Genomic DNA, 461,373 nt, shown 5'->3' with positions numbered 1-461,373 from the left:
CTGATCTGGATCTGGGTGTGGCAGTGCGGCAACCACCTTCGCGGCCCCGGCCGGGGCACTGTCGAGCAGCTCCGTCCAGGTGGTCATCCGCTCGTCGGTGCCGCGCTCGCCACGGTCGCCGAGGATGACGACCTTCTTCAGGTGCGGCAAGTCGTCGAGCAGCTGGTCATACATCGCGGCGTAGTCGAATCCTCGGTAGGTCGCGGGAATGAAGACGGCCGACGCCCGCGCCTGCCCGAGGATGAACCGCAGCTCGCGCCCTCGGTAGATCGGGACTATGGGGTTGGCGACGGCGCCGAGCTTCATGATCGCCTGGTAGACGATGACCGCTTCGGCCCGGTTGGGGAGCTGGAACGAGACCACGTCGTCGGCGCCGATCCCGGCCGAATGCAGCGCCGCAGCGAGCATGGTCGCGTCGCGGTCGACGTCGGCGAAGGTCAACCGTGTGTCGCCGTCGATCACGGCCACTGCGTCCGGGAACAGCGAGGCGGCGCGTGTCAAGTAGTGCCCTATCGGCTGATCACGCCAGTGCCCTGACTCGCGGTGGGAATGGGCAAGGTCGGGCGTCGGTGGGCGCGTCGGCCACATCTGTACCTCCGGGAGAGCATCACGTTCGGATGTTGACTGGTGCCACGTGTTGACTGGAGCCCACGCTAGCCACTTTCCCTAAATATGTACAGAGTTTAGCGATACCGTCTCGGAGCTGGGTAGGGTTTGTACGCATGGCGGCTACACATCGAACTGTCGACGAGCGCACCGGGAACGCACTGACGCCGGACGACGCCCATCGCGCACCGGGCAGGGCCCCGAAAATGTCCGAACGCATCGCGAATCAGATAGCGGACGAGATCCTCGGAGGCGGCATCGAGGCCGGTGACCGGTTGCCGACCGAGAAGGAGATGGTCGCCGAGTACGGCGTTGCGCGCACGACTGTGCGCGAAGCCCTCCGACTGCTCGAGAGCCGGGGCCTGGTCACCATTCGGGCCGGCGTCGGCGGCGGCCCCGTCGCGTGCCGACCGCAATTCGAATCACTGGGCAACACCATGAAACTGTTCCTGCAGCTCGAGGGCGCAAATCTCAGCGACGTCATCGACACTCGGCTGACCCTGGAACCGGTGGTCGCGCAACAGGCCACACCCCGAATTACGGACGGTCAGCTGGACGAATTGCAGGCAGCGCTCGACAGCATGCGGACACAGCCCGACGACTACGACAACTTCATCGAGAAGAACGCGCTGTTCCACACCACCATCTACACCGCATCCGGAAACCCGGTGCTGCGCATCCTCATGGAAACGCTGCTGCTGCTGGTGCGGGACGCGGAACCCTCACGGCATCCTGAGATCACCCGCACCGCCGCCGTCGAAGCGCAGCAACTGGTACTCAATGCCATGCGCTCCCGAAATGCGTCCGCCGCGGGAGAGGCGATGGAGGCCTTCGTCCACGACACCGCGAAGTACTACCGCAAGCGCCTTGCACACATCATCTCCGAGCCCGTGCACTGGCAGCTCTAGCGGTCTGCTTCCGTTCATTTTCGTAAACATGTACAGATTTAGCGGATGCGCGGTTATGGTGTGGAAGCGCTCGCATGAGGTGACCCACTCCCACCTGCGGTAAGCGCACCTTCGGTCAACGCATTCCGCACAGAAATGAGACGTTCGTGGCGACCCACACGAATTCCACATCGCGCACCCTCGAGCAAACCAGACGCCGCGGCGTCCTCGCCGCAGCGGTCGGCACCATCGTCGAGTACTACGACCTCACCGTCTACGCCTACCTCGCCGTGGTCGTCAGCCCACTGTTCTTCCCCGGCAACGACCCCACCGCAGCACTGCTCGCCAGCCTCGCCGTCTTCGCCTCGGCCTACCTCATGCGCCCCATCGGCGGCATCTTCTTCGGCCGCCTCGGGGACCGGCACGGACGCAAGCGCGCTCTGCTGGTGTCCGTGCTGCTGATGGGAGTCGGCAGCCTCCTCATGGCATGCCTGCCGACGTACGCGTCAGCAGGCATCGCCGCGCCGATCCTGCTCGTCCTCGCACGTCTGGTGCAGGGATTCTCCGCCGGCGGAGAACTCGGCGGAGCACTGACCTACGTCTACGAGACCGTCGGAGAAAAACGCAAGGGCCTCGGCGCCTCGTTCGTCGCACTCGGCAGCAACGGTGGTTTCGCGCTCGCCGCAATCGCGGTCGGGACCGTCTCAGCGCTCACCACCGAACCGCAGATGACCAGCTGGGGCTGGCGAATCCCGTTCCTGCTCGGCGTCCCACTCCTGCTGTTCTGCCTGTGGACCCGGACCCGCATCGAGGACACTGCACAGTTCGAGAACGCCGCGGCCACGGACGACCTGGCGAAGTCACCGTTCACCGAACTCATCCGCACACACCCCAAGCAGGTTCTGCAGGTATTCGGACTCGGCGTGGCACAGAACGCCACCGGCTACATGGTGCTCACCTACATCGGCATCCACCTGGTCCGCCAAGGCGGATTCGATCGGACCGCGGTCACCTGGACGACCGCGCTCATCATCGTGCTCATCGCGCTGCTGATGCCGGTCGCCGGTCTACTCGTCGACAGATTCGGCAGCGTCCCGGTCGCGGCAGCCGGACTGATCGGATCCGGCATCCTTGCCTACCCAGCCATGTCCCTGATGGGCGGCCACGGGCTGGTCGTCGCGGGCGTGGCATTCTTCGTCTTCGCGCTCGGCACCCCGCTCATCCAGGTCGCCACGGCACCACTGTTCCCGTCGCTGTTCAACTCCCGCGTCAGGCTCAGCGGCGTCGCCCTCGGCTTCAACCTGGCGACGATCGCGACCGGTGGAACTGCCGCCTATATCGCCACCTGGCTGATCGACCGGACCGGCAGCTCATTGTCACCGGCATACTTTCTCGCAGGCTCGTGCCTCATCGGGTTGCTCACCTTGTTCAGCATCCGAACTGCAACCTACGGCGGCGTTCGCCGCGAGTCCGCCTCCCACACGGAAACCGCTGCGCCGCAGACCGTCCGATAGTAGGGGGCAGAGGCCCCGACGGGTTCACAGGAACACCACATGCACTCCCCACCCGGCGATCGTCAGTCTCCTGGGTTCAGCCGGGCATCCGGCCTCCAGCGGGCCCTGGCTCGGCTCGCGGGGGCTGGTGGTGGGGTCATCGGTGTCGGCGAACAACGGGTGTTGCGCGCCGGTGCTGGCACCCGATGAGGGCATGCCCTCAGCCAGCGGTCGTCAGCAATCCGACTATCGCAATCGCAATTGCCGAGGCGGCACCACAGATTGTCCAGGCCTGCACAGCGGTCCGGCGCCAGCGGGGATTGCGGATCTGGGTGGGAGGCGCGGGGGCAGTGCCTGGTCCACCGGCACTTGACGATTCGAGTTCATGTTCGTGACGATCCGACATCGCATCCGCGGCGAGCGCTGCGCCGAGAGAGGCGACCACCACGATCAACGTGACGGCGATGACCACAACAGTCCAGGGCATATTTGTACCGAGCCTTTACGATTCCTGGGATGCCGACTGGGTGCGGTCGACGTTGGCTGTTGTCGGTCGCCGTCAGCCGTTGAGATGGAACGGCACGCCGCGCGGGCGGCGTCTCTTGCCTGGTCGGTTCAGTGCCGTCTGTCCGGCGACGACGCTACCCAGGACGAGGGAGACGGTGACGAGTAGGGCGGCGTTGGTTTTCATCGAATCTCCTGTGTTCGCTGGGTGGTTACTTGGTGTGGTCGGCGATAGTAGGGCTGGCGAGCATGGCCGCGATGCGGGTGCTGTGGAGCGGGTCGGCGGTCGGGTGGTCGTCGAGGTCGTTCGCTGATCGGATCGTGTGCTCAGCGTGTACTCGGTGTTGGCGCGCGTCTACGGAGAAGGTCGGAGCATCACGGCTGCCGCGATGAGGCCGGCGAATGTCGCGGCGACGATCGCGGCGGTGGCGGTCAGTGAGTTGGTGACAGTCCAGGCGGGCATGGCTACGGATAGTGAGGCACCGGCACCGATGATTGGCTGGGTGAAGCGTTCTGTACCGCCCGGTATCCGCTGCTTCATGGGTAGCGAGGGATGCATTCCACGCTCCTTTCGCAAGGTAGATGCAGGCGGTGGCGATATCGGGTCCGATTGACGGAGACCGCCTGTGAGGTTTGTCTGTCTCCTCCGGTAACGATTAAGAGTGATTTGGGTCACAATCTAGTTGCAGGGTTTTGTTCTTACCGCATTCCAGTCGAGAGCGCCACTGGGCAACTGTCCATGTTCGGATAATCCCGAAAGGTCCGGTGTGACTCGCGGTGACCGACATCGACGCGAACGTAGAATCGACTCACTGCGGCATGTGCCGAGAGGTAGGCAGTCTCAGGATCGTGACGATGACCCACTCGGCATGAGCGCTCGGTGGAAGGCACGGCTATCAACAACGGGACTTAAGACTCTATTCGCGAGTGCTTCCGCCGGGCTTACGATTCCGCGCGTGACACTTGGCTCCCTGTCCTTGGCCCTTCTACGCGCGAACTATCGACTGGTGCGGCTTCCGCTGCAACTGTTCGAAGACGTGGCGGTGTCTCGGCTCGACGAACAGGAGCCGGTACGGCTTGCCTACGAGCAGATCTTGATCGACTGCGACCGCGCCGCGGCGTTCTTGCTCAACGATGAGGACGCGGCCAGGCGCGCAGCCGACCTGAAGCGGCGGACCGCGTCGGTGCGACTGCTGATTGCCTGTGAACATCACCGCGTCCAGAGGCAGGGTGTGATCTTGCTCGATGAGCAGCGCGAGCGGTTTCATCAACGCCGTCAGCAGGACGCAGGTCCGCCGACATGACGAGTGCGTCCGAGATGCCAGGAACGCGTTGACGATCAGAGACAAGGCGAGCACACCGATGAGCTTGTTCGGGACGCTGTCGACGATCAGGCTGAGGTTATGCCTGGTTTGCGATGCGAGCGTTATGCGGAAATCCGACTTTCGTCCGCAGATCCGGCGCGTCGAGTTCAGACAGCGGGACCCCTTCATTCATGAGTTCGCTCTTACCCGAGGAAGATTCCGTTGCTGCCCATCGTGCTCTTCCCTTGCCGGCCCGGGTGGCCAGATCCAGGCACTTGAGTGCTGCCTGGTCGTTGGGGAAGTGTCCTCGCGCTCGCACAGCCCGGCGGTAGCGGGCCTCGAGGATCGGTTGATTGGGAGCTTGGACGTTCCGCTCAACCTGGACGGCAACTCGCGTAACTCCTTCTATCTTCAGTTGAAGGCTGCGCGTGCCGCTGCGAAGCGCCGGGCTGAAGATCTGCCAGTTTTTCCGAACCCCGGCGTGGGTGGGCGGTAGATCGAGGTTCTCTCGGGTTTCATCCAAATGCTTTGCGACCCAAAGGTCTCGTCAAAGGTTTTGGCAGATCATTGATATGGACAGTGTGGCGGCGATTCGTGGCGCGAGCGGTTTGCGAGGTCACGGACGACGTCTTCTGGGATGCGTGCCGAGCGGCGGGGGCGAATGAGACTAAGCGTCGCAATGAAGGCATGGAGGAATTGGGTTGGCATCTTGCAATTCCTGCGGGGTGGGTCGTGGCGCGGACGTTTCGTGAGATGTCTCGGATGTCGCGGAAACGACCAGCAGTCGTTGGTGAGACCCTCGTCGTCGGAACCGGCGCGACGAACAGAATGTGAGGATCAGGTCCTTTACTTCCGGGGGATACCTGCGAATTCGATTGCTGCAGGCGAGGTCGTAGAGGCGATCTTCGTACTCATGTTTGGAGATTCCGAAGTTGACCATGATGTCTTCCGCAGGTCCTCCGCCGAACGCGGACCAACGTCGGAAAAATTGCACCATGAAGTCATCTTCACGAGTGCTCGCTTGATGCTCCTCTGGCCTGTTCTTCATTTCCACTCCTCTTACCCCGCCGCCCCAGCGTCAATGTCCTGAGCTGTGTGCGTGCCTAGGTCTCCACCGGCGTACCCGCTGGGACAGACGTTAGGACTGCGGGCTATCTGACCGCATTACGTTGGGAGATAGCCCGAATGCGTCTTTTCCTCTGCTGAGGATGAGGACTGCGCCACATGTGGAATTACTGTTTGTGCGCGACCACCCACGCTGCGATCTGGGCACGTGAGGTGAAGCCCAGTTTCGTGAGGATGTGCTCGACGTGCCCCTGGGCTGTTCGGTTGGCGATGACCAGCCTGGCCGCGATTGCTCTGTTGGTCAGGCCTTCTGCTACAAGCCCTGCGACTTGGTGCTCGCGTTTGGTCAGGTGACAGTTGTCCGAATCGACGTGCGCCGGAGGTGGCGGCGCATCTTCGTCAAGGGCGAAGGCCACCGCCTCCTCGAGCGTCATCTGCCGTCCGGCTTGATAGGTGTCGTCGAAGCACCTGCTGCTCAGAGCGTTACGCGCCTGGTTGGCACATTCTTCGTGGTACACATGTAAGCCCGGTATGTGAACTGGTGCGCTGCCGACGCTCTCCCAGAGTCCTTCGGCGGCGCCCATCAACTGCGTGGCGTGCTCCGCTTGATCGTTCTTGGCAGCGATCCATGCCAGTGCCTCCAGGCACCAGGCTGTACTGAGCGGATCGTCGACGGTCCGTGCCATCCGGAGTCCCTGACCGAGGAGCCCCGTCGCTCGGTCACGGTTGCCGAGTTGCCAGACCTGCAGACCCAGAACCCAGAAGGATCGGGCGCGGTAGACCGATTCTCCCAGGTCGGCGCTGAGAGTGAGGGCTTCCTCGTTGCGGGCGATCGCTTGTTCGGTGTCGCCGAGGAGTCCGCTGGCGAGTCCGAGTCCTTGGAGTGTGGAGATCCGCAGGAAGGGCATGGGGTGGGTATCGAGGACGGCGAGAGCCGCGGTAAAAGACGTTGCAGCTATCTGTAGGTTGCCGGAGTACAGCGAGTGCATGCCTTCGGCGTGGTGCAGATGCGCCTGTGCCACTACGTCGTCGACTTGGACAGTCGCAGTGCCGGCTACGGAAAGTAGTTGCTCTCCAGCGGAGAGGTCGCCTTGGCGACCGGCGAGCACGCTCTGAGCGCACAGTGCCCTCACAGTGTCCACCGGATGTGTGCCGTCATCTGTAGGCAATGCGCTGTCGAGCCATCGTCGCCCTTCGGTGAGAAGACCGCGAGAGAACCAGAAGGGATACAAGGCGGCGGCGAAGTCAATCGAATCCGGTTCCCGGTGTGCGATGCGGAACTGTAGTGCGTCCCGAAGGTTCGGTTGCTCGCGATCCAATCGAAGGATCCACGTCAGCTGGTGCGTACTCACCCATTCGGCTTCTGCCTCACGTGCCATTTGCCGGTACCAATCGCTGTGGCGGCGCCTCTGCGTCATGATGTCTTCAGAGCCGTGCAGTTTCTCGCGGCCGTACTCGCGCAAAGTTTCGAGCATGCGGTAGCGGACCGTGAGTCCCTCCTCCTCTCGAACCAAAATCGACTTGTCGACCAACGACGCGATGATGTCCAGGACGTTGTGGGTGGCCAGGCCATCGGCGCAGATAGCTTCGGCTGCATCCAATTCAAAGCTGCCTGCGAAAACCGATAGTCGTGACCACAGCGTGCGCTCCTGGGGTGTGCAGAGGTCGTGACTCCAGTCGATGCACAGCCGCAGGGACTGCTGGCGGGTCGGTGCGCCCCGCCGACCTCGTGAGAGCAGTTTGTAGCGGTCGGTGAGTTTGTCACAGATCTGGTCTATTGAGATCGCGCGTAGGCGGACCGCGGCCAGCTCGATCGCGAGTGGTAGTCCGTCGAGCTGTGTGCAGATGCGAGCGACCCGCTTCCAGTTATCCTCTGTGAGTCCGAATTCGGGGAGTGCGGTGGTGGCGCGGGCGAGGAACAATGTGACGGCGTCGTATTGGCTCATCGCCTGCATCGATCGTATTCTTCGCGTGTCCGGGGTGGCCAACGGTTGTACCCGATGCAGTGTTTCACCGCCGAGGCCCAGTGGTTCGCGGCTGGTAGCAAGGATTCGTAGCTCGGGGCAGGACTTGAGGAGGGTCTCGGTGAAGGCGGCGGTGGCTTCGATGAGGTGCTCACAGTTGTCGAGGACAAGCATGCATTGGCGTGATCGGAGGTGCTCGATGAGCCCGTGAAGGCGGTGTTTGTCGGGTTGTTCTTGGATTCCGAGCGTGAAGGCAACAGTGTCGACGAGGAAGTCGCTGTCGGTCAGCTCGCTGAGTTCGATCAGCCACACACCGTCTCCGAATGCGCGATGCGATTCGGCGGCCACCTTTGTCGCGAGCCGGGTCTTTCCGACTCCTCCGATCCCGATCAGTGTCACGAGGCGCGACTCGGCCAGTAGGCTTTTGGTGGTTGCAACTTCGTGGCGGCGTCCGACGAAGGTGGTCAGGTCTGCGGGCAGATTGCCTCGGACCCTGGGGGAGGGGCTCAAGCCTTGGCCCGTAGCAGTGGACACGACGGTGAGAGCCGGTTCCGTGTGGGAGTGGATGGCTTCGCCCGCGGTGTCCGGCAGGGGTGGGCGTGCCGACTCGGTGGTTGGGTGAGGTTCGCGATGAGTGATCAGGGCCATCTCGTCCACCGGGCAACCGTTAAGGCGTTGCATTCGCCGAAGACGGGTTCCGAACTCTGCGGCTGTGGAGGGACGGTCCTCGGGTTTTGCTGACATGGCTCGTTCAATCTCGGCGCAGACATTGTCGGGAACTCCGAGGTGTCGGAGGTCGGGAATCGGTTGGGTAGTCACTCGGAGGTATTGGGCGACAATTGGTTCGTTGGCTTGTCGCTCGTATGCGGCGTGGCCGGTCATGGCGCAGAACATTGTCGATGCGAGCGCGTAGACGTCCGCGGCAGCAGTCGGGCAAGCCCCTTGCAGTATCTCCGGGGCGGTGTAGGCGAGCGTGCCGGTGACGGCGTGTTGGGCGGTCTCGAAACCACCAGCGATGTGGGCGATACCGAAGTCCGCGAGCTGCGGTTCGCCGTAGTCGGTGAGCAGTATGTTCGCGGGCTTGACGTCGCGATGAAGGATGCCGGCGCTGTGGGCGGCGGACAGGGCGCCGGAGATGCGCACCCCGAGGCGTAGCGCGTCGTTCCAGGTAAGCGGGCCCTGTTGACGAGTCCGATTCTCGAGAGACCCGCGGCGATGGAATTGCATCGCAATGTAGGGCAAGTCGGATGCCGTGCTCCCGCACTGGAAGACGCTGACGATGTTCGGGTGGCCGGATAGTCGGCCCATCGCGCGCTGTTCGCGAAGGAATCGTCCGAGATTCGACGGATCGAGATCTGAGGTCATGACTTTGACGGCGACGGTCCGCTCCAGGGCTGCCTGGGCGCAGCGGTAAACGGCTCCGAAACCACCTCGTCCGATCTCTTCGGCGTCGTCGAACCCGGCCATCGCCAGTTCGTCGAGAAGGGATAGTGGTGCGATTTGCCATGCCGCGGTCGCCGCGGTCGAGTGCCGCGGCGTTGCTCGCGGGCGGTGGTCGTCCGTGCGGTGGGGATGGGTGTCGGCGGACAGCTCATCCGGTGTGACTCGAATGCAGGTTTTCATGCGCTTGACCAGCTTCTGGATCGTCGAAGACTCGAGCGATTTACCAGTCACAATGCTCCGGTTCCCGGCGAGCGGCTATTCCCTCAGGGATAGAAGGCTGCCCCGGTTTGCTCTCTAAAGGATGACGCCCCCATCACGCTCGGACAGTAGAACTTGTAGTCGCCACCGCACCTCGCTGTCGAAGATACAAAACCCTCGTTTCGCTCGAGGCCAGGACGGGACGTATGTGCCCGCTCGGGCGGCACCTCGTCGATGCAGTCTCACCCTCGGTGGAGCTGCGCACCTGAAGGAGATGAATGTTGTCTACCGAAGCACCTTCCCTCGTCCTCCCTGCAGAGTTCCCGATGACGATCGGTGGGCGGACTGTGACCGCACAGGCCACGGCGCCGGTGTACAACCCGGCGACCACAGAGATGATCGCCGAAGTTCCTGTTGCGACCTCTGATCAACTAGACGAGGCCGTCGCGGCCGCTCAGAGCGCGTTTACCGGCTGGTCGGCGACACCGCTCGCCGAACGCCAGGCCATCGTCGCGGCGATCGGCGATCGGCTCGAAGCCCACGCCGAAGAGTTCCTGGCATTGCTGACCGCCGAGCAGGGCAAGCCGCGTGCGATGGCCGAATGGGAGATCTATGGGTCGGTCGCGTGGTTCCGGGAGATCGCCAAGCAGTCCCTGCCCGACGAGGTTCTCGAGGACACTGCCGAGCGCAGGGTGATCAGCCGGCACACGCCGCTCGGGGTCGTCGGCGCCATCGTGCCGTGGAACTTCCCGATCCTGCTGGCGGTCTGGAAGATCGCGCCGGCCCTGGTGGCCGGCAACACCATCATCGTCAAGCCGTCCCCTTTCACCCCGCTGTGCGACCTCAAGCTTGTCGAGCTGGTGCAGGATCTGCTTCCCGCAGGCGTATTGAGCGCGGTCAGCGGTGACGACGAACTCGGCAAGTGGATGACGGCGCACCCGGGCATCGCGAAGATTGCGTTCACCGGCAGTACCGAAACGGGCAAGCATGTGATGCGGTCCGCTGCCGGCACACTCAAGCGGGTCACCCTCGAACTCGGCGGAAACGATCCGGCGATCATCCTCCCGGACGTCGATCCGGCGAAGGTCGCACCGCAGATCTTCTGGGCGGCGTTCCAGAACAACGCCCAGTTCTGCAACGCCGCCAAGCGCATCTACATCCACGACGACGTCTACGAGGCCGTACGGGATGAGTTGGTCGCGTACGCGCGGACCGTGGTCGTGGGCGACGGCGCTGCCGCCAATACCCAATTGGGCCCGATTCAGAACCTGCCCCAGCTGCAGAAGGTGCAGGAGTACTTCGACGACTGCACGGCCAACGGTTACACCTTCGCCCTCGGTGGACGGATCGACCCGAACGCCGGAGGCTGGTTCGTCCCCGTCACCCTCGTCGACAATCCGCCGGAGAACTCACGCCTGGTCGCCGAGGAACCGTTCGGCCCCATCCTTCCGCTGCTGCGCTGGACGGAGGAAAGCGATGTGATCGCCCGGGCCAACAACACTGTCTGGGGCCTGGGCGCCACCGTCTGGGGTGAGGACCTCGAGGCGATCGAGCGGATCGGTCGTCAGCTCGAAGCCGGAACGGTATGGCTCAACGAAGTCCACCAGTACTCCCCGCTATCAGGTCTTCGGCGGACACAAGCAGTCCGGCATCGGTGCCGAGAACTCCTTGCACGGGCTCGCCGAATACACCAACCACCAGACCATCACGCTGAACAAGGTCCCCGATTCGGTCTCGTGAGACCACCCGGGCCCGAAAATCTTTCGAATAGGAAAGTGCAACTATGAAGTCCACAGCAGCCGTCCTGCGTGCGGCGCAGGAGCCGTTGTCGCTCGAGGAACTCGACATCGACGAGTTGCGCCCCCGTGAGGTCTTGGTGCGCATCGTCGGTTCCGGAATCTGCCACACCGACCTCGGGATGATCGCGACCGCTGAGACCGACGCGGCCCCGATCGTGCTCGGTCACGAGGGATCTGGAATTGTCACCGCGATCGGACAGGATGTCGACAGCATCGAGCCCGGCGATCATGTGGTGCTCTCGTACAACTTCTGCGCCGAATGCGACAACTGTGCACGCTCACTTCCGATGCACTGCCGGGACTTCGTCCCGCTCAATTTGGTCGGTACACGCCTGGACGGCTCAAGCGTCCTTCGCTCCGGGGGCGAGCATGTACGCGGACACTTCTTCGGGCAATCCTCGTGGGCGACCTACGCGGTGGCGAACGAGCAGAACTGTGTCCGTGTCGCCCGCAATCTGCCGCTCGAGCTGCTCGCCCCCCTCGGTTGCGGTATCCAAACCGGTGCCGGTGCGGTGCTGAACACCCTCAACCCGGAGGAGGGGTCGTCGATCGCGATCTTCGGGACCGGCTCGGTCGGGCTCGCCGCGCTGTTGGGTGCGGTGGTCGCGGGCTGCGGCACCATCATCGCCGTCGACATCCAGCCCGCACGCCTGGCGAAGGCCGCCGACCTCGGCGCGACCCACACCATCAACTCCGCCGAGGCGAACGTGGTCGAGAGGATCCGCGAGATCACCGGCGGAGTGGGAGCGCAGTATTCGGTCGACTGCATCGGGCTGGCGGGCGTCGTCCGCAGCGCGCTCGAATGTCTGCAGTCGCCGGGGGTGTGTGCCACCGTCGGATTCCAGGGCATCCCGAACGAGATCTCCTTCGACCAGGGTCACCTGTTGTTCGGCCGCAGTCTGATCGGCGTCATCGAGGGCGATGCCATCCCGCAGGAATTCGTCACCCGCATGATCGACCTCTATCAGGCCGGCAGATTCCCCTTCACCGAGCTGATCGACACCTTCGAGTTCGGCGAGATCAACGAGGCGATCGAGGCTGTTCACCAGGGGAAGGTCACCAAGGCGGTTCTGACATTCGACGAGCCCACCCCTGTGAACGGGGTGACGGGTGAATAGCGGTGCCGGTGGCGTCCTGCCGTCGGTGGGACCGGGAGAGATTCTCCCCTTCTCTGCGGCCCGCCACCCGGACAAGATCGCCCTCGTCGTCGGCGATACGTGCTTGACATACCAGGAACTCGACCGCATGTCGGACGCGGTCGCGGCCTCACTTCGCTCGCGCGGGATCGGCGCCAGAGATGTGTGCTCGCTCTACGCGCAGAACTGCTGGGAATGGATCGTCGCGTATCACGGCATCCTCAAAGCGGGTGCGATCGTCAATCCGGTCAATGTCATGCTCACTGGCCCGGAGCTGGCGTTCGTCCTCTCCGACTGCGAGGCCGAAGCTCTCTTCTTCGGGGCCTCCCAAGCCGCTACCGTCGCGAACGTGCTCGGGGAGATGTCCGCGCTCGAGCTCGTGTGCCAGCTCGCCGGCGATGTCGGCGAGGGAATCGGTGCGGTGACCTTCACCGAGCTGCTCACCGCGCCGATCGATGCTGCTCCGGCCGGAAACCCGGCGCCCGGGCCCGCCGACCTGTGCAGCATCGGTTACACCTCCGGGACGACCGGTCACCCGAAGGGTGCGATGCAGTCGCAGCGATCGGTGCTGCTCAATTGTGCTCTGACGGCCACGATGCACGGACGCAACTCCGACGACGTCGTCGTCACCGCGTTGCCCTCGGCGCACGTGTACGGCAACGTCGCTGTCAACAGCACCTTCCTGGCAGGCGGCACGGTACTGCTGATGGAGCGGTTCGACGCCGGGGAAGCCCTGGCGTTGCTCGAAGGAGACCGCGCCACCCTGTTCGAGGGCGTGCCGGCGATGTATTCGATGATGCTGGCACACCCGACGTTCGAGACGACGGATCTGTCCAGCCTGCGCGCAAGCACCATCGGTGGTCAGACGTTCTCCCCAGAACTGCTCGATCGCTGGCAGACCAGGGCACCGGGGCCGGTGCTGGAGCTGTGGGGGATGACCGAGCTGTCCGGGCTGGGAACAACCCATGCAGTCCACGCCCCACCGGTAGCCGGTTCGATCGGAGTGGCCCTACCCGGCCTCGAAGTCAAGATCGGCGCGATCGACGGCACGGAAGGTGGCGTCCCGACGGGTGAGCATGGTGAGCTGCTCGTTCGTGGCCCGCTGGTGATGCTCGGCTACTACGGCCGCCCTGACGCCACCGCGGAGGCGCTCACCGCCGACGGGTGGCTGCGTACCGGAGATGTCGCGTACGTCGACGAGACCGGTCACTTTTTCATCGTGGACCGGCTCAAGGACATGATCGTCACCGCCGGATACAACGTGTACCCCGCCGAAATCGAACGCGTCATCGGCGCGCATCCCGACGTCGCGCTGGTCGCCGTCGGGGGCCGACCGGATCCTGTCAAAGGGGAGATCGCCGTCGCATACGTGGTTCCGGCCCCGGCCGCGCAGCTCCTCCCGCAGGACATCATCGAGCACTGCCGCGCGCATCTGGCCGCCTACAAACGGCCGCGTGAGGTGGTGTTTGTCGACGCTCTACCGACCACCTCGTCGGGCAAACTCATGCGCCGCAAATTGGCAGATCTTGACGTCGCCGACAGTGATCAAGGCGTTGTCCACGCGAGATAATGGTCACACGGAACGCTATCCGCAGAGCCCATGCGGCGGTCACATATCAAAGGGCATTGTGACAAACGCAACAGAGCAAGACGGATGTGGTCGAGGCCACCTTCCTCGATTCGATCAAAGGAGTACCAATGCAGGTTGTAGCCGAAGGGTTCAACGCCTTCGAGACGCAGAAGAGCCCGAAGGGTGAGGTCAAGTTCCTGGGCTCGCCCAAGGACGTGATCGAGGTCGTGCGGTCCGGGAAGTTGCAGGACTACATCCTGCTCGTTCGCGGCGGCACCACGACCTTCCTCACCCCGGCATTGAGCATGGGTGCTCTCGGCGTCATCACGATGTCGGGCGCTCCCGAGTCGCACCTCGGCATCCTCTCTCGTGAGTTCCAGATTCCCTGTGTGATGACCGCGTACCTGACCTCCAGCGATTCGCGCTACGTCGTCGGCGACACCGACGATGCGCACTTCGAGGAGATCGCCGAAAGCCTGATCGGGAAGACCGTCCAGTTGCACTGCGACGACGCGGAGGTCGGGCGCATCAGCATCGTCAGCTGACCGCCTTCCGACCACACACCATGGGCAGAGAGGAACAACCCCCAATGAGCATCGAAATGACACCCGGTCTCCGCTCCACGTACAAGCAGCGCTATGAACCGAACGATGACGGTCTGCGATTCCAGGATCTGGTCTTCGAGGGCAACTTCGTCGGCCAGGAGCCACTGCGCGACGGCATCCTCGGCGACAAGGTTCAGAAACAGCGCGCCAAGAGCAAGGTCCTCGAGAAGGTCAGCACAGAGGACGTCCTGGTCGACCAGTTCACCCTGGACGAGCTCAACGACCTCAACAACTACCTGGCCTGGAACATCTGGGACGTGCTGGTCATGCGTGCCACCGAAGGTGTCTCAGGCATGATCCCCCGCCAGGAATACGAGATCCTCGCGTTCATGCACCAGTTCTACCGGTGGCCGGAGATCCTGCGCATGACCACCGACGAGGTCGGAGCCCAGGGCATCTTGGACATCGGTGCCTCGGCGCGGCGGGAAATCGGCACCAAGGTCAACGCGGTGCACGACTGGTCGATCGGAGCTGTCGGCTTCGGTATGGGCCGCTGCGGTCTGCTTGCACTGGAAGCAATCGGGCCCGACGACTACATCGAGGAGAGCAACGAACTCCTCAAGTTCATGCAGCGGATCGAGTTCGGCAAGCGCCAGGACGGGTACATCCTCAACTCGCAGGACCGCTACCGCTGCCAGATCCACGAGCCGGACTTCCTCGAAGGCATTATCAACCAGCTCGAAACGCTCGAGCCGGGAAGCCCGAAGCACGAATCCTTCACCCGCTTCAACGCGGCCGCAGAACTGCTGTCGTTCCTCGACCACATGGACTGCCGGCTCGGTCTCGGCGACACCGGACCGTACGAGTTGCCCAACGGCAACATCCTCATTCTCCGGGACCTGTTCGTCAACGAGCCGATCTTCCACTGGAGTGATGTGTGCGACGACGCGCAGCTCCCACACGCCTACACTGTCGCGCTCGAAATCGACCCGGAGATACTGGGCCTGCAGGAGATTCGCGTCAACGACATTTCCACCACCTTCACCCGGCCGAAGAACTACATCCCCGCCATCGTCGGCGGCGCAGTCTTCGCCCGCGAGCAGTGGGACACCCCGATGTCGGATGTGCGCACCGTCGCAATCGCCGACCTTGGCGGCGAGCTGCCCAAGATCCAGGACGCCACGCTCAAGATGTACGGAAAGATCTCTCGGATGTGCCGCCGGGACCTGATCTGGGCCGGCCAATACGTCTACTACGTAGACATGATCCTGCCGTACCTGCGTAAGGCCGGAACGTACGAGAAGGCATGCGACGAATATCAGCTCTGGGAAATTGATCAGCGCGTCTCGAACTACTACTACGACATCGGCAAGCGTGGATTCGCGCAGGAAGTCGTTCCGCAGAAGATCTTCTCCGGCCAGGGTTATCTGCCCTTCGGCGAGGGTGCGGATCTGCGTCGGTCGAAGTACCGCTGGCTGTAAGACACCCGTTCACAGATTCGGGGGCGACGGAGTGATATGGCCGTCGCGTGGGCATCTGCGCACCGTCGCCCCCGTTCGATCGTTGGGAATGACCAAATGACACAAACACTGCTCGACAAACGTCTCTACGACGTCCTCAATGCCGTGGCACTCAAGAAGATGGCGACCGCGGCAGCCGTTTCCGAGATCGTCAACTTGGACACCGATCAGGTGCGCGACATCTTCGCCGAACTCGCCGACAGTGATTACCTCGCACTGATGGGCGAGACCGCACTACCCACCGACGCCTCGGGACCTGTGTTGGTCGATTCCGCCGCGGCGCTCTACGGCCAGATCCGCACCGATCCGTCCGTGCTGCAGGTCGCCGACAAATTCGAGGACGTCAACTCCCGCTTTCTGCGCACCATGTCGTCATGGCAGCAGATCGAGGTCGCGGGCCGCAAGCTTGCAAACGACCACAGCGATTCTGCATACGACGCGAAAGTGATCTCCACCATCGAGCGTCTGGTGTCCCGACTGGAGGGACTGCTGGAAGCACTCAGCGAGAAGGACGCACGGTTCCGCACCTACATCGGCCGATTCGAACGTTCCCTGGAAAAGGTCGATGCGGGCGATATCGCTTTCGTCTCCGATCCGACCAAGGACTCGGTGCACAACGTCTGGTTCGAATTCCACGAAGACTTGCTGCGCACGCTCGGTCGCGCACGTAAGGAGTGACAAGGTGAGCTCTGTGACTGTTACGACCGAAATGACACGCGCGTTCAGTGAGCCGGGCGCAATCGACCGGAATGTCCTGGGTGGCAAGGGCTACGGCCTCGTCGAAATGACCCAGGAAGGCCTGAACGTGCCGGGTGGGTACGTCATCTCCACGTCGGCCTGTCACGAATATCTCGAACACGGCTCGATGACGGCGGAACTGATCGACGAAATCCACGCCCGGTTGAGCGAACTCGAAGACAAGACGGGCAAGACCTTCGGCGGTGGACCCTTCCCGTTGCTGCTGTCGGTTCGCTCGGGCGCGCCGGTATCCATGCCAGGGATGATGGACACCGTCCTCAACCTCGGCCTCGGCCGCGACGCGGCGATCGCGCTGGCCGACGTCACCGGCGATACCCGCTTCATGGCCGACGTGCTGTTCCGCTTCCATGGCATGTATGCCGAAACCGTCCTCGGTGCGCTCGAAACACCGGACCGAGAGGACCTCAACTCCCTGATCGACGGTGTCACCGCCACATCGCAGCCGGGACCGGTGTACGACACAGTGTGGCAGCACTGCCAGGCACTGCTGCGCGACGAGCTCGACGAAGAAGTCCCCGACGATCCGCGCGCTCAACTCATCGGTGCGGTCGAGGCGGTCTTCCGATCCTGGAACACCCGGCGCGCAGTGAAATACCGCGAAGTTCACAAGATCCCGAACGATCTCGGGACCGCAGTGGTCGTGCAGTCGATGGTGTTCGGCAACCTCGATCAGGACTCGGGATCGGGCGTGGTCTTCACCCGCAACCCGGTCACCGGCGAACCCGGACTGTTCGGCGAGTTCCTCTCCGCCAGCCAGGGCGAGGACGTCGTCGCCGGCATCCGTACCCCGGACCCCGTCACCGCACTCCGCGATCGGCTGCCGCACGTCTACACCGAGCTCGAGAACACCTGCGCCGAACTCGAACGCCGTCGCGGTGACGTCCTCGACATAGAGTTCACCGTCGAACGCGGCATCTTGTACATGCTGCAGGTCCGTAGCGCCAAGCGCACGGCACAGGCCGCGATCCGCATCGCGGCGGATCTGCTCGCCGAGCAGGTCGTCACCACCGCGGGAGCACTGTCGACGGTGTCGCTGGAACAGATCCGGCAGGTGCAGCGTCCCGGATTCGACCCGGACGCTTATGCACGGGCCCGCGACGACGGGCGAGTGCTAGCCACCGGTGTGGGCGCCGCGCCGGGGCATGTGGTCGGTGCGTTGTACTTCGACTCCGATGCTGCGCAGCAGGCGGTGAAGGAGGGCGTGACGGTCATCCTTGCTCGGCCGGTCACCAGCCCGACGGATCTGCACGGGATGATCGCGGCGGACGGCATCCTTACCGCCACCGGTGGCTCGACCAGTCACGCCGCGGTGGTCGCTCGTGCGCTTGGGACGACCTGCGTGGTCGGCTGCGGTGCCTTGGACATCGACCCGGCGGCCGGGACGATGCAAGTGGGCGGACAGACACTGGTCACCGGTGACGTCGTTTCCCTCGACGGAACCACTGGCGAGGTGATTCTCGGTGAGATCGAACTGAGCGAACCCGCCGCCGAGGACGATCGGTTGACCGCCCTGCTCGAACTGGCTCGCGAGCGATCCGGTGCGCAGATCTTCGCCCGATCGACGACCCCTGATCAGGCGCGTCAGGCACACGGCCGCGGGGCCACCGGGCTGGTTGCCGGCATCGACGACGTTCTCGCTACCACCGGCCACCTCGACGGCATCATCACGACTCTGCGCGAGGGGGAAATCAGCGACGCCAGCGCCGCCCTCGAACGTGCGGTCGCAACCGAGTTCGGGAGGCTGTTCGCCGAGGCGACCGTCACCGAGTTCGGTGTCCGAGCGATCGACTTCCATGCCGACGAATCAAGTGAACTGCTCCGTACCGCCGAACTGTTCATCGCACATCCGGAACTGGCATTGCCGCTGGGCTCGGAGGAGATCCTCGCCGCCCAGCTGCGCGGAATCGCCGCGGCCCTGCAGGAGGTGACGACCGACTTGACGGTGCACTTCACGGTCCGCAAGATCGCCGACAGCAGGGAGATCGCCGCGTTGGTCAAGCTGCGCGACACCCTCCCTGGTGCCGCACGGGTCGAGATCGGGGCTTACTTGACCAGCCCCCGGGGCATCGCCTCCATCGACGGCATCACCACTCACAGCGACGTCGTGTGGATTGAACTGCGGGTTCTGCAGGCCGCGGTCGCCGGTATTTCGGCGCGGCACCTGCTGACAAGCGAACCACTCGATTCGTATCTGCGTCGGGGGCTTATTACCGTCGACCCGCGCGTGGAGATCGACGACCAGGTCGGTGGCCTGGTCGACAGCGTCGCCGACGTCGTCGCCCGGGAACCCGGCCGGAGGATCGGGATCCGGCTCACGGGCCCCGTTTCAGTGGAACTGCTCAGCTCACTGCAGCAGCGAGGGTTCGCCCGGTTCGCCGTTGACGGCGACGAAGTGAGGCCTTCGATCTTGGCGCTGGGGCAGCGCGAGCGCTAACCCTAGCGCGCACGCACACGTATGGGTGGTGTGCGGTGGAACCCAGTCGGGGACCACCGCACACCACCCATACTTCTACTTCGTTGCTGCCGGTTTCACGGTGAGGGCGTGCACCGGGCTTCTAGCCGAGGGAAGGCGGGGACTCGCCGTCGAGGTCGCTGACCGCCTGAGTGACCTGCAGCAACCGCAATGCCAAATCCGCACGCATTCGGTCGGCATGCCGGGACAGGTCCAGGTTGGTGAGTTTGCGGATCAGCTCGAGCCGATACGCGAGCGTCTTCGGGTGCACGAACAACCGTTCTGCCGCGTCCTTCTGTGAGCAGTTGGCGTCGAAGAAGGTGCGCAACGTTTTCAGCAGCGACCCATCGGATTGCTGGTCGTAGTCGAGCAGGGGTTCGGTCACTTCCTTGATGAAGCCCTGCAGGTCGGGGTTGTCACTGCTACCGAGAAGTAGGCGGACGATGCCGAGTTCGTCGTACAACGACACCGTGCCCAGCCGGCGGGAGGCGGCGTGCGCGGTCTTCGCCTCGCCGAATGCTTGCGGATAGTCCACGGGATCACTGCGCGCCGAGCTCACCCCCCAGGAGATCCGCAGATCGGGGTGTGCCTGTGTGGTGATTTTGTGCAGCTCGTCGAGCAGGTCGCGGGAGCGTTCGCGATCCTTGATCGGGGCCAGGGCAACGATCCAATTGCCCCGCACGCTGGTCAACGTCAGCGGTGTCGGCTGGGTGCAGCTGCGGATTCCGTTGAGCATGGTGCGGCGCAACGCGTCCGAGGAGGAAGTGTTCCAGCCCTCCTGGGCGGCGAGGGCGTCCATGTTCTCGAGGACACCGTAGAAGATGCGGTGGTAGCCGCGTAGCCGGATGCCCATCTGGTGGGTGCGGCTGCGGGCGGCCGACCGCTGCTCCGCAGTGCCTTCCATCAGATCCCACAGGATCTGGTCGAGAGCTTCGGCACGGGCGGCGCTGGCGGCGCGTTGCTGCAGTTGTGCCAGCGAACACACCATCGCCGCTTGGCCACAGGCCACTTCCATGATGTCGGCGTCCTCGGTTCCGCCCACCAGGCACACGGCCCCGTACTGGTTCTCGGCGGCGATGACCGGGTGTGCCCAAATCGTCTTGCCGTCGGCGGCGGTCAGCCGGGTGGCCCGGTGGGGGAGGGTGCCGTTGCGTCCTAAGACTTCCCGAAGCAGGGTCGTGGTGTCGAGGGTTCGCGGGTAGGTGGCCTCGACTTCTCCGGTGGCCGACAGGATGGCGACACCACACCCGAGGTCGGTGCCGACCGTGCGGGCCACCGAGCTGGTGACCGCGGTGTTCGCGAGCACGATTTCGATCAAGGAGTGCTGCAAGGTGGAGGAGCGGTTGAGCAGGCTCAGCTGCCTCTCGAGAGATATGCGGGTGGATTCGAGTTCGTCGACGGTGGCTCGCTGGGCGTCGTAGAGTCGGCCGTTCTCGATCGCGATGGTGGCCAGGTCAGCCAACGCCACCAGGCGGCGGACGTCCCGGTCGGTGAACGAGGAATACCGCCGCCGCCACACCTCCAGGACACCGATCAGGTCGCCGTGCACGACGAGCGGAACGGCCAGCGCCGACCGGGTGGCTTCCTGCTCGGCGAGTGACATGAAATCCGAGCTGATCGTCGAATCGTGCAAGTAGCTATCGATTTTGGCTACTTTCCCGGTTTCGAAGACCAGGCCCGCAACGCCCTGTCCGCGCTTCATCACCAGCCGCGCGGTGTCGACGACGCGGTGACCGGCGCAGCTGCGCATCCGCAATTCGTCGCCTTCTCGCAGGAATACCCCGCAGATGTCCGATTCGGACATGCGCAGGGTGTGGTTCGTGATCGACAGCAACACCTGGTCGAGGTCGCGGGCGCTGAGGATCTGGTGTGTGACCCCGCGCATGACCTCGGCTTCGTCGTCGAGTGCGGCCAGTTCGTCCGTCAAGGATGTCGCCCGGGCGGTCAATTCGATCCAGACGCATACCTGTCGGAGAAGATTTTGATCGAGTGCGGGCCTCGTGTGCTCGTTGAAGGGCTCTGCCAGAACGACGGCGAATGTGCCGATGGTGGCGGCGCGATCACGCAGCACACCCGCTCCGCACTCGAGAGCGGCTAGCTGGGCCTGGTCTGCGCAGTCTTCGGCACCGGCAAGGACAACCCAGTCCAAATCCTGGCGTTGCAGGACACTGGCTCGGGTGTCGCCGCATGCCGCAACTACTGCCTCGGCCGCGGCGACCGGGTTTTCCGGCAGAAGACTGGCCAGTAGTGACCGCAGCCGGTTGGCAGACCCCATTGGTCCGTCGTCGGTGGTGTCTGCCACGTCCATACCCGCCTCGCCACTCCGCCTCTAGGGCACTTCGATGACTGCCTTCAGCGTACGGCGCTGGGTCATCGCGTCGTATGCTGCGGGCGCGTCGTCGAGGCTGACCCGTCTGTCGATGATGATCGTCGGGTCGATGGCCCCCGCGGCCACCAATCCGGACAGTCGATCCCGGTCGCGAATCGCGTTGCCGATCGCAAATCGTAGGGTCAGCTCGTCGGCGAACGACTTGGCTACCGGCAGCGGCCAGGTCGGCTGCTGGTGGACGCCGACCGAGACGACGGTGCCGCGGCGGCGGACGAGCCCGAAGGCGGTGTCGAGTCCGCGTGGTCCGCCGACCGCCTCAATGACGGCATCGGCGCCGCGGCCGTCGGTGACCGCATCTATCAGTCTCCGGGCGTCGTCCGGAGCGGCGACGAGGGCGCCGTGCTCATGAGCGATGGCGCGGCGGTCCTCGACCGGCTCGACGAGGACCACCGGGCCGGCCGAGCACGCCTGCGCGGCGAGGCTGGCCATCTGGCCGACCGGACCACCACCCACGACGGCGACGGTGTCGCCCGGAGAAACGTCGCAGCGCTGCACGGCCGCGTACCCGGTGGCCAGGATGTCCCCGAAGAACAGTGCGCTCTCGTAGGGGATGTCATCTGCGATGGAGTGTAGGACGACATCGGCGTGGGGAACGCGGACGATCTCGGCTTGAGCGCCGTCGAGAGCAGGACCGAAGGCAGCGCCTGTACCGAAGAACTGACGCTCTGCGCACTCCCAGTGGTTTCCGCTCCGGCACCACCAGCAATGTCCGCAGGCGGTGAAGTCGGCGCCGCTGACCCGGTCGCCGGGGCTGAAGGTGCGCACGGCGGTGCCGATCTCGAGGATCGTCCCGGCGAACTCGTGGCCGAGGACCGCACCGCTGCTCATCCCATTGGGGTGGGTGATGGTGTGCAGGTCCGTTCCGCAGATCGCGGCCCGGTGCACCCTGACCAACGCGTCGGTGGGAGCGATGAGGGAAGGGTCGGGCACCTGGATGACCTCGACGCGCCCGGTATCGGCGAACACTACGGCCTTCATGAGGCGACCGTCGCTTTCTCGAGAACCGAGACTCGCTCGGATATCCGCGCGGCAGCAGTCCGTACCGCGGCGAGCTCGTCCTCGGCGAGTGGAAGCTCGACGATCTCCTTTAGTCCGCCGCGCCCCAACTTGGTAGGCAATCCGACGTAGCCGTCGCTGATGCCGTACTGGCCGCGAGCGCGGACCGTCGCCGCGATGACCTCGTCGGAATCGGTGGCCATGGCCAGGACCATCCGGGCGGCCGAGGCGCCGGGGGCGAAGAACGCGCTTCCGGACTTGAGCAAACCTACGACCTCGGCACCGGAATTGCGTGCGCGGTCGACGAGTGCGGTGACTGCGCCCTGCGGAAGAGTCTGAGTGATCGAGGTGCCGGCGACTCTGGCTTGGGACAGGGGGATGACCATCTCGTCACCATGACTGCCCAGCGCCAGTGCGGTGATGTCGGAGGGTGCGGATTGGGTGGCCAAGCCAGTGAGGGCCTGGAAACGGGAGCTGTCGAGTACGCCAGCCATGCCGATCACGCGTTCGGCTGGGAGCCCGGCGGCCTGCCACGCGTGGTGCGTCATCTCGTCCAATGGATTCGTCACGATCAGCAACACGGTGTTGGGGGAGACTGCGGCGGCGTCGCGGGCGAGCCCACCGACGATCCCGGCGTTCACCTCCACGAGGTCGGTGCGACTCATTCCGGGTTGGCGGGCCCTTCCTGCGGTGATGACGACGTAGTCGGCGACACCGGCGTCGGCCAGGCGCGTGACCCCGCGAACCTTGGTGTCGAACCCCAGCAACGCCGTCGAGTGTGTCAGATCCAATGCGATGCCCGCGGCGAGCCCGTCAGCGATATCGACGAGTACGACTTCCTCGATGATGTTCGCCTCGGCGAGCTTCATGGCGGTGATCATGCCGACGTGTCCGGCGCCGACAACCACGACTCTGTGAACGGATTTGCTGCTCGCCGGCTGTGACGGTGGGGTGGAGCGGGGGCGGTGCAGGACCGCCGGTGCGACAGCTGGGTCCAGCGGTGCGCCTCGCCGATACAGCGCGGGGGCGGGCGGCCGTAGCGGCCGGGGCGGCGCCTGAAATCCGTTCGACCGCGGCCGGCGGAAGGCCGGCGCCTCCGGTGGCACCGGTGTTGGTGCCGATCCGTTTCGGACCGTCGGAGGTGTCGGGGTTCCGCCGCCGGAACGGGGGCTTCCGACGATGATCGTGATTCCTCGTTCCCGGGCACGCTCCCGCGCCAGCGGGGTCACGATGTCCTTCGGGCCCACAACGAGTTCCGCCACTGTCGACTCGGTGGCCGCCTCGACCGCATCGACCCCGAAGACGGTCATCGCCGCGTCTCCTCGGTCCCTTCGAGGGATTCGAGTGCGGCGACCGCGGCGTCGCGGGCTGTGGCTACTTCACTTTCACTGCCGGCCAGGAACAGTCGTCCGAACCGCCCGACGGCGCGGATTTCGATCACATCGATATCGGCCGCCTTTTCTGCTTCGTTCGCCGCCAATGACACATAGGCTGCCGGCGCGACTTCCATGACGAACAGGCTCGAACCGGGCATCAGCAGGGTGCCTTTACGCCACTTGTTGAGCAGCTGCGCCTGGTAGCCGTGCACGTTGGTGATGAACTGAGTCGAGGCCACCACCGGCTTGATGCGGTCGGTTTCCTTCATACCCAGCGCGTCGAGCAGCGCCTCGCCGGCGGCGAGGACCTCGGCCTGGTGTTCGGAGTGAATCTCCAGCAGGCCGAATTCGCGTTCGATGATCTGCAAGGCGGGCCGGACACCGGAGGACTTCAAAGCGATGTCGGCCGCTCGGAACACCTCGTTGCCCGGTGCCATCTCGACAAACAGCTCGGCCATACCGGCCAGGGGCGGATCGCCGGGGCTGGTCGCGGCGATGTGGGCCGCGCACTGCGGCTGCATCCGATCGATGAATGCGTATGTCCGTAGAGTTGCCTTGCCTGTCATGACGCGTACCTCGCGATTCCCAATGGTGTGATGAGCAGCGCGTGCGGGTAAGCCCGCACGCTGCGACCCAGATATTTGCTGATGGTGGTGTCGGCGCCCGGAAGCATCAGAGCGCCGCCGGCGAGATGAAGTTCGAGGTGCTCGGCGCCTCGGGTCAGATCCCGAATCGACGAACCGATCCGTTCGATTCCCGGTCGCAAGATTGCAAGGTGGTCGTCGGTGCCAGCGCGTTTTAGTTCTTCTGCCTCCGCGACCGTCAGACCTCGGGAGCCGGCCAGGATCAGGTCCAGGTGATGACCGCCGCCGGGACGGTCATCGAGTGCGGTGAGCTCTCCGGACTGGAAAACTCCGACCCCGGTCGAGCCACCACCGACATCGATGACCACGCCGTCGGTGACCTCGAGTGTCTTGTTCGCGGCGCTGACCTCGTCGATCAGCGTGACCTCGTCGAAACCGGCCCCTTCGAGCACGAATCGGCAGGCGCGGCTGTCAGCTTCGCCGATGCATGGGGGGAAGGCGGTCGCGGCATTGTGTAGCTCGACACCCAGTTCTGCTTCGGCGGTTGCTTTCAACTTCCTCACGGCCGCCGCGGCGGCGGCGAAGTCCACTACCACCCCGTCGCGGACCGCGGCGGTCCGGTCGAAGTCGATCCATACCGGCATGCCTTCGGCATCGACCACGGTGATGACGCAGGTCGCAGTCCCGAGGTCGATGCCGGTGCGCAGGTCGCCGTCGTAATCCGTTCGGGCCGAACGGATGCGCTGATGTGCTTCCTCGAGTGTCCGCGCGACCTCTTGTGGAGACATCAGTCGAACACTCCACGCCAGGGCCGGGCTTCGTGGGCGATCCGTTTGATGTTCACCAGGTGTAACGGTGTGACGTTGTCCGAGCAGATCGAGCCACTCCAGGTACCGGTACCGATCTGGAAGGACGGGTCGACGTTCGTCGAGTAGCCCATTCCGCCGAACAGGGCGGGAGTGTTGACGACGATCCGGCCGGCGGGCAGTTCACCGAACTTGGCCACGACCTCGGGGTCGGAGGTGTGGACAGCGACGGTATGGCCTTCCCCGCCCAGGGCCAGGATTTCCCGGCAGCGCCGCCACCCAGCCTGGTAGTCCGGCTCCCGATACACCGTCAGGACCGGGCCGAGGATCTCCCGTGACAACAGGACGTGATCGCCGACCTCGTCGAGTTCCGCGGCGAGAACCTTCGTCGACGCGGGGACTGTGAAGCCCGACATCTCGGCCAGCCGAACCGCGGATTGGCCCACGGCGTTCGCGCGTAGCCCACCGCGCTCGTCGAAGAGCGTCCTGGTCAGGGCCGCCTGCTGATCCTTGGTCATCCAGGTTGCCCCGGCGCGCCCAAGTTCCTGGACCAGCTGGTCGGCGACGGGCGCCGCGATTACCACCGATTGTTCTGCCACACAAGCCGTTCCGTTGTCGAACGACTTCGAGGTCACGATCATTGTCGCGGTTTCGGCAAGATCCTTGACCGTCGAGTCGACATAGGCGGGTACGTTGCCGGCGCCGACCGCGATGGTGGGCTTACCGCTCGAGTATGCGGCGGCCACCATTGCTGGCCCGCCGGTCGCAAGGACCAATCGTATGTCGCCGTGCCTCATCAGTTCCCGGGTTGCATCGAGGGTCGGCTGTCGCAGGCAGGAGACGAGATTCTCCGGGGCACCGGCGTGTACTGCAGCTTCCGCCATGATCTCCGCGGCTCGGGCCGAGCAGCGTGCTGCACGGGGATGAGGGGCGTGGACCACTGCGTTTCCGGCTTTGACCGAAGCCAAGCTCTTGAACAGTACGGTTGCCGTCGGATTGGTAACCGGGATAATCGCCGCAATCACACCCATCGGTGATCCGACCGCGGTGACCTTGTTCTCCTCGTCGGCCCACAACACTCCGACCGCCCGGCGTTCGAGCATCCAGTCCGCGACGAATCCGGTGTTGAAACGGTTCTTGATGATCTTGTTCTCATACACGCCGTAGCCGGTTTCGTCGACGGCCATCCGGGCGAGCTCTTCGGAGGCGTCGTAGCCGGCCTTCGCCATTGCTCGCACGATCTCGTCGAGCCACTGCTGGTCGGCGCCTTCGATAGCGTCGAAAGCCTTCTTCGTTGCGGAGACTTGCGCGCGAACATCCGCCAGCGCCGCCAGGTCCGCGTCAAGCGTTGCTGTCACGGTCATTTACCTTCCATGGCTTGGTGTCTGGGCGTAGCCGTCGGCTACGCCCAGAGCTGTGATGGATTGCGTCTCACGCGCCCTTGGGTCGAGCCAGGTTCGACAGCACGCCTTCGGTCTCATCGTGGGGGCGGGGAATGACGTGCACGGAGACGACCTCACCGGCCTTACCGGCGGCGACCGCGCCGGCATCGGTGGCAGCCTTGACCGCACCGACGTCGCCACGCACCATCACGGTGACCAAGCCGCCGCCGATTTCGCGGTGTCCTAGAAGCTGCACGTTCGCCGCCTTGACCATGGCGTCGGCCGCCTCGATAGCACCGACGAGTCCCTTGGTCTCGATGAGGCCGAGCGCTCCGGCGCCTCGTGCGGGAAGGGTGTTCTGAGTGGTAGCCATGGTGTTTCCTCCATTTACATTGGGGCTGGGTGGATCAAGTGGTGTTCTGTGCGGTGCGCGAGTCTGTGTCGTCATTTCGAATACGTCACCTCGCCGTGCGTGATGACCGTGTCGGCGATCGCGACGATCGCTTGGTCGACCGGGACACCTGCGGTGGCCGCGTCGACCCGGGCTGCGCTCCCTGAGACGACGAGGACAACTTCTTCCTGTCCCGCACCGACGAGGTCCACGGCAGCGTACGACTGGCGTGGCACAGCACCCGGTGCGGAATCGATATCCTCGACCACCAGAATCGTTGTTCCCCCGAGTTCGGGGACTTTGGCGGTGGCCACGACCTGGCCGACAACACGTGCGAGTCTCACCGGGGACCGCCTCTTCTTCGGGTGTCGAATGAACGGGATCGATGCACTCCCGCTCACCCCAAGTGACCCGGGAGTGCATCGAGGAGGACGCTACGACGATGCCCACCCAAGTCTGTTATCTCTGACAGATAGCCTCAGCCCGGGTAGTTGTCCCGCAAGTATGTGGCGGGGGCATCTGGAGTTCGGCAAGGTGTGCAATTGATGAACGGCCGCTCGACGTAGTGACCGTGCGGCCACAGCGAGAGAAAAGGAGACCCAGATGATCGAAGACATCGACGCCGATTTCCACACTCCGACCAGCGACGATCCGACCTGGACCGAGACAAATTTCTTCGGGTTCTACATCCCGGAAGCCACGCTGAACGTCGGCGTCTACGCCCTGTTCCGGCCGAACGTGGGCGTCGCGATCTCTACGATCGCCATGAACTCGAAGTTCGTGCAGGCGCCATGGCAGGCTGAGTACTGGGATGCCCAGCATCACCTCCCCATTCCGGAGCCGCGCAACCTGCGCGACTACCGGCTCGCGAACGGCCTGCACGTCGTGTGCAAGGAGCCGAACCGGGTGTGGGACGTCGAGTTCGACAACGGTGACGGTGTGTCGCTTGCCTTCCGGTACACCGCGCTGGCTGATGCGTTCGATATTCACGATCCGAAGCAGGACCCGATCGTCGCCAAGCAGGCCGAAGACGGTGTGTTCGCCTGGGGCGAGGCGTACGCCGGCCACTTCGATCAGACTGGACACTTCGAAGGCGAAGTGAACCTGCGCGGCAAGAACTACGCCGTCGACTGTGTCTCGACGATGGACCATAGTTGGGGACTGCGGTCCGAGCACCAGGGCCACACGATGAGCTGGCTACACGCGCACTTCTCCAAGGACTTCGCCGTGCACGGCATCTTCGACTTCGATCCCAACGGAGGGCCGGACGCCCCCACTGAACTGTCGCTCCAGCACGGCTATGTCGTAGACAAGGGCGAACTCTACGGACTGGCCGCCGGACGGGGACGCACCATCCGAGAGGGGTTCTTCGCCAAGTCGGTCGAGCTCGACCTCACCGACAGCGAAGGACGCGAATACGAACTCCAGGGATTCGCACGGACCAGCTTCCCGTGGCAGGCGGGCCCCGGAACCGTCGGGTACAACGTGCTCGCCGAATGGCGTTCGGGTTCGCAACGCGGCTGGGGAGAGATCCAGGACTTCATTGGCCCCCAGCAACTCTGCAAGATTTACAGCGCGACACCGTCCGCCGGCCGCTGACCATGTGCCGACCGGAACCGCCTCGAGCGGTGATCTTCGATCTCGACGGCACTCTGGTGCAGACACGAGAAGCATCCTGGCGAGTATTCGAGAAGATCAGCGCTGCGCACCATCTCGGAATCGTCGACCCCGAGCAGTTCTACGAGATGTTCGCGAACAACTTCTTCGTCTCCCTGCGCAACCTCTGCCGCGACGCCGAGCACGCGCACGCCGTCGAAGCGGACTTCATGCGCAGTCTCGGCGCCGACTACGCCCCCCTGCTGATTCCGGGGATGGTTGACATCGTGAAGGCACTGGTCCCGCACGCGACTCTGGCCGTCCTGTCCTCGAACTCCACCGAGGTGATCCGCAGAATCCTGCGCAAAAACTCACTGGCGTACTGCTTTTCGCACGTCTTTGGCGGTGACGTGGAACCGGACAAGACAAAAGGGATCCAGCGCTTTCTCGACGATGCAGCTCAAGGGTCCGGGCGGCGGTGCCAGGCTTTCTACGATGAGTCGGCGATCGGGAGTCCCGTGCCGGCCCAGTCGACGGCCATCATCACCGACACGGTCGGCGACGTCGAGGCGGCCGTGAAGTCGGGGATCCGCGCCATCGGCGTCGCCTGGGGGATGCACACCGAGGAACAACTGCTCACTGCAGGAGCGGAATTCGTCGCCATCTGGCCCCAGGAGATCTTGGCGCACCTGTTCGGCAGTTCAACCGCGACGCCGGCATGCGTGTGCCCGGCCCAACCCGCCATAGGGCTGCAGATGTCCGAAGCGGTTTCGGCCGCTCCGGCGGCCCGGATGCAACGTAGAGCGGCCGGAGCGAAGGCAATGCAAAGACGGATGACCTCGCACGGGGTCCTGCCGCACGAACATCAGCAAGTGCAGTCCATGCCGGGTCCAGCGCCAGCGCCGTCCTCGCACGAACCTGGGGGAGAGAACGAGTTGCTGCTCGCTGTCCGATTGGCGATGCCATGACGCATCGCCCGCACGTGCTGGTCACCAATGACGACGGGATCGACGCGCCGGGACTTCTCGCCCTCGCGCACACGGCGTGTGAACAGGGCTACGACGTCACGGTCGCGGCGCCTCATCAGCAAGCGAGTGGGAGCGCGGGCGGGTTGACGATGTTCTTGGTCGACGAACGCATCGAAGTGAGCCATCGTCGGCTTCCCGGCCTGCCGGGAGTCGAGGCGTACTCGGTCGCCGCGCATCCCGGCATGATCGCGCTGGCCGCGGTGCTCGGCCGCTTCGGCCCAGTGCCCGACCTCGTGCTCTGCGGCATCAACGAGGGCTCCAACCTCGGTGCCGCGGTGTTGCACTCCGGTACTGCCGGCGCGGCGATGGTGGCGGGGGCGCACGGTGTGACTGCGCTGGCGGCATCACTGCACCTCGATTTTGAACTCGAGGAACCCCCCGCCGACGGCTCTGCGCGTTACTGGGGCACGGCAGCGGATGTTGTCGGCGCGATCTTGCCGAAGATTTTGTCCGCCGATGCGGGATCGGTGTTCAACCTCAACGTGCCCAACCTGCCCACCGAGGAGACACGGCCCCTGGTCGGAGCGGCGTGGACCCTGGCGGGCACGGCGCCGACCTTGCTTCCATTCATCGCCGACTTCGACCGGCGTGCCTCTGCACTTCCTGTCGGGAATCTGTCGGCACCCGGCATCAAAATTATCGACGGGTCCGACATCGCGGAAGTGCGGAACGGACATCCCACGCTGTCACTGCTCCAATGGTGCGGAGACACCGCGATCGACTGGATCGAATAGGTCCACGAGGCGAGCGAGCGCAGCCGGAAAGTGGCAGTCGCTGCAGTGTCGGCCTCGCCTGGTGCCGATATCGGCAATGTCTTGATCAATAACGCTACTCACGAAGTGGGAGGTAGGACAATGAGTTCTGGTGCTGTTGGATTGATTGAAACGGTGGGCTTGATCGGTGCCATCGAAGCCGCTGACGCCATGGTCAAGGCTGCCAACGTCGACCTCGTCGGATACCGGACACTGCGCAACGGGCTGGTCACGGTGATGGTCCGCGGCGACGTCGGAGCGGTCCAGGCTGCGGTCGACGCAGGGGTATCGGCAGCGCGGAGCACGGGCGAGTTGGCGACCTCGCATGTTATCGCGCGTCCGCACGGTGATACCGAGGACGTACTGGCCGCAGCGATACCCGCGGTCTGATCCATTCCCATTCGTTAGCGGGACTGAGATCAAGTTCTCACGCCGCAGTTGTTGACCTCCTCGCCGAGGGCGCTCACCTCGTTGGAATCTCCATGGGAGGTGTCGTAGCGATGTGAGCGACGGGTCTGGCCCCCCCGAGATAGTCCGATCACTGACCGTGATCGAGCCCCCCGCACTGCCGAGTGGTGCCGGCCGCCTTGCGGCCCATAAACTTGCAACAGCAATACGCGAGCATTTTGAAGCAGCCGATCCCACTGACTTGGAAACATTCGCCGGCGGATTTCTCGCCGTAGGGCAACGAAGGCCGGAAACCAATCCGATCCACCGTCGCCGAAACGCGTCACGCAACCACGAAGGCCCCGCACCGACGACTTGGTGCGGGGCCTTCGTGCCGACAGAAACTAGCGGTGTGTGAACTGCGGCGTGCGCTTCTCCACGAACGCGGCCATGCCTTCCTTCTGGTCCTCGGTGGCGAAGGTGGAGTGGAAGACTCGCCGTTCGAAGCGGATCCCTTCGGTGAGGGTGGTCTCGAATGCCCGGTTGACGGCTTCCTTTGCCATCATCGCGATGGGCAGTGACATCTCGGCGACGGTGGTGGCGGTCTGGAGTGCTTCGTCGAACAGGTCGGCGGCAGGGACGATGCGGGACAGGAGGCCGGCGCGTTCGGCCTCCTCGGCGTCCATGGTGCGGCCGGTCAGGCACAGTTCCATGGCCTTCGCCTTGCCCACGGCGCGGGTCAGTCGTTGCGATCCGCCGATGCCGGGGATGACGCCGAGTTTGATCTCGGGCTGACCGAACTTGGCGGTGTCGGCGGCGAGGAGGATGTCGCACATCATTGCCAGCTCGCAGCCGCCGCCGAGGGCGTATCCGGCGACTGCGGCGATGATGGGTGTGCGTGCGGCGGCGATGCGGTCGCCGATGGAGAAGAAGTCGTCGAGGTAGACGTCCATGTACGACTTGGTGTGCATTTCTTTGATGTCGGCGCCGGCGGCGAAGGCGCGGTCGGAGCCGGTGATGAGGATGGCGCCGATGTTGCTGTCGGTGTCGAGTTCTTCGACGGCGGTGACGATTTCGCGTAGAAGCTGGGTGTTCAACGCGTTGAGTGCTTTCGGGCGGTTGAGGGTGATGATTCCGACTCGGCCTTTGCGGTCGACGAGGATGGTGTCGTAGTCGGTCACAGGTTGTCTCCGGTTGTGGTGGGTGGGGTGAGGCCGAGTTCGAGGTCTCCGAGTGGTGCGAAGAATGCGTCGACCTGCGCGTCGTCGACCTCCTCGATCGTGGCGGGCGACCACTGCGGGTTGCGGTCCTTGTCGACGACCTGCGCCCGAATGCCCTCGACGAGGTCGGGCGAGCTCAGGCAGGCGACGGACACCCGGAACTCGTCGCCCAGGACTTCTTCGAGGCTGCCGGCGTGCCGGGCGCGGCGCAGCGATTTCAGGGTGACCGCGCACGCGGTCGGCGACTTCGAGCGCACCTGCTCGGCCGCCTTCTCCGCCTCGGGGATCCCGCTGCCGCGCAGGTGGGCGACGATGTCGGTGACACGGTCGGCCGAGTACGCGGCGTCGATCCACCCCTGCTGCGCCAGCAACTCCGATGCCGGTGCCGGTTCGGTGAACTGTGCGAGCGCATCCTGAACGGTCGTGGTCGACAGCGTCTCGAGGAACTGCCCGATCCTCTCCGACGGGATGAAGTGGTCGGCGAACCCGCAGGCGATCGCGTCGCCGGCGCTCAGCCGTGCCGTCGTCAGGGCGATGTGGGTGCCCAGCTCGCCCGGGGTGCGGGCGAGCAGGTAGGTGCCCCCGACGTCGGGGACGAACCCGATCCCGGTCTCGGGCATCCCGATCATCGACCGTTCGGTGACGATCCGCACGCTGCCGTGCGCCGACACCCCGACCCCGCCGCCCATCACGATGCCGTCCATGATCGCCACGTACGGCTTGCCGTAGTTCGCGATGGCCGCGTTGAGGATGTACTCCTCGCGCCAGAACTCCCGCGACCCGGTGCCGCCGTCCTTGGCGTCGTGGTAGATCGACACGATGTCGCCGCCGGCGCACAGGCCCCGCTCCCCGGCCCCGGTGATCACCACCGCCCGGACCTCGTCGTCGCCGGACCACACCGCCAGGGCCGCCGCGATCTGCCGGACCATCGCATGGTTGAGGGCGTTGATCGCCTTGGGCCGATTGAGCACGATGCGGCCCAGACCGCCGCTCTTGTCGATCAGAACTTCCGGTTCGGTGGATACCGCGTCAGTCATGCCGCTCCTTGCTTTCCCTGCCGGGCTCCCCCGACGACGCTGCGGGCGATGACCAGGCGCATGATCTCGTTGCTTCCTTCGAGGATCTGGTGCACCCGCAGGTCCCGGACGATCTTCTCTATTCCGTACTCGGCAAGATAGCCGTAACCCCCGTGCAGTTGCAGCGCCCGGTTGGCAACCTCGAAACCGGTGTCGGTGGCGAACCGCTTCGCCATCGCACACAGCTCGACGACGTCGGGGGCGCCCTCCTCCAGCGCGGCCGCCGCCCGCCACAGCAACGTGCGTGCCGCTTCCAGTTCGGTGCGCATGTCGGCGAGCTGGAACTGCAGCGCCTGCGATTCGATCAGCGGCGACCCGAACGCCGTGCGGTCGGCCAGGTACGCGACGGCCTTGTCCAGCGCGGTCTGCGCGCCGCCCACCGAGCACGCCGCGATGTTGAGCCGGCCACCGTTCAGCCCGGCCATCGCGATCCGGAAGCCACCACCCTCGGAGCCGAGCAGGTTCGCCGCCGGCACCCGCACGTCCTCGAAGATCACCTGACGGGTGGGCTGGGCGTTCCACCCCATCTTCACCTCGTTCGGCCCGAACGACAGACCCGGCGAACCCTTCGGGACGATGAACGCCGAGATCCCCCGCGGACCGCTCTCCCCGGTGCGGGCCATCACCACATACACATCGGACGTGCCGGCACCGGAGATGAACTGCTTGACCCCGCTCAGGACGTAGTCGTCGCCGTCGCGGACCGCCCTGGTGCTCAGCGCCGCCGCATCCGAACCGGCGCCCGGCTCGGTGAGGCAGTAGCTGCCGAGCTGATCCATCGAGCACAGCCCCGGCACCCACGCGTGACGCTGCTCGTCGTCGCCGAACCGGTCGATCATCCACGTGACCATGTTGTGGATGGAGATGTAGGCGGCGATCGACGGGCAGCCCTTGGCGAGCTGCTCGAAGATGCGGGCGGCGTCGACGCGAGTCAGCTCGGATCCACCCACGTCCTCGCGGATGTAGATCCCGCCCATCCCCAGCGACGCCGCCTTGCGGAGGACGTCCACGGGGAAATGCTTGGTCTGATCCCATTCCACGGCGTGCGGTGCGAGATGCTCGGCCGCGAAGTCGCGGGCAGTGTCGCTGATCGCCCGCTCGTCATCGGTCAAGGTGAACATATGAATCGACCCTTTCAGATCGGGGAAGTTGGAAGTACTATAGTTGGACATCCAGGTAAATCGCCAGTGGGTGTGACCCAATCCAAACCAATCGGGCCGGGACGCGCCCTCAACAGGGGCGAAGATCTCGGCCATCAACGGCGACGATCCGAAACGCGCACGCAAGTGCCGATTTCGATTCCCGATAGCAAGGAGGCTTCCGGTGGCCATTGCCCAACCACCCATCTCGGCGCCGGTCGCCGACTCTGTGGCGGCGCCCTATGCGCCGCTGCTCGCCGCAGTACTGCAGACGCAGAAGCTGATCACCCATCACCTCAACGCAACGCTTCGTCCACTCGGACTGTCCTTCGCCCGGTATGAAGTCTTGGCCATGATCGTCGCCGCGAATGGCCCACTGCCCATGGTGCAGATCGTCCGCGCTCTCGATCGTCATCCCACCACCATCGGAACGTTGATCGACGGACTCGAAGGTTCCGGGTTGGCCGTACGGGCGACTAATCGCTCCGATCGCCGCTCGACCCTTGTCTCGGTCACCGACAGGGGCCGCGAGGTGGCTGTCTCGGCGACCCGCGCCCTCGATGCCCTCGCCCTCGTGGACCCGAATATCATGAGTCGTCTTCACGACGATCTGCACCATCTCCTCTCCGCAACCCGACGTGCATTGACCGCCGCACCGGGCGGACAGCGCATCGCGGCGGCGGACTTGCCGGGAGGCCGGCCGTGACCGACGCACGCAACATCCGCTCGGATGACCTGCGGTATCTGCTCGCCGTGGCGCGAACCGGTCGCCGCAGATCCGCGGCCCTGGACCTGGGCGTCGACCACACCACCGTCTCACGGCGAATACGCGCCCTCGAGAAGGCCCTGGGTGTCCGTCTGCTACAGCGCAGCGCCGACAGCTGGGAGCTGACCGACGTCGGCCGATCGATCGCCGAAAAGGCGCGACTGATCGAGGAAGCGGTTCAGGAAGCCGCCGACGTGGTCCTCGGCATCGGTGAGAGTTCACTGCGGGGAACCATCCGGATCACCGCTCCGGACGGATTCGGGTCGTTGTTCGTCGCGCCCGCTCTGGCCAAGCTGCGGATGAGTCACCCGCACCTTGTCGTCGAGTTGATCACGGATACAAGGCAACTCAATCTCTATCAATCAGGGTTCGACCTCGCCGTTGCGGTGGGCACACCGATCACCAGTCGACTGGTCTCCGAACGCGTGTGCCAGTACTCGCTGGGGCTGTACGGCAGCGAACAGTACTTCGGCGACCACGGTGAACCCGGCAACCTGGACGAGCTGACAGCGCACCCGCTGGTTTTCTTCGTCGATTCTCTGCTGCAGGTCGGGGATCTCGACCTGAGCCGTCATCTCCCCGGTGTTGCGGCAAAGTTCATGTCCACCAACATCTTCGCCCACGTTGCTGCCACACGGTCCGGCGGCGGCATCGGACTGTTACCGGCGTTCATGGCGGACCAACACGCCGATCTGCGCAGGATCTTGCCCGATGCCGTCGACGTCCGGCTCGCCTTCTCTCTGGCCGCGCGCCGCGAAAGCCTCACCAATCCGGCGGTCCAGGCCGTCCGGCAGGCGATTCAGGAAGAGGCGCGCAGTCGGCGAGCCGAACTGGTCCCCACCGTGTAATTGCCGACGGCACTGGGGGCGGCGTCGCAGGACGCAGACTCCTGCAACGCCGCGGACCGTTGTGCCAGTCGGACTCTCACCGCACTCACACCTGCGCGGGCACCATGGTGTCGAGCGGATCGGTGGTGTCGACCGTGTCGAGCCAGTCGAGGATCTGTTCGGTGTGTTGTCCGAGCACCGGCGGCGCAGCATGCGCGGACCGCACCAGTGACTCACCGCCGGCCGTTTCCATCCGCAGCGAGGGACCCGGCAACTGCACCGGCCCCACCACGGGGTGGTCGACCTCGAGCAGTAGTCCCTGGCTGCGGGTCTGCTCCCACTCGTAGACCTCGTCGATCGTGCGGATCGACCCCGCGGGAACACCCGCGGCCTCGAGCTCGGCGAGGATATCGACCCGTGTGCGGCCTGCGAAGTCGGCCTCGATCGCGGCGATCAACGCATCCCGGGCCGCGACCCGGTCCCGGTTGACGGCGAACCGCGGATCCTGTGCCGACAGACCTGCCACCGGCGCGAACTTTGCCCAGATCGCCTCGCTGCCCACCGCGATCTGGACGAATCCGTCCCCGCAGCGGAAGCTTCCGTACGGTGCGATCTGTGGGTGGTGATTGCCGGACCTCTGCGCGACCTGGTCGCCGACCGTCCACTTGGTGCCCTGGAAGGTGTGGGCGCTGATCGCGGCGGCCAACAGGGACGTCCGCACAACCATGCCCTTGCCGGTCTTCTCCCGCGACGCCAGCGCCGCCGACACCCCGGCGGTGCCATGCACGCCGGCGAGGACGTCGGCGATCGGGACTCCGATCCGCGTCGGCTCCCCGGCGGGGTCACCGGTGACCGACATCAGCCCGGCTTCGCCCTGGGCGATCTGGTCGTAGCCGGCGCGGGACCCCTCCGGGCCGTCATGCCCGAAGCCGGTGATCGACAACGTGATCAGACGCGGGTTGAGCTCCTCGAGCACGTCGGCGGGAAAGCCCAACCGGTCGAACGCGCCCGGCCGCAGGTTCTCGATCAGCACGTCGGCCCGCCGGATCAGCCGACGCAGCGCATCCTTGCCGTGCTCGGATTTGAGGTCGAGCACGATCGATTCCTTGTTCCGGTTCGCCGACATGAAGTACGACGACTGCGGGTCATCTTGCGGCCCGACGAACGGCGGCCCCCACGTGCGGGAGTCGTCGCCGGTGCCCGGGGCTTCGACCTTGATCACGCGGGCTCCGAGGTCGCCGAGCATCATCGCGGCGATGGGTCCAGCCAAAGCCCGCGAGAGGTCGAGCACGAGGATGTCGTTCAGTGGTCCGACAGTCATGGTGCGCTCCCTTCTCAGAGTGTGCGCAGGCGCACGTTGACCTGCTTGGTCTGGGTGAAGCCGGCGATCATGCCCTCGAGTGACACTTCGCGGCCGAGGCCACTCTGCTTGTATCCGCCGTAGGACTGGCCGACCATCTGGCCTCCGCCCTGGTTGACCTGCACCCACCCGGTTTCGAGGGCGTGGGCGGTGGACAGAGCCAGATCGAGGTTGTGTGTCCACACGTAGGCGGCCAGACCGTAGTGCGAGTCGTTGGCCATCTCGATGACGTCGGAGTGGTCGTTCCACGGGATCGCGACGAGCGCGGGTCCGAAGATTTCCTCCCGGGACAGGCGCCAGGAGTTGTCGGCGCCGGAGAACACGGTCGGTCCCATGTAGTAGCCGTCGGAGTTCGGGATCGTGGCGGGGGATCCGTCGAGGACCGTCGACACCTTGGACGAGCTCAGGCCGTCGTCGAGGAACCCGCAGACGGAGGCGAACTGCGTCTCGTTGATGATGGCGCCCATGTCCGTGGATTCGGCGAGCGGGTTCCCGACCTCGAGTCCGGCCAGGGTGGTGACGAGCCGGTCGAGGACCTCGTCGTAGATGTCCTGGTGCAGGAACAATCGGGAACCGGCCGTGCAGCTCTGGCCCTGCCGGTGCACCCGGGTCGACAGCAGCAGTTGATTGACGAAGTCGTCGTCGATGTTCACGTCGGGGAACACGATCGAGGGGTTCTTGCCGCCGAGTTCGAGGGAGACGTGTGCGAGACGGCCACCGGCCTCGCGGGCAACATGCCGGCCCACCTCGGTGGAGCCGGTGAAGGAGATCTTGTCGACGTCGGGGTGCTGGACGAGGGCTTCGCCGGCGACCCTGCCGGATCCGGTGAGGACGTTGAGCACACCGGCCGGCAGGTGTTCGGCGCAGATCTCGGCGAGCAGCAACACACTCAGCGGGGCCGCCTCGGCAGCCTTGACCACGACGGTGTTGCCCGCGACGAGGGCGGCGGGGATCTTGAATCCGGCGATCATCAGCGGGGAGTTCCAGGGCAGGATGCAGCCGATGACGCCGAGCGGCTCCTGGCGGGAGTACTGGAGCTGATCGTCGCCGGCGGGCAGGACCGTGCCCTTGATCTCGCCGGCGACACCGGCGAAGTACCGGAACAGGTTCGCCAGTGTGGCGACCTCGGGGCGCGCTTGGGTGCGCAGCGCGTTTCCGGTGTCGAGGGCGGTGAGGCGGGCCAGTTCCTCGGCTCGCGCGTCGATGGCGTCGGCGATCTGGCTCAGGATCCGGCCTCGTGCCGTGAAGTGCTGAGAGCGCCACCGGGGGAAGGCCTTCTGCGCGGCACGCACCGCGCGATCGACGTCCTCGGTGCCCGAGGCGGGGACACGGCCGATCACATGCTCACGCAGGATCGGGGTGGTCACATCACTCCACTGACCGGACAGGGCTTCCACCCAGGCCCCGTCGACGAACATGGGGTAATCGCGGGCGTCGGGAATGTGGAGCTCAGCGAGTGAGGTTTGCGTGGAGGTCATATCGGAATCTCCTTGATGTACGGATGGCTCTGCTGGGGTGCAGGGAACAGTGCTAGGTGGACGGAGCGACGCTTCCGCGTTCGGACAGCGCGCCGATCGCGTGGGCGTAGACGTCGTCGACCTCACCTTCTGCATCGACCGACAGAAGCAGTGGCGAGTAGTAGTCGAGCAGCGGTCGGGTTTCTTCGTGATAGACCCGCAGACGTCGACGAATGACGTCCTCGGTGTCGTCGGCGCGGCCGCGGGCCAGCATCCGTTCGACGACCGCATCGTCCGCGATCGAAAAGTCGAGGACGGCGTCGATCTGGCTCAGCTGCCCGCCGAGGAGCTCATCGAGGGCGATTGCCTGAGTCACGGTGCGGGGGAAGCCGTCCAGAATGAATCCTGTGGCCGTGTCGTCGGCTGCGAGACGCTCCGCGACCATACCGATGGTGACCTCGTCCGGGACCAGTTCGCCGGCGTCGAGGAACGATTTCGCCGTCCGTCCCAGTTCCGTGCCCTGTGTGATGTGGCTACGGAACAGATCGCCGGTCGAGATGTGGGGGAGCTGGAGCGCCGTCGAAAGCGACTGCGCCTGTGTGCCTTTACCCGCCCCCGGCGGCCCTGTCAGAATGATGCGCACAACGAATTCCTTTCACATCGAGCAGCGTCTCACGCCCGGCGCCGCAGCATCACGGGGTGAGGTCTACGTGGGAGGGGCTACGACTGTTGTGCCTGCGCGTCGAATGCGCCGGCACGGATCGCCGTTACGATCGCCGAGAAGTCGCGGCCCGGGCCGTCCTGGGCGACGAACTGTTCGTAGAGTTCGGTGGCGCGTCGTCCGAGCACTGTGTCGACATCGTTGTCCGCCGCGGCGGCCTGCGCGAGTCGAAGGTCCTTGAGCATCAACGCGCTCGCGAATCCGCCGGCGTAGTCGCGGTTGGCGGGGCTGGTCGGAACCGGTCCGGGAACCGGGCAGTTCGTGGTCAACGCCCAGCACTGACCGGACGCGGTCGACGAGACGTCGAACAGGGCCTGGTCGGTCAGACCCAGCTGCGCGCCCAGCGCGAAGGCTTCGCTGACGGCGATCATGGAGATCCCCAGGATCATGTTGTTGCAGATTTTCGCAGCCTGACCTGCTCCGGAGTCGCCGCATCGGACGATGCGGGCTCCCATGGCGTCGAGAAGTGAGCTGGCCTGGTCCACCGCGTCGGCCGGGCCGCCGACCATGAACGTGAGGGTCCCGCCGTCCGCGGCGACCGTGCCTCCGGACACCGGGGCGTCCACCGCCCGATGCCCGGCGCCGACAGCCAGTTCAGCGGCTGCCCGCGCATCGGCGACATCGATTGTCGAGCAGTCGAGGAAGAGGGTTCCGCGCTGGGCGGCCGGAACCAGGTCGGCATAGACGTCGAGCACGTGCTTACCGCTGGGCAGCATCGTGATGATCACCTCGGCACCTTCTGCTGCCTCGACAGCAGATGCAGCAGAGCCGATTCCGCGTGATGTTGCCATCTCCGCTGCCGCAGGGGAGGGATCGAATCCGATGACCGTGTGGCCGTTGGACACCAGATTCGTGGCCATACCCAGGCCCATGTTCCCGAGCCCGAGGAAAGCGATCTTGCTCATCTGTACTCCTAGCGGTGTGATAGCCGAGTGTCACGCGGAGACCGAGGGTGTGCCCAGCAGGTGACATCAACTCGTACGAGCTCATGGATGACCCCGAAAACTGTTCGTTGGCTTTCTGGCGGGGCCGAACACAAGTGTGCCGGGGGAGGGAAGGCGGGGGAATCACCGAACCTGCAACCGGGATGTGCAAACTTGCATCGCCGCAGGTAACACGGTGTGAACTGTTCCCGATATACCGCCGGAGAAATGCCCACCTGGGAGCTGGCTGGTCCAGGCATCATTCCTACTCGAACATGCTTTCGGGAAGCCAGTCTGCGTCGAACAGTCGCGCGAGCTTCCCGAACGCCCCGAGATCACCATCGACACTGGCTGATGTCACCATGAGCCGATTGATCATGATCCGAGCCGCCTGCTCTTCCACCGTTCCGGCGGCGAACAGGAGTGACCATGAGCAAACCTGCCCGTCGCGATGCGCACGACCCATCGTTTGGTGTGCGGCAATTCCGGAGTAGCGAGGCTGGTGGAAGAACCCGATGCGACGTGCCGATGAGGCGCGGGAACCGTCGACCATCAACTCGGACGCCTGCAGATTGATCGCAGATGCGGTGTTGAACACCACGACCGGGTTGTGGCCGCGCTGAAATCTCATGCGCTCCGTCTCGAGATCGCCCCCGCCGAAGATGCGCGAGACGCCAATGCCGTGCTCCTCCAAGAGGCTGGCTACCGGGTCGGCGGCCGTGGTGACCAATTCGACGGCGACGAGTACCTGGTAGCCGCGTTCGACGTGTGCGGCTACCAACTCGGCGGTCTGCGGGGCTCGCAGCATGCCGGCCTTCTGCCGAAACCGCATCAGAGCGGCACGGCCGCGGGCGGTGTCGTTCCCTTGGCGGGCGATCCTCATCGCGCTCCGGAACTCACTCCAGTCCTGGTGGTACGCAGCCCATTGTGTGGCGGTGAAGTCGAGTGGCAGGCCGTCGACAGGTGGCGGCCCCCAGGGCGCGTCGCGATGCACCATGACGGGCGGGTCGCAGTCGGTCATCCACTTCCGGACGCGGGTGACGGCCTGATGCTGCAGCCGCTGAGAACCTTTTGCTTGGTCGTTCCAGTCCCATTTCCCCTTGTCCCACCCGGGAGCCAGGGGAAGTCCATGCTCGACCAGCTTCTGACCAAGATCGGCCCACTCGCCCGGCGGGTCATCGTGCAGCTGCGCGAAAAGCGAAGACAAGTAGGTGTATTCGCCTGGGTGATGCCCCGGCGTCGCCGTCACGGTTATCACGAACGGCGCCTTCTCTGGCGGCGCGGAGAGGCGGTTAATGCGCCGCTGGTACTGGGTGCGCTGGGCCGTGAGGTGCCTGAATTGCTGTGCCTCGTCATTGATGATGAGGGAAAAGGAGTACTTCGGTTGGCCGTTGCGTCCGAGCAACTTCTTCAGCTGGTCCGGAGAGATGATCAGCCACCGATACCCACCGTCGCCGAACGCAGCGAGGGCGTCGCGCCACGCGGCGATGGTGATCTGGGCTGGCCGGTCCACGGTGATGAGTACGGTGTCGCCGCCCCCCCAATTTCAGCGCAGCTTTCGCGCCGATGATTGCGCTGCCGGTCTTGCCTACACCGGGCTCGTCGGCCAACAGAAATCCGCGCTTGCCGTGGTGAAAGGCCATTGCGATCGCCTCCGCGGCGTCCACCTGTTCTGGCCGCGGTATCTTGTGGAAACCAGTAGCGCCCGGTTGCCGCACGCCGTTGAAGTCCTCTTCGACCCAGCGAGCGTATGAGTACGGCTTCGACGCGTAGACGGCGAGTTCGTCAGGCAATCGAGCGCCGATGTAGGCATACGCTTTGAGTGCCTTGTAGTACTTGGCACCGGGCGCGGATGCCCGATAAGGGACATCGAGGATCCAGATCTGCTCCCCGTGCCCCGGGGTGGGTATCAGCGGCGCGGCGCTGGCGCGTCTGGGACTGGAGCGTCGCCGGGTGGTCTTCCGTGCGGCCATGATCGTCGGCTAATCCCGGGGCGAATCGCCGGGATCGACGATGTCGACTGCGGTCGGTGTGGCGGCGACCGTCGCGGCGGCTTGCGTCGAGGAAACGCGGGCTGTCGCAGCGGGCGCGGGGGCCGACGCAACGGCAGGTCGAGTATCTACGTCGATAGTTTCCACAACCTCAGGTTCGGCCAACGGTTCCAGTGCTGTCGACTCTATATTGGTTTGCGGCATTGGATTGCGCCGCAGCCACGAAGTCTGGCGGATTTCATGACGTGGGGTTGTCGAAGGCATCGAGGCGTTGGAAGCTGAGTTGACTCGGAGGCCTTAGGGTCCATCGCGACTCCTGTGAGGCGAATGACCGGGGGAGCGGCACAGCGGGGTTATCTGGACTGCGTCATGCGTGAGTGATCTGTTTCGACGACTTCATCCGTCTGCCTCATCGAGGCAGGGGTGACACCGTCTGGGCGGGAGGGACCCGTGGCCAGGGCGGTCCAATAAGAATGTAGGAACTCGCTATGGGGCCGGGCGTAGCGCCACGCTCATGGCAGCTCCTCCGTTGCGACAGTATTGACGGTCCACGCTGTCGTCTTTCTGTCGCACGACGAGTCGGTGGCGCCCGCATCAGCGTGGCCACCGACGGCGCTGTCACATACCTCAGCCGACCACGACCGAGTCACCCTGAACGGAGACGCTTCGTGGGACGAGCGGAGCGAACGCCGGACCGGTGTGCACAGACCCGTCGAGATTGAACTTGCTGCCATGGCACGGGCAATTGATGGTGCCGCCGGAGACGTCGGAGACGGTGCATCCCGCGTGCGTGCATGTCGACGAGAACCCGCGGAAGTCACCACCGGTGGGCTGTGTGACGACAACATCGCCGAGCACCGTGCCGCCACCGACGGGAACGTCGCCGGTCGGCACGGTTGCACTCGCGGGCTTCGCGGCTGGCCTGGCGCTGGCGCCGGGCGCAGCCGAGGCGTGGGTTCTACGGAACAGCGCGCTGCCGGCGGCCAAGGCGGCTGCCGCAGCGCCGATACCGACGAGAACTGTTCGGCGGGGAAGCGCTAGTTGATCGCTCCGCAGGCTCTGCTGCTGGTTATGGTCGTCGGACGGCATGTCAGGTCGCTCCCTTATCTGGGGCTGATGTCGATGGACTCTCATTAGTTATAACGAGAGACGGGGACGACTGGTTCACACGCGCCACACCGGGCAGGCTGTGCCCGACTCGGCGGATGGTTGAGAACCGTTCACCCTGCGCCCGCAGTGAGGGTGATGTTGTCCTTGACTCCGGTGGTTGCGGCCGACAGGTCGACCTGCCGCAACGGCAGGGTGACCGGGGTTGCGGCGGCCGGGCTCATATCGGTGGTCAGGGTTGTGGTGCGGCCGTTGATCTGTGCGGCGACCGGGTGCGCGAAGCCGTCGACGGCGATCGCCGGTGGAACCGACTCCACTGCTGCACCTGAAGCGTCGCGAACGATCAGGTGGTTGTTCTCGTTACTCAGGCGCTCGGGCTCGATCGAGCGCGGGGGAGTGGGCGGGCTCGCCTACGCGGGCTCGAGGTCGCGCTCGAACTCTAACTCGAACTCGATTTCATCCCGAATCGGGACCTTGTAGTAGCCCCCATCGGGGATGTCCGGCTTCAGGGTCCGTCTCGTCTCGTCCACTGCGCCGCATCGAACAGTCGACAGGCGGAAGCCGCGCCGCTGGTAGAACTGCATCGAGTCGAGGTTGTCGATCGGCGTGACCAGCCGCAGTCGCGAACAGCCTTGTGCACGGGCGATCGAACGCGGTGTCGTGTTGTCCTACGGGACGATCCGGCGCTGGTGCGCGAAGTTCGGGCAGGACCGAGCGAGCCGGCTGCGGCCACACCGGGGACGACCGGGCGATAAGTGGCACCTCGACGAGGTCTTTATGAGTAGCGCGACCACCACGAGTCGCGCCACATCCGCGCTCTCACCCAACCGTTCCCAGTCAAATCGGCGACGTTGAGCGCAGGGGAGGGAGGAGCACCCGGATCTCGGTCGCGTCCAGAGCCCCTCGGGCTCGCGAAACCGCTACTCGCGGGTCGTCTGCATATGCACGAGCATGTCCGAACCGTGAATCAGAAGTGCGCAGTGGCTCCAACCTGGCACCAGCAGCGCGGTACAGCTCCACTTCGCGCACACCCTCGCCGAGTCGAGCCGACTCGAGGCCGCTTATCGACTCGAGCGTGCAGTCCATCTCGCTTGACGCGAACCAGATTGCCTCGTACATGGGTGGTCGCGTCGCCGCGTGGGCGAGCTCGGCGCGGAGCCCGTTGAGGAGGTTCCGTTCGCCGAGGGCCTGGCGGACGGTGTACTCGGTCAGGTTCACCGCAAGAGCGTCCTGGACCAGCTGGGGGATGCAATCGCCGGCGAGCCGGGTGTGTGTCTCGATGATCCGAGGCCCGCCCTCGGTCAGCACCAACTCGGTGTGGGTCGGGCCGAAGCCGATCTCCAAAGCCGACAGCACCGAGCGGACGTAGGCGCCGATCGCTGCCAGTTGGTCGGCGCTCACCTGGGCTGGCAGCACGTGGCCTACCTCGACGTGGGCAAACGGGTCGGAGTACTTCTGGGTGACGCAGACGATTTCGTGAACGCCTCCCTCGGAAAATGCCTCCACGCTGACTTGCGACCCGATGTGTAGCCGTTCGACCAGCACACCTCCGCTGGTCCACTCGCCGGTGACGCCGGCTGCATCGAAGGCGGTCGCCAGATCGGCCTCGGTTTCGATCCGGCGGATTCCTATGCTCCCTGCGCCGACGGCGGGCTTGGCGATGCAAGGGAATCCGTGGATCCGTGTAAACTCGCGCAGCTCGGTGACGGACCGGACGATGGCGTGGGGTGTGTCGTCTATGCCGAGCGCGGACAGCCGCTCCCGCATGCTTGGCTTGTGGTGCACCCAGTGAATGGTTTGCCTGGTGTGCATAGGAAGGCCGAGTTCCTCTGCGATCACGGCTGCCCGATCCTGATCCCGTTCGGCGAACGACGCGATCTTGGTGAAGGGGTCGAGGCGATGGACCGCTGACGCAATCGCCAGCCACTCCTGGTCGCTAGTCTCCGCCCGCAGACCCAATATGCGCTGATGCAAATGTTGCTCACGCAGTTTCGGCACGATGGCGAGCTGGCAGACGACCGACGTCCGCACATCGGTGCCCAAGGACCGCAACAACCCCGGCATGGTCATGCCTCCACCGACGACAAGCACGTGATCGGACATCGTTCGCCTCATTTCGAAGCCGTTAGGTGAATGTCATTGCCCCGAGAGGCAGTTGATATCGTCGTGAAGCCAACGGTGGCCGCGGCAAAGACGATGGCGAGAACAAGCCAACCGGTTGTGGGCAGCGCGAGTACCACACCGGTCATGAGCACCGGCCCGACGATCCGCTGGAGGCCGGATCCGCTGTTGAATGCGCTGAGGTACTCGCTACGGCGGCCATCCGGAGCCAATTCGAAAGATACCTGCCACGCCGCGATGCTATGGAGGTTCTCACCCAGAGTGAGTAACGCAACTGCCCCCGCGCAGAGGGCAATTGCCGTTGATCCGGTGATTCGTTCGGCGGTGAGACAGCAGAGACAGGCGGCGACGAGGGCACCGGCGGCGACGAACAATGTCGAGTTCGTCGCGGTCGTCAACCGCCGAATACGGCCGAACCCCAGTTGCATCACCACCGTGAGCCCGGTGTTCAACGCGAGCATCAGTGAGACCCACAGTGGCGAGGCCCCCAGCCGCAACACCATCCACAGTGGCAGCAGGACAAACAAGACGGAGTCGTGTAGAAGCAACAGACCGTTGAGCCCGGCCAGGCTGAGAAACGCCGGGTTGCGCAATGCCGGTCTCGAGGTTCCGCAATTCTTCTCCTCCTGTTGGGCCGGTGGTGTTGCACTGCGGCGAAGCGAGTACACGACCCACGCAAGTATGAGAAACGAGGTCCCGTTTATCGCGAGGAGGCCCGCCACCAGTGGCTGCGAGTGCGTCGTCAATGCGGCGCCCGCGACGAGAGTTCCGGCGCCGAGTGCGACGTTGCGCGCGGCCCTGATCGAGGACATCACCCGGATTCGGGCATCACCGGCGAACAACTGCGCTACCAGCGACTGTTGGAGGGGCGGCGTCGCCGCCTCCAATGCCATCAACGGAAGCGTCAACAACAGGAAGGTGACGTACTGGGTGGCCAGGGCATAGGCGACGAATCCGACTCCGCGCAACGCGAGGGCAGTGCAGTAAATCCTGATCAGCCCGAATCGGTCCGCCAGTCGTCCCACGAGGATGGGACTGAGGACACCGAAGACCGCGCCGGCCGACATTGCGGCGACGACCGAGTTGGCGGTGAAACCGACGATCGTGACGAAGTAGAGGATCGTGGCAGCCGCGCTGATTCCGGTGCCGAATGAGTCCACGGCAGCGCCTCCGACCAGGCGCTGCATGCTTCTCGGCTGCGAACGTGCCGGCGTTGTCGGCTCACTTGCGACGTCGGGAACGCTCATGAGTTTCCCGTTGTGCCGTTGCGAAGTGCCGCACGATCGACCTTGGCCCGCCTGTCCAACGGGAGTCGCGTGACTAGGAGGATCTTGTCCGGCAACTGGGCTGGGGCGAGCGTGTCGAGCAGCGCCATCCGAATAGCGCGAAGTGACAGCGCGTCCGCACCTGCGGATACACCGCAGTACAACACGATCCGACCGCCCTGCTGCACCACCGCGGCTGCGGCGTCGACGGCCGGGACTGCGACCGCCGCTGCCTCGATGGCCGGCAACGAGACCTTGACGCCGCGGCGCTTGACGACGTGGTCCAGTCGGCCTTCCACAACGACGCTGCCGTCGGGCGCGAGCGAGGCGAGATCTCCGGTGCGCAGTCGACGCCGGCCCGCCGCATCACGCTCGAATCGGGTCGACCCCGTGACGGGTGTGAGGTAACCCAGCGCGAGGTCCTCACTGACTATACAAAGCTCCTGGGCATCGTCGAGGTCATCGACCGGCACGAGTTCGACCGCGGTACCAGGTATCGGTGTGCCGACGGGCACGATTGCAGTGTGCACCTCGGCGCCCGCCGGCAGCACGTGGCGAAGTTTGATCACGGTGGACTCGGTGGGTCCATACAGGTTGATGACGACCGGGTAAGGGGCGTGTGTTCGCCAACGCCTCAGCAGTGGCTGCGGAAAAGGTTCGCCGGACACCAGGAGTCGCCGTAGGCGCTCGGTCGCCGAGCGGACCGTTGTCGGGTCGGCTCGGTCCATCGCCGTAACCAACCGGGCAAGCATCGATGGAAGGAGGCACACCATTGTGGGCTGATGCTCGGCGAGCCACGTCAGCAACGTCGTCCCGCCGGTGAGCGCGGCAGCTGGTGTCACTGCGATCGTCGCGCCGGCGACCAGAGCGCCAAGTGTCTCCTTGAACGAGAAGTCGAACCACGGATCCGCAGTGTTGGATACCACATCGCTCGGGGCGAGGGCCAGTTCTGCCTGCTGCCATTGTAGGTAGCGAGCCAGCCCACTACGCGAGCCGACGACGACTTTCGGTTCACCCGACGTGCCCGAGGTGGTCAGCAGGTATCCGCAGCCTTCCGGCGTGTCGGGGAGGGTGGCCGGATCGCTCATGGAATCTGGAGGAACTGGTAGGAACGGGCGTTCGGCCAGAATGCATCCCACCATCTCGGTGAGAGACTCCACGCCCCGTGGTTTTCTGATCAGAACTGGGCCCGTGCCAGAGGTGAGTTTCGCGGCGAGTTCCCGCGATTTCGTGAGCAACTCACCATAGGTCAGGACGGCATCGCCTTGCACGACTGCACGGTGCATCGGGTCGGTCCCGCACAATCCGGACTCGATCAGCCGACGCAGTGGGACGTCGATCGAGCCGGCGGCGTAAGTGGCTGGTGAGCGCATCGCTCTACCCGGTGGGATGGTCGGTGACGAGGATCCGCACACCGGCAGTATCAGAGTCGCAATCAAACCGCAGCACCGTCCCTCCCCGTCGTATCAGCACGTCGCCGCCCTGCATAGGAAGGCGTGTGCAGGCGCCGTTTCCGCGGGCCTGACGCAACAGCGCAACCCGGGATCCGTCGCCATCGCCGTAAGCGAGCGTCACCTCGGCGGGCAGCAGGGCGTCCGCCGCCGAGGCACCGAGTTCAGCCAAGGCGTCTGCGACGACGCCGAGGTCGAAGGCAGCGGCCAAAGTTGTGCGGTATTCGCCGAGACGTCGATTCAGATGGTCGAGATAGCTGGCGAACTCACGCGGAGTTGGGGCCAGATAAAGATCTCTGAGTTCGACCGGTAATCCCGTGGACACCGAAAGTTCCGAAACGATCGAGGCGGCGAGCAACGAGTTCCCGTCGAGGTCGAAGAAGAAGTCGTCATCGGGCCGGACAGAAGCCCCGTCGAGTAGCCGACTCCACAAAGCTGCGATTGAAACGGCATCCATAAGTAAATCCCTTCCAGCGGAACGCCCAGGACGAATTGCTCAATGAGACAATCATTTAGGAGAGATCACCCCCAAATGGACAGACACATCATGGGCGCCGGACACGCTTGGAGTAAATCCACCCTTGGTGTGGAGTATCGGACCCCTTGCCCGGCAGATGTGGCTTGGCGTCGCGCACCTTGCACGTCAGTCGCGTTCGGGAATTGCGCTCGGTACCCCGGTGACGCATCTATCGGCCGTAGTTGGGCGAGTAGGTTCCGCGCCGATCGGACGGCCCGTGGATGGGTCACTTTGCACCCAAGGGTGTCTATCGGTGGCGTGGAGAGCCACCCATGATTTTTCCCAGGCCGCCGAGGAGTCGGTCTCGAGATGAGGACGAACGACCTGACCACCATCGAACTCGCGGAGTGTGTCTCTGCCGAAACTGGGTTCGAGCTCAGTCGGGCGATCTTTGTCGGTGGTGTTTCCAGCGGGCGCGACGATTGGATCGGGGCAAGCTACATGAAGAACCCAATGCGAACCTTCCGCGGCGTGCAGCTTGCCGACCTTCCGCAGCTTGAAAAGTTCACGGAGCAGGACCGGCACGAAATGCGGGTCGTCGCAAACCTATTGCCTTTCAAAGTCAACAACTATGTTCTCGATGAGTTGATCGATTGGTCGTCAGCTCCCGACGACCCTATCTTTCGGATGACCTTTCCGGTCCGAGAGATGGTGCCTGCGCGTATATACGATTTGGTGTCGGACGCGCTCTTGAACGGCGTTGATCGAAAGCAGCTGGAAGCAATCGCGCGGAAAGGCCGCCAAGACCTCAACCCACATCCGTCCGGCCAGCGTGAGTACAACGTGCCGCTGCTCGACGACGAGCCGGTTCCTGGGCTCCAGCACAAATACCGACAAACGCTTCTGGTATTTCCATCCCAGGGTCAGACGTGTCACTCGTACTGCGCGTACTGCTTTCGTTGGGCGCAATTCGTCGGTGATGCGGACCTGAAGTTCGCAGCACCGGGTCCCGGTCAGATGACCGATTACCTCCGTGGCCACCGGGAGGTCACCGACGTGCTGCTCACCGGCGGCGATCCGCTGATCATGTCGACTCCGGTGCTGGCCCGGTGGGTCACGCCGTTGTTAGCGCCTGATCTGGAGCATGTGACGAACATCCGCCTCGGCACCAAGGCTTTGGTGCAGTGGCCGTACCGCGTCACGTCCGGACCTGATGCCGACGAGCTGCTGCGGCTGATCGAGGCGTGCGCTACCGCGGGAAAGAGCGTCGCGATCATGCTGCACGTCTCGCACCCACGCGAGCTCGAAAGCGAGGCGGCAGCGGCCGCCGTAGCAAGGCTGCGTTCAGCGGGGGCCATAGTCCGAGCGCAGGCGCCGATTATTCGCCACGTGAACGACTCACCGCACGCGTGGGCAACGATGTGGCGGCACATGGTGCGGCTCGGCATCCAGCCCTACTACACCTTCGTCGAGCGCGACACCGGCGCGAGCGCGTTCTTCGAGGTTCCGCTAGCCCATGCGCTGACCATTTTCCAGCAGGCGCAGCGTGCTGTTTCCGGTCTGGCTCGCACTGCACGTGGCCCGGTCATGTCAGCGACCCCCGGCAAGATCGCCATAGATGGCGAGACGGTCGTGAACGGCGAGCGGTTGTTCGTACTGCGTCTGTTGCAGGCACGTGATGAAGCGCTGGCCGGCACGCTGTTCTTCGCCGGACACAGCGAGAGCGCCGTCTGGATCGACCAATTGACCCCTGCTCTGTCCCCGTCATGGCCGTGGGAATCATCTCGCGATCGCACCCGACCCGAACCCATTGAAGGAGTTAGTCGATGACCACAGACTCGGTCACCCAGGGCATCGTCCACAGTGTCAACGGAAGACTGCCGGAGCTGGCATTCGAGAACAGGCCTTCGGGCGCGAAACTCGGAATCTTCGATCTGCCGAAGATCGAGGCCTCCGTGGCGCCATTCACGCTGGCACACATTCGTGTGCCCGCGGGCGTCACCACCGTCGAGGATCACCATGAGGTGCGGGAGATCTGGCTTGTGCAGTCCGGGTCGGGGATTCTGACCCTGGACGGCGTCCGGTCGAGGGTGCGGGCCGGCGACACGTTGTACTACGAGAGCTATCGACGCCACCAACTGCACAACGACGGCGACATTCCGGTCGAGATCGTGTCGATCTGGTGGCGTCCGTGAACGCCAGGCCAAGCTTGAGCGTGATGTTCTTCGCCGGTTCGGTGCCGGCGGACCGCACCGACCGCTACCGCTTGGTTCACGACGCCGCTGCGGCCGCCGACCGTCTCGGCTACGAGGCGATCTGGTTGCCCGAACGTCATTTCGACGTCTTCGGCGGGCTGTTCCCGAACCCGTCCGTTCTGGCCGCCGCACTTGCGGGCACAACGACGCGGTGTCACCTGCGCGCCGGGAGTGTCGTTGCGCCGTTGCATGATCCGATAAGGATCGCCGAGGAATGGTCGGTGGTGGACAATCTGTCCGGTGGTGGCCGCGTCGGGCTGTCGATCGGTTCCGGATGGAATACGAACGACTTCGTGTTGGCGCCCGACCGGTACGAGACCAGGGTGGCCGATTCACGGGCCTCCATAGCAGAGCTTCGCGCGCTGTGGGCCGGACGGCGGGTCGCCCGGCGTAACGGCTCGGGCCGGACGGTCGAGGTGGCTATCCAGCCGCCACCACTTTCCAGTGAGCTGCCACTGTGGTTGACCGCCTCGGGAAATCCCGACACGTTCATTGCGGCAGGACGATTGGGAACCAATCTGCTGACGCACCTGCTGGGCCAGGACCTGGGCGAGCTGGCCGGCAAGATCAAACTTTACCGTGACGCGCGAGCGACGGCCGGTCACGACCCCGGCTCCGGCCGGGTCACCCTGATGCTGCATACGCTGGCAACGGCCGACGACGCGCAGGCGTGGACGGCAGCTCGCGCACCGTTGCGGTCGTACCTGCGATCGGCGCTGGAGCTGGAGCTGCGTGCGTCGGCTGGTGGTGGCCGGGTGAGCGGCGGCAGACGACTTGCGTTGCCCGCGTTGTCCGAGGCGGTTGTGGAGGAATTGCTCGACGAACGCACGCGCCGCTTCTTCGACGACGCCAGCTTGCTCGGCGCCGTGCCCAAGTGCCTGGCAATGCTCGAGGCGGTCGCCGCCGCCGGAGTGGACGAGGTCGCCTGCCTGATCGACTTCGGTCCTTCGAGGCAGTTCGTACTGGACAGCCTGAATCGTCTCGCACCGCTTGCCCGTCCCGAAGTCGAGGGAGCAGTCAATGTTGGAACACCTTGATCTGGTTGGTATCGGTGCAGGTCCGTCCAATCTGAGCGTCGCAGCGCTTTCCGCGCCGATCGGTCGGCTGCGGTGCAAGTTCTTGGACCGGCAACCGACACAACGTTGGTACCCCGGTCTGATGCTGTCCGCCGCGGTGCTGCAGGTTTCGCACCTGAAGGACCTCGTAACCTTGGTCGATCCGACGAGTCGCTACACCTTCCTGAACTTCCTCGCGCGCACGGGTCGGCTCCACCGCTTCGCCAGTTTGCATACCCCGCTGATCGCTCGCCGAGAATACGAGAGCTATCTGCGCTGGGTCAGCGACCAGTTGGATGAGGTGCAGTTCGGGTGTGCGGTCGAGGAAGTAACATTCGACGGGCAGGCGTTCAGGGTGGAATCCACCCGAGGTGCGTATGCGGCACAACACCTGTCGATCGGGGTCGGCCCGCGGCCGTACGTGCCGGAGGTCGCCACAGGCAAGCTCGGTGAGGATGTGTTCCACTCATCTGACTTCGGCTACCACACCGATTCGCTCGCTGGCCGCGACGTCGTGGTAGTCGGTGGTGGGCAGAGCGGCGCCGAGGTGGTGGAACACCTTCTGCAGCTCTCTGGCCGGGATGCCGTCGGCTCGCTCACCTGGGCGAGCAGGCGGATCGGGTTCCAGCCGCTCGACGAGTCGCCGTTCACCAACGAGTGGTTCCACCCGGACTATGTTCGGTATTTCCACGGCCTATCGCAGAGCCGTCGTAGCCAGTTGCTCGATGCCCAGCAGCTCGCCAGCGACGGCATTTCGAAGGGGCTGCTGGAATCGATCTACCGCAGGCTGTATCACAACGATTTCGTCGATTCGGATCGCATTCGGACCACCCTGCTGCCTGGCCGTGAAGTGACCGGACTCTGCCGTGGGCCGGGTGGCAGGGGCTGGCGGATGAGCCTGACGCACATCGATACCGGCGAAATCGATTCGGTCGGTGCCGATATCGTGGTCCTCGCCACCGGGTACCATTTCCCCCTTCCCGAGTTCCTCCACCCCCTCGGGGGTCGTATCGCGCGTACCAATTGCGGCCTGCCACAGCTTGCAGCGGACTACTCGGTTTCATGGGCGGGCCCAGCCGGAAACAAGATGTTCTTCCTCAACGCCGGAAAGCTCAGTCACGGCATCGCGGATCCCAATCTCAGCCTCGCCTCGTGGCGTGCGGCCACTGTATTGAACACGATCACCGAGACCCCGTTGTATCCCGACCTGCGTAGCTCGACGTGTTCGTGGGACGTCGCGGATCGTGCTGCCACCCACCCGCCGGTGGATTCCGGCGTCGACCTGCTGACGGAAAGTAGCCGACCATGACCCAGCACCTCATCGTGCCGAGCAATCCCACGCCGAACGGGGACCTGCACATCGGGCACATCGCTGGACCGTACATCGGTGCGGACGCACTACGGCGTGCTGCCATCGCCCGGGGTGAAGACGCCGCTGTCCTGCTCGGCACCGCCTGGCAGCAAACGCATGTGCTGTTGGCCGCCCGCCGGCAGGGTCGCGATGTCCTTGCTGTCGCGAGCGAGTTCGCCGCCCAGATCGAGGAGTCCTTCGCCGCAGCCGATATCGGGTACGACGTGATGCTTCGACACGAGGACATGCCGTCGATCGAGCAGATGACCCGGCGCGCATGGTCGACGCTGCGCGAGCTCGGCATGATCGTGGTGCGGGATTCCGTCGCACACTACTGCTCGCCATGCCGAGCGTGGCGCTTCCAGGGACTCGTTGCCGGTCGGTGCCCGCGTTGCCGGTCGTCTGACGCGTACGGCATCGACTGTGAACAGTGCGGTCTGTACCACGACGACGCCGAACTGCTCGACGCCGTGTGCACCGTGTGCCACGAGCCGACAGAACTTCGGCCCCTGCGCCGTGCGTTCCTCGAGCTGGAACCACAGCGTGCCTGGTTCGAGCAATACCTGGGCAGCATCACACTCGGCGACCCGGTCCGCGAATACGCGGAGTCCGTGCTGTCGGAGGCGCTGCCGTCCGTTGCCGTCACGGTACTCGGCGGACCGGGCATCCCGGCCTTGGACGAGGAGTTGCCAGGTCAGACCATCTATCCGGCATTCGAGTTGGCACCCCGCTATGTCGTCATGACTGCGCGACACCGCGCTGGTAGTGCTTACGAACCCGCACGCACCAGGACCACCATGGTGTTCGGTGTCGACAACGCGTTCGAGCGAGTATTCCTTTTCCCCGCAGTGCTGCGCGGGCTGACCGAAACGCACGCTCCCTTTCCGGACGTCATGCACTTGACCTACTTCTACATGCTCGACGGGGCCAAATTCTCCACGTCCCGCCGCCACATCGTCGGCGTCGCAGAACTTGTCGGAGTGGCGGGAGCCGATGCGGCCCGCCTGTACCTCGCTGCGAACCGGCCCGAGCGTTCGCCGACCAACTTCACCCGATCGGCATTCGAGGAGTCGGCAGAGGTCTCCGCGGTACGTCGGCTGCGAGCGTGGGCGGATACCGGCGAGGTTCCACCCGGTGATGAGGACTCTTCCAGAGATCCCTGCATCGAGCTCGCGCACGCGGCCTCCGAACTTGCCGATGCGCTGCGGCCCGAGAGCCTGTCCTGCCAGAACGCGGCTCGGGCGGTGCTCACCCTGACCGGGTTGGCCGGGGCATCCCACGGTGACAGGTTTCGGGACGCGGTCCTGAAGGTCCTGGTCAATGGGGCAGTGCTTGTCCCGGACACCGCGGCCCGGTTGGCCAGCGCCTTCGCGGTGCCGCGAACGCGCTTCGATGGTGCCGCACAGCGCACGAGTGGAGGACGAGGATGAGCGATCCCGTCAGGTGCGCGCTGATCGGCTGTGGTCCGATGGGCGCCGCCGCTGCCCGCGAGCTGGTGCTTTCCTGGCCCCGCCAGGGGGAGCCGTTGCAGCTGACTCTGGTCGACCGCGACGCGAGACGGCTGCGTGCGCTCGCAGCGGCCCTACCGGCATCGGCCGGCGTTGCGGTCGAAGCGCACCACGGCGACGCGGCACACCATCCCACCCAGCAACTACTCGCGGAGCAAACGGTGTTGGCCACCGCCCTGTCGTGGGTCGATGCCGCACCGGCGCTCGATCTCACGCTGGAGCACGGACTTCGGCTGGTGGGTATCGGTCGCCCACCAGCAGATCCCCGAACAGAACTGTCTGGTCGCGCATCGGTATCCGGTGCTTCCATCGTTGTCGGCGCCGGTCTCGAGCCCGGTTTGACCGAAATCCTCGCGCGGCGATTGGCACGTGACCTCGATGTGGGCGGAACCGTGCACTCATACTGTGGCGGGGTCCCACGGGCACCGCGACCGCCGATGCATCACGTGTCCTGGTACGGCACGCGCATGACGATCGACGCGCGACCGACCTACCAGTTTCGCGGCGGCGTGCTCCGTCAGGTCGAACGATTCAGTGGGGTCGAAATGGTCGACGTCCCCGGCCTCGGCTCGCTGGAAGCGTTCCACGACGGTCTGTCGCCCTACGTCGGCGCCGATGCCGTGCTCGGCTCGCTGGCCGATTACACGGCCAAAACGCTGCGGTGGCGGGGCTATGCCGATCGTGTCCGGCTACTCGCCGAGATTGGCCTGCTAGGGGAGCTGCCGGTCCAGACCATCGACGGCCCGGTCCGTCCCCGCGCGCTGCTCGACGCCATACTCGCTCCGCACATTTCCCCTCAGCTCGGGGACACCGACGTCACCGTGCTGGCCGTCCAGTCGAGCGGAACTTCGGGCGGAACGCCCTCGAACAGGTCGACCGTGACTATCGCCGAGACCGACGCCGTCACCGGCGTCACCGGTATGGGACGACTGACCGGGGCGGTGCACGCCGCTGCGATTCGGGCAGTATGCGGCCTGGGAGCAGGTGTTCACTACGCCCACGAAGTTCTGGTCGACGGGAAGGCGGATGCACTTCTCGAGCGATTCCTAGCGACGGGGATATCGGTGACAGAACACTCAGACGCGTGGCTGACCCGATCGCAGCCGGGACACGGCGGCACGGAGGACCGCGATGAGTGAATCCGTCGGATCGCTTGCCGCGAAGTGGCCGCCCGGCAGCGTGAGGTGGGTATGAGAGGCCGAGGTGGCCGCCGACCACTGTCGGACTGCGGCGGCGTCGACCACCACATCGTCGATGTAGCTCAGCGCTGTCACCGGCGCGGACACCCGGACACCATCCCACGAGTAGCTTGCGCTCAGCTCGAAATCGGCGCGCAGCAACGGAATCAGCATGTCCTGAACGGACTGGTCGAGTGCGTGCGCGCCCCACGACTGTACCGTGGCCAGCAATTCGGCATCGGTCTGGTGGGTGAGTTCTCCTGCAATTCCAGCGCACTGCGGACCCTGCCGCGCGGACACCACCAGCTCGACGTCCACCGCGTCATCGGCGAGCAGACGGGCGGCCTCGAACGCCACCGTAGCCCCGATGCTGTGACCGAAAAGGACAACCTGGGGTTGCTCGAGGGCGAGAACCCTGCCTGCCACGTCCGCCGCGGCCGCGGTGAGCGACGTCGCAAGCGGTTCGTTCATGCGCTCCTCATGACCCGGCCGCGACAACGGCACCACGCGCGCCCCGTCCACAGCGCGGGGCCACCGGCGAAAGAACGACCGGCCGGCACCGGACGGCGGCACGCACACCACCACTGCCATGCACACTCCGAACAACGACAAGGGGACTAGCAATATGGTACGTCGAACGATCGTCTTCATGGGCACTCGGCGTGTCCCTCTGGAAGTGCAGGCAGCACTGCTCTCCGCACACGCTGCCGGGTATCGAGTTGCCCTGGTCACCGGGTCGGTTCCGCCGATGTGCAAGAACCTGGTCGACGATGTCGAAATCGTCGACATCTTCGACCGCCCAGCAACCCTGCAGGCAGCCATGGCGCTCGCGGCCCGCAGCGGGGCAGAGGGCGTCGTGTCCTGGACGGACATCGGTGTCGAGCTGGCCGCCGCGTTGGCAGAGCGATGCGGATGGCCGGGTCCTGGCACCGAGGCGGCGCACCGGGCTCGCAACAAACACTCGATGAGGTCCGCGATGGCCGATCAGGCGCAGTTCATTCCACGGTTTCGGCATGTCCGTTCCCTGTCGGACTTGCAGTCGGCATACGAGGAGATCGGCACACCTGCGGTGCTCAAGCCGGCGGGTGGCAGTGGCAGCAGGTCCATACTTCACGTCGAGGAGGGGGCCGACCTCGCCGCGTTGTACGCGCACGCGTCCCGGCTGACCACAACGGACATTTCTCGGTTGTTTGCCGACTACGAAGGCGAATTCGTCTACGAGGAGCGTTTGGGCGGCACCGAGCACAGTGTCGAGGGTTTGGTCAGTGACGGGAAAGTGCATATCGCGGGGATCACGGACAAATGGGTGACCGAGCCGTACTACGTCGAGTACGAGCAGGTGCACCCCACCGCTCTGCCGGCAGCCGCGCAGCGCAGCGTGCACGACCTCACTGAAGCCGTGGTCAAGGCGATCGGCCTGAACTGGTGTGCGTTCCATCTCGAATGTCGCGTCCTTCCCGACGGGAGTGCCAAGCTGCTCGAGATCGCCGCCCGGCCGGCCGGTGGTTACATCACATCCCACCTGATTCCGTTCGCCACCGGAATTCCCTTCCACGAAAACCTGGTTCGAGTGGCAACCGGACAACAGCCAGACATGATTCCGACTCGGAATCGGTACGCGGGCAGCCGCGGCGTACTCAGCCCGGCGCGGGGCCGCTTCGGCGGCTTCGACGGTCTGGCCGAGGTTCTCAACATCTTTGGAATCGAGCACTTCGTCTTCGAGCGTGAAATTGGTGGGAACATCGTGCTCCCGCCCGGTGACGCACTGAGCGCCGTGCTCGGTTACGCGATCGCCCGATCGGTCAGCTACGACGATGTCCGAGACGTTCTGCGGCGCGCGGTGGCGCTGTCCCGGCCGCGAGTGGAGACCTAGATGCGCGCCAACGGATTACCACCGGTCGAGCGGATCGAGCTCGGTGCCGGGTTGACCGGGCGGGTAGTCGCCACGGTCGACCTACTCGTGCAGGAGGGTTTGGCAGCGTCGAACGGGGAGGCGGCGTGGACCTCGCCTGAATGGTGGCGCTTTGTGGAGGCCGATCCCGACCACGAATCGCTGTATCTGGTCATCGACGGCGCGGACAGCCGACCGGTCGCCGCAGCACCGGCGTTGATCGTTCGGGACACCCGAGGCCTGCTGTTCTACAACGGTCCGCGGATCATTGGTGATCTGTCCGCGATCGGCTCGGTCTCCCATCTCGCGCCGGACGAGCAGGCAGCGCTGCCCTGGTTGACCGCTGGGGTCGAGGCGGCGCGGCCGGCACTTTACCCGTCGCTGACGGTCGGCACATTCGGATCGAACCTCGGACTGCGGCCCTTTGCACCCGGTCGCATGACGCTCCCCGTTTCAACTGTCGTCCCGGCGCTGGCCAGACTGGCAGAGGTGGTCGCCGAACTCGTCGGCTGCCGAAGCCATGCACTGCTGTACCTCGATCCGGAGGAGGACGCCGCGTTGGCGTCGGACGCCGTCGTCGCCGGACTCTGTCGTTCGGTGTTCGGCGGTGAAGGCGTCCTCGACGTGCCAGACGGCGACTTCGACGACTACCTCTCGATGCTGCCCAGTTCGCGGCGGAGGACCATCCGTCGCGAAATCCGGGCATACGCCGAGTTCGGTGCTCGAACCGAAGTCGATTATGGCCCAGGGGCGCTCACCGACGACCATGTCCGATTGCGGTCGGCATTGCGGGAAAAATACGGTCACACGGCGGGACAAACATGGGCGCGTAAGGAGTTCGACACCCTCCGCGAAACTGTGGGCGAGCGGCTCGTCGTGTTCAGCGCACGCGGGACCGAACAGATCCTCGGATACTTGATGGCGTTCCGGTTCGGCGATGTGCTGTATACGCGTGCTGCCGGCTTCGACTACGAGGCATCTTCAGGTGCATACTGCTACTTCAACGTCGTCTACTACGACGTCATCAAATGGGCCCAGCGCAATGGCGTGCGTCGAATCCACTACGGACTCGGAACCACGGCTGCGAAGGTCTGGCGAGGATGTACGCTGCGGCCGCGCTGGGCCTACTTCGGCCTCGGGCCCGGCGCTACGCCAGACACGAGCGAAATGATCGCAATCCAGAACGCAACAGCATCACGGTTGCTTGCCAGTCTCGGGGCCGAGTTGGAGTACGGGAGCATGGCAGGGGCGGAGGCGGGATGAGACCCTCCCCGCCGATGCCGCAAGTTCCGCGACGATGTCGTCCGCGTGGCCCACAACCGTGAACTGGTGGAGCATCTGAAGCAGATCGCGGCCGATTTCGGGATCAGCGAGTCCTGCCTGCCCATCTGGTTGTAGGTGCCGTCCTCAGGCGTTACCTGCCATCGCGATGAGTCCACTGTCGACCCGAACACCGAGGTACCTGCCCGTCTCGGGACTCCGCGGTAGATAGGGCCGGGTCAGGTACGAGTGATCAGGTCTAGAATGTAAGGCTGCCTCAAAAGGGAGATCTCGAAACAAGTTTGGCGCACCACACGGAGAAGCGATGTTGACCGCCACTTGGTGGTGGGGCGGAGGCATTCCGTGCATGCCGTATTCCCGCCAACATGCCAAAATTGTCGAGTGCACCCTCCCACTGCCCGTGGGCCGCAGCCGCGAAGGGCGAACGCCCTTAATCTAATTCAGTTATGACCAGTAATTCATCGTATCTCCGGTGGCCACTTCCAGCCGCGGAGAGCGTAGTACTTCTCGCGGGGCTCGCCGGTCCAACCGTTGATGCCTTTCCGCGGAAGCCACCAGGCGTGGATCAGCAGCACGATCGCGACCAGCACTCCGAGCAGCACGAAGAACCAGAATCGCCCGGCCGTGGCGGAAAGGAGGACCGACAGCCCGCAAAACACGGCGATCTTCCCGATCCGCCGCCACTTCGGGGTGTGTTCCTCCCAGTGTCCCCACACGATGGTGCCCACGGCCGTGATCCCGCAGATCACGGCGATCTCAAACCAGTAGGGCCAGCTGCTCATCGTCCACCTTCAAAGCGTGTGTGGCACCGCGGCAGCCGTTGCCGCCTGCAGGAAGGCCGCCGGTACCGCCGCCCATTCCGGCCGCCAGTGCCCCTCGCGCTGATCGGCGTGTAACGCCGCCAGCAGCGCGGCGAGGCGCGGACCTCCGTCTGGCAGGAAACGCGCGAGTCGCAGCGCGGCGCAGCGCGCGGCGATCTCGGCGAGCAGCGCCTTCGCCTCGTCGACGCGGTCCGCCGCGGCCAGACACCCCACCGACAACCGCTGGGCCAGCAGCAGTGAATACCTGCGTTCGGTGCCATCGTGGTGATCCACCCATTCTTGGGCCCAGAGGCAGGCGAGCTCGGGATCGTGCCCGTGCAGCAGTCGGATCCCGGTGTCCTCCTCGATCTGCGCGATGATCGCATCGATGCCGGCGACCGGCCGTCGGCGCTGCGCATACTGCACCGGCGGCGGCCCCGTCAGATCGGCCCCGAGATCGAGCCCCAACCGAATTCGCTCGTTTTCGACCGTAGCCCGCAGCCGTGACAGCGACATGGCCTCGGCAACCCGCATGCCCTCGTTGAGCCGGATGGACGCCTCGGCCGGGTCGCCTCGCAGCACCTTGATGCGGGCGCCGAGCGCATAGCGCGCGAGCTTGAAATCGACCGGCCCTGGCTCGCCACCGAGGGTGTAGCCCTCGTCGAGCAGCCGCTCGGCCTCGTCGAGTTCGCCTCGGTGGTAGGATAATTCGCCGAGTACTGACCCTGTCAGCCGGGCCGCGAGCGAGTGCCGACCGGCGGTTCGGCGGGCCGTACGGACCGCCTTGCGCACCCGATTCTCGGCGGCGTCGAGTTCGAGCTGTTCCATCTCGGCGAGACCCAACCAGCACTGCCCGTGCACGAGGAGGTAGGGGCCGGTGTTGCGCTCGTAATACGGCAGCGCCCACTCCTGCAGGCGGTGGGCCTCAGCGAAGTCGCTGCGGGTGCTCGCGGTGAACGTCGCGAGGTTCGCGGCGGTCGAAACAACCCACGGCGGCAATGCATCCGGTTGTGCCAGGGCGGCCGCGACAAGCTTGTCAACCGGGTCGGTGTGATCCGCGCGCGACTCGACCACCGCCTCCACCACGGCGGCATCGACCCGAAGTTCGGCGACTTCCGATTCTTCCAGCTCGCTGTGTTCGAGCGCTGCGTCCACCATAGCGAGCGCCTGCCGCGCGGCGTCGGTGCGGTGCATCAGAATGTCTGCCCAGGCGAGGAGCAGCTGCAACCGTGGTCGCCCCACAACCAATCTCGGCGGGAGTTTCCCCACTAGCCCGAGCAGTGTGGTCACCTGTGAGTGGTCGATCAGGTAGACGCCGCCGTCCTCGACCAGTTCGACGGCGTGCCGTTGATCGTCGGCGGCCAGTGCGTGATCGACCGCGTCGCTGAGCATTCGATGCGTGGCGAACCATTCGCATGCGGTGCGGTGTAGCTCCTGAATCTTCTCCGGTCGATCTCGCTGCAGTCGTTGCCGAAGGAAGTCTGCGAACAGTGGTTGGTAGGCGAACCATTGGCCCTCGTCGTCGACGCGGCGTAGAAATAGATCGCGCTCCTCGACCTCGGCCAGCATTTCCTGACCGCGCGATACGCCGGAAAGTGCGGAGGCCAGTTCGCCGCAGATCCGCTCGGTGACCGACGTCGCCAGCAGGAAGTCGAGCATTGCGGGATCGAGGGAGGCGAGCACATTCTCGGTCAGGAATTCACCGATGGCATGGTGTCGGCCGGACAGATGCGCGATCAGCAGGGTGGGATCGTCGCAGTCACGCAGCGACACCGACGCCAGCTGAAGTGCCGCCGCCCACCCGCCGGTCGATTCGGTCAGATCCTCCACGTCGCCGCGATCAAGGTCCAGTCCCGCCAGGTCGACGAGGAAGCGTCTCGACTCGCCTTGGTCGAATCGCAATGCAGTGGAGTCGATCTCGACCAGCTCGTCGTGCACCCGCATGCGGCTCAGAGGAAGACCGGACTGGGTTCGGCTGGCGACAACGATTTGCGCATGGTGGCAGCCGTTTTCGAGCAGGAACGCCAACGCCGATCGGGTGTCGGCGCTGCTGACCTTGTTCCAATCGTCGATGACCACGGCGACCTGCTCGCCTCGCTTGTGGATCTCGTTGATCAGCGACGTGAGCACGTAGCGTTCCGCATCGTCGCCGTGCTCCTCCAGTGCCGCCCCGAGCTCGCGGGCCAACCCGGGACGCACCACCCGGATCGCCTCGATCAGGTGCGCGAGGAACCAGACGACGGTGTTGTCGTCGTGATCGACGGTGAGCCACGCGACCGCAACGCCCTCGGCGGCGAGGGCGTCCGCCCACTGGGCGGCCAGCGCACTCTTGCCGAATCCGGTCGGCGCGTGGATCACGACGAGCCGCCGCCGCTGCCCGGCCCGCAACTGGTCCAGCAGGCGTAGGCGCGGTACCAGCTGCCCAGCCCGCTCCGGTGGGCTGAATCTGGTCGCTGCGGCGGGCGGAGTGATCGCCGCCGTGGACGACCGCCACGCGGCGGTCCGTACATAGGTTGGGGTGAGGCGAGGCCGCGGCACACCCTGCTGCGGGCCGCTGTGCTGTCCGGTTCCCCGCACCGACGGTCCGGGCCCCGCCGAGATCGGGACCGGCATCTCGTCGACCGCCAACCCGTGGTGGCCCTGCAGGTCGCGGAGCAGTTCGCCCAGGTCGGCCGCGGTCGGCGGCCGGGTGGCAACATCCCGAGACATTGCGTGCTCGAGCACCTCGCACACATCCGCCGGGATGCCCTCGGCACGAAGATCGGGGACGGGGTGCCGCGCGATTCGCAGGAACTGCGCAACCACCTCCTCCCCGCTGCGACGCTCGAAGACTGCGTGACCGGTGATGGCACAGAACAGGGTGGCGCCGAGGCCGTAGACGTCCGCGGCGGGGTTCGGCGCGTCACCCTGCAGCACCTCCGGCGCGGTGAAAGCCGGCGAGCCGGTCACCGCGCCGGTGGTCGTTTCGAATCCGCCGGCGATGCGTGCAATGCCGAAGTCGGTCAGCTGCGGCTCGCCGTAGTCGGTGAGCAGAATGTTTCCTGGCTTCACGTCGCGGTGCAGCATTCCGGAACGGTGCGCGGTCTCGAGCGCGCCGGCGACCTTGACGCCGATGTGCGTTGCGGACTCCCAGTCGACAGGGCCGGACTGGTGAATGTGCGCGTCGAGCGATCCACGGGGGTGGTATTGCATCACCAGGTACGGTCGGCCGGAGTCGGTGGCGCCGACGCCGAAGATGCTGACGATGTGCGGGTGTCCGGACAGCTTGCCCATCGCACGTTGCTCGCGCAGAAACCGTTCGAGGTTGTCCGTCTCCAGGTCGGCGGTGAGCACCTTGACCGCGACCATCCGATCGAGGAAAGGCTGTCGGCAGCGGTAGACGACGCCGAAGCCGCCATGACCGATTTCGTGCATTGCTTCGAATCCGGCGTCGGCGAGCTCCGCTGCTATCCGCGTTGTCAGGTCACGTTTCGTGGCCAGTGGATCAACGGCCATGGTTGGCCCCTGCATCGCCCCTCGGTGCCCGTCATCGGGCGGTCGTGGGTGTTCCCGAACAACCTCGAGCATAGCCCGATCGGCAGTCCTCGTTCGCTGGGCGCGCGAAGCTCGGTGTCCTTGCCCGCCGGTGCAGGTTCGACATGGAGAAGAGTCCACGAGATCATCGAACAGCGCGGTAGTGAAACGAACTGGTTCGGCGACATCGTCCGGTCCAAGACCGGGGCTTTCCGGTCGGGATCTGACGACGGCCCCGAGGCGGGAAACCCGGCAACATCCGCCGCGTCGAGTCGGCGAATGAGTGTTCGGCGCCGAACCGGACCGCACTGAGTGCATCATCAATGACTCGACGGGAAGCATCGGCCCGGACCTGGCTTGGGCACGACGGTGGTCGGTGGCTACTGCGCAGGTGCCTCGACGGCGCCACGTGCTTGCGCGTGGCGATACTGTTCTCATCATGGTTGCGCGCGTCGACGTTTCGCTGTTGCTCGCGTCCGCCCGGATCGGCGTCGGGGTGTTGCTCATCGCGGCGCCGACCGTCGTGTTGCCTCGCGAGGACGCCGGCAACGGTACGAACGCCGTGCTGATGCGGACGGTCGGGGTTCGCGACCTCGTCCTCGGTGGGGGTGCGGTTCTGGCCTGGACTCGGGGCAGGCCCGACGAGTTCCGCCGCTGGGCGTCGGCCGGGCTCGCCAGTGACACCGGTGACCTCCTGGTGGGGATCTGCGGCGCCCGCCTGGTCGGACGGTCCGGTGCGATCAAGGCCGTCGCGGTAGTGGCTCCGTGGGTGGCTGCCGGCGCTGTCGGCCATGTCAGAGAATCGCACCGACAGGATCGGGCCCCGCGGTCTCGATAGACACTCCGCACATTCGTGGGCTGCGGGCCTTCTGTCCCTGGGAGACCGCGAACTCCACCCGCACATCGGATGGCTGGCGTATCGAGAGTTTGACCCAGCACGTCAGCTGGTCCGACGGCGAATAGACGCCGTCATGGAAGCCACGGGGCCGCTTCCAGACGCAGATGAGAACGATGACCTCGACCGCGGCAAGCATGGGCAACCGAAAGGGTGTGCGTGCCCGACCTCGTTCCCGCGGTTGTCTTCGGACTCGACAGCGACTGGCGTGTCGGGATCAATCCCGGTAGCACGAGTGTGATCGACGAATCGATGCGGCTGGCCGAAGGCCAGACCCTGAACGCCGTCGAGCACCGTGGTTGCGGTGGAGCAGGTCGATGTGGTGCTCGGGTGGACCGAGTCGGAGGTCGAGGTCGATGCGTCGGCTTTGCTGCTGGACTCCGGCGGCAAGGTTCGCTCGGATGAGGATCTCGTGTTCTACAACCAGCCCGAGTCGACGGACGGGTCGATCCGGTTCCTGGGTACGAGCGGCACCGAGGAAGGTGGGCATGCACCAGATGGGCGGGAGCGAGCCTCAGATCGGCGGATTGACATTGCGTGTTCGTTTTTTTCGTTTTATGGTGGGGTATGGGTGCTCTGATGAACCACACGGTGTTGCCGCCGGGCGCCGACGATCGGGATCTTCTCGCCGCGCTGAAGGCTGTTCTCGCTGTTCATGAGGATGTGTCGATCTCGACCCCGGACGGTTCGGTGCCGTTGCCGGACAGTGTTCGGGGGTTGCTCGTCGACGCGGTCACAGCCTTGGATCGGGGGCAGGCGGTGACGGTGGAGCCGCATCGCACCGTGCTGACGACGCAGGAGGCCGCGGAACTGCTGGGCATAACGCGGCCGACCCTCGTGCGATTGCTGGAGGCGGGGAAGATCCCGTACACCTCACCGGGCCGGCATCGGCGGGTGGAGTTGGCGGACGTGCTCGAATTCCAGCAACGTGAACGCGGGCGCCGCGGCCAGGTGTTCGAGGAGATGGCGCACGAAGAAATCCCGGACCCCGCCGCCGCGGACAGCTTCGTGTCGACCCGCTGATCCGAACATGGCTGCCTTTCGGGTGGTTCTCGATGCGTGCGTCCTGCTTCCCCGGACCCTGACCAATCTGCTGCTCACCCTCGCCGATGCCGAGGTGTTCCGGCCGGTGTGGACGCCGGATCTGCTCGAGGAGGTCGAGCGCAACCTGTCCGGCGAGCGGTTCGGTAAGTCGCCGGAACATGCAGCGCGGCGAGTGCAGCAGATGCGCAGGGTATTTCCCCTCGCGGAGGAGGAGTCACGCGGATACCGGGAACTGATCCCCGCGATGGCCAACGATCCGAAGGACCGGCACGTCCTGGCTGCGGCCGTACGGTCAGGTGCAGCACAGATCGTGACCGCCAACCTGAAAGACTTCCCTCCAGCGGCCCTCGACCCGTTCGACATCGAGGCAATCGACCCCGACGAATTCCTCTGCGATCAACTCGATCTGGACCCGGAAGCGGTGTTCGAGTGCATACACGTACTGGTCGCCCGCAATACACTCCCGCCGCGCACGGTGGGGGAGATGCTCGAGTCACTCGAGCCGCTGACCCCGCGGTTCGTCGACGCCCTCCGGGCAGAGCTTGACGCACCGGACGAAGATCCCGCCGCCGGTGCGGCACCGGCGGCGTCGTCCCTTCCGGAGCTGACCGACGAGCAGATCGACTCCTTGCCGCCCGAGGTGCGGCAGACGTACCGGCAGCTTCGTGCGATGGATCCGGTCGAACGGGTGCGGTTCCTCGGGCATGCGGAGTTGGTGAGTGCGGTGTGGGCGTTCCTGACACCGGTGTGCGTGGACGGGGACCTGTGGTCGGTATGGCCGAATGTGGATCCCGAGTTCCGGGTGGTGCTCGCGCAGAAGTGGGTGCAGGACAACCACTATCAGATGACCGTTGACGGGTGGGATGGTCACGCGGTCGCGGCGGCCCTCGCGGGACCGACGCCGGATCATCCGCTGTGGGTGCACTTCGAGCGCGTGCATGTGCGGTCATTCCGCACGATGCTTCCTGATCCGGCGACGTGGGGAATCAGTTCAGCCACAAGGATGGTCGCCCCAGGAGTCGAGGCGCTGTACGTGCTCGACGCCTCGACGCTCGAGGGCGGCCTGTGGCAGCCGAACGATCCCCGGTACGTGTGCCCGGTCCTCATGCGCTTCGTCGACGGGCGATGGCTGGTGCGAAACCTGGGATCGGAGGAGAACCCTGCCATTCCGAACTGAAATCGGAACACGAAGCGTAAGTTCGGCACCGCACCGCCAGGCTCACCCTCCTACGATGAGGGTAACCGGCCTCCGCGCGCCTACGACCGGTCCGGTATCAAGGGTAGCTGCTGTCCGAAGGTGTCAGCGGCATCGGCGCGGTACCGACGAGGACGCGATCCTGGTCTGGCTCCGGAGAGTCGGGCACAATGTGACGGTCACAGCGAACCGAAACACCGGGAGGGAACAATGTGGGAATTGCCAATTGAAGGCGGCATACCGTGGCTGGTCTGGCTCGCCGACCTTGTGATCAACGGCTCCTGACGCCGCTGCAGGTCGACAACACGGGGGTTTGTCGACCTGCAGCGATGACATTCGTCGGGCTGTCTCCGTTCCTGGTGTTGTTGCACGCCGCGTTCACGTCACCGTGAGATGGGCTTTGGTGTTGGTGCTCTCCGCCCGCAGAGCGGTACTGGCGCAAGGGTGCGCACTGCCTCTCGGGTCGGTGCGATCGCAGCCACCGTCGCCGGTGTGGGCAGCGGGGCAGCGTTCGGGTACTCCACCGACTCCTGCAACGTTGGGACTGCCCCGGCTCTGGTTGACACCTGACCTGTGAGGGATCTGCCCTCACAGTGGAAGGATGATCGACATGCCGAAGCCGTATCCCGAGGAGTTCCGCCGCGACGTCGTCGCCGTGGCCCGCAAACGCGAAGCCCCGCTGGAACAGATCGCGAAGGACTTCGGGATCTCCGAGACTTGCCTGAAGAACTGGCTGCGCAAGGCCGACATCGAGGACGGCACCCGACCCGGCCCCACACGGGACGAATCCGACGAGCTCCGCGAGGCCCGCAAACGTATCCGGCTGCTCGAACAGGAAGCGGAGGTGATGCGCCGGGCGGTGGCCTACCTATCGCGCGATGTCAACCCAAAATGATGTTCCCGCTGGTCCGTGAACTTGCCGCCGACGGTATCGCCGTCGCGGTGACCTGCCGGGTGCTGGGATTCTCCCGGCAAGCGTTCTACAAGTGGAACACCGATCCCGTCTCACAGCGGGATTGGGACGATGCCCATCTGATCAACGCCGCACTCGATATCCACGCCGGCGACCCGGAGTTCGGATACCGGTTCATCGCCGACGAACTACCCACCCACGGCATCGTCGCCGGCGAGAACCGCGTCCACCGGCTGTGTTCGCAGCAGCGGATCTTCTCGGTGTTCGCCAAGAAGCGAGGACTTCATCGTCGATCCGGGCCCCCGGTCCATGACGACCTCGTCAGGCGGAAGTTCACCGCCCAGCAGCCCGACCGGTTGTGGTTGACCGACATTCCCCCAAGCACTCCGTGCAGGGAGGTGCCCCCACCGAGCACTGGACCGACGAGGGCAAGCTCTACCTCTGCGCGATCAAGGACTGCTTCTCCACCCGGATCGTCGGCTATTCGATCGCCGACCGGATGACCGCGGACCTGGCATGTTCGGCGCTGCGAAATGCCATTGCGCTCCGCCACCCGGACGGCACCGTCGTACATTCCGATCGCGGCAGCCAGTTCCGTTCCGGAATCTTCGTAGAATTGCTGACCTGCAATGGTTTACAAGGATCAATGGGGAAGGTTGGGGCATGTGGTGACAATGCCGCGATGGAATCGTTCTTCGCGTTGCTGCAACGCAACGTCCTCGACCGGCGCCACTGGAGCAGCCGTGCGGAACTACGGTTGGCGATCGTCGAGTGGATTGAGAAGACCTACCACCGGCGTCGCCGGCAGCGCGGTCTCGGTCGACTGACACCCGTCGAATATGAGACGCTCCATCAGACCGCACACGCGGCCTGAAACTGCACACCCCGTGTGTCAACCAGGGTGGGGGCAGTCCCGTTCGTGTGCGTCATCGTGGTGGTGGCCACCGTGATGACGGTAGCTACTGCCCTCGCACGCGTGCTGAGCCTGGTCCCGGGTGTGCACCGCCGGCACCCGCTGATCGCACCCCTACCACCACGCCGTCCTGGCCGCGGGAACATGTCAGCTCGGATTCTCAGCGACAGTTATCCCGTTTGCAACATCGGATGTCTCAGCGGCACCGACTTACTCTGCCCCGTCCTGCAGGTGACCACCGCTGACCGGCCCGGTGAAAATTCCGGTGGCCGGGAGTTGGTGGAGCAACATCAGTGGTGTGCCACACAGTGAGCAGGAACGGGTATTCTGGGAGCTCGGCAGGTCGGGGCCAAATCCCAGGCGGGAGTGTCAACGATCCGCTGTACGAGAACTCGCCGATTGTGTGTGGCATGGACTATTGCATTTGTGGCCGGTTGTTCGCTCCCGTTCGGATCGGCTGCTGTTGCGGGGGCGGAACCGCCGCCGTCAGCGGTGACTACGGCGTTTGCGGTGCCTGCGACGTTTGTCTCGGGATGCTTCAGTCTGCTCGTGTGCGCTGTGCCGCCGGTAGTGTCGGTGACACCGTCGGCATCGATACAGGCGCTTGGCGTAGTGACGTTCACGGCTGAACAGTCGCCCGTGATGACCACGCTGGACTGTATTGACCTGGCGGTGAACTGGCGAAATCTGTCCACTGGCGCTGCCGGTACCACTGTGCTTCGTGGCGTGACGCCAATGGGTTTCAGCCGACCGATCGCTGCGGTGGATTGGTGCCGGTATACCCCGGTCCGGGTGGTTACCGGTAGCGGTACGGTCGCCGCGTTTGCGGATGTTGTTGCGTCCGTCGATCCCAATCGGTTCCAACTGTCCGTCGCTCCGGGATTCGGAAGCTTCGGGGTTCCCTAGCGGTAACCGGGTGCCGGCCGGTCAAATCCCGTGAGGTGCATGACGTCGTCGCGTGATTCCTCGCTTGGTTGTTATGCGGTCAGAGCCGCCCGTATCACCGGCCTCATTGTCGACGGGCTGCGCTCGACTGCTTCTTCAGGCTGACTCGTCGAGTGGTCGAGTCGCGCCGCGGTGCTCGCCGTCCAGTGTGGATGGCGCACCGGCCGAGACGTGGAATGTGGCGGTTCGGCCCCCAGTTGCGGGTACCATCCTTGGCTGGGCGCGGGATGCAGAGGTGGTCCGCCCATCCGTTGATCCTGTGGCCGGCATCTTCGGCGTGCCGGGTGTTGTCCGGGCCGATTGCGATGCTGCGCTGCTGCCTCGCGGCGGGGGCTCTTCAGGGACGGTCGCGGTGGCGGGATGCACCGTGCGCGGGGAACGTCGTCCCCCGCGGGGGTGAGGTGCCGGGCACCTGGGGGATCGGTTGGTAATCCAATGTCGTCTGGTTGTGGGATGTGGATGTGTCGAGGATTGCGGTATCCACAACGTTCCCGGCAGCGAGGTAGGGCGAATGTACGACAACGGCGATGAGTACGAACCCGATTCTGGCGCAGAGGAACGCGAGCCTGCTTCTGGCGGAGAGGAACGCACCGAGGCTCACGATCGCGCGGTGGGTGCGTCGAGAATGCGTGCTGGTGTTGCCGTCGTTGTCGGTGGCGTGGCAGTTGTAGGACTGCTGTGGCCGTTGGTGTGGGGGCCGGCATCAACTGTGCGTGGGCCTGCTGCTGTCGTCGGCGACTCGTGGGTGCTCGCCGCGGTCGCCGCGGGGCTTTCGGTCGTGGGGTGGGGCGCGGGTATTGTGTGGTCGCGAAGTGCCCGTGAGGAACTCGGCGAGGTGCCGGTGCGGTATGGACCCTTTCCTGGTCTGGGGCCTGCACAGACCGAGTATGTGGTGAGGAAGTGGATCGGTGACAGCGCGCCGACGGCGACACTGCTCCATCTGGCCGAGCGGTCCGTGGTCCGGCTGGTATTCGTCGAGGACGAGCGCTGGCGGATCGAGGGGATCGGTACACCGGATCGATGGGCGCGGATCGACCCGGTCTCGCGGGCGTTGGCCGATGTCCTCGGAATCCATACGCCGGGGGCGGTTTTCGTTGCCGACGGCTCGGTGAAGTCGGGATATGCGGTGAAGGAGGGCATGCGCGTGATGTCCGATGCGTGCCGGGCGTGGGCGGCGCAGGACGGTCTGCTCGCGATCTCGGTCAGGACGTGGATCGGACGGACGATGGCATCCCTGTGCATGGTACTGGCCGTGTTCGGGTTCCTCGGTGTGGTCGGTCCGACGATCGTCGGTGTTCCATTCGCTGCGTTCGTCATCGGCTCTGTGGGGGTGTTCGCGCCCGGTACGGGTCTTCGGCACACACGGGAGGGGCTGCAGGTCTGGGCCCGAACAGCCGGTTTCGAGCGGGTGCTGTCGGGTCGATCGAGCACGATCGGGTCCGCCGCGATCGGTGAATGCTTCCTCGCCGCGGTTCCCTACGCGTTCGTCTTCGGTGACGCCAACCGCTGGGCGGTGCGGTATCGCCGCGCGACGGGACGGGTTGCCCCTCACCCCGGCTGGTACCCGTCGACCTCGTTGAACGACGACGCCGTGGGTTTGTACGCACAGGTCGGTTTCAACAGCCTCGACGCCACGTTGTGTATGGCCCGGTATCGGCTCGAGGCGGCCGGGAGCCGACCGGATACCGGTGGAGACCATCACGTCGGAACGATGGGCGGTTACTGAGTGCGAACGCCCGGCGCCCCCGACTCGTCGCCCGCGATGGAGATCATCGAGACCGCGAACCGCATGTAGGTGGCCAGTGAGGCGGAGCCCTCGGCAGCGGAGATCATCGCGCCGGCACTGAGCGTGAGCCAGACCGTCGCCGCGATAATCAGGGTGATGGTGCGTGTTCGGGCGAGGGTGGTGCGTTTGTCGGCCAGCACAGGTCCCCCCCCCCCCACGTGCGGGAGCGCCCCTTGGGGCAACTCCCCGTTCTTCACGCCGAGTCGACGGTCATGCACGGCGTCTTCGCGAACCGATTCCGCGTCCGGGCGCTGTGTCCGGGCTTGGTCGCCGACTACATCTGCGTGCTTATGTCGGATTACACACCTGGTGATGCGTTCGCGGGCCCGCGGTGGTGATTCACGTGCGAATGCGAAACGAATCAGCAGGATCCCACCGACAATTGGTGAGCGATCAGCTGCTCGGCATGCCGCAGACTGCATCCTGCCACACGTGTCACCGCGCGGAGACGTCGATCAGGCTCATGGCACGGTTCCCGACCCGCGGGGAGTCCGGTGCGAGCCCGTCGGGGCGCTCAGCAGGGACCTTTCATGTCGCAAAAGCCGACAGAAATCAGTAATTGACGAGTGAAAAATCAATGCCTACGGTAATTCCGGATGTGAGCGGTATCACGCGGCAAATGTAGTGGCGTGCCGTGCGCCAAATGCCGACGCTGTCTCCAATCCAGTGAAATATGCATCTGCACAGTCTATTTGAGACACATAACTGAACGGGAGTCGAACCGATGAGCGACAAGCTGAAGTTTTTCTCGCAGGAATGGTGTGAACGGGCGCTCGAAGCCGTCAACGCGAACACGGAGGTGTACAAGGGTTTCAAGGACCCCGATTCGTTCACCAACCGCATGGAATTCGGCACCATCGGTAAGGACGATGTGGCCTGCCATATCGAATGGGAGAAGGCCAAGATCGTCTCCTGGACCATCCGTAAGTTCGACGAGAGCGACCTGTGGTTGAAGATCAACGGGACACTCGAAACGTGGCAGCGCGCGGCCGTGGGCGACGCCGAGGGCGGAAAACTGCTGCTGGCCGGAAAGGTCAAGTTCGCCAAGGGCCCGATGTCGGCGGCCATCGAGAACGCCGGAGCTTTCAACAACTTCCTGTTGTCGTGGGGACAGGTGCCCACGGACTGGGACGTGTAACCAAAGAACCAACGGCCCGTGTGGGACTTGCGTGCTCGCCAGGCAAGTCCCGCGCAGGGCCGATATGACACATCGCCGACCCCTGCTGTGAAAGGCCATGATCGATGACCATCGTTGAATCCAGCACATACCCGGTCACCCTGTACGACGGAGAGGACGCGAACGGCGTCGCGAGTATCGTCGGGATGCTGCTCGGGCAGAACGTCGAGAACTATCCCTCCCGAGTCAAGTTCGCGCGAAAGATACCTCGGCCGGTGTCGATCTACAGTACCGACACCGACAGCGCCTGCACGATCGTGTTCGGCACCGACGAGGCAATTGTCTACAACGACATCGTGGGTCGGCCGAGCGTCACCATCAAGGCCAGTGTGGATCAGATTCTCGATGTTTCGCAGTTGTCGATGAAGGCGGGCGGGCTGATCCCGGTGGGCTTCTTCACCACCCGCGGAATGACGGTGCTGGGTGGAATTCTCACCCACAAGCTCGTCGTGAAGGGTCTTCTCACGCACACACTGACGGCATTGCGCACCATTGCACTGGTTTCGGTCGTCGAGTCATGACGGCCATTTCGGGGCGGAGCCGGCACACCCTCGTTACGGAGGCCACCACGCCGATCGGTTTCGGTCAGATCCCACCGGACGGGTTCGCCGATCCACCGCAACGAGCCTCGACCGGAACGAATGTGGCGCGAGTGCTACTCGTGCTCGCGCTGATTCCGATAGGTGCGTTGTACCTGTACCCCCGGATCTACGACCTGACGGCTACGCCATACCGTCTCGACCAAGCGGTGGTGTCCGCCGACAACTACAACCCGGCCCTGGATCAGATTGTCGAGCACGAGAAGGTCACGCTGGCCGCGTTCGACGCGCTCGACAAGATGAAGGCATCGCTGGCGAGTGTCCTGAGCTCCGATGCGGCAGTGACCGCCGAACTCAACACCCTCACCGGGCAGATCACCGGCGACGTGCAGAAGACCCTCGACCTCGCCGGCGCGAACGTGACCGATCTCGTTGCCTCACTCGACACGTTGACGACGCACATCAGCTCACTCCAAGCGCCCGTCGACGGCGCCACCGCGGCCGTCGCCGCCGACCGTGCCACCTTGGACGCCATTCTCACCGACGCGCGATCGACGGCAGAGAAGGTCCACCGCACCCGCCTGTCGGCGGAAGAATCCGCCAACGACCTGTCTGGAAAGTAGGGAAAGTACCTTGATTTTCTTCGGACGCCGTGGCGGGCCTTCGCGGATGGTTCTGTCGATCGTCGCGGTGGGTGTTCTCGGCCTGCTTGCCTTCGTGGTGTTCAACCTGAACACCCGACTCGACAACCAGCAGCGCGCCAACGAAACGAGCATCACAGCCTCCCAGGGCATCGTCGACGTCAATGACCGACTGACAGGTCAGCTCCAGCAGCTCACCGAGCTCACTCACACCGCGCAGACCGCTCTCGATGCCACGATCGCGCTCGGACCGTTGCTGACCGCACTGGATGAAGCGATCACCCCGGCAGCGCAGATGCTTGCCAGCAGCACCGACGGGGCGCAGCTGACCAACGAGCGCCTGACCAACATCCAGGGCATTCTCGGCGAGGTCCAGAACACCGTGCTCCCACTGGTGGCATCGGCGGAAGCGTTCGGCGACCAGGGACGCCAATTGCTGGCCATCGTCGAGGGCCTCGTCAGCGACCTGCACGGTTCGGTCGCGGCCGCGCAGACCATCAACCAGATGCTTCCGCTCTCGGGCTGAACCCACCTTCTCTGCTCCAACTGATTTGTACCTACTCTCGACTGGACGTGACATGCAACAGGGCACCGACCTACCGCTAGAGGCATACCCCCGCCGAGACCTGGCCGGACTTCAGCGATTCGATGTTCCGGCATCGGCGCTGCCCTACCGAAGGGGTGTAGTGCCCCGCCGCCTGGACATACCGAATGCTGGGACACCCAGTTCCACTGGATTCGCCGTAGTAACCGAATGGATGGGCCGCCTCGCCGCGGTCCTGGCCGTCGTTCTGTTCGGGCTGGTGTTCGCGGCCATCCACAAGGGTCAGCTCGTGCAGGGCAGCGCGCGCACGATTGTGGACAACTTCCGGCTGACCAACGAATACTTCGCCCAACGGGCAGATCTCACCGCCCCGGCGACGGCACACAAACAACTCGATGAGCTGGCGGGAGTGTTGGCCCAGCTCGACACCGCAACCGCCGCCGACGTCGATCACTTGGCTGCGCTGCTACCGGACGCACGTGCGTTGCTCGCCGCCGGCCGAGGTGACACACAGATCGCCGGCCAGCTCGAGACCGTCGCCACCACGCTGCAGGGTTCGGCGGCTTCGCTGCATCAGATTTCGGCGGACGCGAACACCACCGTGAGCGAGGTGAACGACGAGCTCACGACCGCGATCGATCTCGTGAACGCACTCAATGCGGAGCTGACGCGGACGACGAACAAACTCACGCTGGTTCCCGAACAGGGAGCCTTCATTCCTGCACCCGGAGGGAACTGATGATCACCAAAAGGGCATGGCTGGGGGTAGTGCTCGGTCTGGGGCTGGCGCCGGCAGTGCTGCTCTGCGCCGCCAACGGGTTCCTTCCCGGACTTGAGGATGTGGTCGACCCACTGGGACGACCGTCGCAGCTGAGCCTCGAGGTCATCGATTCCGCCGGCCAGTTCGACACACTGACCTCGATACTCGTCCCGAAACATGCCCGGCTGGCCGCCGACATCCAGGCGTTGGGCCCGCTGGCACATGACCTGGAAGGCCTGACCGACAAGGCAGGAGAGCTGACGGGTCAGGCCAAGACACTCAATGCCTCCACTGGCACAGTCAGCACGATCGCCACACCGTTGCCCGACCTCGTCGCGAACGTGACCGACCGCGCCAATCAAGCGAGCCCAACGGTGGCGCGACTATCGACGGCCGTCGGCTCGGTCACCGCGCAACTGGAGGCCATCAATCAGGGACTGACCACGATCGAAGGCACCTTGGGTGCGCTCGGGCCCAAGGCCACCGCCATCGCCGCGACCCTGGCGAACGTCGAGGAGGAAGCCCGGCACATTCAGGAACTCGGACCGCTGCTCGCGGTAGTCGGGCCCCCGGTCAATTCCCTGAACCTCCCCCCTCTCGGCGTCGCGACCACGCCCACCCCATAACGCTCGGGACGGGTCAGGCAGTGACCAGGAAACGAGTGAAAGGCAGAAAATACACCATGTTTCGGCTCTCCTGGGCGATTGCCCTGGCATTCACCATCGCGCTCTTGTGCGGCATTCTGATCGTCACACGAGACTTGAGCATCACCAACGACACCTTCAAAGATGGTGTCGCGCAGGCAAAAATCGTTGACAGCACCACCAATGACGCGCTCGCCGGGGCGAAAGAATTGCCTCCAGCCAACGAGTCAATCAACCAGGGGCTGCCCGAGGTCGTCGGGGTGCTCGACTCCCTCACCCGAGCAGACCACACCCTCGGGGAACTCGGCACACAACTGCAGGCTCTTGGTGACGCTCTGCAGTCCGCGGACGCCCCCCTCGGCGGCATCATCGACGCGGGCGCGTCTGCAACCGATCAAGCCAACGCCGCCGCCGTCCCCGCCGAACAGATCGCGCACACCCTCGCCGACGCGGATGCGAAAGTTCGAGCACTGGCTCCCTTGCTGGACCAATCACTCGCCCTCGGGCAGGCGATCGACCAGAAATTGCGGATCGCACTGATCCTGCCGGTCATCGGCAACTGACACGACACCAGTACGGGCGAGCCGACGGGGGGTCGCCGCAGGCGGGTGTCGGTGTTTTTCGGGGAACGGCCGATGGTGCCGGCGTCGTCTCCTCAGTTGTGAACAGGGGATTCGTGCCACACCACGGGGAAAATGTCGCCGCCGATCGGGGTGCCGGGGGTCATCGGCGGGACGGAGAACCCGCCGATACCGGGAATGTGGTCGAAGCTGGTACCCGGTCTCGGATCCCAGACGACCTGGTCGCCGGCGAAGATCGTGGTGACGGCACGGCGAGGTCGACTGGAATGGTTGGCGCGCGATCCGTGGACGGTCTTCGGGTGGTGCAGTAACGCATCGCCCGGCTCGGCCTCGCCGATGAACCAGTGGTACCGGTCGTAGTCGGCGTCGAAATCGGGTAGTTCGGGGAAAGGGGAACGTCGATAGACCGCAGCGACGTCAGGATTGCCGCTGAAACTGCGGGGCCGGAACACCGGACCAAGGTGTGAACCCTTCAGATAGTGGATCGCCCCGCTATCGATGGTGACGGTGTCGAGCGGCACCCAGATACGGAAGTACTGATCGCCATCGATAGGGAGGTAGGCATAGTCCTGGTGGAAGGGCGCACCCTGGCCCGATCCCGGTTCCTGAGCGAACACCTGGTCGTAGAAGAACCGTAACGACTGTGCCGAAGGATGCATCTGGCGGGCGATGTGCTTGGTCGGCCCTCGCCGTGCCCAGTTGTCGAACGCGGAGTCGATGAAACGCGGAAACGCTTGGGAGAAGAAGCGGGGTTGCCCTGCGGAGGTGTAGTTCTGGGACGTACTGTGCACGTCCGTCATCATCCGATCCACGGCGTTCCGGAGGTAGTCGATCCACGCGGGAGGGATCACGGCTTCGAGGCGGATGACTCCGTTGGCAGCGAACTCCGCCCGTTCCTCGTCGGTGATCTCGCGGGTCAGCTGCTCTGTGGGGTGCTCGAAGTGGTGGTCGGTGGTCATCGGATTTCCTTTGCAAGGTGGCTGCGAGGCAGTGAGCTGGGTCATCGTGGAATCTGCCGGCCTTCGGCTGGGCCGACGGTGTCGCCGAGCCGTGACAACCGTGTTCCGGAACTACCGCAGGATCCAGAACTTGCTGCGGCGCTGGCCGGTGCGACTCGGTCATCGGCTGGTGAGCATCGCTGCAACTCCTACCGCTATTGCGATCACGATCACCGAATAGAGGATGAGATCCCATAGTCGGCATGATCGTGGCTCGTCACGGCCGATGCCTGTCGCAACCAGATCTGATTCTCGTTTCATCTGTACGCACCTCATGACTGTCGACTGAGCGGGCCCGGATCCCTGGCGGCGCCGGCCGTCCGGGTGGGGTAACCTCCTCGAGAAAACCTTTCACGACTAAGAAAGAGTATCCGGTGAATAATTGACTAGCCATCTTTTCACCCCTATGATTATGTGATCCACAACACAAGTTGGGATCGGGTGCAACCCCGACGAGGCGATCGGACGTACAGAAGAGGCGCGACCAATGGACGCGACGGGCGAATTTTTCAGCTGGACCTCACGGCGAACCGTCATCGGTTCGTGTTCTCGAGCGTCGTCGGCGACGGGACTGCCGCGGGCGCAAAGTGATATGGCCGACGATCTACCGCAACGCGGCCTCGACGTCAGGCTCGTGGTGTCCGGTCGCCACTGCCGATTGATCACCTTCACTCAGGGTGGGATCGACTACGTCGTAGTGGCCATTGGCTCGGTACGAGGACGACGCGACGTGCCCATCCGGGCAGTCGACGAGGAGTCCTTGCTGATAGACGCGAGCCGCAGCGCGACGTCCGCGGAAATACTGATCGGGATTCCGATCGATCCGAGGATGGCCGATCCTGTGCGGTGCCGCGAACGTGTGCTGTCCTCCCAGCTCTGCCAGGGCGGCCCGATCCGGCAGATGCTCGGTGTCACGGGTGTTCACTCGGTTCTCGTGCCGGTCCTGGCGCCCGCGAACCATGCGGCGTAGCCGTATGTCCGCAACCGTAGGGACCCACGGGAATCCCCGCGGTACGCGTGCAGTGGCGATCGTGCCAAGAGGCACACAGATGGTCTCAATCGAGACAGAAAGCAGACTTCCTTGTTCTTCTTGGAGAAGTTCTTCACCGCGATTCTCACTCTGAGCGGCGCCTCATTCGGTGGCTGGCCGCTGTGCGAAGACGACGATCCAGACGACTCGTGCTGGGACCAGGAGCGATCGAGTTGACGTTGCGGTGCAACGGGCTCCGGCGTGCGCACAGTGGCCGCCGCCGAGCAATCGGTAGTTGATCACGATCCTGCCGCATGCGCCCCGAAGGGGAGACGTCCAGGGTGTCGGCAGAGTCGGGGACAACCGCCTCCGGCCTCGGCAGGATTTCATGCGAAGGCCCCCACGGTCGCAGGTGACGGAGGACGACGACGGACGTTCAGCTCGACCGAACCACCGGAGGCTCTGGTAGATAGATCGTGCAGCGAGCGTGTGCAGCTCCGCAGCAACCCGTTCCGTTCGGAAGACTGCCGGGATTCAGTGCCGCACAGTGTGCGTCGTCTGAGATGAGTAGCGGTGTGACATCGACGGTCCGATGTCACACCGGGCCTTCGCGTATCACTTGCCTGCAGGGGAGTGCACCACTTCTGGCGTTCGCGCGTGGGTGGGGTCGTGACGGTCGACGGCCTCCAGCGCAGCGCCGAAACACTTCCCGTTCGCATATTCCCGGGGTGTGACCGCGTACCGTCGCTTGAACTCGGTAATGAAGTGGGAGGCGCTCGAATAGCCGACGGCGCGTGCAACTTCGCTGACACTGATGCCGGATTCGGTGATGAGCATGCGTCGAGCAGCGGCCAGCCGTTCAGATTTGAGGAACTGGTAGGGGCTCACGCCGATCGTGGCACGGAAGGTGTGCGCAAACGCCGACTCGCTCATCTGGACCTCCCGCGCGATGTCACTCACACTCATCGATTCAGCGAGGTGAGACCTGATGTATTCGATCGCCGCCCGCGTAGGATCGATGTCGGACTCGCGTGAGGCAACTTCGAGCGGATCCTGGCAGCTGACGATCTGCAGAAGGCGATACACGATCTCCTGCAAACAGATCGGTGCGAGCACTCGCTCGTCCAACTCGCCATCGAGGGCGCGCAGGAACCGGAGAACCGTGTGGAGTAGTCGTGCATCGACACGGAAGGTGCCGCTGCACTGGTTGCGACCCGCACGACCGCGCCGGGTGATCGGCACGGCCGCGGCATCGCTGACCAGGACATCCGTCGAGATGCGGCGAATGATCGCCGCGTCGATATGAAGAAACATCGCAAGGAAAGGATGGTCGGCGGAGGCTGCGTCTACTTCGATCGCGGGACACGAGCGGTCCGTGAAGACGATTCCCTCGAGTGGGCCGCAATCGTGAGTAATGCGATCGATGTCCACGGACAGTCGCCCCTGGGCGACGAGACCGAAGGTGACGCCTTGGGCCGGCTCCCACGAATACGGACCCGGCTCGTCGAACCGGTCGACGGTCACGCCTGACCGCGCCTGCCGAGCCCCGATCCCACCCGTCCAACAGTTCAGTTCGGCGACGAGGTCCTCCGTTGGCGTCGGCTCGGTCACACTGTCCGCAACTGCGCCTTCCGTCCCGAAGCGGTGCTGGTTCGGCGCGGTCACATCCGATCCGACAATCGGCGGGCGGCGAGCTGAATCGCCTCCCACACCGTGGCGAATGGTGGGGCATACGAGAGATCCATCGCGGCAAGATCGTCGACGCTCATCTCGCCCCACAGCACTGCGGCGGCAGTGTCGATCCTCTTGGCTGACTGCGCCCCGCCCACGATCTGCACACCGAGCAACCGGCGCGTACGACGGTCGGCGATGATCTTGGTGGCGATCGGTGATCGCTCAGGCATATACCCACTCGCCGTGCCGCCGAGGGTGACCAGAGACTCCACGTCGTACCCAGCCTCGGCCGCCTCCCGAGTGCCGAGGCCTGTACGAGCAACCTCCACATGCGTGCCGGCGGAGACGAACCGGGTGATGGCGGTGCCCAGGACACCTGGAAACTCGTGCGATCCGCCAACCGTGTTGTACCCACAGATACGACCCTGCTTGTTCGCGTGGGTGCCCAGGGGTGCAAGGACGTACTTCCTCCGGATTCGATCGATGACCTCGCAGCAATCCCCGGCCGCCCATACGCCCTCGGCGACCTCTTGCCGTTCGTTGGGTAAGTAGCCGCCGCGTTCACCGATAGGCAACCCGGCGGCCACGCCGAGTTCGGTGGACGGGCGCACACCGAGTCCGAGGACTACGACGTCGGTGGGGTAGACCTGCCCGTTGCTGCCGGTGAGCGACCGAACGTGGCCGTCGACGCTGTCGATGTCGATATCGGCGACCGTGGTGTTCGTGACGACGTCGACTCCGCCGGCTCGGACGGTCTCGCACACCCTTTCACTCATATCGCTGTCGAGGTTGCTCATCACAGCACTGCGCGTCAGGAGTGTGGTGCTGAACCCGCGTTGCACCATCGCTTCCGCCATTTCGACGCCGATGTACCCGCCGCCGACCACCACCGCGCGGCGGCGGACGGCTAATTCACCGCGTGACCGGCGAGAGACGAGATCGAGCCAGTGCCGGGCATGATCGAGATCCTTGACCGGGTGGACGCCTCCCACCAGTTCACCCCCGTCGGTCACCGCCCACTCCGGGATGATCGGATGGGCACCGGTGGCGAGGACGAGCTTGTCGAATCGGACGAACTCCTCACCCCCGGCGTTGTGGGCGTAGGCGACCGTGCGAGTGTTCAGGTCGATCTTCGTTGCGGTGACGTTCATCCGGAGGTCCACTCCCGTCGCCCGATGCTTCTCGGGCGTGCGAGCGCTCAATTCGTCGGTCGTGCCGACCGTCCCGGACACCAGGTACGGGATGCCGCAGGCAGAATACGAGGTGTCGGACGTTTTCTCGAGTGCAATCACGTCGATGTCGCGTCCCGCAGATTTCGCGCTGCGCAGCGCCTGATGGGCCGCGCTCATACCCGCGGCGTCGGCGCCGATGACGACGATCTGCTCGCGCTGTTTCGGTGGGACCGCCGTGCTCATCGCATCTCCGTCATGTTCGTGCACCGGGCAACCGCCCATTCGATCGTGTCGGCTGCCAGGCGCGTACCGCTGAGCGCATCGATCTCGCGGATTCCTGTCGGGCTGGTTACGTTCACTTCGGTGAGCCTGTCTCCGATGATGTCGATTCCGACGAACACGAGTCCGCGCCTGACGAGCTCGGGTCCGAGGGTGGTGCAGATTTGACGGTCATGGGCGGTCACGGTGTCGCGCACGACGCGCGCACCGGTGGCCATGTTGCACCGGAATTCATCGCCGGCGCCGCCGGTGTCGACGATGCGGCGGACGGACCCGATCGGCTTTCCGTCGAGAACGATCACGCGACGGTCGCCCGCCGTCGCAGCCTCCGGTATGAACTGTTGGACGACCACGTGCTGGTCACCACGGATGGTGGCGGTGTCGAGAATGGAGTGCAGGTTCGGGTCGTGCGGTCGCAGGAGCATGATGCCCCGACCGGCCATGCCGTCGGTGGGTTTGAGAACTGCTGTGCCCCAAGAACGTACAGCTGCGATGATCTCATCTCTGTCTGCGGAGACGAGGGTGGGGGGACCCAGCTCGGGCATCCGCAGGGCGAATAACTTCTCGTTCGCGTCGCGGAGCCCGGCAGGGGAATTGATCAGCAGCGTCTTGGTGGGATCGACCAGGTCGAGGATGAAGGTGGCGCGCAGATAGTTGCCGTCGACCGGAGGGTCGGTCCGCATGAAGATCGCCGCTGCCTCGTCGAGCGGGAGTCGGCGGGGTGCGCCGCTGGTGTACCAATCGGTGTCGGCGATCCACTTGTTCTCGCTCAAGACCGCTGGGCGTAGCGACACCTCCCGGCAACGGGCGAATGCGCGCCCTCGGTCGATGCCGAGGTCACCGACGGTCGTGGTCAGCACGCGATGGCCGGCCAACTGCGCTTCCTCCATCAACGCGATGGTGGTGTCGTGCGCGGGTGCCAGTCCGGCGAGGGGATCGGTGACGAACACGAAGTCCAGCCGAAGCCCGGACCGGGCCTGCGGATCGCTGAGCACCGGCGGCCCGCTCATGACGCCATCTCGCCGGTTGTGCGATGGGCCGACTCCCCTGTCCACGCGGCCGGTACCAGGCCGCTGTACATGGCGCTCTGCGGTCCCTGTTCGCGGGCGGCGACCCCGAACCGGGTGCGCTCGTCGGATGAGTCGTCCCCCCAGATCGATGCGTAGCCGTCGCAATGGCGTCGAGCGTCGAATACCCTGTCGAGGTCGGTGAGGGTGTTCCACTGGACGACGGTGAGCACGGGTCCCAGTGGTTCACGTGAGTGAGCCAGTGCCTTTGCCGCGGCCTTCGACGTCGCGTCGCCGAGGTCGACGACCGTGGTGGGCAACCGCCACCCCATTCGATGCCTGATGTCATCAGGAATCGTTCCCCCCAGCAGTACCCGTCCGCCGTCGGCGTCCAACTGGTCGATCCGGTCGAAGGCCCGCCGCCGGATGGGCTCGGTGGGGAGGGGAGCGGCACGATTCTTGAAGAGGGTCAGCTGGCCGAGAATCGCGGCGATGGCCTTCTTGGCGACGTCGCGGTGCACGGCGACTGTGTGCAGACCCAATGGTCCGCCGGCGTTGTGGACCCGAACGCCGTCGGCAATCTCGGAGGCCATCGGTGCGAACTTGTCTTCCCCGAGTCCGGGGTAGATGATCGCGGCGTTGCCGCCGCCGGTCAGGGTTCGCAGGGGCACCTGTGTCCGACGTCCCGCCCGGCTTGCGCGGCTCACGGTGGACTCGTTCGCCCGCACGTGCAGTGCCTGGAGCGCGGTGCTACTGATGAGTGCGGCGCCCACATCCACTCCGGTGCCCTGCACGATATTGAGAACGCCGGCGGGAAATCCCAGCTGATCTGCGATGAACGCGACCGCCACCGGTGACAAGGGACCGCGCAGCGACGGCTTGACCACCACGGTGTTTCCGGCTGCCAGTGCCGGGAAGACATTCAGCAGCATCTCCGAGAACGGTGCCCCCCAGGACAATACGTGCCCGGAGACTCCTGCGGGTGTGGGCCGTGGGTGCAGGACCTCCCGGGTGAGGACCGCGCGCGCGATCCTCAATGTCGATTCGATACCGGCGAGGGAATCGTCGTATCCGAGACCTGTCTCGCCCGACTGCAGGCGTGCCAGTTCAGGTGCCGCCTCCGCGAGCCGGTGCAGCAACAGCGCCAACAGCTGGTCGCGGGTGTGTAGCTCGGACCAGGGCCCCGACAGTGCGTCACCGGCGGCTGAGATGGCCCGATCGACGTCGAATCGAGACGAGAGGGGAACAACCGCGGTGACCGTGCTGTCGGAGGGGTTCCGGATCTCGTACTCGTAAGGCGCGGCCGGAAACACCCACCTTCCGTCGATGAGGTTACGTGCATAGTGCTCATCGGTCGGTAGTTCGATGGTTTCCAGCAACATGATGGATCCTTCCGAGTTCGAGAGGGGTGCTGCGTTCAGGCGATGAAACGGTCGAAGAACAGTCGGTCCGCGGAGGCCCCGCGCTCGCGCACCAGCGCTCGCAATGCCGCGTCGACCATTCCGGCAGGGCCGGCGAGATAGATATCGTGATCACTGAGATCGGTCCAGTCGTCGGCAACGTGGTCGATCACCCGGCCCACCCGGGAATCGTCGAACACGGCCCATCCCGCGGGCTCGGTGCCGGCGAAGTCGGGATCCTCGACCGAGACGGCCACACGGGCACCCAATTCGTTCAAGCGGGCGAGCCGATCGAGGAGAACGATGTCCCCGGCCATACGTGCACCGATGTACAGATCCACCCGCCGTCCCCGGTTCTCGACGAGAAGTTCCTCGGTGATCGCGAGGATCGGTGCCAGCCCGGTGCCGCCCGCGATACACACCGCCGGACGCTCGGACCCCGGTTGTGCGTATGCACGCCCATAGGGTCCTTCGACCAGGATTTCATCGCCCACCTGGACTTTGTCGAAGAGCCAACTCGATGCGGCGCCGCCGGGCTTGGCGCGGATGATGAATTCCACGGTGGTGGAGCCGGCACCGTCGGCCGGGTGCGCCATCGAGTAGGCCCGCCGAACCCCGTCCGGTGATTCCAGGAGCATGAACTGCCCTGGCAGGAAGTCGATGGGTGACCTGAAGTCGAGGGTGAAGAGAGCGGTGTCGGGGGTCAGCTCTACCCGGCCCAGGAGTCGAGATGTCACACGCTCGGGCACTGCCTCTCGGCTCACCGTCGGTCCGTCGAGTATCGGTGCCTTGACTGTGCAGTCGGCAGTGGGAACAGATTGGCACATCAGGATCCGATTGCCGCGGCGGCGATCACGTTCGGAGAGCCCGGCGGCGTCGGGCCAGAGGGTCTTCACCTCCCCGTCCACGAGTTGTGCGCGGCAACTGCCGCATCCACCGCTGGCGCATTCGTAGGGCAGGGCCAGTCCGGCCCGGAGGCCGGCCCGAAGAAGTGTCTCTTCGGGCCCGCACGTCACCGGTCCCTCGTACCCACTGAAGTTCACTGTGACAGTCATGGTCTCAGATCTCAATCGGTTCCGGCCCGCAGACCGACGGAGTCGAGGAACGAGTGCCAGTCCTGGCGGACAGCGGCGGCAATCTCGTCCGCGGACGCTCCACTCGGTGACGCGACGATCCGGGCGCCGGCCTCGATCATCTCGTTCCCGCGTGCGGACCATTCGCTCACATGACCTTGAAGCACATCCAGATTGCCGGGGTCAGCCGCGACGAGGAATTCGACCAGCGCTACCGACCAACGCTGACTACGCAGGCTGTCACGCCAGAGATTCTCCAGAATCAGCGAGTCCAATCGCACTCCCACACGAGCGGTTTGGCGCCGGAGCTGGACGAGGAAGAGCTGATCGGCAATCGCCTTGGTCACCAGATTTGTGGCGACGAATGCTCGGTCCCAATCGAATTCCACCAGGGCCCATTCGAATGCGGCCCGAATGGGCTGCCAATCGGGGCGCTCGGTCCAGAATTCCTTCTCCGCGGTACCGAATCCGCGTTCGGGATGCGTCAACTGCAGCTGGGTCGTGCGGTACGCGGTGAGCTGCACCCGGCGGAGCTGGTCCGCGGTCTGGAAAGCGGCACAGTTGGCGACATAGCTGCTGATTGCGAGCTGCTGAACGTAGGCGGACAGCATCTGCTGGCTGTGCGCGACGTACCGCGTCGGGGTCAGGGCCCGCACGAGCAGGGTCAGTGCCTCATCCGAGAGCGTCTCGTCGGAGCCGTCGCCGTCGAACTGGGCGATCAATCCCTCGACGTACGTCTCCTGATCGTCCTGGTCGGCAACATAACTGCCGTAGGTGACGGTATCGGGATCTCTGAAGCTGTCCCAGTCGGCGACTGTCAACTTCATCGAGTCGCGGTGCTCGCGCAGCCACACGTTTCCGTGAACGTCGGGTCCCATTTCGAGTGGCACGGGTCCGGTGGTGTGGTTCATGTTGTGCGTGAGCACTTCGTACTCGGTGGGCCGTCGCCCGAGGTTGCCGAACGCACTCCACGTCTTGAGCCCGCGCGAACGGGACCGCGGTGTCTTGCTGGTCATGACTTCTCCTGTCCCGAGTTCTCGAAGAACCAGACGTATTCATCGGTGCGAGTCTTGAGGCGCCCCTTGAACGAGGGCATGTCGATCTCGAGCGCGGCCAACTGATAACTCTGGCCGAAGTGCTTTTCCAAGCTCGACTGCGTCAGGCGGCACGCTCCGCGTGTGTGGATGCGGACGTAGTCCTCGCGGTCGAGTACCAGCACATCCTGCCCTGGGTTGTCCTCTTCGATCGCATCGATCACCGCCTCCGCAAGGTTGCCGGCCCGGATGACCGGACCCACAAGGTCGGGGGACGACTCGTCTGAGGCATCCATGTCGACAATGGTCATGAGTGTGAACTCCTACGGTCAGTGATTCGCCTGGACCGGCGACTTGAGGCGAACTTGAATGACACCGTCCACGATTCGGACGTCGTGCTTGTGCAGACAGGTGTCCCGGGGATTGACCCCGGCACCGGTCAGCGCGTCGAACTGCCACTCGTGTGCGCGGCAGGTGACGACGCCGTTCTCGAATTCCCCCTCGACCAGGGAGATGCTCTGGTGCGGGCAGATTCCGTCGTACGCGCGGACCTCACCGTTCACCTTCACCAAGAGCACTTCGTCGTCTCCGACGTCGAACGATTCCATCTCGTCGTCCCACAGTTCGTCCTCGGCGAGCAGGTCGACGAAGTCGTTGCCGGTCTCGTCAACCATTGGAACCCACCTGCTCTCGGAAGCGAACGTCGACCCATTGCAGCGGTGGGACCGTGCGGGTGCCGAGCAGTTCGCCGAGGGTGGCGTCGGAAGTCATCACGGTGCCGTCCACCAGCACGTCGTATCCGGGGCTCACCTCGGGTTTCGGGACCCGCCGGCCCACCGAGTGCACCGCGACCTTGCGGGCGATCTGATCCCAGGTGTCGTCGGTGTCCACGGCCACGAGGTGTGGGACGAAATCGCCGACGAAACGGCCGGTGATGGGGAAGGGTGCCATATCAGTTCTCCTTGCCGATCGAGTGAAGTCCGAGATCAGATCGAGATCGGTTCGCGTTCAACGGATTCCTCCACCGGTGTGGCCTGTGACGGGAGATAGTCCTTCGCCCAGGCGTAGTCGTACACGTCGTCTCCCATCACGTCCGGGGTCAGGCCCATGTAGAGCAGCCCACCGGCGAGGTCGGCCGGGAGAATCTGGCCGTCGATGAATCGATCGATGAAGTTCTGGTGGCCGGCGTAGCGCTCGGGGTCCTGCTCGAAGCACCACTTGGAAATCTCCGAATCGAAGTGGTAGAGCCGACCCTTGTAGGTCAGGCTGTGGTCGGCGAGATCGTGCCGGGAGAACGCCGATCCCAACGGGAGCTGGGTGAGGTTGCACAGCGCCGGCAATGTGTCCGGCAGGGTGTCCTCGATCCGATCATCGTTGACGTTCTTGATGATCTCGTCCCACATCACACCCCAGTTCTCCTCCCAGGTGGGGTACTTCTCGCGCAGCCATTCCCGTTCGTCCTTCGAGACGCCGGCATTCGGCTTCCAGAACAGTGTCGGGCGCCAGAACCAGGTTCCCAGGTGCATGGCGTGATGGCCGTTCTCGAGCGAGTACAGGAACTGGTCCCAGTACCAGGGCTTCTTCAGTCCGTAGTCCTCGAGGATCCGTTCGTGGTGGTTGACGATCCACTCGAGCATGAACTCCTTGAAGCTCATCTTGCGCTGATCGAGGGGCGTGTAGTAATCCATCGCCGGTCCGGTCAACGTCTGGAACAGGCGGGTGGACCGCCAGAAGGCGACATCGAGTGCCTTCTGTGCGCGGGCGGGGTCGTGCTCCATCATGATGGACAGGGTGGGGAAGCCCTGCTGGGCGTGTCGTGCCTCGTCGGTTTGGATGGAGGACAACAGGTTCGACCAGTTGATGTCGCCGGCAGCCATGGCGTCGGCGGCCAATGCGACGAACTGGACGTTGGTGAATCCGTGTTCGACGGTCAGGCTCGTCGCCAGCGCGGCTTCGACGCAGTCGGCGTTGAGCATCGCATCGTCGAAGAAGTTTTTCACCGCCAGGACACCCCACTCCTTGGTGTGGAACGCCTTCTGCGACCAATCGAAACGCGGATCCTGCTTGAGCAGATCGTGGGAGAAGCGCAGATCGAGCTGGGCGTGGCGGGTCTCGTCGAGCATCCCGAAGACCCCGAGATTGCGCCAGCGCGGGGTCGGCGCGAACCGGCAGAATCGGCTCTGCATGGTCACTGCCATGTGCTCGACCATGCAGGTGGTGCCCATGTGCAGATGCGACGCGGCGACGTGCGCGGGATCGAGCTTCTCGTAGGTGCCGGAACGCACCAGGGCGCTGCTGACAGCCTTGACGCCTGACTCCTTCTCACGCTGGATTCGGACATAGTCGCGGTACGAGACCCGGAACGGTTCGTCCCACTTGTCCCAGGCCTCCTTCGGTACGTCCCCCGCGCCGCTCCAACTCGTCGGGAACGCCACCGCCGGATCGACATAGCTCAGTTCCCAGTCGAGGTCTCGCGAGATGTCGTACCAATCGTCCCGGTTCAGTAACATATTGTGCGCCTTCCATTGTGGCGGTATGGGCGGTGGTCTTCTGGATTGTTCGGTGCCGCGGTCATCGCTTGACCCGCAGCACTCGGTAGTTGGTGTATTCGAGGACGCCGTGGATGGACTGCTCGACTCCCAGGCCGGACTGCTTGACGCCGCCGAAGGGCACATCGGAGGAGAGCATCGGGTGCTGGTTCACCCAGACCGTGCCCGCTTCGACTCGTTCGGCGACCTCGATTGCTCGCCGTTCGTCGGAGGACCACACCGAGGCGCCGAGTGCGAGTTCGGAGTCGTTGGCGCGCGCGATGACATCGTCGAGGTCGGTGTAGGTCAGGATCGGCAGGACCGGGCCGAACTGTTCCTCGCGAACCAGGGGCACGGAGTCGTCGACCCCGCGCACCAAGGTGACCGGGTGGAAGTAGCCGGGGCCCTCGGGCACCTCGCCGCGGAAATAGACGTCGGCGCCGCGGTTGGCCGCATCATCGACATACCCGCGCACCTTGGCGAACTGGGCGGCATTCTGGACCGGGCCCATGTCGACCCCGTCGTCGAGCCCGTTGCCCACCTTCACCCCGTTGGCAACCTCGGCCAGAGCTTCTTCGATCACGGGGGCGAGGTGCTGGGGCACGTAGAGGCGCTTGAGGCCCGCGCAGACCTGTCCACAGTTCGACAGGGCGCCCCAGTACAGATCCGCCGCGATCGACGCCACGTCGACGTCGTCGAGGACTATGCCGGGATCGTTGCCACCGAGTTCGAGGGTCAGCCGCTTGAGGGTTGCGCCGGCGCCCGCCATGATCGACTTCCCGGCGCGTTCGGACCCGGTGAAGGTGATCTTGTCGATCCCGGGGTGAGCAGTCATCGCCCGGCCGAGATCGTCGCCGCCACTGAGCACCTGCAGCACACCCGGGGGGAGGATCTGTTGCGCGAGCTCACCCAGGCGCAAGGTGGCCACCGGGGTCAGGGGAGAGGGTTTGACGATGATCGGGTTGCCGGTGATCAGGGCGGGACCGATCTTCCACAACGCCAGCAGGAGAGGATAGTTCCAGGCGGTGATGCCCCCGACGACCCCGACCGGTGCGCGGTGCACCTCGATCAGCTCGTCGTCGTTGTTGCGGATGACCTCGACGGGAATGGCCCAGCTGGCATACCGCTCGAGACCGCGCAGACCCGATTCGATCTCGCCGGCGGCCTTCGCCAACGGTTTCCCCTGTTCGAGGGTCACCAGACGAGCCAGTTCGTCGATGTTGGCGCGCACGTGGTCGACCAGGCGAAGGACGATGCCTTGCCTGAAGGGGAGGTCGTGCGTAGCCCAGTGCTTGGCGGCTCTCCGAGCTGCAGCGACCGCGGCGTCGAGGTGCTCGACTCCGGCGTCCGGAACCTCGATGAAGACCGACTCGGTGGCGGGGTTGATCACGGGGATCACGGCTGTGGTGGTCGTGATCTGTCCGTCGATGGTCAGCCCAGGTGGGGTGATGTTGGACAGGGAATCTGCGGTGATACTCATGATTGACTTCCTTCCGGGCGGAAGAGGGTCCTGAACTGTTCCGGGGTGTAGACGTGGTGTCGGGCCTTCTCCTCGCGCGGGTCGGAGATCCGGGCCTTGGCGGCAGGTCGGGCAGAAATGCGGTCGGCCCACGCTTTGACGTTGGGGTAGTCGGCGACATCGACCCCGTGTCCAGCGGCCACCCGAGTCCACGGGAAGGTCGCAATATCCGCGATGGAGTACTCGCCGGCGAGGTACTCGCGGTCACGAAGCCGGTCATCCATGACGCGGTAGAGGCGGGCCACCTCGCCCGCATACCGGTTTCGGGCGTACGGGTTGTCGATGCCCTGCTTCGGGGCATGCGAGACGAAGTGGGCGGCCTGCCCTGCCATCGGCCCCTGGTTGGCCACTTGCCAGAACAGCCAGCACAGCACTTCTTGGCGGGCGATCGGATCCCCGGGGAGGAGGCGACCGGTCTTCTCCGCCAGATAGAGCAGGATGGCACCGGATTCGAATATCGCCAAGCGTCGGCCACCGGGGCCATCGTGGTCCACGATGGCCGGCACTTTGCTGTTCGGATTGATCTCGACGTACTCCGATTCGAACTGGTCGCCCTCACTGATGTCGGTCCAGACGATCTGGTAATCCAGTCCCAACTCCTCCAGCGCGATGAGCACTTTCCGCACGTTGGGGCTTGTGTAGTAGTAGAGATCAATCATCGAACGATGCTCCAACGGAATCGATTACGGAGGGTCAGATGTCATACTGCTTGCGGATGCGGTCCATGTAGTCCACGAGGTTCTGCTTGGACTGGACGTAACCGGATCCGAGCCACTGCTGCGGCTGGTCGGCGATGTGCCGCAGCGTCGAGTACACCGAAGCGTCGATCGAATGCAGCTTGTCGCCGAGGAAGAAGGCCTTGTCGCCGAGAAAGTCGGACAGGGCATCGACGTCTGCCCGGAAGAACTCGACGACGACCTCCGCACTCCGCCGGCCCATGCCCTGTCCGTTGAACTCTTCGAGGATCCGGCCCCGGAACGCGTCCAGGCCTTCGCGCATCTCCGGCGTCACCTCGGCGCCTTGAACGATGTACGGGATGTAGGTTTCCCAACCGGTGTCCTCACGCCAGCGCGGCTGAATGATGCCGCTCCAGTACAGGTGCTCCTCGATCAACCGGTTGAAGGCGAGAGCCAAGGCAAGCTCTTGCTTGCTCAGGTCCGCGTCGAGTTTGTCGCCGTACTTGTCCTTCAGGTAGGCGATGATCGTGTTCGAGTCGCCGACCTTGGTTCCATCGCTGTCGACGATGTACGGAAGCTTGCCGTGGGGCGAGTCCTGGTCGAGGGTCGCCAGGTCCTGCGTCTTGTGCTCGAATTCGACACCCGCGAACTGCAGGTAGTTCACTACCTTCGTGACGTACGGGCTGATGTCCGGGATCCCCCAGGCGGGAACATATCCGTAGACGGTGATCATCGTGTGTGTCGTCCTTCTGTTCGATGGGATGGAGATTCAGTGGCATACAGGGTTCGATCGGTTGCTCACCACTGGAGGAATGTTCCGTCCGAGTGCTGGAACCGGCCCGAGTTCTCGGGTGTGAGGTTGTCGATGTTCTTGATCAGCCCGGCGGCGGCCTGCTCCGGGGTGATGTAGGTGTGCTCGCCGGGGAAGTCTTTGGTCAGGTCGGTGGCGACCATGCCCGGATGGAGCATCAGCACGCTGATCCCGCTCTCGGCCAGGTCGTGGTGCAGGTTCAGTCCGGCCATGTTGGCGGCGGCCTTGGAGATCCGGTAGCTGTACATGCCACCGGAGGTGTTGTCGCCGAGCGATCCGACCCGGCTGGTGACGATGCCGACCTTCGCGCCGGGCTGCAGGAGTGAGCGCAGTGCCTCCACGGTGCGCAGCGGTCCGAGGGTGTTGATCTCGATCTGTTTGCGGACCAGGTCGTAGTCGATCGACCCCAGCTCGTCGAGCCACATGACGCCGGCGACATGGATCAGGGCGTCCAGTTCGGTACCCGTTGTGGCGAGCCGGGTGGCGAGCGCCTCGACCGATTCCTGCGATGTGACATCGACGTTCGGCTCGACGGTGATGCCGTCGGCGGTGAGATCGGCGCCGTCGAACAGGCAGGCTGCGATGACGTTGTCGCCGCGCTCGTGTAACTGGCGGACGATCGAGTGCGCGATGCCCTTGTCGGCGCCGACGACCAATACTGTGGACACTGTCCAGCACTTCCTTTCAGGCTAGGACGCCGGCAGTGGCGTCCTGCTCGGTTCCGATGATGTTCTGTGCAGCGAGCGAGGCGATGTCGTCGGTGCTGTAGCCGATTTCTGCGAGGATTTCGGTGTTGTGCTGGCCGAGTAGCGGGGCGCCCTTGGGGGCGTCCGGAACGGTGCCGAGGAACCGGGCCGCCACCCGCGCCTGCCGCACGCGCCCGGCAGCGGGGTGCTCTGATTCGACGATGATCTCGGCGGCCTTAACCTGCGGGTGTTCGATAACCTCGGCCCGCGTGAGGATGGGCGCGGCCGGTACGTCGAACTCGTCGAGCAGCGCCAACCACTCGGCAGAGTTCTTGTCGAGCAGCGCAGATTGGATGAGTTCCAGACGCTCGTTGATGTGCTTCGACCGACCCACCGGGGTGGAGAAGCGCTCGTCCTCGATCCACTCCGGGTGCCCGAGTGCCTTGCACATGCTCTGCCACTCACCGTTGCTGTTGGTGGCGACGGTGATGTACCCGTCCGCGGTCTGGTAGATCAAGTCGATGAAGCTGCCACCCTTCTCCAGCGGGACGGGCTGATCCGGGAAGGTGTAGGCGCCCATGTCCGATGCCCACAGGAACGAGAGCACCGCCTCGAGCATCGACAACCGGATGTGCTGGCCCTCCCCGGTGCGCTCGCGGGCGAACAACGCAGCCGAAAGTGCCTGCGCGGCAACGACTGCGGTCAACTTGTCGGGGAGGATCGTGCGGATCAGGCGGGGCCGTTCCTCGTCGGATCCGGCCTGGACGGTGGTCAGGCCGGTCAGAGCCTGGATCAGCGAATCGTAGACCCGCTGCCCGGAGGCCGGCCCGCGCTCGCCGAATCCGCTCATGGAGAGGTAGATCAGTTTCGAGTTGAGCGGGGCGAGATCGTCGTATCCGATGCCGAGTCGCTCGACGACACCCGGCCGGAAATTCTGCACGACGACGTCAGCGGTGGAGACCAGCTTCTTCAGTACCGCAACGCCTTCCGGCGTCTTCAGGTCGAGAGTCAGGGACCGCTTCGACCTGTTGACGTTGACGAACATCGCCGACATGTCGCCGGAGCGATTGGGCAGGGAACGAACGTGATCGCCCTTGCCGGGTACCTCCACTTTGATGACGTCGGCGCCCTGGTCGCCGAGGATGTCCGTGGCCCAGGGGCCCGACATCATCGAGCACAGGTCGACGATCTTGATTCCGGTCATGGGGCCGCTCATGAAGCGCACCTTTCGCCTGGTTGAAGAGTGCTTCGCAGAGTGTCACGAGACACGATCGAGGCTTGTTGTGACTTGCTTCACTCCATAGTATTGAGATATCTCTTGCTCGTCAATTGTTCCGACGTGAAATGTTTTCCGGCTATAGTATCGACGACGAAAGGACCAGGTGGCATGACTAGTTCTCGCCCTACGCTGACGATCCAGAGGGCATACGCCGTCGCCCGCGAAGCATTCGAACCCGGTGGGGCCGACCTCGTCGGCGTCGAGATCGAATGGCCAGTGCACAAGCGAGGCAGTCTCTTACGCCCGGAACCCGCCGACTTCCTGCCAATCATGAACCGCCCACTGCCGAACAGCAGTCGGATCACGATCGAGCCGGGCGGGCAGGTCGAACTGTCGGGTCCGCCGCTCGAATCGGGGCCGGCCACGCTACACGCCATCAACGAAGACGCCGTGATTCTCCACCATCGGCTACGAGCACATGGGCTGATTCCGACCGACCTCGCCGTGGACGACCGCCGTCCCCCGCACCGGATCCTCGACCTCCCGAGGTATCGGGCAATGGAGAGTTTCTATGCGCACCGCGGCCGGGAAGGGACCTGGATGATGACGAACACTGCATCGGTCCAGATCAACATCAGCCACCATCCCGACGGCCGAAACCTGCGCTGGGCACTGGCGAACAAGATGGGCCCGATCCTGGTCGCGGCCTTCGCGAATTCTCCCGGGATCGGCCCCGACGGGCAGCGCTGGCAATCGGTACGGCAAGCGATCTGGAATGGGATCGACCCCGGGCGAACGGCACCGGTCCCCGTGAGTGATCAACCCGGAACAGATTGGGCGCACTACGCTCTCGCGGCAGACGTGTTCTTCATTCGCGGCGGCGATCTGGGCACGAGCGTTTCGCCGGGGTTGACCTTCGCCGATTGGATGACAACAGGGCACCCGGCAGGCTGGCCGACCGAGGATGATCTGCGCTACCACCTGACGACACTATTTCCGCCGATCCGGCCTCGCGGCTGGCTCGAGTTCCGAATGATCGATGCCTTGGAGCCGGATTGCCGCTCCGCCGCGGTCCTCGTCGCCTCGACCGCAATGGAAGACCGAATTGCCGCGGAACTGGTCGACCTGCTCCCGGATACGCAGGACCTCTGGGTGACGGCCGCACGTGACGGACTCAACGACCCGGTACTCCGGGACGCCGCACAGCTCCTGCTCGGCGTGGTCGAGCTGCACCTACGCCGGCACCCGACCCACTCGTCCGCCGCGGGAACCGTTTCGACCTACATCGATCGATACACCAAGCACGGACTGGCCCCCGCACACGTGCACGGGGACATCGAAACGGACGCGTTCCCACGGCTCGACGATGTGGTCGTGGCGGCACCGTGACCGATGCCTGCTGACTTACCGGCGAGTGCAGCTCGGGCACCATGGAGACCCGGCAGGGGTCCACCCCGTCCGGACTCCCGCACTCGACGACCGAATCGCCGAGAACTACCTGCTCGCGGCCAGGTGACCGACTATGCCCGCTTGGCGCCCGCCGCATTCGACGGCCTGATCCACAGGGGGCCGGACCGCGATTCACCCCTTGGGCGCGACCTCGTTCAACGCCGCCCGCGCGGCATCTCGGTCCCATCTCGCACTCGCGGAGGTCCAGCATCGATCTGGAAGGGGTACGAGTGGGGGAGTGCGACCCTGGCGTCCACTTTCACGCCTGGGCCCTGGCAGCCGGCAGCGTCGGGTGGACGTGCTGCGCCGAACCGCGCTCGGTTCAGGCCCTGAGGATTCGCTCAGTCGGTTTCCAGCCCCACTGCAGGATCCTCGAACTGAGCCAAGAGGATCTTGAGGAGCCGCCGAAGCTCCGCTTGGTCGTCGCCGGCCAAGATGTCCAGGAGCCGCGACTCGTGATCCATGATGTCGGAGACGACCTCGTCGACGAGCTTGACACCCTTCCTTGTCAATTGCACATCCACCCGACGACGGTCCTTCGGGTGGAAGCTCCGCTTGACCAGTCCGCTGCGCTCGAGCTTGTCCAGCCGGTTCGAGATCCCGCCGGGAGTAATCAGCGCCGCCTCGGAAAGGCGCCCGGCCGTCATCCGATACGGCTTTCCGGCACGCCGTAGCATCGCGAGCACATCGAGCGTGACCCGGTCGGTGCCGAGTTCGGCCAGGCGTTCGACGCGTTCGCGCTCCAAATGCCGTGCAATGCGCCAGATCCTGGTCACGATTCCCACGGAACTGACGTCAATGTCCGGGCGTTCACGCGCCCATGCCTGCTCAACCCGATCGACACCGTCGTCGCCGATCGCGTCCGAACCCGTCGTCGTAACCTCAGCAGTCATGTGATCCTCGAAGCCGCATGGATGCAGTCTACGACGAGAAAGAAGTTCACGGCTAAAAAATACACCAGAACAAGATTTGCGTGCTCGAAGCTACCCCTGATCGCCCACGCCCACGCCTTCGCCGGTCGGCTCGCCGGTCGTGGCGCGGGCGAACCACCTCCCAGAGAAGCGCGGTGCGACGGGTTCGGCACGTCGATCGTCGAACGGCGCCCAGGTCCTCCCCGTACCAGTCCGTCCTCGCCTCAGGCCCCGACGGAAGTGGGCGCGACAGCGGCGATGGCCGTGGGGACGGTACTCCAGGTGCCCTGCGCGGGGCACCGTCCATACGAATGGTCTCACCGTTGAGGTAGTCGTGTTCGACGATCGTCTGGGCGGGTTGGGCGGGTTGGGCGTATTCGGCGGGCTGACCGAGGCGTGAGGGGGAGGGGACGCCCGCTTCGAGGCGCTTGCTCGCCGACGGTGTCGGTCTTGGCGATGGCGTAGGCGGCGAGGCGCATGACGTTGAACGTGCCGAGGAGGGTCACGCCGTCGGGGACGTTGTCGCCGGCGCGCTCGATGGACTGCTGCAGGTCGAGTCCGAACACGGTGGTTCCGGCGTCGGCGAGACGCTTGGCGGTGGCGGCGCCGAGCCCGGAGGCTGCTCCGGTGACCTGTGCGGTGGTCTCTTGAATATTCAAGTTCGAACCTTTCGCTGGGAGGTAAGTCTCCACTTCGTCGGGACCCGGATAATCAGGGCGTCGCCCTGCCCGCCTCCACCACACAGTGCAGCAGCTCCGTCACCACCGCCGCGGCGCTGCAACTCCAGAGCCAGATGCAGGGTGATCCGCGCCCCGGACATTCCGACGTGCTCACCGCGGACCTCCTCAGGATGCCGGCGAACGCTGGAGGGAAGGCAGTCGTGTGTCGCGAGAGCGCACCTCAACAGACGGCGCAACGATGGGTAGATCGTGAACGAGACACGCCACGGAAGCAAGTCCTGCACACGAATAAGCCGAAGTTCCTTCCTGTGCCACTCCCACGTAAAGCGCAGTTCCGCAGAGTATTCGGTCATGATATCCGGAATGGACGGGACGACGTCGACCCGTGGAGTGTAGAGGGCGTCGACGCTGAGAAACGCCGCAACGACGGCAATAGTCACCGAGAACCGACCATGCAACAGTCGGCCCGGCGAATGCGGAATGCGCAATTCCGTGGCAGGATCCCGGCATTCGATCACTCGCGGTGGCATTGGCGAGCGGGCCAAATTGAGGGAACGTGCACCATGTGGCGCGGTAATTCGATACCGACGCCGTATGCCTGCCTGCATTGATCTACGCCCCAATGCTGCCGAAATGTGTTGACATCTGGTTGGACCGCGACTGTGCTGTTGGCAGTCTCGGGCGTACACGTTAAACTTTCGGACGAAACTACTTAGCAGTGAATAGTCCCGAGCTGATCAATTCAAGTGACAATGGGGTATGGGATGGGCGTCGAAGCACCATCGATTCGGGACGTGGCCGGAGACGATGGCGTCGATCGCATCGAGCAGGCGTGGGTACGTGAACGGCCGGATATCAACGTCAGTTCGGTGGGTATCGTGTCGAGGATTTGGCGCATTGCGCGATACCTGGAGCGTGAACGCAGTCAACGCCTGGTAGAGCTGGGAACCGATCCTGCGACGCTCGACCTCTTGGCAATGCTGCGGCGGTCCGGCAAGCCGTATCGGATGACGGCAGGGCAACTCACCGAGGCTGCGCTGATAACCCCGGCTGGTATCTCGAACCGCCTGGACAAACTCGAACGCAGTGGTCTGCTCAAGCGGAGCTTTCACGCACAAGACCGTCGTCGAGTCGACGTTCAATTGACCAAAAAGGGAGTCCAACTCATCGACGAGGTCGCCTCCGACATCCTGGGTCGCGAGTCGCAACTCCTCGCGTTTGTGAGCAAAGACGATGACGCCGAACTTCGCAGGCTTCTCAAACTCCTCCTCGCCCACTTCGAGGACCCGGGTCCCGGTTAGCTGAGACCGAAGAGCTCGACGCCGGCCGTGCACCAGTTGGTGTAGGCCGATGAATCCGGGTAACGCTCTCGAGCATGTGTGGGACTCGAGCTGTCGAAGTTGATGGTGCGCATCGAGTGGCGCTGCGCGGTAGCAGTGTTCGTGACTGGTGGACGAGTCGCGCCCCCGACATCTCGAAGTTCGCGGACTTGGGCGTTGAACGTCCTGGTGGCATTGCCCCGGGGCCCCGAGTGTGATGGCGATGCGACCTGCTGATCGGAATTCGGCCTGACTACCACCTCGGGTGGATGACCCCCGGCGCCTCTGAGCACGGGATTCGCTAGAAACAGGGCGCATAGATGCACATGCATCTATTCACTACTGAAAAAACATCTATGCAAACAATTGACTCATGAAAGAAAGCTCAATACTATTCGGTGAGGCAGGCCACACTGAGCAACGAGTTCTGGCTGTTGGCCTCGCGAACCCCCGGATCACTTCTCCCTACTGAAAGGTGCGCTTCATGAGCGGCCCCATGACCGGAATCAAGATCGTCGACCTGTGCTCGATGATGTCGGGCCCCTGGGCCACGGACATCCTCGGCGACCAGGGCGCCGACGTCATCAAAGTGGAGGTACCCGGCAAGGGCGATCACGTTCGTTCCCTGCCCAATCGCTCCGGCGACATGTCGGCGATGTTCGTCAACGTCAACAGGTCGAAGCGGTCCCTGACTCTCGACCTGAAGACGCCGGAAGGCGTTGCGGTACTGAAGAAGCTGGTCTCCACCGCTGACGTCGTCGTGCAGAATTTCCGGCCGGGTGTCGTCGAGCGACTCGGCATCGGATACGACGATCTCGCCCCGCTCAACTCGAAACTGATCTACCTCTCCATGAGCGGATTCGGCGAGCGCGGGCCGGCCTCCGGGCAGCGGGTCTACGATTCGCTGATCCAGGCTCTGACCGGCCTGACCACCGTCCAGGCCGGATCCGACGAGGAACGGCCCCGCCTGATCCGCACGATCCTCCCCGATAAGCTCAGTGCCATTGTCGCCTCACAGGCACTTTCGGCTGCGTTGTTCGCCCGCGAACGCACCGGGGAGGGCCAGCACATCCGGTTGTCGATGCTCGAGGCGGTGCTCTCGTTCCTGTGGGCATCGGACATGGGCGCCTACACCTTCCCCGATCAGCCCGTCCCGCTGTCGCAGGGCGGGAGCTTCATCGACTTGATCTACCAGACCGCGGACGGGTACATCACCGTCGCCACCAACAGCAACGGTGAGTGGCAGAGCATGTGCAAGGCACTCGGGCACCCGGAGTGGATCGAGGACGAGCGCTTCTCCACCCCGGTGGGTCGGTCGAAGCACATCAACGAGCGACTCGAGATGATCCAGGAAGTGCTCCTGACCAGGTCTTCAGCTGAATGGCTGAGTGTGCTCGACTCCTTCGATGTGCCGGCCGCGCCCATCCTCACGCGGGCCGAGGTCATCGAACACCCGCAGGTCAAGGCCGCCGAGATCATCGTCGAATCAGAGCACCCCGTGGCCGGACGTGTGCGGCAGGCCCGCGTTCCCGCGCGGTTCCTCGGCACCGTTCCGGAAGCGCCACGCGGAGCGCCGCTTCTCGGCCAGCACAACACGGAAATTCTTACCGAATCGGGTTTCACCGCTGAACAAATCGCCGAACTTGCTGCCGCCAGCATTATCGGATCCGAGCAGGGCGCCGTTGTCGGCGTCACCGCGTGAAAGGAATGGACACTATGTCAACAGTATTGGTCGTCGGTGCCGACAAGGGCATCGCGCACTCGATCGTCCGCCAGTTACACGAGCGCGGCGACAACGTCATCGCAGCCTGCCTGTTCGACGGCGCCGATCTCACCGCCGACGGCATCACCGTCGAGCCGAACGTCGATGTCACATCGCAGGAATCGGTCGAGGCGCTCGCCACCCGGCTCGCCACAACGGGTACCGAACTGGACGCCCTGATCCATGTCGCCGGCGTCATGTGGCTCGACGAGCTGGGGTCGATCGACTACGACCTGGTCCGCAAACAGATCGAGATCAACACCCTCGGACCGCTGCGCACCGTGGAGGCACTGCGCTCACTCCTGCAGCCCGGCGCGAAGGTCGGCATCGTCACCAGCCGGGTCGGATCACTCGGCGACAACACCTCCGGTGGCATGTACAGCTACCGGATCTCCAAGGCCGCCGCCAACATGGCCGGACTGAACCTGCACCACGACCTGGCCGAGAACGGGATCAGCGTGCTGATGCTCCATCCGGGCATGGTCGCCACCGACCTGACCAAAGACTTCCCCGGCGAGCACACCTACATCACCCCGGAGCAGGCCGCCGCCGGGCTGATCAAGAACATCGACAACCTCACACCCGAGAACTCGGGCCGGTTCCAGCACTCGGACGGAACATTCCTCCAGTGGTAGGGCGTCCTTCCAGACTGTACTGCACGTAATTTCATAGACAGAAATGCCGAGACACATGATCACCATTTACGGATACACGCCGGCCTTCGGAGTTCCGGACATCAGTCCCTACGTCACCAAGATCATCAACTATATGACGTTCACGGGGATCGAGTTCGAGCACAAGACGCAGGACCTGGCGACCCTGGACCAGGACTCGCCCCACGGCAAACTGCCGTACATCGTCGACAGCGATGGAACCAAGGTCGGCGACTCGAACACGATCATCGCCTACCTGAAGGACACGTACGGCGACAAACTCGACGCGGGTCTGTGTACCAAAGACCGGGCGTTGTCCCTGTCGTTCAGCCGATTGGTCGAAGAGCACCTCTACTGGAGCGGCATCATCCAGCCGCGCTATCGCGAAGATTCGGGGTGGGAGACGTACATCCCCTGCATCGTTGGCGGCGCTGAAGTGACCCCGGAGCTGCGGGGATTCCTTGACGCATTCCGTGCCCGGGTCGTCGAGGGCTTCGATGGCCAGGGGATGGGACGACGGAGTGCCGAAGTAGTCGTCGACTTCTTCCGAGCAGATGTCGATGCTCTCTCGGACTACCTCGGAGACAGCGACTACTTCCTTGGAAGCGAACTGCATTCCATTGACGCGACTGTGTACTCGATCATCCGGCACATCGCCGACCAACCACAGGACTGGCTGGGCGCCGGGTACGTGCAGACCAAACCGAACCTGATGTCGTACTTGGACCGCATCCGCAAGCAGTACGACATTTGACATCCGTAATCAACTCTGTTGGAGACTCGTTCGATGATTGATCTCTACTACTACACAAGCCCCAACGTGCGAAAAGTGCTCATCGCGCTCGAAGAGCTTTCGCTCGAATACCGGATCGTCTGGACCGACATCAAGGAAGGGGATCAGTTCGCCCCCGAGTATCTCGAGATCAACCCGAACGGCAAGGTCCCTGCGGTTGTAGATCACGATGGTCCCGGTGGTGAGCCCATCGCGATCTTCGAGACAGGGTCGATTCTGCAGTATCTTGCCGAAAAGACCGGAAGGCTGCTGCCTGCAGATCCCCGCGGCCGCCAGGAGGCGCTCTGCTGGCTGTTCTGGCAGGTGGCGAACCACGGTCCGATGGCCGGGCAGGCCGCCCACTTCGTCTCCCACGCACCCAAGCACGGGATCGACAATCCGTACGCGCGCAGTCGATATGTCGGTGAGGTCACCCGCCTGTACAAAGTTCTCGACAACCGGCTCCGTGATCGGGACTATCTTGCCGGCGAGTATTCGATAGCCGACATTTCAACGTACACCTGGACCAGAGTCGCCGGTGGGCACGGTATTACGGTCTCGGACTATCCGAATCTGAAGACGTGGTCGGATCGGATCGCGGCGCGTCCGGCCGCGAAGGTCAAGATTTCCGACTCACGTGAAGAAGCGGCGCGAAAGAACATCTACAACGCAGAGCAGTTCCAACGTCTGTTCCGACCCGAAGGATCCCCGGCATGAGCAACTCCCCAGCCCCGGTGGCCGACAAGGCGCCCGGTCTCACCATCGATGGACAGATCGTGACAACCTCGGTCGTCAACAGGGTGATCAACCCCGCGACCGGTGAAGTCTTCGCAGAAGTCCCTGACGCTGGTGTCGAGCATCTTGAAGCTGCTGTGGATGCCGCTCGGCGTGCGGCTCCCAGCTGGCGTGGTCTGGGCATCGCGGCGCGACAGGACATCGTTCGGAACGTTGTCGAGCTGGTTCGCACGAACATCGACGAACTCGCCATGCTGGTGACGCTGGAACAGGGAAAGCCCTTGGCCAAAGCTGCCGGCGAGATTGATTCCGGCCTTCGAGGCCTCGGTCGGTACGCGAGTACCGACATCCCGGTCGAGATCTTTCGGGACAACGATGACGAGTACATCGAGATTCACCGCGAGCCAGTCGGTGTGGTCGGTGCGATCACCGCATGGAATTACCCCTTGCTATTGGCGTTGTGGAAGATCGGGCCGGCACTTGTCACCGGAAACACCATAATCCTCAAGCCTTCCCCACTGACCCCTGTAGCGACCCTTCGGCTCGGTGAACTACTCCAACAGGCGCTTCCCGCAGGCGTTCTCCAGATTCTGAGTGGTGGAGACGACCTGGGGCGCGCAATGACAGCTCATCCGGGGATCAACAAGATCACCTTCACCGGCTCGGAGCGGGCCGGCAAATCGATCATGTCCGGCGCAGGTCCGACGTTGAAGAGGCTGACGCTCGAACTCGGCGGCAACGACGCGGGTATCGTCCTCGACGACGTGGATGTCGCGGCCATGGCAGACGACCTTTATTGGGCGGCACTGTCCAACTGTGGTGCCGTATGCGCCGGTCTCAAACGTCTCTACGTCCCTGCCCACCTCGCGTCCGCGATCGAGGAGGCACTCGCCGAAGTGGCCAAGACGATCGTCGTCGGCAACGGACTCGACGAGGGCGTCGACATGGGACCGATCCAGAACCGCACGCAGCTGGAAAAAGTCCGAGGCTATGTCGACGATGCGGTGCACCGCGGCGCCGATGTCTACTTCCGTGGCGAAGTCCCGGACGGTCCAGGGTACTTTCACCCTGTCACCCTTGTCCGCGGTGTCGACGACACGATTCCGCTCGTCAGGGAGGAACAGTTCGGACCTGTTCTGCCGATCCTGACCTACACCGACATCGACGACGCCGTCGAGCGCGCCAACAACTCGGATCTCGGTCTCGGCGCATCGGTGTGGTCTGCGGACGAACAACGTGCAGTGCAGGTAGCAAATCGCCTGGAAGCCGGTACTGCATGGGTCAATCAGCATCCAGTGCTGACATCGGATGTCCCATTCGGCGGAGTCAAGCAGTCCGGATTGGGTGTCGAACAGTCCATCCACGGGATCCTGGAATACACCAACTTCAGGGTGCTCCGGGTCAAGCGCTGACATAAACGTACAGAGCTGTCGGCTCGCCGCAACGATGAACCACCCAGCGTGACCCACGAAGCGGAGGGGCCGACAGCTCCCTACACCCGTGCATCGACCGATCGTCCCCACGGTCGCCGACGCGCCCAGAAACAGGACGGATCCATGAGGCAACAATTCATCCAACCAGGAGCGGATACAGTCGGTTCACGGTTGACGTTCGTATTCATCACCGATCCGGTCAGTGAGCTGGCACCCGCCCACGACACCACGGTGGCGTTGATGGAAGCAGCTCAGGCTCTCGGGCATCGTGTTCTGGTGACCACCATCGCCGAACTAGGTGTGACTGCAGGGCGGGCAACGGCGCAGACCCGCGGCGTCACGCTGCAGCCTGCAGTGCTTGTCGGCGGCAACTGGGTGATCGGAAAGAACTGGTTCGTCGCGAGCGAACCCGAGCAGATCTATCTCGACACCGTGGCAGCCGTATTCATGAGGACAGATCCTCCCGTGAATGCCGACTACCTTCGGGCGACATACATTCTCGACCTGGTCGATCCTGCGCAAACGCTCGTGCTGAACTCACCCAGCGGTCTGCGGGACGCAAACGAGAAGCTTTTCGCTCTTCGCTTTCCCGAGCTCGGCCCCCCGACGCTCATCTCTGCAGATCGCACCGAGATCATCGACTCGGTCCAGTCGTGGGGTAGGGCCGTTCTCAAACCAACGGACGGGATGGCCGGACGCGGGATCATGTTGCTCACTCCTGGCGACCCCAATCTGCACTCGATCCTCGACACCGCGACCGAACGTGGAACCCAACACGTCGTTGTCCAGCAGTTCATCCCCGCGGTCACGGCGGGGGACCGACGTGTCATCGTTCTCGGAGGAACCCCAGTCGGAGCTGTCCGGCGGATTGCACAGGGAGACGAATTCCGCTGCAATATGGCAGCGGGTGCGAGCGTGGAAATCGACACAGTCACTGAGAACGATCGAAGAATCTGCAGAACCATCGGTCCCGAGCTCGTCAGGCGTGGACTCCATTTCGTCGGAATCGACATCATCGGAGAGTGGCTCACCGAAGTGAATGTAACCAGCCCCACCGGAATTCGCGAGATCGACGCACTCAGCGGGACGCACCTCGCAACGACCACCATATCGTCGGTCACGGCACTGTGCGCGAACGTGGAGGTCCGATGATGATCACCCCAAATCGTACCGAACGCGTGGTCGTCGTCGGCGCGGACGCCGCTGGTATGAGCGCGGCACACCAAGCGCTCCGTTCGGCACGCGCCGACGGTCGGACGATCGAGGTAGTCGTGTTGGAACGAACCAGTGATACCTCCTACTCTGCATGCGGAATGCCCTATCTGATCTCGGGAACGGTAGCCAGCGAAGACGAACTGATCGCACGCACGCCAGAACGCCACCGAGAACTGGGTGTAGATCTTCGTCTCGATGCGCTGGTGACCGAGATCAACACGGAAAAGCGCACCGTCACATACGCAAATAGCGCAGGCGTATCCGAGGCGGTAGACTTCGACAAACTCGTGCTCGCAACCGGAGCGCACCCCGTCATTCCGCCATGGGCGGTTGACGGCAACGGCGATCTGACCCCGGGCATTCTCCCCGTGAAGAACCTCGAGGATGCGCGTCAATGGCTCGGTCTTGTGGTGCCAGAGGAATCGTCGGACTCCGAATCGACCAGGACCACACGGCATGCGGTGGTCGTGGGTGCCGGCTACATCGGCGTCGAGATGGCGGAGGCTATGGTCGATCGAGGGTATGAGACTACGCTGATCACCCGCAGTTCGGTGATGAGTAACCTCGACGAGGATATGAGCGCACGCGTCCACAGCGCCCTCGTCGAAGGTGGCGTTCGCGTTGTCCCGGAGTGCACAGTCGTGAGCATCGGCAACGTTGACAGAAGAGTCCACTCCCTGACGGGGAGTAATGGGGAAACGTACCTCGCAGACGTCGTTGTCCTCGGGCTCGGTGTTCGGCCCGCCACTGAGCTGGGAGCCGCCGCAGGCATCTCGGTCGGAGACTTTGGTGGATACCTTCCGGATGAGAACCAATCGGTGGCTGAAAATGTCTGGGCCGCTGGCGATTGCTGTGAGGTCATCGATAGGATCACGGGAACCCGTACGTTCGCTCCTCTAGGCACGCATGCGAACAAACAGGGCAGAATCTGTGGATACAACGTCGTCGGCGGCAAGCAACAGTTTGCTGGCGTATTGTCGACAGCCATAACCAGATTCACCAATCCAAGTGTGCACGTGGAAGTGGGACGGGCCGGGCTCTCCTCCGACGCGGCGATTGCTGCCGGATTCTCCCCTGAATCGCTTGTCACAGTGGGGGGAACTGCCAGCGGATACATGCCGGAGCGGTCACCAATCGCCACCAAGATCATTGCAGACCGGAGGAGTCGGCGACTTCTCGGTGTGCAGATCGTCGGAGGCCGGAATTCTGCCAAGCGTATCGACACTGCGGCTGCAGCGCTGTGGGGACAGATGACTGTCGACGACCTTGCCTCCATGGATCTGTCCTACGCGCCCCCATTTGCAACCGTGTGGGAAGCCGTTCAGCTCGCCGCAAGAAGGTTGGCCGACAGACTCTGAAACACCCGATGTCTTCAGCGACTACTCATTCGGTCGCTGATCGGGGCGCCGCGGGCCGCCTCAGTCGAGTCGGGACACCTGGTAGTGGATGATCCGATCCCCGTCGAGCGATTGCCTGACCAGCACGCTCAGGTACACGGTCAGCGTCGGCCGGTCCGTGAAGGAGAAATCGACGTTCAGGTAGCCGAGCACGACATCGTCGGCGAGTCGACGGGTTTCGAGGATCCGGTACGCGGCGGTCATGCCCAGTGGTTGGGAGGCGTAGTAGTCGGCGACACCCTGGCGTCCGACGGTGTAGGGATGCAGGCCCTGGAAGATCGCGTCGGCGGTGAACTCGGCGGCGACGAGGTCGGGCTCGTGTGCGTCGACCGCGGCTTTCCATCGGTCGAGGACGCCGCGCAGGATCTCGTCGTGTGAAGCCGTGCTGTTCATGAGTGCCCGCCGCGTGCTCTCAGTGCCCGGCGCTCTGGCCGCCGTCGACGTGCAGGATCTCGCCGGTGACGAACCCGGCGTGCTCGAGGTAGAGGATCGCGTCGACGACCTCGTCGATCTCGCCCAGCCGGCCGACCGGGTGCAGGGCAGCGAGGGCCTCGTGCGTGTCGACCGGGTGCATCGGGGTGCGAATGATACCGAGGGCGACGGTGTTGACCCGGATTCCGCGGGTCGCGTACTCGATCGCCAGCGACTTGGTGACCGCGTTCAGACCACCTTTGGTCAGCGATGCGAGGGCCGAGGGCACCTGCGAGTTCGCGTGGTCCACCAGGGTGGTGGAGACGTTCACCAGATGGCCGCCGCTGCCCTGAGCGAGCATCGCGGCGACCGCGCTGCGGGAGATGTCGAAGAAACCTCGCAGGTTCACCCCGGTCACCGCGTCGTAGTCCTCGTCGGTGTAGTCGGTGAACGGCTTGGCCACGAAGATTCCCGCATTGTTGACCAAGGTGTCGATCCGGCCGAACCGCGCCAGCGCCTGCTCCACGATGTGGGCGCCGGTTCCCGGCTGGGACAGGTCGCCGGGCACGGTCAGCACCTCGGGATCATCGGATGCGCCGATGGAGCGGGAGGTCGCGACGACGGCGTAGCCGAGCTTGCGGTAGCCGGTGACCACGGCCGCGCCGATGCCCTGGGACGCGCCGGTGACGATGACGACTTTCTGCGTGGTGTTCATATGCCGAAGTACTCGCTTCCGAAATGAGGGTTTTTCACGAAGGCTCGATGACCGAATCCCGGGTATCCGACTCGGGCCACGGGTGTTTCGCTCACGAATCGATGATCCGCGCGCGGCGAGTGCTGCGCCACGACCTGTTTACTCCCTCGTGGGAGGCGCAGCCTCCCACGACACCCCTGTTACCGGTGGGGGTCGTCCGCGGGCAGCCAGATTCCGCTGTCGTGGATGCCGAGATCGCCGACGTCCCGGGTGAGGGCGTCGGTGGCGGCGAGCACGACGGGGCGGATTTCGTTCCGGCGCCAGACGAGCGACCACGTCCAGATCACCGCCGGGTTGATCACCGGTCGTGCGGCGAGGTCGGGCGGCAGCGTCGTGGTCTGGCCCTTGGGAGAGTTGAGCACGGGGCGGCCCGCGGCGCGGACGTGGTCGAAGAATGCGGGACCGGTGATGCCGCCGTCGTCGATCCGCAAGATTCGCGCCCCGGTGTCGCGGGCCAGTTGTTCGGCGAAGAGGTTCCACGACGACCAGGACGTCGCGTCGTCATCGACGAGCAGCAGGACGTCTCGCGCCCGCACCGGTGCGGTGTCCGCACCGGCGGACACCGCGTAGAGCCGGTCCGCGCCGAGCAGCCGGGCCTGCAGGCCGTGGTGGGCGAGATCCGACTTCCGCACCCAGCACACGGCCAGGTCGAGACTGCCGTCGGCGACCCGCGCGGCCTGGGCGTGCGAAGGCACAACCCACGGGTCCACGTGCAACTGCGCCACACCCGAGGTGCGCGCGGTCAGGTCCGCGGGAAGCCAGTTGACGTAGCCGATCCGGACCGGCTCCGCCCCGGACAGGCGCTCGGCGCGGGCGCGCAGGTCGTCGGCGCGCTCGAGCAGTGCGCGGACGTGCGGAAGCAGTGCCGCACCGGCCGGGGTGAGGGCGACGGAACGGCGGTCGCGGGCGAACAGCTGCACGCCGAGGTCTCGTTCGAGCGCGATGATCTGCTGGGACAGGGAGGGCCCGGCGATCATCAGCCGCGTCGCCGCCCGGCCGAAATGCAGTTCCTCGGCGACGACGAGGAAGTATCTCAGCTGACGCAGTTCCACGCTTGCTCATGCTACGTGCGGTAAGAGGCTGCGCCTATCAGGCAGAAGTAAGGCGGTCGTGGCGGGCCGGCCGGATCAGGGCACACGATGAATCATGACCTCAACCCCCGAACCGAGAACGAGCATGCAGGAGTTTCTCGTCGAGATCACCACGACGATCCCCGACGGCACCGAGTCATCCGAAGTGGACGCGCGCCGCGCCGCGGAAGCGATACGCGCCAGGGAACTTTCGTCCGCAGGGCATCTGGCCCGGTTGTGGCGCCCGGTCGGTGAGCTGCGCAGTATCGGGGTGTGGCGCGCCGACGACGAAGCGGACCTCCACACGAACGTGCTCGACACGCTGCCTCTGCGGCCGTGGATGAGTATCACCGTCACCGCGCTGCGGCCACACCCGAACGATCCGGGCCAGTGGTGAGAGCGTTTTCTCCGCGGGCGCACGTCGGCCGGGCGGCTGCGGCGTTGGCGGCGAGCATGGGCGTCGGGCGATTCGTCTACACCCCGATCCTGCCGCTGATGCACTCCCAGGCGGGTCTGTCCTCCTCGCACGGGGCCGCGCTGGCCACGGCGAACTACATCGGATACCTGGTGGGGGCACTGGTCGGCATCCTCATTCCTGCGGCGGTGCGCTCGGCAACGGTCATGCGTACCTCCCTGGTGGTTCTCGTCGCGACCTTGGCGCTCATGCCCGCCACACACGATGGGTCGGCCTGGTTCGTCCTCAGACTCGTCGCCGGCATCGCGAGCGCACTCATCTTCATGATCGCCGTCAGCGCCATGCTCTCCCACCTGCGGTCGCACGCCCAGCACCTGGCCGGCTGGGCGTTCGGCGGAGTCGGAGCGGGCATCGCCCTGTCCGGCGTCCTCGTGTTCATTCTGGGTTCGATCGGCACCTGGCGCTCAGCCTGGTGGGCGGCTGCCGCTCTGGCGCTGGTCTGTGCCGCCGCAGCATGGGCACTGACGCCGGAGCCGTCGCCGACCGCCACTGCCGCCGGACCGGGAGCGCCCGGCCGCCCACGGACCGACCGCTGGTTCACGGCCGTGTTCGTCAGCTACTTCCTGGAAGGCACCGGCTACATCATCGCGGGCACGTTCCTCGTCGCCGCGATCGATCACACCGCGGGCGGGCGGGTCGGCAGCGGTGCCTGGATTGTCGTGGGGCTGGCAGCGTTGCCGAGTTGTGCAGTGTGGGCGTGGCTGAGCCGTCGGTGGTCGCGGCCGATCCTCCTGCTGGTTGCCCTGCTCATCCAGGCCGTCGGCATCGCGCTGCCCGCCGTCGTCGCCGGTGTCGGCCCCGCCCTGATCTCCGCCTTCCTGTTCGGTGCCACCTTCCTCGGCGTCGGGTCGTTGGCACTGGGTATCGGAGCGCATCTGCAATTCCCGCGTGCAGTGGCGCTGCTGACCACCGGATACAGTGTCGGTCAGATTCTCGGCCCCCTCGCCGTCACTCCGTTGCTGCACGACGGCTACCACCAGGCCCTGCTGGCCGGTGCCGCTGTGGTCCTCGCCGCGGCCCTCTCCGCGGCAGCGCTGCGCTTTCGGTTCCCCGATCATGTCGGTGTGGTGCACGAACCATCGCACTCGAACAACCAACACGCGGAGACCCCGCAGGGTGCCCGCAGCGTTCCTTCCGCAATAGCGGAGACGATCGCATGAGAACGCCCGCAAAAGATCTCGATCGTGGTCGACGACACGACGACTCGCATCAGGGTGCGTGACCCGGAAACTGTTGCTGCAATGAAGTTTCTGCCCGATCACGGCTTGTCCGGGCTACCGTCGAGCAGGATGCGGGGTGAGCTGGTCGAGACCGATTCCGGTCAGTGTCGAGGTTTCCCCGTGGCTCGCGCGTCAGGAGGTCGATGACGAGATCAGTCGTACGCCTCAGTCCCCAAGCAGCTTTGAAAGAGCTTCTCACCGATGTGCCTCCTCGCACCCGGGCGGGCTGACGTGTACGCGGCACCACCCTAGAAAAGACCTCGCGATCTTCCGCAACTCGGGGAGAGTGGAAGCGGTGACGTGCAGCATCGGATCGGATGCACGCCTCCGATCCATTGCCATTCGAAGGCCGGCCAGCGCTTCCCGGAGCCGCTCATCAGCTGAACAGACTTGCTCCCGTGGAACAGCGGAACCATGCGCCGCGACCGATTACCCGCGGATCCCGACCGAGTAAGCTGTGGGGCAACGAACGTATGCAGCCGCCTGCCGACGGGCACTCGTCCGGTAGACGTCTGGGAAATCGGTGATGCAGGATGGACCAAGGGCGCGGCCTCCGCCTCCCAGGCCCAGGGCTGAGCGATCGATGATGGACCCGGATGGTTCCGCTCCCATCCGCGGTGCGTACCCCACGCTCAAGGCTGAACTCGAAGCCGAGGGCTTCGGGGAAGTGGAGGTGGTCGGCCGCGGCGGGTTCGGGGTGGTATTCCGGTGCCAAGAGCCATCGCTCGACCGGGTCGTCGCCGTCAAGGTGCTGGGTTCGGGGCTCGACGAGGAGAATCGAGCGCGGTTTCTGCGTGAGCAGCGCGCGATGGGGCAGCTCTCGGGGCACCCGAACATCGTCAATGTGCTGCGGATAGGGGAGACTCGAAGTGGCCTTCCCTTCATCGTCATGCAGTACCACCAGTGTGACTCACTGGAGGCTGCCATCCGGGGCCACGGACCGACGGGGTGGGAGTCTGCGATCCGAATCGCAGTGAAGCTTGCAGGAGCGCTCGAGACCGTACATCGCGCGGGGATCCTCCATCGCGATGTCAAGCCGGGCAACATCTTGCTGACCGATTACGGGGAGCCGCAGCTCTCCGACTTTGGTATTGCCCGTATCGAAGGCGGCTTCGAGACGGACTCCGGCGCGCTTACCGGTTCACCGGCATACACGGCCCCGGAAGTGCTTTCCGGCGAGTCTCCCAGCGTCGCATCCGATATCTATGGGCTCGGCGCAACCCTGTTCTCTCTCATCACCGGGCATGCGGCCTTCGAGCGCCGGTCCGGTGAACAGATCGTCGCCCAATTCCTGCGAATTACCGCCGAACAAGCACCGCGTTTGCCGTCCGCCGGCATCCCAGCCGACGTTCGCGCGGCGATCGAGACCGCGATGGCTCGGGATCCAGGCGCTCGTCCATGCACCGCAGCGGAGTTCGGAAATCTATTCCGCGAGGTCGAACGCAGGCACGATCTGGTTGTCGACGAGATGGCGATATCAACTCGAGCAGAGCGGCCACCTGTTCGTTCGGTTCAAGAACGTGCCACCGGCACAGTCAGCTATGTGCCAACCGAGACACACGTCGCTTCGCTGCCTGAGGCCGTCGGGTCGTCGTTGCAACCGCCGAGCGCGTCGACGAAGTATCGGCCGCCGACACCGACGCGGGCACTTGTACCACGCAGTAGACTCGCCGGACAGTTACGCGACGCCAGTCGCCGGCGATTGATCTTGATCCACGCCCCTGCAGGGTTCGGAAAGAGCACACTGGCCGCGCAGTGGCGCGACACCCTGATCAGTTCCGGTGTTGCGGTCGCGTGGCTGAGCATCGACTCGGACGACAACAACGTCGTCTGGTTTCTCTCACACCTGACGGAGTCGATCCGCACCGTCCGACCGGATCTTGCCGCGGAGCTCGGCCAGATTCTCGAAGAACGCGGCAACCAGGCCGACCGGTACGTGCTCACGACCCTCATCAACGAGATCCACGAACGCGGCGAGCTGCTGACCGTCGTCATCGACGACTGGCACCGAGCGACCGATGCCGCGACCATCGCCGCGATGGGATTCCTTCTCGATCATGGGTGCCACCATTTGCAGGTGCTGGTCACCAGCCGCAGTCAGTCGGGATTGCCACTCAGCCGAATGCGGGTCCGTGACGAACTGGTCGAGCTCGACGCCGCTGCCCTCCGGTTCGACCTGGACGAATCCCGGGAGTTCCTCGTCGATATGTGTGGACTGACCCTTGAACAGGGCGAGATCTCCGACCTGAGGGACTCCACCGAGGGGTGGGTCGCGGCCTTGCAGTTGGCGTCGCTGTCTTTGCGCGGGCGTGACGATCCAGCTGAATTCATCAGCCACCTGTCGGGCCGACACCGAGGCATCGGTGAGTACCTCGCCGAGAACGTTCTCAGCGCCCTCGAGCCCGACCTCCTCGAATTCATGCTGGCGACGTCGGTCACCGAACGGCTCTGCGGTGATCTCGCGGCCGTGCTCGCGCGCGTCGACGACGGCCAAGCGCTACTCGAACACATCGAGGAACGCGATCTGTTCCTCCGTGCACTCGACGACGAACGAGAGTGGTTTCGGTATCACCACTTGTTCGCCGATTTCTTGCGTCGTCGTATGCAGCGCGATCATCCCGCGCGCATCGCCGAACTGCATCGCACGGCGTCGCAGTGGTTCGCCGCGCACGATCTGCTGAGCGAGGCTGTCGGTCAGGCACTGGCCGCCGGGGACCGGGAACTCGCGGCGGACCTCGTCGACGCACGAGGGCTGGCGCTGATCGAGCACTCGCAGCTCGCGTCGGTGCTGGGTCTGATCGACAAGGTTCCCCGGGCACTGGCGGCGGATCGCCCCCACCTGCAGCTCGCCCTCGCCTGGGCGCACGTACTGCTCCACCATGACCACACCATCGTGGAGGAATCACTTCGTTCTCTCGATGCCTGTATCGCCGACCTACCCGCCGCCGACACCACTACGGCCGACCTGCGTGTCGACGCCGCGCTGGTGAGGGGAGTCGCGGACCTCTTCGGGGACCGCATCGACGGGCTGACCGAGTTGGTGTCGGACTGCCTGGACCGGCAGAAGACCCTGCGCCCGTTCGTCCTCGCCGCTGCATCCAACGTCGCGTCCTACGAGGCGATTCACCGCTTCGACTTCGACGCCGCACAGCGGTGGCAGGAATGGGGGGCGCCCTTCCACGCGCGCACGACGGGGCCGTTCACTGGGGTATACGGGCACTGCTTTTCCGGGATCGCGGCAAACGAGATGCTGCGCGTGGAGGAGGCCGAGCGGTATTTTCGGTTGGCCTATGGTCTCGCGCGTGAGGCGGGAGGTCTCCACTCGTATTCCACGAGGCTCGCAAGCGCAATGCTGGGGGATCTGCTGTACGAGCGTGGCGAGTTGGACGAGGCCGAACGGCTGCTGGACGAGAGCTATCAACTCGGCTCGGAGGGCGGTGTCGTCGATTTCATGCTCGTCACGTTCGGCACCGGATCCCGGATCAAGGCCATCCGGGGAGATATCACAGCGGCTGCCCAGCGGCTGGACGACGGTGCACAGATCGCCGCCGAGTTGGTGCTGCCGAGGCTGGCCGCCCGTATCGGCAACGAGCGGACGAGGTTGGGGCTGTCGGCAGCCGATCCTGCGCAGCACCTGACCGAGGGCGACCCGGACACTCCCGCACCTGTGCCGGATCTGGTGGACGGGATCGTCGAGGTGACAGCAGAACTCGAGGAGGATTCGGCGATCCGGCGGCTGATGGCAGAGAAGTCGCTGCCGAGCGCGCTCGATGCCCGTGAGAGGGCAGCTGCCCTGGTAGAGCGTATAGCGACCCAGGCACGTCCCCGTGCGCTGCTGCGAGCGCGACTGTTGCACGTCGTGTCGGTTCTCGTCGCCGGTGATGAGCAGGAGGCCCTGGATGCTCTGATCCCGCTTGCCGCACAGTGCGCGCGTCTGGGCGTGATCAGGCTTCTGTGTGACGAGGGGCCGCCCATGATGCACCTTGTTGCGCGGTTGCGGGCCATTCAGACGCAACGGCCCCGGCCGTCACGTGGGCCGGCGATCTCGGAGGAGTTCTTGTCGTCGGTATTGGCCGCGGAGGTGTCGGCGGGCGGGTAGTGCCTGGACCAATGGCCGGTCGAACCAGGTGGCGGCCTGTCGCATGTCTTCGAACGGGTATTCGGCGGAGAACAGCAGGTGGTCGGCTCCGACTTCCTGAATGGTGTCGAGCAGGGCGCTGCGTCGTTTGACGAGTAGGCCGGACTTCTGGAGGACGGCGACGTGCTTCTGTACCGCAGCGAAACTCAGGTCGTACTTCGCTGCCAGTGCCGAGACGGAATGCTCGCCGGCCAGCACGCGACGCATGATGTCGCGCCTCGTTCGGTCGGACAGTGCGTGGAACAGGGCATCGGCCCGGTCCTCATGGACCCTTCCCCCTTCCACGTTATACACGGTTGTCCGCCCTCATGAGATTCGGTTCTGTGGTCCATACTCGCCCGTAGAAATTCGTATCGACAGGTGGGGAAGCGGAATGAGTTATGTGCTGGACTTCCAGGAGACCGACCGGTCGCAGGGTGCCGTCATCGGTGGCAAAGGTGCGAACCTCGCAGAACTGTCGCGCCTCGACGGCATAGATGTGCCGGACGGCGTCTGCGTGACGACGGATGCCTTCCGGAGGGTCATGGCCGATATACCGGAAATCGACGATCTGCTCGAACAGTTGTCGCACGTCGGGCCGGATGATCGAGACGTGATCCGGGTGCTGAGCGTGCAGATCCGCCGTGTGATCGAAGAGAGCGACATCCCGGACGATCTGGCGACGGAGATCGTCCGCTCGGTCACCCGGCTCGGCGAACACGCCGCCTTCGCGGTCCGGTCCAGCGCGACGGCCGAGGATCTGCCGACGGCGTCCTTCGCCGGCCAGCAGGACACGTACCTGAACATTGTGGGCGCCGTGGCGATTCTCCGGCACGTGAGCCGGTGCTGGGGTTCGCTGTTCACCGAGCGGGCGATCGCCTACCGTCTGAAGAACGGCTTCGACCACCGGAAGGTCCACATGGCCGTGGTCGTGCAGCGGATGGTGTTCCCGCAGGCGTCCGGAATCCTGTTCACCGCCGACCCCGTCACCTCCGACCGGACGGTCGCCACCGTGGACGCGGGGTTCGGGCTCGGCGAGGCACTGGTTTCCGGCCTGGTGAACGCGGACGTGTACAGGGTGCGCGACGGCGCGGTCGTCGACAAGACGGTCGCCGGCAAACAGCGCGCCGTCCGGGCGGCACCGAAAGGGGGGACGTACATACAGGAGATCGAACCGGAGTGGCAGTACCGGCCGGTGCTGACCGACGCACAGATCGTGCGCCTTGCGCAGGTGGGGCGTGACATCGAAGCGCACTTCGGCTGCCCCCAGGACATCGAATGGTGTTTGGTCGACGATGGCTTTCTGATCGTCCAGAGCAGACCGATCACCACGCTGTTCCCGATCCCTGTGGTCGACGATGGAGAAAACCACGTGTACGTCTCCGTCGGCCACCAGCAGATGATGACCGATCCGATGAAGCCTCTCGGGATCTCGGTGTGGCAACTGACAAGTCCGGCGCCGATGCGTGAAGCCGGTGGCCGGCTTTTCGTCGACGTCACCCAGCGTCTGGCTTCGCCCGCGAGTAGCGCAGCCCTGGTGGAGACGCTCGGCAAGTCCGATCCGCTCATCGGGGACGCGCTGCAGACCGTCCTCGACCGCGGCGACTTCATCCGGTCGTCTGCGGACGAGGTGCCCGTCGGCGCACCGGCCGGTGGTGCACCCGCCCTGATCGACCCCGATCCGGCTATCGTCGCCGAACTGATCGCAGGCAGCGAGGTTTCGCTTGCGGCCATGAAGCGCGACATCGTGACCAAGTCCGGATCGGAACTGCTCGACTTCATCGAGGCCGATATCCAGGAGCTGAGGCGAATCCTGTTCGATCCGCGCAGCGGGCAGGTGATCACGACGGCAATGGAGGCCACCGGATGGCTCAACGACCGCTTGCGGGAGTGGCTGGGCGAGAAGAACGCTGCCGACACGCTCACGCAGTCGGTTCCCCACAACGTCACTTCGGAGATGGGCCTCGCGCTTCTGGACGTCGCCGACGCGCTCCGGCCCCACCCGGACGTGGTGGCCTTTCTTCGGCACGTCGAGCACGCGGGTATCGAGGACGAGAGGTTCCTGGGCGCACTGGAGAAGCTCACGGGCGGCCCGGAGGCACGAGCGACCATCGAGGGGTACCTCGACAAGTACGGCATGCGCTGCGTCGGCGAGATCGACATCACGAGGCCGCGCTGGAGTGATCGCCCCACCACGCTCGTGCCGACGATCATGAGCAACATCGAAAACTTCGGACCGGGCGCAGGCAAGCAGCGCTTCGAGCGCGGTCTCCGCGAGGCCGAGCAGAAAGAGAAAGAGCTGCTGGATCGCCTACGCGCCTTGCCTGACGGGGAACGCAAGGCCGACGAGACCAAGCCCATGATCGACCGCGTCCGCACCTTTGCGGGATACCGGGAATATCCCAAGTACGCCATGGTCGGCCGCTACTTCGCCTACAAACAGGCCCTGTTGCGCGAGGCCGGCCGTCTCGTGGAGGCACACGGGATTCGCGAGCAGGAGGACGTCTTCTACCTGACGTTCGACGAACTCCGCAAGGTCGTGGCCACACACCGACCGTGCGACCGCCTCGTGCGTGAGAGAAAGGAAGCGTTCCGCTCGTATGGGATGCTCACGCCTCCCCGGGTGCTCACATCGAATGGGGAAGCTGTCTCCGGGGAGTATCGCCGCGAAGACGTACCGGCGGAAGCGCTGGCCGGTCTACCGGTGTCCGCCGGGATCGTGGAAGGGCGGGCACGGGTTATTTCGGACATGTCGCAGGCCGACCTGGTGGCGGGTGACATCCTGGTCACTGCCTACACCGATCCGAGCTGGACTCCCTTGTTCGTCGCCACCGACGGATTGGTCACGGAGGTAGGCGGATTGATGACCCACGGTGCGGTCATCGCGCGGGAGTACGGCGTGCCGGCGGTCGTGGGCGTGGAGAACGCCACCCGGCTGATCCGCGACGGGCAGCGAATCCGCGTGAACGGAACGGACGGGTACGTCGAGATTCTGCCCGACTAGTTAGGAAGCCGAGCCGCTACCGGACACCGGGTTCCGGCACGGGATGGTGCATGGATGGATGCAGGCAGGACGGCTCCTCTTCGGATTCCGACAGGTCAAGGGACCGATACGTATTGGCCCCGAGAACCATTCGCTGCTCGGTGCTGTACACGGCAGGGCGGTGGTCGAGCAACTCGAGTGCGGTTTTGATCGGTGTGGTGCGGGGGGAGGGTCCGGCTCAGCGTGTGCGCGTTGGTGAGTATTTCGTAGCGAAAGATTCTGTAAAGGAACGTAAGTACGGGGGGACAGGGTCACCTCCCTGATCCCTGCGGTGCGCTGACTGTGTGGTGACGAACCGGGGAGCGGATTGACACCGCCCCTCGGTGACTCGACCAGGTTGGGGCGTCGATCCGCTATCGTCTACGGATGAGCGATGACGCGACTCCGTCCGGTCCAACCCGCGCTCCGACGAGCACCCGGCGGGCGGTGCTCAACACGATGAAGGGCTCGGCAGGAAACCTCGTCGAGTGGTACGACGTGTACATCTACACGGTCTTCGCCACGTACTTCGAGGCGCAATTCTTCGACGAGAACGACGCCAACTCCACGCTGTACATCTATGCGATCTTCGCGGTCACCTTCGTCATGCGACCGGTGGGGTCCTGGTTCTTCGGCCGGTTCGCCGACCGCCGTGGCCGCAAGGCGGCCCTGATGCTCAGCATCACCATCATGTCGTCGTGCTCCTTCTTGGTGGCGGTCATGCCGACACGTGAAGTCATCGGGTATTGGGCGGCAGTGATTTTGGTCGTCGCTCGCCTGGTACAGGGATTTGCCACGGGTGGGGAGTACGGCACCTCGGCGACGTACATGTCCGAAGCGGCGACCGCGAATCGGCGCGGCTTCCTGTCGTCTTTCCAGTACGTGACCCTCGTGGGAGGTCACGTGCTCGCGCAGTTCACGCTCCTGATCGCGCTCAGCGTTCTCGATGTCGAGACGTTGAACGATTGGGGATGGCGGATCGGCTTCTTCATCGGCGGGATCGCTGCCCTGGTCGTGCTGTGGATTCGGCGCTCGATGGACGAGTCGCTCAGCGAGTCGCATCTGAAGGCCATCCGTGCGGGGGAGGACCGGACGGCGGGGTCCTTGACGGAGTTGTTCACCAAGCACTGGCGTCCGCTGCTGCTGGTGTTCCTCATTACCGCGGGTGGAACGGTCGCGTTCTACACCTACAGTGTCAACGCGCCGGCGATTGTGAAGTCCACCTTCGGGGCCGACCGGGCGCTGACGGCAACCTGGATCAACCTGCTGGGGCTGATCTTGCTGTTGCTGCTGCAGCCGATCGGCGGCATCATCAGCGACCGGGTCGGGCGCAAGCCGCTCCTGATCTTCTTCGGTGTGGGTGGAGTCCTCTACACCTACGTCCTGCTCACCTATCTTCCGCGGACCACCTCGCCGCTATCGGCGTTCGTGCTGGTCGCGGTCGGCTACGTCATCCTCACCGGTTACACCTCGATCAACGCGATCGTGAAGGCGGAGCTGTTCCCCGCCGACATCCGTGCCTTGGGGGTCGGACTGGGTTATGCGCTCGCGAATTCCATCTTCGGCGGTACGGCGCCGGTACTTTTCCAGGCGTCCAAATCGGCCGGTCACGTGGGCTGGTTCATCTCCTACGTGACGGTTGTGATCGGGGTCAGCTTGCTGGTCTACATCTTCGGGCTGAAGAACAAGTCGGTCACGGTGCTCGATCGCGAGCAGGGGAGCGCCTGGGGCGTGCCCGTGTCTTCGCGTCCAAGCTGATCCCCGGTCAGGTTCCAGGGGAATCGGTGCCGGCACCAGTGTGAACAGGTCAGTTTCTGGCGGGTTATGACTTCGCCGTCGGAGGTGACCGGCTCCGGTCTGGCGGGCGACCGGCATGCCGGTCGTATAGTCGCGACGACCTGGCCACCCTGGTGATCGACGAGGGGGACGGCGCGGTCGACGACCTCGACCGCTACTCTGCTGCCGCATAGGGCGACACGGTCGTCAACTACCTGAGAGTCATTGTCCGGGATCGGGTCGTGCCTGCAGCGCCGGCGCGGCGGCGGCAAGCAGCGCGTCGCGGTCTCGGTTCAACGGGGGATAGATGCGTCGGGTGTTGATCGTGACCTTGGTGGCTTTGGCTTGCGCACCGCGCGACACCACCTGGCGATCCCACCCCTCGGTGTACACCGCCCCCGCCGGTCCCAGGTCGAGAATCGTAGCGTACCAAGGGATCCGGAGCGGGAGCATCGGCTCCCCGAGAAGATCGCCGATGACGTTGTAGCCCGCGTAGCGGCCCATCGGGCGCCCATGCTGGCACGACATCACCGACAGGTGGCCATCGTCCACCCGTGCCGCGGCGACGTCACCGGCGGCGAATACTCCGGGCCAGCCGACCACCCGCAGATAGTCGTCGACCGGCAAGCGACCGAGCCGGTCGCGGTCGGGACCGAGCTGCGCGGTCAGCGGATTCGCCCGCATGCCCGCACACCAGACGACGGTGCCCGCGGCCAGCACCTCACCGGAGGAGAGCGTCACTCCGTGCTCGTCGACAGCTGCGACGCCGACACCGGTCATCGTCTCGACGCCGTTGTCGGACAGAGCCGCTTCGATTACCGGTCGCGCCGATGCTCCCATGTCGGAACCGACGTAGGGGTTGTGGTCGATCAGCACCACCCGCGGTTCGACGTTGCGTCCCGCGCACACCTTTGCCAGCATTCCGGGCAACTCGGACGCCGTCTCGATACCCGTAAGTCCGGCGCCGACCACCACCACGGTCGCCGCACCCACGTCCGCTCGGCCGTCGGACAGCGCGGCCAGGTGGCGCTGTAGCTTCGTAGCGCCGTCGTAGGTGTCCACGTCGAAACCGAATTCCCGCAAACCGGGGATGTCGGGTTTCGCTACCCGACTGCCCAGTGCCAGGACCAAGCGGTCGTACCGCTGTGTGTGCTGTGCCCCGTGACCCGAGAGGGTGACGCTGCGCGCGGCGGTGTCGATCGCCGTCACCTCGGCGGCGACGTGCCCGACGTCGACCGGGTCGAGCACGTCGCTCAGTGGGATGCGGCACGCACTCAGGTCTGCCTCGTAATTGCGGACCCGGATGTCGTGGAACGGCTGCTTACTGATCACCGTGACATCGACGGTGTCTGCTGCGTCGAGTTCGTCGAGCCGCCGGGCCGCTCCCAGCGCGGCCCATAGGCCGGCGAATCCCGAGCCGAGGACGAGGACCCGCTTGGAATCAGTCACCCCGATATCGTGCCAGGTCCACGCCGGGGCGACCGCTGGATCACGCGGGATCGTTCATCCAGCCGAACTGGTTCCCTGCGTGAGCCGGGCTACCAGGTCGACGTAGCCCTGCTTGGCGTCGGCGCTGCTCGTACCTGTCAACTTGGCCCAGGCGTCGTACTTGGCGCGGTTGACCATGTCGAGCCGACCGGGCCGCTTGCCCTCGACGTCACCCTTCGACCCCTGCTTGTACAGCGCGTACAGCCGCAGCAGTTCATCGTTGGCCGGCCTCGAGGTGAGCTTCTTGATGTTCTCCTGTGCGTCGGCAAACGCCTGATCCAGATCCGACATGGGTACCCCTGGCTCTCGGACGGACTCTTCGACGCAATCGTAACGCCGGAGCCGATGGCGCCTGATCCGTTCGCTCGGAGTCGGCGGCGCGATCGTGTTCGGGCAGAGCGAGCAGCTGCACGGGGATACTGTGGGCGCGAGCACCTCGTCACCCGACAGAGGAGAACGCCCATGCGCACCTTCGTGCATCTGGTCCTGTTCGCGTGCGCCATCGCGGTCGCGGTCGGCGCCTTCTTTCCGATCGTCGGCGAAATACAGCCGAGCGATGTCGCGCTGATCGATCTGCGCGACGGTTTCCCCACCGGGTTCACCTTCGAGCAGGTCGAGTATCAGTCCGTGGTGTTCTACAAGTCGGCGACGGCGCTGCTGCTGCTGGCTGCGATTCTGCTGCTGGTCGCCGCCCTGGTGGGTTCACGCGCGGCCGGGTGGCTGGGCGTGATCGTGGGGGTCGGTACCACTGCGGTGTTCCTGTGGCGGCTCCATGACCGCGTCGGTGACTTCGTCCGCGACAACTACGACAACGTGCTCAGCGGCCGTTGGGGGCTGTACCTCGTCGGCGGCGGCCTGGCAATCGCGCTGCTTGCCCTGCTGGTGCCGAAGGAACGACAAACGGCGTGAGTCGAGCCCATTCGACGACGGCGAGTCGGCGTCGAGAAGCAGGGGTGACGCCGAGCGGGAATTGGTGTGATGGTGTGCGGCGATGGGGGTTCCGTCGATATGGTCGACGAGGTTGGTTTGCAGGACGTCTGGTGCGGGTTGACAGGCCTGTGGGTCACGACGAGCGCGGTGAACTGAACAGCCGCGGTGGTGCGGACCCACACTCTGATGGAGGTGTGTATGACGGTCTCTGACACGGTGGCGCCGCTGGTTCGTGCCGTGCTGGGTGCGCAGGTCCCGGTAGGGATCAGGTGTTGGGACGGTAGTCGCAGTGGGCCTTCGGATGCGCCGTGGCAGGTGCACATCGTCAATCGGCGTGGTCTTCGGCGGTTACTGTGGGCGCCCAACGACCTCGGTTTCGCTCGGGCCTACGTCTCCGGCGATATCGACATCGAGGGCGACCTGCTTGCTGGACTGGATGTGTTGGAGCAGATGTCGGACCCGAGTAGGGGTCCCGGTGTACGGATAGACAGACAAACGAAGAAGGCGCTGGTGACAGCGGCGCTGCGTCTGGGGATCATCGGTCTGCCACCGAAGCCGCCGGCGGAGGAGATGAAACTCGCGCGCGGGCACCGGCATGACAAGGGTCGTGACGCCGCCGCGATCAGTCACCACTACGACGTCGGCAACGACTTCTACCGGCTCGTGCTCGGTGAGTCGATGACCTACTCATGCGCGTACTGGGTGCAGCAGAGCGAGGATCTGGATGCGGCCCAGTACGCCAAATGCGATCTGGTTGCGCGCAAGCTCGGCCTGACCGCGGGGATGCGGGTACTCGACGTCGGCTGCGGGTGGGGGACCTTCGCGTTGCATGCGGCCCGGGAGTACGGCGTGCACGTCGTCGGTGTCACCCTGTCCCACGAGCAGGCGAAGTACGCCGGCAAACGGATGGTCGACGCGGGCGTGGGGGACTTGGTGCAGATCCGGGTTCAGGACTACCGCGACGTCGCCGACGGTCCCTACGATGCGATTTCGAGCATCGGCATGGCCGAGCACGTCGGTGCCGCGATGCTGTCGACCTATGCCGCGGACCTGTTCGCGTTGCTACGCCCGCGGGGGCGGTTGCTCAACCACGCGATCTCGCGGCGACCAGGCAAATCCGATGCCACGTTCTCCAAGACGTCCTTCATAGATCGCTATGTTTTCCCCGACGGAGAAATCGAACCGATCGCGCCGATGATCGAGGCGCTCGAAGGGGCCGGTTTCGAGGTGCGCGACGTCGAGTCGCTGCGCGAGCACTACGCGTTGACTCTGCGGGCCTGGGTGGGGAACCTCGAGGCGAACTGGGACGAGGCGGTGGCGTACAGCAGCGCCGGTCGGGCACGGGTATGGCGGCTGTACATGGCCGGCGCGGCGTTGGCTTTTGCGGGTAATCGACTCGGGATCAACCAGGTTCTGGCAGTCAAATCCTCCGAACGGGGTCACAGCGGCATGCCCGGTACCCGTGACGAACTCTTGCAGCCATCCGCACAGATACCATCTCGACAGGATCGCGAACAGGGAAAACCGTTGGGAAGTGGTTAATGTGACCGGCGACAGCTCTGCTGCTGAGCGGTTGTCCGGTGTAACGCCATAGCGCCGTTCTGCGCGTGCCGAGGGACCGCGCAAAACCCAGGCGGGTTGAACGGTGCCGAGCGCGACGCGGCAATAGGGTCGTGATGAGATCCCCGAGTGTGAGGAGGGCGCGTGCGGTTCGCGCTGGACGATTTATTGGCTGACGTGCCTGCGGACCAGGTCGATGAAGCTCGGAGTTTCTACAACTCGCGGGCAGCCGGCCGTGGCCCCAGCTCTCCCGAGGAGTTGAGGGAAACGCGGGCGAGGCGGTCCGCTACTTCTCCCGCCGATCCACCGGCGATTGAAAAGATGGTCGAAGCCGCGGGAGTGCGTGTCCCGGTGAGGATTTTCACTCCCACAGAGGGCCGAGCGCGGGGCGTCTACCTGGACATACACGGGGGCGGCTTCTACATGGACTCCGCAGCGCGAGACGACGGGCGTAACCGCAGGCTCGCAGACACTCTCCATATCGCCGTCGTCAGCGTCGACTACCGGCTGGCGCCCGAGCACCCGTGGCCGGCCGCACCCGACGACTGCGAGGCGGCGGCGCTCTGGCTCGTTGAACACGCTGATGACCACTTCGGATCCTCCCGACTGGCGATCGGGGGGCGATCGGCGGGAGCGACACTCGCTCTGGCAACCCTGCTCCGACTGAGGGACAGCGGCGACGTCGAGGGGTTCACCGGCGCCGCACTCCAATTCGGCACCTATGACTTGAGCGCGCAGACTCCGGCCGGACGTCGGATCGCAGACGAATATTTTCTCCAGGCCTACGTGGGCCACGTGGAAGATCGCACCGCTCCCGACATTTCTCCCATCTACGGTGACCTCCACGGCCTTCCCCCGGCGCTGCTGGTCGTCGGGAGCACAGACGTGCTGTTGGAAGACAACCTCGCGATGGCAGGTCGGCTCTCCGCCGTCGGCAATGACGGCGAACTCCGGATCTATCCCGAGTCGCCCCACGGGTTCACGGGCCACCCCACGGCAATGGCCAGGACGGCGCTCAGCGGCATCGATTCATGGCTGCTCGAGCGGTTCGCCCAACCGTAGGATCACTCGATGGCGATCAAGGTTGGGGCGCTGTCCTCCACGCCGGAAACCGGCGTGCATTTTCTCGCTCTCCGCGTCGGGGCCGACCGGCAGATGCCTAGCCGTCGGGAGTCCGAGCCCGAGACGTCGCTGTGGCAAACTCGGCCAGGTGGTGCAGCGAGTTGGTGAGATGCTCAGGACCGAACGGCGGGAACTGGAGGTATTCCCGGATGAACTGCGGCACCGCCGACCAGTCGTAGGTGAGCGTGACCTCGGTCTCGGACGGACCAAGCGGCACCAGGTCGTAACGCCAGATCCAGCCGCCGAACTCCAGGTGACCGTCGTCATTCTCCTGCCCGGTCAGCCAGCCGATGGCGCGAGGTGGGTCGAGCACCTGGACCTGGTTGGCCACCTGATATTCGCCGTGTGGATGGTTTGGGTGATACATGTCCATCCGGAAGATCTGCCCAACCTCGGTCAGCGGCGACCGGTCGGCGGCTTGCTGCACCCAGCCGGTGCCGTCGATCACAGAATGGGTTGTCGGGTCGGCCAGCACGGCGAACACCCTGGTAGCGGGCACGGCGACAGTCAGGGTGGCGCTCACGTTCTCCCGGTCCATGATGTGCACGCTCCTTCACCGAATCTTCGTGCCTCCCGCAGGAGCGGAAGGGGCATTCATTACATACAGACTGCGCGGCGACGCGGAATTCATCGGTCGTGTGGGCAGCAGTCGGTGGCCCGTCCCGAAGGCCGATCGGCTAGCGGTCTAGTTTGCCGGCGTGCGGTGATTGCGCCGTGAGGCCTGTGGCCGATCCCCGTTCGCGTATGCGTCTCGATCACCTCGAAGCCGGCCGTGACCAATTTCTGGCTGAGTTCGGCAACAGGCCATCGATAGGCAGTGGTTACGGCATGGTCGAATGTCCCTACGGTTGCTGCTTCGAAGAAGCCCACCAATAACCCTCCACCCGGCCGAATCACGCGCGCGAACTCGGCGAGCGGAGTCTGGATGTCCTGCGGACTGTGGTGAATGAGCGAGTACCAGGAAAGCACACCACCCAGTGATTCTGTCGTGGTGTCCAATGCCTCGAAGCCGCCGACTTCGAAGGAAAGGCCTGGATACTCCATTCGAGCTCGTTCAACGAACTCAGGCACCAGATCGATCCCGCTCACGGCTGGTCCGCACTCGGCCAAGAAGTCTGTCCACTGCCCCGGGCCGCACCCAGCGTCGAGCACGGGACCTGTCAGGGTGGCGGCCCAGCTGCTCACCAGGGCCCGATCGGTTGGGTGTGTCGACGTCATGGAGCCAAAGAGATTCGCGTACTCCTGGGATCTGGCCGAGTATGACTCTCGGACGGTGTCGCCTGGTTGGGTGCTCGTATTCGCCATGCCGTCCATGATTGTTCATGGGGTGCCCCGTTGCCGAACCAACGGTGGGATGAATTCTGCCGCCGCGCGTGGATCCTTGAATACTTCTGTGGGACGTATTGTTTCTCCGGTGAGTAGAGATAGTTGGGCAGATCATTACTGCGGCCCATCAATGCAGGGGGAGACTCGAGGTCTCTGTGCAGCCGAGTTCTGAAAGAGCGTTCTCCCGTTGTGTCGGTGCAGCGAAGGCCGAAACGGACGTGGGTGACGCCCGGACCGCGCTCAGGCCTGCGACCGTCAGCTACGGCTCACTCTCGAAATGGTTACGCGTAGGCATAGTCGAAGACGGAACGAGCGCGACGCATGTCGGCGAAGTAGCGGATCATCGAGCTCGGTGCGGAATGTGCTTTCGCTCCGCGTGATTCGTGGCCGCTGCCCGGAAGGAAGGTCCTCAGTTGGCCAGCCGCTGAAGGATCGCATCCAATGCCGCGTCAGCGTTCTCACCGGCGAAGATGTTCTGTCCGTGGGCGGAACCAGGCAGAAGGATCACCACATTGTCATCGCCCGGTGAGCTGTCGGCGAGTTGCTGCGACACGTTGGCGACGGGCTCGTCCTCGCTCGCGATGAACAGCTTGGGCTCCCCGCCGAGGCCGTCGACAACCCGGTTGGGGGAGAGCAGAACCAGCTGGTCGGAAAGGTCGGGCTGCTGCGAGGCCAGTTGCAAGATCGCATCGGCGCCCGCACTTCCGCCCACCAGCGCGACGTCGGCGTGCCCGTCGTTCTGGAGCTTCGCTACGGCGGCGGCGATCGACTCCGGCGCGATGTCCTCGACTGCGATCACAGTGGCACCCTGGTCGGCGATCGCCGCGGCCTGCCTCTCCCAGCTGGCAGCGTCGAAGACGGCACCGTGGGCCAGAACGACTCCGTACCCGCCATCGCCCCACTGCAGTGCGTCGCCGCCGCCGACCTCGATCTCGGTGCCGTTGGTGTTACCGTCCGTCGATGGTGTGTTGTCCTCGTCGGAGCAGCCCGTGACGACGAGTGCGAGGAGCAGCAAAGGAAGGGCGAGTAAGGCCTTCATGTCTCAAACATACTGCCGAGGAGTCCACCGTTGGCGCGATTGCGGGACGCACACCGGCATACCGGTATACCGGATGAGGGTCGGTGACCGGTCCCTGATTCGGCTACTGGTCGGACGCCGTTGATCACAAATTTCTCGCCCTCCGCGCTTGACCTTCGAGTCGACTCGAAGGCTTACCGTCGTTGCATGAGTACTCAGTGAACTCGTGCTCGGTTGCCGCGACCCTGAGGTGCTGGCGCGGTTCTGGTGCGAGGTCCTCGACTTCGTAGTGCTCGACTGCGAGGAGGACTGTATCGTCGCGATCGTCACAGCAGCTCGTACTTCCGACGGATATGCCTACGGGTGGGCACGCCCGTCGTCCGGTCAGCGGGCGTAGCGCGGGTCGATCGGAGGCAGGGTGGTGGGGCCGAAGTTGTTCGCGATCGGCATCATCGCCGTGAACCAGGTGCGGGCCGGCTCGGTGCCGCCGAACAGGTTGCCGTCCCCACACGAGCGCAGCGGGCTGGTGCAGATCTGGCCGGGGGTCGGCGAGTCCCCGAATACGTAGACGCTGCCGGCCAGGTTGTTGGTGTACCCGATGAATGCCGACGACATGTGCGATTCGGTGGTCCCGGTCTTGCCGGACATCGGCAGCTTCCACCCGGCGGCCGCGGCCGCGGCCGACGCCGTGCCACCGGGCAGGTCGTCCTTGCTGAGCCCGTTGGACAGGGTGTCGGCCAGGCCGGGATCGACGACCTGCTCGCAGGCTTGCTGGGTGAGAGGGACCGGCCGGCCCTCGCGGTCGACGATCGAGTCGATCGGGGTCGGTGGGCACCACTTGCCGTGTGAGGCCAGGGTCGCGGCGACATTCGACAGTTCGAGCGGGTTGATCCACACCGGGCCGAGGGTGAACGACCCCAGATTCTGGTCCTTCTGCATGTCGGCCAGGCTCTGGTCTCCGAACCCGGAGGTGCCCGGTTCGCTGTACGACCGCATGCCGAGACGCACTGCCATGTCCACCGTCGCATCCACCCCGGTGGTCTGGAGAAGTTTCACGAACGCGGTATTCGGTGACTGGGCGAGGGCGTCGGTGACCGACAGTGCTCGCGGATACGGGGCGGCGTTCTGAACGCAGTAGGTCGCCGCCGGGCAACCGGGGGCGCCGCCGTCACCCATCCCGCGGGCGTCGAACCGGCCGGGCACGTCGAGGATCGTATTGAGTCGCAGACCCTTCTCCATGGCCGCTGCGGTGGTGAAGACCTTGAATACCGATCCGGCGCCGTGCCCGGACAGTGAATAGGGCAACTCCTGAACCGTCTCGGCGGCGGCCGCGTCCAGGCCGTAGTTGCGGCTGCCCGCCATGGCCAGGACCCGATGTTGGTCCTGCCCGGGCTGGACGACGTTCATCACACTCGCGATGTCAGGGAGTTTCGGGTCGGCGTGGGTGGACACCGCCGACTTCACCGATCCCTGCACGGCCGGATCGAGGGTGGTGCGGATCAGGTAGCCGCCCTTTTCGATCTGCTCCCGAGACAATCCGACGGTCTGGAGGTACTGCAACGCGTAGTCGCAGAAGAACCCGCGGTCGCCGGCGGCGATGCATCCGCGGGGCAGGTTGTTCGGTTTCGGAAGCACTCCGAGCGGCGATTCCTTCAGGGCGCGGATCTCGGCGGCCCGGTCCGGAACATTGACGATCAGGGTGTCCAGGACGACATTGCGGCGCTCGAACACCCCCTCTGGGTTGGTGTACGGGTTGAGTGCGGAGCTGGACTGCACCATGCCCGCGAGCATCGCCGACTGCGCGAGGTTCAGGTCCTTGGCGTCGATGCCGAAGTACGTGCGGGCGGCGTCCTGCACCCCGAAGGAACCGTTGCCGAACGGCACCAGGTTCAGATACCGGGTGAGAATTTCCTCTTTGGAGAGTTCCTGATCGAGGGTCATTGCCATCCGGATCTCCCGGATCTTGCGGACGGGCGTGGTCTCGATCGCGGCACGGCGTTCGGCGTCGGTCTTGGCGACCACGTGCAGCAGGTAGTTCTTCACATACTGCTGATTGATGGTCGAGGCACCCTGTTCGATCTGACCCCTGGTGGTGTTGGTGAAGAACGCCCGCATCGTGCCCTGCCAGTCCACCCCCTGATGTTCGCCGAACCGCCTGTCCTCGATGGAGAGAATCGCCAGTTTCATGTCGTTGGAGATCTGGTCGCTGGGCACCTCGAAACGGCGCTGGTCGTACAGCCAGGCGATCGGGTTCCCGGTGACGTCGGTCATGGTCGTCACCGCCGGCACCACCCCGTCGGCCAATTCGGCCGAGGAATTACCGACGCTGTCGGCGGCGCGGTTGGATGCGTACCCGAGTCCGGCGGCGATCGGGAACATCACCCCGGCCAGCATTACCCCCGCGGCCAGGGTGGCGCCGGTGAGTTTGAGAACAGTCTTGGATTGCATTACGGCACCTCATTCGACGGTCCACCGGCAATGAATCAACCGGTGCTGGAACGATTATCGGGCCACGCGGCACGGCCGGGGCGGGAATGACACGCGTGCGGCGCACATTCCGGTGGCGGTCACGAGAGGGTGGGAGAGGTGATGGATCTGACGGTACGGCGGCGGCCGAGGCCTGGCCTGTCACACCCGCAGCACACAGGAGCTTCGTCGCACGGGCATCGGGGACACCGCCGAAGTCGAGGACGGTGCCCGGGCGCGGACCGGCCAGGACGGCAGCCCGCAGTCGGCGCCGCGCACCGGGGTGCGGCGCCGTGCGAGCGCGCTCACCAGCACCGCCAACGCTCCGGCGAACGCGGTCAAGGTCAGCTGCAGATGCACCGGCGGGTCCGTTCCCCGGTAGACCGTGTCGGCGGTGGCGGACGTGGAAGTGTTCGGATGCGCTTCGGCACCGAAGAGAGCCGGGAGCGCCTCGTGTACCGCGCCCGCCGCGTTGGTGTGGCTGGCCTGCAGGGCCGTCAGCACCGCACCGATCGTCGCGAGCACGGTGACGAGAAGCAGCGCCGAGCGCCGCCGCGAAGATTGCCGACCGCCACACACAAGGGTCAAGGTAACACCGATAGCGTGTTCCCTGACCGGTTCCGGGGATAGGGGATCAAGGCGGTGAACCGGTGGGCGATCGGCCACCCGTAGAGGGGACCGATCAGCGACCACGCGAACGGAACTTACTCGACCGGAACATAGGGTCAGACCAGTTGGTCCGCGTCGGGATCGTCTGCGATCTCGGTGCGGCGGACCTGTTGGGCGTGTCCAGTCGACGTGGGTGAGCGTTGGGCGGTGGGTGAGACAGGCGATGATCGACGGCAACCCGTCGGATGGCCCGGTGGCCGCGACCGGGGTGTGCTTCGTTATGGTGGAGTGCGCTCGCTCGGTCCTCACTTCCGTTGCAGGGGTGGTGAAATCGACACCAAACAGCCCCCAAGCCACAGAAGGGTTTTGGTGACCCGCGGACCTGCGAGATCAGTGACCACCTGCCGGAGTGGATGTCGGCGCCCCCTGGCGGGAGGGGATCATCGCCCAGGGCCATGAACCGGGAGAACGTCGAGGAAGCCGATCGCGCGTTCACCGAAGAGGACGTGTGCCGAGCCGATCAATTGGCCGACTGTGACGAAAAGTCACGTGTCTCGGGCTATCCTGCGTCGGCGCGGTGCGCAGTGCCGAAGCGGCGTTGGTAGACCGTAGGCGACATCGACAGCTCCCGCACGAAGACTCTTCGTAGGCTCTCGTAGCTGGGGAATCCGGCGAGTGATGCTGCCTGCGTCGCGTTGTGTCCCTGGTCGAGGAGGGCCTTTGCCAGGTCGAATCGGACCAGCTCGACGTACCGGGCCGGTGTGGTGGACAGCTCGGTTCGGAAGAGTCGCGTGAGGTGTCGAGGGCTCACATTGAGATGTCGGGCGAGTTCGGCGAGCGAGTGGTTCCCGGCGGGGTCCGCCGTCACAAGATCCACTATTCGGCGGAGGGCTGGAGTGCGCGGCGGTGGGCCCTGGAGTGGGGCCGAGAACTGCGATTGTCCGCCCGCACGCTGCAGGTAGACCACCAGGCGGCGGGCGACGTCGCGGGTCAGGTCGGGGCCGTGGTCGTCCTCGACCAGCGCCAGCGCCAGGTCGATGCCGGCGCTCACGCCCGCGGATGTGTACGTGGTGCCGTCGCGAACATAGATCGAGTCGGGTGAGACGAGGGTCGTGGGGTGCCGGGCGACGAGTTCGTGTGCGACTTTCCAGTGCGTAGTCGCGCGTTTGCCCTCCAGGAGGCCGGCCGCGCCGAGGATGAACGCTCCGGTGCAGATGGAGCCGATCCGGGCGGCTCGCATCGCGAGGGTGGCGGTGGCCTCGACGAGGTCACCGGCGATGGCGGTGCGCGGGTAGATGTCGCCGCCTGCGACGAGGAAGGTGTCGGGGGCGGGCTCCGATCCCGCGTTGCCGTCGACGGAGATCGTGATGCCGATCGAGGACGCGACGTCGGCACCGGTCGGTGACAACAACACGATCTGGTAGTCGGCGCCGCATCGATTGGCCTCCGCGAACACCTCGGCGGGGCCGGCGACGTCGAGAAGCTTCACCCCGTCGTAGACGAGGATCGCGACCCGATGCGGGTGGGGGCTCGTGTGCACGCTCACCGCCTGTCCGGATTCGGGTGCTTTGTGGCCGGACGGAGGCGGCGCCGGAGGGCCGAGGGAGGGCACCGTGGAGGGACGGACACACCGTCCGTTCTACAACATCGACACCGGAAAGTGCAGGACCATGACCGAGATCATCGCAGGAGTAGAGATTCCCGAGACGCGGGCGGCAGCCGAGGCCACTCGTTTCATCAGGGAGACGACGAACCCGCTGATCTTTCACCACTCGCGGCGGGTGTTCCTCTTCGGCACGCTCGAGGCCCGCGAGCGCGGCCTGCAGCCGGACCCTGAGCTGCTCTACATCTCTGCCCTTTTCCACGACACGGGCCTGCTCACACCCTTCTCGGACGTCGAGCAGCGGTTCGAGCTCGACGGGGCCGATCACGCCCGCAAGTTCCTGCTCGATCGCGGTTTCTCCGACGCCGCCGCGGAGGTGGTCTGGACGGCGATCGCGCTGCACACCACGCCTGGGATTCCCGGCCGGATGGGCGACGAGGTCGCTTCCACGAATTTCGGTGTCCTCACCGATGTGGTCGGGCTGGGTCTGGACGGGCTGGCCCCGGACCAGGTGGAGGAGATCGCCGCCGCCCATCCGCGGGGTGACTTCAAGAACGAGTTTCTGCGTGCCTTCGTCGACGGGCTCGGCCATCGCCCGGACACCACCTACGGGACGGTCAACGCCGATGTGCTGGAGCACTTCGTTCCCGGCTTCCGCAGCATCAGCATGGTGGAGCGCATCATGGGGTCGGCGTGGTCTGCGTGACTGGCAGGCACCGTGCGATCTTCAGGCAATTCTCGTTTCAGCACTATCGGCGTGGGCGCCCTGATCCCACGACCATTCGGCAACCTACACAGAAGGACCATTATGACCAGCGTGAATATCGGCAAGCAGCACCCGTCCGTATACCAGAGCCTGATGAAGATGGATGCCGAAGTGAAAGCTGCCCTGGAAGCGGCGGGGGTGGGCCCGCTCCTGGTGGAGTTGGTGAAGATCCGCGTCTCCCAGCTCAACGGCTGCGCCTTCTGCCTTCGCCTGCACACCCGTGACGCCCTGGCGAAGGGGGAGACGACGGATCGACTCGCGGTCGTCGCGGCGTGGTGGGAGGCGCAGTACTTCAGCGACCAGGAGCGGGCGGCGCTCGCCCTCGCCGAGCAGGTCACCGCGCTCGCTGTTCCGGAACGGCGGACCTGGGATGACGGCTCCCTCACCGACGCGCAGGTGTCCGCGATCAGCTGGCTCGCGACGGTGATGAACGCCTGGAACCGGGTTGCCGTCACCAGCCACTACCCGGTTGCGCCGTAGAGTTCTCGGCCCTCGGCGCTTTCTCCGAGGGCCGATTTACGGATCGTGTCGGGGCACCCGCGCTCGGCGCCGCGGTGACAGGGGATCGCGATGCCGAGGGAGAAGAGGTCCGTCAGTGAAACGTAGGCACTCACGCCCAGGTCGCGATCCGGGTGGACCCCTTCGGCCGTTCCGCCTGCAGACGCAGCAGTTCACCGCGGACCTCGGCGTCCAGCGCGATGTCGAGGACCCTCCACGCCAGGGCCGTCGCACCGTCCAGGACCGCGGCGTCGGCGGCGGGACTTGCTGCGGCGTCGGCGAAGTCGGAGTTGTGTGGAATGGCGGTGCTTCCGAGCACGGCGACCGTGGGATGGATCGACGGCACGACCTGGGACACGTTCCCCATGTCGCTGGACCCTCCGCCCAGTGAGGCGGACGTCAGTTCGCGACCGGTGGCCTGCAGGTTCCGGTCCCAGATGTTCGCGAGCAGCGGGTTCTGGATCATCGGTGCGTACGGCGGTTCCGTCGTCGTGTAGGTCCACTCGCATCCCGTGGCGAGGGCTCCCGCTTCGAAGCAGGCGAGCACACGGGTCTTCACTTCGCGCCACTCCTCGATTTCCGGCGCCCGCACCTCGAGCTGTACGACGGTCCTGGCCGGGATGATGTTGGTGACCTCACCGCCGTGCGAGACGAACGCGTTGACGCGTGTTTTCGCCCGGAACTGCTGGCGGACCAGCCCGATGGCGTTCAGCGCGATCGTCGCGGCGGCACCGGCGTTGATTCCGTGCTCGGGTGCGCCGGCGGCGTGCGCGGCGCGACCGGTGAACGTGACCTCGAACCGGTCGACCGCCTGCATCCACAGTGAGGCACAAGGCATGTCCGTTCCCGACGCGCCATGCACCATCAGGGACAACGCCGCGTCGTCCCACGCCCCTGCCTCGAGCATGGGAATCTTGCCGCCGCCGTGCTCCTCGGCGGGGGTGCCCAGCAGTTTGACCCGGAGACCGGCCTCGTCGGCGACCGCCGCGAGAGCGAGGGCGGCGCCGACCCCGGCGGCCGCGATCATGTTGTGCCCGCACGCGTGCCCGACCTCGGGCAGCGCGTCGTACTCGGCGCAGATCGCGACGGTGAGGTCGCCGCTCCCGTAGATCGCCTCGACGGCCGTGTCGAGTCCGTAGACGCCGACGGTCGTGTCGAAGCCTGCTCTTCGGAGGGCGTCCCCGACGAGCGCGGCGGCCTGATGCTCCTCGAACGCGATCTCGGGTGTGCCGTGAATGCGATGGCTCAGTCCGAGCAGTTCGTCCTCGTGGTTCCGGAGCACTTGTGCCGCCGTGTCCTTCAGCGCTCCCGTGCGCGAGTCGGTGGTGTCGCCTGCGGAGGTGGCGAGAGTCATGTGCGGGTTCCTTCCTCGGGGTGGGTGACAGAAGATCACTGCGCGGCGACGGCGTCGCGAAGAGGCGGGGCGACGACCCCGTCGGGAAGTGGTGAATCGTAAGGGGTCTCGGAGGTGCGCGCCGTGAACTCCTTGCGCGCCGAGGCCAGCAACTCGGTGTCCGTGAGGAGGTCCGCGGCGGTCGTGGCCATGATCTTGGCGGCATGGATCATTCCCTTGTGCGCGGCGGGAAGCTTGCCCTGGGCGACCATCTGCCACGAGTGGGCGGCCGTGCCGGCGCTGACGCACGCCGTGGCACACTGCACGAGCGGTGTCACCCAGCTGACGTCGCCGAGGTCGCTGGATCCGGTCATCGTCGGCCGCGGAGTGCGTGCGTCGAACGTGACGATCCCCGTGTGCAGCGCGCTTCCGTCGCCCTCGAATTCACCGCCGAGAGTGCTCGCCGTGCGTCCCGTTACGGCCCCGGTGACGAACGCTGCCGCGGACTCGAGGTCGGTGTCGTCGAAAGGGACCGGTCCGAGGGTGCGGAGCCGCTCCTGCATCGAATCCTCGAGGACCGTGTTGGGCAGGATGTCCGAGCATCCGCCGTCGATCTCGATCTCGACCGCGGTCTCGGTCATCAGGGCGGCGCCCTCGGCGATCTTCGTCACGCGGGCGAACAGCTCGCGCATGCCGGCCACGTCGGGCGACCGCACCAGGTAGTAGGCCTCGGCGGTGGCCTGGACGACATTGGGTGAGCGACCGCCGGTGTCGAGGATCGCGTAGTGAATCCGGCAATCCGACGGCATGTGCTCACGCAGGAAATTCGTGCCCACGTTCATGAGCTCGAGTGCGTCGAGCGCGCTGCGACCGCGCTCGGGGGAGACACCTGCATGCGAGGCGATGCCGGTGAAGCGGACGTAGGCCTGGAGGTAGGCGAGTGTCCGGATACGTTGCACGGTGGTGGTGTCGCCTGGATGCCACGAGACGGCGGCGTCGACGTCCGCGAACGCACCCTCCTTGACCATGAACGTCTTTCCGGCGGCGGCCTCCTCCGCGGGGGCGCCGTAATAGCGGACGGTTCCGGGGAGCCCGTTCGCCTCGAGGTACCGCTTGACCGCGGTCGCGGCCAGGAGGGAGCCGCCGCCGAGCAGGTGGTGTCCGCAGCCCTGCCCGTTCCCGGTCTCGTTGCCGGGTTCCGGTTCGGGGGTGGCACTTCCCGATTTCTGACTCAGTCCGGCGAGGGCGTCGTATTCGCCGATGATCGCGATCACCGGGCTGCCGCTTCCGGCTTCGGCGCTGAACGCGGTCGGGATACCGGCCACCGCCCGGGTGACCGTGAATCCCTCGGCCTCCGCGACGGCGATCTGTGCGTCGACGGAAGCGTGTTCTTCCCATCGTAATTCGGGGTTGTCCCAGATCGCATCGCTCAATGCGGTGTATTGCGGGCCGAGTTCGTCGATGGTGCCGAGGAGTTGTGGATCGACAGACACTTCGATGTCCTTTCGTTCGGGTTCTCGGGGGGAGGGGGATGTCAGGCGTGCACTTGCTCGTTGTCGGCACGTGAGGTCTTGTCGTTTTCGGTGATGGTCGCCGGCGGGCGGAGTTTCAGGGCCAGGAGAGCTGTGAGCACGCACAGTGCCGCGCAGAGTGCCCACACCACGTGATAGGCGCCCACGGAGGGGATCTGCTTGCCACCGGCAAGCGCCGGGGTGACCATCGACGACATCACGAGGGCGAACACGGCCCCGGCCACGGCTCCCGCAGCGGTTCGGGACGTGTTGTAGAGGCCGGACGCGATGCCGACCGAATCCGGCGGCGCCTGCTGCACGATGACGGTGGGCAGCACCCCGACCACCACTCCGCCGCCCAATCCCGCGACGACGAGCCACAGGGCGAACAGTACGACGCTTCCCGGCACGGCGATCATCAGCACGTAAGAGACGGCAGCGAGGATTGCACCCAGTGCGAGCGATCCGGGAACGGCGAGAGGGGATCGGGCGAGCCGGTCGCTCACGGATGCCCCGACGAACATCGCGAACGCGAACAGCGCCAGGATCAGACCTGTCACCGAGGCGGTGACGCCCAGCCCGTAGCCGTTGGTCTCCGGCGTGGCGCGCAGGAAGAGTGCGCTGGGGGTCTGGACACCGAACAACTGGGCGCCGAAGAGCAACGCCATCAGCATTGGCACCCGCATTCCTCGTCCGACGACGTCGAGATCCACGAGGGGGTGCTGGACTCGTCGTTCCACGAGCACCCATACGACGAGGACTGCGGCCCCGACCCCGATAGCGGTCCACGTCAGGGCGCTCGTCCAACCCCAGGTGCTCGCGTTGGAGACACCGCCGAGCACCCCGAGTAGACCGACCGTCAGCAGAACGGCGCCGGTCCAGTCGACGGTCCCAGTCTTGCGTACCGTCGTCTCCGGAACGAGGAAGTAGACCACGGGCAGGCAGATCGTCATGAAGACGGCGGGGACCAGCAGCACGAGGCCGACACTGTCGATTATCGAGTCGAGGAGGAAACCTGAAAGCAGGCCGCCGACGGCGGCGCCCAGTGTCAGTGACCCCACGAGTCGGCCGATGCTCCGGCCCGCCGTGGCCGGATTGCGGTCCCGTACGATCGCGAATTCGAGCGGGAGGAATGCCGCGAGCGGTGCCTGCAACGCCCGGCCGACGAGCAGTAATTCGAACGACCGCGCGAACGCGACGAGGAAAGAACCGAGCGCAACGGAAGCGGTCGCGACGACGAGAAGCCGTTTGTGCCCGAAGAGGTCACCGAGTTTGGCGATCAGGGGGACGCAGGCAGCCGTTCCCAGCAGATACATTGCGCTCACCCAGTTCAAGGCGGCGGACGATGCGTCGAAACGTTCGCCGATGGCGGGCAGCAGCGGAGAGAACCACCCCTGCAACAGGCCGCTGGCGAACTCCATGACCACGAGGAATCCGACCGCTGCCGTGGCAGCGTCGTTTCCCCGGAGGCAGCGCGAAGAACTCATGTGAACTCCAAGAGGATCAGCGGAAGGTGACTGGTGGAAGAGTGGCCCGACGTGAATTCCGTCGTGTAAATTTGCAGCCTTATCGGCACAAGAGGACAAATCATGCAGGATTACGAGCCAGATGATGTCGATTTTGGACTCATGCATGCTCTTCAGATCGAACCGAGAGCATCGTGGAAGGCACTCGCGCCGATCCTGGCCGTCGACCCCGTGACGTTGTCGCGGCGGTTCCAGCGGCTCCGCGATACCGGCCTGATCTGGATCACCGGCTACGACGCGGGGACTCCGGGGCGTGGCGCACTGGTCGAAATCGAATGCGCACCAGGCGAATCGGTCGTGACCGCACAGGCGATGTCGGATGATCCGATGGTCGCCGGCGTCGACTTCACGGCAGGTGGCCGCGACCTCCTGCTCACACTCATGGCACAGGATACGGCGGACACGTCGTGGTTCCTGCTCAATCGGCTGGGGGAGTACCCGGCGATCCGGCGGGCGAGGACTCACCTCATCACCGAGGTGCTCTTCGAGGCCGGGAACTGGCGGCTGCGCACGCTGTCCGCGGCGCAGGTTGCGCAGGTTCCCGGCGCCCGACCGCCGCGCCCCCGGGCCGCACGGACTGTTTCTCCGGAACTGAAACGTGTGATCCATCACGAACTCGGCATCGACGGCCGCGCGCCCACCACGGCGATCGCCGAACGCGCCGGCGTCAGCAATCAGCGCATCATCGATGCGATCGCGACGATGCGGCGAGACGGATCCCTCCTGCTGCGCACCGACATCGCCCGGACCTATTCCGAGTGGCCGATCTACGCCTGGTACTTCATGCAGGTTCCCGCTCCGCTGATCGAACGGTTGAGGACGTCGCTGGGTCGGATCGAGGAGGTGCGGTTGGCGGTACTCGTGGCGAGTGAATACAACCTGATCATGGCCGTCTGGCTGCGGACGTTGAACGACGTCCACCGGTTCGAACTGCTCCTGGACAAGCTACTGCCCGGATCGAGAGTGGCGGACCGGTCGGTGGTCATGCAGATCGGGAAACATCTGGGGCACATCCTGGACGAACAGGGGCGGGCGACGGGCACGGTAGTCCCCGTGACCCCATCGGGCGGGGCCTGACCACCCGCTTGTCACATGTCCCGGCTTGGTGGGCCGGTTACGACGCCTGCATACAGCTACTCGCCGAACGCCTCGTGTTCCACCTGTGGCTCACCTGATCCTTCTGCGGAAGTGTGAGGCTTGACACATAGTAAGTATGACATCTAACGTAATTTGTATCACTGTAAAATGTGACGAGATCCAGACCTGCTTGCGGGCTCGATCGACCGTGGTGAGACGCGCGTTCCACCGATCCGGTCATGAGCGATAGGAGCTCACTTTGGCTCACGTAGTAACGCAATCCTGCTGCAACGACGCGAGTTGCGTCTCGGTGTGCCCCGTCGATTGCATTCATCCGACGCCGAACGAACCCGGCTACGGTCGCGCAGAGATGCTGTACATCGATCCGGTCGGCTGCATCGACTGCGGCGCTTGTATCGACGCATGTCCGGTCGACGCGATCGTTCCCGACTACGACCTGACTCCGGAAACCGCTCGGTACGAGGAGATCAACGCGACCTACTATGCGAACCGGGACCAGCCGGTCCCCGCTGCCGAACCGGCCGTCGCCGCGACGGTCCAGGTGTCCGAGCGCCCACAGTTTCGGGTAGCGATCGTCGGGTCCGGGCCCTCCGGCTGCTACGCGGCGGAGACTCTGCTGTCGCGGAGCGGTCTCGCTGTGGAAGTCTCCGTGTTCGAGAAGCTGGCGGCACCGTTCGGGCTGATCCGGTTCGGTGTCGCACCGGATCATCAGGGGACCAAGGCAATTGCCTCGCTGTTCCAGAAGACGGCGTCGCGGAAGAATGTGGACTTCTACCTCAATGTCGAAGTGGGAACACACCTGACTCACGACGAACTGCTCGCACATCACGACGCGGTGATTTACGCGGTCGGCGCCCCCGCGGACTGTGCACTGGGAATTCCCGGCGAGGACCTGCCCGGCAGCCATTCGGCAACGGAGTTCGTTGCGTGGTACAACGGTCATCCCGATCACGCGCACCGCACGTTCGACCTGTCAGGCGAGCGGGCCGTCGTCATCGGAAACGGCAATGTCGCCTTGGATGTGGCCCGAGTGCTCGTCGCCGGCGCCTCCGAGTTGCGGAAGACCGATATCGCCACGCACGCGCTGGAAGCGTTGTCGGAGAGCAGGATCAAGGAAGTATTCGTTGTCGGTCGCAGGGGCCCGGCCCAAGCGGCGTACACGAATCCGGAGTTGCTTGCGCTCGGCTTCCTCCCCGGCGTGAATGTCGCGGCGGAATCCGACGAGATAGCACGGGAGGCGACGTCGTTCGCTGGGCATTCCGGTTCGATCGAAGCGATGAAAGCCAGGATCGTCGCAGAGTTTGCCGCAAACCCGCCCACGCCCGGAGAAAGGCGTATTACATTGCGCTACTTACTATCTCCGGTGGAAGTTCGAGGTAACGGCCGCGTGGAGGGAATCCGACTGGTCCGCAACGAGCTGATTCCGGATCTGGAGAGAGGATCGAGGGCGGTGCCGACGAGTGTCGTCGAGGACATCGACTGCGGTCTGGTCCTGCGATCGGTGGGGTACCGGGGTGTCCCGGTCGCGGGTATCCCCGTCTCGGGTGCGCGCTCGACGATGCAGAACGACGGAGGTCGTGTGCTGGATCCGAATTCGGGTAGTCCGATGCCGGGCGTGTATACCGTCGGGTGGATCAAGCGTGGTCCCTCCGGAGTCATCGGAACCAACAAAGCCTGCGCAGCCGAGACGGTCGACAAGCTGGTCGACGACTTCCATGCCGGTCGATTGACCGCGCCCGCGGCCGGGCGGCAGGAGCTCCTCCGGCTCGTCGCGGATCGAAGGCCCGAGCGTATCGATTACGACGGGTGGAAAGTGATCGACGCGCACGAGAGGCGGCTCGGCCGGGAATCGGGTAGGCCGCGCGTGAAGCTGGTGGACACTGCCTCGATTATTGAAATTGGTTCGCGTGCAGTTACTTCCGGATGACGCATCCTGCTGTGTGCCGGTAGCTGCGCGTCGAAGAAAGTGATTGACGTCTCACAGCCTAACGGGATAAGGTTTATGCGGATCGGAGATGCGCCCCGCGCTCGATCCCCTCGACCGGGACCAGCCCGCCGTCGAGGGTCGGAACCGTCACGCCGCCCGACGTCGCCGGACGATGTCCCACACCGCAGGCCTCCGGCATCCGACGAACCATCACAGAGGAGTTCGCATGAAACTTCAGGACAAAGTCGCCGTCATCACCGGAGGTGGATCCGGGCTCGGACGCCAGGGTGCGCAGTTGTTCGCATCGGAAGGCGCGAAGGTGGCGGTGGTCGACATCGACGGCGACCGCGCCGAACAGACCGCGAAACTGGTTGAACAACAGGGTGGAACGGCGATCGCCATCACCGCCGATGTGAGTGACGAGGCGGCCGTCTACCGCAGCGTCGAGACCACCGTCGAGCACTTCGGCAAGCTCGACATCATGTGGGCGAACGCCGGTGTCGTCTCCCGTGGCGGTGTCCCGTCGGTGGCGGGTGGCGAACACGTGGAGTTCCAGGACCTCACGGATGCCGACTGGCAGCACGTTCTCGGAGTCAACCTCAGCGGCGTCGTGTACTCCTGTAAGGCTGCGGTGCCTGCGATGCGGGCAAACGGTGGCGGCACCATTCTGGCGACATCGTCCGCGGCTTCCTTCGCCGCCTATCACAGCATCGCGATGTACTCGGCGACGAAGGCCGGTGTCAACGGTCTGGTTCGCGGGCTCAGCCTGGATCTGGGACGCTATGGTATCCGCGTCAACGCCCTCGCCCCCACTCACGGGATGTCGCCGAACTTCCTGATGGGCCCGGGCACCCCGGTGATCGGCCAGTCCTACGAGGAGACCGCGGGCCCGTGGGATCCGGGTGTCTCGCCGATTCCGCTCAAGCTCCAGCGACCCCCGTCACTCGTGGACAACGCGAAGGTTGCACTCTTCCTCGTGTCGGACGACTCCGCGTACATTTCGGGCCTGACGTTGCCCGCGACGGACGGCGGCACCCTGTCGCGTGTCGCGATGATGTTCGAAGAGGACACGCCGACTCCGACACTTCCTGTCGACTGAGTGGAGCGTCCGTCGATGACCATTCATGCGCAGAACGGTGCGCTGTCGTTGAAGGTCGACCGATCCGCCTGTGCGGGCCACGGCCTCTGTTACGGCGCGGAACCCGAGATAGTCGACAGCGACGACCAGGGTTACCCCGTCGTCGTTGCCGAGCCGGTTCCAGAGGAGCTACGAGACCGACTGGGCGCCCTCGTCGAGATGTGCCCCGAACGCGCGCTGAGCGTCGAACTCCCGAATTCGGAAGGCTGAGAAGCAGTGACGACAACACAATTACCCGAGAACCTCATAGTGGACTTCGACGTCTACGACCAGACCTTGGCGATGCCCGAGGACGTGTTCCAGGCACGCGCGGCGGAGCTGCGGGCCATCGGCCCCGTCGTGTATTCGAAGGCGCACGGCGGTCACTGGATCGTGACGCGCTACGAGGAGATCCACCAGGTCCTGCGTGATCCGGAGACCTTCTCCAGCTACCCGAACAACCTCGTCAACGCGGGCCAGGGAAAGTTCATCCCGATCGAGCTGGACCCGCCGGAGCACACGTTCTACCGGCAGGCACTGCAACCGCTGTTCAGTCCCAAGCGGATGAAGGAACTCGAGCCCCGGATCCGGGACGTCATCAACGAGCTCATCGACGCCTTCGCGGCACGCGGGAAAGCCGAGTTCATCTCGGAGTTCGCCCACGAGCTGCCGACACGGGTGTTCCTGGCTCTCATGGGCTGGCCGCTCGAAGACGCCGAAATGTTTACCAGGACGACAGACGTTGCACTGCAGGGCATTCCCGGTGGAACGGAAGAAGAATCCGCCAAGGCGCGCGAGGATGCGGCCAACCAGATCTTCGGCTACTTCGGAGCCATCGTGGCCGGAGTGCGTTCCGGTGAGAACACCTCGGACACTCTGACCGCACAGATCATCAACACCCCGATCGAGATGGAGGACGGGGTACGTCTGCTCACCGACGAAGAGCTGTACCGCATGTTCTTCCTCCTGCTCATCGCGGGCCTGCACACCGTCCAAGGGTCACTTGCGTGGGGGATCATCCACCTGGCGAACAATCAGGCGCAGCGACAGGAGATCGTGGACGATCCGGATACCATCCCGGCGGCTGTCGAGGAGATTCTGCGGATCGAGGCGGCGGTGATCGCGGGCCGGCGAGCGACCCGCGACGTCGAGATCGGCGGGGTGACCATCGCGGAGGGGGAACAGCTCATCGTGCTGCTCTGCTCGGCGAACCGCGACGGCGGTGAGTTCGAGGATCCGGACGAGTTGCGGATCGACCGTTCACCCAACCGCCACCTGTCCTTCGGTGCCGGGCCTCATCGGTGCATCGGGTCTCACCTGGCACGAATCGAACTCAAGCTGGCCATGGAGGAGATTCACAGGCGGCTGCCCGACTACCGCCTCGTTCCGGAGGACCCGCCGATCTTGCACGCCACGCAGGTGCGCGGTTGCATCCGACTCCCGATCACCTTCACGCCCTCGTCTTAGGTTCGAGGCAGGTTCGAGGCAGTTGTCCGTGGTCCCCGAGGGGCTTCGGACAACTGCCTCGCTCTTTTGGTGTAATGAAGAGGGCGTGGCGGCCACCCTGGGTGCAACATTTGACGTGTATTGTCATTTGTATCGCGGCCGATCGGGGTGGCCGGAAGTGACAGTGTCTGGAGCGAGGATGGCAAGAAGAAAGACCGCGGGGGTTCTGAGTCAGGACGCCGATGTAGCACGGTCTCAGATACTCGTGGCTGCCCAGACGATGATTCTTCGTTTCGGTATTTCGAAGACGACCATGGAGGACATTGCCAAGGAGGCGGGGGTCTCGCGCCCGACTGTCTACCGGTACTTCCAGGACCGTGAGACGCTCACCACCGAGTTGATCAGGTGGCGATCGCGTCAGACGCTCGAACGCGGCCGGAAGTTCCTGATGGAATGCGCGACGTTCGAGGACAGGCTGATCGAAGGCCTCATCTACCTGGTCTACGACGGGATCAACGATCCGATCGTGCGCATCCTCGTCAGCCCCGAACACGTCGGCGGCGATTCGTGGCTCGAGACGATCCCTCTCGCAACGAGTCTCACCACCGAACTGTGGGGGCCGATCTTCGACGACGCCAAGGCCGACGGCGAGATGAGGGTAGATATCGACACCGACGAGGCGTGCTCCTGGATCACCCTCGTGCAGCTGATGCTCGCACCGCGACTGGACAACTCGGATCCTGCCGATCCCTCGCACCGGCAGATGATGAGGCAATTCGTCCTACCGGCCTTCCTGCCCTAGTTCACCCGCGTCCCAAAGGAGCCGTGTCCCGAGAGGGGCACGGCTTCTTTGTGCTTTCTCCGGTAAATCTAACGTTCTTAGCTACGATGATCAGCGGTTCCCGTGCCTGGTCACGGCCGGTTCGTGCGGGAATGCCTATGCCGGCACGCATTTCACAGGTGGGCAATTTCGCTTCCTACCCTTGCTTCGAGAGTCAAATTTCGTATAACGTAATACGTGCGACGTAATCTGTATCACAGTTGATGATCGCGAACTCGCCGTCGATCGGCCGCGACACGATGAAAAGTACCGCGAACAAACCTAATTCGAACAGTGAGGTCACCCGGCTGGGGCTTCGGCGCGGGCCGGCGAGACGGCTGCGGGTTCCGGCCCGCCGTCGCAAGGACCCTGTGGGCACCCGAGTAGGCCCCGACACCTGAATACACGGAGGTAATGGTGGGAGTGGAGGTATCCGTCGAGGGACTGACCAAGTCGTTCGGCTCGCAGAGGATCTGGCAGGACGTCACGTTGACCCTTCCGGCCGGTGAGGTCAGTGCGTTGCTCGGGCCGTCGGGTACGGGTAAGTCGGTGTTCTTGAAGTCGCTGATCGGTTTGCTCCGTCCGGAGCAGGGTTCGATCGTGATCGATGGCACCAACATTCTGGAGTGCTCGTCGAAGGAGTTGTACGAGATCCGGAAGTTGTTCGGCGTGCTGTTTCAGGACGGCGCCCTGTTCGGCTCGATGAACCTGTTCGACAACGTGGCGTTCCCGCTGCGTGAGCACACGAAGAAGTCCGAGTCCGAGATCCGCAAGATCGTGATGGAGAAGATGGAGCTGGTCGGCCTGCTCGGGGCCGAGGACAAGCTGCCCGGGGAGATTTCCGGTGGTATGCGCAAGCGTGCCGGGTTGGCGCGGGCGTTGGTGCTGGACCCGCAGATCATTCTGGTGGACGAGCCGGACTCCGGTCTGGACCCGGTGCGCACCACGTACATCTCGCAGACGTTGATCGACATCAACGCGGAGATCGACGCGACGATCCTGATCGTGTCGCACAACATCAACCTGGCGCGGACGGTGCCGGACAACATCGGGATGCTGTTCCGCCGGCATCTGGTGATGTTCGGTCCGCGGGAGGTGCTGCTCACCAGTGAGGAGCCGGTGGTCAAGCAGTTCCTGAACGGCACGATGATCGGTCCGATCGGGATGTCGGAGGAGAAGGACGAGGCCACGATGGCGCAGGAGCAGGCGATGGTCGATGCCGGGCATCATGCCGGTGGTGTCGACGATGTGGAGGGCATCGTCCCGCAGATGAAGGCGACGCCGGGGATGCCGTTCCGGCAGGCCGTCGCCCGCCGTCAGGAACGCGTCCGGCACATCATGCACACGTTGCCGGAGAACGCCCAGATCGCGATCCAGGAAAGCCCCGGAGCGGACAGCCTCGGCGCCGAGTGGGCTTCGAACGATGCGGATACGCAAGTTCTTCCGGCGATCACAGGAGTGGCACAGTGACGAGTGTGAGGGAGCCGATCGCGGTGGACTCCGCGCCGGCCGGGTCGGCGCAGGCGGATCGATCCGCACCGGAGAAACGGCGGCGGCCGCGTCTGTCGTTCGCCGCGGTGGGGAAATACCTGAAGGAGACGCCTATTCGCAGCCTCGCGACTCTGGGCCGATCGGGTGAGCTCGCGGCGAACATCCTGAGATACACGGTATCCGACACGATCGCCCTGCGATTGCCCCTCGAAGAGGTGGCGACGCAGATGTGGAAACTCCTCAAGGTCACCGCACTGCCCGCGCTGCTGATGGCGGTGCCGATCGGTGCCGAGGTATCGGTGCAGGTCGGTGGAATCATGAACCAGGTCGGCGCGAACTCGTTGGCAGGAGCGGCCAGTGGTCTGGGCGTGGTGGGGCAGGGGGCGCCGATGGCGGCGGGACTTCTTATGAGCGGTGCGGCCGCATCGGCGATCGCCTCCGACCTCGGTGCCCGCGCGATCCGCGAGGAGATCGAAGCGATCCGGGTCATGGGGATCGACCCGGTCCAGCGACTGGTCGTTCCGCGGTTCATCGCGATGATCGCCATCGCACCGGCGCTGTGCATCGTCATCGTCGCGGCGGGTGTGGCGGCGGGACTGGTGATTTCGGCTAACGTCAACGACGTGGTGCCCGGCAGTTTCTGGCAGTCGTTCGGCTCGTTCGCGACACCGACCGATCTGGTCTTCTCCGTGCTCAAGTCGGTGATCTTCGCGGCGCTCGTCGTGTTGATCGCAAGCCTGCGAGGTCTCGAAGCGAAGGGCGGCCCGAAAGGCGTGGCCAACGCGGTCAATGCCTCGGTGGTACTCAGTGTCTTCTGCATCTTCATGACCAATCTCGTGGTCAGCCAGATTCAGATGATGTTCTTTCCGGCCCGGTTGGCGTGACGTGAACATACACTCCACGCACCGCAGAGGCCCGTCCGGCGGAATCCTGCTGCAACCGATTCGCGCGGTGGGCCGCGGTGCCACATCGGTGATCGAAGAAATCGGTCAGGTCACCGTCTTCGCCGTCAAGACGGTCGCACTGCTGCCCAAAACGTTGCGGCACTACCGCAAGCAGACCATGACCACCATGAACAACATGGCGTGGGGGAACGGATCCCTCGTCGTCGATGGCGGTGTCGTCAGCCTGATGTTCTTCCTGGGACTGGCTGTCGGCGCCGTGGTCGCGATCCAGGCGTTCATGGCCTTCGATCTGCTGGGATTCGGGGCGTTGACCGGCATCATCGGATCGTTCGGCAATGTCCGGGTCATCGCCCCGATCATCACCGGAATCGGATTCGCCGCGCAGGCCGGCTGCCGGATGACCGCCGAGATCGGCTCGATGCGCATCTCCGAGGAGATCGACGCCACCGAATCGATGGGCTTGCAGGCTATTCCGTTCGTGGTCGGGACGCGGCTGATCGGAAGCATGCTCATCGTGATCCCCGGGTATCTGATGGCGCTGGTGGTCAGTTTCTTCACCGGAGGGTTGATCATCAAGACGTTTCACCGTCAGCCGTCGGGCACCTACGACCATTACTTCAGTCAATTTCTCAGTGTTCCCGACCTGATGGCATCGCTCGTCAAGGCAGTCGTCTTCTGTGCCGTCGTTACGATGATCCATTGCTACTACGGATACTTCGCGGGTGGTGGGCCCGCGGGTGTGGGCGCGGCGTCCGGGCGTGCGATCCGGGCGAGCCTCGTCGCGATCGTCGTCCTGAATTTCTGTATGACTGTGGCGATCTGGGGTCTCAGTCCCGAACTGGTGTTCAAAGGATGAGTCAATGAGCAGAGCGAGGAGTCAGGACTTCCTGAGGGGGGTTCCCGGCCGTCAGAGTCGAGTGCTGCATGGGGCGGGGCTGGGGGTCGTCGTGACGACCTGCGCAGTGATCGCCGCAGTATGGGCATACCCGAGCAGTGCGGACACGGACGGGTTGCCGATCAGCATCGACGTCCCCTACGTGGGCCCGGGCGTCGACTCGGGCACGAAGGTGATCCTGCGGGGCGGTGAAGTCGGTGTCGTCACCGGACTGGAACGCACGGGCGCGGATTCCGTTCGCATGGAGCTTCGGCTCGATCCGGATCAGATCGGCGGCCTGACCGATGCCTTCGATGTCGACTTCCGGCCGCAGAACTACTTCGGTTCCACCGCTGTCAATCTGGTCGGCAGGCCCGGCGGTTCCGATCTGGAGGCGCACCGCACGCTGGACCGCACGCCCGCAGGAGATTTCACCATGTCGACCATGATCGAGAAGGGTTCGCTGGCCGTCGACGGCACGCTGACCGAATCGATGATCACCAGCCTGGACAAGGTCGTCCGCTACACCGACGGACTGACACCGATGTTCGATGCAGCACTCGTGCTCGCCGACCGGGTCGCCCAGACTCAGCAGGCGCTTCCGGCCGACCTGCTCGGGCGTGTCAACGACGTCCTCGACGTGTTCCCGGCGTTCAATCGCCAGGCGATCGATTCGCTGACCCATATCTACAACAGCACCTACAATCAGCGGCCCGACGGTTCGGTGGGCGTGGACGACCCGTTCATGGACGAGACGGACGCCGGCTTGACCCTGGCTGCCGGACAATTGTTCGGACAGGCCGGGCAGTTGCTGAAATCTCACGGTGACGAACTGGTGCCGGTCACCGAGGTGGTCTCGGAACTCGCGGGCGTGGTGCCGCACCTCTACGACGGCGGGGCGCGCCCCGAGCGACTGCGTGCCGCTGTCGAGCGGCTCGCGTCCGCGTTCGAGGACAGCGGCGACGGGCAGCGACTGAATCTGCGGATCGTCCTGGATGATCTGCCCGCACTGGCGGCTCCGCTGGCGTTGACCGGTGCCCCGCCGTCCGAGGACGGGGCCGGCCGATGAGCAACCGAACCAGGTACATCGTCACTGTCGTCAAGCTCGCCGTCGCGGCCGCGCTCTCCGTGGTCCTCTTCATCATCGTGATCAGCGCGATGAAAAGTCCGGTGACGAACGAGACAAACAGCTACACAGCGGAATTCACCGATGTCTCCGGGCTCGGTGCGCACGGAGACATCCGGACGAAGGGGGTCCGGATCGGCAAGGTCGAATCGGTCGAACTGATCCGGGACGGCGGGCGGAGTCTGGCGGAAGTGCACTTCACGATGGAGAAGCCGTATCAGCTCACGTCCGACACGATCCTCGCGGTGAAGTACCAGAACCTCACCGGCGTTCGCTACATCGACGCCGAGTTCCCCGCCGATCCGGGCGACGCAGTCGATCGACTGCCCGCCGACAAGACACGGGCCTCGTTCGACATCACCGAGTTGTTCAACGGACTGCAACCGGTACTCGCCACCATGAGCACCGACGACATCAACACCTTCACCGAGAACGCGATCTCGCTTCTGCAAGGAGACGGAAACGGACTGTCACCGATGCTCGAAGACGCACAGAAACTCGCCGGCCTCGCCCACGACCGCGAACAGGTCATCTCGACCCTCACCGGCAACCTCGCACGGATCTCCGACAGTATGGGAGGCCGGTCGCCCGAGGTCGTCGAGTTCCTGCGCTCGGTGAGTTTCCCGATCGCGAAGGCGATGACGGTTATCGACGAGTTCCCGAAGACGGCTGCGTTCGGCCCCGAATTCCTCACACCGATCAAACGATTGATCGATGCTCTCGGTCTGCAACCGGGGATGGACATCGAGCAGATGCTGTCGGACGCATTCGCGTCGGTGCCGGAGACCGCGGAAGCGTTACGACTGCTGCCGGCCGCCTTCGCCGGACTGCAGGTCCCGCAGACCGCCGCGGCAGGCCCGGACGGTGTCCAGTGCACGAACGGTGTGGCGCAGCTACCCACCGACGTCGAGGTCCTGCTGAGAGGGAGCGAGGTCGTCGTATGCAACCCGTGACGAGAAGCAGTGGCCGGCGTCCGGCCCGGGTATCGAGCACGGCGCGGTCGCTGATGGGCAGGGAGGTGGCGTTCGGTGCGGGCATCGTCCTCCTGGTGGTTGTCGCGCTCGCGTCCACCGCCGTCCTCTACGCGAACCCACCGGGCCGTGCGTCGTTCTCGTTTCGCACCGACGACGCCTCGTCGATCGACATCGGCCAGGACGTCCGGGTGGCGGGCATCGGCGTGGGAACCGTCACCGACGTGTCGATCGAGCCGGACGCGGTGCTGGTGACGGCTGAGATCGACGACGCGATACCGGTCGGCTCGGACTCGCGTGTGGAGGTGCGCATGCTCACCCCGGTCGGGGGGTACGCGATCACCCTCGTCCCGCTCGGTGATCTGTCGCTGGGGGGCGCGGCTCTGCCCGCCGAGCAGGTCGGCGTTCCGTATTCGATCGGCGATGTGCTCCAGGCCGCGCCGCACACGACCGACAACGTCGAGGGCGGCATCGTCGACGCGAACCTCGACGAGATGGCCCGGGCGCTCGAGGAGAACCCGACCTCCGTCGCATCGATGATCTCGGGTCTGACCAGCATCGCCCGCGTGATGGATCAGCAGCGAGCTCAGGTGCGCACGATCGCCGACCTCGCCGCGGAGTATCTCCAGAGCTTCGAGGCCGATCAGGGCATGGTGTTCGAACTGATCCGCGAGATCGATGTGGTCCTCTCGACGTACAACACCACGCACGCCGGTTTCAACGAGGCCTATTCCCTGCTCGGCAACGTCCTGATGACGATTCAGCCGTTCGAGGGGTTCTATCTCGACCACAAGACGGAGGTGCTCGACGCTGTGAACCACGCGAAGGGTGTGATCGACGAGTTCCGGACGTCGATGAGCCCGGCCATCGACAATCTTCAGGCGTTGCGCACTCAGCTCGCCGAATGGCTGACGCCCGAAGGGATGGCCGCGATCAAGGGCGGCAGACTGATGGCCTCGGACTTCTGTGTCCCCATTCCCGGACGGACGTGCTGAGATGTCCGGAAGATCACGCCTGATCGTCAAGGTGCTGGCCGTGGTGTGCGCGGCCGCCGCCGTGTGCGGCGCCGGTGTCGCGGTCGCGACGACGGGGGAGCCGGCAGACCGGTCGGCGTTCTGCGCGCTCATGCCCGACGCCATCGGCCTCTACGCCGGAAACCCTGTCACGCAGATGGGTTACGAGGTGGGCCGTGTCGAAGGCATCGAGCCGCAGGGCGACCACGTGCAGGTCACGTTCTCGCTCGCGAGTGGAAGGTCCTATCCGTTCGATGTCCGGGCGGTCACCCGCTCGAAGTCCCTGCTCGCCGATCGGAGTCTCGAACTCGTCGGCAACTACACGACCGGTCCGGAACTCGCACCGGAGCAGTGCATCCCGCTCGAGCACAGTCACACTCCGAAGAGTATCTCCGAGATCGCCGGTTCGGCAGCTGATTTCATCGACGCACTCGCCCCGGACGACGGTGGGGAGAACGTTCGGAGGACGGTGCTCGGTCTCGACGAGGCGCTGCGTGGCCAGGGGGAGAACGCCGCGGACATGATGAGGCATGCCGCGGAGGCCGCGGCCGATCCGGACAAACTCGTCGCCGACATCGGTTCGTCGATCGCGAACATGGCCCCGCTGACGGACGAAGCGCTCCGTCGGTGGAGTTCGATCCGGTCGATCGTCGAGCAGATGCCCGCCGTCGTGGCAGCCGGCATCGATCTGTGGCCCGGGGTCATCGAAGTGTGCGAGGGAATCGGTTGGCTGGTAGCGACTTTGCACGACATCCAGCAGAACTACGGCGCCGACATCTGGCCCTTCGTGCACGGACCGGCGACCGACGCCCTGAAGCTGGCGGCGACACGGTCGAACGACATGGCAGGCCTGATCTCGACGCTACCGTCCGTCGCACCCTTCCTCGCGCAGCAGACGACGCGCGACGGAGCGCTCACCATTGCCTACCAGCCACCGACCGTGGCTCTGACGGCCGCCGGAACCGAGGTGCCGATGGATCGGCTGCTGGACCTCGTGCGGACGGGGAGGAACTGAGATGAACCTGTCGAGAAGAACGCGGCAGATTCTGGGTGCCGCGTCCGTGAGCGCGGTGGTGCTGACGGTGCCGGCCTGTTCCCTGGGACCGGACGACCTGCCCTCGGTCCGCGGCGGCGTCGGCGACACCTACGACCTGTCGCTCGAGTTCGCCAGCGTGATGAATCTGCCGGCGGGCGCCGACGTGATGATGGACGGTTTGCGGGTCGGCGAGGTCCGTTCCCTGCAGGTATCCGGATCGACGGTGACGGTGTCGGCCGGCATCGGAAGCGGCACCAGGATTCCCGCCGACGCGCGGGCGATCGTCCGTCAGGACACACTTTTGGGCGACACGTACATCGCGGTCACCGATGAGGGCGGCGATGCCGCCGGCGGGTATCTGCCTGCCGGAGGGACCATCCCCGTGAGCCGCACCATCTCGCCGCCGCAACTGGAGGACACCATCGCCGTGCTGGCGAACTTCGTCAACGGCGGCAGCATCCAGCGGATCGAGGATGTGATGGCCCGGGTGAATTCCGTCGTGCCGCCGCTCCCGGCCGTGCGCGACGTGGCGTCCGTGGCGGCGCTGGACATGCAGGACCTCGCTGCCCGGACCCAGGAGATCGACCGGACGCTGACGGGGTTGAACGAGACCGCACTGTCGTTCGACGACCGCACCGATGCCCTGTCGGCCATGTTCGACAGTTCCAGCGTGCACTACTGGCGGCGACTCGCGATCTCGGTGGTGTCGCACATCGGCCAGATCCTGCCCTCCGTCGGCAGCGTCTACGAAGGCGGATTGTGGATGGTTCCCATGCTGAACACGCTCGCAGACACGGGGGATGTGGCGCGCGACGTCTGGGACGAGGGGCCGGACACGACCGTCGTCCTGTCGCGCTTCCTGCGCAGCAGGATCGTGCCGTTCGCGCAGAAGCCCTCCGTCGAGATCGAGGGCATCGAATCTGCCGGGGGAGACCAGATCGTGGCCGACGCGGAGAACCTGCTCCGCATGCTGGGAGCAGTGAAATGACCCTCAAGACTTCGTTGTCGATTCTCGGCATGGTGGTGATCGCCGTGCTGTCGTTCCACTACATGGGCCGGGCGGGCCTGCACGTTGCCCGGTTCGACGACGTACGCACCGCCGCGCTGGACGTGCCGGACTCGAATGGTCTCGTCGTCGGTTCCCGTGTGCTGCTCCGGGGGGGTCGCAATCGGACACATCAGCGACGTGACGGCGTCGGCCGATCACATCGAGGTCGCGTGGAACTACGAGAGTGACCGGTCTATTCCGGCCGACAGCGAATTCCGCGTCGACAATCTGTCGGCGTTGGGCGAACCCTTCCTCGCCGTGCTGCCCTCGTCCGCCGCGGGACCGTACCTCGAGGACGGCGACACCGTCCCGGCGAACCAGGTCGTGGTCCCGACGACGTTCAAGGAGCTCTCGGAGCGCCTGACCAGGCTCCTCGAACAGGTGGATCCCGTTCGAGTGCAAGCGATCTTCGACACGATCGACGTCGCGCTTCCCGACGACTTCGCGGTCCTGAACAATCTCACGCGGGCGGGCGAACTACTCGCAGCGACGCTCACCCAGCAGTCCGACAACCTCACGACACTGTTCGACACTCTGCAGCCTCTGCTGATGGACAGCGCCATCCTGCCGGATGGTTTGCGGGATACGACCCCGATCGTCGCCGAGTTCGGCAGCGGGTTCCACGACGTGCTCGGCGGTATTCGATTCGCCACCGAGAAGGGTCCGCTGCGCGACGGAATCGCCGACGGAGCGAGCCCGTTCATCGGGGAGCTGCAGACGTTCCTCGACCACACCGCCCCGGACCTGCAGGTGATCGGCGTGAATCTCCTGCCCTCGGTCCAGGCCGGGGCGGCCGCGATGCGGACCGTCGACGTGGGCCGCCTGCTCGGCAACGTGTTGGCGTCCACCACATCCGGAGATGCACTGACAGTCCATCTCAGCCCGTCGGGACGGTAGACGCAGCCGCACCCCGAGACGTACTCGATCGTCCACCCCCGGAGATCGGACAGCCCAGCGAAAGGCGAACGATGCAGAAATCAATGGAACTCGTGAACTCCGGAACCGACCCCGGGGCCGATCCCTCCGACGGTGCGGGCGATCGCGAGCGCAGCGGGGGCAGGAACGTGCCGCTGCGGGCGGTGGTGGTCGGGGGGCTGGTCGCCGTTCTCGTCGTCGCACTGGCTGTGCTCGGGTGGCAACTGCGGAGCACGACCGACGAACTCGACCAACTCCACGACGCGTCGGCGAGCAGGCAGCAGGCGGAAAGGATCGCCCTCGACTATGCGACCGGCGCCGCCGAAATGGACTTTCGCGACCTGCCCGCGTGGCGAACACGGCTGACGGCGGGCACCGCCCCTGAACTGTCGAACCGTCTCACCCAGGCCGCGACGTCGATGGAACAGATCATCGCTCCGCTCCAGTGGACGTCGAGCGCGCAGCCGATCTCGGCGAAAGCAGAACCGGGACCGGACGGAACCTATTCGGTCGATTGCTTCGTCAGCGTCCTGACGAAGAACAGCCAGGCACCGGACGGACTTCAGTCGACGGCGACCTACAAGATGACGGTCGACGGCGGAAACGACTGGAAGATCACCGAGATCAGCGGAATCGACTCGGCACTCGACGGGGACAAGGCGCCGCGGTAGCCGGAGTTCGGGGCAGCCTGCTGGCGGCGTCGTACCTCGGGTACTCAGTCGCCGGAAGGCAGAACCGAGGGGACCAGGAACGTGCGGATCTTTTCGCGGAACCGTTCCAGCGAACCGGTGCCGCCGTTGAGTTGGCTGATACACATGATCTCCAGTTCCGAGATCCATTCGCACAGCAAGGGCAGATCGAGGTCGGCGCGGAGGTCGCCCGCCTCCTGCGCCTCGCGCAGAATAGGCTCCCACAGCTCGCTGGTCAGTTCGACGGCCTTGCCCGACGTCGTCAGCAGGGAGTTTGCCAGGGTCATCTCCGACGGGGAGACCAGCAGGTGGACCATCGGGTCCTTCAGACCGCTTTCGACGTTCTGGCTGATGCCCTCGACGAGTCGCTCCTCGATCGTGGGCCACTTCGCTATGAAGGCGCGGGCGGGCGCCATGTTCATGCGCGCGCGCCGTGCGACCGATTCGATGATCAGACTCTCGCGGTCCGAGAAGTACCGGTAGACGGTCGCGCGGGACATGTCCGCAGCGCGGGCGACGTCTTCCATGGTCGTCTTGGTGATCCCGAAGCGTTCGAAGCACGACTCCGCTGCGGAGAGGATCGTCGAGCGGACGTCGGTCGCGGGTTCGTTTCCAGTCCTTGCAGCCACCAGGAAACAGTACCGCCATCATTTCGCGTGAGACGCTAGACAATGAATGTCTCATGTGCCACTCTCGGTATATGGAGCGCGAAGACAAGATCACACTCACCGAGCGACTGATCGCACATGTCGACAACAACAGCACCGACTACGCGGACGACCTCCTTCGAGTGCCGTTCTCGGTGTTCAACGACCCCGAACTCGCCGAACGCGAGCGCACGGTGGTGCGGCGGCTGCCGCACATCGTCGCCCACGTCGACGAGCTGAAAAAGGCGGGCGACTTCGTCACGACCGAGCTGATCGGCACGCCGCTACTGGTGGTCAAGCAGACGGACGGCAGCGTCAAGGCCTTCTCCAACGTCTGCAGGCACCGGGGTTCGAAGGTGGAGTTCGAGGAAGCCGGCTGTAAGCGCATCTTCAGCTGCCCGTATCACAACTGGGCATACGGCCGCGGCGGAGATCTGCGGGGCATGCCGCACGCGGAAGGCTTCGACGGCATGGACCGCTCGCAGTACGGGCTCGTCGAGTTCCCCTGCGAGGTGCGGCACGGCCTGGTCTGGGTGGTTCCGACGGTCGGCGCCGAACTCGACATCGCCGCAATTCTAGGTCCCAAGCACGACGCCGAGGTGGCGGACACCGGTATGGCCGAGTCGTTCCAGGTACGGAAGGAGACCTGGAAACTCGACATGAACTGGAAGATCGCCGTCGACGGCGTCCAGGACTCGTACCATCTGTGCCAGTTGCACACCAAGACCGTGTGCAACTACCTCGAGGGCAACATCACGGCCTACGACCTGGTCGACCGTTCGTGGCGAATCGTCGTGGCCCGCAAGTCGATCACCGAGGTTCGCGGCGCAGATCCCGACTCGTTCGACGTCCGCGACTACTCCCTCGCGAACTACACGATCTATCCGGGCACGATGCTCGTGACCGAGCCCAACCACTTCGAGATCTGGACGATCGTGCCCGACACCGAAGATCCCAACGTGTCGTACTGCACCATTCGCCTGCTGTCCCCGAAGGAGCCCGAGACTCCGCGCGAGAAGCGGATTCTCGACAAGAACTGGGAACTCCTCATGGAGACCCTGCACGCAGAGGACTGGTTCGTCACGAAGACGATCACGGCCAACGCGGCGCACGGGCAGGTCGACGAGCTGATCTACGGACGCAACGAGCTCCCGGGCCAGGTATTCCACAAGATGATCACCCGGGACGCCGAGGAGGTCGCTCGGCAGGAGGCCGCAGTCGGCGGTGTGAGGTGACGACGGGCGACCTGCGCCGATCGTCGCCCGCACCCGGAGTGCTGCAACTCGACCTCGCGCGACCCGACGTGCACAACGCGATCACCCTCGGCCTGCAACGTGAACTCGATGCCGCGCTCGCCGAGGCGGCGGACGACTCGGACGTCCGGGTGGTGGTGCTGGCGGGGGAGGGTCCCGCTGCATTCTCCGCGGGATACGACCTGAAGGAACTCCGGGCGATGACGGCGGACGCCTGCGCCCTCAGTCTGCTCGAACGGGACGAACTGCTGTGGAGATACTTCACGTTCCCCAAACCCGTCGTCGCCGCGGTCCACGGCATGGCCTATGGCGCGGGCGCCCTGCTGGCGGTGTGCTCCGATCTGCGCGTGGGAGGTCCCGGCACCCGTATCACCGTCACCGCGGCGAAGTACGGCGGCGCCAACCTCACGTGGGTGCTCGACCACCTGATCGGGGCGGGGCAGGCCCGCGATCTGCTGCTGACGTCCCGAGCGGTCACCGGTGAGGAGGCGTACCGGATGGGTCTCGTCTCCCGGTACGCGTCCGACGGCGAGGTGCTCGGTTCCGCGCTCGAGGCGGCCGAACAGATCGCGGCGCAGCCTCCGGAAGCGATGCGCGAGATCAAGGCACTGCTGCTCGACGGACCGGGACGCGACCTGCGAAGCCGGTACGACCGGGAGAACGTCGTGTCGCGCACGACGCTCCGGCCGCGTCCGGTCGAGGAGATGTTCGGCTCGTACTTCGGACGGCGCGCCCGGTGAACCGCACGCCGTCACTCCTCACCACCGAAAGCGAGGTCCGGATGGACGCCACCGTCACGATTCCCGACGACATCTGGAGTCCCAGCTGGGACGACCCGTTCGAACCGACCACCGGCGGCGACGACGAGTTCGCGGAATTGGCAGAGGCCCTGCGCTCGGTGCAGGAGGCCGTCACCCGCAGCCGCCCGAACCCGGACGCGGCGAGTCGTGCGGCGCGTACGCTCCGCGATCTCGCGGGACGACTGGCGGAGTTCGAGGTCGGCGAGGACGAACAGATCGCCGGCCGGCGCTGGGATCTTCCCGGCCGTGGACAGACGCTGACACCACCGCTCCACGTCGACGAGGTGACCGCGACCCGGGCGTGTGGTCGCGTCACGGTCGGCAGATTCCATTCCGGGCGCTACGCGATGAACGGTGGCGTGACGCCGCTGATCTTCGACGAGATCCTCGCGCGCCTCGCCAACAGCTGCGGCAGACCGTGGGCCCGCACGGCGTACCTGCACGTCAACTATCGGGCGCCCGCACCACTCGACGTCGAATTGCGTGTGGAGGCGGAGTTCGCCGGCCAGGACGGTCGCAAGCGGTTCATGCGCGGTGCCATGTACCACGGAGACGTCCTCGTGGCCGACGTCGAGGGACTCTGGATCGAACTGAAACCTGAACAAACACAGAATGTCTCGCTGGCCGTGGGTCGGGGAGTGGAGGAGAGTTCATGAGTGGGTACTCGCTGTTGGACGGTGTGCGGGTCCTCGAGGTCGCCCAGCTGGCCCCGGCGTCGCTGGGTGGGCACCTCGCGGACCTTGGTGCCGAGGTGATCAAGGTGGAGTCGGGGCCGCTCGGCGACCCGGTCCGCGTCGGTGGCAGCCGGGCGATCGGCGATCCGGACGGGCCGGCGTTCATGCACCTGCGATGGAACCGCGGCAAGAAGTCCGTTGCGCTCGACCTACGCAGCCCCGAGGGCAAGGAGGCCTTCCTCGACCTCGCTCGCTCGTGTGACGCCGTCGTCGAAGGTATGCGCGGCGGCTACCTGGACTGGCTCGGAGTCGGCTACGAGCAACTGCGCCAAGTGAATCCGAAGATCGTGCTGTGTACAGTGTCGGGTATGGGCACCGACGGCCCGTACCGGGTTCTGGGCACCGGCGGTCCGGTGTTCGACGCATACGCCGGACTCCGCGAGGTGAGTACTCCCGCAGAGCCGCCGACCGAGGGCATGGCGGGATCGACAACGCCGCCGATCGCGATGTATGCGCTCGGCGCGTACGGGGCAATGGGTCTGCTCGCCGCGTTGCACAAGGCCGGAGCCACCGGTGTCGGCTGCCGCGTCGAGGTGGCGGGCATCGACGTCGCGGCCGCGTGGATGCCCGACACGGTGGACGCAGAGTTGAACAGGGACCGCTCGATGCCGCGTCCGTCCTGGCTCCCGGACGGCCGGCTGCCCGACTGGCCGCGGCTCGAGGCCTACCGCACCAGCGACGGCGAGGCGATCCTGTTCGGGTCGCACGTGGAGAAGTTCTGGCACAACTTTCTGGTCGCGGTCGGGCGTCAGGACCTGATCGGTGTCGACCTCACCAGCACCGACGAGGGCGCTCCCGCCCGCGCGGACCTCGTGTGGCGTGCGCTGACGGAGATCTTCGCGCTGCGCACCCGCGCCGAGTGGGTGCAGCTGTTCCTCGAACACGGCATCGCGGGAGGTCCGGTCAACAGCGTGTCCGACATGCTCGCGGACCCGCACTTCCGGGCGCGGGAGAACACCTACCGGGTCGACTACCCGGGGGTCGGTGAACTCGAATTCGTGGTCAGCCCGGTGCGCGTCGCCGGGGAGAAGTTCGCGCCCGCGCTGCCACCGGTCGTGGGCGCGGACACCGCGGAGGTGCTGCGGTCGGTGGCCGGGTACGACGATGCGCGGATCACCGCGGCGATCGACCCGGGCAGCTCTCGGCGCGAGGTACCTCCGGCCGGCTGATCGGACGTATCCCGTAGAAAGCAACACCCACACGAAACGTACTGTGTGGGTGTTGTTTTCGTTGTCCGGACCGGTTCGGATCCACAGCACGCAAGTCGGGGATCGGGCATTGCGCAAGGTGCCTACAGCTGTTAGGTTTACGGAACGAAGTGAGGGTGGTCACACCCGTCGACGCCGCGGCCGGGTGGACCGGCTGACGACAACGAGGAGCACAGATGAATCTCGCGGACCTGACCCGGTTCTGGGGTAAGACGCGTTCGCGCCAACAGGCGATCGTGTTCGGGGACACATCGCAGACCTGGGCCGAGGTCGACGCGATCACCGACGCACTCGCCCGCGGGCTCGCGGCCCGCGGCGTCCGCAAGGGCGACCGGGTGGCGGTGATGATGCTCAATCGCCCCGAACTCGCGCATGTCATCCTGGCGACACTCAAGCTCGGCGCGATCAGCGTCCCGCTCAACTTCCGGCTCACCGCCAAGGAGCTGGCACCGATGGTGGTCGACTCCGCGCCACGCGTGGTGATCGTCGAGGACGGCTTCGCGTCGCTGCTCGAAGTCGCCGCCGAGCAGACGGAATTCGAGACCTACGCGATCGGGGGCACCGCCCACCAGCCGTACGAGCGGCTGATCGACCCCGGAACCGCACCCGTCGTCGCCATCGACGCCGACGACCCCGGCTTCATCTGCTACACCTCGGGGACCACCGGCGTGCAGAAGGGCGCCCTGATCACCCACCGCAACGCGATGACCCCCGGCATCTCGCAGTCGATCACGTTCGGATTCTCGCAGCGGGACCGGGTGCTGTGCTCCGCCCCGCTGGTGTACACCGGCTCGGTCCTGTCGATCTTCATGCAGCTCGTCGTCGTGCCTGGCGCGACGATGGTCCTGCTGCGCGAGTACGACCCGGAGATCGCCCTCGACACCTTCGAGCGCGAGCAGATCACGGCCACCACGACCGTCCCGGTGATCTGGGAACGGATGACGATGCTGCCCGACTTCGGCACCCGCAAGCTCGCCAAGTTCACCTTCGCCGGCACGGGTGGCGCGCCGGTCAGCCTGGACCTGCTCGACTTCTATCGGTCACACGACATCCCGCTCACGCAGTGCTACGGCCTGACCGAGGCGTCCGGCATGGTCTCGACCCTCGCGTATGAAGACGCCGTGTCGCGTCCCGGCTTCGCCGGGCTGCCGCTGGTCGGCACCCACGTCCGGATCGGTGATCCGGGAGTCGACACCCCGGCCGGTGAGGTCGGCGAGATCCTGGTCCGCGGCGAGCACGTGCTGCGGGAATACTGGAATAAACCCGAAGCCACCGCTGCGACCCTCGGCGACGGATGGCTACGCACCGGCGACCTCGGCATGCAGGACGAGGGCGGATTCCTCAAGATCGTCGATCGCAGCAAGGACATGCTGATCTCCGGTGGCCTCAACGTCTATCCCGCCGAGATCGAGAAGGCGCTGCACGGTATCGACGGTCTGGTCGATCTCGCCGTCATCGGGGTCAAGGACGATCGGTGGGGCGAGGTGCCGATGGTGGTGTTCCACAGCGAGCGTCCCGCCGCCGAGATCGTCGCCGACATCGCCGCGGTCGCAGGCGAGAACCTGGCGAAGTTCAAGCGCCCCAAGCACGCCGTCGCCCTCGGTGAACCCCTGCCCCGAACGTTCTCCGGCAAGCTCGCCAAGCCGTCTCTGCGCCAACGCTTCCCAGAGGCACCCGCCGACGCACTCGCGGTCGACGGCACCGTCACCCCGGTCTAGGGCGCCCATCCAGCTCGAGGCTTCATCCCCTGCGGTCCCCCCTCCCGAGAGGAATTCACGTCGTGGCCCCAACTCGTGATGTCGACATGTCCCACCTCATCGACACCGCACCGGTGTCGGCCCTCCAGAAACGAGCCATCGCGCTGTGCCTGGCGCTCGCGATCCTCGATGGCATGGATGCCCAGCTGATCGGATTCGCGATTCCTGCGCTGTCCGAGGACTGGGGCCTGTCCAAGGCCTCGTTCGGACTGCTGCTGGCCCTCAGCAGCGGCGCGATGGTCGTGGGCAGCCTGCTGTTCGGTCCCGTCGCCGACCGGTGGGGCCGTCGCCGGGTGATCCTGCTGTGCACCGTGCTGTTCGCGGTGTTCACGCTCGCGTCCGCATTCGCGCCGTCGATGGGTGTGCTGATCGTGCTGCGCATCCTCGCCGGAATCGGGCTCGGTGGCGTCACCCCGAACCTGATCGCACTCACCAGTGAATACAGTCCCGCGCGTAGCCGCTCCACCATGGTCACCATCGTCGTTGCCGGCATGTCCCTCGGTGGATTCCTCGGCGGACTCGCTGCTGCTCAACTGATCCCGGCGTACGGGTGGCAGTCGATCTTCGTGGCCGGTGGCGTTCTCCCGCTGGTCGTGGCGGCGCTGGCGTGGGCCGGGTTACCCGAGTCGGGCAAGTTCCTCGCCGCGCGGGGCGACCACGCCGGCGCCGCGAAGATCCTCTCGGCGATCGCCCCGCAGGCCGGGATCAGTGGCTCGGTGACGTTCACCGTGGACACCGCGGCCACGAAATCGCCCATCCGGGAACTCTTCGCCGGCGGCCGGGCACTGGACACGATCCTGCTGTGGGTCGTGTTCGTCATCAACTTCCTGGTGATCTATTTCCTGTTCGGTTGGATGCCGTCGCTGTTCAGCCAGGCCGGGCAGAGCGCGTCCAATGCGATCTTGGCGGCCGCACTGTTCAACCTCGGCGGCATGGCCGGCGCGCTGTCCATCGGGTGGATCACCGACCGGGTCGGCACCGCGTGGGCCCGGTCCCGGGGCTCGGATGCCGCCTACGCGGTCGTGATGGCGGGCTACACGCTCGGGGCCCTGTTCATCGGCGCTGTCGCGATGTTCCTGGCGAACCCGACCCTGCTGCTCATCACGATCTGCATCGTCGGATTCGGTATGTCCGGCAGTTCGGCGGGCATCATCGCGATCGCCGCGTCGATCTACCCGGTGGCGGCGCGCTCCACCGGCATCGGCTGGGCGATGGGAATCGGGCGCATCGGGTCCATCGCAGGGCCGACCCTCGGCGCCGCCCTGATCGCGGCCGGAATGGACGCACGCACGATCTTCCTGCTGATGATCGTGCCGACCGCCGTCGCCGTCCTCACCCTCGGTGCGCTGTTCGTGCGGGAACGACTGCGCGGGCGCGCCGCCATCGGGGCCGCGGAACCGGCAGCCGTGCCGGCGGAGGCGCACTGAAACCATGCGACCCGTCACGTCCCGGCGTACCTCATTCTGCAGGCTGTGTGCCTCCTCGTGCGGGGTCCTCCTCGACGTCGAGGACGGACGGATCGCACGTGTGCTCGGTGATGCCCACCATCCGATCTCCGGTGGGTACACCTGCCCGAAGGGTCGTCGCGGTGGCGACCTCGTCCACGGGCCGGACCGGCTGACCACCTCGATGCGGCGCACCGCCGCCGGCACCCATGAGCCGGTGCCGGTGGCGCGCGCCGTCACCGACATCGCGGAGCGGCTGCGCACCATCGTGGACCGGCACGGACCGGAGGCGGTCGCCCTGTTCATGGGGACGCAGCAGAACTTCGCCGCTCTCACCCCGCCGATGGCCCGGGCCTGGTTCCGGGGCACCGGCTCACACAAGCTGTTCTCCACGATGACCATCGATCAGTCCGCGAAATGGGTTGTCGCCGAACGGATGGGAACGTATCTCGGGGGGCGGCATCGGTTCGAGGACGCGGATGTGTGGCTCCTGGCCGGCACCAACCCCGTCGTGTCCGGCAACGGCGGCGACGGGGACGGTGCGGTGGTGCAGAACCCGTCCGTCACCCTGCGGGCGGCACGCGAGCGGGGGCTGCGGCTGATCGTCGTCGACCCGCGGCGCACCGAGACCGCGGCCCTGGCCGACCTGCACCTGGCGCCCCGCCCCGGGACGGACGCAGTACTGTTCGCCGGCCTCCTCCATGTCGTCCTCACCGAACACCTCCACGACGCAGACTTCTGCCGCCGGTATACCGCCGATGTGGCCGGTCTCGTCGACGCAGTGGCCGCGGTGACTCCGGCGGTGGTACAGCGGATCTGCGGCGTGTCCTCCGACGAGGTCACCGCGGCAGCCCGGATGTTTGCACGTGGCACGCGCGGCATGGCGACCACCGGGACGGGGCTGTGCATGGGCCCGCACTCGAACCTCGCGGAGCACCTCGTTGCCGCCCTGAATGTGGTGTGCGGCCGGTACCTGCGTGAGGGGGAGCGGGCGGACGACCGCGCCGTCCTGACCCGGCGCGTGCCCGCGCGCGCGGAGGTCGCACCACCCACCCGGGCCTACGAGCACGGATTCCGCAGCCGCATCGGTGGGGTGCGTGCGATTCGCGGTGAGCTGCCGTCCGGCATCCTCGCCGACGAGATCCTCGAACCCGGTCCCGACCGGGTGCGGGCGCTGATCGTCTCCGGAGGCAACCCGGCAGCGGCTCTACCCGACCGTGGGAAGGCGTTGCGCGCAATGCGATCACTGGACCTGCTGGTGTGCGTCGACACCCGCATGTCGGATACCGCACGGCTCGCGCACTACGTGATCGCCCCGACGACGATGTATGAACGCGCCGATCACACCGCGATCATGGAGCCGTTCTTCCCGCGCCCGTTCGCGCAGTTCACCCCCGCTGTCGTGACGCCGCCGCCCGGCGTCGTCGACGACTGGCAGTTCTTCCTCGACCTCGCCGCTGCGTCGGGACAGCCGGTCAAGTTCGCCGGCCGCATTCTCGATCCCGCATCACCGCCGACCTCCGAGCAACTGCTCGCGATGACGGCGGAGCGGGGACGTGTCGCGTTCCCGGACCTGGTCGCCGCCCCGCACGGGTATCTCGCCGGGGCCAGCGGGGCCGTCGTGTGCCCGGCCACCGAGGAGGGTGCCGGGCACCGCCTGACGCTGATGCCCGACGACGTGCGCGCCGAACTACACGCGGCGTTGACGGATATGTCTGTCACCGAACGGTATCCGCTGCTTCTGACGGTGCGCCGGATCCGTGAGGCGGTGAACTCCACCGGCATACGCGTTCCGGGGCTCGTTCCGGGCGGGACCAATCCGGCGAGCCTGCACCCGGACGACCTGGCCACCCTCGAGATCACCGACGGGCAGGTGGTGACGCTGCGTTCGGCGTCCGGGCGGCTGCGTGCGACCGCGCGCGCGGACCGCACCCTCGCCCGGGGCACCGTGTCGATGACGCACTGCTTCGGCAGCGTCGACCCGCAGGGCGACGCCGGCGTGAACGTGAACGTGCTCACCGGAACCGGTGCCGGAGTGCAGGCGATCAACGCGATGCCGACGATGACCGCCGTGCCCGTCGCGGTCGAGCCGGCCGCATCCGAGGAGGACGCGTGAAGACCGATACCGAACCAGTTACCGGACGCCGCATCTGCCCGCTGTGTGAATCGACCTGTGGGCTGCTCGTCGAACTCGCCGGCCGCGACATCGTGCGGGTAGCCCCCAACCCCGACGACGTGATGAGCGCCGGGCACAGCTGCGCGAAGGGGCTCGGCCTCGGCCGCATCGAGGGCGACCCGGATCGTATCCGGACACCGCTCCTGCGCACTGCGGGCGGTGGATTCCGGGAGGCCGGCTGGGAAGAGGCGTTCGCCGAGATCGAGCGCAGGCTACCGGAATTCGTTACCGGCGATCCGGGCAGCTGCGCGATCTACCACGGCAACCCGGCCGCCCATCACCTCGACGCCACGTTCTACCTGGGCGAGCTGATCGGCGCCGTCGGCACCAGGAACATCTACTCGCCGGCCAGCGTCGACACCTGGCCGAAGAACCTCGCGCACATGCTGCTGTACGGCACCGGACTGGGCATGAGCCTGCCCGACCTCGACCGCACCGACTACCTGCTGATCCTCGGCTCGAATCCGATGGTCTCCAACGGCAGCACCGTCACCGCACCCGGTATGCACCACCGACTGCAGGCGCTGCGCGACCGGGGCGGCACCCTCGTCGTGGTGGACCCGGTGCGGACCCGCACCGCCGAGGTTGCGGACGTGCACGTGCCGATCCGCCCCGGCACGGACTCCCTGTTCCTGCTCGGGGTGCTGTCCGTGATCGCGGCGGACGGCCTGGCCCGGCCCGACCGGGTGCCGGAGGTGGTCGACGGCGTGGACGCCGCGCTGGCGTTGGCCGCGGAGTTCGGTGCCGACGCCGTCGCCGACGTGTGCGGGATCGACGCCGACGTGATCCGCACGGTGGCCCGCGGGTTCGCGGGAGCTCCTGCAGCGGTCGCACATTCGCGGATCGGGACGTGCATGCAGGAGTTCGGCACCCTCGCGAACTGGCTCGTCGAGGTACTCACTATCGTGACCGGCAACCTGGACCGGCCCGGCGGTGCGATGTTCGCGTTGCCGCCCGCGGGCGGGCAGAACACCTGGCCGGTGACCAGGCCGCCGAAGCTGATGTTCGACCGGTGGCGCTCGCGGGTCCGGGGACTGCCGGAGGCGATGGGGGAGTTGCCCGCGGTCTGCTTCGCGGAGGAGATCCTCACTCCCGGACCCGGCCGCACCCGTGCACTGATCACCCTTGCCGGGAACCCGGCCCGCTCCCTGCCCAACAGCGGCGCGATCGAGGACGCACTCGATGCGCTCGAGTTCATGGTCTCGGTGGACTGCTATCTCAACGAGACCACTCGGCACGCGGACGTCATCCTGCCCCCGCCGGCGGTGACCACCCGGGGCCACCACGACGTGACGCTGGCGCACTTTCAGATTCGGAACGTCGCACGCTACACCCCGCCGCTTCTCGACCTCGCCGTCGGCGAAATGGCGGAATGGCAGATCCTGCTGCGGCTGGCGGCGATCGCGAAGGGAACCCCCGACCGGCCGATCGACGAGATGGACGACGACATGGCTGGTGTCGCGGCTCGGCGCGCCGCGAAACTCGTCGGCTGCGAGCCGGAACGGGCGCTGCGCAGCACTGACGGCCGTCGCGGACCGCAGCGCCTGCTGGACCTGCGGCTGCGCAGCGGACCCTACGGTGACCGTTTCGGCCGCGATCCCGACGGGCTGACCCTCGCGCGGCTGGAGGGCAACCCGGACGGCATCGACTACGGGCCGCTGGAGCCGCGCCTCCCGGGGGTGCTCCGTACCCCGGACGGGCGGATCGACCTGGTGCCGGAGATGATCGCCGCGGACCTGCCGCGGCTGCGGGCGAGCATGACGAGGCCCGCTCCGGATCTGCTGCTGATCAACCGGCGCCAGCGCCGAGGCATGAATTCGTGGCTGCACAACGCGCTGCCGCAGACGGACGCCGGCCAATGCGCGCTGCTGATCAGTCCGCACGACGCGTCCGAGCGCGGCCTGGTCAGCGGCGACCGCGTTGCGGTGACCTCCCGCATCACCACCGTGACCGCCGAGCTGCGCCTCGACGACGCGTTGCGTCCCGGTGTGGTGAGCATGCCGCACGGGTGGGGCCACGACGGGCCGGGTCTGCGGACGTCCCGGTCGGCATCGGTCGCGGGCAGCAATTACAACGCCCTGGTGGACGACACCACCGACCTCGAGGCGCTGACGGCGTCCCCGATCTTCAACGGCGTCCCGGTCACGGTGACGCGCACCAGCGAGGAGCATCCCTGATGGCGTACGTGGTTACCCAGAACTGTTGCAACGACGCGACCTGCGTTGCGGTCTGTCCGGTCGACTGCATCCACCCGACCCCTGCGGAGCGGGAGTACAAGCGCACCGAGATGCTGTACATCGATCCTGCCGCCTGCATCGACTGCGGAGCCTGCTCCGATGTCTGTCCCGTGGACGCGATCGTCCCCGGCGACGCGGCTGCGCCGGACATCGACCGGTACCGCGAGATCAACTCGGAGTACTTCGAACGGAATCCGCGCACCTCCCCGTCGGGCGCGCACGTGCAGCCGCTTCCGGTCGGCCTCGCGACCGCCGACGTCGCCCACCCACCGGTGTTGCGGGTGGCGATCGTCGGATCCGGTCCGTCGGCGTTCTACGCCGCCGAGGAACTACTGGCTCGCCGCGACATCGCCGCCGAGGTCACGATGTTCGAAAGACTCCCGGTTGCAGGCGGACTCGTGCGGTTCGGCGTCGCGCCGGACCACTGGCACACCAAGACGGTGGACCGGGTGTTCGACCGCACCGCACGGCGGGACGGCTTCACGTTCCACCTGGGCGTCGACGTCGGGCGGGACGTGACGATCGACGAGGTGCTGGCCCACCATCACGCGGTGATCCACGCGTCCGGAGCGGCCGGGGACCGCCGCCTCGGCGTCCCCGGCGAGGATCTGACGGGCAGCCATGCTGCCCGGGAGTTCGTGGCCTGGTACAACGGCCACCCCGAGCACGCCGACCGTGCGTTCGACCTCACCGCGCGGCGTGCGGTCGTGGTCGGCAACGGCAACGTGGCGCTCGACGTCGCCCGCATTCTCGTCTCCGATAGGGAGACCCTGGGCCGCACCGACATCGCAGATCACGCGCTCGCGGCCCTCGCCGTCAGCCGGATCGAGGAGGTGGTGGTGCTCGGCCGACGGGGACCCGGACACGCGGCGTGCACCACACCGGAACTGCTCGCGCTCGGCTCACTGCCCGGCATCGACGTCCTCGTCGAGGGGCCCGTGACGGCGGGCCCGGAAGCCCCGACCAAACTGAAGATCCTGGCAGAGTACTCCCGGAGGGAGGCGACTCCGGGAAACAAGCGCATCGTGCTGCGCTTCGGCACGGCCCCTCGGGAAGTGCTCGGCGCGGACCGTACCGAGGCGTTGCTGGTGACCGACACCGACGTGGGCACCGTGGACCGGATCGAATGTGGGATGGTCCTGCGGGCTGTGGGATACCGCGGACTTCCCATCGCAGGCCTCCCGTTCGACGAGACCGCCGGCACCGTGGCCAACGTGTCGGGGCGCGTCGTCGAACCGGGCACCGGGCAACCCGTCGCCGGCCACTACGTGGCGGGCTGGATCAAGCGCGGGGCGACCGGCGTGATCGGCACCAACCGCTATTGCGCCGCGGAGACCGTCGAGGCCCTGCTCGACGATCACCGCGTGGGCCTCCTCGCAGCGCCGACCGTGTCCGCGGCCGACCTGACGGCGCTGGTGCGGGCCCGGCAACCCGCCTCGCTGGGCGGCGCGGACTGGCGCGCGATCGACCGCTACGAGCGTGCGAGGGGGCGGGAGGCGGGCCGGCCCCGCATCAAGATCGTCGATGCCGGGGAGGCGGCTGTTGTCGCGGGTGCGGCCACCAAATGAGTGAAACGGAGTCGACGCACGTGCACACCTTCTGCCGGATCTGCGAGCCTGGGTGCGGCCTGCTCGCGGAGGTACGTGAGGACGAGGTCGTCCGGTTGCAGCCCGACACGGCGCACCCCGTGCACAAGGGGTTCTCCTGCCACAAGGGCGTGCACTACCTCCAGGTGCACCGCGATCCGGACCGGCTCGACCGGCCGCTGAAGAGGATCAACCCGCGGAGCGAGGAGCGGGGAGCCTTCGAGCCGGTCGAGTGGGACGTCGCGGCGCGCGAGATCGCCGACAGGCTCCAGGAGGTGCGTCGCGCACACGGTCGCAACGCCCTCGCCGTCTACCAGGGTAATCCGTCGGCCTTCAACGGCGCGTACTACGCGAACGCCGCCACGATCGCCCGCGGCTTCGACACCCGGATGCGCTTCAGTGCGGGGACACAGGACACCTCCGCCAAATACGCTGCAAGCGAAGCGATCTACGGTGCATCGATGGCGCACCCGATCCCCGACCTGCTGCACACGGACTACTTCCTGTGCCTGGGCAGCAATCCGCAGGTCTCGCACATGACGTTGATCCACATCTCGGATCCGATGGCCAAGATCCGGGCCGTGAACGAGCGGGGCGGAACCGTGCTGTTCGTCAATCCGCGCCGCATCGAGTCGTCGTCGCCGGAGACCGGTGAGGTGCTGCTGATCAAGCCGGACACCGATTTCTACTTTCTCGCCGGGATCCTGCACGAGATCGTCTTCCGGATCGGGTACGACCGCGACGAGGTGGAACGTCACGCGCGACGCGTCGACGAGTTGCTCGACTTCGTCCGGCGGTATCCCGTCGACAGGATCGCCGCGGTCACCGGCATCGACGCGGACACGATCCGTCAGGTGGCGGAGGACTTCTGTGCGGCGCCGAGCGCGAGCATCTACATGGCGACCGGTGTGAACCAGGGCAGGCAGGGCGCGCTGGCCTACTGGATGCTCACCATGGTGAGCCTGTTCTCCGGCAATCTCGGCAGGCGCGGCGGCAACATCTACTCTCGTGGTGTCGCCGACGTGGTGCAGAATTCGAAACGCAAGCGGGAGGACCCGTTCTACGAAGGTCCCTTCGGTGAGATGCGCACCGTGAGCGGCGATCTGCCCGCCGCGCTGCTCCCGGAGTTCATCGAGAACCCCGACGACCCGATTCGCGCGCTGATCGTGGTGTCGGGCAACCCGTTGCTGTCGGTCGGTGGCGACGAGCGGCTGCGCCGCGCATTCGAGCGGCTCGACCTGATCGTCACGGTCGATCTGTACCGCACCGTCACCGGAGAGATGGCGGACTACGTTCTGCCGGCCACGGATTGGCTGGAGCGGGAAGACGTCAACTTCCTCAACGCGATGGGTGTCGCAATGGAGCCCTACGTGCAGTACACACCCGCCGTCGTGCCGGCGAAGGGGGAGCGCCGCGACGACTGGTGGATCCTGTCCCGCATCCAGCAGGAGATGGGCGTCCGGACACTGCTCGACGACCCCGATCCGAATCCGTTCGCCGTGGTCGACGCGACGATGCGGGACTCGGGTCTGAGCATCGAGGCGTTGAAGGCGATGCCCTGTCAGACTGCGGTGCTGCCGGAGGCCGATCCCTCGCACGTGTTCAGCATCGCGGTCCAGCACGACGACGGCCTGATCGACTGCTCCCCGACACTCTTTCAGCGGTCGTACCGGACAGCCGAGCGCATCTTCGAGGAGCTGGCCGCGGAACCCGCCGACCAGCTCACGCTGATCACGCGCCGCACGCATTACATGGTCAACAGCTGGCTGCACAACCTATCGGTGTTCAAACAGGGTGTCCACCAGAGCAATCCACTGTGGATGAACCCGGACGATGCCCGCCGTCGAGACCTCGTCGAGGGCGACGACGTGGCGGTGCGCAATTCTCACGGCGAGGTCGACGCCGTGCTTGTGTGTGACGAGACCCTGCGCTCGGGGGTCGTCGCGATGACCCACGGGTGGGGGCAGAGCACGGCCGGGGGGCTCGACGTGGCGAGGCGCCACCCCGGCGTGAACGTCAACCGGCTCGCGCCCACCGGCCGGACTGGGTACGACCCACTCAGTAACCAGTCGCAGCTCACCGGCATCAAGGTCGACGTGGTCCGGCGCTGAATCGGCCGAGGATCTTGTCAACTCAACCAAATGTCTTTAGATTTACTGCTGTGACGCAGAGCACGCTGTGTGGCCTGACGGCCGCACAGTCCTGCGCGGCGGCCGGGTTGGCCCCGGCCGCGCCGACACCTCCGGGAGGCATTCCATGAGCGGAACCGTTATCGACGCACTCACCTACTGGGTGCGAACCGTCCCCGACCAGCCTGCGATCGACTTCGCAGGCGACGTCGTCACCTACCGTGAACTCGACACCTGGGCCGACGCCGTCGCCCATGACCTCGCAGCTCGCGGCGTCACACCCGGAGACCGAATCAGTTTCCTCGGATCGAACTCGCTCGAGTGGTGCGTGGCCGCGCTGGGCGCCATGAAGGTGGGCGCGATCTCGGCGCCGTTCAACCAGCGGATGCTCGCCGGCGAGCTGATCACCCTGGTCGAGGATTGCGAGCCGTCCGTCGTGTACTGCGACGGGGCACTGCGCTCGCGTCTCGACGAGGTGTACGGGGCGCGCGGCACCTTCGCCATCGTGGAGTTCGAGCGTGAGGTGCGTCCACTTCGCGGCGGCACGCATCCGCCGTTCCACACGGCGGTGACGGAGCAGTCCGAGCCCACCGCGATCGTCTTCACCAGCGGCACCACCGGCAAGCCGAAGGGTGTGGTGTTCACGCACGCCACGATCGCAGGCGAGATGCACGAATGGGCCCTGATGGAGCCGATCGAGCAGAATCGCTTTCGTCCTCTTCTCGTGCTGCCGCTGTTCACCGCAGCGGGCATCATCTGGGGTATCTCCCGGACCGTGCTGCACGGCGGCACCCTGCTGCTGCAGCCCGGGTTCGACCCCGAGGCCGCGTTGCGGGTGATGATGGACAATCGTGCCACCACCTTGACCGGACCGCCGATCCTGTTCGAGCAGATCTCCCGTGTGCCCGGTTTCGCGGACGCCGACCTGAGCCATCTGACGACAGCCCACGTCGGTGGTGCCCGGGTGCCGTCGGCGCTGGTCGGTACGTGGGGCGCTCGGGGCGTCCAGCTGCGGCAGATATATGGGCAGACAGAGATCGGCGGCTCCGCCACCGCGATGCCGCGGGACGAGGCGGCCGAGCATCCCGACAAGTGCGGTCGAGGTGGCATCTTCACCAAGATCCGTGTCGTCGATGCCGACGGAAAGGACTGCGCTCCCGAAGAAGTGGGGCAGATCCTGCTGCGGGGTCCGGGGATGATGCCGGGGTACTGGCGCAACGAGGACGCCACCCGATCCGCGCTGATCGACGGTTGGCTGCATACCGGGGATCTCGGAAAGCTCGACGACAACGGTTATCTCACGTTCGTGGACCGACTCAAGGACATGATCATCTCCGGTGGTCTCAACATCTCGCCCGCGGAGATCGAGCAGGTGATCAACCGGCTGCCCGGTGTCGAGGAGGTCGCGGTGATCAGCGTGCCCGACGAGAAGTTCGGCGAGACTCCGGCCGCGATCGTGAAGAAGGCCGAGGGAGTCACCGAGGCGGACGTCGTCGAGTACTGCAACAAGAACCTCGCCGATTACAAGGTGCCGCGGTACGTGGTATTCGTCGATGGCGGGTTGCCTCGGATGGCCAGCGGCAAGATCTCCAAACGAGACCTGAGGGAGACATATTCCGATGTGCCGCAGACCTATCCGAAGGTTCGGTGACGGCGATGACGCAGCAGCAGCAACAGCGGGTCGCGGTCGTGACGGGCGGCGGCCGCGGGATCGGAGCTGCGATTTCCCGTCGGCTGGCTGCCGACGGGTTCGCGGTCGGGGTCAACTACTCGTCCAGCGCGGCGGACGCGCAGGACGTGGTGGACAAGATCGTCGCCGGCGGCGGTCGGGCGGCGGCGATTCGGGCGGACGTGTCCGACGCGGCACAAGCGGAGGAGTTGATCGTCGAGGTCGCGGCCCAGCTCGGCACACCGACCGTGTTGGTGAACAATGCGGGAATGAACATCGCGGGCGCGGCCCGCAAGCAGTCGCCGAGCGACTGGGACCGGGTGATCGGCGTCAACCTCAGCGGTGCCTACTACTGCACCCACGCCGCGCTGCCAGCGATGTATGACAGCGGTTGGGGCCGAGTTGTTTTCGTCAGCAGCCCGTCCGGTGGGCGACGACCGTCCCCGGGCATGAGCGCCTACTCGGCCGCGAAGGCGGGACTGGTCGGCATGACCCGGTCGATGGCGCTCGAGGTGGCACGCCGCGGCATCACGGTCAACACGGTCATGCCGGGATTCGTGGAGACCGACATCATCAACTCCGGCGGCGAGAACGCGGTGGAAACCCTCGCCGCCCACTGGCCACGGATCCCGGCCGAGTCGATCGCGTCGACTGTGTCCTTTCTGGCCAGCGAGGACGGCAGGCACGTGTCCGGGGAAGAGGTCGGCGTCTGGCTCGGCGGGCCGGTCGGCATCTGAAGGGTAGCTCCGCTCCTCGTGCGCGGTGCACGAGTCCCCGGGCTCGTGCACCGCGCACGAGCGCGTCAGTGGTTGTCGGCCTCGGCGCGGTAGTTGCCGGGCCACGCCTTCCCGAGGGTCAGACCCCCGTCGACGACGAGGTTCTGACCGGTCACGAACGTTGCGTCGTCGGAGACCAGATAGGCGATGGCGCCTGCGATGTCGTGGCCCTCCCCGGCGCGGGGGATCGGCTGGAACGTCGCCAGCCCCCGGCGCACACTGTCGACGCTGGCATCCAGCGCGTCTCCGTCCAAGCCGGCGCCGTGGCCGACGATCCGGGTGGCGACCCCGCCCGGGGTGACGGCGTTCACCCGCACGTGGAACTCCGCGAGTTCGCGTGCGGCGCTGCGGGTCATCTGCAGCACGGCGGCCTTCGCGGCGCCGTACGGATGCGGGCCGAAGCCGGTGCGCACCCCCGCCACCGACGACACGTTGACGACGGTGCCGAACCCCTGCTCGCGCATCACCCGGGCGGCGTGTTTGGTGCCGAGGAAGGCACTGCGCGCCAACACCGCGAATGAGGAGTCCCACTCGTCGACGGTGGTGTCGGCGACGTACGTCCAGGCGCCGACCCGGCCGGCGTTGTTGACCATTGCGTCCAGTCGTCCGAAGCGCCCGGTCGCGGTGCGGACCGCGGCCGCGACGTCCTCCTCGCAGGTGACGTCGGTGTGCAGATAGACGCCGCGCTCGCCGAGGGCGGCCGCGACCGCCTCGCCGCGCTCGTCGTCGATGTCCGTGACCACCACCCTCGCACCTCGCTCCGCGAGAAGTGCGCAGGTCGCGGCCCCGATTCCGCTTGCGCCTCCGGTCACCACCGCGACCTTGCCGTGTAGTTCCGCCATTGTGTCGAGTCCTTCCCTGCCGTCCGTTCGAACATGGATCTTGAGGTATTAACCTAAAGGTATTAGCTTGAGAAGTCGACGGTCGTCAATGCGAAGTAGTGGCCGTCGGAACCACACGAGGGGAAGGCCCCGAATGTCCGAACTGATACTGACCGAGCGGCCGCGGCCGGGCGTTCTGCTGATCCGCCTGAACCGCGCGGACGCCCTGAACGCGATGAACGCCCCGCTCGTCGAGGCGCTGCACGCGGTGCTCGCCGACGTCCGTCACGACTCCCAGACCCGCGCGATCGTGCTGACCGGGAACGGGCGGGCGTTCTGCGCGGGAATCGACCTGCGCGGATACGGCACCCCGCCCGGCGCGGTCGACGGCGAGGGCCGGGCCCAGGCGGGTATGCGTGTGCAGCAGCACATCGCATCGCTCGTCGAGGCGTTCCGCGGTGCCAGGCCGCCGGTGGTCGCCGCGATCAATGGCGCCGCCGCGGGAGGTGGGATGGCGTTGGCACTGATGGCCGACGTCCGGATCATGGCCGACAACGCCGCACTGCATGCGTCGTTCATCAACCGCGGGCAGTCCAGCTGCGACATCGGCGTCAGCTGGTTGCTGCCCCGGATGATCGGATTCTCCAGGGCGGCAGAGATTCTCCTCACCGGACGCCCCGTCGACGCCGCCGAGTGCGAGCGTGTCGGCATCGTATCGTCAGTCGAACCGGCGGAGCGCCTGCTGGACGCGGCGCTGGACACCGCCGAGAACATCGCGCGCAACAGCCCGTTCGGCGTGTGGATGACCAAGGAGGTGATGTGGTCCAACCTCGAGGTTCCGAGCCTACGCGCGGCGATCGACCTGGAGAACCGGACCCAAATCCTCGCCGCCATGACCAAGGACCACCGTGAAGCCGTGTACTCGTTTCTCGAGAAGCGCCCGCCGGTCTATGAGAACCACTGAAGGACGACAGCTGTGACTGGTCGAGAAGACAATGGGGGTGGACGGTGAAAGTCGGTATCGCCGCGGGATACTGGGGGGCCGGACCGCCGCGCAACGTCGATCGGATGCTGGCCGAAGCCGAGGCGCTCGGTGTGGACAGCTTCTGGACGGCGGAGACCTACGGATCGGACGCGCTGACCCCACTCGCCTGGTGGGGATCCCGCACCTCCACCATCAGGCTCGGAACCGCAGTGTGCCAGATGTCGGCGCGCACGCCGACCGCCCTGGCCATGGCGGCGCAGACGATCGACCACCTCAGCGGGGGCAGGATGATCGTCGGTATCGGCGCGTCGGGCCCCCAGGTGGTCGAAGGCTGGTACGGGCAACCGTATCCCCGTCCGCTCGAGCGGACCCGCGAGTATGTCGAGATCATGCGTGCGGTGTGGGCCCGCGAGAAGCCCGTGACCTACGAGGGGCGGCACTATCAGCTCCCTCTCGCCGGTGGCAGCGGTCTCGGAAAGCCGTTGAAGTCGATCGTTCACCCACTGCGCGAGGACATCCCGGTCTATCTCGGGGCCGAGGGACCGAAGAACGTCGCGCTCGCCGCCGAGATCGCGGACGGCTGGACCCCGCTGTGGTTCTCGCCCAAGAGTGACGAGTTCTACCGTGCCGCGCTGGCCGAGGGATTCGGCCGAGACGGAGCACGCCGCTCACCGTCGGATTTCGAGATCGCCAACGTGTGCTGGCTGATCGAGAACGACGACGTGGAAAAGGCGGCGGCCAAGATCAAGCCCGTCGTCGCGTTGTATGCCGGTGGCATGGGGGCGAAGGGCGCCAATTTCCACAACGACGTCTTCGCGCGGATGGGCTGGACCGATGCCTGTGCCGAGATCCAGGAGTTGTACCTGCGCGGCCGGCCCGATCTCGCAGCGCAGGCGGTTCCGACCGAGATGGTCGAGGACGTCGCGCTGATCGGGCCTGCCGACAAGATCTGTGAGGATATCGTGAACCGCTGGAAGCCCACCTGCTTGACGACGCTGATCCTCGGTGGCTGGCCGAGGCCGGAGAACCGGGAACGCATCCTCGAGGCGGTGATGTCGTGACACTCGATCCGCGCACCCCGATCCTCGTCGGCGGTGGACAGATCAACGAGCGGGCCGGGGGAGTGGAACCCGTCGACCTCATCGTCGCAGCAGCCCGGGACGCCGCCGGAGAAGCGGGATCGTCGCGTCTGCTCGAACTCGTCGACTCGGTCCGATTGATCGGCATGCTGTCGTGGCGCTACCGCGACCCGGGCGCGCTGGTCGGCGAACGCATCGGCGCGGCCGTCCGGCACACCGGGTACACCGGCAGTGGCGGCAGCGGCCCTCAGGTTCTCGTCAACCAGGCGGCGGAGGACATCGCGGCGGGCCGGGCCGACGTGGTCCTGGTCGGCGGTGCCGAATCGTGGCGGACCCGAATGAAGTTGCGATCTCGGGGCCTTCGCCCGGAGTGGACGGTTCAGGACGAGTCGGTTCCGCCTGCGGAGATCCTCGTTCCCGAGGTTCCGATGGTCTTCGACGGTCAGGCCCGGATCGGCCTCGACCGTCCGGCGTACGTGTACCCGTTGTTCGAACAGGCGCTGCGGATCTCGTCCGGACGGTCCGTGGACGATCATCGCTTCGCGATCGGCGCACTGTGGTCGGGATTCAGCAAGGTCGCGTCGACGAACCCCCACGCCTGGACGGGTCGTGAGTACACGGCCGACGAAATCGTCACCCCGTCCGAGGACAATCGGTGGATCAGCTGGCCGTACACCAAACTGATGAACTCCAACAACATGGTGGAACAGGGCGCAGCCCTGCTGCTCTGCTCGGTCGGCGTCGCCACCCGCCTGGGGATCTCGCGCGACAGGTGGGTCTTTCCCCACGCGGGTACCGAGGCCCACGACACGTACGACATCTCCGAGCGGGAGGCGCTCGATCGGTCACCCGCGATCCGGGTTGCCGGGGCGCGCGTGCTGGAACTGTCGGGGATCGGGCGCGACGACCTCGCGCACGTGGACGTGTATTCGTGCTTTCCGTCGGCGGTTCAGGTCGCCGCGGCCGAGTTGGGATTGCCGCTCGACGATCCGGGTCGACCGCTGACGCTGACGGGCGGACTCACCTTCGCGGGTGGTCCGTGGAACAACTACAGCACGCACGCGATTGCCACGCTGGCGACCCGGCTGCGCGAGGCGCCGGGTACGTACGGGCTGATCACGGCGAACGGCGGTTACCTCACGAAGCATGCGTTCGGGGTGTACCGGACCGCGCCGCCGCGCTCTGGTTTCCGACGCCAGGACGTTCAGGCCGAAGTCGATGCGCAACCGATCACGCGAGCGCTCACGAGCTATGAGGGTGCCGGCTCGGTCGAGTCCTGGACGGTGGTGCACGGCCGCGAGGGGACCCCGGAGCGCGGCATCGTGGCGGTGCGGACCGGAACCGGTGAACGCACGTTGGCCGTCACGACGGAATCGGAGGCACTGGCACGGCTCGTCGGTGTCGACGTCGCGCGGACCGCGGTGGCCGTCGCCGCCGACGGCACGTTCCGATTCGGCGACGATTGACTCCCGTTTACCTAAAGGCATAAGGTATGAGTATCGAGAACATCCGCCGTGAGGCGTGAGGTCCTCACGGAGAAAAGGAGTTTCGAATGTCTGTCGAAGACTTCCGCGACCTGTACGAGCGGCATGTCGGATACGTAGTGTCCGGAGACATGAAGGCGGCTCTCGCCGACATGGTGCAGGAGAATCTGCCCGCCGTGTTCGACGGCGTCACCGTTCCCCGCGGCGACGTCGACGGGTTCGAGATCAAGGACGTCCGGGCCGACGGTGACCGGCGCATCGGCGAGACGGTGTACACGACCCCGAACGGGACCATCGGCCTGAGATCGATCTGGGAGCGCCACGACGGCCGCTGGCAGGCCGCGGCGCTCGAGAACTTCCCTGCGACAGGAGGACGGCCGGCATGACCGACGAACCGTGGGGACCGTCCACCGACGGCCTCGACCAACCGTACTGGGACGGGCTCACTAGAGGTGAGCTGCGACTTCAGCGATGCGGCACGTGCAACACCTGGATCTGGGGACCGCAATGGGTCTGCGGGTCCTGCCACACCCTCGACCCCAACTGGGAATCCGTGACGCCCGTCGGCACCGTGTACAGCTGGTCACGCAGCTGGTACCCGTTCATCAGCGAACTGGCCGACCGGGTCCCGTACGTGACGGTCCTCGTGGAACTTCCGGGGGCCGGGCACCGTCGGGTCCTCGGAATCCTGACCGGCGACGACACCGACACCGTCCGCATCGGCGACCCGGTCGTCGGGCACATCGAGCACGACGAAGGCGCGACCTGGCCGCTGCTGCGCTGGCGCCGATCCACGGAAGGAGCGCAGGCATGAGTGCACTCACCATGCGGGGGGCAGCCGCCGTCGTGGGCGTGTCCGAACTGCATTATCGTCGCGGCGAGGCCCCCGCGGGCGAACTGAGGATGACCCTCGAGGCGATCCTCTCCGCGTGCTCGGACGCCGGCATCTCGCCGCGCGAGCTCGACGGGTTCGTGTCCTATGCGGGCGGTGGACACGACGGTGCGGTCATCGGCGGAGCTCTGAGGGTCGACGACGTCCGGTGGTCGAACATGATGTGGGGCGGTGGCGGCGGGACGGTCGCGGCTGCGATCAACAATGCCGCCGTCGCGATCGCCGCGGGGCAGGCCGAGTGCGTCGTCGTGTACCGCTCGATGGCACAGGCGGACACCGGACGGCTCGGATACGCCAAGTACCACTACGGTCCGCACTTCCTCGCGCACGGCGTCGGCTCACCGGCCCAGGTGTGCGCGCTGCGGACGCAGCGACTGCTCGAGCACGACGGGGTGCCGCGCGAGACCATGCGCGCCCTGGTGCTCGCGGCGTACCGGCACGCCCAGAACAATCCGACCGCACAGGGCTACGGCAAGCCCCTCGACGAGGCGACGTATGAGTCGTCCCGGCTGATCACCGAACCGTTCCACCTGTACGACTGTTCCCGGGAGAGCGACGGCGCCGTTGCGCTGGTGCTGGTCTCCGCCGACCGCGCGAAGTCGCTGCGACCGGACCCGGCGTATGTCCTCGCGGGCGCCCAGGGCGCCCCCGGTGGTTACTCCTCGATCATCGACAACGACGACCAATACGCCACAGCGGGTTTCGCGGGCACCGCGGGACGGCCGGGGGTCGCGGACCGCCTCTGGGCCGCGGCCGGTCTCGGCCCCGACGATGTGGACGTCGTCCAGGTGTACGAGAACTTCAGCGGGCCCGCCGTCGCTGCGCTCATCGACCACGGCCTGGCGCCGTCCGGTCCCGCCGCAGGCGAGGTCCTCACCGTCGACAACCTCACCGCGGGCGTGGGCAAGCTCCCCGTGAACACGAGTGGCGGCAACATCGCCGACTCGTTCGTCAACGGAATGGGTCTCGCGGTCGAAGCGGTGCGCCAGATCCGCGGAACCTCGACCAATCCCGTGGTGCACGCCAGGACGTCGCTGTTCATCGGCGGTCCGATGGCGCCGCTCGTCAGCTCGACGCTCTTCGCCCACGAAGACGTGCTCTAACACCACCGACTCTGCGAGAAGGATCGACATGGACAACATGACTGTGGACCGGGACGCTCTGTTCATCGGTGGCCGTTGGGTCGCCCCGAACGAGGGTGCGACGGTCGACGTCGTCGAAGCTGCCACGGAGAAGGTGCTCGGGCGTTCGGCCGTCGCGTCGACCGCTGACATCGATGCGGCGGTCACCGCCGCACGCGACGCACTCCGCGGACCGTGGGGGCAACTCGACAACAGTGCTCGCGCCGACATTCTCGACGTGTTCGCGGCGGCACTGCAGAAGCGTGGTCGCGACACCGCGACATTGGTGAGCCGTGAGAACGGCATGCCGATCTCACTCTCCGCTGGGGTCAACGGTTTCGGGCCCGCCGCCATGATCCGGTACTACGCCGCGCTCGTCCGTGAGGCGGCGTCCAAGGACGTTCGACCCAGCGCGTTCGGCGGTCGCACGGTGGTTCGGCGAGAACCGGTGGGCGTCGTAGCAGCGATCACGCCATGGAACTACCCGCAGCCACTCGCCGCGATGAAGATCGCACCCGCGCTCGCGGCCGGCTGCACCGTGATTCTGAAGGCCGCTCCCGAAACCGCGCTCGACGCGTTCGCGTTCGCGGACGCCGCGGACGAGGCGGGGCTGCCTCCGGGCGTTCTGAACATCGTTCCCGCGGGCCGCGAGGCGAGCGCGTACCTGGTGCAACATCCGGGGGTCGACAAGGTTGCATTCACCGGGTCGACTGCGGCGGGACGCGCCATCGGCGAGGTCTGCGGCAGGCTCCTGCGCCCGGTCACGCTCGAACTCGGCGGCAAGTCCGCTGCGATCGTGGGAGCCGACGCAGACCTGGCGGTCTTCGCCGCGAACCTCGCCGAGGTCTCGCTCGTGAACAACGGTCAGACGTGTCATGCCAGTACCCGGATCCTCGCCCCTCGCGACCGATACGACGCCGTCGTGGAAGTGGTCACCGAGACCGTCCGCGGCCTCGCCGTCGGTGATCCGCTCGACAAGGCCACCGCGATCGGGCCGCTGGTCAGCGCAGCCCAGCGCGAACGCGTGCTCGGCTACATCGAGGATGGTCGCCGTGCGGGGTACCGTATGACGACGGGCGGGGGCGTACCGGATTCGCAACCGCTCGGCTGGTTCGTCGAACCGACGGTGTTCGTGGACGTGGACAACTCCGCCCGCATCGCGCAGGAGGAGATCTTCGGGCCCGTTCTGACGATCACCCCGTACGACGACGAGGACGAGGCCGTCGAGATCGCCAACGATTCCGAATACGGCTTGGGCGGCACGGTGTGGACCGCGGACGAGGAGCGCGGCCTCGCGCTGGCGTCCCGCATCCACAGCGGAACCGTCGGTGTCAACCATTACGCCCTCGACCTCGATGCGCCGTTCGGCGGAGTCAAGTCTTCCGGGCTCGGGCGCGAACTCGGGCCCGAAGGCCTGTACCCGTACTTCGCCACGAAGTCCGTCTACTTCGGAACACGCTGAGCAAGAACACCATTCATCGACTTTTGAGACATGATCGAACGGAGCAGACGATGACGCTACCGCTGACCGGTGTCCGCGTCCTGGACCTCACCGACGGCCTCGGCGAGTCGTGTGGCCGCTACCTCGCAGACCTCGGTGCGCAGGTGACGAAGGTGGAAGGTCCGGGAGGCGCGCGCTCACGCCGCGCCGAGCCCGTCGTGGACGGTGTCAGCGTCCCGTTCGCGCTCCGAAACGCGAACAAGCGGGGCATCGTGGTGGACCTCGACGATGCCGCCGGCCGGGACCGGCTTCGGCAACTCGTGGTGGAATCCGACATCCTGGTGGAATCGCACGCTCCGGGCCACCTGAGTGAGCGTGGGGTCGGCACGGCGGAACTCTCCGCTCTCGCACCGTCACTGGTATGCGTGTCGGTCACACCGTTCGGACAGACCGGACCCTACCGGGACTGGGCAGCCACGGAATCGGTGCTGTACGCACTCAGTGGTGTGCTGTCCCGCTCCGGCGCTCCCGGAGCCGAACCGCTCCTCCCGCCGGCCGGTCTGGTCGAAGAGACCGTGGGGATGCACGCTGCGTGGTCGGCGCTGCTCGCGTATTACGACCGCCTCCGGACCGGGCGCGGCCACGTCGCGGATCTGTCCGCCTTCGAAGCGCTCGTTCACGGCTTCGATCCCGGATTCGGCACACAGGGTTCTGCGGCCGCGGGACGCTCGGACGACTTTCCCCGCGGGCGGCCGGACGCGTCGAACTTCTATCCGGTGTTCCCCTGTGCCGACGGGCACGTGCGCATCTGTCTGCTGGCCAAACGGCAGTGGCGGGGAATGTTCGACTGGCTCGGGCAGCCGGAAGAATTCGCCGATCCGAAGTTCGACACGATTCCGGCTCGTTTCGCCGCCGCAGACACATTGCACCCCCTCATCGAGGCGCTCTTCGCGACTCGCACCCGCGACCAACTCGTCGCGGAGGGTGCGGCCAGGGGCGTGCCCGTCGGCGGTGTCCTCTCGCTCGGGGAAGTTTTGACGACCGAACACTTCGAGGTTGCCGGTGCGCTCGCGGACGTGGAGATCGCGACGGGGATGCACGCGCGGGTTCCGACGGGATACGTGTCGATCGACGGCTCACGCCTCGGAATCCGGACCCCGGCGCCCGAACTCGGGGAACACGATGTGCTGTCCCGCGCGCAGCGGGACCCGCACCTCCGCGAGGATTCCCGGACACCGCAACCGGGCACACGCCCTCTCGACGGCCTACGCGTCCTCGATCTGGGCGTCATCGTCTTCGGTGCCGAACTCAGCCGCCAGTTCGCCGATTACGGTGCCGACGTCATCAAGGTCGAGAACGCCACGTTCCCCGATGGGCTCCGCCAGTCGAAGCGCGGCGCGGCGCTGGCCGCGTCCGTGGCCTGGGGGCACCGCAACAAGCGCAGCCTGGGCCTGGACCTGCGCAGCCCGGAGGGCAAGGAGTTGTTCCGCCGTCTCGTCGTCGAGGCCGATGTGGTTCTGGCCAATTTCAAACCCGGCACGCTCGCATCGATGGGTTTCTCCTTCGACGAACTCGCCACCCTCAACCCGCGCATCATCGTGTCCGAGAGCAGCGCGTTCGGTAGTACCGGACCCTGGAACACGCGACTCGGGTACGGCCCGTTGGTCCGTGCGGCGTCTGGGGTGTCCGCCCTGTGGAGATACCCGGGAAACGATGAGCTGCTCTGCGACGGTTCGACTGTTTACCCCGATCACATCGCCGCTCACGTCACGGCGATCGCCGTGCTCGCTGCGCTGATTCAACGGACGCGCACGGGGAGGGGGGCGGCGCTCGAGGTGGCGCAGGCGGACACCGCACTCGTCCAACTCGGCGCTCAACTGGCGACGGAATCGCTGCGCCCCGGCACCGTCTCCGCACCCGGCAACTCCGACCCCTTCGCTGCGCCGGCCGGAGTGTTCGCCTGCGCGGGTGACGACGAATGGTGCGTCGTGTCGGTCCGGGATGACGACGACTGGGTTCGGTTGTGCGCCGCGATCGGCACGCCCGAACTGGCGGACGTTCCAGCGTTCCGCACACAGGCCGAGCGGGTTCGGAACCGCGTCGACGTCGACGACGTGCTGGGCGAATGGTTGCGGACGCTCTCCCCGACAGCGGCTGTCGCGGCGTTGCAGGCGGCGGGGGTGCCTGCCGGGATGATGCTTCGCCTCCCCGAACTGCTCTCCGATCCGCATCTGGCGGCTCGCGAGGCCTACACGGTCACGCACCACGACTTGCTACCCAAGGCGTTGCCCACCGCAGCCCGCGTCGCGCGTTTCTCGACCATCCCCGATCCGCCGTTGCGTCAGGCCCCGGTCGCCGGGCAGCACAGCCGTGAGATCTGCGAGGACGTGCTGCGCATGACGACCGCGGAAGTGGATCGTCTGGTGGCCGAGAGAATTCTGCAACCCCCCGCTGCGGATCCGTCACCGATCGGGGCACCCGCACCCACTACGACCGCCGCAAGGTGACAGCCCCCGCACCGTTCCTTCCGGAGGAAGGAACGGTGCGGGCAGTCGACCGAACTATCGGACCCGGCATGCCTTCCGTGGACAGCATGGGTCTGCGAGGGGTCGGCCGGGTCGTCAGGGCAGGGGCGCAACGGCATGGCAGGTGGGCGCGACCGCCGACCCGTCGGATCGTACCTAGGTAGTGTAGATTCCCGTCGGGTGCGAGGATGAGAAGCGACGACAAGGGGTGCGGCGAATCACTCTTCGCCGCACCCCTTGTCGTCGGGACAATTCAGGCCTTCATCAGATCTCGATGGATGATTTCCTTCATGATCTCGTTGGTACCGCCGTAGATACGCTGGATTCTTGCGTCGATGTACGCCTTGGCGACGGGATACTCCATCATGTACCCGTAGCCGCCGTGGAACTGCACCCCCGCATCGATCACGCGGCCCTGCAATTCCGTCGCCCAGAGCTTGGCCTTCGCCGCGTCCACCGCAGTGAGAGTGCCCGCATTGTGCTCTCGCACACACCGGTCGATGTACGCACGGGACACCTCGACGGCCGTCTGCAGTTCGGCGAGCGTGAAGCCGAGGCCCTGGAATTCTCCGACCCGCTTGCCGAAGGCCGTCCGTTCCTTGACGTAGTCGAGGGTCCAGCCGAGCACCGCCTCCGCGGACACCTGCGCGGCGATCCCGATACCGAGTCGTTCGAGGGGAAGGCTCTGCATCAGGTACGCGAATCCCGAACCGACCTCACCGAGCAGATTCTCCTTCGGGATGCGGACGTCTTCGAAGAACAACTCGGCAGTGTCCTGGGCGTGCAGACCGAGCTTGTCCAGCTTGCGACCCCGGGTGAATCCCGGCGTCCCGTCCTCGACGACGAAGAGGCTGAAGCCGCGGGAGCCGGCAGAGGGATCCGTCTTCGCGAACACGATCACGAGGTCCGCGAGGATTCCGCTGGTGATGAACGTCTTGGACCCGTTGATCACCCAGGTGTCGCCGTCGGCGACCGCGGTGGTCTGGATGGCGCGCAGATCGCTGCCCGCGGCAGGCTCGCTCATCGCGATCGCACCGATGGTCTCGCCGGTGACGAATCCGGGTAGCCAGCGGCGACGTTGTTCGTCGTCGGCATGACGGAGCAGGTAGTTCAGGACGATGTCGTCGTTCGTCGAGAAACCGGATTGCAGCGCCGATGCGCCGACGCGGGCGATCTCCTGCTGGATAACGAAACGGAAGCGGTAGTCGAGTTCGCCGGGCCCGCCGTACGCCTCGGGGACGGGCAGGCCGAGCAGGCCCTGACGGCCCGCTGCCAGCCAGGTCTCGCGATCGATCAGGCGGTCCGCATCCCATTTCTCGAGCTGGGGCACCACGTGCTTGTCGACGAATCCCCGCACGGATTCGCGGAACAACTCGTGGTCCCGGTCGAACAGATCGCTCTGCATGTATTCCTCCCTGATGCGGGACGCCCGTCGGGCGCCCCGCAGATCATGTGTTGTCAGTTCGTTGCCAGCAGTTTCTGCGTTTCCCGGCGGAAGACCTGGTTGGCAACCTCGTTCTGGCCCAGTACCATCCGCCCTGCGTTGGCACTGGTCATTCCGTGCTGGGAGTCCCTCAGGAGCGGGAAGTCCTCCGCGTGGAGAACTGCGAGAAGAATCTCCCAGTTCTTGTTCCACAGGCGAGTCCACTTCTCCTCGGTCATTTCGGTGTCCGCGACCGGCGGCACGATCAGGCGCATCTCCATGCGGCAGCGCTGCGGATCGGTGGGGTGCGGCCGGAAGGTGAGGAGCTGGAAGTGATCCGGCTGCCGCAGCAGTGTGCTGTTGGGGAGCAGGAAGTGGGTCTCCGTGATGTCCTTGGCCAGGCTCCGGTCGCCGGGATCCTCCTCGATCCACCGATCGATCGACTTGCGCGGGGCGATGAAACGGCAGTGCCTGCCGAAGTCCTCGAAGGCCATCACGTTGGTGTGGATGTGCTTGGCCGCAGTATTGGGGTGGGCGTACTGGATGTGATATCCATCGAGGAAGGCGTCCTGCATGATCTTCCAGTTCACCGGCTCGTCGAAGCCCTCGGACTGGAAGGCGATCTTGGAACCGAGATCGTAACCGGAGAGGATCGTATCCATCTCCTCGCCGAGCCAGCCCGCCACGTCGATCTCGGCGTTCGCCTCGTCCACGACCCAGATGAAACCGTGACGTTCCTCGGTCGGCAATTCCACGAGGCCCATGTTCGTGGTGTCGGCCTCCCCGAACGTGTTGTCGCGGGTGATCGTCCGCAGTGTGCCGTCCGTGTCGTACGACCACCGGTGGTAGGGGCAGGAGAAGAGGCGGCACCGGCCCTTCTCTTCCTTCTCGAGGAGGGCACCCCGGTGCCGGCACAGATTGACGAACGTCTTGACGCCGCCGTCGCGCTGGCGGACGACGATGATGTTGTTCCGCGGCATCTGCAGGGTGAAGAAGTCACCCGCGCGGGGGATTTCGGAGCCGTGCGCGACGATCGAGGGAACTCGCCCGAAGATGAGGTCGCGTTCCTGCTTCGCCACGGCGGGATCGGTGAACTCCTCCGGCCGGAACCAGGTGATGTGGTCGAACTCGTCCGTCGTGTCGTTGCGCAGGTGATCCAGGGCGCGGCGAATGCGTTCCTCGCGGGGTGCTCCGACCTCGGTCATTGCGTTTCCTCCAGTGTCGTGCGGAGTCGATGGGCCGGCGTGGTCGCCGCTACCCGCCACCGACTCCGAATGCGGTGTGGATCGACCCTCTAAATCTAACTCAAATAGATTTATGTGTAAACCCTCGCAGGTCCGGTCGTTGCGGGTTTTATCAATGGGCATTAGGTTTAGGGGACACCGTCCGATGAGGAGTGATACGGATGATTTCCTGTCAATGGCGCGAGGAACTCGCAGACGACGATCGCGACGAAGTTCTCGCTCTGGTGGCCGCGGCCGCGGAATACGACGGCGAGGCCGGGTTCTCGCGTGTCGAACCGCGGGACGTCACGGCCTGTTCGCGGAAGGGAGTGCGGGTATCGCATCTTGCCGTCAAGGCACGTCGTGGTCTCAGCGCCCTCGAGGATGCGCCACTCGTGGTGGTGGCGTACCTGCATCTGGCTGTGGACGAAGGCGGCCTCGGGACGGTCCAGTTCGTCGTGCACCCCGACTATAGATCGCGGGGAATCGCGACGTTGCTCGTCGAGGAGCTCGGCCTCGACGTGGACCGGCCGGACGGCTGGATGGGTACCGGTGCGCGCGGGCTGCGCACCTGGGCCTTCGGTACGCATCCGGCGGCCGAGCGCCTGACGCGCAGGTTCGGGATCTCGTCGGTCAGCCGGTTGTGGACGCTGTTTCGTAGCCTGACCGGTCCCTTTGCGGTTCCGCTCGATCCGGTGCACCTCCCCGGAGGATCGGTGCTGGAGTCGCCGCGAGCGCTGGACGACCCGCAGTCGCTGAAGGCGCTCGACGACGTACTGAGCCGTTCGGGAATGCCGCCGGCACAGCTCGAGAAGCTCTCGGAAAGCCGAGCCGACGGAACCGGATCCGTGGTTCTCGCGTCCGACGACACGGGCCGGCCTCAGGGTTTCGTCTGGTTGGACCCGTTGCTGCACACGCACCTCGATTTGCGGGCCGCGTGGATCCGAGCGCTGGTGCTCGAAAAGGAGGCGCGTGGCGGTGGATTGGGTGCCGGCCTGCTCGTGCGGGCGCTCGAGGTGTTGCGTGACGCGGGTGCCCAGATCGGCTTGATGAGAATCGATCCCGACGACGACGGCGCCGTCCGCCTCTGCCGGTTGCTGTCGTTCGAGCAGGAGGAGGCTCACACGTGTTACCAGGTCGGCGAGTGGCACGAGCCTCCCGGATATCTCTGAGGCATGAGACAAATGACGATATGTGTTCCACTGTTGACGCGCGGCGAGCGCCGCGCTACTGTCCTGTGACACGGCTCACAAGAGGGGTTCGTGACGAGGGCATCCGGAAGACGCTCCTCGAATCCCAGCTCACATCCTGTACTCATGCCCCGCGCATCCTTGCGCGACATTTCTGCACACCAGCGACATTCACAACTCAGTAGTTACGAGAGGACTCGTCATGGCACGACTCGAGGGAAAGGTCGCATTCATCACCGGTGCGGCTCGCGGACAAGGACGTTCGCACGCCATTCGACTGGCGGAGGAGGGTGCCTCGATCATCGCGATGGACATTTGCGAGCAGATCGACTCGGTGTTCTATCCGATGGCCACCACGGACGACCTCGCCGAGACCGAACGTCTGGTCAAGGAGGCCGGCGGCTCCATCGTCACGTCGGTGGGCGACGTCCGGAATCGGGCGGACGTCCAGCGTGCGTACGACGCCGGGATCGAACAGTTCGGGCACGTCGACATCGTCCTGCCCAACGCCGGCATCATGCCCGTCATCGAACCCGGTGATCAGCCGCAGGCGTGGCACGACGCCATCGACGTGATGCTCACCGGTGTGTGGCACGTCCTGGAGGTCACGGTGCCCGGGCTGATCGAGCGAGCAAAGGGTGGCTCGATCGTCATCACCAGCTCCGCGGCGGGCCTGACCAGCATCGGGCTCAACACGTTCCCCGGTCAGGCCGGCTACTCCGCCGCCAAGCATGGCGTGGTCGGTCTCATGCGGCTGTACTCGAAGCAGCTCGCGAAGCACAGCATTCGAGTCAACACCGTGCATCCCACCGGGGTGAACACCCCCATGGTGGCGAATGCCGAGTACGGCGAGTTCGTGAATTCGCACCCCGAGGTCGCGAACGACGAGTCCTACAAGAATCCGATGCCGGTCGAGCTGATCGAGGCTGTCGACATCAGCAACGCAATCGTGTTCCTCGCATCCGACGAAGCGCGGTACGTCACGGGCGTGACCCTGCCGGTCGATGCCGGCTACAACAACCGCTGAGTGAAGGGAATTTCCGACCATGACGACAACAGAGTCGGCGGCCGCAGCGCCGCCGAAGATCGCCGATCGCCAGCAGGTGTTCGTGGGCGGCCATTGGGTGGAGTCGACGGGAGACGAGTGGATCGACCTCGTCGATCCGTGGACGGAGAAGCAGGCTGCGCGGATCCGTAGCGCTACAACGGAAGACGTCGAGCGTGCCGTGCAGGCGGCGCGCGCGTCGTTCGATTCCGGTGAGTGGGCGTCGCGCACGTTGGCCGAACGCGCCGACGTCCTCGACGAGATCGCGAACCGCCTCGAGGCCCGGGTCGAGGAATTGACCCCGCTCGGGGTCGTCGAGGTCGGTATCCCCGTGGCGGTCAGTGGCCCGACCCAGCAGATGGCCGCCGGGTTGTTCCGTGCCGTCGCCTCGGTGGCTCGTGACTTCTCCACCCGCGAGGACCGGACCCGGGCCGACGGCGGGATCTCCCGGATCCTCAAGGAACCGACCGGTGTCGTCGCGGCCATCATCCCCTGGAACGGGCCGATCGGGACGATCGCGTTCAAGGTGGCACCGGCCCTCGCCGCAGGCTGCTCGGTGATCCTCAAGACGGCGCCGGAGGCCCCGCTGTCGCCGTCCGTGTTCGCCGACATCATCGGTGAGCTGACTGCGGAGGGAGTAATTCCCGACGGTGTGGTCAGCGTTCTCTGCGCCGATCGCGAGGTGTCCGAGACCCTGGTCACCAATCCCGCCGTCGATCACATCACCTTCACGGGAAGCACTCTCGCGGGGCGGCGCATCATGTCTCTCGCCGGTGAGCGCATCGCGCGCGTGTCCCTCGAACTCGGTGGGAAGTCGGCGGCGATCATTCTCGACGACGCCGATCTGGAGCATGTCATGCAGTCTCTCCCGATGGGTGGCTGCATGCAGAGCGGTCAGGCGTGTATCGCGCTGACGCGGGTCCTCGTGTCACGCAAGCGTCACGACGAGGTGATCGAGGCGTTCAAGGGTGCGCTGAGCTTCCTGCCGATGGGGAATCCGTGGGAGCAGACGACATTCCTCGGTCCGCTCGCCATGGAACGGCAGCGTGACCGCGTCGAGAGCTACATCGCTGCGGCCGAGGAGGAGGGCGCGACGATCGTGCTCGGCGGCGGCCGCCCCGCCGGGGTCGAACAGGGCTTCTTCGTCGAGCCGACCCTGATCGACGGCGTACGCAACGACATGCGAGTCGCGCAGGAGGAGATCTTCGGTCCGGTCATCTCCGTGATCACCTACGAGGACGAGGAGGAGGCGATCGCCATCGCCAACGACTCGATCTACGGGCTCTCCGGTGCGGTGTACACCGCCGACCTCGACCACGGTTTCGAGGTGGCGCAGCGTATCCGGACCGGAACGATCAGTGTGAACGCCGCGATCATCGACTTCACGGTGCCGTTCGGCGGGTACAAGCAATCCGGCGTCGGGCGCGAAGGCGGGATCGAGGGCCTCGAGGAGTTCTTCGAGACCAAGACGGTACACATGCCGGCGACCGCGGAGTAGGTGCCGGGCGCAGACACGACGATGGGCCCCTGGAATACCGACCAGGGGCCCATCGTCTTCTCGGCCGGAGACGCTTCAGGCCGAGCGTTCCTCGGTTGCGTTTCCGGCACCTGCGTCGTTCCGCATCACCCCGTACAGGAAGCTGCGGATCATCTCCTCGAACAGCCGCTTCGACGAGAGTTCGTTGGCGGCAAGAGCTTCGGCAAGGAGGGGCTGAGACTCGCGATCGACGTTCGGGAAGATCGTGGCTCGGGTACTCGGCTTGCGCATCGCCTCCGTGAGGACGGCACCGACGGACAGCGTCTCCATTCCGTCCAGGATCTGGACGTGAAGATGCGTCGGCACACCGGAGTCCAAGAGGAATCGTGCCGTGTCCTCGTACGTGCCGATCAGGATGTCCCGGGGCAGATACTGAAGGAGGATCGGTGCCGCATTGCGGTGCCGCAGAATTGCCTGTCGGAAATTCATGCTCAACGCCACGAAGAACTCCGGCCAGTCGGGCCCGGGCTTGCGGCGGGGACGGACGACGGAGGCGCCGGCGATGTGACGCGCCACTGCGGAGAGGATCTCGCTCTTGTCCGCGAAGTGGTGGTACAGCGACGGCGCCTGTACTCCGAGGTGCTTGGCCAGTCGCGGCAGGCTGAATGCCTCGAGTCCCTCGGAATCGATGATTTCGATGGACGCCTGCACCGCAGTTGCACGGCTGATCAGGGGCTTCGATGGTCGGGGCATATCAGGCTTTCCGGTGGGGGTGTTCGCTCGAGTGGTCAATTGGCATGATGAGGTGAATCGTAGCGGGTCGTGGTCACCTTATGGGTGTAGGCGACCTCTGTGTCGAGGAAATCGAGCAGACCGCCGCTGAGCAGGTCGTTCTCGTCCCCGCTGACCATGTGCCCGGCGCCTCCGACATCGATGTGACGGGCCGTCGGAATCAGTTCCAGCAGGTCACGTGCACCGTCTGCGCTGACGACGTCGGACTGGGCACCCCGGATCAGGAGCGTCGGTACGGTCACCGCGCGCGCCGCGGCACGGGCCCGGGTCTCCCGGACCGCGGCCTCGTCGAGACTGTTCCCCCGATACGTGATCATCCGAGGATCCCAGTGCCAGTACCAGCGTCCGTCGCGATGGCGAAGGTTCTTGCGGAGGCCCTCGATGCGCGGCGGACGGCGGCGGTGCGGGTTGTAGGCGACGACGGCGGCGAGCGCGTCGTCGAGTGTGTCGAAACCGGCGAGGCCGCTTTCCATGAACGACGTGATCTTGGCGAGGCCGCCGGGCTCGGCGCGGGGTGTGATGTCCACGAGGACCAGCGCGCGGCCGATGCCGCGGTCGCCCTGTGCGATCAACGACGCCATTCCGCCCATCGACGCGCCGACCAGCACGGGAGGCTCGTCGAGACCGGCGGCGACGGCCGCGAGGTCCCGCGCGTGGGCATCGCTGCTGTAGTCGCCGTCCTCGGCCCACTCGCTCTCGCCGTGACCGCGGGCATCGATCGCCATTGCGCACCAACCGTTGTCGGCGAGACGAAATCCGGTGCGCTGCCACGAGTGGCGGGTCTGTCCACCGCCGTGGAGAAGCAGAACGATCCCCTTCCTCGGGCCGGCCGGCTCCCATCGGTCGGCGGTGAGCAGGACTCCGTCGCCTCGGAGTTCGGTGCGAAGCGTGGTGATCGGCATGATGTTGTCGCCTTTCGTCGGTTAGTGACCGGAAGTTCCGCCGTCGACGGCCAGCGTCGACCCGGTGATGTAGCCCGAGGCCCTGCTGGCGAGGAACACCACCGCCGCGTCGAGTTCGCGCTGGGTGGCGGTCCGTCCGAGTGAACAGTCGTGGAGGAAGGCCGCGAGTGTCTCGGCCGACATTTCGCCGATCATGTCGGTGTCGACGAATCCCGGTGCGATCGCGTTGACCCGGATGCCCTTCCGTCCGGACCACTGGTGCGACAGATCCCTGGTCAGCCCGATGAGGCCCGCCTTGCTGGACGAGTACGCGGCCTGCGGGAGCACGGACTTCACCAGACCGAGCATGCTGGTGATGTTGATGATGCTGGAACCGGGTCCCATGACACGGGCGCACGCCTGCGCGGCCCAGTAGGAGCCGAACAGGTTCACGTCGAGCACCGACCGGTAGTCCTCTGGTCGCTCGCGGGTGGCGGGTGCGGCATGGGTGACGCCGGCATTGTTCACCAGGATGTCGAGCCTGCCGAACCGGTCGACCGTCGCCTGAGCCAGCGCGTCGCATTGCTGGGGGTCGGTGACGTCGGTGGGGACGACAAGGCAGTCGCGACCGCGTTCGGTCACCGATCGGGCGACCGCCTCGAGTCGGTCGCGTCGTCGCGCGGCGATCACGACATCTGCGCCCGCCTCCGCGAGTGCGCACGCGAAACCCGCACCGAGGCCGCTGCCCGCGCCGGTGACGACGGCCACGGAGTCGGTCAGGCGAAACAGGTCGAGCACCGATTCGGTTGTCGGCAGGTTCATGAGCGACGTCTCCCATCCATAATTCTAATGTTAATAGGTTTATCGCACGAGACCGCCGCGGGGCAACACCTCCGGTGGGCGTCTTGCGTGGCATTAATCTAATCGCATAAGATTTACGTGCAAGCGGAACCGAGTGGAACGAGACCTGCGAATGACCAGCAATGCGAACCAGGAACGGCGTCAGATGCAGGTTGCCGGCAAGGAAACGCTTGCCGAAGGAGTCGTGCGAGTCACTCTGGTGGACAGGGACGGTGCTGTGGTCCCGGCCTGGACACCGGGTTCGCACATCGAGCTGGTCCTCGACGACACGACCACCCGGCAGTACTCGCTGTGCGGGGATCCCGGTGACACGACGTCGCTGGCCGTGGCCGTGCTACGTGAGGCCGACGGTCGAGGTGGCTCGATCCGCGTCCACGACAAGCTCGAACCCGGTGACCTCGTCACCGTGGGGGGCCCCCGAAACCACTTCGCACTCGTCGATGCCGACTCGTACCTGTTCGTGGCGGGAGGAATCGGGATCACACCTCTTCTCCCCATGGCGCGGGAAGTGGACGCGAAGGGAACGCCGTGGAGTCTGCTCTACGGTGGGCGGACCCGCGCGAGCATGGCGTTCGCCCACGAACTCACGGCAGCGCACCCGGATCGTGTACTCGTCCGCCCGCAGGACGAGTACGGACACCTCGATCTCGCCACGGCCCTCGACGGTGTCGAACCCGGAACCGTCGTCTACTGCTGTGGGCCGGAACCGCTGTTGCAGGCCATCGAAACGGCATGCCGAGAACGCCCACACGTCACACTTCACGTCGAGCGCTTCGCGCCGAAGGATCTTCCGGCGGGCGTCGACGACGGCGCATTCGAGGTCGAACTCGGGCGATCGGGGCTGACGGTGCAGGTCGGCGCGGACGAGACCGTTCTCGACGCCGTCCTCCGCGAAGGCGTCGACGCCGACTTCTCCTGCCGGGAGGGAACCTGTGGAACGTGCGAGGTCGCGGTACTCGGCGGCATCCCGGACCATCGCGACTCCGTTCTCAGCGAGGACGAGCAGGCGGAGAACGACGCCATGATGATCTGCGTGTCCCGGAGTTGCACTCCGAGGCTGATCCTGGATCTCTGACAGATGGTGACGACGGGTGCAGAGTCGGTGGCGGTCACGAACCCGGCTCGACCCTCCGTGAAACGTGATCGGCTGCTGGTCCCGGCGCTGTGCTTCGTCGTCATGACGACGGCCGTGATGCAGACGGCAGTCGTGCCGCTGCTCCCCGCCATGGCGTCGCAACTCGGTGTCGATTCGGCTGCCGTGGGCTGGGTGGTCACGGCGAACCTGCTCGCCGCGGCAGTATCCACGCCGGTCCTGGGTCGACTCGCCGACCGGCGCGGTCCGCGCCCGGTGCTGCTGGGGACTCTCGTTCTGGTGTTCGTCGGTTCCGTGCTGTGCGCTGTCACCGAACACCTCCCGCTGCTCGCCCTCGGTCGAGTTCTCCAAGGGGTGTCGTTCGCGCTGTTCCCGATCGGCGTCGCAGTGCTGCGAGGGCGCCTCGAGTCGCGCCGGCTCCTGACCGCCATCGGGCTGATGTCGGGGATCCTGGCGGTCGGCGGGGGACTCGGCATGATCGCCGCCGGTGTGATGTACACGGAGGGTGCGGACTTCCGGCGGGTGTTCGCGCTGCTCGTCGGGCTGAACCTCGCCGCCCTCGTCGTTGCCTGGGTGGCCGTCCCTCGCGGTGGGGCGGCCCGGTCCCGCGAGGGTGTCGACCCGGCCGGCGTCGGACTGATGGCAGTGGGGCTCTCCGCGATCCTGATCGCCCTCGCCGAAGGTGGTCGGTGGGGCTGGTCCTCCGCACAGACGATCGGTGTCGGAACACTGGGGGTCGTCGTTTCGGTGGGTTGGTACCTGCACGAGCGGCGGACCCGGACACCCCTCGTCCCGCCGATGCTGCTGTCCGGCCGGCGGGTGGCGGGCACTCACCTCGCGGCGTTCCTCGTCGGAATGGCGATGTACATCCAGTTTCTCGCCGCGGCGCAGTTCGTCCAGGCATCGCACGCCGCCGTCGGATACGGCTTCGACGCGTCGGTGCTCCGTACCAGCCTCCTCGTGCTGCTCCCGGGTTCGGTGGCGGGAGTGGCCGCGGCATCGGCGAGCGGCCGATTCATTCACCGGTTCCGCGCCGACCGTGTGCTCATCGCTGCTTGCGGTATCGGGGTGGCCGGGTTCGGGATGCTGGCTCTGGCCCACACCCGGCTGTGGCAGGTGGTCGTGGCGCTCGTCGTGATCAACATCTTCGTGAGCGCGTCCTACGCGGCGTTGCCGTCGCTGCTCGTCGACGCGGTGCCGTCCGACTTCACCGGGCTCACGAACGGCATCAACGCCATTGCGCGGACCGTCGGCAGTTCGCTCGCCAGTGCCCTGGTGGCGACGTTGCTGGCGTCCGTGACAGTCGCGGGGACGGACCTGGCGTCCGAACGGGCGTTCGTGATCGCGTTCTGGGCGGGAGGAGCGTCGGCGGGTGCCGCCGGACTGGTAATCGCTTGTGCGGAACGCTTTTGGAGGGATCACGCCGATCCGGGTGTCCGATTCGGTGCAGCATCAGTTAATCTATAGATAATAGGTTTCGAGCGGTGGCGCACTGTGTCTGCCGCTACATCGATGTCGCCCGGTGGCGACGGCGGAAGGTTGAGTGGATATGGCTGCGACAATCGGGTCGGCACTGCACTGGTGGGCGGCGACGAAGGGCGACCAGCGGGCGATCGTCGTCGATGACGACGCGCTCACGTACCGGGAATTGCAGGACTGGTCGAGCCGAATTGCTCGCCGGATCGCCGAGGCCGGGATCGGGCCAGGGGATCGGGTGGGTGTCCTCGGCCCGAACTCGCTCGAGTGGCCCGCCATCGCCCTCGGTGTGCTCAAGGCGGGCGCGGTCCTCGTACCGCTGAACCCTCGGCTCAAGCCCGCGGAACTCCGTAAAGTGGTCGACGACGCGGGCGCCCGGCTGGTGCTCGCGCCCGCGGAACTCGGCGACTCGGTCGACGCGACGCGGGTACTGGGCGCGACGTTCGACTCGATGCCCTTCGAGGTATTCTCCGCGCTGCGCAGCGGCGGCGTCGACGACTTCCGGATCGATGTCGCCCCGGACGAACCGACGGCGCTGCTGTTCACCAGCGGGTCGACCGGGCTCTCCAAAGGCGTGATCTGTACCAATCGCACCTTGCTGAACATCGTCTTCGAGGCGTCGCTGACGGAAGAAGGGCTGCGGCCCGGGGCGACGACGCTGCTGGTGCTACCGCTCGTCTTCACGCCCGGCCTCGTGTGGGGTCTCCTCATGACCACCGTGCTGGGCGGCACCATCATCATCGAACGTGAGCTGAAGCCGGGACGTGCCGCCGCATTGCTGAGCGAACATCGGGTCCAGGCCCTCTTCGGTGTCCCGTTGATCTTCGACGCCATCTCCCGTGCCCCGGAATTCGACGACGCCGACCTCGGTTCCCTCCGCACGGCGATCGTCGGCGGCGCCGCAGTCGCACCCGCCCTGCTGCAGCGGTGGGCGGACAAGGGCGTCGCGCTGCGTCAGATCTACGGAATGACGGAGGCCGGGGGAGTCGCGACCGCCACGCTCGTGAGCGAAGCGTTCGACCACCCCGGGACGTGCGGAAACGGCTCTATCTTCACCGAGATGAAAGTGGTTCGCCCGGACGGGATCGAGTCCGCCCCCGGCGAGGAAGGCGAGATACTCCTCAGCGGCCCCGGTGTCACGCCCGGCTACTGGAACGACGAGGAGTCCACCGCGGCGGCGCTGCGCGACGGCTGGTTGCACAGCGGAGATCTGGGAACCCGTGACAGCGAGGGGCGCCTGCAGTTCGTCGATCGGCTCAAGGATCTCATCATCACGGGAGGAATCAACATCTCACCGGTGGAACTCGAGCGTGTAATCGGGGAGATCGACGGAGTCGAGGAAGTGGCGGTGATCGCCGCGAAGGACCCACGGTTCGGTGAGACTCCCGCCGCGATCGTGACGGTGAGCGGTGACGTCGACGAAGCGGCCATCGTCGAACACTGCGACCGACTCGTCGCCGACTACAAGGTCCCCCGATACGTCGTGATCCGGAACGAACCCCTGCCGCGCCTCCCGAGCGGAAAGCTGTCGAAGACCGCGATCAGATCCGAGTACCGCGATGTATCCGAGAGGTTCTCGAAGGTGCGCTGACACGCCCTGCGCGGAACGGACCACACACGACGAAAGAGAGCAATTCATGACGAGTATCGACCGAGAGAGCGTGGTCCTGCTCGAGCGGGACGGTGAGATCGCGATAGTGCGCCTGAATCGTCCGGATCGACTCAACGCCTTCACTCTCGAGGTGCGGGATCGGATCATCGAGGTCTTCGACGAGTGCGATGCGGACGACACCGTACGCGCGATCGTCGTCACGGGAACCGGCCGGGCCTTCTGCGCCGGTGCCGACCTCGCCGCGGGCGGCGACACGTTCGTCACGGACGACGATCCGGAAACCGGCGAGGCTCCACCGGATTCGGGCGGGCAGGCGTCGCTGCGGATCTATCGGTCGACGAAGCCTGTGATCGCCGCGATCAACGGTCCAGCTGCGGGCGTCGGTGTGACGATGACGCTGCCCGCCGACGTCCGGATCGCCTCGGACACCTCGAAGTTCGGATTCGTGTTCACCCGTCGCGGGCTCGTACCGGAGGCCTGTTCCACCTGGTTCCTGCCTCGGATCGTCGGGATCTCGACCGCCGTCGAATGGACCGTCGGCGGAAAGATGGTGTCCGCGCCGGAGGCGCTCGAACGCGGCCTCGTCCGTGAGGTCGTCCCCGCCGACCGTGTGCTGCCGAGAGCGATCGAGGTGGCTCGGGAACTGGCGGCCGGCACGTCCCCGGTCTCCGTTGCGTTGACCCGGCAGTTGATGTGGAGAATGCTCGGAGCCGACAGCCCCGAGGTAGCGCACCGGGCCGAGTCGATCGCCATTCATGTGCGCGGCACGTCCGCCGACGTCCGCGAGGGAGTCGCGGCGTTCCTCGACAAGCGCCAGCCCGCCTTTCCCCAATCGGTGTCCGACGGGTTACCCACGCTCTTCGACTGAGCGGAGATGCGGAAAGTGGTGAAGCGTACGCAGCGGCGGACGGCTCGTCGCTGAGCCGTAGACGCTGGTTCGCTGCTGATCGAAGAACGGTAGTGGGCGCGCCCGAGCCTTGCCGCCGGCGAGATTCGTGCGCCCCAACCACCTCACGCGTCCGATCGGATGTTCGATCGGACGCGTGACGTAATGGGGCTCGATGGTCGTGAAAGCTAGGTCAGTGCAGGCGAGCTGACACGATCGGGTGTCTCGTCCGCCGACTGGCGGGCGCGAGATGTCACGGTTCCTGCAAAGCCGAGCAATGAGATGACACATACCAGCGCACTGAGCCACAATGTGGTGTTGTCGAAGGCCAACGCGACGGCCACTACCGGCACGATTGCGGCACCGAGTGCGTTGCCCGCTTCGCGGCCGAGGCCGAGGCCGCTGTAGGCGTGCTCGGTCTCGAACATCTCGGTGACGTATGCGCCCATCGGCCCGAAGATTGCGGCAACTCCGACTCCGTTGCCCAGGGCCAGGATCACCCAATACATAGTGGGCGTGCCTTGACTCGACAGGACGGTGAGTCCCACCCACGCGAACACGGCGCTGTACAGGAATCCGAACACGATCACCGGCCGGCGCCCGACTCGGTCGGACAATGCTCCGAACAGCGGAATCAGCACGGCATTCGTGAGCTGCGCGGCGATCAATCCGATCAGAATCTCGGTCCCCGTGAGTCCCAACTGGTTTTTGCCGAACGTGCCCATGAAGACGATGTAGAAGTAGCCGATTCCGGTCTGGCCGATGGTCATGACGAGAACGGTCATAAGGGCCCGTGGCTGCATACGGATCACGTCGAAGACCGGAGAGCTCGCGATGCGGTCGGTTTCTTCGATCTCGCGGAACGCAGGTGTCTCGGGCAGGCTGCGGCGAAGCCACAATCCATAGGCGAGGATCATGACGCTGGATAGGAACGGAACACGCCAGCCCCATCCGAGAAAGTCCTCCTCGGACAACACAGCGGATACCAGAAGTAGCGAAGTCGTTCCCAGAACTCCACCGAGAGCGGCTCCCATGCCCGGGAGTGAACCGAGCAGGCCGCGCTTCCGCTGGGGTGCGAATTCGACGGCTACGAGAGTCGCGCCGCCATACTCGGCGCTTGCGCCGATTCCCTGCAGAATTCGCAGCAGCACCAACATGACCGGTGCCGCCCAGCCGATCTGTCCGTAGCCGGGGAGAAGACCGACCAATATTGTGGCGCTGCCCATCAGCAGCATCGTGAAGACGAGAATTCGCTTCCTGCCGATGCGATCGCCGAGACTGCCGAGGATCGCGCCACCCAGGGGGCGGACCAGGAAGCCGACCGCGAAAGTGCCTACAGCTTGCAGTGTTCCAAGGAATGGGCTCGACCCGGAAAAGAAGACACTTGCGAAGACTACCGAGGCGGCCGAGGCGTAGAGACTGAAGTCGTAGTATTCGAGGAGCGTGCCGATGAAGGCGGCCCGGCTCGCGCGTCGCGAGTCTGCAGGGGAGCGCCCAGAGTTCGCATCAGCGGCGGATTCTCTACCAGCGGTTGTGTTTTCGGTCATGAATACCTCGCGCGTATGAGTCCCGGGGCATCGCCTCGGGACAGATCGAGTGACTCACGACACACTATTCTACAGGCAATAGGTTTGTCTATTGGTTGCAGCGCATCGCCGATGCTGCGCGGAGGAATGATCGAAACGCAGTTCATCAAACTGAAGGTCGTTGTTCATCGAGGTAGGTGGAGACTGTTTTCTGCACGACGGGCGACTGCCGAATCCATCTACCGAGGCCGGCTTCTGTCGCGCCGGGGAGTGTAGCGGCCGCAGGCCGACTATCCGGTGCTGTCTTCGGTTGCCTCGGTGGTGGGACACATGCCGGAGGGTCCCCGGAGTCTCGTCAGGGGACCCTCCGTCTGCGTGCGGACCGTATCTTGCGGCCCGAGGCGTATCAGCGCGTCGACGGTGAGAAGGTGATCGGCAGCTTCTCGCATCCACGGACCTGGGACGAATGGAAGACCGCAGGGCTGCCCGGGACGAGGGCATACTCGGGGATTCTCTTGTGGATTTCCTCCAGGGCCAGTCTCAGCTCGAGCCGTGCGAGATGGGAGCCGAGACAGCGATGCGGACCGGCGCCGAACCCGATGTGGCGGTTGGGATGCCGTTCGATCTGTAGTTCGTCAGGGTCGCCGAACAGCGCTGATGTGCGGGGAGGCGGACAGGTGTACGTGGGTGAGGTGCCGCCTCCCCGCGTCGGTCAGTCGCCGATGACGGCGTCGGCCTCGATCTCGATGAGCAGGCCGGGGGCGATCAGCGCGCTGACCTCGAGGATCGTGGTGGCGGGACGAATCTCGCCGAAGACCTCGCCGTGCGCGATGCCGGCCTCTTCCCACCGGCTCATGTCGGTGAGATACATGCGGGTGCGGATCACATCGGTCGCGCTCGCGCCGGCCTCCGTGAGTGCTGCCTCGATCCGGCGCAGCGCCTCCCGGGTCTGTTCGCCGAGATCGTTTCCGCCGACGGGGCCGTCGGGACCCGACGCCGTGGTGCCCGACACGGACACGAGCTGACCGATGCGCACGGCACGGGAATAGCCGATCTTGGCCTCCCACTCGGAACCGGACGAGATGTTGTTTCTGTTCGACATGAGCGACATTGTCGCAAGCCCCGATCTGACGCTCACCAGTGCGGTCGACGGAGTTCCCGTTCCGGCTCCGCGAACCGTGCCGTCGCGGACGTCATACGCTCGGCGATCCCCGGGTGACCGGCAGCATGTCCGGCGCCGTCGACGACGTCGAGTGTTGCAGCGGGCCAGGCCTGCGCGAGTGTCCAGGCGATGTCCGGGGGTCCGCTCAGGTCGAGACGCCCGTGGGCGAGCGCGCCGGGAATCTCCGCGATTCGGTGCATGCGGTCGAGGATCTCGCTGTCGCCTCGCCACGCCGTGTGCCGCCAGTAATGGGTGACGAGGCGTGCGAAGCAGGCCCGGAACCGGGGATCCTCGTACCGCGGATTGGCGCGGTGGTCGGCGGTGACGTGGACATGCCGGTCTTCCCACTCGCACCACTTCCGTGCTGCCTCGTATCGCACGGAGGGATCGGGATCCTCGAGGAGGTCGTTGTACGCCTCGGCGAGGCTGCCTGTTTGCTGCGCGACCGGAACCCCGTCCCGGAATCGGGCCCACTCGGCGGGGAAGAACCGTCCCACATCGCGCGTGACCCATTCGACTTCGCGAGCGGTGGTGGTCACGACCAGACCGAGTACCAGTTCGGACACACGGCCTGGATGCGCCTGGGCGTAGGCCAGACCGAGAGTCGAACCCCACGACCAGCCGAGGACGAGCCATCGATCGATGCCGAGTTCCGCACGCAGGCGTTCGATGTCCGAGACGAGGTGGTCGGTGGTGTTGGTCGAGAGGTCGACGCGCGGATCGCTCGCGTGAGGAGTGCTTCGGCCGCAGCCGCGTTGATCGAAGAGGATGACGCGGTACAGCTCGGGATCGAAGTACCGCCGCATTCCCGGAGTGCACCCGGAGCCGGGGCCGCCGTGCAGCACCACTGCAGGTTTGCCGGCGGGATTTCCGCACTGTTCCCAGTGGATGAGGTGTCCGTCGCCGACGTCGATCCTGCCGTTCGCGTGTGGTTCGGTCGCGGGATAGAGGCCGTTGGCGTCCCTGGCGGTCACACGTCGACAGTAGTCCGATCCGGCGAAGCCTTGACACCGGTTAGAACAAATGTTCGCATGTACTCATGAGGTGGGATGGGCAAGCGGTCGACGCCGACGACGGTGCACTGCCGGGGCTGGAACGCGCCGGGCTCGTGCGCAGCGTGCAGACACCCGAGTTCGACGGCATCACCTTCCACGAGGTGCTGTGCAAGAGCGCGCTGAACAAGATGCCCGAGGAGTCACAGCTGCCGTTCCGGTTCACCGTCAACGCCTTTCGTGGATGTTCGCACTCGTGTCGCTACTGCTTTGCGCGGCCCACCCACGAATACCTCGACCTCGACGCGGGCCGCGATTTCGACAGTCAGATCGTCGTGAAGACCAATGTCGCGGCGGTGCTGCGCAAGGAGCTGGGGCGTCGGTCGTGGAAGCGTGAACACGTGGCGCTCGGCACCAACACCGATCCCTATCAGCGAGCGGAAGGCCGGTACCGCCTGATGCCCGGCATCATTCGCGCGCTGGCCGAATCCGCCACCCCGTTCTCGATTCTGACCAAGGGGACGTTGCTCCGACGCGACCTCCCGCTGCTGGCTCTCGCCGCCCAGCAGGTGCCGGTCAGCATCGGCGTGTCGCTCGCGATCCACGATCCCGACCTTCAGAAATCGATCGAGCCGGGAACGCCCACTCCGAAGGCGCGCCTCGATCTGATCCGGGCGATCACGGACGCCGGCCTGCCCTGCAATGTGATGGTGGCCCCCGTCATTCCCTTCCTGACCGATTCGGTGCGGCATCTGGACGGACTACTCGAATCCATCGCCGATGCCGGCGCCTCGGGTGTGACCGTCTTTCCGATGCACCTGCGCGGTAGCACCAAGGGCTGGTTCATGAACTGGCTGTCGACGGAGCATCCGGCGCTCGTCCGTCAGTACCGGCAGTTGTACGGGCGGGCGGCCTACGTTCCGCCCGAATACAAGTCGTGGCTGAAGCAGCGAGTCGACCCTCTCGTCGACCGGTACGGCCTGGGCGGTGGGGCGAACCATCGCGAGGCCGGGAACACCGAGGCCGTCGAGTCCGATCGCGGTGAACTGGTCGGAGCCGGTCGTCCCGGGGCGGCGCTCACTCTCTTCTGACGTGAACCGTCCGCTTCGGCTCGTACCACTCTGTGCCGGCAGGTTCTCCCGCCATGTTCCAGCTCCACGAAATGGCCGGTGCGATGCGAACATAGAGGCCGGGGCCGACCATGCCGTCCCGTTCCACCGGCTGATCGGCCGTGCCGTAGATCCGGATGGACCGCGCGACGAACGGTTCGAACGACACCAGGTCGTCGACGACCAACGACACCTTGGCGTTCCCGGCCCGGATGTTCCGGAACTTGCGGGTACCGGCGACCGACGGGCCGGAACCTCCCACCCAGAAGTCGGTTCCGTCGAACTCGAATGCGAGTGGAACCACGTCGGGTTGCCCGTCTGCGCCTACGGTGGCGACGCGAGCGATCGGCTGCGACCGCAGGTAGGCGATCTCTTCGTCCGTGAACGACATGGAAGTCTCCTTTTCGATGTCACCCGATGTCACGGTGTCGACACTAGAGCGTGTCTGCTTATGGCGGACGCGATGATGGATGACGAGCGCCGCGTAGGAGGTACCCGGGGGCCTGTCCCGTACGCCATTGCCAGGTCTGCGCTGCCACGCAGCGGGTAGCCTGAGACTGCACCAGGGTCGGGATGGATCCAACTCGAGAGGCTGACGCCGTGCGTCGTGCAGGAATTCGTCGTTCGTTCGTAGCCTGGGCCGCGGCATCGGTGGCGGTCCTCGCGATCCCGATCTGCTCGTCCGTCACCGCGATGGCGGACACGCCACCGGTCCCGGCAGCGACGACCACGGCGTTCCAGGTCCCGGTGCGGTTCGTCGCAGGATGCCTGTTGCTGACCGTGTTGGCCTGTGACTACCCGCCGCCGCTGTCGACGGTGACACCGTCGGCAACGACGGGTGCATCCGGCGTAGTGGCCTTTGCGGTGGAGCGTTCCGCGACGACCTCGAGATACTGCGTCGCCGTGTCGGTGAATTGGCGGAACCTGACCACCGGCGTCGCCGGCACCATCGCCCTCCAACTTGTGGAGCGCGACCCCAGTGGGCCCACCGCACCGGGGGATTGGTGCCGATACGCGCCCGCGACGGTCGTCACCGGCAGCGGGATGATCGCCGCGGTCGCCGACGTCGGCGCGTACCCTCCGGTCGATGGGTACCAGATACTGGTCCACCCGGGGCTCGGCACCTTCCCTGTCCCATAGAGCATCTGTGCTAAATGACGGGCTCGAGTGCGGACCTGTGGGCTGTGATCGAGCCGGCCTTACCTGCCCCGTCGGACGCAGGGGACGTCCTTGGAATCGCCCTTTGAATCACCGCTCTTTGCTGGCGGTGCGAAGTCCGGATTGGTCGAGTTGATCATCAGTTCTCGCAGTGTGGGTGTGGCCGTCATGCCGGTCACACCCACTACTCATTTTCGCCGCGCCCCGATCCAAGGAACGGGCGAGTATCGGGATCGCATCGAATCTGCCGTTCTCGGAGTGGGGCACCGTCTTTCCGGTCTGCGGCCCCCTGCTACCGACACCTGCGGCGCGACCTCGCTCCCTGCACCCACTGCGGCCACCGTCGTCCGCTCGTCGGTGACGACGGCGGCGGGGGACAGGTGTGCGAGCCCTGCTCGGGCGATGGTCGCAACTGGCACTGCACCCGCTACGGACGCGTCGACCTCCTCGTTGCCGGCACCCATTGCTTCGCCTGCGACACGGCCGTGCGCAGCCACCCACTGGCGCATCATCGCCGGCCGCGGCGTCCGCGAACTCCGCTTCGTGCGGCCGGTACGCCCCGCCGACATCGTCACCGGATTCTTGGTGATCGAGAACATTCGGGCGGCGCGAGGAACCGGTGATGTGATCACCCTGAAAGGGACACTGGTGAACCAGACCCGGGACACGGTGTTCACCATGCGCACCGGCATTCAGGTGCACCACCGACCCTCCTGCGACGCTCACTGCGACGTCTTGTCGAAATCCGGTAACTGCCACGACCCATCGAACGCCGGCGCGTCGGGGCCGTAGATGCGGAAGTAGACGAACCAGCCCTGCCCCGGGAGGGTCTGAATCCAGCGGCCGGCCTCCTCCGACGCCGGGGAGTCCGGACCGAAGTGCAACACGATCGGGGCCTGCGGGTCGAGGTCGGACAGTTCGAACAGCGACCGGAGCGCGGCCCGGTTCTGCTCGGTCCGGATCTCACTGCGGGTTTCGGCGTCGTAGACCGTGATCGACCAGAACAGTTTCGCCGGCACCGGCTGCGGCACCGTCAGGGTGTAGGTATTCGAGCCGTTCAGGTAGGTACCGTTCGCGTCACGTAGTCCGAGCCAGTACAGCGATCCGGCGCCCGGGCTGCGGGCGAACATCGCGGGGGATTCGATCTGCGCCTGGTAAAACCACTTCTCCCGGGCGTACAGATCCACGTAGTTCGCCGTCTCGAATGTTCCGTTCTCCGGCCGGAGCACCGCCCATTCCCAGTGCCGCCCCTCCCACACCGTGCGTTCGGGACGCCGGTCGGCGAACGACTGCACACACAGCTGGGCGTGCCCCAGTTCGGCGGCCCGGGTCAGGATGATGCTCATCCGTTCGTCCGGCTCGAACGGGGCGCCCTTGGCGATTCCGAGCGCGGCGAGCTCGCCGTACTGACTCCGATACCCCTCGTACGCGGGTTCGGCGTCGATGATGTCGTGCAAAACCTGCCAGTACTGGAGATTGTCCTCCCACCGCACCGGGGTGAAATCGAGATCCGCCTGGCGGCTGAGATCGATCCAGGTCGGCTCAGTCCATTCGGCGACCGGTTCGTGCGGGTACACCGTCACCGACTTCATCAGCGTGATCGCACCGGCGACGTCCTTGCCCTGCGGCAATGCCCGCACCAGCACCAGCACCCGGTTGGTCGTCGACCGCCCCGAATAGACATCGTCGGGGATAACGCCGTCGTATCCCGGCGGGATTACCAGATGCTTGCCGCCCGCGGCCTTCGCCGGACCTGGGAGCCCGATATCCATCACCCACAGCTGATTCAGGTCGTTGACCGCGCCCATCAACGGTCCCGGGGGCAACTCCAGCACCATCGGGCCACCGCTCAAGTCCAGCGCCAGCCCGGTATACGGGGTGTCGGAGTTGGGGGTGAACACGAACTGCTGCGGGGTGCCCTCGAGCAGGGCGAAGACCTTGTTCGGCACCACCCCACCCGAGAGGTTGCCGCGCCAGGTCGCCTCGAGCGAGACGGTCGGATAGAAGAACCGGTAACACTGGATCGCCCGCACCAGATCCGCGTCTTCGTATGCCCGCCGAATCGTCTCCTCGGTGGGATACCCGCCCTCGAATCGAGTCCTGTCACCATCGAACATCGTCGACACCTCCGCCATCGGGCCGGCAACCCCTTCCGTTCATGCTTCGCATACCGCCTGGAGTGCGCCTTCACCCGAAGCGGGTGAAACGGGCTGATCTCTCGCGCCTGATCACAAGAGAAGCCCGACTCGCCGCCCTCCTCGCCCGCGTAATGGTCTTCCCGACGAAATGGTCCGGGCCGTGCCGTCGGCAGGCTTGACGGCGGGGCACCGGTATGCCCGACATCCGAATCCCCGGGCGGTCGGATGGGTGCCCTGTGCCAGTTCCCTGTTCCCGCAGCCTGATTGTGCGTGGGCACGGCCGGTCGCGGCGCGCAAGGCGGAGCGGCGGTCCCGGTTTCTCGAGGCCGCGCCGACCGTCCTCGCCGCGAAGGGGTACGCGACGAGCAGCGTCGCCGACAATGTCGGTGCCTGTTGGGTCGATGCAACAGCAAGGCCCGTGACCTGCAGAAGAGCGCAACCCCGCCTCGGCTGCTGTTCTGATGCCGCCGATCCGAGGGGCTTGCGTCCCTTCTCGCCCTCCTCCGTCTGATCTGGTACCCAACCCGACGGATCAAGGAGTCACCATGACCAACCCCCACGAGTTCGAGAACCCGGCGACGGATCGGACGGACCGAACCCCACAGGCTGCGGCGCCCACGTGTTGCAGCACCGAGAGGCAAACCATCTGCTGCGACCAGAGTGAGAAGTCGACGTGCTGCGGTCCGGCGGCGACGGCGGGTGGTGGATGCGGCTGCCAGTAGCCCTCAGATGACAACGGTGCGGTGCGAGCGTTTGGCTCGCACCGCACCGTCGTCTGTGCGTGGTGCCGCGCGGTCTACCGGTGCGCCGCTCCCGAGCGGGTGTGACGGTCTACTGGTCCGCGGGTGAGGGGGCGCCGCAGGCGCAGGATCCGCTGCGGGGCTGGTAGTCGTGCACGTGACCGGTCCGGTCCTGGCTGATCTCACAGCAGGCGTGCAGTCGGGCCTGGAGGGTGGCACGGCCGCGTTGAACGCGGGATTTCATGCCGGACACCGAAATCCCCGCCTCCCCGGCCGCGGCGGCGTGGGTTCGGGCGTCGAGGTCGACCATCTTCACCGCCGCGGCCTGCTCGGCGGGCAGTCCGGAGAGCATCGGCACCAGGCAGGAGGCGAGTTCCTTCTCCGCCGTCTCGTCGTCGTCCGGTTCGCCCTCGCGCGGGTTGTCGGGAACAGTGTCGACGGCCAGCTCCCGCCGATGGGGCGCGGACCGGTAGTAGTCGGTGATCGCGTTGCGGGTGATGGCATACATCCACCCCAGGAGCCGGTCCTGCTCGCGCAGGTTGTCCAGGCTCTTCGCCATCCGCAGGAACACGATCGACAGAATGTCGTCGGCGTCCTCGGGACGTGAAACCCGGCGGGCGATGAAGGCCCGCAAGTCGCTCGAGAAGCGGCGCCAGAGCTGGTCGAGATCAGCTGGTGCCGACTGCTGTGTCGTCGTGGTGGTGGCCGTGTCCTCATTCATGATTTGTGGTTCCTCTCCGTCTTACAGGATCCCCGCCCCGAGGCGCGGTGGCGACCCCCTGGGTCAGGGTCGTTCCAGAGGTACGGACGACATTGACCGTCATCGGACGCACCTGCGTCCGAATCCGAAGTTCCTCGTCTGTATGGGTGTCGATGTCGATTCCGGGTTCTCCGGTTCGACGTACCAGTAGAAGCGCGGTGAGGAGGTGAGAGCGATGCTGACCACACATCTGTTGTCGGGCCTGACCGACGAAGAGGTCGATCTGATCGTGGCGGAGGAACTGCATCTGCTCGACGCCGCCGCATGAGCGCCGTCGACGCCCGCACCGGGCGCATCCGCTGACCACAGCACTCTCTCAGCCTCTACCCCCTCCACCGGGGTAGGGGCCAGAGGAGTGCCCGGATCCGGACGGACAGCAGACACGAAGAACCCGCCCCATCCTTGGGAGGAGGACAGGGCGGGGTGTCGTCGTTCAGCGGGTGCGTGCGGACCGAACCACGCGGGTGAAGGCGGGCACGGCGGTCACCACCGCCCACAACCCGATCGCCGCAACCAGGGCTGCGGCGGTGTCGCCGGCGGTGGCGGTGCCGAGGACGTGGCCGCGCAGGGCGTCGGTGGCGTGCGCGACCGGATTCACCGTCGCCATGGCCTGCATCCAGCCGGGCATGGTCTCGATCGGCGCGAACGCACTCGAGACGAACATCAGCGGCATCATCACCATCATCCCGGCGAACTGGACCACGTCCGGCCGACGGAGCCGGTCCCCGATCAGCCCGAACAGGGCGCTCATCGCCCCGGCCAGCACCACCAGCACGATGACCGCGGCGACGGCATCACCGGCGGTGCCGTGGAACTCGAAACCCAAAGCCACGGCGGCGATCCCGAGCAACGCAGCCCGGGCGAGGGTGAAGACGGCCTCGTTGATGGTGCGAGCCACCCCCGTCAACGCCGCCCGCATAGGCAGGGCAGCGAAGCGGTCATGGAGGCCGTTGGTGTGATCGATCGCGGCGGACACTCCGGCGTTGGTGCCGGCCATCACGGTGGAGACGGCGAGCATCGCCGGAGTGAGGAAGACGATGTAACTGACCCCGGCCGGAAAGCCGGGTCCGGCCGCGACGCTGCGGAACACCTGACTGAACAGCACCAGCATCGCCATCGGCATGGTCAGCGAGAACATCAACAGCTGCGGAACACGTGCGCTGGTGCGCAGGTTCCGGACGGTGAGCGCGGCGAGCTGGTCCAAGGCCGAGGGCCGCCCGATCGCGTTGGTGGTGGTCATTTGTGGGCTCCTGTGTGGGCGAGGTGGGTGAAGACGTCGTCGAGGCTCGGGGAAGCTACGTCCAGGTCGGTGACCTCGATGCCGCGGTCGTGCAGGTCGGCGACCAGCGCGATCGCGGCGGGGGCGTCGTCGACGGTGACCGACGCCCGAACCCGGTTGTCGTCGACCCGGTCGGCGTCCGGGACGAACGGCAGCGCGGCGAGCTGATGGGCGGGGACCGTCGCGCTGACGACCTTGCCGCCGACGATCCGTTTCAGCTCGGCGGGGGTGCCGCGGGCAGCGACACGGCCCCGGCTGAGGACCACGATGTGGTCGGCGAGCCGGTCCGCCTCCTCGAGGTACTGGGTGGTGAGCACGACCGTGGTGCCCGCGTCGGTGAGCTCGTCCACGACGTCCCACAGCCCGGCGCGGGCGAGGGGGTCCAGGCCCGTGGTCGGCTCGTCCAGGAACAGCAGCGACGGGGATCCGACGAGACTGGCGGCCAGATCGATCCGGCGGCGCGAACCCCCGGAGAGTTCCCCTACCCGCCGAGCCGCATACTCGTCCAGACCGAGCCGGTCGATCAGCGCGTCGGCCCGCGCGCGGGCGGTGCGCCGCGGCCCGGTCAGGCGGCCGATCAGCTCCAGATTCTCTCGGGCGGTGAGGAACTCGTCGAGACCGGCGTATTGGCCGGTCACCCCGATCCGGCGGCGGACCTCGGTGGCGTCGGCGACGACGTCCAGGTCCTCGATCTGCACGCGGCCGATGGTGGGACGCACCAGGGTGGTCATCGTGCGGATCAGGGTGGTCTTGCCGGCACCGTTGTGGCCGAGCACACCGAGCGTGGTCCCCGCGGCAGCCTCCAAGTCGACACCGTCGAGGGCCCAGTTCTTGCCGAAGGCGACGTGCAGATCCTCGACGAGGACGGCGGGGGCGGTCATCTCACACCCCCGCCGTGGCCGCCGGCCTCGAGGCCGGTTCCGGGGGGGAGAGAACAGGTGGGTGGTCATCGGAGGGTTCCTCTCGAAAGAAGGTGTGCTCTCACCCGGTTCTGGATGAGAGTCCGCTTCCTCAGACGAAGCAACTTCGCGTTGGACGCGCCCACCGCCGAATCAGGCCTCGAGGATCGCCGGTTTCAGGCCGCGGCGCAGTGCGTGATGGGCGGCGGCCAGGCCGGACTGCCAGCCGCCGACGACGAGGACGTTGTAGTCGCTCAATTCAGTTGTCCCTTCCAGGGTTGTCGAGAGCGTCAGGTAGTGGTGGCGGCATCGTGGCGCCGATGCCGGGGGATGCTGGCGGCGCCGATGAGGGAGGCGACTACGGCGAGGGCGGCGAGGATCAGGTAGGCGTGGGCGTAGCTCCCGGTCCGCGCCGACAGTGCGGTTCCGGCCCAGGGGGCCAGTGCCATGACGATGACCACCGGGGCGGACATGAGCCCATTGAGGCGCCCGTAGTGGGTGGCGCCCCATCGGTCGGTGATCGCGGTGGCCTGGATCAGGGTGAAGATCCCGCGGATCAGCCCGGCACCGATCGCGACCGCGATCAGCGCCACCACCGTGGACACGATCCCGAGCAACGCGGTGCTGACCGCGGTCGCCGCGAGGATCACCACGATCCGGGTGCGGGCGGTGGTGCGGGCCGCCAGCGGGAGGTAGCCGATGCGACCGAGAACCTGCCCGGCACCACCCAACCCCAACGTCAGGGCCGCAAGGGACGGGGAGAAGCCCTGCTCGATCAGCAACGGCACCAGGTTGAACACCCCGGCGAACGCGGCGAACGCGCCCAGGCTCAGTGCGATGACGAGGGCCGCGAACGCGCGGCTGCGAGAGGCATCCCGGTGATCGACCGGATGGTCCCCCACTGGGGTGGGTGGGTGCGGCCACCGCCCGCGCAGCCCCAGTAGGTGCCCTGGCACGGTGATGATCGCCAGGATGACGGCGAGGACGAGATACGTGGTCCGCCAGTCGTACCGGTCGACCAAGGCCGCGGTGAGCGGGGCGAACACCGTGCTGGCCAACCCGGCGGCGAGGGTGAGGATCATCAGCGCCTTGACGTAGCCGTCGCCGTACCAGCGGGTCAGCGCCGCGAACGCCGGCGGATACAGCACCGCGCCCATCGCGATACCCGCGGCGATCCAGCCGGCGTAGAAGATCGGCAGGTTCGGGGCGGCCGCGACAACCAGCAGGGCGGGGACGGCGAAGACGGATCCGGCGGTCATCACCGCCCGCGGCCCGAACCGGTCGATGATCCGTCCGACCGGGATCCCGGTCAGCGCGGCGGCGAGCTGGGACAGGGAGAACGCCGCCACGATCACCGGCAGCGACCACCCGGTGTCGGCCGAAATGGACACCGACAGCACCGGAAACGCGTAGTACAGGATGCCCCAGCTGGTGATCTCGGTCAGGCACAGCACTGCCAGGACCCGCCGCAGACCGGCCCCGTCGAGAGACGCGGTCTGCGGCAGGGTCCTGGTGTCCGTCATCGGTTATCCGTCCGCGCGGGCGGACAGGGTGATCAGCTGCGGAGTCGGTGCGGAGCAGCACCCACCCTCGGCGGTCGCGGGCTCGGGGTCGTCGAACACCCCGGCGCCGCCGCACACCCCGGTCTCGGGAAGGGTCAGTTCGACCCGGGCCGCGGCCTCGTGATCGCCGGCCAGGGCGGCGGCGATGGAGCGGACCTGCTCGTACCCGGTCATCGCCAGGAAGGTCGGGGCGCGGCCGTAGCTTTTCATCCCGGCAAGGTACACATCCGGTTCCGGATGCGACAGTTCGGCGGCCCCGTGCGGGTAGACGGTGCCGCAGGAGTGCACGTTCGGGTCGATCAGCGGCGCCAACTGGGTCGGGGCCTGCAGCACCGGATCGAGGCCGAGGCGGATCTCCGACAGCCAGGACAGGTCCGGGCGGAACCCGGTCAGCACCACCACCCGATCCACCTTCTCGATGCGGGCGCCGGTGTCGGAGATCAACGCCACCTGCTCGTCGTTGGTGGCGACGGCGGCGGTGCGGAAGCCGGTGACCACCTGCAGCAGCCCGTCGTCGACGGCCTGCTTGGCACGCAAACCCAGGGCGCCGCGGGCGGGCAGCTGGTCGGCGTCGCCGCCGCCGAAGGTGAATCCGATGTCGCCGCGGCGCAGTACCCAGGTGATCCGGGTGCCCGGGGCCTGCTTCTCCAGATTGGCCAAAGCCACGATCGCGGTCAGCGCCGAATGGCCGCTGCCGGCGATCACGGTGTGCTTGCCGGTGTAGCGGGCCCGCACGTCCTCGTCGTCGAGGTTCGGGACGCGATACTCGATCCGGTCGGCGGCGGTCTTTTCGCCGAGGGCGGGCAGGCCTTCACCGCCGAGGGGGTTCGGGGTGGTCCAGGTGCCGGAGGCGTCGATGACCGCCTGAGCGGTGATGCGGTCCTCGGTGCCGTCCGGTCGGCGGAGGTGCACCGACAGCGGTTCGGTGTCGCGGCCGGCGTCGACGACCCGGTCGCGGCCGCGGCGGGCCACCCCGATCACCTCGGTATTCAGCTGCACCGCATCCCCGAGGGCGGCGGCCAGCGGCGAAAGGTAGTCGCGGGTCCAGTCCTGGCCGGTCGGGTACGCCTCGTCGTCCGGGGCCACCCAGCCGGTGGCGTCGAGCAGGCGGCGGGCGGCGGGGTCGATCAGCTCACCCCAGCGGGAGAACAGCCGCACGTGGTTCCACTCGGAGATCGCCGCACCGGCCACCGGGCCGCGTTCGAAGACCAGCGGGGTCAGGCCGCGCTCACGCAGCTGTACCGCGGCGGCCAGGCCGATCGGGCCGGCGCCTACGACGACTACGGGCAAGGTGTTCATCTGGAAAATCCTTTCATCGACGTTCATCGATCCTCTACGTCGGAGAGTATCGACGAGCGTCGATGAATGCAACCATCGATGGATGTCGATATAGTGAAGGGCATGACTTCCCTGGACATGCCGGCCGTCCGCACCCCCGGCACCGCGCAGGTGGATGCGTTGGCGCCGGAGGACGCGGTCACCTACGCCGGCTGGTTCGCCTGCCTGGCCGATCCCACCCGGGTGCGGTTGCTGCATCAGGTCGCCTCCCGCCCGGCTGGGATCACCGTGGGTGAGCTGGCCGAGGCCCTGGGCATCGGTCAGCCCACCATTTCGCACCACGTGCGCAAGCTTGCCGACGTCGGGTACGTCTCCGTCCACAAGGACCGCACCAGCACCGTCGTCACGGTCAACCCCTCCTGCTGCACCGGACTCCCGCACGCCGCCGACGCGGTCATGGGCGTGCTAACCCCGCGGCCGTGCTGCCCGGACGACCTCCCCGACGACGTGACCGTGCGCCCCATGACGGAACAGGACTGGGACGACGTCCGCCGCATCTACGGTGAGGGCATCGCCACTCGCACCGCCACCTTCACCACCGAGGTCCCTACCCGGGAAACCCTGGACGCCCAGTGGCTGCCCGGGCATCGGTGGGTCGCCGAGATCGACGGCGTCGTGGTCGGCTGGGCCGCACTGAGTCCGACCTCCGGGCGGGACTGCTATCGAGGCGTAGCCGAGAACTCCGTCTACGTCGCCGACGGGATGCGCGGGCGCGGCGTCGGCAAGGCCCTGCTGCGCACCCAGGTCATCGCCGCCGACGAAGCCGGGATATGGACCTTGCAGACCTCGATCTTTCCGGAGAACCGGGCCAGCATCGCCCTGCATCACTCCGCCGGATTCCGCACCATCGGCGTCCGCGAACGCATCGCGCGACTCGACGGCATTTGGCGCGACACTGTCTTCCTCGAACGCCGCTCAGCCGCCGCGGACCAGCCATGACCGAACCTCCACGACCGGTGGATCGAGCAGCGATCGCCGCGGATCTCGAGCGCGCCAGGGTCCTCCTGCACGAGCTCGTCGACGGCGCGAGCGCCGACAAGCTCGATCGACGCTCGTCCGGTACCCGATGGACGAACGAGCAACTGCTGTTCCACATGGTGTTCGGCTACATGGTGGTTCGCCGCCTACTGGTGCTGGTCCGGGCGTTCTCCCGGCTACCTGACCGGGTCGGCCGAGGATTCGCCCGCGTCCTGGACGCCACGACACCGGCGTTCCACCAGATCAACTACCTCGGCTCGTGCGCGGCGGCCACCGTCTTCGACCACCGCCGGATGGGCCGGAAGTGCGACCGCGTCATCGCCGCGCTGCAACGCTCCCTGGCCGACGAATCAGAAGCAAACCTGCGGCGCAGCATGGCCTTTCCGGTGCGGTGGGACCCGTTCTTCGCCGAGACCATGACCCTCGAGCAGGTCTACCGGTACCCGGGCAAGCACTTCGACTTCCACCGCGCCCAGCTCACACTCGGCTGAACGCATTCCGCCGAAATCAGCTCGCGTGCGTCCTTCCGAACCGGCCGTCGTCTATTGATGTGCCGACATCCCGGCACCCGGCATCGAGGACGAGGACACGACATGACCACCATTCCCACCGATAGAGACACCGACCGCGCGCTCAAGGCCAAACACCGAGCGTTGTGGGCCTCCGGCGACTACCCGACCGTCGCCGCCGAGCTGATCCCGGCCCTCGGCGAGGTACTCGTGGAGGCGGCCGACATCCGCGCCGGCCAGCGGGTGCTCGACGTGGCCGCCGGCAGCGGCAACGCCGCGATCCCGGCTGCCGCGCGCGGCGCCACCGTCGTCGCGTCGGACCTGACGCCGGAACTGTTCGTCGCCGGGCGAGCGATCGCCGCCCAGCGCGGCGTCGAACTGGACTGGGTCGAAGCCGACGCGGAGGCGTTGGCGTTCGACGACGACAGCTTCGACGCCGTCATCTCGGTCGTCGGGGCAATGTTCGCGCCGCACCATCGGCAGACTGCCGACGAGATGCTGCGAGTCTGCCGGCCCGGCGGCACCATCGCGATGATCAACTGGACACCGCAGGGCCTGATCGGCAACCTGTTCAAGACCATGGGACGCTACGCACCGCCCCCGCCGCGCGGTGCGACCCCGCCGCCGTTGTGGGGCGACGAGCAACACGTCCGCGACCTGTTCGGCGACCGGGTGACTGCGCTCGACGCGCACCGCCAGTCGCTCGTGATCGACCGCTTCGCAGACCCGACGGAGTTCCGGGAGTTCTGGAAACGCAACTATGGCCCGACGATCGCCGTGTACCGCCACAATGCCGCGGACCCGGATCGGATCGCGAACCTCGAGCGGGATTTCCTGCAGTTTCTCACCGCATGGAATCGGGCCCATGCGCCTGGCCGGACACTCTACGAGGCCGAGTACCTGCTCGTCACTGCACGCAAGAGGTAGCCCGCATCGGCCCTCGGTCACCGGCAGCGCATCCCAGGATCGCGCTCGTCGACACCCCCCCACCGGGCACACCTCGCCGAGGGCCTTGAACATGCGGGCCAGATCTCCGGCCCAGTCCTCGGGCGGCCGGCAGCACGATACACGCGCACACGCGTCGGCGAGTTTGATGTCGAGAAGCGATCCCTATCGGACGCAGCTCTGAACTGCACATTCTGCTGAGTAAAAGGCACTCGCTCAACGCCTGTACGACGCAGGTGAACACACCTCGCGCAGATCGCCGACATGCTGAAAGTGCCGCGCACCACGGTCTATGGGCTTCTGCACAAGCGCGTGGACATCGCGCCGGTCACGCAGGAGATCCTGGTCGCCGATCCACGTGCACCTGTACCCACTTCTCGCACGTGCCCAACCTGCGGACACGAGCCCACTACTCGCGCCGAGGCAGCACACCAACGCGCTGACCTCGCGGTGATCTGGCTCCACCCCGATCCCGATCACCGCGGAACGCTGATCGGTCGACAGCATTGCCGCCACTGCGAACCCGGGCAACCAGCGTTCGACCTCGCCTGCAGTGTCTGCGGCGACGGGCCCATCCTCGCCCGACCACTTCGCCGAGTTCGCCGAGGACGGCGATCTGGCCAAGCCGGTTCAACGATGGCTCACCACAGACGGATGGACAATCACCCCAGATCTTCTATGCCCAGACCATGCATGAGACGCCGTGGGGTCACGACGCCGCGGACAGAACGGATATCCATTCACGGGTGTAACGAATACCGCACATTCCGAATACCGCACACCACCAGTCAACCAGCCACGCGGACGAGTAACGCTCCCCGCATTCCCGGAGACAAGAGGGGAGAGTTCACCCGACGCGCACGACCGAGGAGCGCCATGCCTGTGGGAAATCTGGTTGTCCGTTCGGCGGTGGCGGGTTCGCTCGCCGCCGCCGCACTGTTCGGTGCACCGGCGGCCGCCGGGGCGGAGACGGCGACGCTGACCCCCACCTACACGATCGGGCACGGGCTGAACCCCGGCGACATCAGCGTGTGCGGAGGGCGGATCGACGCCCGGGCGTCGTCCGATTACCCGGCGCCGTACGGGCCGAACTACGTGCTGTTGACGACGTACTTCGCGGGCCCCTCCCGGGTCTGCATGGTCGACGGAACCCTGCATTGGCGCAACCTCGACACCGGCGCCTCCGGAACGAAGCAGTGGGCGTTGAGCGGATGGGACGGTCCGGGCGCGCCGACAGCCGTGTACTTCGATCCGGGGGCCGGAAGGGTCAGCGTCGAGATCACCACGAGCACCCCGGACATTCCGGGTGGGGGCGAGTTCACGGCGTCCTGAACGGGGGTACGACGGGTTCAGGCGAAGACGTTGTCCAGCCAGGACTTCCACGCGTCCTGCGACTTCTCCTGGTCGACGCCGACAGCGAACAGGTGGTGCGCCGCGTCGACCGTACCGCCGAACGCGTTGCGGCCGTAGAACCGGTACAGCGCATCGTCGGTCCGGATGCCGATGAAGTGCGGCGTCAGGTAGTCGACGACGCCGTCGACCGTGCCGAAACCGGGGACGTCGACGGACACCGTGTCGCCGGTCGCGGAGGTGTCGGTCAGGCCGAGCGCGCCGCGGAGCGCGGCCATTGCGCCGGGACCGGTGGAGGCCTCCGGACCGCCGGTCGTGATGTAGGTGGCCGCGCGGCCGGCGAAGTACTGGACGTACTGGCCGAGGCTGTGGAGGTAGAACGTGGTGTGTTTGTCGGCGCCGTCGTACTGCGCGTCCCAATCGTCCGTGAAGATGCCGCTGTGGACGTAGCGCAGCGCCGCGGTGCCGCCGTCGCGGGCCTCGATGAGGTATTCGAGGGCGTTGAACCAGCCGTCGGGGCCCTCCTGGCGCACGGCGAACTTCCGCGGCGGCTCCCACGCGACGACGGTCGGGTCGTCGGGTCCCTCGCTGCCGACGCCGGGATCGAGTTCGGAGGGAAACATCCACCCGCCGGTGCCGCTGGTGACGGCGGCGAACACGTCTTCCGGGGTGGCGTTCAGGACGACCTCGCGGCGAATCTCGAAGTTCTCGGACATGGCTAGCTCTCCTCGTGACGGTTGTCGGGTGACTTCGCTTGCTCGGACGGTGTTTTCAGGCTGGGGTGCAGTGCGACGACGAGACGGTGCCTGCGCCCGTTCGGGGCGTTCTCGTCGTGGTATCGGGCCACCAGATGCTTCACGGACTCGCCGAGTTCGTCGGCGAAGGCGGACCGGTCGGCCGCGGACGCGAACCGGACCTCGCTGTCGATCGCGTAGGTCGCCAGCTGCTGACGCGCCGCGGTGGCGCCGGCGATCAACTCGCCGACCTCACGCACCAGTCGCGCGGCCAGTGCGACCAGCCAGCGGGCCGACAGTTGGTCCGGTGACCGGTCGGGATCGGGTGCGAGGGCGGCGAACGCGGCGGGGGAGATGACGTAGGACGCCGCGGTGGCCTGGAACACCCGCTCGGTGACGTTGCCCTTCTTGCGTTCCTCGACGAGTTCGACGAGGCCGTGCTCCTCGAGCGCGCGCAGGTGGTAGTTGGCCTTCTGCCGCGTCAGTCCGACCGCCGCGGCGATGGAACTCGCCGAACCGGGTTCGGCGAGCGCCGCGAGCAACCGCGCCCGGACCGGGTCCAGGGAGATCTCCGCGGCGGCTGCTTGGTCGATCACTGCTACGTCCAACATGCGTCAACTGTCGCACCGACAGCAATTTCTGTCAAGACAATATTTATTGTCGGTGATCGAGTGGTCAGCGCAGCGCGGGCGGGTTGTTCAGATCGCGTGCGGAATAGGTGTCGCAGGCCTGGACCTGGCCCGTCCGGTAACCGGTCGCGAACCACTTCTGGCGCTGCTCCGAGGAGCCGTGCGTCCAGCCCTCCGGATTCACCCGGGCGCCCGCGGACTGCTGGATCCGGTCGTCACCGACCGACGAGGCGGCGGAGAGAGCGTCGTCGATGTCGGTGTCGGTGAGCGTGTTCAGGAACGGCGGTCCGCCGTCGGGTCCGGGGAGAGTGTCGGCGTAGTGGGCCCACACGCCCGCGTAGCAGTCGGCCTGCAACTCGGTTCGCACCGCAGCCGAGTCGGCGCCCCGCGGGTCGGCCTGTGCCCGCCCGATGTCGCCGAGCTGGTTCTGGATGTGGTGGCCGAACTCGTGCGCCACGACGTACTCCTGCGCCAGCGGTCCGCCGCTGGACCCGAAGCGGTCGACGAGGAGCTGGAAGAAGCTGGTGTCGAAATACGCCGTCGAGTCCGCCGGGCAGTAGAACGGTCCGACTTCACTGGTGGCGTTGCCGCAGCCGGTATTGACGGAACCGGAGAACAGCACGACCTCCGGCGGCACGTACGCGGTGCCGGTCTGTTTCCCGAGTTCCTGCTGCCACACGGAGTCGAGACTGCCTGCGGTGAACACCACCCGGCAGTTCACGTCGCGGTTGGCGTCCGCGCCGGTCTCGCATCCGGCGAGGCCCGCGCCGGAATTCTGGCCGGCGGAATCAGTGGTGCCGCTGAGGCCGCCGAGCAGCGAGCCGGGATCGCCACCGAGGAGCAGTGCGAGAACCAGCACGATCAGACCCCCGGCGCCGCCGCCCATCGCGAACTTTCCGCCGAGGCCACCGCCGCCCCCGCCACCGACCGACACCCGGCCGGAGTCCATTCGGGCGCCCTCGTTGAAGGTCATGTCGTCGTCGCTTTCTCGTCAGTTTTCCGGTGCGTGCCGATCGAGCCTCGCACGCGAAGCGGGTATGCGTTTCCGCTCACGCACGGTGTCTCCGTAGGATCTCAGCCAACGAAGTAGATTGCCCCATGTTTCGAAAGGAATCCCGTGCTGCGCACACATCTCGCCGGTTCATTGCGAGCCGAGCAGGCCCAGCAGACCGTAACCCTCACCGGTTGGGTTGCCAGGCGTCGTGATCACGGCGGGGTGATCTTCATCGATCTACGTGACGCGTCGGGTGTGTCCCAGGTGGTGTTCCGGGAAGGCGCCGCCGCCGAGCAGGCACACCGTCTGCGCGCGGAGTACTGCGTCAAGGTGACCGGTGTGGTCGAGGTGCGTCCCGAGGGCAACCAGAACTTCGAGATCCCCACCGGAGCCATCGAGGTCAACGTCACCGAGCTCGAGGTCCTCAACGAGAGCGCGCCGCTGCCGTTCCAGCTGGACGACCAGGCCGGTGAGGAAGCGCGCCTGAAGTACCGCTACCTCGACCTGCGCCGTGAGGGTCCCGGCCACGCCATCCGCCTGCGGTCCAAGGTCAACGCCGCGGCACGCGCCGTGCTCGCGCACCACGAGTTCGTCGAGGTCGAGACGCCCACGTTGACGCGGTCGACGCCGGAGGGCGCCCGCGACTTCCTGGTTCCCGCGCGACTGCAGCCGGGCAGCTTCTACGCCTTGCCGCAGAGCCCGCAGCTGTTCAAGCAGCTGCTCATGGTCGGTGGCATCGAACGCTACTACCAGATCGCGCGCTGCTACCGCGACGAGGACTTCCGGGCGGACCGCCAGCCCGAGTTCACTCAGCTCGACATCGAGATGAGCTTCGTCAACCAGGACGACGTCATCCTCCTCGCCGAGGAGGTGCTGTCGTCGCTGTGGAAGCTGGTCGGGCACGAGATCAAGACACCGATCGCGCGGATGACGTACGCCGAGGCGATGCGTCGCTACGGTTCCGACAAGCCGGACCTGCGTTTCGGTGTCGAACTGGTCGAGTGCGCCGAGTTCTTCAAGGACACCACGTTCCGCGTATTCCAGCAGGAATACGTCGGTGCGGTGGTCATGCCCGGCGGTGCGAGCCAGCCGCGTAAGCAGCTCGACGCCTGGCAGGAATGGGCCAAGCAGCGCGGGGCGAAGGGCCTCGCGTACGTGCTCGTCGGCGAGGACGGCACGCTCGGGGGACCGGTGGCCAAGAACCTCACCGACGCCGAACGCGAGGGCCTCGCCGCGCACGTCGGTGCCAAGCCGGGCGACTGCATCTTCTTCGCCGCCGGCGCCACCAAGTCGTCCCGGGCACTGCTCGGTGCCGCGCGTGGCGAGATCGCCCGCAAGCAGAACCTCATCGACCCGGACGCCTGGGCGTTCGTGTGGGTCGTCGACGCACCGCTGTTCGAGCCGACGGCGGACGCCACCGCGAGCGGCGACGTCGCGCTCGGCTACAGCGCCTGGACGGCCGTGCACCACGCGTTCACCTCGCCCAAGCCGGAGTCGATCGACACGTTCGACACCGACCCGGGGTCCGCGCTCGCGTACGCCTACGACATCGTCTGCAACGGCAACGAGATCGGTGGCGGCAGTATCCGTATCCACCGCAAGGACATTCAGGAGCGAGTGTTCAAGGTGATGGGCATCTCCCACGAGGAAGCCGAGGAGAAGTTCGGCTTCCTGCTCGACGCGTTCGCGTTCGGCGCCCCGCCGCACGGCGGCATCGCGTTCGGCTGGGACCGCATCACCGCCCTGCTGGCCGGTGTCGATTCGATCCGTGAGGTCATCGCGTTCCCGAAGTCGGGTGGCGGCGTCGATCCGCTGACGAGCGCTCCGGCTCCGATCACCGCGCAGCAGCGCAAGGAGTCCGGGGTGGACGCCAAGCCGGAGCCGAAGGGCGACGCCGCGGCGGCCAAGCCCGCCGCACCCGCAGACAAGTAGGCGGGTCCACCGGCGCGATCTGCCGGCGGGACCCGAATGACCGGACGACGCGGAACAGCCGGGGGACACGATGTTGCACCTGCGAGTGATCTGTCCGGCCGAGCGCACCGAGGACGTCCTCGGTGTGCTCGCCGCCGAACCCGGCGCCACCCACGTGGTGGTCCTGCGCGACGCTGCGATCGACCCCGCCGGTGACGCTATCCAGACCGACGTGGCCCGCGAGTCCGCGAACGACGTAATCGATGCGCTCGAGGCCCTGGGAATCGATCGCACCGGCGCGATCACGGTGGAGCCCGTCGAGACGGTGCTGTCGAAGTCCGCACACGACGCGGAGAGGGCGGCCCCCGGTGATCCGGCGGACAGCGTCGTGTGGGAGGAACTGGTCAGCCGGACGCGCGAGGAGTCGACGCTCAACGGCACCTTCCTCGCATTCCTCACCATCGCCTGCCTGCTGGCCGCGGTGGGTGTGGTGACCGACTCGCCGATCACCGTCGTCGGGGCCATGGTGGTGGGGCCGGAGTTCGGTCCGCTCGCCGCGCTCGCCGTCGCCCTGATGCGGCGCAAGCTCAGCCTGGCCCGCCGGTCGCTGATCGCCCTGCTCTTCGGGTTCCCGTTCGCGATGGCGGCGACGCTGGTCGCGACGCTGCTGATGGAGCGGGTCGGCTGGATGGAGTTCGAGAGCATCGAGTCCCTCGACCAGGTCGATTTCATCTACCGGGTCGGACCACTCTCACTGATCGTCGCGCTCCTCGCCGGTGCGGCAGGCATGCTCGCGCTCGTGTCCGCGAAGTCGGCGGCACTCGTCGGTGTCTTCATCTCGGTCACCACCGTTCCCGCAGCGGGTTTCGCCGTCGTCGCGGTCACCGTGGGCGAGTGGCGCGTCGCGGCGCTCGCGGCGCTGCAACTCGGTGTCAACATGGTGGGCATCGTGGTCGCCGGCGTTCTGGTGCTGGCGCTGCGATTGCGCAGCGGCGGCGATCCGCGCCGGCTTCTCGAACAGGCGCGGAAAGAGCGCTCCCTGGCCCAGAGGCGGAGACCCTGATGAGTGTCTCGCCGCACGACGGCACGGGCTACGACGAACTCTTCGGCGACGGCGGCGACATCCGGGAACCGTGGGTGGAGTTGGCCCAGGACTTCACGGGAGCCGGGCGGGACTCCGTCCGCCGCCTGCAGTCCCGCATCCGGCTTCTCGTCGACAACCACGGAATCACCTACAACCCCCTCGACGGATCGGACGCCCCGACCGCACCGCCGCGGTGGGAGATCGACGCGGTCCCGCTGATCGTCGCGGCCGAGGAGTGGGAGCAGCTCGCCGCGGGCTTCGTGCAGCGCTCCCGCCTCCTCGACGCGGTGCTCGCCGATCTGTACGGACCGATGGCGCTCGTCCGGAGCGGCGCCGTTCCGGCCCGCACGGTGTTCGGGCACCCGGGGTACGTCCGTGCGGCGCACGGCATCACGGTGCCGGGCCGCCATCAACTGTTCCTGCACGGACTCGACGTCGGTCGTGGAGCGGACGGCACGTTCCACGCGCTGCGCGACCACACGCAGTCCCCGGCGGGCGCCGGGTATGCGATGGCGGACCGCCGCGTCATCGCCCGGGCGATGCCCGGCATCTACGAGACCGTGGGCCCGCGCCCGCTGTCCTCGTTCGCTCAGTCGATGCGGCTCGCGGCGATCGACGCCGCCCCCGCGGGCACCGAGGACCCCCTGGTCGTCGTCCTCAGCCCCCGAACCCGGTCCGAGGCGGCATTCGATCAGGCGTATCTCGCGACAGTCCTCGGCTTCCCACTCGTGGAGAGCGCCGACCTGGTGGTCCGCGACGGCCATGTGTGGATGCGCTCCCTCGGCAACCTGGAACGCGTCGACGTGATCGTCCGGCGGGTGGACGCCGACCTCGCCGACCCCCTCGACCTGCGCCCCGACTCCCGGTCCGGTGTGGTCGGGCTCGTCGAGGTGCTGCGACGGGGAGCGGTGACCGTCGTCAACCCCCTCGGCAGCGGAATCCTCGAGAACCCGGCCCTCACCCGGCTGCTCCCGGAACTGTGCCGTCGCCTCCTCGACGAGGACCTACTGCTGCCGTCGGTTCCGAGTTTCTGGGGAGGCGACCGGTCGGAGCTGTCCCACATCCTGGCGAACGCCCCGTCGATGGTGCTGCGCGCCGTGGACGGGGGTCCGCCGATCGTGCCCGCCGAGCTCGGTGACGCCGACCGGGACGCCCTGCTGGACCGGGTGCGGGCCGAACCCGAGCGGTGGGTCGGGCAGATCGTTCCGGACCCCTCGTATGCGCCCGCGGCCGACGGATCCGGGGAGGTCGTCCTCGCACCGGTCGGGGTGCGGCTGTTCGGTGTCGCGCAGCAGGTGGGATTCACCCCGATGGCCGGTGGACTCGGCACGTCCCTCGTTCCCGGGGCGGAGCGGGGGGACCGGCGCCACGCCGGCGCGAAGGACGTCTGGATCCGGCTGGCCCAGCGCACCGCGTCCACCGATCCGGGGGACACCGTCGACCGGGACGGGGACGCCCTGCCCACGTATGCGGCGACGACGTCCGACCTGATGACGTCGCCCCGCGCACTGACCGAACTGTTCTGGATGGGCCGGTTCGCCGAGCGCGCCGAAGGCGCGGCACGACTGATGATCGCCGTCGGCGAGAAGTACCGCGACTACCGCCTGCGACCGTGGCTCGCGGGCGGCGGAAGCCTCCCGATCCTGCTCGACACGGTCCTGCAGGTCGCCGACGCCGGGAACCGCCCGGAGGGGCCCGATCGCGGCGCCGAGTCCGGTTCGGATCCGGTCGCCGACCGGCTGCGGGTGCGCTCGGAGTTCCGTTCGCTGACCGTGGACCCCGACCGGGACGGGTCGCTCGCGCACGCGGTCCGCGGCGTCGAGCAGGCCGCGCGGGCCGTGCGCGGGCAACTGTCGAACGACATCTGGGCCGTCCTCAGCTCCGTCGAACGCGCGCTGGGACAGGTCGCCGCCGACACGGTCGACGACGGGTCCGTGCTGTTCGAGGCGCAGTCCGCGGTCCTCGGCGGGATGCTCGCCCTGTCGGGAGTCGCCGCGGAGTCGCTGGTCCGCGACACCGGCTGGCACGTCATGGACATCGGGAAGCGGATCGAGCGGGCATCCACCCTGATTGCGCTGGTCGAGTCCACGCTGCGACGGAAGACGGATCCGGCGACCGAGCGGGCGGTGATCGAATCGCTTCTCGTCGCCACCGAGAGTTCGGTCGTCTACCGCCGCCGCAATCGCAGCATCCGCCCGGCGGCCGTGGCCGAATTGCTGCTGTTCGACGTGAAGAACCCGCGGTCGCTGGCGTTCCAGCTCGAGGCGCTCCGTGCGAATCTCGCCGCACTGCCGGACGCCTCGGGCGCGTCGCGCGCGGAGCGGCTCGTCGAGGACATGGTCAATACCGTGCGCCGCGTCGACCCCGTTCGACTCGAATCGGTCGACCGGAACGGGTCCCGGAAGGAGCTGGGTGAGCTGACGGTCACGATGCGCGCACTGCTGAGCGAACTGTCCGACGTGATGCTGAAAGGTCAGCTGTCCCTGCCGGGCGGCACCCAGCCGCTCTGGGGCAGCGGGACCACGTGGAGCGCCTCGCAGGGCGGGGTCCCCGCATGACCGACGTGTCGCCCCGCGCGGACGAGGCCGCGGAACGGCCGGTGCTGCGCCGATACAAGATCACCCACCGCACCACGTACACGTACTCGGGGCCGGTCTCCTCGTCGTACGGCCGGGGTTACCTCCTGCCACGCGACACCGACGAACAGCGGTGCGTGAGTTCCGTCGTCGACATCTCGCCGATGCCCGCGGACCGTTCCACCGGGTCCGACGTGTACGGCAACCGGGACCTCTACTTCCAGGTGAGCGCGCCGCACGAGGAACTGGTCGTCGCGGCCGAATCCGAGATCGAGGTCTACGGGCCCGACAAGACCAGGCTCGCCGCCGCACCGGCGAACGCGCCGTGGGAGTTGTCCCGCCCCGTGGGCACCGAGGGGGCGATGGCGCAGGAGTTCGTGCTGGACCTCGCACCCCCCGAAATCAGCGACGCGGTCCGCGAGTACGCGGCGCCGAGTTTCCCGCCGGAACGGCCCCTCGTCGACGCGGTGGTTGATCTCACCACCCGCATCCACCGCGACTTCCAGTACAAGTCGGGGTCGACGTCGATCTCCACCCGTGTCGCGGAGGTACTGGAGAAGCGCTCGGGCGTGTGCCAGGACTTCGCCCGGCTCGCCATCGCCTGCCTGCGGTCGCGCGGACTCGCGGCCCGGTACGTGTCCGGCTATCTGGCGACGCAGCCGCCACCCGGCAAGGAACGGATGATCGGCGTCGACGCGACGCACGCCTGGGCGGCCGTGTGGATGCCGGGGGACCGGTGGCTCGCCTTCGACCCCACCAACGACCAGCTCGTCGACGAGCGGTACACCGTGGTCGCGTGGGGCCGGGACTACGCTGACGTGCCGCCGCTGCGGGGTGTCATATACACAGAGGCACGAAACAGCACCATTGCGGTGTCGGTTGACGTGGCGCCGATCGAAGTGCTCGCGCCGGATCAGCCGAAATGCTGAAATTCATCGGGGCTTCCGGTGGAGGACTCGATGATCCGTGTCACTAGCAGGTAGGTTGGTCGGCGATGACTGCAATACTGGCAGACCCCGTTTCAGAGGTAGTTGCCGCAGCCGAGAAGCTGCTCACCCGTCGCACAGGGGCACCCGTGACACTGGTGGATCCCGTGGATCTCGGCGGTAGTGGCCGCACCATCGTGCTCCGTGTGCGCGTGGCGGAGAATCCGTTCTCCCTCCCGCGGACATTGGTGATCAAGCAGGTCCGTGAGGAGTCCGGGGTCTCCGGCGCGCGGGCCGTCGATCCCGACGATCTCGCCGGCGACAGCCGCAGCGCCTTCCTCCGGGAGGCCGTCTCGTACCAGTTCGCCACGGCGCTGGCGACGGACAGCCGCCCCGGAGCCGAACTGCTCGCATCCGACCTCGACGCCCGGCTCCTCGTGCTCAGCGACCTGGGGGACGCCACCCCGATCAGCGCCCTGCTCGAACACTCCGACTCCGACACCGTCACCAACACCCTGATGGCCATGGCCCAGGCGCTCGGCCGCATGCACGCGGCCACCGTGGGCCGCGAGGAGGACTTCACCGCGCTGCTGCGCCGCGCCGAGGTCGCGCACTGCGACGACACCGTCGCCGAGCAGGTGGAGCGGGCCGTTCCCGCCGTGCCCCGCCTGCTGTCCGACATCCTCCGCGTCGACGTCTCGCCGGACCTGACCGATCAGGTGGCCCGTGCCGCGAAGCTGTTCGAGAGCGGCCGGTTCCGGGCGTTCAGCCCCTCCGACCTGTGCCCCGACAACATCATCGTCAACGACGAGGGTGTGCGGTTCCTCGACTACGAGTGGGGCGGCTTCCGCGACGCCATGCTCGACATCGCGTACGCGCTGGTCTCGTTCCCCGGCTGCCTGTGCAGCATCGAACTGTCCGAGGACCGGACACAGGCGATGATCGAGGCCTGGCGCGCGGAGGTCGTGGGGATGTGGCCCGCGCTCGCCGACGACAACGTGCTCGCTGCCCGCATGGTCGAGGCTCAGCTGATCTGGGTGTGGCTCAGTACCTACCTGTTCCTGCCGGAGAACCACACGCGCATCGCCGCCGTCCGCGAGCATCACCTGTCCGTGCCGCGGTCCGAGGCGCTCACCCAGCGCTGGGACAAGCTGGCCCGCTCGGCCGATCACGCCGGGAACACGGTGGTCGCCCACCACGCCCGCGTCATCGCCGACAAGATCCGGGGACTGTCCGTCGGCTGACCCGCGGTCCGGCCGGACTGGGTCGGACGGTGCGGTTCCAGTAGCGTCGAACTTGTGAGCGATCTTTTCGGTTCGGATGTCGGTGAGGACGAGTCGGCAGGCCTGTTCGAGACGGCGCAGCCCGACGAGGCGGCGATCCCGCGATCGGTTCCCGGTCCGGTGTCGGTCGACCACCATGCACCGCTGGCCGTGCGCATGCGTCCCCGCACGCTCGGTGAGGTGGTCGGGCAGCAGCATCTTCTCGGCCCCGGTGCGCCGCTGCGGCGCCTCGTGGAGGGGTCGGGGGCCGCGTCCGTCCTCCTGTACGGTCCGCCCGGCACCGGCAAGACCACCCTGGCGTCGCTGATCTCGGGGGCCACCGGCCGCCGCTTCGAGGCATTGTCCGCGCTGTCCGCCGGGGTGAAGGAAGTGCGCGGCGTCATCGAACTGGCACGCCGGCGGCTCCTCGCGGGCGAGCAGACGGTGCTGTTCATCGACGAGGTGCACCGCTTTTCCAAGACCCAGCAGGACGCCCTGCTGGCGGCGGTGGAGAACCGGATAGTGCTGCTCGTGGCGGCCACCACCGAGAACCCCTCGTTCTCCGTGGTCGCCCCGCTGCTGTCCCGCTCACTCGTCCTGCAACTGCAGTCGCTGACGGCGGACGACATCGAGAACCTCCTGGAGCGGGCGCGCACCGACGAGCGGGGTCTCGGCGGGGAGATCGAGATCGCGGGTGACGCGATGGACCATCTGGTGCGCCTCGCCGCCGGCGACGCCCGGCGGGCGCTCACCGCGCTCGAGGCGGCGGCGGGCGCGGCGCTCGACCAGGCCGGTGACGCGGACCGTCCGGTGCTGCTGGACCTCGCGACGGTGGAGGCGAGCGTCGACAAAGCGGCCGTCCGCTACGACCGCGACGGCGACCAGCACTACGACGTGATCAGCGCCTTCATCAAATCGATCCGCGGTTCCGACGTCGACGCCGCCCTGCACTACCTGGCGCGGATGCTGACGGCGGGCGAGGACCCCCGCTTCATCGCGAGGCGGCTGGTGGTCCACGCCAGCGAGGACATCGGGATGGCCGACCCCACTGCGCTGCAGACCGCGACCGCCGCCGCGCAGGCGGTGCAGCTGATCGGTATGCCCGAGGCCCGCCTCGCCCTCGCCCAGGCCACGATCCACCTCGCGACGGCTCCCAAGTCGGGGGCCGTCATCGCCGCGCTCGGCGCTGCGATGGCGGACGTCGCGGCCGGACACGCCGGGCTCGTCCCGCCGCATCTGCGCGACGGCCACTACGCGGGGGCGGCGAAGCTCGGCAACGCCGTCGGCTACCGCTATCCCCACGATCATCCCGACGGGGTACTGGCGCAGCAGTATCCGCCGGACGAGCTGGTCGGTGTCGACTACTACCAGCCCACCACTCACGGCGGTGAGCGGGACATCGCGGGGCGCGTGGACAAATTGCGCGCCATCGTCCGCGGCACGAACCGTCAGGGTGGCCGGTTAAGCTGAATGTTGCCGAACCGCCGGGCGTGCCCGGCTGCCCGGCGACCGCACCCCAGCGGCTGGACCCCCGGTTCGACCCTGTAGTTCGACCCATCGTTGCCCTCGAGACAGACAATAAGGATCACTGACGTGCAGACCCACGAGATTCGCCGGCGCTTCCTCGACCATTTCGTCAAGGCAGGCCACACCGAGGTACCCAGCGCCTCGCTGATTCTCGACGATCCGAACCTGCTGTTCGTCAACGCCGGGATGGTGCAGTTCGTGCCGTTCTTCCTCGGCCAGCAGACGCCGCCGTACCCGAGGGCAACCAGTGTCCAGAAGTGCGTGCGCACTCTCGACATCGAGAATGTGGGCATCACCACACGGCACAACACGTTCTTCCAGATGGCCGGCAACTTCTCGTTCGGTGACTACTTCAAGCGCGACGCGATCAAGCATGCGTGGTCGCTGCTGACTGCGAGCGTCGACGACGGGGGTTACGGCTTCGATCCCGAGCGCATCTGGGTGACGGTCTACCTCGACGACGACGAGGCCCGCGACATCTGGCGCGACGAGGTCGGCGTTCCCGAATCGCGCATCCAGCGCCGCGGCATGGCCGACAACTACTGGTCCATGGGCATCCCCGGACCCTGCGGCCCGTGCTCGGAGATCTACTACGACCGCGGTCCCGAGTACGGCAAGGAAGGCGGCCCGGAGGCCGACGAGGACCGCTACATCGAGATCTGGAATCTCGTGTTCATGCAGAACGAGCGCGGCCTCGGCATCAGCAAGGACAACTTCGAGATCCTCGGACCGCTGCCGAAGAAGAACATCGACACCGGCATGGGCGTCGAACGTGTCGCGTTCCTGCTCCAGGGCGTCGACAACGTGTACGAGACCGACCTCGTGCGCCCGGTCATCGCGAAGGCCGAGGAACTGTCGGGGCGCAAGTACGGCGCCGACCACGACGACGACGTGCGCTTCCGGGTGATCGCCGACCACGCGCGCACCGCCGCGATGCTCATCGCCGACGGCGTGAACCCCGGTAACGACGGCCGCGGCTACGTCCTGCGCCGCCTGCTGCGGCGCATCGTCCGGTCCGCGAAGCTGCTCGGTGCCGACAAGCCCAGCATGCGCGAGTTCATCACCGTCGTCCGCGACACGATGGCGCCGTCGTACCCCGTCCTCGACACCGACTTCGGCCGCATCGAGACGGTCGCGGTGGGGGAGGAGACCGCGTTCCTCAAGACCCTCACATCCGGCTCGAAGCTGTTCGAAGGGGCCGCCGAGTCGGTGAAGGCGTCCGGCAAGTCGACGATCGGCGGCGACCAGGCGTTCGCGCTCCACGACACGTACGGCTTCCCGATCGACCTGACCCTGGAGATGGCGGCCGAGGCGGGCCTGACCGTCGACGAGGAGGGTTTCCGCACGCTGATGGCGGAACAGCGGCAGCGCGCGAAGGACGACGCCCAGGCCCGTAAGCACGCGCACGCCGACCTGACCGTCTACAAGGAACTCCTCGACCGCGGACCCACCGAGTTCACCGGGTTCCACGAGTTGGTTTCCGAGGCACACGTTCTCGCGCTGATCTCGCAGGGGCAGCGGGTCCCCGTCGCGACGGTGGGCCAGGACGTCGAGGTCATCCTCGACCGCAGCCCCCTGTACGCGGAGGCGGGTGGCCAGATCGCCGACCTCGGTACCCTCACCGGCCCAGGACTGCGGGTGAAGGTCAACGACGTCCAGAAGATCGCCAAGAAGCTGTGGGTCCACAAGGTGACCGTGCAGGAGGGTCAGATCACCGAGGGTGACGTCGTGCTCGCGCAGGTCGACGCCGCGTGGCGCAAGGGTGCCACCCAGGGGCACTCGGGCACGCACATGGTGCACGCCGCGCTGCGACAGGTGCTCGGCCCCAACGCGGTTCAGGCCGGCTCGCTGAACAAGCCGGGCTACCTGCGTTTCGACTTCTCCTGGCAGGGTGCTCTGACGGAAGCGCAGAAACAGGACATCGAGGTCGTCACGAACGAGGCGGTGGCCGCCGACTACTCGGTGAACACGTTCGTCACCGACCTCGACAAGGCGAAGTCGATGGGCGCGATGGCGCTGTTCGGCGAGAACTACGGCGACGAGGTGCGGGTCGTCGAAATCGGCGGACCGTTCTCGATGGAGCTGTGTGGTGGAACTCACGTGGGCAGCTCCTCACAGATCGGCAACGTCACACTGCTCGGTGAGCAGTCCGTCGGTTCCGGTGTGCGCCGCGTCGAGGCGTACGTCGGGCTCGATTCGTACCGCTACCTGGCGAAGGAACGCGCGCTCCTCGCGGGTCTGTCGTCGTCGCTGAAGGTGCCCTCGGAAGAAGTGCCTGCCCGCGTCGAGGCGCTGGTGGAGCGACTTCGGGTGGCGGAGAAGGAACTCGAGCAGACCCGCGCCCAGGCGGTCCTCGCCGCGGCGGGCACGTTCGTCGACAAGGCGCAGCGGGTCGGGCCGGTGCTGCTGGTCGCGGACTCCGCCCCGGCCGGTGTCGGCGGCAACGACCTGCGTGGGCTCGTCACGGACATCCGCGGCCGCTTCGGCACGCAGCCCGCCGTGGTCGTGCTGCTCGGCGACGTCGACGGCAAGGTTCCGTTCGTGGTGGCCGTGAACAAGGCGGCCCAGGACCTCGGCCTGGCGGCCGGCGACCTCGTGAAGGGATTCGGTCCCAAGATCGGCGGCCGCGGAGGCGGAAAGGCCGACATGGCACAGGGTTCCGGTTCGGACACCAGCGGAATCGCGGCCGCCCTCGACGCTGTCCGGGGACAAGTGGCGGACAAGGTGGGGAGCCGGTAGCGGTGGATCACGCGGAACAGGGTCCGGATCGACCGGGAGTCGACGACCCTGGGCGTGGTCGGCGCATCGGTATCGATGTGGGCAGCGTCCGGATCGGCGTCGCGTCGAGCGACCCCGACGGGATCCTCGCCACCCCCGTGGAGACGGTGCCCCGGTCCAAGGAACGGGGACCCGACGCGCCGGATATCCGGCGCATTGCCGACATTGTCGAGGAATACGAGGCCGTGGAGGTTATCGTCGGTCTGCCGCAGACCTTGCGGGGTGAACGGGGGAAGGCCGCCTCGATCGCTACTGTGTTCGCGAAGCGATTGCGAAGGAAGGTCGACCCGATACCGGTGCGGATGGCGGACGAACGTCTGACGACCGTCACTGCCGCGCGGGCGCTTCGCGAGAGCGGTGTCAGTGCGAGGGGCCAGCGTCCTGTGATCGACCAGGCTGCGGCGGTGGCGATCTTGCAGGGATGGTTGGACGAGCGGAGCAGGTCGGTGAATGCAGGGGATTCAGGTGGGGACGTGCAGCTACCGGAGGGGGGCCAGTGAGCAATCATCGGCGACCCGCAGGTGAGCGACCCGAATTCCAGTACGTCCCCCGCGAACCCCGACGGCACCGGTACCTCGACGAGGACGACGACCAGGTCGAGTACGCGCCGCCCCCCGAGGACGACGATGTCGTCACCACGGGCAGGCACGCGGTGGTGTACGACGACCGTGACGTCGACGAACGCCACGCCGACTACGCGGAGCCGGTGTACGAGCGGCCGGTGTACGAGGACCCGGTGCACGAGCAGCCGTTCGACCTCGAGCCCGTCTACGAGGACGGATACGGTCCCCGTTCGTACGGCGACGCCCGCGCCTACCGGGAACCGGCAGCCGACCACCACAGATACGACGACCACGCGTATGTCGACGAGCCCGTACGTGTCGACGAACCGTACGAGGCCCATGCTCATCCCGACGACCGCTACGACACACCGCCCCACGAGCCCGACGCCGCGTTCGCGGAGGCCGAGACGCAGATAATCTCGGCGATCCCCGAGGAAATCCCGCCGACGCGCGCCCACGCCCGCACGCAGGCCCGCCGCCGCAAACAGGCCAAGGGCCGCGCACGCCGAGGAAAGGTGTTCGGCGCCCTCGCGGCCGCAACGGTCCTGTTGGTGCTGGTCGGCATCGTGTTCGTCGGCGGCAAGATGTTCTTCGGCGGGCCGGACGCCCCCGCGGACTACGCGGGCCCCGGTGGTCCCGAGGTGGTCGTGCAGGTCCATCCGGGCGACACCGCGGAGGAGATCGCCTCCACTCTGGCGGAGCGGGACGTCGTCGCCAGCGGCTCGGCCTTCTTCAACGCCGCAGTCCAGAGCAACGCGATGAACTCGGTGCAACCCGGCTTCTACAGCCTCTCGACCCAGATCCCGGCGGATGACGCCGTGCAGGAGCTGACCGATCCCACTTCCCGCGTCGGGCAGATGATCATCTCCGAGGGCAGGCAGCTCCACGACACCACCGATGTGCAGACCGGGGCCAAGAAGAAGGGGATCTACACCTTGATCTCCGAGGCCAGCTGCATGGGTGATGCCGGCGCCGAGCAGTGCATCGGTTACGACGACCTCAACGCCGCCGGCGCGGGCGACCTGTCCACGCTCGGGGTGCCCGACTGGGCGAAGGATTCGGTCGCCGGAGTTCCGGACCGGGACCGCCAGCTCGAGGGACTGATCGCCGCGGGCAGCTGGGATTTCGATCCGACCGCCGGTCCCGCCGCCATACTCCAGCGACTGGTCACCGAGAGTTCCGCGAGCTACGAGAAGACCGGAATCCTCACCGCGGGCAACCAGGTCGGCCTCACGCCGTACAAGATGCTGATCGCGGCGTCGCTCGTCGAACGGGAGGCGATGCCGGACGACTTCTCGAAGGTCGCTCGCGTCATCCTCAACCGGCTCGCCGTCAACCAGGCGCTGCAGTTCGACTCGACGGTCAACTACGCGCTCGACACCACCGAACTGGCCACCACCGACGCCGACCGGGCACAGGTGACACCCTGGAACACGTACGCCAGCCCCGGTCTGCCTGCGACGCCGATCTCCTCGCCGAGCATCGGGGCCTTGCAGGCCGTCGAACAACCGGCGCCGGGCGACTGGATCTACTTCGTGACGGTCGATTCGAAGGGCACGACGCTGTTCACGAAAAGCTACGACGAACACCTGGCCAACATCGACCAGGCTCTGAACAACGGGATTCTCAACAGTGGACGATGAGTTGGTGACCGCACGCAAAGCTGCGGTACTGGGCAGCCCGATCGCGCATTCGCGCTCGCCGCAACTGCACCTCGCGGCGTACCGGGCGCTCGGTCTCACCGAGTGGACGTACGAACGGATCGAGTGCGACGGGGAGCGACTACCCGGCCTGGTGTCCGGGCTCGGCCCGGAATGGGTCGGTCTGTCCGTCACGATGCCGGGCAAGATCGCCGCACTCGACTTCGCGTCCGAGCGCACCGCACGGGCGGTGGCGATCGGCTCGGCGAACACCCTCGTCCGCATCGAGGGTGGCTGGCGTGCCGACTGCACCGACGTCGACGGCGTCAGCGGGGCGCTCACCGCGGGTGGTGTCGGAACCATCGCGGGCGCCGAGGCGGTCGTCGTCGGCGCTGGGGGAACGGCCAGACCCGCGCTCGTGGCGCTCGCCGACATGGGCGTGAAATCCGTGACCGTGGTGGCACGCGACGCGGGTCGCGCGGCAGGTGCACTGGGGTGCGCGGAATCGGTGGGCCTCGACGTCCGGTTGCTCGACTTCGACAGCCCCGAACTGGGTGCCCGGTGCGCGGCGGCGTCCGCGCTGGTCAGCACCGTTCCGTCCGCCGCGATCACCGAGTACGCGAACATTCTCGGGCGGGCGCCGTTCGTGCTCGACGCGATCTACGACCCGTGGCCGACCCCGCTGGCCGTGGCGGTCGAGGCGGCCGGGGGAACCGTCGTCGGCGGTCTCTCGATGCTCCTGCACCAGGCGTTCGGGCAGGTGGAGCAGTTTACCGGTCGCCCGGCGCCGCGCGAGGCGATGGCGGCCGCGCTGGGCTAGACAGTATGAGGGTATGGGCTGGGGCCCACTCCACATGTGAACGTGGGTTGCCGACAGGAAACGGGTCCTGGCCGGTAGAGCCACAAGATGTGGGAGGCCCCAGCAATGAATCAGCGTACGAGCGTCGGATTGGATGTGCACGCACGATCGGTCGTCGCGTGCGGCCTCGACGGGCGGACCGGTGAGCTGTTCGAGCGCCGATTGACGCCCGATCATCGCGACATACTCGAGTGGATCCGGTCGTTGCCGGATCCGGTGAAGGCGACGTACGAGGCCGGGCCCACCGGGTTCGGGCTGGCCCGTTTCCTGGACACTGTCGGCATCGAGTGTCTGGTGGCCGCACCCTCGAAGCTGCAGCGCCCGTCCGGTGATCGGGTCAAGACCGACGTGCGAGATGCACGGCATCTGGCGAGATTGCTGCACCTCGATCAGATCACCCCGGTCACGGTGCCGAGCGTGGCGCAGGAGGCCGCCCGGGATCTGGTGCGCGCCCGCGAGGACGTGCGCCGGGATCTGATGGCGGCTCGGCACAGGCTGTCGAAACTTCTGCTGCGGCAGGGAATCGTCTACTACGGCGGGCACGCGTGGACGCAGGTGCACGACACCTGGCTGCGCAGCCAGCATTTCGATGAGCCCGGGCTGCAGTTGGCCTACGAGACCGCGTACGACACCATGCTCGCCGCCCTCGGCCGGCGCGACCGTTTGGATGCCGCGATCACCCGGATGGCCGCCGACAGCGCCTACACCCCGGTGGTGACCCGGCTCGGGTGTCTGCGCGGGGTATCCACGTTGACCGCCTTCGGGCTGGCGGTCGAGATCGGGGACTGGCACCGGCTGACCGGCCGCTCGATCGGCGCCTACCTGGGACTGGTGCCCACCGAGTCGTCCTCGGGCGCCTCCCGCTCGCAGGGGCCGATCACCAAGACCGGCAACGGGCACGCGCGCCGGTTGCTGATCGAGGCCGCCTGGCATCACCGGCAGCCCTATCGTGCCGGGGTGGATCTGCGGCGCCGCTGGAACAAGGCCTCACCGGCGGCCCGAGCCCGCGGGCAACGGGGCAACCGGCGCCTGCACGAACGCTGGGCCGGGTTCGACGCCCGCCGCAAGCGTCCCGTGCTGGCGAACACCGCCATCGCCCGCGAGCTCGCCGGGTGGTGCTGGTCGTTGGCCGTGCTCGACGACTGACCACGGGGCCTTCCCCGTCGCGGCCATTCTGGTCGTTGCTCGTCGGGCGGCAAGGTCGGTTCTCCTCGCTTGCGCTGCGGGGACTCCACCTTGCCCCCGCTCCTCGGCGACGACCGATGAGGCACTGACCAGGGGCCGCAGGGCCTACAAACGTCCCGGATGATCACACGGTTGGTGACAACAGCGCCTGGGAGTGACCCGCGAGACAACTATGAGCAATCCTCAACTGCACGTTGGGATCACGCTCGAGGTTAGACCAGCGATCCACTCCAGCCGAACAACTGTCTTTGCGGTAGCCAACCCGCGCATATCAGACTTCGACAACGCGTCGACAACCGACACGCTCGCCACCAACCACCAGATTCATCCGGGGCCACCCGAGGCGGACGTCCACGACGACGGTCCTGGACGTCCGCCTCCTGCTGCCCTCTTGACAAATCTGCGTCCATATCAGTTGTCCACAGGCCGGACCGCCATCCACAGGTCGATTGTCGTGCCAGGTCACGGTGATCGGCACCGTGATCCGGTCACGCATGCTGCTCGGCATGTGGTGGCTGATCGCGGCGAGCGTGGTGGCAGGTGCAGGTGCGGGATGGGCAGCCCGCCGGACGGCCGGCCTGTTCGTGGGCACGGTGCGGCCGGGCTGGTGCGAGGTGGTGTGCGCCGTCGGCGTCGCCGCCACGGTCGGGACCGGCTCCGCCGCAACCACACCGTGGGTGCTGCCGTGTGCGCTCGCGTTCTGGTGGTGGTGTGTGAGTCTCGCCGTCACCGATCTGTGTGCGCGGAAGCTGCCGAACCTGCTGACCCTGCCCGGGTTCCTGGCGATCGTCGGCGTCGGTGCCGCGACCGGATCCGCGGCCGCAGCCGTGATCGGCGGGTCCTGCTGGCGGCGGCGTATCTCGCCGTGTACCTCGGCGCACCCGGCGCGGTCGGCGCGGTCGGCGCGGGTGATGTGAAACTCGCACTCGGAGTCGGCGCGGCCGCCGGGCTTGCCGGGGGCGAGGCCTGGGTGCTCGCGGCCGGGCTGGCGCCGGCGCTGACAGCGCTGGCGGGCTGCATCGTCCTCGCCGTCCGGCGTTCGGCGCCGCCGCTTCCGCACGGCCCCGCCATGTGTGTCGCGACACTGGTTGCGCTGTTCGCCGCGCACGTCACCTGAACGAGTCCGCGCCCGGCACACGGTTGGGAGGACCACCGTCACTGCCGGGCGCGGCGACATGGAAGGATATTGGGCGTGCTGCGCTGGATAACTGCCGGAGAATCCCATGGTCCCGCCCTCGTCGCGATGCTCGAGGGGATGGTCGCGGGCGTCGAAGTGACGTCCGAGGACATCTCGACCCAACTCGCGCGACGCCGCCTCGGCTATGGCCGCGGCGCGCGGATGAAGTTCGAGGCCGACAAGGTCACCATCGTCGGTGGTGTGCGCCACGGGCGGACGCTCGGCGGACCGATCGCCGTCGAGGTGGGCAACACGGAGTGGCCCAAGTGGGAAACCATCATGTCCGCGGACCCGGTCGACGCCGAACTGCTCGCCGACCAGGCGCGCAACGCGCCGCTGACCCGCCCGCGCCCCGGTCACGCCGACTACTCGGGCATGCTCAAGTACGGATTCGATGACGCCCGCCCGGTTCTCGAACGTGCGAGTGCACGCGAGACCGCGGCCCGGGTCGCGGCCGCGACGTTCGCCCGTAGCTTCCTCCGCCAGGTGTTCGGCGTGGAGGTGCTGTCCCACGTGATCTCCATCGGCGCGTCCGACCCGTACGTCGGCCCCGAACCCACCGCGTCGGATCTGGCGGCGATCGACGCCAGCCCGGTGCGCGCCTTCGACAAGGCCGCCGAGGAAGCGATGATCGCCGAGATCGAGGCCGCCAAGCGTGACGGCGACACCCTCGGTGGTGTCGTCGAGGTCGTCATCCACGGTCTCCCCGTGGGTCTCGGATCGTTCATCAGCGGCGCGGACCGCCTCGACGCCCGTCTCGCGTCCGCCCTGATGGGAATTCAGGCCATCAAGGGTGTCGAGGTCGGCGACGGCTTCGAGACCGCGCGCCGTCGCGGCAGCCAGGCGCACGACGAGATGCGTCCCGGCCCGGACGGAATCCTGCGCTCGACCAACCGCGCGGGCGGCCTCGAGGGCGGCATGACCAACGGGGAGGCGCTCCGCGTTCGCGCGGCGATGAAGCCGATCTCGACGGTTCCGCGCGCGCTGGCCACCGTCGACATGTCGACCGGTGAGGAAGCCGTGGCCATTCACCAGCGGTCCGATGTGTGCGCGGTGCCCGCCGCCGGTGTCGTGGCCGAGGCGATGGTGGCGTTGGTCGTCGCCCAGGCGGCACTCGAGAAGTTCGGGGGCGACTCGGTTGCCGAGACGACCGCCAACTACGAGCGGTACGCGTCGGGCGTCGCAGCCCGGCTCGCGCGATGACCAGCCGGTCTGCCGTCGCATCGGGGCGGTGACGGATGATGGCACCGAAAGCCGTGCTCGTCGGCCCCCCGGGAGCGGGTAAGTCCACGATCGGGCGGCGCCTCGCGCAGGCCCTGGACCTTCCGTTGTTCGACACCGACGTGGCGGTCGAGGAAGAGGCGGGACGCACGATCGCCGAGATCTTCGTCGAGGAGGGCGAACCCGCCTTCCGCGCCCTCGAGGAAGAGATCGTCCGGAAGGCCATCGAGAGCCACGAGGGGATCGTGTCGCTCGGCGGCGGATCCATCCTCTCCGAGCGCACCCGGGAATTGTTGAAGGGCCACACCGTGATCTATCTCGAGATCAGCGTGGCCGAGGGGCTCAAGCGCACGGGGACCAACACCGCGCGCCCCCTTCTCGCCGGTGGCGACCCCCGTCAGAAATACACCGAGTTGATGCGCAAGCGCCGACCGCTGTACCGGCAGGTGGCGTCCATCCGGATACGCACGGACGGGCGGAGTCCCGCCCGTGTGGTGCAGCAGCTGCTGGCGAAACTCGCCGAGTGATCGGCGAGCCCGGCGGAACAGAGACAACCGAGAATCTCGGACAAGACGGAGCGGAGCAGCAGACAGTGACCGAACCGGTACGCGTACAGGTGCAGACGGCGAACCCCTACCCGGTCATCATCGGGCGCGGATTGCTCGGCGAGCTGGTGGACGAACTCACCGGCACGAGGACGGTGGCGATCTTCCATCAGCCGCCGCTGGCCGAGACGGCGGAGGCGGTGCGCGCGGCGCTCGCCGAGAAGGGAATCGATGCGCACCGCATCGAGATTCCGGACGCGGAGGACGGCAAGGATCTGGCCGTGGCCGGCTTCTGCTGGGAGGTCCTCGGCCGGATCGGGCTGACGCGCAGCGACGCCGTGGTCAGCCTGGGCGGCGGCGCGGCGACCGACCTCGCCGGGTTCGTCGCGGCGACGTGGATGCGCGGAGTACGCGTGATCCACGTGCCCACGACGCTGCTCGCGATGGTGGATGCGGCGGTCGGCGGCAAGACCGGCATCAACACCGAGGCCGGCAAGAACCTGGTGGGTTCGTTCCACGAGCCGTCGGCCGTGCTGATCGACCTGGCGACGCTCGAGACGGTGCCCCGCAACGAGATCGTGGCCGGGATGGCGGAGGTCGTGAAGACCGGCTTCATCGCCGACCCCGTGATCCTGGACCTCATCGAGCAGGACCCCGAAGCCGCTCTGGACCCGACGGGAACCGTTCTGCCCGAACTGATCCGGCGGTCCGTGGAGGTCAAGGCCAAGGTCGTGGCCGCCGATCTGCGCGAGTCCGATCTGCGCGAGATCCTCAACTACGGTCACACCCTCGGGCATGCGATCGAGCGGCGCGAGCGCTACCGCTGGCGCCATGGCGCTGCCGTCGCCGTCGGGCTCGTGTTCGCGGCGGAGCTGGGGCGTCTGGCGGGACGCCTGGACGATGCGACGGCGGATCGGCACCGCACCATCTTGGAACTGGTGGGTCTGCCCACCACGTACGACGCGGACGCGTTCGGCCAGCTGGTCGAGGGGATGCAGACCGACAAGAAGAACCGGGCGGGCGTCCTGCGTTTCGTCGTGCTCGACGGGCTCGCGAAGCCCGGACGGCTCGAGGGCCCGGACCCGTCTCTGCTCGTGGCCGCGTACTCCGCGGTGGCCCGCGAGGAGAAGCCGGGCACCGGCGGTGCCGTCCTGCTGTGACGTAGCGACGACGCAGCGACACGAAGCAAGGACGCGGCGGTGTGAGCGAGTGCGCTCACACCGCCGCGTCGTCTGTCGGTGTGGTGAAGCCGAGGGCTCTACTCGCCGCGGCGCTGGTCGTCCGTGGTGCGCTTTCCGAGGTCGACAGGGTCCTGCCACGCGGTGTCCCCGCCCTGCGGTTGATCGAGGTCCGACGTGTCCTCGCGGTAGTTGTGCACCGGTTCGAATACGGCCGTGTCGGCGTCGGAACCGGCGTAGCCGGTATCCGCGGTCTGCTCGTAGGCCTGTCCGGGGTAGTTCTGTCCGTAGCCCTCGTCGTCGGCTACGGCTGCGGCTGCGGTTCCCCCCGCTGCGGCTCCTGCGGCCGTTCCGGCACCGTGCGCCGCCGGCTGACGTTCGCTGCGGGCCTTCTCCGTCTTCCTGGAGTCGCGGCTGACGAAGAACCGGCCGAGGAACACGGCGAGCATGGCCGGGACGAAGATCAGCAGGACCGTGAACGCGGCCCCGGACGTGATCTCGAAGAAGAACGAGTTCTGGGTGACGTTGAGGGACGGCACCAGGTTGGCCAGCCAGCTCCCCACACCCGCGACGACGCCGCCGAGCAGGGCCGCCTTCAGCCACAGCATCGTCAGGTCGGCGCCGTGCTCCGGATCCGGGTTCCGGCGACGGTCCCGGATACCGTCGATGCCGGCCCAGATCAGCGCCACGAACACGACGATCAGCAGTGCGAGCCATCTCAGAACGGAACCCTGAAGGGGCCACTGTGTGATCGACACACCGAGGATCACACGAACGAAAACATGTATCAGGGCCATCCCGAGGCCGCGTACCACCCACGCATTCATGGGCACAGCGTAACGAGCGGGTTTTCACCCGTGTGGTCTAACCCACACGGCGCGCTCTGAAACCTGTTCTCGCCACCGCACGGGTGCCGCCGATCCTCGCCCGCCGGGCGGCGATTTGCCGGTACGTTTGACGACATGCCTGCTGATCATGGTTCGCGGCGCGCGGCGCTGCGCGCGGCCCTCGCCGCCCGGGATCTCGACGCGCTCCTGGTGACGAATCTGGTGAACATCCGGTATCTCACCGGGTTCACCGGATCCAACGCAGCCCTGCTCGTCCACGCCGCCGACGCCGACGGAGCCGAGGAACGCACCGTCATCTGCACCGACGGGCGTTACCTCACGCAGGTCGGGGAACAGGTTCCCGACCTGCGGGCCGAGATCGCCCGCGCCAGCGCCGCACACCTCATCGAATCGGTGGGGCGGCGGAGTCCGTCCTCGCTGGCGTTCGAGAGTCACGTCGTGACGGTGGACGAGTTCGCGGCCTGGTCGGTGCTCGCGCCGGACGCGCGGCTCGACCCCGTCCCGGGACTCGTCGAGGAACTGCGGATGGTGAAGGACGATTTCGAGGTCGGTTTGCTGCGGGCGGCGTGCACGGCCGCCGACGCCGCGCTCGCCGAGTTGATCGAGCGTGGTGGCCTCCGCCCCGGGCGCACCGAGAAGGAGGTGGGCCGGGAACTCGAGGCGCTGATGCTCGCGCACGGCGCCGACGGCATCTCGTTCGAGACCATCGTCGCGGCGGGCGCCAACTCGGCGATCCCGCACCACCGCCCGACCGAGGCGGTGCTCGCCGGCGGCGATTTCGTCAAGCTGGATTTCGGAGCCGAGGTCGGCGGTTACCACTCGGACATGACCCGAACGTACGTCCTCGAGCGGGCCGCCGACTGGCAACGGGATGTATATGCGCTGGTCGCGCGGTCGCAGGAGGCTGGACGGGACGCGCTGCGCCCGGGAGCGGAGGTGTCCGCCGTGGACGGTGCCGCCCGCCGGGTCATCGAAGACGCGGGGTACGGGGAACTGTTCCTGCACGGGCTCGGACACGGCGTCGGCCTGGAGATCCACGAAGCTCCGGGAATCGGCAAGCTGGGCACCGGTACACTTCTGGACGGTGCGGCGGTGACCGTCGAGCCGGGCGTGTACTTCTCCGGGCGCGGAGGCGTGCGGATCGAGGACACGCTCGTGGTTCGTGAGCAGGGACCGGAGCTGCTCACACTCACCACCAAAGACCTGACTGTCGTGTAGACGGTTTCGACCTTATCGAGGAGACGCGAAGCAAGTGGCTTCCACTAGTGATTTCAAGAACGGCCTGGTCCTGCAGATCGAGGGCCAGCTGTGGACGATTACCGAGTTCCAGCACGTGAAGCCCGGCAAGGGTCCCGCGTTCGTGCGCACCAAGTTGAAGAACGTGCTCTCGGGCAAGGTCGTCGACAAGACGTTCAACGCCGGCGTCAAGGTGGACACGGCCACCGTCGACCGCCGCGACATGACGTACCTGTACCACGACGGCACCGACTACATCTTCATGGACGGCGACACGTACGACCAGATCTCGATCAGCGAGGCCACCGTCGGCGACGGCGCACGCTTCATGCTCGAGAACATGGCCGTGCAGGTTGCGACGCACGAGGACGTTCCGCTGTTCGTGGAACTGCCCGTCACCGTCGAACTGGTGGTCCAGCACACCGATCCCGGCCTGCAGGGCGACCGCTCCACCGGTGGCACCAAGCCCGCCACCCTCGAGACCGGTGCCGAGATCAACGTTCCGCTGTTCATCAACACCGGTGACAAGCTGAAGGTCGATTCCCGCGACGGCAACTACCTCGGGCGTGTGAATTCCTGAGTGTCCGGTACGCATAAGAAACTCGGCGCACGGCACAAGGCCCGCAAGCGCGCCGTGGATTTCCTCTTCGAGGCCGAGGCGCGAGATCTCGATCCGGTCGATCTCGCGACCGAACGCGCGGAACTGTCCGGCAAGGACGACTCCGTGGCTCCGGTCGCTCCGTACACCGTCACCGTGGTGACCGGGGTCGCGGAGAACCTGGACCGCATCGACGAGGTGATCTCGTCCCACCTGCAGGACTGGACGCTCGAGCGGCTGCCCGCCGTCGACCGCGCCATCCTGCGCATCGCCGTGTGGGAGCTGTTCCACGCCACCGACGTGCCTCCGGTCGTGGCCGTGGACGAGGCGGTGGAGCTGGCGAAACAGCTGTCCACCGACGAGTCGCCGGGGTTCGTCAACGGCATCCTCGGTCAGGTCGTGCTGGTGGCCCCGCAGGTGCGGTCCGCTGCGGCCGCGACGTCGCGGCGCGCCGAGACCGCCGGCGGCGATTCGACCGACGCCGGCTCGTAATTTCGTGTCCCGCTGCGGGCCCGCGACTGCGGGCCCGCAGGTCAGGGGTCCGGGCCTGGCGCAGTCGACGCGCTGATAAGCTGTCCGCGTCAGGCATCCTTTAACGATCCGTCCAGTGAGGCGGAGAAGGAGGTCGTTGTATGCGCGTGCCCGAAGGGTCTCGCCCCGCCGGGGAACCGGCGGATTCAACACCAGAGTCGTCCCCGTCCGTCGAACCCGCACGCGAGCTGCTGTCCGCAGCCGATGTGGGACGGACCATTGCGCGAATCGCGCACCAGATCATCGAGAAGACCGCGCTGGACGCCGCCGACGGTGACACGCCGCGTGTCGTCCTGATCGGCATCCCCACCCGGGGCACGACGCTCGCGGCGCGCCTGGCCGGGAAGGTCGAAGAATTCTCCGGGGTGCGCCCCTCGGTCGGCTCCCTCGACATCACCCTGTACCGCGACGACCTGCGCACCAAACCGCACCGTCCCCTCGAACGCACGTCGGTGCCCGAGGGTGGTGTCGACAACACTCTGGTCGTGCTCGTCGACGACGTGCTGTTCTCCGGCCGCACCGTCCGCTCGGCACTCGACGCCCTCCGCGACCTCGGGCGGCCGCGCGCCGTTCAGCTGGCCGTCCTCGTCGACCGCGGCCACCGCGAACTGCCGCTGCGCGCCGACTACGTGGGCAAGAACGTGCCCACCGCCCGCACCGAGGACGTCAAGGTGCTCCTGAGCGAACACGACGGCCGCGACGCGGTCATGATCTCCGGGGGGAAGAGCTAAGTGAAGCACCTGTTGTCGATCGCGGACCTGACACGGGAATCGGCTGTCGAACTCCTCGACGAGGCCGAACGCTTCGAACAGGCCCTCCTCGGACGTGAGGTGCGGAAGCTCCCGACGCTGCGCGGCCGGACGGTCATGACCGTGTTCTTCGAGAACTCGACCCGGACCCGCGTCTCGTTCGAGGTGGCCGGGAAGTGGATGAGCGCGGACGTCATCAACGTCAGCGCGTCGAGTTCGTCGGTGTCCAAGGGCGAATCCCTCCGGGACACGGCGATGACGCTGCGCGCCGCCGGCGCCGACGCCCTGATCGTGCGCCACCCCGCGTCGGGTGCGGCCCACCAGATCGCGAACTGGACCGGGCATCAGGACGACGGCGGACCGGCGGTCATCAATGCCGGTGACGGTACCCACGAACATCCCACCCAGGCGCTGCTCGACGCGCTCACGCTGCGTCAGCGTCTCGGCGACATCGAGGGCAAGCGCATCGCCATCGTCGGCGACATCCTGCACAGCCGGGTGGCGCGGTCGAACGCACTGCTGCTGTCGATGCTCGGCGCCGAGGTGGTCCTCGTCGCGCCGCCCACGTTGCTCCCCGTGGGGGTGTCGTCGTGGCCGGTGTCGGTGGCGCATTCGCTGGACGCGGAGCTCCCCGGTCTCGACGCCGTCCTCATGCTGCGGGTGCAGGCGGAACGGATGAACGGTGGATTCTTCCCGTCCCAGCGGGAGTATTCGATCAATTACGGCCTGTCGGAGAAGCGGCTCGCACTGCTTCCCGACCATGCAGTGGTGCTGCACCCCGGCCCGATGCTGCGTGGCATGGAGATCGCGTCGGCGGTCGCCGATTCGACGAGAACCGCTGTGCTGCAGCAGGTGACCAACGGTGTGCACATGCGGATGGCGGTGCTGTTCCGGCTGCTGGTCGGAGCGGAGGAAGTTGCGGGATGAGTGACAGTGCAGTGACAGGAGAGACAGTGCTCATCAAGAACGTGTTGCTGTACGGCGAGGGCGACCCCACCGACGTGCTGCTCGGTGACGGCGTCATCGTCGCGATCGGTGCGGACGCGGGCAAGGACAGCGGGCCGGACGTCGAGGTGATCGACGCGGCGGGGCAGATCCTGCTCCCCGGTTTCGTCGACCTGCACACCCACCTGCGTGAGCCCGGTCGCGAGGACACCGAGACCATCGATTCCGGTTCGGCCGCCGCGGCGCTCGGCGGGTACACCGCGGTGTTCGCGATGGCCAACACCAGCCCGGTCGCCGACTCGGTGGTCGTGACCGACCACGTGTGGCGCCGCGGCCAGGAAGTCGGGCTCGTCGACGTACACCCCGTCGGCGCCGTCACCGTCGGGCTCGAGGGCAAGCAGCTCGCCGAGATGGCCACGATGGCGTCGGGGATCGGCCGGGTGCGGATGTTCTCGGACGACGGCCACTGCGTGTACGACCCGTTGATCATGCGCCGGGCGCTCGAGTACTCGAGTTCGCTCGGGGTGCTCATCGCGCAGCACGCGGAGGAGCCGCGGCTGACCGTCGGCGCCGTCGCGCACGAGGGCCCCACCGCCGCCCGGCTCGGCCTCGCGGGCTGGCCGCGCGCCGCCGAGGAGTCGATCGTCGCGCGCGACGCGCTGCTCGCCCGCGACGCCGGGGCGCGGGTGCACATCTGCCACGCCTCCACCGCGGGCACCGTCGAACTGATGAAGTGGGCACGCGGCCAAGGCATTTCGATCACCGCCGAGGTGACCCCGCACCATCTGCTGCTCGACGACTCCCGGCTCGAGACGTACGACGCCGTCAACAAGGTGAATCCGCCCCTGCGGGAGGCGAGTGACGTCGCCGCGCTCCGGGCCGGACTGGCCGAGGGGATCATCGACTGCGTCGCGACCGATCACGCGCCGCACGCCGAGCAGGACAAGTGCTGCGAGTTCGCGGCCGCCCGACCCGGAATGCTAGGCCTGGAGACCGCACTGTCGATCGTCGCGCAGACGATGGTCCGCACGGGCCTGCTCGACTGGCGCGGCGTGGCCCGGGTGATGAGCGAGCGCCCCGCCGCGATCGTCGGACTCGACGACCAGGGCCGCCCGATCGAGGTCGGCGAACCCGCCAACCTCGTGCTGATCGACCCGGACGCCGAATGGACGGTCCACGGCCCCGACCTCGCCAGCGTCGCCCACAACACGCCGTACGAGTCGATGACGCTGCCGGCGCGGGTGACCACCACGATCCTCCGCGGCCGGATCACCGCGAGCGACGGCCAGGCCCGCGTCCCGGTGCGGAACGGCAGGGGATGACGGTGGAGAGAATTCTGTGGATAGTCGGCCTCGTCGCGTTCTGGGCGCTGGCCATCTTCCTCATGTACATCGGGTGGCGCGGTCGTGCCCGCCGGCAGGCCGACCGGGTCGGGCAACTTCCCGCCGTGCCCGCGCACCTCGGCGAGCAGACGATCGCCCCGGCCACCGGACTGTACGTGGGCAGCACCCTCGCCCCGAGCTGGCAGGACCGGATCGCGGTCGGCGACCTCGGTTTCCGGGCGACGGGGGAGATCTCCCGGTACGCGGCCGGGATCCTGCTCGAACGTGACGGGGCGTCGGCGATCTGGATTCCGCAGGACGCGGTCCGCGCCGTGCGCACCGAACGCGGTCTCGCGGGCAAGGTCATGAGCAAGGACGGCGTCCTCGTGATCCGGTGGGAACTGCCGACGGGCACCGAGATCGACACCGGTTTCCGCAGCGACGACAAGTCCGTCTACCCCGCCTGGGTCAGCGCAGGGGAGCCGGACCGCAAGACAGACAGTGATGATTCAGCGAATGCGGCGAGCTCTGGTGAGGTCGAGCAGAACGGAGAGAACGCATGAGCGGCTACGACACCGACTCTGCAGTACTGGTCCTCGAGGACGGACGGGTATTCCGGGGCACCACGTTCGGTGCCGTCGGCCAGACGCTCGGTGAGGCCGTCTTCAGCACCGGCATGACCGGCTACCAGGAGACCCTCACCGACCCCAGCTACCACCGCCAGATCGTCGTGGCCACCGCGCCGCAGATCGGCAACACCGGATGGAACGACGAGGACGACGAGTCCGTCGGTCCCACCGGCAGCAGCGCCGAGGCGAAGATCTGGGTCGCCGGGTACGTCGTCCGCGACCCCGCCCGCCGCACCTCCAGCTGGCGCGCCACCGGCTCCCTGCAGGACGAGCTCGTGAAGCAGGGAGTCGTCGGGATCGCCGGCATCGACACCCGCGCCCTGGTCCGCCACCTGCGCACCCGCGGCTCGATGCGCGCCGGCGTGTTCTCCGGCGACGCACTGGCCGACACCGACGTACTGCTCGACCGCGTGAAGAGCCAGCCGTCGATGCTCGGCGCGGACCTCGCCGGCGAGGTCAGCACCACCAGCGGGTACGTCGTCGAGCCGACCGGCGGCGAGGCACGGTTCACCGTCGCGGCGATCGACCTCGGCATCAAGACCAACACCCCGCGCATGTTCGCCGAGCGCGGCATCCGGGTGCACGTGCTCCCGTCCAACGCGACGCTCGAGCAGATCCTCGACCTGAAGGCCGACGGCGTCTTCCTCTCCAACGGTCCCGGCGACCCGGCGACCGCCGACGGTGCCGTGCACCTCACGAAGGAAGTCATCGGGCAGGGCCTGCCCCTGTTCGGCATCTGCTTCGGCAACCAGATCCTCGGGCGGGCGCTCGGTCTCGGCACCTACAAGATGAAGTTCGGTCACCGGGGCATCAACATCCCGGTCGTCGAACACGAGACGGGACGCATCGCGATCACCGCGCAGAATCACGGGTTCGCGCTCGAGGGCGAGGCCGGGCAGGAGTTCGACACCCCGTTCGGCAAGGCCGTGATCAGCCACACCTGCGCCAACGACGATGCCGTCGAGGGGGTCCGCCTGCTCGACGGATCCGCCTTCTCGGTGCAGTACCACCCCGAGGCCGCGGCGGGCCCGCACGACGCCGCGTACCTGTTCGACCGCTTCACCAGCCTGCTCGAGGGAGTCAAGAACTAATGCCACGCCGTACAGATCTCTCCCACATCCTGGTGATCGGCTCCGGGCCGATCGTCATCGGCCAGGCCTGTGAGTTCGACTACTCCGGAACCCAGGCCTGCCGGGTGCTGCGCGAGGAGGGCCTGCGGGTCAGCCTCGTCAACTCCAACCCGGCCACGATCATGACCGACCCCGAGTTCGCGGACGCCACGTACGTGGAGCCGATCACGGCCGAGTTCGTCGAGAAGGTCATCGCCCTCGAGGCCGAGAAGGGTCACCCGATCGACGCCGTCCTCGCGACCCTCGGCGGCCAGACGGCCCTCAACACCGCGGTGGCACTGCACGAGCAGGGCATCCTCGAGAAGTACGACGTCGAGCTGATCGGCGCCGACTTCGACGCCATCCAGCGCGGCGAGGACCGGCAGAAGTTCAAGGACATCGTCGCCAAGGTCGGCGGCGAGTCCGCGCGCTCCCGCGTCTGCTACACGATGGACGAGGTCCGCGACACGGTCGCCGAACTGGGCTTCCCCGTCGTCGTGCGGCCGTCGTTCACGATGGGCGGCCTCGGCTCCGGCATGGCCTACGACGACGAGGACCTGACGCGGATCGCCGGCGGCGGTCTCGCGGCGTCGCCCACCGCCAACGTGCTGATCGAGGAGTCGATCCTCGGGTGGAAGGAATACGAGCTCGAGCTGATGCGCGACGGCCGCGACAACGTCGTGATCGTGTGCTCGATCGAGAACGTCGACCCGGTCGGCGTGCACACCGGTGACTCGATCACCGTCGCCCCCGCCATGACGCTCACGGACCGCGAGTACCAGGCGATGCGCGACCTCTCGATCGACATCCTCCGCGAGGTCGGCGTCGACACCGGCGGCTGCAACATCCAGTTCGCCATGGACCCCGCCGACGGGCGCCTCGTCGTCATCGAGATGAACCCGCGCGTGTCGCGGTCCAGTGCGCTCGCATCCAAGGCAACCGGCTTCCCGATCGCGAAGATCGCCGCGAAGCTCGCCATCGGCTACACCCTGGACGAGATCGTCAACGACATCACCAAGGAAACCCCGGCGTGCTTCGAGCCCACCCTCGACTACGTCGTCGTCAAGGCGCCCAGGTTCGCGTTCGAGAAGTTCCCCGGCGCCGACGACACCCTCACCACCACGATGAAGTCGGTCGGTGAGGCCATGTCGATCGGCCGCAACTTCACCGAGGCGTTCGGGAAGGTGCTGCGCTCGCTGGAGACCAAGAGGGCCGGGTACTGGACAGGCCCCGACGTGGAGGCCACCGACCTCGACAGCCTCCTGGCGGAACTCAGCATCCCCCGCGACGGCCGCGTCTACGGCCTCGAGAAGGCGTTCGCCCTCGGCGCCACCGTCGAGCAGCTGTTCGACGCCACGAAGATCGACCCGTGGTTCCTCGACCAGATCCTGCAGATCCACGAGCTCGGCGACACGCTGCGCGAGGCGCCCGAGGCGACCGAGCGGGTGCTGCGCCGCGCCAAGCATCACGGCCTGTCGGACCGGCAGATCGCGGCTCTGCGCCCCGAGATCGGCGGCGAGGACGCGGTCCGGGCGCTGCGTGAGCAGTGGAACGTCCACCCCGTGTACAAGACGGTCGACACCTGCGCCGCCGAGTTCGAGGCGAAGACGCCGTACCACTACTCCACGTACGAACTCGACCCGGCGGCCGAGTCCGAGGTGGCCCCGCAGACCGAGCGTCCGAAGGTCCTGATCCTCGGTTCCGGCCCGAACCGCATCGGTCAGGGCATCGAGTTCGACTACTCCTGCGTCCACGCCGCGCTGACGCTGTCGGAGGCCGGCTACGAGACGGTGATGGTCAACTGCAACCCGGAGACCGTCTCCACCGACTACGACACCGCCGACCGTCTGTACTTCGAGCCGCTCACGTTCGAGGACGTGCTCGAGGTGTACCGGGCCGAGTCGCTGTCGGGCACCGTCGCCGGGGTGATCGTGCAGCTCGGCGGTCAGACCCCGCTGGGTCTGGCGAAGCGGCTGAAGGCCGCGGGGGTGCCGATCGTCGGCACCAGCCCGGAGGCGATCGACCTCGCGGAGGATCGCGGCGAGTTCGGGAAGGTGCTCGTCGAGGCCGGGCTGCCCGCTCCCAAATTCGGCACCGCCACCACGTTCGCCGGGGCCCGCGAGATCGCCGCCGGCATCGGGTACCCGGTGCTGGTGCGGCCGTCGTACGTCCTCGGTGGCCGCGGCATGGAAATCGTCTACGACGAGGCGTCGCTGGAGAGCTACATCTCCCGCGCCACCGAGATCTCCGACGACCGGCCCGTCCTGGTCGACCGGTTCCTCGAAGACGCCATCGAGATCGACGTCGACGCGCTCTGCGACGGCACCGAGGTGTACCTCGGCGGCGTGATGGAGCACATCGAGGAGGCCGGTATCCACTCGGGCGACTCGGCCTGTGCGCTGCCGCCGATCACCCTCGGCCGCGCCGACCTCGAGAACGTCCGCCGGTCCACGGAGGCGCTCGCCAAGGGCATCGGCGTCAAGGGCCTGCTCAACGTCCAGTACGCCCTGAAGGACGACATCCTGTACGTCCTCGAGGCGAACCCCCGCGCCAGCCGCACCGTGCCGTTCGTGTCGAAGGCGACGGCGGTGCAGCTCGCCAAGGCATGCGCCCGCGTCATGCTGGGCGAGTCCATCGCCGATCTGCGCGCGAGCGGGGTGCTCCCGGCCACCGGCGACGGCGGCTCGACCCCGGCGGACGCGCCCGTCGCCGTCAAGGAGGCGGTGCTGCCGTTCAACCGGTTCCGGCGCGCCGACGGCACCGGGGTGGACACCCTGCTGAGCCCGGAGATGAAGTCGACCGGTGAGGTCATGGGCATCGACGCAGACTTCGGCACCGCGTTCGCGAAGAGCCAGACGGCCGCGTACGGCTCGCTGCCCACCTCGGGCTCGGTGTTCGTCTCCGTCGCCAACAAGGACAAGCGGTCGCTGATCTTCCCGGTCAAGCGGCTCGCCGACCTGGGCTTCCGAATCCTCGCCACGGAGGGGACGGCGGCGGTTCTCCGCCGGAACGGCATCACGTGCCAGGAGGTGCACAAGCACTCCGGCGAGACGCTGGAGGCGGGTGAGCGCACCATCGTCGAGACGATCCGCGACGGCGAGGTCGACATGGTGATCAACACGCCGTACGGCAACTCCGGACCGCGCGTCGACGGTTACGAGATCCGCAGCGCGGCCGTCGCCATGAACATCCCGTGCGTCACCACCGTGCAGGGTGCCTCCGCCGCGGTGCAGGGCATCGAGGCCGCGATCCGCGGCGACATCGGTGTCCAGTCCCTCCAGGCGCTGCACGCGCGGCTGCGGTCACCCGCCGTGGTCGTGGCCCCCGCGACCGGGTCCGCCTCCTCGTGAGCGGGCACCATCACCACCACTCCTGGGTGCATCGGCTGACGTCGGCGGTCGAGCACCGGGGGCGGTTGTGCGTCGGGATCGATCCGCATCCGGGATTGCTCGAGGCGTGGGGGCTACCCGTCTCAGCCGAGGGGCTGGAGACGTTCGCCGAGATCTGCGTGGAGGCCTTCGTCGGTGAGGTGGCCGTCGTGAAGCCTCAGGTGGCGTTCTTCGAAGCGTACGGCTCCGCCGGGTACGCGGTGCTCGAACGCACCATTTCGGTCCTCAGAGAGGCAGGGACGCTCGTCGTCGCCGATGCCAAGCGCGGGGACATCGGGTCGACGATGGCGGCGTACGCGCAGTCCTGGCTGGGTGCGGAGTCGGCTCTGTCCTCCGATGCGCTGACCGTGTCGCCGTATCTGGGGTTCGGTGCGCTCGACCCGGCGCTGTCGCTGGCGGCGGAGCAGGGCCGCGGGCTCTTCGTGCTGGCCCGCACGTCCAACCCGGAGGGTGGCGATCTGCAGGCGGCGCAGACCGCCGGGGGAGTGTCCGTGGCCCAGTCGATGGTGGACGCGGCGGTCCGGCACAACGACGCGCAACCCGGTCTGGTGGGTCTGGTGGTGGGTGCGACACGCGGACACGGCCTGGATTTGTCGAATTTTTCCGGACCGATTCTCGCGCCCGGTCTCGGCGCCCAGGGCGCGACTCCCGGTGATCTCGCCGACATTTTTCCCGATTCTCGAAAACTGTTGTTGCCGAACAGTTCTCGGGGTGTTCTCGGTGCCGGACCGTCGGTGACGGCACTGCGTGAGGCGGCCGTAAAGGTCCGTGACGAGATCGAGTCCGCACTCTCATAGCCCACCCGAATCCGGCTCTGACCTCGGGGGGTGGGTTCGCAATCGGCGCCGGGCGTGAGTACGGTCGCTATCGCTGCTGGTTATCCAGTGGTTTGGACTATTTGCCAACGACGAGACGGAGGAACCGTGGCCCTTCCCCAGTTGACTGATGAGCAGCGCGCTGCTGCTTTGGAGAAGGCAGCTGCTGCCCGCAAGGCCAGGGCTGAGCTCAAGGAGCGCCTGAAGCGTGGTGGCACCGACCTCAAGCAGGTTCTCAAGGACGCCGAGGACGACGAGATCCTGGGCAAGATGAAGGTGTCGGCACTGCTCGAGGCGCTGCCCAAGGTGGGCAAGGTCAAGGCGCAGGAGATCATGACCGAGCTGGAGATCGCTCCGACCCGTCGCCTCCGTGGCCTCGGCGATCGGCAGCGGAAGGCCCTGCTCGCCAGGTTCGACTTCGAGGCCTGAGCACGACAGTGGTAGCTGACGCACAAGTGTCAGAGAGCAAGACCGCAGTGCGGAGGGGTCGGCTGGTAGTACTGGCCGGCCCCTCGGCCGTCGGTAAGTCCAGCGTGGTGCGACTCCTGCGTGAGCGGATGCCGGAGCTCGTCTTCAGCGTGTCCGCGACGACGCGCGACCCACGCCCGGGCGAGGTGGACGGCAAGGACTACCGGTTCACCTCTCGCGACGAGTTCCAGCGGATGATCGAATCCGGTGAGCTGCTCGAATGGGCCGAGATCCACGGCGGACTCCAGCTGTCGGGAACCCCGGCCGCACCGGTCCGCCGGGCGATCGAGCAGGGCAAACCGGTGCTGGTCGAGGTCGACCTCGCCGGTGCGCGGGCCGTTCGCGCCGCGATGCCGGAGGCTCTGCTCGTCTTCATGGCGCCCCCGAGCTGGGACGTGCTGGTCGACAGATTGACCGGCCGGGGCACCGAATCCGCCGAGGTCGTGGAGCGGCGACTCGCGACCGCGAGAGTCGAGCTGGAGGCGCAGGACGAGTTCGACGAGGTCATCGTGAACGAGGATGTCAGCCGATCGTGCGACGAGTTGGTATCCTTGTTGGTTGGACGACCGGAACAGTCCGAGTCGACCCACTAGATCTCACATCAACTAGCCAGAACTATTTCAGGAGATACCGAGTGAGCAGCACCCCCGCAGTAGCGTCCGCAACACCCAGCCACGGCGCCCTGCCGGCTTACGACACCCCGCTCGGCATCACCAATCCTCCGATCGACGAGCTTCTCGCCCGCACGTCGTCGAAGTACGCGCTGGTGATCTACGCGGCTAAGCGTGCACGTCAGATCAACGATTACTACAACCAGCTCGGTGACGGCATCCTCGAGTACGTCGGCCCCCTCGTGGAGCCGGGCCTGCAGGAGAAGCCGCTGTCGATCGCGCTGCGTGAGATCCACTCCGATCTTCTCGAGCACACCGAAGGCGAGTGAGCGGAGGATCTGCCGTGCCTGAACAGGCAGCGGGCCCGGGCTCCGGGCACGTGACGGATTCACCGGAACCGGTTCCCTCGGGGGCAGCCCGCAAGCGGATCGTCGTCGGTGTCGGCGGCGGCATCGCCGCGTACAAGAGCTGTGCCGTCATTCGGGCCTTCACGGAGGCCGGGCACCATGTGCGGGTCATCCCGACGGAGTCCGCGCTCGAGTTCGTCGGCAAGGCGACGTTCGAGGCGCTGTCGGGCAACCCCGTGCACACGGGTGTGTTCACCGACGTTCCGCAGGTTCCGCATGTTCGTCTCGGACAGGAGGCGGATCTCGTCGTCATCGCGCCCGCCACCGCCGACCTCATGGCGCGGGCCGTGGCGGGACGCGCGGACGACCTCCTCACCGCGACGCTGCTCACCGCGCGATGTCCCGTGGTGTTCGCTCCGGCGATGCACACGGAGATGTGGGAGCACCCGGCCACCGTCGCCAACGTCGCCACGCTGCGCGCACGCGGCGTGACCGTCATCGAACCCGCTTCCGGCCGCCTCACCGGCAAGGACACCGGTGCCGGCCGGCTGCCCGAACCCGACGAGATCGTCGGATTGGCGTCGTTGCTGGTCGAGCGTCCCGACGCGCTGCCCCGCGATCTCGAGGGTCGGCGGGTCCTCGTGTCCGCGGGCGGCACCCGTGAACCGCTCGACCCGGTGCGGTTTCTCGGTAACCGCAGTTCGGGCAAGCAGGGCTATGCCATCGCCCGGCTCGCTGTGCAGCGCGGGGCCGAGGTCACCCTCGTCTCCGGCTACACCGCCGGACTCGCCGACCCGGCCGCCGTCGACATGGTGCACGTCCGCACGGCGGAAGACATGCGGGTCGCGGTCGCCAAGCACGCACCCGGATTCGACGCGGTGATCATGGCCGCGGCGGTGGCCGACTTCCGGCCGTCGACGACGGTGGCGAGCAAGATCAAGAAGGGTGCGGGTGAGCCCGACTCCATCGCGCTCACCAAGAACGAGGACATCCTCGCCGGCCTGGTGCAGTCCCGGAGAGACGGCGAGATCCCGTCGAAGACCGTGATCGTCGGATTCGCGGCCGAGACGGGCGACGCCGACGGCGACGTCCTCACGTACGCGCGGGCCAAGCTCGCGCGGAAAGGCTGCGACCTGCTCGTCGTCAACGCGGTCGGCGAGGGCAAGGCGTTCGAGGTCGACCACAACGACGGATGGCTGCTCGGAGCCGACGGTTCCGAGTCCGCGCTCGAGCACGGATCGAAGGCGTTGATGGCGAGCCGGGTACTCGACGCCGTCGACCAGCTGTTCCGGACACTCTGACGGACTATCCGGCAGAGTTTCGGTGATTCGAAGGGTGTCACTCCCGCCGGGGTGGCGCTAGGGTCGTTCGCGGTATTACGCAGCTAAGCTGTTTTCAAGTGCTGTTCAGGACAACTGTCGAGAGGGAATTCTGTGAGCCAGTCCGGTAGTCGGCTATTCACCAGTGAGTCTGTGACCGAGGGGCACCCGGACAAGATTTGTGATGCGATCAGCGACTCCATCCTCGACGCGCTCCTGACCGACGACCCACGCGCCCGCGTCGCCGTCGAGACACTGGTGACCACCGGACAGGTTCACGTCGCCGGTGAGGTCACGACCACCGCCTACGCCGACATCCCCAAGATCGTGCGCGACACCGTGCTCGAGATCGGGTACGACTCCTCGGCCAAGGGCTTCGACGGCAACTCCTGCGGCGTCAACGTCGCGATCGGTGCACAGTCCCCGGAGATCGCGCAGGGCGTCGACCACTCGCACGAGGTCCGCACCGGCGAACTGAGCGACGACGAGATCGACCGTCAGGGCGCAGGCGACCAGGGTCTGATGTTCGGGTTCGCCACCACCGACACCCCGGAACTGATGCCCCTGCCGATCGCGTTGGCGCACCGCCTGTCGCGTCGTCTCACCGAGGTCCGTAAGTCCGGTGTCCTGCCGTACCTGCGCCCGGACGGCAAGACCCAGGTCACCATCGAATACGACGGCGACAAGGCGGTTCGCCTCGACACCGTGGTCATCTCGACGCAGCACGCCGCCGATATCGACCTCGACAACCTGCTCACCCCGGATCTGCGGGAGAAGGTTCTCGGATCGGTGCTCGCCGAGATCGACATGCCCGAACTCGACGTCTCGGACATCCGCCTGCTCGTCAACCCGACCGGCAAGTTCGTGCTCGGCGGTCCGATGGGGGACGCAGGCCTGACGGGTCGCAAGATCATCGTCGACACCTACGGCGGCATGGCCCGCCACGGCGGCGGCGCGTTCTCCGGCAAGGACCCCTCGAAGGTCGACCGGTCGGCGGCCTACGCCATGCGCTGGGTGGCCAAGAACGCGGTCGCGGCGGGCCTCGCGGACCGGATAGAGGTCCAGGTGGCGTACGCGATCGGCAAGGCGGCGCCGGTGGGTCTGTTCGTCGAGACGTTCGGTACCGAGAAGACGGATCCGGCGCGGATCCAGCAGGCCATCACCGAAACGTTCGACCTGCGGCCCGGCGCCATCATCCGCGACCTCGACCTGCTGCGTCCGATCTACGCGCAGACCGCGGCCTACGGACACTTCGGTCGCACCGACATCGACCTCCCGTGGGAGAGCATCGACCGGGCGGAGAAGCTGCGGGCAGCCGCAGGCCTCTGATCGGTAGTCACGGCGCGGCGGGCGCCGCTGCGGTAGGAGCCGCCGCGTGAGCGCGGAGAAGGTTGCGGCAGAAGTAGATCCGGTTGCCCGGGTGCTGCCGCTGCTTCCGCTTGCCCACCTCGACCGCGAATTCGACTATCTCGTTCCGAAGGACCTCGACGAGCAGGCGCGGCCCGGTGTCCGGGTGCGCATCCGGTTCGCCGGACGTCTCGTCGACGGGTTCGTCGTCTCCCGGAACGCGACGAGCGACCATCAGGGCCGTTTCGGCTGGCTCGAACGGGTGATCTCGCCCGAGCGGGTCCTGACCGAGGAGATCACCCGGGTGGTCGACCTCGTCGCCGGCCGGTACGCCGGGACCCGCGCGGACGTCCTGCGGCTCGCGATCCCGCCGAGACACGCACGGGCGGAGTCCGAGGCTGCGTCCGAGCCCCCCGCGATGCCGGACATCGCGATCGAGACCGAGGCGTGGGACCGGTACGTCCACGGCGGGGCATTCCTGACCGCATTGTCGGGGGAGCGTGCCCCGCGCGCGGTCTGGCAGGCGCTCCCCGGCGAGGACTGGCCGGCGCGTCTCGCGGAACTGTCGGGGCTCGTCGCCGCCACCGGCGCGAGCACCGTCGTCGTCGTTCCCGATCAGCGTGATCTCGACCGCGTGGTCGCGGCGGTGGAGAAGCTACTGGGCAAGGACGCGGTCGTCGGACTCGCCGCCGGTCTCGGTCCGGCCCTGCGCTACCGGCGTTGGCTGGCCGCGCTGCGCGGGACGGCACAGGTCGTCGTCGGGACCCGGAGTTCGGTGTTCGCGCCGACGCCGCGCACCGGGCTGATCGTGGTCTGGGACGACGGGGACGACAACCATTCCGAGCCGCGTGCACCGTATCCGCACGCCCGCGAGGTGGCGCTGCTCCGCGCGTACGCCGGCGGGTGCGCGGTGGTGCTGGCCGGACACGCCCGCACCGCGGAGGCCCAGGCCCTGGTCGACTCGGGGTGGGCGCACGACCTCGTGGCCTCCCGGGACTCGGTGCGTGCGGCCGCCCCGAAGATCACCGCACTCGCGGACAGTGACCACGCCCTGGCCCGCGACCCCGGCGCGCGCGTCGCCCGGCTGCCCGCGATCGCGTTCGCGGCTGCCCGGGAGGCGCTCGCCGCCGGCCGGGGAGTGCTGGTCCAGGTGCCCCGGCGCGGCTACGTGCCCAGCCTCGCGTGCGGCAAGTGCCGGGCGCCCGCGCGATGCCGACGATGCAACGGACCTCTCGCGCTGCCGTCCGCGGCAGGCCCGGACGGGGCGGGAACCCCGGCGTGCCGGTGGTGCGGCGTCGCCGACGCCGCGCACCGCTGCCACGCGTGCGGAGCGAAGGCACTGCGGGCCGTCGTGGTCGGTGCCGGACGTACCGCAGAGGAACTGGGTCGCGCGTTTCCCGGGGTCGCAATCCGGATGTCGGGCGGCACGGACGTCGTCGACGAGGTGAAGCAGGGACCCACCCTCGTGGTGTCGACGGTCGGGGCCGAACCGGTGATGCCGGGCGGCTACGGCGCGGCGTTGCTGCTGGACGGCTGGGCGCTGCTGGGCCGTCCCGATCTGCGCGCGGCCGAGGAGACGCTGCGGCGGTGGATGACGGCGTCGTCGCTCGTGCGGCCGTTCGCCGAGGGCGGCCAGGTGGTCGTGGTCGCGGATTCGGGGATTCCGACCGTGCAGGCGCTGGTTCGCTGGGACCCGGTCGGTCACGCCCGTGCGCAGTACGAGGAGCGGGCGGAGGTCGGATTTCCGCCCGCCATCCACCTCGCGGCCATCGACGGCAGCTCGAAGGCGATCGCCGACCTCCTCGACCTCGCCGATCTGCCCGCGCATGCGGAATTACTGGGCCCGGTCGAGTTGCCTGCGGGGGAGCGGTTGCCGTTCTCCGGCGACGCGCCGGAGCCGGCGGACGTGGAGCGGATGCTGATCCGGGTGCCCCGTGGCGAGGGGAAGCCGCTGGCCAAAGCGCTGGGAGAGGCGCAGTCGGTGCGCAGCGCACGCAAGGACTCGCAGCCCGCCCGTGTCCAGATCGACCCGATCCGCATCGGGTAGTTCGGGCGGGGGATGACACAACAGTGGCAGGGAGGTTATCCATTCCCTGCCACTTTCACCATATCGTGCACCGGGGGCCTTGCGGCAAGACCCGGGGTGTGCCGCAGAATCTCCCACCGATGCCAGGACCTGCGGTAATCAGGATTCGCGAAGTACGTGTGGGGGTTTTCATGATTGACGTGATCGTTGCCGGCGGCGGACCGACCGGCCTGATGCTGGCCGGCGAGTTGCGGCTGCACGGCGTGCACGCGCTCGTGCTGGAGAAGGAGGCCGAGCCGACCAGGCATGTCCGGTCGCTCGGCCTGCACGCGCGCAGCGTCGAGGTGATGGACCAGCGTGGTCTGCTGGATCGGTTCCTCGCCCTCGGCACGCAGTACCCGCTCGGCGGCTTCTTCGCCGGGATCACCAAGCCGCAGCCCGAGCGGTTGGACACCGCGCACCCGTACGTCCTCGGCATCCCGCAGCCCGTCACGGAGCGACTGCTGACCGAGCATGCCCTCGAGCTCGGCGTCGAGATCCGCCGCGGCCGCGAGCTGGTCGGGCTGAGTCAGGACGACCACGGGGTGACCGCCGTGCTGGCCGACGGCACCCAGCTGCGCTCGCGCTACCTCGTCGGCTGCGACGGCGGCCGCAGCACGGTGCGCAAGCTGCTCGGCGTCGGCTTCCCCGGCGAGCCCACCCGGGTCGAGTCGCTGCTGGGCGAGATGGAGGTGGACGCGCCGCCGGAGACGCTGAACGCCGTGGTGGCGGAGGTCCGCAAGACCCACAAGGGGTTCGGCGCCGGGCCCTCCGGTGACGGGGTGTACCGCGTCGTCGTGCCCGCCGAGGGGGTGGCCGAGGACCGGTCGGTCCCGCCGACCCTCGAGGAGTTCAAGCAACAGCTGCGGGTGTTCGCCGGCACCGACTTCGGCGTGCACTCACCGCGGTGGCTGTCCCGCTTCGGTGACGCCACCCGGCAGGCTGAGCGCTACCGGGTCGGCCGGGTGCTGCTGGCCGGCGACGCGGCGCACGTCCACCCCCCACTGGGCGGGCAGGGCCTCAACCTCGGTGTCCAGGACGCGTTCAACCTGGGCTGGAAACTGGCCGCCGAGGTCAACGGCTGGGCACCGGAGGGGCTGCTGGACAGCTACCACACCGAACGCCACCCGGTAGCCGCCGACGTGCTGAACAACACCCGCGTGCAGTCCGAGCTGATGTCCACCGAGCCGGGTCCCCGGTCCGTGCGCAGGCTGCTGTCGGAACTGATGGACTTCGAGGAGGTGAACCGGTATCTGACCGAGAAGGTCACCGCGATCGGGGTCCGCTACGACCTCGGCGAGGGGCATGAACTGCTCGGCCGGCGGTTGCGGGACATCGGGCTGAAGCGGGGCCGCCTCTACGAGTTGATGCACGGCGGCCGCGGGCTGCTGCTCGATCAGACCGGCCGGCTGTCGGTGGCGGGCTGGGCGGACCGGGTCGACCACGTCGTCGACGTCAGCGAGGAACTGGACGTGCCGGCGGCGCTGCTGCGGCCGGATGGCCACGTGGCGTGGGTCGGTGACGACCAGCAGGATCTGGTCGGCCACCTGCCCGAGTGGTTCGGCGCCCCCACCGGCTGAGCGCGAGCGCCTCCGGGCTCGGGTCGTTCAGCGCCTCGGGTCCGGGGGCCGATTTGACCACCGTCACAGATAAGGGTCTTGCCGACCACCCATTGACGATATATCGTTGATGCATCAGCGATACAGAAGGAGGCTGATGATGGAAGACTTCCATTTCGAACACAGGGGTCCCCGACGGGACCGATTCACACGCGAACGGACGGGACGGCCCGAGGGGCCCCACCGTCACGGGCACCGGCGAGGACGCTTCGGCCCCGAGGGTGATCCCGGCTTCGGCCCGGGAATGCACTTCGGTCGCGGACGCGGACGGGGTGGTAGGGGACGGCGCGGCGATGTCCGCTCCGCGATCCTGCTGCTGCTCACCGAGGAGCCGATGCACGGCTACGAGTTGATTCAGCAGATCGTCGAACGCAGCGACGGGGTGTGGAAGCCCAGTCCCGGTTCGATCTACCCCGCGCTGTCACAGCTCGAGGACGAGGGTCTGGTGCTCATCGAGAAGGTGGCGGGCCGCAAGACCGCGCGCCTGACGGACGAGGGCAAGGCCTTCGTCGAAGCGAACAAGACCGAACTCGGCACCCCGTGGGACGACGTGCGAGAGAGCGTCGGCCGTCCCGCCGAGGACCTGCGGGGTCTGATCGGGCTGCTGATGGGTGCCGCCGGGCAGGTCGCCGCGGTCGGTGACGACGAACAGGTCCGGCGTGCCGGCGAGATTCTCACCGAGGCGCGCCGCGCGATGTATCGCCTTCTCGCGGAGGACGATCGGAACGAAACCGGCAAGGATGAGACCGACTCGTAGGGCGTCACCGCTCACCGCGGGCCCGCCGTCTCGACGCGACAGCGCGTGCACATTCTGGGAAGGTTCACAGATATGCCGCGGCGAAGTCGGGAGAGATCATGAGGTTTCGGGGTGCCGGTGCGGTCGTCGCGGGTGTCGTCCTGCTGATGTCCGGCGCAGTGTCCACCGCCCAAGCGGACGACGCCTCACCGCCCCAGCCCGTCGTCCCCGCCACCGCCGGGCTTCCCCAGAGCGGCCGTAGTTCCGCCGCCGCGTACGCGCACGAGCACCCGGGCAGCGCACCCGCGGGATCGAACGACTTCTCCTGCACACCCTCCCCGGATCACCCCGAGCCGGTGGTGCTCGCGCACGGCACCGACGCCAGCGCCTACGCGGACTGGGCCGCCCTGTCGCCGATTCTCGCCGCAGACGGTTACTGCGTGTTCGCGCTCAACTACGGCGGAGCGCCGGGTGCCGATTCGTACGGCACCGAGGACATCGTCGCGAGCGCGGAGGAGTTCGGCCGGTTCGTCGACCGGGTCCGCGCCGCGACCGGCGCCGACAAGGTCGACGCCGTCGGATACTCGCAGGGTGCGAACGTCACGCGGTACTACGTCAACAAGCTCGGCGGCGCCCCGTTCGTCGACCACTGGGTCGGACTGGCATCGCCCAGCTACGGGGGAGTGATGTACGGCCTCGTTCCGATCGTGCAGGCGCTCCCCGGCGGACCGGACTTCGCCCGCACGGTGACGTCGGTGGCCGTCAGTCAGCAGATGCAGGGCTCGCCGTTCATGAACTCCCTCAACGCGGGCGGTGACACCGTGCCCGGCGTCTCGTACACGACGATCGGGTCTCGGTACGACGAGATGATCCAGCCGTACACGAACATGGCGCTCCACGGCGCCGGGGCGGTCAACATCCTGATCCAGGATCGATGCCCCCAGGACGGCACCGGACATTTCCAGGCGCCCTACGATTCGTTCGCGCTCGACCTCGTCCGAGCGGCGCTCGACCCCGACGCGACACCGCTGGCTCGGTGCGAGTTCGTCCCGGTCGGCGCCGGCATTCCCCAGGTGATCCTGGACAGCAACCGGTAGCCCGGCACATGAAGCGGGGAGCCGTGCACCCGCACGGCTCCCCGCTTCTGCGTGTGTGTGCTACTCCGCCAGTCTCGCGACGGCCTGCGCCCACAGGAAGTACTTGTTGGTGCCGAGGTCCTTGACGGTTTTGATGTTGAACGCGGCCGCGAGGTGTTCGGCGTCGGAATCGCTCACGCCCTGCAGGGCGGCGACGGGGGCACTGGCCAGTTCCTCGACGGGCTTCGTCTCATATGCCTTGTCGAACTTGCTCTCAATTCCTGCCATCGTGACCTCCAGAGGTTCGAAAACGGGACACCGGCCCGACCGTTCGCGCCGGCCTCAGAACAGTCAATACCCGTCCGCCGTTGCTGTGTGCGGTTCTGCGGAATCGATTCGCCGACTGTTCGCCGAGTGTTATGGCCCGGGTTCGACTCCCTAGACTGGTCGGCACATCGTCGATCAAAGGGGAGCTTTCTTCGTGAGTATCGTTTCGGCCCGCGCAGCGGTCCACCGTCCGTCGTGTGGGTCGCCGACGTGCGCATAGTCTTCGCCGGAACCCCCGAGCCCGCCGTTCCCTCACTCGAACGCCTGATCCGTTCGCCGCGCCACGACGTCGTGGCGGTGATCACCCGCCCGGACGCGGTCGCCGGCCGCGGACGCAAGGTCGTCCGCTCGCCGATCGGTGCACTCGCCGATTCCCACGGCATCGAGGTGCTGACTCCCGAGCGGCCCTCGGAACCGGAATTCCTGGCGCGTCTCGCCGACCTCGCCCCCGAGTGCGCGCCGGTCGTCGCCTACGGGGCCCTGCTGCCGCAGAAGGTCCTCGACATCCCGGCCCACGGCTGGGTGAACCTGCACTTCTCCCTGTTGCCGGCGTGGCGCGGGGCCGCCCCCGTGCAGGCCGCGATCGGCGCGGGCGACGACATGACCGGTGCGAGCGCGTTCCGGCTCGAGGCGGGGATGGACACCGGGCCGGTCTACGGGGTGGTCACCGAGAGGATCCGCGACACCGATACCGCCGGGGATCTCCTCGGACGCCTGGCCGACAGTGGCGCGGTCCTCCTGGAGTCGGTTCTCGACGGGATCGAGGACGGCGCGATCACCGCGGTCCCGCAGTCGGCCGAGGGGGTGTCCCACGCCCCCAAGGTGACCGTCGAGGCGGCCCGGATCCGTTGGGACAGAACAGCTGCCGTGGTGGACCGGCACGTCCGGTCGGTGACCCCCGCGCCCGGCGCCTGGACCACGATCGGTGATCTGCGCGTCAAGGTCGGCCCGGTCACTCCGACGGAGGAGCGACTGGAGCCGGGGGAGATCTCCGTGACCAAAGCCGGATTCCTGATCGGCACGTCCACGGTGGCGGTGCGGCTCGACCGCATCCAGCCGCAGGGCAAGAAACAGATGGCCGCCCTGGACTGGGCGCGAGGCGCACGACTCGACGCGGAGGTACGGGCACAGTGAGCGAATCCAGAAGGCCCGCACGTCGCGGCCAGTCCGGCTCGGGGGCCCGCAACAACCGTCCCCGTCAGGCCCGCCGGCCCGACGCGTCGCAGTCCGGTCTCGACCAGCCGCGGCTCGCCGCGCGGGACGTGCTGCGCGCCGTCCGGGAACGCGATGCCTACGCCAATCTGGTGCTGCCCGGACTGCTGCGTGAGCGGCGCCTGGACGGACGCGACGCGGCCCTCGCGACGGAACTGGCCTACGGAGCCGCCCGCGCCCGGGGGCTCCTCGACGCCGTGATCGCCGACTGCGCGGGCAGGCCGATCGCCGAGATCGACGGACCGCTGCTCGACGTCCTCCAGCTGGGCGCCTACCAGCTGCTGCGCACCCGCGTCGCGCCGCACGCGGCCGTCGCCACCTCGGTCGATCTCGTGCGCGCGGAGGCCGGTCCGGGAAAGGCGGGCTTCGTCAACGCCGTGCTGCGCCGGGTGTCGGAACGGTCCGAGGCGGAATGGGTGGAGCGCCTGGCTCCCGCCGATCCGGTGGGGCGGCTGGCGTTCGAGCACGCGCATCCCACCTGGATCGCCCAGGTGTTCGCCGACGCGCTCGGTGCCGACGCCGGGGAGCTCGAGGACGTCCTCATCGCCGACGACGCCCGGCCCGTGGTGCACCTCGTCGCCCGGCCGGGGGAGATCTCGTCGGAGGAACTCGCGCTCGCCACCGGCGGTGAGGTGGGGCGGTACTCGCCGTACGCGGTCTATCTCGACGGCGGTGATCCCGGGCTGCTCGACGCCGTCCGCGAGGGGCTCGCCGGAGTGCAGGACGAGGGCAGTCAGCTCGTCGCCCGGGCGCTCTCCCTGGCACCGCTGGACGGGCCGGACACCGGCCGCTGGCTCGACCTCTGCGCCGGCCCGGGTGGCAAGGCTGCCCTGCTGGGCGCCCTCGCCGGAATCGAGGGCGGACGCCTCGACGCCGTGGAGCCGGTGGAGCATCGCGCGGATCTGATCCGCAAGACGACCAAGGAACTTCCCGTGGACGTGCACGTCGCCGACGGGCGCGATCCCGGGCTGGACGGCGGGTACGACCGCATCCTGGTCGACGCGCCGTGTACGGGATTGGGTGCGCTGCGCCGACGTCCGGAAGCGCGGTGGCGCCGCCAGCCGTCGGATGTGGCGGGTCTCGCGAAACTGCAGCGCGAACTCCTCGCGTCGGCCGTCGAGCTGGTCCGTCCGGGTGGTGTGATCCTCTACGCGACGTGTTCGCCGCATCTGTCCGAGACGGTGGCCGTGGTCGCGGATGCGGTGCGCCGCTACGGGCTCACGGCGCTCGACACGCGTGAGCTCGTTCCCGGTGTGCCTGGTCTGGGAGACGGTCCGAGCGTCCAGCTCTGGCCGCATCGGCACGGTACCGACGCGATGTTCATGGCCGCGTTGCGCAAGCCGTAGGACGGTCGCCTCCCCGCTACCTGGACATCTGCCCGACTCTCGGTAGAACCTGTTTCACTTTTGTATGAAACGTGTTCTAATTCTTCTCGCGACAGAGACGTACGTCACGAAGCGAGTGGAGGACTTCAGATGAATCGGGTAGCGGGGAAGGTCGTTCTGATCACCGGAGCGGCGCGGGGGCAGGGTCGTAGTCATGCAGTGCATCTCGCCGACGAGGGCGCCGACATCATCGCCTTCGACCTCTGCGAGGACATCGCATCCAACGAATACTCGCTGGCGACCGAGGCCGATCTCGCGGAGACGGGACGGCTCGTCGAGAAGGCGGGGCGCCGGGTCGTCACCGCCAAGGTGGACGTGCGCGACCGCGCGGCCCTGCAGCGCGAACTCGACGCCGCGGTCGCGACGCTGGGCCGGCTGGACGTCGTGGTCGCCAATGCCGGGATCGCGCCTCTCGGGAACGACGTGCCCGTCGAGGGATTCGTCGATGCGTTCGACGTCGACTTCGTCGGAGTGATCAACACCATCCACTCGGCCCTTCCGCACCTGGACGCCGGTGCGTCGATCATCGCGACGGGATCGGTGGCCGGGCTGGTCCCGCAGACGGGCCTGAACGGTCAGCAGGCCCTGCAGGGGCCGGGCGGCGACGGCTACGGTCTCGCCAAGAAGATGCTGTGGACGTACACCAACTCGCTCGCGCTCACCCTGGGCCCGAAGTCCATCCGCGTCAACGCGATCCACCCCACGAACTGCAACACGGACATGCTGCAGAGCCCGCCGATGTTCCGCACGTTCCGCCCCGACCTGGAGAACCCGACCGCCGAGGACGCGAAAGTCACGTTCCCGTTCATGCAGGCGATGCCCACCCCGTGGGTCGAGCCCGAGGACATCTCGCACGCGGTGGTGTTCCTGTCGTCCGACGAGTCCCGGTTCGTCACCGGTCAGCAACTCCGGGTCGATGCGGGGGCGGGCCTCAAGCTCGGCGTCTGACGCCGATCCGATGAGGGTCCGGGCCGGTGTGCGGGCGCCGCCCGGGCCCTCGCCTTTCTCGTCAAATCTGATCGAACTGCTTGCGCAGCTTCGCCGGTGCCTTGATCCGCCAGGCGTCCTGCAGCAACTCGGTCAGCTGCGTGACGTCGACGTTCTCGAGGTCGACGAGGATCGAACCGTGACCGTCGTAGTGCGGAGTGGTGTAGAACGGCGCGCCCTGGGCCAGCAGGGCCGCCTTCTCGTCGAGGTCGCACATCACCACCAGGCCCCCGTCCGACTCGGCCCGTAACCGGGCGAGCAGCTTGCCCGCCACCTTCAGCGCCGGAGTGCGATACGAGGTGCTCTCCTGCACCTGGGGCAGGGACGCACCGATCGCCACGACGTCCGTCCAGGTCGGCATGAGCCCAGTATGGACCGCGGGATCCGGCCCCGGCACGCGTACGACTAAACTGCGGCGCGTGGCAACCCCGATGATCGCACCGTCCATTCTGTCTGCCGATTTCGCGCGTCTCGCCGAGGAGGCGGCCGCGGTCGCCGGTGCCGACTGGCTGCATGTCGACGTGATGGACGCTCATTTCGTGCCGAACCTGACGCTCGGCCTTCCTGTTGTGCAGAGCCTGCTCGCGGCGACGGACATCCCGCTCGACTGCCATCTCATGATCGACGACCCCGGTCGCTGGGCGCCGCCCTACGCGGAGGCGGGCGCGCACAACGTCACGTTCCACGCGGAGGCGACCGACGACCCCCGATCCGTGGCCCGCGACATCCGCGCCGCCGGGGCCAAGGCCGGCCTCAGCGTCAAGCCCGGCACGCCGATCGAGCCGTACCTCGAGATCCTGAAGGACTTCGACACCCTTCTCGTCATGAGCGTCGAGCCCGGCTTCGGTGGTCAGTCGTTCATCCCGGAGGTGCTGTCGAAGGCGAAGGCCGTCCGCCGTCTCGTCGACTCCGGTGAGCTGCGGCTGGTCGTGGAGATCGACGGCGGCATCAACGCCGACACCGTCGAGGCCGCCGCCGAGGCGGGCGTCGACTGCTTCGTCGCCGGGTCCGCCGTCTACGGCACGAGCGATCCCGCGGAGGCCGTGCGCGCCCTGCGCGCCAGCGCCGCCACGGCGTCGCCGCACCTGAGCCTGTCGCGGTAACGGCGCTCCGGCACATCGTGAACTCCCACGTGCGGCACGAGAATTCGGCTGCGGACCTCGACGCCGCGATGCAGATCGCCATCGGCGCCGCGGAGTCGGCGCGCGGGTTCACCAGCCCCAATCCGGCGGTCGGCGCGGTGGTCCTCGATTCCGCCGGGCGCATCGCCGGTGTCGGGATGACGCAGCCTCCCGGCGGTCCGCACGCGGAGGTCGTCGCACTGAGGGAGGCGGGGGACGCCGCCCGCGGCGGCACCGCCGTCGTCACGCTGGAACCGTGCAACCACCACGGGCGGACCGGGCCGTGTTCGCAGGCGCTCCTCGATGCCGGCGTGGTCGCGGTGCACTATGCGGTGGGCGATCCGAACCCCGAGGCCGCCGGCGGCGCGGAAACCCTCGTCTCGGCCGGTGTCGAGGTGACGTCCGGGCTGCGGGCCCAGGACGTCGAACGCGGGCCGCTCCGGGCCTGGCTGCACCGGCAGCGCACCGGACGGCCGCACGTGACCTGGAAGTACGCGGCCACCCTGGACGGGCGCAGCGCCGCCGCCGACGGCACCAGCCAGTGGATCACCGGTCCCGAGGCCCGGGAACGCGTCCACGCCGACCGGGCGAAACTCGACGCGATCGTGGTCGGCACCGGGACGGTGCTCGCCGACGACCCGCGGCTGACCGCCCGGATGCCCGACGGATCGCTCGCGGCGCACCAGCCGGTGCGCGTCGTCGTCGGACTCGGCGACATCCCGGCGGACGCCCGGGTCCTCGACGACTCCGCGCCCACCCTGCTGTTGCGCACACGCGACGTGGACGAGGTCCTCGCCGCTCTCGCCGAGTACACCGATGTGCTGCTCGAGGGCGGGCCGCGGCTGGCGGGCGCGTTCCTCGCCGCGGGCCGGGTCGACCGCATCCAGGCGTACCTCGCCCCGCTGGTCCTCGGCGCCGGCACGTCCGCGGTCACGGAGGCGGGTGTGCACACGATCGGCGGTGCGCTGCGGTTCCGTCACGAGTCGGTCGAAACAATCGGCCCCGATTTGTTGTTGAGTTTGGTTCCAGCAGTGTCCGACAACCCTGACAGTCACCGAACGTAGGAGAAGCCACAGTGTTCACCGGGATCGTCGAAGAGTTGGGTGAGGTCGTCGCCAAGGAGGAACTGGCCGACGCCGCACGGTTCACCGTCCGTGGTCCGGTCGTGACTTCCGACGCGTCGCACGGGGATTCGATCGCGGTGAACGGGGTGTGCCTGACCGTCGTGGAGGTGTTGGCCGACGGTTCCTTCACGGCTGATGTCATGCAGGAGACGCTGAACCGGTCGAGCCTGCAGAAGATCGACGTGGGCAGCCGCGTCAACCTCGAGCGGGCCGCCGCCCTGAACAGCCGCCTCGGCGGCCACCTCGTCCAGGGTCACGTGGACGGCACCGGGCACATCATCAGCCGCAGCCCGTCCGAGAACTGGGAGGTCGTGCGCATCGCGCTGCCCGACGCGATCTCCCGGTACGTCGTGGAGAAGGGCTCGATCACCGTCGACGGTGTGTCGCTGACGGTCTCGGCCCTCGGTGGTGAACGTGGCGAGGAATACTTCGAGATTTCACTCATCCCGACCACGCTGCAATTGACCACGCTCGGGGCGGCGTCCGTCGGGACGCCCGTCAACCTCGAGGTCGACGTGATTGCGAAGTATGTGGAGCGGCTGCAAGCGGCCGGCCGCTGAGTCGTACTGTTGAGGAGCATCCCACGGATGCATCCGTTGTATTCGAAGATGCCTAAGTCAAGACTTTGGAGACCGAGCACGTGACCAGGTTCGACAGTATCGAGCGCGCCGTTGCGGACATCGCCGCAGGCAAGGCAGTCGTCGTCGTCGACGACGAAGACCGCGAGAACGAGGGAGACCTCATCTTCGCCGCGGAGAAAGCCACCCCCGAGTTGGTTGCCTTCATGGTTCGATACACGTCCGGCTATCTCTGTGTGCCGCTCGACGGCGCCGACTGCGACCGCCTCGGCCTGCCTCCGATGTACGCCACCAACCAGGACAAGCACGGCACCGCGTACACCGTGACCGTCGACGCCCGCGAGGGCATCGGCACCGGCATCTCCGCGTCCGACCGCGCCGCCACCATGCGGTTGCTGGCCGACCCGTCCAGCGGCGCCCAGGACTTCACCCGGCCCGGCCACGTCGTGCCGCTGCGCGCCAAGGAGGGCGGCGTGCTGCGCCGTCCCGGCCACACCGAGGCCGCCGTCGACCTCGCCCGGATGGCGGACCTGCGGCCGGCGGGTGTGATCTGCGAGATCGTCAGCCAGAAGGACGAGGGCCACATGGCCCAGACCGACGAGCTGCGGGTCTTCGCCGACGACCACAACCTTGCCCTGATCTCCATCGCCGACCTCATCGCGTGGCGCCGCAAGCACGAGAAGCACGTGGAGCGGGTCGCGTCCGCGCGCATCCCCACCCGGCACGGCGAGTTCACGGCCGTCGGCTACCGGAGCATCTACGACGACGTCGAGCACGTGGCCCTGGTCCGCGGCGACCTGCCCGGCCCCGACGGCGACGGCAGTGACGTGCTCGTGCGCGTGCACTCCGAATGCCTCACCGGCGACGTGTTCGGTTCGTTGCGCTGCGACTGCGGGCCCCAGCTCGACGCCGCCCTGGACATGGTCGCGCAGGAGGGCCGCGGTGTGGTCCTCTACATGCGCGGACACGAGGGCCGGGGCATCGGCCTCATGCACAAACTGCAGGCCTACCAGCTGCAGGACGCGGGTTCGGACACCGTCGACGCCAACCTCGAGCTCGGCCTGCCCGCCGACGCCCGCGACTACGGCATCGGCGCGCAGATCCTGGTGGATCTGGGCATCTCCTCGATGCGCCTGCTCACCAACAACCCGGCCAAGCGGGTCGGTCTCGACGGGTACGGACTGCAGATCACCGAGCGGGTGTCGATGCCGCTGCGGGCGAACGCCGAGAACCTGACGTACCTGCGCACGAAGCGTGACCGCATGGGCCACGACCTGATCGGGCTCGACGACTTCGAAGCGGGAGAAATGCTGTGAGTGGTGAGGGACTGCCGGAGCTGCAACTCGGCGAGGCGGGCGACCTCCGGCTCGCCATCGTCGCCGGCAGCTGGCACGCCGAGATCTCCGAGGCGCTGATCGCCGGCGCGCAGCGGGTGGCGGCCGAGGCGAACGTGAAGAACGTCACGCTGGTCCGGGTCGCCGGTGCCATCGAGCTTCCGGTGGTGGCGCAGGCCCTGGCCCGCACGCACGACGCCGTCGTCGCGCTCGGTGTCGTGATCCGCGGCGGGACCCCGCACTTCGAATATGTCTGCGACGCGGTGACGGCCGGTCTGACCCGGGTCTCGCTGGACGAGAGCACCCCGGTCGGAAACGGTGTGCTCACCACGGACACCGAGCAGCAGGCCGTCGACCGCAGTGGCCTGCCCGGCTCCGTCGAGGACAAGGGCGGTCAGGCGTGCGCGGCCGCGCTCGACACCGCTGTCACGCTGGCACGACTGCGCCGCGCCGAGGAGTCCTTCGTATGATCCGGCTCCAGTCATGACCACTCCGCAATCCGAGTGGACACTCGTCGCGACGCCACGCAAGTCGCGGCGATACGCGATCGGTGTGGCGACCTTACTCGTCGTCGTGCATGTGACGTTCGCAATCCTGCTGCGCGGTGATTCGACGGGTGTGTACTTCCGCCTCGCCGACCAGCTGGCATTCGCGGGCATCGGCTGCCTCCTCGCGGCAGCCGTCCTGCTGCTGACCCGGCCCAGGGTGCGGGTCGGGCCCCGCGGCATCGCCGTGCGCAACGTCCTCGGGGAGCGCATCGTCGAGTGGGACCTGTACGAGGGGTTGTCCTTCCCCGACGGCGCGGCGTGGGCCCGGATCGAGCTACCCGACGACGAATACCTGGCCGTGATGGCCATCCAGTCGAACGATCGCGAATACGCCGTGGACGCCGTCGACCGCTTCCGCGCGCTCGCGTCGGAGTACGCACCGTCCTAACCCGGGGTCGGCCCTCCGCGACGTCGCGGATGCGGGGTTGGTCGGTGGCGCCGACTAACGTGGAGGGGTGCCCGATCCTTCGACATATCGCCCCGCGACCGGAACTGTTCCGGTCGATCCGGGGGTGTACAAGTTCCGCGATCCGCACGGCCGGGTCATCTATGTCGGGAAGGCGAAGAGTCTTCGATCACGGCTGAATTCCTATTTCGCCGACGTCTCGACGCTGCACCCGCGCACCCGCCAGATGGTGACCACGGCCGGCAGCGTCGAGTGGACCGTGGTGAGCACCGAGGTCGAGGCTCTCCAGCTCGAGTACAACTGGATCAAGGAATTCGATCCCCGGTTCAACGTCCGCTACCGCGACGACAAGACGTACCCGGTTCTCGCGGTCACCCTGAACGAGGAATACCCCCGGCTGTTCGTCTACCGCGGGCCCCGGCGCAAGGGTGTCCGCTACTTCGGTCCCTACTCGCACGCGTGGGCCATCCGCGAAACCCTCGACCTGCTGCTGCGGGTGTTCCCCGCACGAACCTGCTCGGCCGGGGTGTTCAAGCGTCACAACCAGATCGGCCGTCCCTGCCTGCTCGGCTACATCGACAAGTGCTCCGCGCCGTGCGTCGGACGCGTGTCCGCGGCCGAACACCGCAAGATCGTCGAGGACTTCTGCGACTTCCTGTCGGGACGCACCGACAAGCTGGTCCGGCAGCTCGAGGCCCGGATGCAGGAGGCGTCGGAAGAACTCGACTTCGAGACGGCGGCGCGGCTGCGCGACGACGTGGGCGCGTTGCGGCGAGCGCTCGAGAAGCAGGCCGTCGTGCTCGGTGACGGCACCGACGCCGACGTCGCCGCGTTCGCGACCGACGAGCTCGAGGCCGCGGTCCAGGTCTTCCACGTCCGGGGTGGCCGCGTGCGCGGTCAGCGCGGCTGGGTGGTCGAGAAGGCCGGCGACGTCATCGACTGGGCCAGCGTCGATTCCGAGGCGGGATCGGACCTGCCGCTGCTCGTGGAGCAGTTCCTCACCCAGTTCTACGGTGAGCAGGCGGCGCTGTCGGGCGCGACCGACCAGGAGGCCGGCACCAGCGGCGTGCCGCGGGAGGTCCTGGTGCCCGTGCTGCCGCCCGACGCCGAACAGGTGCAGGAGTGGCTCAGCGGTCTCCGCGGATCCGCGGTCCGCCTCCGCGTGCCGCAGCGCGGCGACAAGAAGGCTCTCGCCGAGACCGTGCAGCGGAACGCGATGGAGGCATTGCAGCAGCACAAGCTGCGCCGCGCCGGCGACTTCACGTCGCGGTCGGCGGCCCTGCAGGGCATCCAGGAGGCCCTCGACCTGGACTCGGCGCCCCTGCGCATCGAATGCGTCGACATCAGTCATGTGCAGGGCACCGACGTGGTGGCCTCCCTCGTCGTCTTCGAGGACGGCCTTCCCCGTAAGTCCGACTACCGCCACTACGCGATCAAGGAGGCCGCGGGCGACGGTCGCTCCGACGACGTCGCCAGCATCGCCGAGGTCACCCGGCGGCGGTTCCTCCGGCACAACCGTGACGTCGGGGTGCTGCGCGCCGAAGCGGCCGGGGCGGACGCCGACCAGGTGTCGGGGGACGGCGGCGACCTCGCCCCGGAGGCGGCGATCGACCCGCAGACCGGCCGGCCGCGGCGGTTCGCGTACCCACCGAATCTGTTCGTCGTGGACGGCGGGGCCCCGCAGGTGGCCGCGGCCTCGGCGGTGCTCGACGAACTGGGCATCACCGACGTCGCGGTGATCGGGCTGGCCAAGCGGCTCGAGGAGGTGTGGGTGCCGGGGGAGGAGGACCCGGTGATCCTCCCGCGCACGAGCGAGTCGCTGTACCTCCTGCAGCGGGTGCGCGACGAGGCCCACCGCTTCGCGATCACGTTCCACCGCAGCAAGCGGTCCCGCCGGATGACGGCATCCGCACTCGACTCCGTCCGCGGGCTCGGTGAGACCCGGCGCAAGGCCCTGGTGACGCATTTCGGTTCCGTCGCCCGACTCAAGCAGGCCTCCGTCGAGGAGATCACCGCGGTCCCCGGCATCGGAACGGCCACGGCGAAAGCGGTACTCACCGCTCTCGGGGCGGAGGAACCGTCTGCGGACGTCGCGGGAGTGGGGGATGATGAACCAGATCGGAACGGGCCGGGCACGGCAGATCAGAACGGCGCGGATCTTCCCCGCGAACCGGTAGCACAGCACGGCCAGGCAGCACAGAGCGCTTCGCAACGGACAGGTGTCGAGTGAACGAGCAGCACGCGCAGAGCGACCGTCCACCCACGGTTCGGCCGATGGACTTCCTTCTCGTCACCGGGCTCTCCGGGGCGGGGCTGCAGACGGCGGCGAAGGTCCTCGAGGACCTCGGGTGGTACGTCGCGGACAACCTTCCCCCGGAACTGATTTCCCGGATGGTGGATCTGAGCCTGGAATCCGATTCGCGGCTCGAGCGGCTCGCCGTCGTCATCGACGTGCGCAGCCGGTTGTTCACCGGCGACCTCGGCTGGGTCCTCACCGAACTGGAAAGCAAACCCGTGCACACACGGGTGCTGTACCTCGACGCGTCGGACGAGGTCCTGGTGCGCCGGTTCGAACAGGTACGCCGCAGCCACCCGCTGTCGGGTGGAGGCGCCGAGGGCACCCTGTCGGAGGGCATCGCCGCCGAGCGCGATCAGCTCGCGAAGGTGAAGGCCGCCGCGGATCTGGTGATCGACACGTCGTCCCTCGCCGCGCACCAGTTGCGGCAGAAGATCGAGGACGCGTTCGGCGACGCCGAGAACCGGACCATGCAAGTAACAGTCCAGTCGTTCGGTTTCAAGTACGGTCTTCCGATGGACGCCGATCTCGTCTGCGACGTCCGCTTCCTGCCCAACCCGCACTGGATACCCGAGTTGCGTCCGCACACCGGGCAGAGTGCGGACGTGCGGGACTACGTGTTGTCGCAGGACGGTGCCGAGGACTATCTCGCCACCTATCACCACCTGCTGGATCTGACGATCGCGGGATATCGTCGGGAGGGGAAGCGCTACATGACCATCGCGGTGGGGTGCACCGGAGGGAAACATCGGAGTGTCGCGATGTCGGAGGCCTTGGCGAGCCGACTCGGAAAGGACTCCGGGCTGAACGTGCGTGTCGTCCATCGTGATCTGGGGCGCGAATGAGGCCGGTGCACCAGCCGCCTGCGATCGTCGCGCTCGGCGGCGGCCACGGACTGTTCGCCACTCTCAGTGCCGCGCGCCGGCTCAGCCGTGACGTCACGGCGGTCGTGACCGTCGCGGACGACGGCGGATCCTCGGGACGGCTGCGCGCCGAACTGGGTGTCATCCCGCCGGGGGATCTGCGGATGGCGCTCGCCGCACTCGCCGCGGACGACCCCGAGGTGCAGGACTGGACGGACACCATCCAGCACCGCTTCGGCGGAATCGGCGCCCTCGCCGGCCACTCGGTGGGCAATCTCATCCTGGCCGGCCTCACCGAGGTGCTCGGCGACCCCGTCGCCGCGCTGGACGAACTCGCCCGGTTGCTGCGGATCAACGGGCGGGTGCTACCGATGTCGCCGATCGCCCTGGACATCGAGGCCGACGTGCAGGGCCTCGAGGCGGACCCGCGGGTCAGCCGCTGCATCCGCGGTCAGGTCGCGGTCGCGACCACGCCCGGCAAGGTGCGCCGCGTGCGTCTGCTGCCGGCGAATCCGCCCGCGTGCCCGGACGCGGTCCGGGCGATCGACGTGGCAGACATGGTCGTCCTCGGTCCGGGATCGTGGTTCTCCAGCGTCATCCCGCACGTCCTCGTGCCGGAACTCCTCGACACGCTGATCGCCACCGCCGCGCGGAAGGTGCTGGTGCTCAACCTGGCTCCGGAGCCGGGCGAGACGGCAGGATTCTCCACCGAGCGTCATCTGCACGTACTGTCCCAACACGCACCCGAACTCACCGTCGACTTCGTCGTGGTCGATTCGGGTTCGGTGCCACCGGGGCGCGAGCGCGAGCACCTCGCCCGCGCCGCCGGACAGTTCCAGGCACGCGTCGTGTACGCCGACGTGTCGGAGCACGGCACCCACACGCACCATGCAGGAAAACTTGCGTCCGTTCTCGAACAGCTCTGGAGCGACCCCGACGCGGGGTCTCGGGGGAGCGAAGTGGCCGAGACACCAGAGGAAAGGGAGAGCGCTTCGTGGCAATGACAGCAGAGGTCAAAGACGAACTCAGTCGTCTCGTCATCACTCATGTGAGTTGCCGGAAGGCCGAGGTCTCGTCGCTGCTGCGGTTCGCCGGGGGATTGCACATCGTCGGCGGCCGGGTAGTGGTCGAGGCGGAAGTGGACCTGGGGTCCACGGCCCGCCGGTTGCGCCGCGAGATCTTCGACCTGTTCACCTACAGCGCCGACGTCCACGTCCTCAGTGCGGGCGGGCTGCGCAAGTCGTCCCGGTACATCGTGCGGGTCGCGAAGGAGGGCGAGGCTCTCGCCCGCCAGACCGGTCTCCTGGACCTGCGGGGACGCCCCGTGCGCGGGCTTCCCGCGCAGGTGGTCGGTGGCAGTGTCGCCGACGCGGAGGCCGCGTGGCGCGGCGCGTTCCTGGCGCACGGTTCGCTGACCGAGCCGGGGCGATCGTCCGCGCTCGAGGTCAGCTGCCCGGGCCCGGAGGCGGCGCTCGCCCTCGTCGGGGCGGCGCGCAGGCTGGGCATCTCCGCGAAGGCCCGCGAGGTCCGCGGCACCGACCGGGTGGTGATCCGTGACGGCGAGGCCATCGGCGCACTGCTCACCCGGATGGGGGCCCAGGACACCCGCCTCGTGTGGGAGGAACGCCGCATGCGCCGGGAGGTCCGTGCCACCGCCAACCGGCTCGCCAACTTCGACGACGCCAACCTGCGCCGGTCCGCGCGGGCGGCCGTCGCGGCCGCTGCCCGCGTCGAACGGGCCCTCGACATCCTGGGTGACGAGGTTCCCGACCATCTGGCGGCGGCCGGTCACCTCCGGGTGGAGCACCGGCAGGCGTCCCTGGAGGAACTCGGCCAGCTCGCCGACCCGCCGATGACGAAGGACGCCGTGGCCGGCCGCATCCGGCGGTTGCTGTCCATGGCAGACCGCAAGGCCAAGGAAACCGGCATCCCCGACACCGAGTCGGCCGTCACCGCAGACCTTCTCGACGACGCCTGACCGTCGCCGGCAGTCGCCGCCCGCCACCCCCACTCCCCGGACGAACGGGACGCTCGTTGCGTCAGATCGAACGAGCGTCCCGTTCGTCCGGGTCGGGGCGGCCGGAAAGGTGCCCGGAGGTGACTGCGCGCGCGAGTGGCATGCGCACTAGGGTAAGAGCCACATCGACCGATGAACCCTCGCGCCGACCACCGTCGGTGGTGTCGTAGCGGCGCGGGAGCAGAGCTGCACAACCAGAATCATGCGCAAAGGAGCAGATTGTGACTGTCCGGGTAGGCGTAAACGGTTTCGGCCGTATCGGGCGTAACTTCTTCAGGGCGGTGGATGCGCAGAAGGCGCTCGGAACCACCGACATCGAGATTGTGGCGGTCAACGACCTCACGGACAACGCTACGCTGGCGCATCTCCTGAAGTACGACTCCATCCTGGGTCGTCTCCCGCACGACGTCTCGCTCGAAGGTGAAGACACCATCGTCGTCGGAAACCAGAAGATCAAGGCACTCGCCATCAAGGAAGGCCCCGCGGCGCTTCCCTGGGGTGACCTGGGCGTCGACGTCGTCGTCGAGTCCACCGGAATCTTCACCGACGCAGCCAAGGCGAAGGGCCACCTCGAGGCCGGCGCCAAGAAGGTCATCATCTCCGCCCCGGCCAAGGGCGAGGACATCACCATCGTGATGGGCGTCAACGACGACAAGTACGACGGCAGCCAGAACATCATCTCCAACGCCTCGTGCACCACCAACTGCCTCGGCCCCATCGCCAAGGTGCTCGACGACGAGTTCGGCATCGTCAAGGGCCTCATGACCACGGTCCACGCCTACACCCAGGACCAGAACCTGCAGGACGGCCCGCACAGCGACCTGCGTCGCGCCCGCGCCGCCGCCCTGAACGTGGTCCCCACCGGCACCGGTGCCGCCAAGGCCATCGGCCTGGTCCTCCCGCAGCTGCTCGGCAAGCTGGACGGCTACGCGCTGCGTGTCCCGATCCCCACGGGCTCGGTGACCGACCTCACCGCGAACCTGAAGAAGTCGGCCAGCGTCGAGGACATCAACGCCGCGATGAAGGCCGCCGCCGAGGGACCGCTCAAGGGCATCCTGAAGTACACGGACGCCCCGATCGTGTCGTCCGACATCGTCACCGACCCCCACAGCTCGATCTTCGACTCCGGCCTCACCAAGGTCATCGACGATCAGGCCAAGATCGTGTCCTGGTACGACAACGAGTGGGGTTACTCCAACCGTCTGGCCGACCTCATCGGTCTCGTCGCCAAGTCTCTCTGAGCGAAGGTCCGGTAACAGTGGCAGTACAGACTCTCGACGATCTGCTGAACGCTGGGGTCGAGGGGCGCGCCGTGCTGGTGCGCTCCGACCTCAACGTTCCGCTCGACGGTGACCGGATCACCGATCCCGGGCGCATCATCGCTTCCGCGCCGACGCTGAAGGCGTTGGCGGAGGCGGGCGCCAAGGTCATCGTCACCGCCCATCTGGGTCGCCCCAAGGGCGAGCCCGACCCGCAGTACTCCCTCGCACCGGTGGCGGTGAAGCTCGCCGAGGTGCTGGGACGCAACGTCCAGCTCGCCGGCGACGTCGTCGGGCAGGACGCTCTGGCACGGGCCGAGGGGCTCACGGACGGCGACGTTCTCCTGCTGGAGAACATCCGCTTCGATCCGCGGGAGACCAGCAAGGACGAGGCCGAGCGGACGAAGCTCGCCAAGGCCCTGGTCGAACTCGTCGGCGACGACGGCGCGTTCGTGTCCGACGGGTTCGGTGTCGTGCACCGCGCGCAGGCGTCGGTGTACGAGGTGGCCAAGCTGCTCCCGCATTACGCGGGCACGCTCGTCGAAGCCGAGATCAAGGTGCTCGGCAAGCTCACCGAGGAGCCCGAGCGGCCGTACGCGGTCGTGCTCGGTGGGTCGAAGGTGTCGGACAAGCTCGCGGTGATCGAGGCGCTGGCCCCCAAGGTCGACACCCTCGTCATCGGTGGCGGCATGTACTACACGTTCCTGGCGGCGCAGGGCGTTTCGGTCGGCAACTCGCTGTGCGAGGAGTCGATGATCGACACGTGCAAGGCGCTGCTCGAGCAGTACGCCGACGTGATCCACATCCCGCAGGACGTGGTCATCGCCGATTCGTTCTCGGCCGACGCCGAGTCGAAGATCGTCTCGGTACTCGAGATTCCGGACGGCTGGATGGGTCTCGACATCGGACCGCAGTCGGTTCGCCGGTTCGCCGCGATCCTGACCAGCGCGAAGACCGTGTTCTGGAACGGCCCGATGGGCGTGTTCGAGTTCGAGAAGTTCGCCGCGGGCACCAAGGGTGTCGCCGAGGCGATCATCGAGGCCACCGGGAAGGGCGCGTACAGCGTCGTCGGTGGCGGTGACTCCGCCGCGGCGGTGCGCCAGCTCGGTCTGCCCGAGGACGGGTTCTCGCACATCTCCACCGGTGGCGGCGCCTCCCTCGAGTACCTCGAGGGCAAGGAACTCCCCGGCATCGCAGTTCTGGAGGGCTGAGGCATGGCACGGAAGCCGCTGATCGCCGGCAACTGGAAGATGAATCTGAACCACCTCGAGGCCATCGCGCTGGTTCAGAAGATCGCCTTCTCGCTCCCGGCGAAGTACTTCGACAAGGTCGACGTGACGGTGATCCCGCCGTTCACCGACATCCGCAGCGTGCAGACCCTCGTCGAGGGCGACAAGCTCCTGCTCACCTACGGTGCGCAGGACGTGTCGGCCCAGGATTCGGGTGCGTACACCGGTGAGATCAGCGGCTCCATGCTGGCCAAGCTGGGCTGCACGTTCGTCGTCGTCGGGCACTCGGAGCGCCGGACCCTGCACTGCGAGGACAACGACACCGTGCTGGCCAAGACCAAGGCCGCGCTGAAGAACGGGATCACCCCGATCGTCTGCATCGGTGAGGGTCTCGACGTGCGCGAGGCCGGCGAGCACGTGTCCTACAACGTCGAACAGTTGCGGGGCTCGCTCGCCGGACTGTCCGCCGAGGACATCGCCAAGGTCGTCATCGCGTACGAGCCGGTGTGGGCCATCGGAACCGGTCGCGTGGCCAGTGCCGCGGACGCGCAGGAAGTGTGCGCCGCGATCCGCGCCACGCTCGGTGAGCTCGCCTCGCCGGACGTCGCGTCCGGTGTCCGCGTTCTCTACGGCGGTAGCGTCAACGCCAAGAACGTCGGCGAGATCGTCGGTCAGACCGATGTGGACGGCGCCCTGGTGGGCGGCGCCTCACTGAAGGCCGACGAGTTCGCCACCCTGTCGGCGATCGCCGCGGGCGGACCTCTGCCGTAAGGCGCCTTCGGCGCCCGTGCGCCTTTCCGGCAGCGCTAGGTACCGGAAAGGCGCACGGGCGCGGAGCGCCTGTAGGGTGTACGAGGTCGTTGTTGTTCCTACTGGATGGGTGGACGTAAACAGACATGGAACTGTTTCTGGATATCTTGCTGGTGGTCACCAGCTTGCTGCTGATTCTGCTGGTGCTGCTGCACCGCGGTAAGGGCGGCGGTCTGTCCAGCCTGTTCGGCGGTGGCGTCCAGTCGAGCCTGTCCGGTTCCACCGTGGTCGAGAAGAACCTCGACCGGCTCACCGTCTTCACCGGCCTGATCTGGTTGATCGCCATCATCGGCATCGGCCTGGAGATCAAGTTCGGCTGATCGGCTTCATCATGCAGACGGGCCGTCACCGGTCGATACTGGATGAATGATCGAAACCCCACGTGAGGCCACTGAACCACTCCGCGAAGACATTCGGCTCCTGGGCGGCATCCTCGGTCAGATAGTGCGGGAACAGGCCGGGGACAGCGTCTTCGACCTCGTCGAGAAGGCCAGGGTCGAATCGTTCCGGGTTCGTCGTTCCGAAATCGACCGCGCAGATCTGGCGGACATGTTCACCCAGGTCTCCACGAGCGACACCATCCCCGTCATCCGGGCCTTCAGCCACTTCGCCCTGCTGGCGAATCTCGCCGAGGACATCCACCGCGAACGCCGGCGCGCCGTCCACGTCGCCGCCGGTGAACCCGCCCCCGACAGCACGCTGACCGCCACGTTCGCCAAACTCGACGCCGCGCACCTCGGCAGCGACGTCGTCGCGGACGCGTTGCGCGGGGCGCTCGTGTCGCCGGTCATCACCGCCCATCCCACCGAGACCCGCCGCCGGACGGTGTTCGAGACCCAGTCCCGCATCACCGAGCTGATGCGCTACCGCGAGCGCACCGCCCTGACCGAGACCGAGACGGCCGACGTCGACGTCCGGCTGCGACGGCAGATCCTCACCCTGTGGCAGACCGCACTGATCCGGTTGTCGCGGTTGCGGATCCAGGACGAGATCGAGGTCGGACTGCGGTACTACGACGCCGCACTGTTCGAGGTCGTCCCGAAGATCAACGCCGAACTGCGCAGCGCCCTGCGATCGCGGTGGCCGGACGCGGATCTGGGCCGGGAGCCGATTCTGCGTCCCGGGTCGTGGATCGGCGGAGACCGCGACGGCAACCCCTATGTCACCGACGAGGTGGTCCGGCAGGCCACCATCCGTGCCGCGGCCACCGCGCTCGAGCACCACCTCGGGGAACTCGAGACACTCGAACGTGAACTGTCGATGTCGGCTCGCCTCGTCACCGTCACCCCCGCTCTCGACCTCCTGGCCGCGGCGTCGCAGGACGATTCCCCGTTCCGCGCCGACGAGCCCTACCGGCGCGCGGTGCGGGGCATCCGGGGGCGTCTCACGGCCACCGCGCACAGCATTCTGGGTGAGGCAACCGATCACGGGCTCGACCTCGGGCTCGCACCGTACGACTCGCCACGGCAGATGCTCGACGAACTGGACGTCGTCGACGACTCCCTGCGGCGTGGCGGCGACGGCACCATCGCCGACGACGGGCTCGCGGGCCTGCGGGACTCGGTGGAGGTGTTCGGTTTCCACCTCTCCGGACTGGACATGCGGCAGAACTCGGACGTGCACGAGACCGTCGTCGCCGAGCTGCTGGCGTGGGCGGGCGTGCACGCCAACTACCCGTCGCTGTCCGAGGACGAGCGGGTGGAGTTGCTGTCGGCGGAGCTGTCCACCCGGCGACCACTGACCACCGCGAACGCGGACTTCAGCGAGCTGACCACGAAGGAACTCGCCATTCTCCAGGCCGGCGCCGACGCGGTGCGGACCCTCGGTGCGGGCGCCGTGCCCAACTACATCATCAGCATGTGCACCTCCGTCAGCGACATGCTCGAGGCCGCCGTGCTGCTGAAGGAGGTGGGTCTGCTCGACCCCGGATCGGGGGAGGCGCCGTCCTGCCCGGTGGGGATCGTGCCGCTGTTCGAGACGATCGAGGACCTGCAGCAGGGGGCCGCCACGCTCGAGGCCACCCTCGAGGTGCCGATCTACCGGGCGCTGGTGACGTCGCGCGGCGACTCGCAGGAAGTGATGCTCGGGTACTCCGATTCCAACAAGGACGGCGGCTACCTGGCGGCCAACTGGGCGCTGTACCGCGCCGAGCTGGATCTGGTCGACGCCGCCCGCAAGACGGGAATCCGGTTGCGGCTCTTCCACGGTCGCGGCGGCACCGTGGGTCGCGGCGGCGGCCCCAGCTACGAGGCGATCCTCGCGCAACCGCCCGGCGCGGTGGCCGGGTCGTTGCGGATCACCGAACAGGGTGAGGTGATCGCCGCCAAGTACGCGGAACCCCGCCTCGCGCAACGCAATCTGGAAACGCTGCTCGCCGCGACCCTCGAAGCCACCCTGCTCGACGTCGAGGGACTCGGCGACGACGCGGAACCGGCGTACCGCATTCTCGACGAGCTCGCGGCGCTGGCCCGCCGCGCGTACGGCGAATTGGTGCACGAGACACCCGGATTCGTGGAGTACTTCGAGATGTCGACTCCGGTCGCGGAGATCGGTGCCCTCAACATCGGCAGCCGCCCCGCCTCACGGAAGCAGACCACGTCCATCTCCGACCTCCGGGCCATCCCGTGGGTGCTGTCGTGGAGCCAGTCCCGGGTCATGCTGCCCGGGTGGTACGGCACGGGTGCGGCGTTCGAGGAATGGACGCAGGGCGACCCCGAGCGGGTGGCCACGCTGTCCCGCCTGTACGAGACGTGGCCGTTCTTCCGGACCGTGCTGTCGAACCTGGCCATGGTGATGTCGAAGTCCGACATGGGTCTCGCGGCCCGCTACGCGGAACTGGTTCCCGACGAGGAACTCCGCCGGCGGGTGTTCGGCAAGATCGCCGAGGAACACGAACGGACCATCCGGATGTACAAGGCGATCACCGGGAACGACACCCTGTTCGCCGACAACCCCGGTCTGGAGAGGTCGGTGCACAATCGGTTCCCGTACCTCGAGCCCCTCAACCACCTGCAGGTGGAACTGCTGCGCCGCTACCGGGCCGGGGACGACAGTGATCAGACGCGCCGCGGCATCCAGCTCACGATGAACGGGCTGGCGACCGCGCTGCGCAACAGCGGGTAGCGCGCCGGTTCCCGCGTCCCGCGAGAAGCGAGTGAACTTTCTTGCGGGGCGGGGGAACCGAACCGTCCGTCGCTGCGTCAAAACGGGAAAGAGCACGAACGTTTCCGAGACGAAGTGGGGCGACGGATGAGGCGTTGCGCGGGCAACCCGGACTACTGGCGCGGGGGAGTGGGACGGCGGGGGACGAGCGCGGCGAGCCCGCGTCGGGCCGGTCGGATCGTCACCGAATGCCGGGTCACCCGGTCACCGGTCGAGCGGGACCCTCGGTCGCCCGCCGGGTTGCCGGCGGACGACGACGAGGACCCCGTCGGATGAGAGCGTCAGCCCGGCAGCCGGGACGCGGCCGACGTGTCGAGCAGCCACCGGGTGGCCGACAGTCCGCGCGCCCCGGATGCCGGGATCTCGACGGGCGGAGCGCCCGCGATCGCGGCGGCCACGGCCTCGGCCTTGGCGTCGCCCGCCACGACGAGCCACACCTCGTCGGCGTGCCGGACAGCGGGCAGGGTCAGCGTGACCCGCACCGGCGGCGGCTTGGGGGAGTCCGTCACCGCGACGACGAACCGGTGCTCCTCGCGTACCGCGTCGGTGTCGGGGAACAGCGAATTGACGTGTCCCTCACCGCCCATGCCGAGCAGGTGGACATCGAAGACCGGAACCTGCTTGCCGTCGGCGTGGGCCCCGAGCACCTGCGCGTACGCGACGGCAGCCGCCTCCGGATCGTTCTCGTAGATGCCGTCGGCGACGGGCATGGTGTGCACCCGGTCGGGGTCGACGTCGACGTGGTCGAGCAGTGCGGCCCGCGCCTGCACGTCGTTGCGTTCCGGGTCGCCGGCCGACAGGAAGCGCTCGTCACCCCAGTAGATGTCGATCGCGCGCCAGTCGATGTCGCCTGGGTTCTCCCGCACCTTCTCGAGCAGCCCGATGCCGGTTCCGCCTCCGGTGAGGACGACCGACGCCGTACCACGGTCCTTCTGGGCGGCGACGACGGTGGCGACGAACCGCTCCGCGGCCCTCGTCACCAGCGTGTCGGTGTCGGGGTGGACTTCTACATGGATGTCACTCATAGGTCACCTTCGTCAGCCCGGCGAGTGCGGTCTCGTAGACCTCGTCGGCGTCGAGCCTGCGTAGTTCTTCGGCCAGGCACTCGCTCGTTTCCCGCCTGCGGAGCGCGACCCGCGCATCGGGTTTGCCGGTGCGTGTCAGCGTCGCCGTGGTGCCGGTCTGGGGGCGGCTGATGGTCAGAGCACCACCGTCGGCGAAGTTGATCTCCACGAACAGCGGGCCGACCCGCCGGGTGACGGGGACGTCGACGCGGCTCGCCAACCACCCCGCGATCATGTCGACGGCGGGCTCGTCCACCAGCCCGGACACCACAGCGGACGTGATCGGCGAGTGCGGCGGCTGATCGACGGCCGAGGTCAGGAGCGCACGCCAGTAGGTGATGCGACTCCAGGCCAGGTCCGAGTCACCGGACGAGTACGACGCGAGGCGGCTCTTGATCTCGGCGGCCGGATCCGCGCGATCGGTCGCGTCGGTGATGCGGCGGATCGCCAGCTTGCCCACCGGGTCCTCGGCGGGGACCTCCGGGGCCGTCTCCGGCCACCACACGACGACGGGAGTGTCGGGGAGGAGGAACGGCACCACCACGCTGCTCTCGTGGTCGGCGAGTTCGCCGAACAGCCGGAGCACGACGACCTCCGACGCACCGGCGTCGCCGCCGACGCGGATCTGCGCGTCCAGGCGGGGTTCCGCGTCACGGGACCCCCAGGCGACGACGATGACGCGGCACGGATGCTCCCGGCTCGCCTCGTTGGCGGCGTCGATGATGTCCTCCGAGTACTCACTGTCGCGGGTGCATACCACCAGCGTGAGGACTCGCCCCAGGGTCACTGCGCCGCCGGTCTTGCGCACCTCCACCAGTTTCTTGTTGACCTGTCCGGTGGTGGTCGCGGGAATGTCGATGATCATCTACGGCCTTCTCCATTCGCGACCGGTACGTTGCATCATTTCGTCTGCCGACGGCGGGCCCCACGTGCCGGCCTCGTACGGTTCCGGCCTGCCACCCGCAGCCCAGTGCCCGAGCGCGGGGTCGAGGATCTCCCAGGACAGTTCGACCTCGGCGTTCACGGGGAACAGCGAGGGCTCACCGAGGAGCACGTCGAGGATGAGGCGCTCGTACGCCTCGGGCGACGACTCCGTGAACGCCTGACCGTAGCTGAAGTCCATGTTGACGTCGCGGACTTCCATGCTCGACCCCGGCACCTTGGACCCGAACCGCATGGTCACACCCTCGTCCGGCTGCACCCGGATGACGAGGGCGTTCTGCCCCAGTTCCTCGGTCATCGTCTGATCGAACGGCAGATGCGGTGCGCGCTTGAAGATCACGGCGATCTCGGTGACCCGGCGGCCGAGCCGCTTCCCGGTGCGGAGGTAGAACGGCACCCCCGCCCAGCGGCGGGTGTCGACCTCGAGGGTGATGGCCGCGAACGTCTCCGTGGTGGAGTCCTTCGAGAACCCTTCCTCCTCCAGCAGTCCGACCACCCGGGTACCGCCCTGCCAGCCGCCCGCGTACTGGCCGCGTGCCGTGGTCTCGTCGAGCGGCTGGGCGAGCCTGGTGGCGGAGAGCACCTTGATCTTCTCCGCCTGCAACTCGGACGGTTCGAAGCTGATCGGCTCCTCCATCGCGGTGAATGCGAGAAGTTGCAGCAGATGATTCTGGATGACGTCGCGCGCCGCCCCGATGCCGTCGTAATACCCGGCGCGTCCACCGAGACCGATGTCCTCGGCCATGGTGATCTGGACGTGATCCACGTAGTGGGCGTTCCAGATCGGATCGAACAACTGGTTCGCGAAGCGCAACGCCAGAATGTTCTGGACGGTCTCCTTGCCGAGGTAATGGTCGATCCGGAAGACCGTGTCCTCCGGGAAGACCTCGTTCACGACCGCGTTGAGCTCACGTGCGCTCTCGAGGTCGTGACCGAACGGCTTCTCGATGACCACCCGGCGCCACTGGTCGTCGTTCGACTGCGCGAGACCGGCCTCGGACAGCTGCTTCAGGACCACCGGGAACGCGTCCGGCGGAATCGCGAGATAGAACCCGTGATTGCCGCCGGTCCCGCGTTCGCGTTCGAGCGTCCCGAGAGTGTTGGCCAGTTCCTGGAAGGCGGCCGGGTCGTCGAAGCTGCCCTTGACGAAACGCAGGCCCTCCGACAGTCGCTCCCAGACGTCCTCCCGGAACGGGGTGCGGGAATGGTCGCGCACGGCATCGTGGACGATCTTGCCGAAGTCCTCGTCCGACCAATCCCTGCGGGCGAACCCGACGAGAGCGAACCCGGGCGGCAGAAGACCACGATTGGCCAGATCGTAGATGGCGGGCATCAACTTGCGCCGGGCCAGGTCGCCGGTGACACCGAAGATCACCAGCGCACACGGCCCGGCGATGCGTGGTAGGCGCTTGTCCCTACCGTCGCGGAGTGGATTGACCCAATCGTCTGACGCTGCGGGCTCGCTCACGTATCAGCTCTTCTGCCCTGCTGCGCGCAGCTGCTCCGCGGTGGCCTCCAGGAGCTCGGTCCAGGACACCTCGAACTTGTCGACGCCCTCGTCCTCGAGGACCTTGAACACGTCGGTGAGGTCGATGCCGACGGCGCTGAGCTTGTCGAACACCTCCTGCGACTCGACCGCGGTGCCGGACACCGTGTCGCCGGCGACCTCACCGTGATCGGCGAACGCGTCGAGAGTCTTCTCCGGCATCGTGTTCACGGTGTTCGGAGCCACCAGTTCGGCGACGTACAGAGTGTCGGGGTAATCGGGGTTCTTGACTCCCGTCGACGCCCAGAGCGCGCGCTGCGGGCGCGCACCATCGGACAGCAGACCCTGGAACCGCGGCTGCACCTCGAAAATCTGCTGGTACGCGGCGTACGCCAGGCGGGCGTTGGCGACGGCGGCCTTGCCGCGCAGCTCCAGCGCCTCGGGGGTGCCGATCTTGTCGAGCCGCTTGTCGATCTCCGTGTCGACACGGGAGACGAAGAACGAGGCCACCGAGTGGATGCGGGACAGGTCGTGACCGGCCGCCTTCGCCGCCTCGAGGCCGTCCAGGTACGCGCCCATGACGAGTTCGTAGCGCTCCACCGAGAAGATCAGCGTGACGTTGACGCTGATCCCCTCACCGAGCACCTTGGCGATGGCGGGGATACCGGCCTCGGTGGCCGGAATCTTGATGAACAGGTTGGGGCGGTCGACGATCTTCCACAGTTCGACGGCCTGCGCGACCGTCTTGTCGGCGTCGTGCGCGAGGCGCGGGTCGACCTCGATGGACACCCGTCCGTCGACGCCGTGGCTCGCCTCGAACTGCGGGGCGAGAACGTCGCAGGCGGCGCGCACGTCGTCGGTGGTCACCGTGCGGATGGTGGCCTCGACGTCGGCACCGCGCTCGGCGAGCTCCCGGACCTGTGCGTCGTAGACGTGGCCCTTGCTGAGTGCGGCCTGGAAGATCGACGGGTTGGTGGTGACACCGACGACGGACTTGGTCGCGACGAGCTCGGCGAGGTTGCCGGACTCGATGCGGTCACGGGAGAGGTCGTCGAGCCACACCGACACGCCTGCTTCGGAGAGCTTCTGGAGGTTGGGGTTCTGAGTCATGGCGGTCTATCCCTTCACGCGTGCGAGTGAGCGCCGTGCGGCGGCGGTGACGGCTTCGGCGGTGAAACCGAACTCGCGGAACAGGGTCTTGTAGTCGGCGGAGGCGCCGAAGTGCTCGATGGAGACGATTTCGCCCGCGTCGCCGACGAAGCGGTACCAGGGCATGGAGATGCCGGCTTCGACGGAGACCCGCGCCTTGACCGTCGGGGGGAGGACGCCGTCGCGGTAGGCCTGGTCCTGGGCGTCGAACCATTCGACGCAGGGCATGGACACGACCCGGGTGGGGATGCCGTCGGCCTCGAGGGTCTCGCGGGCGGCGACGGCGAGTTGCAGCTCGGATCCGGTGCCGATGAGCACGACCTCCGGTGCCCCGGTGGAGGCGTCGGCGAGGACGTAGCCGCCGCGGGAGACACCCTCGTAGCTGGTGCCCTCGAGGACGGGGAGGTCCTGGCGGGTCAGGGCGAGGCCGGCGGGAGCGCGGGTGGCCTCGTCGGCGCCCTTCTCGAGGACGGCGCGCCAGGCGTGGGCGGTCTCGTTGGCGTCGCCGGGCCGCACGACGTACAGGCCGGGGATCGCGCGCAGCGCGGCGAGGTGCTCGATCGGCTGGTGGGTGGGCCCGTCCTCGCCGAGTCCGATGGAGTCGTGCGTCCACACGTAGGTGACCGGGGTCTTCATGATCGCGGCGAGTCGCACGGCGGGACGCATGTAGTCGCTGAAGACGAGGAAGGTGCCGCCGTAGGGGCGGGTCGGTCCGTGCAGCGCGATGCCGTTGAGGATCGAGCCCATGGCGTGTTCGCGGACCCCGAAGTGCAGGGTGCGGCCGTAGGGCTGGGCCGTCCACATCCGGGTGGAGATGGCTTCGGGGCCGAACGAGTCGGCGCCCTTGATGGTGGTGTTGTTGCTCTCGGCGAGGTCGGCGGAGCCGCCCCACAGTTCGGGGAGCACCGGTCCGACGGCGTTGAGAACGGCGGCGGACGCCTTGCGGGTCGCGACGCCCTTGGGATCGGGCTCCCAGGTGGGGAGGACGTCGGCCCAGCCGGCGGGAAGGTCGCGGCCGATCAGACGGTCGAGGAGCTTCTTGCCCTCGGGGGCGCGCTGCGTCCACTCGTCGTACTGGGCCTGCCATTCCTTGTGTGCCTGCGCGCCGCGCTCGACGACCTTGCGGGTGTGGGCGATGACCTCGTCGGCGACCTCGAACGTCTTGTCCGGATCGAAGCCGAGAGCCTTCTTCACGGCCGCGACCTCGTCGGCGCCGAGGGCGGCGCCGTGCGCCGCGCCCGTGTTCATCTTGGTCGGTGCGGGGAAACCGATGATCGTGCGAAGCAGGATCAGCGACGGCTTGTCGGTGACCTCGCGGGCCTTGTTCAGGGCCTCTTCGATGGCGACGACGTTCTCGCCGCCCTCGACGATCTGCACGTGCCAGCCGTACGCCTCGTAGCGGGCGGCGGTGTCCTCGGACAGCGCGATGGCGGTGTCGTCCTCGATGGAGATCTTGTTGTCGTCGTAGATCAGGGTGAGGTTGCCGAGCTGCTGGACGCCGGCGATGGAGGAGGCCTCGGAGGTGACGCCTTCCTCGATGTCGCCGTCGGAGGCGATGACGTAGATGTGGTGGTCGAACGGGCTGTCGCCGAGGGCGGGCTCGGGGTCGAAGAGGCCGCGTTCGCGGCGGGCGGCCATCGCCATGCCCACGGCGGAGGCGAGGCCCTGACCGAGCGGCCCGGTGGTGATCTCGACACCGCGGGTGTGGCCGTGTTCGGGGTGGCCGGGGGTCTTCGAGCCCCACGTGCGCAGCGCCTCCAGGTCGTCGAGTTCGAGACCGTAGCCGGCGAGGTACAGCTGGATGTACAGGGTGAGGCTGGAGTGCCCGCAGGACAGCACGAACCGGTCGCGACCGATCCAGTCGGCGTCCGTGGGGTCGTGGCGCATGACGCGCTGGAAGAGGGTGTAGGCGAGGGGGGCGAGGCTCATGGCCGTGCCGGGGTGACCGTTACCCACCTTCTGCACCGCGTCCGCGGCGAGCACCCGGATGGTGTCGACGGCCTTGGTGTCCAGTTCGGTCCAGTCGGCGGGGTGAACCGGTTGCGTGAGGACGTGGATGTCGTCTGTGATCGACACGGGCAGAAGTCTCCTGACATGGGTGAACGTGGAGCCTGAGGATGCGTGGGCCTCTTGTGCGACTCCAGCCTAGTGTGCGGTCGTATCCGGGTCGATTCGGTTCGCGCATTACGGCGGTCTACCATCGTTTGTAGTAGACGGCCGGCCGTCGCGAACGACTTCGGGAGCAGGCGGCGGCATTCGGATGTGGAATTACGCGTGGTGCGAGGAGAGAACGTGCGGACAGGGCATCAGCCGAGCGGACACGGCTTCGGCAGCCCCAGCCCCGCCCCCCGCGCGACCGACACCGGTACGGTGCTGGGTCGCGTCACGGGCAAGGTCCTGGCCTACATCGCATTGACCAAGCCGCGGGTGATCGAGCTGCTGCTGGTCGCCACCATCCCGGCGATGCTGGTGGCAGATCGCGGCAATGTCGACATCCTGCTGATCCTCAGCACGCTGTTCGGCGGGTGGATGGGCGCCGCGAGCGCGAACTCCCTCAACTGCGTCGTCGACGCCGACATCGACAAGGTCATGAAACGCACCGCCCGCCGGCCGCTGGCCCGCGACGCGGTGCCCACGTCCCACGCGTTCGTGTTCGGCATGACTCTCGGCGTCGCGTCGTTCCTCTGGCTGTGGTGGCGCGCCAACCTGCTCGCCGGCTGCCTGGTCGTCCTGACCATCGCGTTCTACGTACTCGTGTACACAATGGTGCTCAAGCGCCGGACCTGGCAGAACGTCGTCTGGGGCGGCGCCGCGGGCTGCATGCCCGTCATGGTCGGCTGGTCGGCGGTCACCGGGTCGCTGAGCTGGCAGCCCATCGTGCTGTTCCTGGTCATCTTCTTCTGGACGCCGCCGCACACGTGGGCCCTCGCCATGCGCTACAAGGAGGACTACAAGGCGGCCGGTGTCCCGATGCTGCCGGTGATCGCCACCGAGGAGCACGTCACCAAGCAGATCCTGCTGTACAGCTGGGCGATGGTGATCACGTCCCTCGTGCTCGTCCCCGCCGCGGGTGTCGTCTATGCCGCCGTGACCCTCGTGGCCGGTGCCTGGTTCCTGCTGATGGCCCATCAGCTGTACCGCAGCGTCCGCGGCGGAGCGGCCGTGAAACCGCTCCGCCTGTTCCTGCAGTCCAACAATTATCTGGCCATCGTCTTCGTGGGACTCGCCGTCGACTCCGTGCTGGGACTGCAGACCGTGGCCGGCCTGCTGAGCTGACCTCCGCGTCACGGCCCGAGGTGACGCTCCGCGTCAGGGCACCAGCACGATCGAGCCCGTCGTCGCACGCGCCTCGAGGTCGCGGTGCGCGTCCTCGGCCCGTGCGAGCGGGTACTCCGCGCCCACCCGGACCGTCAGTGAACCGTCGGCCAGGGCGGAGAACACGTCTCCCGCCCGCCACGCCAGTTCCTCACGGTTTCGGACGTGGTGCGCGAGTGTGGGCCGGGTGAGGAACAGCGATCCGGCCGGGTTCAGCCGTTGCGGATCGAACGGCGGCACCGGGCCGCTCGCCGCACCGAACAACGCGACCGTCCCCCGGATCCGCACCGACGCGAGACTGGCCTCGAACGTGGACGCGCCGACACCGTCGTAGGCGGCTGCGGCGCCCTCGCCGTCGGTCAGCTCGCGCACCCGGGCGGCGATGTCGTCGTCGTATCGCAGCACCTCGTGTGCGCCGGCGTCACGGGACAATTGCTCCTTGGCGTCGGAGGACACCGTGGTGATCACCCGCGCGCCCAGCGTGGTCGCCATCTGGGTCAGCAGCAGGCCGACTCCGCCCGCTCCGGCGTGGACCAGGACGGTGTCGCCGGACTGGATCGGGTAGGTCGAGTGGGCCAGGTAGTGGGCCGTCATTCCCTGCAGCAGAGCGGAAGCGGCCTGCGGGGCGGGCACGGAGTCGGGGACGGCGATCGCCACCGCCGCGGGCACGACCACCTTCTCGGCGTAACTGCCGGGGGCGGAGCACCAGGCCACCCGGTCGCCGGGAGCGATACCGGTCACGTCGCCGCCGACGGCCTCCACGACCCCGGAGCCCTCGTCTCCGGGGACGTAGGGGAGTGGCCGCGGGTACAGCCCCGTCCGGAAGTACGTGTCGATGAAGTTGATGCCGATCGCGTCGGTGCGAACCAGAAGATCCGTCGCTCCGATCTCGGGTTCGGGAACCTCTACGGGTTCGAGGACGTCGGGACCACCGAGACGGGAAACCTGTATAGCGCGCATGGTTTCAGTTCTACACGGCGAGTGCCGCCGCACCGAGCCTGGCGGGCGCGACACCGGTACCGCCCAGTATTCTCGGGGGCATGAGTACCGATACCCATGCCGAACCGGCGCCCGCGAGCCCGGCGCCCTCGCTCCCGTCCCACACGGTCGACGCGATCAAGAAGTTCGTGGCCGAGCACGGCGGTTCCGCCAGTGCGGTCATCCAGCCGATCGGACTCGCCGGCGTCCGTATCACGCTCGTCGGAGCCGACGGCATCCTCGGTGACCAGGTGGTCGAGGACCTCGCCACCGCGAACGCCGTCGTCGCATCCTTCGACGACGTCACCGTCTCGGAGTGGGACCGCGCGATCACCAGCATCGTCACGCCCCGCAAGGGCCACTTCCAGAAGATGGCCGGCTGGGTCGCGCGGCAGACGCGCTTCCCGAAGGCCCGCAACGAGCGCTAGACGCTCGCGGTGTCGGGCTGCGTGACGAACTCGCGGGTGCGTCCCGCAGCCCACACCGCCGCGGTGGCGGCGGTGCACAGCCCGGCTCCCGCGACGTGGAATGCCACGAGGACCGCGGGAACGTCGGTGAAGAACTGGACGAGTCCGATCAGCGCCTGCGCCACCACCAGCGCGAGCAGTACCTGCACGCGTACCTTCACCGCGCGGGTGGCGCCCACGGCGTACAGGCCGAAGCACAGGCCGACCAGCAACGCCAGGTAGCCCACCAGCAGCTGGGCATGCAGGTGCACGAGCGTGACGATCTCTACCTCGAGACGGGGAACCACGCGGTCGAGACTCTTGTCTCCCGCGTGCGGTCCGGCGCCCGTGACCAGCGTTCCGGCGGCGAGCACCCCGGCCAGCGCGACACCCGACAGCGCGGTGAGCCACCGCAGCGGGGCGGGGATCACGTCGATCGCCGGCGCGTCGTCGGGTTCGCAGATCTTCGCGTACATCACGGTCGCCAGCCACACCATCGCCATCGACGCGAGCAGGTGGACCGCGACCGTCCACCACAGCAGTCCGGTGAGCACCGTGACACCGCCGATGACGGCCTGCACGACGGTGCCGAGGGGCATCATCCACGCGTAGACGAGGACCTCTTTCCGGCGACGGGCGCGGGTGACCGCGAGGACGATCAGGGCCGCGGCGACAACGACGACGAACGTGAGCAACCGGTTGCCGAACTCGACCGCCTGATGGACGACGGCGACCTCGCCGTGCCCGACCGGCACGAAGCTGCCGGGGAAGCACTGCGGCCAGGTGGGGCATCCGAGGCCGGAGGCGGTCACCCGCACGACGGCCCCGGTGACGGCGATCCCGCCCTGCGTGAGGATCACCGCGAACGCGATGACACGCTGCACGGTCAGCGACGGAAGGGGAAGACGGTCTACCAGGCTCAGAAACCCGCGATACAGCACGACGTCGATGGTAGAGGGCCGTCAACTACAGCGTGTCGTTGGGCCGGTGGCGGTGCGCTCGACTCCGTGCTACTCGCCGCGAATCCGCAGGACGCCGGTCACCGTGCCCTGCCAGAAGTCGCCGGTGTCGGTGACAAGTCCGGACATCTGCAGGGTGTCGTTGACCGCGGTACCGGGGAGTGGACTGGTGCGCTCGACCGAGCCGTCCGCCGGATCGATCACCGCGAACGAGAAGCCGTCCAGGGGTGTCGTGACGTCGAACCCGTGGCGGATCACGGTGTACAGCAGGCCGTCTCCGGTCGAGAGGTGGGGCACCGCCGCGCTGCGGACGTCGTTGCTCCACACCTGGTGGCAGCCGATCGGGTCGATGTCGACGCGGGTCATGCCGCCGGTGAAGGGGGCGTTCGTCGGAACCGCCGGGCCCGCGCCGTCCGGGACGGCGGGATACGGGTAGCCGTAGGTCCCGGCGACGTACACCGAATTGGCGATGCCGATCGGCGAGTTCTCGCTGCCGCCCGGGTTGCCGAGCACGGGGAGGGAGCAGATCTCGTCACCGGAATCGGCGCGGAAGACCCGAAGATTCACCTGCGGGTCGGCGTTGTCGACGATCGCGACGAAATCGCTGCCGGTCGACGGCCCGAAGTAGGTGGGAGTGGAGCCGGTGCCGTGGCTGAGTTGCCCCGGCTTACGGTCCGGACCGCGGTCGTAGTCCCGCCGCCAGTCCACGCGCACCGCGCCGTCGCGGAGCGTGAACTGGTACAGCGCGTGCGTCGTCGCGACCGCGGTGCCGGCGGGCGAGGTGGAGATGCTGTTCTGGACCTGCTCGCCCGCGGCCAGCGGCAGGCTGTGCGCGACGCCGGCGCGATCCACGGCTCCGACGACGCCGCCGCCCGTCGCGAACCAGACGTTGCCCTGCCAGTCCGGCGTCAGCCCGGTCACGTTGTCTCCCGGCGGAACACTGCCGGACAGGTCGACGTGCGAGTCGACGGTGATCCGCCAGCGGCCTTCGGGGTCCTTCGAATGTCCGAGGCGCAGTAGCTGACGGTTTCCGTCCACCACGACCAGTCGGTTGTCGTTGTCGAGGAACGCGTACACGCCGCCCAGGAGGCTGCCCTTCGCCAGTGTGAACGTGGCGAGCGAGGCGCCGAACGGGGCGGCGGGAGCGGCGGGGTCGATGAGGTGCACGGTGGGGACCTGGCCGGCCACGGACGTGCACAGGGCGACGACGAGCCGGTCGGAACCCTGCAGGAGGGTCGGGCACGCCGAGACCAGCGGGTACGCGGACAGGGTGACCGGGCCGGTGCCGGGACCGGGCAGCGGAGTCACGTCGGTGGACCCCGCATCGCCGTGCATCGTGGACGTGCCTGCGGGTCCGAGGAACGGGTTCGGCGCGGCGGGCGATCCCCACTGCGGTGCGGCGCCCGCGGGCAGGGTGCCGCAGCCGAGGACGGCGAGCAGGACTGCCAGGACGGTGCCGACGCTGTGGGCGCGCCGGGCTGTGGGTCGGCGGATCACGTGAACCGGAACGTCCGGGCCGCCAGGGCTCCCGCGGCCGCACCCCAGACGACGAGGACCACGACGCTGAGCAGGTCCACCGACCCCGACAGGGCGGCGTCGAGCGCATGCGCGAGCGCACCGGACGGGATCAGCCGGGCCCCGGTGTGCAGGAGCCAGGGCAGATCGCCGGTGGCGAACACCACACTGCCGACGCCGACCATCACGAACCAGAGGATGTTGGCCAGGGCGAGGACGATGTCGGCGCGGAGGGTGCCGCCGAGCAGCAGTCCCATCGCCGCGAACGTCACGGTGCCCAGGGCGATGATCACGGCGCCGAGGACGAGTCCCCACGCACTCGGACGCCAGCCGAGCGCCAGCCCGATCGAACCGAGGAGCACCGATTGCAGGGCGACGACGATAACCACGGCGGCGCTCTTCCCGGCGATGATTCCCCACGTCGGCAGGGGAGTGGCGCCGAGCCGCTTGAGGGCCCCGTACCGGCGATCGAAACCGACCGCGATGGCCTGGCCGGTGAACGCGGTGGACATCACCGCCACCATCATCACGGCGGGCACCACCTTGTCGACCCGCGACGTTCCGAGGTCGCCGATGGGCAGCAGACACAGGCCGATCAGCAGCGTGATCGGGATGAACATGGTCAGCAGCAGCTGTTCGCCGTTGCGCAGGAGCAGTTTGAGTTCGAGCGCGGTCTGCGCCCTCAACATGACCGCCGCACCGCTCGGGCGGGGATCGGGTGTGAACGTGCCGGGGGCGAAACGATTCTCCGTCAGACGGTCACTGGTGCTCATCGTCATCCCCTCAGTTCCCGGCCGGTGAGTTCGAGGAAGACGTCCTCGAGGCTGCGCTGGTCGACACGGATGTCGCTGATCAGGGCGTCCAGGTCGGCGCACCACGACGCGACCGACGCCACCACCTTCGGGTCGATCGGCCCTTCGACGAGGTAGGTGCCCGGCCCGGACTCGGCCACCCGGAAACCGTCGGGGAGGGCTCTCGCGAGGGGCTCGGTGTCGAGGCCTGCGGGCGCGCTGAGCCGCAGCTGCCCCTCGGCGCCGCGGCTGGTGACCTCGGCGGGCGTACCCGCCGCGACGATCGACCCGTGGTCGATGATGACGAGCCGGTCCGCGAGTTCCTCGGCCTCGTCCATCAGGTGCGTCGTCAGCAGCACACTGACGCCGTCGCGGCGCAGCGCGTCGATCAGTTCCCACACGAGTAGGCGGGCCTGGGCGTCGAGTCCGGCGGTGGGCTCGTCGAGGAAGACCAGTTCCGGCCTGCCGACCAGCGCGCAGGCCAGGGACAAGCGCTGCTGCTGCCCGCCCGACAGCCTGCGGTACGGGGTGCGACGGGAATCCTCGAGTCCGAGGCTGCGCAGCAACCAGTCGGGGTCGAGGGGGTCGGCCGAGTAGGCCGCGACGAGGTCGAGCATCTCACCGGCGCGGGAGCCGGGGTACGCGCCGCCGCCCTGGAGCATCACACCGATCCGGGCCCGGACGGCGCCGGCATCGGCGACAGGGTCGAGTCCGAGGACACGGACGGTGCCGCTGTCCGGGCGGACGAAGCCCTCGCACATTTCGACTGTGGTGGTCTTACCCGCGCCGTTGGGACCGAGCAACGCGACCACCTGTGCAGGTTCGACGGTGAGATCGAGTCCGTCGACGGCCCTCACACCGTCGAAGGTCTTCACCACGCCTTCCAGGCGTACAGCAGGTTGCGCCGATCCGGGCGTTCGCGAGGTCACGGGGAATCAGCGTAAGCCTTGGCCTGGTGTGACCCGGCCGGTGCCCCGGCTTTCCGCGTCGACGTCGTCCCGGGGCGGATCCTGCGGATCCGGCACGGTCGGGTGCTGCTCCGAATCGACCCGCCAGGGCAGCCGGTTGCGGGTGATCACGATCAGCGTTCCGGCCGTGAAGATGGTGGCGATGGCGGCCTGCACGATGACGAAGGGCTGGTACTCGCCGCCGTTCGGCATCAGGATGACGCTGACGATGGACGAGAAGACGATGGCGGGGACGCGGAAGGCGGGTGCCGTGGCCCAGGCCGCGAGCGGCAGGACCGCCCACAGCAGATACCAGGGCTGCACCACGGGGAAGAGGAGGACGACCGCGCCGAGGGACAGTCCCAGCGCGCCGACAGCGTGGATGCGGTCGACGAGCGTGGCGACGAGCATCCGCAGTGTGATGAACGCCGCAGCGACGGCCGCGATCGGCCGGGTCAGGCTCAGCACCGCCGTCGTGTGGTCGCCGAGGCCCAACAGGACCCCGGCCAGTCCGGTGCCCAGTCCGAGGAGGGTGGGGATGGACATCCAGCTGCGGACCGCGTTCGCGGTGCCGAGGGTGTGTACCCAGCCGATGCCGAGTCCGCTGGACGTGCTGATGACGAGGGTGACCACCAGGGCCACCCCGCCGAGCAGGGCGGCCGCCATGAGCACGGCCTTCGGGGTCCCGCCCCATCTCCGGGCCAGCGCCATCCCGACGAATCCCAGTGCGAGGAGGGAGGGGATCTTGATCGTCGACGACAGGGCGATGAGTGCCGCCCCCGACAGCAACAGGAGAAGGGATTGCCCGCGGATCGGCTCCGACCGTTCGATCGCCCGCAGCGCCAGCTCGATCCCGGCCAGCATGAGACCGAGCATCAGCGCCTCGTTGTGAATTCCCGCGACGAGGTGGAACAGCAGCAGGGGGTTGGCGGCCCCCAGCCACAGGGCGCTGACCTCGGCGACGCCACAGCGCCGCGCCAGCCGGGGGAGCGCCCACACGATCATGGCCACACCGGCGAGGGCCAGCAGCCGGTGCAGGAAGATTCCCGCGACGATGTTCTCACCGGTCAGCCAGCTGATCCCGCGCCCCATCCAGAGGAACAGCGGCCCGTACGGCGCAGGCGTGTCGCGCCAGATCGTCGGCACGGTCCGGGTCAGGACGTGATCGACGCCGAGCGCACCCGCGGGACCGATGGCGTAGGGATCGAGGCCGCGGGCCGCGATCTCGCTCTGCGCGAGGTACGAGTACACGTCCTTGCTGAACATCGGCGGCGCGACGGACAGCGGGATGATCCACAGCAGCAGGGTGCGGTCGAGCTGGGACCGGTTGAGGCGGCGCACGGCCCCCGACTGCAGACTGCCGATCGCGAAGCGTCCGAGGAGGAGCCACGCGAGCACGATCATCACGGTGCCGGTCATGGTCAGCGTCAACGCGACGCTGGGGATACGGGCGGGCAGACCGATGACGCGAAGACCCTGGACAGGGTTCTGCAGTACCGGCTGGGCGCCGGCGCCCAGCGCGCCCACCGCCATCAGGACGGCCCCGGTCGCGCCGAACCGGCGGATTCCGCGGAGCTGCGCGGTCTCCTGCTCGTTCAGGCCCGCGGTCTCCGGCTCGTCGCCGTGCAACGCGGCTGCCACCGAGGGGCGCGGGGAGCGGCCGTCGATGCCCAGCGCCCGCCGGGCGAGCTCGGCCGGATGTCGAAGAGCGGCGCGAGCCGTGAAGGTCGGCTCCGCGCGGGTCGGCTCCGGGTTCTCGGGGGTCTGCGGCACACAGGCAGCGTAGCGGTGCGCCCAACACAGCCGGTTCGGCCAGTATTCCCGAGCGGCGACAGCACATAATCACAGGTGTAAGGCAGGGCACCCTTAGTAGACCTGCGATCCGAATTCCGTCACACTAGTGTTGTGAAAACGGAAACGACACCACGTGCAACGAAGGAAAGCGCAGTTCACGCGCCTTCCTCGGCGGCGCCTGTCGAAACCGCGTCACCCGTCGCCGTCGGCCACGAAGGCCACACCCGCGCTGCCGTCGTGAAGCTCCTCCTCGAGGAGGGGCCGATCACCGCGTCGGAAATCGGAACCCGCCTCGGTCTGAGTGCCGCCGGTGTCCGTCGACACCTCGACGCGCTCCTGGAATCCGGAGAGGCGCGCGAGGCGTCGTCCGTCGCCGTGCGTCACCGCGGACGGGGACGTCCCGCCAAATACTTCCAGATCACCGCCAAGGGCCGCGGCAGGCTCGGACACGCGTACGACGACCTCGCCGGCGCGGCCATGCGTCAACTGCGGGAGGTCGGGGGAGACGCCGCGATCACCGATTTCGCGCGTCGCCGAGTCCAGGCGATCGTCGGAAACGTGACCCCGGCAGCCGACCAGAGCGCCGAGGGCCTCGAAAACACCGCCGACGCCATCGCCGACGCCTTCACCACCGCCGGATTCGCGGCATCGACGCGCCCGGTCGGCAACGGCGTGCAGATCTGCCAGCACCACTGCCCGGTCTCACACGTGGCCGAAGAATTCCCGGAACTGTGCGAAGCCGAGCAGGAAGCGTTCGCCCAACTGCTCGGCACCCACGTCCAGCGGCTCGCGACCATCGCGAACGGTGACTGCGCATGCACCACCCACGTTCCACTCGTCCCACCGTCCGGTCCCAAATAACAACGCTCTCCCGATAGATCCCCTAGTCAGCAACCTGTATTCCACCGGCGACCAGCCCTCGCCGGTCTCGTAACAAGACTCCGGAAGGAGCTCGCATGACCGTCACATCAGACCAGGTGACATCCACTGCGTCGGCCAACGCCGAGCCGCTCACGCAGGAAGAGACCATCGCGTCACTCGGGCATTACGGGTACGGCTGGTCCGATTCCGACGAGGCCGGTGCCAGTGCACAGCGCGGTCTGTCCGAAGACGTCGTGCGCGACATCTCGGCGAAGAAGAGCGAGCCGGACTGGATGCTCGACATCCGCCTGCGCGCGCTGAAGACCTTCGACAAGAAGCCGATGCCGAACTGGGGATCGAACCTCGAGGGCATCGACTTCGACAACATCAAGTACTTCGTCCGCTCGAGCGAGAAGCAGGCCGAGAGCTGGGAAGACCTGCCCGAGGACATCAAGAACACGTACGACAAGCTGGGCATCCCCGAGGCCGAGAAGCAGCGCCTCGTCGCCGGTGTCGCGGCTCAGTACGAGTCCGAGGTGGTCTACCACTCGATCCGTGAAGACCTCGAGGCGCAGGGCGTGATCTTCCTCGACACCGACACCGGTCTGAAGCAGCACCCCGAGCTGTTCCGGGAGTACTTCGGCACGGTCATCCCGGCCGGCGACAACAAGTTCTCCGCGCTGAACACCGCGGTGTGGTCGGGTGGCTCCTTCATCTACGTTCCGCCGGGCGTTCACGTCGACATTCCGCTGCAGGCCTACTTCCGCATCAACACGGAGAACATGGGCCAGTTCGAGCGGACCCTGATCATCGTCGACGAGGGCGCCTCGGTGCACTACGTCGAGGGCTGCACGGCGCCGATCTACAAGTCGGACTCCCTGCACTCCGCGGTCGTCGAGATCATCGTGAAGAAGGGCGGTCACTGCCGCTACACGACCATCCAGAACTGGTCGAACAACGTCTACAACCTGGTCACCAAGCGCACCAAGGTCGAAGCCGGCGGATCCATGGAGTGGATCGACGGCAACATCGGGTCCAAGGTCACCATGAAGTACCCGGCCGTCTGGATGATGGGCGAGCACGCCCGCGGCGAGGTTCTCTCCGTGGCATTCGCCGGTGAGGGCCAGCACCAGGACACCGGTGCCAAGATGCTGCACCTCGCGCCGTACACGTCGTCGACCATCATCAGCAAGTCGGTGGCCCGGGGCGGCGGACGCGCGTCCTACCGCGGACTCGTCCAGGTCAACAAGGGCGCTCACGGTTCCAAGTCGACGGTCAAGTGTGACGCGCTGCTGGTCGATCAGATCAGCCGCTCGGACACCTACCCGTACGTCGACATCCGCGAGGACGACGTGACCATGGGCCACGAGGCCACCGTCTCGAAGGTGAGCGACGACCAGCTGTTCTACCTGATGAGCCGCGGGCTCACCGAAGACGAGGCCATGGCCACGGTCGTGCGCGGCTTCGTCGAGCCGATCGCCAAGGAACTCCCGATGGAGTACGCCCTGGAACTGAACCGCCTGATCGAACTGCAGATGGAAGGGGCGGTGGGTTAGTGACCACGCCAGAAACTGGTGTCCAGAATCTCGGAGTCGCGGGAGCCGTCGCAGGCGAGAATCCGCGGATAGCGCGGACCGCCACCGGCTCGCCGATCAAGAACAAGGGTGAGGTCTTCACCTCGTTCGACGTCAACGCCTTCGAGATCCCGGGTGGTCGTGACGAGGTCTGGCGGTTCACACCGCTGCGCCGACTCCGTGGATTGCACGACGGAACGGCTGTCGCGAACGGCACGGTCACTGTCGACGTCGCCGGTCCGGACTCCGTCCGGGTCGAGACCGTCGGGCGTGACGACGACCGGCTGGGCAAGGCCGGCGTCCCCGCCGATCGGGTGGCCGCGCAGGCCTACTCGGGTTTCGAGACGGCCACCGTCGTGACCGTCGGCCGTGAGGTCGAGGTCGCCGAGACGATCAACATCACCGTGACCGGCCCGGGCGAGGACAAGGTCGCCTTCGGGCACCTGCAGATCCGGCTCGAAGCCTTCGCGAAGGCGACCGTCGTCATCGACCAGCGCGGTAGCGGCACGTTCGCCGAGAACGTCGAATTCGTTCTCGGCGACAGCTCCCGCCTCACCGTGGTCGCCGTCCAGGACTGGGCCGACGACGCCGTGCACGTCGCCTCGCATCACGCGCGGCTGGGCCGTGACGCGGTGCTGCGGCACAACGCGGTCAGCCTCGGCGGCGACCTCGTGCGCCTGTCCGCGACCGTGAAGTACGACGGCCCGGGCGGCGACGCGGAACTGCTGGGCCTGTACTTCGCCGACGCCGGACAGCACTTCGAGCAGCGGCTGCTGGTGGATCACTCCCAGCCGCACTGCAAGTCCAACGTGGTCTACAAGGGCGCCCTGCAGGGTGATCCGAATTCGGGAAAGCCCGACGCCCACACCGTGTGGATCGGCGACGTGCTGATCCGCGCCGCGGCCGAGGGAACCGACACGTTCGAGCTGAACCGCAACCTCGTCCTCACGGACGGTGCACGTGCGGACTCGGTTCCGAACCTGGAGATCGAGACCGGTGAGATCGTGGGTGCCGGCCACGCCAGCGCCACGGGTCGATTCGACGACGAGCAGTTGTTCTACCTGCGCGCCCGTGGAATCCCGGAAGACGCGGCACGGCGACTCGTCGTGCGCGGGTTCTTCCACGAGATCATCAACAAGATCGCCGTCGCCGAGATTCGCGAGCGTCTCGAGGCTGCCGTCGAGGCCGAACTCGCCGCAGTCGGCGTGTGACCCACGCCGCCGGACCATTACTTCCCATTTCTTCGAAGGATCACAATGTCTACCCCTGACGCTTCCACCCCCGAAACCTCGGTCCTGGAAATCAAGGACCTGCACGTCGACGTCGCGAACACCGACGAGAACGCCGAACCGATCAACATCCTCAAGGGTGTGAACCTGACGGTTCGTTCCGGCGAGACCCACGCGATCATGGGACCCAACGGGTCCGGCAAGTCGACGCTGTCGTACGCCATCGCGGGTCACCCCAAGTACCAGATCACCTCGGGCTCCATCACCCTCAACGGTGAGGACGTCCTCGAGATGAGCGTCGACGAGCGCGCCCGCGCGGGACTGTTTCTCGCAATGCAGTACCCCGTCGAGGTCCCCGGCGTCTCCATGTCGAACTTCCTGCGCACCGCGGCCACCGCAGTCCGTGGCGAGGCCCCGAAGCTCCGCCACTGGGTGAAGGAAGTGAAGGAAGCGCTGACCGAGCTGGACATCGACCCCTCGTTCGGCGAGCGCAGTGTCAACGAAGGTTTCTCCGGCGGTGAGAAGAAGCGCCACGAGATCCTGCAGCTCGGTCTCCTGAAGCCGAAGATCGCGATTCTCGACGAGACCGACTCCGGTCTCGACGTCGACGCCCTGCGCGTCGTCTCCGAGGGCGTGAACAAGTACAAGGAACGCGAGCACGGCGGAATCCTGCTGATCACGCACTACACTCGCATCCTCCGGTACATCAAGCCGGAATACGTCCACGTGTTCGTCGGCGGTCGTGTCGTCGAGTCGGGCGGACCGGAACTGGCCGACGAGCTCGAGGCGAACGGCTACGAGCGCTTCACCCAGGCTGCAGCAACGCAAGGAGCATAAACGCAGATGACCACCTCGGTGCGCGTATTCGACGTCACCCGGATCCGGGAGGACTTCCCGATCCTGGCGCGTACGGTTCGCGACGGAAAACCGCTGGTGTACCTCGATTCGGGCGCGACGTCTCAGCGCCCGAATCAGGTGCTCGACGCCGAGAGGGAGTTCCTCACCACCTGTAACGCGGCCGTGCACCGGGGCGCTCACCAGCTGGCCGAAGAGGCCACGGACGCGTACGAGAACGCACGTGCGGCGATCGCCGCGTTCGTCGGCGCCGACAGCGACGAACTCGTGTTCACCAAGAACGCGACGGAGTCCCTGAACCTCGTCACCCACGTCCTCGGCGACGATCGCTTCGAGCGGCACCTCGGCCCCGGTGACGAGATCGTCATCACCGAACTCGAGCATCACGCCAATCTCGTGCCGTGGCAGGAACTTGCGCGCAGCACCGGTGCGACGTTGCGCTGGTACGGCGTCACCGACGACGGCCGGATCGATCTCGATTCGCTCGAGCTGACCGATGCTGTCAAGGTCGTGGCGTTCACCCACCAGTCCAACGTCACCGGGGCGGTGGCACCCGTCGAGGAGTTGGTGCGCCGCGCCCGCGCGGTCGGTGCGCTGGTGGTACTCGACGCATGCCAGTCCGTCCCGCACATGGCGGTGGACTTCCACGCGCTCGGTGTGGACTACGCAGCCTTCTCGGGGCACAAGATGCTCGGTCCGTCCGGGGTGGGTGTCCTGTACGGCCGCCGCGAACTGCTGAACGCTATGCCGCCGTTCATCACCGGTGGTTCGATGATCGAGACCGTCACGATGGAACGCACCACCTACGCGCCGCCCCCGCAGCGGTTCGAGGCCGGCGTCCCGATGACGTCGCAGGTGGTCGGGCTCGGTGCCGCGGTCCGGTATCTCGAAGAGATCGGGATGGACGCGGTCGCCGCGCACGAGCACACCCTGGTCGAGGCGGCGCTGGCAGCGCTCGGTGCCATCGACGGCGTGCGCATCATCGGACCCACGACCGCCGAGGACCGCGGCGGGGCCGTGTCGTTCGTGGTCGACGGAATCCACGCCCACGATCTCGGGCAGATCCTCGACGACGAGGGAGTCGCCATCCGCGTCGGCCACCACTGCGCCTGGCCCCTGCACCGCCGCTTCGGTGTCGCGGCCACGGCGAGGGCGTCGTTCGCGTTGTACAACACGATCGACGAGGTCGAGGCTCTCGCGGCAGCCGTGCGGCGTGCACAGGAGTTCTTCGGGGAGGTTCCTGCATGAGAATGGAACAGATGTACCAGGAAGTGATCCTGGATCATTACAAGCATCCCCACGGCCGCGGCCTGCGTGAACCGTTCGGCGCCGAAGTCCACCACGTCAATCCCACGTGCGGTGACGAAGTGACGCTGCGGGTGCAGCTTTCCGACGACGGCACCGTGGTGGATGTGTCGTACGACGGCCAGGGCTGCTCCATCAGCCAGGCGTCGACGTCGGTGCTCACCGATCAGGTGGTGGGTATGCCCGTCGAGCAGGCCCTGCAGACCGTTGCCGCGTTCAATGAAATGGTCAGCAGCCGCGGTACCGTCGAGGGAGACGAGGACGTCCTCGGGGACGGCATCGCCTTCGTCGGCGTCTCGAAGTACCCGGCGCGTGTGAAATGCGCGTTGCTGGGATGGATGGCATTCAAGGACGCGGTTGTTCAGATAGTGGACGACCGTGTTGTGGACGAACAGGATTCGGCCGTTCCGACAGCAGACGGCGAACCAGCTCGAATCGGAGGACAGGCATCATGAGCGAGACGCAGACGCCGGAGGCGGACGCCACGGCCGTTCCGGAGCAGGCGACGGCCGACCAGGGCGGCGAGACCGCCACCGCCGCGTCGGGTGCTATTACCGACCCGAAACGCCTCGAGGAGCTCGAGGAGGCGATGCGCGACGTCGTCGATCCCGAACTCGGCATCAACGTCGTCGACCTCGGTCTCGTGTACGGGATCACCGAGGAAGAGGACGTCGTGACCCTCGACATGACGCTCACGTCGGCGGCCTGCCCGCTGACCGATGTCATCGAGGACCAGTCGCGGGGCGCGCTCGTGCGCAGCGGTCTGTGCAACGAACTGAAGATCAACTGGGTGTGGCTCCCGCCGTGGGGCCCCGACAAGATCACCGAGGACGGACGCGAGCAGTTGCGCGCGCTCGGCTTCACGGTCTGACCACCCACCACTGGTAACGCGGAGGGGCTCGGCGAGAATCATCTCGCCGAGCCCCTCCGCGTCGGTTCAGGCGCGTTTGCGTTCCGTGGTGGACGACTTCGAGGCGGCCTTCTTCGCCGCGGTCTTGGCCGGTGCCTTCTTCGCCGGCTTCTTCTTGGCCGGTGCGGCCTTCTTCCCGGCGGCGTCGACGCTGCGCTGCAGTGCGGCCACCAGATCGACCACTTCGGCGTCCTCGCCGCTCTTCTCGACCTCGGCGACGGGGATGACCTTCTTGCCGCCGGACTCGATCATCTCGTCCAGCAGTTCCCGCAACTGCACCTGGTAGTCGTCGGTGAATTCGGTGGGGTCGAAGTCGTCGGCCATGCTGTCGACGAGCGTCTCGGCCATCGCGAGTTCCTTCGCCTTCGGTTTGTCGACGCCGTCGAGTGAGGAGAATTCCGCCGCCCGTACCTCGTCCGGCCACAGCAGCGTCTGGATCACCAGCACCCCGTCCCGTGAACGCATCGCGGCCAGTCGGGTGCGCTGCCGGAGGGTGAAGTGGACGAGGGCTGTACGGTCGCTGTTCTCGAGGGCTGTCGCGAGTAGGACGTAGGCCTTCGGAGAGCTGGAATCCGGTTCGAGGAAGTAACTCTTCTCGAACAGAATGGGGTCGATCTGTTCGGTCGGCACGAACTGCAGAACGGGAATCTCGTGTTTCTCGGCGGCGGGCAGTTTCCCGAAATCATCGTCCGTCAACACCACGCGCACGCCGTCGTCGGAGTCGTAGGCCTTGTCGATATCGGCGTATTGGACGACGTTGCCGCATTCGGAGCAGACGCGGTTGTATTTGATCCGGCCGCCGTCCTTGGCATGGACCTGATGAAATCTGATGTCGTGATCCTCGGTTGCCGAATAGACCTTGACCGGCACATTCACGAGTCCGAACGCTATCGAGCCCTTCCATATCGACCGCATGCGTTCCATGATGGTCTCCTTTTCGCGTTCGCGCGACAGTTCATCGAACTTCCCGGCGCAGCGTCGAACGGAGAATCACACTGCGGATATCGCCGGAGGACGCTCGAAACATCCGGCCCATTGCCGACAGGGTTCCGCGTGGATTCGACCGCTGGGACAGATATGCCGCCTGGAGTTGTGGCGGCAGATCGAAGAAATGCTCGAAGAATTCGGGGACGTGCTCCGCATCCAGATTGAGGAGGACGCGAAGGCCGACCGATCGCAGCGACGCGACGGTGCGGGCCTTCCACGGCCACAGTCGGGCGTTCGAACCGTCACGAAGATCGCGGGCCAGGACATCTGCGCACAGGAGCGACGCCGCCACGCTGTAGCCGGTTCCGGGGTGCATCAACCCGGCTCGGGCCCCGAACCGCACCTGATCCGAGCTGTGAGCACGACCGGCCTCGGGTGGTGGCTCGACGGCGAATCGGACCCTCTCGACGTCCGAATGGGACGGCACGGTGACGCCCCGCTGTCGTAGCCGGTCGTGGAGTCTGGTGGCGAGCTCCGAGATCGGGAGTGGGGGGCGACCGACGAGGCACGTCTCCTCGAGCAGAAACCGTTCCCGTGAGAGCGGCACGCCGTAGAGGAACGACGGCGAGTCCGACGGCGACGTGCCGTTGTCGCGGCGCCAATCCATGAAGACCGAGCGCTCGCCGGCGAGCGCGTGTGCGGCGGTGCCGGGGTCCACCACGACGCCGTACGCCGTCTGCTGGGCGAGGTCGGGGCTGTCGCCGGTGCCGCGCGCATCGACGACGACGTGTGCCTTCAGGGTCGAGCCGTCGTCCAGTTGGACGGAAGTGGGGGAGAGGTCGATGGCTCTACCTGCGAGAACTGTTCCGCATTCGCTGCTGAGTATTGATTGCAGTACTGATGTATTCAAAACACAATATGTGCGATCGATGGTGTGTCGACGTGTCGTCCAGGCTGTCGGGCGAGGAGTTCTCGTCACGACGGCGTCCCGAGGGAGCCAGTCGGGGAGCTCGTCTTCCCAGGCTGCGTACGTCGCGGTCCACGATCTGCGGGGGAGCGGGTCGACCGAGACGACCGTTGAACCGAGAGCCGTGGCCCGGTGGGCGAGGGCGCGGCCGGCAGGCCCGAGGCCGACGATCGCGACGTCCCAGATCGCTGGACGAGGGGAAGCTGTCACGCCGCAAGCCTGTCACGGCCGGGAGTTGTCGGCCGGAGACATGCCAGGTTCCATGATCGGACGCGGACGGAACGCGCAGGTTTCCCGAATTTCGGCTGTGGCGGCGCTGGCGCCCGGGGTAGTGGGGACTCACCCCACAGGTCCCGAACCCCATGAACACACCACCGCAATCCCCGATCAGGGGAGCGGGGTGCCGCCGCCGGGTCGGCCTGGCTGCGGGGGAGCGCGAGAGGTGAGCGAGAAGCAGTTGGCAGGTGCGGGAACGTGAACGCGCCTCCGATTTTCGGAAAGGTGCCGGCCGGGCTTCCCGGTTTCACCGGACGCCGGGATCCGAGGGTGGTGAATGAGTCGGACCGTGACGGAACATCGCAGTTTTCCGAATTTCTGACTTGCTCCTGTCAGGACGAACCACCGGGGGTCACCATCCCCGCCACCTCACGACCACACGCAACACCCTCGATCACGCCTCGACGCAGGGGCCCGGGCCTACCGGGGGCGTTTACGGCGGCGAACGTTAGCGGGATCACTGGCAGGCGTGTTCCGAGTCGCCGGCGGTCGGGTAAAATTGCTGGTTCGTGTGTTCATTGCGCAGTTTTCCTCATTCAACGCGAGCGTCATTTTCCTAGGAGTCTTGTTGATCACCGCTACCGACCTGGAAGTTCGAGCTGGAGTACGGACGTTGCTGTCCGCGCCCGGGCCGGCCTTGCGGGTACAGCCCGGCGACCGCATCGGGCTGGTCGGCCGCAACGGTGCCGGCAAGACGACCACCCTCCGCATCCTCGCGGGGGAGGGGGAGGCGTACGCGGGTGCCGTGGTACGCACCGGCGATCTCGGATATCTTCCGCAGGACCCGAAGGAAGGCGACCTCGACGTCCTCGCGAAGGACCGAGTGTTGTCCGCGCGCGGACTCGACTCTCTGCTTCGGGACATGGAGAAGCAGCAGATCCTGATGTCGGAGGTCGTCGACGACGCCGAGCGTGACAAGGCCGTGCGCAAGTACGGCAACCTCGAGGACCGCTTCTCCGCCCTCGGCGGGTACGAGGCCGAGAGCGAGGCGGCACGCATCTGCAACAGCCTCGGTCTGGCCGACCGCATCCTCGGTCAGCAGTTGCACACCCTGTCGGGTGGTCAGCGCCGCCGTGTCGAATTGGCGCGCATCCTGTTCGCCGCGTCGGACGGTAGCGGCGGACGGTCGGACACGACCCTTCTGCTCGACGAGCCGACCAACCACCTCGACGCCGACTCGATCACCTGGCTGCGGGGATTCCTGCAGAACCACGAGGGTGGACTGATCGTGATCAGTCACGATGTCGATCTGCTCAACGACGTCGTGAATCGGGTGTGGTTCCTCGACGCCGTGCGCGGCGAGGCCGACGTGTACAACATGAGCTGGAAGAAGTACCTCGACGCCCGAGCGACCGACGAGCAGCGTCGTCGCCGTGAGCGCGCCAACGCGGAGAAGAAGGCCGGTGCCCTGCGCGCTCAGGCCGCGAAGCTCGGCGCGAAGGCCACCAAGGCGGTGGCGGCGCAGAACATGGCGAAGCGCGCCGACAAGCTGATGTCCGACCTCGACGCGGAACGCGTGTCCGACAAGGTGGCCCGGATCCGGTTCCCCGAGCCGGCGGCGTGTGGCAAGACTCCGCTGATGGCGGAGAACCTGACCAAGGTCTACGGTTCGCTCGAGATCTTCACCGGGGTGGACCTCGCGATCGACCGTGGGTCACGCGTCGTGGTGCTCGGTCTCAACGGTGCCGGTAAGACGACGCTCCTGCGCATTCTCGGCGGCGTCGAGACGCCGGACGCGGGCGGACTCGTCCCCGGTCACGGGCTGAAGATCGGCTACTTCGCGCAGGAACACGACACCCTCGACGACAACGCGTCGGTGTGGGAGAACATTCGCCACGCGGCGCCGGACACGGGGGAGCAGGAGCTGCGTTCGCTGCTCGGTGCGTTCATGTTCACCGGCCCGCAGCTCGAGCAGCCCGCGGGGACCCTGTCCGGCGGTGAGAAGACGCGCCTGGCACTTGCGGGTCTCGTGTCGTCCGCGGCGAACGTTCTGCTGCTCGACGAGCCGACGAACAACCTCGACCCCGTCTCCCGCGAGCAGGTGCTGGACGCGCTCCGCAGCTACACCGGTGCCGTGGTGCTGGTGACGCACGACCCGGGCGCGGCCGAGGCGCTCGACCCGGAGCGGGTCATTCTCCTGCCCGACGGCACGGAGGACCACTGGTCGCAGGACTACCTGGAACTGATTCAGCTCGCCTGAGCACTGCGCGTAGATATCGCCGTCGCGGGGCTCTACCGTGGAAACCACCGTCGCTCGCCGACTGGAGGAGTTCATGGCTGACATCGGGGTCTTCGCCAAGAGCGCTCGGATCACGGGACCGTCGCGCGCCGATCTGCAGGCGGAGCTGAAGGAGCGCTACCAGGCCGGTGCGAGTATTCGATCCCTTGCCCGGGAAATGGGGAGATCGTACGGATTCGTCCGCAACATCCTCGCGGAGTCCGAGGTGGAGCTCCGCGGACGAGGCGGAGCTCACCGTCGCAAGACCTGACCGGTGTCGGTGGGGGAGTGCGGTGTCAGTCGCGGCGTCGGACGGATTCCTCGACGAGGTCGAGGACCGCCGACAGGTTGTCGCCGGCGTGCCCGGAGGCGATGCGTGCGACGAGGCCGTCGAGCACCAGGTCCAGGTAGCCGATCAGGACGTCGGTCGGGACGTCGTCGCGGAGGCGGCCCGCGGATTTCTGCCGCGCGAGGCGCGCCATGGTCGCCTCGGTGAGTTCCGCCGACCGCTGTGACCAGCTTCTGCGGAAGTCGGGATCGTTCCGCAGGCGCCGGGCGATCTCGAGCCGGGTTCCCAGCCAGTCGAACTGTTCGGGCTGGGCGAGCATGTCCCGCATCACCTGGACGAGGCCCTCGTGGGCGACCACGTCGGCCATCCTGGTCGCGTCCTCGTGGGCGAGCGCCAGGAACAAGCCGTCCTTGTCCTTGAAGTGATGGAAGATCGCCCCGCGTGACAGTCCGGTCACTTCTTCGAGCCGGCGGACGGTGGCGCCGTCGTAGCCGTATTCGGCAAAGCAACGGCGGGCGCCGTCGAGGATCTGACTGCGCCGTGCCGCGAGATGGTCTTCACTGACCTTGGGCAAAGGCTTCCTCCTTCGTCGTTCGCCTGTGCGCGTTTTCGGCCCTTCGCGAGAAAGGTCACCTCATGCACTAAGCGCGCACGACCATGTGTCCGGGACGGTGAGATCCGCTCGAAGATGGTCGTGCGCGCTTAGTGCCTGTCCTGGCCGAAAACGCGCACAGGCGCGGTAGCGCCTAGAGCGCCTAGCCCTTGATCATGTTGCGGAGCACGTACTGCAGGATGCCGCCGTTGCGGTAGTAGTCGGCCTCGCCGGGCGTGTCGATGCGCACGACCGCGTCGAAGACGACCTTCTCACCGTTCTCGCGGGTTGCCGTGACCTTGACGGTCTTCGGCGTGACACCCTCGTTGAGCTTCTCGACGCCTTCGATGTCGAAGACCTCGGTGCCGTCCAGCTTCAGCGACGCAGCGGACTCGCCGACCGGGAACTGCAGCGGCACAACGCCCATGCCGATGAGGTTGGAGCGGTGGATGCGCTCGAACGACTCGGTGATGACGGCCTTGACGCCGAGGAGGCTGGTGCCCTTGGCGGCCCAGTCACGGGACGATCCGGAGCCGTACTCCTTGCCGCCCAGCACGACCAGCGGGATGCCGGCCTCCTGGTAGTTCTGCGACGCGTCGTAGATGAACGCCTGCGGGCCGCCGTCCTGGGTGAAGTCGCGGGTGTAGCCACCGGAGACGTCGTCGAGGAGCTGGTTGCGCAGACGGATGTTCGCGAACGTGCCGCGGATCATCACCTCGTGGTTACCGCGACGCGAACCGTAGGAGTTGTAGTCCTTGCGGTCGATGCCGTTCGCGTCCAGGTACTGCGACGCGGGCGTGCCGGCCTTGATGTTGCCTGCCGGGGAGATGTGGTCCGTGGTGACCGAGTCGCCGAGCAGCGCGAGGACGCGGGCGCCCTTGATGTCGCTGACCGGGGTCGGCTCCTTCGGCATGCCGTCGAAGTAGGGTGGCTTCCGCACGTAGGTGGAGTTGGCGTCCCACTCGAAGGTCTTGCCCTCCGGGGTGGGCAGCCCGCGCCAGCGCTCGTCGCCCTTGAAGACGTCCGCATAACCCTTGACGTACATCTCCTGGCTGATCGAGGAGTTGATGGTCTCCTGGATCTCCTGGGGCGAGGGCCAGATGTCCTTCAGGAACACGTCGTTGCCGTCGGCGTCCTTGCCGAGGGCGTCGTGCTCGAAGTCGAAGTCCATCGTGCCTGCGAGGGCGTATGCGATGACCAGCGGCGGGGAGGCCAGGTAGTTCATCTTCACGTCGGGGGAGATGCGTCCCTCGAAGTTGCGGTTGCCCGACAGCACCGCGGTGGCGGTGAGGTCGTTGTCCTGGATGGCCTGCGAGATCTGCTCGTCCAGCGGGCCGGAGTTACCGATGCAGGTGGCGCAGCCGTAGCCGACGAGGTAGAAGCCGAGCTTCTCCAGGTACGGCCAGAGGCCGGACTTGTTGTAGTAGTCGGTGACGACCTGCGAACCGGGAGCCATGGAGGTCTTGACCCACGGCTTGGCGGACAGGCCCTTCTCGACGGCGTTGCGGGCGAGCAGGGCAGCGCCGAGCATGACCGACGGGTTGGACGTGTTGGTGCAGGAGGTGATCGACGCGATCACGACGGCACCGTGGTCGAGGATGAACTCGCCCTTGTCCTCGGACAGAACCTTGACCGGCTTGGTCGGGCGGCCCTCGGATCCGTTGGCGGCCGACTGCACGTCGACGGCGCCGTCGTCGGCGAACGACAGGGCGGCGGGATCGCTCGCGGGGAACGACTCCTCGACGGCCTCGTCGAGCTGCGAGTGACCCGCGGGGTGGTGCTCCTCCACGTAGTTGTGGATGTCCTTGCGGAACGCGTTCTTCGAGTCCGACAACAGGATTCGGTCCTGCGGGCGCTTCGGGCCTGCGATGGACGGAACCACGTCACCGAGGTCGAGTTCGAGGTACTCGGAGTACTCGGGCTCGTGGTCGGCGTCGTGCCAGAGGCCCTGTTCCTTCGCGTACGCCTCGACGAGGGCGAGCTGCTCCTCGGAGCGGCCGGTCAGGCGGAGGTAGCTGACGGTCTCGGCGTCGATCGGGAAGATCGCGGCGGTGGAACCGAACTCGGGGCTCATGTTGCCGAGCGTTGCGCGGTTGGCCAGGGGAACCTCGGCCACACCCTTGCCGTAGAACTCGACGAACTTGCCGACGACGCCGTGCTTGCGCAGCATGTCGGTGACGGTGAGGACCACGTCGGTGGCGGTGACGCCGGGCTTGATCTCACCGGTCAGCTTGAAGCCGACGACGCGCGGGATCAGCATGGAGACGGGCTGGCCGAGCATGGCAGCCTCGGCCTCGATGCCGCCGACGCCCCAGCCGAGCACGCCCAGGCCGTTGACCATGGTGGTGTGCGAGTCGGTGCCGACGCAGGTGTCGGGGTATGCCTGGCCGTTGCGGACCATGATCGTCCGGGCCAGGTGCTCGATGTTGACCTGGTGGACGATGCCGGTGCCCGGGGGGACGACCTTGAAGTCGTCGAACGCGCCCTGGCCCCAGCGGAGGAACTGGTAACGCTCACCGTTGCGGGAGTACTCGATCTCGACGTTGCGCTCGAAGGCGTCGGCGCGGCCGGCGACGTCGATGATGACCGAGTGGTCGATGACCATTTCGGCGGGTGCGAGGGGGTTCACCTTGTTCGGGTCGCCGCCGAGTGCGGTGACCGCTTCACGCATGGTGGCGAGGTCCACGATGCAGGGGACGCCGGTGAAGTCCTGCATGATCACGCGGGCGGGCGTGAACTGGATCTCGACGTTCGGGTCGGCCGAGGGATCCCAGCTCGCGATGGCGCGAATGTGGTCGGCGGTGATGTTCGCGCCGTCCTCGGTGCGAAGCAGGTTCTCGGCGAGAACCTTCAGTGCATAGGGCAGTTTTTCGGTGCCGGGCACGGCCGAGAGGCGGAAGATCTCGTAGGAGTTCTCACCGACCTCGAGGGTGCCTTTGGCGCCGAACGAATCAATACTCGTGCTCACGTCAGCTCCACTCGTCTATGAGGGTCGCCGCCGACGGGGCTGTGTCGACGGCTGCAGGCACTGCGGGCACGGCTGATCCGTGTGCGCTGTAGTGCTAGCGATGACGGAATCGGCCCCTACCGCGGTACCTCCGATAGTCTAACAGTACGCTTGTCCTGTGAGAATTCGGGTCGGCATGGGGCGTGTTCCCTTCGCAGATTCTCCTCGACCCCGACGCGGGAAGCGCGCAGACGGAACGGAACTTCGGGGACACCTCACGTAGTGTTCACGCGAGGCTTACGTTCCTACAGCAAACCCGGATGAGAGATGCCTGCCCCTATCGCCACCGCACTTCCTGCCAGTGCCATGCTCCCCGTCCATTCGGCGCTCCCGTTGTCGACGGACCTTCCGGAAGACCTCGACGTCTCCGACGTGGTCGCGGACGTGTCCGACGACGGCGTGTCGGCGCCGTCCGACGAGGCGACCGAACTCGCCGCCGTGGTCGATCGCGCGGCCGACCACGGGATCAAGCTGAGCATCGTGGTGCTGGACGAGGATCCCGGCCGCGATTCGCAGCTGCGCGACCTCGCGACCGAGGTCGGCGCGGAAGAGGGAGGCACCGTCCTGGTGCTGAGCCCCAGCTGGGTCGGCACGTACAGCGATTCGATCAGCCGGGTCCTGCTCGAATCGGGTCAGGACCGCACCTACACCGGCGATGCGGTGGTCTCCGCGAATCACTTCGTCGACGAAGTCATCGAGCCGGGACCTCCGTGGGCCCTGTTCACGGCCGTCATCGTCGCGATCGTCGTCATCGCGTCGGCTGCCACGTTCTTCGCGAAATCGCGCCGGGCGTCCGTATCTCGCGACGGCGCCGCGGAAAAGGGTGACAGCGCCGCGGGGGCCGGCACGTCGTACGAGCGACAGAAGCCCTGACTCCTCCCGAATTTCCGGGATAACTCGGCGGCAATTTCACGATTCGCCCGAGCGTGGCCGCTGCCTGCGTCGATGCGCCTAATTAGCGCCGACGATTCACAGTTGGACATTTCCGCTGGTCAAATTACTCATGTGTTATTTGTGACTAAAGTTTCCATAGAGTCCGGAAGTGTCGTACGGTGCATTTGGCGCTCTTGGGGAAGAAGTGTCGCAGGCTGGTGATTGACGTCCAGAGTGACGGCGATCCGGTATATGTCGGTGTCGCCGAAGCGCGGGAAGGTGTGGTTGCCGCAAATTTCTCCCCACGACGAGCACGGCGCGGTGTGCGCGATCGGTGCAGAACCGAGGGAGAGAGTTGTGAAGCGACAAGCACGAGCTGGAGTGGGGCACCGTAGCTTCTCCCGCGGGCACACTCGCGCAGCGCGCCTCCTGATCGGATTGGGCATCGTCGGAGCCCTGGTCGGCAGCACACCGGGCCTGGCCGCAGCGGTACCACCCCCGCCGCCGAATCCGTCCGACAACGACATCGCGCAGGCCCAGACCCAGGTGTCGGCGGGCCTCGGGCAGGTCAGCGAACTGATCAACCAGGTCGCCTCCGCGGATCAGCAGCTCGCCCAGCTCGACAACGAGGTCGCCATCAAGCGCGAGGACGTGAACCGGGCCCTGGTCGATCTGCAGAACGCGCGCAGCGCCGCCGATCTGGCGGCCAGTGTGGTCGGGGCCTCGCAGCAGGCTCTGCGTGACGCCGGGGCCCAGATCGAACTCGCGCAGAAGGACTTCGACAAGTACGCCCGGTCGAGCTACACGCAGGGCACCAACGTCTCCTCGATCTCGACGTACCTGGGCGCCCAGGGTCCCGGCGACGTCCTCGATCGCGCGCAGGTTCTGAAACTCCTGGCCACCAGCCAGAACGCGGTGCTCGAGGGTCTGCAGCGGGCACGGACCGCGCAGGCCAACAAGGATTCCGCGGCACGCGAGGCCAAGCAGCAGGCGGACGTGGCCGCCGACCAGGCCGCGTCGAAGAAGTCGCTGGCGGAGCAGGCGATCGCGGTCGCGCGGTCGGCGCTGCAGGACCAGGCGGCCAAGAAGGCGCAGATCGAGAGCAATCGCGCGGCCGCCCAGGCCCAGCTCGACGCCGCCCGCGGGAACGTCGCGGGGTTGCAGGGGCAACGTGAGGCGTACGCGACGTGGGAGGAGCAGAAACGCGCCGAGGACGCGCAGAAGGCTGCCATCGCCGCCGCGGCCCGGGAGGCCGCGACACAGGCTGCCGCGCGGGTCGCCGCCAACGAGGCGGCACGACAGCGCGCCGCCGAACTCGCCGCGGGGCAGCGCGCGCACACCACGATCGAGGACGACTCGGAGGACGAGGACTCCGCCGACGGCGGGACGACCACGCCCAAGTCCACCCCCAAGTCGAAACCGTCGACCAGCGGTGAGGACCTGACCGGCAGCGAGGCCATCGAGACCGTCATCGACCGGGGACTGTCCCAGATCGGTGTGGAGTACGCGTGGGGTGGCGGCGACGAGAACGGTCCCACCCTCGGCATCCGCGACGGCGGTGTCGCCGACAGTTACGGCGACTTCAACAAGGTCGGTTTCGACTGCTCCGGTCTGATGATCTACGCGTTCGCCGGGATCGGCATCTCCCTGCCGCACTACACCGGTTATCAGTACACCGCGGGGGAGCAGATTCCGTCGGAGGAGATGCAGCGCGGCGACATGATCTTCTGGGGCCCGAACGCGAGCCAGCACGTCGCCCTGTATCTCGGCGACGACCAGATGCTCGAGGCTCCCCAGTCGGGCGACGTCGTCAAGATCTCCCCGGTGCGATGGGATGGCATGACCCCTTACGCTGTCCGTATGGTGTCGTGATCCATGATGTCGATGAAGTAGTCCGCAGTGCGGATCGTGCTTGGTTGCGGCGGGGGTTGCTTGCACCTGGAATAGTTGAGCAAGTACGTGAACGGGCGGAACGATCTAGGTGAAAGCGGTGGATTCTTGGTGACCTCACGTGATGATGCGGTATCGGAGGGTGCAGCCCGGAAGGAGTCGCCCGCGACGGCCGCTCCCGAAGGTGTGAAGAACGGGGGTGCCGCCAACGGATCGGGCCCCCAGAACGTCCCCGCGCCGAATGCACCCTCACAGAATGCGGGCACGCAGAGCGCGACGACGAAGACGGTCGCGCCCAGTCTCGCCGCCGACGTGCAGACGCTGGAACGCGCGATCTACGAGGTCAAGCGCGTGATCGTCGGGCAGGACCGGCTGGTGGAGCGAATCCTGGTCGGTCTGCTCGCGAAAGGCCATGTGCTGCTCGAGGGTGTGCCGGGTGTCGCGAAGACCCTGGCCGTCGAGACGTTCGCGAAGGTGGTCGGCGGATCCTTCTCGCGTGTCCAGTTCACCCCCGACCTGGTGCCCACCGACCTGATCGGTACGCGCATCTACCGGCAGGGGCGCGAGGAGTTCGACACCGAACTCGGTCCCGTCGTCGCGAACTTCGTGCTCGCCGACGAGATCAACCGTGCGCCGGCGAAGGTGCAGTCGGCGCTGCTCGAGGTGATGGCCGAGCGGCACGTGTCGATCGGCGGCAAGCGGTACCACATGCCCGACCCGTTCCTGGTGATGGCGACGCAGAACCCGATCGAGAACGAGGGTGTGTACCCGCTGCCGGAGGCGCAGCGCGACCGCTTCCTGTTCAAGATCCTCGTCGACTACCCGACGGTGGAGGAGGAGCGCGAGATCGTCTACCGGATGGGTGTCGATGCGCCGGAACCCCACCAGGTCCTCGATCCGGAGGAGCTCGTCCGTCTGCAGAAGGTCGCGAGCGGTGTCTTCGTGCACCATGCGCTCGTCGACTACGTGGTCCGGGTCATCGCGGCCACGCGCACGCCGGCCGAGTTCGGTCTGCCCGAGGTCGACGGCTGGATCGCGTACGGCGCGTCTCCGCGCGCGACGCTGGGCATCATCTCCTCGGCGCGGGCGCTGGCGTTGCTGCGCGGGCGTGACTACGTGGTGCCGCAGGACGTGCTCGAGGTGATCCCGGACGTGCTGCGTCACCGTCTCGTGCTGTCCTATGACGCCCTCGCCGACGAGGTCAGCCCGGACGACGTCATCTCCCGCGTGCTGCAGACCGTGGGTCTGCCGCAGATCGCCGCACAGCCGACCACGGTCCCGGCGGCTCCCGCCGGTCAGCACGGACCGCCCGTCCCGTCCACGTCGGTGCCCGGACCGACGGCGATGAGCCAGCCACGGTGAGTGCGCGTACCGCCGGTGCGCAGAGCTCCGGCCCGCCGCCGTCGTTCCGCTCCGGCGAACTCCGTGATCCCAAACTGTCCGCCGCGCTGCGGACGCTGGAACTGACCGTCCGCCGCCGCCTCGACGGCGTGCTGCACGGCGACCATCTGGGCCTGATCCCGGGACCGGGCTCCGAACCGGGTGATGCCCGCGAGTACCAGCCGGGCGACGATGTGCGTCAGATGGACTGGTCGGTGACCGCACGGACGACGCACCCGCACGTCCGGCAGTCGGTGGCCGACCGGGAGCTCGAGACGTGGCTCGTCGTCGATCTGTCGTCGAGCCTCGACTTCGGTACCGCCGGCTGCGAGAAGCGGGACCTCGCGGTGGCTGCTGCCGCCGCCGTCACGCATCTGACCAGCGGCGGCGGGAACCGGATCGGGGCGATCGTCTCGACCGGCGCCCAGACCACCCGGATCCCGGCCCGCGGTGGCCGCATCCACGCGCAGGCGATGCTGCGTCAGATCGCGACCACCCCGCACGCCCCGGACGGGGTGCGGGGCGACCTGCAGGGTGCGGTGGAGTCGTTGCGCCGCCCCCAGCGTCGCCGCGGTCTGGCCGTCGTCATCAGTGACTTCCTGGGACCGATCGACTGGGAGCGGTCGCTGCGGGCGATCTCGGGACGCCACGACGTACTCGGTGTCGAGGTGCTCGACCCGCGAGATCTGGAATTACCCGACATAGGGGATGTAGTGCTGCACGATCCGGAGTCCGGACGGACCCGCGAGTTCACGACCACACCGCAACTGCGCGCCGACTTCGCGCGGGCCGCGGACGAGCACCGCCTGCAGGTGGAGCAGTCGTTGCGGCGCTGCGGCGCCCCGCTGCTCAGTCTGCGCACCGACCGGGACTGGATCTCGGATGTCGTGCGGTTCGTGTCCGCCCGGAAGCACAGTTACGGGACCGCGACGAACCAGAGGTCCCGCCGGTGAGCCTTTCCCAGTTCACCTCACCGTGGTGGCTGCTGTTCCTCCTGGTCGTCGTGGCATTGGTCGCGGGATACGTGTGGGTGCAGCGTCAGCGGCAGAAGCACACCCTGCGGTTCACCAACTTCGCTCTCCTCGAGAAGGTCGCGCCGTCGCGGCCGGGCCGGGCCCGGCACATTCCGGCGCTGCTGATGGTGCTGGCGCTGGTGTTCTTCAGTGTGGCGCTGGCCGGTCCGACGGAGGACAAGCGGGTTCCGCGGAACCGGGCCACCGTGATCCTCGTCATCGACGTGTCGTTGTCGATGAAGGCGACCGACGTGGAACCGACCCGGCTGGCCGCGGCGCAGGACGCCGCGAAGTCGTTCGCCGACGGGCTCACCCCCGGCATCAACCTCGGTCTCGTCGCGTTCGCCGGCACGGCGTCGGTGCTGGTGTCGCCGACCACCAACCGGGAGGCGTCGAAGGTCGCGATCGACAATCTGCAGTTGAGCGAGCGGACCGCCACCGGTGAGGCGATCTTCACCTCGCTGCAGTCGATCGACACGCTGGCCGCGGTGCTCGGCGGCAGTGATCAGGCGCCGCCCGCCCGCATCGTGCTGCTCTCGGACGGCAAGCAGACGGTGCCCGAGAACCCGGACGATCCGCGCGGCGGGTTCACCGCGGCCCGGCAGGCGAAGGACAAGGACGTCCCCATCTCGACGATCTCGTTCGGCACCAGCTACGGCAAGGTCGAGATCGAGGACGAACGCATTCCGGTGCCCGTCGACGATCCGTCGCTGCGGGAGATCGCGAATCTCTCCGGCGGCAGCTTCTTCACGGCCTCGAGCCTGGAGGAACTGCGCGACGTCTACGACACCCTCGAGGAGCAGATCGGTTTCGAGACCACCCGCGGCGACGCCAGCCGCCCCTGGCTCGTGCTGGGTGTCCTGTCCGCCACGGCGGGGCTGATCCTCGCGCTGGTCCTGCGTCAACGGCTGCCGTGATCTGCGTTCCACCGCGGCCCCGCGCTTCCACTTCTGCACATCTGAACAGATAGGTTGATCCCCATGTCTACCCCACAAACTACTGACGCGTCAGTTAGGACGGTGTCCACTCCCCGGTCGGTGCTCGTCACCGGCGGCAACCGCGGGATCGGCCTCGCTGTCGCGCAGCGCCTCGCGGCGGACGGCCACAAGGTCGCGGTCACGCACCGCGGCTCGGGTGCGCCGGACGGCCTGTTCGGCGTCCAGTGCGACGTCACCGACACCGAGTCGGTCGACCGCGCCTTCAAGGAGGTCGAAGCGCACCAGGGTCCCGTCGAGGTTCTCGTCGCGAACGCCGGCATCACCGACGACACGCTGATCATGCGGATGACCGAGGAGCAGTTCACCTCCGTCGTCGACGCCAACCTGACCGGCGCGTTCCGCGTCGCGAAGCGGGCCACGCGGTCGATGCTGCGGGCGCGGTTCGGCCGGTTCGTGTTCCTCGGGTCCGTGGTCGGTCTCGCCGGTGGTCCCGGCCAGGTGAACTACGCGGCGTCCAAGGCCGGTGTGGTCGGCATCGCGCGGTCGCTGACCCGTGAGCTCGGTTCCCGTTCGATCACCGCGAACGTGGTGGCCCCGGGCTTCATCGACACCGACATGACCGCGGTCCTCGACGACAAGTACAAGGACATGATCACCGGCGCGGTTCCGCTGCAGCGGCAGGGCAAGCCCGAGGAGGTCGCCGCGGTGGTGAGCTTCCTGGCCTCCGACGATTCCGCCTACGTCTCCGGCGCGGTGATCCCCGTCGACGGCGGCCTCGGCATGGGCCACTAGCTCTCCCCACTCCACTTCCCGGACTTTTTCTCACAGGAGGACACCTCATGGGCGGATTGCTCGAAGGTAAGACCATTCTCGTCACCGGCATCATCACGGACGCGTCCATCGCGTTCCACGTCGCCAAGGTCGCCCAGGAACAGGGCGCCAAGGTGATCATCACCGGATTCGACCGTCTCCGGCTGATCGACCGCATCGCGCAGCGCCTGCCGCAGCCGGTGCCGCCCGCGCTCGAACTGGACGTGCAGAACCCGGAGCACCTCGCGAGCCTCGCCGACCGCATCCGGGAGATCGCGCCCGAGGGTGTCGACGGCGTCGTGCACTCCATCGCGTTCGCGCCGCGGTCCTGCCTGGGCAGCCCGTTCTTCGACGCACCGTGGTCCGATGTGGGAGTGGCCTTCGAGGTCTCCGCCTACTCGTACGCGTCGCTGTCGAAGGCGCTGCTGCCGGTGCTGAACGACAATGCGTCGATCGTCGGTATGGACTTCGATCCCGCGCGCGCGGTGCCGTTCTACAACTGGATGGGTGTCGCCAAGGCCACCCTCGAGTCGGTGAACCGGTATGTCGCCAAGGAGGTCGGCGAACGCGGTATCCGCTCCAACCTCGTCGCGGCGGGCCCGATCAAGACCCTCGCCGCCAAGGCCATCGCCGGTACCGCCACCGACGACGCCAAGCAGATGAACGAACTCAACACGGCGTGGGACGAGCGTGCGCCCATCGGCTGGAACGTCGACGACCCGGAGCCGGTCGCGAAGACCGTGTGCACCGTGCTGTCCGACTGGCTGCCCGGCACCACCGCGTCGATCATCTACGTCGACGGTGGCGCCCACGCCATGGCCGGCTAGGGCACGACCCGGGGAGTGCGCCCCGAACGGCACCACGGAAGATGGGGATCATGATCGCTGCGAATTCGACGGACGGTTCCGGTTCCCAATTCGATGCACTTCTCGTGTTGTCGTTCGGGGGTCCGGAGCAGCCCGCCGACGTGCGCCCGTTCCTGGAGAACGTCACCCGGGGCCGGGGGGTGCCACCCGAACGGCTGGATGCGGTCGCCGAGCACTACCTGCATTTCGGGGGCGTGTCGCCGATCAACGCCCTCAATCGCGACATCATCTCCCGCGTCGAAACCGAATTGGCAAGCGCCGGAATGGATTTGCCCGTCTATTTCGGTAACCGGAACTGGCATCCGATGGTCGAGGACACCGTCGCCCGGATGGGTGCGGACGGGGTGCGGTCCGCCCTCGTGTTCCCGACGTCGGCGTGGGGCGGGTACTCGGGCTGCAGGCAGTACCACGAGGACGTCGCGCGGGCGCGGGCCGCGGCGGGGGACGGGGCACCGCACCTGCTGAAGCTGCGGCAATACTACGACCACCCGCTGCTGATCGGGGCATTCGCCGACGCCGTCCGCGAGGCCGCGGCACAGCTTCCCGCCGAGCGGCGGGCCGACGCACGGCTGGTGTTCACCGCGCATTCCGTGCCGGTGTCCGCGGACGTCAACGCGGGACCGCCGGCAGAAGGCGGTCGTCTCTACAGCCGGCAGGTGGCCGAGGCGGCCCGGCTCACCGCCCGCGCCGCCGGCTTCGACGATTTCGACCTGGTGTGGCAGTCCCGGTCCGGGCCACCCCAGGTGCCGTGGCTCGAGCCGGACATCTGCGACCACCTGGACGTCCTCGCCGGCCGCGGTGTCGGTGCGGTGATCGTGTGCCCGGTGGGATTCGTGTCCGATCACCTCGAGGTGGTGTGGGATCTCGACACCGAGGCCCGGGACAAGGCGGCTGAACTCGGCATCGACTTCGTGCGTGCGGCCACCCCCGGAACGGATCGGCGCTTCGCGGAACTGGTCGTCGCTCTGGTGACGGAGCAGCTGGCCGGCACGCCCGCCGAGCGACTCGGGTCCGAGCCGCTGCTCGGTTCGGCCCGCGACGGACAGTCCTGCGCGATCGACTGCTGCAAGGCCGTGGTCAGGCCGTCAGGCCGTCCCGCGCACACGCATTGACGGCGGCGGTGCGCGCCGAGCGCACCGCCGAACGCAGGGGCCGCAGCAGGTCCTCCAGGGTGGCCGCACCCGACGCGGACACGGTGCGCGCGGGCGCCATCTGCTCGGCGACCGTGAGGATCGCGGCCACCTGATCGGCCGAGTCCAGGATCCGCAGCGCCCGCGGGGGGATCGTCGTCGGATACCGGTGCCGCGCGGACTGCGCCAGCGCATCGGCGATCAGCGCCCGCGGGTCGGCGCCGAATCCGGAATCGAGCATGTGCAGCGCCTCCAGCGCGGCCGCCGCGTCGCGGACTGCCTGCCGCATCGTGAACTCGGCCTCGCCCAGTCCGGTGTGGTGGGCGTCGAGGGGGAGCCGCTCGATCGTCGACACCGTCCAGCGCAGCACGTCGGGACCCTCGACGTGCGGGACGAGCCCCGTTCCGGACCGGCCGGGCGGTCCGACGAGCACACCCTCGCCCGCGCTGATCGCGGCGGACGCGAACTCGGTGCCCGCGGGAAGCCCGCGCACGTCCCCCGGCCCGGGCAGGACCAGCCGGATCTCCGTCTCGGGTTGCGAGACGGCGCGGCGCATCGTCTGGAGCAGCGCGGTCACCCCGGCGTCCTGGGGGTCGGGCCACGGCAGCCCGGTGCGCCCCGCCGTCACGGGATCCTCCGCGCAGGCGAGATGCATCGGCGCCCACGCGTGGAGGGCGTCGATGACGTCGTCGGGTGCACTGTTCCCGGCGAGCCAGGAACTGGCCCACACGGTGAGAGTGGCGCTGGGTGAAGTCACGATAAACGAGCATATGTCGGCGTGGCGGAGTGTGCGTAACGGCGCCGCTCGCATAGCGTCAGCGCCCGTGAGCGGAGGCGACAGATACGGCGACATCTTTTCCGGACACCCACGCGCGAGGAAGCCCGTGACGCCCACCGTCCCGGCCGAGCGGGACCTGGTGGTCGAGGACGCGGGCACCGGGTTCTGCGGGGCGGTGGTGGGGTTCGAGCGCACCTACGACGGCGATTTCGTCCGGCTCGAGGACGGGGCGCGGCGCACCCGGTTGTTCGCTATGCGGGAGGCGGCGTTCCTGATCGACGGGAAACCGGTCACCCTGGTCCGCCCGGCGGCCAAGCCCGCCGGTCCGGTGACCACCCGATCGGCGTCGGGATCCACCAAAGTGGAGGGGTTGCGGGCGCGGACGGCGCTGGCGAGCCGGATCTGGGTGGAGGGCGTGCACGACGCCGCCCTCGTGGAACGGGTGTGGGGGCACGACCTGCGCGTCGAAGGTGTCGTCGTCGAGCACCTCGAGGGTCTCGACAATCTCGGGGAGCGGCTCGCCGAGTTCCGGCCCGGTCCCGGACGGCGCGTCGGCGTCCTCGTCGATCACCTCGTCACCGGGTCGAAGGAGACCCAGCTGACCCAGGGGCTCGGGCCGAACGTGCTCGTGACCGGGCACCCGTTCATCGACGTGTGGGAGGCGGTCCGCCCGTCGGCGGTGGGGATCGAGGCGTGGCCGAAGATCCCGCGCGGTGAGGACTGGAAGACCGGGGTGTGCCGCGAATTGGGGTGGGGGACACCGCGCGACGGTTGGCGCCGCGTCTACTCGGCCGTCGACACGTTCCGGGACCTCGAGGCGCCGCTGATCGGCGCGGTCGAACAGCTGGTCGACTTCGTCACCGTCGGTTCTGCAGATTCTGGTTAGATGGTGTTGTGGCTGCATTGATTTGGCTGGTAGCGGGGGTGCTGCTCGCCGCCGCGGAAGCGTTGACGGGGGACTTCTTCCTCCTCATGCTGGCGGGCGGTGCGCTGGCCACGGCCGGGGTCACCGCGATCACCGACTTCCCGGTCTGGGTCGACGCGGTGATCTTCGGGGTGCTGTCCCTCGCCCTGATCCTCGGGGTGCGGCCGGTGTTGTTGCGTAAGTTCGAGACCCCGCCGCCGACCCCGACGGGGATCGAGGCGCTGACCGGCAAGCAGGCCCTGGTGCTCGAGGAGGTCGCCGAACACGCGGGGCAGATCAAGCTCGGCGGCGACGTCTGGACGGCACGCCCGCTCGACAGCACGGAAGTGTATCCACCGGGAACGACCGTGACGGTAATGCAAATTGACGGCGCGACCGCCGTCGTATGGAGGGGACCGTAGATGGCAGCGCTCATCGTGTTGATCGTGCTCGTGTTGTTCGTCGCGCTGGTGGTGGCCAAATCGGTGGCCCTGGTGCCGCAGGCAGAGGCCGCGGTGATCGAGCGACTCGGCCGGTATGCGCGGACCGTGTCGGGCCAGTTGACGTTCCTGATCCCCTTCGCGGACCGCATCCGGGCCAAGGTGGACCTGCGTGAACGGGTGGTGTCGTTCCCGCCGCAGCCGGTGATCACCCAGGACAACCTGACGCTGAACATCGACACCGTGGTGTACTTCCAGGTCACCAACCCGCAGGCCGCGGTGTACGAGATCAGCAACTACATCGTCGGTGTCGAGCAGTTGACCACCACCACGCTGCGCAACGTCGTCGGCGGGATGACGTTGGAGGAGACACTGACGTCCCGTGACTCCATCAACGGGCAGTTGCGTGGCGTTCTGGACGAGGCCACCGGACGGTGGGGTCTGCGCGTCGCCCGGGTCGAGCTCAAGAGCATCGATCCGCCGCCGTCGATCCAGGAGTCGATGGAGAAGCAGATGAAGGCGGACCGCGAGAAGCGGGCCACCATTCTCACCGCCGAGGGTCACCGGGAGTCGGCGATCAAGACGGCGGAGGGCGACAAGCAGTCCCGCATCCTCGCCGCGGAGGGCGCGAAGCAGGCGTCGATCCTCACCGCGGAGGGTGAGCGGCAGTCCCGCATCCTGCGGGCGCAGGGTGACCGGGCCGCGAAGTACCTGCAGGCGCAGGGACAGGCGAAGGCGATCGAAAAGGTGTTCGCCGCAATCAAATCCGGCAAGCCCACCCCCGAACTCCTCGCCTACCAGTATCTGCAGACGTTGCCGCAGATGGCGCAGGGCGATGCGAACAAGGTGTGGCTGGTGCCCAGCGACTTCGGTGACGCCCTCAAGGGGTTCGCGAAGACGCTCGGCGCGCAGGGGCAGGACGGGGTGTTCCGGTACGAGCCGTCGAGCGCGGAGGAGGATCTGCCCAAGCCCGAGGACGATTCGGCGGAGGTCGCCGACTGGTTCGAGACCAAGTCCGACCCGGCGATCGCGCAGGCCGTCCGCGCCGCGGAGGTCGAGGCACGTCGTCCGGTCGACGGGCCGGGACCGCTCGCGCAGACCGGTGGCGCCGACGAGCATGCGCCGCTGGATCCGGGGGGCGCGCCGGGGCAGCTGCCGCCGCCGGTCACCCCGCCGGGTCACTGACCGACTCCGACGCGGCGTACCGGCGCAGCACCGGCCGGAGCACACGGAAGAGCTGTTCGGGTGTGTGCTCGAGGTAGAAGTGATCGCCCGGCATGATGTGCACCTCGCGCAGCTGCGTGGTGTGCCGATCCCAGGCCTGCAGATCCCGCTCGCCGACCAGCGGATCGGCGTCCGCGCCGAGCACATGTACCGGACAGGGCAGCGGCGGGTCTGCGGGATCGCAGTAACCGGTGCAGAGCCGGAGATCGTCCCGCAGCGCGGGGAGGCAGCGGTCCCGCCACGACGGCCGGGCCGGGAGGTCGGCGGGCAGCCCGCCCGTGGCGCGCAGCAACTCGATCAGGGCCGGGTCGTCCAGGTCGTCGACCGGCGGCAGCGGCGAGGGTAGGTGCGGCGCCGAGTACGCGGAGAGCAGCAGCGCCCGCGGGAGCGGGTGCCCGGCCGCGCGCCTCCGGCACGCGAGCCGGTACGCCACCAGCGCGCCCATGCTGTGCCCGAAGAAGACGTGCGGCTGCGCGAGCGGTTCGGCGAGCTCGGACTCGAGTGCGGTGACGAGGGACTCGACGTCGGTGAATCCGGCCTCGCCGGCACGGCTCTCCCGCCCGGGCAGTTGCACGGGCCACACCGACACGTGCGGGCTCAGGGCGCGGTGCCAGTGCCGGTACGTCGAGGGTCCGCCGCCGGCGTGGGGGAAGCAGAACAGCCGGAGGGGGCCGGGCACGGCGCTACGCGGCCGCGACGAGCGTGGCGAGTTCGTCGGCGAGAGCTGCCACCGTGGACCGGATCTGGTCCTCGGAGTGACACGAGGTGACGAAGAAGCGCAGCCGCGCGAGGTCTTCCGGCACGGCCGGGTAGAGGATGGGGTTCACGTTGATGCCGCGCCGGAGCAGTGCGTTGGACAGGGCGAGGGTGCGGAGTGAATCCCCGACGATGCACGGGATGACCGGGGTGTCCTTCGAGTCCCCGGTGTCGATTCCGGCGTCCGTGGCGAGCTGCAGGAAGAGCCGGGAGTTGCGCCGCAACCGGTCCAGTGCCTCGGGTTCGGCGCGCATCTGGCGGATCGCGGCCAGGGACGCCGCGGCATTCATCGGCGTCATCCCGACGCTGTAGACGAAGCCGGGCGTCGTGTACTTCAGGAAGCGGATGAGCTCGGCGCTGCCCGCGACGTAGCCGCCGCAGCCGGCCAGGGCCTTCGACATCGTGCCGGACCACAGCTCCACGTCGTCGCGGTCGACGTCGAAGTGCTCGCCGATGCCCCCGCCGGTGGCGCCGAGCACCCCGATGCTGTGCGCCTCGTCGACCATCATCAGCGCCTGATGCTTCTTCTTCACCGCGATCATCGCGGGCAGGTCGGGGATGTCGCCGTCCTGGCTGTAGACGCCCTCGATGACGATCAGCACCCGCCGGTACTGCGAGCGGATCGCGGTGAGGAGCGCGTCCAGCGCGACGTGGTCGTTGTGCGGGAAGGGACGCCGGGTGGCGCCGGACAGTGCGCAGCCCTGCAGGATGCTGTCGTGCGCGAGGCTGTCGTGGATGATCAGGTCGCCCTCCCCGAGGAGATGACCGATGACCGTGACATTGGTGGCGTGTCCGCTGACGAGGGCGATCGCGTCCTCGGTGCCGAGCAGCCCGGCCAGTTCGGCTTCGAGTTCCCGGTGTACCGGTTTCTCCCCGGACAGCAGCCGGCTGGCCGAGCAGGAACTGCCGTAGCGGGCGACCGCGTCCTGCACGGCCGAGACGACGGCGGGGTGCCCGGACATGCCGAGGTAGTTGTAGCTGGAGAAGTTGACGACCTCCGCGCCCCCGATCGTCGACGTGTCCCGGGTGACGCCGTCGTTGACGAGGAAGTACGGGTTGGTGACCCCGAGCCCCTCGGCGGAGGTCAGCCGTGCGGCGAGCGCCTGAACCTCCGGGAACTCCGCGATGCGGAACTCGGGTGCCACGGTCTGTTCCGGTTCCGGGACAGCCGTCACGGTGCGGCGCGACCCGGGTGCGCGGGACGCGGTCACGTGCTCGATCACTTCGCCGAGTGTGCGGTTCGGTAAGAACCAGTTCGGTTCGACGACGAGCCCGGGGAATGCGCGGCTCACCCCGCCGAACAGGTCGGTGATCATGATCGAGTCGAATCCGAGGTCGCCGACGATCGTCTGCGTCGACTTCAGTGCGGCCGCGGGGAATCCGCTGACCCGGGCGACTTCCGTGCGCACCCTGCTCGCGACGTCGCCGACCGCTGTCGCGGGACCCGGCCCGGAGTCCGGCGCCGGCGCCGGCGCGGGGAGGGTAACCGCGGGTGCGCCGTTGGCGGCAGCGGCGAGAACGGCGGCCTGTTCCCGGAAGAGCGCGATCAGCTGGTCCATGGTGGTGTCCTCGGGGTCGGGTGTGTGGACGGGTGCGGGGGTCGGCGCGGCCGCGGATGCGTCCTCGGGTGTCCAGAAGCGGGCGGTGGTGGCGAACTCGTATCCGCTGAGCCGCAGCCGGACCCGTGAGCCCGGCTCGTACACCGCATCCCACGCGGGGTTCAGTCCGTCCCGGTACAGGGCGGCGACGGTGTCGGGGAGTTCGGCCCCGGTCGCGGCCGGACCGGGGCACGGTGCCAGGTGCCGCGCGGGCGAATCGGGCTGGGCTCGGGCTGTGAGCGGCAACAGGATTCGTGCGGGGCCCACCTCGATCAGGTGGGTCGGATCGCAGGTCAGGGCGGCCGCGGTGGCGTCCGCGAACCGCACGGTCGCCGTGATGTGGTCGGTCCAGTAGGCCGCGTCCATCGGCTCGTCGACGTCGAGCAACCGGCCGCGTGTGGTGGAGAAGATCGGGATCTCGGGCCGCCGGTACGTGCAGTCGGCGGCGACCTCCGCGAACGCGTCCTGCATCGGCGCCATGGCGGGGGAGTGGAAGGCATGCGAGACGGTGAGCCGGCGGACGCGGAGTCCGGCCACGGTCAGTGCGGCGGCGAGGCGTTCGAGTGCGTCGGCCGCCCCCGACAGCACCACGTCCCGCGGCCCGTTCACCGCCGCCAGCGCGGCCGCGGGTTCGCCGGCGAGCAGGTCGGCGACCTCGTCCGGGGTGGCCCGGACCGCGAGCATCGTCCCGCCCGCGGGCAGTTGCTGCATGAGCCGGCCCCGCGCGACGATGAGCCGGCACGCGTCGTCCAGATCGAACACGCCGGCGTGCGCCGCGGCGGCGTACTCGCCGACGCTGTGACCGACCATCCACGCCGGTTCGATACCCAGCTCGCCGAGCGTCCGGGCGAGCGCGTATTCGACCGCGAACAGGGCGGGCTGCGCGAACTCGGTCCGGTGGATGTCGTCGCCGGCATCGAACAGCATCTCCCGCACCGATCGGCCCAGATGCGGCGTCATCCGCTCGTCCACGTCGGACAGTGCGCGCCGGTAGCCGCCGTGGTGCTCGTGCAGTGCGCGGGACATTCGCGGGTACTGCGCGCCCTGACCGGTGAAGAACCAGCCGATGCTCACGGGGCGGGTCGCGCCGGACAGCGACGCGAGCAGGTCTTCGTCGTCCGCGACCGCGCGCAGCGCCGCGACGGCCTCGTCCCGGTCGTGCACGGTGAGCGCGAGGCGGTGGCGCCCGGATGCCTTGACCGTGTTGGTGGTCCAGCATGCCCGGCCCAGGTCGGCGCCGGGTCGTGCGAGATCGTCGGCCAGGACGGCGGCGTTGCGGGCGAGGCCATCCCGGTTGTTCGAGGACAGGGTGAGCACGCCGCCGCCGGCAGTCGGCGCGGCGGGGTCGGGGGCGGGCGCCGCGGCCAGCAGCATGTGGGCGTTGGTGCCGCCGAGCCCGAAACTGCTGACGGCGCCGTGCACGTCGCCGCCGGGCAACGTCATCGGCTCGGACAGGAGCCGGAGGCCGTTGTCCGCCAGGCGGAGTCGCGGGTTCGCGTCCTCCGCGTAGCGGCTCGGCGGTACCACGCGGTGGTGCAGGGACAGGGCCACCTTGATCAGACCGGCCACGCCGGCCGCTCCCTCCGTGTGGCCGAGATTGCCTTTGATCGATCCGATCGCGCACGGCTGCGGCCGGGACACCCCGTGGACGTGACCGAGGGCCTTGATCTCGATCATGTCGCCGAGCACCGTTCCGGTGCCGTGCGCCTCGAGGAACGCGACCTGCGCGGGCGTGACACCCGCACGCCGGTAGGCCGTCTGGACGACCTGCTGCTGGGCCCAGCGGTTGGGTGCGGTGATCCCGTTGCTGCGGCCGTCGTTGTTGACGGCGCTGCCCTTGATCACCGCGTAGATCGGCAGGCCCTCGGCCTGCGCGTCCTCCAGCCGGCGCAACACGAGTACCGCGACACCCTCGCCGCGACCGATGCCGTCGGCCGTTCCGCTGAACGGTTTGCACCGGCCGTCCGGCGCGGACAGCCCGGCCTGGGTGTAGAAGACGTTCACCGTGGGGGTCAGGGTGAGGTTGACGCCCCCGGCGAGGGCCTGATCGCAGTCCCCGGACAGCAGTGCCGCGCAGGCCAGATGGACGGCGACGAGGGACGACGAGCAGGCGGTGTCGATCGCCATGCTCGGGCCCTGCAGGTTCAGGTGGTAGGACACCCGGTTGGCGGTCATGAAATAGCCGTTGCCGCTGCCGAGTTGGGGGGTGATGCGCGAGACGTCCCGCATCTGGAGATTCCATTCGTTGGCCATGACGCCGATGTACACGCCGGTGTTCGACCCGGCCTGGGCGCGCGGGTCCAGGGCAGCATCCTCGAATGCCCGCCACGCCGCCTGCAGCAGCAGCCGCTGTTGCGGGTCCATCGCCGCGGCGTCGCGGGGCGCGACGCCGAAGAATTCGTGGTCGAACGCGTCCGCGTCGGCGAGGAATCCGCCGCTGCGGTTGTTGACCTTGCCGGGACCACCGGCCGGCGTCGTAGACGTCGTCCGCGTTCCATCGCCCGGCGGGGACGTCGGTGATTCCGTCGCCGCCGCCCATCAGCAGCGTCCACAACGCGTCGGCGTCGGGTGCCTGCGGAAAGCGGCAGTCGAGGCCCACGACGGCGACGTCGGTCATGAGGCCGTCCGGTACCGAGCTGCCGCTTCGTCGACGACGAAGACGGCCATCTCGGCGATGGTCGGATACTCGAACACCACGGTGGGATCGAGTTCGAGGTCCCAGCGGTCCTCGATCTCGCCGCACAGGCTCACCGCGGATACCGATTCGATTCCCAGTTCGGCGAGGGGCAGGTGGGGGTCGACCTCGCGCACCGGTTGTTCGGTGTGGAAGGCCACCCGTCCGGCGAGCCAGTCGATGACGGGTGCGTGGTCGCGCGGGGTGCTCTGTTCGGGGATACGCATGGGGTTCTCTCCTGGTCGGTGATCGGGGGTCAGGCGGGTGCTGCGACGGCGGTGGTCCGGAGGCGTTGCACCGCCGGGTCGATCTCCTCGTGCAGCACCGCGTCGACGCGGGACTGCAGGAACGACGCGCGCATCGATCTGCGCTGGACCTTCCCGCTCGTGGTGCGGTGCACCCCGTGCCGGTCGACGAGCACCACGCTCGGGGCGTGGACGTCGAAGTCGCGGGCGACGGCGAGCCGGATCCGGCGTGCGAGGCCGGGCAGCGTCAGGTCGTCGATCAGCGCGGTCTTGACCTCGTGGATCACCAGCAGCCGCTCGTGCTGCCCGGTATCCATCGACAACACCACCCCGGTGGCACCGGTGAGCGCCGGATGCAGGTCTCGCACGGCCTCCTCGATGTCCTGCGGGTACAGGTTGCGGCCGTTGACGATCAGCAGGTCCTTCAGGCGGCCGGTGACGTACAGGTGACCGTCGTCGTCGGTCACCCCGAGGTCGCCGGTGCGCAGGTACGGTCCGTCGCCGGCGAGGGTGGCGCGGAACTTCGCCTCGGTCTCGTCCGGCCGGTTCCAGTAGCCGGCGGCGACGCTGCCACCGGAGATCCAGATCTCCCCGACCCGGCCGGTCGGCAGTTCCAGGCCGGTGTGCGGGTCGACGATGCGGATGTCGCACCCGAACGGCCGGCCGCTGCCGACCAGCCGGACACCGCCGACCGTCGGGGTGAGCTCGTGGCGCTCCAGCGCGGCGGCGTCGACGTCGAGATACCGTGGGGCGCAGCCCACCTCGCTCGCGGTGGCGAGCAGCGTCACTTCGGCCATCCCGTACGCGGTCAGGAACGCGCCCGCCGGGAAGCCGTAGGGTGCGAGCCGGTCGGAGACGGCGTCGAGGGTGCGTGGCCGGATGGGTTCGGCCCCGTTCAGCGCGACCCGCACCGAGGAGAGATCCAGTCCGGCCAGTTGGTCGTCGGAGATCCGGCGGGCGACGAGGTCGTACGCGAAGTTCGGGCCGAGGGTCATGTCGGCGCGGTACCGGTCGATCAGCTGCAGCCACCGCACCGGCCGCTTGAGGAAGGACATCGGCGACATGAACACGAGATTCCCGCCGACGTAGAGCGGCAGCAGCAGCATCCCGATCAGCCCCATGTCGTGGAAGTGCGGGAGCCAGCCGGCGCCGGTCACCGTGTCGTCCGCACCGTTGGCGAGGGTCATGGCCGCGGCGTTGTGCAGCAGGTTTCCGTGGGTCACCATCACACCCTTCGGCTCGCTGGTGGAACCGGAGGTGTACTGGAGGAAGGCGAGGGTGTCGCCGTCGAGCGCGGGGAGTCGCCAGTGGTCGGGATCGCCCGGTTCGATGGTGTCGGTCGCGGCGACGGACACCGTGGCGGCCGGCCCGGAGTCGCGGATCCAGGTGTCGAGCGGCTCGGCGACCGCGGCGGTGGTCAGGACGAGGCGCACGTCGGCGTCCTCGAACATGGTGGCGACGCGCTGCATGCTGCGCACGTCGTGTGGGACGGGTGCGGGGACCGCGACCACCCCGGCGTAGAGGCAGCCGAGAAACGCGCGGAGGAAGTCGAGTCCGTCGACGTACAGCAGCATCACCGGGTGTTCGGCCTCGGGCCGCGTCGACAGCCAGACCGCGAGGGCGCGGGCGTCCCGATCCAGGTCGCGGTAGGTCACTTCCTCGGCGACGAGTTCGCGGCCGGCCTCACGGTGGTAGGTGTAGGACCGGTCGTCGCCGTAGATGGCGACCTGGGCGCGGACGTGGGACACGAAATCGGTAGGCACGAATGTTTTCTCCCTCGGGCTGGACGAGTACGACTCTCGTCCGGGTCGAGGTGGGATCCCACCACCCCCAGGGCTGGTTCTGCGCACCCCTGGGGGTGAATGTCCCGCACCGGTGGCGGGTGGCTAGGTGATGAGGGCGCGTCCCGTTCCGCACACCGCGATCGCCCAGAGCACGCTGGTGAACGTGCCGATGATGAATTGTTCCGACGCGTGCGGTTCGCGGAGTTCGGGGTAGCGGGCCAGTCCCTTGACCGCCAGGACGACGGCGATGCCCTCCGGCCAGGCCGCGAGGATCGCGGCCGCGACGGCGGCGCGCTCGAGGAGCCCGATGATCCGTCCGCCGCGCAGCGGCCCGGCGTCGGGCCGCGGGTCGGAACCGGCGTCGGACTGGCGGCGGGCGATGCGGAACGCGGCCAGCACGAGGGGTGCCCCGCCGGTGGTGGCGGCCGCGACGCACAGGACGAGGGTCGCGGCGAGGGCGAAGCCCGTGACCGGGGTGGTGGCGGAGGCGGCCAGCGCGGCGACGGCCAGGGCGAGCGCGACCACGATCGGCGCCGCCCACTGCGACATCCAGCGGGGGCTGCGGGGCGCGGCGAGCGCCAGCGGTGCCACGGCGGCGACGCCGAGGGCGATGAGTGCGAGGGTCGTCACGTGTCCGCCTTGCGTAGGAGTCGTTCGGCCAGTCGTCGTCCGGCGGTTTCGACGTGCCAGCCTGCGGTGGAGAGTCGTTGGGAGACCGCCTGCTTGCTGATGCCCAGTGCGCGGGCCGCCTCGGTCTGAGTGGAGCCGTGCCGCATCTGCTCGACGGCCTCGCGGCCCTCCTCGGTGCGGCGCGCGACCAGGACCGCGACGAGGGTGAGTGCGGTGTCGGCGTCGGTGGCGCCGTCGGGGTCGGAGCCTTCGACGGCGACCCGGCCGGGGGCGCTCTTGGCGCGTTCGACGGCGACCCGTGCGGACTCGAACGCGGGGCCGCGCCCGGCGCGGGTCTCGGCGGGGAGGGGTTCTTCGACGGGGCCGGCGCCGATGCCGATGCTCCAGTGTTCGCGTCCGACGAGGTCGAGTGCGAGGTCGACGACGGTGGCCGGGTCCGCGACCACGGCCTGAACCTCGTCGCCGGCGGTCCGCTGGAACGGGCGGACGAGGTCACGGTTCGCGAACTCGGTGAGCAGTTGGGCGACGCGGTCGACGTCGCGGCGGCTTCCGCGCTGGTCGACCGTCAACACGAACATGAGTCAAGGTTAGAAACTGGATACCATGATGTCAAGACTCAAAGCTTGACCTACCTGGTTCAAGGCTGTGTGATTGACTCGTCCTCGGCGGGGTGGTCGACGGCCACATCCGGCATCGCGTCGCCGGAACCGTCCAGTGGCCGCCGGGAGTCCACCACCAGTCCGGCGATTCCGACGACGATGCACACCGCGGACAGCGCGAGAAGTCCCGGCTTCGTCTCCCCGGTGAGGGCGTCGCCGAGAACGACGATGCCGACGGTCCCCGGCAGCACGCCGACCACCGTGGCCAGCGCGTACGGGACCAACCGGATCGAGGACACGCCGGCGCAGTAGTTCACCACGGAGAACGGGACGAACGCGATCAGCCGCAGCGACCCGACGGCGAGCCAGCCGCGCCGGGCGATCCGCTCGTCCACCCGGCGGATCGTCGGATTGGAGATGCGCTGCCACACCACGTCCCGGCCCACGGCGCGCACCAGGTAGAGCGCGAGCACGGCACTCACCGTCGACGCCAGCACCGCGATCGCGATGCCCAGCCACGCACCGAACAGCAGACCGGCACTCAGCGTGAACACCGTGCGGGGGAACGGAAACACCGTCACCACCGCGTGCACGGCGAAGAAGACGAGCGGGAACGCCGGCCCGATCGACCGCGCCCATTCCCGCACCTGCAGCACGGACGGGTGCGGGGCCAGCAGCGCGACGACGACCAACGCGACCGCCAGTACTGCGACGCCGATCACCCTGCGGTCCCCGAGGCGTCTCTTCACAGGGCACCAGGCTACCCGGGTGACCCGTGCGGGGCGCGCCGCGAGCGGCGGTCAGGACAGCCGGCGGCGCCCGGTCACCGTCGCCTCGACGCAGATCCGTCCGCCCGAGGTCCCGGCCACCCGGGCCACCGCCACCGAGCGGCCCGCCCTGACCACGTCCGCGGTGAACGTCGTGTCGCGGTCGAGGGGAACCGGGCGGAAGTAGTTGATCCGCACGGACGCCGTGTCCATGTCCGCGCCGTCCCGGCTCAGGGCCGCGCGCGCCGCGAGGTCCATCGCGCAGCCCTGGACGCCGCCGTGCATGAACCCGAGCTTGTTCGCGACCAGCGGATTGGCCGGCACCACGACCCGCACGCCGGGTCCGTCCTCGATCCGCCCGCCGATCCAGTCGAGCGGGGCGGCCCCCGGCTCCGGGAAGTCGGGGAGGGCCGACCCGTCCGCCGCCGGCGCCGGCAGGTCCACGAAGTTGCCCCACAGCGTGCCGGTGGCGATCAGGGTGCCCGCCGAGTCGTGGACGCGGGCGGTCGACGTGCCGCCGTCGGCGGTGAGTGCGAGGAGCCGGCTCTCCGCCCGCAGCGTCGGACCCTGCCACCGCCGGGGTGTCACGACGTCCACCGACAACTCGGCCGTGACCAGGCCGTCGCGTGCTCGGCGCCGGTCCCACACGGTGAATCCGAGGAGATCGTCGAGCAGCACGGCGAGGACGCCGCCGTAGGCGGTGCGGGCGGTGTTCGGGGCGAGCGCACCGATGTCCATGCTCATACGATTGAGTGGTTCGCCGCGGTCGTCGACCTCCCGGGTCGGCGCCCCGAGACCGAACAACCGCTGTGTGGCGGTGCGAACGGTGACCACCGGTTCGTGCGCAATGCTCATGACCTGAGGTTATTCATCGTGTGGTGATCCTCACGATAGGGGGCGCCGAACTGCGGCTAGCATCACAGTCACACAACGTATTGATCGATCGCTCATCAGGGAGAGGAAGCCGACACCGTGTCATTAGCTTCAGAAACCGAGGAAGCTGCGCGGGCGTACGCCGACTGGCAGCACTCCGTGGCCGGAGTCCTCGCGAAGTCGCGTCGGATCGATGCCGCGGAACTCGGTCCGGAACCCCAGAAACTCCTCGAGACCGTCACCTACGACGGTGTCACCGTCGCGCCGCTGTACAGCCCCCGCGACGAGCGTCCGGAGCAGCCCCTGCCCGGCACCTTCCCCTACGTGCGTGGCGCGGACGCCACCCGGGACGTGAACGCGGGCTGGCTGGTCAGTGCCCGCTTCGGCGAGGGTGCCGAGGCTGCGGACGTCAACCGCTCCGTCCTGGACTCCCTGGAGAACGGTGTCAGCGCGCTGTGGCTCGCCGTCGGGGGCGCCAACCTTCCGGTCCGGTCGCTGGAAACGGCGCTCGACGGGGTGCTCCTCGACCTGGCACCGCTCACCCTCGATGCCGGAACGGACGCGCCGCTCGCGGCGCGGGCACTGTTCGCGCTGCTCGACGCCCGTGCCGCCGCGGGTGACGGGGTCACCGACCGCACCGCGGTCCGCGTCGACCTCGGGACCGCCCCGCTCACGAGCGCGTTCTCCGGTGCCGCCGACGTGGAACTCGGCGACGCGGTGGCCCTCGCGACCGAGTCCGCGGCGCGCTCGGAGAGCGTGCGGGCAATCGCCGTGGACGGCACCGCGTTTCACGACGCCGGCGCCTCGGACGCCGAGGAACTCGGCGCGGCAATCGCGGCGGGCCTCGAGTACCTACGGGCCCTCACCGAGAGCGGCCTGACCATCGGGCAGGCGCTCGGGCAGCTCGGCTTCCGGTTCTCGGCCACCGACGACCAGTTCCAGACCATCGCCAAGTTCCGGGCGGCGCGGCTGGTGTGGGCGCGCATCGCCCAGGTCTGCGGCGCTTCCGACTTCGGCGGCGCCCCCCAGCACGCGGTCACCTCGGCCGCGATGATGGCGCAACGCGATCCGTGGGTGAACATGCTCCGCACGACCCTCGCCGCGTTCGGTGCCGGCGTCGGCGGCGCGGACGCCGTCACGGTGTTGCCGTTCGACGCCGCACTGCCCGCCGGGGCGCTGGGTGTGTCGAAGACCTTCGCCGCCCGCATCGCCCGCAACACCCAGCTGCTGCTGCTCGAGGAATCACATCTCGGCCGGGTGCTCGACCCGGCGGCCGGGTCGTGGTACGTCGAGGACCTCACCCAGAAGGTGGCGGCCAAGGCGTGGGAGTTCTTCCAGCAGATCGAGGCGGCGGGCGGCTACCTCGCCGCACTCGACGCGGTCCTGATCGGCGACCGGATCGCTTCCACCCGCGCCCAACGTGATTCGGACATCGCGCACCGCAAGACCACCGTCACCGGGGTCAACGAGTTCCCGAACCTCGCCGAAGCGCCGCTGCCCGCGGGCGCCGCCCAGACCGGTACCGTCGCCCGGTACGCCGCGGCGTTCGAGGCCCTGCGGGACCGTTCGGACGCCTACCTGGCGGCGCGCGGTGCACGACCCGCCGTCTTCCTGGCCCCGCTCGGCCCCGTCGCCGAGCACAACGTGCGGACCACGTTCAGCACGAACCTGCTGGCGTCGGGCGGCATCGAAGCCCGCAACCCCGGTCCCCTCGCCACCGGTGACGGCAGCATCGCCGCCGCCGCGAAGGACTCCGGCGCCGGTATCGCGGTGATCTGCGGTACCGACAAGCGGTACGCCGCCGAAGCCACCGCCGCAGTGGAGGAACTGCGCGCGGCCGGTGTCGGCACCGTGCTGCTCGCCGGCCCGGAGAAGGTCGTCGCCGACGCGGACGGCCCCGCCCGGCCCGACGGATTCGTCACCGCCCGTATCGACGCAGTGTCGGTCCTGTCCGGCCTGCTCGACACCATCGAGAGCTCGAGTGACTCCTCGGGCGACACAGGGAGCAAGAAGTGACTACTCGCGAGGTCAAGCACGCGATCGGCAGCTTCGCCGAAGTGCCACTGGAGGATCCGCAGTTTCCGCAGCCGTCCGCCCCGACCCCGGAGCAGACGGACGAGCTGATCGCGGCCGCCGCGGCGGCGAACCACTACAGCCCGGAACAGGTGGTGTGGTCCACCCCCGAGGGCATCGACGTCAAACCGGTCTTCACCAAGGCCGACCGCGATGCCGCCGAGGCCGAGGGCTACCCGGTGGGCAGTTTCCCGGGCGCCGCGCCGTTCGTGCGCGGCCCGTACCCCACCATGTACGTGAACCAGCCGTGGACGATCCGCCAGTACGCGGGCTTCTCCACGGCCGCCGAATCCAACGCCTTCTACCGCCGCAACCTCGCCGCCGGGCAGAAGGGTCTGTCGGTGGCGTTCGACCTGGCGACGCACCGCGGCTACGACTCCGACCATCCGCGGGTGCAGGGTGACGTCGGCATGGCCGGGGTGGCGATCGACTCGATCCTCGACATGCGTCAGCTGTTCGACCACATCCCGCTCGACAGCGTCAGCGTCTCGATGACCATGAACGGTGCGGTGCTGCCGATCCTCGCGCTGTACGTCGTAGCCGCCGAGGAGCAGGGTGTCGCCCCGGAGCAGCTGGCCGGAACCATTCAGAACGACATTCTGAAGGAGTTCATGGTCCGCAACACCTACATCTACCCGCCGAAGCCGTCGATGCGGATCATCTCCGACATCTTCGCGTACACCAGCGCGAAGATGCCGAAGTTCAACTCGATCTCCATCTCCGGCTACCACATCCAGGAGGCTGGGGCCACCGCCGACCTGGAGCTGGCATACACCCTCGCGGACGGTGTCGAGTACATCCGTGCCGGCCTCGACGCCGGCATGGAGATCGACAAGTTCGCGCCCCGGTTGTCGTTCTTCTGGGCGATCGGCATGAACTTCTTCATGGAGGTCGCGAAGCTGCGGGCGGGTCGCCTGCTGTGGAGTGAGCTGGTCGCGAAGTTCGAACCGAAGTCCGCGAAATCGTTGTCGCTGCGTACCCACTCGCAGACGTCGGGCTGGTCGCTGACCGCGCAGGACGTCTACAACAACGTGGCCCGCACATGCGTCGAGGCGATGGCGGCGACGCAGGGGCACACCCAGTCGCTGCACACCAACGCGCTCGACGAGGCCCTCGCCCTGCCGACGGACTTCTCCGCCCGCATCGCCCGCAACACCCAGCTGCTGCTGCAGCAGGAGTCGGGGACCGTCCGACCCATCGACCCCTGGGGCGGATCGCACTACGTCGAGTGGCTGACCCACCAGCTGGCGAACCGCGCCCGCGCACACATCGCCGAGGTCGAAGAGGCCGGCGGCATGGCGCAGGCGATCAGCGAGGGCATCCCGAAGCTGCGCATCGAGGAGGCCGCGGCCCGCACGCAGGCCCGCATCGACTCCGGCAGGCAGCCGCTCGTCGGCGTCAACAAGTACGTGCCGGACGAGGCCGACGAGATCGAGGTCCTCAAGGTCGAGAACTCGCGGGTCCGGAAGGAGCAGCTCGAGAAGCTGGACCGGCTGCGCGCCGACCGCGACTCGGACGCCGTCGAGGCGGCGCTCGCCGAACTGAGCCGCGCCGCGGCCACCACCGAGGGCGGCATGGAGAACAACCTTCTCGCCCTGGCGATCGACGCGGCCCGCGCGAAGGCCACGGTCGGGGAGATCTCCGAGGCGCTCGAGAAGGTGTACGGGCGTCACCAGGCCGAGATCCGGACCATCAGCGGTGTGTACCGGGACGAGGCCGGAAAGGTCGACAACATCAACAAGGCAACGGAACTCGTCGAGAGGTTCGCGGAGGAGGAAGGCAGGCGTCCCCGTGTCCTCATCGCCAAGATGGGGCAGGACGGCCACGACCGCGGCCAGAAGGTGATCGCCACGGCCTTCGCGGACATCGGATTCGACGTGGACGTGGGACCGCTGTTCCAGACCCCGGAAGAGGTCGCCAACCAGGCGGCCGACAACGACGTCCACGTGGTCGGTGTGTCGTCGTTGGCCGCAGGTCACCTCACGCTGGTGCCTGCGCTCCGGGAAGCCCTCGCGGCGGTGGGACGTCCCGACATCATGATCGTGGTCGGCGGTGTCATCCCGCCCGGCGACTTCGCCGAACTGTACGAGGCGGGTGCCGCCGCGATCTTCCCGCCCGGGACGGTCATCGCGGACGCCGCCAGCGGTCTGCTCGAGAAGCTGGCCGCGCAGCTCGGCCACGACCTGACGGGCACCCCGGAATAGCATGGGGCGGCCTCCAGTCGACATCGATGCCCTCGCCCGGGCCGTGCGCGCCAACCAGCGCGCCGGTCTGGCGAAGGCCATCACCCTGGTCGAGTCCACCCGGACCGACCACCGTGAGGCGGCGCAGCGGCTGCTGCTCGAGCTGTTGCCGGAGTCGGGGAACGCGCACCGGGTGGGTATCACCGGTGTGCCCGGCGTCGGGAAGTCCACGTTCATCGACGCGCTCGGGATGCACCTGATCGGGCAGGGGCACCGGGTGGCGGTCCTGGCCGTCGACCCGTCGTCGACGCGCACGGGCGGGTCGATCCTGGGCGACAAGACGCGGATGGCGCGGCTGACCGTCGAGAAGGCCGCCTACATCCGGCCGTCACCGACGTCGGGCACCCTCGGCGGGGTCGCGAAGGCGACCCGCGAGACGATCGTGCTGCTCGAGGCCGCCGGTTTCGACGTGATCCTCGTCGAGACGGTGGGTGTCGGGCAGTCCGAGGTGACGGTCGCGAACATGGTGGACTGCTTCTGCTTCCTCACACTGGCCCGCACCGGCGACCAGTTGCAGGGCATCAAGAAGGGTGTCCTCGAACTCGCCGACCTCGTCGCCGTGAACAAGGCGGACGGCAAGCACGAGCGGGAGGCGAAGGGCGCCGCCCGGGAACTCGCGGGTGCGCTGCGGCTGATCTACCCGCACGACGCCGTGTGGACGCCGCCGGTGATCACGATGAGTGGGCTCGAGGGCGTCGGTCTCGAGGACTTCTGGGACACCGTCTGCCGGCATCGTGAGGTGCTGACCGCGGCCGGTCAGTTCGAGGAGAACCGGCGCCGCCAGCAGGTGGACTGGACGTGGACGATGGTCCACGACCAGCTGCTGCGCCGGCTCGCGTCCAACACCCGGGTCAAGGCGATCCGCGGCGAGGTCGAACAGCGGGTGCGGGACGGTTCCCTGACGGCGGCGCTGGCCGCCGCCGAGATCCTCGACGCGTTCGACGGTACGGACGCGTCAGCCGACTGATTTCGCGAAGCGCCCGACCCGGTCGACGAGATCGTCGAAGAACGCGGCCGGGTCGGTGCTCACCGCGATGTCGACGTTGGGTTCCCGGTTCCAGTGCCCCACCCAGTCGGCGACCGTGGTGCCCCGGGTGAGCCGGCCGTGCAGTTCGACGTCGACGGTGGCCGGACGGGTCCTTGTGATCGCCGGGTTCAGCGCCACCGCCGCCGCGAACGGGTCGTGCATGTGCGCCAGGAAACCCTGGTCGTGGGTGCGGTGGAAGTCCATGTAGAAGCGGATGGCGTCGGACAGGTGCCGGATCACCGGGTTGGACGCGGTCGAGCGCACCTGCGGCCCGTCGTCGGGGGAGATGATCTCGGCGGGTGTGCTTCCCGCCGCCTCCGCCAGGCGGCGGACGTGGTCCGGTGTCATCTCGATCGTCTCGGTGACGTCCAGCCCGCACAGGATCGGACGCCGGCCCGCCGGCAGCCCGGAGAACGCGTCGAACACCTCCTTGGCCGCCTCCGGATCCACCGACACGTTCCATTCACTGGTGGGGGTGGTGTTGCCGGGGTGGTTGAAGGCCCCGCCCATCACGACCAGGCGCCGCAGTAACCGGGGCAGTGCGGGTTCCTCGCGGATCGCGAGGGCCAGGTTCGTCAGCGGTCCCGTCACCAGCCCGGTCAGCTCGCCGGGGTGGGCGCGGGCCAGGTCGACCCACAGGGTGGTGGCGTCCCGCTCCGATAGCGACCGCCCGGACGGGGGGAGGACGGCGTACCCGATGCCCTGGGGTCCGTGCGTGTCCTCGGTGGTGCGCAGCGGGCAGTCCAGCGGCACCCGGGCGCCGAGCGCGACCTCGATGTCGGGTGCACCGCACAGGGCGAGCCAATTCAGGTTGTTCGCCGCGACCTGCTCGACGGGCACGTTGCCCGCGGTGCTGGCGATGCCGGCGATCTCGGCCTCCGGGCTGGCCAGCAGGTACAGCAGGGCGAGGGAGTCGTCGATGCCGGTGTCGACGTCGACGATCAGCCGGTGTGCCGGGGCGCTCATGCGACGCGCACCGTCGGACGGTGCCGGACCGGGAAGTTGACCGACCGGGCGATGAAACACTTCTCGTGCGCGCGGGTGTGCAGCCGTTCGGCGCGCGCGGCCATCGACCCGTCGGCCACGGTCACGACCGGCGCCAGCACGACCTCGGTGAATTCGCCTGCACCGCCGGGATGTTCGGACATGGTTCCGGTCGGCTCGTCGCGGTAGTCGACCACGACCACGCCGGCCGCCGCGGCCAGCCCCAGGTACCACAGCATGTGGCACTGCGACAGTGCGGCGACCAGCAACTCCTCGGGGTTCCACCGCGCCGGGTCGCCGAGGAACGACCGGTCGGAGCTGCCCGGCACGTCGGGTTTGCCGGGCGCCGACACCACATGGTCCCGGTCGTAGCCGTCCGGTCGGGTGGTGCCGTCCCCGCGGTTCCCGGTCCAGGTGACGGTCAGCGCATAGTGGTGGGTCTTCACGCGTCCATACTGCCCGAGCGATGAGTTTCCGCCGCATACCGTGTCTGTATCGGGAGAGGATCGACCGGAACCGAGGAGGGCGGCATGGCAGGCAGCGAAACCCCGGACTGGGTGGTGGCGGAGCGGCACGACCTGGCAACCGTGCTGGACGGTCTGACGCCGGAGCAGTGGGACGCCCCGACACTGTGCGTGGGGTGGCGGGTGCGTGAGGTGGTCGCGCACATCACGATGCCGTTCCGGTACTCGGTGCCGAGGTTCGCGGTCGAGATGGTCAAGGCGCGCGGCAACTTCCACCGCATGTCGGATCGGCGGGCCCGCGCGGACGCCTACGATCTCACCCCCGAGCAGTGGGTCGCGACGGTGCGGGACAACGCCGCGTTCCCGTGGAAACCGCCGGGCGGCGGGTTCGACGGTGCCCTGTCGCACGACGTGATCCACGGACTGGACATCACCGTGGCGCTCGGGATCGACCGCCAGGTCCCCGAGGACCGCCTCGGCCGGGTTCTCGGGGGGCTCACCCCCAAGCGGGTGAAGTACTTCGGCACCGACCTGGCGGGGGTGCAGCTGACGGCGGACGACCGCGCCTGGACCTACGGTGCGGGCACGCAACTGCGCGGCTCCGCTCAGGACCTGCTGCTGGTGCTGTGCGGACGCCGGCTGCCGCCGGGACACCGGACCGGGGAACCGAGCCCGCGGTTCATGGCGACGGTGTGACACCGGACCAGGCGGGGGCGTCGCCACCCCAGGGCCGGGCCGGGAACGGGTAGTCGTCGAACTCGGCCAGGGCGGGACGGGCGGTCACCAGGCCGCCGTGCGCGGTGCGGCACCGGGGCCCGGGCATCGCGGCAGGCGGCGGATCCTCGGATCGGCCGTCCGCGGTCAGCAGCCACGTGCCGGTGCGGGCGAGTGACACGTCGACGGAGCGGCCGCGTCCGTCGACGTGCCCCGCGGCGAGGGCGTCGACGATGCCGGCGGCGAGCAGGTAGCCGGTCGCGTGATCGAGTGCCTGCGCCGGAAGCGCGCCCGGGGTGTCGCCGCGGCCCTCGATCGTCGCGATCCCCGACGCCGCCTGGACGATGCTGTCGAAGCCGCGGCGGTCCGCCCAGGGGCCGGAGCCGCCCCACGCGCACACCCGCCCCCGCACCAGACGGTCGGGGGCGTCGTCGAGCAGACCGTCCAGTGCGCCCGGCCGGTACCCGGTGACGACCACGTCCGCCTGGGCGAGCAGGCTGTCCCACACCAGTCTGCCGTCGGCGGACCGCACATCGAGCAGCGCGCTCCGCTTGCCCTGCCCCGTGTCGAGGTGCTGCACGACGATCTCGGGGATCGACGGCGGATCGATCCGCAGCACGTCGGCGCCGAGCAGCGCCAGCGTGCGGGTGGCGACGGGACCGGCGATCACCCGGGTCAGGTCGAGGACCTTCACCCCCGCCAACGGCCCCCGGGCGGATTCCCGGCGGGAGCGTTGCGGTGTCCCGGGACGGGAGCTCTCGGCGTGCACGACGGTGGACACGAGGTCGCCGGACGCCGCGGCCGCACCCTGCGGGCTCGCCGCCCACTCCGCCGCGGTCCGCACGCGCACGGCGACGGCCTGCGCCGCGGCGGCACGGTCCTCGACGTCGGCGGCGGTCAGGTTCCCGACCCGGGCGGCCACCGCGTCGCGGCCGGCGTCGTCCGAGAGGTCGAGTGCCGCCAGCAGTCTCGCGCGGTGATGCGGGTAGTTGGCGTGGGTCCGCACCCAGCCGTCCGCGGCCGCGAAGAACCCCGACAGCTCCGCGAAACCGGACACCGGGGCCCCCGACACCCGCAGCAGCCGGTCGCTCGCGAACGAGGCGGCGATCCGCTCGGGATCGAGCCGCCACGACCGGGGGTCGCGGCCGTGCACGCGGTCGAACCGGTCGACGGCGCCGGTGAGCGCGGCCACCGAACCGGCCGCCAACGAGAGCACGGGAAGGCGGGCCGCCAGGTAGTCGCCGGGGATCTCGATGCCGGGGTAGCCCGTGAGAGTCATGGGCTCACGGTAGCGAGCAACCGGCGGCACCGGTCACGCAATGCGGCACGAAGCGGTGCGGCGCGGGCGGCCAGCGCCGACTGCTCCCGGACGTACTCGGCGCGGCCGTGCGGGGTCTCGATCGGGATCGGGGTGTACCCGTAGGCGGTGAGGTCGTACGGGCTGGCCCGCATGTCGAGTTCCCGTGCGGCGAGCGCCAGCTCGAAGCAGTCGACGGTCAGGTCCGAGTCGATCATCGGCGCCAGCTTGAAGCAGTACTTGTACAAGTCCATGGACGCGTGCAGGCACCCGGGCTGCTCCCGCCCCAGCTGATCGGCCCGGGTCAACGGCTCACTGTTCCGCGGTTCGGCGGCGGGGGTGAAGAACCGAAACGCGTCGTAGTGGGTGCACCGCAGGTGCAGCGACTCGACGACGGAGTCGGTGCCGCCCGGCCCGAGGCGCAGCGGGACGCTGCCGTGCCGCACCTCGTCGGACCGGTAGACCATCGCCCACTCGTGCAGGCCGAAGCAGGACAGGTGGGTGGGACGCCCGGCGGTCGCCTCCATCAGTCGTGCGGTGAAGGCGACCGTGTCCGAGCGGCGCTGCAGGAACTCCGGGTCGACGGTGACGCCGGCGGCGGTGCGGTGATACCCGCGGAGTTCGGCGTACTCCTGCCCGTCGGCGAGGACCGTTCCCCACCCGGGGTGCCAGCGCAGCAGCTGATTCGGCCGGTAACTGTAGTAGGTGAACAGGAAGTCGATCACCGGGTGCGTCTCGCCGCGTTCCCGGCGCTCCAGGTGCGGTCCGATCAGTGCGGACACCCTCGCCCGGTGCCGGTCGCGGCGAGGGATCCACTCCGACGCATCCAGAACGTCCATCCGATCAGCTCGTTCGCTGTCCCGGATTGACGCCGTTGACGCGGTGGGTGCCGTCGCGGACGGTGCCCACGTATTCCTCGACGAGGTCCTCGAGGGCGACGATGCCGACGATCTGCCCGGACGGGTCCGCCGCCGCCCCCAGGTGGGAGCTGGCGCGCCGCAGACTCGCCAGGGCCTCCGCGAGCGGGGTGGTGGTCGACATGCGCGGCAACGGACGGATGTCCGACCGCGGAATCAGGGTGTCGGGTCCGGCCTCCTCGTCGAGGATGTCGTCGAGCACGTCCTTGAGGTGCAGGTACCCGACGAGCGAGCCGTCCTCGGCGCGCACCGGGTAGCGGGAGTACCCGGTCTCGACGACGGCCTGCTCGATGGCGCCGAGCCGCGTTCCGCCCTCCGACAGCGGAATGGTCCGGGCCTCGTCGAGGGGAATCATCACCTCGCTGACGGTGCGGTCGGTGGTCTCCAGCGCCTGGGTGAGCCGACGGTGCTCCTCCGCGTCGATCAGTCCCTCGGAACGGGATTCGCCGATCATCTCGGACAGTTCCACCGCCGACACGGTGACGTCGAGTTCGTCCTTCGGCTCCACCCGCAGCAACCGCAGCGTCAGGTTGGCGCACAGGTTGTAGAAGGAGATCAGCGGGCGCGCCAGCTTGATGAACAGCAGGTGCACCGGGACCAGCAGCATCGCCGTCCGCTCCGGGCCCGCGAGTGCGATGTTCTTCGGCACCATTTCACCGAGCAGGATGTGCAGCACCACGACCAGCGCCAGCGAGATCGTGAACGCCACCGGGTGCAGCAGCCCGGCGGGCAGGCCGACCGCGTGGAGCGGGACCTCGAGGAGATGCGCGATCGCGGGTTCGGCGACCTTGCCGAGCAGGATCGAGCAGATGGTGATGCCGAGCTGCGCGGCCGCCAGCATCAGCGACAGGTTCTCGCCCGCCGTGATCACGGTGCGGGCGCGTTTCTTGCCCTGCGACTCCAGGGCCTCGAGCCGGTCGCGGCGGGCCGAGATCAGCGCGAACTCGGCGCCGACGAAGAAGGCGTTGCCTCCCAGCAGCACGAACGTGAGCAGCACACCGAAGAGGTCACTCATCGTCGCCCTCCTCGCTGTCGGTGTCGCTGGTCTCGTCGGGCTTGGGGGTGAGCAGCACCCGGTCGATGCGCCTGCCGTCCATGTGGGTCACGGTGGCGACCCACCGGCCACCGGGATCGTGCGCGCCCTCGGGCAGTGGGAGTTCCACCTCGTCGCCCTCGTCGGGTATCCGGCCGAGCTCGGTGAGGACGAGTCCGCCGAGGGTTTCGTACTCGCCCTCGGGGGCCGTGTAGCCGGTGGTGTCGGAGACCTCGTCGACGCGGAGGAGCCCGGAGCAGGACCAGCCGTCACCGACCCGCTGGACGTCGATCTCCGATTCGTCGTGCTCGTCGCGGACGTCGCCGACGATCTCCTCGATCAGGTCCTCCATCGTGACCATCCCGGCGGTGCCACCGTATTCGTCGACGACGAACGCGACCTGCATGCCGTCGGACCGGATCCGCTCCATCAGGGCGTCACCGTCCAGGCTGGAGGGCACCACGGGGACCTTCTGGGCGAGCGAGTTGAGGCGGGCGGTGCGCCGGCGGTGGGCGGGCACCGCGAACGCGTGCTTGATGTGGACGATGCCGACGGCGTCGTCCAGGTCGCCGTCGACGACGGGGAAGCGGGAGAACCCGGTGCGGGACGCGGTGTCGATGAGGTCGGCGACCGTGTCCGTGGTGGACAGGGTCTCGATCTTCACGCGGGGGGTCATCAGTTCCTCCGCGGTGCGTTCCCCGAACCGCAGCGAGCGGTTCACCAGCAGTGCCGTGCCCTTGTCGATGGCGCCGCGCTGCGCGGACGTCCGCACGAGCGAACCGAGCTCCTGCGGGGACCGCGCCGACCGCAGTTCCTCGGCCGGTTCGATGCCGAGGCGCCGCACCAGCCAGTTCGCGGTTCCGTTGAGCCCGTTGATGGCCCACTTGAAGATGAGTGAGAACGCGGCCTGCATGCCGGCCGTCGCACGGGCCGTGGGCAGGGGGTGGGCGATGGCGAGGTTCTTCGGCACGAGTTCGCCGAACACCATCGAAAACGAGGTCGCGAGAACGAGGGCGATCACCAATGATGTTGCCGCGGCAGCGGATTCACTGAACCCGATCGCGGACAGCACCGGGGTGATGAAGCGGGCGAGGACCGGCTCGGACAGGTAGCCGGTGATCAGCGTGGTGATGGTGATGCCGAGCTGCGCCCCGGACAACTGGAAGGACAGCGTGCGGTGGGCGTGCTGCACCTGCCGGGCCCGGCGGTCACCGTCGCGGGCGTGCGAGTCGACGGTGCTGCGTTCGAGGGCGGTGAGGGAGAACTCGGCCGCCACGAACAACGCGGTACCCGCGGTCAGGGCGAGAAAGCCGAGCAGAGCGAGAATGCTGAGCGCGATGTCCATGTGTCATCGCCGCCGAGCTGAGGAACGGGGGTCGCCGGGTTTGTCACCCGGCTCGCTAGAGGAGCCCTCCGAACCGGCGGAATCGGAGTCCGATTCCACGGAGCAGGAGGCGACGGCACTCCCGGAGACGGCGGGTGGGGCGCTTGCTTCGTGTGTGGGTGCCGCGGGCACCGGAGTCCTCTCGTTCGGCCTCGACGGCCCGGACGGGTCCGGCGCCGAGAACTGGTGTGGTTGAGCGACCCATGATACCGGTGGATGTCCGGTTCCGTGGAACAGGACACCCACCGGCGCATCAGGATGCGGTCGTCACCAGCCGGCCGGCAGCGGGCGGCCCTCGGCGAACCCGGCGGCGGACTGCACACCGAGAACGGCCCGCTCGTGCAGTTCCGCGAGGGTCCGCGCGCCCGCGTAGGTGCAGGTGCTGCGCACACCCGAGCAGATGTGGTCGATCAGGTCCTCGACGCCGGGACGTTCCGGGTCCAGGCGCATCCGGGAACTCGAAATACCCTCCTCGAACAGGCCTTTCCTGGCCCGGTCGAACGCGGTGTCCGTGGCGGTGCGCGCCGCGACCGCACGCTTGGAGGCCATCCCGAAGCTTTCCTTGTACGCATTGCCGGACTGGTCGACGCGCAGGTCGCCGGGCGACTCGTAGGTGCCCGCGAACCACGACCCGATCATCACGTTCGACGCGCCCGCGGCGAGGGCCAGAGCGACGTCGCGGGGGTGACGGACGCCTCCGTCGGCCCACACGTGCGCACCCATCGCGCGGGCCTGCGTGGCGCACTCCTCGACGGCCGAGAACTGCGGCCTGCCCACCCCGGTCATCATCCGGGTGGTGCACATCGCGCCCGGTCCGACGCCGACCTTCACGATGTCGGCGCCCGCGTCGATCAGGTCCCGGGTGCCGGCGGCGGACACCACGTTGCCGGCGACCAGCGGGACACCGAGGTCGGCCTTCTTCAGTGCGCCGAGGACGTCGATCATCTTCTGCTGGTGGCCGTGCGCGGTGTCGACGACCAGCAGGTCGGCCCCCGCGTCCACGAGGGCGCGGGCCTTCGCGGCGACGTCGCCGTTGACGCCGACGGCCGCGGCGATCCGCAACTTCCCGTTGCCGTCGACGGCGGGCTGGTAGATGCCGTCCCGGATGGCGCCGGTGCGGGTGAGGACACCGGCGAGGGTGCCGTCGGGGTGGACGATCACGGCGAGGGAGTCGTGCTTGCCCTCGAGGAGTTCGAACACCTCCCGCGGCGACGCGGAGACGGGGGCGGTGACGAAGTCGGTGAGCGCCACCGAGCGCAGTCGCGCGAACCGGTCGACGTCGGTGCAGGAGCCCTCGGTGACGACACCGACGGGGCGGTCGTTCTCGACGACGACCACGGCGCCGTGCGCCCGTTTCGGCAGCAGCGCCAGGGCGTCGGACACGGCGGCGTCGGGGCCCAGCGTGACCGGGGTGTCGGCGACCAGGTGCCTGCTCTTGACGAACGACACGGTCTCCGCGACGGCGGGCGCCGGAAGGTCCTGGGGGAGCACCACCAGACCGCCGCGGCGGGCGACCGTTTCCGCCATGCGGCGTCCCGAGACCGCCGTCATGTTGGCGACGACGATCGGAATGGTGGTGCCCGACCCGTCCGAGGTGGCCAGGTCGACGTCGAATCGCGAGGTGACCTCGGTGCGGTTCGGCACCAGGAACACGTCGTCGTACGTCAGGTCATAGGGAGGGCGATGCCCGTCGAGGAACTGCACATGTCAGGACGATACCGGGGAAGTTGCGGTGGTGTCGGATGTCCGCTGGGCCTGCGACCTGGACAGTCCGATCGTGGCCACCAGCATCACCGCGACCGCGCAGCCGACGACCACGAGTCCGGGGCCCGACACCCGCAGCCGCTCGTCGAGGACGGTCATGCCGAGGAAGACGGCGGCGAGTGGTTCGGCGATGGTCAGCGCGGGCAGCGACGCGGACAGCGGACCCACCTGGAAGCCGCGCTGCTGCAGATACACCCCGACCAGGCCGGCGGCGACGAGCGCCCACGCCTGCCAGCTGCTCAGCACCGCCCACAGCCCGCGGGGCACCAGTTCGACGACGTATTTGGTGAACGCGACCGCCACCCCGTACAGGATGCCGCCCGCCCCGCCGAGCAGCAGCGCCCGCCATCCGGGGTCGATCTTCGACATCCCCGCGGCGGCGGCGACCGCCACCACGGCGAGGAGGATGCCGAGCGGCACCACCCATTCCCGGAACGGGGCGTCGATGTTGCCCTCGGTGGGGTCGCCGACCACCAGGAAGATCGCGAGTGCGACGGCCAGCGCGACGGCGAGGGCCCAGGTGGTGCGGCTGAGCCGGTACCCGGAGAACTTCGCCGACAACGGCAACGCGAACAGCAGCGCCGTCACCAGCAGCGGCTGCACCACGAGCACCGACCCGAGCGCCAACGCCACCGCCTGCATCGCGTACCCGCCGCCGTCGCCGACGAAGCCGGCCCACCAGCGGGGGCTGCGCAGCAGGGTGGTCATCAGCGCGGCGTCCTCGGGGACCGCGGACGCCGCACTCTGCTGGGCGACCGATGCGCACGCGAACAGCAACGCCGCGATCAGTGCGCACACGATCGACGCAAACGGCAGGGACATGCCTCTCAGTGTGCCCCGCGGTTGCGGTGTCCGTGCGGAGTTGACGCAGGTCCGGGCTTCCGACCGCGCCGGGCACCCGCCCGCGGTGCGCCGCCGTCCCCGGGCCGGCCGCGGCGGGCCGGCCGACCCCCGGTGTCGTGCGCCTGCCTGCCCTTCTTCGGGGTGTCCTGCGCCGGTGCCCGGGTGTCGGGCGCGGGGACCGCCTTCCCGGTGGGGCGGCGGGCGCCGGTGATCTCGGCCAGCACCGGGTCGCCGGGCCGCACCCGCACGCCGTCCACCTCGATCCCGGCCTTGCGGGTCAGCTTCTCCACCTCGGCGCGTTCGTCCTCGGTGACGAGGGTGACCACGACACCGGCCTCACCGGCGCGGGCGGTGCGGCCGGCGCGGTGCAGGTAGTCCTTGGGGTCGGCCGGGGGATCGACGTGGACGACGAGCGAGATGTCGTCGACGTGGATGCCCCGCGCCGCCACGTCGGTGGCCACCAGGACCGGGGTGGTGCCGTCGGCGAACGATTCGAGGGTGCGGGTGCGGTTGTTCTGCGCCTTGCCGCCGTGCAGGGCGCCCGCGGAGATACCGGCCTCGTGGAGTTGCTGCGCGAGCCGGTCCACCCCGTACTTGGTGCGCACGAACATGAGGGTGCGTCCCGCACGTGAACCGATATGTGCCACAACGGATCTCTTGTCGACCCGGTCGACGAACAGCAGGTGGTGGCGCATGGTGCTCACCGACGCGGTGACCGGCGCCGTCGAGTGGGTGACCGGGTCTCGCAGGTACCGCCGGACGAGGGTGTCGACCTCCCCGTCGAGGGTCGCCGAGAACAGCAGCCGCTGACCGTCCGCCGGGGTCTTGTCGAGGATCGTCGTGACCTGCGGCATGAACCCCAGGTCGGCCATGTGGTCGGCCTCGTCGAGCGTCAGCACGGTCACGTCGTCCAGCGACACCGATCCCTGCGCCACGTGGTCGGCGAGGCGCCCGGGCGTCGCGATCAGCAGGTCGACGCCCCGCGACAGGATCTCGACCTGACGTTTGATGGGAATCCCGCCGACGACGTTCGCCACCCGCAACCCCACGGACAGGGCCGGCTCGTCCAGCGCGCGCTCGATCTGCAACGCCAGTTCCCGGGTGGGCACCAGGACGATGCCGCGCGGGAAGCCCCGCCTGCTCGCGGCGCCCTTGAGCCGCACGAGCATCGGCAGTCCGAACGCGAGGGTCTTCCCGGACCCGGTCGGCGCGCGGCCCAGAACGTCGCGGCCCGCCAGGACGTCGGGGATGGTGGCCGCCTGGATCGGGAACGGCGCCCCGATGCCGCTGCGGTCGAGGGCGTGGGTCATCACCGCGGGAAGACCGAGCGCGAGGAACGTCTCACCCACCGGTGCGGGCGAGGAGAACTCGTCGTCGGGCATATCGAGAAGGCTACCGCCTCCGAGGTGGGGCCTTCGACGCCTCGGCCGTGCCGTACACGCGGTACGTCACGGCCGAGGCGGGCAGTCGGCGACGCTCAGGCCCGCACTTCGCTGCGGTCACCGCTCCAGAGGGTGTGGAACTTGCCCTCCGCGTCGACCCGCTCGTAGGTGTGGGCGCCGAAGAAGTCGCGCTGCCCCTGCGTCAGGGCGGCGGGCAGCCGCTCCGCGCGCAGGGCGTCGTAGTAGGACAGCGACGACGCGAACGCCGGCACCGGGATCCCCAGCAGCGTGGCGGTGGAGACCACCCGGCGCCAGCTGTCGATGGCCGTCTCGATGGCGTCCCGGAAGTACGGGGCCAGGATGAGGCTCGGCAGCGTCGGGTTCTCGTCGTACGCGTCCTTGATCCGGTTGAGGAACCGGGCGCGGATGATGCAGCCGCCACGCCAGATGGTCGCGAGGTCGGCGGGGTGCAGGTCCCAGTCGTATTCGGCGCTGCCGGCCGCGATCTGGTCGAATCCCTGCGCGTAGGCCACGACCTTCGACGCGTACAGGGCCTGCCGGATGTCCTCGGTGAACTGGGCGGCATCGGTGGGCTTGTCGGCGAGGACGCCGGACGCCAGCCCGACCGCGGCCTTGCGCTGCTGGCGGGACCCGGACAGGGCGCGGGCGAACACGGCCTCGGCGATTCCGGTGACGGGGACACCGAGGTCGAGCGCGGACTTGACGGTCCAGCGGCCGGTGCCCTTCTGCTCGGCGGCGTCGACGATCACGTCGACGAGCGGCTTACCGGTCTTGGCGTCCGTCTGCCGCAGCACCTCCGCGGTGATCTCGACGAGGTAGCTTTCGAGGTCGCCGCCGTTCCATTCGGTGAACACGTCGGCGATCTTGCCGGCGTCGTATCCGAGGGCGGACCCGAGCAGGTTGTACGCCTCTCCGATGAGCTGCATGTCCGCGTATTCGATGCCGTTGTGCACCATCTTCACGAAGTGGCCGGACCCGTCGGGGCCGATGTGCGTGCAGCAGGGGGTGCCGTCGACCTGTGCGGCGATCGACTCGAGCAGCGGTCCGAGGGCCGCGTAGGACTCCTTCGGGCCGCCCGGCATGATCGACGGACCGTTGAGCGCGCCCTCCTCGCCGCCGGAGATGCCGGCGCCGACGAAGTGCAGGCCACGCTCCCGGAGGGAGGCCTCGCGGCGGATCGTGTCCGTGTACAGGGCGTTGCCGCCGTCGATGATGATGTCACCGGGCTCCATCGCCGCGGCGAGTTCCTCGATGACGGCGTCGGTGGGGTCGCCGGCCTTGACCATGATCAGCACGCGGCGCGGCTTCTGCAGCGCGCCCACGAACTCCTCGATCGTCTCGGTGCGGACGAAATCGCCCTCGCTGCCGTGCTCCGCGATGAGGGCGTCGGTCTTGGCGATGCTGCGGTTGTGCAGCGCGACCGTGTGACCGTGCCGGGCGAAGTTGCGGGCGATGTTCGAGCCCATGACGGCCAGTCCCGTGACGCCGATCTGGGCGCGGGCACCCTCAGTGTTGTCGATAGTCATGGATACAGCATTCCCTCTCGCTCGGCGGTAGTGAAATCGGCGGCTACGAAAACCTCGACCGCCTAAGCCAAACATACGAAGGCCGGCCGTCGCACACGCGACGGCCGGCCTTCTCTCACAGTTCGATGTTCGGTTGTCCGATCAGCGATCGATCAGCTGCGGCGCTCACGCCGCGGGCCGTCGAAGCCGTCGTACGAGCGACGCTCCGTGCGGCTGCGGAACCCGCCACCGGTCGTCGCCGCGGGGCGCCGCTCCGACGTGGCCGCGGGGCGGCGATCGTCACGGCGGTCATCCCGGCGATCGTCGCGACGGAACCCGCCTGCCGCACCGCGGTTGTCGCCGAAGTCGCGCCGGGGTGCGCCGCGGTCGAAGCTGCGCTCACCGGTACCGCGGTGGCTGTCGCCGCGGTCGCCGAAGTCGCGGCGCGGGGCGCTGTTGCCGCCGCCGTACTCGCGGCGGGGTGCGCTGTCACCGAAGTCGCGGCGCGGGGCCCGATCGGTGAACGTCCGGTTGTCGCGGTCACCGCGGTACCCGCCGCCGCGGTTGTCGCCGTCGCGCTGCGGGCGGTCGCCCCGGTAGCCGCCGGACCGGTTGTCGGTCTGGTCGCGGCGCGGGCCACGGCCCTCGAAGCTGCGACCGCCCGACGGACGGTCGCCGAAGCTGCGCTCGCCACGGTCACTGCGATTGCCGCGGTAGCCGCCGCCGTCGCGGCCTGCGTATCCGCCTTCACGGCGGGGGCCGCGGTCACCGAACTTGCGGTCGCCGCCACGCTCACCGCGGGAGTAGGTGTCGCGCACCGGTTCTCCGCTGGGCGCCTTGGCGCCGGTGATGCTGGCCAGCTTCTCCGAGCCGGGGGTGACGGGCACGGCGGTGGCGTCGACACCCGCCATCCCGGTCAGGCGGCGGAACGTGCGCTTCTGGTTGGGGAGCACGATCGCGACGACGGTGCCCTTCTCGCCTGCACGGGCGGTCCGGCCTGCACGGTGCAGGTAGTCCTTGTGGTCGGCGGGCGGGTCGACGTGGACGACCAGGTCGATGCCGTCGACGTGGATGCCGCGGGCGGCGACGTCCGTCGCGACGAGCACGGGGGTGCGGCCGTTCTTGAACCGTTCGAGGACACGGGTGCGCTGGTTCTGCGCCTTGCCGCCGTGCAGCGCCTCGGCGGCGATCCCCACCGCGCGGAGGCGGTCGGTAATGCCCTCGCAGCCGAGCTTGGTGCGGGCGAACATGATCGTGCGGCCGTCGCGGGCACCGATTTCCGCGAGGACGTTGTCCTTCTGGCCGCGGTCGACGAGCAGCACGTAGTGCTCCATCGTGTCGACGCTGGCCCGACCGTCCTCGGTGGAGTGCTGGACGTGGTCGGGCAGGAACTGGCGGACCAGCGACTGCACCTCACGGTCCAGGGTGGCCGAGAACAGGAGCCGCTGGCCGTCGGCCGGGGTCTCACCGAGGATGGCCCGGACCTCGGGCAGGAAGCCCATGTCGGCCATCTGATCGGCTTCGTCGAGCGCGGTGATCTCGATGGAGTCGAGGATGCAGGTGCCCTGACGCAAGTGGTCGTTCAGCCGGCCGGGGGTGGCGACGAGGATGTCGACGCCGCGGCGCAGCTGGTCGACCTGCTTGGTGAACGGGGTGCCGCCGACGGCGGGGCGGACGGTCAGTCCCATGGCCCCGGCGTACGAGTTGAGGGAGTCGACCACCTGGAATGCGAGTTCACGGGTGGGAACGAGCACCAGTGCGCGGGGACGCTTGGGTGCGGGCCGGTCCTCGTGCCGGGACAGGCGGGTGAGCATCGGCAGGCCGAATGCGAGGGTCTTGCCCGATCCGGTCTGTGCGCGGCCGAGGACGTTGGTGCCGGCCAGCGCATCGGGGACGGCCAGCGCCTGGATCGGCGACGGGACGGTGATGGAGTTGCGGGCGAGGGCCTGCACGAGGGGTGCGGGCAGGCCGATCTCGGCGAACGTCACGGTGGCCGTGTCGGCCTCGGTGGCGCTCTGATCAGGGGTTACGGTCTCGGTCTGCTCTAGTGGGGCAGACGTCGTCTGGACAGCGTTGGTCACGCAGGTACCTCTCCGGGCATAGGGCGCGTCGCGGAGCGGGGGCTGTCATGCAGCACGCACAAAGGGACGAGCCAGGGCACATGTCACCTGGTCAATCCATTCGCGGAAGTGCGGGGAATTGGGCTGTGTGCCGTTTCAGTGTTGATGGGCCGCAGTGGCGACCGTCGACCAGTGTACGCGACGGGGTACCCGGATATCGAACCCGGCGGGTTGTGAGCTGGGCGACTATACGGCGCTGAACAACCGGCTCAGTTCGGTGAGCCAGGGGACGGCGACGGCGATGGTCGGCACCACGAGGATGGCCACCGACGCGGCGTAGGCGGCGAGAGCCACCGGGGTTCCCGCCTCCGAGGAGGCCAGCCGTTGCACCCGCAGCAGGGTGCTGGGGCCACCCGCGGCCATGGCGCCCTTCGGGGCGATCGACCCCGAGCAGGCGACGAGGGCGCGGGCCAGTGCGGTCGGCCCGGTGGCGCGGACGGCGGAGTCGTCGGCCAGCATCTCGACCAGCAATTGCACCGACCCGAGCGCGGATTTGCTGCGCACCACGGTGGGGAAGGCGGCGTTGACGGCGGTGAACGCCTCGAGGACGAGGTCGTGCCGGGCCCGCAGGTGGGACCGCTCGTGGGTGAGGATCGCGGTGATCTCCGCGTCGTCGAGGTTGGTGAACGTGCCCTGGCTCAGCACCACCCGCTGGCGCAGACCGGGCAGGCAGTAGGCGATGGGCTCGGTGACGTCGAGGACCCGCAGGTCCGGGGTGCGGGCGAGCGGCGACGACGAGTCGCAGCGGTCGAGGAGGTCGACCAGCATGCGGTGCCGGGCGCGCCGGCGCCGGGTGCGGACCCCGACCTGCACGATCGCGAAGATCAGTTTGGCGCCGACGAGGAGGGTGAGCGCGAAGACCACCACGTACAGCAGCCACAGGGGAAGGCCCAGGGCGTCGATCTCGGCGACCGGCGCCGTGGTGGGGCGTCCGTCCGGTCCGGGGACCAGGAGCTGGCTGGCGATCGCGAGGCCCGAACTGAATGCGGACAGAACTGCGGCGAGGGCGATTGCCTGCCACAGCACGAGTGCTGCTCGGGGGGCGCGATGCGGCCATCGGGCACGACTCAACAGCGCAGGGACAGGCCCTGCGAGAAGAAGTGCGAGTACTCCGAATACCAGCGCGGTGGTGGCGTCCATGTCCTACTCATCATGCATGACGAACGTCAGCCGGCGCGAGCGGTTCCCGACTGATTGTCTCCGGTGGACCGCTCCTTGGCCTCGAGCGCGGCGAGGGCCTCGCGGAGCGCGTCGGCCTCGTCGGCGCCGACCTGCCCGACGAAGTGCACGAGTGCGGCGGCGCGGCTTCCGGACTTGTCGGCCTGCTGCAGTGCGTCCACCATGAGGCTCGCGACGAGCTCCTCGCGCTGGTGCACCGGCAGGTACCGGTGGGCGCGGTCGTCGCGCTGCTGAATGACGAGGTGCTTCTTCGCCAGCCGCTGGAGCACTGTCATGACAGTCGTGTACGCGAGTTCACGGCGCGCCGCCAGTGCCTCGTGTACCTGCCGTACCGTCTGCGGTTCCGAAGTGGACCACAGGTGATCCATCACTGCGCGTTCGAGTTCGCCGAGTCCAGCCATAAACCGATTCTACGGATACGACGACGCAGATACGTACTACTGGTAGTAGTAAAACTGCGTGACGGCGTGTGGTATTGGCCATACTCCGAAGGGGTGGTTTACGGTCGGGTTGGCAGCGGCCGACCCGCCGGGCAAGCGTTCGTTCTCGACATCGCGGAGAGTGGGGACCTGGCGGATGAAGACCGACGACAGCGCGGCGACCGGGCACGGTGCGGCGGCCAGGGTCAAGGGTCAGACCGGGCGGGCAGCGGAACGGGTCTGGGGCGGGGTGCGGGGTGCACCGATCAGCATCGCGCTGCTGGTCGTGATCTGGATCCTCGCGATCGCCACGTCCAGTGTGATCAGCGGCCCCTCCCACGACCTGTCCCAGCACGTCGCGATCGGGATCCGGGCGTTCCAGAACGGGTGGGTGTGGACCCTGTTCACGGCCGGGCTGTGGGGCGACGACGTCCTGGCCTATCTGTCGACGACCGTCCTCGTCCTCGTGGCGGCCGCACCGCTGGAACGCCGCATGGGATCGGCGCGGTTCGCGCTGGCCGCGGTCGCCACCCAGGTGCTCGGCGGGCTGCTCGCACTGTCGGTGGCCGCCGTCGCGAAGGTCGTCGACGCGAACTGGGGTTTCCGGCTGCACGTGGGCATGGCCGTCGGTCCGAGCACGTGGATCGTCGGTGCCGCGATGGTGGCCAGTTCGAACATGGGCACCCTGTGGCGTCGGCGGATCCGCGTCGGTGTCCTCGTGTTCACGATCACCCTGGCACTGTTCAGTGGGTCGCTGCAGGACGTGGTGCGGCTCGCCGCGGCCGTGGTGGGGCTGGTGATCGGCCGCTGGATCGTCGGCCGCTCCGCCCGCGGCGAGCGGATCGCGGGCACCCAGCGTGAGGGCCGGGTGCTGGTCGCGATCATCGTGGCGGCCAGCGCGATCGGTCCGATGATCGCGGCGCTGTCCGCGGAGGCGGTCGGACCGCTCGCCGTGCTCCGCGACCTGTTCCGCGGCATCCCCTACACGGCCGGCGAAGTCCGCGACCTGTGCGAGGTGTCGGCGGCGGACCCCGAATGCCGGCGCGGGCTGCTCGAACTGCGCCTGTCCGGGGTCGGGCCGACCCTGCTCAGTCTGATGCCGTCCCTGTTCCTCCTCACCCTCAGCGACGGCCTCCGACGGGGCCGTCGCTTCGCGTGGGTCGCGTCCGTGATCGCGCAGGTGATCCTGCTGGTGCTGTCGCTGCTGAACTTCGCGGTCCGGTTCGTCGACTCCCTCGACGAGGATTCGCTGTTCTACGGACTCGCCGACCCGAACCTGTACCGGACGCTGGTGCCGTTCCTGACACCGCTGGCGATCCTGATCGTGCTGCTCGCCACCCGGCGGTTCTTCGACGTCTCCGCCCCGGCAGGCACCTACCGCCGGCTGGCCGTCGTCCTGGTGTCCGTCCTCGCCGGGCTCGCCGTCCTCTACGTCCTCGGCGGACTGTGGGCCCGGAACGGGTTCGACCCCCGGCCCGGCGTGACGACGCTGCTGGCCGACTTCCCGGAGCGGCTCATCCCGCCCGTGTACCTGCAATGGCTCGACCCCCGGCTGCTGCCGGTGAGCATTCCCGCGACCCTGCTGTACGAGTGGACGGGGGTGGTGTTCTGGGTGGCGGCGTGCGCGCTGGTCGCCGCGACGTTCCTCAGTCCCGCCATCGGATCGGACTCGGAGTCCGCCGAACGTGCACGCGCCCTGCTGAAGTCGGGGAGCGGAAGCCCACTGTCCTGGATGACGACGTGGCGCGGCAACAACTACTGGTTCTCCGCCGACGGCACCGGTTACGTCGCGTACCGGGTCCTCGCCGGCGTCGCCCTCACCACCGGCGACCCGGTCGGCCCGCCGGACCGGTTGCGGGACAACGTCGAACACTTCGCCGAATTCGCCGCCGCCAACGGGTGGATCCCGTGCTTCTACTCGGTGACCGGGGAGGTCCGCGCCGTCACGGACGCCCTCGGCTGGAGCGGCATCCAGGTCGCGGAGGAGACGGTGCTGGATCTGGGGCAGATCGCGTTCACCGGCAAACGATTCCAGGACGTCCGGACCGCCCTGAACAAGGCGAAGAAGTCGGGGATCACCGCGGAATGGGTCAGCTTCCCCAGCGCCCCGCGGTCGATCACCGACCAGATCACGGCGATCTCCGAGGAATGGGTGGCCGACAAGGGGATGCCGGAAATGGGGTTCACGCTCGGCGGACTCGACGAGGTCGACGACCCGGAGGTGCGCTGCCTGATCGCCGTCGACGAGGACCGCACCGTCCACGGCGTCACGTCCTGGCTGCCGGTGTACCAGGACGGGCGGGTGGTCGGCTGGACCCTCGACTTCATGCGGCGGCGCTCGGAAGGATTCCGGCCGGCGATGGAATTCCTCATCGCGTCCGCGGCGCTGAAACTGGAAGAGGAGGGCGCGCAGTTCCTGAGCCTGTCCGGCGCCCCGCTCGCGAAGGTCGAGCAACCGGACGGCGACGCCGACGAGCGGGAACGGTCGGAGTCGTCGAGCCTGTCGGCGGTGATGGACAGCGTCCTCGATCTGCTCGGCCGGACCCTGGAACCGGTGTACGGGTTCCGTTCGCTGCTGGCGTTCAAGTCGAAGTTCCAGCCCCGGTACGTGGCCATGCACATGACGTTCGCCGACCCGGCCGCCCTGCCGAGCATCGGCAACGCCGTCGGCAGGGCGTACCTGCCGACGGTGTCGCTGGGGCAGAGCTACCGGTTGGTGCGGACGATGATCGGCGGCCGACGCTGACGGCCGCTACTTCGTCTCCGGCCCGCCGACCGCGCCGTACACGTGGCGGGTGCCGATCGGCACCACCAGCGGGCGATCGGACACCGGGTCGCCTATGACCGCGGCCTCGAGACCGAACACCTCGAGCAGGAGTTCAGCGGAGATGATGTCCTTCGGCGCCCCGGCCGCGACGATCGCGCCGTCCCGCATGACGATCAGCTGATCGCTGTAGCGGATCGCGAGGTTCAGGTCGTGGAGCACCATCACCACGGTGCGGCCCAGCTCCTCGTGCATCCGGTCCACCAGGTCGAGCACCTCGATCGAGTGCGCCAGGTCCAGGTAGGTGGTGGGTTCGTCGAGCAGGAGGATGTCGGTTCCCTGCGCCAGGGCCATCGAGATCCAGGCCCGCTGCCGCTGACCGCCCGACAACTGGTCGACGGGGCGGTCCGCGAGGTCGGACACCCCGGTCAGCGCGAGCGCCTCGGCGACCTCGCCCTCGTCGTCGGACGACCACTGCCGCAGCCACGACTGGTGCGGGTGCCTGCCGCGGGCCACCAGGTCGGCCACCGTGAGCCCCTCGGGGGCCAGCGGCGCCTGGGGGAGCATGCCCAGCGTGCGGGCGACGTCCTTGGTGCGCATCGATCCGATGGCCTTGCCGTCGAGCAGCACCGAACCGCTGCGCGGCTTCAGCAGCCGCCCCAGCGCGCGCAGCAGGGTGGACTTGCCGCAGCCGTTCGGTCCGATGACGGTGGTGATCACCCCGGTCCTCACCTCGAGGTCGAGGTTGTCGACGATGACCCGGTCGCCGTACCCGAGGCTCAGGTTTTCGGCGATCAGTCGAGAGTCAGTCTGCACGGTCATGCCGAGACCTTCCGATTGTTGCGAACCAGCAGATACAGCAGGAATGGGCCACCGAGCGCCGAGGTCACGATCCCCACCGGCAGCTCGACGGGCAGGATCGTGCGGGCGACGACGTCGCTGCCCACCACGAGCACGGCGCCGGTCAGGGCCGACGCGATGAGCGGCGGGCCGGCGGACCGCACCAGCCGCAGCGCCACCTGCGGTGCGGCGAGCGCGACGAAGCCGACCGGACCCGCTGCCGCGGTCGCGATGCCGGCGAGCGCGACGGACATGAGCAGGAGCCGGGCCTGCGACCACTGCAGCCGCACACCCAGCGACACCGCGTTGTCGTCGCCGAGGCGGAGCGCCCCCATCGTGAACGACGAGATCACCGCGTAGCCGCCGACGAGGACGACGGCGATCGTGACGGGCCACACCTGACTCCACGCGGCGCCGTTGAGGGAACCGTTGAGCCACACCTGGGCCCGCGACGCGTCGTTGATGTCCGCCGAGATCAGCAGCCAGCCGGTGACCGCGATCAGCATGGCGTTGATACCGATGCCGATCAGGATCAGCCGGTAGCCCTCCACCCCGCCGCGCCACGCGAGCACGTAGATGACCAGCGCGGTGAGCAATCCGCCGAACAGGGCGGCCAGCGGGATCCCCAGGGTGGCGAGGAGGCCGACGAAGCTGCCGCCGCCACCGAGGACGATCAGCGCGACCGCGGCGGCGCTGGCACCGGACGTGATGCCGAGGATGTCCGGGCTGGCCAGGGCGTTGCGGGCGATCGACTGGGTGATGGCCCCGGCCAGGCCGAGGGCCATGCCGATGAACACACCGGTCAGCGACCGCGGCAGGCGGAGATCCATGACGATGAAGTTCTGGGCCTTTGTGCCGCCGCCGAACAGCACCCGCGTGACCTCGGGGATCGACAGCGGGTAGTCGCCGCGACCGATGTTGAGGCACAGCACCAGGAACAGCGCCACCAGCAGCGCGACGTTGACGGCGATGCCGAGGGGGCGCAGGACCAGGGAGATCGGTCCGAGCCGGAACGCGGGGCGTGCCGGGACCCGGGACGCCGGGGCCGCCCCGAGGTCGGGGCGCACTTCGTCTCGAGTGCTCACAGGCTTGCCAACTTTCTGCGCCGAACCAACGCGATGAAGAACGGTGCGCCGAACACTGCCAGCACGATGCCCACCTGCAACTCACCCGGCCGGACCACGACGCGTCCGATGACGTCGGCGGTCACGAGCATGACGCCGCCGAGGAGGCCGGCGTAGGGGACGAGCCACCGGTAGTCGGGGCCGGTGATCGCCCGCGCGACGTGGGGGACGACGAGACCGATGAACGCGATCGGACCGCACGCCGCGGTGGCCGCACCGGTGAGGAGGGTGATGGCGACGATGCCGAGTGCGCGGCTGGCCGCGATGTTGGTGCCCAGCGACCGCGCCACGTCCTCGCCGAGGCTGAGGACGTTCAGACCCGGTGTGCTGACGAGGGCGAGGATCAAACCGATGATGAGGAACGGCAGCACCTGCCACAGCACGTCGAAGCCGCGGCCGGCCACCGACCCGACCACCCAGAACCGGTAGGAGTCGAGGCTGGACTGGTCGACGATGATGATCGCGTTGGTCATCGCCTGCAGGAAGAACGCGACGGCGGCGCCGGCCAGGGCCAGGCTCAGCGGGCTCGCCGCCCCGTTCCCGATGGACGACAGCCCGAACACGATCACGCTCGCGGCGAACGACCCGGCGAACGCGAACCACAGGTATTCGCTGGGCGCGCTGAACCCGAACAGGTACATCGACAGCACCACGAGGAACGCGGCGCCCGCGTTGAGACCGAGGAGTCCGGCGTCGGCGAGCGGGTTGCGGGTGTGCCCCTGGATGAGGGCGCCCGCGACACCGAGCGCCATGCCGACGACGAGCCCCAGCGCGGTGCGCGGGCCGCGGAGGGTGCGCACGATGATGTCGGTCTGCGAACCGTCCGCATCGAACAGGGCGTGGAAGATCTCCGCGAACGACAGTGGCCGCGCCCCGACCGCGACGCTGGCGAGCAGCACCAACCCGAGGAGGACCACGAGGACGCCCAGCCCGACGAGCCGACGACGCCGGATCGCCGCGACCGACACGTCCTTCTCACGGACGGTGAACCCCTCGTCGGACGCGGTGCTCTCCCGCACGACTTCGGTTCCGGAACGCCGGAACACCCGCTGCAGCGACCGTTTCGGGCCGATCGCGTCGTGGGTGTGGGTGTCGCGGGTGACGAGGCCGACCCAGCCCTTGCCCGAACTCTGCCCCGTGTCGCCCTCGCGGAATCCGCGGTTCCACAGTGCGAGTCCGAGGGCGATCGCGACGGCGGCGCCGCCGAAGACGACCCGGTCGGCCTGCCCGCCGCCGTTGTCGTCGCGGAGGGAGTCGACGATGTACCACCCGAGGACGAGGGGGATGGCCACTATCCCGATGTCGAGCAGTCCCGCGAGTGCCCGGAGGTACAGCGGGGCGGGTCCGCGCGGGACGTCGCGCTTCCCGTAGGGCTCGTCGGTCGGCAGGTGCGGGATGTCGCTGCCGAACTGTCGCGTCGTCGTCACTGGCGGGGGAAGCTCCTGACGTGTGTGCCTGTGCACCGGATCTGCACTGAATTCAACTACTTAGGTTACGGAACCCTATCTCTGATGCCACATCCGGCGGGGCGTCCCGTGCGCCGCGATCGGCGGGGGTGCCTCACATCACATGATGTCAAGTCTTGATATTTGGTTAGGCTCACCTATGTTTGGTGATGTTCCATCCCGACCGATTGGAGTGCACGGTGACTTCGACCCTGTCCGCCCCCGCGACCGCACTGGACGTGTCCTGCACACGACTTCGCGCGCTGAACGCCGAATATCCGCGCATGTATGCGGTCGCGACGATGACAGACGAGGGTAAACGCCGGTGGTGGTCGCTCGCCGACGACCTCGACGGCGACCGGGTGCCCCGGATGTGGGCTCGCTCGCTCGAGGACGTTCCCGACCCGGACGTCGCCGCAATGCAGGTGGCCACCGCGCTCATTCACGCCGTGGTCGGGCGCGTGACCGCCCTCGTTGTCCTGGAGGGTCGCGCATGGGACCCCGGGCTCGAAAACCTGTGGATCCACATGGACAGCGACGAGGGGATCGACTGGGCGGGTGTCGCCGACGACACCATGCGCGTGCTGCCGGACGACCTCTACGCCGGTGCGCCCCGGACGGTCACCGTGCCGTGCGAGCGGGCGCTGCTGCTCTGGACGGTGCACCGCAGTCTCACGTCACTGCATGCGGTGTTCGACGCGATCGCCCGGTTGACGCCAATCGACGCAAACCGATTCTGGGGGCTCGTGGGGGAGGCCGTGCTCGGGGCCGCGACGTACATCCCGATTCTCGCCGGTGGCGGCGAGGCGGCCGCGCAGCGCCGCGGGCAGGGGATCCTGGACGCGTTCGTGGCGGCCGGAGTGCCGGTCCGCTCGAAGAGCCGGATCCCGCGCCCGCACTGCGGCCGACCGGGGCAGGCGAGGAAGCGCTTGCTTAATTAGGGCAGCCTTGCCTATACTCGTCCCAGGCGCCAGGCAGAAATGCCAACGCCGAGAACCGAACTACCGGACCGCGCCGGAGTCCTGAGGGCTGCAGTGACTCCCAGGTCCATCCCACGGCGGGCCTCACGCTGACACAGTGTGAGGCCCGCCGATCCGTTTGCCCCACCTGCATGTCCCGCCGCCCGCCCCGTCGTGTAGGCAGGAGATCGGGTGCGCCGCAAGAGCGCACAGCGATCCGATGGAGAGTGTGATGGTGGATTCCGGGGAACAGCAGGCATCGAACGGTGACGGGCGGATCGACACCGCCGCTTTGGCCGATCAGTTGGGCAAGGGCTTCGACGCCCTCATCGGACTCGAATACACCGAACTGTCACCCGACCGCGTGCGCGCGCAGTGGACGGTCACCCCCGACCTGCAGCAGCCGGCCGGAATCCAGCACGGCGGCGTCTACTGCTCCGTCATCGAATCGGTGGCCAGCGCTGCGGGCACGGTCTGGCTCGGCGGGCGCGGACACGTCGTCGGCGTCAACAACAACACCGACTTCCTCCGCGCGACGCGAGAGGGCACGCTGACCGCCGAAGCCAGCCCCGTCCACCGCGGACGCACCCAGCAGCTGTGGGAGGTCCGGATCACCGACGAACAGGATCGGCTCGTCTCCAAGGGGCAGGTCCGGCTCGCGAACATCACCGACACCGGACGCCTCGGCAACTGACCGCACCCCGCGCACGGCGGAGGGGACGGACCCGGCAGGTCCGTCCCCTCCGCTCTGTTCACGTCAGGTGTGAGCCGGCGTCAGCCCGCGGCCTTGCGCTGCGCGCCGCCGGACGACTTCTCGGCGGCCTCTTTCTCCCGCTCGTGTCGCTCCAGCTGCTCCATCGCGTTGCGGGCGAACACCCACTGCTCGGTGGACGCCATCTGCGCGCGCCCACGACCGAGGAACGTCACCGTCCACGACAGCAGCGTCGACAGCCGGCTGCGGAACCCGACCAGATACATCAGGTGAATCCCCAGCCAGGCCACCCAGCCGATGAACCCGCTGATCTCGAGCTTCCCGACCTTCGCCACCGCACTGAACCGCGAGATGGTGGCCATGCTGCCCTTGTCGAAGTACTTGAACGGCGGCCGGTCCTCCGGCTTCTGCCCGCTCAGGCCGGCCTTGATCTGCTTGGCCGCGTACTTGCCGCCCTGCATCGCGACCTGCGCCAGACCCGGCAGCTTGTCGAGCGCCATCATGTCGCCGATCACGAACACCTCGGGGTGGCCGGGCACCGACAGGTCCGGCTTCACCAGGACGCGCCCCGCCCGGTCGATCTCGGCATCCGACTGGTCGGCGATCTGCTTGCCCAACGGGCTCGCCTGCACACCGGCCGACCACACCTTGCACTGCGACTCGATCCGGCGCTGCGTGCCGTCCTTGTCCTTGACGACGAGGCCGTCCACGTCGACGTCGACGACCATCGCCCCCAACTGGATCTCGATGCCGAGCTTCTCCAGCTGCTGGCGGGCCTTGCGGCTCAGCTTGCCGCCGTAGACGGGCAGCACGTCGTCCGCACCGTCCAGCAGGATCACGCGCGCCTCACGGGGATCGATGTTGCGGAACGCCCCCGACAGGGTGCGCCGCGACAGTTCCGCGATCTGGCCGGCGAGCTCGACACCGGTCGGACCGGCACCGACGACGACGAACGTCAGCAGCCGCGCGCGTTCGGCGGGATCGCTCGACAATTCGGCCTGCTCGAAGGCGCCCAGGATGCGGCCGCGCAGTTCGAGGGCGTCGTCGATGGTCTTCATGCCCGGCGCGAACTCGGAGAAATGATCGTTGCCGAAGTACGACTGGCCTGCGCCGGCCGCGACGATCAGGCTGTCGTAGGGGGTGACGGTGGTCCGGTCCAGGAACCGGGAGGTGATCGTCTTCGCCTCGAGATCGATCTTGTCGACATCGCCGAGCAGCACCTGGGTGTTCTTCTGCTTGCGCAGCACCAGCCGGGTGGCGGGCGCGATGTCGCCGACGGAGAGAATGCCGGTCGCCACCTGATACAGCAACGGCTGGAACAGGTGGTGAGTGGTGCGGGCGATCATGGTGATGTCGACATCGGCATTCTTCAGCGCCTGTGTGCCGAACAACCCACCGAAGCCGGATCCAATGACCACGACGCGATGGCGGCGTGACTCTACCGACTTGATACTCATTCCGTGCTCCTCGAAAAATAGACGACTCCTGTCACGGTAGTCGCCTTGTCCCCGAGCGTCTCAGTAAGCGTTGCTTCGCCCGGCTCCACAGCGGAATCGATCCAGAAACCGGAGGCCCCGTCCATACACGAAGGCGGGCAGTCCCTCCGTGAGGAACTGCCCGCCTTCCGGTGCGTACGCGGCTATTCCGCCCGGCCGATCCGCTTCCGCCCGGTCGGAGTTCCCGGCGATTCCGGCGGAATGAAATCCGATTTGATCGAGAACACGAACAGTGCCGACACCCCGACCACGACGACAAGAATGGTGAGGACTACGACCACGTAGCCGAAACCGACACCAATTGCTGTCAAGTCCATCAGACCTACCTCCTCAGTCGCTGCTCACGCTACTGCGGAGGGTAGCCGCTGTCACCGCGTCGGCGGGGAAGAACGATTCGATGGCCAGCTCCGCGACCGTCACGTCGAGGGGAGTGCCGAACATCGTCGTCGTGCTGACGAACGCCAGCACCGTGTCGTGGTGCCGGATCCGCAACGGCACGACGAGCGACCCCGGCAATTCGGCGGCGTCGACGGCGCCACCGGGGTAGCCCTCCAATTCGCCCAGCAGGTCACGCAGTACCTCGTCGCCGGTGACCGCGATCTGATGGCGCAGGCGGTGCAGGAGGTGCCCCCGCCACTGCGGCAGGTCGAGGATTCGCGGCGCCATCCCGTCCGGGTGCAGGCTCAACCGCAGGACGTTCACGGGCGGCTCGAGCAGCTCCGCGGCGCACCCCTCGGTCAGTACCGCGACCGCGTCGTTGGCGTCCACCAAGTTCCAGTGCCGGTCGACGACCACCGCCGGCGACGGGGAATGCGCGGTGAGGATCTTCCCGATGGCGTCGGCGATCGACGCCATCGGCACATCCGAGAGGTGATGCTCCGGGAAGGCGGGCGCGAAACCACCCGCAAGGAGCAGTGCGTTGCGTTCGCGCAGGGGAATGTCGAGATGCTCGCTGAGGCGCAGCAGCATCGCCCGCGTGGGATTCGACCGCCCGGTCTCCAGGAAACTGACGTGCCGCGCCGAGATGTCCGCCCGGTTCGCCAGTTCCAGCTGACTGAGCCGCCGGCGTTCCCGCCACGCCCGCAGGTGGGTGCCGACATGCGACGCGCGCCGATCGTCGAGGGTGGTCATCCGGCCAGCCTAGGTCGGGCGGATCGCCGCGACCATTACCTCCGACGTCATGGCGCAGCCGTCACGTGAGGTGATCGAACTCCCCGGTCACCCACGCGCAGTGCCGAGTCGCCGAATACTCGAGCGCCTCCCGGCCGTCGCCGTCGATCACGTTGTCGAAGTTGCCGATGATGCGGTCGAACTCGAGATGCGACAGCTGGTCCGCGATGCGCCGCACCACCGCTGCGGACAGCGGCAGCCGGTTGGGGTACGACCGGAGGAACGACACCGTGCGCCGGTCCGGGTTGGGGAAGACGCCGTCCCCGGTGAGGAGGACACCCCGGCCGTCGGCGCCGTCCCGCCAGTGCGCGACGGCGCTGCCCGGAAAGTGCCCGCCGATCTGGTGCAGGGTCAGGCCCGGCGTCACCTCGTGGGTTCCGGACCAGAACACGATCGGGCCGTCGGACCGCGCCAGCCAGGAGCGGTCCGCGTCGGCCACCAGGATGGGCACGTCGCCGAACGCCTTCGACCACTGCGTCTGGACGCCGAACATGTGCGGGTGGCTGCCCGCGACGGCGATGACCGGGCCGTGCGCGGCGACGGCGTCGACGGCGGCGTCGTCGACGAACCCGATCGGATCCCACAGCAGCGACCCGGCGGGGGTGCGGATCACCAGGGACTGCTGGCCGATCGCGGTCTTCGGGTCCACGTACAGGCCGTGCAGCCCCGGCTCGACCTCGTGTTCGACCGCACGGTACCCCGCACCGGCCAGCTTCTCCACGGTGGTCCACTCCTGACCGCCCAGCGGAATGTACTGGCGTTCGTCCGCGCAGATCGCGCACTGGTCGGGGAGTGGGGTGTTCGGGTCCTGTTCGACGCCGCACGTGGCGCAGAGATGAAATAACACCCCTCGATCATGCATCCTCACGGCACGCCGAGGAGCCGCAATCCGGCAGTCGTGGCGGCCGCCGACAGGACGATGGCGACGAAAGGCGCCTTCCGCCAGGCGAGTAGGCCGGCGACGACGACGCCGGTGGGACGCGCCACTCCGGCGAGTTCGTGGCCTTCGGTGAGCGCCGTCGTGCCCACCAGCGCGGTGAGCAGAACCACGGCGGCCGTGGCCATGGCCCGCTCCAGCCACGGTCGGGTGGCGATCCGCGGTCGCAGCACCGGGCCCGCGAATCGGAACGCGAACGTCCCCGCCGCGAGAACCCCGACCGACCCGATCAGCACGAGGTTCCCGGTCACCGCAGCACCTTCCGCCGCACACCCGCGAGCAACCCCACCAGCGCCGCCAGCACCGGAAGCCCGGCGGGCAGGACGGGCGTGGCGGCCAGGGCGACCACACCGCCGACCAGCGCCGGCACCCGCACGTCCCGATCGCGCAGCGCCGGCAGCACCAGGGCCAGGAGCACCGCGGGGAACATGGCGTCCAGCCCCAGCACGGCGGGGTCGCCGATCGCCGTGCCCGCGACCGCGCCGAGCAGGGCCCCGAGCGGCCAGCACACCGCGATCCCCACACCGCACGCCCAGTACGCGGCGCGCCTGCGGTCGGGGTCCGTCTCCCCGAGCGCGAACACCACCGACTCGTCGTTCATCAGGTGACTGCCGACGACGCGGCGCAGCCCACGCCCCAGCACGTCACCGACCGCCAGACCGAACGGCAGGTGACGCGCGTTCACCAGCAACCCGGCGATCGTCGCCGCGACCGGGCTGCCGCCTGCCGCGACGATGCCGACGAACAGGAACTCCGCCGAACCGGCGAGGACCAGCACCGACAGCGCGACGGGCAACCATGCGTCCAGGCCGGAACCGACCGCGATGGCGCCGTACGACATGCCGACCAGTCCGTCGGCCAGGCACACCAGGGCGATGTTCCGGAGGACCCGCGAATCGAGTGTTCGCTTCATCGAACGCATGACTTCTATACTGAACAGAGGGCGTGTGTTCGTCAAGGCGAACGTAGCACCCAAAATAATGAACAGGGACGTCGGGAAGGCACACCATGGCAGGGCAGTCCCCACTCGGATACATCGGACCCTCGCTGCGGCGCGAACGTGAACGGTCGGGCATGTCCCTGACCGAGGTCGCCCGCCGCGCCGGGGTCGCGAAATCCACACTGTCCCAACTGGAATCGGGGGGCGGCAACCCGAGCGTCGAAACCCTGTGGGCCCTCTGCGTCGCACTCGACGTGCAGATGTCGCAACTCCTGGACCCGCCCCGGCCCCGCGTCCAGGTCATCCGGGCCGACGAAGGACCGGAACTGATCTCCGACCGATCCGACTACCGCGCCACCCTCGTCGCGTCCTGCCCACCGTCCGCGCGCCGGGACCTGTATCGCCTCGCCGTCGAACCCGGCCCGGCCCGGGAGTCCGAACCGCACATGCCCGGCGTGGTCGAACACGTCATCCTCAGCGCCGGCCGCGCACTCGTCGGCGTGGCAGGCGACCCGATCGAACTCGGACCCGGCGACTACATCGCCTACCCCGGGGATGTCGCACATGTGTTCGAGGCGCTGGAGTCGGGCACCCGCGCCGTCCTGGTGTCCGAGCACAACTGAGAACATTCGGCGAACTTTCTCCGTGCAGAGTGTCGATTCGGAAGGGTGACGTTCGTATAGGAGGTGAGCGCCCGCCACATCCGAAGGCGCCGGCTGTCCGATCCGAGGAGGAACCCGAGATGACCCAGTACCTGTTGAGCGTGTACCAGCCCGACGGCCCCGCTCCCGAACCCGACGTCCTCGCGAAGATCGGCGACGATCTCGACACCCTCAACCAGGAGATGGTGTCGGCAGGCGCGTGGGTGTTCAGCGGGGGACTGTGCGCCCCCACCACGGCGACCGTGCTGCGGGTCCAGGGCGGTGACGTGCTGGTCACCGACGGCCCGTACACCGAAGGCAAGGAACATCTCGGTGGATTCACCATCGTCGAGGCGCCCGATCTGGACGCCGCCCTGGGCTGGGGTCGCAAGCTCACCCGGGCGACGACCCTCCCGATCGAGGTCCGGCCGTTCGCCCACCACGGCGGAGCCGGCGACTGACGTGATCGCGTCCGCCGACATCGAACACGTGTTCCGTGAAGAACACGGTCGCGCGGTGTCCGTCCTGGTCGGCGTGTTCGGCGACATCGACATCGCCGAGGACGCCGTCCAGGACGCGTTCACCGAGGCGGTGCGGCGGTGGCCCTCGGCCGGGCTGCCGCCGAGCCCGGCCGGGTGGATCATCACCACCGCCCGGCGCCGCACGATCGATCGGCTCCGGCGCGAGGCCTCCCGCCACGACCGGCACGCGCAGGCCGCCCTGGTGCTCGCCCCCGACGAACCGCTGGAGGAGGGCGTCGTGCACGACGACCGGTTACGCCTGATCTTCACGTGCTGCCACCCGGCGCTGGCACCGACCGCCCAGGTCGCGCTGACCCTCCGCCTCCTGGGCGGGCTCGGCACCGCGGAGATCGCGCGCGCATTCCTGGTGCCCGAGCCGACCATGGCGCAGCGCCTCGTCCGGGCCAAGGGGAAGATCCGGGACGTCCGGATCCCGTACCGGGTACCGAACGAGGCGGATCTGCCGGACCGCCTCCGCGCCGTCCTGGCCGTGGTCTATCTGATCTTCAACGAGGGATATACGGCCAGTTCGGGGGATCGGCTGACGCGGGCGGACCTGTGCGCCGGGGCCATTCGCCTCGGCCGGGTCCTGGCCGCGCTCATGCCCGACGAACCGGAGGTCACCGGGCTGCTCGCGTTGATGGTGCTGATCGAGTCGCGGCGAGGTGCCCGCACCGACGGCGACGGACGGCTCGTGCTCCTGCCCGATCAGGACCGCACGCGGTGGGATCGGGACCTCGTTGCCGAGGGGCACATGCTGGTGCGGGAGTGCCTGCGACGGAACACGCCCGGGCAGTATCAGATTCAGGCCGCGATCAACGCCGTCCACAGCGACGCGGACACGGCCGCCGACACCGACTGGTGGCAGATACTGCAGCTGTACGACCAGTTGATGTCGGTGGCGCCGAGTCCGGTGGTGGCGTTGAACCGGGCGGTCGCCGTCGCCGAGATCAGGGGACCGGAGGAGGGGCTGGCACTCGTCGACCGACTCGACCTCGACAAGTACCACCTGTTCCACGCGGTGCGGGCCGATCTGCTCCGCCGCCTCGGACGTCCCGGCGAGGCGGCGCACGCGTACGACGCGGCACGGGACCGCACCGGCAACGCGGCCGAGCGGGAATTTCTTCGGGCGCAGCGCGATTCGCTCCGGTGACGCGGGCTGCCGGTCAGAGACCCAGCCCCGGCGGCAGGCACACCGACCCGAAACACGTTTCCGTGCGCACGGTGACGGGGAGGGGCTCCGCCGTCGCGGGCTTCGCGTACGCAGTCTCCGGGAGCGGCGCCGAACCCCACACCTCGTCACCGGGTCCCGCGTTCTCACTGCAGATCCAGTGGATCAGATAGTCGCCGTCGGGCACCGCGTCGAACACGAAGTCCCGCGGTCCCGGCCCGATCACCACATTCGATTCGTGGAACACCGCCACCGACTCGGGGTTCACGATGTCGTCGGCCGCGTGCAGTCCGCCGAGTCCGCACACGATGTCCGCACCGGTGTTGTTCGTGATCGTCGTCGTGACGACGCTCCCGGCCACGGCGGCGGTCAGTGTCACGTCGGGTGGGTCCGCGGCGGCGGGTGCGACCAGGAGCAGGGCGAGGGGGCCTGCGGCGATCAGCGTGACCGCGGCCCGGGGCACGAGTGTCATCAGCGGAACCTTCGTTCTCGGCGGTCTCACTCCGGACGTCACGGTATTGATACCCGCCGCGCGGGCAGATAAACGGCGGGGACCGGAGCATTCAGTGTCGGCGGCGTTTGGCGCGGGCGGCGAACTCGTCCAGCACCCGGACCACGTCCTTGGCCTGCCAGATCCGGTTCCGTCGCCCGTCGGTGATCTGGGTGAGTATCCCGGCATCGACCAGGCGGTCGATCGCGATCTGCGCGTTGGCGCCGGTCACCCCGAGAGTGGATGTGACGAGCTTGTTGTCGACGACCGGTTGTCGAAGGAGCAAGTCCACCAGCCGGTGTACTGCCGCGCCGCGCCGCGCCGTCACACGGGTGCGCCAGTCGGCTCGAACCGCTTCCAGGTCGTGAACGAGGGTGCGGCCGTTGGCGACCGCGCCGAACGACGCCTCCGCGATCGACCGGACGATCGGCTCGACGTTCCCGGACCGGTACTCGCCGAGCGCGTCGAAATACTCTGCGGTGTCGTGCAGGAGGCCCGCGGACACCGGAACGGCAACGCTGCGGGTGAGCTGTCCGCCACGCAGCATCGCCTGGATCAGGGCGCGTCCGACGCGCCCGTTGCCGTCCGGGAACGGGTGGATGGTTTCGAACTGCGCGTGCGCGACCGCTATCTGCGCGATGACGGGCACATCGACGCGGTTGGCGAAGGCGATCAAGTCGTCGATCAGTGCGGGAACCCGGTCATGGTGTGGGGGGACGAATTGCGCGGTGTGGGGTCCGAGGCTTCCGCCGCCGATCCAGACCTGCTGCTGCCGCCATCGACCGGCGATGTTCGGATCGCCGTGTTCGAGCAGCGCGCGATGCATCTGCAGGATCGCGTCGGCGTCGATGGAGGCGGACAACTCCAACGCGGCGTGCATCGCGCGGACGTTCCCGACGATCAGGCGGGCGTTGCGGGAGGCGTGCTCGCCGAGTTCGGCCAGCGCGATCTGCCGTGCCCCGCTGCTGAGGTTCTCGATCTCCGAGCTCGACGCACTCTCGGTGCGGAGCAGGATGGATGCGAACGGGGCGGTGATGTGGCCGACCTCGACGTCGAAACGGGTGAGTTCGGTCGCCGCTTCCTCCGTCAGTGACTGCAACTCGCTGCTCAGGGAGATGGACTGGTCTGCGATGAACGCCGGTACTGCCGCGCGGTAGGGGCCGGCAGTGAGGCGCCGCTCGCGCCGAGAGCCGTAGTCGCCGGCCGTGCCGATCCAGGGATGCTGCTCGTAGGCGACAGGAGGCCACGACAGTCCGCCATCAACCGATGCCACCCAGCGAACATACCATTGGTTAATAAGTTATCCAATGGTATGGACCGCCGGTAGTCGTGGTGTGCACACGCGATCGAGCGCCAGTTCTACGACTTCGGTTCCGGCGCCCAATCGCGTTCGGCGTGATTCTCGGTGTTCCCACGGTCGTCACGTGGAATCCGGCGTCGCCGGGAGGCGGTGATTCGGCGACCGATGACTCCGTGCTGGGGTGCGAACAGATAGACCAGTGCGAATGCAGCGCCCTGGGACAGCACCACCATGCCCCCGCTCGCGGTGTCGAGGTGATAGCTCAGGTACAGGCCGATGACGGCGCACGCCGCCGAGACCGCCGGGGCGATGACCAGCATCCGGTGGAAGCTGTCGGTCAGCAGGTACGCGGTGGCCCCGGGAATGATCAGCATCGCGACGACCAGGATGACGCCGACGGCCTGCAGGGCCACCACCGCCGTCAGAGCCAAAAGCCCCAGGAGCGCCGCCCCGAGCAGGCGCGGATTCAGTCCGATCGCGTGGGCGTGGGTGGGGTCGAAGGCGTACAGGGTGAAGTCGCGGCGCTTGACGATCAGGACGACGAAGACGACGGCCCCGAGTATGGCGATCTGGACGAGGTCGGACCGGCTCACACCCAGCAGGTTGCCGAAGATGATGTGGTTGAGGTCGGTCTGGCTCGGGGTGACCGAGACCAGCACCAGCCCGAGCGCGAACAGGGTGGAGAACACGATGCCGATCGCGGCGTCCTCCTTGACGCGGCTGGTGTCGCGGACCACCCCGATCAGTGCCACGGCCAGGAATCCGAAGATCACCGCGCCGATCGCGAACGGGGCGCCGACGATGTAGGCCAGGACGACGCCGGGCAGGACGGCGTGCGAGACCGCATCACCCATCAGTGACCAGCCGATCAGAACCAGCCAGCACGACAGCACCGCGCACACCACGGCGGCGATCAGGGTGGTGATCAGCGCGCGGACCATGAAGTCGTAGCGCAGCGGGTCGACGAAGAAGTCGATGACGTCCATTGATTCTCAGGTCCTTGTCATCACGTCGAGGCCGAAGGCGGCCGCCAGGTTCTCCGGTTGCAGCACGACCGTCGGGTCGCCGTGCATGAGGACGGTGCGCATCAGCAGGATCGCCTCGTCGGCCAGCGTGGGCAGCGCGTGCAGGTCGTGGGTGGAGACCAGGATCGCCGCACCCGCGGCGGCGAGTTCACGCAGCAGTGCGGTGATGGTGGCTTCGGAGCGTTTGTCGACCCCGGCGAACGGTTCGTCGAGGAGGAGGATGGTGGCGCCCTGCGCGATTCCGCGGGCGACGAAGGTGCGTTTCTTCTGGCCGCCGGACAGTTGTCCGATCTGCCGGTCCGCCAGTTCGGTGAGTTCGACGCGTTCGAGGGCGTGGTCGACGGCCTCGCGGTCAGCTCTGCCGGGCCGCCGGGTCAGCCCCATGTGCCCGTAGCGGCCGGTCATCACCACGTCACGCACCGAGAGCGGGAACGTCCAGTCCACGTCCTCGCTCTGCGGAACGTATCCCAGCACGCCGGTCTTGCGCGCCGCGGCCGGTGCCGTGCCGTTGATGCGGACCGTGCCGGAGTCGGGTTTGACCGTGCCCATGATCGACTTGAACAGGGTGGACTTTCCGGAACCGTTCATGCCGACGAGGCCACAGACACGTCCGGGCTGCAGGGCGAGCGAAACCTGGTCGAGCGCAAGGACATCGCCGTAGTGGACGGTGACGTCCCGCACCTCGACGGCCGGCTGGGTGGTCATGATTGCTGCCCGTTCAGTGCGGAGGTGAGGATGTCGGCGTCGTGCCGGATCAGATCCAGGTACGTCGGCACGGGTCCGTCCGCCTCGGACAGGGAGTCGACGTAGAGGGTGCCACCGAACGCGGCGCCGGTGGCTTCGACGACGCGTTGCATCGGCGCATCCGACACCGTGGATTCGCAGAACACTGCCGGAATCCGGTTGTCCTCGACGAACTCGATCGTCGAGGCGATCTGCTGGGGCGTGGCCTGCTGTTCGGCATTGACCGGCCAGATGTACTTCTCGGTCAGACCGGCATCCCGGGCCAGATACGAGAACGCGCCCTCGCACGTGACCAGCGCCCGTTCGTTGACCGGCAGTGCACCGAGCTCGGCGACAAGCTCGTCCTGCACCTTCTGCAGCTGCGCCTTGTACGCGTCGCCGTTGATGCGATAGTCGGCCGCGTGCGCGGAATCGAGTTCACTGAACGCGGCGACCATGTTGTCGACGTAGATCTGCACGTTCAGCGGTGACATCCAGGCGTGCGGATTCGGTTTGCCCGCGTACGCGTCCTCGCCGATGGCGATCGGTTCGACGCCGTCGCTGACGACCACGTGCTCGACGTCCACGCCGTCGACGAACTGGGCGAACCACGCCTCCAGGTTCATCCCGTTGTCGAGGATCAGGTCGGCCTGGGCTGCCTTCTTGATATCGCCCGGGGTGGGCTCGTACCCGTGAATTTCCGCGCCCGCCTTGGTGATCGACTCGACCGTCACGTGCTCACCTCCCACGTTCGCGGCGATATCGGCGAGAACGGTGAACGTCGTCAACACCACCGGTTTGTCGTCCGCCGGCCCGTCGCCCGCGCCGCACCCGGACAGCATCAGCGCCGTGGCAAGCGCCGTCAGTGCTGCAGCGGCCGTCGCCGGCCGTCGCCGCATACCCACCTTGAAGCCCGTTGTTTTCACGGTCGAATCATAATGTTCGGCTTACCGAAACCACAAGTGCGGTGGCGCTCCGCGCAACGACCCGTACTGTGATCCACCGATCCGGATGGACTCCGTCTACACCCCCACGCACTCGGGCAGAATCGCATGTATGAAGTACGTGCTGCTGATCTGCGACGACGAGTCGGTATCGCCGACGAACGAGGAGCTTGCGGCCGATCCGGTACATCAGGCGTGGTGGGAGGATGTGCAACGGCGTGGCGGTCTGCTCGCCGGACAGCGGTTGCGGCCGGTGGTGGATGCCACGACGGTCCGGGTCCGTGACGGTGAGACTCTGGTCTCGGATGGGCCGTTCGCCGAGACCAAGGACTTCGTCGGCGGATTCGTGATGGTCGAGTGCGCGAACCTGGATGAGGCGATCGAGATCGCGGCCGGCCATCCCTACGCGCGGTGGGGCGGCGTCGAGGTCCGCCCTGTCTGGGAATGACGGCGTCCGACGACCGAGTCCGTGCGGCGGTCGACACGGCGTTCCGGGACGAGTGGGGGCAGGTCGTTGCGACCCTGATCGGGATGACGGGGGATTGGGATCTGGCCGAGGACTGCGCGCAGGACGCGTTCGCCAACGCGCTGACGCGCTGGCCGCGCGATGGTGTTCCGCGCCGCCCCGGTGCCTGGCTCACCACGACCGCTCGCAACCGTGCGATCGACCGGCTGCGCCGCGATGCTGCGGGTGCGGGCAAGGTGCGCCAGCTCGCCGTGCTGGCCCGCGACCCGGACGAGCTACCGCACGAGGAGATCCCCGACGAGCGGCTGCGGCTGATCTTCACCTGCTGCCATCCTGCGCTGCCGTTCCCGGCCCGGGTTGCGCTCACCCTGCGTACGTTGGCCGGTCTGAGCACCGCGGAGATCGCCCGGGCCTTCCTGACCGCCGAGTCCACGATGGCACAGCGCCTGGTCCGCGCCAAACGCAAGATCCATGAGGCCGGTATCCCGTACCGGGTCCCGCCCGTCGAGCTGCTCTCGCCGCGACTGGCCGCCGTCCTGGCAGTGCTCTACCTGATCTTCAACCAGGGCTACGACGAGGAGGACCGCCAGGCGCTGACGGCCGAGGCCATCCGCCTGGCTCGGCTCCTGGTCCGGCTGATGCCCCAGGAACCCGAGCCACGCGGCCTACTCGCGCTGATGCTGCTGCACGAATCCCGGCGCGCGACGCGCACCGACGACGGAGCGTTCGTCACCCTGGAGGACCAGGATCGATCCCGGTGGGACCAGGCGCTGATCGCCGAGGGAGTGGCAACGCTCGACCAGGCGCTGGCTCTGGGGCGCACCGGTGGCTACCAGGTGCAGGCTGCGATCGCCGCATGCCATGTCACCGCGCCCGACGCGGCGAGCACGGACTGGCCGCAGATTGCGGCCCTGTACACCGAGTTGACGCGGCTTGCGCCGTCCCCGGTCGTCGATCTCAACCGCGCCGTAGCGGTCGCGATGGCCGACGGTATTCCGGCCGGACTTGCGCTGGTCGACGAGATCGCGGCATCCGGCCGGCTCGACCGCTACCACCTGCTGCCCGCGACCCGGGCCGATCTGCTCCGCCGGGACGGCCGTGGCGCCGAGGCGAAGGCGGCGTACGAGCAAGCCCTGCGGCTGGCGCCGACCGAGGCCGAGCGCCGCTACCTGACCGGCCGGCTGCGTGAGCTCTGAGGAAATCGCGAGACTGTATCGCGGTCGCTGTCGATCCCGGACGGTGTCCTTCGTCGGTTGGTTGAAAGCCCACCTCGATGAAAAGGAGAGTCTCGTGACTACCGATACCGAAATGACACCTCCGGCACCGTCCGTCGTCGACCGCGCGACATACCAGGCCGACCTGGATGCACTACGGGTCCGGGAGAAGGCGCACACCCACGAAGGCGACGCGATCGCTGCCGCCCGCCGACGACTGCCGATGGTTGGGGTAGACCCCACCATCACCGTCGTCGGCCCGCACGGGCCGGTCTCGCTGCTCGACGTGTTCGAGGGCCGCAGCCAATTGATCGCGTACTTCCACATGTGGCACACCGGCCACTCCGCGGCCGAACAATGTGAGGGCTGCACGTTCTTCAACGGCCAGGTGCGCGAACTGTCGTACCTGCACTCCCGCGACGTCACGTACGCCACCCTGTGCCAGGGCCCGTACGACGTGAGCCTTCGCTACCGCGACTTCATGGGCTGGGACGTGCCCTGGTACTCCGCACAGGATGCGGCGGATGCTCTACTCGGCGATCGCCCACGATCCCCGGCACCGCTGGTCTGCTATCTGCGACAGGAGGACAGGGTGTTCGAGACATTCTGGACCAGTGGCCGTGGCCTGGAACCGATGGCTCCGACGTACGGATTACTCGACATGACCGCGTACGGCCGTCAGGAGACGTGGGAGGACTCGCCCCGCGGTTGGCCTCAGCGTTGGGAGCGCCGCACGCGAGACATCATGCGCACCGACGGACGGCCCACCGCGCAGTGGTCCCGCCTGGCCGCCGGACGCCCCGACGACCTCCTCGGGTGATTCCCGGAGGGGCACCCCGGCGCCGAAAGCGTGGACGCGAGCCGCCACAACCCAGCTGCGGCGAGAACGTGCCACAGCGCGTGGCCCTGCAGGACACTGCTCGGCCGGCAGATCGACGTCCGGTCGCCGATGGTGCCGAGCAGGGCGCCGGACGCGAGAAGCAGTGCCGCGACGATGGTCGTGCGCCGCAACTGCGGGCGGACACGTGCACGTTCCAGACCGAGTCCCACGGCGACCGCGGCGAGTATTGCCTGCGCGATCGTGGACGTCGTCGGGCCCGCCGCCACAGCGGGAATCATCACGACCGGGACGACCAGCCACCAGCCCGGCGACAGCCGACGGCCGGACCGGTCGGAAGCGGCGTCGACGGCGATGTAGGCGAGCAAGGTCGCGATCGGAAGGTCGTGTGCGTAGGCCTGCCATGACGGGTTGGGTCCGTGCGCAACGAGCGACCCGGCGCCGACCGCGACGACGAGCAGGCCGTAGGTCACGGTCGGCGCGCCGTGCGGACGACGTGCGACGACCGCGAGGCCGGCGATCACGAAGGCCAGGCTGGTGGCAGCGGCCGCCGGCTGCCCGATGAAGCCTGAGTCTCGATACAGCTCGCAGGCGTTCGCCAGCACCATGCTTGGCAGGTCGGGTCCGTCGACGCCCATTCTTCGAGGCTTCCAAAGAGGTCCTCCGGCCGCAATCGCGGTCGGAGCGGTCGCTCCACGAGCAGACCGTGTTGCGTCAGCTCGCCCGCGCGACGTCGGCTTCCGTGTCCTCGATGCGGCGTTCGAGGTAGTGCAGTTGCGCGATCGCGTTACGGGCGGTGATCTGCTGGTGGGTGTTCGTCAGTTGACCGCGCCAGGTACCGAGGAAGGTCCAGGCCCACGACATCAGCGTGGCGAGGCGGCTGCGGAAGCCGACGACATAGACGACGTGCACGGCCAGCCACATGATCCACGCGAGGAACCCGGTCAGCTCGAGGCCGCCGATCTTGGCGACCGCGTTGAATCGGCAAATGGTTGCCATCGAGCCCTTGTCGCGGTACCGGAAAGCGGTCCGTTCCGGAGCCGGGCGTCCCTTGGCTGCAGCGGTGACGTCGGCGGCGATCTGTTTCGCGGCGTAGCGGCCCCCTTGGATCGCGACCTGGGCGACGCCGGGGAGACGGTCGCGCGACATCATGTCGCCGACAACGAACACATTCGGATTGCCCGGCAGGGTGAGGTCGTCGTCGACGGTGACGCGGCCGGCGCGGTCGATGTCGGCACCGGACTGTTCGGCGAGCTGGCGACCGAGGGGACTCGCTGCCACTCCCGCGGACCAGACCTTGCAGACGGACTCGATGCGGTGCTCGGTGCCATCGGCATCACGAACGGTCAGTCCGTCGGCGTCGACGTCGGTCACCGACGCACCCAGCCGCACCTCGACGCCCAGCTTTTCGAGGGTTTCCGCCGCCTCGGAACCGAGGTTGTCTCCGAACGGTGGCAGTACCGCCGAGGCGGCGTCGAGCAGGATGATCCGTGCATCCCGGGGATCGACGTTGGAGTACGCCCCGACGAGCGTGCGGTGCGCGAGTTCGGCGATCTGGCCGGCCATCTCGACGCCGGTGGGGCCGGCACCGACCACGACGAACGTAAGTAGGCGTGCCCGCTCCCGCGCGTCGGTGGTGACCTCTGCCTGCTCGAACGCGCCGAGTATCCGGCCGCGGAGTTCGAGGGCATCGTCGATCGTCTTCATGCCGGGTGCGTGTTCGGCGAAATGGTCGTTGCCGAAGTAGGACTGCTGAGCCCCGGCGGAGACGATGAGGCTGTCGTACCCGGTGACGGTGGTCTGCCCGAGGTGTTCGGACGTCACCGTACGTTCGGTCAGGTCGATGGTGGTGACGTCGCCGAGCCGGACGGCGGCGTTGGCTTGGTCCTTGAGGATCATCCGCGTCGACGGGGCGATCTCGCCTTCGGAGAGGATGCCGGTGGCAACCTGATACAGGAGGGGTTGGAACAGGTGATGGGTGGTGCGGTCGATCACCGTGACGTCCACGTCCGCGCGTCGGAGGGCCTTGGTCGCGAACAGCCCACCGAAGCCGGATCCGATGACGACGACGCGGTGACGCGCGGGCGGGGACTGGGGGTTGCTCATGGTGAGCCTTTCCGATCACGCCCAGGGGCGACGATCTCGGTGTCGGGGGAGATGGATGTCCGGCGGTCACGACCAGCAATTCGACTGACAGGCATCAATAGTGAACAAGCGGCGCAAGGAAGCCAAGGAAAGAAAAGAAAATTCTCTAGACTGAGCCGGTGAAGAAGAATGCTTCAGGCGCGCCGTACACCGAAGGGTCTGGATCGAATGATGTTCGGGCGGGGGCGCCGATCGATGACATCGACCGGATCCTCCTCGACCAACTCTCGCGGGACGCGCGTACCCCGAACAACGCCCTCGCCGCCCTCGCGGGCATCGCCCCCTCGACCTGCCTGGGCCGCGTACGTTCCCTGATCGATCGCGGAGTGATCCGCGGCTTCCATGCCGACATCGATCCCGCCACCCTCGGCAGGGACCTGCAGGCAATGATCGCGGTTCGAGTGCAAGCCAATGCACGACAGCATCTCGGGCAGCTGGCCGAGCAACTCGCCACCCTCGACGAGGTGCTGAACGTGTACTTCATCGCCGGCGCCGACGACTACCTCATTCACGTCGCCACCGCGAGCAGCGAGGAGCTGAGGCGCTTCGTCCTCGACCACCTCAGCGCGCATCCCGCGGTCGCCTCGACGGAGACCATCCTGATCTTCGAGCACGTGCGCCCGCGACACCGAGCGCCCCGGACCGAGCAATCTTCGGGCCGCTGAGGGCCTCCACGCCGTGGCCGGCGCCTGTCAGGCTGCAGTGAGCGCCTTGATACGGTCGGGTCGGAAACCCGCCCAGTGGTCGTCACCGGCTACGACGACCGGGGCCTGCAGGTAGCCGAGAGCCCTCACGTAGTCATGGGCACCAGGGTCCTGGGTGATGTCGACGATCGTGTAGTCGAGCCCCTCGTTGTCCAGGGCGCGGTAGGTGGCGGTGCATTGCATGCAGGCCGGTCTGCTGTAGATCGTGATGGTCATGGTGCGCTCCGCTCCGTGTGTGATGTGCCGGCGGGGGACCGGAATCATATGCGCTCCCGCCGGGGTTCGCGCGCCGGCGGTCGGCCTCCCAATCTCATCGAACATACATTCGATTATCTGTTATGGTGGCCATTCGGCGCCAGTGACGGTGTAGGGAAGACTCCGTCACTGGCGCCGTCGACGCTGCCGTAAATGGTGAGTACCGTTGATACTCAAGGATTGTCGACTCGATTTCGGCGGTCGGCACGGGGGAGAAGCGTCGGGAAACGGTCCGAACGTCAACCTCGGCGAGCGGGCGCTGGGTCGTTCCGGGCTGCCGCGACCAGGACGCCGGGACGCATCCATGACTTCGTACCCAATTCGAGCGTCAGGGGCAAAGGGGCAGACGCGCACGTTCTCGATTCCGCACGCGTTCCAGAGGAGCCGAGAACGGGTGCGTCCACGGAAAAGGTGCCCGGCGTCCGGACCCGCCTAGCGCTCGGCGCGCTGACCCAGCCGGCCCGGTCGGGGTCGTCGGGCGCGGAGGGGGCAGGTGGTGCAGCGGGGGCACGCCCTGCACACCACTAGTTGACATAATGTCGATTATCGGCAAAAAGTGGCGTTTTATCGCCGCAGGTCAGAGGCCCGGATTTGGCCTGCCTCTATACCCACAGCCGCAGTCTGCGGTGATCTGGTTACTCGGCCCGTCCATCGCCATTGCCTGCATATCCGATTCGGTGCGTCGGCGTCGAACCGTCGCGGTGCGAACGTTTCGTCGGCGTGCTGAATAATATTCACGCCGCCGGATGTGCGGCCCCGGACCGCTAAGGCCAATTCTGCGGTGTCGCCGAGTGGTCGACTCTTCCGAATGAATGTTCGGTTTCGGTGTCCCCTCCTCCCGCCCACCCTCCTTATTTCGTCACTGTGACGTAATGACGGCGGCTTGGTTCATGTGAAATGTGACCGGTGTCGGATAACGCGCACCCCCATGCCGTGCCAGGATCGAAGGGCATTCACAACACGTTCGGAAGGTGTGCTGGTGTCCGAATTGCTGGCCTTCGACGATGAGCCCGAACCCAGGACTGCGCTCTGGCACGCCTGCATGCGGGTTCCGACCGCCGCCCCGGGCGACTCGGTGACGGCCGTACTGAGCGATATGGCCACCAAGCGATACGACTGCGCTTCGGTCGTCGCCGTACTGGTCGCCGGCCGGCTCGTGGGTGTCACACCGATCGAACGTATGTTCGGTGCCCCCGCCTGTGCGGCGCTACGCGACGTCATGGATCCGAATCCGCCCGCGGTCCGACCCGATACCCACCAGGAACGGGCCGCGTGGCAGGCGGTTCAGCACGGAGAGCCGGGGCTGGCCGTGGTCGATGACGACGGTCGGTTCCGTGGTCTGATAGCGCCACAACAACTTCTCGCGGTGCTGCTCCAGGAGCATGAGGAGGATCTCTCACGCCTGGGTGGCTTCCTCCATTCGGTCGAGACCACCCGCGAGACGAGCGTGGAGAGCGTGCGGCGCAGGCTGTGGCACCGTGTTCCCTGGCTCCTCGTCGGATTGCTGGGTGCCATGGTCTCGGCCGTGTTCATGGCGGCGTTCGAAGTCACTCTCGAAGCGAACGTGGCCGTCGCCTATTTCATACCCGGAATCGTCTATCTCGCGGACGCGGTGGGGACGCAGACCGAAACCCTGGCGATCCGTGGCTTGTCCGTCGGAGTGGGAATTCGACGTATCGTGCGGCGCGAAGCGCTCACCGGTCTGTCGGTGGGTGCGCTCCTCGGAGCCGTGATGCTCCCGGTCGTCAGCCTGATGACCGGCGACACGATGCTCGCGGTCGCGGTGGCCGCAGCGGTTCTCGCCGCGAGTGCGATCGCCACCATCGTCGCCATGGTGTTGCCGTGGCTCCTCCAGCGGCTCGGCAAGGACCCGGCATTCGGCTCCGGTCCACTTGCGACTGTCGTACAGGACCTGCTGTCGATCATGATCTATTTCGCGGCCGTCACGGCGCTCGTCAGTTGAATCTCTCTGCCCGAACCTGCAGCGGGGCGGCGGGACACCGAAAACGCCTACCCAGCAAGGGCCTTGAACACGTCGTAGACCATCCAGGCCGGCCAGAACAACCCTTGGACGATCGCGAGCACATACTCCCAGAATGCGTCCGCCTGCTGCCAGAACCACACCCAGGCTCCGAAGATGCCCAGCGCGTAGATCGCTCCGCCGCCCGCGGCGCCGGTGTTGCCGTCGCTCATGGTCACATACCTTCCCCAGGCCGAAGTGCGTGACACCGGATCGAGAAACACGATCGGGCGCCTCGTCTCAGTGTCGTCACCGCCGGTCTGCGGTGACAGAGTCATTGGTCACCCGCGGCGCTGCGGCTTTGCCGTAGGGAATCGGGTCCAGGGTCTCAGCCTGGTGACCTTCTCCCCTACGGGTATCACCCGCGGGCCGCAACGATGAAGATCGAGGCAGAAACTCGGCGCCAGAAACCCGTAGGAGTGCATCATGTCCGGCCACCGCCCGATCGTTGTAGGGATCGACGGCTCCCCATCGTCGCTGCAGGCTGTTGCATGGGCGGCGAGGGAGGCCGCGCTCCGCAGCTCGCCCCTGTCACTGGTCACGACGATGTTCGTTCCCGGAAGGTACGGCGTCCCGATCGGTGTGCCTGCCAGCTTCTTTCAGGACGAGGAGCGCGACGGTAAGGACAGGTTGGAGCGCGCGGCGCAAACCGCCCGTGCCGCAGTGCCCGATCACCACATCGAGATCGAGACCACCGTCTGCTCCGGGACGCCGACCGGTGAACTTCTGGAACGTTCGGCGGATGCCACGATGCTCGTTGTGGGTGCGAACAGACAGGGAATCGTAGATCGCGCCGTCCTGGGATCGGTCAGTTCGGCGGTGGCGACCCACGCCTCATGCCCGGTCGCGGTGATCCGCGGTGAACCTGATCGCAATATCAACGACATCCCCGGACCGGTTGTCGTCGGTGTCGACGGATCACAGCACAGTGAACCGGCCATCTCGATGGCCTTCGAGGAAGCAGGTCTGCGGCAATCGGAACTCGTCGCCGTTCATGCATGGTCCGACATCGTTCTGCAGTTCTCCCCGGACGGAGGCAGCGAGGCGGAGTGGCTGCGGGATGCGGCCAACGAAACGGCCCTGTTGTCCGAGAATCTCGCCGGTCGGGCGGAGAACTATCCGGATGTGAAGGTGCGCACCCTCGTGGTCAGGGATCGCCCCACCCGGCACCTGCGTGAGCAGGCCGAGAACGCGCAGCTTCTCGTGGTGGGGAGCCGGGGGCGAGGAGGGTTTTCCAGCATGCTGCTGGGGTCGACCAGCAGGGCGTTGATGCATTCGGTCGTCTGCCCACTCCTCATTGTCCGCTAGCCGTACCGCGGGGATGGCGCCCAGGAGGAGATGTATCGTGCACGACCCCAGCCTCGGATCGAGCCTGATCGAGTCACAGCTGCCGAGGTATGAGCAACGCATTCTGCGCACGCAGGTCGTCCGTGCGTCTGCGCCGACGACCTTCGCCGCCATCCGCCGCGTCGACTTCTTCCGGTCGCCGGCGGTCGCGCTCCCGAACCGGGCCCGAATTGCGATCGACACCGTCCGCGGACGTCGGGGCGCCCATCTTCAGGGGAGTCGGTCCGAATTCAGGTTCGACCAGCTGCTGGAACCCGACGGCGGGTTCCAGCTCCTCGCGGAGGAGCCGGGACACGCGATGGTGCTCGGGTTCATCGGTCGCTGGTGGGAGAAGGGCTACGGCCGCGTCGAGTGGTCGCCAGCAGACTTCGGCCGGTTCGCCCTTCCCGGATATGGCATCGGCGCTTGGGGTTTCACAGTTCTCACGTACGACGCCCACACGTCTGTCCTGGTCACCGAGGTGCGCGTACACGGCACGGACGACAAGGCACGGCGAAGCTTCCACGGGTATTGGACGGTGGTGGGCCCGTTCGTCAAGGCGATGGGCGGGCCGGTACTGCGCCTGATCCGGGACGAGGCCGAGTCTCTCTGAGTCGCGGCCCAGCTCGTCACTCGATGGCGGCCCGGAATTGTTCGTGCAGAGCTGCGGCGAGCTCGCGGACCTCGGGTACGACGTCGGGGTCGACGATGATCGTTACTGTCAGCGTGCCCGCATAGGATAGTGCCGCGAACGCGACGCCGACGTTCCCCGCGGTGACGGTGATCGGGGTGATGCCTGTGATCGGTGCCCCGGCGATGACGACTTGCCCAGGGGGACCCGGGAGGTTCGTCAGGAACGAGTTGACGAGTCGCTGACGGTCGACGAACCACCGAAACAACCGCAGCGCGGCCAGGATCCGGAAAAGTGGTCCGATCACTGCGGAGGACGTACCTCGGGTTCGCATCTTCTGAACGCGGGTGACGCCCGAAACCGTGGTCAGCCGGTCCTGAAAACTTCCTACCAGCGGTACACGTACCGGCATCACACCGACCTGGTTCCCCAGGTGCCCACTCGTTGCCGAACTCCGGGCCGAGACGGGCACCGACACCACCAGCTCCTGCGGAAACTCCATCCGCTCACGTAGGAGTTCGGCCAATGCCCCAGTGACGGCGACCAACAGAACATCGTTGACGGTGGCCCCCGACCTCCGCCCCGCTGCCCGGACACCGTCGAGACCGACGTCGACGGCCACTAACCTGCGACGGGGGCCGGTGGCAGCGTTCAGGGAACACCGCGGAGCCCACCCGCCGCGACCACGACCGAGTTCGGCCCAGCCGCCTCGTATCCGAGCAATCCTGCGCGGAACTCGGCGCAGCGTGCGGCACCGTTCGCAAACGCCGTCGACGAACCGGCCCCGAGGCGGGGCCGCCGACGGCGGGTTCTCGTTATCGGCGGCCGGTCCAGTCGCGTCCGCGCCGTCGACCAGGCGCGCGAGCACGGCGAGGCCACCGATCCCGTCGGCCACGACGTGATGCAGCACCAGCACCAGACCGGTGTGATCGTCGATGAGACCGGTGACGACGACCGCCCGCCACAACGGTCGCGACCGGGGCAGCGGCCGGGTCACCGCGTCCACCGCGATGGCCAGCGCAGCGTCACGGTCCCCCGGGCTCGGGCACCGCACTCGGGACACATGGGCGTGGACGTCGACATCGGAGTCGTCGACCCAGTACGGCCGTCCCGGACCCCACCGTGGCGTGGCCAGGCGCTGCTGCAGGCGCCGAATGCTGGTGAGCCGTCGGGTGAACGTGGCCTCGACGGTCGCCGCGTCCACCTCACCTTCACCGGCAACGAAAAGTATCGCGCCGACGTTCATCGGTACCGGTCCGACGTCCGAGACGAGCGTGATCAAGTCGCCCGAGCCGAGTTGCTCGCGACGGTCGTCGGCCATCATTCGGACGCTGCGTCAGCCGCGCGCGACGAGGCGAGGAGAGTCAGGACACCACGTTCTATCGAGTCGGACAGGTCGGTGAGGTCCGGTGTGGTGTCGTAGTCCCCGGTGAGACCGAAGGCGAGATGGTCGCTGTAGCTGAGGATCGCGATCCCGATCCGCAGCCGCAGCGCGATCGGCACGTACGGAAAGATCTCCAGGATCGTGCGGCCCATCACGTGTCGTGTGGCCTTCGGTCCGGGGACGTTGGTTGCGACGGCGACGACACTGTGCTGAGGGAACCGGGTGGCGAGCCGAACGGCCCAGGCCATCGGCATGAACGGCCCGTACTGGGCGACCGCGGTGAACGCCTTGCCGCCTTCTGCTTCCTTGCTCGCCTTGTGCGTCGTGAGCCGGTCGTGGACGGCGACCAACTGCGCGACCGGATCGTCGATGTCGACCGGCAGGAAGGGAAGCATGAGCGAGACCTGATTGTGGATCGCATGTTCCTCGGTTGCGGAGCGGACGGACACGGGAACGAGTGTGCGGACCGTGTGCGGGTCGGGGTGCTCGCCCCGTTTCAGGAGCAGCTGCCGCAGTCCGGTGGTGATCGCGGCGAGCGCGACGTCGTTCACGGTGACCCGGTACGTGGTGCAGATTTCGCGAACGTCATGCATCCTGACTCGTGCGGCGCAGTAGCGGCGCTGGCGCCCGATCGGTCCGATCAGCGAAGTGTCCGTAGACGAGGTCAGCATCTCGGACAGCAGGTGGGTGAGGCCGGTTGCGACGCCGATACCGGCGGCTGTCAACCTGCGCGGAACTGCCAGTGCCGCCGAGACGAGTCTCAGTTGCCGCATCGGGGACAGGAACTCGATCGTCGAGCGGATCAGGCCTTCGATGATCGCGAGGCGTGTGCCTGCGGTCGGTACCGGCTCGGCGTCGGTATCGGCCTCTGTGGTCCTCGACGTTTCGGCCACGACTTCGTCGCACATGGCCTCGAACAGTCTGGTTCCGGTGATCCCGTCCGCCATGCAGTGATGAATCTTGGTCAGTATGGCCCAGCGGTCGTCGGTGAGGCCTTCGACGACCCAGCATTCCCACAAGGGGCGGTCACGGTCGAGTCGGTGCGCCATGACCCGGGCGACGAAACCGAACAGGGACTCCTCCTCCCCTGGTTCCGGGACGGCGACCCTCCGCAGATGGTGGCCGAGGTCGAAGTGCGGATCCGGCGACCAGGAGGGTGCGCTGAAGTCGAGTGGGACCGTGTGAACCCTGTCTCGGGCGTGCGGGAGCTTCGCGAAACGTGCGGCGACTGTGTCACGAAATTCGTCTTGCCCGGGAACGGGGCCCTCCATGATGGCGAGAGCACCGATCGTCAGGCTCGCGTGTGGGTCGGAGTCCTCCGTCTCGAGAAAACCCGCGTCCAGGAAGCTCAAGTTGTCGTCCACTGGCTCTGGCCTCACCATTCGGAAATCGTCGTCGTCTTCCTGTGTTCGACATCAATGGGCGTCAGCTGACCGGCCACCCGGGGGCCTTTCCGAGGTTCCTCCACTCGCGGTCCCACTGTGACATCCGGTATCTCGTTCCTGCCCAGCGAATTCCGATCAACATCGTGAGACAGATCGTCGCACCCGTTGTCCACAATGCGAGTGCGGCGCCCACGGCCTCGAATGCGTTCTCGGTGCCTGTCTTCGGCGCATCGACGATCTTGCCGGCAGGGTCGATCCACATGCTGATCGTTTGCCCCGCCTTCGCTTCCGGCGCGGTCAGTACCTGACCGGTGCGTGTGGTCCCATCCACTGCCCACCGGGCCGGTGCCTGCCCGGTGGCACCCGTTGCCGGGGTGGTATCCGCCAGGTTCACAGTTGCGTCCTCGAGGAGCACTGCCGCGATCCGATGCCGGTTTTCGCGGTCGACGCGGGATTGGTCGTCGAGGCGTGTGTGAGTGGCAGTTCCGAAGGCTGCGGCGAGGGGAACCAAGATCAGCACCAGGGCGACGACGACGAGGAAGACCGAGGATTCGAGGCGATAGCTTCCCCGCATCAGTCGGTTCCCGCTCCACGGCCCCAATCGACACATCCGCGCTACCAGTGTCTGTTCCCCGATCATGGCGACCTCCTGCGATTGCTCCTTCGAGTGTCGCGCCGGAACAGGTGCCGATGTAGGGCCCAAGGTCATCGCTCTGGTCGGATCGGTCCGGCGATCAGGAGGGGACATGGGGTTATGTGCACCAAGGCTGCGCTGGTCGAGCCGAGCGTCATCCCGGAGAAGCCGCCCCGTCCGCGGCTGCCGATGACGATCATCTGGGCTTCGTCGGCCATTTCGAGGAGGTGGCGAACGGGTCGGTCCCGAACGAGGGTTTGTCGCACCGGGACGTCGGGGAATCGTTCACACCATTCGGCGACGCCGGCTTCGAGCACTGACCGCTCCATGGTCTGCTCTTCACCGACGGGGAGTTTCGACAGGTCCTGGTCGGACCACGCGTGCAGTGCGATCAGTTCCGTGTTGTGGAGGGAACACTCCTCGAACGCCAGCCCGACGGCCCGTGCACTGCTCGGAGATCCGTCGACGCCGACGACGACGGGTCCCGTGCCGTCCGCGACTCTCGACCAGCCGTCGATCACTGCTACCGGGCACTGCGCATGACGCGCCACGGCCGAGGTCACGGAGCCGATCAGCCCGTCGGTGAACTCGCCGAGTCCGCGTCTGCCGAGTACGACCATTATTGCGCCGGCGGATCGGTCGACGAGTGATCCCGGGGCGTTCTGATGGGACACTTCGGCCCGAATGTCGATGTCTGCGTCTGCGGATCCGGCTCGGGCGGTCTCGAGTGCTTCGGCAAGGTCCCGCTCGGCTCGGGCGTGGAGGATTTCAGCGAGTCGCGGCCCATCTTGTGCACCGCGGTACGTGATGCAGGACAACAACAGTAGCGGCGCCGCGCGCACTGTAGCCTCACGTGCGGCCCACCGCACCGCATCCAGCGACGACCGGGATCCGTCCACTCCCACAACGACCCCCGGATCGACCATGGTGACCTCCTCATCGATTCCGCTCGCTGCCCGAACCGCATTCGTGTCATCGATCTGCGTCGCATCGTTGGGTTGACGCTCGTCGTATTGTCAGGGGTGGCAGCCCTCCCCTACTCACTGGACAGGTTTCCCTGCGCCGGCCGTTCTCGAACCAGGACTTCCGATAACGGGCGTCTGGGTGTGGGCGACGGTTCCCCCACCCCGGTGCCCGCTCCCACCCTGATCAGAACCTGCGGCATCCCGTCCCCGGAAGACAGCTCCCGCAGCATTGTCCGTGTCGCGGCGCGTTCGGTCAGATGGGTGACGGGGCAGGTGGCGAGTCCGCGGTCCGTGCAGGCGAGCAGAACGGCGGAGAGTGCTTCGCCGCTCCGTAGCCAATCAAGTCTCGAATCCGTGGATGTGGAGAGCAGGAGGATCGCGGCGCGGTCTTCCGACGGGCTGCCGTCGGGTGTGCTCGCGCGGCCGGGTGGAAACTCACGTGAGAGGTGCACCGAGTGCTGCTGCGAGTCGGACGGACGCGCCTGCTCCGGCACTCCGTCGGGGAACAGTCCGCGCCCCGACCACCACCGCAGTTCGGCTTGGTAGGTGGGGTCGTCGTGCCGTAGACCGGTCATCCGGCGTGATGCGTCCTCGAGTGCGGGACGGCTTCGCTCGCCGAGGTCTTCGAGTTCGACGCCTGTTCCTGCAATGATTCGCACCAGCTGCTCGAGTGTCTCCGTCCACGCGGACGGTGCGTCCAGTGGCAGACGTTCGGTTCGCCTTCGTTCGATCGCCGCCGCCATTCGGGCGACGAAATCTGTCGGTGTCGGAGCCGGGACGAAGCCGATCGTCGACAGGAGTTGCCGGTCGGAAGAACGCGGCAGCCGCTCGATTAGAGGACGCCAGCGATTCGCCGCGAATGCGTAGTCGAGGTGATTCAAGGCCGCACCACAGGAGATCACCATCTGACGGCCAAAGCCATCGGTGGCGGGCAGCAGCCGGTCGGGATCGCTGTACAACCGCAAGGTAGTGCCCATCACCCAACGCCACGGTTGGCTGTTGTGCAGCGACGGCGCGCGGCACGCCAGCGCCACAGCTGATTCGACTGTACGTCGGTCGGGTACCACGGGCAGCTCTCGCGTGTTCACAGTGTGTCCGTGTGTGTGGTGGGTGCTCCGCCGGTCATCGTGTGTCTCCTGCTTGTCCTGGCTTCGAGTGTTGTGCTCGCGACTCGGTGGCTCTAGGGCCGTAGGTCATCGACACCGTCCCGCGGAGACGGCACGGTCCGACCAGTGCATCTGCGGTTGATCACTGTATGAGCACGACCCACACGGTCGCGGCTGTCACAGCGACCGGTGGGGCCAGCCACGCCGCCAGCGTTACGGCGAACCGGAACGAACCGATAACGGCGGCGAGGACCAGTTTGGTGAGCAGGTTCGTTCCGACGGCGACAACCGCCGCCACGGTCGCGGTGTCGACGGTGATCTCGGCACCCGCCGCGGACGCCGCGGCGAGCGACGAGGAATGGGCATCGGCCAATCCGCCGACAGCCGATGCAGCGACCACACCGCCACCTCCGAAGCTGTCCGCGGCGCCCTTTGTCATGACGAGGAGGACGAGCAAAATTCCTGCCAGTGAGAGTGTTGCCGGAACCGAGATCGGGCGGTCGAGCAAACCCGTGGCCGGCTGTGTCCCCTGGGCGCGGCTGCCCGACGATCGGTCGTGCGAGCTCCGGAGCACGAGAACGGCGGTCTCCGCGACGACGAGTGCGGCAGCTCCGCCGAGTATCAGTGCCAGCTGTGCCGACACCTCGGAGTTGACGACCCAGGTGATACCGACGACGAGCAGGATGGTGGACAGATTCACGATCAGTGCCGCAGGTAAAGCATCCGGCGAATCCCGTTCTCTGCGCGCTGTCCGTGCCATGACGGCGGTGGTCGCAGCGCCGGAGACGAACCCGCCGCCGAAGCCGACGATCAGCAGTCCCCAGCGTGGGCCGAGGATCCGGGTGGCTACATAGCCCACCCAGCCGATCAGGCTCAGCATGAGCACCAGTCGCCCGATCGTCGCAGGGTTCAACGCGCCGTAGGGTCCGACGTCACGGTCTGGTAGTAGGGGGAGGACGAGGAAGCCGATCGCGAGCAGTACGCAGAAGTCCGTGATGTCGCGTTCGTCGATCATGTGCTCCGCGAATTCGTGCATGGGGTATTTGACGGAGAGGAGGACGAGCACGATCACGCCGAGCGCAACGGCGAGTGACGGATAGTGCCAGGCGAGGGCACCGAGCAGGAAGGCCACCAGGGCGGCGAACGCGGTGGTGGTCCCGACGTCCGGTCGCGGCGGGATATGGGTGCGTACCCAGTACCAGCCCACGACGAGGGCGGCGATCCCCACGAAAGCCGCCGTGACCACGGCGGTGCCGAGGTGCGCTGCGATGGCGCCGGCGAGGGCTATGAGCGGAAAGGTACGTGCGCCGGGCAACTCCCAAGACCCCGGGTCCGCACCGTCGGGTGGGGTGCGGGCCGCGTGTTCCCGCTCGATTCCCAGCCCGAGCCCGATCAGCAGGGCGGCGGCGTAGCCGTAGGCGTGGAACTCAGCGATGTCCACGGTCGCCGAACTCCGTGGCGCGATCATGAACCGAACCGGTGTCCCGGTGCACTTTGCTGATCATGACCGGACAGCGGGCCCGGTGAAGCATGTCCTGGCTCGTCGACCCGAGGATCGCACGGCCGAGCGCGCCGTGCCCATGGCTTCCGACGACGAGAAGTTGCGCGTCCTCACACCAGCGGAGCAATACCTCACCTGCACCACCGGACTCGACAATCTCTCGCACGACCACGTCGGGATATCGCTCGACCCAGCCGGCGAGACTTTCCGCCAGAACTGCCCCTTCCCGTCGGCGTGCCCCGATCCCGACCGCGTCGTTCTCGGTATCGTGTGGAAAATCCGACCTCCACGAATGCACCGCGATCAGCGGCGCGTCGAATCGCCCGGCGAATTGGAAGGCGTCGGCCACGGCGGCGACACTGCATCGGCTGCCGTCCACACCGACGACGACCGCGCGTCGGTCGGGAATCGCGTGCTCTTCGGCTCCCCGCCACACCACGACCGGGCACGGTGAGTGATGGGCGAGTCGCAGCGCCGTCGCATTCAGATACCCCTCCACCGGGCCTCGTGCCGTCGACCCGATCACCACCATCGACGCTGAGTCCGCCAACGGCAACAGGATGTCGGCCGCCGTCGACCCGGTAGGCAGGGAACACTCCACGGCGAGGGCACGCCGGTCGGCCCTGATGCCGCGCAACGCACCGGCCAGGAACGTTTCCGCTGCGATGCGGTCCTCGTCTTCCGACGGCAGGGGCCTGGGTTCTGTGTAGAAGACGGGGGGTGGGGTCAGCACGTGAACCAGGTGCAACGTTGTTCCCTGCTTCTCGGCGACGGCGGCGGCCCAGCGCGCCGCGGCGCGCGCGGCCGTCGAGCCGTCGACTCCGGCGACGACCGGGGCGAGAGAAGGTGTCCTCGCGTCGGTCACGGTTATCTCACCACATCGCGCTGGGCGAACCCCACGAGCGCGACTCCGAGCAACACTGCAATTGTGAGCGAGGAGACGGATGCCGCCGCGAACGAGAACCCATGGCGCAACGGATCATGGCCGGCGTACTGATAGAACGGTGAATATCGTTGCCACGGTGCCAACCACGCCACTACAGGCCCGAGCCCGTTGAGCACATATGCCAGTATCGCGGCCACGGCAGGAACCGAACGACTCAGTGCGGGGCGGCCGGTGACGGCGCCGATCGCGAATGCGAGTGCGCCGAAGACCAGCGCCAGAAGCGCCAGGTGAGTCATTGCCGCCGCGACGTTTCCCACCGGCAGATCCATGTCGGCGAGTATCCCCTCCCCGAGCAGGGCGAGTCCCATGACCGCCGTCAGTGCCACGGTGCCCACGGCGAGGGCACCGAATTTCTCCGTCAGGATTCGCCCGCGGCTCAGGGGCGTGACGAGCAACTGATCGAGCGTTCCCCGCTCCTCCTCTCCGGCGACCGCCGCCGCGCCCGTTCCGACGGCATAGATCGGAAGCAGCAATGGACCCATGAACGACAGCAGTTCGATCTCGATGTATCCGACCGGGGTAGACATGTCGGCCCCGGACATCGCGAACAGGGCACGAAACGCCTCGGGCATTTCGTCGAGGAACTGATTCATCGACGGCTGGTCGCGAACACTGGGCCAGATCGCCACGTACATCGCCACCAACAGCGCGAGCCCGACGACCCATGCAGGGAACGCGCGGCGCTGATCGTACAACGTCTTGGTGAGCACGCTACGCAGCATTTCGGTCTCGAATCTCGTAGAACGCCATGAATGTCTCCTCGAGGTCGGCCTCGGCGCACTCGAAGTCGACGATGCGGAATTGCGAGATCCGACGAATCAGGGCGTCCAGCGCTGACTGCGGTGCACTGCACGTGAGCGACGTGCCCGCGACGGTGAGGTCGCGGAGGCCGGCCACTTCGCGGAAGTCCGATTCCCGGATCGGCGTCGCACATTCGGCGGTGACATGGTGCAGCGACTTCTGGCGTAGTTCGTGAAGACTCTCGACGGCGATGAGGCGACCCTCCCGCAGTACACCGACGCGGTCGGCTACTTGCTGAACTTCGCTGAGTACGTGAGACGACAGCAACACCGTTCCGCCGGATGCGGTGTGCTCGCGAACGATCGCATGGAACTCGTGCTGCACGAGCGGATCGAGGCCGCCGGTAGGTTCGTCGAGAATGAGCAACTGCGGGCCGGACATGAGCGCGAGGACCAACGCGAGCTTCTGGCGGTTTCCTTTCGACATCGTCCGGACGGTTCGGTCGAGGTCGAGATCGAGCCGATCGGCGAAAACTGTCGCCGCTTTGTCGCCCGGCTTGCCACGCAGGTGTCCGAAGTACGTGATGTGCTGGCGGCCGGTCATGCGGTCGTACAGTGCCAATTCACCGGGGACATAGCCGATCAGACGATGAACTGCGGGCGCCGCCGACCATGCGTCGAGGCCGAACAGCTGGGCCGATCCGGCAGTCGGACGAAGCAAACCCACGAGCAGACGCAGCGTGGTCGACTTTCCGGCGCCATTGGGTCCGAGATAACCGAAGACCTCACCCTCGACAATATTCAGGTCCACCGCGTCCAGGGCGAGCACGGAGCCGAACCGCTTGGTGAGGCCGACCGTGCGAATGGCGATGTCGCTGGACATCCTCTCAGGCTTACAGCGGGTAGTTGCCGTAAGTAGGGTCTTCCGACCCGAATCGTCTGCGGGTGTCCGGCAGTGACCATCGGCCCTAACCTCAGGCCACCCGGAAGGCGAAGACTGAGGTGGACGCACCGACTGTCCAGACTGGGGCGGCCTGGAGTGCGATTCACCGAGGAGGCGATCGTGGACACCACCATTCCCGACGAGAACGTCGTCCGCATTGCCGTGGACCTCGCCTGCCGGGCACCGTCGGTACACAACAGTCAGCCGTGGCAGTGGACGTACGCCGACGGGCAGCTCGACCTCTACACCGAACGCGGCCGGCTCTTGGCTTCCACGGACCCGTCGGGCCGGCAACTGGTCGTCAGTTGTGGTGCGGCGCTGAATCATCTCGAGACGGCGTTGACCGGGCTCAAATGGTCCGTCGACATTCGGCGCGTCCCGGAGGGTCCGCACTCGGGGCACCTGGCGACGATTCGGTTCCGCCACGACGCCCGGCCTCAGTCGCACGACTTCGATTTGCTTGCGGCGATCCGGCATCGATATTCCGACCGTCGGCCCTTCGGCCCGGTCAGTCTGAAAACCCCGCTGCCCGTCGCGTTGACCGATCTGGCGCGGGGCATGGACGTCCACCTGACGGTGCTGGGGCAGGACGCTCGTCCGACACTCGCGAAGGCGACGGAGCTGACCGCGGCCGCACGGAAATACGACTCCGCCTACCAGGCCGAACTCCACTGGTGGGCTGGTCATTCCATTCCCCAGGGTGGAATTCCGGCGAATTCCCTCGCAACTGCGGAGAACCGTGACCGCGTCGACATCGGACGCCGCTTCCCGGCCGGCCGCGACAACGACGCGGGAACGGCGATCGATCGCTCGACCGTTCTCGTGTTGAGCACCGAGACCGACGGCCGCGGTGCGTGGCTCCGGGCCGGTGAGGCCCTGTCCGCGGTGCTGCTGGAGGCTACCGTCGGCGGTCTCGCGACGTGTCCCTTGACGCACACGACCGAACTCCGTCAGAGCCGGGAGATGATCCGCGGACTACTCCCCGACCGCGGCTTCCCGCAGGCCCTGATTCGGGTGGGCACAACTGAGAAGAAGTCTCCGCCACGGCAGACTCCGCGACGCCCCGTCGAGTCAGTGTTCTCGATCGGCCGCCGTCACTCCGCTCGTTGACGATTCCGGCGACACCTGCGCACGGTCAGGACATTCGGTCGGAGGGCTCACCGATCACCGACAGCACCGCCGACACCGCCGTGTCGACAGCTCGGCCCACCGCGGGGGAGAGCCCGCGGCCACCGCCCAGATCAGCGACCTCCACCGCCAGGACGATCATTCTGTGGGGCAGCCGATCGAGCACGGCGCCGAGGCGGATTGTCTGGTCGAGCGCGATTCCGTGTGTGCTGAACGTCCCCGCCCGAACGTCCCCGAGTTCGTCCGGAGTGAGCCGATAGACCGTGCCGGGTCGAGGCGGGTCGCATACGACGGCGTCCACGATGACGGCCAGCTGCGCACCGGTCCACGCTTCGAGCAGAGTGGCCGGGTCCCCATCGGACACCGACACGTACACGTCCGGGGCGACGTGGTCCGCGACCTGCCGCGCAACCGCCGGGCCGATCCCGTCGTCGCGGCGGAGATCGTTTCCCAGCCCGATCACCACGACGGTCATCGGCGGTCGACTGTGAGGGTCAGAAAGTGGGTGGCGCAGGAGATGCACGGATCGTAGTTGCGGATGGTTCGTTCGCAGAGCGTTGTCAGATCGTCATCGGCCAGCATGAGATTCCCGTCCACCGCGCGCCGTAGATCGTGTTCGATGGCAGCCTGATTCTGCGAGGTCGGAGGAATGATGGTGGCGGCGCGGATCAATCCGGTGGGATCGAACTCGTATCGGTGATACAGCAGTCCACGGGGTGCCTCGCTGACCCCGTGCCCGACCGTGCGTATCGGTGGCCCGGCGGTGAACGGCTCCGCAGGCCGCTCGTAGCGGTCGATGATCCGCAAGGCTTCCTCGACGGCGTAGACGACCTCGACGGCGCGGACGACGATGCTACGGTAGGGGTTTCGGCACTGCGCGCCCAGCCCGGCGTCGGCGGCGGTCTGCGCCGACACTCCGGCAAGCTGCGACGAATTGAGTGAGTATCGAGCCAGTGGTCCGGTGAGGTAGCGGCGGCCGTCGAGCTCGGCGTGGAGTGCGGTCGAGTGCGGCACCTGACGCTCGACCACGTGTTTCGGGAATTCGTCAGCGGTGCAACGTAATCCGGTCGACGACCAGATCTCGCCGTCGTCGATTGCGTAGCGGGAGTCGTCGTGAAGTGCGAGGAGGTCGTGGTCGAGTTCGACGTCGGGGAAGTCGAAGGACGACACCCATCGGACGGTGGCCACGGCGTGATCGAGTGCCGTGCGCAGTCGGTCGGACAGGGGAATCAGTTCGGCTGTGGTCGGCATCCGGTGGAACCCACCGATTCGGACGTTGACCGGGTGGATCGGTCTGCCACCGATCACATCGAGGATCGCGTTTCCGGCCTTCTTCAACGACAGGCCCCGCTCGACGGCCTCCCGATCGCGCCGGGCGAGGGCAATCGAATCCGGGAGCCCCAGAAAGTCGGGTGCGTGCAGGAAGTAGATGTGCAGCACGTGACTGGCAATCCACTCGCCGCAGTACAGAAGTCGCCGCAGATCCCTCACCGCGTCGGCGAGTTCGAGTTCGCATGCCTGCTCGATGGCATTGCATGCGCTCACCTGGTAGGCGACCGGGCAGATACCGCAGATACGCGAGGTGATGTCCGGGGGTTCGAGAAAGTGGCGGCCGCGGAGGAAGGATTCGAAGAAGCGGGGCGGCTCGTAGATGTTGAGTTCGACGCGTTCGGCCCTCCCCTCGCGCACGGTTACGTCGACCCGGCCCTCACCCTCGACCCTGGCGAGGGCGCGCACGGTCAGTTCCCTATTCCGGGGCGCCACGGTCGTGCCCTTCGGATCCGTAGGCCGCTACGTTGAACGTGGCGAAGATGCGGCCGATGGCGTCCTCGTTCATCCCGCACGTGCGCAGCCAACCGCTCATCGCGGCGAGATTCGGGTCGGTGGTGGGACCGAAGCAGCCGTAGCACCCGCGGGAGACCGACGGGCACAGCGCCCCGCACCCGGAGTGGGTCACCGGGCCGAGGCACGGTGTGCCGTCGGCGACCATCACACACGTCAGTCCGCGCCGCTTGCACTCGGTGCACACGCTGGTGTCGGGGATGTTCGGTCGCCGGCCCGCCAGGTACGCGGTGATGACCTCGAGGAGCTGACGCCGGTCGATCGGGCAACCGCGTAGCTCGAAGTCGACGGGGACGTGCGCCGAGATCGCAGTCGAGGTGGCGAGGGTGTCGATGTACTCGGGCCTCGCGTAGACCACCGACAGGAAGTCGTCGATGTCGGCGAAGTTGCGTAACGCTTGGATGCCGCCGGCCGTCGCGCAGGCCCCGATCGTGACGAGAAACCGGGACTGCGCCCGCACCGCGCGGATGCGGTCCCGGTCGGCGGCCGTGGTGATCGACCCCTCGACCAGCGACAGATCGTACGGGCCCGCGGTGATCGTGTTCGACAACTCCACGAAGTGGGAGATCTCGACGACCTCGGACAGCGCGAGCAGCTCGTCCTCGCAATCGAGCAACGTCAGTTGACAGCCGTCGCAGGAGGCGAACTTCCACACGGCGAGTTTCGGTTTGGTGTTCGGTGGTGCGCTCATCACAGCTCCGGTACCCGTAGGAGTGGTTCGGCGGTGGCGTAGTCGACGACGGGACCGTCCCGGCACAGCAGCAGTTCGCCGAGCTGGCAGTGTCCGCAGGCCCCGACGCCGCATTGCATGTTCCGTTCCACGGACACTTGAATGTCGCGCGGACTCACCCGGTGGTCCGTCAACGCCCGGGCGCAGAACCGCATCATCGGCTCCGGCCCGCACAACAGTGCGGTGGTGTGTTCGGGGTCGACATCCACCCGGTGGAGGGATTCGGTGACGAATCCGACGCCTCCCGTCCATCCCGCGATCGGCTGGTCGATCGTCAACTCCACGGTGAGGTCGGTGCGGGCCTGCCATGCCGCGAGTTCGGTGCGGTAGAGGATGTCGGCGGGGCTGCGCGCGCCGACGACGAGAGTGAGTCGGCGGAACTTCTCTCGCGCGGCCAGTGCGGCGAGCACCACCGGGCGTAGAGGCGCCAACCCCACGCCCCCGGCGACGATCACGAGGTCGCGGTCCGAGCCGGCCGGCAGGTTCCAGCCCTGCCCGAAGGGGCCCCGCACGCCGATGATCGTGCCGAGCGGGGCGTCGTGGAGTGCCCGGCTCACGGCCCCGACGTCGCGGATCGTGTGGACGAGGGTTCCATCGGTTCGGGAGGGGTCTCCGGACACCGAGATGGCGACCTCGCCGACCCCGTGGGCGTACAGCATCATGAACTGGCCGGGGGTGAACCGCGGGAGCGGCATCGGAGGTTCAGAGGCCGGGACCAGGGTCATGGTGACAGAGTCGCGTGTCTCCACCGAACGGGACACGACCCGGTATCCGGTCGGCAGCATGCGGTCGGCGGGCACGACAGTCACCGTTCCCCTCGGTTCGCGTAGAGATCGAGCAGGCGGGCGCGGGTGGACTGCAGTCGGGCGATCAGCACCCCGGACAACGCGCGGGTGACGGCGTATCCGAAGTCGGGTTGGGAGAGCGCCATCTCCTCGAGCGCGGCGACGTCCACTTCCGCGGCGTCGGTGGTCGTGGTGGCCTGTGCATCGAACTGCCACAGCTGCCGGGTGCCGAGCCAGGACCAGCCGAGAACGTCACCGCCGTGCAGAGTTTCGAGTGCGACGGTGCCGCGGCCGGGTACCAGCGTGGTCAGGACGACACTTCCGGTGCCGAGCAGCCAGCACCGGGTCGCCGGCTCGTTCTCGCGGAAGACGAATTCCCCCGCGGCGAATCGAACCGGTGTGCTGAGTTCTGCGAGCCGCAGCCGGTGCCCGTGGTCGAGGTGGCCGAGGGCAGGGGGCAGCGGCGCTTCGTCGGCGTTCACCGTTGCTCCCGGTCGTCCTCCGGCCGATACGCGGGCATGAGCTGGACGAGCCGTGCGGCCTCTTCGGTGATGTCGATACCGACTGGGCACCAGTCGATGCACCGTCCGCATCCCACGCACCCGGAGCTGCCGAACTGGTCGAACCACGTGCCGAGTTTGTGGGACATCCACTGCCGGTACCGGCTCTCCCCTGACGTCCGGACGTTCCCGCCGTGGACGTGGCTGAAATCGGGTTCGAAACACGACGACCAGTGCTGCCAGCGCTCGGCGTGCTCGCCGGTCAGATCGGTGACGTCCTCACTGGTGGTGCAGAAGCAGGTGGGGCACACCATGGTGCAGTTTCCACAGGTCAGGCACCGGCTGGCGACGTCCTCCCAGACGTCGGCTCCGCGCGCGTCGCGGAGCAGGGCATGAAGATCCACCTCGGGCATTGCCCGTCCCATCCGGCCGGCTGCGGTGCTCACGGCGTTCCGGGCCTCGTCGACCTCTGCGGTCGCGGCGGTGTGGTGGGCGACCTCGGCGAGGACGGCGGCACCGGATTCGGTGCCGGCCTCGACGACGAAGCGGTGACCGTTGTCGTCGAGGCGCTCGGTCAGTGCCAGGTCGTATCCGGGCCCTGCCGCCGGTCCGGTCCCCATCGAGGCGCAGAAACACACACCTCCGGGTTCGGTGCAGTGGGCGGCCACGATGAACAGTTGCCGGAACCTGCGGGCGGTGGTGCTGTCGGAATCGGGGTCCGGGCACAGCACCCGCCGCAGGACCGCGATCGCCGCGAGATCGCAGCCTCGGACCCCCACGAATGCGTAGGGCCGCTCGTCGGGTGCCGGCGCGATGAAGGCACCGTCCCGGTCGACGGACCACTGCTGCTGCCGTGGCGGGTGGAGGAAGCGTTTCCACGACTGTGGGCCGGCCGAGTGGCCGAAGACCGCGGCGTCGTCCCGCCGACGCAGCCGATACGTCCCGGGTCCGGTCGTCACACCCCAGCCGGACGGCAGCTGCGCGCCGGATTCGAGTTCGGCGAGAACGATGGCCGAGTCCTCGACGGTGGGACCGACGACGCAATAGCCGCGGGCGCGGAGTGTCTCGATCAGTTGGTCGAGGCCGCGGCGATCCAGAACACTCGCATCGGGGTGCACGGTCGGTTGCCCATCCATGCGCTCACTCCTTTGCCGACCCGGCGGGTGTGGGCCCTTCGTCCATTGAGCCAGGCGCATCACCCCGGAACCAGGGCCGTTCGGCCTTTCCTCGGTTCGTGTCGAAGCCCACCCCGGCGGGCCCGGTTATTCGGTGAGGTGAACGCTGCTGTGAGTGGCCGCTTCCACATCGGCGGCGGTGAGCTCGATCAATTGGTGGGCAAGGTCGGCCAACGCACGTGCCGTGGCCAGTTCGTCCCCGATCTCGGGGATCTCGGTGTCCGCGGGATTCCGGCGTGCGAGCCCGACCCCGACGAGGGTGTGGGTATCGCGGGTTCGGAGCCGGGCCTGTGCCCGGGTCTTGGATCCGCCCTCGTCGGCGTCGTGTTCGTCGATGACGATCTCCACGGACCACTTCTTCTCGTTCATGTTCATCGGCCTCCGTTCGGTGTGGACGCGGTGTCGCGCCCGATGTGGTTCTCGGGTATGGGGTGTGCCGCGATCACGAGGCCACGACCACCCTCGTATCGGTTGTCTTCGCGCACAGCCCGAGGACGGCGCGAAACCCGTCGGCTATCGAATCGGTCAAGGCGGCGAGATCCGGGACGGCATCGGCGTCGGCGTTGATCCCGACACAGCATCGTGAGGTGTAGGACATTAAGGTGACGTTGAACGCCGATCCGAGTGTGGGGCTGAACGCGTAGTAGTGCAGAATCTCCGACCCGGCGATGAACAGTGGCACCGGCGATCCGACGACGTTCGAGGCGACGAAGTCGACGTGTTTGAGCATGTTTCCGAGTGTCGAGGCCGGAAGCAGGTTCAAGGCGCCGGCGATCGTCGGTGACAGCGGAATCGCGGGCTCACGGCGCCACGCATCGACGGTGGCGTGTACCCGGCGCATCAGCTCGGCGGGGTCGTCGATATCGGTGGGTAGCGCAAATCGTGCCAGACTGATGCGGTTGCCGCCCAGCGGGTCCGTCTCGGTGCGCAGGCTGATCGGCAGCGTCATCCGCAGTTTGCGGATCTCGGCTCCGTGCAGTCGGTGATACTTCGCCATTCCCAGCAGGACAGCAGCCAGAAACGCGTCGTTGATCGAACCGGCGGCCGCCGCGGCCGCCTGAGCGAGCGCTTCCACCGGCACGTCGAGCACCGCGCAGTGACGCCGCGTGCTGCGTTTCGTCATCACCGGGGACAGCGTGGAAACCACGGGACGCGTGAGGCGCAGTGCGGAGCCGGCGAGCGCGGTCGCTTCGCGCCAGGTGGCTCTCGGCGCACGAACAAGCCGAACACTGTTGCGGCCCAGAATGTTCGACGCCCGATGGGTCACGTCCGCGGCCGTATCCCGGTACCAGGAGAGGCGGCTCGGCGGACGAGACGATCCACCGTGCGGCACGGCCGTCGCCCGGCCGGCTCGTGGTGCGCCTTCGCGGGTGAAATCCACGATCTCCCGGGCTATCTGCATTCCACTGACACCGTCGGTGAGAGAGTGATGCACTTTCATCACGAGGGCGGATCTGCCGTCGTTCAGCCCGTCGAGAATCGTGAACTCCCAGAGCGGGCGGCGCTTGTCGAACGCCGTCATCTCGGCGGTCCGCGCGAAGTCGAGAACCCCGTCCCATGTTCGTGGTGCGGCGAGGGTGTAGCGGCGCAGGTGCCAGCTGAGGTCGAAGTCTCGATCGTCCGCCCACCGCGGCGGCGCCAGGCCCAGCGGATCCTCGATCGCCGTCCGCCGGAAAAGGGGAACCAGGTCGACCGCTCTGCGCATCATATCGACGAATCGGCTCTGATCCGGACTGCGGTCGAGCAGCGCGACAGCCACGATGGTCGATCGGAGGATCGGATCCTCCTCCATCCGCCACGACATGAAGTCCGTCTGGGTCATGTATCGCTGATTCGTGGTGATCACGTCGGTCAACTCGCTCGTGGATCGGGTCTGCGGTCGGGCTGGGTTGATGGGCTCGGGGTGGCCGCCGGGGACTCGATCCCTGTGGTTCCCGGCGGGCCACGGAGTCACATCGGCATCATGTGCATGGGTGGTAGAACACCCATGCTGTGCAGCCACATCATGAACATGTGGAACATCTGCATCGCATCCATCACGGTCACCTCCTTCGACGTGCGCTCAGGTCAGGGTGTCGTCCCGGCGCGCAGAATGGAGAGGCGACTCCGGTATTCCTGCTCGTCGATCTCGCCGCGTGCGAACCGATCGGCAAGGACCGCCTCGGCACTGCGAAGCGGCGGTGCCCCACCGGGCGGTGCCGGGAACGGGTGACTCACATAACGGATCAGCAGGATGATCCCCACGATCAGTAGGCCCCAGAACAGCGCCATCCCGGTGAACATCAGTGCATACCCCCAACCGCCGAAATCGTTGTCGTACATCACGGGGCGGCCTCCTACGGTCTGTTCGGCGGTGTGTGTCCAGGTCGGTCCGCCGTACTACCAGTGTCCAACCGTGCGAGGGGTCGTTCACAGGGTCTTTCGGCCGTTTCCGGTGGTTTCGCCCCGGCGGAATCAGGGCGCCGTATCCGGCGTTGTATACAAGCATTGGTGGTGGCATCGGGCGACCGCCGAAGGATAGAAGACGTGCACACCATGACGAACCCTCGCGAACTCGCCGCAGGAAATCCGCCGGCCCGCAAGCGTACGGTAGCGCGTCCGGACCTGCCCACGCCCAGCGTGATGCTCGTCGATCCTCGGTTCGGTGAGCTGGCCGGTCAGTTCTTCCGACTGTTCGGGCAGCCCACCGACGGGGGTGGCGCCCTCGCGCTCTACCTGCACGGCGAGCCCGTGGTCGACATCTGGTCGGGATGGGCGGCGCGCGACACGCGCTGGCAATCCGACACCGTGTCGGTGTCCTTTTCTACTGGCAAGGGTGTGGCGAGCACGGTGCTCCACCGGCTGGTGGACCGCGGGCTGATCGACTACGACGCACCCGTTGCCACGTATTGGCCGGAGTTCGCGAGTGCAGGCAAGGAGTTGGTGACGGTACGGGAGCTGCTGACCCACCGGGCCGGGCTGCACCGTGTGCGCGGACTGGTACCGGGGCCGTCCGCCCTGTTCGACCACGACAGCGTCGTCGGCGCTCTCGCATCCGCGGCACCGGATCGCCGCCGCGCCGTCATGCCTGGCTATCACGCCGTCACGTTCGGATCACTGGTCGCGGAACTCACCACTCGGGCGACCGGCTCGTCGTTCACCGACCTGGTCCGCACCGAGATCGCCGAACCCCTCGGAATCCGCGAGTTCTGGTTCCAGGTTCCCGCGGAGGAACGTCACCGCATCGCGAAGTCCTTCCCTCGCATCACTCCGTTCGGGGTGCCCTGGGAGACTGCGTCCTTTGCTCTGTCGTGCTTGCCTGTGCTTCGGAACATCGCACACGCAGGCATGCCGGAGGGGTTCGACGAACTGGTCCGCAATCCGGCCATTCACGATTACGTGATGCCCGGCTGGAACGGTGTCTTCAGTGCCCGCGCCCTCGCCCGCATGTATGCGGCGATCGCGAACAAGGGCATGGTGGGCGGCAGGAGGTTCCTGACCGAGGAAACTCTCGCGCAGATCGGTGAGGTGCAGACGACGGCACGCGACTATGTGCTCGGTATCCGGATGAACTGGCGCCTGGGCTATCACGCGGCGTTCGTCGCCAGCCGCAATCAGTATCCGCACGCGTTCGGCCACTACGGACTCGGTGGTTCCGGTGCGTTCGCGGATCCGGAGACGGGGCTGTCGGTGGCGTTCGTGACGAACAGGATGGGCGGTGCACTGACCCCGCTCGCCGACCTGCGGCTGGCGAAACTGGGCGCGCAAGCGGAATCGATCGCCCGGCGACTGTGACCCGTGTGGTCAGCTCACTCGGCGGCAGATCGTGATCGGGCAGGCGACGTGATGGAGCAAATTCTGACTGGTCGATCCCAGAAATGCTCCGGCCAGACGGTTGTGGCCGTGGCTGCCGACGACGACCAGCTGCGCGTCGCGGGCATATTCGAGGATCAGCTCGGCCGGATTGGCCTGTTCGACGACGGTGGTCAGTTGCAGATCCGGACACTTCTCGCGCCAGCCGGCGAGATTTTCCGCCATCAGAACGGATTGTTCTTCTTCGACGACGGCCCAGTTCACCATAGGCAGGGCGGCAGGGCGCTCCGAGAGGTCGCCGGCGCCCCAGCCGTGCACCGCGAGGAGCGGTACCTCGAAGAACGTGGCGAATTCGACGGCGGTGGTGATGGCGAGTGAGCTCAGTTCGCTGCCGTCGACTCCGACGACGACAGGACGGTGGTCGGGCACCGGGGACGGTGCCTCCGATCGGAACACGGTAACCGGACAGTGCGCACGGTTGACCACCTGCATGACGGTGGAGCCGGTGACGAGCGTTTCCAGCGCCCCCGCACCGGTGGAACCCACCACCACCATCTCGGCGTGCGCGCTCAATCCTGCGAGTGCCGGTCCCGCAGGGCCGGGATGGGTGCTGCACGAGACCGTGACGTCGGGGAACGCGCTCTTCACGTGCCGTTCGGCCCGATCCAGGATCTCGTGGGCAGACTTCTCGACTTCCTGGGCGAACTCGTTCTGGAAGAGAAGCGCGGCTTCGCTGTAGTGGTATCCCGGACTGGGCAGGACGTGAGCCACTCGCAGTGGCACGGACTTCCGCTGAGCGACCGCCGCTGCCCACACAGCGGCTCTCATCGCTCGTTCCGAACCGTCGACACCGACGACGACGGCCTGACGTTGCGCGAGAATACTCATGGTCCTCAACTCCTCCGGTCATCGTCACGGTCTCAGATGCGACAACGGCGTCGGTAGGGGCATAGGTCATCCCGTTCACCACGGCGGGACCCGATGCCTCTGCAGCGCGCAGAGTCCCGGAAAGTGACGGTAGACCCTACTCGGTGGTTGCCATCGTTGGTTGAATCCGAGGTGACACGACCCTCGGAGTTCGCCATGAATCCCCCACCCCACCGTCGTCGACTGGGATCTCCGTCGACGGCGAGACACACCCAGCCGCCGGTGCCGGAGACGGATGTCGACCGAATCGACTGGCCCGATCCGAGCCCGCTGGCCGACTGGTGGGCGCGTGTGATGTTCGGTGCACACCCGTCGACGTGAACAGTCGGCCAAAACACGCGCGGGCCCAGATCGTGGCGCCGAGCCCCCAACCTCAGAAGGAGTCGACATGCGAACACTCGTGGTCTACGAATCGATGTTCGGAAACACCCGGCACGTGGCAGAGGCGATCGCCCGGGGCCTCGAGTCCGCGGGACCCGTCACAGCGGTCCCGGTCACCCGGGCCGGTGACGAAGACCTGTCCGGCTACGATCTCGTGATGGTCGGCGGTCCGACGCATGTCCACGGGATGAGTCGCGAGTCGACCCGTCACGGGGCGGCCGTGACAGCCCAGAAACCGGACAGCACGGTGACACTGGAACCTGACGCGGAGAGCGAAGGCCTCCGTGAGTGGCTCGACGGGCTCCCCCCGACTCACGGGAAGGCGGTGGCGTTCGATACTCGGGCCGACGGCCCCGCCCTCCTGACCGGCCGGGCATCGAAGGGCATCTGCCGAAAGCTGCGCCTGCACGGATTCGATCTCGTCGCCGACTCCGAGAGTTTCCTCGTCGACAAGGAATCGCGGCTCGAGGATGGCGAGGAGACACGCGCCGAGCAGTGGGGCCGGACACTTGCTCGGCAGGTCACCTCCAGTCACGCCTGATCATCGCGCGCTTCCGACGTAATCTGGGTATTACCGGCGTCGCGGCAGTTCGGAGAGCAGTTGTCATGCGTCCACCACCCGGGAGCTGAGCCCCGTGTCACACGCTGGGATCGATCTGAGACGGCACGATGCGGTGATCTTCGACCTCGACGTCGTGACGACCGAGTCCGCGCGGACCGACACCACGAGAGCACTCGTCCGTCAGTTGCAGAGTCTCGGGGTGGCGACCGCGGTCTTCACGGCCGATCGCGACGTTCGACCGGTGCTCGACACCGCAAGAATCGCGGACCTGTTTCCGGTCCGAGTCGACGGCGGCTCGCCGGTCGACGCCGCCAACCGACTCGGGGCACGTCCGGGTGGTGCGGTGGTCGTCACCGCCTCCGCGGAAGCGGCAGCCGCGGCCAGGCGGGGCGGCTTCGCGCTCGTCATCGGGGTCGGCCACGACCGCCGCGCCGGCGACCTGGCAAGATGCGGTGCAGATATCGTCGTCGCCGACCCCTCCGAGATCCAGATTCGTGCAAGCGATCTCCGACTGTCCGAGATTCCGGACGCTCTGACGTCTCGGCACGAACTCACCGCCCTCCTCCGGATCCGCAGGCCCGCAGTGTTTCTCGACTTCGACGGCACACTCGCGAACATCGTGTCCGATCCGTCGAAGGCCGTCCTGGTCAACGGTATGGCCGACGAGTTGGTCCGATTGACACGCGAGTGCCCGGTGGCGGTGATCAGCGGACGCGACCTCGCGGACGTGCAGGAACGGGTCGGCATGGAGGAGATCTGGTATGCGGGCAGCCACGGGTTCGAACTGGCCGGACCGCAGGGGCAGTACTACCAGAATCCGGACGCTCTCGCCGCTGTACCCATGCTGCATCACGCCACCCGCGCCCTGACCGACCGCCTCCGAGATGTGCCGGGCGTGTTGATCGAGCCCAAGAAGTACACCGTCGCCGTGCACTACCGCAACGTTGCCGCCGATCGGATAGACGAAGTCGTGGCCACCGTCCACGACGTAGCCACGTCCGGGGAGGTCCGCCTGCGCGTCACCGGGGGTCGCAAGGTCGTCGAACTCCGTCCCGACGTCGACTGGGACAAGGGACGCGCACTGAATTGGGTCCTCGAGCACATCCACGACGCGAAGTCCCTGCTTCCGATCTACGTCGGCGACGACCTCACCGACGAGGACGCCTTCGACGCCGTGACGGCGAGCGGGGTGGGGATCGTCGTCCGCAGCACGGAGGTCGGGGATCGACGGTCGGCGGCACGCTCCGCCGTGAACGGTCCGGTCCAGGTCCGCGAACTGCTGCAGCGGCTGGCGGATCTTCTCGGTCGCGACCCCGAGACCGCAGACACGGCCGATGCGTGGATGCTGTTCTTCGACGGCTACGAACCCGCGACCGAGAAGTTGCGGGAGGCCATCTGCACTCTGGGGAACGGCTACTTCGCGACTCGCGGGTGCGCACCCGAGGCAACGGCCGGATCCGTCCACTACCCGGGCACGTATCTCGCGGGTGTGTACAACCGCCTGCGCGATGAGCACGCCGGGACGGACATCGTGAACGAAAGCATGGTGAATGCGCCGAACTGGCTGACGACGACCTTTCGGATCGAGGGCGGACCGTGGTTCGACGTCGACACCGTCGACCTGCTCGAGTACCGCCAGTACCTCAATCTGCGTCGCGCTGTGCTCACCCGCCGGTTCCGGTACCGCGACGACGCCGGGCGAACGACGTCGGTCGTCCAGCGGAGATTCGTCGCCATGCATCTCCCCCACGTGTGCGCGCTGCAGACGACGATCGTCGCCGAGAACTGGTCCGGCTCGTTCGAGTTGCGTTCGGCCCTCGATGGTGCGGTCCGCAACACCCTCGTCGAGCGGTACCGTGATCTCGCCGCCGATCATCTGGCACCACTCCAGTCCGGCCCGCTGTCGGCGGACTCCGTCCTGCTGGCGATGCAGACCACTCAGTCGCGCATACCGGTGGCCATGGCGGCACGGACCACGCTGTCGTCCCGCGACCGCCACCGTGAGTGCACCTACCGTCTGCACGATGACGACGGCCGCATCGGCCACGACATCACGGTCGATCTCACCGAGGGTGAGTCCGTGACGTTCGAGAAAATGGTGACAGTGTTCACCGGGCGCGATCACGCGCTGTCCGAGCCGGCCGACGAAGCGGCACGCTGGGTGCCGTCGATCGACGGGTTCGAGGAAGTGCTGGACGGTCACGTGCTGGCCTGGGAGCACCTGTGGGACCGCATCGGCATCACACTCGGCCACTACCAGGACGGTCTGCGCATCGCCCGGCTCCATCAGATGCAACTCCTGCAGACGGTGTCGCCGAACACTGCCGATCTCGACGTGGGTGTGCCAGCGCGGGGACTGCACGGTGAGGCGTATCGAGGCCACGTCTTCTGGGACGAGTTGTTCGTCTTCCCGGTCCTGAACCTGCGGGTGCCGACGTTGACCCGGTCGTTGCTGCGCTACCGGTACCGTCGCTTGCCGGAGGCCCGCCGGGCCGCGCGGGCGGCCGGTTATCGCGGTGCCATGTTCCCGTGGCAGTCGGGCAGTGACGGCCGGGAGGAAAGCCAGCAAGTGCACCTCAACCCGCGGTCCGGTCGCTGGCTCCCGGATCCGAGCTGGCGCCAGCACCACATCGGCATCGCGATCGCCTACAACGTGTGGCACTACTACCAGGTCACCGGGGACCTCGAGTTTCTCAGTGATTTCGGCGCCGAGATGCTGGTGGAGATCGCCCGATTCTTCGCCGGCCTGGCCACCTACGAGTCGGCGCGGCGCCGCTACACCATCCGCGGGGTCATGGGACCGGACGAGTTTCATTCCGGCTACCCCGAGACTCCGTACGAGGGAGTCGACAACAACGCGTATACCAACGTCATGGCCGTGTGGGTGATTCTCCGGGCGAGAGAGGCGCTCGATGTGATTCCGTCCCCGGACCGCTCCGATCTCGTCGACTCGCTGAGCTTGGACGCCCACGAGATGGCCCGGTGGGCGGACGTGAGCCGCCGCATGTTCGTTCCCTTCCACGATCGGGTCATCAGTCAGTTCGAGGGGTACGAGGCGCTGGCGGAACTGGATTGGGACGGCTATCGGGAGCGGTACACCGACATTCAACGGCTCGACCGCATCCTCGAGGCGGAGGGCGACGACGTCAACCGGTACCGGGCATCGAAACAGGCCGACGTGCTGATGCTGTTCTATCTGCTGTCCGCCGACGAACTGCGTGATCTGTTCGAGCGACTAGGTTATAAACTCGAACCGGAGGCGATACCGCGCACCATCGACTACTACATCGCCCGGACCTCACACGGTTCCACGCTCAGTGCGGTGGTGCATTCCTGGGTGCTGGCCCGCGCCAACCGTGACAAGGCCATGGAATTCTTCGACAGAGTTCTCGCGTCCGACATCACCGACATCCAGGGAGGTACGACCTCCGAGGGGATCCACCTGGCGGCCATGGCGGGAAGTATCGACCTGCTTCAGCGCTGCTTCACGGGGTTGGAAACTCGTGGTGACCGCCTCGTTTTCAGCCCGGAATGGCCGGAAACACTCGGTGCGCTCGAATTCCCGATCGTCTATCGCGGGCACCAGTTGTGGCTGACGATCAGCGGTCGGCGCGTTGAGGTCAGCGCGGGCGCCGGAAATCAACGCGCGATCGAGATCTCGTGTCGCGATCAGGTCGTTCGACTGGAACCGGGGTGCACGGTCAGTCTGGGTTAGCCACCGTCGGCGCCGCCCCCACGGCCGGCGCATCACACGGTCAGCTGACCGGCCAGCCCGGTGTGCGGCCGAGATCGTTCCATTCTCGATCCCACTGGCGCATCCGCCGTCGGCCGTTCGTCCACCGCACCCCCGAGTACAGCAGGAGGGAGCAGAACGCCGCGCCCGCCCAGGCCGACAGCGCCGCGCTCACGGCGATCGCCGCGTTCTGCACTCCCGACCGGGGCTCGGCGACGACGTTGCCGTTCGTGTCCACCCACACCGTCACCGTGTCGCCGCGGCGCGTCCCGGGTCTGGTTTCCACGGCGGTCGAGCGCAGGGTGCCGTCCAGTGCCGTCCACTGCGCTGTCGCACGGTCCTGCGTTTCCGGTGAGCGGCTGTGCGCGTCGGCGACCACCACCTGCCGTGGGTCCTCGACGAGAACGGCGGCCTGTGCGTGCCTGGTCTGCAGTTCGGCGTGAGACCGTTCGGCCAAGCCGGTGTAGGTCACGGTTCCGAACGCCGCCGCGAACGGGACCACGATGAGGACGAAGGTGATCAGGACGGCCGCGACGACGGAGTCGACACGATCCGTGGCCCGCATCAAAGGGTTTCGGCTCCACGGCGCCAGACGCCACCAGCGCAGTGCCTGATCGATGGTCATCACGCCCTCCTCCGAACGGTCCTCCTGCGTTCGAGTCTTGCGCGCACGAGGTGAACCGCCTAGGGCACAAGGTCATTGGCAGGGATGACCGGGCCGGACCGGAATCGGAGGCCCTACTGTCGCCGCCCGCCCGCGAAATCCCGACAACACTGACCTGGTGACTTTCGGCCCTGGAAACGCGCGCGCCGTTATCGCACCGTTGTGGAAGAGGCCGACACACCACATCGGAACCACCCGTCGGCGAAGGAGTGAGGACCGCATGTTCGAACGTCACCCCACCGCACCGCGGCCGCGCGACGACCGTCGCCCGCGCGACGACGAACCCGGCGAGTTCCTGTACCTCCACCCGATCGGGTTGGTGCTGGCGCTGTTGTCGGGAGCACTGACCGCAGGCCTGGTCGTCCTGCTCGGCGCCTGGCTCGCAACCCCGCTCGTCGGGGTCGGCGCGGCCGCGACACTCGTCGCCACCGTCGGCCTGGCGGTGGCGATGTTGATACCTCACCGACCGCGCCGGCACGGGACGCGCCCGGTTCGTCCCGCCACTCGATGACCGTCGGTGGCCCTGCGCCGGCGCTTCTGGGGCCTGCCGCTCCCGGCGTAGTCTGATCTTCCAGAGCGATCACACAGCACGACTGGAGGTTGCGGCATGATCAACGTCTTTCTCGTGGACGATCACGAGGTCGTCCGGCGCGGAATCGCCGATCTCCTCACCGCCGATCCTGATCTGACGGTCGTCGGTGAAGCCGCTTCCTACTCTCAGGCAATGGCACGAGTGCCGGCCTTGAAACCCGACGTCGCGGTCCTCGACGTGCGCCTCCCCGACGGCAACGGAATCGAACTGTGCCGCGAACTGCATTCGTTGATGCCGGAATTGCACTGCCTCATCCTCACCTCGTTCACGGACGACCAGGCGATGCTCGACGCGATTCTCGCCGGGGCCAGTGGATACGTCGTGAAGGACATCCGGGGTATGGAACTGACTCAGGCGGTCCACGACGTCGGGGCCGGAAAGTCGCTCCTCGACAGTCGCGCCGCCGCCGCCCTGATGGTGAAGATCCGCGCGGACGCCAGTGAGAAGGACGGAATCTTCGGGCACCTGACCAATCAGGAACGGACGCTCCTCGCCCTGCTCGGTGAAGGGCTGACCAACCGTCAGATCGCTGCACGGATGTTCCTCGCGGAGAAAACCGTCAAGAATTACGTCTCCCGGCTGCTGACCAAACTCGGAGTCGAACGCCGGACCCAGGCAGCGGTACTTGCCACGAAGATGCCGTCGAGACCGTCCGACACCTCACAGGCGAAGCCCCGAGCCCAGTAGCGGTTCCGCCCCGGCGCGCCTCCACGACGTGGGACAATACGTGTCGTGACCCGTCAACCCGATGAGCGGGACAGCGCACCTCGTCTCGGCAGCCTCTCCGAGCTCCGGCTCCGTGAACTCCTGACCGAGGTGCAGGAACGCATCGTGCAGATAGTCGATGCCCGGGAGCACGTCGACGGACTCCTCGAGGCTATGCTCTCGGTCACGTCTGGCCTCGACCTCGACAACACGCTCCGCACCATCGTCCACGCCGCGATCAATCTCGTGGATGCCCGGTACGGTGCGCTGGGGGTGCTCAGCCCGCGCGAGGGCTTGAGTGAGTTCGTCTTCGAGGGCATCGACGAGGAGACACGCGAACGTATCGGCGACCTGCCCCGCGGTCGCGGGGTCCTCGGTTTCCTCATCGCCAATCCCAAGCCGGTCCGACTGAAGGACCTCTCCCATCACGCCGCCTCGGTAGGATTCCCCGACCACCATCCGCCGATGAAAACCTTTCTGGGCGTTCCTATTCAGATCCGGGACGAAGCGTTCGGGAACCTGTATCTCACCGAGAAGGCGAACGGTGCACAGTTCACCGAGGACGACGAGGTCCTTCTCCGCGCACTCGCGGCCGCCGCCGGGATCGCGATCGAGAACGCCCGCCTGTACGAGGAGTCCCGGACGAGGCAGGCGTGGCTCGAGGCGACGCGTGAGATAGCGACCGAACTACTCGCGGGCAGCGAGACCGCCGAGGTGTTGCAAGTGATCACCGACGACGCGCTCTCCCTCACCGATGCCGACAGCGCTTTTCTCGCGGTGCCGGACGACCCCGACATCCCATCGGACGAGGTCACCGAACTCGTGGTCACCGCGTCGGCCGGCACAGTGTCGGCTCGCATCGGCCGAACGATTCCACTCGAAGGGTCGACGTCCGGCGAAGCCTTCCGTGAGCGGACACCGCTCCGCGTCAACGCTCTAGCCTTCGATCCGGGGTTCGAGACGGGAACCCGGTTCGGCCCGGCGCTGGCGCTGCCGCTGCGTGCAACGCAATCGGTGGCCGGTGTGCTGGTGGCGCTCCGTCACGCCGACGCAGCGCCGTTCACGGAGGACCAGCTGGCGTTGATGTCGGGGTTCGCCGATCAGGCGGCCGTCGCGCTGCAGCTCGCCAACAGCCAGCGCCGAATGCACGAATTGAACGTGCTGTCCGATCGGGATCGGATCGCGCGGGACCTCCACGACCACGTCATCCAGCGGCTCTTCGCGGTCGGCCTGTCGCTCCAGAGCACCCTGCAGAGGGCGAAGTCACCCGAGGTCAAGCAGCGACTCGTGCAGTCGGTCGACGATCTTCACGATATCGTGCGCGACATCCGTACCGCGATCTTCGACCTTCACGGCGGTTCGGGTGCCGTGACCCAGTTCCGGCGGCGGTTGCAAGAGATCATCGCCGAGATCACCGCGGATTCGGGGCTGCGCACGACCGTGCACATGTCCGGGCCGCTGTCGGTCATCGATGCCGTGCTCGCCGAACATGCCGAGGCGGTCCTGCGTGAGGCACTGAGCAACGCGGTGCGCCACGCAGCGGCCGGCACGGTCACCGTCAGCATCTCCGTCTACGACGATCTCGTCATCGAGGTCGCGGACGACGGCAAGGGGTTTCCGGATGGCGTCTCCCGTAGTGGCCTGGACAATCTGGCTGCCCGAGCGCAGGAAGTCAACGGGCGCTTCACCATCGACACCACCCCCGGCGGCGGAACCACTCTCCGGTGGTCGGCTCCACTGCCCTGAGCCGGGATCGGCTCGCCCGTCCGCCGAGGTGGGGACCTTCGCCCCTACGCCGGCGTCGGAGGCACCGTAACGATGAGAGGTAGCGGCAACTCCTGCCGCGCGTTGCCCCGAGGAGAACACCATGACCGCCCGCCGCCCGATCGTTGTCGGAACAGACGGTTCACCGTCGTCCCTCCAGGCCGTCGCGTGGGCCGCACAGGAGGCGGCGTTGCGTAATGTCCCACTGTCGGTGGTCTCGACCACGTTCGTGCCCGGCGCCTACGGTGTCCCGATCGGCATGCCGGAGAACTTCTTCGACGACGAGGAACGCAACGGCAAGAACCGGCTGGCTGCCGCCGCGGAGATCGCTGCCCGAGCGGTACCTGGACATTCCCTCGACATCCACACCACCCTCTGTACCGGAACGCCGGCCGGTGAACTCCTCGAAAGGTCGAAATCCGCAGCGATGGTCGTCGTCGGCTCGAATCGGCAGGGAATCATCGAGCGCGGCTTCCTGGGATCGGTCAGCGCCGCGGTCGCCACCCACGCACCGTGCCCGGTCGCGGTCATCCACGATCTGCCCGATTCCGAGGTCACCCGGCTCGAGGGACCCGTCGTCGTCGGCGTGGACGGGTCGGCACACAGCGAGCCCGCCATTTCGACGGCGTTCGAGGAGGCCGACCTGCGGCAGTGCGAACTGGTGGCCGTTCACGCCTGGTCCGACGTCGACCTCCCCGTGCACTACGAGGGCGGTAGCGTCTCCGGTTGGAAGCGGATCGTCACCCAGGAAACAGCCCTCCTGTCGGAGAGTCTCGCCGGCCGGGCCGAGGATTTCCCCGACGTCAAGGTTCGGACGATGGTCGTGATGGACCGACCTGTACGCAACCTGCGCGAACAAGCCGACAACGCGCGACTTCTCGTCGTGGGTAGCCGCGGACGCGGCGGATTCACCAGCATGCTGTTGGGATCCACGAGCCGGGCCTTGATGCACTCCGTTCGCTGCCCGATCCTCGTCGTCCGGTAGCGCCGACGGCTGTCAGTGCTCGTCGTCGACTCTCGGGGCGAGCGCGAAGTAGTCCTCTTCCTCCTGGGCGAAATGCAAGCGCAGCACCGCATACAGTCCATACAGGCACGCGAGAAGGTCGTCACGCTGATCCGGGCGGATCTCACCCTGCGCCTCGACGGCGCCGAGGTGAGTTTCCAGGCGTCGGCTGAGTCGATGGATCTCCGCGTGCGCTCGGCTCATCGGGGCGGTGGCTTCCGCCGTTCCGAAGGCGTCCGCCAACGCGGGATACAGTTGGGTCTCTTCGGCGCGTTCATGGGGCAGGACCTGCTTCACCAGGACGGTGTGTGCTCTCCGCACCGCCGCCAGTGTCTCGGGTCCGGGTTGGCTACTCACCTGCTCTGCCGCGTCACGGATCAGTGTCAGGGCTCCCCGCAGGTCGTCGTGTTCACGGTCGAAACGCTGCAGCAGCAGGCCGGTTTCTCGCGTCACCGTGAGTTCGGAGGAGCGGCCGCCTCGTAGGGCGCGCAGGGCATTGAGGATGACCGCCACATCGATTCCTTCCTGCAGCAGGGCGCCCGGCGCGGGAGCGATCCAGCCGAACGCCGCGGCAGTCATCGCCAGCAGCGACAGCGTCATGCCGATGCCGGCACTCTGGATCGCGATCCGCCTCGACCGTCGTGCGATCGCCATCGCGTCCGCCAACCGGGCGAGGTGATCGGTCGTCAGCACGATATCGGCAGCCTCCGAACTGGCCGTGGCTCCCCGCGCCCCCATCGCCACTCCGACCGACGCCGCCGCCAGGGCGGGGGCGTCGTTGATCCCGTCCCCCACCATGATGGTGACAGCCTTGCGCTTCTCGGCCTGAACTGCTGCCACCTTGTCCACAGGAGTTTGCTCCGCGAGCACGGCGTCGAGTCCGACAATGGATCCGATTTCGAGGGCGGGCGCCCGGCGGTCACCGGTCAGCATTATCAGTCGCTCCAGTCCGGCTGCCCGCAATCGCCGCAGTGTGCGAGGCGCGTCTCGACGAAGAGGATCCCGCAGCAGGATCGCCCCTACCAGTGCGTCGTCGACCTGTACCCAGGCCACCGCCGCGCCGTCCAGGGCCGATCGCGTCGAGACGGCCTCCGCCCAGCCAGGCAACACGCCGTGGTCCGCACCGACCTTCACGGCGCGACCGTTCACGACGCCAATGACCCCGGTTCCGGCCTGCTCGCTGACATCGGTGGGCAGTGGCAGCGCGCAGCCCCTCGCTCGCGCGAAGTGGACGATCGACTCGGCGAGAACATGGGGCGACAACTGGTCGACAGCGGCGGCGAGTTGGAGTACCTCGTCGGGATCGTGGCCGGGGGCGGTCGCGACGTCGAGTCCGGACGGCCTGCCGGTCGTCAGCGTTCCCGTCTTGTCCATCACCAGGGTCCGCGCTCGACCGAGTGTTTCCAGTGCTCCACCGCCGCGGACGACGACACCGATCCGTGAGGCGCGGGACAGCCCGGACACGATGGCGACAGGGGCGGCGAGCAGCAACGGACACGGGGTCGCGACGACGAGAACGGCGACCGCGCGCACGGCCGAACCGCTCAGCCACCATGCGACGGACGACACCAGCAGGGTCAGGGGAAGGAACCAGACGGCGAAGCGGTCCGCGATCCGCACGATCGGCGCTTTGTCGTCGGCTGCTTCCTGGGCCAGCCGGACGATGCCGGAATATGTGCTGTTCGCGGCGCTCGCGGTGGCGCGCAGTTCGATCGCCGACCCGACGTTCACCACCCCGCTGCGCACCGACTCCCCGACTCGCCGTTCGACGTGGAGAGACTCCCCGGTCAGCGCGGACTCGTCGAGGACGGCCGGTCGGTCGGCGACGACGCCGTCCACGGGAACCACCTCGCCGGACGCGACGACCAGCAGATCGGTGGGCTTCACTTCGTCGAGGGAGACGAGGACGACGTCCTCGCCGACCCGTTTGTGTGCTCGCCGTGGTGCGCGCTCGAGGAGTGCACGCAGGTCGCGTGACGCGCGCCGCTCGGCCGCGGTTTCGAGCGTCCGCCCCGTCGCGAGCATGAACCCGATGAGTGCACCTGCCAGGTACTCGCCGACTGCGAGTGTTCCCGCGAGGGCGAGCACGGCGATGAGGTCGACACCAGCTGTGCGCTGAAGGAGTGACACGACGACCCAGCCCACAGCGGGCACCAGGGACGCCACCGTGCCGATCGCCCAGCACGCGTCCGCGACGCTCGGCCGACCGAGCGAAGTGGCCACCACGCCGGACACGAGCGCCACCGATGTGACTGCCAGCAGAGTGGGGGCCGACAGCCTCGTGAGGCGCGCATTCCACGTGGTGCGGGTTCGTGTGTCGTGCATATGCCTTTCCCTCGTCGAGGGCCGACGCGTGAGGACGCGTGTCTCCATCGTCGCAGCCCGGACCCGGTTCGGGCTGCGTGCGACCGTAAGAGAGGACCAAGGTCCCTTTCCCCGCAATCGTCGATGGCGCACCGTCGGAGAAGAACCCCGCCGGGCCCGTCCCACGTGATCCGTACCGGATCGACCCGGCGACCAGGAGCGCGCGATGGTGACGCCGACGAAGACAGCTCGCGTGGACCCTCAGGAGTCGACCGACCGGCTACTGCGTGACCTCCGCACCAGACGGGATGGACTGTCACGGAGGGAAGCGGAGCGACGAACACTCGTCTACGGGACCAATGAACTGATTCGGCATCGCGGTCGCACCTGGCCCCGGCAGTTACTGCGGCAATTCACGCATCCGTTGGCGCTGCTCTTGTGGATGGCTGCCGTACTCGCCGTCTTCAGCGGCTCAGCGCCGCTGGGTGTCGCGATTGTCATCGTGATCCTGCTCAACGCCGCGTTCGCGTTCGTGCAGGAACGACACGCCGAGCAGGCGGTCGAAGCATTGGCGGCGTTTCTGCCGACCAGGGCGCGCGTCGCCCGTCAGGGAACGACGGAGACGGTCGACGTCCGGTCGCTCGTGCCGGGCGACGTGATCTTCCTGACCGAAGGCGACCGCGTGTCCGCCGATGCGCGACTCCTGTCGGGATCGCTCGAGGTCGATCTGTCGACTCTCACCGGCGAGTCCGTACCGGTCTTGATCCGATTCGACGCCGGGTCGACGACGGGACCGTTGATCGAGGCCGCGGACATCGCCTTCAGCGGCACCAATGTGGTGGGCGGCGATGCCACCGCGGTCGTGTTCGCGACAGGAATGCACACCGAACTCGGACGCATCGCGGCTCTGTCACAACGCGTGGGCCATGAGGAAAGCCCCCTCGAAAAGCAGGTGAAACGCGTGGCCTGGCTGATCGCGGCGGTTGCGGTGGCGATGGGTCTGGCGTTCATCCCGCTGGGGACGCTCATGGCGGGGTTGTCGCTCGACGATTCGGTCAATTTCGCAATCGGGCTCCTGGTCGCCAACGTGCCGGAGGGCCTACTGCCGACGATCACGTTGGCTCTCGCGGTGGGCGTGCGTACTCTCGCCAGACAGGGCGCCCTGGTCAAACGTCTCTCCGCTGTGGAAACACTCGGCTCCACCAGCGTCATCTGTACCGACAAGACCGGCACCCTGACCATGAATCGGATGCGTACCACCAGGTTGTGGACCCCTGACGGGGTCGTGACGTTCGACGGTGCCGTCCCCGTTCCGGCACCGGACGCTTCGGCAAGTCGGACGGCCCGGGCTGTCGTCGCGTGCTGTAGCGCGGAGATCCGCATCTCGAGTACCGGTGCCGAATCCGGTGATCCGACGGAGGTGGCATTGCTGCACGCAGCGCTGTCCTTGGGAGCCTCGACGGGAGACGCTGACGGAATCCGGGTGTCGCAGTTCCATTTCGACCCGGAGCTGCGCCGGATGTCCACCGTCGATCGTATCGGCGACACGCTGCACATCCATGCCAAGGGAGCACCCGAAGAGATCTTCGACCGGTGTACCCGAATCGCCGGTCCGGCTGGTGTGGACCCGGCCTTCACCAGTTCCGATCGGGAGTTCACCGCGAATCTCGTACGCGACTGGGCTCGCGAAGGTTTGCGTGTGATTGCCGTCGCCGAGCGTGACATCGACGCGGGCACTCACCCGGGACTGACGCGGGAAGAGGCGGAGAGCGATCTCACCCTCCTCGGAATCGCGGCAATGCTCGATCCTCCGCGTCCGGAGGTAGCGGCGGCCGTCGCCAGGTGTCATTCTGCGGGAATTCGGATCATCGTCGTCACCGGTGATCACGGCCTCACCGCGCGAGGGATCGCACAGAGCGTAGGGATCGGGCACGCAGGTCTACGGGTCGTCACCGGCTCGGAACTCGAGCAGATGCCGGAACCTGATCTCGACAGGTTGCTCGCCACCGACGTCGAACTCATCTTCGCGCGCAGTTCACCAGAGGCGAAGTTGCGGATCACCGATGCCTTGCGCGACAGCGGGCAGGTCGTCGCGATGACAGGTGACGGGGTCAACGACGCACCGGCGTTGCGCCGTTCCGATATCGGTGTGGCGATGGGTAAGTCGGGCACCGATGTCGCGCGGGAGGCCGCGACGATGGTCCTCACCGATGACAATTTCGCGACCATCGTCAGCGCCGTCGAGGCGGGACGGAGGGTCTACGACAACGTCCGCAAGTTCATCGTCTACATCTTCGCGCACGCCACCCCCGAGGTGGTGCCGTTCCTCGTCTACGCACTGTCCGGCGGACAGGTACCCCTCCCCCTCACGGTGATGCAAATTCTCGCCATCGATTTGGGCACCGAGACCTTACCGGCGCTGGCGTTGGGCCGTGAGAAGGCCGAACCGGGCCTGATGGATCGGCGTCCACGCGAGCGTACCCAGAACGTGGTCGACAGGGGGATCCTCGTCCGGTCATGGGGTCTGCTGGGAGGTGTGTCGGCAGTATTGGTGATGACGCTCTTCTTCGCGACACTTCTCGAAGGTGGCTGGTATCTGGGTGCCGATGTGGGTGCCGGAATCCTGCACCAAACCTGGCAATCGGCGACGACGATGAGCTTCCTCGGCATCGTCGCCTGCCAGATCGGCACTGCGTTCGCCTCGCGAACCGAGCACGCATCGCTCGCAAAGGTTGGAGTCGCGTCCAACCCCCTGTTGCTGTGGGGAATCGCCTTCGAAGTGTGTTTCGCCGCGCTGGTCGTCACGGTGCCGGTGCTTCGACATATCTTCGGAACCGTGATTCCGCAGTGGCATCAGGTGCTGTGGCTCCTTCCGCTGCCGTTCATCGTCTGGGGATGTGACGAAGCGTGGCGGTGGCACCGGCGACGGACACCCGGGAGCGTTGCGACCCGGACGCCCGCCGAGGTCCCGCAGTAGCCGCGTCGCCCTCAGGTGTGTGTTTGCGAGGCAATGTATTCGACGATGTCCTCCACGGTCACCAGTGTCGCGTAGTCGGATTCCGGGATATCGACGCCGAACACGGCATGCAGGCGCACGAGGAAGTTCAGCCAGTCCATCGAATCCAGATCGACCTGATCGCGTAACGGCACATCCGAGGACAGTTCCTCGTCCTCGATCTCCGGTGCGATCTCCCGCAATGCGCGTATGACTCTCGAGTCGATCGTCTCGCTGTTCATCTGTCGTCCTCACCACTTGTCCGGCTGTTGGAGCAGTTCGTTGATTCTGGTCAGGAACTGTGCGCCCCGTGTTCCGTCGCTGGCACGGTGATCGGCGGCGAGGGTAGCTGTCACGACCGTCGCGACCTGCAGATCTCCGTCGAACACCCAGGGGCGTTCACTGGGCCTCCCGAAACCCACCAACGCCACCTGAGGCGGATAGATCACACCGAAAACCGAGGTGACCCCACGTTCCCCGAGGTTCGTCACGGTCAGCGTCGGGTCCGACATCTCGGAACTGCGCAGCGAACCGGCACGGGCCCGGGTCACCAGATCGCCGAGTTCCACCATCAGCTGGGAGAGGGGTTTGTCGGCGGTGTCGTGGACCGCGGGAGCGACCAGACCTCCGTCTCTCAGAGAGATCGCCACCCCGAGGTGGATGTGGGGTGCCGGCCGGAACTCGCCGTCCAGCCAGAACCCGTTGAGGTCCGGGAACTGCCGGGCAGCGAGCGCCACCGCCTTGAGTTGCACAGCGGCGAGGAGGACTCGTTCGGTGATCGGGCGGGCGGCATTTTCGGTGTGCAACCAGTCCGTCGCCGTCCGCAGTGGAATCTCGTCCATCAGGTAGTAGTGCGGGATCTCGCGCTTGGAGCGGCTCATGGAAGCAGCGATCGCGCGACGCATATCGCGGGTCTTGGCCTCGGCCTTGGCCGGTCCAGGCTCGATGCTGTGGGCTGCCGCGCGCTGAACGTCGTCGAGCGTGACCGCAGCACCGGCGCCTGTCCCGGTGACACCGGCGAGATCGATCCCTGTCCTTTCCGCTTCCCTGCGCGCCCTGGGTGAGACCTTGCGCCGTGGTGCCGGTGCCGGTGCCGGTGCTGGTTCCGGTGCGGTGGCGACCGTGGTGGCGACCGTGGTGGTGCCGGGCACCGCATCGGCAGACGGTCGTTCAGGCGGTGGTGATTCTCCGGGACTCGACAGCGTTACCAACGGGGTTCCGACCGACACGGTCGTTCCGGGCTCGACGAGCAACCGGTGAACGGTGCCGCTCTGCCAGATCTCCACGTCCACGGCCGCTTTCACGGTGTCGACCGTCGCTATCGCCTGACCGCGCTCGACCTCGTCACCGGGTTTGACCAACCAGTCCGTCAACGTTCCCTCATCCATGTCGGCGCCCAGAGAAGGCAGCGTGAAATCAAACATGGCTATGCCTCGTTCCTACCGATCGCCGATCACATTCCACGCCGTGGACACAATGGTCTCGACCTGAGGAAGGGTCGCGTATTCGAGATGCTTGGCGTACGGGACCGGGACCTCGGCGCTGCACACGCGGCGAGGTGGCGCGTCGAGCTCGTAGAATTCGCGTTCGACGATCTGCGCCATCACTTCCGCCGCGAGACTGCCGGTGCGCCAGCCCTCGTCGACCACCACGGCACGGTGTGTCTTCCGGACCGACGCGGCGATGGTGTCGGTGTCGAGGGGGCGCAGCACCCGAAGGTCGACGACCTCGGCGGCGATTCCCTTCTCTGCCAGTACGTCGGCGGCGGCGAGGGCCTTGGGCAGCGAACCGCCGTACGTGATCAGGCTGATGTGGCTTCCCTCCCGGCGTACCGCTGCCGAGTCGATGTCCACCGGGACGGGCCCTTCGAGGTCTTCCGACGAGTTGTACAGCTGGGTGTGTTCGAAGATGATCACCGGATCGGGGTCCGCGAGGGCCGGTCGGAGCATGCCGCGCGCGTCCGCCACTGTCGCGGGCGCCAGGACCCGGATTCCGGGGATGTGGGCGTACCAGTTCTCGAGGCTGTGCGAATGCTGCGCGGCGAGTTGCCTGCCGGCGCCGGTCGCCATGCGCACCACCACGGGGACGGAGAATTGTCCGCCCGACATGTGCCGGAGCGACGCCGCGGTGTTTACGATCTGGTCGAGCGCGAGCAGGCTGAAGTTGACGGTCATCACCTCGATGATCGGGCGCATCCCGCCCACGGCCGCCCCGATCCCCACTCCCACGAAACCCAACTCCGAGAGCGGGGTGTCGCGGATCCGCTCGTCCCCGAATTCGGCGAGCAGGCCCTTGGACACCGCGTACGTGCCGCCGTAGCGTCCGACATCCTCACCCATGAGGAACACCCGCGGATCGGAGTGCATCGCCTCACGGATCGCTTCCCGCATCGCCTCCCGGTAGCTGATCTTCACGACGCCTCCTCTGTTCGCGCCGGCGTGAGCACGTCGCGCAGGAGGTCCCCGGGCGCCTCCCAGGTGCCTGCCTCGGCGAAGTTCACCGCGGCATCGACCTCCGACATGACGCGGTCGTCGATGCGGAGGAACTCCTCCTCCGAGAACAGCCCGAGCGCTTTGAGCCGCGCCGAGAAGGTGTGAATCGGACCCCTCTCCTTCCAGGACTCCACTTCCGCCTTGTCGCGATACAGTTCCGGGTCGAACATCGAATGGGCACGAAATCGGTACGTCTGGAATTCGATGAAGAAGGGGCCGCCGGTCGTGCGGACGTGCGCGGCGCCCGAGCGGGCCGCGTGCAGGGTGGCAATCACATCCATGCCGTCCGCCTTGAGCGTCGGGACGTCGAACGACGCGGCTTTGACGCACAGATCCGTTTGAGATTCCGAGCGGGACAAGGCCGTGCCCATGGCGTACAGGTTGTTTTCGCAGCAGAACAGCACCGGCAACTGCCACAGCGATGCGAGATTCATGGTCTCGTGAAAGGCGCCCTCCGCCATCGCGCCCTCGCCGAAGAAGCAGGCCGTCACTCGGCGCTTACCCTGCATCTTGTCGGCCAACGCCAGACCGGCCGCGAGCGGCAGACCGCCGGCGACGATCGCATTGCCCCCGTAGAACCGGGTGGCGGCATCGAACAGATGCATCGATCCGCCTCGCCCCCTCGAACAGCCTTCGCGTTTCCCGAACATCTCGGCCATGATCGAGTTCATCGGGACACCGTGCACCAGCGCGTGGCCGTGCTCGCGGTAGGTCGCGACCACCGCATCGCCCGGAGACAGGGCATGCAAGGCCCCGACCGCGACCGCTTCCTCCCCCACATACAGATGCAGGAACCCGCGGATCTTCTGGGCGCCGTACAGCTCTGCAGCCTTCTCCTCGAAGCGTCGAATGCGCAGCATGTCCGTCAGCAACTCGACCGCGAACGCTTTGTCGTAGGGAAAGTCCGGGGCAGTCATCCGCCCACCTCCAATGTCGATGTGTCCCCCTCCGGCAGACCCAGTTCGCGTGCCTTCAGCAGCCTGCGCATTATCTTGCCGCTCCGTGTGTGCGGGAGAACCTCCACGAACTCGATCTCCTTGGGGGCGACCGAGGCGCCGAGTTTCTTGCGGGAGTACCCGAGAAGTTCACGGCGCAGGGCGTCGTCCGCGTTCCAGCCCGTCTTCACGGACACGAAGGCTTTGACCACGGCACCCACGATCGGATCCGGCTTGCCGATGACTCCCGCTTCGGCGACCGCGGGATGCTCCATGAGGACGTTCTCCACCTCGAACGGACCGATGAGGTGACCCGCCGATTTGATGACGTCGTCGGCCCGACCCACGAACCAGTAATAGCCGTCCGCGTCGCGCTTGGCCAAGTCGCCGGTCAGGTACCAGTCGCCCGCGAAGGCGCGCCGGTACCGGTCGTCATTGTGCAGGTAGCCGCGGAACATCGAGGGCCAGCCTCGGCGTATCGCGAGTTCCCCCTCCACATTCGGAGTTTCGACGGTTTCGATGCCGCCGTCCCCTGTGCGTCGGACGATGGCGGCGTCGATGCCCGGGAGGGGTCGTCCCATCGATCCGGGTTTGATGGCGAAACCGGGTGTGTTGGCGATCATGATGCCGCCCGTTTCGGTTTGCCACCAGTTGTCGTGGATGGGCCGACCGAGCACGTCTCGTCCCCACAGAACGGCGTCGGGGTTGAGTGGTTCGCCGACACTGGCGATGAGCCGCAGGTGGGGGTAGGAGTATCTGTGCGCCAACTCCGGCCCGGACTTCATCAGCATGCGGATCGCGGTCGGCGCGGTGTACCAGACCGTGACGGCCTGCTCCTCGAGGATGCGGTACCACCGTTCGGCATCGAATTCGTTGCTGTCGACGATCGACGTCACGCCGTGCAGCAACGGTGTGATCACTCCGTACGAGGTGCCGGTGACCCAGCCAGGATCCGCAGTGCACCAGAATACGTCCGCTGGATGCAGGTCCAGGGCGAACAACCCGGTCGCATAGTGGGTGGCCACGGCGCCGTGGACATGGACCGCGCCCTTCGGGGTACCGGTCGTTCCGCTGGTGAAATGTAGCAGGGCAACATCGTCGGCGCAGGTCGGGGTGATATCGCAGTCCCCGTCGGCGTCCACCATCATGCTGTGGAAGTCGAGCGTGTCCGGAACGTCGGTGATCGAACCGGCATCCCCCACCACCAGCACGTGGCGCAACGACGGCAACGAGTCGCGGATCTTCTCCACCCGCCGCCGATACAGCTGCTCGGTGGTCACCAGGACTTGGGCGTCGCCGAGCCGAAGTCTCGTGGCCAACGGCTCGGGGCCGAAGGCGGAGAACAACGGCGAGACCACGCTTCCGTTGCGCAACGCCCCGAGGATGCTGACGTACAGCTCCGGGATACGACCGGTCAACACGAAGACGGGGTCGCCCTTCCCCACGCCGAGTCCGCGCAGCACGGCGGTGAACTTGCGGACTCGGTGCGCGAAGTCCCCGAAGGTGACCTCGGTGACGGGTAGCTCGCCGGCGCCCTTGTTCGGACCCACGAACCGGAACGCGACCTTGTCCCGCTGCGGCCCACAGTCGTGGCGGTCGACCGCGTAATACGCGATGTTGCAGCCACCGGGGGCCGGCCCGAGTCGACGCTCGATGGCAGACCACGAAAACCGGGACCGTTCACCGTCGTAGTCGGTGAAGTTCGGTGCCACCCCACTGGTGGACGGCGATGTGGGAGTGATACTCATGGCCGCTGATCACAATCCGCGTCCGCATGCAGCCGCGTCCTCTGTGGCTGCCAGCTCGAACAATTGGTGCGCCAAGTCGGTCAATGCACGAGCAGCGGCCATCTCGCGGCTGACCTGAACTGTGCCGTGTCGAGAGTGGCAGCCGGCCTCTCCACGTCCCTCGAGGAGGGTCTTGTCGTGTGTACGCAGGCGCGCCCTGGCCCGGGAACGGGTCGGCTCCGCGTCGGGTTCGTATATCTCGATCTCTACAGGCCACATAGTCGCGGGCAGCGGTCTGGTCACCGCCGCTCCGGGCCCCTGCACATCGCGGCCGTGCCACTGGTCCGTCATGGCCACTCCTGTTCGATTGCTGTGTGGTGACGCTCGGCAACGGGGCCCGGTCCCCCGGATCGGTGGGCCACGATTACTCGGTTGCGCGGTGGGGGCTCACAATGCTCGGACGGCGACCGTTCAGGATGCCGTTCGAGCGCCGTGAAGAGCCGTTGCCGGGCAACTCGCTCGGCCAGTTCCGGTATGTCGGCAATCGGCACCCCCGCGAGATCCGAAATGCTGCCCCCGACTATCCGGGCAATCGCCTCCCGCGTGAAACTCCCCCCGAACTCGGGAATCAGCCGCTCCACCACCGGGGCCTGCGCGTGCACCATCGACGTGGTCTCCGTGTCACTGTTCGTGCTGGTCATTGCGTTTCGAAGATCCTTCGATGCCGGGTGGGCGTCCTTGGTTTCCTTCAGCATCGCGAACCCACCGACACCGGCAATAGAGGCGAAGGACCGTAGTCGAGGACCAAAGGCTCTGACGCCGCGTCCGCCTCCCACGCTTGAATGAATTCCGACGGCCGACGACGGAGGTGACGGTGCATGAAAGCCCGGATGCCACGCGCGGTCACCACGGGTGTCGTCGTGCGCTCCCTTCGACCCACCGACCGAGACGACGTGCAGTCTCTGCACGAGCGGATGGACCAGCACGACGCCTACCTGAGGTTCTTCGGCGCCCGTCCGACGCATCTCGGGGATCTGGCCGCGTCACTGTGCCGGCAAGACCCCGGGCATTGCGCACTGGGCGCCTACATCGGTGGCGTCCTGGTAGGAGTCGCGAACTACGTGAGCCCGGTACACCAGTTGGACAACGACACCCCGTTGGTCGAATTCGCGCTGGTGGTCGATCACAATTACCAATCGCACGGAATCGGAACGATGCTGCTGACCCGGCTCGTCGACGCAGCGAGGGCGCATGGTATCGGGCGGATGACGGCGGAGGTGCTGGCGCAGAACACCGTGATGCTCGAGGTGATCCGAGAGCGGGGGTGGGCCCACGCGCTGCGTCGTGACGGGACCACGCTTCACCTCGACCCCGACCTCGATGAGGACGCGCAGGCTGACGGACCTTCGGCGCTGCCCCGGCCCGTCGTGATGTGACGCACCATCATGTCGGCGACCGAGAGAACTCAGGGGTGTTCGCCACCGCAGGCAGTCGGTGGCCTCGAGGTGGACGGAGTCGAGACGCACACGGCATATGTCGTCATGGTCGGTGATGTCGTCTTCAAGGCGAAGAAGCCGATCCGGACGGCGTTCGCCGATTTCGGCACCGCCGAAAGGCGTCGCGCGGCCTGTGAGCGTGAAGTGACATTGAACCGCAGGCTGTGCCCCGACGTGTATCTCGGCGTCGCCGATTTGACGGACCCGGCGGGAGGACCGACCGAAGCGCTGGTCAAGATGCGCCGGATGCCGTCGGACCGACGACTGACCCGGCTGCTCGGCGGGGGCGGTGACGCCACCGCACACGTGGATGCGATCGCCGCCGTCGTCGCCCGATTCCATGCCGGAGCGGACCAGTCCGCCGACATCGATCGTGACGCCATGCCCGGCGCGGTGGCCGCGCGGTGGTGCGCCAACGTCTCCGAGGTGACGAGTTACCGGTGCGATGTCCTCCCGGCTGCGGACGTCGACGAGGTGGAGAGACGGGCCCTCAGGTATCTGCAGGGGCGGAAACGCCTGTTCGAGAACCGCATTCGGGAAGGCCGGACAGTCGATGGTCACGGCGATCTTCTGGCGGACGACATCTTCTGCCTCGACGACGGGCCGCGCATTCTCGACTGTCTCGACTTCGACGACCACCTACGCCACGTCGACGGTATCGACGACGCGGCATGCCTCGCCATGGATCTCGAGTACCTGGGACGCGAGGACCTCGGGTTGCGGTTCCTCGATCGATATTGCGCCGCGGCACACGACCAGCCCCCGACATCGTTGCGGCATCACTACATCGCCTATCGGGCGTTCGTCCGCGCGAAGGTGGCCTGTTTGCGGTACACGCAGGGTTCCCGCGTTGCCCGCGAGGATGCCCGGGCGCACTGCCGCCTGGCCTTGCGGCATCTGCGCGCCGGAACCGTGCGAATGGCTGTGGTCGGTGGGCTGCCCGGCACCGGAAAGTCGACGCTGTCACGCGGATTGGCTGATGTCACCGGATCCGTCGTCATCTCCAGCGACCGCGTCCGCAAGGAACTCGCCGGCCTCGATCCGCATTCCGGTCAGGTGGCCGGATTCGGTGAGGGCCTGTACAGCGGCACCATGACCGACCGCACCTACGCCGAGGTGTTGCGGCGCGCTCGCGACCATCTCACGGCGGGAAGGTCGGTCGTGCTGGATGCGTCGTGGACCCAACCGATGCTCCGAGAGCGTGCTGCGCCCGTCGCTTCCTGCACCCACAGCGATCTCGTCGAACTCGAATGCAGGGCACCACGCGCCGTGGCGATCGCGAGAATCGGGAGCCGTCCCACCGGCGACTCGGACGCCACCCCCGTCGTGTACGACGCGATGGCCGCGAGTGCCACGGCGTGGCCTTCGGCCACCGCGGTCGACACGGACACGGCCGCCGGGGACAGCGTGCAGACGGCGGAGCGGATCTGGCATTCCACGTCGGGGTGGCGAGATGAGTAGTCACAGCTACCGTTCGCCGGTAACCGCCCGGCGTGCCCGACGACAGGAGAGCCCATGCCCGACATCGTGACGTTGACGATGAATCCTGCGCTCGACATCACCACGAGCACGAATCGGGTGGTGCCGACCGACAAGGTGCGCTGCGGCGCACCTCGCCGCGATCCCGGCGGCGGCGGACTGAACGTGGCCCGGGTATTGCACGTTCTCGGAACTCCCGCGACGGCGGTGTTTCCTTCGGGCGGCCATACCGGCCGGGCCCTCGAGGATCTCGTGGCCACCGAGGGTGTCGGGATCCGGAGTCTGACAATCCGCGGTTCCACACGGGAGAGCCTGACGATCAACGAGAACGAGACGGGTCTGCAGTACCGTTTCGTCCTGCCGGGACCCACAGTGACCGCAAGGGAACAGGTGGCCTGTCTCGACCTGGTCATCGAGGTCGCGTCGGGCGCCGACTATGTGGTGGTGAGCGGAAGTCTGCCACCGGGTGTGCCCGCCGATTTCTACCAGCGGGTGGCAGACGTCGTCGGGGACCTCGGTGCGCGAGTCATCGTCGATACGTCCGGTCCGGCCCTGAGACAACTTCGGGGTGGTGTCTTTCTCGTCAAACCGAGCATTCGCGAACTCCGGGACTGGACGGGGCGGGAGTTGTCGGCGATCGACGACCAGGTGGCTGCGGCTCGGGAAGTCATCGACCGGGGGATCTCCCAGGTCGTCGTCCTCTCGCTCGGTGCCGATGGCGCTCTGCTGGTCACGCGGGACCGCGACGAGTATTTCCCGTCGGTCCAAGTCCCGGTGGTCAGCGGTGTCGGTGCGGGCGACAGCATGGTCGCCGGTGTGGTGTGCGGCCTGGCACACGGTCGTTCGTTGAGCGACTCGGTGCGGTACGGGATCGCCGCGGGGGCGGCCATGCTGCAGACACCGGGCACCGCCCTGTGCCGGCGATCCGACGTCGAGCGGTTCTATCAACTGCTCACCGACGGATCCGCCGCGGGCACCATCGTCGGATAGTCACGCGTGTGCCAGGCGGAGACCGGCCGCGCTCAGTCCCGCGTAGTCCGGATCGCACCGGGAACGTCCAGCGCGAGTTGCCGATAGGCCGCGTCGTAGGCCCGTAGGCCCGTAGGCCCGTAGGCCCGTAGGCCCGTGGGTCACCGGTCGGTGTGATGGCTCTGGCGCGGCGCTCCAGCATGGTGGCGCCGGGCCATCTCGACTGGATCGCCTCGGCGAGCTGCGCCCCGTCGATATCGGCGACGATGAGCGGACCGCCCTCCCCCACCACGACCACCCGACGGGCGTCGGGCAGCTGCCACACGGCGACCGGCAGCACCGTGTCGGCGCCACCGGGACCATGGACGGTGACGGAGTCGCCGGTGCTGCTGATCAATGTCGCGACCGGTTCGCTCATCGGGTTCCTCCTCGGCGGTCCCCGTCCGCGGGCGTGCGCAGGCCAGCCCTGGCCGTGTCGAGCAGGATCCTGCGTTCCGCGGCGGACACATTGTGACGAGTGATGGCGGCGGCGTCCGGTGCCACGGACACCGAGGTGATGCCTTTGCGTACGAGATGTTCCGCGAGGGCGGGATTGGTCGACACCGCCTGCCCGCACAGGGAGGTGGTGAGTCCCGCGCGGGTGGCACGCTCGATGATGACGTCGATGGCGTCGAGTACGGCGGGGTCCATCGTGTCGAACAGATCCCGGCAGATTTCGGAATCCCGGTCGACGCCGAGCATGAGCTGGGTGAGGTCGTTGGTACCGATGGAGACGCCATCGATGCCGAGGGCCGCGTACTCCGGAATCCAATACGCGACGGAGGGGACCTCCGCCATGATCCATCGGTGCATGCGGCGATCGGCGCCCAGTGGATGGGAGTCGAGGTCCGCGAGGCACTGTGCGAGCTCCCACCGGGTGCGGACGAACGGGATCATCAGATGCACGTTCGGGTACCGCTTCCGGACGGTGAACAGCACGTCGAGGTCCAGCCGGAACAGTTCGGGTTCGCGCACGTAGCGGAAGCAGCCGCGGTAGCCGATCATCGGGTTGTCTTCGCGCGGCTCCACGTCGCCGCCGGAGAGTCCTGCGAATTCGTTGGTGCGTAGATCGATCGCCCGGTAGATGACGGGCCGCGGCGTGAACGCGGCGGCGATCCGTTCGACGGCCGCCGCCATCTCGGCCACGTACTCGTCGCGGCGTCCTTGCGCGATCATCGCTACCGGGTGCGTCCCACCCAGCGCGTCCATGATCATGAACTCGGCGCGCAGCAACCCCACTCCGTCGACGTCGGAAGCGGCCACTCGGTCGGCGGCGTCCGGTGTGGCGAGGTTGACGTACACGGAGGTGGCCGTCACCTCCCGTGCCGCTCCCCCGCCGACCCGGCCGGTCGGCGGTTGCGGTGTGGAGAAGGCACCGGCCGCCGCCGACTCCGGTGCAGATGCGGACACCGCGCCGTCGTAGACCAACCCCGAATCACCGTCGACCGTGACGATCGCCCCCTCCACCAGTTCGGTGGTGGCGGTCCGGGTACCGACGACCACGGGACGTCCCAGCTCGCGGCCGACGATGGCGGCGTGACAGGTGATCCCGCCGCCATCGGTGACGATCGCCGCGGCACGGCGCAGCACAGGAAGCCAGTCGGGGCGTGTCATGGGTGCGACGAGAATCTCTCCGTCGGACAACCGGTGAGCGTCGGACACGGACCGCAAGATGCGGACACGGCCGGTCGCGGTTCCGGGGCCTGCGCCGAGCCCGTGGACGAGGACCGTGCCCGTGGAGTCGCGGTGCTCCTCCGGGGTCGTCGGGGGTTTCCCCAGCGTCGTGATGGGGCGCGTCTGGACGATCCACAACCGATTTTCGTCGAAAGCGAATTCGAGGTCCTGGGGAACGTGATAGTGCTCTTCGACGGCGACGGCGAGCAACGCCAAACGTTCGAGCTGCTGATCGGTGAGAACGCGACGACCCCGTGCTGCGACGGGAATCTCCACCGAATGCTGCCCCTCCGCATCCGCGGTGATGGAGAACGATTGTGACCCGATGTGGGCGTCGAGCACAGCGAATCCCGACTTCGCGACCACATAGGTGTCCGGCTCCACCTGGCCGCCCACCACCACTTCCCCCAGCCCGGTCGCCGCTTCGACGACGATGCGATCGCGTGCACCGGTTCTGGGATCTGCGGTGAAGACCACTCCCGACTGGTCGGCGCCCACCATCAACTGGACGACGACTGCGATCGACGGCTCCTCGGTCACTCCCTGCACACTGCGATAGGTGAGTGCGCGCTCGGACCACAGCGACGCCCAGCATCTGGTGATCGCCTCGATGAGCGCGTCGTCACCGGACACGCCGATGAAGCTGTCGTGGATCCCTGCGAACGACGTGTCGGCGGCGTCTTCGGCGGGGGCGGACGAGCGCACCGCCACCCTCGGCGACCCGTCGCCGAGTTCACGGTACGCACCGAGAATTTCCGCGCGCAGGGCAGCGGACACCGGCGCCGCGAGCACGGTCGCCCGCAACTGCTGCGACGCCTCGGTCAGGGCGGTGTCATCGGCCCCGGCGGGCGGCAACCCATGTTCTCGCAGGGTGTCGCGCACTCCCGCCTCGTCCATCGCCTGCAGGTAGCCTTCCGCGGTGACGGCAAACCCCGGGGGCACCGGATAGCGCGCTCGCGTCAGCTCACCGAGATTGGCCGCCTTGCCCCCGACCGACGGCGCGTCGGACAAGCCGAGCTGATCGATCGGCTTGACCCAACGGTGTTCGACCACAGCCTGTTGCACGTTCATGAGGCCTCCTCGTCGTTCATGGTCCAGCGAACACCGTCGACTTCGGACCGCACAGGGTCCAAAGTCACCGTCACTTCGCGGGTCGAAATACCCTGTCGATCCCTGGTTTGCGGCCCGATGATGGAGGCAACCTCGACCGACAGGAGGCACCGTCATGACACGCTCGGCCGTCATCCGGCAGTCCCTCGGCGGCGCGGTGCTGATTGCGGTACATGTGATCCTGACGAAACGGCTGCGCCGGCGTCGCACGACGTGGGGCGCGACCGCTGCGGAGGCCGCGGCAACGCTGCCCGGAGACGAGCTGATCGCCGACCCCGCGTGGGGGTACACGCACGCCGTGACGGTCGATGCGCCCCGGGAGCTGGTGTGGCCCTGGATCGTCCAGCTGGGTCAGGGCCGCGGAGGCTTCTACAGCTACGTCGGACTCGAGAACCTCATCGGCTGCCGCGTGCGCAACACCGAGAAGGTTCTTCCCGACCACCAGACCCTCGAGACGGGCGACGAGGTGCGGCTGCACCCGAAGGCGCCGCCGATGGCTGTCGCGTCGGTCGAAACGAACGCACGCCTGGTCCTGTATGCCCGCGACCCCCGCACCGGTGACGCCTTCATCTGGGCGTTTCATCTCCTTCCCGACCAGGCTGGCCGCACCCGGTTGATCGAGCGGGGAAGCAGTTCCTGCGGCCCCGGACTCGCCAGCCGTCTGTTCTTCGGTCCGCTGCTGACGGAGCCGATCGGCTTCGTCATGAGCCGGAAGATGCTTCTCACGATCCGAGCGCTCGCATCGGCCACCGGGACCGAAGCTGCACGACCACGCTGAAGTGATAACCCGCCGTGTCGAAGTGGTTGTCGCGGTCCCGGGAGCCCTTCCGCACACCAGTGCGGTGAGAAGGACCTGCTCGGGGAAGGACCTGCTCGCTTCCGGCGTCAGGGGTGCTCCCTGTACAGCGCGGCGCCGGCGGTGACCCCCGCGCCGACGGCGATGATCAGCACTCGATTCCCGGCGGGGATGCCACCCGTCCGGCGGTCCAGGGCCGCCACGAGGGACGCGGTATGCATCCGTTCATCATCCGCGACCACGATCCTCGGCACGGGGACACCCAGGTGCTCGGCGAGCGCCGCGCGGAACTTCGGCCGGGCGGGGGCGGCCACGATCAGATCGACATCGGCGAGGTCGAGGGAGGATGCCTCCAGGCATTCCCGTGCCGCCTGCGCTCCGGCGGTCGCGAATCGCTCGTCCATCGACTCCGACTCCCGGAACCGCAGTACGTTCCGGGAATCCTCGAGTCCGACGGTGGCGCAGAAGCTTTCACCGGCATCGGAGCAATTCACCCAATGGACGGGCCCCAGGCCGAATTCGTCGTCGGTCCAGCGGCAGAGGATGGCTCCGCCCGTCGGCGCGAACGGAAAGTGTTCGCTCATCCCACGTCCGGGATCGGCATCACTGGCCACCACCAGCGCCCAGTCGATCGTGTGCGACCGCAGGAATCCGTCGACGATCTGCAGACCGTTGAGAGCCCCACAGCATCCGTTCGCGACGTCGAAGGAAAAGGTCCCGTGCGTGTCGTCGTGGGGGTCCTCCGGGTGGGCACCGATATCTTCCTGGATGAGTGCCGCGAGGGCGGGCTCGCCCAGATTCCGGTCGCGGTACAACCCGACGTTGACGAGCAGGTCCAGGTCGTCGGCATTCCGACCGGCCCGTTCGAGGCAGGTCTGGGCGGCCGACACCGCGAGATGCAACGCACTGTGGCGGGTACGCCAGCCGCCGCGTGTGACGTCGAGCCGATCAATTACTGTGCCCATAGCGTGCCACCAATTCCTCGTCCAGGGTCAACAGGACGACACCGATCTCCAAACCCGATGCGAGGGCGATCAACGCCACGGTCTCACCGGCTCGGATGCGACCTGCTTCGAGTTCCTCGACGAGCGCGACGGTGTGGGTCGTCGACGCCGTATTTCCGTAGCGGTCGACGGTGATGACCGCGTCGTGCCGTGGAGAATCGCCCAGCGTGGCGGTCACCTCGGCCATCCCTTTGCGGATCGCCCGCGCCGAGGTTTGGTGTGTGATCACGTGATCGATGTCGTGGAGGGAGATCCCGGCGGCGTCGAGCACCTCGTGCAACAACAGCGGGGTGTCCGCGATCGCCGCCCGCTGGATCCCCCGCGAATTGGTGAACATCCGGGCGCCGGGGTCGCCGCCCTTCGGGTACGCGAGACAGAGCCGACTGTAGTCGGCGACGGTGGTGAATCCGGCCAAACCGATCCCGGCCGATCCGGCAGGGGCACGTTCGAGGAGCAGCGCGGCCCCGGCGTCGCCGAGCGTGAGGCACGCAAGCTCCTTGCTCATGATGTTCCGGATGTGCTGGGCAGCATTCTGTCCGAGCTGCGAAATGTACTCACCACTGACGACAAGTGCCCGTTCGACGATTCCCTGACGGATCCAGTTGTTCATCACCGTCACACCGGTCAACATCCCGGCGCACGCGTTCGAGAGATCGAAGGTCATCGCCCCCTGCGCGCCGATCGCCTGGGCGACCGCACTACTCATCGTCGGTTCCAGCCATTGGGTGAGACCGCCGTGAAACTTGGTGATGCTGCAACTGACCACCACATCGATCGACCCGGCGTCCCGGTTCGACCGTTCCAGGCAATCCAGTGCCGCCGAGATCGCCAGTGTGTAGGAGTCCTCGTCCCCCACCGACACCCGGCGCTCGCGGATCCCGGTGAGCCGCTCGAGGTCGATGTGAGTCGAGTGACGGGTGGTCGACATCAGGTCCGTGGTCGTGAGATGTGTCGCGGGCAGATGCCGGCCGGCCCCGGCGAGACGCGTAGCGAACGGCATTCGCAGGTCGCCGTTCTCGGTCTCCATGACCAGCCAACGCTTGACCATTCTTTCCACCTCCGTGCTCACTCCACAATCGCGCACCGGCGATGTCGTCACCAGGGCATTTGGACCCTTCCGGGGGATCGTTCGAACCAGCACCGCGGAATGCGACGAGGTGAGGTCCTAGGACCCTTGCCCCGTGACTGAGGCACGCCGACGCTGAGGGACGAGGAGAGGAGTCGTCATGCAGGCACGACACGTCATGAGCAGCCCGGTCACCACGGTGGACCGATCCACCTCGGTGGACGAATGCCTACAGTTGGTCGGTAGGTCGGGCTTCACGGTGCTTCCGGTCGTCGACGAGCGGAAGCATCTCGTGGGCATCGTGTCCGAGGGTGATCTGCTCCGTGCACGATTCCGTGAGTTGGGCGGGGCCGATTCGCAGCCGGACGAGATGACCGCAGGCGACGTGATGGCCAGTCCCGTGGTGGCGATGACGGCCGACGCGGAGGTCAGCGAACTCGCCTCCGCGATGCTTCGATCTCGGCTGCGCGGCATCCCCATCGTCCACGATCACGACATCCTCGGGATCGTCACCCGCCCCGATCTCATCGCCGTCCTCACGACCGACGACGCTCAGGTCGCAAAGGAAGCGCAGCACCGCCTCGACGTCTACGGCGGAGCCGGCCGCTGGCGCGTTGACGTCGCCCACGGCTCCGCCTCGATCTACGGTGTAACGCCTCAGGACCCGGAACGAAATGTCATCGCCGCACTGGCCGACACCGTGCCGGGCATCACCGAGGTGCATTTCCCACCCGAATCGACATCTCCCGGTGGGAGGTAGCAATGCAGGCAAGATATCTCGAAGCCCGAGACCTGCGATGGCCATGGGTCGCCGCCGCCACCGTCGTGGGCCTCGCGGCATTGTCGGTGACGTCTCCCCTCACCGTCCTCGGGGGCGCAGCAGCGGTCGTCTTCATCGGACTCGGCGTCTTCCGTAATCCACACCACCGTGTCGTCGGCGCCGCGACCGTGTCGGTCGGTGTCGGACTGATGGTCGCGGGATTGCCCGCCCTACTGCTCCACGGTGTGAACTCGCTGTGAGCGGCCGCCCCGCGATCCGAAGAGGGCTGTGTGCCCTCTCGAGACGGTCACGCGGCGGTGGCACATTCTCGACCAGGCCTGCACGAACGAACAGAGACGAGGAATCGACATGCCGACAGATTCACCGATCGTCGTAGGTGTGGACGGATCGGCGCAATCGCTCGACGCCGTGCGCTGGGCAGCCGACGCGGCCGTCCACCACCGAGCCCCGCTACTTCTGGTGTCGTCCCTCCTGACGGCGCCCGGCACGTTCGGCGACGCCGTCAACCTGTCCGCAGGCGCATTCACCGGCGTCGAATACGGGGGTACCCAGCGGCTCGCCACGGCCGCCGAACTCGCCCGGCGGAGCATGCCCGGCAACCATCTCACCCTCCGGACGGCGCTACGCCACGGCTCGGCCGCGACGGTCCTGCTCGACGCCGCGAAGTCGGCTCGCATGCTGGTCGTCGGTTCCCGTGGCCTCGGAGAGTTCACCGGCGGCCTGGTGGGATCGGTCAGCTCCGCGGTCGCCAGTCATGCAGCGTGCCCGGTGGCGGTGATCCGCGGAATGCCCGAGACGGATGCGCCGCCATTGGACGGTCCGGTGGTGGTCGGTGTCGACGGTTCGCCGAACAGCGAACCGGCCATCGCGGCTGCCTTCGAGGAAGCCTCTCTGCGCGGCGTCGATCTCGTGGCGGTGCACGCGTGGAGTGACTTCAGCCTGTTGACCGTTACCCGCGCCGAACTCAGCGACAACGATCTTTCCTGGTCGGCAATCGAAACCGCCGAACAGGCCGTCCTGTCGGAAAGCCTCGCCGGATGGAAGGACAAGTATCCGGACGTGTCCGTCCGCAAAGTTGTCGTCCGAGATCGACCGGTTCACCACCTGCTCCAGCAAGCACGGGAATCGCAGTTGGTGGTGACAGGCAGCCGGGGGCGTGGTGGTTTCGCCTCGCTGTTGCTCGGTTCGACCAGCCGGGCGCTTCTGCACTCCATCACCTGCCCGCTGCTGATCGTCCGCCGTTGACGTAGGTCGATGCGTCCGCTGGCCAGAACGACGCGTCGGCCCTGCCGCCTGTCGGCGCCCGATTGCATCGCCGGTTTGTCGAAAGGAAGGAGCTGTCATGCAAGCGCAACAGATCATGAGTAGCCCGGTCACCACTGTGACTCGGTCGACCCCGGTCGACGAATGCCTCCGCATCATTGCGAGTTCGGGGTTCACCGTCCTGCCGGTCGTCGACGAGTCGCAGCACCTGGTGGGCATCGTCTCCGAGGGCGATCTGCTCCGCGAAAAGTTCGCTACGCTCCCCAGAGCCGATGTCACAGCGGCCGAGACGATGACCAGCCCAGTCGTCGCTATGACAGCGGACATCGACGTCAGCGACCTCGCGTCTGCGATGCTGCGCTCAGGTCTGCGCGGGATCCCCATCGTCCACGAACACGACGTCATCGGAATCGTCACCCGGCGTGATCTTCTCGAGATCCTGACGATGGACGACACGAACACAGCGAGGGAAGTGCAACACCGCCTCGATGTGTATGCGGGATCGCGGCGGTGGACGGTGCGGATCGCAGACGGCAAGGTGACGATCGCCGGGCTCGCGCTCGACGATCCGGACCGGGGGGTAGTGACTGCCCTCGCCGAGACCGTGCCGGGCGTCGCAGACGTTCAGCTCACCCAGTCCTGATCGATATCAGGACTTTCGGGGGCGGGTTCGGAGAGTCCGCTGCGCGATGTGCGGTTTCCCGGCAATGGCGTCTTGGAGCGCGGAAATGCGCCGCCGCTCGTGACTGTCCTCCTCGCTCTTCGCAGCGGCCGTCACAACATGCGCGTCCGGGCCGGGGAACACGAGCGCCTCGCGATCGTCCCGTATCCACCTGACGAGGTACGGCGGTGTGCCGTCGGCGCGGCGAACCTCGACGATGTGCCCGACCTCGTCCGGGCTGTCGACGACCGTGCCTTTCACCACTAGCCAGTCCCCTGGTTCTGCATGCATGTCGATCTCCATTCGTCGCGATCCGACACGGGCGACCCGTGCGTGTGCCGTAGTTCGATCGTCGTGGTCCGTGACGTTGCTGTCGAGGCGGGTGAGGTGGCGGGGGCCGACCCCCTTCAGAGTCCACTCGCCTCGGGTGGTGACGGTAGGGCCGAGGGTCCTCGGTTCGGACTCGCCACACCTGTCACCACCCGCTACGCAGATCGGCGAGGTCAGTCCGGCGGATCGTCGACATGAGTGTCGACAGTCGCGGCCACAACTTCGCCGAAGTACGTGCTCGACGAGGCACGGCAGGCGATGTCGCTCTAAGCCGAATGTGCGAGACAAGGGTCAGGCCGCCGACCGCAGTCCGCGAATTGAGGACCGTCGGCCCTACTGGCTTCACCCGATGACGAGTGGACTCGAAGACGCCAGCAACCACTTCCAAATCCTCTGGAGTCAGCCATGAGCATTCTGTCCCCCCGCCGCCCACACCAGGCCCTGCTCCCGTCCCTGCCGGACTGGTCCGACCTCATGGCCAGATTCGAGGCGATGCCCCCCTGGACCTCCCTCGAAGGCCACATGATCCGCATCGAGGAACACCTCGACAAGGGCCGCTACACCCTGCGCGCCGAACTCCCCGGAGTCGACCCCGCCAAAGACGTCGACATCAGCGTCCGCGACGGACACATGACGATCAAAGCCGAACGCACCGAACAACACAAGGAAGGCGCCCGATCCGAATTCCACTACGGCAGCTTCTACCGATCCATGCCCCTGCCCACCGGCGCCGAGGAAGACGACATCGACGCCACCTACACCGACGGCATCCTGACTGTCACGATGCCGGTCACCGAATCCCCGACACCGGAAAAACACGTCGAAATCACGAAAACCACCCCCACCGGCGAAAAGACCACCTGACCGCCGGTTCGAACCCACCCGTGGCCCATCGAGGACAGCATGCCCAAGACGATCATCCCCGTCATCGGAGCCCTGTGGCTTGTCCTCGCCGCGATCGGCGCCTGGAGCACCATCGCCTTCGCGATCGCCGCGCCGGCCGCCGTCCTCCTGGGCACGTACCTGCTGGCCAGTGCCGTCACCGGCTCCAACGGCCACTGAAGCCTCAGCGCGGACCATCGAAACAATTGTTTGCAACCATTTTGGAGATCACCACCATGACCACAGCAAGTGACATCATGCACACCGGTGCGACCTGCATCGGCGAACACGACACCCTCACCACCGCCGCGCAACGCATGCGCGAGCTCGACGTCGGAGCGCTACCGATCTGCGGAGACGACGACCGCCTCCACGGCATCATCACCGACCGGGACATCGTCCTCAAATGCGTCGCCGCCGGCACAGATCCCAACACGATGACCGCCGGCGACCTCGCCCAGGGCAGCACCTACCACGTCGACGCCGCAGCCACCGTCGAACAAGTCGTCACCGTCATGGAAGAACACCAGATCCGCCGCCTGCCCGTCCTCGACGACCACCGGCTCGTCGGCATGATCAGCGAAGCCGACATCGCCCGCCACCTCCCCGAACACGCCGTCGGCGCGTTCGTCGAAGCCATCTGCGCACCGAAAGCCCTCCCCAGCCACTGAAACCCACCACGACGATGAGGGCCCACAACAGCCCACGCCGTGGCAATTGGTCTCTACCTGCCCTCCGGTCGGAGTTCGTTGCCGCCGGGGGTGTCGGCGGCCCCGACGATCTGATCGACCCGCTCGTGGAAGATCCGCCAGCGTCGCTCGTTCTCGTGCGTGAGCACCGCGCTGTGAGCCGCGAGATCCGCGGCAAAATCGAGCATTTCCGAGGCCGAGAACAGATACCGCGGAACGACACGGTGCGCAGTGAGGTCCGCACGCAGGGCGGCCGGGGTGAAGTCGACCCGCCCGAGGATCGCGACCGCGCGGTCGAGGTTGCGGGCGATGAGTTCGGCCATCGACGCGCACTGCCGGTCGTTGCTCACGATACGGTGCCGTTCGGCCAGCAGATCCGCAAGTTCCGGGTAGCTCAGCAATGCCTCCAACATGTCCCATGCCGCCGACATCGCCGACGCCAGCCACTGCCCGATCGCCCGGTTCGCCTCCCCTAACGCGCTGAGATCACGTTTCAGATTCGTGATCTCCGCGGGCTCGCCACCGCCCTCCATGAACAGGATCCCGAGCGTCTCGGTGGCGCGATCATCGTTGAGGTCGGAAGCGCCCGCGAACGGGCTCAGGGACGTCTCACCGGACGGTGCGACCACCGACCACCGTTCGGCCAATGCCTTCAATGCCCGTGAGTTGCGTTGCAACCGGATCACGTCGTGAAATGGTGATTCGGAATAGAACTTCTCGTGTTCCCGGTGAAACCGTGCGAGGTTGCGCACCGTGAGCAGCAGCTGGTCTCGCTCCGTCTGCATCGTTCGAGCGTGGCACAGCACGACGAGACATCACCGGCGAATCGGAGAACTCTCGCATCGTCCGGGGTAATACTCCTCGCGAGTGGATCAATCCCGGTGCCGTGACGCCTCGAGTAACCGCAGCGTCTGTTCCATTCCGCGAGCAACCACGTCGACCTCGGGGCAAACGGCACCGTCACCGACAACCGTGATCGTGAACTGCCCCGCATAGGAGAACGCGCCGGCACCCACCGAGATGTTTCCCATCAGGGCCACTATCGGGATGATTTCGCGCACGGCGGCCCCGAAGAGGTAGAGGGGGACGGGCGGGCCGGGCACGTCGGCGACGTACGTGTTCATCATTCGTTGCCGAGACAGCAGAGTCAGGGCAATCCACCGGACGGTCCGGCCGCCGACCACGGCCCCCCGGCGCGGACGGACACCCCGCTTACGGGTGGCGGTCTCGGCGGCTATCGACACCAGTCGGCGGACGGGATCGTCGATCCAGAGCGGGAGCGGCACGATCATCTGCCCAAGCAGATTCCCGCGCGCCGGCCCCGGCAGCTCCCGATGCAGCGACACGGGCACGACCGCACGCAACTCGAGGTTGTCGACAGGTTCCCCTCGACTGCGTAACAGTTCACGCAGGCCACCGGCGAAGACGGCAAGCAGCACATCGTTGACCTTCACACCGTACCGATCGGAGATCCTCCGCATCGTTGCGAGTTCGGTTCGTACGACAGCGAACTCACGAGCAGCACCGATCGGCCGATTCAGGCTGCATCGCGGCGCCCGTCCCCCGGAGACCATCTCCCGCACCGATGCCCACACACGCCGGGTACGACACACGATCGTCGCCGGCCGTGTACACGCCGCCAGCACACGCGCCACCGCGGCCCGGCGACGCCGGAGGTTGTCGACGATCAGCTCGTTCGCCGCCGGCACCGGGACCGGCATCCACGGCTCGACCCGAGGAGCCGGACCGTCGGGCGCAGAATCGAACAGTGCACCGAGCATCGCCACCCCGGCCGGGCCGTCGGCGATAACGTGGTGGACCCGGACATAGACCGCGGTCCGGCCGCCCGCCAGGCCGGGTACGAACCACATCTCCCACAGCGGCCGGGAGCGGTCGAGCGGACGCCGACGCAATTCCTCGACCACCTCGAGTAGCCGCGCCTCGTCAGCGTGATGCACCGGCGGGACGGCACACACGTGGTCTCGAACATCGAAGGCTGCCGCATCCACCCACAGAGGCCGTCCCAGACCCCACCGAGGCACGTAGACCACCTGCCGCAGACGCGGCGCCAGTTGCAACCGCGCCTCGATCGATGTCCGGACGTCCCCGAGTAGAATCCGCCCGTCCGCGTCGACGAGGTCACAGGCGTCGAGCAGGGCCACGAGACCGATGTCCTGCGACCACCCGGCCTCGTCCGGCCACAGAGTCATCACGTCCTGTGCGGTCAACCGCTCCATGAGCCTCACCCCATCAGTGCAGGAACGTCGATCCCGGACCGACCACGACTACCACGGCCTCGCGAGGTGTCGTCCTTCCACAAGTGTCGATCCGGGAGTGCGCGGGAAAATAGGGTCACAGGTCAACGCCGCGGGCGAACCCGGGTTCGACACGATGCCAGCCGAACGATTCGAAAACCGCCTCCCGCGGCAGCCCCGTCGACGTCCCGGCATTGGCCCGTGCCGGACATGTCGATGGAACACAGTCGTCACTCGATGACCATCGGCCCTAATCGTGAACTCCCAACCGGCGAACACTGAAGACGGAATGCCCCGGGCCGTCAAAGCAACTCGGGCAGGCGGTCGAGGAGACGACAATGCAGCCTACTGTCCCCGATGACGATCTCATTCGGATCGCCGTCGGCCTTGCCTGCCGAGCGCCGTCGGTACACAACACCCAACCGTGGCGGTGGCGCTATGACGGAGGGGTGCTCGATTTGTCTGCCGATTCCCACCGCCGACTCGCCTCGGCGGACCCGTCGGAGCGGCAACTGGTGGTCAGCTGTGGAGCGGCCCTGCATCATCTGGGCACCGCATCGACCGCGCTGGGCTGGTTGGCCGACATACGCCGCGTACCCGACCAAGCGAGCCCGTCCCATGTCGCCCAGATCCGGTTCCACCATTACACCCGAAGCCCGCAGTCGCACGATCTCGATCTGCTTTCCGCGATTCGCCGCCGCTATTCGGATCGGGGCCCGTTCGATCCGGTCGATCCGAATACACTGTCACCGGCCTCGCTGAAGGACATGGTTCGCGGGCATGGCGTTCATCTGACGGTATTGCCGCACAGCGCCCGACCAGTGCTTGCGGCCGCCACCGAACTCACCGCCGCCTCCCGGCGGCTCGACCCCACCTACCAAACCGAACTCTACTGGTGGGCAGGACATTCCCTCCCCGAGGACGGAATCCCGACAGAGGCACTGGCCACCGCAGACAATCAGGCCCGCGTCGACATCGGGCGCCGATTCCCCATCGGCTCCGACAGCGGTTCCGTCCTCCATCCCGACCAAGCGACGGTGCTCGTCCTCAGCACCGACGGCGACGACCGTGGAGCGTGGGTGCGCACCGGCGAAGCCCTATCGGCCGTACTGCTCGAAGCCACGGCCACCGGACACGCAACATGCCCGCTGACCCACATGACCGAGTTGCCGCAAAGTCGAAAAATGATTGGCAGCCTGCTGCCGGACTCGGGTGTACCGCAAGTCCTGATTCGAATCGGTTCGACCGGCACACAGGTTCCTCCACGACAGACACCCCGCCGCCCGATCGAGTCGGTTCTCACCATCGTCCCGCGACCCGGTCAACGTTGCTGACCGGCTTGGCGCAGAGATCGCAGGGGGACCGTTCGGGGACGCAGTTCGGGGCAGGAGGGCGACTCCCACACCGCGCCCCGGCACTGCCCGGGCCGTACCCCCGAACCCGGGCAGTGCCGGGGCGTGGACCCGCATCCAGAGGCGGGCCGAATCAGTGACTTATTGCCCTGTGCGGCGGGGACCCCTGCACGTAATCCTTGCAGAGGGTGGTGGAGCACCGTATCCCCGATAACCGTCGGTGGCCGGCGGCCCCACCCGAGGGCCGACGCGACCATCTGACGACCACAGCGGCGGGCGACGGTCGCCATCGCGCTGGGCGCTGCGGCGATCGCGGCGGGCTGTGTCGCGCTCGCCGCGGTGCTGATATGACCCACCCACGGTGGTGCCTCGCGCATCAGGACGGGTTCGTCGTTTCTGCTCTGGTGGCAGGTCGCTGCTGGTACGCCGCACCGCCGCTACGAGTGACTGACCCGCGGCCTGGAGGTGACGGGAGACCCTACCGGCCCGCCTGCCCTCCGATGTTCACTCGAATCGTGAGAGCCGCGCGATACAGGCAAGGGCACCGGACCCGGATGCTGGGAGCGAGTGCATCAGAGTCTGGATTTCGTCGCTGCCTCGGCAGGGCAGCGTCGCGTCGTTCGACACCCGCGCGCTTTCGGCCGGAAGCCAGATCAAATACGAGGAGCCTCGCATGGCGAATCACGTGAACCTCACTTTTCACGGTGCTGCGAAGACAGTGACCGGCTCATGCATGGAGATCGAGTCGGAGGGCACGCGCATCCTGGTGGACTGCGGCCTGTTTCAGGGATCGCGCACCCTCGAGACCTTGAACTACGGTGCCTTCACCTTCGCGCCGGACACGATTGATGCAGTCGTTCTCACCCACGCGCATATCGATCATTGCGGCCTGTTACCCAAGTTGGTGGCGCAAGGCTTCGAAGGGCCGATCTTCTGCACCGACCAAACCGCCGACCTGCTGCAATACATGCTCGCCGACGCCGGGCGTATCCAGGAGTTCGAGGCGCAACACCGAAACCGACGACGCGATCGTGCCGGAGAGGCGACAATTACCCCGCTCTACACCGAACACGATGGGCTCACGGCGTGGCGGCAGACCCGTCCTGTGCCGTTGGAGGAATGGTTCGAGCCCGCTACAGGCTTTCGAGCGCGGCTGTGGAATGCCGGTCATATTCTGGGCGCAACATCGGCGGAGGTCGACGCCGGGGGCGTGCGCCTGCTCTGTTCCGGTGATCTCGGTCCTCAGTACAAGGCGTTTCACGCCGATCCGGAGGGTCCATCGGGGTTGGACTTCGTCATCTGTGAATCGACGTACGGCAGCCGAACCCGTGTGCGACTGAGCATCGACCAGCGGCGTGACCTGCTGGAAGAGGAGATCAACAAGGCCATTTCGCGTGGTGGAAATCTCGTGATCCCTGCTTTCGCGTTGGAACGAACGCAGGAACTGCTGCTCGACATTGCGTATCTCGCCGACGCGAACCGCATCCCCAACGTTCCGGTCTTCGTCGACTCTCCGCTGGCCAACCGCGCGACCAGCGTATTCGCCAGGCATGCAGGCGAGCTCGAGGATCTCGGGGGCAAGGACATCTTCCACCATCCCTCGATCCACTATGTCGATGATGCTTCCGCCTCGATGCGGATCAACAGCATGTCGGGGGTCATCATCATTGCGGCTTCGGGGATGTGCGAGGCGGGACGCATCCGCCATCATCTCGCACACAATCTGCATCGCCGGGATTCGACGATCTTGTTCGTCGGATTCCAGGCCCAAGGCTCGCTGGGACGCGTCATCCTCGAAGGCGCACGGCAAGTGAAAATTTCGGGCACCGACGTCAATGTGCGAGCGCATATTCGGCGGCTCGACAGCTATTCCGCCCACGCAGATCAGGCCGAACTGCTGGACTGGATCAAGGAGCGGAAGCCTATCTCGGGCAGCCTGTTCCTGACCCACGGCGAACCGGGGGCAATCTCGGCGCTGACCGAACTGGCGTCGGAAGACGACCCTTCCCTTTCGATCGTCACCCCGAACATCGGGGAAAGCTACCAACTGCAGTGCGGCACCCCCGCGAAGCTGATCGGCACCGCCCGCACAGATGCTGCGCAACTGATCGGGCGCGACTGGCAGAACGACTACGCCGACTTCGCGGTGAGCCTCAAGCGTCAACTTGCCGAGATCCCGGATCCGGTGAACCGCCAGAAGGCCGTCGCGGATATGCGCAAAGTTCTGGAACGGTACGGAATGTGATGACCTTCTCCTCTACGGCGCCATCACGGCAGCGGCGACGATGGTGGGGACTCGATGATCCGCGTAATCCCGAGGAGGCATCATGACCACCCGCCGCCCGATCGTCGCCGGAGTAGACGGATCGGAGTCGTCCCTCCAGGCCGTGTCGTGGGCGGCGCACGAAGCCACATTGCGGAATGCTCCGCTGACCTTGGTCACCACCATGTTCGTCCCCGGCGCCCACGGTATGCCGGTCGGGGTGCCTGCCAGCTTTTTCGAGGAGGAGGAACTCGAGTGCAAGGCGCGGCTCGTCCGGGCCGAGGAGGTGGCCACCCGGGCCGTACCGGGGCACACCCTCGAGATCGACACGGCGTTCTGCATGGGCGCTCCCTCCGGTGAGCTGGTCGAGCGGTCGAAGTCTGCACTGATGGTGGTTGTCGGCGCGAACCGACACGGAATCATCGACCGTACCGTGCTGGGATCGGTCAGTGCGGCGGTCGTGACTCATGCGCACGCGCCCGTCGCTGTCGTGCGAGACCTGCCGCACACCGCGATCAACGACGTCGCAGGGCCCGTCGTGGTCGGTGTCGACGGCTCGGCGAACAGCGAGCCGGCGATCTCGGCGGCGTTCGAAGAGGCCGCATTGCGTCAGGTCGAACTTGTTGCGGTACACGCCTGGTCGGATGTCGAGCTGCACGCCCCGTTCCCCAGTGACGTCGACTGGACGCAGGTCGAAAGCCGCGAGGGGGCGATACTGTCGGAGAGCCTGGCCGGTCGCGCCGAGGACTTCCCCGACGTGCAGGTCCGGCCGGTCGTGGTCATGGACCAACCTGCTCGGAATCTGCGCGAGCAGGCCGAGCGGGCGCAACTCCTGGTGGTCGGGAGCCGTGGGCGAGGTGGATTCGCGAGCATGCTGCTGGGCTCGACCAGCAGAGCCCTGCTACACACGGTCACGTGCCCCCTACTCATCGTCCGTTCAGTGCTTCCGAGTTCCGCGACGTAGGCCTGTCGGTGTCGGCGCGGGCCCGATGGCAGTGGTCGGACGACCTGGCAGGCGAAGCACGGGACCAGCGCGCCACCACCCGGGCGAAACTGGAGGGATCACAAGGATTCTGGAGGAAGGTGGTGCCGATGACCGGACAGGCAGAGACGTACCGATACAGCTTGCTTCACTCCGCGATGGACGAATTGCTGGAGGGAACACGCGCCGTGACCCGCCTCATGGGAACAATGGGAGACGAGGCGGTCAGCGCAATACCTGAGCCCGTCGCGGTGCCGGTGACCCGGATGCTGGAGTCGCTTCAGCAGTTGGTCGAGCTGGCCCCACCGTTGGTCGCGGAGTTCGACGTCCTGGTCGAGGAACTACACGCCCAGCGGTTGACAGTGCAGGCATTGCAGGCAGAACTGTCGGCTTTCGACCATCAGATGGAACTAATCGAGCAGGCACTGGCGCCCCTGCAGGGCTGGACCCATCAGTGGTCCCGTCTGCGTCAATCGCTGATCCGGACACCACACGCGGCTGCACCGCAACCCGGCTTGCCGGAGAGCTGAGCACGGCCGATGTTCGGAGCCTGCGGCCGGACAAGCAATTACGTTCAGAGACTGCCCTTTTCGGATGCCGCGGGCTGCGGTTCCTTCGTGCGGAGTGCCGGGAAGGTCGGGGTGCAAGCCTTACTTGTGTTGTTCGGTGCGTTCGGCTTTGATCGTCATGTGTCCGTCGTGGACGCCGATGTCGACGTCTGTGGCGGGGTCGACTCCGGGGAGTTCGGCGCGCAGGGTGTAGCGGCCCTTGTCGAGGTGTTCCTCGACGCGGATCGTGTGGCCTTAGAGGGAGGTCCAGGGGGGCATTCGGGTTCTATCGTTGCGTACTGCGGCGCAGGGGGTGACAGCGTGGACGGGAGGTGTGTGGTGAACCATTCGCGGGCCAGTACTGCAGCCCGTTCGAGGGTGCCGGGTTCTTCGAACAGGTGGGTGGCACCGGGCACGATCTCGATTCGGCACGTGCCCGGGATCACGGCCTGCGCGCGGCGATTGAGGTCGAGGACGGTTTCATCGCGGGAGCCGACGATCAACAGCGTGGGGGTTCGGACCTCGGTCAGACGCTCACCGGCGAGGTCGGCTCGGCCACCGCGGGAGACGATCGCCTTGATATCGACGTGGGAGTCGGTGCCCGCGCGCAGTGCTGCTGCGGCGCCCGTGCTGGCCCCGAAGTATCCGATCGGCAGACCGACGGTGTCCGATCGTGTCCCGAGCCACCGGGTGGCCGCGACGAGCCGCTCGGCGAGGAGGTCGATGTCGAATACCAGCGTGCGGTCGCCTTCTTCTGCGGCGGTGAGTAGGTCGAACAGGAGGGTGGCAAGTCCGGCCCGGTTCAGGATCTGGGCGACGTAGCGGTTGCGAGGGCTGTGGCGGCTGCTGCCGCTGCCGTGGGCGAACACGACTATCCCGATGGCGTTTTCCGGAACGACGAGGTGCCCGGCAAGCCGGACCCGGCCCACGTCGACCTCGATGTCGTCGTCGCGCATCGGCGGATCGTCACCGGTGTCCGGTGCCGTGGCGGCGGGTTCTCCGAAGCCGCTGCGTGCACGCTGCAATAGTTCGGTCACGTCTTCGTCGGTGGTCTGGGAAAACTCGTAGTATCCCTGTCCGACAGCGGAGAATCCTTTCGGGGTCTGCATGCACACGACCTCGTCGGCGTCCTCGGCGAGGTCGTCGATCCGGCGCGGCGACCCTATCGGGACTGCGACGACGACCCGCGCGGCGCCCTGTGCGCGCGCGACCTGGCACGCGGCCCGCGCGGTCGCACCGGTCGCCACGCCGTCGTCGACGATCAACGCAATCCGTCCCCCCAGCGGGATCCGGCCGAACTCCTCCCGCACTCGTTCAGCGCGGTGACGAAGTTCCGCCAACTGGGTGCGTTCGACGGCGGCGATATCGGTGACGGTCAGACCGACCCGACTGACGACTTCGGTGTTGATCACCCGTACGCCGCCCTCGCCGATCGCGCCGAAGGCCAGTTCGGGCTGGTACGGGACACCGAGCTTGCGGACCACGATCACGTCGAGAGGGGCGTGCAATGCCTTCGCGACTTCGAATGCGACCGGCACACCCCCTCGGGGTAACCCCAGTACCACGACGTCTCGTCCTCGAAACTCGCGCAGGCGTCTGGCCAGGCGTCGTCCCGCATCAGCGCGATCGGCGAATCCCATCAGAACCTCCTCGGGCCGGAACATTCTCAGGCCTGTTCCGAACCTACTTCCGTCCGACCCCGGCATTCCAGGGCCATTGGTCGCCAATCGCGGCCCCCGGCCGGCGCCGACCGGAGATGCCGCAACGTCACGTCGAGCGTGCCGGAGACGCTCCGATCAGTTCCAGCCACTCGGCGGCCCCCTGAGTGTCGGAACCGCTCCGAAACCCGACGTATCCGTCTGGGCGAACGATCACGATGCCGGTACCCGACCAGCTGCGAATTCGGTGGACCTGTAGCCGTCCGTCAGGCGCCGGCGGCATTCCCCACTGCGTGTCCCGATGTAGGAGCACCTGTACTGCCGGTGTCGCGATCAGGTCGTGCAGACGTTGCCGGCCGCCGTCGACGGTCACCTCCTCGTCCGGGATCCGCTCACCGGCCGGGGCGGCGACGCCGGAATCGCCGGACCCCTCGACCGACAGTGGACCGCGCCGATAGTGCCGGCGAAGCTGGGCGAGCACTCGCACCGCGTGCGCGACGAGCCGACGCCGCCGCAGCAGCACCGGGACCAGCGGTGCCCCTGCGGAGGAGAAGGCGCCGCGTAGAAGCGACGGCACCCGACCGCGGCCGGCCTCGGCCCAGAACAGCACGTGGGTCAGCAGCAGCACCTGGTGGGCGGCGGGTCGACGGTCCTCCGCATACGACCGCAACAGGGTGGCGTCGCCACCGGGCCGGAGGTGTGCCGCGAACGCGAGTTTCCACCCCAGGTCGGCAGAGTCCTGGATACCTGTGTTCATGCCCTGGCCGCCCGCCGGGGAGAAGGCATGAGCGGCGTCCCCTGCGAGAAAGACCGGCCCGCATCGATACCGGGACGCGACGCGGTGCTGGACCGGTACCCGCTCCGACCAGGCGATCCGGGTGATGCGGGCGTGCACGTCAGCCCTGTCGAGGATCTTCTGCAGGTGGTGTCGGTCGGTCGGGGCCTCCGCGCAGTTCGGGGGTTGGGCGGTGAGCACCCGCCAGCGAGCGGTTTCGCCCAGCGGCAGCAGGAACAGCAGCCCCTCACGGTGGACCGCGACGTGCGCGACGCCGGTCTGGACCTCACCGTCGAGTTCGACGTCGGCGAGGAGAATCTCGTGCGGGTACACCGACCCGTCCCAGGAGATGCCGGCCGTCGCGCGCACCGTGCTGGTGTTGCCGTCACACCCGACGAGGAACCGGGCCGCGACTTGTCGGCGGATGCCGTGATGCGTCACATCGCAGACGACTCCGTCGACTGCCCGGAAGGACTCGTACTGCGTCTCCCACTCCACCTCGACGCCACGGCCGCGGAGTGCTCGTCGCAGAACGGCTTCCACGTCGGCTTGCCGCACGAGCAGGAAATTCGGGAATGCGGTGTCCGGCAGCCGTATTTCACCCACGTCGACGGGCACACAGCGCCGACGCAGGTGGAGGTGCACCTGCGGGTTGGAGTCTCCGAGCGCGAGGAGTTCATCGGTCACACCGTGCGGCCGCAGTACTTCGAGGGTCCGGGACTGGACGAGGAAAGCCCGCGAGAATCGGGGTGCGTCGGGTCTGCGGTCGACGATGCGCACGTGTGCGCCGTGATCGTGAGCGATCAGCGCCGCGGCGAGTCCGGTCGGGCCTGCGCCGACGACGAGCACGTCGAGAGGCTGCCCGTCCGGCGCGGTCATCTCGGTTTCGTCTCCGTCCGGACGAGCCGCCACCACGCCGTGTCAGGCTGTGCGGTGTCCTCTCCTGACTCGGCGCGTTCGAGAACGTCGTCGCGAAGACGACCGGGCAAGATGCAGTATCGGATCGAGGACCGATGGCTCACCAGCGCGAGAGGCCACCACAACACCCGGACGTACTCCTCGGCGGAGCGTGCGCCGTCCCACTGGTAGAAACCGCGGTACCGGTCCTCTTCGTCCGCGGTGAGCCACAGCTTCGACACGAATCCGGGGAACCCCGCGAACAATGCTGTGTTGAGCAGGCTTTCGGCCCTGAACAGCGGGTGACCCCAGCCGTGGACACCGCGTAGTCGGAAGGAGACGACGAGGACCGCCGGATCGGGTGGAGACTCACCGCACATGACGGTCTCGCGGTAGACGACTCCGGTGGTGCCGTCAGCGAAGGTCATTCTCCGGCCCCTGTGCCGTTTCGGTTGGTGAAGACGGCGGCGGGCGAGGAGGTTCGCCGTACGCGCGGCACACCGGAACAATCTCGGCGCCGCAACCCGCAAGGGCACCGGTCGTGGTTCGGCGTCACGGATGGAGTGCTCTGCACCAGGATTGGAGACTGTCGTCGTCTCGTCCTCGCGCGCGACGGCCTCGCCGCCTCGCCCCTGATCCCGGTTCACCGCGGGGTTCCGTTCGACTTCGTATGCCATACGTCTACCATCGACGCTGCCTGCGGGGCGGCGCGAGGGCCGAAGGTCCCCGGCGGCCACTTCTCCGTTAGAAGACACCGAGATGTCGTTCGTCCGGGCTGCGCCTGGCGCGGGCGTCGCCAGGGTAGGACTCCTCACGGAGGGTATCCAGGACGACGGAGCCGTCCACGGTTTCCCTTTCCTCCAGCAGCGCGGTGAGGCGATCCAGGGCGGTGCGATGGCGGACGAGAAGATCGGTCGCCCGGGCTTCCGCCGCCCTGAGCAGCGCCGCCACCTCTTTGTCCACGACGCGCTGGGTCTGCTCGGAGTAGGGCCTGGTCAGCGCGGTGGCCGGGGGGTCGGCATGCAGGTACTCGGAGCTCTCCGACGCATATCCGACCGGGCCCAAGGCTTTCGACAGGCCGAACTCACGCACCATCCGTGTAGCCACAGCGGTCGCGCCGATCAGGTCGTTCGCGGCGCCGGTGGAGCCCTCACCGAACACGACGAGTTCCGCGGCCCGCCCCGCCACCCGCACGGCGAGCAGATCGGCGAGGTAGCTCTCGCTGTAGAGATGCCGTTCGACCTCGGGGAGCTGTTCGGTGGCGCCCAGCGCCATTCCAGCGGGCAGGATCGTCACCTTCGCCACCGGATCCGCGTGCGGGCACAGCGCGGCGAGCAGTGCATGACCGGATTCGTGGACTGCCACCGAATGGCGTTCCTCCGGTAGCAGCGCATTCGTGGTGTCGCGCCGCCCGAGCAGGACCCGGTCGCGTGCGGTGGCCAGATCCTGCGCGGAGATGACGGTCCGGTCTCCACGTACGGCGTTGATCGCGGCCTCGTTCACGACGTTCGCCAGGTCGGCGCCGGAGAATCCGGGGGTGCCCCGGGCGACGATGGTGAGATCGACGTCCGGACCGAGATGCTTGCCTCGGACGTGAACTGCGAGGATTGCTGCCCGTTCCGTCTGATTGGGGAGTGGAATCGTCACCCGGCGGTCGAACCGGCCGGGCCGCAGGAGCGCCGGATCCAGCGATTCCGGCCGGTTGGTGGCGGCGAGAACCACGATTCCCACGCTCTGGTCGAAACCGTCCATTTCTGCAAGTAATTGGTCATGAGGACTCCCCTGGGCCCCTGAGCTCCGGCCGCGGCATACTTCGCGGGATCGCGGAGGAAGTCGACGACCTCGCTGACTTCCTGCTTGACCCCTTCGTAGCCGGCGACATCGGCGAAACGGGTGGTTGGGCGTTTCGCCTCGATCACTCGCGCCTTGGAGCGGCCGAATGCGCCGGCACCACCGACTCCTCCGCTGAACGCGTGCTGCGCCCGCCGGGTGACCCAGAAGAACAGTGCGCCGAGAAGCACGAGCGGAAGCAGGCCACCCAGCAGGGCCCCCCACCCGTTGCCGGTCGCCTTCTTTGCGGTGATCTGGATGTTCTTGGCCTGCAGGCGCTGGTCGAGACCGGTCACATTCAGGGCCGTCGGGAGTTGGGTCACGAAGGATGTGTCGTCGGTGAGCGTTCCGTCGACACCGCCGTCGCCGTCGATGGTCACCGTCTTGACCGATCCGGAATCGACCCTGCCCAGGAAATCGCTGTATGACAGTGTCTGGCCGCCCGAGCCCGCCAGCGAGGCCACCAGGACCACCGCAAGCAGCATCCCGAAGAAGGCGAGCATCGGCCACCACGAACCGGCCGACGGGGCCGGTGGCGGGCCGGGGTCGGGCGGTGGGCCCGATCGTGCCGAACGGGACAGATTCCGGGGCGAGAATCGCAGTCGAGTGATCACGTCCGCTCCCGTTGCTCGTCCGAGCGTGGTCGCCCACGACCCAGAGCTGATCGGGTGCACGCCGCGACCCCTTGTTCGTTTTCTCGGTGCCCTCTCAGCGTCGCCGGACCGCGGCCCGGAAGACAGGGCCGAATGTCATCTCGCGGCCGAGGACGTCTCCGGTCGGATCGCGTGGCGGGTGCCACAAGTCGATGCCTAGTGGCCCCTCGGTAAAGGACCAAGTCCTCTCGGCCGGCCCGCGTACACCGGGTGCGATGGAACATAGACACGGGAAGACGCCCCACGACCCACCCCGACCAGGAGATACGTGAGGCGCCCGGCTCGGCTGAGGGAGATGGGATCGATGCTGCTGTTGCACCTTCTCGGCGGCTTGACCGACGAGGAAGTCGACCTCGTTGTCGCAGAGGAACTCGAACTCCTCGGATGCCCTGCCTGACAGACCAGCTCACGGGCTCGCCCCGTTCGCACCGCACGGCCTACACATGGACGACCGGGACCGGTTGCTAGAACGCCGAGGGATAGGTCTCCGGTGTTTCGCCTTCAACCCAGAGACTTGTGCGTTCGAGGGGCTCGACCGCCCTGGTCGTGTCGATATGGATTACCGCATCGAACTGATCCGAGATCCGGGTGTGGAAGTAGTGACTCTGCCGCTCGGTCTCGGGTCGGTAGATCACCCCTATCGCCCGCTGCAGTCTCGCAGCCCGCAGTGTCCTCGCGGCAGCGTTCCCCTCGTCTGTGCGCACGAGGAAGGACGGCTCTCCGAGTTCGTGGAAGAGTTCCTCGACGCTACCGGGCAACGCCGGGCGCACTTCCTTGCGTTCGGCCGGTCCACCCCACTGACTCGCCGCGGTGACCGAACCCTCGAACGTGGTGAACCCGATCAGCCGACAGGCGTCGGGATACGCTTCCCGCACCAGTTGCCCCACAGTCACTTCGCCGTGGGTTCCGGCCTCGGTTGCGCGCGCGTCGCCGACGTGCGAGTTGTGTGCCCACACCACTATCCGAGATGCTCTACCCGAGTGCCGGTCGAGGTGCGAGACGAGGGCTGCCAGTGTCTGAACCATATGACGATCCCGTAGGTTCCACGAGGACACGCGGCCACTGAACATCGTTCGGTAGTAGCCCTCGGCATGTACAGATCGAGACGTGGAGCGGTCGTTGTATTCCTTCAACCATCCGACGGAAACCGCTCGAACCCACGGAGAGCTTCTTCGGCGGTCGTGTCGTGACCCCCACCGCGCACGTAGCGGTTGACGCGGTAGGCGTCCGGCCAGTCGGCCTCCGCAGCAATCGCCGAGAATCCCTTGTCCTCGACTAGCCGTTTGGTGATTTCCGCGCGCGCCGCATAGAACTCGTGAGTGCCGTGCGAGCTTTCGCCGATCACCACGATCCGGGCGTCACCCACCAGATCGAGAAGCACGTTGAGCGAGGGGACACCGTCCGGGGCATCGAGCGCCGCGATACGTACAGCTGTTGCTGCCGAACCGAATTCGAGCGCCTTCGCATCACGAGCTGTCCCAGCGGAAGTGGGCGTGCGCAGGAGCGTCAGGACCTCACTGTCGGTGACCTGTGCGAAGTTCCAGAACGACTCGCCGACTGCGTGGAAGGGAAACGGCATCGTTGCGCACACCACGTCGTCACGTCGTCGACCATGGCGCCGAGGTCGCGGCAGGTGGACTCCGGCGCGGCGGGCACCGCCACCACGATCTGGGCAGGTTCCTGTCGGCGCAGTGAGTCGACGGCAGCGAACATACTCGCGCCGGTGGCGAGGCCGTCGTCGACGAGGATGACGATCTTGTCGGCGACGTCGGGAGGCGGTCGGTTCTCTCGGTAGACGGCTTCCCGTCGCAGCAGTTCCCGGCCCTCGCGATCGAGCTCCCGGCGGATCTGTTCCGGCGAGATTCGCAGGTCTCGTATCAAGTCGTCGTTGACCACCACGGTTCCGCCGCCGGCCAGTGCGCCCATCGCGAACTCCGCGTGGCCCGGCACACCGAGCTTACGCACGACGAAGGCGTCGAGGGGGGCACCCAACGAGGCTGCCACCTCCCACGCCACGGGGATGCCTCCCCGCGCCAGACCGAGCACGGTGACCTTGGGGTTGCCGCGAAAGCCCTCGAGGAGTCCTGCCAGGACCCGTCCGGCCTCCCGTCGGTCTTGAAATACTTGCTCCGGCCGCTCCGCCGGCGTCGCTGTGGTCGCGCTCATGTCACCCTGCTTCCCAGTGTCCGGACGCGTGTGTATTCCGTGCCCCAGTTCGATCCTTGCGGTGTCGATCCGGGAGGGAACAGGGCCGAAGTGCCTCTCTCCGCGAACGACCACCACCCTTGACGAAATGCCCCAACTAGTGACCGTCGGCCCTACTGCCATGCCGCCCAGCCGCCTTCGATGTAGACGTACCCGTTCGTCGACGTCGGAGCCGTCATGCCTGCCGTGATCATTCTCGCCGTAGTCGTTTCACGCGGGCTTCTCCTTGCCCTTTCCATGCGTGTCGTGACTCAGTACGAGCGAGGTGTTCATTTCCGACTCGGCTGCGGATCGTGACGATGCCGATCCAGTCTCAGATTGCCCAGACCACGCTTTCGCCCCGAGCCGATCCAGAGAAACGGAAAATGGAATGAGTGACGCCGCCCATCATCCTCGTCACATCGTTGTCGGGATCGACGGTTCGCGCGGTGCGCTGAACGCCGCCGCGTGGGCGACGGAAGTTGCTGCCCTTCATCGTGTTCCGTTGCGGCTGCTCTTCGTGCACGATCCCTCCGAAGGTGGGCGACGGGGCGAGGCACACCACGGGGAGCACGAGCGACAGCGAGCCCAGGACGCGCACATGCACCTCACCGAGGCCGCAGAAGTCGCCCGCCACGTCGCCGCCTCCGGACCCACGCGGCCCGGGACCACCGAAATCAGAATGGAGATGCGGGCGGGAACGTCCTTCACAACACTCCTCGAGGCCGCGGACGCGGCCGAACTGCTGGTGCTCGGCGCCAGGAGCGACTCGTCCTCCGCACCCGCGTCGATCGTGACGACCGCGGCGCTGATCGCACGCTCCGCCTGTCCAGTTGCGGTGGTCAGGCCTGGGTTTCGCCGCACCGGAGGGTCGACGGTGACAGGAGTGCGGTCGGACGGCGAACCGGACGTCCTGCACTATGCATTTCGGCACGCGCAACTGAGCGGGACCGTGCTGCGCGCTGTGCACTCCGTCGCGACCGGACCGAATTCGTCGATACCGGACCCCACCGCAGGTTCGGACGAGGCGCGAGATCGTCTCGATGCATGGTTGGCGCCGGAGAGCGGCCGCTTCCCCGAGGTCGTCGTGGACCCGATCACCACGGAGGCGCCGGCGGATGAAGTGTTGGTCCGCTACTCGTCGTCGGCCGGGTTGCTGATCGTCGGACGCGGTGTCCCCGCTGCACCGCGCGGAATACTCGGCCGCACGGCCACGGGCGTCCTCATGCACGCGGCGTGCCCGGTCATCTTTGCCGGTCCGCACCGCCGCCTTCGGTACGCAGGCAAGTGACCGTGGCACCCCACGACGGGCAGGCCGGGAGGACCGTGATGAGTCCCCTCCTGAGGATCAGCCGCGCACTGGGGGCCTTCGGGTTCGTCGTCGTTGCAGGCACGCTCGGGTATGTCGTCCTGGGCTTCGGCATTCTGGATGCGCTGTACCAAACCGTGACGACGATCAGCACGGTCGGGTTTCGTGAGGTCCACCCACTCGGTGCGGTGGGCCAGATCTTCACGATCCTGCTCATACTTGCGGGTGCCGGTACGGCGCTGTACACCTTCGGGGTAATCCTCGAAGCACTCATCGAGGGACATCTACGTCAGCACATGGAGCGTCGGCGAATGGACAGACACATCAGCCGGATGACCGGGCACGCGATCATCTGTGGTTTCGGCCGGGTCGGACGGGCCGGAGCGCAGTATCTGGCCACGCTCGGGATGCCGGTCGTCGTCGTCGATCGAGATCCGGAGCGCCTCGCCGACCTCGACGTCCCGACAGTAGTCGGGGATGTCACTGACGACGAGGTTCTCGAAGCGGCGGGAATCGGCCGTGCCCACGCTCTGATCACGGCGCTCGACACCGACGCGGACAATGTCTACGTCACCCTCTCGAGCCGCGCGTTGCGGCCGGACCTGATAATCATCGCCCGAGCGCGCAACGACGGTTCGACATCCAAGCTGATTCGGGCGGGAGCAAACCGCGTCGTCAACCCTCAGCTCATCGGGGGGCGCCGGATGGGTGCCTTCGCGCTCCAGCCACACGTCGCCGAGTTCCTGGACGTCGTGATGCACGACGAGACACTGGACTACCGGATCGAGGAGGTCGAGGTCTCGGCTGGTTCGCCGCTGGCCGGGCGGACGCTGGCGGAAGCGGACCTCGCGGCGGCCACCGGCTCGCTGTTGATGGCGTTGCGGTCACCGACGGGGCAGTTCATTGCCAATCCCCCGCTGGAGCGACGTCTGGACCCGGGCACCATTGTCATTGCACTCGGAACGGCGCCGCAGCTCGATGCGCTTCGCCGCGAGGTCAAGCAGAGCGAGGGAATCGGCTCACCCTGAACGGTTTCCGGCCCTTCATCGTGCCTCCTCCGGGGTGCGGCGAGCCCACCGGAAATACGCAATGGGTCCGATGAAGTTCACCGCGATCACGGCAGCCCAAGTAGTTCGGCTCCCCCTGATCTCGCGGGGATCACGCTTCGCCAGATCCGCCCAGGCCGCCACGGCCAGCCCCAATTGCACCGCCGCCGCCACGACCAGCGCGGCGCGCTGCGGCGTTGTCAGACTCGCCCACCTCACACGCCTCTTCAATGGACTCATCGTTGCTCCTCCGATCTCACCTCCACCGGCCCGGCACCGCGAGAGCAATGCCTCCGCGGCGCCGACCACTGGATCTAGGTCCGTCTTTCCGTGTCCCGGGTCGATTCGGCGGCGATGGTGCCTGCCCACGCGCACACGTCCGACCAGTCCCGGGCGTCGCCGTAGTGCCCACCCATGAGCGTGAAGACGACTCGCCCGAATCCTGGCCAATCACCCGGGGCGATCGCCCCGGCGAAGAATCGGTGGTCGCGCACGTCGGCCGCATCCCGCAGCAACTGCACCGCTCGAGGCTCCGGTGTCATGCGACGCAGAAGACGCGCCAGCCGCTTGGACAGGGTCGTACTGGTGACGCCCACCGACGACACCGAGAACGCCCATACTGGCTTCCCCTCGAATTGCGACCGCAGGCGCTCGACCGCGTCGGACGCGTCGGCGAGCCACTGCCCGTCATGGATCGCGCTTCCGAGAACGATCACGTCGTAGGAGTGCACGTGTGACACATCCGCGGCCGCCCGCACATCGACTTCCTGCCCGAAACCTTCGATACACGACCCGAGTCTCTCGGCTATCCCGCGGGTCGAGCCCTTCGCTGTCGCGTACGCCACCAGTACTTTCATGGGCGCGGCCTTTCCGGAGAGGTGTCGGCACCGGAATCGTCACCGCCCAGGTGAGGCCTGGGCTCATCTGGCTCGAACGGTCCCTGATCGAGGCGGAACGGTGGGTACTCGTCCCGCATCAGGGTCGCGTAGGCCGCGACGCGAAACGCCCAGCGGTTGATGCCCATCACGAAGTCGAAAAGACCGTGTGGGTACCGTCCGGTGAAGAGAAGCGCAATTGCCGAGAAGGTCACCACGAGACCGAGCAGAGAACCGAAGAGCCACGTCTGCCCGTAGTGCGCACCGTCGGTGGCGAACGCTCCGGCACGCCAGCTCCCGAACCACCCTCCCGCGAGTAGCGACAGGATCAGGTAGTGCGGGATCGCCAACAGCCACCACTTCACGAGCACCAGTCCGCGGGACAGCCGCACGGGATAATCGACGTCGAAGTCCGCCGGATAGTCGGTACGTTTCAGGGTGAAGGGTGGGTAGCGGTCCGTCGCCAGGGCCGAGTAGGTATAGAACTGCACGCGCCACCACCACCGGAGAACGCCGACGCCGAAGTCGAAGAGTGCCCGAGGATACCGCGCCGTGAACAGGATCACGAATCCGGACACCAGGGTGGTGACGACGAACGCGACCCCGAGGAAGAAGAGCACGAAGTAGTGCGGGATCGCCAGTAACCACTTCACCAGCCACAGCCATCGCGACAGTGGCTCGTCGAGTTCACCCACGAGACGGGTGGGATAGACGGTCCATGGAACCTGAGGGTGGGTGACGTCGCCGGCGAACGTGTCGCCGGCTGCATCCCGTCCGACGGGATGCGGTTGCGGCGGACCGTGCCGACCCAGACCGATCGCTCCTGCCACGATCAACGGGATTCCGATGATCAGAAAGACGACTGCGCCGATCAGGACACTCAGAGCGAGCGGTCCGAGGAAGGTGAGGCGTGCCCCGGCCTGAATGTCGGCGGACACCCCGGGGGCGGCGTCGGCATTCATCACGACAGCCGTCCAGGCACCCTGCTGCAGCTCCCAGCGCACTTCTTGTGTGCCGGGACCCGCTGAAGAGGTCGACCAGAACGACTGCGCCCCTGGTGCTTCCGCGGGCCGGTTTCCAGGAATCTGCCGATAGGTCGGTCGGAACGGATCGAAGTGCACGTCTGTCACCTCGGTGCGAGCAACGTCGGTGAAGTACTTGTCGACCTCGTCACGAGGGCCGATCCCGATGAAGATCTCCTGGCTGGGATCGGTCGCGGTGGCTCGCAGCAGTACCCGGCCGAGGTCCTCGGTGCTGAACCCTTCCGGCAAGTCGGCGCCCTCGAAGAGATCGACCTTCTCCGATACCAGGGCACTTTCACTCGTCTCGAAGTGCTCACGCGGCGAGGTGAAGTGCCCACCGTCGCGTTGCATGAAGTAGGCCCACCCCAGAAACACCGCGGCAGTGAGCAGCGCGAACCCGGTCAGGGCGCTCAGACAGCCCAAGACGAGAACAGCCACTCTGCCGGTTCGCACAGGAAATTCCTCCCGGTCCGTGTCCCCGAAGTCTCAGTGTGGGTCCTGGCTCCATCGGCCCGTCAGGGTCCTTGGTCACCACCTCGCCCGACCGGTCGCGCGTGTTTGCGGCAACGAAAGAACGCGGACGAAAGGCCCTAGTACACCGGCCGGTGGATCAGCGACAGTTGGGCAGGACAGGAGCCGACATGCACCACGTCATAGAAGTGCACAGTCTTCACAAATACTTCGGTCACGTTCACGCACTGGACGGGTTGGATCTCACCGTCGACACCGGCGAGATCCACGGCTTCCTCGGGCCGAACGGTTCCGGAAAATCCACCACCATCCGTGTACTGCTCGGGATCCTGCGTGCCACGTCGGGTCAGGCCCGGATGCTCGGTCGCGATCCGTGGTCCGATGCAGTCGCGCTGCACCGTGAAGTGGCCTACGTGCCCGGCGACGTCACACTGTGGCCGTCCTTGTCCGGCGGCGAAACGATCGACCTGCTGGCACGATTGCGCGGCGGACTCGACGAACAACGCCGCGGAGAACTCATCGATCGGTTCGACCTGGATCCGCGCAAGAAGGCGCGGAGCTACTCCAAAGGTAACCGGCAGAAGGTAGCCCTGGTGTCGGCCCTCTCGTCGCAGGCCAGGGTTCTGCTCCTCGACGAACCCACCTCCGGTCTGGACCCATTGATGGAGCAAGTCTTCCGCGAGTGCGCCCGCGAAGCGGTCGACCGCGGCGCCACCATCCTGTTGTCGAGCCACATCCTCTCCGAGGTCGAGGCGCTCTGCCATCGGGTGACGATCATCCGTGAAGGCAAGACAGTCGACAGCGGCGCCGTCGACTCGATGCGTCACCTCAGCCGCACTTCGATCACCGCCGAACTGCTCGGCGACCCGGGCGACCTGCACCACATCCCCGGCGTCGCGGATATCGTGATCAACGGCAGCACGCTGCATTGTCAGGTCGACAGCGCAGGCCTCGGCCAGCTGATTCGGGTGCTCGGGGACACGGGCGTCCGAAGCCTGGTCAGCACGCCGCCCACGTTGGAGGAGTTGTTCCTGCGGCACTATCGGGTGGGTGGCGCCCCGGACGAGCCGACAGCCGGCAGGGTGAAGGAGCGGACATGACCACCGCGTCAGTGACCGGCCCCCGCGACGCCGCCGGGGTGCGCGCGGGTCTCACTGCGCACTTCGCCGGCACACTGCACCTTCTTCGACTCTGCCTGCGCCGCGACAGGGTCGTGCTTCCGTTGTGGACCGTGATCATCGGCGTACTGATGCCGATCACCTATGCCGGCAGCATCAAATCGGTCTACCCGACGCCTACCGATCTGGCGAAGTTTGCGGCGGCGACCGCCGCCAGTCCCGCCCAGATCGCCATGTACGGACCCATATTCAACCCCAGTCCCGGGGCGGTGGCGATCTGGAAAGCCGGGGCGCTGTACACCGTGATCGCCGTCGCGGTGATCTTGACCGTGATCCGGCATACCCGGGCCGAGGAGGAATCCGGTCGCGCCGAGCTGATCGATTCGACCGCGGTCGGCCGGTACGCCGGACTGACCGCCGCGATCGTCGTGGCCGCGGGTGCGTCGATCGTGACGGGAACCGCATTCGCCGTCGTGTTGCGTATGTTCGACCTGCCGCTGGCCGGCTCGATCGGCTACGGTGCCGCCCTGGCCGCAAGCGGTCTCGTGTTCACCGGGGTGGCGGCCGTCGCCGCGCAGTTGACCACCTCCGCCCGCACGGCCCGCGGCGTCGCGCTGGGCGCACTCGGGGTGTTCTTTGCGCTCCGCGCCGTCGGTGATGCCGGTTCCGGGACACTGTCGTGGTTGTCGCCGCAGGGCTGGTCGTTGCAGCTGCGCCCGTTCGCCGAGGAACGCTGGTGGGTTCTCCTGCTGCATCTGGCAGCATCCGCGGGATTGATCACGACCGCCTACGTGCTGCTGCGCTGCCGCGACGTCGGTGGCGGACTCATCGCGGAACGCCCCGGCGGCGGGACCGCCGGGCCGGCTCTGGCGGGGCCCGTCGGTCTGGCGTGGCGGATGCACCGCGGGACGCTGCTCGCGTGGACCGTCGCCCTGCTTCTGTACGGGCTGTTGTTCGGCAGTGCCGCCCACGGACTCGGCAACCAACTCGGCGACAGCCGGACGATCAACGACTTCCTTGCCCGCCTCGGCGGAAATGCAACCGTGGAGGACGTCTTCGTCGCCTTCGCGCTCACCATGCTGGGCATCGCCGCGTCGGCATACGCGATTTCCGCCGCCCTCCGGCTTTATTACGAGGAAGCCGCGCAACGCGGCGAGCCGGTGATCGCGGGAGCGGTCGGCCGCGTCCGGTGGGCACTGAGCCACCTGCTGTTCGCGGTGCTCGGCCCGGCCGTCGCCATCGTCGTCGCCGGGGTCGCCGTCGGAGTGACGTACGGCGCGTCCGTCGGGGGCATCGCGGACAAGCTTCCCGCGACGGTCGCCGGCGCACTGGTTCAACTTCCCGCGATCTGGATAGCGGCCGGAGTAGCCGTGGCACTGTTCGGACTGCTGCCCCGCCTCGCACCCGCCGCATGGGCCGTCTATGTAGCGTTCATCCTGATCTTCACGGTCGGCTCCCTCGCCGGCCTCCCGGCCTGGGGCCTCGACCTGGAACCATTCGGTCACCTTCCGAAACTTCCTGGTGGGGCGTTCGACCCGGCACCGATCGTGTGGGAATCGGTCATCGCGGCCGCACTCGTCACAGTCGGATTGATCGGCTTCCGCCGACGCGACCTGAGGTGACCGATCTCGGTAGCGACTCTCGGCGGCGAACGCGGGACGTCAGTTCAGCGCAGCCCGCACCACCAGTGTGAACGTCGGCCGCGGATCCGTGGTGTCCCACCGGGCGATGCGATGCAGGATCACCCCCTCTGCGCAGGCCATGACCGCGGTGGCGGCGGTCTGCGGATCCCGTGCTCCCAGCCGGTGGAATGCCGAGGCGGCCGACGCCTCCATGGCTGTGCGTCCGCGCGCCAGCGCCTCCCGGAGAGCAGGGTCGTGGCTAGCCTCCAGGAACAGGACCAGCCGGGCGGCGGTGACGGTTCGGTTGGCGACGGTCGTGTAGTCGATCAGACGGCAGAGCGCGTCGACGAGGTCGTCTGCGGATGTCGGTGCCAGCACGCCGACTTCGGACATCTCGCGTTCCACGATCGCGTCGAGGGTGCCGGTGAGCAGCGCCGCCCGGGTACGGAAGTAGTTGGACGTGGTTCCCTTCGGCAGGTCGGCGCGTTCGTCGACCCGGGCGTGGGTGAGCGATCGCAGACCCTCAGTTCCGACCAGGTCGATCGCTGCGTCGAGCGCTCTCGTTCTCGTTGGCGTCACACCGCTACTATAAACATAGTGACTTTGCACTATGATCGTAGTAGCGTGAGGTGATGAGACACGAGGCCCGCGAAAGCCACGGACTTTCCGGCCCGAACGGCGAGCCGGACAACACCTTTCCTGCGTTGGACGGTGTCCGGCACCGCTACCTCCGACTCCCCGGCCTGCGCATGCACGTGGCCGAGGCCGGTCACGGCGAACCGGTGGTGCTGCTCCACGGCTTCCCCCAGCACTGGTGGGAGTGGCGCGGGGTACTCCCGGGGCTGGCCGCGCACTACCGGGTGATCTGCCCGGATCTGCGCGGTGCCGGCTGGACCGACGCCCCACCCACGGGATACGACCGCGAGCAGTTGCTCGCCGACGTCGTGGCCCTGCTGGACACGCTCGAACTCCACCGGGTCTGCCTGATCGCGCACGACTGGGGCGCACTGCTCGGATACGAGCTGTGCCTGAGCGCGCCCCACCGTGTCCGGAAGTACGTGAGCCTCGGTGTCCCCCACCCGTTCGTGCGGTTCGACCCACGGCTGCTGCTGACGATCGCCCGGCACGGCTGGTTCCAACCCGTGATCGCCGCACCGTTCTTCGGTCCACGCCTGCTCGGCCGGGGACATCAACGGCTGACCTACCACCTGCTGCGGGGTTTCACCACGAACCGGAAGGGACTGCCCCGGCTCTGGTTGACACCTGACCTGTGAGGGATCTGCCCTCACAGTGGAAGGATGATCGACATGCCGAAGCCGTATCCCGAGGAGTTCCGCCGCGACGTCGTCGCCGTGGCCCGCAAACGCGAAGCCCCGCTGGAACAGATCGCGAAGGACTTCGGGATCTCCGAGACTTGCCTGAAGAACTGGCTGCGCAAGGCCGACATCGAGGACGGCACCCGACCCGGCCCCACACGGGACGAATCCGACGAGCTCCGCGAGGCCCGCAAACGTGTCCGGCTGCTCGAACAGGAAGCGGAGGTGATGCGCCGGGCGGTGGCCTACCTATCGCGCGATGTCAACCCAAAATGATGTTCCCGCTGGTCCGTGAACTTGCCGCCGACGGTATCGCCGTCGCGGTGACCTGCCGGGTGCTGGGATTCTCCCGGCAAGCGTTCTACAAGTGGAACACCGATCCCGTCTCACAGCGGGATTGGGACGATGCCCATCTGATCAACGCCGCACGCGATATCCACGCCGGCGACCCGGAGTTCGGATACCGGTTCATCGCCGACGAACTACCCACCCACGGCATCGTCGCCGGCGAGAACCGCGTCCACCGGCTGTGTTCGCAGCAGCGGATCTTCTCGGTGTTCGCCAAGAAGCGAGGACTTCATCGTCGATCCGGGCCCCCGGTCCATGACGACCTCGTCAGGCGGAAGTTCACCGCCCAGCAGCCCGACCGGTTGTGGTTGACCGACATTCCCCCAAGCACTCCGTGCAGGAGGTGCCCCCACCGAGCACTGGACCGACGAGGGCAAGCTCTACCTCTGCGCGATCAAGGACTGCTTCTCCACCCGGATCGTCGGCTATTCGATCGCCGACCGGATGACCGCGGACCTGGCATGTTCGGCGCTGCGAAATGCCAT

The 461,373-nt window shown here is 67.1% G+C and carries 409 protein-coding genes and 12 pseudogenes (2 of these 421 cut by a window edge); 230 read left to right on the top strand and 191 right to left on the bottom strand.

Annotated elements, in window-relative coordinates; translation table 11 throughout:
- On the bottom strand, positions 1-501 hold the 5' end (the start) of the coding sequence (locus WKC72_RS25205) for an AMP-binding protein (RefSeq protein ID WP_268790679.1). Its footprint begins 1,098 nt before the window's first position; only the first 501 of its 1,599 coding nucleotides appear in the window; it begins with the start codon at positions 499-501; the stop codon falls past the left edge of the window.
- A 221-nt stretch (positions 502-722) separates the two neighbouring features.
- On the opposite strand from WKC72_RS25205, the gene WKC72_RS25200 reads away from it, so the two are divergent.
- Both WKC72_RS25200 and WKC72_RS25195 read left to right on the top strand, forming a co-directional pair.
- A complete protein-coding gene (locus tag WKC72_RS25200; RefSeq protein WP_052032899.1) occupies positions 723-1,514 on the top strand; it encodes a FadR/GntR family transcriptional regulator in 792 nt (263 codons plus the stop codon).
- Between the two features lie 146 nt (positions 1,515-1,660).
- A complete protein-coding gene (locus WKC72_RS25195) occupies positions 1,661-3,007 on the top strand; it encodes an MFS transporter (RefSeq protein WP_128638728.1) in 1,347 nt (448 codons plus the stop codon).
- Positions 3,008-3,031: 24 nt separating this feature from the next.
- Here the strand turns inward: WKC72_RS25195 and WKC72_RS25190 are convergent, their stop codons facing one another.
- Both WKC72_RS25190 and WKC72_RS25185 read right to left on the bottom strand, forming a co-directional pair.
- Entirely contained in the window at positions 3,032-3,202 is a 171-nt protein-coding gene (locus WKC72_RS25190) for a hypothetical protein (protein ID WP_156046537.1), read from the bottom strand.
- Positions 3,203-3,545: 343 nt separating this feature from the next.
- Positions 3,546-3,677: a hypothetical protein gene (locus tag WKC72_RS25185; protein ID WP_255221370.1), complete on the bottom strand. Its 132-nt coding sequence runs from the start codon at positions 3,675-3,677 to the stop codon at positions 3,546-3,548.
- A gap of 769 nt (positions 3,678-4,446) precedes the next feature.
- Here WKC72_RS25185 and WKC72_RS25180 point away from each other — a divergent pair.
- A complete protein-coding gene (locus WKC72_RS25180; RefSeq protein ID WP_081792214.1) occupies positions 4,447-4,794 on the top strand; it encodes a hypothetical protein in 348 nt (115 codons plus the stop codon).
- 1,232 nt (positions 4,795-6,026) lie between these two features.
- Here the strand turns inward: WKC72_RS25180 and WKC72_RS25175 are convergent.
- Positions 6,027-9,446, bottom strand: coding sequence for a protein kinase (locus WKC72_RS25175; RefSeq protein ID WP_128638724.1), 3,420 nt, complete (start codon positions 9,444-9,446; stop codon positions 6,027-6,029).
- 296 nt (positions 9,447-9,742) lie between these two features.
- Between WKC72_RS25175 and WKC72_RS25170 the strand changes: the two genes are divergently transcribed.
- From WKC72_RS25170 to WKC72_RS25140, 7 genes are all read left to right on the top strand, one after another.
- A complete protein-coding gene (locus WKC72_RS25170) occupies positions 9,743-11,251 on the top strand; it encodes an aldehyde dehydrogenase family protein (RefSeq protein WP_370179961.1) in 1,509 nt (502 codons plus the stop codon).
- The gene (locus tag WKC72_RS25165) at positions 11,248-12,381 is read left to right on the top strand and encodes an NAD(P)-dependent alcohol dehydrogenase (RefSeq protein ID WP_128638722.1); all 1,134 of its coding nucleotides are present in this window, start codon (positions 11,248-11,250) and stop codon (positions 12,379-12,381) included. The genes WKC72_RS25170 and WKC72_RS25165 overlap by 4 nt, the downstream gene beginning before the upstream one ends.
- A complete protein-coding gene (locus WKC72_RS25160) occupies positions 12,374-13,969 on the top strand; it encodes a class I adenylate-forming enzyme family protein (protein WP_370179958.1) in 1,596 nt (531 codons plus the stop codon). The genes WKC72_RS25165 and WKC72_RS25160 overlap by 8 nt, the downstream gene beginning before the upstream one ends.
- A 128-nt stretch (positions 13,970-14,097) precedes the next feature.
- On the top strand, positions 14,098-14,514 hold the full coding sequence (locus tag WKC72_RS25155; protein ID WP_128642115.1) for a PEP-utilizing enzyme: 417 nt from the start codon (positions 14,098-14,100) through the stop codon (positions 14,512-14,514).
- A 44-nt stretch (positions 14,515-14,558) separates the two neighbouring features.
- On the top strand, positions 14,559-15,995 hold the full coding sequence (locus WKC72_RS25150) for a hypothetical protein (protein ID WP_128969999.1): 1,437 nt from the start codon (positions 14,559-14,561) through the stop codon (positions 15,993-15,995).
- A 96-nt stretch (positions 15,996-16,091) separates the two neighbouring features.
- Positions 16,092-16,712: a hypothetical protein gene (locus tag WKC72_RS25145; protein ID WP_128638721.1), complete on the top strand. Its 621-nt coding sequence runs from the start codon at positions 16,092-16,094 to the stop codon at positions 16,710-16,712.
- A gap of 13 nt (positions 16,713-16,725) precedes the next feature.
- Positions 16,726-19,227, top strand: a complete 2,502-nt coding sequence (locus WKC72_RS25140; RefSeq protein WP_268790675.1) for a pyruvate, phosphate dikinase — start codon at positions 16,726-16,728, stop codon at positions 19,225-19,227.
- A 121-nt stretch (positions 19,228-19,348) separates the two neighbouring features.
- Here WKC72_RS25140 and WKC72_RS25135 read toward each other — a convergent pair whose 3' ends face one another.
- The 8 genes from WKC72_RS25135 to WKC72_RS25100 form a co-directional block, all read right to left on the bottom strand.
- Positions 19,349-21,547 (bottom strand): helix-turn-helix domain-containing protein, encoded by a 2,199-nt coding sequence (locus tag WKC72_RS25135; protein WP_158461216.1) that lies wholly within the window; start codon positions 21,545-21,547, stop codon positions 19,349-19,351.
- Positions 21,548-21,574: 27 nt separating this feature from the next.
- Positions 21,575-22,612, bottom strand: coding sequence for an alcohol dehydrogenase catalytic domain-containing protein (locus tag WKC72_RS25130; protein ID WP_128638719.1), 1,038 nt, complete (start codon positions 22,610-22,612; stop codon positions 21,575-21,577).
- Complete coding sequence (locus tag WKC72_RS25125) at positions 22,609-23,940, bottom strand: malate dehydrogenase (RefSeq protein ID WP_128638718.1); 1,332 nt, start codon at positions 23,938-23,940, stop codon at positions 22,609-22,611. Before WKC72_RS25125 ends, WKC72_RS25130 begins: the two co-directional genes overlap by 4 nt.
- Complete coding sequence (locus tag WKC72_RS25120) at positions 23,937-24,572, bottom strand: hypothetical protein (RefSeq protein WP_037227584.1); 636 nt, start codon at positions 24,570-24,572, stop codon at positions 23,937-23,939. Before WKC72_RS25120 ends, WKC72_RS25125 begins: the two co-directional genes overlap by 4 nt.
- Positions 24,569-25,378 carry an ethanolamine utilization protein EutJ gene (gene eutJ, locus WKC72_RS25115; RefSeq protein WP_052032892.1) on the bottom strand — a complete coding sequence of 270 codons (810 nt, stop codon included), beginning with the start codon at positions 25,376-25,378 and terminating at the stop codon, positions 24,569-24,571. Before eutJ ends, WKC72_RS25120 begins: the two co-directional genes overlap by 4 nt.
- Positions 25,378-26,754, bottom strand: a complete 1,377-nt coding sequence (locus WKC72_RS25110) for an aldehyde dehydrogenase family protein (protein ID WP_200887694.1) — start codon at positions 26,752-26,754, stop codon at positions 25,378-25,380. Before WKC72_RS25110 ends, eutJ begins: the two co-directional genes overlap by 1 nt.
- Before the next feature lie 73 nt (positions 26,755-26,827).
- A complete protein-coding gene (locus WKC72_RS25105) occupies positions 26,828-27,151 on the bottom strand; it encodes a BMC domain-containing protein (RefSeq protein WP_052032891.1) in 324 nt (107 codons plus the stop codon).
- Positions 27,152-27,222: 71 nt separating this feature from the next.
- On the bottom strand, positions 27,223-27,513 hold the full coding sequence (locus tag WKC72_RS25100) for a EutN/CcmL family microcompartment protein (protein WP_037227912.1): 291 nt from the start codon (positions 27,511-27,513) through the stop codon (positions 27,223-27,225).
- 259 nt (positions 27,514-27,772) lie between these two features.
- Between WKC72_RS25100 and WKC72_RS25095 the strand changes: the two genes are divergently transcribed.
- The 4 genes from WKC72_RS25095 to WKC72_RS25080 all read left to right on the top strand — a co-directional run bounded on the left by WKC72_RS25095 (position 27,773) and on the right by WKC72_RS25080 (position 30,935).
- Positions 27,773-28,768, top strand: a complete 996-nt coding sequence (locus tag WKC72_RS25095; RefSeq protein WP_037227577.1) for a hypothetical protein — start codon at positions 27,773-27,775, stop codon at positions 28,766-28,768.
- A gap of 29 nt (positions 28,769-28,797) precedes the next feature.
- Positions 28,798-29,733, top strand: a complete 936-nt coding sequence (locus WKC72_RS25090; RefSeq protein WP_370179950.1) for an HAD family hydrolase — start codon at positions 28,798-28,800, stop codon at positions 29,731-29,733.
- Positions 29,730-30,527, top strand: coding sequence for a 5'/3'-nucleotidase SurE (gene surE / locus WKC72_RS25085; RefSeq protein ID WP_370179947.1), 798 nt, complete (start codon positions 29,730-29,732; stop codon positions 30,525-30,527). Before WKC72_RS25090 ends, surE begins: the two co-directional genes overlap by 4 nt.
- Before the next feature lie 120 nt (positions 30,528-30,647).
- Positions 30,648-30,935, top strand: a complete 288-nt coding sequence (locus WKC72_RS25080; protein WP_037227571.1) for a BMC domain-containing protein — start codon at positions 30,648-30,650, stop codon at positions 30,933-30,935.
- A gap of 401 nt (positions 30,936-31,336) precedes the next feature.
- Here the strand turns inward: WKC72_RS25080 and WKC72_RS25075 are convergent, their stop codons facing one another.
- The 3 genes from WKC72_RS25075 to WKC72_RS25065 are packed head-to-tail and all read right to left on the bottom strand — an operon-like array spanning position 31,337 to position 34,349.
- The gene (locus WKC72_RS25075) at positions 31,337-32,113 is read right to left on the bottom strand and encodes an enoyl-CoA hydratase (protein WP_370179943.1); all 777 of its coding nucleotides are present in this window, start codon (positions 32,111-32,113) and stop codon (positions 31,337-31,339) included.
- Complete coding sequence (locus WKC72_RS25070; protein WP_370179941.1) at positions 32,110-33,189, bottom strand: enoyl-CoA hydratase/isomerase family protein; 1,080 nt, start codon at positions 33,187-33,189, stop codon at positions 32,110-32,112. Before WKC72_RS25070 ends, WKC72_RS25075 begins: the two co-directional genes overlap by 4 nt.
- The gene (locus WKC72_RS25065) at positions 33,186-34,349 is read right to left on the bottom strand and encodes an isobutyryl-CoA dehydrogenase (protein ID WP_370179939.1); all 1,164 of its coding nucleotides are present in this window, start codon (positions 34,347-34,349) and stop codon (positions 33,186-33,188) included. Before WKC72_RS25065 ends, WKC72_RS25070 begins: the two co-directional genes overlap by 4 nt.
- A gap of 202 nt (positions 34,350-34,551) precedes the next feature.
- Here WKC72_RS25065 and WKC72_RS25060 point away from each other — a divergent pair, with 202 nt between their 5' ends.
- Positions 34,552-35,073 carry a MarR family transcriptional regulator gene (locus WKC72_RS25060; RefSeq protein WP_037239311.1) on the top strand — a complete coding sequence of 174 codons (522 nt, stop codon included), beginning with the start codon at positions 34,552-34,554 and terminating at the stop codon, positions 35,071-35,073.
- On the top strand, positions 35,070-35,981 hold the full coding sequence (locus tag WKC72_RS25055; RefSeq protein WP_037239308.1) for a LysR family transcriptional regulator: 912 nt from the start codon (positions 35,070-35,072) through the stop codon (positions 35,979-35,981). Before WKC72_RS25060 ends, WKC72_RS25055 begins: the two co-directional genes overlap by 4 nt.
- A gap of 85 nt (positions 35,982-36,066) precedes the next feature.
- Here WKC72_RS25055 and WKC72_RS25050 read toward each other — a convergent pair whose 3' ends face one another.
- The 12 genes from WKC72_RS25050 to WKC72_RS24995 form a co-directional block, all read right to left on the bottom strand.
- A complete protein-coding gene (locus WKC72_RS25050) occupies positions 36,067-37,281 on the bottom strand; it encodes a CaiB/BaiF CoA-transferase family protein (protein ID WP_037239305.1) in 1,215 nt (404 codons plus the stop codon).
- Between the two features lie 14 nt (positions 37,282-37,295).
- Positions 37,296-38,798 (bottom strand): aldehyde dehydrogenase family protein, encoded by a 1,503-nt coding sequence (locus WKC72_RS25045; protein WP_037239303.1) that lies wholly within the window; start codon positions 38,796-38,798, stop codon positions 37,296-37,298.
- 52 nt (positions 38,799-38,850) lie between these two features.
- Positions 38,851-39,420 (bottom strand): adenylate kinase, encoded by a 570-nt coding sequence (locus WKC72_RS25040; RefSeq protein ID WP_037239301.1) that lies wholly within the window; start codon positions 39,418-39,420, stop codon positions 38,851-38,853.
- Between the two features lie 77 nt (positions 39,421-39,497).
- Positions 39,498-40,403, bottom strand: coding sequence for a 3-hydroxyisobutyrate dehydrogenase (mmsB, locus tag WKC72_RS25035; RefSeq protein WP_037239299.1), 906 nt, complete (start codon positions 40,401-40,403; stop codon positions 39,498-39,500).
- A 283-nt stretch (positions 40,404-40,686) separates the two neighbouring features.
- The gene (locus tag WKC72_RS25030; protein ID WP_370179934.1) at positions 40,687-41,934 is read right to left on the bottom strand and encodes a DEAD/DEAH box helicase; all 1,248 of its coding nucleotides are present in this window, start codon (positions 41,932-41,934) and stop codon (positions 40,687-40,689) included.
- A gap of 1,105 nt (positions 41,935-43,039) precedes the next feature.
- On the bottom strand, positions 43,040-43,501 hold the full coding sequence (locus tag WKC72_RS25025; protein ID WP_052033557.1) for a ubiquinol-cytochrome c reductase iron-sulfur subunit: 462 nt from the start codon (positions 43,499-43,501) through the stop codon (positions 43,040-43,042).
- Positions 43,502-43,632: 131 nt separating this feature from the next.
- Positions 43,633-43,836, bottom strand: coding sequence for a hypothetical protein (locus tag WKC72_RS25020; RefSeq protein WP_255221689.1), 204 nt, complete (start codon positions 43,834-43,836; stop codon positions 43,633-43,635).
- 93 nt (positions 43,837-43,929) lie between these two features.
- A complete protein-coding gene (locus WKC72_RS25015) occupies positions 43,930-44,103 on the bottom strand; it encodes a hypothetical protein (RefSeq protein ID WP_370179931.1) in 174 nt (57 codons plus the stop codon).
- 253 nt (positions 44,104-44,356) lie between these two features.
- A complete protein-coding gene (locus WKC72_RS25010; RefSeq protein WP_370179929.1) occupies positions 44,357-45,589 on the bottom strand; it encodes an ATP-grasp domain-containing protein in 1,233 nt (410 codons plus the stop codon).
- A 41-nt stretch (positions 45,590-45,630) separates the two neighbouring features.
- Positions 45,631-46,800: an MFS transporter gene (locus WKC72_RS25005; protein ID WP_370179927.1), complete on the bottom strand. Its 1,170-nt coding sequence runs from the start codon at positions 46,798-46,800 to the stop codon at positions 45,631-45,633.
- An 83-nt stretch (positions 46,801-46,883) separates the two neighbouring features.
- The gene (locus tag WKC72_RS25000) at positions 46,884-47,993 is read right to left on the bottom strand and encodes an AMP-binding protein (RefSeq protein ID WP_245973279.1); all 1,110 of its coding nucleotides are present in this window, start codon (positions 47,991-47,993) and stop codon (positions 46,884-46,886) included.
- 289 nt (positions 47,994-48,282) lie between these two features.
- Positions 48,283-48,813, bottom strand: a complete 531-nt coding sequence (locus tag WKC72_RS24995) for a phosphopantetheine-binding protein (RefSeq protein ID WP_037239285.1) — start codon at positions 48,811-48,813, stop codon at positions 48,283-48,285.
- 369 nt (positions 48,814-49,182) lie between these two features.
- Here WKC72_RS24995 and WKC72_RS24990 point away from each other — a divergent pair, with 369 nt between their 5' ends.
- Genes WKC72_RS24990 through WKC72_RS24965 form a run of 6 tightly spaced genes read left to right on the top strand, consistent with a single transcriptional unit; the run spans position 49,183 to position 56,121 of the window.
- Positions 49,183-50,643 (top strand): KamA family radical SAM protein, encoded by a 1,461-nt coding sequence (locus tag WKC72_RS24990; RefSeq protein ID WP_370179923.1) that lies wholly within the window; start codon positions 49,183-49,185, stop codon positions 50,641-50,643.
- Positions 50,640-51,008: a cupin domain-containing protein gene (locus tag WKC72_RS24985; protein ID WP_037239283.1), complete on the top strand. Its 369-nt coding sequence runs from the start codon at positions 50,640-50,642 to the stop codon at positions 51,006-51,008. Before WKC72_RS24990 ends, WKC72_RS24985 begins: the two co-directional genes overlap by 4 nt.
- Positions 51,009-51,031: 23 nt before the next feature.
- Positions 51,032-52,105, top strand: coding sequence for a MupA/Atu3671 family FMN-dependent luciferase-like monooxygenase (locus WKC72_RS24980; RefSeq protein WP_174233909.1), 1,074 nt, complete (start codon positions 51,032-51,034; stop codon positions 52,103-52,105).
- Positions 52,089-53,432, top strand: coding sequence for a lysine N(6)-hydroxylase/L-ornithine N(5)-oxygenase family protein (locus WKC72_RS24975; RefSeq protein WP_128638705.1), 1,344 nt, complete (start codon positions 52,089-52,091; stop codon positions 53,430-53,432). The genes WKC72_RS24980 and WKC72_RS24975 overlap by 17 nt, the downstream gene beginning before the upstream one ends.
- On the top strand, positions 53,429-54,904 hold the full coding sequence (locus WKC72_RS24970) for a class I tRNA ligase family protein (protein ID WP_370179920.1): 1,476 nt from the start codon (positions 53,429-53,431) through the stop codon (positions 54,902-54,904). The genes WKC72_RS24975 and WKC72_RS24970 overlap by 4 nt, the downstream gene beginning before the upstream one ends.
- Positions 54,901-56,121 carry a saccharopine dehydrogenase family protein gene (locus WKC72_RS24965; protein ID WP_128638704.1) on the top strand — a complete coding sequence of 407 codons (1,221 nt, stop codon included), beginning with the start codon at positions 54,901-54,903 and terminating at the stop codon, positions 56,119-56,121. Before WKC72_RS24970 ends, WKC72_RS24965 begins: the two co-directional genes overlap by 4 nt.
- On the opposite strand, the gene WKC72_RS24960 is transcribed toward WKC72_RS24965, so the two are convergent.
- Positions 56,059-56,751, bottom strand: coding sequence for a thioesterase II family protein (locus WKC72_RS24960; protein WP_112302359.1), 693 nt, complete (start codon positions 56,749-56,751; stop codon positions 56,059-56,061). The two genes, WKC72_RS24965 and WKC72_RS24960, sit on opposite strands and share 63 nt — an antisense overlap.
- A gap of 58 nt (positions 56,752-56,809) precedes the next feature.
- On the opposite strand from WKC72_RS24960, the gene WKC72_RS24955 reads away from it, so the two are divergent.
- Both WKC72_RS24955 and WKC72_RS24950 read left to right on the top strand, forming a co-directional pair.
- A complete protein-coding gene (locus WKC72_RS24955) occupies positions 56,810-58,033 on the top strand; it encodes an ATP-grasp domain-containing protein (RefSeq protein ID WP_235214431.1) in 1,224 nt (407 codons plus the stop codon).
- Positions 58,034-59,314 (top strand): GNAT family N-acetyltransferase, encoded by a 1,281-nt coding sequence (locus WKC72_RS24950; RefSeq protein ID WP_037239258.1) that lies wholly within the window; start codon positions 58,034-58,036, stop codon positions 59,312-59,314. It begins immediately after the preceding gene.
- Between the two features lie 476 nt (positions 59,315-59,790).
- Here the strand turns inward: WKC72_RS24950 and WKC72_RS24945 are convergent, their stop codons facing one another.
- Positions 59,791-60,114, bottom strand: a complete 324-nt coding sequence (locus tag WKC72_RS24945; RefSeq protein WP_037239256.1) for a hypothetical protein — start codon at positions 60,112-60,114, stop codon at positions 59,791-59,793.
- Between the two features lie 9 nt (positions 60,115-60,123).
- Entirely contained in the window at positions 60,124-63,627 is a 3,504-nt protein-coding gene (locus tag WKC72_RS24940; protein ID WP_112302361.1) for a serine/threonine-protein kinase, read from the bottom strand.
- Positions 63,628-64,084: 457 nt separating this feature from the next.
- Here WKC72_RS24940 and WKC72_RS24935 point away from each other — a divergent pair, with 457 nt between their 5' ends.
- From WKC72_RS24935 to WKC72_RS24905, 7 genes and pseudogenes are all read left to right on the top strand, one after another.
- Positions 64,085-64,483 carry a hypothetical protein gene (locus tag WKC72_RS24935; protein WP_112302362.1) on the top strand — a complete coding sequence of 133 codons (399 nt, stop codon included), beginning with the start codon at positions 64,085-64,087 and terminating at the stop codon, positions 64,481-64,483.
- 352 nt (positions 64,484-64,835) lie between these two features.
- A pseudogene (locus WKC72_RS24930) lies at positions 64,836-65,033 on the top strand (TerD family protein); the annotation flags it as partial.
- Positions 65,034-65,107: 74 nt separating this feature from the next.
- Positions 65,108-65,563 (top strand): helix-turn-helix domain-containing protein, encoded by a 456-nt coding sequence (locus WKC72_RS24925; RefSeq protein WP_112302363.1) that lies wholly within the window; start codon positions 65,108-65,110, stop codon positions 65,561-65,563.
- Positions 65,564-65,570: 7 nt separating this feature from the next.
- Positions 65,571-66,761: a PIN domain-containing protein gene (locus tag WKC72_RS24920; protein ID WP_370179914.1), complete on the top strand. Its 1,191-nt coding sequence runs from the start codon at positions 65,571-65,573 to the stop codon at positions 66,759-66,761.
- 628 nt (positions 66,762-67,389) lie between these two features.
- Positions 67,390-68,566, top strand: a pseudogene (locus WKC72_RS24915) (IS3 family transposase).
- Between the two features lie 1,511 nt (positions 68,567-70,077).
- A complete protein-coding gene (locus WKC72_RS24910; RefSeq protein ID WP_268790650.1) occupies positions 70,078-70,221 on the top strand; it encodes a hypothetical protein in 144 nt (47 codons plus the stop codon).
- A complete protein-coding gene (locus tag WKC72_RS24905; protein WP_370179912.1) occupies positions 70,209-71,276 on the top strand; it encodes a hypothetical protein in 1,068 nt (355 codons plus the stop codon). The genes WKC72_RS24910 and WKC72_RS24905 overlap by 13 nt, the downstream gene beginning before the upstream one ends.
- Here WKC72_RS24905 and WKC72_RS24900 read toward each other — a convergent pair.
- A complete protein-coding gene (locus WKC72_RS24900) occupies positions 71,270-71,476 on the bottom strand; it encodes a hypothetical protein (RefSeq protein WP_037239242.1) in 207 nt (68 codons plus the stop codon). The genes WKC72_RS24905 and WKC72_RS24900 overlap by 7 nt on opposite strands.
- A 584-nt stretch (positions 71,477-72,060) precedes the next feature.
- On the opposite strand from WKC72_RS24900, the gene WKC72_RS24895 reads away from it, so the two are divergent.
- The 7 genes from WKC72_RS24895 (at position 72,061) to WKC72_RS24865 (ending at position 76,204) form a co-directional block, all read left to right on the top strand.
- On the top strand, positions 72,061-72,474 hold the full coding sequence (locus tag WKC72_RS24895; protein WP_037239240.1) for a hypothetical protein: 414 nt from the start codon (positions 72,061-72,063) through the stop codon (positions 72,472-72,474).
- Between the two features lie 104 nt (positions 72,475-72,578).
- On the top strand, positions 72,579-73,034 hold the full coding sequence (locus tag WKC72_RS24890) for a hypothetical protein (RefSeq protein ID WP_370179909.1): 456 nt from the start codon (positions 72,579-72,581) through the stop codon (positions 73,032-73,034).
- On the top strand, positions 73,031-73,675 hold the full coding sequence (locus WKC72_RS24885; protein ID WP_370179907.1) for a hypothetical protein: 645 nt from the start codon (positions 73,031-73,033) through the stop codon (positions 73,673-73,675). Before WKC72_RS24890 ends, WKC72_RS24885 begins: the two co-directional genes overlap by 4 nt.
- A gap of 10 nt (positions 73,676-73,685) precedes the next feature.
- On the top strand, positions 73,686-74,219 hold the full coding sequence (locus tag WKC72_RS24880) for a hypothetical protein (protein WP_370179905.1): 534 nt from the start codon (positions 73,686-73,688) through the stop codon (positions 74,217-74,219).
- Positions 74,220-74,271: 52 nt separating this feature from the next.
- Complete coding sequence (locus WKC72_RS24875) at positions 74,272-74,976, top strand: hypothetical protein (protein ID WP_037239229.1); 705 nt, start codon at positions 74,272-74,274, stop codon at positions 74,974-74,976.
- Entirely contained in the window at positions 74,976-75,623 is a 648-nt protein-coding gene (locus WKC72_RS24870; protein ID WP_037239227.1) for a hypothetical protein, read from the top strand. Before WKC72_RS24875 ends, WKC72_RS24870 begins: the two co-directional genes overlap by 1 nt.
- A 56-nt stretch (positions 75,624-75,679) precedes the next feature.
- Positions 75,680-76,204: a hypothetical protein gene (locus WKC72_RS24865; RefSeq protein ID WP_370184494.1), complete on the top strand. Its 525-nt coding sequence runs from the start codon at positions 75,680-75,682 to the stop codon at positions 76,202-76,204.
- Positions 76,205-76,296: 92 nt separating this feature from the next.
- Here WKC72_RS24865 and WKC72_RS24860 read toward each other — a convergent pair whose 3' ends face one another.
- Positions 76,297-77,181 (bottom strand): phytanoyl-CoA dioxygenase family protein, encoded by an 885-nt coding sequence (locus WKC72_RS24860; protein WP_370179902.1) that lies wholly within the window; start codon positions 77,179-77,181, stop codon positions 76,297-76,299.
- 769 nt (positions 77,182-77,950) lie between these two features.
- Between WKC72_RS24860 and WKC72_RS24855 the strand changes: the two genes are divergently transcribed.
- Positions 77,951-78,190, top strand: coding sequence for a hypothetical protein (locus tag WKC72_RS24855; RefSeq protein ID WP_255221685.1), 240 nt, complete (start codon positions 77,951-77,953; stop codon positions 78,188-78,190).
- Positions 78,191-78,805: 615 nt separating this feature from the next.
- Here the strand turns inward: WKC72_RS24855 and WKC72_RS24850 are convergent.
- The 15 genes from WKC72_RS24850 to WKC72_RS24780 form a co-directional block, all read right to left on the bottom strand.
- Complete coding sequence (locus WKC72_RS24850; RefSeq protein ID WP_370179899.1) at positions 78,806-79,714, bottom strand: helix-turn-helix domain-containing protein; 909 nt, start codon at positions 79,712-79,714, stop codon at positions 78,806-78,808.
- 137 nt (positions 79,715-79,851) lie between these two features.
- Positions 79,852-81,279 carry an FAD-dependent oxidoreductase gene (locus tag WKC72_RS24845; protein WP_268790642.1) on the bottom strand — a complete coding sequence of 476 codons (1,428 nt, stop codon included), beginning with the start codon at positions 81,277-81,279 and terminating at the stop codon, positions 79,852-79,854.
- Positions 81,276-82,325 carry a glutathione synthase gene (gene gshB / locus WKC72_RS24840; protein ID WP_156046726.1) on the bottom strand — a complete coding sequence of 350 codons (1,050 nt, stop codon included), beginning with the start codon at positions 82,323-82,325 and terminating at the stop codon, positions 81,276-81,278. The genes WKC72_RS24845 and gshB (WKC72_RS24840) overlap by 4 nt, the downstream gene beginning before the upstream one ends.
- Positions 82,322-83,704 carry an aldehyde dehydrogenase family protein gene (locus WKC72_RS24835; protein ID WP_370179896.1) on the bottom strand — a complete coding sequence of 461 codons (1,383 nt, stop codon included), beginning with the start codon at positions 83,702-83,704 and terminating at the stop codon, positions 82,322-82,324. The genes gshB (WKC72_RS24840) and WKC72_RS24835 overlap by 4 nt, the downstream gene beginning before the upstream one ends.
- A gap of 35 nt (positions 83,705-83,739) precedes the next feature.
- On the bottom strand, positions 83,740-84,777 hold the full coding sequence (isoF, locus tag WKC72_RS24830; RefSeq protein ID WP_037239217.1) for an isoprene monooxygenase reductase: 1,038 nt from the start codon (positions 84,775-84,777) through the stop codon (positions 83,740-83,742).
- A gap of 11 nt (positions 84,778-84,788) precedes the next feature.
- Positions 84,789-85,811 (bottom strand): isoprene monooxygenase oxygenase subunit beta, encoded by a 1,023-nt coding sequence (gene isoE, locus WKC72_RS24825; protein WP_037239215.1) that lies wholly within the window; start codon positions 85,809-85,811, stop codon positions 84,789-84,791.
- Positions 85,808-86,140 (bottom strand): isoprene monooxygenase effector protein, encoded by a 333-nt coding sequence (isoD, locus tag WKC72_RS24820; RefSeq protein WP_052033556.1) that lies wholly within the window; start codon positions 86,138-86,140, stop codon positions 85,808-85,810. The genes isoE and isoD overlap by 4 nt, the downstream gene beginning before the upstream one ends.
- An 18-nt stretch (positions 86,141-86,158) precedes the next feature.
- Complete coding sequence (isoC, locus tag WKC72_RS24815; RefSeq protein WP_268790639.1) at positions 86,159-86,503, bottom strand: isoprene monooxygenase ferredoxin; 345 nt, start codon at positions 86,501-86,503, stop codon at positions 86,159-86,161.
- A complete protein-coding gene (gene isoB, locus WKC72_RS24810; RefSeq protein WP_037239209.1) occupies positions 86,496-86,780 on the bottom strand; it encodes an isoprene monooxygenase oxygenase subunit gamma in 285 nt (94 codons plus the stop codon). Before isoB ends, isoC begins: the two co-directional genes overlap by 8 nt.
- Positions 86,781-86,815: 35 nt before the next feature.
- Positions 86,816-88,339 carry an isoprene monooxygenase oxygenase subunit alpha gene (gene isoA / locus WKC72_RS24805; protein ID WP_037239206.1) on the bottom strand — a complete coding sequence of 508 codons (1,524 nt, stop codon included), beginning with the start codon at positions 88,337-88,339 and terminating at the stop codon, positions 86,816-86,818.
- A 61-nt stretch (positions 88,340-88,400) separates the two neighbouring features.
- The gene (gene tadD / locus WKC72_RS24800; RefSeq protein ID WP_370184491.1) at positions 88,401-89,756 is read right to left on the bottom strand and encodes a non-phosphorylative glyceraldehyde 3-phosphate dehydrogenase TadD; all 1,356 of its coding nucleotides are present in this window, start codon (positions 89,754-89,756) and stop codon (positions 88,401-88,403) included.
- A 77-nt stretch (positions 89,757-89,833) separates the two neighbouring features.
- Complete coding sequence (locus tag WKC72_RS24795; protein ID WP_037239200.1) at positions 89,834-90,535, bottom strand: glutathione S-transferase family protein; 702 nt, start codon at positions 90,533-90,535, stop codon at positions 89,834-89,836.
- A 34-nt stretch (positions 90,536-90,569) separates the two neighbouring features.
- Positions 90,570-91,286, bottom strand: a complete 717-nt coding sequence (locus WKC72_RS24790) for a glutathione S-transferase family protein (protein WP_037239197.1) — start codon at positions 91,284-91,286, stop codon at positions 90,570-90,572.
- A 65-nt stretch (positions 91,287-91,351) separates the two neighbouring features.
- Positions 91,352-92,032: an SDR family oxidoreductase gene (locus tag WKC72_RS24785; RefSeq protein WP_370179890.1), complete on the bottom strand. Its 681-nt coding sequence runs from the start codon at positions 92,030-92,032 to the stop codon at positions 91,352-91,354.
- A 16-nt stretch (positions 92,033-92,048) separates the two neighbouring features.
- A complete protein-coding gene (locus WKC72_RS24780; RefSeq protein WP_037245818.1) occupies positions 92,049-93,266 on the bottom strand; it encodes a CaiB/BaiF CoA-transferase family protein in 1,218 nt (405 codons plus the stop codon).
- A 171-nt stretch (positions 93,267-93,437) separates the two neighbouring features.
- On the opposite strand from WKC72_RS24780, the gene WKC72_RS24775 reads away from it, so the two are divergent.
- Positions 93,438-94,658, top strand: a complete 1,221-nt coding sequence (locus WKC72_RS24775; RefSeq protein ID WP_255221819.1) for a glutamate-cysteine ligase family protein — start codon at positions 93,438-93,440, stop codon at positions 94,656-94,658.
- Between the two features lie 401 nt (positions 94,659-95,059).
- Here WKC72_RS24775 and WKC72_RS24770 read toward each other — a convergent pair whose 3' ends face one another.
- From WKC72_RS24770 to WKC72_RS24760, 3 genes and pseudogenes are all read right to left on the bottom strand, one after another.
- Complete coding sequence (locus WKC72_RS24770; protein ID WP_268790637.1) at positions 95,060-95,503, bottom strand: MarR family winged helix-turn-helix transcriptional regulator; 444 nt, start codon at positions 95,501-95,503, stop codon at positions 95,060-95,062.
- 406 nt (positions 95,504-95,909) lie between these two features.
- Positions 95,910-96,288, bottom strand: a pseudogene (locus tag WKC72_RS24765) (3-hydroxyacyl-CoA dehydrogenase); the annotation flags it as partial.
- Positions 96,285-96,464: pseudogene (locus tag WKC72_RS24760) on the bottom strand (hypothetical protein); the annotation flags it as partial. The pseudogenes WKC72_RS24760 and WKC72_RS24765, both read right to left, overlap by 4 nt.
- Before the next feature lie 609 nt (positions 96,465-97,073).
- Here WKC72_RS24760 and WKC72_RS24755 point away from each other — a divergent pair.
- The 8 genes from WKC72_RS24755 to WKC72_RS24720 all read left to right on the top strand — a co-directional run bounded on the left by WKC72_RS24755 (position 97,074) and on the right by WKC72_RS24720 (position 105,556).
- Positions 97,074-97,610 (top strand): MarR family winged helix-turn-helix transcriptional regulator, encoded by a 537-nt coding sequence (locus WKC72_RS24755; RefSeq protein WP_037245806.1) that lies wholly within the window; start codon positions 97,074-97,076, stop codon positions 97,608-97,610.
- 502 nt (positions 97,611-98,112) lie between these two features.
- Positions 98,113-99,330, top strand: a complete 1,218-nt coding sequence (locus WKC72_RS24750) for a CaiB/BaiF CoA transferase family protein (protein WP_370179884.1) — start codon at positions 98,113-98,115, stop codon at positions 99,328-99,330.
- A 14-nt stretch (positions 99,331-99,344) separates the two neighbouring features.
- Positions 99,345-100,025 carry an SDR family oxidoreductase gene (locus WKC72_RS24745; protein ID WP_268790634.1) on the top strand — a complete coding sequence of 227 codons (681 nt, stop codon included), beginning with the start codon at positions 99,345-99,347 and terminating at the stop codon, positions 100,023-100,025.
- Positions 100,026-100,080: 55 nt separating this feature from the next.
- Positions 100,081-100,797: a glutathione S-transferase C-terminal domain-containing protein gene (locus WKC72_RS24740; protein ID WP_037237682.1), complete on the top strand. Its 717-nt coding sequence runs from the start codon at positions 100,081-100,083 to the stop codon at positions 100,795-100,797.
- Between the two features lie 33 nt (positions 100,798-100,830).
- A complete protein-coding gene (locus WKC72_RS24735; protein WP_037237680.1) occupies positions 100,831-101,532 on the top strand; it encodes a glutathione S-transferase family protein in 702 nt (233 codons plus the stop codon).
- Positions 101,529-102,962, top strand: a complete 1,434-nt coding sequence (gene tadD, locus WKC72_RS24730) for a non-phosphorylative glyceraldehyde 3-phosphate dehydrogenase TadD (protein WP_037237678.1) — start codon at positions 101,529-101,531, stop codon at positions 102,960-102,962. The genes WKC72_RS24735 and tadD (WKC72_RS24730) overlap by 4 nt, the downstream gene beginning before the upstream one ends.
- 144 nt (positions 102,963-103,106) lie before the next feature.
- Complete coding sequence (gshB, locus tag WKC72_RS24725; protein WP_370179879.1) at positions 103,107-104,135, top strand: glutathione synthase; 1,029 nt, start codon at positions 103,107-103,109, stop codon at positions 104,133-104,135.
- Positions 104,132-105,556 (top strand): FAD-dependent oxidoreductase, encoded by a 1,425-nt coding sequence (locus WKC72_RS24720; protein WP_370179877.1) that lies wholly within the window; start codon positions 104,132-104,134, stop codon positions 105,554-105,556. The genes gshB (WKC72_RS24725) and WKC72_RS24720 overlap by 4 nt, the downstream gene beginning before the upstream one ends.
- 60 nt (positions 105,557-105,616) lie before the next feature.
- Here WKC72_RS24720 and WKC72_RS24715 read toward each other — a convergent pair whose 3' ends face one another.
- From WKC72_RS24715 to WKC72_RS24705, 3 genes are all read right to left on the bottom strand, one after another.
- Complete coding sequence (locus WKC72_RS24715) at positions 105,617-105,988, bottom strand: hypothetical protein (RefSeq protein WP_037237673.1); 372 nt, start codon at positions 105,986-105,988, stop codon at positions 105,617-105,619.
- A 19-nt stretch (positions 105,989-106,007) separates the two neighbouring features.
- A complete protein-coding gene (locus tag WKC72_RS24710) occupies positions 106,008-106,721 on the bottom strand; it encodes an SDR family NAD(P)-dependent oxidoreductase (protein WP_037237670.1) in 714 nt (237 codons plus the stop codon).
- Positions 106,722-106,900: 179 nt separating this feature from the next.
- The gene (locus WKC72_RS24705) at positions 106,901-107,812 is read right to left on the bottom strand and encodes a LysR family transcriptional regulator (protein WP_037237667.1); all 912 of its coding nucleotides are present in this window, start codon (positions 107,810-107,812) and stop codon (positions 106,901-106,903) included.
- Between the two features lie 94 nt (positions 107,813-107,906).
- Here WKC72_RS24705 and WKC72_RS24700 point away from each other — a divergent pair, with 94 nt between their 5' ends.
- The 3 genes from WKC72_RS24700 (at position 107,907) to WKC72_RS24690 (ending at position 113,624) form a co-directional block, all read left to right on the top strand.
- Positions 107,907-108,227 carry a muconolactone Delta-isomerase family protein gene (locus tag WKC72_RS24700; RefSeq protein WP_235214430.1) on the top strand — a complete coding sequence of 107 codons (321 nt, stop codon included), beginning with the start codon at positions 107,907-107,909 and terminating at the stop codon, positions 108,225-108,227.
- A 56-nt stretch (positions 108,228-108,283) separates the two neighbouring features.
- The gene (locus tag WKC72_RS24695; RefSeq protein ID WP_112302366.1) at positions 108,284-109,465 is read left to right on the top strand and encodes a YbfB/YjiJ family MFS transporter; all 1,182 of its coding nucleotides are present in this window, start codon (positions 108,284-108,286) and stop codon (positions 109,463-109,465) included.
- Between the two features lie 643 nt (positions 109,466-110,108).
- Positions 110,109-113,624: a protein kinase gene (locus WKC72_RS24690; protein WP_370179873.1), complete on the top strand. Its 3,516-nt coding sequence runs from the start codon at positions 110,109-110,111 to the stop codon at positions 113,622-113,624.
- Here WKC72_RS24690 and WKC72_RS24685 read toward each other — a convergent pair.
- Positions 113,553-113,948 carry a helix-turn-helix domain-containing protein gene (locus tag WKC72_RS24685; protein ID WP_322789953.1) on the bottom strand — a complete coding sequence of 132 codons (396 nt, stop codon included), beginning with the start codon at positions 113,946-113,948 and terminating at the stop codon, positions 113,553-113,555. The two genes, WKC72_RS24690 and WKC72_RS24685, sit on opposite strands and share 72 nt — an antisense overlap.
- Before the next feature lie 88 nt (positions 113,949-114,036).
- Here WKC72_RS24685 and rph point away from each other — a divergent pair, with 88 nt between their 5' ends.
- Together rph and WKC72_RS24675 are read left to right on the top strand one after the other, a co-directional pair.
- Positions 114,037-116,646, top strand: a complete 2,610-nt coding sequence (rph, locus tag WKC72_RS24680; protein ID WP_370179870.1) for a rifamycin-inactivating phosphotransferase — start codon at positions 114,037-114,039, stop codon at positions 116,644-116,646.
- Positions 116,647-117,051: 405 nt separating this feature from the next.
- Positions 117,052-118,422: an MFS transporter gene (locus WKC72_RS24675; RefSeq protein ID WP_112302370.1), complete on the top strand. Its 1,371-nt coding sequence runs from the start codon at positions 117,052-117,054 to the stop codon at positions 118,420-118,422.
- A gap of 240 nt (positions 118,423-118,662) precedes the next feature.
- Here WKC72_RS24675 and WKC72_RS24670 read toward each other — a convergent pair whose 3' ends face one another.
- Positions 118,663-119,889 carry an NAD(P)/FAD-dependent oxidoreductase gene (locus WKC72_RS24670; protein WP_370179868.1) on the bottom strand — a complete coding sequence of 409 codons (1,227 nt, stop codon included), beginning with the start codon at positions 119,887-119,889 and terminating at the stop codon, positions 118,663-118,665.
- Positions 119,890-119,943: 54 nt separating this feature from the next.
- Positions 119,944-120,219 (bottom strand): acyl-CoA-binding protein, encoded by a 276-nt coding sequence (locus WKC72_RS24665; protein WP_112302372.1) that lies wholly within the window; start codon positions 120,217-120,219, stop codon positions 119,944-119,946.
- A 171-nt stretch (positions 120,220-120,390) separates the two neighbouring features.
- On the opposite strand from WKC72_RS24665, the gene WKC72_RS24660 reads away from it, so the two are divergent.
- The 3 genes from WKC72_RS24660 (at position 120,391) to WKC72_RS24650 (ending at position 123,480) form a co-directional block, all read left to right on the top strand.
- Positions 120,391-120,837 (top strand): hypothetical protein, encoded by a 447-nt coding sequence (locus WKC72_RS24660; RefSeq protein WP_112302373.1) that lies wholly within the window; start codon positions 120,391-120,393, stop codon positions 120,835-120,837.
- A 219-nt stretch (positions 120,838-121,056) separates the two neighbouring features.
- Positions 121,057-122,400: a cyclopropane-fatty-acyl-phospholipid synthase family protein gene (locus tag WKC72_RS24655; RefSeq protein WP_037237643.1), complete on the top strand. Its 1,344-nt coding sequence runs from the start codon at positions 121,057-121,059 to the stop codon at positions 122,398-122,400.
- 162 nt (positions 122,401-122,562) lie between these two features.
- Complete coding sequence (locus WKC72_RS24650) at positions 122,563-123,480, top strand: alpha/beta hydrolase (protein ID WP_112302374.1); 918 nt, start codon at positions 122,563-122,565, stop codon at positions 123,478-123,480.
- Positions 123,481-123,577: 97 nt separating this feature from the next.
- On the opposite strand, the gene WKC72_RS24645 is transcribed toward WKC72_RS24650, so the two are convergent.
- The 3 genes from WKC72_RS24645 to WKC72_RS24635 all read right to left on the bottom strand — a co-directional run bounded on the left by WKC72_RS24645 (position 123,578) and on the right by WKC72_RS24635 (position 125,905).
- Positions 123,578-124,078: a polyketide cyclase gene (locus WKC72_RS24645; protein ID WP_174233905.1), complete on the bottom strand. Its 501-nt coding sequence runs from the start codon at positions 124,076-124,078 to the stop codon at positions 123,578-123,580.
- A gap of 89 nt (positions 124,079-124,167) precedes the next feature.
- On the bottom strand, positions 124,168-124,845 hold the full coding sequence (locus WKC72_RS24640; RefSeq protein WP_112302422.1) for a class I SAM-dependent methyltransferase: 678 nt from the start codon (positions 124,843-124,845) through the stop codon (positions 124,168-124,170).
- A 430-nt stretch (positions 124,846-125,275) separates the two neighbouring features.
- On the bottom strand, positions 125,276-125,905 hold the full coding sequence (locus WKC72_RS24635; RefSeq protein ID WP_174484705.1) for an alpha/beta hydrolase: 630 nt from the start codon (positions 125,903-125,905) through the stop codon (positions 125,276-125,278).
- A gap of 205 nt (positions 125,906-126,110) precedes the next feature.
- Here WKC72_RS24635 and WKC72_RS24630 point away from each other — a divergent pair.
- Positions 126,111-126,200 (top strand): annotated as a pseudogene (locus WKC72_RS24630) (VOC family protein); the annotation flags it as partial.
- 68 nt (positions 126,201-126,268) lie between these two features.
- Here WKC72_RS24630 and WKC72_RS24625 read toward each other — a convergent pair.
- From WKC72_RS24625 to WKC72_RS24615, 3 genes are all read right to left on the bottom strand, one after another.
- Entirely contained in the window at positions 126,269-128,332 is a 2,064-nt protein-coding gene (locus WKC72_RS24625; RefSeq protein ID WP_370179862.1) for a transglycosylase domain-containing protein, read from the bottom strand.
- Positions 128,333-128,512: 180 nt separating this feature from the next.
- Positions 128,513-128,938, bottom strand: coding sequence for a hypothetical protein (locus WKC72_RS24620; protein WP_370179860.1), 426 nt, complete (start codon positions 128,936-128,938; stop codon positions 128,513-128,515).
- A gap of 580 nt (positions 128,939-129,518) precedes the next feature.
- A complete protein-coding gene (locus WKC72_RS24615; protein WP_370179858.1) occupies positions 129,519-130,505 on the bottom strand; it encodes a GlxA family transcriptional regulator in 987 nt (328 codons plus the stop codon).
- 124 nt (positions 130,506-130,629) lie between these two features.
- On the opposite strand from WKC72_RS24615, the gene WKC72_RS24610 reads away from it, so the two are divergent.
- Together WKC72_RS24610 and WKC72_RS24605 are read left to right on the top strand one after the other, a co-directional pair.
- Positions 130,630-131,268 carry an HD domain-containing protein gene (locus WKC72_RS24610; protein ID WP_370179856.1) on the top strand — a complete coding sequence of 213 codons (639 nt, stop codon included), beginning with the start codon at positions 130,630-130,632 and terminating at the stop codon, positions 131,266-131,268.
- Positions 131,269-131,370: 102 nt separating this feature from the next.
- The gene (locus WKC72_RS24605) at positions 131,371-131,808 is read left to right on the top strand and encodes a carboxymuconolactone decarboxylase family protein (protein WP_037237628.1); all 438 of its coding nucleotides are present in this window, start codon (positions 131,371-131,373) and stop codon (positions 131,806-131,808) included.
- A 130-nt stretch (positions 131,809-131,938) separates the two neighbouring features.
- On the opposite strand, the gene WKC72_RS24600 is transcribed toward WKC72_RS24605, so the two are convergent.
- Genes WKC72_RS24600 through WKC72_RS24590 form a run of 3 tightly spaced genes read right to left on the bottom strand, consistent with a single transcriptional unit; the run spans position 131,939 to position 136,157 of the window.
- Entirely contained in the window at positions 131,939-133,180 is a 1,242-nt protein-coding gene (locus WKC72_RS24600) for a M20 family metallopeptidase (RefSeq protein WP_370179853.1), read from the bottom strand.
- Positions 133,181-133,215: 35 nt separating this feature from the next.
- Positions 133,216-134,652 (bottom strand): amidohydrolase, encoded by a 1,437-nt coding sequence (locus WKC72_RS24595; RefSeq protein ID WP_370179851.1) that lies wholly within the window; start codon positions 134,650-134,652, stop codon positions 133,216-133,218.
- 41 nt (positions 134,653-134,693) lie between these two features.
- Positions 134,694-136,157: an MFS transporter gene (locus WKC72_RS24590; RefSeq protein WP_370179849.1), complete on the bottom strand. Its 1,464-nt coding sequence runs from the start codon at positions 136,155-136,157 to the stop codon at positions 134,694-134,696.
- Positions 136,158-136,298: 141 nt separating this feature from the next.
- On the opposite strand from WKC72_RS24590, the gene WKC72_RS24585 reads away from it, so the two are divergent.
- The 17 genes from WKC72_RS24585 (at position 136,299) to WKC72_RS24505 (ending at position 152,654) form a co-directional block, all read left to right on the top strand.
- Entirely contained in the window at positions 136,299-137,273 is a 975-nt protein-coding gene (locus tag WKC72_RS24585; protein WP_370179847.1) for an Lrp/AsnC family transcriptional regulator, read from the top strand.
- Between the two features lie 259 nt (positions 137,274-137,532).
- Positions 137,533-139,221: an FAD-dependent oxidoreductase gene (locus WKC72_RS24580; protein ID WP_370179845.1), complete on the top strand. Its 1,689-nt coding sequence runs from the start codon at positions 137,533-137,535 to the stop codon at positions 139,219-139,221.
- A 226-nt stretch (positions 139,222-139,447) separates the two neighbouring features.
- A complete protein-coding gene (locus tag WKC72_RS24575; RefSeq protein WP_370179843.1) occupies positions 139,448-140,320 on the top strand; it encodes an SDR family NAD(P)-dependent oxidoreductase in 873 nt (290 codons plus the stop codon).
- A 15-nt stretch (positions 140,321-140,335) separates the two neighbouring features.
- On the top strand, positions 140,336-140,569 hold the full coding sequence (locus tag WKC72_RS24570; protein ID WP_370179841.1) for a ferredoxin: 234 nt from the start codon (positions 140,336-140,338) through the stop codon (positions 140,567-140,569).
- 6 nt (positions 140,570-140,575) lie between these two features.
- On the top strand, positions 140,576-141,805 hold the full coding sequence (locus WKC72_RS24565) for a cytochrome P450 (protein WP_370179839.1): 1,230 nt from the start codon (positions 140,576-140,578) through the stop codon (positions 141,803-141,805).
- A gap of 178 nt (positions 141,806-141,983) precedes the next feature.
- Positions 141,984-142,586 (top strand): TetR/AcrR family transcriptional regulator, encoded by a 603-nt coding sequence (locus tag WKC72_RS24560; protein ID WP_370179837.1) that lies wholly within the window; start codon positions 141,984-141,986, stop codon positions 142,584-142,586.
- Positions 142,587-143,018: 432 nt separating this feature from the next.
- Positions 143,019-144,074, top strand: coding sequence for an ABC transporter ATP-binding protein (locus WKC72_RS24555; RefSeq protein WP_370179835.1), 1,056 nt, complete (start codon positions 143,019-143,021; stop codon positions 144,072-144,074).
- A gap of 92 nt (positions 144,075-144,166) precedes the next feature.
- Positions 144,167-144,979, top strand: coding sequence for an ABC transporter permease (locus tag WKC72_RS24550; protein ID WP_370184489.1), 813 nt, complete (start codon positions 144,167-144,169; stop codon positions 144,977-144,979).
- An 88-nt stretch (positions 144,980-145,067) separates the two neighbouring features.
- Positions 145,068-145,856 carry an MlaE family ABC transporter permease gene (locus WKC72_RS24545; protein ID WP_370184486.1) on the top strand — a complete coding sequence of 263 codons (789 nt, stop codon included), beginning with the start codon at positions 145,068-145,070 and terminating at the stop codon, positions 145,854-145,856.
- 4 nt (positions 145,857-145,860) lie between these two features.
- Positions 145,861-146,943, top strand: a complete 1,083-nt coding sequence (locus WKC72_RS24540) for an Mce family protein (protein ID WP_370179832.1) — start codon at positions 145,861-145,863, stop codon at positions 146,941-146,943.
- On the top strand, positions 146,940-147,953 hold the full coding sequence (locus WKC72_RS24535; RefSeq protein ID WP_370179830.1) for an MlaD family protein: 1,014 nt from the start codon (positions 146,940-146,942) through the stop codon (positions 147,951-147,953). Before WKC72_RS24540 ends, WKC72_RS24535 begins: the two co-directional genes overlap by 4 nt.
- Entirely contained in the window at positions 147,941-148,966 is a 1,026-nt protein-coding gene (locus WKC72_RS24530) for an MlaD family protein (RefSeq protein WP_370179828.1), read from the top strand. The genes WKC72_RS24535 and WKC72_RS24530 overlap by 13 nt, the downstream gene beginning before the upstream one ends.
- Position 148,967: 1 nt before the next feature.
- On the top strand, positions 148,968-149,999 hold the full coding sequence (locus WKC72_RS24525) for an MlaD family protein (RefSeq protein WP_370179826.1): 1,032 nt from the start codon (positions 148,968-148,970) through the stop codon (positions 149,997-149,999).
- Between the two features lies 1 nt (position 150,000).
- Positions 150,001-151,008, top strand: coding sequence for an MlaD family protein (locus WKC72_RS24520; RefSeq protein WP_370179824.1), 1,008 nt, complete (start codon positions 150,001-150,003; stop codon positions 151,006-151,008).
- A complete protein-coding gene (locus WKC72_RS24515; RefSeq protein WP_370179822.1) occupies positions 151,005-151,256 on the top strand; it encodes a hypothetical protein in 252 nt (83 codons plus the stop codon). Before WKC72_RS24520 ends, WKC72_RS24515 begins: the two co-directional genes overlap by 4 nt.
- On the top strand, positions 151,207-151,965 hold the full coding sequence (locus WKC72_RS24510; protein WP_370179820.1) for an MlaD family protein: 759 nt from the start codon (positions 151,207-151,209) through the stop codon (positions 151,963-151,965). The genes WKC72_RS24515 and WKC72_RS24510 overlap by 50 nt, the downstream gene beginning before the upstream one ends.
- A gap of 71 nt (positions 151,966-152,036) precedes the next feature.
- Positions 152,037-152,654 carry a hypothetical protein gene (locus WKC72_RS24505; RefSeq protein ID WP_370179818.1) on the top strand — a complete coding sequence of 206 codons (618 nt, stop codon included), beginning with the start codon at positions 152,037-152,039 and terminating at the stop codon, positions 152,652-152,654.
- Positions 152,655-152,698: 44 nt separating this feature from the next.
- Here the strand turns inward: WKC72_RS24505 and WKC72_RS24500 are convergent, their stop codons facing one another.
- Positions 152,699-153,301: a TetR/AcrR family transcriptional regulator gene (locus WKC72_RS24500; RefSeq protein WP_370179816.1), complete on the bottom strand. Its 603-nt coding sequence runs from the start codon at positions 153,299-153,301 to the stop codon at positions 152,699-152,701.
- Positions 153,302-153,372: 71 nt separating this feature from the next.
- Between WKC72_RS24500 and WKC72_RS24495 the strand changes: the two genes are divergently transcribed.
- The 12 genes from WKC72_RS24495 (at position 153,373) to WKC72_RS24440 (ending at position 171,050) form a co-directional block, all read left to right on the top strand.
- Positions 153,373-154,554, top strand: coding sequence for a Rieske 2Fe-2S domain-containing protein (locus WKC72_RS24495; protein ID WP_370179814.1), 1,182 nt, complete (start codon positions 153,373-153,375; stop codon positions 154,552-154,554).
- Positions 154,551-155,312, top strand: a complete 762-nt coding sequence (locus WKC72_RS24490; RefSeq protein WP_370179812.1) for an enoyl-CoA hydratase/isomerase family protein — start codon at positions 154,551-154,553, stop codon at positions 155,310-155,312. Before WKC72_RS24495 ends, WKC72_RS24490 begins: the two co-directional genes overlap by 4 nt.
- Positions 155,313-155,353: 41 nt before the next feature.
- Positions 155,354-156,028 carry a PaaI family thioesterase gene (locus tag WKC72_RS24485; RefSeq protein WP_370184484.1) on the top strand — a complete coding sequence of 225 codons (675 nt, stop codon included), beginning with the start codon at positions 155,354-155,356 and terminating at the stop codon, positions 156,026-156,028.
- Positions 156,025-157,275 carry a CaiB/BaiF CoA transferase family protein gene (locus tag WKC72_RS24480; protein WP_370179810.1) on the top strand — a complete coding sequence of 417 codons (1,251 nt, stop codon included), beginning with the start codon at positions 156,025-156,027 and terminating at the stop codon, positions 157,273-157,275. Before WKC72_RS24485 ends, WKC72_RS24480 begins: the two co-directional genes overlap by 4 nt.
- Positions 157,276-157,490: 215 nt before the next feature.
- On the top strand, positions 157,491-159,032 hold the full coding sequence (locus WKC72_RS24475) for a class I adenylate-forming enzyme family protein (protein WP_370179808.1): 1,542 nt from the start codon (positions 157,491-157,493) through the stop codon (positions 159,030-159,032).
- Positions 159,033-159,094: 62 nt separating this feature from the next.
- The gene (locus WKC72_RS24470; protein ID WP_370179806.1) at positions 159,095-160,498 is read left to right on the top strand and encodes an MFS transporter; all 1,404 of its coding nucleotides are present in this window, start codon (positions 159,095-159,097) and stop codon (positions 160,496-160,498) included.
- A gap of 4 nt (positions 160,499-160,502) precedes the next feature.
- Entirely contained in the window at positions 160,503-162,632 is a 2,130-nt protein-coding gene (locus tag WKC72_RS24465; protein ID WP_370179804.1) for a molybdopterin-dependent oxidoreductase, read from the top strand.
- Positions 162,629-164,869 (top strand): molybdopterin-dependent oxidoreductase, encoded by a 2,241-nt coding sequence (locus WKC72_RS24460; RefSeq protein WP_370179802.1) that lies wholly within the window; start codon positions 162,629-162,631, stop codon positions 164,867-164,869. Before WKC72_RS24465 ends, WKC72_RS24460 begins: the two co-directional genes overlap by 4 nt.
- Positions 164,869-166,497 (top strand): FAD-dependent oxidoreductase, encoded by a 1,629-nt coding sequence (locus tag WKC72_RS24455; protein WP_370179800.1) that lies wholly within the window; start codon positions 164,869-164,871, stop codon positions 166,495-166,497. Before WKC72_RS24460 ends, WKC72_RS24455 begins: the two co-directional genes overlap by 1 nt.
- Positions 166,494-168,626: a molybdopterin-dependent oxidoreductase gene (locus WKC72_RS24450; protein WP_370179798.1), complete on the top strand. Its 2,133-nt coding sequence runs from the start codon at positions 166,494-166,496 to the stop codon at positions 168,624-168,626. The genes WKC72_RS24455 and WKC72_RS24450 overlap by 4 nt, the downstream gene beginning before the upstream one ends.
- A 145-nt stretch (positions 168,627-168,771) precedes the next feature.
- Complete coding sequence (locus WKC72_RS24445; RefSeq protein WP_370179796.1) at positions 168,772-170,295, top strand: class I adenylate-forming enzyme family protein; 1,524 nt, start codon at positions 168,772-168,774, stop codon at positions 170,293-170,295.
- A 5-nt stretch (positions 170,296-170,300) separates the two neighbouring features.
- Positions 170,301-171,050, top strand: coding sequence for an SDR family oxidoreductase (locus WKC72_RS24440; protein ID WP_370179794.1), 750 nt, complete (start codon positions 170,301-170,303; stop codon positions 171,048-171,050).
- Positions 171,051-171,115: 65 nt separating this feature from the next.
- On the opposite strand, the gene WKC72_RS24435 is transcribed toward WKC72_RS24440, so the two are convergent.
- Positions 171,116-171,931 (bottom strand): glucose 1-dehydrogenase, encoded by an 816-nt coding sequence (locus WKC72_RS24435; RefSeq protein WP_370179792.1) that lies wholly within the window; start codon positions 171,929-171,931, stop codon positions 171,116-171,118.
- Positions 171,932-172,064: 133 nt separating this feature from the next.
- On the opposite strand from WKC72_RS24435, the gene WKC72_RS24430 reads away from it, so the two are divergent.
- The 8 genes from WKC72_RS24430 (at position 172,065) to WKC72_RS24395 (ending at position 181,419) form a co-directional block, all read left to right on the top strand.
- Positions 172,065-172,874, top strand: a complete 810-nt coding sequence (locus tag WKC72_RS24430) for an enoyl-CoA hydratase-related protein (RefSeq protein WP_370179790.1) — start codon at positions 172,065-172,067, stop codon at positions 172,872-172,874.
- 44 nt (positions 172,875-172,918) lie between these two features.
- Positions 172,919-173,956: an LLM class F420-dependent oxidoreductase gene (locus WKC72_RS24425; protein WP_370179788.1), complete on the top strand. Its 1,038-nt coding sequence runs from the start codon at positions 172,919-172,921 to the stop codon at positions 173,954-173,956.
- Positions 173,953-175,440 (top strand): acetyl-CoA acetyltransferase, encoded by a 1,488-nt coding sequence (locus WKC72_RS24420; protein ID WP_370179786.1) that lies wholly within the window; start codon positions 173,953-173,955, stop codon positions 175,438-175,440. The genes WKC72_RS24425 and WKC72_RS24420 overlap by 4 nt, the downstream gene beginning before the upstream one ends.
- An 86-nt stretch (positions 175,441-175,526) precedes the next feature.
- Positions 175,527-175,844, top strand: coding sequence for a hypothetical protein (locus tag WKC72_RS24415; RefSeq protein ID WP_370179784.1), 318 nt, complete (start codon positions 175,527-175,529; stop codon positions 175,842-175,844).
- On the top strand, positions 175,841-176,272 hold the full coding sequence (locus WKC72_RS24410) for a Zn-ribbon domain-containing OB-fold protein (RefSeq protein ID WP_370179782.1): 432 nt from the start codon (positions 175,841-175,843) through the stop codon (positions 176,270-176,272). The genes WKC72_RS24415 and WKC72_RS24410 overlap by 4 nt, the downstream gene beginning before the upstream one ends.
- Positions 176,269-177,453, top strand: a complete 1,185-nt coding sequence (locus tag WKC72_RS24405) for a transporter (RefSeq protein WP_370179780.1) — start codon at positions 176,269-176,271, stop codon at positions 177,451-177,453. The genes WKC72_RS24410 and WKC72_RS24405 overlap by 4 nt, the downstream gene beginning before the upstream one ends.
- Positions 177,454-177,481: 28 nt before the next feature.
- Positions 177,482-178,933 (top strand): aldehyde dehydrogenase, encoded by a 1,452-nt coding sequence (locus WKC72_RS24400; protein ID WP_370179778.1) that lies wholly within the window; start codon positions 177,482-177,484, stop codon positions 178,931-178,933.
- Positions 178,934-178,983: 50 nt separating this feature from the next.
- Positions 178,984-181,419 (top strand): CaiB/BaiF CoA transferase family protein, encoded by a 2,436-nt coding sequence (locus WKC72_RS24395; RefSeq protein ID WP_370179776.1) that lies wholly within the window; start codon positions 178,984-178,986, stop codon positions 181,417-181,419.
- A gap of 271 nt (positions 181,420-181,690) precedes the next feature.
- Here the strand turns inward: WKC72_RS24395 and WKC72_RS24390 are convergent, their stop codons facing one another.
- The gene (locus WKC72_RS24390; RefSeq protein ID WP_370179773.1) at positions 181,691-182,842 is read right to left on the bottom strand and encodes an acyl-CoA dehydrogenase family protein; all 1,152 of its coding nucleotides are present in this window, start codon (positions 182,840-182,842) and stop codon (positions 181,691-181,693) included.
- A 53-nt stretch (positions 182,843-182,895) separates the two neighbouring features.
- Positions 182,896-184,065, bottom strand: coding sequence for an SRPBCC family protein (locus WKC72_RS24385; RefSeq protein WP_370179771.1), 1,170 nt, complete (start codon positions 184,063-184,065; stop codon positions 182,896-182,898).
- A 200-nt stretch (positions 184,066-184,265) separates the two neighbouring features.
- Here WKC72_RS24385 and WKC72_RS24380 point away from each other — a divergent pair, with 200 nt between their 5' ends.
- From WKC72_RS24380 to WKC72_RS24370, 3 genes are all read left to right on the top strand, one after another.
- The gene (locus WKC72_RS24380; protein ID WP_370179769.1) at positions 184,266-185,255 is read left to right on the top strand and encodes a GNAT family N-acetyltransferase; all 990 of its coding nucleotides are present in this window, start codon (positions 184,266-184,268) and stop codon (positions 185,253-185,255) included.
- 220 nt (positions 185,256-185,475) lie between these two features.
- Positions 185,476-186,300, top strand: a complete 825-nt coding sequence (locus WKC72_RS24375; protein ID WP_370179767.1) for a mycofactocin-coupled SDR family oxidoreductase — start codon at positions 185,476-185,478, stop codon at positions 186,298-186,300.
- A 19-nt stretch (positions 186,301-186,319) separates the two neighbouring features.
- On the top strand, positions 186,320-187,816 hold the full coding sequence (locus WKC72_RS24370; RefSeq protein ID WP_370179765.1) for an aldehyde dehydrogenase: 1,497 nt from the start codon (positions 186,320-186,322) through the stop codon (positions 187,814-187,816).
- A 75-nt stretch (positions 187,817-187,891) separates the two neighbouring features.
- Here WKC72_RS24370 and WKC72_RS24365 read toward each other — a convergent pair whose 3' ends face one another.
- From WKC72_RS24365 to WKC72_RS24355, 3 genes are read right to left on the bottom strand one after another with little or no spacing between them, the layout of a single operon-like run.
- Positions 187,892-188,548 carry a TetR family transcriptional regulator gene (locus WKC72_RS24365; RefSeq protein ID WP_370179763.1) on the bottom strand — a complete coding sequence of 219 codons (657 nt, stop codon included), beginning with the start codon at positions 188,546-188,548 and terminating at the stop codon, positions 187,892-187,894.
- A gap of 35 nt (positions 188,549-188,583) precedes the next feature.
- Positions 188,584-189,489, bottom strand: coding sequence for an alpha/beta fold hydrolase (locus WKC72_RS24360; protein WP_370179760.1), 906 nt, complete (start codon positions 189,487-189,489; stop codon positions 188,584-188,586).
- A gap of 21 nt (positions 189,490-189,510) precedes the next feature.
- Positions 189,511-190,290 carry an SDR family NAD(P)-dependent oxidoreductase gene (locus WKC72_RS24355; protein WP_370179757.1) on the bottom strand — a complete coding sequence of 260 codons (780 nt, stop codon included), beginning with the start codon at positions 190,288-190,290 and terminating at the stop codon, positions 189,511-189,513.
- 151 nt (positions 190,291-190,441) lie between these two features.
- Here WKC72_RS24355 and WKC72_RS24350 point away from each other — a divergent pair, with 151 nt between their 5' ends.
- The 4 genes from WKC72_RS24350 (at position 190,442) to WKC72_RS24335 (ending at position 195,378) form a co-directional block, all read left to right on the top strand.
- Positions 190,442-191,404, top strand: coding sequence for a 2Fe-2S iron-sulfur cluster-binding protein (locus tag WKC72_RS24350; RefSeq protein WP_370179754.1), 963 nt, complete (start codon positions 190,442-190,444; stop codon positions 191,402-191,404).
- Between the two features lie 57 nt (positions 191,405-191,461).
- Entirely contained in the window at positions 191,462-192,889 is a 1,428-nt protein-coding gene (locus WKC72_RS24345) for an MFS transporter (protein WP_370179752.1), read from the top strand.
- Between the two features lie 82 nt (positions 192,890-192,971).
- Positions 192,972-194,489 (top strand): class I adenylate-forming enzyme family protein, encoded by a 1,518-nt coding sequence (locus WKC72_RS24340; RefSeq protein ID WP_370179750.1) that lies wholly within the window; start codon positions 192,972-192,974, stop codon positions 194,487-194,489.
- A gap of 46 nt (positions 194,490-194,535) precedes the next feature.
- On the top strand, positions 194,536-195,378 hold the full coding sequence (locus tag WKC72_RS24335; RefSeq protein WP_370179748.1) for an enoyl-CoA hydratase-related protein: 843 nt from the start codon (positions 194,536-194,538) through the stop codon (positions 195,376-195,378).
- Between the two features lie 206 nt (positions 195,379-195,584).
- Here the strand turns inward: WKC72_RS24335 and WKC72_RS24330 are convergent, their stop codons facing one another.
- The 4 genes and pseudogenes from WKC72_RS24330 to pip all read right to left on the bottom strand — a co-directional run bounded on the left by WKC72_RS24330 (position 195,585) and on the right by pip (position 199,058).
- The gene (locus WKC72_RS24330; protein WP_370179746.1) at positions 195,585-196,943 is read right to left on the bottom strand and encodes an MFS transporter; all 1,359 of its coding nucleotides are present in this window, start codon (positions 196,941-196,943) and stop codon (positions 195,585-195,587) included.
- A 385-nt stretch (positions 196,944-197,328) separates the two neighbouring features.
- A pseudogene (locus tag WKC72_RS24325) lies at positions 197,329-197,571 on the bottom strand (cytochrome P450); the annotation flags it as partial.
- 63 nt (positions 197,572-197,634) lie between these two features.
- Positions 197,635-198,033 carry a RidA family protein gene (locus WKC72_RS24320; RefSeq protein WP_268790612.1) on the bottom strand — a complete coding sequence of 133 codons (399 nt, stop codon included), beginning with the start codon at positions 198,031-198,033 and terminating at the stop codon, positions 197,635-197,637.
- A 23-nt stretch (positions 198,034-198,056) separates the two neighbouring features.
- Entirely contained in the window at positions 198,057-199,058 is a 1,002-nt protein-coding gene (pip, locus tag WKC72_RS24315) for a prolyl aminopeptidase (RefSeq protein ID WP_370179743.1), read from the bottom strand.
- 65 nt (positions 199,059-199,123) lie between these two features.
- On the opposite strand from pip, the gene WKC72_RS24310 reads away from it, so the two are divergent.
- Positions 199,124-200,167, top strand: a complete 1,044-nt coding sequence (locus tag WKC72_RS24310; protein ID WP_037237616.1) for an Rv2578c family radical SAM protein — start codon at positions 199,124-199,126, stop codon at positions 200,165-200,167.
- Here the strand turns inward: WKC72_RS24310 and WKC72_RS24305 are convergent.
- Positions 200,154-200,576, bottom strand: a complete 423-nt coding sequence (locus tag WKC72_RS24305; protein ID WP_268790610.1) for a PPOX class F420-dependent oxidoreductase — start codon at positions 200,574-200,576, stop codon at positions 200,154-200,156. The genes WKC72_RS24310 and WKC72_RS24305 overlap by 14 nt on opposite strands.
- Positions 200,577-200,785: 209 nt before the next feature.
- On the opposite strand from WKC72_RS24305, the gene WKC72_RS24300 reads away from it, so the two are divergent.
- Positions 200,786-201,325, top strand: a complete 540-nt coding sequence (locus tag WKC72_RS24300; protein WP_370179740.1) for a hypothetical protein — start codon at positions 200,786-200,788, stop codon at positions 201,323-201,325.
- A gap of 740 nt (positions 201,326-202,065) precedes the next feature.
- Here the strand turns inward: WKC72_RS24300 and WKC72_RS24295 are convergent.
- From WKC72_RS24295 to WKC72_RS24270, 6 genes are all read right to left on the bottom strand, one after another.
- Positions 202,066-203,460 (bottom strand): DUF1254 domain-containing protein, encoded by a 1,395-nt coding sequence (locus WKC72_RS24295; RefSeq protein ID WP_245973272.1) that lies wholly within the window; start codon positions 203,458-203,460, stop codon positions 202,066-202,068.
- An 852-nt stretch (positions 203,461-204,312) separates the two neighbouring features.
- Positions 204,313-204,942 (bottom strand): sigma-70 family RNA polymerase sigma factor, encoded by a 630-nt coding sequence (locus WKC72_RS24290; protein ID WP_370179738.1) that lies wholly within the window; start codon positions 204,940-204,942, stop codon positions 204,313-204,315.
- Between the two features lie 472 nt (positions 204,943-205,414).
- Positions 205,415-206,221, bottom strand: a complete 807-nt coding sequence (locus WKC72_RS24285) for an ABC transporter permease (RefSeq protein WP_037237605.1) — start codon at positions 206,219-206,221, stop codon at positions 205,415-205,417.
- A complete protein-coding gene (locus WKC72_RS24280) occupies positions 206,218-207,141 on the bottom strand; it encodes an ATP-binding cassette domain-containing protein (protein WP_370179734.1) in 924 nt (307 codons plus the stop codon). Before WKC72_RS24280 ends, WKC72_RS24285 begins: the two co-directional genes overlap by 4 nt.
- A 308-nt stretch (positions 207,142-207,449) precedes the next feature.
- Positions 207,450-208,682 (bottom strand): MFS transporter, encoded by a 1,233-nt coding sequence (locus tag WKC72_RS24275; protein WP_370179732.1) that lies wholly within the window; start codon positions 208,680-208,682, stop codon positions 207,450-207,452.
- 3 nt (positions 208,683-208,685) lie between these two features.
- Complete coding sequence (locus tag WKC72_RS24270; protein ID WP_370179730.1) at positions 208,686-210,020, bottom strand: NAD(P)-binding domain-containing protein; 1,335 nt, start codon at positions 210,018-210,020, stop codon at positions 208,686-208,688.
- 102 nt (positions 210,021-210,122) lie between these two features.
- On the opposite strand from WKC72_RS24270, the gene WKC72_RS24265 reads away from it, so the two are divergent.
- The 4 genes from WKC72_RS24265 (at position 210,123) to WKC72_RS24250 (ending at position 213,823) form a co-directional block, all read left to right on the top strand.
- A complete protein-coding gene (locus WKC72_RS24265; protein WP_370179728.1) occupies positions 210,123-210,998 on the top strand; it encodes a helix-turn-helix domain-containing GNAT family N-acetyltransferase in 876 nt (291 codons plus the stop codon).
- Positions 210,995-211,528 (top strand): DinB family protein, encoded by a 534-nt coding sequence (locus WKC72_RS24260; protein ID WP_370179725.1) that lies wholly within the window; start codon positions 210,995-210,997, stop codon positions 211,526-211,528. The genes WKC72_RS24265 and WKC72_RS24260 overlap by 4 nt, the downstream gene beginning before the upstream one ends.
- A 102-nt stretch (positions 211,529-211,630) precedes the next feature.
- Positions 211,631-212,473 carry a class I SAM-dependent methyltransferase gene (locus WKC72_RS24255; protein ID WP_370179723.1) on the top strand — a complete coding sequence of 281 codons (843 nt, stop codon included), beginning with the start codon at positions 211,631-211,633 and terminating at the stop codon, positions 212,471-212,473.
- A gap of 894 nt (positions 212,474-213,367) precedes the next feature.
- Positions 213,368-213,823 carry a hypothetical protein gene (locus WKC72_RS24250; RefSeq protein ID WP_370179720.1) on the top strand — a complete coding sequence of 152 codons (456 nt, stop codon included), beginning with the start codon at positions 213,368-213,370 and terminating at the stop codon, positions 213,821-213,823.
- A gap of 17 nt (positions 213,824-213,840) precedes the next feature.
- Here the strand turns inward: WKC72_RS24250 and WKC72_RS24245 are convergent, their stop codons facing one another.
- The 3 genes from WKC72_RS24245 to WKC72_RS24235 all read right to left on the bottom strand — a co-directional run bounded on the left by WKC72_RS24245 (position 213,841) and on the right by WKC72_RS24235 (position 216,177).
- Entirely contained in the window at positions 213,841-214,557 is a 717-nt protein-coding gene (locus tag WKC72_RS24245) for an SRPBCC domain-containing protein (RefSeq protein ID WP_370179718.1), read from the bottom strand.
- Between the two features lie 2 nt (positions 214,558-214,559).
- Positions 214,560-215,186, bottom strand: a complete 627-nt coding sequence (locus WKC72_RS24240; RefSeq protein ID WP_128638674.1) for a helix-turn-helix domain-containing protein — start codon at positions 215,184-215,186, stop codon at positions 214,560-214,562.
- A 64-nt stretch (positions 215,187-215,250) separates the two neighbouring features.
- A complete protein-coding gene (locus WKC72_RS24235) occupies positions 215,251-216,177 on the bottom strand; it encodes a neutral zinc metallopeptidase (RefSeq protein WP_037237588.1) in 927 nt (308 codons plus the stop codon).
- Positions 216,178-216,321: 144 nt separating this feature from the next.
- On the opposite strand from WKC72_RS24235, the gene aspS reads away from it, so the two are divergent.
- From aspS to aroB, 15 genes and pseudogenes are all read left to right on the top strand, one after another.
- A complete protein-coding gene (aspS, locus tag WKC72_RS24230; protein ID WP_037237587.1) occupies positions 216,322-218,130 on the top strand; it encodes an aspartate--tRNA ligase in 1,809 nt (602 codons plus the stop codon).
- 70 nt (positions 218,131-218,200) lie between these two features.
- The gene (locus WKC72_RS24225) at positions 218,201-219,172 is read left to right on the top strand and encodes a DUF389 domain-containing protein (RefSeq protein WP_268790599.1); all 972 of its coding nucleotides are present in this window, start codon (positions 218,201-218,203) and stop codon (positions 219,170-219,172) included.
- Positions 219,172-221,751, top strand: a complete 2,580-nt coding sequence (locus WKC72_RS24220) for a circularly permuted type 2 ATP-grasp protein (protein WP_370179714.1) — start codon at positions 219,172-219,174, stop codon at positions 221,749-221,751. Before WKC72_RS24225 ends, WKC72_RS24220 begins: the two co-directional genes overlap by 1 nt.
- The gene (locus WKC72_RS24215; RefSeq protein WP_037237578.1) at positions 221,748-222,698 is read left to right on the top strand and encodes a transglutaminase family protein; all 951 of its coding nucleotides are present in this window, start codon (positions 221,748-221,750) and stop codon (positions 222,696-222,698) included. Before WKC72_RS24220 ends, WKC72_RS24215 begins: the two co-directional genes overlap by 4 nt.
- A gap of 65 nt (positions 222,699-222,763) precedes the next feature.
- Entirely contained in the window at positions 222,764-223,939 is a 1,176-nt protein-coding gene (locus tag WKC72_RS24210) for a phosphotransferase family protein (protein ID WP_037237575.1), read from the top strand.
- 54 nt (positions 223,940-223,993) lie between these two features.
- A complete protein-coding gene (locus WKC72_RS24205; protein ID WP_370179711.1) occupies positions 223,994-225,427 on the top strand; it encodes a replication-associated recombination protein A in 1,434 nt (477 codons plus the stop codon).
- A gap of 123 nt (positions 225,428-225,550) precedes the next feature.
- Positions 225,551-228,223 carry an alanine--tRNA ligase gene (alaS, locus tag WKC72_RS24200; protein ID WP_370179709.1) on the top strand — a complete coding sequence of 891 codons (2,673 nt, stop codon included), beginning with the start codon at positions 225,551-225,553 and terminating at the stop codon, positions 228,221-228,223.
- Between the two features lie 2 nt (positions 228,224-228,225).
- Positions 228,226-228,762 (top strand): Holliday junction resolvase RuvX, encoded by a 537-nt coding sequence (gene ruvX / locus WKC72_RS24195; RefSeq protein ID WP_037237567.1) that lies wholly within the window; start codon positions 228,226-228,228, stop codon positions 228,760-228,762.
- On the top strand, positions 228,759-230,468 hold the full coding sequence (locus tag WKC72_RS24190; RefSeq protein WP_370179706.1) for an endolytic transglycosylase MltG: 1,710 nt from the start codon (positions 228,759-228,761) through the stop codon (positions 230,466-230,468). The genes ruvX and WKC72_RS24190 overlap by 4 nt, the downstream gene beginning before the upstream one ends.
- A complete protein-coding gene (locus WKC72_RS24185) occupies positions 230,458-231,285 on the top strand; it encodes a shikimate dehydrogenase (RefSeq protein ID WP_112302397.1) in 828 nt (275 codons plus the stop codon). Before WKC72_RS24190 ends, WKC72_RS24185 begins: the two co-directional genes overlap by 11 nt.
- A 105-nt stretch (positions 231,286-231,390) precedes the next feature.
- Positions 231,391-232,470 carry an IS110 family transposase gene (locus WKC72_RS24180; protein ID WP_244373338.1) on the top strand — a complete coding sequence of 360 codons (1,080 nt, stop codon included), beginning with the start codon at positions 231,391-231,393 and terminating at the stop codon, positions 232,468-232,470.
- A gap of 488 nt (positions 232,471-232,958) precedes the next feature.
- A pseudogene (locus tag WKC72_RS24175) lies at positions 232,959-233,626 on the top strand (prepilin peptidase).
- Positions 233,627-233,701: 75 nt separating this feature from the next.
- The gene (aroC, locus tag WKC72_RS24170) at positions 233,702-234,889 is read left to right on the top strand and encodes a chorismate synthase (protein WP_370179703.1); all 1,188 of its coding nucleotides are present in this window, start codon (positions 233,702-233,704) and stop codon (positions 234,887-234,889) included.
- 38 nt (positions 234,890-234,927) lie between these two features.
- The gene (locus WKC72_RS24165) at positions 234,928-235,434 is read left to right on the top strand and encodes a shikimate kinase (RefSeq protein ID WP_037237555.1); all 507 of its coding nucleotides are present in this window, start codon (positions 234,928-234,930) and stop codon (positions 235,432-235,434) included.
- Positions 235,435-235,499: 65 nt separating this feature from the next.
- Positions 235,500-236,612, top strand: coding sequence for a 3-dehydroquinate synthase (gene aroB / locus WKC72_RS24160; RefSeq protein WP_112302425.1), 1,113 nt, complete (start codon positions 235,500-235,502; stop codon positions 236,610-236,612).
- A gap of 98 nt (positions 236,613-236,710) precedes the next feature.
- On the opposite strand, the gene WKC72_RS24155 is transcribed toward aroB, so the two are convergent.
- Positions 236,711-237,457 carry a B-4DMT family transporter gene (locus tag WKC72_RS24155; RefSeq protein WP_268790590.1) on the bottom strand — a complete coding sequence of 249 codons (747 nt, stop codon included), beginning with the start codon at positions 237,455-237,457 and terminating at the stop codon, positions 236,711-236,713.
- A 135-nt stretch (positions 237,458-237,592) separates the two neighbouring features.
- Between WKC72_RS24155 and WKC72_RS24150 the strand changes: the two genes are divergently transcribed.
- The 19 genes from WKC72_RS24150 (at position 237,593) to WKC72_RS24060 (ending at position 258,410) form a co-directional block, all read left to right on the top strand.
- The gene (locus WKC72_RS24150) at positions 237,593-238,696 is read left to right on the top strand and encodes an aminopeptidase P family protein (protein ID WP_037237550.1); all 1,104 of its coding nucleotides are present in this window, start codon (positions 237,593-237,595) and stop codon (positions 238,694-238,696) included.
- A gap of 34 nt (positions 238,697-238,730) precedes the next feature.
- Entirely contained in the window at positions 238,731-239,294 is a 564-nt protein-coding gene (gene efp / locus WKC72_RS24145; protein WP_005241702.1) for an elongation factor P, read from the top strand.
- Complete coding sequence (gene nusB / locus WKC72_RS24140) at positions 239,295-239,804, top strand: transcription antitermination factor NusB (protein ID WP_037237548.1); 510 nt, start codon at positions 239,295-239,297, stop codon at positions 239,802-239,804. It abuts the gene before it with no gap.
- A 140-nt stretch (positions 239,805-239,944) separates the two neighbouring features.
- A complete protein-coding gene (gene pyrR / locus WKC72_RS24135) occupies positions 239,945-240,574 on the top strand; it encodes a bifunctional pyr operon transcriptional regulator/uracil phosphoribosyltransferase PyrR (protein WP_112302402.1) in 630 nt (209 codons plus the stop codon).
- Positions 240,575-241,519, top strand: coding sequence for an aspartate carbamoyltransferase catalytic subunit (locus WKC72_RS24130; protein WP_037237544.1), 945 nt, complete (start codon positions 240,575-240,577; stop codon positions 241,517-241,519).
- Complete coding sequence (locus tag WKC72_RS24125; RefSeq protein ID WP_128638665.1) at positions 241,516-242,859, top strand: dihydroorotase; 1,344 nt, start codon at positions 241,516-241,518, stop codon at positions 242,857-242,859. The genes WKC72_RS24130 and WKC72_RS24125 overlap by 4 nt, the downstream gene beginning before the upstream one ends.
- Positions 242,856-243,422 (top strand): transporter, encoded by a 567-nt coding sequence (locus WKC72_RS24120; protein WP_370179696.1) that lies wholly within the window; start codon positions 242,856-242,858, stop codon positions 243,420-243,422. Before WKC72_RS24125 ends, WKC72_RS24120 begins: the two co-directional genes overlap by 4 nt.
- On the top strand, positions 243,419-244,579 hold the full coding sequence (carA, locus tag WKC72_RS24115) for a glutamine-hydrolyzing carbamoyl-phosphate synthase small subunit (RefSeq protein ID WP_370179693.1): 1,161 nt from the start codon (positions 243,419-243,421) through the stop codon (positions 244,577-244,579). The genes WKC72_RS24120 and carA overlap by 4 nt, the downstream gene beginning before the upstream one ends.
- On the top strand, positions 244,579-247,947 hold the full coding sequence (carB, locus tag WKC72_RS24110) for a carbamoyl-phosphate synthase large subunit (protein WP_370179691.1): 3,369 nt from the start codon (positions 244,579-244,581) through the stop codon (positions 247,945-247,947). The genes carA and carB overlap by 1 nt, the downstream gene beginning before the upstream one ends.
- The gene (pyrF, locus tag WKC72_RS24105; RefSeq protein ID WP_200887693.1) at positions 247,944-248,783 is read left to right on the top strand and encodes an orotidine-5'-phosphate decarboxylase; all 840 of its coding nucleotides are present in this window, start codon (positions 247,944-247,946) and stop codon (positions 248,781-248,783) included. The genes carB and pyrF overlap by 4 nt, the downstream gene beginning before the upstream one ends.
- A gap of 126 nt (positions 248,784-248,909) precedes the next feature.
- Complete coding sequence (gene mihF / locus WKC72_RS24100) at positions 248,910-249,230, top strand: integration host factor, actinobacterial type (protein ID WP_005262298.1); 321 nt, start codon at positions 248,910-248,912, stop codon at positions 249,228-249,230.
- 8 nt (positions 249,231-249,238) lie between these two features.
- Entirely contained in the window at positions 249,239-249,862 is a 624-nt protein-coding gene (gene gmk, locus WKC72_RS24095; RefSeq protein ID WP_037237532.1) for a guanylate kinase, read from the top strand.
- A 41-nt stretch (positions 249,863-249,903) separates the two neighbouring features.
- Positions 249,904-250,209, top strand: a complete 306-nt coding sequence (gene rpoZ / locus WKC72_RS24090; protein ID WP_005241734.1) for a DNA-directed RNA polymerase subunit omega — start codon at positions 249,904-249,906, stop codon at positions 250,207-250,209.
- A gap of 14 nt (positions 250,210-250,223) precedes the next feature.
- Positions 250,224-251,528: a bifunctional phosphopantothenoylcysteine decarboxylase/phosphopantothenate--cysteine ligase CoaBC gene (gene coaBC / locus WKC72_RS24085; RefSeq protein WP_037237530.1), complete on the top strand. Its 1,305-nt coding sequence runs from the start codon at positions 250,224-250,226 to the stop codon at positions 251,526-251,528.
- A gap of 132 nt (positions 251,529-251,660) precedes the next feature.
- Positions 251,661-252,875: a methionine adenosyltransferase gene (gene metK / locus WKC72_RS24080; RefSeq protein ID WP_005241739.1), complete on the top strand. Its 1,215-nt coding sequence runs from the start codon at positions 251,661-251,663 to the stop codon at positions 252,873-252,875.
- A gap of 46 nt (positions 252,876-252,921) precedes the next feature.
- Positions 252,922-254,940, top strand: coding sequence for a primosomal protein N' (locus tag WKC72_RS24075; RefSeq protein ID WP_370179686.1), 2,019 nt, complete (start codon positions 252,922-252,924; stop codon positions 254,938-254,940).
- Positions 254,941-255,110: 170 nt separating this feature from the next.
- On the top strand, positions 255,111-256,538 hold the full coding sequence (gene rox, locus WKC72_RS24070; protein ID WP_370179684.1) for a rifampin monooxygenase: 1,428 nt from the start codon (positions 255,111-255,113) through the stop codon (positions 256,536-256,538).
- A gap of 139 nt (positions 256,539-256,677) precedes the next feature.
- Positions 256,678-257,334: a PadR family transcriptional regulator gene (locus tag WKC72_RS24065; RefSeq protein WP_112302427.1), complete on the top strand. Its 657-nt coding sequence runs from the start codon at positions 256,678-256,680 to the stop codon at positions 257,332-257,334.
- A gap of 98 nt (positions 257,335-257,432) precedes the next feature.
- Positions 257,433-258,410, top strand: a complete 978-nt coding sequence (locus WKC72_RS24060; protein ID WP_370179682.1) for an esterase/lipase family protein — start codon at positions 257,433-257,435, stop codon at positions 258,408-258,410.
- A gap of 60 nt (positions 258,411-258,470) precedes the next feature.
- Here the strand turns inward: WKC72_RS24060 and WKC72_RS24055 are convergent, their stop codons facing one another.
- Entirely contained in the window at positions 258,471-258,677 is a 207-nt protein-coding gene (locus WKC72_RS24055; RefSeq protein WP_037237836.1) for a hypothetical protein, read from the bottom strand.
- A gap of 249 nt (positions 258,678-258,926) precedes the next feature.
- Between WKC72_RS24055 and fmt the strand changes: the two genes are divergently transcribed.
- From fmt to WKC72_RS24040, 3 genes are all read left to right on the top strand, one after another.
- Entirely contained in the window at positions 258,927-259,850 is a 924-nt protein-coding gene (gene fmt, locus WKC72_RS24050; RefSeq protein WP_037237849.1) for a methionyl-tRNA formyltransferase, read from the top strand.
- Complete coding sequence (locus tag WKC72_RS24045; RefSeq protein ID WP_112300757.1) at positions 259,847-261,274, top strand: RsmB/NOP family class I SAM-dependent RNA methyltransferase; 1,428 nt, start codon at positions 259,847-259,849, stop codon at positions 261,272-261,274. The genes fmt and WKC72_RS24045 overlap by 4 nt, the downstream gene beginning before the upstream one ends.
- A 129-nt stretch (positions 261,275-261,403) precedes the next feature.
- Positions 261,404-262,261: a mycofactocin-coupled SDR family oxidoreductase gene (locus tag WKC72_RS24040; RefSeq protein WP_128638658.1), complete on the top strand. Its 858-nt coding sequence runs from the start codon at positions 261,404-261,406 to the stop codon at positions 262,259-262,261.
- A gap of 61 nt (positions 262,262-262,322) precedes the next feature.
- On the opposite strand, the gene WKC72_RS24035 is transcribed toward WKC72_RS24040, so the two are convergent.
- The gene (locus tag WKC72_RS24035; RefSeq protein WP_037237830.1) at positions 262,323-262,661 is read right to left on the bottom strand and encodes an MmcQ/YjbR family DNA-binding protein; all 339 of its coding nucleotides are present in this window, start codon (positions 262,659-262,661) and stop codon (positions 262,323-262,325) included.
- A gap of 58 nt (positions 262,662-262,719) precedes the next feature.
- On the opposite strand from WKC72_RS24035, the gene rpe reads away from it, so the two are divergent.
- The 15 genes from rpe to ppc all read left to right on the top strand — a co-directional run bounded on the left by rpe (position 262,720) and on the right by ppc (position 279,008).
- Entirely contained in the window at positions 262,720-263,403 is a 684-nt protein-coding gene (gene rpe / locus WKC72_RS24030; protein WP_037237828.1) for a ribulose-phosphate 3-epimerase, read from the top strand.
- 29 nt (positions 263,404-263,432) lie between these two features.
- A complete protein-coding gene (gene ribD / locus WKC72_RS24025; protein ID WP_037237826.1) occupies positions 263,433-264,485 on the top strand; it encodes a bifunctional diaminohydroxyphosphoribosylaminopyrimidine deaminase/5-amino-6-(5-phosphoribosylamino)uracil reductase RibD in 1,053 nt (350 codons plus the stop codon).
- Between the two features lie 11 nt (positions 264,486-264,496).
- The gene (locus WKC72_RS24020) at positions 264,497-265,105 is read left to right on the top strand and encodes a riboflavin synthase (protein WP_005241761.1); all 609 of its coding nucleotides are present in this window, start codon (positions 264,497-264,499) and stop codon (positions 265,103-265,105) included.
- A gap of 80 nt (positions 265,106-265,185) precedes the next feature.
- Complete coding sequence (locus tag WKC72_RS24015) at positions 265,186-266,439, top strand: bifunctional 3,4-dihydroxy-2-butanone-4-phosphate synthase/GTP cyclohydrolase II (protein WP_009480441.1); 1,254 nt, start codon at positions 265,186-265,188, stop codon at positions 266,437-266,439.
- Positions 266,436-266,927, top strand: coding sequence for a 6,7-dimethyl-8-ribityllumazine synthase (gene ribH, locus WKC72_RS24010; protein WP_005241766.1), 492 nt, complete (start codon positions 266,436-266,438; stop codon positions 266,925-266,927). Before WKC72_RS24015 ends, ribH begins: the two co-directional genes overlap by 4 nt.
- 13 nt (positions 266,928-266,940) lie before the next feature.
- A complete protein-coding gene (locus WKC72_RS24005; RefSeq protein ID WP_112300758.1) occupies positions 266,941-267,393 on the top strand; it encodes a PH domain-containing protein in 453 nt (150 codons plus the stop codon).
- Positions 267,394-267,460: 67 nt separating this feature from the next.
- Positions 267,461-269,641: an excinuclease ABC subunit UvrC gene (gene uvrC / locus WKC72_RS24000; RefSeq protein WP_370179675.1), complete on the top strand. Its 2,181-nt coding sequence runs from the start codon at positions 267,461-267,463 to the stop codon at positions 269,639-269,641.
- 44 nt (positions 269,642-269,685) lie between these two features.
- Positions 269,686-270,552 (top strand): RNase adapter RapZ, encoded by an 867-nt coding sequence (rapZ, locus tag WKC72_RS23995; RefSeq protein ID WP_043943921.1) that lies wholly within the window; start codon positions 269,686-269,688, stop codon positions 270,550-270,552.
- Positions 270,549-271,574, top strand: a complete 1,026-nt coding sequence (yvcK, locus tag WKC72_RS23990) for a uridine diphosphate-N-acetylglucosamine-binding protein YvcK (RefSeq protein WP_005241779.1) — start codon at positions 270,549-270,551, stop codon at positions 271,572-271,574. Before rapZ ends, yvcK begins: the two co-directional genes overlap by 4 nt.
- Positions 271,565-272,548 (top strand): DNA-binding protein WhiA, encoded by a 984-nt coding sequence (gene whiA / locus WKC72_RS23985; RefSeq protein ID WP_037237817.1) that lies wholly within the window; start codon positions 271,565-271,567, stop codon positions 272,546-272,548. Before yvcK ends, whiA begins: the two co-directional genes overlap by 10 nt.
- Before the next feature lie 260 nt (positions 272,549-272,808).
- The gene (gap, locus tag WKC72_RS23980; RefSeq protein WP_005241784.1) at positions 272,809-273,828 is read left to right on the top strand and encodes a type I glyceraldehyde-3-phosphate dehydrogenase; all 1,020 of its coding nucleotides are present in this window, start codon (positions 272,809-272,811) and stop codon (positions 273,826-273,828) included.
- Positions 273,829-273,845: 17 nt separating this feature from the next.
- On the top strand, positions 273,846-275,057 hold the full coding sequence (gene pgk / locus WKC72_RS23975; RefSeq protein WP_005241786.1) for a phosphoglycerate kinase: 1,212 nt from the start codon (positions 273,846-273,848) through the stop codon (positions 275,055-275,057).
- A 3-nt stretch (positions 275,058-275,060) separates the two neighbouring features.
- Complete coding sequence (gene tpiA, locus WKC72_RS23970; protein WP_037237815.1) at positions 275,061-275,846, top strand: triose-phosphate isomerase; 786 nt, start codon at positions 275,061-275,063, stop codon at positions 275,844-275,846.
- 125 nt (positions 275,847-275,971) lie between these two features.
- Positions 275,972-276,205: a preprotein translocase subunit SecG gene (gene secG / locus WKC72_RS23965; RefSeq protein WP_005241788.1), complete on the top strand. Its 234-nt coding sequence runs from the start codon at positions 275,972-275,974 to the stop codon at positions 276,203-276,205.
- Positions 276,206-276,251: 46 nt separating this feature from the next.
- Positions 276,252-279,008 (top strand): phosphoenolpyruvate carboxylase, encoded by a 2,757-nt coding sequence (ppc, locus tag WKC72_RS23960; protein WP_370179669.1) that lies wholly within the window; start codon positions 276,252-276,254, stop codon positions 279,006-279,008.
- A 320-nt stretch (positions 279,009-279,328) separates the two neighbouring features.
- Here the strand turns inward: ppc and pgl are convergent, their stop codons facing one another.
- The 5 genes from pgl to tkt are packed head-to-tail and all read right to left on the bottom strand — an operon-like array spanning position 279,329 to position 285,764.
- Complete coding sequence (gene pgl, locus WKC72_RS23955) at positions 279,329-280,072, bottom strand: 6-phosphogluconolactonase (RefSeq protein WP_370179667.1); 744 nt, start codon at positions 280,070-280,072, stop codon at positions 279,329-279,331.
- The gene (gene opcA / locus WKC72_RS23950) at positions 280,065-280,976 is read right to left on the bottom strand and encodes a glucose-6-phosphate dehydrogenase assembly protein OpcA (RefSeq protein WP_112300761.1); all 912 of its coding nucleotides are present in this window, start codon (positions 280,974-280,976) and stop codon (positions 280,065-280,067) included. The genes pgl and opcA overlap by 8 nt, the downstream gene beginning before the upstream one ends.
- Complete coding sequence (gene zwf / locus WKC72_RS23945; RefSeq protein WP_370179664.1) at positions 280,977-282,521, bottom strand: glucose-6-phosphate dehydrogenase; 1,545 nt, start codon at positions 282,519-282,521, stop codon at positions 280,977-280,979.
- A gap of 3 nt (positions 282,522-282,524) precedes the next feature.
- Entirely contained in the window at positions 282,525-283,649 is a 1,125-nt protein-coding gene (gene tal, locus WKC72_RS23940) for a transaldolase (protein WP_037237803.1), read from the bottom strand.
- 6 nt (positions 283,650-283,655) lie between these two features.
- On the bottom strand, positions 283,656-285,764 hold the full coding sequence (tkt, locus tag WKC72_RS23935; RefSeq protein ID WP_128638654.1) for a transketolase: 2,109 nt from the start codon (positions 285,762-285,764) through the stop codon (positions 283,656-283,658).
- Between the two features lie 216 nt (positions 285,765-285,980).
- Between tkt and WKC72_RS23930 the strand changes: the two genes are divergently transcribed.
- Complete coding sequence (locus WKC72_RS23930) at positions 285,981-286,964, top strand: heme o synthase (protein WP_370179661.1); 984 nt, start codon at positions 285,981-285,983, stop codon at positions 286,962-286,964.
- Positions 286,965-286,997: 33 nt separating this feature from the next.
- Here the strand turns inward: WKC72_RS23930 and WKC72_RS23925 are convergent, their stop codons facing one another.
- The gene (locus tag WKC72_RS23925) at positions 286,998-287,963 is read right to left on the bottom strand and encodes a quinone oxidoreductase (protein ID WP_370179659.1); all 966 of its coding nucleotides are present in this window, start codon (positions 287,961-287,963) and stop codon (positions 286,998-287,000) included.
- A gap of 80 nt (positions 287,964-288,043) precedes the next feature.
- Between WKC72_RS23925 and WKC72_RS23920 the strand changes: the two genes are divergently transcribed.
- Positions 288,044-288,409: a hypothetical protein gene (locus WKC72_RS23920; protein ID WP_037237798.1), complete on the top strand. Its 366-nt coding sequence runs from the start codon at positions 288,044-288,046 to the stop codon at positions 288,407-288,409.
- Here the strand turns inward: WKC72_RS23920 and WKC72_RS23915 are convergent.
- The 5 genes from WKC72_RS23915 to mptB form a co-directional block, all read right to left on the bottom strand.
- A complete protein-coding gene (locus tag WKC72_RS23915; RefSeq protein ID WP_037237794.1) occupies positions 288,406-289,368 on the bottom strand; it encodes a heme A synthase in 963 nt (320 codons plus the stop codon). The two genes, WKC72_RS23920 and WKC72_RS23915, sit on opposite strands and share 4 nt — an antisense overlap.
- Positions 289,369-289,437: 69 nt before the next feature.
- A complete protein-coding gene (locus tag WKC72_RS23910; protein ID WP_370179654.1) occupies positions 289,438-290,883 on the bottom strand; it encodes a hypothetical protein in 1,446 nt (481 codons plus the stop codon).
- Complete coding sequence (locus WKC72_RS23905; RefSeq protein WP_037237788.1) at positions 290,880-291,680, bottom strand: ABC transporter permease; 801 nt, start codon at positions 291,678-291,680, stop codon at positions 290,880-290,882. Before WKC72_RS23905 ends, WKC72_RS23910 begins: the two co-directional genes overlap by 4 nt.
- Complete coding sequence (locus tag WKC72_RS23900; protein WP_037203409.1) at positions 291,677-292,621, bottom strand: ABC transporter ATP-binding protein; 945 nt, start codon at positions 292,619-292,621, stop codon at positions 291,677-291,679. The genes WKC72_RS23905 and WKC72_RS23900 overlap by 4 nt, the downstream gene beginning before the upstream one ends.
- Positions 292,622-292,627: 6 nt before the next feature.
- Complete coding sequence (mptB, locus tag WKC72_RS23895) at positions 292,628-294,412, bottom strand: polyprenol phosphomannose-dependent alpha 1,6 mannosyltransferase MptB (protein WP_037237780.1); 1,785 nt, start codon at positions 294,410-294,412, stop codon at positions 292,628-292,630.
- Positions 294,413-294,544: 132 nt separating this feature from the next.
- Here mptB and WKC72_RS23890 point away from each other — a divergent pair, with 132 nt between their 5' ends.
- The 7 genes from WKC72_RS23890 (at position 294,545) to WKC72_RS23860 (ending at position 301,128) form a co-directional block, all read left to right on the top strand.
- Positions 294,545-295,294, top strand: coding sequence for a metalloregulator ArsR/SmtB family transcription factor (locus tag WKC72_RS23890; RefSeq protein WP_281272459.1), 750 nt, complete (start codon positions 294,545-294,547; stop codon positions 295,292-295,294).
- Between the two features lie 95 nt (positions 295,295-295,389).
- On the top strand, positions 295,390-296,850 hold the full coding sequence (sufB, locus tag WKC72_RS23885; protein WP_009480461.1) for a Fe-S cluster assembly protein SufB: 1,461 nt from the start codon (positions 295,390-295,392) through the stop codon (positions 296,848-296,850).
- The gene (gene sufD, locus WKC72_RS23880; RefSeq protein ID WP_112300770.1) at positions 296,850-298,079 is read left to right on the top strand and encodes a Fe-S cluster assembly protein SufD; all 1,230 of its coding nucleotides are present in this window, start codon (positions 296,850-296,852) and stop codon (positions 298,077-298,079) included. The genes sufB and sufD overlap by 1 nt, the downstream gene beginning before the upstream one ends.
- A 45-nt stretch (positions 298,080-298,124) precedes the next feature.
- Entirely contained in the window at positions 298,125-298,934 is an 810-nt protein-coding gene (gene sufC, locus WKC72_RS23875; protein ID WP_005255023.1) for a Fe-S cluster assembly ATPase SufC, read from the top strand.
- Between the two features lie 6 nt (positions 298,935-298,940).
- Positions 298,941-300,200 carry a cysteine desulfurase gene (locus WKC72_RS23870; protein ID WP_037237772.1) on the top strand — a complete coding sequence of 420 codons (1,260 nt, stop codon included), beginning with the start codon at positions 298,941-298,943 and terminating at the stop codon, positions 300,198-300,200.
- A complete protein-coding gene (sufU, locus tag WKC72_RS23865; RefSeq protein ID WP_037237770.1) occupies positions 300,197-300,712 on the top strand; it encodes a Fe-S cluster assembly sulfur transfer protein SufU in 516 nt (171 codons plus the stop codon). The genes WKC72_RS23870 and sufU overlap by 4 nt, the downstream gene beginning before the upstream one ends.
- Positions 300,709-301,128 carry a metal-sulfur cluster assembly factor gene (locus tag WKC72_RS23860; RefSeq protein WP_009480466.1) on the top strand — a complete coding sequence of 140 codons (420 nt, stop codon included), beginning with the start codon at positions 300,709-300,711 and terminating at the stop codon, positions 301,126-301,128. The genes sufU and WKC72_RS23860 overlap by 4 nt, the downstream gene beginning before the upstream one ends.
- A 66-nt stretch (positions 301,129-301,194) precedes the next feature.
- Here WKC72_RS23860 and WKC72_RS23855 read toward each other — a convergent pair whose 3' ends face one another.
- A complete protein-coding gene (locus tag WKC72_RS23855) occupies positions 301,195-302,091 on the bottom strand; it encodes a Ku protein (RefSeq protein ID WP_037237769.1) in 897 nt (298 codons plus the stop codon).
- 31 nt (positions 302,092-302,122) lie between these two features.
- Positions 302,123-303,271 (bottom strand): lycopene cyclase family protein, encoded by a 1,149-nt coding sequence (locus WKC72_RS23850; RefSeq protein ID WP_370179648.1) that lies wholly within the window; start codon positions 303,269-303,271, stop codon positions 302,123-302,125.
- Between the two features lie 634 nt (positions 303,272-303,905).
- On the opposite strand from WKC72_RS23850, the gene WKC72_RS23845 reads away from it, so the two are divergent.
- Complete coding sequence (locus tag WKC72_RS23845; RefSeq protein WP_007300669.1) at positions 303,906-305,537, top strand: ABC-F family ATP-binding cassette domain-containing protein; 1,632 nt, start codon at positions 303,906-303,908, stop codon at positions 305,535-305,537.
- A 73-nt stretch (positions 305,538-305,610) separates the two neighbouring features.
- Positions 305,611-305,826, top strand: coding sequence for a helix-turn-helix domain-containing protein (locus tag WKC72_RS23840; protein WP_005255033.1), 216 nt, complete (start codon positions 305,611-305,613; stop codon positions 305,824-305,826).
- 25 nt (positions 305,827-305,851) lie between these two features.
- Here the strand turns inward: WKC72_RS23840 and WKC72_RS23835 are convergent, their stop codons facing one another.
- Complete coding sequence (locus WKC72_RS23835) at positions 305,852-306,418, bottom strand: TetR/AcrR family transcriptional regulator (RefSeq protein WP_009480470.1); 567 nt, start codon at positions 306,416-306,418, stop codon at positions 305,852-305,854.
- Positions 306,419-306,599: 181 nt separating this feature from the next.
- Entirely contained in the window at positions 306,600-309,404 is a 2,805-nt protein-coding gene (gene acnA, locus WKC72_RS23830) for an aconitate hydratase AcnA (RefSeq protein WP_128638646.1), read from the bottom strand.
- Positions 309,405-309,710: 306 nt separating this feature from the next.
- On the opposite strand from acnA, the gene WKC72_RS23825 reads away from it, so the two are divergent.
- The 8 genes from WKC72_RS23825 (at position 309,711) to WKC72_RS23790 (ending at position 318,325) form a co-directional block, all read left to right on the top strand.
- On the top strand, positions 309,711-310,316 hold the full coding sequence (locus tag WKC72_RS23825) for a DUF6676 family protein (protein WP_037237760.1): 606 nt from the start codon (positions 309,711-309,713) through the stop codon (positions 310,314-310,316).
- A 381-nt stretch (positions 310,317-310,697) separates the two neighbouring features.
- Complete coding sequence (locus tag WKC72_RS23820; RefSeq protein WP_174233836.1) at positions 310,698-312,188, top strand: NlpC/P60 family protein; 1,491 nt, start codon at positions 310,698-310,700, stop codon at positions 312,186-312,188.
- Positions 312,189-312,392: 204 nt separating this feature from the next.
- Complete coding sequence (locus tag WKC72_RS23815) at positions 312,393-313,568, top strand: MoxR family ATPase (RefSeq protein ID WP_037237754.1); 1,176 nt, start codon at positions 312,393-312,395, stop codon at positions 313,566-313,568.
- Positions 313,565-314,539 carry a DUF58 domain-containing protein gene (locus WKC72_RS23810; protein ID WP_268790568.1) on the top strand — a complete coding sequence of 325 codons (975 nt, stop codon included), beginning with the start codon at positions 313,565-313,567 and terminating at the stop codon, positions 314,537-314,539. Before WKC72_RS23815 ends, WKC72_RS23810 begins: the two co-directional genes overlap by 4 nt.
- A complete protein-coding gene (locus tag WKC72_RS23805) occupies positions 314,536-315,516 on the top strand; it encodes a VWA domain-containing protein (protein ID WP_009480477.1) in 981 nt (326 codons plus the stop codon). Before WKC72_RS23810 ends, WKC72_RS23805 begins: the two co-directional genes overlap by 4 nt.
- Positions 315,517-315,579: 63 nt before the next feature.
- Positions 315,580-316,329, top strand: coding sequence for a 3-oxoacyl-ACP reductase FabG1 (gene fabG1, locus WKC72_RS23800; protein ID WP_005241843.1), 750 nt, complete (start codon positions 315,580-315,582; stop codon positions 316,327-316,329).
- 47 nt (positions 316,330-316,376) lie between these two features.
- A complete protein-coding gene (inhA, locus tag WKC72_RS23795) occupies positions 316,377-317,174 on the top strand; it encodes an NADH-dependent enoyl-ACP reductase InhA (protein ID WP_005241845.1) in 798 nt (265 codons plus the stop codon).
- Between the two features lie 41 nt (positions 317,175-317,215).
- Positions 317,216-318,325 (top strand): ferrochelatase, encoded by a 1,110-nt coding sequence (locus WKC72_RS23790; RefSeq protein WP_268790567.1) that lies wholly within the window; start codon positions 317,216-317,218, stop codon positions 318,323-318,325.
- Here the strand turns inward: WKC72_RS23790 and WKC72_RS23785 are convergent.
- Positions 318,291-319,100 (bottom strand): hypothetical protein, encoded by an 810-nt coding sequence (locus WKC72_RS23785; RefSeq protein ID WP_112300776.1) that lies wholly within the window; start codon positions 319,098-319,100, stop codon positions 318,291-318,293. The two genes, WKC72_RS23790 and WKC72_RS23785, sit on opposite strands and share 35 nt — an antisense overlap.
- 67 nt (positions 319,101-319,167) lie before the next feature.
- On the opposite strand from WKC72_RS23785, the gene WKC72_RS23780 reads away from it, so the two are divergent.
- Genes WKC72_RS23780 through WKC72_RS23770 form a run of 3 tightly spaced genes read left to right on the top strand, consistent with a single transcriptional unit; the run spans position 319,168 to position 321,650 of the window.
- Complete coding sequence (locus WKC72_RS23780) at positions 319,168-320,007, top strand: DUF3097 domain-containing protein (RefSeq protein WP_037237847.1); 840 nt, start codon at positions 319,168-319,170, stop codon at positions 320,005-320,007.
- Between the two features lie 8 nt (positions 320,008-320,015).
- Positions 320,016-320,447, top strand: a complete 432-nt coding sequence (locus WKC72_RS23775; protein WP_005241863.1) for an NfeD family protein — start codon at positions 320,016-320,018, stop codon at positions 320,445-320,447.
- Positions 320,448-321,650, top strand: a complete 1,203-nt coding sequence (locus tag WKC72_RS23770; protein WP_370179644.1) for an SPFH domain-containing protein — start codon at positions 320,448-320,450, stop codon at positions 321,648-321,650.
- On the opposite strand, the gene WKC72_RS23765 is transcribed toward WKC72_RS23770, so the two are convergent.
- The 9 genes and pseudogenes from WKC72_RS23765 to WKC72_RS23725 form a co-directional block, all read right to left on the bottom strand.
- Positions 321,631-322,368: a thioesterase II family protein gene (locus tag WKC72_RS23765; protein ID WP_370179643.1), complete on the bottom strand. Its 738-nt coding sequence runs from the start codon at positions 322,366-322,368 to the stop codon at positions 321,631-321,633. The two genes, WKC72_RS23770 and WKC72_RS23765, sit on opposite strands and share 20 nt — an antisense overlap.
- Positions 322,369-322,372: 4 nt before the next feature.
- Positions 322,373-325,069, bottom strand: coding sequence for an aminotransferase class I/II-fold pyridoxal phosphate-dependent enzyme (locus WKC72_RS23760; protein ID WP_370184478.1), 2,697 nt, complete (start codon positions 325,067-325,069; stop codon positions 322,373-322,375).
- A gap of 288 nt (positions 325,070-325,357) precedes the next feature.
- Positions 325,358-326,660 (bottom strand): annotated as a pseudogene (locus WKC72_RS23755) (beta-ketoacyl synthase N-terminal-like domain-containing protein); the annotation flags it as partial.
- Positions 326,657-326,944, bottom strand: coding sequence for an acyl carrier protein (locus WKC72_RS23750; protein ID WP_370179642.1), 288 nt, complete (start codon positions 326,942-326,944; stop codon positions 326,657-326,659). The gene WKC72_RS23750 and the pseudogene WKC72_RS23755, both read right to left, overlap by 4 nt.
- A 29-nt stretch (positions 326,945-326,973) precedes the next feature.
- Positions 326,974-328,725, bottom strand: a complete 1,752-nt coding sequence (locus WKC72_RS23745; protein WP_370179640.1) for a fatty acyl-AMP ligase — start codon at positions 328,723-328,725, stop codon at positions 326,974-326,976.
- 123 nt (positions 328,726-328,848) lie between these two features.
- Positions 328,849-329,376, bottom strand: coding sequence for a hypothetical protein (locus WKC72_RS23740; RefSeq protein ID WP_037237741.1), 528 nt, complete (start codon positions 329,374-329,376; stop codon positions 328,849-328,851).
- The gene (locus WKC72_RS23735; RefSeq protein WP_112300782.1) at positions 329,373-329,954 is read right to left on the bottom strand and encodes a hypothetical protein; all 582 of its coding nucleotides are present in this window, start codon (positions 329,952-329,954) and stop codon (positions 329,373-329,375) included. The genes WKC72_RS23740 and WKC72_RS23735 overlap by 4 nt, the downstream gene beginning before the upstream one ends.
- 59 nt (positions 329,955-330,013) lie before the next feature.
- Complete coding sequence (locus WKC72_RS23730) at positions 330,014-330,724, bottom strand: TVP38/TMEM64 family protein (RefSeq protein WP_245973270.1); 711 nt, start codon at positions 330,722-330,724, stop codon at positions 330,014-330,016.
- 51 nt (positions 330,725-330,775) lie between these two features.
- Positions 330,776-331,597, bottom strand: a complete 822-nt coding sequence (locus WKC72_RS23725; protein WP_370179636.1) for a PaaI family thioesterase — start codon at positions 331,595-331,597, stop codon at positions 330,776-330,778.
- A gap of 117 nt (positions 331,598-331,714) precedes the next feature.
- On the opposite strand from WKC72_RS23725, the gene WKC72_RS23720 reads away from it, so the two are divergent.
- Genes WKC72_RS23720 through meaB form a run of 3 tightly spaced genes read left to right on the top strand, consistent with a single transcriptional unit; the run spans position 331,715 to position 336,898 of the window.
- On the top strand, positions 331,715-333,631 hold the full coding sequence (locus WKC72_RS23720) for a methylmalonyl-CoA mutase family protein (protein WP_370179634.1): 1,917 nt from the start codon (positions 331,715-331,717) through the stop codon (positions 333,629-333,631).
- Entirely contained in the window at positions 333,628-335,892 is a 2,265-nt protein-coding gene (gene scpA, locus WKC72_RS23715) for a methylmalonyl-CoA mutase (RefSeq protein WP_037237727.1), read from the top strand. Before WKC72_RS23720 ends, scpA begins: the two co-directional genes overlap by 4 nt.
- 1 nt (position 335,893) lies before the next feature.
- A complete protein-coding gene (meaB, locus tag WKC72_RS23710; RefSeq protein ID WP_370179631.1) occupies positions 335,894-336,898 on the top strand; it encodes a methylmalonyl Co-A mutase-associated GTPase MeaB in 1,005 nt (334 codons plus the stop codon).
- Here the strand turns inward: meaB and WKC72_RS23705 are convergent.
- Positions 336,887-337,924, bottom strand: coding sequence for a nucleoside hydrolase (locus WKC72_RS23705; RefSeq protein ID WP_370179629.1), 1,038 nt, complete (start codon positions 337,922-337,924; stop codon positions 336,887-336,889). The genes meaB and WKC72_RS23705 overlap by 12 nt on opposite strands.
- A complete protein-coding gene (locus WKC72_RS23700) occupies positions 337,921-338,388 on the bottom strand; it encodes an OsmC family protein (RefSeq protein WP_037237721.1) in 468 nt (155 codons plus the stop codon). Before WKC72_RS23700 ends, WKC72_RS23705 begins: the two co-directional genes overlap by 4 nt.
- A gap of 84 nt (positions 338,389-338,472) precedes the next feature.
- Between WKC72_RS23700 and WKC72_RS23695 the strand changes: the two genes are divergently transcribed.
- Positions 338,473-339,102 (top strand): maleylpyruvate isomerase family mycothiol-dependent enzyme, encoded by a 630-nt coding sequence (locus WKC72_RS23695; RefSeq protein WP_370179626.1) that lies wholly within the window; start codon positions 338,473-338,475, stop codon positions 339,100-339,102.
- Here the strand turns inward: WKC72_RS23695 and WKC72_RS23690 are convergent.
- The 11 genes from WKC72_RS23690 to WKC72_RS23640 form a co-directional block, all read right to left on the bottom strand.
- Complete coding sequence (locus WKC72_RS23690; protein ID WP_370179624.1) at positions 339,086-340,399, bottom strand: CoA transferase; 1,314 nt, start codon at positions 340,397-340,399, stop codon at positions 339,086-339,088. The two genes, WKC72_RS23695 and WKC72_RS23690, sit on opposite strands and share 17 nt — an antisense overlap.
- Positions 340,396-341,256 (bottom strand): hypothetical protein, encoded by an 861-nt coding sequence (locus WKC72_RS23685; protein ID WP_037237720.1) that lies wholly within the window; start codon positions 341,254-341,256, stop codon positions 340,396-340,398. Before WKC72_RS23685 ends, WKC72_RS23690 begins: the two co-directional genes overlap by 4 nt.
- Before the next feature lie 4 nt (positions 341,257-341,260).
- Positions 341,261-342,349 (bottom strand): hemolysin family protein, encoded by a 1,089-nt coding sequence (locus tag WKC72_RS23680; protein ID WP_037237718.1) that lies wholly within the window; start codon positions 342,347-342,349, stop codon positions 341,261-341,263.
- On the bottom strand, positions 342,342-343,712 hold the full coding sequence (locus WKC72_RS23675) for a hemolysin family protein (protein ID WP_370179621.1): 1,371 nt from the start codon (positions 343,710-343,712) through the stop codon (positions 342,342-342,344). The genes WKC72_RS23680 and WKC72_RS23675 overlap by 8 nt, the downstream gene beginning before the upstream one ends.
- Before the next feature lie 306 nt (positions 343,713-344,018).
- The gene (locus tag WKC72_RS23670; RefSeq protein WP_037237714.1) at positions 344,019-345,455 is read right to left on the bottom strand and encodes a GuaB1 family IMP dehydrogenase-related protein; all 1,437 of its coding nucleotides are present in this window, start codon (positions 345,453-345,455) and stop codon (positions 344,019-344,021) included.
- A 3-nt stretch (positions 345,456-345,458) separates the two neighbouring features.
- Complete coding sequence (locus WKC72_RS23665; protein ID WP_037237713.1) at positions 345,459-346,337, bottom strand: DMT family transporter; 879 nt, start codon at positions 346,335-346,337, stop codon at positions 345,459-345,461.
- Positions 346,338-346,342: 5 nt separating this feature from the next.
- Entirely contained in the window at positions 346,343-347,740 is a 1,398-nt protein-coding gene (locus WKC72_RS23660; RefSeq protein WP_370179618.1) for a DEAD/DEAH box helicase, read from the bottom strand.
- A gap of 95 nt (positions 347,741-347,835) precedes the next feature.
- Positions 347,836-349,287 carry an NADP-dependent phosphogluconate dehydrogenase gene (gndA, locus tag WKC72_RS23655; RefSeq protein ID WP_370179616.1) on the bottom strand — a complete coding sequence of 484 codons (1,452 nt, stop codon included), beginning with the start codon at positions 349,285-349,287 and terminating at the stop codon, positions 347,836-347,838.
- 152 nt (positions 349,288-349,439) lie between these two features.
- Positions 349,440-351,347 carry a DEAD/DEAH box helicase gene (locus tag WKC72_RS23650; protein WP_370179614.1) on the bottom strand — a complete coding sequence of 636 codons (1,908 nt, stop codon included), beginning with the start codon at positions 351,345-351,347 and terminating at the stop codon, positions 349,440-349,442.
- A 225-nt stretch (positions 351,348-351,572) separates the two neighbouring features.
- Complete coding sequence (locus WKC72_RS23645) at positions 351,573-352,526, bottom strand: M56 family metallopeptidase (protein ID WP_073366721.1); 954 nt, start codon at positions 352,524-352,526, stop codon at positions 351,573-351,575.
- A gap of 26 nt (positions 352,527-352,552) precedes the next feature.
- A complete protein-coding gene (locus WKC72_RS23640) occupies positions 352,553-352,966 on the bottom strand; it encodes a BlaI/MecI/CopY family transcriptional regulator (protein WP_370179611.1) in 414 nt (137 codons plus the stop codon).
- 175 nt (positions 352,967-353,141) lie between these two features.
- Here WKC72_RS23640 and WKC72_RS23635 point away from each other — a divergent pair, with 175 nt between their 5' ends.
- Complete coding sequence (locus WKC72_RS23635) at positions 353,142-355,730, top strand: bifunctional lysylphosphatidylglycerol flippase/synthetase MprF (protein WP_370179609.1); 2,589 nt, start codon at positions 353,142-353,144, stop codon at positions 355,728-355,730.
- A 6-nt stretch (positions 355,731-355,736) separates the two neighbouring features.
- Here WKC72_RS23635 and WKC72_RS23630 read toward each other — a convergent pair whose 3' ends face one another.
- The 3 genes from WKC72_RS23630 to WKC72_RS23620 are packed head-to-tail and all read right to left on the bottom strand — an operon-like array spanning position 355,737 to position 359,139.
- Complete coding sequence (locus WKC72_RS23630; protein WP_037238925.1) at positions 355,737-356,570, bottom strand: ABC transporter ATP-binding protein; 834 nt, start codon at positions 356,568-356,570, stop codon at positions 355,737-355,739.
- A complete protein-coding gene (locus tag WKC72_RS23625; protein WP_037238928.1) occupies positions 356,567-357,673 on the bottom strand; it encodes an iron chelate uptake ABC transporter family permease subunit in 1,107 nt (368 codons plus the stop codon). Before WKC72_RS23625 ends, WKC72_RS23630 begins: the two co-directional genes overlap by 4 nt.
- The gene (locus tag WKC72_RS23620; RefSeq protein WP_370179606.1) at positions 357,670-359,139 is read right to left on the bottom strand and encodes a FecCD family ABC transporter permease; all 1,470 of its coding nucleotides are present in this window, start codon (positions 359,137-359,139) and stop codon (positions 357,670-357,672) included. Before WKC72_RS23620 ends, WKC72_RS23625 begins: the two co-directional genes overlap by 4 nt.
- 185 nt (positions 359,140-359,324) lie before the next feature.
- Between WKC72_RS23620 and WKC72_RS23615 the strand changes: the two genes are divergently transcribed.
- Together WKC72_RS23615 and WKC72_RS23610 are read left to right on the top strand one after the other, a co-directional pair.
- Positions 359,325-360,098: a hypothetical protein gene (locus WKC72_RS23615; RefSeq protein ID WP_370179604.1), complete on the top strand. Its 774-nt coding sequence runs from the start codon at positions 359,325-359,327 to the stop codon at positions 360,096-360,098.
- A gap of 250 nt (positions 360,099-360,348) precedes the next feature.
- Positions 360,349-360,810 carry a PaaI family thioesterase gene (locus WKC72_RS23610; protein WP_005255099.1) on the top strand — a complete coding sequence of 154 codons (462 nt, stop codon included), beginning with the start codon at positions 360,349-360,351 and terminating at the stop codon, positions 360,808-360,810.
- 80 nt (positions 360,811-360,890) lie between these two features.
- Here WKC72_RS23610 and WKC72_RS23605 read toward each other — a convergent pair whose 3' ends face one another.
- The 6 genes from WKC72_RS23605 to WKC72_RS23580 form a co-directional block, all read right to left on the bottom strand.
- Entirely contained in the window at positions 360,891-362,285 is a 1,395-nt protein-coding gene (locus WKC72_RS23605; RefSeq protein ID WP_037238933.1) for an NAD(P)/FAD-dependent oxidoreductase, read from the bottom strand.
- 182 nt (positions 362,286-362,467) lie between these two features.
- Positions 362,468-362,641 carry a hypothetical protein gene (locus tag WKC72_RS23600; protein WP_009480519.1) on the bottom strand — a complete coding sequence of 58 codons (174 nt, stop codon included), beginning with the start codon at positions 362,639-362,641 and terminating at the stop codon, positions 362,468-362,470.
- A gap of 13 nt (positions 362,642-362,654) precedes the next feature.
- Entirely contained in the window at positions 362,655-363,455 is an 801-nt protein-coding gene (locus WKC72_RS23595) for a helix-turn-helix domain-containing protein (protein WP_370179600.1), read from the bottom strand.
- Between the two features lie 61 nt (positions 363,456-363,516).
- Positions 363,517-364,341 (bottom strand): hydrolase, encoded by an 825-nt coding sequence (locus tag WKC72_RS23590; protein ID WP_370179598.1) that lies wholly within the window; start codon positions 364,339-364,341, stop codon positions 363,517-363,519.
- A 17-nt stretch (positions 364,342-364,358) separates the two neighbouring features.
- Complete coding sequence (locus tag WKC72_RS23585) at positions 364,359-364,682, bottom strand: AzlD domain-containing protein (protein ID WP_112298140.1); 324 nt, start codon at positions 364,680-364,682, stop codon at positions 364,359-364,361.
- A complete protein-coding gene (locus WKC72_RS23580) occupies positions 364,679-365,353 on the bottom strand; it encodes an AzlC family ABC transporter permease (RefSeq protein ID WP_370179596.1) in 675 nt (224 codons plus the stop codon). The genes WKC72_RS23585 and WKC72_RS23580 overlap by 4 nt, the downstream gene beginning before the upstream one ends.
- An 86-nt stretch (positions 365,354-365,439) precedes the next feature.
- Between WKC72_RS23580 and WKC72_RS23575 the strand changes: the two genes are divergently transcribed.
- The 3 genes from WKC72_RS23575 to WKC72_RS23565 all read left to right on the top strand — a co-directional run bounded on the left by WKC72_RS23575 (position 365,440) and on the right by WKC72_RS23565 (position 367,686).
- Positions 365,440-365,994, top strand: a complete 555-nt coding sequence (locus WKC72_RS23575) for a helix-turn-helix domain-containing protein (RefSeq protein WP_037238945.1) — start codon at positions 365,440-365,442, stop codon at positions 365,992-365,994.
- Between the two features lie 119 nt (positions 365,995-366,113).
- Positions 366,114-366,473 carry a YciI family protein gene (locus tag WKC72_RS23570; protein WP_370179593.1) on the top strand — a complete coding sequence of 120 codons (360 nt, stop codon included), beginning with the start codon at positions 366,114-366,116 and terminating at the stop codon, positions 366,471-366,473.
- A gap of 1 nt (position 366,474) precedes the next feature.
- Positions 366,475-367,686 (top strand): RNA polymerase sigma factor, encoded by a 1,212-nt coding sequence (locus WKC72_RS23565; RefSeq protein ID WP_370179591.1) that lies wholly within the window; start codon positions 366,475-366,477, stop codon positions 367,684-367,686.
- Positions 367,687-367,699: 13 nt separating this feature from the next.
- On the opposite strand, the gene WKC72_RS23560 is transcribed toward WKC72_RS23565, so the two are convergent.
- The 5 genes from WKC72_RS23560 to WKC72_RS23540 all read right to left on the bottom strand — a co-directional run bounded on the left by WKC72_RS23560 (position 367,700) and on the right by WKC72_RS23540 (position 372,141).
- Entirely contained in the window at positions 367,700-368,176 is a 477-nt protein-coding gene (locus WKC72_RS23560) for a hypothetical protein (protein ID WP_370179589.1), read from the bottom strand.
- A gap of 91 nt (positions 368,177-368,267) precedes the next feature.
- A complete protein-coding gene (locus tag WKC72_RS23555) occupies positions 368,268-369,467 on the bottom strand; it encodes a Fic family protein (protein ID WP_370179587.1) in 1,200 nt (399 codons plus the stop codon).
- Positions 369,468-369,553: 86 nt separating this feature from the next.
- On the bottom strand, positions 369,554-370,480 hold the full coding sequence (locus tag WKC72_RS23550) for a metal ABC transporter permease (protein ID WP_370179585.1): 927 nt from the start codon (positions 370,478-370,480) through the stop codon (positions 369,554-369,556).
- A 6-nt stretch (positions 370,481-370,486) separates the two neighbouring features.
- Positions 370,487-371,224 (bottom strand): metal ABC transporter ATP-binding protein, encoded by a 738-nt coding sequence (locus WKC72_RS23545; protein ID WP_112298144.1) that lies wholly within the window; start codon positions 371,222-371,224, stop codon positions 370,487-370,489.
- Positions 371,221-372,141, bottom strand: coding sequence for a metal ABC transporter substrate-binding protein (locus tag WKC72_RS23540; RefSeq protein WP_370184476.1), 921 nt, complete (start codon positions 372,139-372,141; stop codon positions 371,221-371,223). Before WKC72_RS23540 ends, WKC72_RS23545 begins: the two co-directional genes overlap by 4 nt.
- A gap of 157 nt (positions 372,142-372,298) precedes the next feature.
- On the opposite strand from WKC72_RS23540, the gene WKC72_RS23535 reads away from it, so the two are divergent.
- The 3 genes from WKC72_RS23535 (at position 372,299) to WKC72_RS23525 (ending at position 374,686) form a co-directional block, all read left to right on the top strand.
- The gene (locus WKC72_RS23535; RefSeq protein ID WP_128638618.1) at positions 372,299-372,634 is read left to right on the top strand and encodes a YciI family protein; all 336 of its coding nucleotides are present in this window, start codon (positions 372,299-372,301) and stop codon (positions 372,632-372,634) included.
- Positions 372,631-373,848, top strand: a complete 1,218-nt coding sequence (locus tag WKC72_RS23530; RefSeq protein WP_370179582.1) for an RNA polymerase sigma factor — start codon at positions 372,631-372,633, stop codon at positions 373,846-373,848. Before WKC72_RS23535 ends, WKC72_RS23530 begins: the two co-directional genes overlap by 4 nt.
- A 112-nt stretch (positions 373,849-373,960) precedes the next feature.
- The gene (locus WKC72_RS23525) at positions 373,961-374,686 is read left to right on the top strand and encodes a DUF899 family protein (RefSeq protein WP_370184473.1); all 726 of its coding nucleotides are present in this window, start codon (positions 373,961-373,963) and stop codon (positions 374,684-374,686) included.
- Here the strand turns inward: WKC72_RS23525 and WKC72_RS23520 are convergent.
- Positions 374,581-375,312: a hypothetical protein gene (locus WKC72_RS23520; protein ID WP_370184470.1), complete on the bottom strand. Its 732-nt coding sequence runs from the start codon at positions 375,310-375,312 to the stop codon at positions 374,581-374,583. The two genes, WKC72_RS23525 and WKC72_RS23520, sit on opposite strands and share 106 nt — an antisense overlap.
- 106 nt (positions 375,313-375,418) lie before the next feature.
- Entirely contained in the window at positions 375,419-376,810 is a 1,392-nt protein-coding gene (locus tag WKC72_RS23515) for an NAD(P)/FAD-dependent oxidoreductase (protein WP_370179580.1), read from the bottom strand.
- A 158-nt stretch (positions 376,811-376,968) separates the two neighbouring features.
- Here WKC72_RS23515 and WKC72_RS23510 point away from each other — a divergent pair, with 158 nt between their 5' ends.
- Positions 376,969-377,514, top strand: coding sequence for an Lrp/AsnC family transcriptional regulator (locus tag WKC72_RS23510; RefSeq protein WP_112298147.1), 546 nt, complete (start codon positions 376,969-376,971; stop codon positions 377,512-377,514).
- A gap of 27 nt (positions 377,515-377,541) precedes the next feature.
- On the opposite strand, the gene nrdH is transcribed toward WKC72_RS23510, so the two are convergent.
- Complete coding sequence (nrdH, locus tag WKC72_RS23505; protein ID WP_370179577.1) at positions 377,542-377,769, bottom strand: glutaredoxin-like protein NrdH; 228 nt, start codon at positions 377,767-377,769, stop codon at positions 377,542-377,544.
- A 1,018-nt stretch (positions 377,770-378,787) separates the two neighbouring features.
- On the opposite strand from nrdH, the gene WKC72_RS23500 reads away from it, so the two are divergent.
- Positions 378,788-379,771, top strand: a complete 984-nt coding sequence (locus WKC72_RS23500; RefSeq protein WP_370179575.1) for a magnesium transporter — start codon at positions 378,788-378,790, stop codon at positions 379,769-379,771.
- 47 nt (positions 379,772-379,818) lie between these two features.
- Here WKC72_RS23500 and WKC72_RS23495 read toward each other — a convergent pair whose 3' ends face one another.
- Entirely contained in the window at positions 379,819-380,001 is a 183-nt protein-coding gene (locus WKC72_RS23495) for a hypothetical protein (RefSeq protein ID WP_370179573.1), read from the bottom strand.
- 253 nt (positions 380,002-380,254) lie between these two features.
- On the opposite strand from WKC72_RS23495, the gene WKC72_RS23490 reads away from it, so the two are divergent.
- Both WKC72_RS23490 and WKC72_RS23485 read left to right on the top strand, forming a co-directional pair.
- Positions 380,255-381,136: a universal stress protein gene (locus WKC72_RS23490; protein ID WP_370179571.1), complete on the top strand. Its 882-nt coding sequence runs from the start codon at positions 380,255-380,257 to the stop codon at positions 381,134-381,136.
- Positions 381,137-381,173: 37 nt separating this feature from the next.
- The gene (locus tag WKC72_RS23485; RefSeq protein ID WP_054245524.1) at positions 381,174-381,767 is read left to right on the top strand and encodes a hypothetical protein; all 594 of its coding nucleotides are present in this window, start codon (positions 381,174-381,176) and stop codon (positions 381,765-381,767) included.
- Between the two features lie 16 nt (positions 381,768-381,783).
- On the opposite strand, the gene WKC72_RS23480 is transcribed toward WKC72_RS23485, so the two are convergent.
- The 9 genes from WKC72_RS23480 to WKC72_RS23440 all read right to left on the bottom strand — a co-directional run bounded on the left by WKC72_RS23480 (position 381,784) and on the right by WKC72_RS23440 (position 391,329).
- Positions 381,784-383,109 (bottom strand): wax ester/triacylglycerol synthase domain-containing protein, encoded by a 1,326-nt coding sequence (locus tag WKC72_RS23480; RefSeq protein ID WP_370179568.1) that lies wholly within the window; start codon positions 383,107-383,109, stop codon positions 381,784-381,786.
- On the bottom strand, positions 383,106-384,533 hold the full coding sequence (locus WKC72_RS23475; protein ID WP_370179566.1) for a wax ester/triacylglycerol synthase family O-acyltransferase: 1,428 nt from the start codon (positions 384,531-384,533) through the stop codon (positions 383,106-383,108). Before WKC72_RS23475 ends, WKC72_RS23480 begins: the two co-directional genes overlap by 4 nt.
- Before the next feature lie 61 nt (positions 384,534-384,594).
- Positions 384,595-385,128, bottom strand: coding sequence for a hypothetical protein (locus WKC72_RS23470; RefSeq protein ID WP_370179564.1), 534 nt, complete (start codon positions 385,126-385,128; stop codon positions 384,595-384,597).
- A 131-nt stretch (positions 385,129-385,259) separates the two neighbouring features.
- Positions 385,260-386,114, bottom strand: a complete 855-nt coding sequence (locus WKC72_RS23465; protein ID WP_370179562.1) for a universal stress protein — start codon at positions 386,112-386,114, stop codon at positions 385,260-385,262.
- Positions 386,115-386,224: 110 nt separating this feature from the next.
- Positions 386,225-387,241: a nitroreductase family protein gene (locus tag WKC72_RS23460; protein WP_370179559.1), complete on the bottom strand. Its 1,017-nt coding sequence runs from the start codon at positions 387,239-387,241 to the stop codon at positions 386,225-386,227.
- A gap of 160 nt (positions 387,242-387,401) precedes the next feature.
- Complete coding sequence (locus WKC72_RS23455) at positions 387,402-388,700, bottom strand: MgtC/SapB family protein (protein ID WP_370179557.1); 1,299 nt, start codon at positions 388,698-388,700, stop codon at positions 387,402-387,404.
- Positions 388,687-389,625, bottom strand: a complete 939-nt coding sequence (locus tag WKC72_RS23450) for a universal stress protein (RefSeq protein ID WP_370179555.1) — start codon at positions 389,623-389,625, stop codon at positions 388,687-388,689. The genes WKC72_RS23455 and WKC72_RS23450 overlap by 14 nt, the downstream gene beginning before the upstream one ends.
- A 2-nt stretch (positions 389,626-389,627) precedes the next feature.
- Positions 389,628-390,416 carry an ABC transporter permease subunit gene (locus tag WKC72_RS23445; protein ID WP_370179553.1) on the bottom strand — a complete coding sequence of 263 codons (789 nt, stop codon included), beginning with the start codon at positions 390,414-390,416 and terminating at the stop codon, positions 389,628-389,630.
- Position 390,417: 1 nt separating this feature from the next.
- Positions 390,418-391,329, bottom strand: coding sequence for an ABC transporter ATP-binding protein (locus WKC72_RS23440; protein WP_370179551.1), 912 nt, complete (start codon positions 391,327-391,329; stop codon positions 390,418-390,420).
- Between the two features lie 156 nt (positions 391,330-391,485).
- Here WKC72_RS23440 and WKC72_RS23435 point away from each other — a divergent pair, with 156 nt between their 5' ends.
- A complete protein-coding gene (locus WKC72_RS23435; protein WP_370179549.1) occupies positions 391,486-392,499 on the top strand; it encodes a hypothetical protein in 1,014 nt (337 codons plus the stop codon).
- 25 nt (positions 392,500-392,524) lie between these two features.
- Here the strand turns inward: WKC72_RS23435 and WKC72_RS23430 are convergent, their stop codons facing one another.
- From WKC72_RS23430 to WKC72_RS23390, 9 genes are all read right to left on the bottom strand, one after another.
- On the bottom strand, positions 392,525-392,992 hold the full coding sequence (locus tag WKC72_RS23430) for a hydrogenase maturation protease (protein ID WP_005257892.1): 468 nt from the start codon (positions 392,990-392,992) through the stop codon (positions 392,525-392,527).
- A complete protein-coding gene (locus WKC72_RS23425) occupies positions 392,989-394,281 on the bottom strand; it encodes a Ni/Fe hydrogenase subunit alpha (RefSeq protein ID WP_370179546.1) in 1,293 nt (430 codons plus the stop codon). The genes WKC72_RS23430 and WKC72_RS23425 overlap by 4 nt, the downstream gene beginning before the upstream one ends.
- A complete protein-coding gene (locus WKC72_RS23420; protein ID WP_370179543.1) occupies positions 394,265-395,050 on the bottom strand; it encodes an oxidoreductase in 786 nt (261 codons plus the stop codon). The genes WKC72_RS23425 and WKC72_RS23420 overlap by 17 nt, the downstream gene beginning before the upstream one ends.
- On the bottom strand, positions 395,050-395,898 hold the full coding sequence (locus WKC72_RS23415; RefSeq protein ID WP_005257898.1) for an FAD/NAD(P)-binding protein: 849 nt from the start codon (positions 395,896-395,898) through the stop codon (positions 395,050-395,052). The genes WKC72_RS23420 and WKC72_RS23415 overlap by 1 nt, the downstream gene beginning before the upstream one ends.
- Positions 395,895-396,356 carry a cyclic nucleotide-binding domain-containing protein gene (locus WKC72_RS23410; protein WP_370179540.1) on the bottom strand — a complete coding sequence of 154 codons (462 nt, stop codon included), beginning with the start codon at positions 396,354-396,356 and terminating at the stop codon, positions 395,895-395,897. Before WKC72_RS23410 ends, WKC72_RS23415 begins: the two co-directional genes overlap by 4 nt.
- Positions 396,353-397,510: a 4Fe-4S dicluster domain-containing protein gene (locus tag WKC72_RS23405; protein ID WP_370179538.1), complete on the bottom strand. Its 1,158-nt coding sequence runs from the start codon at positions 397,508-397,510 to the stop codon at positions 396,353-396,355. Before WKC72_RS23405 ends, WKC72_RS23410 begins: the two co-directional genes overlap by 4 nt.
- A 126-nt stretch (positions 397,511-397,636) precedes the next feature.
- Positions 397,637-397,924 (bottom strand): DUF1876 domain-containing protein, encoded by a 288-nt coding sequence (locus WKC72_RS23400; RefSeq protein WP_005257904.1) that lies wholly within the window; start codon positions 397,922-397,924, stop codon positions 397,637-397,639.
- A 67-nt stretch (positions 397,925-397,991) separates the two neighbouring features.
- On the bottom strand, positions 397,992-399,404 hold the full coding sequence (locus tag WKC72_RS23395; protein WP_370179535.1) for a wax ester/triacylglycerol synthase domain-containing protein: 1,413 nt from the start codon (positions 399,402-399,404) through the stop codon (positions 397,992-397,994).
- Between the two features lie 212 nt (positions 399,405-399,616).
- The gene (locus WKC72_RS23390; RefSeq protein ID WP_370179533.1) at positions 399,617-399,871 is read right to left on the bottom strand and encodes a hypothetical protein; all 255 of its coding nucleotides are present in this window, start codon (positions 399,869-399,871) and stop codon (positions 399,617-399,619) included.
- Positions 399,872-400,084: 213 nt separating this feature from the next.
- Between WKC72_RS23390 and WKC72_RS23385 the strand changes: the two genes are divergently transcribed.
- Positions 400,085-401,323 carry a serine hydrolase domain-containing protein gene (locus tag WKC72_RS23385; RefSeq protein ID WP_370184467.1) on the top strand — a complete coding sequence of 413 codons (1,239 nt, stop codon included), beginning with the start codon at positions 400,085-400,087 and terminating at the stop codon, positions 401,321-401,323.
- A gap of 9 nt (positions 401,324-401,332) precedes the next feature.
- On the opposite strand, the gene WKC72_RS23380 is transcribed toward WKC72_RS23385, so the two are convergent.
- A complete protein-coding gene (locus WKC72_RS23380; RefSeq protein ID WP_370179531.1) occupies positions 401,333-402,229 on the bottom strand; it encodes a universal stress protein in 897 nt (298 codons plus the stop codon).
- A 427-nt stretch (positions 402,230-402,656) separates the two neighbouring features.
- On the opposite strand from WKC72_RS23380, the gene WKC72_RS23375 reads away from it, so the two are divergent.
- Complete coding sequence (locus tag WKC72_RS23375) at positions 402,657-403,190, top strand: flavodoxin family protein (RefSeq protein ID WP_370179529.1); 534 nt, start codon at positions 402,657-402,659, stop codon at positions 403,188-403,190.
- Between the two features lie 94 nt (positions 403,191-403,284).
- Entirely contained in the window at positions 403,285-406,926 is a 3,642-nt protein-coding gene (gene otsB / locus WKC72_RS23370; protein ID WP_370179527.1) for a trehalose-phosphatase, read from the top strand.
- A gap of 40 nt (positions 406,927-406,966) precedes the next feature.
- On the opposite strand, the gene WKC72_RS23365 is transcribed toward otsB, so the two are convergent.
- Positions 406,967-407,569 carry a hypothetical protein gene (locus WKC72_RS23365; protein ID WP_370179525.1) on the bottom strand — a complete coding sequence of 201 codons (603 nt, stop codon included), beginning with the start codon at positions 407,567-407,569 and terminating at the stop codon, positions 406,967-406,969.
- A gap of 259 nt (positions 407,570-407,828) precedes the next feature.
- On the opposite strand from WKC72_RS23365, the gene WKC72_RS23360 reads away from it, so the two are divergent.
- The 4 genes from WKC72_RS23360 (at position 407,829) to WKC72_RS23345 (ending at position 411,654) form a co-directional block, all read left to right on the top strand.
- Complete coding sequence (locus WKC72_RS23360; protein ID WP_370179523.1) at positions 407,829-408,119, top strand: hypothetical protein; 291 nt, start codon at positions 407,829-407,831, stop codon at positions 408,117-408,119.
- Between the two features lie 96 nt (positions 408,120-408,215).
- On the top strand, positions 408,216-408,887 hold the full coding sequence (locus WKC72_RS23355; protein WP_370179521.1) for a response regulator: 672 nt from the start codon (positions 408,216-408,218) through the stop codon (positions 408,885-408,887).
- A gap of 45 nt (positions 408,888-408,932) precedes the next feature.
- A complete protein-coding gene (locus WKC72_RS23350; protein WP_370179519.1) occupies positions 408,933-410,651 on the top strand; it encodes a GAF domain-containing sensor histidine kinase in 1,719 nt (572 codons plus the stop codon).
- A gap of 121 nt (positions 410,652-410,772) precedes the next feature.
- On the top strand, positions 410,773-411,654 hold the full coding sequence (locus tag WKC72_RS23345; protein ID WP_370179517.1) for a universal stress protein: 882 nt from the start codon (positions 410,773-410,775) through the stop codon (positions 411,652-411,654).
- A gap of 12 nt (positions 411,655-411,666) precedes the next feature.
- Here WKC72_RS23345 and WKC72_RS23340 read toward each other — a convergent pair whose 3' ends face one another.
- Positions 411,667-413,997, bottom strand: coding sequence for a heavy metal translocating P-type ATPase (locus tag WKC72_RS23340; protein WP_370179515.1), 2,331 nt, complete (start codon positions 413,995-413,997; stop codon positions 411,667-411,669).
- Positions 413,998-414,202: 205 nt separating this feature from the next.
- Between WKC72_RS23340 and WKC72_RS23335 the strand changes: the two genes are divergently transcribed.
- Complete coding sequence (locus WKC72_RS23335) at positions 414,203-416,953, top strand: cation-translocating P-type ATPase (RefSeq protein ID WP_370179513.1); 2,751 nt, start codon at positions 414,203-414,205, stop codon at positions 416,951-416,953.
- 11 nt (positions 416,954-416,964) lie between these two features.
- Here WKC72_RS23335 and WKC72_RS23330 read toward each other — a convergent pair whose 3' ends face one another.
- The 7 genes from WKC72_RS23330 to WKC72_RS23300 all read right to left on the bottom strand — a co-directional run bounded on the left by WKC72_RS23330 (position 416,965) and on the right by WKC72_RS23300 (position 422,826).
- On the bottom strand, positions 416,965-417,213 hold the full coding sequence (locus WKC72_RS23330; RefSeq protein ID WP_005261629.1) for an acyl carrier protein: 249 nt from the start codon (positions 417,211-417,213) through the stop codon (positions 416,965-416,967).
- Positions 417,214-417,222: 9 nt separating this feature from the next.
- On the bottom strand, positions 417,223-418,395 hold the full coding sequence (locus tag WKC72_RS23325) for a dihydrolipoamide acetyltransferase family protein (protein WP_370179511.1): 1,173 nt from the start codon (positions 418,393-418,395) through the stop codon (positions 417,223-417,225).
- A gap of 15 nt (positions 418,396-418,410) precedes the next feature.
- Positions 418,411-419,385 carry an alpha-ketoacid dehydrogenase subunit beta gene (locus WKC72_RS23320; RefSeq protein ID WP_370179509.1) on the bottom strand — a complete coding sequence of 325 codons (975 nt, stop codon included), beginning with the start codon at positions 419,383-419,385 and terminating at the stop codon, positions 418,411-418,413.
- Entirely contained in the window at positions 419,382-420,380 is a 999-nt protein-coding gene (gene pdhA, locus WKC72_RS23315; protein ID WP_005563393.1) for a pyruvate dehydrogenase (acetyl-transferring) E1 component subunit alpha, read from the bottom strand. The genes WKC72_RS23320 and pdhA overlap by 4 nt, the downstream gene beginning before the upstream one ends.
- Entirely contained in the window at positions 420,377-422,146 is a 1,770-nt protein-coding gene (gene acsA, locus WKC72_RS23310) for an acetate--CoA ligase (protein WP_370179506.1), read from the bottom strand. Before acsA ends, pdhA begins: the two co-directional genes overlap by 4 nt.
- 9 nt (positions 422,147-422,155) lie before the next feature.
- Positions 422,156-422,404 carry a dsRBD fold-containing protein gene (locus tag WKC72_RS23305; protein ID WP_370184464.1) on the bottom strand — a complete coding sequence of 83 codons (249 nt, stop codon included), beginning with the start codon at positions 422,402-422,404 and terminating at the stop codon, positions 422,156-422,158.
- A 68-nt stretch (positions 422,405-422,472) separates the two neighbouring features.
- Positions 422,473-422,826, bottom strand: coding sequence for a three-helix bundle dimerization domain-containing protein (locus WKC72_RS23300; RefSeq protein ID WP_370179503.1), 354 nt, complete (start codon positions 422,824-422,826; stop codon positions 422,473-422,475).
- A 177-nt stretch (positions 422,827-423,003) separates the two neighbouring features.
- On the opposite strand from WKC72_RS23300, the gene WKC72_RS23295 reads away from it, so the two are divergent.
- The 3 genes from WKC72_RS23295 to WKC72_RS23285 are packed head-to-tail and all read left to right on the top strand — an operon-like array spanning position 423,004 to position 426,090.
- Positions 423,004-423,561: an N-acetyltransferase family protein gene (locus WKC72_RS23295; protein ID WP_370179501.1), complete on the top strand. Its 558-nt coding sequence runs from the start codon at positions 423,004-423,006 to the stop codon at positions 423,559-423,561.
- A gap of 9 nt (positions 423,562-423,570) precedes the next feature.
- Positions 423,571-425,082, top strand: coding sequence for an AAA family ATPase (locus tag WKC72_RS23290; RefSeq protein WP_370179499.1), 1,512 nt, complete (start codon positions 423,571-423,573; stop codon positions 425,080-425,082).
- A gap of 54 nt (positions 425,083-425,136) precedes the next feature.
- Complete coding sequence (locus WKC72_RS23285; protein ID WP_370179497.1) at positions 425,137-426,090, top strand: 1-phosphofructokinase family hexose kinase; 954 nt, start codon at positions 425,137-425,139, stop codon at positions 426,088-426,090.
- Here WKC72_RS23285 and WKC72_RS23280 read toward each other — a convergent pair.
- Both WKC72_RS23280 and ppsA read right to left on the bottom strand, forming a co-directional pair.
- On the bottom strand, positions 426,053-426,487 hold the full coding sequence (locus tag WKC72_RS23280) for a hypothetical protein (protein ID WP_370179495.1): 435 nt from the start codon (positions 426,485-426,487) through the stop codon (positions 426,053-426,055). The genes WKC72_RS23285 and WKC72_RS23280 overlap by 38 nt on opposite strands.
- Positions 426,484-428,853, bottom strand: coding sequence for a phosphoenolpyruvate synthase (gene ppsA / locus WKC72_RS23275; RefSeq protein ID WP_370179493.1), 2,370 nt, complete (start codon positions 428,851-428,853; stop codon positions 426,484-426,486). The genes WKC72_RS23280 and ppsA overlap by 4 nt, the downstream gene beginning before the upstream one ends.
- Before the next feature lie 154 nt (positions 428,854-429,007).
- On the opposite strand from ppsA, the gene WKC72_RS23270 reads away from it, so the two are divergent.
- Positions 429,008-429,670 carry a hypothetical protein gene (locus WKC72_RS23270; RefSeq protein WP_370179491.1) on the top strand — a complete coding sequence of 221 codons (663 nt, stop codon included), beginning with the start codon at positions 429,008-429,010 and terminating at the stop codon, positions 429,668-429,670.
- Positions 429,671-429,777: 107 nt separating this feature from the next.
- On the opposite strand, the gene WKC72_RS23265 is transcribed toward WKC72_RS23270, so the two are convergent.
- Positions 429,778-430,653, bottom strand: coding sequence for a 3-oxoacyl-ACP synthase III family protein (locus tag WKC72_RS23265; RefSeq protein WP_370179489.1), 876 nt, complete (start codon positions 430,651-430,653; stop codon positions 429,778-429,780).
- A complete protein-coding gene (locus WKC72_RS23260) occupies positions 430,637-431,740 on the bottom strand; it encodes a 3-oxoacyl-ACP synthase III family protein (protein WP_370179487.1) in 1,104 nt (367 codons plus the stop codon). Before WKC72_RS23260 ends, WKC72_RS23265 begins: the two co-directional genes overlap by 17 nt.
- A gap of 178 nt (positions 431,741-431,918) precedes the next feature.
- On the opposite strand from WKC72_RS23260, the gene WKC72_RS23255 reads away from it, so the two are divergent.
- From WKC72_RS23255 to WKC72_RS23240, 4 genes are all read left to right on the top strand, one after another.
- Positions 431,919-432,518 carry a CBS domain-containing protein gene (locus tag WKC72_RS23255; RefSeq protein WP_370179485.1) on the top strand — a complete coding sequence of 200 codons (600 nt, stop codon included), beginning with the start codon at positions 431,919-431,921 and terminating at the stop codon, positions 432,516-432,518.
- Positions 432,519-432,520: 2 nt separating this feature from the next.
- The gene (locus WKC72_RS23250; protein ID WP_370179483.1) at positions 432,521-432,778 is read left to right on the top strand and encodes a hypothetical protein; all 258 of its coding nucleotides are present in this window, start codon (positions 432,521-432,523) and stop codon (positions 432,776-432,778) included.
- Positions 432,779-432,887: 109 nt separating this feature from the next.
- Positions 432,888-433,784, top strand: coding sequence for a universal stress protein (locus WKC72_RS23245; RefSeq protein ID WP_370179481.1), 897 nt, complete (start codon positions 432,888-432,890; stop codon positions 433,782-433,784).
- Positions 433,785-433,881: 97 nt separating this feature from the next.
- Positions 433,882-434,445, top strand: a complete 564-nt coding sequence (locus WKC72_RS23240) for an HPP family protein (RefSeq protein ID WP_370179479.1) — start codon at positions 433,882-433,884, stop codon at positions 434,443-434,445.
- A gap of 6 nt (positions 434,446-434,451) precedes the next feature.
- Here WKC72_RS23240 and WKC72_RS23235 read toward each other — a convergent pair whose 3' ends face one another.
- Entirely contained in the window at positions 434,452-434,766 is a 315-nt protein-coding gene (locus WKC72_RS23235) for a DUF1918 domain-containing protein (protein WP_370179477.1), read from the bottom strand.
- Between the two features lie 432 nt (positions 434,767-435,198).
- On the opposite strand from WKC72_RS23235, the gene WKC72_RS23230 reads away from it, so the two are divergent.
- The 3 genes from WKC72_RS23230 to WKC72_RS23220 are packed head-to-tail and all read left to right on the top strand — an operon-like array spanning position 435,199 to position 436,346.
- Positions 435,199-435,657 (top strand): Hsp20/alpha crystallin family protein, encoded by a 459-nt coding sequence (locus WKC72_RS23230; RefSeq protein ID WP_370179475.1) that lies wholly within the window; start codon positions 435,199-435,201, stop codon positions 435,655-435,657.
- Between the two features lie 39 nt (positions 435,658-435,696).
- Positions 435,697-435,855, top strand: coding sequence for a hypothetical protein (locus WKC72_RS23225; RefSeq protein WP_037205825.1), 159 nt, complete (start codon positions 435,697-435,699; stop codon positions 435,853-435,855).
- A gap of 56 nt (positions 435,856-435,911) precedes the next feature.
- Complete coding sequence (locus WKC72_RS23220; protein WP_007298891.1) at positions 435,912-436,346, top strand: CBS domain-containing protein; 435 nt, start codon at positions 435,912-435,914, stop codon at positions 436,344-436,346.
- 53 nt (positions 436,347-436,399) lie between these two features.
- Here WKC72_RS23220 and WKC72_RS23215 read toward each other — a convergent pair whose 3' ends face one another.
- Both WKC72_RS23215 and WKC72_RS23210 read right to left on the bottom strand, forming a co-directional pair.
- Positions 436,400-437,149, bottom strand: a complete 750-nt coding sequence (locus WKC72_RS23215) for a hypothetical protein (RefSeq protein WP_370179471.1) — start codon at positions 437,147-437,149, stop codon at positions 436,400-436,402.
- A gap of 87 nt (positions 437,150-437,236) precedes the next feature.
- Positions 437,237-438,601, bottom strand: a complete 1,365-nt coding sequence (locus WKC72_RS23210; protein WP_370179469.1) for a wax ester/triacylglycerol synthase family O-acyltransferase — start codon at positions 438,599-438,601, stop codon at positions 437,237-437,239.
- A 356-nt stretch (positions 438,602-438,957) separates the two neighbouring features.
- Between WKC72_RS23210 and WKC72_RS23205 the strand changes: the two genes are divergently transcribed.
- The 4 genes from WKC72_RS23205 to WKC72_RS23190 all read left to right on the top strand — a co-directional run bounded on the left by WKC72_RS23205 (position 438,958) and on the right by WKC72_RS23190 (position 443,746).
- Complete coding sequence (locus WKC72_RS23205) at positions 438,958-439,953, top strand: hypothetical protein (protein WP_370179467.1); 996 nt, start codon at positions 438,958-438,960, stop codon at positions 439,951-439,953.
- Between the two features lie 691 nt (positions 439,954-440,644).
- Positions 440,645-442,216 (top strand): MBL fold metallo-hydrolase RNA specificity domain-containing protein, encoded by a 1,572-nt coding sequence (locus WKC72_RS23200; protein ID WP_370179464.1) that lies wholly within the window; start codon positions 440,645-440,647, stop codon positions 442,214-442,216.
- Between the two features lie 82 nt (positions 442,217-442,298).
- Positions 442,299-443,198, top strand: coding sequence for a universal stress protein (locus WKC72_RS23195; protein ID WP_370179461.1), 900 nt, complete (start codon positions 442,299-442,301; stop codon positions 443,196-443,198).
- Between the two features lie 128 nt (positions 443,199-443,326).
- Positions 443,327-443,746, top strand: coding sequence for a hypothetical protein (locus tag WKC72_RS23190; RefSeq protein WP_370179459.1), 420 nt, complete (start codon positions 443,327-443,329; stop codon positions 443,744-443,746).
- Positions 443,747-443,875: 129 nt separating this feature from the next.
- On the opposite strand, the pseudogene WKC72_RS23185 reads toward WKC72_RS23190, so the two are convergent.
- The 7 genes and pseudogenes from WKC72_RS23185 to WKC72_RS23155 all read right to left on the bottom strand — a co-directional run.
- Positions 443,876-443,986 (bottom strand): annotated as a pseudogene (locus tag WKC72_RS23185) (Hsp20/alpha crystallin family protein); the annotation flags it as partial.
- A 107-nt stretch (positions 443,987-444,093) separates the two neighbouring features.
- Positions 444,094-445,404 (bottom strand): annotated as a pseudogene (locus tag WKC72_RS23180) (alpha/beta family hydrolase); the annotation flags it as partial.
- A gap of 127 nt (positions 445,405-445,531) precedes the next feature.
- Positions 445,532-447,076, bottom strand: coding sequence for an FAD-dependent monooxygenase (locus tag WKC72_RS23175; protein ID WP_370179456.1), 1,545 nt, complete (start codon positions 447,074-447,076; stop codon positions 445,532-445,534).
- Positions 447,073-447,522 carry a hypothetical protein gene (locus WKC72_RS23170; RefSeq protein WP_054245590.1) on the bottom strand — a complete coding sequence of 150 codons (450 nt, stop codon included), beginning with the start codon at positions 447,520-447,522 and terminating at the stop codon, positions 447,073-447,075. Before WKC72_RS23170 ends, WKC72_RS23175 begins: the two co-directional genes overlap by 4 nt.
- Positions 447,523-447,838: 316 nt before the next feature.
- Positions 447,839-448,846, bottom strand: coding sequence for an AAA family ATPase (locus WKC72_RS23165; protein ID WP_370179454.1), 1,008 nt, complete (start codon positions 448,844-448,846; stop codon positions 447,839-447,841).
- Positions 448,738-449,538 (bottom strand): ATP-dependent metallopeptidase FtsH/Yme1/Tma family protein, encoded by an 801-nt coding sequence (locus WKC72_RS23160; RefSeq protein WP_370179452.1) that lies wholly within the window; start codon positions 449,536-449,538, stop codon positions 448,738-448,740. The genes WKC72_RS23165 and WKC72_RS23160 overlap by 109 nt, the downstream gene beginning before the upstream one ends.
- A gap of 503 nt (positions 449,539-450,041) precedes the next feature.
- Positions 450,042-451,743 (bottom strand): annotated as a pseudogene (locus tag WKC72_RS23155) (erythromycin esterase family protein).
- 409 nt (positions 451,744-452,152) lie between these two features.
- On the opposite strand from WKC72_RS23155, the gene WKC72_RS23150 reads away from it, so the two are divergent.
- Positions 452,153-453,052, top strand: a complete 900-nt coding sequence (locus WKC72_RS23150; RefSeq protein WP_370179450.1) for a universal stress protein — start codon at positions 452,153-452,155, stop codon at positions 453,050-453,052.
- A 38-nt stretch (positions 453,053-453,090) separates the two neighbouring features.
- Positions 453,091-454,098, top strand: a complete 1,008-nt coding sequence (locus WKC72_RS23145; protein ID WP_370179448.1) for a TrkA family potassium uptake protein — start codon at positions 453,091-453,093, stop codon at positions 454,096-454,098.
- A gap of 15 nt (positions 454,099-454,113) precedes the next feature.
- Here WKC72_RS23145 and WKC72_RS23140 read toward each other — a convergent pair whose 3' ends face one another.
- From WKC72_RS23140 to WKC72_RS23130, 3 genes are all read right to left on the bottom strand, one after another.
- Entirely contained in the window at positions 454,114-454,356 is a 243-nt protein-coding gene (locus WKC72_RS23140; protein ID WP_370179445.1) for a PLDc N-terminal domain-containing protein, read from the bottom strand.
- A gap of 74 nt (positions 454,357-454,430) precedes the next feature.
- Entirely contained in the window at positions 454,431-454,973 is a 543-nt protein-coding gene (locus WKC72_RS23135; protein WP_247249685.1) for a flavodoxin domain-containing protein, read from the bottom strand.
- Positions 454,970-456,466 (bottom strand): DUF4389 domain-containing protein, encoded by a 1,497-nt coding sequence (locus WKC72_RS23130; RefSeq protein WP_370179443.1) that lies wholly within the window; start codon positions 456,464-456,466, stop codon positions 454,970-454,972. The genes WKC72_RS23135 and WKC72_RS23130 overlap by 4 nt, the downstream gene beginning before the upstream one ends.
- Before the next feature lie 188 nt (positions 456,467-456,654).
- Between WKC72_RS23130 and WKC72_RS23125 the strand changes: the two genes are divergently transcribed.
- Both WKC72_RS23125 and WKC72_RS23120 read left to right on the top strand, forming a co-directional pair.
- Positions 456,655-457,584, top strand: a complete 930-nt coding sequence (locus tag WKC72_RS23125; protein ID WP_370179440.1) for an ATP-binding cassette domain-containing protein — start codon at positions 456,655-456,657, stop codon at positions 457,582-457,584.
- The gene (locus WKC72_RS23120; protein WP_370179438.1) at positions 457,581-459,224 is read left to right on the top strand and encodes an ABC transporter permease; all 1,644 of its coding nucleotides are present in this window, start codon (positions 457,581-457,583) and stop codon (positions 459,222-459,224) included. Before WKC72_RS23125 ends, WKC72_RS23120 begins: the two co-directional genes overlap by 4 nt.
- Before the next feature lie 39 nt (positions 459,225-459,263).
- On the opposite strand, the gene WKC72_RS23115 is transcribed toward WKC72_RS23120, so the two are convergent.
- Complete coding sequence (locus WKC72_RS23115; RefSeq protein ID WP_370179436.1) at positions 459,264-459,803, bottom strand: TetR/AcrR family transcriptional regulator; 540 nt, start codon at positions 459,801-459,803, stop codon at positions 459,264-459,266.
- 53 nt (positions 459,804-459,856) lie between these two features.
- Here WKC72_RS23115 and WKC72_RS23110 point away from each other — a divergent pair, with 53 nt between their 5' ends.
- On the top strand, positions 459,857-460,498 hold the full coding sequence (locus WKC72_RS23110; protein WP_370179434.1) for an alpha/beta fold hydrolase: 642 nt from the start codon (positions 459,857-459,859) through the stop codon (positions 460,496-460,498).
- A gap of 33 nt (positions 460,499-460,531) precedes the next feature.
- Positions 460,532-461,373, top strand: a pseudogene (locus tag WKC72_RS23105) (IS3 family transposase); it runs 334 nt beyond the window's last position.

This window comes from Rhodococcus wratislaviensis, from assembly GCF_041228765.1.
Lineage (GTDB): Bacteria > Actinomycetota > Actinomycetes > Mycobacteriales > Mycobacteriaceae > Rhodococcus_F > Rhodococcus_F wratislaviensis.
This window is presented reverse-complemented; position numbering and strand designations above follow the sequence as displayed.

Bases quoted from the DNA above. Each gene is read 5' to 3' on its own strand.
- WKC72_RS25200 (WP_052032899.1), top strand. From the start codon at position 723: ATGGCGGCTACACATCGAACTGTCGACGAGCGCACCGGGAACGCACTG.
- WKC72_RS25190 (WP_156046537.1), bottom strand. From the start codon at position 3,202: ATGCCCTCATCGGGTGCCAGCACCGGCGCGCAACACCCGTTGTTCGCC.
- WKC72_RS25185 (WP_255221370.1), bottom strand. From the start codon at position 3,677: ATGAAAACCAACGCCGCCCTACTCGTCACCGTCTCCCTCGTCCTGGGT.
- WKC72_RS25175 (WP_128638724.1), bottom strand. From the start codon at position 9,446: ATGAAAACCTGCATTCGAGTCACACCGGATGAGCTGTCCGCCGACACC.
- WKC72_RS25170 (WP_370179961.1), top strand. From the start codon at position 9,743: ATGTTGTCTACCGAAGCACCTTCCCTCGTCCTCCCTGCAGAGTTCCCG.
- WKC72_RS25165 (WP_128638722.1), top strand. From the start codon at position 11,248: ATGAAGTCCACAGCAGCCGTCCTGCGTGCGGCGCAGGAGCCGTTGTCG.
- WKC72_RS25155 (WP_128642115.1), top strand. From the start codon at position 14,098: ATGCAGGTTGTAGCCGAAGGGTTCAACGCCTTCGAGACGCAGAAGAGC.
- WKC72_RS25150 (WP_128969999.1), top strand. From the start codon at position 14,559: ATGAGCATCGAAATGACACCCGGTCTCCGCTCCACGTACAAGCAGCGC.
- WKC72_RS25145 (WP_128638721.1), top strand. From the start codon at position 16,092: ATGACACAAACACTGCTCGACAAACGTCTCTACGACGTCCTCAATGCC.
- WKC72_RS25130 (WP_128638719.1), bottom strand. From the start codon at position 22,612: ATGAAGGCCGTAGTGTTCGCCGATACCGGGCGCGTCGAGGTCATCCAG.
- WKC72_RS25125 (WP_128638718.1), bottom strand. From the start codon at position 23,940: ATGACCGTCTTCGGGGTCGATGCGGTCGAGGCGGCCACCGAGTCGACA.
- WKC72_RS25120 (WP_037227584.1), bottom strand. From the start codon at position 24,572: ATGACAGGCAAGGCAACTCTACGGACATACGCATTCATCGATCGGATG.
- eutJ (WP_052032892.1), bottom strand. From the start codon at position 25,378: ATGTCTCCACAAGAGGTCGCGCGGACACTCGAGGAAGCACATCAGCGC.
- WKC72_RS25105 (WP_052032891.1), bottom strand. From the start codon at position 27,151: ATGGCTACCACTCAGAACACCCTTCCCGCACGAGGCGCCGGAGCGCTC.
- WKC72_RS25095 (WP_037227577.1), top strand. From the start codon at position 27,773: ATGATCGAAGACATCGACGCCGATTTCCACACTCCGACCAGCGACGAT.
- surE (WP_370179947.1), top strand. From the start codon at position 29,730: ATGACGCATCGCCCGCACGTGCTGGTCACCAATGACGACGGGATCGAC.
- WKC72_RS25080 (WP_037227571.1), top strand. From the start codon at position 30,648: ATGAGTTCTGGTGCTGTTGGATTGATTGAAACGGTGGGCTTGATCGGT.
- WKC72_RS25070 (WP_370179941.1), bottom strand. From the start codon at position 33,189: ATGACTGACGCGGTATCCACCGAACCGGAAGTTCTGATCGACAAGAGC.
- WKC72_RS25065 (WP_370179939.1), bottom strand. From the start codon at position 34,349: ATGTTCACCTTGACCGATGACGAGCGGGCGATCAGCGACACTGCCCGC.
- WKC72_RS25050 (WP_037239305.1), bottom strand. From the start codon at position 37,281: ATGACTGTCGGACCACTGAACGACATCCTCGTGCTCGACCTCTCGCGG.
- WKC72_RS25045 (WP_037239303.1), bottom strand. From the start codon at position 38,798: ATGACCTCCACGCAAACCTCACTCGCTGAGCTCCACATTCCCGACGCC.
- mmsB (WP_037239299.1), bottom strand. From the start codon at position 40,403: ATGAGCAAGATCGCTTTCCTCGGGCTCGGGAACATGGGCCTGGGTATG.
- WKC72_RS25025 (WP_052033557.1), bottom strand. From the start codon at position 43,501: ATGCCGTCCGACGACCATAACCAGCAGCAGAGCCTGCGGAGCGATCAA.
- WKC72_RS25015 (WP_370179931.1), bottom strand. From the start codon at position 44,103: ATGCAGTTCTACCAGCGGCGCGGCTTCCGCCTGTCGACTGTTCGATGC.
- WKC72_RS25010 (WP_370179929.1), bottom strand. From the start codon at position 45,589: ATGACCATGCCGGGGTTGTTGCGGTCCTTGGGCACCGATGTGCGGACG.
- WKC72_RS25000 (WP_245973279.1), bottom strand. From the start codon at position 47,993: ATGAGCGATCCGGCCACCCTCCCCGACACGCCGGAAGGCTGCGGATAC.
- WKC72_RS24995 (WP_037239285.1), bottom strand. From the start codon at position 48,813: ATGGATGCCGTTTCAATCGCAGCTTTGTGGAGTCGGCTACTCGACGGG.
- WKC72_RS24990 (WP_370179923.1), top strand. From the start codon at position 49,183: ATGAGGACGAACGACCTGACCACCATCGAACTCGCGGAGTGTGTCTCT.
- WKC72_RS24985 (WP_037239283.1), top strand. From the start codon at position 50,640: ATGACCACAGACTCGGTCACCCAGGGCATCGTCCACAGTGTCAACGGA.
- WKC72_RS24980 (WP_174233909.1), top strand. From the start codon at position 51,032: ATGTTCTTCGCCGGTTCGGTGCCGGCGGACCGCACCGACCGCTACCGC.
- WKC72_RS24975 (WP_128638705.1), top strand. From the start codon at position 52,089: ATGTTGGAACACCTTGATCTGGTTGGTATCGGTGCAGGTCCGTCCAAT.
- WKC72_RS24970 (WP_370179920.1), top strand. From the start codon at position 53,429: ATGACCCAGCACCTCATCGTGCCGAGCAATCCCACGCCGAACGGGGAC.
- WKC72_RS24965 (WP_128638704.1), top strand. From the start codon at position 54,901: ATGAGCGATCCCGTCAGGTGCGCGCTGATCGGCTGTGGTCCGATGGGC.
- WKC72_RS24960 (WP_112302359.1), bottom strand. From the start codon at position 56,751: ATGGCAGTGGTGGTGTGCGTGCCGCCGTCCGGTGCCGGCCGGTCGTTC.
- WKC72_RS24955 (WP_235214431.1), top strand. From the start codon at position 56,810: ATGGGCACTCGGCGTGTCCCTCTGGAAGTGCAGGCAGCACTGCTCTCC.
- WKC72_RS24950 (WP_037239258.1), top strand. From the start codon at position 58,034: ATGCGCGCCAACGGATTACCACCGGTCGAGCGGATCGAGCTCGGTGCC.
- WKC72_RS24945 (WP_037239256.1), bottom strand. From the start codon at position 60,114: ATGAGCAGCTGGCCCTACTGGTTTGAGATCGCCGTGATCTGCGGGATC.
- WKC72_RS24940 (WP_112302361.1), bottom strand. From the start codon at position 63,627: ATGGCCGTTGATCCACTGGCCACGAAACGTGACCTGACAACGCGGATA.
- WKC72_RS24935 (WP_112302362.1), top strand. From the start codon at position 64,085: ATGGTTGCGCGCGTCGACGTTTCGCTGTTGCTCGCGTCCGCCCGGATC.
- WKC72_RS24925 (WP_112302363.1), top strand. From the start codon at position 65,108: ATGGGTGCTCTGATGAACCACACGGTGTTGCCGCCGGGCGCCGACGAT.
- WKC72_RS24920 (WP_370179914.1), top strand. From the start codon at position 65,571: ATGGCTGCCTTTCGGGTGGTTCTCGATGCGTGCGTCCTGCTTCCCCGG.
- WKC72_RS24910 (WP_268790650.1), top strand. From the start codon at position 70,078: ATGAGTACGAACCCGATTCTGGCGCAGAGGAACGCGAGCCTGCTTCTG.
- WKC72_RS24895 (WP_037239240.1), top strand. From the start codon at position 72,061: ATGAGCGACAAGCTGAAGTTTTTCTCGCAGGAATGGTGTGAACGGGCG.
- WKC72_RS24890 (WP_370179909.1), top strand. From the start codon at position 72,579: ATGACCATCGTTGAATCCAGCACATACCCGGTCACCCTGTACGACGGA.
- WKC72_RS24885 (WP_370179907.1), top strand. From the start codon at position 73,031: ATGACGGCCATTTCGGGGCGGAGCCGGCACACCCTCGTTACGGAGGCC.
- WKC72_RS24875 (WP_037239229.1), top strand. From the start codon at position 74,272: ATGCAACAGGGCACCGACCTACCGCTAGAGGCATACCCCCGCCGAGAC.
- WKC72_RS24870 (WP_037239227.1), top strand. From the start codon at position 74,976: ATGATCACCAAAAGGGCATGGCTGGGGGTAGTGCTCGGTCTGGGGCTG.
- WKC72_RS24865 (WP_370184494.1), top strand. From the start codon at position 75,680: ATGTTTCGGCTCTCCTGGGCGATTGCCCTGGCATTCACCATCGCGCTC.
- WKC72_RS24860 (WP_370179902.1), bottom strand. From the start codon at position 77,181: ATGACCACCGACCACCACTTCGAGCACCCCACAGAGCAGCTGACCCGC.
- WKC72_RS24845 (WP_268790642.1), bottom strand. From the start codon at position 81,279: ATGAGCACGGCGGTCCCACCGAAACAGCGCGAGCAGATCGTCGTCATC.
- gshB (WP_156046726.1), bottom strand. From the start codon at position 82,325: ATGAGCGGGCCGCCGGTGCTCAGCGATCCGCAGGCCCGGTCCGGGCTT.
- WKC72_RS24835 (WP_370179896.1), bottom strand. From the start codon at position 83,704: ATGTTGCTGGAAACCATCGAACTACCGACCGATGAGCACTATGCACGT.
- isoF (WP_037239217.1), bottom strand. From the start codon at position 84,777: ATGACTGTCACAGTGAACTTCAGTGGGTACGAGGGACCGGTGACGTGC.
- isoE (WP_037239215.1), bottom strand. From the start codon at position 85,811: ATGACCAGCAAGACACCGCGGTCCCGTTCGCGCGGGCTCAAGACGTGG.
- isoD (WP_052033556.1), bottom strand. From the start codon at position 86,140: ATGACCATTGTCGACATGGATGCCTCAGACGAGTCGTCCCCCGACCTT.
- isoC (WP_268790639.1), bottom strand. From the start codon at position 86,503: ATGGTTGACGAGACCGGCAACGACTTCGTCGACCTGCTCGCCGAGGAC.
- isoB (WP_037239209.1), bottom strand. From the start codon at position 86,780: ATGGCACCCTTCCCCATCACCGGCCGTTTCGTCGGCGATTTCGTCCCA.
- isoA (WP_037239206.1), bottom strand. From the start codon at position 88,339: ATGTTACTGAACCGGGACGATTGGTACGACATCTCGCGAGACCTCGAC.
- WKC72_RS24795 (WP_037239200.1), bottom strand. From the start codon at position 90,535: ATGATTGATCTCTACTACTACACAAGCCCCAACGTGCGGAAAGTGCTC.
- WKC72_RS24790 (WP_037239197.1), bottom strand. From the start codon at position 91,286: ATGATCACCGTCTACGGATATGTTCCCGCCTGGGGGATCCCGGACATC.
- WKC72_RS24780 (WP_037245818.1), bottom strand. From the start codon at position 93,266: ATGAGCGGCCCCATGACCGGAATCAAGATCGTCGACCTGTGCTCGATG.
- WKC72_RS24775 (WP_255221819.1), top strand. From the start codon at position 93,438: ATGACTAGTTCTCGCCCTACGCTGACGATCCAGAGGGCATACGCCGTC.
- WKC72_RS24755 (WP_037245806.1), top strand. From the start codon at position 97,074: ATGGGCGTCGAAGCACCATCGATTCGGGACGTGGCCGGAGACGATGGC.
- WKC72_RS24750 (WP_370179884.1), top strand. From the start codon at position 98,113: ATGAGCGGCCCCATGACCGGAATCAAGATCGTCGACCTGTGCTCGATG.
- WKC72_RS24745 (WP_268790634.1), top strand. From the start codon at position 99,345: ATGTCAACAGTATTGGTCGTCGGTGCCGACAAGGGCATCGCGCACTCG.
- WKC72_RS24740 (WP_037237682.1), top strand. From the start codon at position 100,081: ATGATCACCATTTACGGATACACGCCGGCCTTCGGAGTTCCGGACATC.
- WKC72_RS24735 (WP_037237680.1), top strand. From the start codon at position 100,831: ATGATTGATCTCTACTACTACACAAGCCCCAACGTGCGAAAAGTGCTC.
- tadD (WP_037237678.1), top strand. From the start codon at position 101,529: ATGAGCAACTCCCCAGCCCCGGTGGCCGACAAGGCGCCCGGTCTCACC.
- gshB (WP_370179879.1), top strand. From the start codon at position 103,107: ATGAGGCAACAATTCATCCAACCAGGAGCGGATACAGTCGGTTCACGG.
- WKC72_RS24720 (WP_370179877.1), top strand. From the start codon at position 104,132: ATGATGATCACCCCAAATCGTACCGAACGCGTGGTCGTCGTCGGCGCG.
- WKC72_RS24715 (WP_037237673.1), bottom strand. From the start codon at position 105,988: ATGAACAGCACGGCTTCACACGACGAGATCCTGCGCGGCGTCCTCGAC.
- WKC72_RS24710 (WP_037237670.1), bottom strand. From the start codon at position 106,721: ATGAACACCACGCAGAAAGTCGTCATCGTCACCGGCGCGTCCCAGGGC.
- WKC72_RS24700 (WP_235214430.1), top strand. From the start codon at position 107,907: ATGACCTCAACCCCCGAACCGAGAACGAGCATGCAGGAGTTTCTCGTC.
- WKC72_RS24695 (WP_112302366.1), top strand. From the start codon at position 108,284: ATGGGCGTCGGGCGATTCGTCTACACCCCGATCCTGCCGCTGATGCAC.
- WKC72_RS24690 (WP_370179873.1), top strand. From the start codon at position 110,109: ATGATGGACCCGGATGGTTCCGCTCCCATCCGCGGTGCGTACCCCACG.
- rph (WP_370179870.1), top strand. From the start codon at position 114,037: ATGAGTTATGTGCTGGACTTCCAGGAGACCGACCGGTCGCAGGGTGCC.
- WKC72_RS24675 (WP_112302370.1), top strand. From the start codon at position 117,052: ATGAGCGATGACGCGACTCCGTCCGGTCCAACCCGCGCTCCGACGAGC.
- WKC72_RS24665 (WP_112302372.1), bottom strand. From the start codon at position 120,219: ATGTCGGATCTGGATCAGGCGTTTGCCGACGCACAGGAGAACATCAAG.
- WKC72_RS24660 (WP_112302373.1), top strand. From the start codon at position 120,391: ATGCGCACCTTCGTGCATCTGGTCCTGTTCGCGTGCGCCATCGCGGTC.
- WKC72_RS24655 (WP_037237643.1), top strand. From the start codon at position 121,057: ATGACGGTCTCTGACACGGTGGCGCCGCTGGTTCGTGCCGTGCTGGGT.
- WKC72_RS24645 (WP_174233905.1), bottom strand. From the start codon at position 124,078: ATGGACCGGGAGAACGTGAGCGCCACCCTGACTGTCGCCGTGCCCGCT.
- WKC72_RS24640 (WP_112302422.1), bottom strand. From the start codon at position 124,845: ATGGCGAATACGAGCACCCAACCAGGCGACACCGTCCGAGAGTCATAC.
- WKC72_RS24635 (WP_174484705.1), bottom strand. From the start codon at position 125,905: ATGAAGGCCTTACTCGCCCTTCCTTTGCTGCTCCTCGCACTCGTCGTC.
- WKC72_RS24625 (WP_370179862.1), bottom strand. From the start codon at position 128,332: ATGCAATCCAAGACTGTTCTCAAACTCACCGGCGCCACCCTGGCCGCG.
- WKC72_RS24610 (WP_370179856.1), top strand. From the start codon at position 130,630: ATGACCGAGATCATCGCAGGAGTAGAGATTCCCGAGACGCGGGCGGCA.
- WKC72_RS24605 (WP_037237628.1), top strand. From the start codon at position 131,371: ATGACCAGCGTGAATATCGGCAAGCAGCACCCGTCCGTATACCAGAGC.
- WKC72_RS24600 (WP_370179853.1), bottom strand. From the start codon at position 133,180: ATGACTCTCGCCACCTCCGCAGGCGACACCACCGACTCGCGCACGGGA.
- WKC72_RS24590 (WP_370179849.1), bottom strand. From the start codon at position 136,157: ATGAGTTCTTCGCGCTGCCTCCGGGGAAACGACGCTGCCACGGCAGCG.
- WKC72_RS24585 (WP_370179847.1), top strand. From the start codon at position 136,299: ATGCATGCTCTTCAGATCGAACCGAGAGCATCGTGGAAGGCACTCGCG.
- WKC72_RS24575 (WP_370179843.1), top strand. From the start codon at position 139,448: ATGAAACTTCAGGACAAAGTCGCCGTCATCACCGGAGGTGGATCCGGG.
- WKC72_RS24570 (WP_370179841.1), top strand. From the start codon at position 140,336: ATGACCATTCATGCGCAGAACGGTGCGCTGTCGTTGAAGGTCGACCGA.
- WKC72_RS24560 (WP_370179837.1), top strand. From the start codon at position 141,984: ATGGCAAGAAGAAAGACCGCGGGGGTTCTGAGTCAGGACGCCGATGTA.
- WKC72_RS24555 (WP_370179835.1), top strand. From the start codon at position 143,019: ATGGTGGGAGTGGAGGTATCCGTCGAGGGACTGACCAAGTCGTTCGGC.
- WKC72_RS24540 (WP_370179832.1), top strand. From the start codon at position 145,861: ATGAGCAGAGCGAGGAGTCAGGACTTCCTGAGGGGGGTTCCCGGCCGT.
- WKC72_RS24535 (WP_370179830.1), top strand. From the start codon at position 146,940: ATGAGCAACCGAACCAGGTACATCGTCACTGTCGTCAAGCTCGCCGTC.
- WKC72_RS24530 (WP_370179828.1), top strand. From the start codon at position 147,941: ATGCAACCCGTGACGAGAAGCAGTGGCCGGCGTCCGGCCCGGGTATCG.
- WKC72_RS24525 (WP_370179826.1), top strand. From the start codon at position 148,968: ATGTCCGGAAGATCACGCCTGATCGTCAAGGTGCTGGCCGTGGTGTGC.
- WKC72_RS24520 (WP_370179824.1), top strand. From the start codon at position 150,001: ATGAACCTGTCGAGAAGAACGCGGCAGATTCTGGGTGCCGCGTCCGTG.
- WKC72_RS24515 (WP_370179822.1), top strand. From the start codon at position 151,005: ATGACCCTCAAGACTTCGTTGTCGATTCTCGGCATGGTGGTGATCGCC.
- WKC72_RS24505 (WP_370179818.1), top strand. From the start codon at position 152,037: ATGCAGAAATCAATGGAACTCGTGAACTCCGGAACCGACCCCGGGGCC.
- WKC72_RS24495 (WP_370179814.1), top strand. From the start codon at position 153,373: ATGGAGCGCGAAGACAAGATCACACTCACCGAGCGACTGATCGCACAT.
- WKC72_RS24485 (WP_370184484.1), top strand. From the start codon at position 155,354: ATGGACGCCACCGTCACGATTCCCGACGACATCTGGAGTCCCAGCTGG.
- WKC72_RS24480 (WP_370179810.1), top strand. From the start codon at position 156,025: ATGAGTGGGTACTCGCTGTTGGACGGTGTGCGGGTCCTCGAGGTCGCC.
- WKC72_RS24475 (WP_370179808.1), top strand. From the start codon at position 157,491: ATGAATCTCGCGGACCTGACCCGGTTCTGGGGTAAGACGCGTTCGCGC.
- WKC72_RS24465 (WP_370179804.1), top strand. From the start codon at position 160,503: ATGCGACCCGTCACGTCCCGGCGTACCTCATTCTGCAGGCTGTGTGCC.
- WKC72_RS24455 (WP_370179800.1), top strand. From the start codon at position 164,869: ATGGCGTACGTGGTTACCCAGAACTGTTGCAACGACGCGACCTGCGTT.
- WKC72_RS24450 (WP_370179798.1), top strand. From the start codon at position 166,494: ATGAGTGAAACGGAGTCGACGCACGTGCACACCTTCTGCCGGATCTGC.
- WKC72_RS24445 (WP_370179796.1), top strand. From the start codon at position 168,772: ATGAGCGGAACCGTTATCGACGCACTCACCTACTGGGTGCGAACCGTC.
- WKC72_RS24440 (WP_370179794.1), top strand. From the start codon at position 170,301: ATGACGCAGCAGCAGCAACAGCGGGTCGCGGTCGTGACGGGCGGCGGC.
- WKC72_RS24435 (WP_370179792.1), bottom strand. From the start codon at position 171,931: ATGGCGGAACTACACGGCAAGGTCGCGGTGGTGACCGGAGGCGCAAGC.
- WKC72_RS24430 (WP_370179790.1), top strand. From the start codon at position 172,065: ATGTCCGAACTGATACTGACCGAGCGGCCGCGGCCGGGCGTTCTGCTG.
- WKC72_RS24415 (WP_370179784.1), top strand. From the start codon at position 175,527: ATGTCTGTCGAAGACTTCCGCGACCTGTACGAGCGGCATGTCGGATAC.
- WKC72_RS24410 (WP_370179782.1), top strand. From the start codon at position 175,841: ATGACCGACGAACCGTGGGGACCGTCCACCGACGGCCTCGACCAACCG.
- WKC72_RS24405 (WP_370179780.1), top strand. From the start codon at position 176,269: ATGAGTGCACTCACCATGCGGGGGGCAGCCGCCGTCGTGGGCGTGTCC.
- WKC72_RS24400 (WP_370179778.1), top strand. From the start codon at position 177,482: ATGGACAACATGACTGTGGACCGGGACGCTCTGTTCATCGGTGGCCGT.
- WKC72_RS24395 (WP_370179776.1), top strand. From the start codon at position 178,984: ATGACGCTACCGCTGACCGGTGTCCGCGTCCTGGACCTCACCGACGGC.
- WKC72_RS24390 (WP_370179773.1), bottom strand. From the start codon at position 182,842: ATGCAGAGCGATCTGTTCGACCGGGACCACGAGTTGTTCCGCGAATCC.
- WKC72_RS24385 (WP_370179771.1), bottom strand. From the start codon at position 184,065: ATGACCGAGGTCGGAGCACCCCGCGAGGAACGCATTCGCCGCGCCCTG.
- WKC72_RS24380 (WP_370179769.1), top strand. From the start codon at position 184,266: ATGATTTCCTGTCAATGGCGCGAGGAACTCGCAGACGACGATCGCGAC.
- WKC72_RS24375 (WP_370179767.1), top strand. From the start codon at position 185,476: ATGGCACGACTCGAGGGAAAGGTCGCATTCATCACCGGTGCGGCTCGC.
- WKC72_RS24370 (WP_370179765.1), top strand. From the start codon at position 186,320: ATGACGACAACAGAGTCGGCGGCCGCAGCGCCGCCGAAGATCGCCGAT.
- WKC72_RS24365 (WP_370179763.1), bottom strand. From the start codon at position 188,548: ATGCCCCGACCATCGAAGCCCCTGATCAGCCGTGCAACTGCGGTGCAG.
- WKC72_RS24360 (WP_370179760.1), bottom strand. From the start codon at position 189,489: ATGCCGATCACCACGCTTCGCACCGAACTCCGAGGCGACGGAGTCCTG.
- WKC72_RS24355 (WP_370179757.1), bottom strand. From the start codon at position 190,290: ATGAACCTGCCGACAACCGAATCGGTGCTCGACCTGTTTCGCCTGACC.
- WKC72_RS24350 (WP_370179754.1), top strand. From the start codon at position 190,442: ATGACCAGCAATGCGAACCAGGAACGGCGTCAGATGCAGGTTGCCGGC.
- WKC72_RS24340 (WP_370179750.1), top strand. From the start codon at position 192,972: ATGGCTGCGACAATCGGGTCGGCACTGCACTGGTGGGCGGCGACGAAG.
- WKC72_RS24335 (WP_370179748.1), top strand. From the start codon at position 194,536: ATGACGAGTATCGACCGAGAGAGCGTGGTCCTGCTCGAGCGGGACGGT.
- WKC72_RS24330 (WP_370179746.1), bottom strand. From the start codon at position 196,943: ATGACCGAAAACACAACCGCTGGTAGAGAATCCGCCGCTGATGCGAAC.
- WKC72_RS24320 (WP_268790612.1), bottom strand. From the start codon at position 198,033: ATGTCGCTCATGTCGAACAGAAACAACATCTCGTCCGGTTCCGAGTGG.
- WKC72_RS24310 (WP_037237616.1), top strand. From the start codon at position 199,124: ATGAGGTGGGATGGGCAAGCGGTCGACGCCGACGACGGTGCACTGCCG.
- WKC72_RS24305 (WP_268790610.1), bottom strand. From the start codon at position 200,576: ATGTCGTTCACGGACGAAGAGATCGCCTACCTGCGGTCGCAGCCGATC.
- WKC72_RS24295 (WP_245973272.1), bottom strand. From the start codon at position 203,460: ATGTTCGATGGTGACAGGACTCGATTCGAGGGCGGGTATCCCACCGAG.
- WKC72_RS24290 (WP_370179738.1), bottom strand. From the start codon at position 204,942: ATGAATGAGGACACGGCCACCACCACGACGACACAGCAGTCGGCACCA.
- WKC72_RS24285 (WP_037237605.1), bottom strand. From the start codon at position 206,221: ATGACCACCACCAACGCGATCGGGCGGCCCTCGGCCTTGGACCAGCTC.
- WKC72_RS24280 (WP_370179734.1), bottom strand. From the start codon at position 207,141: ATGACCGCCCCCGCCGTCCTCGTCGAGGATCTGCACGTCGCCTTCGGC.
- WKC72_RS24275 (WP_370179732.1), bottom strand. From the start codon at position 208,682: ATGACGGACACCAGGACCCTGCCGCAGACCGCGTCTCTCGACGGGGCC.
- WKC72_RS24270 (WP_370179730.1), bottom strand. From the start codon at position 210,020: ATGAACACCTTGCCCGTAGTCGTCGTAGGCGCCGGCCCGATCGGCCTG.
- WKC72_RS24265 (WP_370179728.1), top strand. From the start codon at position 210,123: ATGACTTCCCTGGACATGCCGGCCGTCCGCACCCCCGGCACCGCGCAG.
- WKC72_RS24260 (WP_370179725.1), top strand. From the start codon at position 210,995: ATGACCGAACCTCCACGACCGGTGGATCGAGCAGCGATCGCCGCGGAT.
- WKC72_RS24255 (WP_370179723.1), top strand. From the start codon at position 211,631: ATGACCACCATTCCCACCGATAGAGACACCGACCGCGCGCTCAAGGCC.
- WKC72_RS24250 (WP_370179720.1), top strand. From the start codon at position 213,368: ATGCCTGTGGGAAATCTGGTTGTCCGTTCGGCGGTGGCGGGTTCGCTC.
- WKC72_RS24245 (WP_370179718.1), bottom strand. From the start codon at position 214,557: ATGTCCGAGAACTTCGAGATTCGCCGCGAGGTCGTCCTGAACGCCACC.
- WKC72_RS24240 (WP_128638674.1), bottom strand. From the start codon at position 215,186: ATGTTGGACGTAGCAGTGATCGACCAAGCAGCCGCCGCGGAGATCTCC.
- WKC72_RS24235 (WP_037237588.1), bottom strand. From the start codon at position 216,177: ATGACCTTCAACGAGGGCGCCCGAATGGACTCCGGCCGGGTGTCGGTC.
- WKC72_RS24225 (WP_268790599.1), top strand. From the start codon at position 218,201: ATGTTGCACCTGCGAGTGATCTGTCCGGCCGAGCGCACCGAGGACGTC.
- WKC72_RS24220 (WP_370179714.1), top strand. From the start codon at position 219,172: ATGAGTGTCTCGCCGCACGACGGCACGGGCTACGACGAACTCTTCGGC.
- WKC72_RS24215 (WP_037237578.1), top strand. From the start codon at position 221,748: ATGACCGACGTGTCGCCCCGCGCGGACGAGGCCGCGGAACGGCCGGTG.
- WKC72_RS24210 (WP_037237575.1), top strand. From the start codon at position 222,764: ATGACTGCAATACTGGCAGACCCCGTTTCAGAGGTAGTTGCCGCAGCC.
- WKC72_RS24180 (WP_244373338.1), top strand. From the start codon at position 231,391: ATGAATCAGCGTACGAGCGTCGGATTGGATGTGCACGCACGATCGGTC.
- WKC72_RS24165 (WP_037237555.1), top strand. From the start codon at position 234,928: ATGGCACCGAAAGCCGTGCTCGTCGGCCCCCCGGGAGCGGGTAAGTCC.
- WKC72_RS24155 (WP_268790590.1), bottom strand. From the start codon at position 237,457: ATGAATGCGTGGGTGGTACGCGGCCTCGGGATGGCCCTGATACATGTT.
- WKC72_RS24150 (WP_037237550.1), top strand. From the start codon at position 237,593: ATGCCTGCTGATCATGGTTCGCGGCGCGCGGCGCTGCGCGCGGCCCTC.
- pyrR (WP_112302402.1), top strand. From the start codon at position 239,945: ATGCGCGTGCCCGAAGGGTCTCGCCCCGCCGGGGAACCGGCGGATTCA.
- WKC72_RS24125 (WP_128638665.1), top strand. From the start codon at position 241,516: ATGAGTGACAGTGCAGTGACAGGAGAGACAGTGCTCATCAAGAACGTG.
- WKC72_RS24120 (WP_370179696.1), top strand. From the start codon at position 242,856: ATGACGGTGGAGAGAATTCTGTGGATAGTCGGCCTCGTCGCGTTCTGG.
- carA (WP_370179693.1), top strand. From the start codon at position 243,419: ATGAGCGGCTACGACACCGACTCTGCAGTACTGGTCCTCGAGGACGGA.
- carB (WP_370179691.1), top strand. From the start codon at position 244,579: ATGCCACGCCGTACAGATCTCTCCCACATCCTGGTGATCGGCTCCGGG.
- rox (WP_370179684.1), top strand. From the start codon at position 255,111: ATGATTGACGTGATCGTTGCCGGCGGCGGACCGACCGGCCTGATGCTG.
- WKC72_RS24065 (WP_112302427.1), top strand. From the start codon at position 256,678: ATGGAAGACTTCCATTTCGAACACAGGGGTCCCCGACGGGACCGATTC.
- WKC72_RS24060 (WP_370179682.1), top strand. From the start codon at position 257,433: ATGAGGTTTCGGGGTGCCGGTGCGGTCGTCGCGGGTGTCGTCCTGCTG.
- WKC72_RS24055 (WP_037237836.1), bottom strand. From the start codon at position 258,677: ATGGCAGGAATTGAGAGCAAGTTCGACAAGGCATATGAGACGAAGCCC.
- WKC72_RS24040 (WP_128638658.1), top strand. From the start codon at position 261,404: ATGAATCGGGTAGCGGGGAAGGTCGTTCTGATCACCGGAGCGGCGCGG.
- WKC72_RS24035 (WP_037237830.1), bottom strand. From the start codon at position 262,661: ATGCCGACCTGGACGGACGTCGTGGCGATCGGTGCGTCCCTGCCCCAG.
- WKC72_RS24005 (WP_112300758.1), top strand. From the start codon at position 266,941: ATGACCACTCCGCAATCCGAGTGGACACTCGTCGCGACGCCACGCAAG.
- rapZ (WP_043943921.1), top strand. From the start codon at position 269,686: ATGGACTTCCTTCTCGTCACCGGGCTCTCCGGGGCGGGGCTGCAGACG.
- yvcK (WP_005241779.1), top strand. From the start codon at position 270,549: ATGAGGCCGGTGCACCAGCCGCCTGCGATCGTCGCGCTCGGCGGCGGC.
- tpiA (WP_037237815.1), top strand. From the start codon at position 275,061: ATGGCACGGAAGCCGCTGATCGCCGGCAACTGGAAGATGAATCTGAAC.
- secG (WP_005241788.1), top strand. From the start codon at position 275,972: ATGGAACTGTTTCTGGATATCTTGCTGGTGGTCACCAGCTTGCTGCTG.
- ppc (WP_370179669.1), top strand. From the start codon at position 276,252: ATGATCGAAACCCCACGTGAGGCCACTGAACCACTCCGCGAAGACATT.
- pgl (WP_370179667.1), bottom strand. From the start codon at position 280,072: ATGAGTGACATCCATGTAGAAGTCCACCCCGACACCGACACGCTGGTG.
- opcA (WP_112300761.1), bottom strand. From the start codon at position 280,976: ATGATCATCGACATTCCCGCGACCACCACCGGACAGGTCAACAAGAAA.
- tal (WP_037237803.1), bottom strand. From the start codon at position 283,649: ATGACTCAGAACCCCAACCTCCAGAAGCTCTCCGAAGCAGGCGTGTCG.
- WKC72_RS23925 (WP_370179659.1), bottom strand. From the start codon at position 287,963: ATGCGCGCTATACAGGTTTCCCGTCTCGGTGGTCCCGACGTCCTCGAA.
- WKC72_RS23920 (WP_037237798.1), top strand. From the start codon at position 288,044: ATGAGTACCGATACCCATGCCGAACCGGCGCCCGCGAGCCCGGCGCCC.
- WKC72_RS23905 (WP_037237788.1), bottom strand. From the start codon at position 291,680: ATGACGATGAGCACCAGTGACCGTCTGACGGAGAATCGTTTCGCCCCC.
- sufB (WP_009480461.1), top strand. From the start codon at position 295,390: ATGACCGTCACATCAGACCAGGTGACATCCACTGCGTCGGCCAACGCC.
- sufC (WP_005255023.1), top strand. From the start codon at position 298,125: ATGTCTACCCCTGACGCTTCCACCCCCGAAACCTCGGTCCTGGAAATC.
- WKC72_RS23870 (WP_037237772.1), top strand. From the start codon at position 298,941: ATGACCACCTCGGTGCGCGTATTCGACGTCACCCGGATCCGGGAGGAC.
- sufU (WP_037237770.1), top strand. From the start codon at position 300,197: ATGAGAATGGAACAGATGTACCAGGAAGTGATCCTGGATCATTACAAG.
- WKC72_RS23860 (WP_009480466.1), top strand. From the start codon at position 300,709: ATGAGCGAGACGCAGACGCCGGAGGCGGACGCCACGGCCGTTCCGGAG.
- WKC72_RS23855 (WP_037237769.1), bottom strand. From the start codon at position 302,091: ATGGAACGCATGCGGTCGATATGGAAGGGCTCGATAGCGTTCGGACTC.
- WKC72_RS23840 (WP_005255033.1), top strand. From the start codon at position 305,611: ATGGCTGACATCGGGGTCTTCGCCAAGAGCGCTCGGATCACGGGACCG.
- WKC72_RS23825 (WP_037237760.1), top strand. From the start codon at position 309,711: ATGCCTGCCCCTATCGCCACCGCACTTCCTGCCAGTGCCATGCTCCCC.
- fabG1 (WP_005241843.1), top strand. From the start codon at position 315,580: ATGTCTACCCCACAAACTACTGACGCGTCAGTTAGGACGGTGTCCACT.
- inhA (WP_005241845.1), top strand. From the start codon at position 316,377: ATGGGCGGATTGCTCGAAGGTAAGACCATTCTCGTCACCGGCATCATC.
- WKC72_RS23790 (WP_268790567.1), top strand. From the start codon at position 317,216: ATGGGGATCATGATCGCTGCGAATTCGACGGACGGTTCCGGTTCCCAA.
- WKC72_RS23770 (WP_370179644.1), top strand. From the start codon at position 320,448: ATGGCAGCGCTCATCGTGTTGATCGTGCTCGTGTTGTTCGTCGCGCTG.
- WKC72_RS23760 (WP_370184478.1), bottom strand. From the start codon at position 325,069: ATGTCCCGCGCACTGCACGAGCACCACGGCGGCTACCGGCGCGCACTG.
- WKC72_RS23750 (WP_370179642.1), bottom strand. From the start codon at position 326,944: ATGCGTATCCCCGAACAGAGCACCCCGCGCGACCACGCACCCGTCATC.
- WKC72_RS23735 (WP_112300782.1), bottom strand. From the start codon at position 329,954: ATGTTCGTGTTGACGGTCGACCAGCGCGGAAGCCGCCGCGACGTCGAC.
- WKC72_RS23725 (WP_370179636.1), bottom strand. From the start codon at position 331,597: ATGAGCATTGCGCACGAACCGGTGGTCACCGTTCGCACCGCCACACAG.
- meaB (WP_370179631.1), top strand. From the start codon at position 335,894: ATGGGGCGGCCTCCAGTCGACATCGATGCCCTCGCCCGGGCCGTGCGC.
- WKC72_RS23705 (WP_370179629.1), bottom strand. From the start codon at position 337,924: ATGAGCGCCCCGGCACACCGGCTGATCGTCGACGTCGACACCGGCATC.
- WKC72_RS23695 (WP_370179626.1), top strand. From the start codon at position 338,473: ATGGCAGGCAGCGAAACCCCGGACTGGGTGGTGGCGGAGCGGCACGAC.
- WKC72_RS23690 (WP_370179624.1), bottom strand. From the start codon at position 340,399: ATGACTCTCACGGGCTACCCCGGCATCGAGATCCCCGGCGACTACCTG.
- WKC72_RS23685 (WP_037237720.1), bottom strand. From the start codon at position 341,256: ATGGACGTTCTGGATGCGTCGGAGTGGATCCCTCGCCGCGACCGGCAC.
- WKC72_RS23680 (WP_037237718.1), bottom strand. From the start codon at position 342,349: ATGAGTGACCTCTTCGGTGTGCTGCTCACGTTCGTGCTGCTGGGAGGC.
- WKC72_RS23675 (WP_370179621.1), bottom strand. From the start codon at position 343,712: ATGGACATCGCGCTCAGCATTCTCGCTCTGCTCGGCTTTCTCGCCCTG.
- WKC72_RS23665 (WP_037237713.1), bottom strand. From the start codon at position 346,337: ATGTCCCTGCCGTTTGCGTCGATCGTGTGCGCACTGATCGCGGCGTTG.
- WKC72_RS23660 (WP_370179618.1), bottom strand. From the start codon at position 347,740: ATGCCCGACGACGAGTTCTCCTCGCCCGCACCGGTGGGTGAGACGTTC.
- gndA (WP_370179616.1), bottom strand. From the start codon at position 349,287: ATGACTATCGACAACACTGAGGGTGCCCGCGCCCAGATCGGCGTCACG.
- WKC72_RS23645 (WP_073366721.1), bottom strand. From the start codon at position 352,526: ATGGACGCCACCACCGCGCTGGTATTCGGAGTACTCGCACTTCTTCTC.
- WKC72_RS23640 (WP_370179611.1), bottom strand. From the start codon at position 352,966: ATGGCTGGACTCGGCGAACTCGAACGCGCAGTGATGGATCACCTGTGG.
- WKC72_RS23635 (WP_370179609.1), top strand. From the start codon at position 353,142: ATGAAGACCGACGACAGCGCGGCGACCGGGCACGGTGCGGCGGCCAGG.
- WKC72_RS23630 (WP_037238925.1), bottom strand. From the start codon at position 356,570: ATGACCGTGCAGACTGACTCTCGACTGATCGCCGAAAACCTGAGCCTC.
- WKC72_RS23610 (WP_005255099.1), top strand. From the start codon at position 360,349: ATGGTGGATTCCGGGGAACAGCAGGCATCGAACGGTGACGGGCGGATC.
- WKC72_RS23605 (WP_037238933.1), bottom strand. From the start codon at position 362,285: ATGAGTATCAAGTCGGTAGAGTCACGCCGCCATCGCGTCGTGGTCATT.
- WKC72_RS23600 (WP_009480519.1), bottom strand. From the start codon at position 362,641: ATGGACTTGACAGCAATTGGTGTCGGTTTCGGCTACGTGGTCGTAGTC.
- WKC72_RS23595 (WP_370179600.1), bottom strand. From the start codon at position 363,455: ATGACCACCCTCGACGATCGGCGCGCGTCGCATGTCGGCACCCACCTG.
- WKC72_RS23580 (WP_370179596.1), bottom strand. From the start codon at position 365,353: ATGCGTTCGATGAAGCGAACACTCGATTCGCGGGTCCTCCGGAACATC.
- WKC72_RS23575 (WP_037238945.1), top strand. From the start codon at position 365,440: ATGGCAGGGCAGTCCCCACTCGGATACATCGGACCCTCGCTGCGGCGC.
- WKC72_RS23570 (WP_370179593.1), top strand. From the start codon at position 366,114: ATGACCCAGTACCTGTTGAGCGTGTACCAGCCCGACGGCCCCGCTCCC.
- WKC72_RS23560 (WP_370179589.1), bottom strand. From the start codon at position 368,176: ATGACACTCGTGCCCCGGGCCGCGGTCACGCTGATCGCCGCAGGCCCC.
- WKC72_RS23550 (WP_370179585.1), bottom strand. From the start codon at position 370,480: ATGGACGTCATCGACTTCTTCGTCGACCCGCTGCGCTACGACTTCATG.
- WKC72_RS23545 (WP_112298144.1), bottom strand. From the start codon at position 371,224: ATGACCACCCAGCCGGCCGTCGAGGTGCGGGACGTCACCGTCCACTAC.
- WKC72_RS23540 (WP_370184476.1), bottom strand. From the start codon at position 372,141: ATGCGGCGACGGCCGGCGACGGCCGCTGCAGCACTGACGGCGCTTGCC.
- WKC72_RS23535 (WP_128638618.1), top strand. From the start codon at position 372,299: ATGAAGTACGTGCTGCTGATCTGCGACGACGAGTCGGTATCGCCGACG.
- WKC72_RS23530 (WP_370179582.1), top strand. From the start codon at position 372,631: ATGACGGCGTCCGACGACCGAGTCCGTGCGGCGGTCGACACGGCGTTC.
- WKC72_RS23525 (WP_370184473.1), top strand. From the start codon at position 373,961: ATGACACCTCCGGCACCGTCCGTCGTCGACCGCGCGACATACCAGGCC.
- WKC72_RS23520 (WP_370184470.1), bottom strand. From the start codon at position 375,312: ATGGTGCTGGCGAACGCCTGCGAGCTGTATCGAGACTCAGGCTTCATC.
- WKC72_RS23515 (WP_370179580.1), bottom strand. From the start codon at position 376,810: ATGAGCAACCCCCAGTCCCCGCCCGCGCGTCACCGCGTCGTCGTCATC.
- nrdH (WP_370179577.1), bottom strand. From the start codon at position 377,769: ATGACCATCACGATCTACAGCAGACCGGCCTGCATGCAATGCACCGCC.
- WKC72_RS23495 (WP_370179573.1), bottom strand. From the start codon at position 380,001: ATGAGCGACGGCAACACCGGCGCCGCGGGCGGCGGAGCGATCTACGCG.
- WKC72_RS23490 (WP_370179571.1), top strand. From the start codon at position 380,255: ATGTCCGGCCACCGCCCGATCGTTGTAGGGATCGACGGCTCCCCATCG.
- WKC72_RS23480 (WP_370179568.1), bottom strand. From the start codon at position 383,109: ATGATGGCCGACGACCGTCGCGAGCAACTCGGCTCGGGCGACTTGATC.
- WKC72_RS23470 (WP_370179564.1), bottom strand. From the start codon at position 385,128: ATGCGGGGAAGCTATCGCCTCGAATCCTCGGTCTTCCTCGTCGTCGTC.
- WKC72_RS23465 (WP_370179562.1), bottom strand. From the start codon at position 386,114: ATGGTCGATCCGGGGGTCGTTGTGGGAGTGGACGGATCCCGGTCGTCG.
- WKC72_RS23440 (WP_370179551.1), bottom strand. From the start codon at position 391,329: ATGTCCAGCGACATCGCCATTCGCACGGTCGGCCTCACCAAGCGGTTC.
- WKC72_RS23430 (WP_005257892.1), bottom strand. From the start codon at position 392,992: ATGACCGTCGTGGTGATCGGGCTGGGAAACGATCTCCGCCGCGACGAC.
- WKC72_RS23420 (WP_370179543.1), bottom strand. From the start codon at position 395,050: ATGAGCGCACCACCGAACACCAAACCGAAACTCGCCGTGTGGAAGTTC.
- WKC72_RS23405 (WP_370179538.1), bottom strand. From the start codon at position 397,510: ATGGATGGGCAACCGACCGTGCACCCCGATGCGAGTGTTCTGGATCGC.
- WKC72_RS23400 (WP_005257904.1), bottom strand. From the start codon at position 397,924: ATGAACATGAACGAGAAGAAGTGGTCCGTGGAGATCGTCATCGACGAA.
- WKC72_RS23390 (WP_370179533.1), bottom strand. From the start codon at position 399,871: ATGTACGACAACGATTTCGGCGGTTGGGGGTATGCACTGATGTTCACC.
- WKC72_RS23385 (WP_370184467.1), top strand. From the start codon at position 400,085: ATGACGAACCCTCGCGAACTCGCCGCAGGAAATCCGCCGGCCCGCAAG.
- WKC72_RS23380 (WP_370179531.1), bottom strand. From the start codon at position 402,229: ATGAGTATTCTCGCGCAACGTCAGGCCGTCGTCGTCGGTGTCGACGGT.
- WKC72_RS23375 (WP_370179529.1), top strand. From the start codon at position 402,657: ATGCGAACACTCGTGGTCTACGAATCGATGTTCGGAAACACCCGGCAC.
- WKC72_RS23365 (WP_370179525.1), bottom strand. From the start codon at position 407,569: ATGACCATCGATCAGGCACTGCGCTGGTGGCGTCTGGCGCCGTGGAGC.
- WKC72_RS23360 (WP_370179523.1), top strand. From the start codon at position 407,829: ATGTTCGAACGTCACCCCACCGCACCGCGGCCGCGCGACGACCGTCGC.
- WKC72_RS23355 (WP_370179521.1), top strand. From the start codon at position 408,216: ATGATCAACGTCTTTCTCGTGGACGATCACGAGGTCGTCCGGCGCGGA.
- WKC72_RS23345 (WP_370179517.1), top strand. From the start codon at position 410,773: ATGACCGCCCGCCGCCCGATCGTTGTCGGAACAGACGGTTCACCGTCG.
- WKC72_RS23340 (WP_370179515.1), bottom strand. From the start codon at position 413,997: ATGCACGACACACGAACCCGCACCACGTGGAATGCGCGCCTCACGAGG.
- WKC72_RS23335 (WP_370179513.1), top strand. From the start codon at position 414,203: ATGGTGACGCCGACGAAGACAGCTCGCGTGGACCCTCAGGAGTCGACC.
- WKC72_RS23330 (WP_005261629.1), bottom strand. From the start codon at position 417,213: ATGAACAGCGAGACGATCGACTCGAGAGTCATACGCGCATTGCGGGAG.
- WKC72_RS23325 (WP_370179511.1), bottom strand. From the start codon at position 418,395: ATGTTTGATTTCACGCTGCCTTCTCTGGGCGCCGACATGGATGAGGGA.
- pdhA (WP_005563393.1), bottom strand. From the start codon at position 420,380: ATGACTGCCCCGGACTTTCCCTACGACAAAGCGTTCGCGGTCGAGTTG.
- acsA (WP_370179506.1), bottom strand. From the start codon at position 422,146: ATGAGTATCACTCCCACATCGCCGTCCACCAGTGGGGTGGCACCGAAC.
- WKC72_RS23305 (WP_370184464.1), bottom strand. From the start codon at position 422,404: ATGTGGCCTGTAGAGATCGAGATATACGAACCCGACGCGGAGCCGACC.
- WKC72_RS23300 (WP_370179503.1), bottom strand. From the start codon at position 422,826: ATGACCAGCACGAACAGTGACACGGAGACCACGTCGATGGTGCACGCG.
- WKC72_RS23295 (WP_370179501.1), top strand. From the start codon at position 423,004: ATGAAAGCCCGGATGCCACGCGCGGTCACCACGGGTGTCGTCGTGCGC.
- WKC72_RS23290 (WP_370179499.1), top strand. From the start codon at position 423,571: ATGTCGGCGACCGAGAGAACTCAGGGGTGTTCGCCACCGCAGGCAGTC.
- WKC72_RS23285 (WP_370179497.1), top strand. From the start codon at position 425,137: ATGCCCGACATCGTGACGTTGACGATGAATCCTGCGCTCGACATCACC.
- WKC72_RS23280 (WP_370179495.1), bottom strand. From the start codon at position 426,487: ATGAGCGAACCGGTCGCGACATTGATCAGCAGCACCGGCGACTCCGTC.
- ppsA (WP_370179493.1), bottom strand. From the start codon at position 428,853: ATGAACGTGCAACAGGCTGTGGTCGAACACCGTTGGGTCAAGCCGATC.
- WKC72_RS23270 (WP_370179491.1), top strand. From the start codon at position 429,008: ATGACACGCTCGGCCGTCATCCGGCAGTCCCTCGGCGGCGCGGTGCTG.
- WKC72_RS23265 (WP_370179489.1), bottom strand. From the start codon at position 430,653: ATGGGCACAGTAATTGATCGGCTCGACGTCACACGCGGCGGCTGGCGT.
- WKC72_RS23260 (WP_370179487.1), bottom strand. From the start codon at position 431,740: ATGGTCAAGCGTTGGCTGGTCATGGAGACCGAGAACGGCGACCTGCGA.
- WKC72_RS23255 (WP_370179485.1), top strand. From the start codon at position 431,919: ATGCAGGCACGACACGTCATGAGCAGCCCGGTCACCACGGTGGACCGA.
- WKC72_RS23250 (WP_370179483.1), top strand. From the start codon at position 432,521: ATGCAGGCAAGATATCTCGAAGCCCGAGACCTGCGATGGCCATGGGTC.
- WKC72_RS23245 (WP_370179481.1), top strand. From the start codon at position 432,888: ATGCCGACAGATTCACCGATCGTCGTAGGTGTGGACGGATCGGCGCAA.
- WKC72_RS23240 (WP_370179479.1), top strand. From the start codon at position 433,882: ATGCAAGCGCAACAGATCATGAGTAGCCCGGTCACCACTGTGACTCGG.
- WKC72_RS23235 (WP_370179477.1), bottom strand. From the start codon at position 434,766: ATGGAGATCGACATGCATGCAGAACCAGGGGACTGGCTAGTGGTGAAA.
- WKC72_RS23230 (WP_370179475.1), top strand. From the start codon at position 435,199: ATGAGCATTCTGTCCCCCCGCCGCCCACACCAGGCCCTGCTCCCGTCC.
- WKC72_RS23225 (WP_037205825.1), top strand. From the start codon at position 435,697: ATGCCCAAGACGATCATCCCCGTCATCGGAGCCCTGTGGCTTGTCCTC.
- WKC72_RS23220 (WP_007298891.1), top strand. From the start codon at position 435,912: ATGACCACAGCAAGTGACATCATGCACACCGGTGCGACCTGCATCGGC.
- WKC72_RS23215 (WP_370179471.1), bottom strand. From the start codon at position 437,149: ATGCAGACGGAGCGAGACCAGCTGCTGCTCACGGTGCGCAACCTCGCA.
- WKC72_RS23210 (WP_370179469.1), bottom strand. From the start codon at position 438,601: ATGGAGCGGTTGACCGCACAGGACGTGATGACTCTGTGGCCGGACGAG.
- WKC72_RS23205 (WP_370179467.1), top strand. From the start codon at position 438,958: ATGCAGCCTACTGTCCCCGATGACGATCTCATTCGGATCGCCGTCGGC.
- WKC72_RS23200 (WP_370179464.1), top strand. From the start codon at position 440,645: ATGGCGAATCACGTGAACCTCACTTTTCACGGTGCTGCGAAGACAGTG.
- WKC72_RS23195 (WP_370179461.1), top strand. From the start codon at position 442,299: ATGACCACCCGCCGCCCGATCGTCGCCGGAGTAGACGGATCGGAGTCG.
- WKC72_RS23190 (WP_370179459.1), top strand. From the start codon at position 443,327: ATGACCGGACAGGCAGAGACGTACCGATACAGCTTGCTTCACTCCGCG.
- WKC72_RS23175 (WP_370179456.1), bottom strand. From the start codon at position 447,076: ATGACCGCGCCGGACGGGCAGCCTCTCGACGTGCTCGTCGTCGGCGCA.
- WKC72_RS23170 (WP_054245590.1), bottom strand. From the start codon at position 447,522: ATGACCTTCGCTGACGGCACCACCGGAGTCGTCTACCGCGAGACCGTC.
- WKC72_RS23165 (WP_370179454.1), bottom strand. From the start codon at position 448,846: ATGGACGGTTTCGACCAGAGCGTGGGAATCGTGGTTCTCGCCGCCACC.
- WKC72_RS23150 (WP_370179450.1), top strand. From the start codon at position 452,153: ATGAGTGACGCCGCCCATCATCCTCGTCACATCGTTGTCGGGATCGAC.
- WKC72_RS23145 (WP_370179448.1), top strand. From the start codon at position 453,091: ATGAGTCCCCTCCTGAGGATCAGCCGCGCACTGGGGGCCTTCGGGTTC.
- WKC72_RS23140 (WP_370179445.1), bottom strand. From the start codon at position 454,356: ATGAGTCCATTGAAGAGGCGTGTGAGGTGGGCGAGTCTGACAACGCCG.
- WKC72_RS23135 (WP_247249685.1), bottom strand. From the start codon at position 454,973: ATGAAAGTACTGGTGGCGTACGCGACAGCGAAGGGCTCGACCCGCGGG.
- WKC72_RS23125 (WP_370179440.1), top strand. From the start codon at position 456,655: ATGCACCACGTCATAGAAGTGCACAGTCTTCACAAATACTTCGGTCAC.
- WKC72_RS23120 (WP_370179438.1), top strand. From the start codon at position 457,581: ATGACCACCGCGTCAGTGACCGGCCCCCGCGACGCCGCCGGGGTGCGC.
- WKC72_RS23110 (WP_370179434.1), top strand. From the start codon at position 459,857: ATGAGACACGAGGCCCGCGAAAGCCACGGACTTTCCGGCCCGAACGGC.